Origin of the sequence: Thermococcus sp. SY098 (genome assembly GCF_035621495.1) — an archaeon.
In the GTDB taxonomy this organism is placed as follows: Archaea; Methanobacteriota_B; Thermococci; order Thermococcales; family Thermococcaceae; genus Thermococcus_B.
Genome location: NZ_CP141821.1, coordinates 1567686 through 2015496 on the forward strand (window position 1 = coordinate 1567686; position 447811 = coordinate 2015496).

The 447811-nt window shown below is 41.3% G+C and carries 503 protein-coding genes, 16 tRNA genes and 2 pseudogenes (2 of these 521 only partly in view); 314 read left to right on the top strand and 207 right to left on the bottom strand.

What is annotated here, in order from left to right:
• Both VFC49_RS08735 and VFC49_RS08740 read left to right on the top strand, forming a co-directional pair.
• Positions 1-40, top strand: partial view of a lipopolysaccharide biosynthesis protein gene (locus tag VFC49_RS08735; protein ID WP_324735227.1) — the final stretch only. 1247 nt of this gene lie to the left of the window's left edge; 40 of the gene's 1287 nt are visible here — the last part of the coding sequence; its start codon lies off the left edge, out of view; its stop codon occupies positions 38-40.
• Positions 41-62: 22 nt separating this feature from the next.
• A complete protein-coding gene (locus VFC49_RS08740; RefSeq protein WP_324735228.1) occupies positions 63-2402 on the top strand; it encodes an oligosaccharyl transferase, STT3 subunit in 2340 nt (779 codons plus the stop codon).
• A gap of 26 nt (positions 2403-2428) precedes the next feature.
• Here VFC49_RS08740 and VFC49_RS08745 read toward each other — a convergent pair whose 3' ends face one another.
• From VFC49_RS08745 to VFC49_RS08835, 19 genes are all read right to left on the bottom strand, one after another.
• Positions 2429-4597, bottom strand: a complete 2169-nt coding sequence (locus tag VFC49_RS08745; RefSeq protein ID WP_324735229.1) for a DUF2206 domain-containing protein — start codon at positions 4595-4597, stop codon at positions 2429-2431.
• 27 nt (positions 4598-4624) lie between these two features.
• Positions 4625-5899: a sulfatase gene (locus VFC49_RS08750; protein ID WP_324735230.1), complete on the bottom strand. Its 1275-nt coding sequence runs from the start codon at positions 5897-5899 to the stop codon at positions 4625-4627.
• Between the two features lie 99 nt (positions 5900-5998).
• On the bottom strand, positions 5999-6541 hold the full coding sequence (locus tag VFC49_RS08755) for a GNAT family N-acetyltransferase (protein WP_324735231.1): 543 nt from the start codon (positions 6539-6541) through the stop codon (positions 5999-6001).
• A gap of 18 nt (positions 6542-6559) precedes the next feature.
• Positions 6560-7660 carry a DegT/DnrJ/EryC1/StrS family aminotransferase gene (locus VFC49_RS08760; RefSeq protein ID WP_324735232.1) on the bottom strand — a complete coding sequence of 367 codons (1101 nt, stop codon included), beginning with the start codon at positions 7658-7660 and terminating at the stop codon, positions 6560-6562.
• A complete protein-coding gene (locus VFC49_RS08765; RefSeq protein WP_324735233.1) occupies positions 7657-8340 on the bottom strand; it encodes an HD domain-containing protein in 684 nt (227 codons plus the stop codon). The genes VFC49_RS08760 and VFC49_RS08765 overlap by 4 nt, the downstream gene beginning before the upstream one ends.
• Entirely contained in the window at positions 8337-9386 is a 1050-nt protein-coding gene (gene gmd, locus VFC49_RS08770; protein WP_324735234.1) for a GDP-mannose 4,6-dehydratase, read from the bottom strand. Before gmd ends, VFC49_RS08765 begins: the two co-directional genes overlap by 4 nt.
• Complete coding sequence (locus tag VFC49_RS08775; RefSeq protein WP_324735235.1) at positions 9383-10510, bottom strand: glycosyltransferase family 4 protein; 1128 nt, start codon at positions 10508-10510, stop codon at positions 9383-9385. The genes gmd and VFC49_RS08775 overlap by 4 nt, the downstream gene beginning before the upstream one ends.
• A 15-nt stretch (positions 10511-10525) precedes the next feature.
• Positions 10526-11650: a glycosyltransferase family 2 protein gene (locus tag VFC49_RS08780; protein WP_324735236.1), complete on the bottom strand. Its 1125-nt coding sequence runs from the start codon at positions 11648-11650 to the stop codon at positions 10526-10528.
• A 2-nt stretch (positions 11651-11652) separates the two neighbouring features.
• Complete coding sequence (locus tag VFC49_RS11490; RefSeq protein ID WP_420719630.1) at positions 11653-11883, bottom strand: glycosyltransferase; 231 nt, start codon at positions 11881-11883, stop codon at positions 11653-11655.
• 1 nt (position 11884) lies between these two features.
• Positions 11885-12301, bottom strand: coding sequence for a type II toxin-antitoxin system VapC family toxin (locus VFC49_RS08790; RefSeq protein ID WP_324735237.1), 417 nt, complete (start codon positions 12299-12301; stop codon positions 11885-11887).
• Positions 12280-12468, bottom strand: coding sequence for a hypothetical protein (locus VFC49_RS08795; RefSeq protein WP_324735238.1), 189 nt, complete (start codon positions 12466-12468; stop codon positions 12280-12282). Before VFC49_RS08795 ends, VFC49_RS08790 begins: the two co-directional genes overlap by 22 nt.
• A 160-nt stretch (positions 12469-12628) precedes the next feature.
• Positions 12629-12886 carry a hypothetical protein gene (locus tag VFC49_RS08800; RefSeq protein WP_324735239.1) on the bottom strand — a complete coding sequence of 86 codons (258 nt, stop codon included), beginning with the start codon at positions 12884-12886 and terminating at the stop codon, positions 12629-12631.
• 2 nt (positions 12887-12888) lie between these two features.
• On the bottom strand, positions 12889-13233 hold the full coding sequence (locus tag VFC49_RS08805) for a DUF86 domain-containing protein (RefSeq protein ID WP_324735240.1): 345 nt from the start codon (positions 13231-13233) through the stop codon (positions 12889-12891).
• Positions 13230-13523 (bottom strand): nucleotidyltransferase family protein, encoded by a 294-nt coding sequence (locus VFC49_RS08810; protein ID WP_324735241.1) that lies wholly within the window; start codon positions 13521-13523, stop codon positions 13230-13232. Before VFC49_RS08810 ends, VFC49_RS08805 begins: the two co-directional genes overlap by 4 nt.
• A 1-nt stretch (position 13524) precedes the next feature.
• Positions 13525-13962 carry a type II toxin-antitoxin system VapC family toxin gene (locus VFC49_RS08815; protein ID WP_324735242.1) on the bottom strand — a complete coding sequence of 146 codons (438 nt, stop codon included), beginning with the start codon at positions 13960-13962 and terminating at the stop codon, positions 13525-13527.
• Entirely contained in the window at positions 13959-14144 is a 186-nt protein-coding gene (locus VFC49_RS08820; protein ID WP_324735243.1) for an antitoxin AF2212-like protein, read from the bottom strand. The genes VFC49_RS08815 and VFC49_RS08820 overlap by 4 nt, the downstream gene beginning before the upstream one ends.
• Before the next feature lie 26 nt (positions 14145-14170).
• Entirely contained in the window at positions 14171-14611 is a 441-nt protein-coding gene (locus tag VFC49_RS08825; RefSeq protein WP_324735244.1) for a putative toxin-antitoxin system toxin component, PIN family, read from the bottom strand.
• Positions 14593-14895, bottom strand: a complete 303-nt coding sequence (locus VFC49_RS08830) for a hypothetical protein (protein WP_324735245.1) — start codon at positions 14893-14895, stop codon at positions 14593-14595. Before VFC49_RS08830 ends, VFC49_RS08825 begins: the two co-directional genes overlap by 19 nt.
• 618 nt (positions 14896-15513) lie before the next feature.
• Complete coding sequence (locus tag VFC49_RS08835; RefSeq protein WP_324735246.1) at positions 15514-15669, bottom strand: hypothetical protein; 156 nt, start codon at positions 15667-15669, stop codon at positions 15514-15516.
• Positions 15670-15897: 228 nt separating this feature from the next.
• Here VFC49_RS08835 and VFC49_RS08840 point away from each other — a divergent pair, with 228 nt between their 5' ends.
• Both VFC49_RS08840 and VFC49_RS08845 read left to right on the top strand, forming a co-directional pair.
• A complete protein-coding gene (locus VFC49_RS08840; RefSeq protein WP_324736708.1) occupies positions 15898-16170 on the top strand; it encodes a hypothetical protein in 273 nt (90 codons plus the stop codon).
• Positions 16154-16429 carry a hypothetical protein gene (locus VFC49_RS08845; RefSeq protein WP_324735248.1) on the top strand — a complete coding sequence of 92 codons (276 nt, stop codon included), beginning with the start codon at positions 16154-16156 and terminating at the stop codon, positions 16427-16429. Before VFC49_RS08840 ends, VFC49_RS08845 begins: the two co-directional genes overlap by 17 nt.
• A 173-nt stretch (positions 16430-16602) precedes the next feature.
• Here VFC49_RS08845 and VFC49_RS08850 read toward each other — a convergent pair whose 3' ends face one another.
• The 8 genes from VFC49_RS08850 to VFC49_RS08885 form a co-directional block, all read right to left on the bottom strand.
• Entirely contained in the window at positions 16603-17052 is a 450-nt protein-coding gene (locus VFC49_RS08850) for a putative toxin-antitoxin system toxin component, PIN family (protein ID WP_324735249.1), read from the bottom strand.
• A complete protein-coding gene (locus VFC49_RS08855; protein WP_324735250.1) occupies positions 17034-17324 on the bottom strand; it encodes a ribbon-helix-helix domain-containing protein in 291 nt (96 codons plus the stop codon). Before VFC49_RS08855 ends, VFC49_RS08850 begins: the two co-directional genes overlap by 19 nt.
• Positions 17325-17593: 269 nt before the next feature.
• Positions 17594-18160, bottom strand: coding sequence for a hypothetical protein (locus VFC49_RS08860; RefSeq protein ID WP_324735251.1), 567 nt, complete (start codon positions 18158-18160; stop codon positions 17594-17596).
• 248 nt (positions 18161-18408) lie between these two features.
• Positions 18409-18615, bottom strand: coding sequence for a DUF2283 domain-containing protein (locus VFC49_RS08865; protein WP_056933662.1), 207 nt, complete (start codon positions 18613-18615; stop codon positions 18409-18411).
• Positions 18612-18893 carry a DUF4258 domain-containing protein gene (locus tag VFC49_RS08870; RefSeq protein WP_324735252.1) on the bottom strand — a complete coding sequence of 94 codons (282 nt, stop codon included), beginning with the start codon at positions 18891-18893 and terminating at the stop codon, positions 18612-18614. The genes VFC49_RS08865 and VFC49_RS08870 overlap by 4 nt, the downstream gene beginning before the upstream one ends.
• Positions 18894-19117: 224 nt before the next feature.
• Positions 19118-19315, bottom strand: coding sequence for an antitoxin family protein (locus VFC49_RS08875; protein ID WP_324735253.1), 198 nt, complete (start codon positions 19313-19315; stop codon positions 19118-19120).
• Between the two features lie 55 nt (positions 19316-19370).
• On the bottom strand, positions 19371-19859 hold the full coding sequence (locus VFC49_RS08880) for a type II toxin-antitoxin system VapC family toxin (RefSeq protein ID WP_324735254.1): 489 nt from the start codon (positions 19857-19859) through the stop codon (positions 19371-19373).
• Positions 19844-20113: a hypothetical protein gene (locus VFC49_RS08885; RefSeq protein ID WP_324735255.1), complete on the bottom strand. Its 270-nt coding sequence runs from the start codon at positions 20111-20113 to the stop codon at positions 19844-19846. Before VFC49_RS08885 ends, VFC49_RS08880 begins: the two co-directional genes overlap by 16 nt.
• A gap of 350 nt (positions 20114-20463) precedes the next feature.
• Between VFC49_RS08885 and VFC49_RS08890 the strand changes: the two genes are divergently transcribed.
• Entirely contained in the window at positions 20464-20637 is a 174-nt protein-coding gene (locus tag VFC49_RS08890; protein WP_324735256.1) for a hypothetical protein, read from the top strand.
• Between the two features lie 100 nt (positions 20638-20737).
• Here VFC49_RS08890 and VFC49_RS08895 read toward each other — a convergent pair whose 3' ends face one another.
• From VFC49_RS08895 to VFC49_RS08910, 4 genes are read right to left on the bottom strand one after another with little or no spacing between them, the layout of a single operon-like run.
• A complete protein-coding gene (locus tag VFC49_RS08895) occupies positions 20738-22024 on the bottom strand; it encodes a DUF58 domain-containing protein (protein ID WP_324735257.1) in 1287 nt (428 codons plus the stop codon).
• Positions 22021-22950, bottom strand: a complete 930-nt coding sequence (locus VFC49_RS08900) for a MoxR family ATPase (protein WP_324735258.1) — start codon at positions 22948-22950, stop codon at positions 22021-22023. The genes VFC49_RS08895 and VFC49_RS08900 overlap by 4 nt, the downstream gene beginning before the upstream one ends.
• Before the next feature lies 1 nt (position 22951).
• Positions 22952-23962, bottom strand: a complete 1011-nt coding sequence (locus VFC49_RS08905) for a DUF4350 domain-containing protein (RefSeq protein WP_324735259.1) — start codon at positions 23960-23962, stop codon at positions 22952-22954.
• Entirely contained in the window at positions 23959-25797 is a 1839-nt protein-coding gene (locus VFC49_RS08910; RefSeq protein WP_324735260.1) for a hypothetical protein, read from the bottom strand. The genes VFC49_RS08905 and VFC49_RS08910 overlap by 4 nt, the downstream gene beginning before the upstream one ends.
• A 68-nt stretch (positions 25798-25865) precedes the next feature.
• Here VFC49_RS08910 and VFC49_RS08915 point away from each other — a divergent pair, with 68 nt between their 5' ends.
• The 10 genes from VFC49_RS08915 (at position 25866) to thpR (ending at position 34873) form a co-directional block, all read left to right on the top strand.
• A complete protein-coding gene (locus VFC49_RS08915) occupies positions 25866-26624 on the top strand; it encodes a hypothetical protein (protein ID WP_324735261.1) in 759 nt (252 codons plus the stop codon).
• Entirely contained in the window at positions 26615-26857 is a 243-nt protein-coding gene (locus VFC49_RS08920; protein ID WP_324735262.1) for a hypothetical protein, read from the top strand. The genes VFC49_RS08915 and VFC49_RS08920 overlap by 10 nt, the downstream gene beginning before the upstream one ends.
• Positions 26858-26862: 5 nt before the next feature.
• Positions 26863-27846, top strand: a complete 984-nt coding sequence (locus VFC49_RS08925) for a DUF1616 domain-containing protein (RefSeq protein WP_324735263.1) — start codon at positions 26863-26865, stop codon at positions 27844-27846.
• 98 nt (positions 27847-27944) lie between these two features.
• Positions 27945-28544: a TasA family protein gene (locus VFC49_RS08930; protein WP_324735264.1), complete on the top strand. Its 600-nt coding sequence runs from the start codon at positions 27945-27947 to the stop codon at positions 28542-28544.
• 40 nt (positions 28545-28584) lie between these two features.
• The gene (locus tag VFC49_RS08935) at positions 28585-29382 is read left to right on the top strand and encodes an HAD-IIA family hydrolase (protein WP_324735265.1); all 798 of its coding nucleotides are present in this window, start codon (positions 28585-28587) and stop codon (positions 29380-29382) included.
• A gap of 44 nt (positions 29383-29426) precedes the next feature.
• Positions 29427-29990: a ferritin family protein gene (locus tag VFC49_RS08940; RefSeq protein WP_324735266.1), complete on the top strand. Its 564-nt coding sequence runs from the start codon at positions 29427-29429 to the stop codon at positions 29988-29990.
• 6 nt (positions 29991-29996) lie between these two features.
• Positions 29997-30437 carry a ferritin family protein gene (locus VFC49_RS08945; RefSeq protein WP_324735267.1) on the top strand — a complete coding sequence of 147 codons (441 nt, stop codon included), beginning with the start codon at positions 29997-29999 and terminating at the stop codon, positions 30435-30437.
• A gap of 186 nt (positions 30438-30623) precedes the next feature.
• The gene (locus tag VFC49_RS08950; RefSeq protein ID WP_324735268.1) at positions 30624-33752 is read left to right on the top strand and encodes an adenosylcobalamin-dependent ribonucleoside-diphosphate reductase; all 3129 of its coding nucleotides are present in this window, start codon (positions 30624-30626) and stop codon (positions 33750-33752) included.
• A 105-nt stretch (positions 33753-33857) separates the two neighbouring features.
• Positions 33858-34319, top strand: a complete 462-nt coding sequence (locus VFC49_RS08955; protein WP_324735269.1) for a phosphoribosyltransferase — start codon at positions 33858-33860, stop codon at positions 34317-34319.
• On the top strand, positions 34316-34873 hold the full coding sequence (thpR, locus tag VFC49_RS08960) for an RNA 2',3'-cyclic phosphodiesterase (protein ID WP_324735270.1): 558 nt from the start codon (positions 34316-34318) through the stop codon (positions 34871-34873). The genes VFC49_RS08955 and thpR overlap by 4 nt, the downstream gene beginning before the upstream one ends.
• On the opposite strand, the gene VFC49_RS08965 is transcribed toward thpR, so the two are convergent.
• Positions 34870-36159, bottom strand: coding sequence for an ATP-binding protein (locus VFC49_RS08965; protein ID WP_324735271.1), 1290 nt, complete (start codon positions 36157-36159; stop codon positions 34870-34872). The genes thpR and VFC49_RS08965 overlap by 4 nt on opposite strands.
• Before the next feature lie 137 nt (positions 36160-36296).
• Between VFC49_RS08965 and cca the strand changes: the two genes are divergently transcribed.
• Positions 36297-37655, top strand: a complete 1359-nt coding sequence (gene cca, locus VFC49_RS08970; RefSeq protein ID WP_324735272.1) for a CCA tRNA nucleotidyltransferase — start codon at positions 36297-36299, stop codon at positions 37653-37655.
• Here the strand turns inward: cca and VFC49_RS08975 are convergent.
• The 3 genes from VFC49_RS08975 to VFC49_RS08985 are packed head-to-tail and all read right to left on the bottom strand — an operon-like array spanning position 37652 to position 40585.
• Positions 37652-39442 carry a glycoside hydrolase gene (locus tag VFC49_RS08975; RefSeq protein WP_324735273.1) on the bottom strand — a complete coding sequence of 597 codons (1791 nt, stop codon included), beginning with the start codon at positions 39440-39442 and terminating at the stop codon, positions 37652-37654. The two genes, cca and VFC49_RS08975, sit on opposite strands and share 4 nt — an antisense overlap.
• A 9-nt stretch (positions 39443-39451) precedes the next feature.
• Positions 39452-39865 (bottom strand): hypothetical protein, encoded by a 414-nt coding sequence (locus VFC49_RS08980; protein WP_324735274.1) that lies wholly within the window; start codon positions 39863-39865, stop codon positions 39452-39454.
• Between the two features lie 3 nt (positions 39866-39868).
• Entirely contained in the window at positions 39869-40585 is a 717-nt protein-coding gene (locus VFC49_RS08985; protein ID WP_324735275.1) for an RAD55 family ATPase, read from the bottom strand.
• Positions 40586-40672: 87 nt separating this feature from the next.
• On the opposite strand from VFC49_RS08985, the gene VFC49_RS08990 reads away from it, so the two are divergent.
• A complete protein-coding gene (locus VFC49_RS08990) occupies positions 40673-40957 on the top strand; it encodes a hypothetical protein (protein ID WP_324735276.1) in 285 nt (94 codons plus the stop codon).
• On the opposite strand, the gene VFC49_RS08995 is transcribed toward VFC49_RS08990, so the two are convergent.
• Genes VFC49_RS08995 through VFC49_RS09010 form a run of 4 tightly spaced genes read right to left on the bottom strand, consistent with a single transcriptional unit; the run spans position 40954 to position 43960 of the window.
• A complete protein-coding gene (locus tag VFC49_RS08995) occupies positions 40954-41175 on the bottom strand; it encodes a MoaD/ThiS family protein (protein WP_324735277.1) in 222 nt (73 codons plus the stop codon). The genes VFC49_RS08990 and VFC49_RS08995 overlap by 4 nt on opposite strands.
• Complete coding sequence (locus VFC49_RS09000; RefSeq protein ID WP_324736709.1) at positions 41159-41488, bottom strand: hypothetical protein; 330 nt, start codon at positions 41486-41488, stop codon at positions 41159-41161. The genes VFC49_RS08995 and VFC49_RS09000 overlap by 17 nt, the downstream gene beginning before the upstream one ends.
• A 58-nt stretch (positions 41489-41546) precedes the next feature.
• The gene (locus VFC49_RS09005; protein WP_324735278.1) at positions 41547-43421 is read right to left on the bottom strand and encodes an aldehyde ferredoxin oxidoreductase family protein; all 1875 of its coding nucleotides are present in this window, start codon (positions 43419-43421) and stop codon (positions 41547-41549) included.
• A 5-nt stretch (positions 43422-43426) separates the two neighbouring features.
• On the bottom strand, positions 43427-43960 hold the full coding sequence (locus VFC49_RS09010; RefSeq protein ID WP_324735279.1) for a 4Fe-4S dicluster domain-containing protein: 534 nt from the start codon (positions 43958-43960) through the stop codon (positions 43427-43429).
• A 117-nt stretch (positions 43961-44077) separates the two neighbouring features.
• On the opposite strand from VFC49_RS09010, the gene VFC49_RS09015 reads away from it, so the two are divergent.
• Positions 44078-44920 (top strand): DMT family transporter, encoded by an 843-nt coding sequence (locus VFC49_RS09015; RefSeq protein WP_324735280.1) that lies wholly within the window; start codon positions 44078-44080, stop codon positions 44918-44920.
• On the opposite strand, the gene VFC49_RS09020 is transcribed toward VFC49_RS09015, so the two are convergent.
• The 3 genes from VFC49_RS09020 to VFC49_RS09030 all read right to left on the bottom strand — a co-directional run bounded on the left by VFC49_RS09020 (position 44917) and on the right by VFC49_RS09030 (position 48018).
• Positions 44917-45534, bottom strand: a complete 618-nt coding sequence (locus tag VFC49_RS09020) for a DUF116 domain-containing protein (RefSeq protein ID WP_324736710.1) — start codon at positions 45532-45534, stop codon at positions 44917-44919. The two genes, VFC49_RS09015 and VFC49_RS09020, sit on opposite strands and share 4 nt — an antisense overlap.
• 109 nt (positions 45535-45643) lie before the next feature.
• Positions 45644-46726: a DUF835 domain-containing protein gene (locus tag VFC49_RS09025; protein ID WP_324735281.1), complete on the bottom strand. Its 1083-nt coding sequence runs from the start codon at positions 46724-46726 to the stop codon at positions 45644-45646.
• 98 nt (positions 46727-46824) lie between these two features.
• Positions 46825-48018, bottom strand: coding sequence for a TIGR00529 family membrane protein (locus tag VFC49_RS09030; protein ID WP_324735282.1), 1194 nt, complete (start codon positions 48016-48018; stop codon positions 46825-46827).
• A 131-nt stretch (positions 48019-48149) separates the two neighbouring features.
• Between VFC49_RS09030 and VFC49_RS09035 the strand changes: the two genes are divergently transcribed.
• From VFC49_RS09035 to VFC49_RS09045, 3 genes are all read left to right on the top strand, one after another.
• Positions 48150-48527, top strand: coding sequence for a hypothetical protein (locus tag VFC49_RS09035; RefSeq protein WP_324735283.1), 378 nt, complete (start codon positions 48150-48152; stop codon positions 48525-48527).
• A 281-nt stretch (positions 48528-48808) separates the two neighbouring features.
• A complete protein-coding gene (gene ileS, locus VFC49_RS09040; protein ID WP_324735284.1) occupies positions 48809-52006 on the top strand; it encodes an isoleucine--tRNA ligase in 3198 nt (1065 codons plus the stop codon).
• Positions 52007-52113: 107 nt separating this feature from the next.
• Positions 52114-53166 carry an ATP-binding protein gene (locus VFC49_RS09045; protein WP_324735285.1) on the top strand — a complete coding sequence of 351 codons (1053 nt, stop codon included), beginning with the start codon at positions 52114-52116 and terminating at the stop codon, positions 53164-53166.
• A 44-nt stretch (positions 53167-53210) separates the two neighbouring features.
• Here the strand turns inward: VFC49_RS09045 and VFC49_RS09050 are convergent, their stop codons facing one another.
• From VFC49_RS09050 to rqcH, 4 genes are read right to left on the bottom strand one after another with little or no spacing between them, the layout of a single operon-like run.
• Positions 53211-54521 carry an ATP-binding protein gene (locus tag VFC49_RS09050; RefSeq protein WP_324735286.1) on the bottom strand — a complete coding sequence of 437 codons (1311 nt, stop codon included), beginning with the start codon at positions 54519-54521 and terminating at the stop codon, positions 53211-53213.
• A 55-nt stretch (positions 54522-54576) separates the two neighbouring features.
• Positions 54577-55659: a radical SAM protein gene (locus VFC49_RS09055; RefSeq protein ID WP_324735287.1), complete on the bottom strand. Its 1083-nt coding sequence runs from the start codon at positions 55657-55659 to the stop codon at positions 54577-54579.
• 9 nt (positions 55660-55668) lie between these two features.
• Positions 55669-56112, bottom strand: coding sequence for a hypothetical protein (locus VFC49_RS09060; protein ID WP_324735288.1), 444 nt, complete (start codon positions 56110-56112; stop codon positions 55669-55671).
• Entirely contained in the window at positions 56109-58061 is a 1953-nt protein-coding gene (gene rqcH / locus VFC49_RS09065; RefSeq protein ID WP_324736711.1) for a ribosome rescue protein RqcH, read from the bottom strand. Before rqcH ends, VFC49_RS09060 begins: the two co-directional genes overlap by 4 nt.
• Positions 58062-58226: 165 nt before the next feature.
• Here rqcH and VFC49_RS09070 point away from each other — a divergent pair, with 165 nt between their 5' ends.
• Together VFC49_RS09070 and VFC49_RS09075 are read left to right on the top strand one after the other, a co-directional pair.
• Positions 58227-60215 (top strand): 1,4-alpha-glucan branching protein, encoded by a 1989-nt coding sequence (locus VFC49_RS09070; protein WP_324735289.1) that lies wholly within the window; start codon positions 58227-58229, stop codon positions 60213-60215.
• A gap of 104 nt (positions 60216-60319) precedes the next feature.
• On the top strand, positions 60320-60637 hold the full coding sequence (locus VFC49_RS09075) for a P-II family nitrogen regulator (RefSeq protein WP_324735290.1): 318 nt from the start codon (positions 60320-60322) through the stop codon (positions 60635-60637).
• Here VFC49_RS09075 and VFC49_RS09080 read toward each other — a convergent pair.
• Together VFC49_RS09080 and VFC49_RS09085 are read right to left on the bottom strand one after the other, a co-directional pair.
• Positions 60634-61362 carry a hypothetical protein gene (locus VFC49_RS09080; RefSeq protein ID WP_013468432.1) on the bottom strand — a complete coding sequence of 243 codons (729 nt, stop codon included), beginning with the start codon at positions 61360-61362 and terminating at the stop codon, positions 60634-60636. The genes VFC49_RS09075 and VFC49_RS09080 overlap by 4 nt on opposite strands.
• 161 nt (positions 61363-61523) lie before the next feature.
• Positions 61524-63110 carry a sodium-dependent transporter gene (locus VFC49_RS09085; RefSeq protein ID WP_324735291.1) on the bottom strand — a complete coding sequence of 529 codons (1587 nt, stop codon included), beginning with the start codon at positions 63108-63110 and terminating at the stop codon, positions 61524-61526.
• Positions 63111-63710: 600 nt separating this feature from the next.
• Between VFC49_RS09085 and gdhA the strand changes: the two genes are divergently transcribed.
• The gene (gene gdhA / locus VFC49_RS09090; RefSeq protein ID WP_324736712.1) at positions 63711-64973 is read left to right on the top strand and encodes a glutamate dehydrogenase; all 1263 of its coding nucleotides are present in this window, start codon (positions 63711-63713) and stop codon (positions 64971-64973) included.
• A 77-nt stretch (positions 64974-65050) separates the two neighbouring features.
• On the opposite strand, the gene VFC49_RS09095 is transcribed toward gdhA, so the two are convergent.
• Positions 65051-66214 carry a hypothetical protein gene (locus VFC49_RS09095; RefSeq protein ID WP_324735292.1) on the bottom strand — a complete coding sequence of 388 codons (1164 nt, stop codon included), beginning with the start codon at positions 66212-66214 and terminating at the stop codon, positions 65051-65053.
• A gap of 133 nt (positions 66215-66347) precedes the next feature.
• On the opposite strand from VFC49_RS09095, the gene psmB reads away from it, so the two are divergent.
• The 6 genes from psmB to VFC49_RS09125 all read left to right on the top strand — a co-directional run bounded on the left by psmB (position 66348) and on the right by VFC49_RS09125 (position 72481).
• Positions 66348-66983 (top strand): archaeal proteasome endopeptidase complex subunit beta, encoded by a 636-nt coding sequence (gene psmB / locus VFC49_RS09100; protein WP_324735293.1) that lies wholly within the window; start codon positions 66348-66350, stop codon positions 66981-66983.
• Between the two features lie 17 nt (positions 66984-67000).
• The gene (locus VFC49_RS09105) at positions 67001-68947 is read left to right on the top strand and encodes a beta-CASP ribonuclease aCPSF1 (protein WP_013468439.1); all 1947 of its coding nucleotides are present in this window, start codon (positions 67001-67003) and stop codon (positions 68945-68947) included.
• A gap of 30 nt (positions 68948-68977) precedes the next feature.
• Positions 68978-70306, top strand: coding sequence for a threonine synthase (thrC, locus tag VFC49_RS09110; RefSeq protein ID WP_324735294.1), 1329 nt, complete (start codon positions 68978-68980; stop codon positions 70304-70306).
• 38 nt (positions 70307-70344) lie between these two features.
• A complete protein-coding gene (locus VFC49_RS09115; protein ID WP_324735295.1) occupies positions 70345-70677 on the top strand; it encodes a hypothetical protein in 333 nt (110 codons plus the stop codon).
• A gap of 3 nt (positions 70678-70680) precedes the next feature.
• On the top strand, positions 70681-71370 hold the full coding sequence (gene rpiA / locus VFC49_RS09120) for a ribose-5-phosphate isomerase RpiA (RefSeq protein ID WP_324735296.1): 690 nt from the start codon (positions 70681-70683) through the stop codon (positions 71368-71370).
• A 157-nt stretch (positions 71371-71527) separates the two neighbouring features.
• Complete coding sequence (locus VFC49_RS09125; RefSeq protein WP_324735297.1) at positions 71528-72481, top strand: integrase; 954 nt, start codon at positions 71528-71530, stop codon at positions 72479-72481.
• On the opposite strand, the gene VFC49_RS09130 is transcribed toward VFC49_RS09125, so the two are convergent.
• The 34 genes from VFC49_RS09130 to VFC49_RS09295 all read right to left on the bottom strand — a co-directional run bounded on the left by VFC49_RS09130 (position 72478) and on the right by VFC49_RS09295 (position 86481).
• Complete coding sequence (locus VFC49_RS09130) at positions 72478-72996, bottom strand: putative toxin-antitoxin system toxin component, PIN family (protein ID WP_324735298.1); 519 nt, start codon at positions 72994-72996, stop codon at positions 72478-72480. The genes VFC49_RS09125 and VFC49_RS09130 overlap by 4 nt on opposite strands.
• On the bottom strand, positions 72951-73247 hold the full coding sequence (locus tag VFC49_RS09135) for a hypothetical protein (protein WP_324735299.1): 297 nt from the start codon (positions 73245-73247) through the stop codon (positions 72951-72953). The genes VFC49_RS09130 and VFC49_RS09135 overlap by 46 nt, the downstream gene beginning before the upstream one ends.
• Before the next feature lie 63 nt (positions 73248-73310).
• On the bottom strand, positions 73311-74270 hold the full coding sequence (locus tag VFC49_RS09140) for a hypothetical protein (RefSeq protein ID WP_324735300.1): 960 nt from the start codon (positions 74268-74270) through the stop codon (positions 73311-73313).
• A gap of 10 nt (positions 74271-74280) precedes the next feature.
• Positions 74281-74532 carry a hypothetical protein gene (locus VFC49_RS09145; protein WP_324735301.1) on the bottom strand — a complete coding sequence of 84 codons (252 nt, stop codon included), beginning with the start codon at positions 74530-74532 and terminating at the stop codon, positions 74281-74283.
• A 29-nt stretch (positions 74533-74561) separates the two neighbouring features.
• Positions 74562-74906 carry a hypothetical protein gene (locus VFC49_RS09150; protein ID WP_324735302.1) on the bottom strand — a complete coding sequence of 115 codons (345 nt, stop codon included), beginning with the start codon at positions 74904-74906 and terminating at the stop codon, positions 74562-74564.
• Between the two features lie 5 nt (positions 74907-74911).
• Complete coding sequence (locus VFC49_RS09155) at positions 74912-75139, bottom strand: hypothetical protein (protein WP_324735303.1); 228 nt, start codon at positions 75137-75139, stop codon at positions 74912-74914.
• 5 nt (positions 75140-75144) lie between these two features.
• Positions 75145-75498, bottom strand: coding sequence for a hypothetical protein (locus VFC49_RS09160; protein ID WP_324735304.1), 354 nt, complete (start codon positions 75496-75498; stop codon positions 75145-75147).
• A gap of 5 nt (positions 75499-75503) precedes the next feature.
• Entirely contained in the window at positions 75504-75650 is a 147-nt protein-coding gene (locus tag VFC49_RS09165) for a hypothetical protein (protein ID WP_324735305.1), read from the bottom strand.
• Between the two features lies 1 nt (position 75651).
• Positions 75652-75837, bottom strand: coding sequence for a hypothetical protein (locus VFC49_RS09170; protein ID WP_324735306.1), 186 nt, complete (start codon positions 75835-75837; stop codon positions 75652-75654).
• Between the two features lie 103 nt (positions 75838-75940).
• On the bottom strand, positions 75941-76660 hold the full coding sequence (locus VFC49_RS09175) for a hypothetical protein (RefSeq protein WP_324735307.1): 720 nt from the start codon (positions 76658-76660) through the stop codon (positions 75941-75943).
• Positions 76661-76665: 5 nt separating this feature from the next.
• A complete protein-coding gene (locus VFC49_RS09180) occupies positions 76666-77223 on the bottom strand; it encodes a hypothetical protein (RefSeq protein WP_324735308.1) in 558 nt (185 codons plus the stop codon).
• Between the two features lie 71 nt (positions 77224-77294).
• A complete protein-coding gene (locus tag VFC49_RS09185) occupies positions 77295-78212 on the bottom strand; it encodes a hypothetical protein (protein ID WP_324735309.1) in 918 nt (305 codons plus the stop codon).
• Positions 78213-78240: 28 nt separating this feature from the next.
• Positions 78241-78375: a hypothetical protein gene (locus tag VFC49_RS09190; protein WP_324735310.1), complete on the bottom strand. Its 135-nt coding sequence runs from the start codon at positions 78373-78375 to the stop codon at positions 78241-78243.
• A 100-nt stretch (positions 78376-78475) separates the two neighbouring features.
• The gene (locus VFC49_RS09195) at positions 78476-78628 is read right to left on the bottom strand and encodes a hypothetical protein (protein WP_324735311.1); all 153 of its coding nucleotides are present in this window, start codon (positions 78626-78628) and stop codon (positions 78476-78478) included.
• Positions 78629-78637: 9 nt separating this feature from the next.
• Complete coding sequence (locus VFC49_RS09200) at positions 78638-78880, bottom strand: hypothetical protein (protein ID WP_324735312.1); 243 nt, start codon at positions 78878-78880, stop codon at positions 78638-78640.
• Entirely contained in the window at positions 78858-79124 is a 267-nt protein-coding gene (locus VFC49_RS09205) for a hypothetical protein (RefSeq protein WP_324735313.1), read from the bottom strand. The genes VFC49_RS09200 and VFC49_RS09205 overlap by 23 nt, the downstream gene beginning before the upstream one ends.
• On the bottom strand, positions 79117-79821 hold the full coding sequence (locus VFC49_RS09210; RefSeq protein ID WP_324736713.1) for an ATPase: 705 nt from the start codon (positions 79819-79821) through the stop codon (positions 79117-79119). The genes VFC49_RS09205 and VFC49_RS09210 overlap by 8 nt, the downstream gene beginning before the upstream one ends.
• Before the next feature lie 24 nt (positions 79822-79845).
• The gene (locus VFC49_RS09215) at positions 79846-80508 is read right to left on the bottom strand and encodes a hypothetical protein (RefSeq protein WP_324735314.1); all 663 of its coding nucleotides are present in this window, start codon (positions 80506-80508) and stop codon (positions 79846-79848) included.
• Positions 80508-80765, bottom strand: coding sequence for a hypothetical protein (locus VFC49_RS09220; RefSeq protein ID WP_324735315.1), 258 nt, complete (start codon positions 80763-80765; stop codon positions 80508-80510). Before VFC49_RS09220 ends, VFC49_RS09215 begins: the two co-directional genes overlap by 1 nt.
• 10 nt (positions 80766-80775) lie before the next feature.
• Positions 80776-80958, bottom strand: a complete 183-nt coding sequence (locus tag VFC49_RS09225; protein ID WP_324735316.1) for a hypothetical protein — start codon at positions 80956-80958, stop codon at positions 80776-80778.
• Positions 80955-81332 (bottom strand): hypothetical protein, encoded by a 378-nt coding sequence (locus VFC49_RS09230; protein WP_324735317.1) that lies wholly within the window; start codon positions 81330-81332, stop codon positions 80955-80957. Before VFC49_RS09230 ends, VFC49_RS09225 begins: the two co-directional genes overlap by 4 nt.
• Before the next feature lie 9 nt (positions 81333-81341).
• The gene (locus VFC49_RS09235) at positions 81342-81953 is read right to left on the bottom strand and encodes a hypothetical protein (protein WP_420719631.1); all 612 of its coding nucleotides are present in this window, start codon (positions 81951-81953) and stop codon (positions 81342-81344) included.
• 102 nt (positions 81954-82055) lie between these two features.
• The gene (locus VFC49_RS09240) at positions 82056-82238 is read right to left on the bottom strand and encodes a hypothetical protein (RefSeq protein WP_324735319.1); all 183 of its coding nucleotides are present in this window, start codon (positions 82236-82238) and stop codon (positions 82056-82058) included.
• Between the two features lie 51 nt (positions 82239-82289).
• On the bottom strand, positions 82290-82502 hold the full coding sequence (locus VFC49_RS09245) for a hypothetical protein (RefSeq protein ID WP_324735320.1): 213 nt from the start codon (positions 82500-82502) through the stop codon (positions 82290-82292).
• Between the two features lie 6 nt (positions 82503-82508).
• Positions 82509-82856, bottom strand: coding sequence for a hypothetical protein (locus VFC49_RS09250; RefSeq protein WP_324735321.1), 348 nt, complete (start codon positions 82854-82856; stop codon positions 82509-82511).
• Positions 82857-82861: 5 nt separating this feature from the next.
• Complete coding sequence (locus VFC49_RS09255; RefSeq protein ID WP_324735322.1) at positions 82862-83104, bottom strand: hypothetical protein; 243 nt, start codon at positions 83102-83104, stop codon at positions 82862-82864.
• A gap of 2 nt (positions 83105-83106) precedes the next feature.
• A complete protein-coding gene (locus VFC49_RS09260; protein ID WP_324735323.1) occupies positions 83107-83712 on the bottom strand; it encodes a hypothetical protein in 606 nt (201 codons plus the stop codon).
• 12 nt (positions 83713-83724) lie between these two features.
• Entirely contained in the window at positions 83725-84258 is a 534-nt protein-coding gene (locus VFC49_RS09265; protein ID WP_324735324.1) for a hypothetical protein, read from the bottom strand.
• A complete protein-coding gene (locus VFC49_RS09270; RefSeq protein WP_324735325.1) occupies positions 84259-84498 on the bottom strand; it encodes a hypothetical protein in 240 nt (79 codons plus the stop codon).
• Between the two features lie 11 nt (positions 84499-84509).
• Positions 84510-84920: a hypothetical protein gene (locus tag VFC49_RS09275; RefSeq protein WP_056934861.1), complete on the bottom strand. Its 411-nt coding sequence runs from the start codon at positions 84918-84920 to the stop codon at positions 84510-84512.
• On the bottom strand, positions 84917-85135 hold the full coding sequence (locus VFC49_RS09280; protein WP_324735326.1) for a hypothetical protein: 219 nt from the start codon (positions 85133-85135) through the stop codon (positions 84917-84919). The genes VFC49_RS09275 and VFC49_RS09280 overlap by 4 nt, the downstream gene beginning before the upstream one ends.
• A complete protein-coding gene (locus tag VFC49_RS09285) occupies positions 85119-85412 on the bottom strand; it encodes a hypothetical protein (protein WP_324735327.1) in 294 nt (97 codons plus the stop codon). The genes VFC49_RS09280 and VFC49_RS09285 overlap by 17 nt, the downstream gene beginning before the upstream one ends.
• A gap of 1 nt (position 85413) precedes the next feature.
• Entirely contained in the window at positions 85414-85845 is a 432-nt protein-coding gene (locus tag VFC49_RS09290) for a hypothetical protein (protein WP_324735328.1), read from the bottom strand.
• A 51-nt stretch (positions 85846-85896) separates the two neighbouring features.
• Positions 85897-86481, bottom strand: coding sequence for a hypothetical protein (locus VFC49_RS09295; RefSeq protein WP_324735329.1), 585 nt, complete (start codon positions 86479-86481; stop codon positions 85897-85899).
• Positions 86482-86657: 176 nt separating this feature from the next.
• Here VFC49_RS09295 and VFC49_RS09300 point away from each other — a divergent pair, with 176 nt between their 5' ends.
• Positions 86658-86861, top strand: coding sequence for an AbrB/MazE/SpoVT family DNA-binding domain-containing protein (locus VFC49_RS09300; RefSeq protein ID WP_324736714.1), 204 nt, complete (start codon positions 86658-86660; stop codon positions 86859-86861).
• Between the two features lie 319 nt (positions 86862-87180).
• Positions 87181-87372 carry an AbrB/MazE/SpoVT family DNA-binding domain-containing protein gene (locus VFC49_RS09305; RefSeq protein WP_324735330.1) on the top strand — a complete coding sequence of 64 codons (192 nt, stop codon included), beginning with the start codon at positions 87181-87183 and terminating at the stop codon, positions 87370-87372.
• Here VFC49_RS09305 and VFC49_RS09310 read toward each other — a convergent pair.
• Positions 87369-87566: a hypothetical protein gene (locus VFC49_RS09310; protein WP_324735331.1), complete on the bottom strand. Its 198-nt coding sequence runs from the start codon at positions 87564-87566 to the stop codon at positions 87369-87371. The genes VFC49_RS09305 and VFC49_RS09310 overlap by 4 nt on opposite strands.
• 55 nt (positions 87567-87621) lie before the next feature.
• Here VFC49_RS09310 and VFC49_RS09315 point away from each other — a divergent pair, with 55 nt between their 5' ends.
• Positions 87622-87900, top strand: coding sequence for a hypothetical protein (locus VFC49_RS09315; protein ID WP_324735332.1), 279 nt, complete (start codon positions 87622-87624; stop codon positions 87898-87900).
• 127 nt (positions 87901-88027) lie between these two features.
• On the opposite strand, the gene VFC49_RS09320 is transcribed toward VFC49_RS09315, so the two are convergent.
• Both VFC49_RS09320 and VFC49_RS09325 read right to left on the bottom strand, forming a co-directional pair.
• Positions 88028-88342, bottom strand: a complete 315-nt coding sequence (locus tag VFC49_RS09320; protein ID WP_324735333.1) for a hypothetical protein — start codon at positions 88340-88342, stop codon at positions 88028-88030.
• Positions 88332-88565, bottom strand: coding sequence for a hypothetical protein (locus VFC49_RS09325; protein ID WP_324735334.1), 234 nt, complete (start codon positions 88563-88565; stop codon positions 88332-88334). The genes VFC49_RS09320 and VFC49_RS09325 overlap by 11 nt, the downstream gene beginning before the upstream one ends.
• Positions 88566-88936: 371 nt before the next feature.
• Between VFC49_RS09325 and VFC49_RS09330 the strand changes: the two genes are divergently transcribed.
• Positions 88937-89024, top strand: a tRNA-Leu gene (locus VFC49_RS09330).
• A 9-nt stretch (positions 89025-89033) separates the two neighbouring features.
• Here VFC49_RS09330 and VFC49_RS09335 read toward each other — a convergent pair.
• The 3 genes from VFC49_RS09335 to VFC49_RS09345 form a co-directional block, all read right to left on the bottom strand.
• Entirely contained in the window at positions 89034-90434 is a 1401-nt protein-coding gene (locus tag VFC49_RS09335) for an MATE family efflux transporter (protein ID WP_324735335.1), read from the bottom strand.
• Positions 90435-90539: 105 nt separating this feature from the next.
• Positions 90540-92906, bottom strand: a complete 2367-nt coding sequence (gene ppsA / locus VFC49_RS09340) for a phosphoenolpyruvate synthase (RefSeq protein WP_324735336.1) — start codon at positions 92904-92906, stop codon at positions 90540-90542.
• A 148-nt stretch (positions 92907-93054) separates the two neighbouring features.
• Complete coding sequence (locus VFC49_RS09345) at positions 93055-95496, bottom strand: DUF6798 domain-containing protein (RefSeq protein WP_324735337.1); 2442 nt, start codon at positions 95494-95496, stop codon at positions 93055-93057.
• Between the two features lie 56 nt (positions 95497-95552).
• Between VFC49_RS09345 and VFC49_RS09350 the strand changes: the two genes are divergently transcribed.
• From VFC49_RS09350 to VFC49_RS09400, 11 genes are all read left to right on the top strand, one after another.
• The gene (locus tag VFC49_RS09350) at positions 95553-96587 is read left to right on the top strand and encodes a hypothetical protein (protein WP_324735338.1); all 1035 of its coding nucleotides are present in this window, start codon (positions 95553-95555) and stop codon (positions 96585-96587) included.
• 54 nt (positions 96588-96641) lie between these two features.
• Positions 96642-97682, top strand: coding sequence for a hypothetical protein (locus VFC49_RS09355; protein WP_324735339.1), 1041 nt, complete (start codon positions 96642-96644; stop codon positions 97680-97682).
• A 32-nt stretch (positions 97683-97714) separates the two neighbouring features.
• The gene (locus VFC49_RS09360) at positions 97715-98872 is read left to right on the top strand and encodes an amidohydrolase (RefSeq protein WP_324735340.1); all 1158 of its coding nucleotides are present in this window, start codon (positions 97715-97717) and stop codon (positions 98870-98872) included.
• A 239-nt stretch (positions 98873-99111) separates the two neighbouring features.
• Positions 99112-104799, top strand: a complete 5688-nt coding sequence (locus tag VFC49_RS09365) for a S8 family serine peptidase (protein WP_324735341.1) — start codon at positions 99112-99114, stop codon at positions 104797-104799.
• Between the two features lie 134 nt (positions 104800-104933).
• Positions 104934-105893, top strand: coding sequence for an SPFH domain-containing protein (locus VFC49_RS09370; RefSeq protein ID WP_324735342.1), 960 nt, complete (start codon positions 104934-104936; stop codon positions 105891-105893).
• A 6-nt stretch (positions 105894-105899) separates the two neighbouring features.
• Positions 105900-106313 (top strand): NfeD family protein, encoded by a 414-nt coding sequence (locus VFC49_RS09375; protein ID WP_324735343.1) that lies wholly within the window; start codon positions 105900-105902, stop codon positions 106311-106313.
• A 46-nt stretch (positions 106314-106359) separates the two neighbouring features.
• Positions 106360-106662: a DUF424 domain-containing protein gene (locus VFC49_RS09380; protein ID WP_013468452.1), complete on the top strand. Its 303-nt coding sequence runs from the start codon at positions 106360-106362 to the stop codon at positions 106660-106662.
• Positions 106663-106683: 21 nt separating this feature from the next.
• Positions 106684-107844, top strand: a complete 1161-nt coding sequence (locus tag VFC49_RS09385; protein WP_324735344.1) for a 60S ribosomal export protein NMD3 — start codon at positions 106684-106686, stop codon at positions 107842-107844.
• 50 nt (positions 107845-107894) lie between these two features.
• Positions 107895-108962, top strand: a complete 1068-nt coding sequence (locus VFC49_RS09390) for a DUF1464 family protein (protein ID WP_324735345.1) — start codon at positions 107895-107897, stop codon at positions 108960-108962.
• A gap of 53 nt (positions 108963-109015) precedes the next feature.
• Positions 109016-110341: a CoA-disulfide reductase gene (gene cdr / locus VFC49_RS09395; RefSeq protein WP_324735346.1), complete on the top strand. Its 1326-nt coding sequence runs from the start codon at positions 109016-109018 to the stop codon at positions 110339-110341.
• 119 nt (positions 110342-110460) lie between these two features.
• A complete protein-coding gene (locus VFC49_RS09400; RefSeq protein WP_324735347.1) occupies positions 110461-111210 on the top strand; it encodes a hypothetical protein in 750 nt (249 codons plus the stop codon).
• On the opposite strand, the gene VFC49_RS09405 is transcribed toward VFC49_RS09400, so the two are convergent.
• Complete coding sequence (locus tag VFC49_RS09405; RefSeq protein WP_324735348.1) at positions 111184-112437, bottom strand: MFS transporter; 1254 nt, start codon at positions 112435-112437, stop codon at positions 111184-111186. The genes VFC49_RS09400 and VFC49_RS09405 overlap by 27 nt on opposite strands.
• A gap of 244 nt (positions 112438-112681) precedes the next feature.
• On the opposite strand from VFC49_RS09405, the gene tsaA reads away from it, so the two are divergent.
• From tsaA to VFC49_RS09440, 7 genes are all read left to right on the top strand, one after another.
• Positions 112682-113176 (top strand): tRNA (N6-threonylcarbamoyladenosine(37)-N6)-methyltransferase TrmO, encoded by a 495-nt coding sequence (gene tsaA, locus VFC49_RS09410; protein ID WP_324735349.1) that lies wholly within the window; start codon positions 112682-112684, stop codon positions 113174-113176.
• A 484-nt stretch (positions 113177-113660) separates the two neighbouring features.
• A complete protein-coding gene (locus VFC49_RS09415) occupies positions 113661-114056 on the top strand; it encodes a NifB/NifX family molybdenum-iron cluster-binding protein (protein WP_324735350.1) in 396 nt (131 codons plus the stop codon).
• 93 nt (positions 114057-114149) lie between these two features.
• On the top strand, positions 114150-115100 hold the full coding sequence (locus tag VFC49_RS09420) for a radical SAM protein (RefSeq protein WP_324735351.1): 951 nt from the start codon (positions 114150-114152) through the stop codon (positions 115098-115100).
• Between the two features lie 120 nt (positions 115101-115220).
• Positions 115221-115919, top strand: a complete 699-nt coding sequence (locus tag VFC49_RS09425; protein WP_420719615.1) for a potassium channel family protein — start codon at positions 115221-115223, stop codon at positions 115917-115919.
• A gap of 2 nt (positions 115920-115921) precedes the next feature.
• Positions 115922-117370 (top strand): potassium channel family protein, encoded by a 1449-nt coding sequence (locus VFC49_RS09430; protein ID WP_324735352.1) that lies wholly within the window; start codon positions 115922-115924, stop codon positions 117368-117370.
• 4 nt (positions 117371-117374) lie between these two features.
• Positions 117375-118502 (top strand): ATP-NAD kinase family protein, encoded by a 1128-nt coding sequence (locus tag VFC49_RS09435; protein WP_324735353.1) that lies wholly within the window; start codon positions 117375-117377, stop codon positions 118500-118502.
• Between the two features lie 71 nt (positions 118503-118573).
• Positions 118574-119476, top strand: coding sequence for a hypothetical protein (locus VFC49_RS09440; RefSeq protein ID WP_324735354.1), 903 nt, complete (start codon positions 118574-118576; stop codon positions 119474-119476).
• A 64-nt stretch (positions 119477-119540) separates the two neighbouring features.
• Here the strand turns inward: VFC49_RS09440 and hypD are convergent, their stop codons facing one another.
• Together hypD and VFC49_RS09450 are read right to left on the bottom strand one after the other, a co-directional pair.
• Entirely contained in the window at positions 119541-120653 is a 1113-nt protein-coding gene (gene hypD, locus VFC49_RS09445) for a hydrogenase formation protein HypD (RefSeq protein WP_324736716.1), read from the bottom strand.
• Positions 120654-120655: 2 nt separating this feature from the next.
• On the bottom strand, positions 120656-120880 hold the full coding sequence (locus tag VFC49_RS09450; protein ID WP_013468467.1) for a HypC/HybG/HupF family hydrogenase formation chaperone: 225 nt from the start codon (positions 120878-120880) through the stop codon (positions 120656-120658).
• Positions 120881-121113: 233 nt separating this feature from the next.
• On the opposite strand from VFC49_RS09450, the gene VFC49_RS09455 reads away from it, so the two are divergent.
• The 7 genes from VFC49_RS09455 to VFC49_RS09485 are packed head-to-tail and all read left to right on the top strand — an operon-like array spanning position 121114 to position 132574.
• A complete protein-coding gene (locus VFC49_RS09455) occupies positions 121114-123249 on the top strand; it encodes an ABC transporter substrate-binding protein (RefSeq protein ID WP_324735355.1) in 2136 nt (711 codons plus the stop codon).
• Positions 123250-123251: 2 nt separating this feature from the next.
• On the top strand, positions 123252-124298 hold the full coding sequence (locus tag VFC49_RS09460; protein WP_324735357.1) for an iron ABC transporter permease: 1047 nt from the start codon (positions 123252-123254) through the stop codon (positions 124296-124298).
• Positions 124291-125061 carry an ABC transporter ATP-binding protein gene (locus tag VFC49_RS09465; RefSeq protein ID WP_324735359.1) on the top strand — a complete coding sequence of 257 codons (771 nt, stop codon included), beginning with the start codon at positions 124291-124293 and terminating at the stop codon, positions 125059-125061. The genes VFC49_RS09460 and VFC49_RS09465 overlap by 8 nt, the downstream gene beginning before the upstream one ends.
• A gap of 2 nt (positions 125062-125063) precedes the next feature.
• A complete protein-coding gene (locus tag VFC49_RS09470; RefSeq protein ID WP_324735360.1) occupies positions 125064-126008 on the top strand; it encodes a hypothetical protein in 945 nt (314 codons plus the stop codon).
• The gene (locus VFC49_RS09475) at positions 126005-129763 is read left to right on the top strand and encodes a cobaltochelatase subunit CobN (protein ID WP_324735361.1); all 3759 of its coding nucleotides are present in this window, start codon (positions 126005-126007) and stop codon (positions 129761-129763) included. The genes VFC49_RS09470 and VFC49_RS09475 overlap by 4 nt, the downstream gene beginning before the upstream one ends.
• Positions 129739-131655: a VWA domain-containing protein gene (locus VFC49_RS09480; protein WP_324735362.1), complete on the top strand. Its 1917-nt coding sequence runs from the start codon at positions 129739-129741 to the stop codon at positions 131653-131655. The genes VFC49_RS09475 and VFC49_RS09480 overlap by 25 nt, the downstream gene beginning before the upstream one ends.
• A gap of 4 nt (positions 131656-131659) precedes the next feature.
• Entirely contained in the window at positions 131660-132574 is a 915-nt protein-coding gene (locus VFC49_RS09485; RefSeq protein WP_324735363.1) for a hypothetical protein, read from the top strand.
• Here the strand turns inward: VFC49_RS09485 and VFC49_RS09490 are convergent.
• Together VFC49_RS09490 and VFC49_RS09495 are read right to left on the bottom strand one after the other, a co-directional pair.
• Positions 132571-133335 carry an NAD+ synthase gene (locus tag VFC49_RS09490; RefSeq protein ID WP_324735364.1) on the bottom strand — a complete coding sequence of 255 codons (765 nt, stop codon included), beginning with the start codon at positions 133333-133335 and terminating at the stop codon, positions 132571-132573. The two genes, VFC49_RS09485 and VFC49_RS09490, sit on opposite strands and share 4 nt — an antisense overlap.
• A 46-nt stretch (positions 133336-133381) precedes the next feature.
• Positions 133382-134446, bottom strand: a complete 1065-nt coding sequence (locus tag VFC49_RS09495) for a 2,3-butanediol dehydrogenase (protein ID WP_324735365.1) — start codon at positions 134444-134446, stop codon at positions 133382-133384.
• Between the two features lie 120 nt (positions 134447-134566).
• Here VFC49_RS09495 and mobA point away from each other — a divergent pair, with 120 nt between their 5' ends.
• Positions 134567-135142, top strand: a complete 576-nt coding sequence (gene mobA / locus VFC49_RS09500) for a molybdenum cofactor guanylyltransferase MobA (protein ID WP_324736717.1) — start codon at positions 134567-134569, stop codon at positions 135140-135142.
• A 17-nt stretch (positions 135143-135159) separates the two neighbouring features.
• On the opposite strand, the gene VFC49_RS09505 is transcribed toward mobA, so the two are convergent.
• Both VFC49_RS09505 and VFC49_RS09510 read right to left on the bottom strand, forming a co-directional pair.
• Positions 135160-136083, bottom strand: a complete 924-nt coding sequence (locus VFC49_RS09505) for a GNAT family N-acetyltransferase (protein ID WP_324735366.1) — start codon at positions 136081-136083, stop codon at positions 135160-135162.
• 28 nt (positions 136084-136111) lie between these two features.
• Positions 136112-137071, bottom strand: a complete 960-nt coding sequence (locus VFC49_RS09510; RefSeq protein ID WP_324735367.1) for a tetratricopeptide repeat protein — start codon at positions 137069-137071, stop codon at positions 136112-136114.
• Between the two features lie 112 nt (positions 137072-137183).
• Between VFC49_RS09510 and VFC49_RS09515 the strand changes: the two genes are divergently transcribed.
• The 17 genes from VFC49_RS09515 to VFC49_RS09595 all read left to right on the top strand — a co-directional run bounded on the left by VFC49_RS09515 (position 137184) and on the right by VFC49_RS09595 (position 153498).
• A complete protein-coding gene (locus tag VFC49_RS09515) occupies positions 137184-138176 on the top strand; it encodes a hypothetical protein (RefSeq protein ID WP_324735368.1) in 993 nt (330 codons plus the stop codon).
• Positions 138173-139525 carry a hypothetical protein gene (locus VFC49_RS09520; protein WP_324735369.1) on the top strand — a complete coding sequence of 451 codons (1353 nt, stop codon included), beginning with the start codon at positions 138173-138175 and terminating at the stop codon, positions 139523-139525. The genes VFC49_RS09515 and VFC49_RS09520 overlap by 4 nt, the downstream gene beginning before the upstream one ends.
• The gene (locus VFC49_RS09525) at positions 139522-140781 is read left to right on the top strand and encodes a hypothetical protein (protein WP_324735370.1); all 1260 of its coding nucleotides are present in this window, start codon (positions 139522-139524) and stop codon (positions 140779-140781) included. Before VFC49_RS09520 ends, VFC49_RS09525 begins: the two co-directional genes overlap by 4 nt.
• 31 nt (positions 140782-140812) lie before the next feature.
• Positions 140813-141736 (top strand): ribonuclease Z, encoded by a 924-nt coding sequence (locus VFC49_RS09530; RefSeq protein ID WP_324735371.1) that lies wholly within the window; start codon positions 140813-140815, stop codon positions 141734-141736.
• Positions 141714-142379, top strand: coding sequence for a TraB domain-containing protein (locus tag VFC49_RS09535; protein ID WP_324735372.1), 666 nt, complete (start codon positions 141714-141716; stop codon positions 142377-142379). The genes VFC49_RS09530 and VFC49_RS09535 overlap by 23 nt, the downstream gene beginning before the upstream one ends.
• Before the next feature lie 45 nt (positions 142380-142424).
• Positions 142425-142601, top strand: a complete 177-nt coding sequence (locus tag VFC49_RS09540) for a zinc ribbon domain-containing protein (protein ID WP_235507202.1) — start codon at positions 142425-142427, stop codon at positions 142599-142601.
• 53 nt (positions 142602-142654) lie between these two features.
• A complete protein-coding gene (locus VFC49_RS09545) occupies positions 142655-142834 on the top strand; it encodes a KH domain-containing protein (protein WP_324735373.1) in 180 nt (59 codons plus the stop codon).
• A gap of 2 nt (positions 142835-142836) precedes the next feature.
• Entirely contained in the window at positions 142837-143421 is a 585-nt protein-coding gene (locus VFC49_RS09550; protein ID WP_324735374.1) for a site-2 protease family protein, read from the top strand.
• Positions 143422-143499: 78 nt separating this feature from the next.
• A complete protein-coding gene (gene pgiA, locus VFC49_RS09555; RefSeq protein ID WP_324736718.1) occupies positions 143500-144069 on the top strand; it encodes a glucose-6-phosphate isomerase in 570 nt (189 codons plus the stop codon).
• A gap of 51 nt (positions 144070-144120) precedes the next feature.
• Entirely contained in the window at positions 144121-145521 is a 1401-nt protein-coding gene (locus tag VFC49_RS09560; RefSeq protein ID WP_420719616.1) for an ADP-specific glucokinase, read from the top strand.
• Positions 145522-145652: 131 nt separating this feature from the next.
• The gene (gene mpgS, locus VFC49_RS09565; RefSeq protein WP_324735375.1) at positions 145653-146837 is read left to right on the top strand and encodes a mannosyl-3-phosphoglycerate synthase; all 1185 of its coding nucleotides are present in this window, start codon (positions 145653-145655) and stop codon (positions 146835-146837) included.
• Positions 146838-147282: 445 nt separating this feature from the next.
• The gene (locus VFC49_RS09570) at positions 147283-149229 is read left to right on the top strand and encodes an ABC transporter substrate-binding protein (RefSeq protein ID WP_324735376.1); all 1947 of its coding nucleotides are present in this window, start codon (positions 147283-147285) and stop codon (positions 149227-149229) included.
• 90 nt (positions 149230-149319) lie between these two features.
• Positions 149320-150357 carry an ABC transporter permease gene (locus VFC49_RS09575; RefSeq protein WP_324735377.1) on the top strand — a complete coding sequence of 346 codons (1038 nt, stop codon included), beginning with the start codon at positions 149320-149322 and terminating at the stop codon, positions 150355-150357.
• The gene (locus VFC49_RS09580) at positions 150354-151286 is read left to right on the top strand and encodes an ABC transporter permease (RefSeq protein WP_324735378.1); all 933 of its coding nucleotides are present in this window, start codon (positions 150354-150356) and stop codon (positions 151284-151286) included. The genes VFC49_RS09575 and VFC49_RS09580 overlap by 4 nt, the downstream gene beginning before the upstream one ends.
• A gap of 13 nt (positions 151287-151299) precedes the next feature.
• Positions 151300-152271 carry an ABC transporter ATP-binding protein gene (locus tag VFC49_RS09585; RefSeq protein WP_324735379.1) on the top strand — a complete coding sequence of 324 codons (972 nt, stop codon included), beginning with the start codon at positions 151300-151302 and terminating at the stop codon, positions 152269-152271.
• Between the two features lie 17 nt (positions 152272-152288).
• Positions 152289-153287, top strand: a complete 999-nt coding sequence (locus tag VFC49_RS09590; RefSeq protein ID WP_324736720.1) for an ABC transporter ATP-binding protein — start codon at positions 152289-152291, stop codon at positions 153285-153287.
• Between the two features lie 4 nt (positions 153288-153291).
• Positions 153292-153498: a hypothetical protein gene (locus tag VFC49_RS09595; RefSeq protein ID WP_324735380.1), complete on the top strand. Its 207-nt coding sequence runs from the start codon at positions 153292-153294 to the stop codon at positions 153496-153498.
• Here VFC49_RS09595 and VFC49_RS09600 read toward each other — a convergent pair.
• The gene (locus VFC49_RS09600; RefSeq protein WP_324735381.1) at positions 153492-154514 is read right to left on the bottom strand and encodes a hypothetical protein; all 1023 of its coding nucleotides are present in this window, start codon (positions 154512-154514) and stop codon (positions 153492-153494) included. The genes VFC49_RS09595 and VFC49_RS09600 overlap by 7 nt on opposite strands.
• A gap of 69 nt (positions 154515-154583) precedes the next feature.
• Between VFC49_RS09600 and VFC49_RS09605 the strand changes: the two genes are divergently transcribed.
• Positions 154584-155432, top strand: a complete 849-nt coding sequence (locus tag VFC49_RS09605) for a type I phosphomannose isomerase catalytic subunit (protein ID WP_324735382.1) — start codon at positions 154584-154586, stop codon at positions 155430-155432.
• A gap of 12 nt (positions 155433-155444) precedes the next feature.
• Here the strand turns inward: VFC49_RS09605 and VFC49_RS09610 are convergent, their stop codons facing one another.
• Positions 155445-156566 carry a hypothetical protein gene (locus VFC49_RS09610; protein ID WP_324735383.1) on the bottom strand — a complete coding sequence of 374 codons (1122 nt, stop codon included), beginning with the start codon at positions 156564-156566 and terminating at the stop codon, positions 155445-155447.
• A 423-nt stretch (positions 156567-156989) separates the two neighbouring features.
• On the opposite strand from VFC49_RS09610, the gene VFC49_RS09615 reads away from it, so the two are divergent.
• From VFC49_RS09615 to VFC49_RS09690, 16 genes are all read left to right on the top strand, one after another.
• Positions 156990-159695, top strand: a complete 2706-nt coding sequence (locus VFC49_RS09615) for an alpha-mannosidase (RefSeq protein ID WP_324735384.1) — start codon at positions 156990-156992, stop codon at positions 159693-159695.
• A 36-nt stretch (positions 159696-159731) separates the two neighbouring features.
• Positions 159732-160184 (top strand): Lrp/AsnC family transcriptional regulator, encoded by a 453-nt coding sequence (locus tag VFC49_RS09620; protein ID WP_013466289.1) that lies wholly within the window; start codon positions 159732-159734, stop codon positions 160182-160184.
• A gap of 16 nt (positions 160185-160200) precedes the next feature.
• Positions 160201-160446, top strand: a complete 246-nt coding sequence (locus tag VFC49_RS09625; RefSeq protein ID WP_013466290.1) for an Lrp/AsnC family transcriptional regulator — start codon at positions 160201-160203, stop codon at positions 160444-160446.
• Between the two features lie 243 nt (positions 160447-160689).
• A complete protein-coding gene (iolM, locus tag VFC49_RS09630; RefSeq protein ID WP_324735385.1) occupies positions 160690-161886 on the top strand; it encodes a scyllo-inosose 3-dehydrogenase in 1197 nt (398 codons plus the stop codon).
• Between the two features lie 55 nt (positions 161887-161941).
• Positions 161942-163036: a 3-dehydro-scyllo-inosose hydrolase gene (gene iolN, locus VFC49_RS09635; protein WP_324735386.1), complete on the top strand. Its 1095-nt coding sequence runs from the start codon at positions 161942-161944 to the stop codon at positions 163034-163036.
• Between the two features lie 36 nt (positions 163037-163072).
• Positions 163073-164095 carry a zinc-binding dehydrogenase gene (locus tag VFC49_RS09640; protein ID WP_324735387.1) on the top strand — a complete coding sequence of 341 codons (1023 nt, stop codon included), beginning with the start codon at positions 163073-163075 and terminating at the stop codon, positions 164093-164095.
• Between the two features lie 16 nt (positions 164096-164111).
• A complete protein-coding gene (locus VFC49_RS09645; protein WP_324735388.1) occupies positions 164112-164381 on the top strand; it encodes a UxaA family hydrolase in 270 nt (89 codons plus the stop codon).
• Positions 164378-165562: a UxaA family hydrolase gene (locus VFC49_RS09650; RefSeq protein WP_324735389.1), complete on the top strand. Its 1185-nt coding sequence runs from the start codon at positions 164378-164380 to the stop codon at positions 165560-165562. Before VFC49_RS09645 ends, VFC49_RS09650 begins: the two co-directional genes overlap by 4 nt.
• 11 nt (positions 165563-165573) lie before the next feature.
• Entirely contained in the window at positions 165574-166533 is a 960-nt protein-coding gene (locus VFC49_RS09655; protein WP_324735390.1) for a sugar kinase, read from the top strand.
• A 5-nt stretch (positions 166534-166538) separates the two neighbouring features.
• Positions 166539-167423: a 4-hydroxy-tetrahydrodipicolinate synthase gene (gene dapA, locus VFC49_RS09660; RefSeq protein WP_324735391.1), complete on the top strand. Its 885-nt coding sequence runs from the start codon at positions 166539-166541 to the stop codon at positions 167421-167423.
• Between the two features lie 11 nt (positions 167424-167434).
• Positions 167435-168514, top strand: coding sequence for a zinc-dependent alcohol dehydrogenase family protein (locus tag VFC49_RS09665; RefSeq protein ID WP_324735392.1), 1080 nt, complete (start codon positions 167435-167437; stop codon positions 168512-168514).
• A 36-nt stretch (positions 168515-168550) separates the two neighbouring features.
• Positions 168551-169330 (top strand): MBL fold metallo-hydrolase, encoded by a 780-nt coding sequence (locus VFC49_RS09670; protein ID WP_324735393.1) that lies wholly within the window; start codon positions 168551-168553, stop codon positions 169328-169330.
• Between the two features lie 139 nt (positions 169331-169469).
• Positions 169470-170207 carry a mannosyl-3-phosphoglycerate phosphatase gene (gene mpgP / locus VFC49_RS09675; RefSeq protein ID WP_324735394.1) on the top strand — a complete coding sequence of 246 codons (738 nt, stop codon included), beginning with the start codon at positions 169470-169472 and terminating at the stop codon, positions 170205-170207.
• Positions 170204-171586: a mannose-1-phosphate guanylyltransferase/mannose-6-phosphate isomerase gene (locus VFC49_RS09680; RefSeq protein WP_324735395.1), complete on the top strand. Its 1383-nt coding sequence runs from the start codon at positions 170204-170206 to the stop codon at positions 171584-171586. Before mpgP ends, VFC49_RS09680 begins: the two co-directional genes overlap by 4 nt.
• 27 nt (positions 171587-171613) lie before the next feature.
• Positions 171614-172987 carry a phosphoglucosamine mutase gene (glmM, locus tag VFC49_RS09685; RefSeq protein ID WP_324735396.1) on the top strand — a complete coding sequence of 458 codons (1374 nt, stop codon included), beginning with the start codon at positions 171614-171616 and terminating at the stop codon, positions 172985-172987.
• Between the two features lie 71 nt (positions 172988-173058).
• The gene (locus VFC49_RS09690; RefSeq protein ID WP_324735397.1) at positions 173059-173679 is read left to right on the top strand and encodes a hypothetical protein; all 621 of its coding nucleotides are present in this window, start codon (positions 173059-173061) and stop codon (positions 173677-173679) included.
• Between the two features lie 29 nt (positions 173680-173708).
• On the opposite strand, the gene VFC49_RS09695 is transcribed toward VFC49_RS09690, so the two are convergent.
• The 6 genes from VFC49_RS09695 to VFC49_RS09720 are packed head-to-tail and all read right to left on the bottom strand — an operon-like array spanning position 173709 to position 177459.
• Positions 173709-174179 (bottom strand): hypothetical protein, encoded by a 471-nt coding sequence (locus tag VFC49_RS09695; protein WP_324735398.1) that lies wholly within the window; start codon positions 174177-174179, stop codon positions 173709-173711.
• Positions 174180-174216: 37 nt separating this feature from the next.
• Positions 174217-175116: an acetamidase/formamidase family protein gene (locus VFC49_RS09700; RefSeq protein ID WP_324735399.1), complete on the bottom strand. Its 900-nt coding sequence runs from the start codon at positions 175114-175116 to the stop codon at positions 174217-174219.
• 36 nt (positions 175117-175152) lie between these two features.
• Positions 175153-175944 (bottom strand): energy-coupling factor ABC transporter ATP-binding protein, encoded by a 792-nt coding sequence (locus VFC49_RS09705; protein WP_324735400.1) that lies wholly within the window; start codon positions 175942-175944, stop codon positions 175153-175155.
• Positions 175941-176597 carry an energy-coupling factor transporter transmembrane component T gene (locus VFC49_RS09710; protein WP_324735401.1) on the bottom strand — a complete coding sequence of 219 codons (657 nt, stop codon included), beginning with the start codon at positions 176595-176597 and terminating at the stop codon, positions 175941-175943. Before VFC49_RS09710 ends, VFC49_RS09705 begins: the two co-directional genes overlap by 4 nt.
• 2 nt (positions 176598-176599) lie before the next feature.
• Positions 176600-176848, bottom strand: a complete 249-nt coding sequence (locus VFC49_RS09715; protein ID WP_324735402.1) for a PDGLE domain-containing protein — start codon at positions 176846-176848, stop codon at positions 176600-176602.
• On the bottom strand, positions 176845-177459 hold the full coding sequence (locus tag VFC49_RS09720; RefSeq protein WP_324736721.1) for an energy-coupling factor ABC transporter permease: 615 nt from the start codon (positions 177457-177459) through the stop codon (positions 176845-176847). The genes VFC49_RS09715 and VFC49_RS09720 overlap by 4 nt, the downstream gene beginning before the upstream one ends.
• Positions 177460-177729: 270 nt before the next feature.
• Here VFC49_RS09720 and VFC49_RS09725 point away from each other — a divergent pair, with 270 nt between their 5' ends.
• The 3 genes from VFC49_RS09725 to VFC49_RS09735 are packed head-to-tail and all read left to right on the top strand — an operon-like array spanning position 177730 to position 181351.
• Positions 177730-178263, top strand: coding sequence for a hypothetical protein (locus VFC49_RS09725; RefSeq protein ID WP_324736722.1), 534 nt, complete (start codon positions 177730-177732; stop codon positions 178261-178263).
• A 23-nt stretch (positions 178264-178286) separates the two neighbouring features.
• Positions 178287-179996: a chloride channel protein gene (locus VFC49_RS09730; protein ID WP_324735403.1), complete on the top strand. Its 1710-nt coding sequence runs from the start codon at positions 178287-178289 to the stop codon at positions 179994-179996.
• A gap of 17 nt (positions 179997-180013) precedes the next feature.
• Positions 180014-181351 carry a sodium:proton antiporter gene (locus VFC49_RS09735; RefSeq protein WP_324735404.1) on the top strand — a complete coding sequence of 446 codons (1338 nt, stop codon included), beginning with the start codon at positions 180014-180016 and terminating at the stop codon, positions 181349-181351.
• On the opposite strand, the gene speB is transcribed toward VFC49_RS09735, so the two are convergent.
• The 11 genes and pseudogenes from speB to VFC49_RS09790 form a co-directional block, all read right to left on the bottom strand.
• Positions 181343-182200, bottom strand: a complete 858-nt coding sequence (gene speB, locus VFC49_RS09740; RefSeq protein WP_324735405.1) for an agmatinase — start codon at positions 182198-182200, stop codon at positions 181343-181345. The genes VFC49_RS09735 and speB overlap by 9 nt on opposite strands.
• Positions 182201-182281: 81 nt before the next feature.
• Positions 182282-182692, bottom strand: a complete 411-nt coding sequence (locus VFC49_RS09745; protein ID WP_013466315.1) for a translation initiation factor IF-5A — start codon at positions 182690-182692, stop codon at positions 182282-182284.
• Positions 182693-182757: 65 nt separating this feature from the next.
• On the bottom strand, positions 182758-184074 hold the full coding sequence (locus VFC49_RS09750) for a sodium-dependent transporter (RefSeq protein ID WP_324735406.1): 1317 nt from the start codon (positions 184072-184074) through the stop codon (positions 182758-182760).
• Positions 184075-184150: 76 nt separating this feature from the next.
• Positions 184151-184234, bottom strand: a pseudogene (locus VFC49_RS09755) (16S rRNA methyltransferase); the annotation flags it as partial.
• Positions 184235-184293: 59 nt separating this feature from the next.
• Positions 184294-184674 (bottom strand): hypothetical protein, encoded by a 381-nt coding sequence (locus VFC49_RS09760; protein ID WP_324735407.1) that lies wholly within the window; start codon positions 184672-184674, stop codon positions 184294-184296.
• A 13-nt stretch (positions 184675-184687) separates the two neighbouring features.
• Positions 184688-185431 carry a hypothetical protein gene (locus VFC49_RS09765; protein ID WP_324735408.1) on the bottom strand — a complete coding sequence of 248 codons (744 nt, stop codon included), beginning with the start codon at positions 185429-185431 and terminating at the stop codon, positions 184688-184690.
• Positions 185428-186834 (bottom strand): hypothetical protein, encoded by a 1407-nt coding sequence (locus VFC49_RS09770; RefSeq protein WP_324735409.1) that lies wholly within the window; start codon positions 186832-186834, stop codon positions 185428-185430. The genes VFC49_RS09765 and VFC49_RS09770 overlap by 4 nt, the downstream gene beginning before the upstream one ends.
• Positions 186831-188537, bottom strand: a complete 1707-nt coding sequence (locus tag VFC49_RS09775; protein WP_324735410.1) for a CGP-CTERM sorting domain-containing protein — start codon at positions 188535-188537, stop codon at positions 186831-186833. Before VFC49_RS09775 ends, VFC49_RS09770 begins: the two co-directional genes overlap by 4 nt.
• Before the next feature lie 245 nt (positions 188538-188782).
• Positions 188783-189193, bottom strand: coding sequence for a hypothetical protein (locus tag VFC49_RS09780; RefSeq protein ID WP_324735411.1), 411 nt, complete (start codon positions 189191-189193; stop codon positions 188783-188785).
• A gap of 545 nt (positions 189194-189738) precedes the next feature.
• Complete coding sequence (locus VFC49_RS09785; RefSeq protein ID WP_324736723.1) at positions 189739-190398, bottom strand: 16S rRNA methyltransferase; 660 nt, start codon at positions 190396-190398, stop codon at positions 189739-189741.
• A 2-nt stretch (positions 190399-190400) separates the two neighbouring features.
• A complete protein-coding gene (locus VFC49_RS09790; protein ID WP_324735412.1) occupies positions 190401-191465 on the bottom strand; it encodes a saccharopine dehydrogenase family protein in 1065 nt (354 codons plus the stop codon).
• Positions 191466-191528: 63 nt separating this feature from the next.
• Here VFC49_RS09790 and VFC49_RS09795 point away from each other — a divergent pair, with 63 nt between their 5' ends.
• Positions 191529-192119, top strand: a complete 591-nt coding sequence (locus VFC49_RS09795) for a metallophosphoesterase (RefSeq protein ID WP_324735413.1) — start codon at positions 191529-191531, stop codon at positions 192117-192119.
• Positions 192119-193117, top strand: coding sequence for a hypothetical protein (locus VFC49_RS09800; RefSeq protein WP_324735414.1), 999 nt, complete (start codon positions 192119-192121; stop codon positions 193115-193117). The genes VFC49_RS09795 and VFC49_RS09800 overlap by 1 nt, the downstream gene beginning before the upstream one ends.
• Here VFC49_RS09800 and VFC49_RS09805 read toward each other — a convergent pair.
• The 4 genes from VFC49_RS09805 to argF form a co-directional block, all read right to left on the bottom strand.
• On the bottom strand, positions 193080-193757 hold the full coding sequence (locus VFC49_RS09805; RefSeq protein ID WP_324735415.1) for a DUF257 family protein: 678 nt from the start codon (positions 193755-193757) through the stop codon (positions 193080-193082). The two genes, VFC49_RS09800 and VFC49_RS09805, sit on opposite strands and share 38 nt — an antisense overlap.
• Positions 193754-194401 (bottom strand): DUF257 family protein, encoded by a 648-nt coding sequence (locus tag VFC49_RS09810; RefSeq protein WP_324735416.1) that lies wholly within the window; start codon positions 194399-194401, stop codon positions 193754-193756. Before VFC49_RS09810 ends, VFC49_RS09805 begins: the two co-directional genes overlap by 4 nt.
• A gap of 182 nt (positions 194402-194583) precedes the next feature.
• Positions 194584-195516 carry an RsmB/NOP family class I SAM-dependent RNA methyltransferase gene (locus tag VFC49_RS09815; RefSeq protein WP_324735417.1) on the bottom strand — a complete coding sequence of 311 codons (933 nt, stop codon included), beginning with the start codon at positions 195514-195516 and terminating at the stop codon, positions 194584-194586.
• A 56-nt stretch (positions 195517-195572) separates the two neighbouring features.
• Entirely contained in the window at positions 195573-196520 is a 948-nt protein-coding gene (gene argF, locus VFC49_RS09820; protein WP_324736724.1) for an ornithine carbamoyltransferase, read from the bottom strand.
• 195 nt (positions 196521-196715) lie between these two features.
• Here argF and thyX point away from each other — a divergent pair, with 195 nt between their 5' ends.
• Positions 196716-197450 (top strand): FAD-dependent thymidylate synthase, encoded by a 735-nt coding sequence (gene thyX, locus VFC49_RS09825; RefSeq protein ID WP_324735418.1) that lies wholly within the window; start codon positions 196716-196718, stop codon positions 197448-197450.
• A 175-nt stretch (positions 197451-197625) separates the two neighbouring features.
• Positions 197626-198273, top strand: a complete 648-nt coding sequence (locus VFC49_RS09830; protein WP_324735419.1) for a DUF257 family protein — start codon at positions 197626-197628, stop codon at positions 198271-198273.
• On the opposite strand, the gene VFC49_RS09835 is transcribed toward VFC49_RS09830, so the two are convergent.
• Positions 198249-198767 (bottom strand): HIT domain-containing protein, encoded by a 519-nt coding sequence (locus VFC49_RS09835; RefSeq protein WP_324735420.1) that lies wholly within the window; start codon positions 198765-198767, stop codon positions 198249-198251. The genes VFC49_RS09830 and VFC49_RS09835 overlap by 25 nt on opposite strands.
• Before the next feature lie 103 nt (positions 198768-198870).
• Here VFC49_RS09835 and VFC49_RS09840 point away from each other — a divergent pair, with 103 nt between their 5' ends.
• Positions 198871-200103, top strand: coding sequence for a 2,3-bisphosphoglycerate-independent phosphoglycerate mutase (locus VFC49_RS09840; protein WP_324735421.1), 1233 nt, complete (start codon positions 198871-198873; stop codon positions 200101-200103).
• A 136-nt stretch (positions 200104-200239) separates the two neighbouring features.
• Here the strand turns inward: VFC49_RS09840 and VFC49_RS09845 are convergent, their stop codons facing one another.
• Both VFC49_RS09845 and VFC49_RS09850 read right to left on the bottom strand, forming a co-directional pair.
• Entirely contained in the window at positions 200240-200782 is a 543-nt protein-coding gene (locus VFC49_RS09845; protein WP_013466330.1) for a 50S ribosomal protein L16, read from the bottom strand.
• Between the two features lie 121 nt (positions 200783-200903).
• Entirely contained in the window at positions 200904-202067 is a 1164-nt protein-coding gene (locus VFC49_RS09850; protein ID WP_324736725.1) for an MFS transporter, read from the bottom strand.
• 88 nt (positions 202068-202155) lie between these two features.
• Between VFC49_RS09850 and VFC49_RS09855 the strand changes: the two genes are divergently transcribed.
• The 3 genes from VFC49_RS09855 to VFC49_RS09865 all read left to right on the top strand — a co-directional run bounded on the left by VFC49_RS09855 (position 202156) and on the right by VFC49_RS09865 (position 205245).
• The gene (locus VFC49_RS09855; RefSeq protein WP_324735422.1) at positions 202156-202845 is read left to right on the top strand and encodes a hypothetical protein; all 690 of its coding nucleotides are present in this window, start codon (positions 202156-202158) and stop codon (positions 202843-202845) included.
• Between the two features lie 92 nt (positions 202846-202937).
• A complete protein-coding gene (locus VFC49_RS09860) occupies positions 202938-203984 on the top strand; it encodes a prenyltransferase/squalene oxidase repeat-containing protein (protein WP_324735423.1) in 1047 nt (348 codons plus the stop codon).
• Between the two features lie 115 nt (positions 203985-204099).
• Positions 204100-205245, top strand: coding sequence for an alanine--glyoxylate aminotransferase family protein (locus tag VFC49_RS09865; RefSeq protein WP_324736726.1), 1146 nt, complete (start codon positions 204100-204102; stop codon positions 205243-205245).
• Here the strand turns inward: VFC49_RS09865 and VFC49_RS09870 are convergent.
• Positions 205242-205835, bottom strand: coding sequence for an ATPase (locus tag VFC49_RS09870; RefSeq protein WP_324736727.1), 594 nt, complete (start codon positions 205833-205835; stop codon positions 205242-205244). The two genes, VFC49_RS09865 and VFC49_RS09870, sit on opposite strands and share 4 nt — an antisense overlap.
• A 238-nt stretch (positions 205836-206073) precedes the next feature.
• Between VFC49_RS09870 and VFC49_RS09875 the strand changes: the two genes are divergently transcribed.
• Positions 206074-206988 carry an asparagine synthetase A gene (locus tag VFC49_RS09875; protein ID WP_324735424.1) on the top strand — a complete coding sequence of 305 codons (915 nt, stop codon included), beginning with the start codon at positions 206074-206076 and terminating at the stop codon, positions 206986-206988.
• Here VFC49_RS09875 and VFC49_RS09880 read toward each other — a convergent pair.
• The 3 genes from VFC49_RS09880 to VFC49_RS09890 are packed head-to-tail and all read right to left on the bottom strand — an operon-like array spanning position 206985 to position 209808.
• A complete protein-coding gene (locus VFC49_RS09880) occupies positions 206985-207518 on the bottom strand; it encodes a nitroreductase family protein (RefSeq protein ID WP_324736728.1) in 534 nt (177 codons plus the stop codon). The genes VFC49_RS09875 and VFC49_RS09880 overlap by 4 nt on opposite strands.
• A 40-nt stretch (positions 207519-207558) precedes the next feature.
• Entirely contained in the window at positions 207559-208971 is a 1413-nt protein-coding gene (gene gltA, locus VFC49_RS09885; RefSeq protein WP_324735425.1) for an NADPH-dependent glutamate synthase, read from the bottom strand.
• Positions 208972-209808, bottom strand: a complete 837-nt coding sequence (locus VFC49_RS09890) for a sulfide/dihydroorotate dehydrogenase-like FAD/NAD-binding protein (RefSeq protein WP_324735426.1) — start codon at positions 209806-209808, stop codon at positions 208972-208974.
• 141 nt (positions 209809-209949) lie between these two features.
• Here VFC49_RS09890 and shyB point away from each other — a divergent pair, with 141 nt between their 5' ends.
• The 7 genes from shyB to VFC49_RS09925 all read left to right on the top strand — a co-directional run bounded on the left by shyB (position 209950) and on the right by VFC49_RS09925 (position 215782).
• Positions 209950-210954, top strand: coding sequence for an NAD(P)-dependent hydrogenase/sulfhydrogenase 2 subunit beta (gene shyB, locus VFC49_RS09895; protein ID WP_324735427.1), 1005 nt, complete (start codon positions 209950-209952; stop codon positions 210952-210954).
• Complete coding sequence (shyC, locus tag VFC49_RS09900; RefSeq protein WP_324735428.1) at positions 210951-211820, top strand: NAD(P)-dependent hydrogenase/sulfhydrogenase 2 subunit gamma; 870 nt, start codon at positions 210951-210953, stop codon at positions 211818-211820. The genes shyB and shyC overlap by 4 nt, the downstream gene beginning before the upstream one ends.
• Positions 211821-211823: 3 nt before the next feature.
• Complete coding sequence (gene shyD / locus VFC49_RS09905; RefSeq protein WP_324736729.1) at positions 211824-212558, top strand: NAD(P)-dependent hydrogenase/sulfhydrogenase 2 subunit delta; 735 nt, start codon at positions 211824-211826, stop codon at positions 212556-212558.
• Positions 212555-213802: an NAD(P)-dependent hydrogenase/sulfhydrogenase 2 subunit alpha gene (gene shyA, locus VFC49_RS09910; RefSeq protein WP_324736730.1), complete on the top strand. Its 1248-nt coding sequence runs from the start codon at positions 212555-212557 to the stop codon at positions 213800-213802. The genes shyD and shyA overlap by 4 nt, the downstream gene beginning before the upstream one ends.
• 87 nt (positions 213803-213889) lie before the next feature.
• Positions 213890-214567: a DUF257 family protein gene (locus VFC49_RS09915; RefSeq protein ID WP_324735429.1), complete on the top strand. Its 678-nt coding sequence runs from the start codon at positions 213890-213892 to the stop codon at positions 214565-214567.
• A 2-nt stretch (positions 214568-214569) separates the two neighbouring features.
• The gene (gene pbp11, locus VFC49_RS09920; protein WP_324735430.1) at positions 214570-214890 is read left to right on the top strand and encodes a tRNA-binding protein Pbp11; all 321 of its coding nucleotides are present in this window, start codon (positions 214570-214572) and stop codon (positions 214888-214890) included.
• A 46-nt stretch (positions 214891-214936) separates the two neighbouring features.
• Positions 214937-215782, top strand: a complete 846-nt coding sequence (locus VFC49_RS09925; protein ID WP_324736731.1) for a TatD family hydrolase — start codon at positions 214937-214939, stop codon at positions 215780-215782.
• 4 nt (positions 215783-215786) lie between these two features.
• On the opposite strand, the gene rtcA is transcribed toward VFC49_RS09925, so the two are convergent.
• The 3 genes from rtcA to VFC49_RS09940 are packed head-to-tail and all read right to left on the bottom strand — an operon-like array spanning position 215787 to position 218577.
• On the bottom strand, positions 215787-216839 hold the full coding sequence (rtcA, locus tag VFC49_RS09930) for an RNA 3'-terminal phosphate cyclase (RefSeq protein ID WP_324736732.1): 1053 nt from the start codon (positions 216837-216839) through the stop codon (positions 215787-215789).
• A complete protein-coding gene (locus tag VFC49_RS09935) occupies positions 216826-218013 on the bottom strand; it encodes a hypothetical protein (protein WP_324735431.1) in 1188 nt (395 codons plus the stop codon). The genes rtcA and VFC49_RS09935 overlap by 14 nt, the downstream gene beginning before the upstream one ends.
• A gap of 51 nt (positions 218014-218064) precedes the next feature.
• Entirely contained in the window at positions 218065-218577 is a 513-nt protein-coding gene (locus VFC49_RS09940) for a metallophosphoesterase (protein WP_324736733.1), read from the bottom strand.
• 121 nt (positions 218578-218698) lie between these two features.
• On the opposite strand from VFC49_RS09940, the gene VFC49_RS09945 reads away from it, so the two are divergent.
• From VFC49_RS09945 to VFC49_RS09990, 10 genes are all read left to right on the top strand, one after another.
• Complete coding sequence (locus VFC49_RS09945) at positions 218699-219193, top strand: hypothetical protein (protein ID WP_324736734.1); 495 nt, start codon at positions 218699-218701, stop codon at positions 219191-219193.
• On the top strand, positions 219193-225969 hold the full coding sequence (locus VFC49_RS09950; RefSeq protein WP_324735432.1) for an LAGLIDADG family homing endonuclease: 6777 nt from the start codon (positions 219193-219195) through the stop codon (positions 225967-225969). Before VFC49_RS09945 ends, VFC49_RS09950 begins: the two co-directional genes overlap by 1 nt.
• 44 nt (positions 225970-226013) lie before the next feature.
• Complete coding sequence (locus VFC49_RS09955) at positions 226014-226460, top strand: translation initiation factor IF-2 subunit beta (protein ID WP_013466355.1); 447 nt, start codon at positions 226014-226016, stop codon at positions 226458-226460.
• A 205-nt stretch (positions 226461-226665) separates the two neighbouring features.
• Positions 226666-228234 carry a carboxyl transferase domain-containing protein gene (locus VFC49_RS09960; RefSeq protein WP_324735433.1) on the top strand — a complete coding sequence of 523 codons (1569 nt, stop codon included), beginning with the start codon at positions 226666-226668 and terminating at the stop codon, positions 228232-228234.
• A 10-nt stretch (positions 228235-228244) separates the two neighbouring features.
• Positions 228245-228628 (top strand): OadG family protein, encoded by a 384-nt coding sequence (locus tag VFC49_RS09965; RefSeq protein WP_324735434.1) that lies wholly within the window; start codon positions 228245-228247, stop codon positions 228626-228628.
• 2 nt (positions 228629-228630) lie between these two features.
• Positions 228631-229107, top strand: coding sequence for an acetyl-CoA carboxylase biotin carboxyl carrier protein subunit (locus VFC49_RS09970; protein ID WP_324736735.1), 477 nt, complete (start codon positions 228631-228633; stop codon positions 229105-229107).
• A gap of 6 nt (positions 229108-229113) precedes the next feature.
• The gene (locus VFC49_RS09975; RefSeq protein WP_013466359.1) at positions 229114-230238 is read left to right on the top strand and encodes a sodium ion-translocating decarboxylase subunit beta; all 1125 of its coding nucleotides are present in this window, start codon (positions 229114-229116) and stop codon (positions 230236-230238) included.
• A gap of 120 nt (positions 230239-230358) precedes the next feature.
• Positions 230359-231207 (top strand): CBS domain-containing protein, encoded by an 849-nt coding sequence (locus tag VFC49_RS09980; RefSeq protein WP_324736736.1) that lies wholly within the window; start codon positions 230359-230361, stop codon positions 231205-231207.
• Positions 231204-232205 (top strand): homoserine dehydrogenase, encoded by a 1002-nt coding sequence (locus tag VFC49_RS09985; protein WP_324735435.1) that lies wholly within the window; start codon positions 231204-231206, stop codon positions 232203-232205. The genes VFC49_RS09980 and VFC49_RS09985 overlap by 4 nt, the downstream gene beginning before the upstream one ends.
• A 44-nt stretch (positions 232206-232249) precedes the next feature.
• Positions 232250-232777 carry an ASCH domain-containing protein gene (locus VFC49_RS09990; RefSeq protein ID WP_324735436.1) on the top strand — a complete coding sequence of 176 codons (528 nt, stop codon included), beginning with the start codon at positions 232250-232252 and terminating at the stop codon, positions 232775-232777.
• Here the strand turns inward: VFC49_RS09990 and VFC49_RS09995 are convergent.
• Both VFC49_RS09995 and VFC49_RS10000 read right to left on the bottom strand, forming a co-directional pair.
• Entirely contained in the window at positions 232774-233400 is a 627-nt protein-coding gene (locus tag VFC49_RS09995; protein WP_324735437.1) for a ZPR1 zinc finger domain-containing protein, read from the bottom strand. The two genes, VFC49_RS09990 and VFC49_RS09995, sit on opposite strands and share 4 nt — an antisense overlap.
• Positions 233401-233466: 66 nt before the next feature.
• Positions 233467-233868, bottom strand: coding sequence for a cell division protein SepF (locus tag VFC49_RS10000; RefSeq protein WP_324735438.1), 402 nt, complete (start codon positions 233866-233868; stop codon positions 233467-233469).
• A 438-nt stretch (positions 233869-234306) separates the two neighbouring features.
• Between VFC49_RS10000 and VFC49_RS10005 the strand changes: the two genes are divergently transcribed.
• The 58 genes from VFC49_RS10005 (at position 234307) to VFC49_RS10290 (ending at position 268282) form a co-directional block, all read left to right on the top strand.
• Positions 234307-235083, top strand: coding sequence for a putative RNA uridine N3 methyltransferase (locus tag VFC49_RS10005; protein WP_324735439.1), 777 nt, complete (start codon positions 234307-234309; stop codon positions 235081-235083).
• Between the two features lies 1 nt (position 235084).
• The gene (locus VFC49_RS10010) at positions 235085-236125 is read left to right on the top strand and encodes a 50S ribosomal protein L3 (protein ID WP_324735440.1); all 1041 of its coding nucleotides are present in this window, start codon (positions 235085-235087) and stop codon (positions 236123-236125) included.
• 10 nt (positions 236126-236135) lie between these two features.
• A complete protein-coding gene (gene rpl4p, locus VFC49_RS10015) occupies positions 236136-236903 on the top strand; it encodes a 50S ribosomal protein L4 (protein WP_324735441.1) in 768 nt (255 codons plus the stop codon).
• Between the two features lie 6 nt (positions 236904-236909).
• The gene (locus VFC49_RS10020; RefSeq protein ID WP_013466369.1) at positions 236910-237170 is read left to right on the top strand and encodes a 50S ribosomal protein L23; all 261 of its coding nucleotides are present in this window, start codon (positions 236910-236912) and stop codon (positions 237168-237170) included.
• Between the two features lie 11 nt (positions 237171-237181).
• Positions 237182-237901 (top strand): 50S ribosomal protein L2, encoded by a 720-nt coding sequence (locus VFC49_RS10025; protein WP_013466370.1) that lies wholly within the window; start codon positions 237182-237184, stop codon positions 237899-237901.
• 10 nt (positions 237902-237911) lie between these two features.
• The gene (rpsS, locus tag VFC49_RS10030; RefSeq protein WP_013466371.1) at positions 237912-238310 is read left to right on the top strand and encodes a 30S ribosomal protein S19; all 399 of its coding nucleotides are present in this window, start codon (positions 237912-237914) and stop codon (positions 238308-238310) included.
• Between the two features lie 10 nt (positions 238311-238320).
• Entirely contained in the window at positions 238321-238791 is a 471-nt protein-coding gene (gene rplV / locus VFC49_RS10035) for a 50S ribosomal protein L22 (protein WP_324735442.1), read from the top strand.
• 4 nt (positions 238792-238795) lie between these two features.
• Complete coding sequence (rpsC, locus tag VFC49_RS10040) at positions 238796-239419, top strand: 30S ribosomal protein S3 (protein ID WP_013466373.1); 624 nt, start codon at positions 238796-238798, stop codon at positions 239417-239419.
• Entirely contained in the window at positions 239416-239616 is a 201-nt protein-coding gene (rpmC, locus tag VFC49_RS10045) for a 50S ribosomal protein L29 (protein ID WP_013466374.1), read from the top strand. The genes rpsC and rpmC overlap by 4 nt, the downstream gene beginning before the upstream one ends.
• Before the next feature lie 3 nt (positions 239617-239619).
• A complete protein-coding gene (yciH, locus tag VFC49_RS10050; RefSeq protein ID WP_193385904.1) occupies positions 239620-239919 on the top strand; it encodes a stress response translation initiation inhibitor YciH in 300 nt (99 codons plus the stop codon).
• A complete protein-coding gene (locus VFC49_RS10055) occupies positions 239805-240182 on the top strand; it encodes a ribonuclease P protein component 1 (protein WP_324735443.1) in 378 nt (125 codons plus the stop codon). Before yciH ends, VFC49_RS10055 begins: the two co-directional genes overlap by 115 nt.
• Positions 240179-240514: a 30S ribosomal protein S17 gene (locus VFC49_RS10060; protein ID WP_324735444.1), complete on the top strand. Its 336-nt coding sequence runs from the start codon at positions 240179-240181 to the stop codon at positions 240512-240514. Before VFC49_RS10055 ends, VFC49_RS10060 begins: the two co-directional genes overlap by 4 nt.
• 5 nt (positions 240515-240519) lie before the next feature.
• Positions 240520-240954, top strand: a complete 435-nt coding sequence (locus VFC49_RS10065) for a 50S ribosomal protein L14 (RefSeq protein WP_013466378.1) — start codon at positions 240520-240522, stop codon at positions 240952-240954.
• A gap of 10 nt (positions 240955-240964) precedes the next feature.
• The gene (gene rplX / locus VFC49_RS10070; RefSeq protein ID WP_324735445.1) at positions 240965-241327 is read left to right on the top strand and encodes a 50S ribosomal protein L24; all 363 of its coding nucleotides are present in this window, start codon (positions 240965-240967) and stop codon (positions 241325-241327) included.
• Positions 241328-241329: 2 nt separating this feature from the next.
• Positions 241330-242076 carry a 30S ribosomal protein S4e gene (locus tag VFC49_RS10075; protein WP_324735446.1) on the top strand — a complete coding sequence of 249 codons (747 nt, stop codon included), beginning with the start codon at positions 241330-241332 and terminating at the stop codon, positions 242074-242076.
• Positions 242077-242087: 11 nt separating this feature from the next.
• Positions 242088-242639, top strand: a complete 552-nt coding sequence (locus VFC49_RS10080) for a 50S ribosomal protein L5 (RefSeq protein ID WP_324735447.1) — start codon at positions 242088-242090, stop codon at positions 242637-242639.
• A 3-nt stretch (positions 242640-242642) separates the two neighbouring features.
• On the top strand, positions 242643-242813 hold the full coding sequence (locus VFC49_RS10085) for a 30S ribosomal protein S14 (RefSeq protein WP_013466382.1): 171 nt from the start codon (positions 242643-242645) through the stop codon (positions 242811-242813).
• 11 nt (positions 242814-242824) lie between these two features.
• The gene (locus tag VFC49_RS10090) at positions 242825-243217 is read left to right on the top strand and encodes a 30S ribosomal protein S8 (protein ID WP_167885271.1); all 393 of its coding nucleotides are present in this window, start codon (positions 242825-242827) and stop codon (positions 243215-243217) included.
• A gap of 10 nt (positions 243218-243227) precedes the next feature.
• Positions 243228-243782, top strand: a complete 555-nt coding sequence (locus VFC49_RS10095; RefSeq protein WP_324735448.1) for a 50S ribosomal protein L6 — start codon at positions 243228-243230, stop codon at positions 243780-243782.
• A 10-nt stretch (positions 243783-243792) separates the two neighbouring features.
• The gene (locus tag VFC49_RS10100; RefSeq protein ID WP_013466385.1) at positions 243793-244173 is read left to right on the top strand and encodes a 50S ribosomal protein L32e; all 381 of its coding nucleotides are present in this window, start codon (positions 243793-243795) and stop codon (positions 244171-244173) included.
• A gap of 5 nt (positions 244174-244178) precedes the next feature.
• Positions 244179-244622, top strand: a complete 444-nt coding sequence (locus VFC49_RS10105) for a 50S ribosomal protein L19e (RefSeq protein WP_373419378.1) — start codon at positions 244179-244181, stop codon at positions 244620-244622.
• A 5-nt stretch (positions 244623-244627) separates the two neighbouring features.
• Positions 244628-245233 carry a 50S ribosomal protein L18 gene (locus tag VFC49_RS10110; RefSeq protein ID WP_056933121.1) on the top strand — a complete coding sequence of 202 codons (606 nt, stop codon included), beginning with the start codon at positions 244628-244630 and terminating at the stop codon, positions 245231-245233.
• Positions 245230-245937, top strand: a complete 708-nt coding sequence (rpsE, locus tag VFC49_RS10115; protein ID WP_324735449.1) for a 30S ribosomal protein S5 — start codon at positions 245230-245232, stop codon at positions 245935-245937. The genes VFC49_RS10110 and rpsE overlap by 4 nt, the downstream gene beginning before the upstream one ends.
• A gap of 11 nt (positions 245938-245948) precedes the next feature.
• Positions 245949-246416, top strand: a complete 468-nt coding sequence (locus tag VFC49_RS10120; protein ID WP_324735450.1) for a 50S ribosomal protein L30 — start codon at positions 245949-245951, stop codon at positions 246414-246416.
• 10 nt (positions 246417-246426) lie between these two features.
• Positions 246427-246870, top strand: coding sequence for an uL15m family ribosomal protein (locus VFC49_RS10125; protein ID WP_013466390.1), 444 nt, complete (start codon positions 246427-246429; stop codon positions 246868-246870).
• Positions 246871-246903: 33 nt separating this feature from the next.
• The gene (secY, locus tag VFC49_RS10130; protein ID WP_324735451.1) at positions 246904-248292 is read left to right on the top strand and encodes a preprotein translocase subunit SecY; all 1389 of its coding nucleotides are present in this window, start codon (positions 246904-246906) and stop codon (positions 248290-248292) included.
• Positions 248293-248390: 98 nt separating this feature from the next.
• Positions 248391-248981, top strand: a complete 591-nt coding sequence (locus tag VFC49_RS10135) for an adenylate kinase (RefSeq protein ID WP_324735452.1) — start codon at positions 248391-248393, stop codon at positions 248979-248981.
• On the top strand, positions 248974-249495 hold the full coding sequence (locus tag VFC49_RS10140; protein ID WP_013466393.1) for a DUF106 domain-containing protein: 522 nt from the start codon (positions 248974-248976) through the stop codon (positions 249493-249495). Before VFC49_RS10135 ends, VFC49_RS10140 begins: the two co-directional genes overlap by 8 nt.
• Positions 249496-249541: 46 nt before the next feature.
• On the top strand, positions 249542-249811 hold the full coding sequence (locus VFC49_RS10145) for a 50S ribosomal protein L34e (RefSeq protein ID WP_013466394.1): 270 nt from the start codon (positions 249542-249544) through the stop codon (positions 249809-249811).
• Between the two features lie 28 nt (positions 249812-249839).
• Positions 249840-250409 carry a (d)CMP kinase gene (gene cmk, locus VFC49_RS10150; protein WP_324736737.1) on the top strand — a complete coding sequence of 190 codons (570 nt, stop codon included), beginning with the start codon at positions 249840-249842 and terminating at the stop codon, positions 250407-250409.
• 13 nt (positions 250410-250422) lie between these two features.
• Positions 250423-250674, top strand: a complete 252-nt coding sequence (locus VFC49_RS10155) for a 50S ribosomal protein L14e (RefSeq protein WP_324735453.1) — start codon at positions 250423-250425, stop codon at positions 250672-250674.
• Between the two features lie 54 nt (positions 250675-250728).
• Positions 250729-251433 carry an SDR family NAD(P)-dependent oxidoreductase gene (locus tag VFC49_RS10160; protein ID WP_324735454.1) on the top strand — a complete coding sequence of 235 codons (705 nt, stop codon included), beginning with the start codon at positions 250729-250731 and terminating at the stop codon, positions 251431-251433.
• A gap of 59 nt (positions 251434-251492) precedes the next feature.
• Positions 251493-252497 carry an RNA-guided pseudouridylation complex pseudouridine synthase subunit Cbf5 gene (locus VFC49_RS10165; protein ID WP_324736738.1) on the top strand — a complete coding sequence of 335 codons (1005 nt, stop codon included), beginning with the start codon at positions 251493-251495 and terminating at the stop codon, positions 252495-252497.
• A gap of 220 nt (positions 252498-252717) precedes the next feature.
• Complete coding sequence (locus VFC49_RS10170) at positions 252718-252996, top strand: hypothetical protein (RefSeq protein WP_324735455.1); 279 nt, start codon at positions 252718-252720, stop codon at positions 252994-252996.
• 38 nt (positions 252997-253034) lie between these two features.
• Positions 253035-253622 (top strand): class I SAM-dependent methyltransferase, encoded by a 588-nt coding sequence (locus tag VFC49_RS10175; protein ID WP_324735456.1) that lies wholly within the window; start codon positions 253035-253037, stop codon positions 253620-253622.
• Positions 253608-253694 (top strand) — tRNA-Ser (locus VFC49_RS10180). Before VFC49_RS10175 ends, VFC49_RS10180 begins: the two co-directional genes overlap by 15 nt.
• A gap of 40 nt (positions 253695-253734) precedes the next feature.
• Positions 253735-254181, top strand: coding sequence for a 30S ribosomal protein S13 (locus VFC49_RS10185; protein ID WP_324735457.1), 447 nt, complete (start codon positions 253735-253737; stop codon positions 254179-254181).
• Between the two features lie 10 nt (positions 254182-254191).
• Positions 254192-254737 (top strand): 30S ribosomal protein S4, encoded by a 546-nt coding sequence (locus VFC49_RS10190; protein ID WP_056933129.1) that lies wholly within the window; start codon positions 254192-254194, stop codon positions 254735-254737.
• Positions 254734-255144, top strand: coding sequence for a 30S ribosomal protein S11 (locus VFC49_RS10195; protein ID WP_013466405.1), 411 nt, complete (start codon positions 254734-254736; stop codon positions 255142-255144). Before VFC49_RS10190 ends, VFC49_RS10195 begins: the two co-directional genes overlap by 4 nt.
• A gap of 33 nt (positions 255145-255177) precedes the next feature.
• Positions 255178-255954: a DNA-directed RNA polymerase subunit D gene (locus VFC49_RS10200; RefSeq protein WP_324735458.1), complete on the top strand. Its 777-nt coding sequence runs from the start codon at positions 255178-255180 to the stop codon at positions 255952-255954.
• Between the two features lie 7 nt (positions 255955-255961).
• Positions 255962-256049, top strand: a tRNA-Leu gene (locus tag VFC49_RS10205).
• Positions 256050-256099: 50 nt separating this feature from the next.
• Positions 256100-256462, top strand: a complete 363-nt coding sequence (locus tag VFC49_RS10210; protein WP_324736739.1) for a 50S ribosomal protein L18e — start codon at positions 256100-256102, stop codon at positions 256460-256462.
• A 6-nt stretch (positions 256463-256468) separates the two neighbouring features.
• Entirely contained in the window at positions 256469-256897 is a 429-nt protein-coding gene (gene rplM / locus VFC49_RS10215; protein ID WP_324735459.1) for a 50S ribosomal protein L13, read from the top strand.
• Positions 256898-256907: 10 nt separating this feature from the next.
• Positions 256908-257315 (top strand): 30S ribosomal protein S9, encoded by a 408-nt coding sequence (locus VFC49_RS10220; protein ID WP_013466409.1) that lies wholly within the window; start codon positions 256908-256910, stop codon positions 257313-257315.
• A gap of 57 nt (positions 257316-257372) precedes the next feature.
• The gene (locus VFC49_RS10225) at positions 257373-257570 is read left to right on the top strand and encodes a DNA-directed RNA polymerase subunit N (protein ID WP_042679484.1); all 198 of its coding nucleotides are present in this window, start codon (positions 257373-257375) and stop codon (positions 257568-257570) included.
• Positions 257571-257589: 19 nt separating this feature from the next.
• Positions 257590-257667: transfer RNA gene (locus VFC49_RS10230), tRNA-Pro, on the top strand.
• A 21-nt stretch (positions 257668-257688) separates the two neighbouring features.
• Complete coding sequence (locus tag VFC49_RS10235) at positions 257689-257862, top strand: DNA-directed RNA polymerase subunit K (protein ID WP_013466411.1); 174 nt, start codon at positions 257689-257691, stop codon at positions 257860-257862.
• A 6-nt stretch (positions 257863-257868) separates the two neighbouring features.
• The gene (locus VFC49_RS10240; RefSeq protein ID WP_324735460.1) at positions 257869-258894 is read left to right on the top strand and encodes a hypothetical protein; all 1026 of its coding nucleotides are present in this window, start codon (positions 257869-257871) and stop codon (positions 258892-258894) included.
• A 5-nt stretch (positions 258895-258899) separates the two neighbouring features.
• Positions 258900-259505: a 30S ribosomal protein S2 gene (rpsB, locus tag VFC49_RS10245; RefSeq protein WP_324735461.1), complete on the top strand. Its 606-nt coding sequence runs from the start codon at positions 258900-258902 to the stop codon at positions 259503-259505.
• An 83-nt stretch (positions 259506-259588) separates the two neighbouring features.
• Positions 259589-260467 (top strand): MEMO1 family protein, encoded by an 879-nt coding sequence (locus VFC49_RS10250; RefSeq protein WP_324736740.1) that lies wholly within the window; start codon positions 259589-259591, stop codon positions 260465-260467.
• Positions 260468-260562: 95 nt separating this feature from the next.
• Positions 260563-261564, top strand: a complete 1002-nt coding sequence (locus VFC49_RS10255; protein ID WP_324735462.1) for a mevalonate kinase — start codon at positions 260563-260565, stop codon at positions 261562-261564.
• Positions 261561-262340 (top strand): isopentenyl phosphate kinase, encoded by a 780-nt coding sequence (locus tag VFC49_RS10260; protein ID WP_324735463.1) that lies wholly within the window; start codon positions 261561-261563, stop codon positions 262338-262340. The genes VFC49_RS10255 and VFC49_RS10260 overlap by 4 nt, the downstream gene beginning before the upstream one ends.
• Positions 262341-262520: 180 nt before the next feature.
• A complete protein-coding gene (locus VFC49_RS10265) occupies positions 262521-263546 on the top strand; it encodes a hypothetical protein (RefSeq protein WP_324735464.1) in 1026 nt (341 codons plus the stop codon).
• 61 nt (positions 263547-263607) lie between these two features.
• A complete protein-coding gene (locus VFC49_RS10270) occupies positions 263608-263991 on the top strand; it encodes a hypothetical protein (RefSeq protein ID WP_324735465.1) in 384 nt (127 codons plus the stop codon).
• 107 nt (positions 263992-264098) lie between these two features.
• The gene (gene fni / locus VFC49_RS10275) at positions 264099-265220 is read left to right on the top strand and encodes a type 2 isopentenyl-diphosphate Delta-isomerase (RefSeq protein ID WP_324735466.1); all 1122 of its coding nucleotides are present in this window, start codon (positions 264099-264101) and stop codon (positions 265218-265220) included.
• 83 nt (positions 265221-265303) lie between these two features.
• Complete coding sequence (locus VFC49_RS10280) at positions 265304-266629, top strand: RNase J family beta-CASP ribonuclease (protein WP_324735467.1); 1326 nt, start codon at positions 265304-265306, stop codon at positions 266627-266629.
• Positions 266630-266633: 4 nt separating this feature from the next.
• Positions 266634-267662: a polyprenyl synthetase family protein gene (locus VFC49_RS10285; RefSeq protein WP_324735468.1), complete on the top strand. Its 1029-nt coding sequence runs from the start codon at positions 266634-266636 to the stop codon at positions 267660-267662.
• Positions 267662-268282 (top strand): DUF3267 domain-containing protein, encoded by a 621-nt coding sequence (locus VFC49_RS10290; protein WP_324735469.1) that lies wholly within the window; start codon positions 267662-267664, stop codon positions 268280-268282. The genes VFC49_RS10285 and VFC49_RS10290 overlap by 1 nt, the downstream gene beginning before the upstream one ends.
• Here the strand turns inward: VFC49_RS10290 and VFC49_RS10295 are convergent.
• Positions 268254-269630: an ATP-binding protein gene (locus VFC49_RS10295; protein WP_324735470.1), complete on the bottom strand. Its 1377-nt coding sequence runs from the start codon at positions 269628-269630 to the stop codon at positions 268254-268256. The genes VFC49_RS10290 and VFC49_RS10295 overlap by 29 nt on opposite strands.
• A gap of 86 nt (positions 269631-269716) precedes the next feature.
• Positions 269717-272593, bottom strand: a complete 2877-nt coding sequence (leuS, locus tag VFC49_RS10300; RefSeq protein WP_324735471.1) for a leucine--tRNA ligase — start codon at positions 272591-272593, stop codon at positions 269717-269719.
• A 401-nt stretch (positions 272594-272994) separates the two neighbouring features.
• Between leuS and VFC49_RS10305 the strand changes: the two genes are divergently transcribed.
• From VFC49_RS10305 to VFC49_RS10325, 5 genes are all read left to right on the top strand, one after another.
• Entirely contained in the window at positions 272995-273117 is a 123-nt protein-coding gene (locus tag VFC49_RS10305) for a hypothetical protein (RefSeq protein WP_324735472.1), read from the top strand.
• 7 nt (positions 273118-273124) lie between these two features.
• Positions 273125-273646, top strand: a complete 522-nt coding sequence (locus VFC49_RS10310) for a hypothetical protein (RefSeq protein WP_324735473.1) — start codon at positions 273125-273127, stop codon at positions 273644-273646.
• Positions 273647-273851: 205 nt separating this feature from the next.
• Complete coding sequence (locus VFC49_RS10315; RefSeq protein WP_013466427.1) at positions 273852-274436, top strand: 50S ribosomal protein L15e; 585 nt, start codon at positions 273852-273854, stop codon at positions 274434-274436.
• A 172-nt stretch (positions 274437-274608) separates the two neighbouring features.
• Positions 274609-275064 carry an RNA-binding protein gene (locus tag VFC49_RS10320; protein ID WP_324735474.1) on the top strand — a complete coding sequence of 152 codons (456 nt, stop codon included), beginning with the start codon at positions 274609-274611 and terminating at the stop codon, positions 275062-275064.
• Positions 275061-275693, top strand: coding sequence for a Ribonuclease P protein component 3 (locus tag VFC49_RS10325; RefSeq protein ID WP_324735475.1), 633 nt, complete (start codon positions 275061-275063; stop codon positions 275691-275693). Before VFC49_RS10320 ends, VFC49_RS10325 begins: the two co-directional genes overlap by 4 nt.
• A 30-nt stretch (positions 275694-275723) precedes the next feature.
• On the opposite strand, the gene VFC49_RS10330 is transcribed toward VFC49_RS10325, so the two are convergent.
• Positions 275724-277064, bottom strand: a complete 1341-nt coding sequence (locus tag VFC49_RS10330; protein WP_324735476.1) for a TrpB-like pyridoxal phosphate-dependent enzyme — start codon at positions 277062-277064, stop codon at positions 275724-275726.
• Between the two features lie 418 nt (positions 277065-277482).
• On the opposite strand from VFC49_RS10330, the gene VFC49_RS10335 reads away from it, so the two are divergent.
• The 18 genes from VFC49_RS10335 (at position 277483) to VFC49_RS10420 (ending at position 288886) form a co-directional block, all read left to right on the top strand.
• Positions 277483-277842: a ribonuclease P protein component 2 gene (locus VFC49_RS10335; RefSeq protein ID WP_324735477.1), complete on the top strand. Its 360-nt coding sequence runs from the start codon at positions 277483-277485 to the stop codon at positions 277840-277842.
• A gap of 148 nt (positions 277843-277990) precedes the next feature.
• On the top strand, positions 277991-278773 hold the full coding sequence (psmA, locus tag VFC49_RS10340; protein ID WP_013466435.1) for an archaeal proteasome endopeptidase complex subunit alpha: 783 nt from the start codon (positions 277991-277993) through the stop codon (positions 278771-278773).
• A 10-nt stretch (positions 278774-278783) separates the two neighbouring features.
• Entirely contained in the window at positions 278784-279494 is a 711-nt protein-coding gene (locus tag VFC49_RS10345) for a ribosome assembly factor SBDS (RefSeq protein WP_324736741.1), read from the top strand.
• On the top strand, positions 279491-280258 hold the full coding sequence (gene rrp4, locus VFC49_RS10350) for an exosome complex RNA-binding protein Rrp4 (RefSeq protein ID WP_013466437.1): 768 nt from the start codon (positions 279491-279493) through the stop codon (positions 280256-280258). The genes VFC49_RS10345 and rrp4 overlap by 4 nt, the downstream gene beginning before the upstream one ends.
• A complete protein-coding gene (rrp41, locus tag VFC49_RS10355) occupies positions 280242-280985 on the top strand; it encodes an exosome complex exonuclease Rrp41 (RefSeq protein ID WP_048159700.1) in 744 nt (247 codons plus the stop codon). Before rrp4 ends, rrp41 begins: the two co-directional genes overlap by 17 nt.
• A gap of 2 nt (positions 280986-280987) precedes the next feature.
• On the top strand, positions 280988-281800 hold the full coding sequence (gene rrp42, locus VFC49_RS10360) for an exosome complex protein Rrp42 (RefSeq protein WP_324735478.1): 813 nt from the start codon (positions 280988-280990) through the stop codon (positions 281798-281800).
• 240 nt (positions 281801-282040) lie between these two features.
• Complete coding sequence (locus VFC49_RS10365) at positions 282041-283009, top strand: hypothetical protein (protein ID WP_324735479.1); 969 nt, start codon at positions 282041-282043, stop codon at positions 283007-283009.
• A gap of 12 nt (positions 283010-283021) precedes the next feature.
• Positions 283022-283558 (top strand): hypothetical protein, encoded by a 537-nt coding sequence (locus VFC49_RS10370; RefSeq protein ID WP_324735480.1) that lies wholly within the window; start codon positions 283022-283024, stop codon positions 283556-283558.
• Positions 283559-283663: 105 nt separating this feature from the next.
• Complete coding sequence (locus tag VFC49_RS10375) at positions 283664-283924, top strand: 50S ribosomal protein L37ae (protein ID WP_145973154.1); 261 nt, start codon at positions 283664-283666, stop codon at positions 283922-283924.
• 29 nt (positions 283925-283953) lie between these two features.
• The gene (locus VFC49_RS10380) at positions 283954-284103 is read left to right on the top strand and encodes a DNA-directed RNA polymerase subunit P (RefSeq protein ID WP_013466441.1); all 150 of its coding nucleotides are present in this window, start codon (positions 283954-283956) and stop codon (positions 284101-284103) included.
• 67 nt (positions 284104-284170) lie between these two features.
• Positions 284171-284809 carry a ribosomal biogenesis protein gene (locus tag VFC49_RS10385; RefSeq protein WP_324736742.1) on the top strand — a complete coding sequence of 213 codons (639 nt, stop codon included), beginning with the start codon at positions 284171-284173 and terminating at the stop codon, positions 284807-284809.
• Entirely contained in the window at positions 284806-285048 is a 243-nt protein-coding gene (pcc1, locus tag VFC49_RS10390; RefSeq protein WP_324735481.1) for a KEOPS complex subunit Pcc1, read from the top strand. The genes VFC49_RS10385 and pcc1 overlap by 4 nt, the downstream gene beginning before the upstream one ends.
• Before the next feature lie 64 nt (positions 285049-285112).
• On the top strand, positions 285113-285463 hold the full coding sequence (locus VFC49_RS10395) for a prefoldin subunit beta (protein ID WP_297128506.1): 351 nt from the start codon (positions 285113-285115) through the stop codon (positions 285461-285463).
• A gap of 44 nt (positions 285464-285507) precedes the next feature.
• Entirely contained in the window at positions 285508-285819 is a 312-nt protein-coding gene (locus VFC49_RS10400; RefSeq protein WP_324735482.1) for a DUF3194 domain-containing protein, read from the top strand.
• Complete coding sequence (locus VFC49_RS10405; protein ID WP_324735483.1) at positions 285797-286774, top strand: bifunctional oligoribonuclease/PAP phosphatase NrnA; 978 nt, start codon at positions 285797-285799, stop codon at positions 286772-286774. Before VFC49_RS10400 ends, VFC49_RS10405 begins: the two co-directional genes overlap by 23 nt.
• Complete coding sequence (locus VFC49_RS10410; RefSeq protein ID WP_324735484.1) at positions 286775-287101, top strand: hypothetical protein; 327 nt, start codon at positions 286775-286777, stop codon at positions 287099-287101.
• A gap of 5 nt (positions 287102-287106) precedes the next feature.
• Positions 287107-288177: a tetratricopeptide repeat protein gene (locus VFC49_RS10415; RefSeq protein ID WP_324735485.1), complete on the top strand. Its 1071-nt coding sequence runs from the start codon at positions 287107-287109 to the stop codon at positions 288175-288177.
• Positions 288161-288886, top strand: a complete 726-nt coding sequence (locus VFC49_RS10420; protein ID WP_324735486.1) for a tRNA-binding protein — start codon at positions 288161-288163, stop codon at positions 288884-288886. Before VFC49_RS10415 ends, VFC49_RS10420 begins: the two co-directional genes overlap by 17 nt.
• On the opposite strand, the gene VFC49_RS10425 is transcribed toward VFC49_RS10420, so the two are convergent.
• Positions 288883-289719, bottom strand: a complete 837-nt coding sequence (locus VFC49_RS10425) for an aldo/keto reductase (RefSeq protein WP_324735487.1) — start codon at positions 289717-289719, stop codon at positions 288883-288885. The two genes, VFC49_RS10420 and VFC49_RS10425, sit on opposite strands and share 4 nt — an antisense overlap.
• Positions 289720-289885: 166 nt before the next feature.
• Here VFC49_RS10425 and VFC49_RS10430 point away from each other — a divergent pair, with 166 nt between their 5' ends.
• Positions 289886-291028, top strand: coding sequence for an RNA ligase (locus VFC49_RS10430; protein WP_324736743.1), 1143 nt, complete (start codon positions 289886-289888; stop codon positions 291026-291028).
• Between the two features lie 4 nt (positions 291029-291032).
• Here VFC49_RS10430 and VFC49_RS10435 read toward each other — a convergent pair whose 3' ends face one another.
• Positions 291033-291626 (bottom strand): RNA ligase partner protein, encoded by a 594-nt coding sequence (locus VFC49_RS10435; RefSeq protein WP_324736744.1) that lies wholly within the window; start codon positions 291624-291626, stop codon positions 291033-291035.
• 53 nt (positions 291627-291679) lie between these two features.
• On the opposite strand from VFC49_RS10435, the gene VFC49_RS10440 reads away from it, so the two are divergent.
• Positions 291680-292888, top strand: coding sequence for a hypothetical protein (locus tag VFC49_RS10440; protein WP_324735488.1), 1209 nt, complete (start codon positions 291680-291682; stop codon positions 292886-292888).
• Between the two features lie 3 nt (positions 292889-292891).
• Here the strand turns inward: VFC49_RS10440 and VFC49_RS10445 are convergent, their stop codons facing one another.
• Positions 292892-293077 (bottom strand): hypothetical protein, encoded by a 186-nt coding sequence (locus tag VFC49_RS10445; protein ID WP_324735489.1) that lies wholly within the window; start codon positions 293075-293077, stop codon positions 292892-292894.
• 151 nt (positions 293078-293228) lie between these two features.
• Between VFC49_RS10445 and VFC49_RS10450 the strand changes: the two genes are divergently transcribed.
• Entirely contained in the window at positions 293229-293369 is a 141-nt protein-coding gene (locus VFC49_RS10450) for a hypothetical protein (RefSeq protein WP_324735490.1), read from the top strand.
• A gap of 11 nt (positions 293370-293380) precedes the next feature.
• Positions 293381-293557: a class III signal peptide-containing protein gene (locus VFC49_RS10455; protein ID WP_324735491.1), complete on the top strand. Its 177-nt coding sequence runs from the start codon at positions 293381-293383 to the stop codon at positions 293555-293557.
• A gap of 8 nt (positions 293558-293565) precedes the next feature.
• Here VFC49_RS10455 and VFC49_RS10460 read toward each other — a convergent pair whose 3' ends face one another.
• The 4 genes from VFC49_RS10460 to VFC49_RS10475 form a co-directional block, all read right to left on the bottom strand.
• Positions 293566-295857, bottom strand: a complete 2292-nt coding sequence (locus tag VFC49_RS10460; RefSeq protein ID WP_324735492.1) for a TRAP transporter fused permease subunit — start codon at positions 295855-295857, stop codon at positions 293566-293568.
• A 2-nt stretch (positions 295858-295859) separates the two neighbouring features.
• Positions 295860-296312, bottom strand: a complete 453-nt coding sequence (locus tag VFC49_RS10465) for a DUF1850 domain-containing protein (RefSeq protein WP_324735493.1) — start codon at positions 296310-296312, stop codon at positions 295860-295862.
• Positions 296313-296325: 13 nt separating this feature from the next.
• A complete protein-coding gene (locus tag VFC49_RS10470) occupies positions 296326-297360 on the bottom strand; it encodes a TAXI family TRAP transporter solute-binding subunit (RefSeq protein ID WP_013466462.1) in 1035 nt (344 codons plus the stop codon).
• A gap of 141 nt (positions 297361-297501) precedes the next feature.
• A complete protein-coding gene (locus VFC49_RS10475; RefSeq protein ID WP_324735494.1) occupies positions 297502-299415 on the bottom strand; it encodes a KamA family radical SAM protein in 1914 nt (637 codons plus the stop codon).
• A gap of 434 nt (positions 299416-299849) precedes the next feature.
• Between VFC49_RS10475 and VFC49_RS10480 the strand changes: the two genes are divergently transcribed.
• The 9 genes from VFC49_RS10480 (at position 299850) to VFC49_RS10520 (ending at position 306167) form a co-directional block, all read left to right on the top strand.
• Positions 299850-300668 carry a D-aminoacyl-tRNA deacylase gene (locus VFC49_RS10480; RefSeq protein WP_324735495.1) on the top strand — a complete coding sequence of 273 codons (819 nt, stop codon included), beginning with the start codon at positions 299850-299852 and terminating at the stop codon, positions 300666-300668.
• Between the two features lie 132 nt (positions 300669-300800).
• Positions 300801-301922 (top strand): cell division protein FtsZ, encoded by a 1122-nt coding sequence (ftsZ, locus tag VFC49_RS10485; protein WP_324735496.1) that lies wholly within the window; start codon positions 300801-300803, stop codon positions 301920-301922.
• 103 nt (positions 301923-302025) lie between these two features.
• Entirely contained in the window at positions 302026-302199 is a 174-nt protein-coding gene (locus VFC49_RS10490) for a protein translocase SEC61 complex subunit gamma (protein ID WP_048159876.1), read from the top strand.
• 19 nt (positions 302200-302218) lie between these two features.
• Entirely contained in the window at positions 302219-302677 is a 459-nt protein-coding gene (locus tag VFC49_RS10495) for a transcription elongation factor Spt5 (RefSeq protein WP_013466467.1), read from the top strand.
• A 13-nt stretch (positions 302678-302690) separates the two neighbouring features.
• On the top strand, positions 302691-303185 hold the full coding sequence (locus tag VFC49_RS10500) for a 50S ribosomal protein L11 (protein ID WP_013466468.1): 495 nt from the start codon (positions 302691-302693) through the stop codon (positions 303183-303185).
• A gap of 86 nt (positions 303186-303271) precedes the next feature.
• Positions 303272-303925: a 50S ribosomal protein L1 gene (locus VFC49_RS10505; RefSeq protein WP_324735497.1), complete on the top strand. Its 654-nt coding sequence runs from the start codon at positions 303272-303274 to the stop codon at positions 303923-303925.
• Positions 303925-304944 carry a 50S ribosomal protein L10 gene (locus VFC49_RS10510; RefSeq protein WP_013466470.1) on the top strand — a complete coding sequence of 340 codons (1020 nt, stop codon included), beginning with the start codon at positions 303925-303927 and terminating at the stop codon, positions 304942-304944. Before VFC49_RS10505 ends, VFC49_RS10510 begins: the two co-directional genes overlap by 1 nt.
• A 48-nt stretch (positions 304945-304992) precedes the next feature.
• A complete protein-coding gene (rpl12p, locus tag VFC49_RS10515) occupies positions 304993-305307 on the top strand; it encodes a 50S ribosomal protein P1 (protein WP_013466471.1) in 315 nt (104 codons plus the stop codon).
• Positions 305308-305405: 98 nt separating this feature from the next.
• On the top strand, positions 305406-306167 hold the full coding sequence (locus tag VFC49_RS10520) for a hypothetical protein (RefSeq protein WP_324735498.1): 762 nt from the start codon (positions 305406-305408) through the stop codon (positions 306165-306167).
• Here the strand turns inward: VFC49_RS10520 and dcd are convergent.
• Positions 306144-306617, bottom strand: a complete 474-nt coding sequence (gene dcd, locus VFC49_RS10525) for a dCTP deaminase (protein ID WP_324735499.1) — start codon at positions 306615-306617, stop codon at positions 306144-306146. The two genes, VFC49_RS10520 and dcd, sit on opposite strands and share 24 nt — an antisense overlap.
• A gap of 47 nt (positions 306618-306664) precedes the next feature.
• Between dcd and VFC49_RS10530 the strand changes: the two genes are divergently transcribed.
• From VFC49_RS10530 to dnaG, 6 genes and pseudogenes are all read left to right on the top strand, one after another.
• A tRNA-Arg gene (locus VFC49_RS10530) sits at positions 306665-306740 on the top strand.
• Positions 306741-307411: 671 nt separating this feature from the next.
• Positions 307412-307615, top strand: a complete 204-nt coding sequence (hpkA, locus tag VFC49_RS10535; RefSeq protein WP_013466475.1) for an archaeal histone HpkA — start codon at positions 307412-307414, stop codon at positions 307613-307615.
• 79 nt (positions 307616-307694) lie between these two features.
• Positions 307695-308969: a TIGR04013 family B12-binding domain/radical SAM domain-containing protein gene (locus VFC49_RS10540; protein WP_324735500.1), complete on the top strand. Its 1275-nt coding sequence runs from the start codon at positions 307695-307697 to the stop codon at positions 308967-308969.
• A gap of 133 nt (positions 308970-309102) precedes the next feature.
• The gene (locus VFC49_RS10545) at positions 309103-309801 is read left to right on the top strand and encodes a hypothetical protein (RefSeq protein WP_324735501.1); all 699 of its coding nucleotides are present in this window, start codon (positions 309103-309105) and stop codon (positions 309799-309801) included.
• 402 nt (positions 309802-310203) lie between these two features.
• Positions 310204-310600, top strand: a pseudogene (locus VFC49_RS10550) (toprim domain-containing protein); the annotation flags it as partial.
• Between the two features lie 3 nt (positions 310601-310603).
• Positions 310604-311983: a DNA primase DnaG gene (dnaG, locus tag VFC49_RS10555; RefSeq protein ID WP_324736745.1), complete on the top strand. Its 1380-nt coding sequence runs from the start codon at positions 310604-310606 to the stop codon at positions 311981-311983.
• A gap of 162 nt (positions 311984-312145) precedes the next feature.
• Here dnaG and tmk read toward each other — a convergent pair whose 3' ends face one another.
• The 3 genes from tmk to VFC49_RS10570 form a co-directional block, all read right to left on the bottom strand.
• Complete coding sequence (gene tmk, locus VFC49_RS10560) at positions 312146-312775, bottom strand: dTMP kinase (protein ID WP_324735502.1); 630 nt, start codon at positions 312773-312775, stop codon at positions 312146-312148.
• Between the two features lie 120 nt (positions 312776-312895).
• Complete coding sequence (locus VFC49_RS10565) at positions 312896-313600, bottom strand: phospho-sugar mutase (RefSeq protein WP_013466481.1); 705 nt, start codon at positions 313598-313600, stop codon at positions 312896-312898.
• A gap of 10 nt (positions 313601-313610) precedes the next feature.
• A complete protein-coding gene (locus VFC49_RS10570; RefSeq protein WP_324735503.1) occupies positions 313611-314696 on the bottom strand; it encodes an NDP-sugar synthase in 1086 nt (361 codons plus the stop codon).
• Positions 314697-314855: 159 nt separating this feature from the next.
• Here VFC49_RS10570 and VFC49_RS10575 point away from each other — a divergent pair, with 159 nt between their 5' ends.
• From VFC49_RS10575 to VFC49_RS10595, 5 genes are all read left to right on the top strand, one after another.
• Positions 314856-316742: a phosphoenolpyruvate carboxykinase (GTP) gene (locus VFC49_RS10575; protein WP_324735504.1), complete on the top strand. Its 1887-nt coding sequence runs from the start codon at positions 314856-314858 to the stop codon at positions 316740-316742.
• Positions 316743-316822: 80 nt separating this feature from the next.
• Complete coding sequence (locus VFC49_RS10580; protein WP_013466484.1) at positions 316823-317440, top strand: potassium channel family protein; 618 nt, start codon at positions 316823-316825, stop codon at positions 317438-317440.
• On the top strand, positions 317427-318020 hold the full coding sequence (locus VFC49_RS10585) for a potassium channel family protein (protein WP_324735505.1): 594 nt from the start codon (positions 317427-317429) through the stop codon (positions 318018-318020). Before VFC49_RS10580 ends, VFC49_RS10585 begins: the two co-directional genes overlap by 14 nt.
• A gap of 108 nt (positions 318021-318128) precedes the next feature.
• The gene (gene malP / locus VFC49_RS10590) at positions 318129-320630 is read left to right on the top strand and encodes a maltodextrin phosphorylase (RefSeq protein WP_324735506.1); all 2502 of its coding nucleotides are present in this window, start codon (positions 318129-318131) and stop codon (positions 320628-320630) included.
• A gap of 96 nt (positions 320631-320726) precedes the next feature.
• Positions 320727-322016, top strand: coding sequence for a sodium-dependent transporter (locus VFC49_RS10595; protein WP_324735507.1), 1290 nt, complete (start codon positions 320727-320729; stop codon positions 322014-322016).
• A 413-nt stretch (positions 322017-322429) separates the two neighbouring features.
• On the opposite strand, the gene VFC49_RS10600 is transcribed toward VFC49_RS10595, so the two are convergent.
• From VFC49_RS10600 to VFC49_RS10620, 5 genes are all read right to left on the bottom strand, one after another.
• Positions 322430-324145, bottom strand: a complete 1716-nt coding sequence (locus VFC49_RS10600) for a glutamate--tRNA ligase (RefSeq protein WP_324735508.1) — start codon at positions 324143-324145, stop codon at positions 322430-322432.
• An 82-nt stretch (positions 324146-324227) separates the two neighbouring features.
• Positions 324228-325088: a phosphatase PAP2 family protein gene (locus tag VFC49_RS10605; protein WP_324735509.1), complete on the bottom strand. Its 861-nt coding sequence runs from the start codon at positions 325086-325088 to the stop codon at positions 324228-324230.
• 11 nt (positions 325089-325099) lie between these two features.
• Positions 325100-325963: an alpha/beta hydrolase gene (locus tag VFC49_RS10610; protein ID WP_324735510.1), complete on the bottom strand. Its 864-nt coding sequence runs from the start codon at positions 325961-325963 to the stop codon at positions 325100-325102.
• Complete coding sequence (locus VFC49_RS10615; protein WP_324735511.1) at positions 325960-327264, bottom strand: MFS transporter; 1305 nt, start codon at positions 327262-327264, stop codon at positions 325960-325962. Before VFC49_RS10615 ends, VFC49_RS10610 begins: the two co-directional genes overlap by 4 nt.
• A 92-nt stretch (positions 327265-327356) precedes the next feature.
• Positions 327357-328685: an SLC45 family MFS transporter gene (locus VFC49_RS10620; protein WP_324735512.1), complete on the bottom strand. Its 1329-nt coding sequence runs from the start codon at positions 328683-328685 to the stop codon at positions 327357-327359.
• Positions 328686-328770: 85 nt separating this feature from the next.
• On the opposite strand from VFC49_RS10620, the gene VFC49_RS10625 reads away from it, so the two are divergent.
• The 4 genes from VFC49_RS10625 (at position 328771) to VFC49_RS10640 (ending at position 330882) form a co-directional block, all read left to right on the top strand.
• Positions 328771-329496: a glycerophosphodiester phosphodiesterase family protein gene (locus VFC49_RS10625; protein WP_324736746.1), complete on the top strand. Its 726-nt coding sequence runs from the start codon at positions 328771-328773 to the stop codon at positions 329494-329496.
• A 48-nt stretch (positions 329497-329544) separates the two neighbouring features.
• Positions 329545-330300 carry a glycerophosphodiester phosphodiesterase family protein gene (locus VFC49_RS10630; protein WP_324736747.1) on the top strand — a complete coding sequence of 252 codons (756 nt, stop codon included), beginning with the start codon at positions 329545-329547 and terminating at the stop codon, positions 330298-330300.
• Positions 330301-330383: 83 nt separating this feature from the next.
• The gene (locus VFC49_RS10635) at positions 330384-330533 is read left to right on the top strand and encodes a hypothetical protein (RefSeq protein WP_324735513.1); all 150 of its coding nucleotides are present in this window, start codon (positions 330384-330386) and stop codon (positions 330531-330533) included.
• A 247-nt stretch (positions 330534-330780) separates the two neighbouring features.
• A complete protein-coding gene (locus tag VFC49_RS10640) occupies positions 330781-330882 on the top strand; it encodes a DUF3368 domain-containing protein (protein WP_324736748.1) in 102 nt (33 codons plus the stop codon).
• Here VFC49_RS10640 and VFC49_RS10645 read toward each other — a convergent pair.
• Positions 330879-331253 carry a hypothetical protein gene (locus VFC49_RS10645; protein ID WP_324735514.1) on the bottom strand — a complete coding sequence of 125 codons (375 nt, stop codon included), beginning with the start codon at positions 331251-331253 and terminating at the stop codon, positions 330879-330881. The genes VFC49_RS10640 and VFC49_RS10645 overlap by 4 nt on opposite strands.
• A gap of 89 nt (positions 331254-331342) precedes the next feature.
• Here VFC49_RS10645 and VFC49_RS10650 point away from each other — a divergent pair, with 89 nt between their 5' ends.
• The 4 genes from VFC49_RS10650 (at position 331343) to VFC49_RS10665 (ending at position 332705) form a co-directional block, all read left to right on the top strand.
• Positions 331343-331750: a HEPN domain-containing protein gene (locus VFC49_RS10650; protein ID WP_324735515.1), complete on the top strand. Its 408-nt coding sequence runs from the start codon at positions 331343-331345 to the stop codon at positions 331748-331750.
• Complete coding sequence (locus VFC49_RS10655; protein ID WP_324735516.1) at positions 331728-332024, top strand: nucleotidyltransferase domain-containing protein; 297 nt, start codon at positions 331728-331730, stop codon at positions 332022-332024. Before VFC49_RS10650 ends, VFC49_RS10655 begins: the two co-directional genes overlap by 23 nt.
• Positions 332025-332161: 137 nt before the next feature.
• Positions 332162-332335, top strand: coding sequence for an antitoxin family protein (locus VFC49_RS10660; RefSeq protein WP_324735517.1), 174 nt, complete (start codon positions 332162-332164; stop codon positions 332333-332335).
• Positions 332328-332705 (top strand): PIN domain-containing protein, encoded by a 378-nt coding sequence (locus tag VFC49_RS10665; protein WP_324735518.1) that lies wholly within the window; start codon positions 332328-332330, stop codon positions 332703-332705. Before VFC49_RS10660 ends, VFC49_RS10665 begins: the two co-directional genes overlap by 8 nt.
• Here the strand turns inward: VFC49_RS10665 and VFC49_RS10670 are convergent, their stop codons facing one another.
• Positions 332706-333062 (bottom strand): hypothetical protein, encoded by a 357-nt coding sequence (locus tag VFC49_RS10670; RefSeq protein ID WP_324735519.1) that lies wholly within the window; start codon positions 333060-333062, stop codon positions 332706-332708.
• Positions 333063-333473: 411 nt separating this feature from the next.
• On the opposite strand from VFC49_RS10670, the gene glpK reads away from it, so the two are divergent.
• The 4 genes from glpK (at position 333474) to VFC49_RS10690 (ending at position 338199) form a co-directional block, all read left to right on the top strand.
• On the top strand, positions 333474-334955 hold the full coding sequence (glpK, locus tag VFC49_RS10675) for a glycerol kinase GlpK (RefSeq protein WP_324735520.1): 1482 nt from the start codon (positions 333474-333476) through the stop codon (positions 334953-334955).
• Positions 334956-335096: 141 nt separating this feature from the next.
• Complete coding sequence (locus VFC49_RS10680) at positions 335097-336587, top strand: NAD(P)/FAD-dependent oxidoreductase (RefSeq protein WP_324735521.1); 1491 nt, start codon at positions 335097-335099, stop codon at positions 336585-336587.
• The gene (locus tag VFC49_RS10685; protein ID WP_324735522.1) at positions 336584-337837 is read left to right on the top strand and encodes an NAD(P)/FAD-dependent oxidoreductase; all 1254 of its coding nucleotides are present in this window, start codon (positions 336584-336586) and stop codon (positions 337835-337837) included. Before VFC49_RS10680 ends, VFC49_RS10685 begins: the two co-directional genes overlap by 4 nt.
• Positions 337834-338199 (top strand): DUF1667 domain-containing protein, encoded by a 366-nt coding sequence (locus VFC49_RS10690; protein WP_324735523.1) that lies wholly within the window; start codon positions 337834-337836, stop codon positions 338197-338199. Before VFC49_RS10685 ends, VFC49_RS10690 begins: the two co-directional genes overlap by 4 nt.
• 63 nt (positions 338200-338262) lie before the next feature.
• On the opposite strand, the gene VFC49_RS10695 is transcribed toward VFC49_RS10690, so the two are convergent.
• The 5 genes from VFC49_RS10695 to VFC49_RS10715 form a co-directional block, all read right to left on the bottom strand.
• A complete protein-coding gene (locus VFC49_RS10695) occupies positions 338263-339093 on the bottom strand; it encodes a hypothetical protein (RefSeq protein WP_324735524.1) in 831 nt (276 codons plus the stop codon).
• Positions 339090-339902 (bottom strand): hypothetical protein, encoded by an 813-nt coding sequence (locus tag VFC49_RS10700; protein ID WP_324735525.1) that lies wholly within the window; start codon positions 339900-339902, stop codon positions 339090-339092. Before VFC49_RS10700 ends, VFC49_RS10695 begins: the two co-directional genes overlap by 4 nt.
• 63 nt (positions 339903-339965) lie before the next feature.
• Positions 339966-340181: a hypothetical protein gene (locus VFC49_RS10705; RefSeq protein WP_324735526.1), complete on the bottom strand. Its 216-nt coding sequence runs from the start codon at positions 340179-340181 to the stop codon at positions 339966-339968.
• Positions 340168-340890 (bottom strand): PrsW family intramembrane metalloprotease, encoded by a 723-nt coding sequence (locus VFC49_RS10710; protein WP_324735527.1) that lies wholly within the window; start codon positions 340888-340890, stop codon positions 340168-340170. The genes VFC49_RS10705 and VFC49_RS10710 overlap by 14 nt, the downstream gene beginning before the upstream one ends.
• Positions 340891-340923: 33 nt before the next feature.
• On the bottom strand, positions 340924-341604 hold the full coding sequence (locus tag VFC49_RS10715) for a metallophosphoesterase (protein ID WP_324735528.1): 681 nt from the start codon (positions 341602-341604) through the stop codon (positions 340924-340926).
• Between the two features lie 100 nt (positions 341605-341704).
• On the opposite strand from VFC49_RS10715, the gene VFC49_RS10720 reads away from it, so the two are divergent.
• Complete coding sequence (locus VFC49_RS10720) at positions 341705-341983, top strand: hypothetical protein (protein ID WP_324736749.1); 279 nt, start codon at positions 341705-341707, stop codon at positions 341981-341983.
• Here the strand turns inward: VFC49_RS10720 and VFC49_RS10725 are convergent, their stop codons facing one another.
• On the bottom strand, positions 341984-342658 hold the full coding sequence (locus tag VFC49_RS10725; protein ID WP_324735529.1) for an HAD family hydrolase: 675 nt from the start codon (positions 342656-342658) through the stop codon (positions 341984-341986).
• A gap of 118 nt (positions 342659-342776) precedes the next feature.
• Here VFC49_RS10725 and gcvPA point away from each other — a divergent pair, with 118 nt between their 5' ends.
• Genes gcvPA through VFC49_RS10750 form a run of 5 tightly spaced genes read left to right on the top strand, consistent with a single transcriptional unit; the run spans position 342777 to position 348082 of the window.
• Entirely contained in the window at positions 342777-344132 is a 1356-nt protein-coding gene (gene gcvPA / locus VFC49_RS10730) for an aminomethyl-transferring glycine dehydrogenase subunit GcvPA (protein WP_324736750.1), read from the top strand.
• A gap of 10 nt (positions 344133-344142) precedes the next feature.
• Positions 344143-345648 (top strand): aminomethyl-transferring glycine dehydrogenase subunit GcvPB, encoded by a 1506-nt coding sequence (gene gcvPB / locus VFC49_RS10735; RefSeq protein ID WP_324736751.1) that lies wholly within the window; start codon positions 344143-344145, stop codon positions 345646-345648.
• Between the two features lie 55 nt (positions 345649-345703).
• Positions 345704-347086: an ATP-binding protein gene (locus VFC49_RS10740; protein WP_324735530.1), complete on the top strand. Its 1383-nt coding sequence runs from the start codon at positions 345704-345706 to the stop codon at positions 347084-347086.
• 11 nt (positions 347087-347097) lie between these two features.
• Complete coding sequence (locus VFC49_RS10745) at positions 347098-347376, top strand: hypothetical protein (protein WP_324735531.1); 279 nt, start codon at positions 347098-347100, stop codon at positions 347374-347376.
• A 1-nt stretch (position 347377) separates the two neighbouring features.
• Positions 347378-348082: a hypothetical protein gene (locus VFC49_RS10750; protein WP_324735532.1), complete on the top strand. Its 705-nt coding sequence runs from the start codon at positions 347378-347380 to the stop codon at positions 348080-348082.
• Between the two features lie 6 nt (positions 348083-348088).
• Here the strand turns inward: VFC49_RS10750 and VFC49_RS10755 are convergent.
• Both VFC49_RS10755 and VFC49_RS10760 read right to left on the bottom strand, forming a co-directional pair.
• Positions 348089-348166: transfer RNA gene (locus VFC49_RS10755), tRNA-Ile, on the bottom strand.
• A gap of 10 nt (positions 348167-348176) precedes the next feature.
• Positions 348177-348252, bottom strand: a tRNA-Asn gene (locus VFC49_RS10760).
• A 101-nt stretch (positions 348253-348353) separates the two neighbouring features.
• Between VFC49_RS10760 and VFC49_RS10765 the strand changes: the two genes are divergently transcribed.
• From VFC49_RS10765 to rpsG, 11 genes are all read left to right on the top strand, one after another.
• Positions 348354-348430, top strand: a tRNA-Thr gene (locus VFC49_RS10765).
• 12 nt (positions 348431-348442) lie between these two features.
• A tRNA-Pro gene (locus tag VFC49_RS10770) sits at positions 348443-348520 on the top strand.
• 8 nt (positions 348521-348528) lie between these two features.
• A tRNA-Thr gene (locus VFC49_RS10775) sits at positions 348529-348605 on the top strand.
• 218 nt (positions 348606-348823) lie between these two features.
• A complete protein-coding gene (locus VFC49_RS10780; RefSeq protein ID WP_013466515.1) occupies positions 348824-349072 on the top strand; it encodes a DNA-directed RNA polymerase subunit H in 249 nt (82 codons plus the stop codon).
• A 17-nt stretch (positions 349073-349089) separates the two neighbouring features.
• Complete coding sequence (locus tag VFC49_RS10785; protein WP_324735533.1) at positions 349090-352446, top strand: DNA-directed RNA polymerase subunit B; 3357 nt, start codon at positions 349090-349092, stop codon at positions 352444-352446.
• Between the two features lie 5 nt (positions 352447-352451).
• Positions 352452-355172, top strand: coding sequence for a DNA-directed RNA polymerase subunit A' (locus tag VFC49_RS10790; protein ID WP_324736752.1), 2721 nt, complete (start codon positions 352452-352454; stop codon positions 355170-355172).
• A gap of 10 nt (positions 355173-355182) precedes the next feature.
• Positions 355183-356367 carry a DNA-directed RNA polymerase subunit A'' gene (gene rpoA2, locus VFC49_RS10795; protein WP_324735534.1) on the top strand — a complete coding sequence of 395 codons (1185 nt, stop codon included), beginning with the start codon at positions 355183-355185 and terminating at the stop codon, positions 356365-356367.
• Between the two features lie 12 nt (positions 356368-356379).
• Positions 356380-356685: a 50S ribosomal protein L30e gene (locus tag VFC49_RS10800; RefSeq protein ID WP_324735535.1), complete on the top strand. Its 306-nt coding sequence runs from the start codon at positions 356380-356382 to the stop codon at positions 356683-356685.
• The gene (locus VFC49_RS10805) at positions 356685-357122 is read left to right on the top strand and encodes a NusA-like transcription termination signal-binding factor (RefSeq protein ID WP_013466520.1); all 438 of its coding nucleotides are present in this window, start codon (positions 356685-356687) and stop codon (positions 357120-357122) included. Before VFC49_RS10800 ends, VFC49_RS10805 begins: the two co-directional genes overlap by 1 nt.
• 10 nt (positions 357123-357132) lie before the next feature.
• A complete protein-coding gene (locus VFC49_RS10810) occupies positions 357133-357576 on the top strand; it encodes a 30S ribosomal protein S12 (protein ID WP_013466521.1) in 444 nt (147 codons plus the stop codon).
• Between the two features lie 5 nt (positions 357577-357581).
• A complete protein-coding gene (rpsG, locus tag VFC49_RS10815) occupies positions 357582-358229 on the top strand; it encodes a 30S ribosomal protein S7 (protein WP_013466522.1) in 648 nt (215 codons plus the stop codon).
• 71 nt (positions 358230-358300) lie between these two features.
• Here rpsG and VFC49_RS10820 read toward each other — a convergent pair whose 3' ends face one another.
• Together VFC49_RS10820 and VFC49_RS10825 are read right to left on the bottom strand one after the other, a co-directional pair.
• Positions 358301-359422: an alkaline phosphatase family protein gene (locus VFC49_RS10820; protein WP_324735536.1), complete on the bottom strand. Its 1122-nt coding sequence runs from the start codon at positions 359420-359422 to the stop codon at positions 358301-358303.
• 88 nt (positions 359423-359510) lie between these two features.
• The gene (locus tag VFC49_RS10825; protein ID WP_324736753.1) at positions 359511-360743 is read right to left on the bottom strand and encodes an Nre family DNA repair protein; all 1233 of its coding nucleotides are present in this window, start codon (positions 360741-360743) and stop codon (positions 359511-359513) included.
• Between the two features lie 77 nt (positions 360744-360820).
• Between VFC49_RS10825 and VFC49_RS10830 the strand changes: the two genes are divergently transcribed.
• Positions 360821-360907, top strand: a tRNA-Ser gene (locus VFC49_RS10830).
• Between the two features lie 22 nt (positions 360908-360929).
• Positions 360930-361004, top strand: a tRNA-Cys gene (locus tag VFC49_RS10835).
• A 163-nt stretch (positions 361005-361167) separates the two neighbouring features.
• On the opposite strand, the gene VFC49_RS10840 is transcribed toward VFC49_RS10835, so the two are convergent.
• Positions 361168-362214, bottom strand: a complete 1047-nt coding sequence (locus VFC49_RS10840; RefSeq protein WP_324735537.1) for a pyridoxal-phosphate dependent enzyme — start codon at positions 362212-362214, stop codon at positions 361168-361170.
• Between the two features lie 64 nt (positions 362215-362278).
• Here VFC49_RS10840 and udp point away from each other — a divergent pair, with 64 nt between their 5' ends.
• Positions 362279-363115 carry a uridine phosphorylase gene (udp, locus tag VFC49_RS10845; RefSeq protein ID WP_324735538.1) on the top strand — a complete coding sequence of 279 codons (837 nt, stop codon included), beginning with the start codon at positions 362279-362281 and terminating at the stop codon, positions 363113-363115.
• Positions 363116-363237: 122 nt separating this feature from the next.
• On the opposite strand, the gene VFC49_RS10850 is transcribed toward udp, so the two are convergent.
• Positions 363238-363315, bottom strand: a tRNA-Gly gene (locus tag VFC49_RS10850).
• 90 nt (positions 363316-363405) lie between these two features.
• Between VFC49_RS10850 and VFC49_RS10855 the strand changes: the two genes are divergently transcribed.
• Positions 363406-363483: transfer RNA gene (locus VFC49_RS10855), tRNA-Arg, on the top strand.
• A gap of 31 nt (positions 363484-363514) precedes the next feature.
• Here VFC49_RS10855 and mtnP read toward each other — a convergent pair.
• From mtnP to VFC49_RS10875, 4 genes are all read right to left on the bottom strand, one after another.
• Complete coding sequence (mtnP, locus tag VFC49_RS10860) at positions 363515-364318, bottom strand: S-methyl-5'-thioadenosine phosphorylase (protein ID WP_324735539.1); 804 nt, start codon at positions 364316-364318, stop codon at positions 363515-363517.
• A gap of 44 nt (positions 364319-364362) precedes the next feature.
• Complete coding sequence (locus tag VFC49_RS10865) at positions 364363-365661, bottom strand: hypothetical protein (protein ID WP_324735540.1); 1299 nt, start codon at positions 365659-365661, stop codon at positions 364363-364365.
• Positions 365662-365757: 96 nt separating this feature from the next.
• Positions 365758-365967: a hypothetical protein gene (locus tag VFC49_RS10870; RefSeq protein WP_324736754.1), complete on the bottom strand. Its 210-nt coding sequence runs from the start codon at positions 365965-365967 to the stop codon at positions 365758-365760.
• A gap of 86 nt (positions 365968-366053) precedes the next feature.
• On the bottom strand, positions 366054-366908 hold the full coding sequence (locus tag VFC49_RS10875) for a damage-control phosphatase (RefSeq protein WP_324735541.1): 855 nt from the start codon (positions 366906-366908) through the stop codon (positions 366054-366056).
• Positions 366909-367014: 106 nt separating this feature from the next.
• Here VFC49_RS10875 and VFC49_RS10880 point away from each other — a divergent pair, with 106 nt between their 5' ends.
• From VFC49_RS10880 to VFC49_RS10910, 7 genes are all read left to right on the top strand, one after another.
• Positions 367015-368298 carry an MFS transporter gene (locus VFC49_RS10880; RefSeq protein WP_324735542.1) on the top strand — a complete coding sequence of 428 codons (1284 nt, stop codon included), beginning with the start codon at positions 367015-367017 and terminating at the stop codon, positions 368296-368298.
• Between the two features lie 375 nt (positions 368299-368673).
• Entirely contained in the window at positions 368674-370020 is a 1347-nt protein-coding gene (locus tag VFC49_RS10885) for a signal recognition particle protein Srp54 (RefSeq protein WP_324735543.1), read from the top strand.
• The gene (locus VFC49_RS10890; RefSeq protein ID WP_048159706.1) at positions 370017-370256 is read left to right on the top strand and encodes an Lrp/AsnC ligand binding domain-containing protein; all 240 of its coding nucleotides are present in this window, start codon (positions 370017-370019) and stop codon (positions 370254-370256) included. Before VFC49_RS10885 ends, VFC49_RS10890 begins: the two co-directional genes overlap by 4 nt.
• A gap of 11 nt (positions 370257-370267) precedes the next feature.
• Positions 370268-370768 (top strand): YkgJ family cysteine cluster protein, encoded by a 501-nt coding sequence (locus VFC49_RS10895; protein WP_324735544.1) that lies wholly within the window; start codon positions 370268-370270, stop codon positions 370766-370768.
• Between the two features lie 88 nt (positions 370769-370856).
• Complete coding sequence (locus tag VFC49_RS10900) at positions 370857-371570, top strand: phosphoribosyltransferase family protein (RefSeq protein ID WP_013466537.1); 714 nt, start codon at positions 370857-370859, stop codon at positions 371568-371570.
• Positions 371567-372751, top strand: coding sequence for an ATPase domain-containing protein (locus VFC49_RS10905; protein WP_324735545.1), 1185 nt, complete (start codon positions 371567-371569; stop codon positions 372749-372751). Before VFC49_RS10900 ends, VFC49_RS10905 begins: the two co-directional genes overlap by 4 nt.
• A 21-nt stretch (positions 372752-372772) precedes the next feature.
• On the top strand, positions 372773-373102 hold the full coding sequence (locus tag VFC49_RS10910) for a hypothetical protein (RefSeq protein WP_324735546.1): 330 nt from the start codon (positions 372773-372775) through the stop codon (positions 373100-373102).
• On the opposite strand, the gene VFC49_RS10915 is transcribed toward VFC49_RS10910, so the two are convergent.
• A complete protein-coding gene (locus VFC49_RS10915) occupies positions 373091-373534 on the bottom strand; it encodes an Lrp/AsnC family transcriptional regulator (RefSeq protein ID WP_013466540.1) in 444 nt (147 codons plus the stop codon). The two genes, VFC49_RS10910 and VFC49_RS10915, sit on opposite strands and share 12 nt — an antisense overlap.
• Positions 373535-373603: 69 nt before the next feature.
• Between VFC49_RS10915 and VFC49_RS10920 the strand changes: the two genes are divergently transcribed.
• Positions 373604-373681 (top strand) — tRNA-Arg (locus tag VFC49_RS10920).
• A 371-nt stretch (positions 373682-374052) separates the two neighbouring features.
• Positions 374053-374808: a metallophosphatase family protein gene (locus tag VFC49_RS10925; RefSeq protein WP_324735547.1), complete on the top strand. Its 756-nt coding sequence runs from the start codon at positions 374053-374055 to the stop codon at positions 374806-374808.
• On the opposite strand, the gene VFC49_RS10930 is transcribed toward VFC49_RS10925, so the two are convergent.
• Complete coding sequence (locus tag VFC49_RS10930) at positions 374780-376093, bottom strand: lipopolysaccharide biosynthesis protein (RefSeq protein ID WP_324735548.1); 1314 nt, start codon at positions 376091-376093, stop codon at positions 374780-374782. The genes VFC49_RS10925 and VFC49_RS10930 overlap by 29 nt on opposite strands.
• 25 nt (positions 376094-376118) lie before the next feature.
• Positions 376119-376418, bottom strand: coding sequence for an FUN14 domain-containing protein (locus VFC49_RS10935; protein ID WP_324735549.1), 300 nt, complete (start codon positions 376416-376418; stop codon positions 376119-376121).
• A 159-nt stretch (positions 376419-376577) separates the two neighbouring features.
• Between VFC49_RS10935 and VFC49_RS10940 the strand changes: the two genes are divergently transcribed.
• Entirely contained in the window at positions 376578-376904 is a 327-nt protein-coding gene (locus VFC49_RS10940) for a PadR family transcriptional regulator (RefSeq protein WP_056933230.1), read from the top strand.
• On the opposite strand, the gene VFC49_RS10945 is transcribed toward VFC49_RS10940, so the two are convergent.
• Both VFC49_RS10945 and VFC49_RS10950 read right to left on the bottom strand, forming a co-directional pair.
• Entirely contained in the window at positions 376901-377059 is a 159-nt protein-coding gene (locus VFC49_RS10945; RefSeq protein ID WP_324735550.1) for a 50S ribosomal protein L40e, read from the bottom strand. The genes VFC49_RS10940 and VFC49_RS10945 overlap by 4 nt on opposite strands.
• A gap of 25 nt (positions 377060-377084) precedes the next feature.
• Positions 377085-377172 (bottom strand) — tRNA-Leu (locus VFC49_RS10950).
• 159 nt (positions 377173-377331) lie between these two features.
• On the opposite strand from VFC49_RS10950, the gene VFC49_RS10955 reads away from it, so the two are divergent.
• Complete coding sequence (locus VFC49_RS10955; protein ID WP_324736755.1) at positions 377332-377535, top strand: MoaD/ThiS family protein; 204 nt, start codon at positions 377332-377334, stop codon at positions 377533-377535.
• Positions 377536-377547: 12 nt separating this feature from the next.
• Here VFC49_RS10955 and VFC49_RS10960 read toward each other — a convergent pair whose 3' ends face one another.
• The 5 genes from VFC49_RS10960 to VFC49_RS10980 form a co-directional block, all read right to left on the bottom strand.
• Positions 377548-378744: a pyridoxal phosphate-dependent aminotransferase gene (locus VFC49_RS10960; protein ID WP_324735551.1), complete on the bottom strand. Its 1197-nt coding sequence runs from the start codon at positions 378742-378744 to the stop codon at positions 377548-377550.
• Positions 378745-378973: 229 nt separating this feature from the next.
• Positions 378974-380917, bottom strand: a complete 1944-nt coding sequence (locus VFC49_RS10965; RefSeq protein WP_324735552.1) for an amylo-alpha-1,6-glucosidase — start codon at positions 380915-380917, stop codon at positions 378974-378976.
• A gap of 89 nt (positions 380918-381006) precedes the next feature.
• Positions 381007-383253, bottom strand: a complete 2247-nt coding sequence (locus VFC49_RS10970; RefSeq protein ID WP_324735553.1) for a glycoside hydrolase family 65 protein — start codon at positions 383251-383253, stop codon at positions 381007-381009.
• On the bottom strand, positions 383250-383960 hold the full coding sequence (locus tag VFC49_RS10975) for an HAD family hydrolase (RefSeq protein WP_324735554.1): 711 nt from the start codon (positions 383958-383960) through the stop codon (positions 383250-383252). The genes VFC49_RS10970 and VFC49_RS10975 overlap by 4 nt, the downstream gene beginning before the upstream one ends.
• 16 nt (positions 383961-383976) lie before the next feature.
• Positions 383977-385041 (bottom strand): TrmB family transcriptional regulator, encoded by a 1065-nt coding sequence (locus VFC49_RS10980; protein WP_324735555.1) that lies wholly within the window; start codon positions 385039-385041, stop codon positions 383977-383979.
• 129 nt (positions 385042-385170) lie between these two features.
• Here VFC49_RS10980 and VFC49_RS10985 point away from each other — a divergent pair, with 129 nt between their 5' ends.
• From VFC49_RS10985 to VFC49_RS11005, 5 genes are read left to right on the top strand one after another with little or no spacing between them, the layout of a single operon-like run.
• Positions 385171-386553: an ABC transporter substrate-binding protein gene (locus VFC49_RS10985; protein WP_324735556.1), complete on the top strand. Its 1383-nt coding sequence runs from the start codon at positions 385171-385173 to the stop codon at positions 386551-386553.
• An 11-nt stretch (positions 386554-386564) separates the two neighbouring features.
• Positions 386565-387506: a sugar ABC transporter permease gene (locus tag VFC49_RS10990; RefSeq protein WP_324735557.1), complete on the top strand. Its 942-nt coding sequence runs from the start codon at positions 386565-386567 to the stop codon at positions 387504-387506.
• Positions 387503-388351, top strand: a complete 849-nt coding sequence (locus VFC49_RS10995) for a carbohydrate ABC transporter permease (protein ID WP_324735558.1) — start codon at positions 387503-387505, stop codon at positions 388349-388351. The genes VFC49_RS10990 and VFC49_RS10995 overlap by 4 nt, the downstream gene beginning before the upstream one ends.
• Positions 388351-389424, top strand: coding sequence for an ABC transporter ATP-binding protein (locus VFC49_RS11000; RefSeq protein ID WP_324735559.1), 1074 nt, complete (start codon positions 388351-388353; stop codon positions 389422-389424). The genes VFC49_RS10995 and VFC49_RS11000 overlap by 1 nt, the downstream gene beginning before the upstream one ends.
• Positions 389425-389462: 38 nt before the next feature.
• Positions 389463-390464: a TIGR01177 family methyltransferase gene (locus VFC49_RS11005; protein WP_324735560.1), complete on the top strand. Its 1002-nt coding sequence runs from the start codon at positions 389463-389465 to the stop codon at positions 390462-390464.
• Between the two features lie 8 nt (positions 390465-390472).
• Here the strand turns inward: VFC49_RS11005 and VFC49_RS11010 are convergent, their stop codons facing one another.
• The 7 genes from VFC49_RS11010 to fba all read right to left on the bottom strand — a co-directional run bounded on the left by VFC49_RS11010 (position 390473) and on the right by fba (position 397457).
• Positions 390473-391135, bottom strand: coding sequence for a hypothetical protein (locus VFC49_RS11010; protein ID WP_324735561.1), 663 nt, complete (start codon positions 391133-391135; stop codon positions 390473-390475).
• 2 nt (positions 391136-391137) lie between these two features.
• The gene (locus VFC49_RS11015; RefSeq protein WP_324735562.1) at positions 391138-391431 is read right to left on the bottom strand and encodes an iron-sulfur cluster assembly protein; all 294 of its coding nucleotides are present in this window, start codon (positions 391429-391431) and stop codon (positions 391138-391140) included.
• Positions 391421-392413, bottom strand: coding sequence for an ArsA family ATPase (locus VFC49_RS11020; RefSeq protein WP_324735563.1), 993 nt, complete (start codon positions 392411-392413; stop codon positions 391421-391423). Before VFC49_RS11020 ends, VFC49_RS11015 begins: the two co-directional genes overlap by 11 nt.
• Positions 392414-392422: 9 nt before the next feature.
• Positions 392423-392701 (bottom strand): hypothetical protein, encoded by a 279-nt coding sequence (locus tag VFC49_RS11025; RefSeq protein WP_013466561.1) that lies wholly within the window; start codon positions 392699-392701, stop codon positions 392423-392425.
• A gap of 52 nt (positions 392702-392753) precedes the next feature.
• Entirely contained in the window at positions 392754-394454 is a 1701-nt protein-coding gene (locus VFC49_RS11030; RefSeq protein WP_324735564.1) for a carbon starvation protein A, read from the bottom strand.
• Positions 394455-394640: 186 nt separating this feature from the next.
• Positions 394641-396431 (bottom strand): sodium-extruding oxaloacetate decarboxylase subunit alpha, encoded by a 1791-nt coding sequence (gene oadA, locus VFC49_RS11035; RefSeq protein WP_324735565.1) that lies wholly within the window; start codon positions 396429-396431, stop codon positions 394641-394643.
• A 180-nt stretch (positions 396432-396611) separates the two neighbouring features.
• Entirely contained in the window at positions 396612-397457 is an 846-nt protein-coding gene (gene fba, locus VFC49_RS11040) for a class I fructose-bisphosphate aldolase (RefSeq protein ID WP_324735566.1), read from the bottom strand.
• Positions 397458-397550: 93 nt separating this feature from the next.
• Here fba and VFC49_RS11045 point away from each other — a divergent pair, with 93 nt between their 5' ends.
• From VFC49_RS11045 to VFC49_RS11060, 4 genes are all read left to right on the top strand, one after another.
• Positions 397551-398300: a biotin--[acetyl-CoA-carboxylase] ligase gene (locus VFC49_RS11045; protein WP_324736756.1), complete on the top strand. Its 750-nt coding sequence runs from the start codon at positions 397551-397553 to the stop codon at positions 398298-398300.
• 117 nt (positions 398301-398417) lie between these two features.
• Positions 398418-399704, top strand: a complete 1287-nt coding sequence (locus VFC49_RS11050; RefSeq protein ID WP_324735567.1) for a dicarboxylate/amino acid:cation symporter — start codon at positions 398418-398420, stop codon at positions 399702-399704.
• A 115-nt stretch (positions 399705-399819) separates the two neighbouring features.
• The gene (locus tag VFC49_RS11055; protein ID WP_324735568.1) at positions 399820-401256 is read left to right on the top strand and encodes an exodeoxyribonuclease VII small subunit; all 1437 of its coding nucleotides are present in this window, start codon (positions 399820-399822) and stop codon (positions 401254-401256) included.
• A gap of 76 nt (positions 401257-401332) precedes the next feature.
• A complete protein-coding gene (locus VFC49_RS11060; RefSeq protein WP_324735569.1) occupies positions 401333-401977 on the top strand; it encodes an alanyl-tRNA editing protein in 645 nt (214 codons plus the stop codon).
• Here VFC49_RS11060 and VFC49_RS11065 read toward each other — a convergent pair.
• From VFC49_RS11065 to glyS, 3 genes are all read right to left on the bottom strand, one after another.
• Positions 401974-402252, bottom strand: a complete 279-nt coding sequence (locus VFC49_RS11065) for a DUF167 family protein (RefSeq protein WP_324735570.1) — start codon at positions 402250-402252, stop codon at positions 401974-401976. The genes VFC49_RS11060 and VFC49_RS11065 overlap by 4 nt on opposite strands.
• Entirely contained in the window at positions 402249-402761 is a 513-nt protein-coding gene (locus VFC49_RS11070) for a DUF402 domain-containing protein (protein WP_324735571.1), read from the bottom strand. Before VFC49_RS11070 ends, VFC49_RS11065 begins: the two co-directional genes overlap by 4 nt.
• Before the next feature lie 176 nt (positions 402762-402937).
• Positions 402938-404650: a glycine--tRNA ligase gene (gene glyS / locus VFC49_RS11075; protein ID WP_324735572.1), complete on the bottom strand. Its 1713-nt coding sequence runs from the start codon at positions 404648-404650 to the stop codon at positions 402938-402940.
• 182 nt (positions 404651-404832) lie between these two features.
• Between glyS and VFC49_RS11080 the strand changes: the two genes are divergently transcribed.
• The 6 genes from VFC49_RS11080 (at position 404833) to VFC49_RS11105 (ending at position 408411) form a co-directional block, all read left to right on the top strand.
• Positions 404833-405063, top strand: a complete 231-nt coding sequence (locus tag VFC49_RS11080) for an LSm family protein (RefSeq protein ID WP_013466574.1) — start codon at positions 404833-404835, stop codon at positions 405061-405063.
• A gap of 11 nt (positions 405064-405074) precedes the next feature.
• Positions 405075-405263 carry a 50S ribosomal protein L37e gene (locus VFC49_RS11085; RefSeq protein ID WP_013466575.1) on the top strand — a complete coding sequence of 63 codons (189 nt, stop codon included), beginning with the start codon at positions 405075-405077 and terminating at the stop codon, positions 405261-405263.
• Positions 405264-405336: 73 nt separating this feature from the next.
• Entirely contained in the window at positions 405337-406341 is a 1005-nt protein-coding gene (locus tag VFC49_RS11090) for an ABC transporter substrate-binding protein (RefSeq protein WP_324735573.1), read from the top strand.
• A gap of 46 nt (positions 406342-406387) precedes the next feature.
• Entirely contained in the window at positions 406388-407752 is a 1365-nt protein-coding gene (locus VFC49_RS11095) for an MATE family efflux transporter (protein ID WP_324735574.1), read from the top strand.
• Between the two features lie 46 nt (positions 407753-407798).
• Positions 407799-408023, top strand: a complete 225-nt coding sequence (locus VFC49_RS11100; protein WP_013466578.1) for a hypothetical protein — start codon at positions 407799-407801, stop codon at positions 408021-408023.
• Positions 408010-408411 (top strand): type II toxin-antitoxin system VapC family toxin, encoded by a 402-nt coding sequence (locus VFC49_RS11105; RefSeq protein ID WP_420719617.1) that lies wholly within the window; start codon positions 408010-408012, stop codon positions 408409-408411. The genes VFC49_RS11100 and VFC49_RS11105 overlap by 14 nt, the downstream gene beginning before the upstream one ends.
• On the opposite strand, the gene VFC49_RS11110 is transcribed toward VFC49_RS11105, so the two are convergent.
• From VFC49_RS11110 to VFC49_RS11120, 3 genes are read right to left on the bottom strand one after another with little or no spacing between them, the layout of a single operon-like run.
• A complete protein-coding gene (locus VFC49_RS11110; RefSeq protein ID WP_324735576.1) occupies positions 408408-409502 on the bottom strand; it encodes a VIT1/CCC1 transporter family protein in 1095 nt (364 codons plus the stop codon). The genes VFC49_RS11105 and VFC49_RS11110 overlap by 4 nt on opposite strands.
• 41 nt (positions 409503-409543) lie before the next feature.
• Positions 409544-410683 (bottom strand): tRNA (guanine(10)-N(2))-dimethyltransferase, encoded by a 1140-nt coding sequence (locus VFC49_RS11115; protein WP_324735577.1) that lies wholly within the window; start codon positions 410681-410683, stop codon positions 409544-409546.
• A 48-nt stretch (positions 410684-410731) separates the two neighbouring features.
• Positions 410732-410989 carry a 50S ribosomal protein L35ae gene (locus VFC49_RS11120; protein ID WP_042679753.1) on the bottom strand — a complete coding sequence of 86 codons (258 nt, stop codon included), beginning with the start codon at positions 410987-410989 and terminating at the stop codon, positions 410732-410734.
• A gap of 100 nt (positions 410990-411089) precedes the next feature.
• On the opposite strand from VFC49_RS11120, the gene pepQ reads away from it, so the two are divergent.
• Complete coding sequence (gene pepQ, locus VFC49_RS11125) at positions 411090-412133, top strand: Xaa-Pro dipeptidase PepQ (protein WP_420719635.1); 1044 nt, start codon at positions 411090-411092, stop codon at positions 412131-412133.
• Here the strand turns inward: pepQ and VFC49_RS11130 are convergent.
• Positions 412130-412504 carry a type II toxin-antitoxin system VapC family toxin gene (locus VFC49_RS11130; protein WP_324735579.1) on the bottom strand — a complete coding sequence of 125 codons (375 nt, stop codon included), beginning with the start codon at positions 412502-412504 and terminating at the stop codon, positions 412130-412132. The genes pepQ and VFC49_RS11130 overlap by 4 nt on opposite strands.
• Complete coding sequence (locus tag VFC49_RS11135) at positions 412477-412698, bottom strand: antitoxin VapB family protein (protein ID WP_324735580.1); 222 nt, start codon at positions 412696-412698, stop codon at positions 412477-412479. Before VFC49_RS11135 ends, VFC49_RS11130 begins: the two co-directional genes overlap by 28 nt.
• Before the next feature lie 87 nt (positions 412699-412785).
• Here VFC49_RS11135 and VFC49_RS11140 point away from each other — a divergent pair, with 87 nt between their 5' ends.
• Positions 412786-413856 carry an mRNA surveillance protein pelota gene (locus VFC49_RS11140; RefSeq protein WP_324735581.1) on the top strand — a complete coding sequence of 357 codons (1071 nt, stop codon included), beginning with the start codon at positions 412786-412788 and terminating at the stop codon, positions 413854-413856.
• Here the strand turns inward: VFC49_RS11140 and VFC49_RS11145 are convergent, their stop codons facing one another.
• The 3 genes from VFC49_RS11145 to VFC49_RS11155 are packed head-to-tail and all read right to left on the bottom strand — an operon-like array spanning position 413857 to position 416030.
• Entirely contained in the window at positions 413857-414843 is a 987-nt protein-coding gene (locus VFC49_RS11145; protein WP_324735582.1) for an AIR synthase family protein, read from the bottom strand.
• Positions 414821-415624: a 7-cyano-7-deazaguanine synthase gene (locus VFC49_RS11150; protein ID WP_324735583.1), complete on the bottom strand. Its 804-nt coding sequence runs from the start codon at positions 415622-415624 to the stop codon at positions 414821-414823. The genes VFC49_RS11145 and VFC49_RS11150 overlap by 23 nt, the downstream gene beginning before the upstream one ends.
• 37 nt (positions 415625-415661) lie before the next feature.
• On the bottom strand, positions 415662-416030 hold the full coding sequence (locus VFC49_RS11155; RefSeq protein WP_056933257.1) for a DUF4870 domain-containing protein: 369 nt from the start codon (positions 416028-416030) through the stop codon (positions 415662-415664).
• 271 nt (positions 416031-416301) lie between these two features.
• Here VFC49_RS11155 and VFC49_RS11160 point away from each other — a divergent pair, with 271 nt between their 5' ends.
• The 4 genes from VFC49_RS11160 to VFC49_RS11175 are packed head-to-tail and all read left to right on the top strand — an operon-like array spanning position 416302 to position 420098.
• Positions 416302-416535 carry a FeoA family protein gene (locus tag VFC49_RS11160; protein ID WP_324736757.1) on the top strand — a complete coding sequence of 78 codons (234 nt, stop codon included), beginning with the start codon at positions 416302-416304 and terminating at the stop codon, positions 416533-416535.
• Positions 416532-418529, top strand: coding sequence for a ferrous iron transport protein B (feoB, locus tag VFC49_RS11165; protein ID WP_324735584.1), 1998 nt, complete (start codon positions 416532-416534; stop codon positions 418527-418529). The genes VFC49_RS11160 and feoB overlap by 4 nt, the downstream gene beginning before the upstream one ends.
• 6 nt (positions 418530-418535) lie before the next feature.
• On the top strand, positions 418536-418808 hold the full coding sequence (locus VFC49_RS11170; protein WP_324735585.1) for a helix-turn-helix domain-containing protein: 273 nt from the start codon (positions 418536-418538) through the stop codon (positions 418806-418808).
• A gap of 48 nt (positions 418809-418856) precedes the next feature.
• Positions 418857-420098: an NDP-sugar synthase gene (locus tag VFC49_RS11175; RefSeq protein WP_324736758.1), complete on the top strand. Its 1242-nt coding sequence runs from the start codon at positions 418857-418859 to the stop codon at positions 420096-420098.
• A gap of 19 nt (positions 420099-420117) precedes the next feature.
• Here VFC49_RS11175 and VFC49_RS11180 read toward each other — a convergent pair whose 3' ends face one another.
• Positions 420118-420924 carry a DNA integrity scanning protein DisA nucleotide-binding domain protein gene (locus VFC49_RS11180; protein WP_324735586.1) on the bottom strand — a complete coding sequence of 269 codons (807 nt, stop codon included), beginning with the start codon at positions 420922-420924 and terminating at the stop codon, positions 420118-420120.
• 159 nt (positions 420925-421083) lie between these two features.
• Here VFC49_RS11180 and VFC49_RS11185 point away from each other — a divergent pair, with 159 nt between their 5' ends.
• The 5 genes from VFC49_RS11185 to VFC49_RS11205 are packed head-to-tail and all read left to right on the top strand — an operon-like array spanning position 421084 to position 424055.
• Complete coding sequence (locus tag VFC49_RS11185; RefSeq protein WP_324735587.1) at positions 421084-421617, top strand: flavin prenyltransferase UbiX; 534 nt, start codon at positions 421084-421086, stop codon at positions 421615-421617.
• Complete coding sequence (locus VFC49_RS11190; RefSeq protein ID WP_193385910.1) at positions 421614-422102, top strand: Lrp/AsnC family transcriptional regulator; 489 nt, start codon at positions 421614-421616, stop codon at positions 422100-422102. Before VFC49_RS11185 ends, VFC49_RS11190 begins: the two co-directional genes overlap by 4 nt.
• Positions 422103-422624 (top strand): class IV adenylate cyclase, encoded by a 522-nt coding sequence (gene cyaB, locus VFC49_RS11195; RefSeq protein WP_324735588.1) that lies wholly within the window; start codon positions 422103-422105, stop codon positions 422622-422624.
• Positions 422625-422668: 44 nt separating this feature from the next.
• Positions 422669-423103: a class III signal peptide-containing protein gene (locus VFC49_RS11200; protein WP_324735589.1), complete on the top strand. Its 435-nt coding sequence runs from the start codon at positions 422669-422671 to the stop codon at positions 423101-423103.
• A 10-nt stretch (positions 423104-423113) separates the two neighbouring features.
• The gene (locus VFC49_RS11205) at positions 423114-424055 is read left to right on the top strand and encodes an endo alpha-1,4 polygalactosaminidase (protein WP_324735590.1); all 942 of its coding nucleotides are present in this window, start codon (positions 423114-423116) and stop codon (positions 424053-424055) included.
• Here the strand turns inward: VFC49_RS11205 and VFC49_RS11210 are convergent.
• Genes VFC49_RS11210 through VFC49_RS11220 form a run of 3 tightly spaced genes read right to left on the bottom strand, consistent with a single transcriptional unit; the run spans position 424042 to position 426336 of the window.
• Positions 424042-425235: a redox-regulated ATPase YchF gene (locus VFC49_RS11210; protein WP_324735591.1), complete on the bottom strand. Its 1194-nt coding sequence runs from the start codon at positions 425233-425235 to the stop codon at positions 424042-424044. The genes VFC49_RS11205 and VFC49_RS11210 overlap by 14 nt on opposite strands.
• A gap of 49 nt (positions 425236-425284) precedes the next feature.
• On the bottom strand, positions 425285-425500 hold the full coding sequence (locus tag VFC49_RS11215) for a hypothetical protein (protein WP_324735592.1): 216 nt from the start codon (positions 425498-425500) through the stop codon (positions 425285-425287).
• Positions 425482-426336: an aminopeptidase gene (locus tag VFC49_RS11220; protein ID WP_324735593.1), complete on the bottom strand. Its 855-nt coding sequence runs from the start codon at positions 426334-426336 to the stop codon at positions 425482-425484. The genes VFC49_RS11215 and VFC49_RS11220 overlap by 19 nt, the downstream gene beginning before the upstream one ends.
• A gap of 116 nt (positions 426337-426452) precedes the next feature.
• Here VFC49_RS11220 and corA point away from each other — a divergent pair, with 116 nt between their 5' ends.
• Positions 426453-427421, top strand: a complete 969-nt coding sequence (gene corA / locus VFC49_RS11225) for a magnesium/cobalt transporter CorA (RefSeq protein ID WP_324735594.1) — start codon at positions 426453-426455, stop codon at positions 427419-427421.
• Here the strand turns inward: corA and VFC49_RS11230 are convergent.
• Both VFC49_RS11230 and VFC49_RS11235 read right to left on the bottom strand, forming a co-directional pair.
• Positions 427418-428107, bottom strand: a complete 690-nt coding sequence (locus VFC49_RS11230) for an aspartate racemase (RefSeq protein WP_324735595.1) — start codon at positions 428105-428107, stop codon at positions 427418-427420. The genes corA and VFC49_RS11230 overlap by 4 nt on opposite strands.
• A 5-nt stretch (positions 428108-428112) precedes the next feature.
• A complete protein-coding gene (locus VFC49_RS11235) occupies positions 428113-428637 on the bottom strand; it encodes a cob(I)yrinic acid a,c-diamide adenosyltransferase (protein WP_324735596.1) in 525 nt (174 codons plus the stop codon).
• Between the two features lie 153 nt (positions 428638-428790).
• On the opposite strand from VFC49_RS11235, the gene VFC49_RS11240 reads away from it, so the two are divergent.
• The 3 genes from VFC49_RS11240 (at position 428791) to VFC49_RS11250 (ending at position 433707) form a co-directional block, all read left to right on the top strand.
• Positions 428791-430854, top strand: coding sequence for a DUF4350 domain-containing protein (locus VFC49_RS11240; protein WP_324735597.1), 2064 nt, complete (start codon positions 428791-428793; stop codon positions 430852-430854).
• A 104-nt stretch (positions 430855-430958) separates the two neighbouring features.
• The gene (locus VFC49_RS11245) at positions 430959-432377 is read left to right on the top strand and encodes a TldD/PmbA family protein (protein ID WP_324735598.1); all 1419 of its coding nucleotides are present in this window, start codon (positions 430959-430961) and stop codon (positions 432375-432377) included.
• Between the two features lie 4 nt (positions 432378-432381).
• Positions 432382-433707 carry a TldD/PmbA family protein gene (locus VFC49_RS11250; protein WP_324735599.1) on the top strand — a complete coding sequence of 442 codons (1326 nt, stop codon included), beginning with the start codon at positions 432382-432384 and terminating at the stop codon, positions 433705-433707.
• A gap of 16 nt (positions 433708-433723) precedes the next feature.
• Here the strand turns inward: VFC49_RS11250 and VFC49_RS11255 are convergent, their stop codons facing one another.
• From VFC49_RS11255 to cobB, 4 genes are read right to left on the bottom strand one after another with little or no spacing between them, the layout of a single operon-like run.
• Positions 433724-434266, bottom strand: coding sequence for an ASCH domain-containing protein (locus VFC49_RS11255; protein ID WP_324736759.1), 543 nt, complete (start codon positions 434264-434266; stop codon positions 433724-433726).
• Complete coding sequence (locus VFC49_RS11260; protein ID WP_324735600.1) at positions 434253-434981, bottom strand: TIGR02253 family HAD-type hydrolase; 729 nt, start codon at positions 434979-434981, stop codon at positions 434253-434255. The genes VFC49_RS11255 and VFC49_RS11260 overlap by 14 nt, the downstream gene beginning before the upstream one ends.
• A gap of 34 nt (positions 434982-435015) precedes the next feature.
• Positions 435016-435411: a DUF3783 domain-containing protein gene (locus VFC49_RS11265; protein ID WP_324735601.1), complete on the bottom strand. Its 396-nt coding sequence runs from the start codon at positions 435409-435411 to the stop codon at positions 435016-435018.
• A complete protein-coding gene (gene cobB / locus VFC49_RS11270; RefSeq protein ID WP_324735602.1) occupies positions 435408-436163 on the bottom strand; it encodes an NAD-dependent protein deacetylase in 756 nt (251 codons plus the stop codon). The genes VFC49_RS11265 and cobB overlap by 4 nt, the downstream gene beginning before the upstream one ends.
• 136 nt (positions 436164-436299) lie before the next feature.
• Between cobB and glyA the strand changes: the two genes are divergently transcribed.
• From glyA to VFC49_RS11310, 8 genes are all read left to right on the top strand, one after another.
• Positions 436300-437577, top strand: coding sequence for a serine hydroxymethyltransferase (gene glyA, locus VFC49_RS11275; RefSeq protein ID WP_324735603.1), 1278 nt, complete (start codon positions 436300-436302; stop codon positions 437575-437577).
• Positions 437578-437667: 90 nt separating this feature from the next.
• Positions 437668-438474: an immunoglobulin-like domain-containing protein gene (locus VFC49_RS11280; RefSeq protein WP_324736760.1), complete on the top strand. Its 807-nt coding sequence runs from the start codon at positions 437668-437670 to the stop codon at positions 438472-438474.
• A 137-nt stretch (positions 438475-438611) separates the two neighbouring features.
• A complete protein-coding gene (locus VFC49_RS11285; protein WP_324735604.1) occupies positions 438612-438941 on the top strand; it encodes a transcription factor S in 330 nt (109 codons plus the stop codon).
• A complete protein-coding gene (locus tag VFC49_RS11290; RefSeq protein ID WP_158508390.1) occupies positions 438938-439114 on the top strand; it encodes a hypothetical protein in 177 nt (58 codons plus the stop codon). Before VFC49_RS11285 ends, VFC49_RS11290 begins: the two co-directional genes overlap by 4 nt.
• A 2-nt stretch (positions 439115-439116) precedes the next feature.
• On the top strand, positions 439117-439869 hold the full coding sequence (locus tag VFC49_RS11295) for a DNA polymerase sliding clamp (protein WP_324735605.1): 753 nt from the start codon (positions 439117-439119) through the stop codon (positions 439867-439869).
• Positions 439870-439899: 30 nt separating this feature from the next.
• Positions 439900-440472, top strand: a complete 573-nt coding sequence (locus VFC49_RS11300; RefSeq protein WP_324735606.1) for a hypothetical protein — start codon at positions 439900-439902, stop codon at positions 440470-440472.
• Between the two features lie 21 nt (positions 440473-440493).
• Positions 440494-442386 carry a molybdopterin-dependent oxidoreductase gene (locus tag VFC49_RS11305; protein WP_324735607.1) on the top strand — a complete coding sequence of 631 codons (1893 nt, stop codon included), beginning with the start codon at positions 440494-440496 and terminating at the stop codon, positions 442384-442386.
• Positions 442387-442567: 181 nt separating this feature from the next.
• Positions 442568-443218 (top strand): peroxiredoxin, encoded by a 651-nt coding sequence (locus VFC49_RS11310; protein ID WP_324736761.1) that lies wholly within the window; start codon positions 442568-442570, stop codon positions 443216-443218.
• 62 nt (positions 443219-443280) lie between these two features.
• On the opposite strand, the gene VFC49_RS11315 is transcribed toward VFC49_RS11310, so the two are convergent.
• Complete coding sequence (locus VFC49_RS11315; RefSeq protein ID WP_324736762.1) at positions 443281-443805, bottom strand: ferritin family protein; 525 nt, start codon at positions 443803-443805, stop codon at positions 443281-443283.
• Positions 443806-444059: 254 nt separating this feature from the next.
• Here VFC49_RS11315 and VFC49_RS11320 point away from each other — a divergent pair, with 254 nt between their 5' ends.
• The 4 genes in view from VFC49_RS11320 to VFC49_RS11335 are tightly spaced (at most 46 nt apart) and all read left to right on the top strand, a layout consistent with a single transcriptional unit that may run on beyond the window.
• Positions 444060-445772, top strand: coding sequence for a 2-oxoacid:acceptor oxidoreductase subunit alpha (locus tag VFC49_RS11320; protein WP_324735608.1), 1713 nt, complete (start codon positions 444060-444062; stop codon positions 445770-445772).
• Positions 445769-446644: a thiamine pyrophosphate-dependent enzyme gene (locus tag VFC49_RS11325; protein ID WP_324735609.1), complete on the top strand. Its 876-nt coding sequence runs from the start codon at positions 445769-445771 to the stop codon at positions 446642-446644. Before VFC49_RS11320 ends, VFC49_RS11325 begins: the two co-directional genes overlap by 4 nt.
• A gap of 1 nt (position 446645) precedes the next feature.
• Positions 446646-447098, top strand: a complete 453-nt coding sequence (locus VFC49_RS11330; protein ID WP_324735610.1) for a peroxiredoxin — start codon at positions 446646-446648, stop codon at positions 447096-447098.
• 46 nt (positions 447099-447144) lie between these two features.
• Positions 447145-447811 carry the 5' portion of an FprA family A-type flavoprotein gene (locus tag VFC49_RS11335; RefSeq protein WP_324735611.1) on the top strand. The gene runs 566 nt beyond the window's last position, so the window shows 667 of its 1233 coding nt (coding positions 1-667); the start codon lies at positions 447145-447147; the stop codon falls past the right edge of the window.

The following is a 447811-nucleotide window of genomic DNA, read 5'->3' on the forward strand; positions in this document are numbered from 1 at the left end:
ATTTAAAACTCTTAAGTTTCTAATAGTAATAAGAAAATAGTAAGAGCATTCCAGGTGAGAGTATGAAAAAGTTGAGAAATATTGAATCAATATTTGAGCCAAAGATTGCCTTACCACTGATAGCATTGATTGCAACAATATTTAGATTGGTTCCATTGAGATATAAGTATCTGTTTGGTTATGATCCCTACTTTCATTTGGCTTACATTGAGGAAAGCTTGAAGGCTGGATACTGGATTAACTTTTATCATTTAGCTAATGCTCCATGGGGAGTTTTGATGGATAAAAGAGGACATCCCCTTGGTTTTTATGTAACTCCTGTATATATTTGGAAGTTCTTGAAAATTTTCGGAGTTTCTTTTTATAATGCATTCAGGATTACACCAGTTATTTTTGGTGTTTTAACTGTAATTTTCTTTTATCTGAGCATGCTCAATTTTTACGGCAAAAAAGAGGCGTTCTTTTCAGCCTTCTTCCTCTCCGTGATGTTCGGCCACATCTTCAGGTCATCTGCGAACTACTACAGAGGAGACAACTACATGCTCTTCTGGTACTCCATCGCATTATACGGAATTTCACTTGCCTTAACAAAAACCAGAAGGGCATGGAGGTACAAGAGGTTTGCCTTTTATTTAATCCCAGCTTTTGCAAGTGGATTTGCGAGTATTTTCTGGAGTGCATATTATCCAATTTTTGTATTTCTGCTTGGAAATGTTGTGTTTTTGGCAATTGGAGCTTTTGTCTTAGATAAAAAAGAATACTTTAAGCATTCGATTGCTTTAACACTCTCTACAGCTTTTGGTGCTTTATTTGCTAACTATCTCGGTGGGAGGTTTAGATATGGCATGTTTGGTTTTATGAAAGGAGGTTCTCAGAAAATATCCGAAACTCTTGGGTTGAGTCTCGGGAAAATAAACGATGTTTATCTTTTGGTTCACATTAAATACTTGGTCCCTTTGACGATAATATTGGTTGTGTTACTCTGGACAGTCATTAAAGTCTTACCAAAGGATAAGCGCGTTAGATTTAGTGTTTTGAGTATTGGAGGTTTAATTATTGTTATAATTGCTTTCGAAAGATTTGAAGTCCTAAAAAGTCTAATTTCTGGCTTTGGAATTTTTAAAGAAGCTCCCATCTTGGAGACAAGGCATTCAACATTAGGAGATCTCTGGAATGCTTATAATATTGTTCTCTTTTTAATTCCATTGTATGCTTTTGGCTTTTCAAGCAAGAAACGAATTATTTTTAATTTCATGATGCTTGGATTTCTAATCCCAAGTATTTATCTGATTTATGTTTGGGCGAGATTTCTATTTATTGCCTCAATGGCAGTGGCATTAATGGGTGGTGTTGGCTTAGTCAGTTTTTATGAATTTTTAAACTCTAAACCCAATGGCAAGAAAGCTTTAGCATTAAGTCTGGGTCTCTTAGTTTTAGTCCCAACTATTAGTGCAGTTTCAGGATTTGAGAGAGTCTATGTCGAAAAACCATTAATAAATGACCACTGGATTCGGGCTTTAGTTTGGCTGAAAGACAACTCCAATGAAAATGATGTTGTTTTAGCTTGGTGGGATTATGGAGCTTGGATTGAATATTATGCGAGAAAAGGAACAGTTGTACAAATGGGTGCCAATAATCCAAATGCTAAAATTACTGCCAAGTATTTTCTCGGGAATGTTAGTAATTATTGGCTAATGAAAAGAGGCGTTGATTATGTTATTGTAAGCTATGACACTGCTCTTAAGTTTGGAGCAATTTTAGATACAGCAAATGTTTCAAAGGGAGATTACTTTTTGGCAGTTCTACCGCTGGTTTCAAGAGCTGGAGCATTGATCTTCCAACAAGGACCATATACAATAACAGCAAGGCCCGGAAAGGAGTGGAACATATTAATTAACACTGGAACTGCAGTATTTTCACCTAAAGAGGCTTTCTTGGAGTATAAGAATAGTATTACAAAGCTCAACATTACGGCAAAGAATGTTGCCAATGCTTATGTTTATTTGAATTTGAACTATGGTTATGCTGTTTTGATGAATGAGGAAACCTTTAACACGACTTTAGCCAGGCTTATGTTCACAAATGAATATTCAAAGGATTACCAGCTTGTGTATTCCGATGGGGGTTATATCAAGATATTCAAGTTTAAGCATCCCAATGTTGTAGTTAATCAGACAAAGAATGAGATAATATTCAACTTTGAAAATGCTACTGGAACAGGTTTAGGTGTGTTTGGATATTTGGAAAATGGAACTTTAGTGTTTAAGAAGTGGTACCCAGTAAAGGATTTGAAGCAATTTAAATTATCTAGAGGTGTGTTTAATAATTCTTCTATGGCTATGATACAATATATCTACATGAAAGACAATGTATGGTTAGATATGGGAATATTTAGACAATAAAATATTACTTGATGTCTGGTTATAATCTATGGAAAATAATATATCTCACATCCATCACTAGAGTATATTTTGTTAATTTTCGAGTGTTTTTGAGTATATAGAATGTTATTAAAATTTACAACTTCTGCAAATGTTGCCCATATTAGTAATTTATCTGGAATTACCCCAATTTTTTTAGTATCAAGAGAAAAAAGAGATAAATATAGATAGGAATCATTGTTCAAGGTTTGATTTTTAACTAAAGGAAAAATATTTGATGAACCAATTTTCCAGAAATAAGGTGTCATTCCGCTAACCATTAGTTTTGGAATGCTTTCAATGCCTCCATATATGCTTTTATCTCCGATTTTTCTCTTTCCCCATTTTGCACCTATAACTTCCGGTAGAAATATATAGTTCCTGTAAAAATATTCCTTTTCTTGAATACTGCCCTTATATAATATTCTGGGCTTACTTATCTCGTTTGATGGTCCTATATTATACCCCCAGACTACTTCAGCAATAAATCCAGAGTTGAACAATAAAAAGATGCACAAGAAAATGCCAATAAATGTTAGGGTGTTATTAAAATTTAAATGCAGTACTTTTCTCAAATATCTAAAAAACTCAGCAATACCTGAAATACCAAATGGAGCTAATATAAATGAACTAATGTACCATGTCCTGCCTCCTTCATATTGAGTTACACCTGGAAGATATGGCAAAATTAAAATTATAAAGAAGGGAATCGCTAACATAGTAGATAAACGAAATGTCCTTTTTCTTATATCTTCATATCCTTGTTTTATAATTCCAGTTACTATAAAAATTGCCATTAGAATATAAAGATAAATTAGCACTTTGAAATATATAGGGAAATTTCCCAGTAATAACTTGGTACTGTATTTTTCATTAAAGAAAATGGTTCGGCTGAATTTTCTAATTGTTAAAAGAAATTGAATTATAAAATCAAGGATAACTTTAAAGTTATAACCATTTGCAGTATGTTGATACCACAAGAAAATTAAAACAAAATACATAACAGTACTTATTCTTAACGTTTGTATCTTTTTTTCTAGATATCTGGCAAATATAAGAGAGAAACACAATAAACATAGGGAGGAAAATAAAAAGATATAGGCAGTGCCATAATGAGAGATAATTAATGAAAACATGAATACTGCATTTAATATCGACTTTTTTGAAATATTAATGTTTTCTTCAAACATTAGTAAAATCAAAAGTAACATAAATAACCCTGCTAAGGTCATTTTCATAGTAACTGATGACCACAGAAAAGATATGAACATTGATAAAAAGAAAAAACTTGAAAAAAATGATAGTTTTTTATCTACGTTTATTTTATAAAATAACTTATATAAACCAGGAGGAATAAATGAGAATAAAAGAGGTACACCTATTCTATATATCCATATTATTTCCGTCTCACATATATTCTTAAATAGTGGAATTAGGACACTTACACTGCCCATACTAGCTAATGCTGAAGAAATATGGAGCATTTCTATTGAATTCTGGGCTTTATTAGTTGATACTAAAAAGGCATATTCATGTACATTGTCAGTAACATGAGGAAAAACTCCGGACAATGAACTATAAAATGTAAGAGAAAAGGTGATTGTCCAAAGAATTAGCGGATAATTCTTTTGTGATTGTTTGCTTAATGAGACCAATAGGGGAATAAGAGAAATGATAAAAAACAATGACAAAGTTATGGTATTATTATTATAAACTCTTAGTAAGTAACTTCCAAGAAACGATATTATAGGAAGCAATAGTAGAATCAAAAGCTTTATAATAGTAGGTACGATATTGCTTGTGTTTATATTAATAGTAATGTGATAGTCGTTATTGTTGTTATTGAGAACATAGAAGAATACCAAAAATGTAGTTAATATAATCAACGTAATTATTATATTAGTTGTTTGTTGAAATATTATTCGTATAATTCCAACAAGCATCAAAAACGACAGACTTAATCCAACAGAATATAGGATATATTCAACAAAATCAATATTATCTATTTTGAGAATACCTAAAAGCAGGACTCCTGGAACAAATGTCAAATAAATAAAGCCAATAATCTGGCGTAAATATGGGATATTTATATCTAACTTCTCTAGACCTATAGCACCTATAAATGAAATTTGAATTGATAGTACTATAATTAAAATATTCCTTTTTGATATTTCCATTGTACACCCCTTTGTCTTGGTTTTAAATTAATTTGCTAATTTTTTGCTAATTTTTGATATTCTTAATTTTTCTTCTTCATGTTTCATATGCTTCTCAGCAATCGTTTTTAGTTCCTTTGCAAGTTTTGGATGTTCATCTATTAAATTTTCTTTTTCATAAGGATCCTCTTTGAGATTATATAGTTCATCTTCTTGTTTCTGGCCTGTTATGAACTTCCAATCTTTAAGTCTTATAGCGGTACCTACACCTCTAACATATGAAATTGTCCATTCTTGGTTACTCCTAAATATACTACTATGTGGAAATTGATTTTCTTCTCCAATTAATTCTAAAATTGTGGATCCTAAGCTTATAAGGGAAACAGGATTTTCAAATTTCCCTTTAATGTCAGCGTTATATATCACAAGGGGTATATGTATATGCTCCTCATATAGTGAGACATAGTCATGACCATAAACTCCATGTTCTCCAAAGGCTTCTCCATGATCTGCATGAATGATGAAAATAGGGTCAAGGTCTTTTAAGTCATTCCATAGCTTTTTAACAAAGGAATCTGCATATGTTATTGAGTCATCATATGAATCAATTAACCAATTCCTTTCCGTGTTAGATAATCTATCTCTCCAGTCAACTTTTCTTACTTTCCAGTTTGAGTATAATGCTCCAAAAAGACTACTGTATTTCCTAAACTTCCTTGGAGGTAGATAAGGATAGTGAGTATCGAGTAATAGAATCCATAAAAATATTGGCTTGTTAGCTTTTTCGATATACTCAAGTATGAGGTTATAGTAGCTCTCCCATGGCTTAAATATCTCGCCTTTAAGCAGGAAGTTTTTAAGATTTCTTAAGGTAGCAAATATTCCTTGCCTATTTGATTTAAATGCCTTTTGTAATATTTTTGAATATAGTCCTCTAGATGTTTTTTCATTTAAAAAATCGTGAAAATACTTAAATCCCTTATCGAATCCATAATAGTGTGAAACATAAACATTTGGAGTAATTCCAATTGTAGAATAACCTTTCTGAGAGAGTATTTCTGGTAACGTTTGTTTATTTTTTATGAATTCTCTCCAAGGACGGGGATCTAATGTTCCATTACTTATTGGAGGATATTCCCCTGTAAATATTGAACTCATAGAAAGCGGCGTAGCAAGTGTGGCGGCAATTGCATTTTGGAAATATGCTCCTTTTTTTGCTAACTTATCGATAAATGGAGTTGTTTTCCGTTTATATCCCATAAAACTACAATGATCGGCTCTTAGGCTATCTAAAGTTATCAATACTATGTTTCTCTTTTCCATGATTTTCCAACCCCCTTTGGTATTTATCACTTTTTACACAATGAAAGGAAATTTGACACTTAAAGCATTAATTTATTGTAAATGTTGTAATTATCTTACTTATAATTCTAGACCCATTTTATAGGATCTGTAAGTCTTTTTATCGACAGGACACTTCGTTTTTATCTCTCCTTCAATAACAAATCCATATTTTTTATAAAGATTAATTGCGGGAGTATTCTGAGTAAGCACATCTAACTCTATTTTTTTGATTTCGTTTTCTTTGGCTGTCTTAATTAATCTTTTCATGAGTAAACTACCGATATGATGTCCCCTATATTCTTTACTGACTACAATTCCTAAATTGGCAGTATATTTATTAGGAGAATACTTACCTTTAATATGGAGATATGCAAACCCTGCTATTTTTTTGTTTTCAATGTCCTCTGCAATCAAAGCTAAAAATGTAAATTTGGGGATAATTTTCCTAAGATATTTATTAAACATGCTAGACAACGCAATGTAAGTAATCACAGGTAGTAATTTCCATTTTTGTAAAGGAAAAGGATGGAAAAGTTTTTTGTCTTCTTCTGGTAGGGAAAGATATAAGGTACTAAACGAGAAGATATCTCTTAATTTCATTTTCCTTACTTTTATTTCCATAATAAACCCCTCATAATATTATTTTATTACTTTTTTAATAGCTTCACTGATTATTGCTATGTCATTTTTTTCTAATTTTGAACTAGTAGGTAAATTAATTCCATTCTTGGAAATTTTTTCTGCAACTGGGAAGCTTTTATTAGTCTTATAAATGGGTAATGTATGCAATGGATAGAAGAAAGGTCTTGTTTCTACGCCTCTTTCTTTTAATTTTTCCATTAGTTCATCTCGACTTACATTAGAAGAATCTTCTAGTACAATTGAGTATAACCAATAAACATTTTTTGCCCAAGGCATTTCTGGATGTAGTTTTATTAATCCTTTTTCCTCTAACTCTCTTAACTCTTCTGAATACCATTTAGCAATTAGTCTCCTTTTTTCTATAAATTTATCCAGCTTTTTTAACTGAGCAACTCCTATTGCTGCTTGTAAATTTGTCATCCTATAATTAAATCCAATAACATCATGCCAATACCGTTTTTTGGGGTTCATACCATGATCTCTTAAAATTCTCATTTTTTCTGCTAATTCTTCATTATTAGTTAAACACATCCCACCCTCCCCAGTTGTTATAATTTTATTCCCATAGAAACTAAAGCATGATATATCTCCAAAACTTCCAACTTTTTTTCCTTTATATTCTGCACCATGAGCTTCTGCTGCATCCTCTATGAGATACAATCCATGATCCTCTGCAATATCTTTAATCCAATCCATATCACAGGGATGACCATATAAATGCACTACAATTATAGCTTTAGTTTTGTCTGTAATTTTTTCCTCAATTTTTTCTGGATCAATGCACCAATATTCAGGATGAGAATCAACAAAAACAGGTTTAGCATTACAATATGTTACTGCGTTTGCTGTGGCAACAAATGTTAAAGTTGGAACTATAATTTCATCACCACTTGTTATTCCAAGTGCTGTTAAGGCGAGATGCAACGCTGTGGTTCCATTGGATGTTGCGATCCCGTATTTTGTACCTATGTATTTTGCAAATTCCTCCTCAAACTCTTTTATAAATTCTCCTTTGGAGGATATCCAGCCACTTTTAATAGCTTCAATGACATTTTTTAATTCTTCTTCTCCAAGAAGAGGCTCGGAAACAGGTATCATATCACACCACTCTCCTTTAAATCTTGAAAGAGTTCAATAATAAACCTTTTCATAAATTCAAATCTTCTGAGTGCAATCTTCTTGGCTTTTTCAGTCCAAAACATATTGATCCATTGAAGTTCTTTTCCAATAATTTCTTCAATAATATATTTGTTGGTTCTCATCTTGTTATTGGGGATTAGTTTTAAGTTTTTTTCAATCCAACTTGTTATATCTCCGTTAAATCCGACTCCAAATGGGTTCTCTTCATCATATTCACTCATGTGCTTCAAAACGGCAGACTCCACAACCCTCATTAAGCCAATTGCTCCCATTCCATCTAACTTATCAGCATCTTGAAGAATTTTCCCTTCTAAATATGTTGGTTCATCAATACGATCATGTTCTTCTATACTTTTGATAGCTATCTCTACTGTATCGGCATCAATATCAAAGTTCTTAAGGAATTCTTTTGCAATTTCTGCAGAGATTTTGGCGTGATTCTTCTCATTTTCAATTCTACCAATGTCATGGAACAATGCAGCTAACTCCAGAGCAAGTTTATTAACATTGTAATCTTCAGCTATCGTTAAAGCAAGTTTTCTAACCCTGTTAGTATGTAACCAATCGTGTCCTGGTGAGTATGTATTTAGGAAGGTATTTCTGACAAACTCTTCAGCTTCTTTAATAATATCCCTCATACTCTCAATCCTCTTGTTAATATTCTTGTCTCATTTGGGTAATTAGGGGCGTCCCATGGAAATCTTTCTCCATTAAGCCATCTCTCCCATCTTTCTAAATCCGCTTTCACCATTATTTCCACAAGTTTATTAAATCTCACCTTAGGTTCCCACCCTAGTTTCTTCTTAGCTTTTGAGTAATCTCCCTGTAAAAAGTTAACATCAATTGGTCTGAAAAATCTCTTGTCGATCTTGACATATTCTTGCCAGTCTAAATCAACTATATCAAAGGCTTTTTCTACGAATTCTCTTACACTGTGGGATTCATTAGTGGCTATGACGTAATCGTCTGGTTCTTTTTGTTGAAGCATCAACCACATTGCTTCAACGTACTCTGGAGCATACCCCCAATCTCTTTTTGCATCCAAATTTCCGAGTCTTAATTCTTTTTCTATTCCAAGAGCTATTTTGGCAACAGCATTTGATATTTTTCTAGTTACAAATTCTAATCCTCTAAGTGGACTTTCGTGATTAAAAAGAATTCCATTACATGCAAATATCCCATATGCTTCTCTATAGATTCTTGTCATCCAATATCCATATAATTTGGCAGCAGCATAGGGGGATGCTGGTTTAAAGGGACTTTCTTCATTTACTGGCTTATTAGAACCATTTCCATATAACTCACTTGTTGCAGCGTTATAGAATTTTATTTCTGGATTTATTTGTCTTATAGCTTCTAGAATTCTGGTTACTCCTAGACCTGTAATGTCTCCTGTTCCAATAGGTTGTTCAAAACTTGCTCCTACGAAACTTTGAGCAGCTAAATGGTAAACTTCATCTGGTTCTGCTATTTTTATTGCCTCAATAATAGAAGCTGCATCCACTAAGTCTGCGGGTATCAGATTTATTTTCTCAAAAATTCCTAATGCTTGTAAACGCCAGAAGTTGGGTGTACTAACTCTCCTATATGTACCGTAAACCTCATACCCTTTATCTAAAAGGAATTTTGCCAAGTATGCACCATCTTGGCCAGTTATACCAGTAATTAAGGCTCGTTTTGTCATCTTAGCACCTCCTCATAAGCTTTTTCGGTTAATTTTGCAATTGTATCCCAATCATATCTTTTTGCAAATTCAATACATCTTTTCTCCATTTGTCTTTTTTTATATAAAGCATAGAGGATTTTCTCTGCTATGTCTTCTTCTGAGAGGTTACAAATAAAACCATTCAGTCCGTTTATCACTACTTCTGTGGCCGCATTTTTTTCGTGGCTTACAGTGATTACAGGCAAACCACATGCATTTGCTTCAAGTGTCACTAGTCCTGCACCTTCTCTTGTTGAAGGAAAAACAAAAACTTTTGAAGATTTCATGTAAGAATAGACATCTTTTGCATCTTTTAAAAATCCTAAAAAGTGCACATTTTTTTCTAATTTTAATTCCTTTGTTAATCTTTTTAAATTCCCCATTTCTGGGCCATCTCCTATGATGCCTACCTTTATATTAGGGATTTCTTGTTTTGCTATGCTAGTCGCTTTTAATAATAGGTCGACATTCTTGTGCTTTATTAATCTACCTGCATATATAATATCATATTTCTTATTTGAAGCATTAACTTTTTGGATGTCATTAAAACCTATTCCATCTGGGATAATTTTAATTTTCTCGGGGGGTATTCCTAGTAGAGTCAGATCATTTTTCACTTTCTTGGATATTGCTATAACCATATCTGGTAGTTTTGAGACTAATTTCTCTATGATTTTTCCAAAAATCCCAATCTTTCCTAGGTACTCATACCAGTAGTTATTCCATACTTCATACCAAGTAATTACAAAAGGAGTGTGGTCATTCATAGAGTGAAACTTTGCAGAAAAACAGGAAAAATATGGAAATATTTGACAATCGATGACATCGAATTTTCCCTCTAGTTTTGTTAAGGTTTTGATTCCAAAATATAGTGCCTCACTTATAGACCTTCTTCGGTTAACATATAAAGTATCCCATTTTCCTATTCCATGTATATATATACCATCCTGAACGATATCATTTTTTCCCTCCCACCATTTTAATCCAAACCAGTGAACTTCATGACCCATTTCAACAAGTCTCTTGGAGATTTCGTAGGTTCTTTTTTCCCCTCCACCTTTTACCCATGGATATACTGCATCATAAATAATTGCTATTTTCATTTTGAGTTCACCATTTTAGCATTCATCACTAACAATCGTGCTTATCATAAACGAGGAAAATATCGTCTGAAGCCCAATGACTATTAAGGTAAACCCAATCATGTACTCTCCCCTAAATGGTAACTTTTCATATCCTTGACTTAAAAAGATATGTCCTAAATACAGCACATAAGTAACACCAAGCAAAAATATGGCTAGACCTATTAAAATCCCTCTTTCCAGATTTAAGTGCTCTGTTATCCAGCTTACAAATTTTCCATCTTCAAAATATCCATGTTTTATCCCATATAATTTAGCGAAAACTCCAAAGTTCATGACTTGATAACTCAGTATAATAAGCAAACTCCCTGCAACCATTGAGTAAGTCCCTGGAACTACTCCAATGTTAATCTTCAAAAATCCTAAGGCAAGCAATAAAGCTCCAACCAAGAAGAAAAATCCTGAAGGTATAAAATATAGCCAATCTGGAGCTTGTATTAACATGAATTTCAAGTGTCTCCACCCGTCTGAGAAGGAACTCAATTTAGACTCTCCCTCTCTTGGATAGTAGGTTATTGGGACTTCCTTAATTCTCAATCCTTTCCTCTTTGCCTCTATCAGCATCTCACTCGCAAACTCCATTCCTGGGCATTTTAAGTTCATTTTTTCTAAGGCTTCCCTTGTAAATGCTCTAAAACCACAGTGAGCATCTGAAATCCCAACACCAAAGAATAGATTTAGAATCCAAGTCAACAGAGGATTTCCAATATACTGATGCAGTTTTGGCATTGCTCCTGGCAAAATTTTCCCTTTTAATCTAGTTCCTATAACTAAATCAGCTTCGCCTTTCATTAAAGGTTCCAAAAGCTTTGGCATCTCGAGGAAATCATAAGTATCATCACCATCAGCCATAACAATATATTTTCCTTTTGCATACCTAAATCCATAGATGTAAGCATAGCCATAACCTTTGCCATCAGGAGTCACAACTTTTGCACCCATAGAGCGGGCAATTTCAGAAGTTCTGTCGGTAGAATTATCGGCAACTATAATCTCCCCATCGATGTTATATTCTTCAAAAACTTTCTTGATTTTCTCAATACATCTCCCTATTGTTTTTTCTTCGTTGAGAGTTGGTATGACAACTGAAACCTCTACCATTTTTAGTCCCTCCAAGACTTTTTATGTGTAACCTCCTGTCTGTGCTTGTTATTGTATTTCATCTGATTCAAAGTTGGCTTATTTTTAACAGCAGAACTTTCCGCAATCTCAGAGGTTCTGTCCTTAGAGCCGTCATCAACAACAAGAACATCTCCATACTTCTTAGCTAAAGCCACAACTGAGCCGATTGTCAATTCCTCGTTGTAAGCTGGAATCACTATAAGGGTTTTCATTTTAACCACCGGGTAGAATTTTTAGTCCAAACTTTTCAAGCCTTTTAAAGTGTCTTGTGTTGTTCGTTAAAATCGGTAACTCATGGGTTATTGCTATACTGCCAATCAGCAGATCTCTGATATCAACTGGTTTCCCTTCCTTCTCCAAGCTTGCTAAAATCTCTCCAGCTAAAATTGAACTCTCTTTTTCTAAAGGATACACTACCATGTTTTCAAGTAGCTTTTGGGTTGAAATTACATTTATATTTCTGAATTTTGATTTATATGCTCCGTAATAGAGCTCAAACACATTTATTACAGTGGTTGCCGGGAGATATTCCTCTTCGAGCTTTTTCAAATGTGTTTTTGTGTTTTTATTCCCTCTAAGCAAATTTATTAGTATATCGGTGTCTATTATCAGAGCTTCCAATTCTCCCACAACCCCCGGATCTCTTTTTTCAGCTTTTCTGCTTCTTCTTCATCCATTTTCCAGGTTCCGGCGAATTCGGTTATTCTTTTTCTCTTTTTGGAGATAAAGCTCTCAACCAGCCTTTTAATTTCATTCTCATCAACCCAGTCCGGAACTTTAATCGTTACAACTTTCATTATCTCACCCCTTTCTCTTATACGGCAGTATTCTAAGCCAGAGCAACAACTGAGCCAATAGTTAATTCCTGGTTGTAAGCAGGAATTACTACCAAGACCTTAGTATTCCATGGGGAAATGTCAGCTGAGTCTTTCTCTCCCATAATGCATCCTCTCCCGTTTAGGGTTTGTTGAAAAACCTTGATTTTACTTTCCTCTCTGTGATTTTATTGCTTTTTGGAATGTTCTGTTGCATGAACATTTCTACCGCCAGTATATCTATTGTATTATTCACGGTAAGTTGGTTAATAAATTTTTTTGGATAGTCATGTGGTGAAAGAGAATTGTTACGATCCTTCTCTAATACATGAAGAACTGAGGAGATTGACCGGATCATAAGCTTCTCATTGTAGGCGGGAATCACTATCAAAGTTTTCATAGCTATTCACCCAGTTCTCTCTTCAGTTTTTCAAAGAGTGGCTTTACGTGAGGGATATCTTTCTTTATGGTCAGCCAGACAACTTCCCAATCAACGCCGAAATAAGCGTGAATCAACCTATCTCTCATTCCGGCCATAACCCTCCAAGGAATCTCCGGATGTTTTTCTTTAATTTCCGGAGGAATTCTCTTTACAGCCTCGCCAATTATCTCCAGAGCCCTAACAACTGCATACTGGGTTTTTTCATCCCTCAAAAATTCCTCATAATCCATTCCTTTAACGAACTCCTCAATCTTTTCAATTGAGTCCAAGATATCATTCACGTAATCTCTCGGGTCTCGCTTCATACATATACTACCTCCCTTAAGATGTACTCTTTTATGCGTGGTTTTAATGCTTTCTTCATGACCAAGTCAACTTTAACCCCAAGCAGGTCGCTTAAATATATCTCAAGCTCTATGAATTCGAAAAGTGATGGCGTCTCATAAAAGTCTACAAGGATGTCAACGTCGCTCGTTTCTTCAGCCTCTCTCCTCACGTAAGAGCCAAAAATCCCGATCTCTTTAACCTTAAACTTTCTCTTCAACTCTTCCTTATGTTCCCGCAAAATCCTTTCGATCTCTTCGAGGGTTTTCATATCACTCACCAAGCTTTTTCTTTATCTCTTCGAGCTCTTCGATTAAATAGAAGGCATTAACTCCAAACTTTTTAGCGCTTTCAACTTGGATTTTATCGTTTGATACGAGAATTGCATCCCTGACCTTTGCAGTGGCTATGTAGAAAGAATCTATCGCCCTGCATCCTGTTTCAAATGCTATCAAAAATGCGAGCTCATAAATTTCATTGTCTTCAACAAAGTTAACATCATTAAAGACATCTTCTGCAATAATTGAGGCTCTGTCTTTTTTTGTTCTCCTAACTAGTTGCCCAATAAACTCTATTTTAAATACTTTAGGCTCAAAAATTGGGAGTCCTTTTTCCTCTATAATCTTAAATAGGGCATCTGCAAGTTGGGTTCTTTTTCTGTCATACTCGAAAAACAAATCTATGAAAACTGATGTATCAACGACAATCATCTCCTCTCCTCCAGGAACTCCTTGAGGACATCTTTCTTTACTTTTATCCTATATTTTTCCGCTATCTCGGATATTCGCTTTGGTAGTTTTATAATCACGACTCCCTTCGTGCCATCTTTTAGTTTTATTCGTTTTAAAGGCTTGAAAACACCATCCTCATAAACGACCTCGATCTCCTCCATCCAAACACCTCCACCAAGTTTCCATGTTATTCACCTTTCAGCTCTTCCAAAAATTCTTCCGGTCTCAGTATCTTAAAGCAGTGCTCTCTTATTTTGAATTCTCTTTTATCGTCTCTCAAATCGAGCAGATCCCTATCAAGGGTTACCAGATAATCCACTTTTGCTTCATAAGCGACATCTAAAAATTTATTGTCCTCATAATCTCTGCAGAGGTTAAAATTTTCTTTTGGATTAACGATTGATGAGTGCTTTTCAATCATCTCAAAGAATTTAACTGCAAAGCTCAGAGTGAAATATCCCTCAACGACTTTTTCAACAAGTGTCCTTCTGAATTCTTCTAGGGTTTCTCTGGAGGCATGATTTACAATCTTATCTAAGAGCATGAGCTCTACAATTTTAAAAGGTGAGGATTTCTTTGAAATTGCTGCTGAAATGAGAACTGAAGTGTCTACAACAGCCCTTTCCATTTTTTAAATGCCTCCCTGCTCTCCTTGATTTCTTCAAGCACTTCTTCCTCGGATTTCAGCTTTCCCTCTTTTCCAAGTCTTTCTCTCAAATCCCTAATCTCTTCTAGAAATTCTTCCTCGGAACTCTCAACCCTGAGCTTGTCCCAGACATCTAAGAGTGCTTTAATGAGGGAAAACTTGATAAATTCAGAAGTATCTTTGAACATCCCCTTCTCCACAAGCTTTTCAACTTCCCTCTCAAATGTTTCGGGAATTTCAACAGATATAGTTTTGGTCTTTATCAATAATCACACCTCCTTTGTGTTTTGTAGATTTTAATACTTTAAATTTTCCAATTCTCCCACAACCCCCGGATCTCTTTTTTCAGCTTTTCTATTTTCCCACCCATTTTCCAGGTTCCAGCGAATTCGGTTATTCTTTTCCTCTTTTTGGAGATAAAGCTCTCAACTAACTTTTTAATCTCACTCCTATACGGCAGTATTCTGAGCCGATAGTTAACTCCTTATTGTAGACAGGAATTACTACCAAAACCTTAGTGTTCTGCGGGAAAATGCCAGCTGGGTTTTTCTCTTCCACAATGCATCCTCTCCTGTTTAGGGTTCGCTGAAACCTTGATTTTACTTTCCTCTCTGTGATTTTGATGATTTTATCATAAAAGCCATCCTATTCTGTGCATTTCTACTGTAAGTATGTCTATCACATTATTGATTACAAGTTAATTAATAAAACTTTTTGGGATAGTTATATTTTGAAACTATCCCAAGATCTTGCTAAATCCTCAAATTAAGCTCGATTTTCTTTACTTCTCGAATTTCTTTCAGTATCAGCAGTATTACAAATCCGGTAACTATGCGGCTTGATTCTTACTAAGCCTACGTATTAGAGTTTGGAAAGAAAGACCGTTATTCTATTTTGATTAGGGTTGCAAATTTCTCTGATTCAATTAATTCCAGCAATTCCTTCCTGAGAGATTCTACAAACTCAAAGAACTTATCCCCGTCAAATTCTTCAACAATGAGGACCGCGTCTTTTTCAACTTCCGGCTTGAGTACATTCAAGTAATCCTCCGCTTGAGCCCTTTAAGGGCCTTTAAGAGGTTCTTACGTGCATTGTTGCTTGTACTGATGTAATTCTTCACTTCATTATTATCTGCCTCTTATTTTTTAGCCCTAATGGGATCCATGATAGGAGAGAGTGTCCTTTAGCTGTTTTGGGTTTAAATGCAAACTTTTTTGACCAGAGAAATGTTTTTATTTTCTTTAATCTATCTAAGTCCAGTGAGCACTATGCAGGAGATAGGGAAAGTTGTTTGGAGTTTTCCTTTATTCGAGACTTATGAAGAAAAGGAGAGGTTTTTCAAAGTGTTGGGGTTATTGGTCTCTCATCAAATAACGTTTGAAAAAGCTGCTGAGCTTCTCAAGCTCGACAAAGAAAAGCTTGCATTTCTTTTAGATCTCCTCGAAATTGACTATTCATTCTTGGATGAGGAAGAAGCTAATTTAGAAAAAGAAGCGGTCAAAAAGCTCTTGGAGGAGCTAAAAAGTGAAAATAGTCTTTAACACCTCTCCATTAATCTTTCTAGAAAAGCTAAAATACCTCGACAAAATTTTTGATATTTTTGATGAAGTTATAATTCCAAAGGCAGTTTATGATGAAATTAGAGCAAAAAATGACGAATCTTCAAAGAAGATTGCCAAATTGGTTGACATGAGAAAAATCAAAGTTCTCCAAGTTGAGCCTGAAGATCTTTTTAAAGAGCTAACTCAAGTAGGTTTTAGAATTAAAAAAGATCTGTTCTTTGAGATTTTCAAAGATTAACTTATCTTCAGCATGTTTTATTTTTGATATTTCCTCTACAGAATTCTTTCTTATAAAGGAGAGAGCCTCTAATGGCTGACCTCCTCCTTGCCGTGGAGGGCGAGGGTTCCGACGAGTTAACCTCTCGCCAAGGGTAGAGAGGAGGTCAGCGCCTGCTCTTTGGAATAAGAAGGTTAGATGGTGGGAAAATCTTCGATAAATTCCTTTGGTGTTAGAATCTTGAATTTATGAGTGCCAAGCTTGAACTCTCTGTCTTTGTTTCTCAGGTTTATTATATCCCTTATGTTCCCGCTGATCAAGTAATCTGCCTTCGCTTCATAAACCACGTCAAAAAATTTGTTATCGTCTGTATCTGGAGATACGTTAAAATGCACTTTTGGCTCCACAATGATTGACATTGTAGAAAAGCTTAGGAGTAAGTCTAATGCAATAGAAGCATCACCTATGTATTTTAACACTTTCTCTGAGAGTAGCTTAAAGCCCAATTCTTCTAAGATTTCCTGCGAGGTGTATGAGACTATCTCCCCATTCATTATCATGTCAATGATCTTTCCTGGCTTCCCTTTTGGATTTATTGCTGCAGATATTACCACGTTTGTGTCAATCACAACCCTTGGCTCCATTTCTTCCACTCCTTATCAACCTCTCTTAGGACTTCTTCGATCTCCTTTTCTGGAACTTCTTTCGCTTTGATTTTATATTCCTCCCATATCCTTCTCGCTTCTTGTTCAGTTATCCTTTTTGTAAGGGCTAACTTTACTAGGGCTTCTCTTATTGCATACCTCACGAACTCGCTCCTGTTGTTAAATTCACCATTCTCCACAAGTTCATCAATGCTTTTTAGCAATGTCTTCGGGAGTCTTATTGTGAACCTGCTCTCATTGGCAGTTTTCATTTCCTCACCTCGTCATACCATTGTCTGACAAAATATAAAAACCCTTTGTCTATGTCCAAATATATAAGGATAAACAAGCTTGAATAAACCAATGTTTTGAAGCAGATAGGGACGTTATTGAGAGTGGAATATTTCTTTGAGAGCCTTGAAAACCCGCCCTGGAGGGTGAGGGCTCCTCTCGGGAGTCATGACCTAGCCATTCAAGGCTTTCATTGGTTTGCAGGCCCATCACAAGCCCGAAAACCCTGTCTTTTAGACACAGAAAGAGATTAGTTTCTAATTCGCAGCTCGAACGTAACTTTCCTCAAATTCCTGATTTCTTTCAGTATCAGCAGTACTGTAAATCCAGCGGCTATGGCAACTTGATTCTCAGGTGTGTACAAATACGAATACTTTGCCTTCACAATCCACAGCATTGAAAGAAGCAATATTGTGCCGACAGTAACATCTCTCAAAGCCTTAAAGCTCAGCTCCTCTTCTCCAGCAATCAGCAGGGCTGCTCCCAAGGGTAAAAGATAACCATACAGCAGTCCGGCAGCTAAAACAAAAATTCCGATCAGCTGAAGTAGGGTGAACTTCACCTTGAGCTCAGCTCCGCTTAGAATCTCCCCAAGCACAGCTATCGATGGAACGATAATTGCCAGGGCTTTTAAAGACTCATATGAGAGGAAATCACCCACTTGAACCTCATTAACCAATAAAACCCCATAGAAGAAATATATCAGCAGAGCTAAGTCTTTACTCTTCCTTGAAACTAAATACGCCACAACCAATAATATCACAGCCCGTGCTTTAAACGCCATTCCTCCAATGAGTGAAGCTATCAGCCAGATCATTGTTTTAACCCCGTTTTAACTTGTTATCAAAGGGATTTTTGAATTATCTACCGAGTTCCTCTTTTATATTCTTGAAATTTTCTTCCCGGATTAGTATGCTGTTTAGACCTATTGAACGAGCATGTCTGCTCATTTTTTCATCATCAGTTATTAGGGTCCTTGGGAAATAAACTCTCCTTGGGTGCTAGTTTCAGCGTAGATCTTCATCAGGGATTCGATTAGTTGCTGACCCATTGTGTTCGGCTCCTTTAATAAGCTTTTGCTTGTTTTTCTATTGCTTTGAGAGCATTCATTATGATTTTTTCTCCAGCGTTCCAGATTTCTATGCCCATTATATTTCCGTTTTCGTCGTATTCTATCCAGATGTCTTCGTCAATTTCTTCAGTGTCATAAACTTCGCCCTCTTTGATTAGGATGTAAAGGATGTTGGTTTTTGGATCATACCTAACTTTCATAACTCAACCCACCTCCTGCTCTCTACTCTCCTGCTAATTATTTTATCCAAACTTCTGCTCACGTCAATTACGGTTATAACCTCAATAACATCCTCACTTTGATCATAAACTACAATCAGGTAGTGATCTTTCTTCTTCCTAGCACCAATTGCAATCTGGTGACCACCTTTTAAATCATAAAACCTCCATGCAGGCTCCTTTAGGACGGCTTCAACTTCTTCCTCACCAATTCTCCTCTCCCTCAATCTGAGCCTCGCATGCTCAGTGAAAACAATCACTGCTTATCCCCTTATATTATATTCCAAAAGAGATATTTAAGTTATGCGAAATCTAAGTGGCGAAAATAATGAAATCAAGATAGGTGGTGGATATGCAAGCATGTTTTGTAGGAATGATTAGTATATTGGCATCATGATTTAAGTTGCAGAGTTTTCTCATCACCTCTTAAAGTGTTGAGCAATAAAGCTTTTCACTATTACGCTGGTGTCTAATACCACGTTGTTCATAATGCTTTTTCTCCTGATGTTTTCTCTAGGGTTTTGTCTAAATCTTCTCTAGCTTCGAGTTCGAGCTCATCAATTAATTCAAAGAACCTCTTTTCTTCAATATACACAAGGATTTTCTCCCTTTTTGGAAGCTTTATTAGCTTTGTAAGCCTTAGCACACCATTTTCATAGACAGCTTCAACGGGTTTTGACATATTTCCTACCTTTCCATTTAAGTGCTCCACCGGGAGAGATTTTAAAAAGAAAAAGTCACTTTCTCTTTTGCTTCTTCTTTGGTTTTAGAGGTCTGGGAACTACTGTAAAGCCATAAGTTGCAAAGTCACTGTCGAAGGTGAAGGCTTTGGTGATTTCGAGGCGTTCCATGATTGCGAAGCTCAGGCAGTCCACTAGATCCATGCCATCTTGATCTTTGAATTTTTCGAAGAGTCTCCATGCCTTTTCCCAGTCTTCTTCAGTCTCATTTTCGATGAATATGTATTTGCTTGAGCAAATCAGGTTTTTGAGCTGTATTGCGACGTGCTTTCCGTTTATCTTTGAAGCACCGTTGAGGAATTCTGCGAGGACAGGCCGTCCAACTACGAATTTCACACCTTCTAGAACGGAGGATTCAAAGTAGCTTACAACAATCTCATGATTCTTGTCTCCCTTGTCGAAAAAGGCAATTAATGCCCCTGTGTCCATGTAGATGAGTTCGGGTTTTACTGCACGTCCTGGGTTGTGTTTCATTCGCTTGACCACTCAACCACGCCCCAAGTGTCCTTCTCACTTGCTTCTGGGTCTCCGGTGTGGAGGAGGCCTATGCCCTTCCAAATGGGATCGTCATAAATGTTTTTGACAAGGTCTTTCTTGTGTGCCTCGGCATAATCGCGCAAGCTTTCTCTGATGATTTCTTTGAGAGGAACGCCCCGGTGTATTGCGATTGCCTTCAGGACATTGTAGGTTCTCAAATCTATTTCTGTCTGCACGACTTTCATTTTTTTTATTGTTACCATTTAACTCACCCTAATTGAGAGTTTACATTCAATTTCTTATAAGATTTTCGTTACATTTAATTTCCTTAAAAAGCTATGTTGAATGTAAATAACACTTGAAGATCTCCTACCATATTGCCGCATTCTCCCTTTTCTCTGTAGTCTTCATTTGATTAATTAGATCCTCAACAATGACAATTGAAATCATTCTTTCATGATTTTTAATCTACGATATGCTTTCTGGATAAAACTAAAGTGCTTATCCCGAGTTACGATGGTGAGGTCTCTGTTCAGGGCAACTGCGGCTATTACATGAATAGTCAATATGCTGGGAGAGAGTTTTAAATCTCGTGGGGGTTCAATAACCACTGGTGGTGGGAGTGGAAGATATTGAATATGTATATGGAAAAAACGGAAAGATTAAAGCTGTTATAGCCCCTATAGATCTTTGGAAGAAGATTAAAGCAAAGTTTTTTGATCCTTCTGAGTTTAGAGGGATATATAAAGATTTAAAGGTGGACTTTGAGAAGGAGCTTAAGGGCTGAGGGAAGAATGGGAAAGGGATATTTAATCGATACAAACATTGGATTTTGATAATATTATACCGTCAATAATAATGCAGAGAATTATCATACTTTGCAGACATCATCTCAGCTCCCTAACAATCTCCCTCAAATAATCGCTTGGCCCCAAATCTATCGTTGGAATAGCTGAATTGAACTTCCTAACGGTCTTCTCCCTCTCCAAATACTTCCCATACAAAAACTTCAAAGTCTCTTCATCAAGCTCACCTGAATAAAAGAGGATTGGATTTGGGGATAAGATGATCCCCTTGTGCTTCTTTCTTATCATGAGCATCAGCCTATAAAGCTGGGAGGTGTTGCTCATCAAATCTGTTATGAGTATTAAATATGAGGGAGTTTTGATGTTCAACAAAGCCTCTGCAATGCCCCTCCTCTTTCTTGGAAACAGCTTCCCCAAAAACTTCCGCCCTCTCTCACTCAGCTTTAATGATATGCTGCTCTTAAAGCTCAGCAAACCCCTCTCTGGCTTGAATCTAATTGCATTCCTTATCTTGTTGAGCTGATCCCTTCCCCTTGACGGTCTAATGACCTTAAAGCCATCGTCCCAGTAAATTATCATTCCAACGCTGTAGTTCTTTTTCAGCAGAAGAGTTGCCAGATGCAGTGCTAAAGTCGAGGCGTAGTCAATCTTTGCCTGCCTTGCCCCCTTTCTCATCTCCCTTGTTGCGTCAAGCACAATGTAAACATCGCTCTCCTTCTCCTTCAAAAACTCTTTGACTATCAGCTTTCCCAAACGCGAGCTGGCTTTCCAGTCTATCCTCCTCAGGTCATCTCCCGGGAGATACTCCCTCAGCCCGTAGAGCTCCATACTCTCCAAACCTAAGAGAATGCTCTTCTTATACACTTCACCAAGCCTGATGTTGTATTCTTCCTTAGCTGCTTCCCTTATGGAATCCACAGAAGGTAAAACGTCAATCTTATACTTTCCGAGGCTTATCTCCTCAAAGTAAAGCTCACCCATATCATAGACATAAATCTTGGTTAATACCTCATATTCTCCCTTCTTTTCCGGGGTTATGAAGTACTCAATGAACTTCTCTTCGCCAGGCTTCAGAACAACTTCATCAGGAGCTTCGACTTTCACTCCTTCGGGAGCTTCTTCTTTAACTTTAACCTTAACCGCACTCCCCAGATTTTTGACCTTTAAAACCACTTTGCTTTTCTTCCCCTCTTCCAGCTTTTCCTCAAAAATCCTTGAAACTTCAACTTTTGGATTAAACCTCCTCTGAGAATAAACAATATATGAACTAACACCCACTCCAAAGATGGCACTGAATGCATTGCCCGCTAAATACCCGTGAAGAAAGCTTATTCCGGCTAATGTCCACAGCACATCTTCCCTCTTCATACGGGCACCTCAACTTCTTCAAGGATTTCCCTAACTATGTCCTCGCTCTTTACACCCTCGATCTCGTACTCCGCCCTAACGATGAGCCTGTGTGCCAAGACACTAACGGCAACTTCCTTTATGTCATCTGGTATCACGTAATCCCTTCCTCTTAGAAATGCAAGGGCTTTTGAGGCGTAAAGCAAGTGCTCGGCAGCCCTTGGAGATGCACCAATTAATAATCTCTCATCTTTTCTTGTCCTCGATATTATTTCATAGAGATAATGAAGGACATCTTCACTTGTTTTAACCTTCTTAACCTGATTTATGAGTGCCAATATCTGCCCCTTTGTGAATATTTGCTTAACCTCCCTGAAGTCCCCCTTGTCCTTTCTGATCAGCAGGGTGAGCTCTTCTTCCTTATCTGGGTAACCGACTTTAATGTGAAGCATGAATCTGTCAATTTGAGCCTCGGGAAGATTATAAACGCCTTCAAATTCTAATGGGTTCTTGGTTGCTATCACAAGGAAAGGATCCTCTAAGGGAAACGTTCTTCCCTCTATCGTCACCTGCTTTTCCTGCATTGCCTCCAATAATGCGGATTGGGTCTTCGGCTGGGCCCTGTTTATCTCGTCCGCAAGGATTATATTGGCAAATATTGGGCCCTTCTTAATTTTGAACTTCCCGTCCCTCTGGTCGTAATAAACTGTCCCTAATATATCTGCCGGAAGCAAATCTGGAGTCAGCTGAATCCTTGAGAACTTCAGCCCCAAAGCGTTTGCAAAGCTCTTAGCTACTGTTGTCTTTGCAACTCCGGGTATTCCTTCAAGTATTACGTGTCCCTCAGCCAATAAAGCAACAGATAGGAGCTCTATGACATCATCTTTACCGACAACGGCATTATGGATTTCCTCTTTGAGCTTTTCAAGGAATTCTTTTCCGTTCATTTTAACCACCCAGCTTTTTACCGGTCTTAATCTCTCTTACAATTTTCCTCAAAACCTCCTCATTGTAGCCTTCTTCTTTCAGTTCCTTTATAACTTCATCTAAGCTTTTTTCTTCCTCCTTAAAGAGTTTGTTGAATAGGAATGCCAAACTTTTCTCAGCCAATGATACCGCAAAACCGCTTTCAATGACCAAAGCAATTACGGCAACTCCAAGTACAACGTAAAATGCCTTAACTCTATCAAAACTCCTTCTTATTACGAGCATTCCCATATGGTATGGGTTAAAGTTGGAGTGGTGTGCTTCGTCTATGTATATCACATCGGAACTTATGTATTCTGCAAAATTTCTTATGAACTTTTCATTCTGCTTGAACATGTCGTTTATGAAAACGCTTGGGTCCGAGAATAGTATTATCTTTCCATTCCCGTATTTCAGTTCGCTCATTATTGGGTATTCCCTTTGATTTTTGCCAAGAAGTGCAACCTTGCTTGTATAAATTTCCCCCTTGGCATTCAGTATAACTGAAGGGACATTCAGAATTAGCTTATCGACTCCTGCTCCGAGTTCTGGATCGAAAATCCTCACAAGCTCGGGGAAGTTGTAGTTTTTGGAGTAAAACACATCAATGAAGCTCGCTTTTGAAAATCTGGCCGTTAGATCCAAACCTTTCAGTATCTGATTTCCAGTTCCAAAATCATCGATTAAAACCAAAGTCCCACCGTTTTCCAAGAACTTCTTGATCTCTTCAATTTCAAGGGTAGAATAACTCATATCGGGGCCAAGGATTAGAAGTGTTCCCTTCTTTTCTCCAAGCTCTATCGAATTAAATGGTGAAATAATTGGGATTATCTGGGAATTTTCATAGAGTACCTTCCCAAAACTTGATGCACCGTTCCACTTAGTGTTGAAGATGCTGAAGTCTGCATTTGTGCTGAATACCGGCACCGTAAGGGGCATTATTAAAAGAGAGACTCCAATCACCATCATGATGCCGTACATTGCTCTCCTCATATTTCCTCCCTCACAACAAAGGATATGAGTACTCTTCCCGCTGACTTTATGTATTCAACAACCTCCTGTATTCTCAGCTTCTTTCTTCCGTAGACATATTTCTCATGCAGATTCGTGAGTCTCTCCAGGCTGTAGGAGAAGCTCTCACTGCGAAGCATCTTCAAAAGTTCCCTTGGGGTTAAACTTGGTTTTAGGTTGTATTGGCTTATCAATCTGGTATAAACCTCTCTATAAATCTCCCTAAGCCCCTTAACTTCTTTTTTCTTCTCTTTTTCTAATGCCTCTAAAGTTTTAATCATTTCAACAAATTCTTTGTCGCTTATACCTCCCTTAGCCTTCCTTCTCCGGGGAATGTAAACGTACATGAGTATAAACAAGAGCAGAAGCATCCCCACAGCAAAAACCTCAAGTGCTGTGTATGGAACTACCTCAATCCTCAGAACGTTGGACTTTGCAGGGGAGTAGATGTCATTCCCACCGAAGTATGCATAAATCTCATGAAATCCTGTTTCGTTGAATCTTATTTTAAATCCAAAAACAGTATTTGTTAGCCATTCTTGATACGGTCTTCCGTCAACATAAACCGATATCAAAATAGGCTTTTTAGCCCCGACAACCTCGCCAAATACATAGACTTCTTTTCCCTTCGCCACTTTGTCCTTTTCAGCTGTTATTTTAATGTTTACTGGATACCGCATGAAGTACAAAACTGAAATCGCCGAGCTCTCTTTATACACCCCACTTCCTTTGTAGTTCACAACAACTCTGTATTCTCCCCATTTTTTCCCTCCAACTTCAAAAGAAAAGCTTCCATTACTCAGCGTTTTTACGGAGAATATTTTATCATCAGCAACGATTTCAAGACGCTGATTTCCCAGTGGTTCTCCGTAATAATCCAAGAGCACGCCCTTTAATTCAATTTTCTGCCCTATGTATGCACTTTGTTTTGAGGGCAGAATTATCTTTGTTGGTATCTTTGAAACATTTAGAATAAGGACATTTGAGGTTTTTACATTGGCACCTCGCATACCCTGGGCAAAAACCTCATATGTTCCACTCTTTTTAAAGGAATATCCTACAGAGAAATAATCTTTCTCAACTGGCACTGCAACAGTTTTATTCCCGATATGTAGAATAATATTATCAAAACCGCGGGCGTATCCATAGAAGGTCACGTTCTCATAAATAAAGGGATTAAGGTCAGATGCGTAAAGAACAATTTCATCGGGGGGTACTACCTCATACTTTTTTAGCAATGCATAATATGTTTTGTACATCCTCCCTATCCTATTTATTCTATTTTTCAGAGGTTCTACATTCAATTTCTCTGGCTCACCTTCTTTAGTGATAAATTCGAGCCTTTCTATCTTAACTGTAGCATTTTTCACCTTAAAAATCCCATTTTTTATCATTTCCAAGCCTTTAACGGCCTTCAAGTAGGAATAATAGTCTCTGTTTTTCTCAACAACTTTTAAATTCTCCAAAAACAAGCTTTGTCCAGCAGCGATCTCCTTTATTCCCTTCCCCAACTCTAAAAAAGGAGGTAAATATTCTTCAATCTTGCTTTTAACACCCATGGATTTGTAAAATTCAACCTCTTCTTTAGTTATGTTAAGTCGAGCTTCAAGCTTTAGTGAGTATTCAACAGAAGAATTGACCTCATCTATTATGTTATCCAGCACACTTTCAGATTGGAGCAAAATTGATTTAAAATAAATATAAATACCCTCATCGTTCTTCTCTGCGTCCTCATATGGCAAATGCCTTTCCAAAGCTAACCCAAAGCTACTCAAGAGCAAAATGCTGACGGTCATCAGGATTACTGCCCTTTTCATTTTCCCTCAATCACAGAGCAATGGCAAATATTTTAAAGTTAGTGGTAATAAAAGGCACGGGAGTAAGCATGAAAATTGAAAGGATGGCAGGTATAGCTCTTATAATATTGGGTGCCACTGTGCTGGGTTATGGTCTCTTGGATGCCAGTCAGAGTAAAGTAAACTTAGGATTAGCGGGCATCTTTTTGGGTGTAATTGTCTTAACATTTAAATCCCATGAATATGTAAAGAGAGACGCTTTGGACTCACTAATGCTCCCTTATGTTAAAATGCTTCAGAAAATTGTGAGCGATTTGGGCTTGGAGGGAAAAGCCCTTTACATACCCCCCTATGAAAATCTCGAGGAAGGTGGGGTGTTTATTCCACTTCATGAAGAGTTCGACTTAGATTTAGGAAGACTCGATGGTGAAACCGTGTTTTTAACAAACGTCAGCAGTGAAAGACAGATGGGACTTTCAATTAGGCCTTTGGGCTTGGACCTTCTCAGGAAATATGAGGAGCATCTGGAGTATTACCTTGAAAACTCAAACTACAAGGAAGTGGAAAGTGCATCTTCTGCTGTTTTACGATCTTTAGGACTTGCCAACACTGTATACATTGAGGAAGAAAACAACAGATTCAGAATAATTGTATCCCCCATTAACAAAGATATCTGCAGGATGAACATAGATTACTGCGATCAGGTGGCATGTCCGATATGCTCCTCGATTCTGCTCGGATTGGCAAAAGCCTCAAATGAAGTTATCATGAGCGAAGAATTCTCCTTTGGAAAGCATGGAATCGAGATAAAAGCCAAGAAGCTCGGAGGGATTAGAGAGTGGATGTAGAGGATTATATTTTACTCTTTCTCTCCTTTTGGATTTTGATTTCTGCATTGGCTACAAGGACGGTTGATGTATTCTTAACCCTAACGTTAATAGGCCTTCTCATAACCTTGGAAGTGGGAGGGCTCTTTCTCAGCAAAGAGCAGAAGGAGAGCATGAAGCCTTTAGTTGAACTGCTCCTTATTATATTTGCAATAATTGTCATGAAAAAGGTTTATGAAGTGTTGTCTGGGTGAGAGCGATGGAATGGAGAGATTACTGGGATCTTATAACAATAATTGCTTTATCCCTGCTCTTGGATTTCCTTATAGCATTTTTCCCAGACAGCTTGCTTAGAAAAGCCTTGGGCTTGGCATTTGTCCTCTTTTTCCCTGGCTATGTCTTTATAACTGCCCTTTTTCCAAATAGGAAGGAGCTTGACAACCTTGAGCGCTTGGCTTTGAGCTTTGGACTGAGCATAGCAATCGTTCCCCTTATAGGCCTGGGCTTAAACTACACACCTTGGGGGATAAGGTTAATTCCAATATTGGCCAGCTTAACGATATTCAACTTGATATTTGGGATTCTGGCAGTATATAGGAGGGCAAAAGCAATTGATCCCTGGATTCCGAGGATTGACATTGAAATGCTCAAAGAAGAGCTCGAATGGGACAAAGCAAGCAAATTGGACAAAGCTTTGACAGTGATTTTGGTGATCGCAATAATCTCCTCAATTGCAACTTTAGCTTATGTTATAACCCACCCAAAGCCAGGGGAAAAGTTCACTGAATTTTACATCCTCGGCCCAAATGGGAAAGCCGCTGATTATCCAACGAAGCTGTTTGTTGGAGAGAACGCAACCGTCATTCTGGGAATAGCCAACCACGAATATAGAAACGTCACATACTACGTTGAGGTCTGGCTTGTTAACCTAACCTATGACTTCAACACAAACACCACCCATATATACAACATGTACCTCCTCGACCGCTTCAACGTAACTTTGCCCCACAAACCGGTAAACATTGAGGGCAACTGGACTCCACAGTGGGAGATGAACTACACCTTCAGCATTGATAAGCCCGGAAAATGGCAGCTCTGGTTTTTGCTCTTTAAAGATAAGGAGCCACCGTTACCGAAGCCAATAAACGGAGATTACGCTCAAACAAATGCAACTCAAAGAATTCTCGATGCCATTGATGGGAAAATACTGAGCTTAAAGCTGAACATTGAAGTTAAAAGCTGATCGCTTTTTCCTAATTCACTTATCGTTGCTAATTACGAAAGACTTTTATATTTTATATTTCTAATATTAATTGTAAATTTCCAAAGAGGTGGAGTTGTATGAAAAAGCTTCTGCTGATAGTACTGGTGGCTGGAATACTTATAGGAGCAGCAGGAATCCAAGTGGGAAATGCTGTCTTCAGTGACAAGAGCATTTCGGAAGGTAATGAAATGTCCACAGGAGAGTTTGATATAGGTATAAGCAAAGATGGAAGCAGATTTTACAATGATCTGAAGCTTTTCGAGTTCTCCAACTTGAAGCCAGGCGACTACAGGGAATTTGTCTTCTACATAAAGAACAGAGGGGATATAGAGGTCTCGAGGATTGTCATCTCCTTTAACGTTGAAGACTTGGAAAATGGAAAGCTGACTGCTGCGGAATCTCTTGTTGACAACACCACGGATATTGGTGAACTAAGCAGAAACATTATCATAGCAAAGCTCTCAGTGACAAGGAACAATCAAACGTACTCACTGGATAACTATGTTGGAAAAACGCTGAAGGAAATCAGCGGCAAGCAAATACTTCTCCTCAAAGATCTCTTAAAACCCAGGGAGAATGTTAAAGTCACAGTTGGCTTTAAGCTCAAAGATGATGCTGGAAATGAGTGCCAGACAGATACTGCAAAAATAACACTGAACATATATGCCGAGCAGTGAGTTTTTAAACTACTTCCCCTTTTCTCTTTTGGTGTCCGCAATGCTCGGTATAATATTTGACATGGATGGGGTAATTTATAGGGGAAACACTCCAATTGAAGGGGCAAAAGAGGTGATTGACTACTTAAAATCGAGAAACGTTCCTTTTGTATTTCTCACCAATAACTCAACAAAAAATGCAGAGATGTATAGAGAAAAACTCCTAAATCTGGGGATTGATGTTGAAGAAGATCGGATAATAACTTCAGGTTATGCAACCGCCCGCTATCTGCAGAAGCACTTCAAGAGAGGAAAGGTTTTTGTAATCGGGGGAAAAGGGCTTGTTGAAGAAATCAAGAACATCAGCTGGGAGATTATGAGCGTTGAAGAGGCTAAGGAAAGATGGAGAGAAATAGATTATGTCGTTGTGGGACTTGACACGAAACTGACTTATGAGAAACTAAAGTATGGAACCTTAGCAATTAGGAATGGTTCAAAGTTCATTGGAACGAACCCAGATACAACTTATCCTGGAGAGGAAGGTATTCTGCCAGGAGCCGGCTCAATTCTTGCAGCGTTAAAAGCGTCAACGGATGTTGAGCCCTTAGTAATTGGGAAACCCAATGAGCCTGTTTTTGAAGTTGTCAAAGAGAAGCTCACTGCAGATGAGATCTGGGTTGTTGGTGACAGATTGGATACAGATATAGCATTTGCAAAAAGAATAGGGGCAAAAGCGATAATGGTCTTAACTGGTGTAAACACACTGAAGGACATTGAGAAAAGTGAGATAAAGCCTGATCTGGTTTTGCCCAGCATAAAAGAACTTCTGGAATATTTAAAAGTCCATGCCGATGATTAGATATTTAACCTTGGGTTCCAAATACATGAGTGAGGGATTTCATCATGGAGAGATTTGAAATTGACAAGGAGGTTGAAGAGAAGGTTAATCAAATCTTACAGAAGCTTATCAAGCTTCCTCTCGAGAAAATACTTAGCTATGCATTAAAGGGTGAGGAAGATGCCATACAGCTTTATAAATTTCTATCACAGCACATAGAGGAACCACATGCGAAGATGAAGTTTGAACAGTTCATTAAAATAGAGTCAGGGCATAAGAAGAAAATTCGCAAAGTATTTGAGGATCTGTTTCCGGGCGTTGAACCATCCGAGGTACCACTTCCCTCTTGGGTTGAGGTGTCATCACGAGATGTTAGAAAGGACATCAAAACGGCAGAGGACTACCTCAGCATTTTGAAGGTTGCAATAAGCTCTGAAAAACTTGCCGAAAAAATGTATCGATTTGTTGCCCAAGCTCTCAGCAAAGAGTACGCCGATGTCTTCACTTCACTTGCTAAAGATGAAAAGCAGCATTACGATTTTCTGGTTAACCAGTATCTCTTTTATAAGCGTGCCAAAGCTGAAGAGGATATGCATGAGATAATAAATAAGCTGCTTGGAAAGGAGTAGATACAGATGAAAGTTCAGAAGCTCCTTGAGAAGATCGCTTGGCAGGAGAATGAACTCTACAACCTGTACAAGCTCGGTGAAACCTTTGCAGTTCATGAAACACCACAGCTGGCTGAGCATTTTAACTGGTTAGCGAGTGAAGAGCTCAGGCACAGAAATACTGTGCAAACATTCATCAAAGAAAAAACGCTGGAAAACAGTGCGGTTATTGATCACTTGGATGCATTAAGTCTTGAGCCCTACTTAACCGATGAAAGGGTTGAGCCAGAGGACTTGGAGGATCTCATTCTTGAAGCCCTCATCAGAGAAAAGCATAGTTATGAGCTCTATCAAAAGCTCAGCGAAATATTGAAGGGTTCCCTCTCTCAGATCTTCAGGATGATGAGTCAAGAAGAGCTTAAGCATGCTTACAGGCTAAAGATAATATACGAAGCTGTTCACAAATAATGGATAAATTATCCGACATATCCCTTTTTCTACCCATCCCTTTTACGACAGAGTGCCAGCATAATATTTGTCATCTTGGCGAACCAAACATGGGCAAGGTATATTTACCCCGATTCCCTAATCCATAGCACTGATATTTCTACTAATACACATAATAACGCTAAATAATATGACAGGGGTGTTCATATGGCAGTTGAAAAAGTGATGAAAAGGGATGGAAGAATTGTTCCTTTTGATGAAGGACGTATAAGATGGGCTATACAAAGGGCAATGTGGGAAGTTGGGGTAAGGGATGAAAAGCTTTTAGATAAAGTGGTCAAAGATGTTGTTGGCAGAATAAATGAGCTATACGATGGAAAGATACCCCACATTGAAAACATTCAGGATATTGTGGAGCTTGAGCTAATGCGCAACGGTCTCTTTGATGTCGCTAAGGCTTATATCCTTTACAGAAAGAAAAAGGCAGAGATCAGAGAGGAAAAGAAGAAGATACTCAACAAGGACAAGCTTGATGAAATCGATAAGCGCTTTTCTATCAACGCCCTAAGGGTTTTGGCCAGCAGATACCTTATGAAGAATGAAGAAGGGAAAATAATTGAAAGCCCCCGCGAGCTGTTTGAGAGAGTTGCGATTCTTGCTGTAATCCCTGATCTGCTCTATGACGAGAGGGTTTTCTCTAAGGAGGGAGGCTTTGTTCAAGATTTAAAGCGGATTGATTATTATAGGGAGCATCTTGATGAATTTGACAAGAAGCTTGGCATTGGAAGATTTAAACTAAATAAGTACCATTTCGAAAGGCTTCTTTCGCTTTATCAGGAGCTTGCAGAAAAAGGTCAGATGAAAGTCAGCATTGATGAGATTGTTAAGATGCTTGAAAACGGTGCCTTTGATAAGTATGAAAGCGAGGTCGAGGAGTACTTCCGCTTGATGACAAACCAAGTGTTCATGCCAAACACTCCCGCCTTAATCAACGCGGGCAGGCCCTTGGGAATGCTTTCCGCCTGCTTCGTTGTCCCAATAGAGGATGATATGGAGAGCATAATGAAAGCAGCTCATGACGTTGCAATGATACAGAAAATGGGTGGTGGAACGGGCCTTAATTTCTCAAAGCTCCGTCCAGAGGGGGATTTAGTTGGAACAACAACCGGGGCAGCCAGCGGCCCTGTTTCTTTCATGCACCTCATAGATGCCGTTAGCGACGTTATAAAGCAGGGGGGAGTAAGAAGAGGGGCAAACATGGGAATTCTTGAAGTATGGCATCCGGACATTGAGAAGTTCATTCATGCAAAGGAGAAAAATATTGGAACAAACGTTTTGAGCAACTTCAACATCAGCGTTGGCATCTGGGAGGACTTCTGGGAGGCTTTGAAAGAAGGCAGAAAATATCCGCTAATCAACCCAAGGACTGGGAAGAAGGTTAGGGAAGTTGACCCTAAGGCACTCTTTGAAGAATTGGCATACATGGCATGGGCAAAGGCTGACCCTGGTGTCGTGTTCTTTGATATAATCAACAAGAGGAACGTTCTTGAGAAAGCTAAGGGACAAAAGATAAGAGCGACCAATCCATGTGTTGTTGGAGATACAAAAGTTCTAACTGAAAGGGGAGAAATTGAGATAGAGAAGCTCTTTGAGCTGGCAAAGGAAGCTAATATTGATAGACTTGAAGTGCTCGACGAAGGAGCTCTTGGAGAGGGCGCTGAGGAACATGCTTATCTCCTGCCGTTTAAGGTCATTGCATCAAATGGTAAGCCTGTAGAAGGATATGTTTGGAAAGTTGGCTTTAAGCCAAGCATAAAAATTGTTCTTGAAGATGGTCGCGAGTTAACGGGAGATAAAGAGCACAAGGTAAAAGTTGGAGATAAGTACATTGAGCTCAAAAATATCAAAGTTGGTGATTGCATCGAAGTGTTCAAAGAGGGTTGTAAGAAAGTAGTGGAAGTTGCTTCTGTCGGAAATCAACTCGTCTATACACTCACAATGAAAGAAGTTCATGAATATGTTGCAAATGGCATTATTAGCAGAAACTGTGGAGAAGAGCCCCTCTACGAGTACGAATCTTGTAATTTAGCCTCTATAAACCTTGCAAAGTTCGTAAAATATGATGACGAGGGAAAGCCGTACTTTGACTGGGATGAATATGCTTATGTCATTCAAAAAGTTGCCAAATACCTTGACAACTCTATAGATGTCAACAAATTTCCCCTCCCGGAGATTGACTACAACACTAAGCTGACCAGAAGGATAGGCGTCGGGATGATGGGCTTAGCTGATGCTCTCTTTAAGCTCGGCATTCCTTACAACAGCAAGGAAGGATTTGACTTCATGAGAAAAGTTACGGAGTATCTAACATTTTACGCCTACAAATACTCGGTTGAAGCAGCAAAGAAAAGGGGAACGTTTCCGCTCTACGACAAGAGCGACTATCCAGAAGGAAAGCTCCCAGTTGAAGGATTCTATCACAGAGAAATCTGGAATTTACCCTGGGATGAGCTTGCTGAAGAAATCAAGAAGTATGGAGTTAGAAATGCAATGGTCACAACCTGCCCACCAACTGGAAGCGTTTCAATGATTGCAGACACATCAAGCGGAATTGAGCCGATATTTGCTTTAGTTTATAAGAAGAGTGTAACCGTTGGTGAATTCTACTACGTTGATCCAGTGTTTGAGGCTGAACTCAAGAAAAGAGGCATATACAGCGATGAGCTGCTGGCAAAGATAAGCAACAACTACGGTTCAGTTCAAGGACTTGAGGAGATCCCGGAGGATATGCAGCGTGTATTTGTCACGGCAATGGATGTTCACTGGCTTGACCACATCTTGGCTCAGGCATCTATACAGCTCTGGTTGACCGATAGTGCGAGCAAGACCATAAACATGCCAAATGATGCAACGGTTGAGGATGTTAAAGCAGCTTACCTTCTGGCATACAAGCTGGGCTGTAAGGGTGTGACTGTTTACAGAGATGGCTCACTGAGCGTTCAGGTTTACAGCGTTGAGGGTGAAAAGAAGAAGAGGGTTCCAGCAAAGCCCAGTGAATACGCGAAGAGCATCTTGAAGGAGATCGTTGAAAAGGAATCATGGCTCAGAAGATTCATTGATGTTGAGGCAATACTTAACGGAACAAACGGAAAGAATGATGTCAGCAACCCCTCACTCCATCTGAGCTTGAACATCAACGTCACCCATCAGCATGCTCAATCTAAAACAGCTGAGGCAAAAAGCGGCGTCTGTCCAGTATGCGGAGCTCCAACAGTCTTTGAAAGTGGCTGTGAAGTCTGTAAGAACTGTGGCTGGAGCAAGTGCGTCATCTCGTGATTTTTACTTTTATTTTTAGGGATTGCTATGATTTTTACAAAAATTTGTAAACGCTGAATTTTTAAATGGCTTGTGCGATTCTACATTTATCAAGGAGGTGGCAATATGGATAAGGTTTACCTCACATGGTGGCAGGTTGATAGGGCAATATTCTCACTGGCTGATAAGCTTAGGGAGTACAAGCCTGATGTCATTGTTGGAATAGCGAGAGGAGGTTTAATACCAGCAGTGAGGTTGAGCCATATTTTGGGGGATATAGAGCTCAAAGTCATAGACGTGAAGTTCTACACCGATATCGGCGAACATGCAGAGATGCCAAAAGTGGTAATTCCAATACACGGGGACTTAAAAGGCAAGAGGGTTGTTATTGTGGATGACGTCAGCGACACAGGGAAAACGCTGGAAGTTGTTATAAACGAGGTTAAGAAGCTGGGGGCAAAGGAAATAAAGGTTGCATGTTTAGCTATGAAGCCTTGGACTTCAGTTGTGCCCGATTTTTACGTGTTTAGAACTGACAAGTGGATAGTCTTCCCATGGGAAGAGTTCCCGGTGGTGGTGCGGGAATGAGGGCATTCATAGCCATTGACATAAGCGACAACGTTAGAGAAAAGCTTGTTCAAGCTCAGGATAAAATTGCAAGAACAAAGGCTGCCAAGATAAAGTTTGTTGAGCCTGAAAATCTTCACATTACCCTTAAATTTCTGGGGGAAATAAGTGAAGAGCAGGCTGAGGAAATAAAGGAAATTCTCCAGAAAATAGCGGCAAAATACAAAAAGCATGATGTCAGAGTCAAAGGAATTGGTGTGTTCCCAAACCCCAACTACATTAGGGTAATTTGGGCTGGTGTTGAAGGAGATGAAATTATAAAGAGCATAGCCAGCGACATAGAAAGAGAACTGAGAAAGCTCGGCTTTAAAAAGGATAAGGACTTCGTTGCTCATGTGACAATAGGAAGGGTGAAGTTTGTTAAGGACAAGCTTGAGCTTGCCGTTGTTTTAAAGGAGCTGGCAAATGAAGATTTTGGAGTCTTTACTATTGATGCAATTGAGCTGAAGAAAAGCACCTTAACCCCAAAAGGTCCAATTTATGAAACATTGGCAAGGTTTGAGCTTAAGGATTAGAGCTGGACTAAGAACAGGGGCACAGGGATTATTGCGAGGTTTCTCTCTTCAATGAAGTCAAGCTTACCTTTTGATAAAAGAATCTTGTTTTTTATTCCCACCCTTGGGAAATCACTCGGCTTAACTTTATTTTGCCATTTCACTTCAATGCCAAAATCTCTTGTTACAAAGTCAACTTCCTTTGTATTATGGAAGAAATATGTATCAAAGTTCCTTTTTATGTGCTCTCCCACAATTCCCTCTACTTTTTTTGCAATTTCAACCTCTATTCCAAATTTCCTTGAAAATGTTTCTAAGATTAGTGGATCCAAAAAGTAGAACTTTCTTTCTTTTCTGAAAAGCGGTGTCATTAAGTTTGGCTTTGTTTGGAAGTAGTTCCTCCCAATGAAGAGCTCCTCAAATATTTCCAAATACTCCCTGACAGTTACATGCGAACCTATTTCCATTTCTTTTGAAAGTGCATTTAGAGAAAATTTCTCTCCATATCTCTTTAAAATGCCCAAAATTATTGAAAGTGCTATCCTTTCACTTCTCCCCAGCTTTGTAACGTCAAATATAGTGGCATTGTAAATTATCTCATATGTATTCGGGCTTATTTCACCACCTTCAAGGAGCTCAAATATAGATTTCGGGTAACCTCCGGATGATAGATAAAAATAGAACGCTTCAAAGAGCTCGTCCATAAAGGGATACAACCTTAAGGCATTTTCATAAAATGCCTTGGGATAGTTCTCTAATGTTATCTTTCCCAGTTCTTTTTTAAGCTTTGGATTTAATAGCTCAACCACCTGTCTAAAGCTCAATGGCAGGAATTCTTCAACCTTTATTGGTCTTCCGGGAAAGCTTTCCTTTTTCAAGCCGAGGGATGAGGAGCCAGTTATGTAAAGGGTGGTATCCTTCTTTAGAGGAGAATCAAGGAAAAATTTTATCGCCCTTTCCCAGCCTTCAACAAACGTTACCTCATCGAGGAACACAAACTTCTCTCCCCTCTGCATCCTTGAGAAAAACCTTAAAATATCAACTATGTCCCTATAATCTTTGAACAAATCACAAGAGAAGTAGAGAATACTCCTTGGACTGATTCCTTTTTCAATGAGATCGAGGATTGTAAGCTTTAAATATGTGGTCTTTCCAACTTGCCTTGGACCAACAATTATTTTGTTCCTATTTTCGAATGTGTATCTTATAGGATTTTTCTTTGATAAAGCTTCCTTAACTTTTTCATCTTCATAAATAGCTTTTTTATTTTGCCACCATGGGTTTTGAAATCCTATCAGCTCTTCCATTTTTAGTCACAATTGACATTATAGTATCAAGTAATATATAAATATTTTGATACTAAAATATCAAACCTGAATATAAAGACATAACCTTAAAGACTTTAAAAAAGATTGCAGAGATAGAGAATAAGGGTGAAGCCGGAATGGAAGAACTTTTAGACCAAGTTCTTAAGGAAATCAAGCCAAGCGAGGAGGAAAGGGAACTTGTTGAGAGGGTAAAGGGGGAAGTTAAGGGTATTGCAAAAGAGATAATTGCTGTCTTTGAGTATAATGTTGAGCCGTATTTTGTTGGTTCTTTGGCCAAGGATACATACCTATCTGGAGATCACGATATTGACCTCTTTTTGGCTTTCCCTCTTGAAGTTCCATTGGGTGAGCTGAGAGAGAAAGGTTTAGAGCTTGCAAAGGCTATTGGGGAAAAGCTTGGGAAATATGAGATCGCCTATGCTGAACATCCATATGTTAGAGCGTTTTATAGGGGATTTAAAGTTGATTTGGTGCCATGTTATAGTGTAAGGAACTGGAGGGATGTGAGGACAGCAGTTGACCGCTCAATACTCCACACGGAATGGGTTTTGAGGCATTTAAATGGCAGAAATGATGAAGTTAGACTTTTGAAGAGGTTCTTTAAAGGTATTGATGTTTATGGCAGCGAGATCTATGTTAAGGGATTTTCGGGCTATCTCACCGAACTTTTGATAATAAAATACGGCTCATTTCTTGAGGTTCTTGAGAATCATGACTTCATGCTCAGGCAAAAGATCATTGACTTGGAAGGCTGGCTGAAGAAAGAGCCGGAAGTGGCAATGAAAACTGTAAAGCGGGAGGCTGATGCTGATGTTCCCTTAATAATAATTGACCCAGTTGATCCAAGAAGAAACGTTGCTTCAGCTTTAAGCTGGGAAAGATTTGGAATTTTCTACTTCAAAGCCAAGCAGTTTTTAGAGAAACCTTCAAGGAATTTCTTTTTCCCAAGGCAGAAGCAGAAGAGGGACTACAAAAAGCTTTTGAGAGAAAAAGGAACAAAGCTTGTAACTCTGCTCTTTGAGAAGCCGGACTTAATCGATGATCTGCTTTTGCCCCAGCTTGAAAAAAGCGCAAAAGGGTTTATGAAAGCCTTAGAGCTTCGAGGCTTTAAAGTATTTGAGGCTCACTGGGGCTACAAAAATAAAGCCTTCATAATGCTCGAAGTTGACAGAACTGAAAAGCCAAGAATTGAAATTAAACCCGGTCCGGAGTTCTTTACGGAGAGGGGGCTGAGGTTTTACTCAAAGAATCAAAAAGTTTGGATTCGTGGAAAGCGTTTATATTCAGAGAAGGTGGTAAGGGAGAGTATAGTTGATGTTATCAGAGATCTTTTGGAAAAGAACCAAGTTTCTCTTGGAAAGCAGGTTAGGGAGCATATAATGCAAGCAGACATCTTAATTAACTTCGTCCCTCCAGAGCTAAGCGATGAGGCGTATCTGTTCTTAAGCAGGGAAAAATGGAATTTAAAAGGCTAAACACCTCTATGCTCACACCATTCTCTGTTCTCCCATCTCCCATGAACTTCCCCCGGAATGTGTCCTGTATCGGCAACTGCCTGTTTTAAGTCGTATAAACTTTCTATTGCACTCCTAATGTCCCTTGGCAGATCCTCCTTTCCAGCATATAACGCTGCTCTCGTGACGACGTTGTACCTGCTGTTGGGGACTTCACTTTTAAGCGAGGCAAACCATGCTTCTTCGCTTGTCTCCCAACCTTCCAGTCCCTTCATTCTGAACAGATCATAATCGTAGTAGAGCTGTGGAAATGCTAATAGCTTCATGTATTCAAGCAGTAAGAAGTTCGCTCTTTCACTGTTTTCTTCCATGTAAAGCTCTATCAGCTCAATCAGGGCTTTGCTTATGGCTATAACGTTTCCAAAGGTTACCCTTGTGTCTATGTTCTCCCAGAATCTTGGGCATGAGTGATTTGCCAGGAGCATTATGTAGTAAATCCTTCCAAGCTTCAAGGTGAGGGCGGGATCTGCATTCTTCACTGGTTCGGTCACATAGTCAACGCTTGTGTCCATGTCGAAGTACTCATAGTGCTCACGGAAGAATATTCTGGCATATCTAATTAAGAACTCTTTTATGCTGTTGCTATCAGCATCTGAATACTTTTTAATCAGATCCATCACTCCAAAGCGAACTGCCCTGTTGAGCTCGCGGAAGAGCTTTGTAAATGCAAACTTCCAGAGCTGGGAGACCTTTTTCCCCCTATACCACCGGTGTATTACTCTGTTATCCTCTCTCCTGACCCCTGTCCATCTCATATCCCCTGTTCTCCCATCTATGCTCAGATCATAGTAATCGCTCCAGCTTGAGTAGTCCTTAACATTGATCTTAAACTGCTCACTGCACTCACCGTGGAGGCATCTGTATCTCCCGCTCACCTTCTTCCTAACGAATTCAACTGCATTCACAGCCTCAACACCTCTCTCTTCAAGCCCCCTGATCCATTTTAGGAACTTGTCAAGCTGCTGTGGATTGCTGAGCAAAGCCTCTAAGTCGCTCGAGAGGAACACCAGATAGGGAATGCCGCTGTTTTCTTTAAAGACATCAATTCTCCCTTCAGAAACCGCTCTTATAAGGCCCTCAGCGTCTAAGGTGTTGAACGCAAAGGCATCGCTCAGCTGGTGATCCCTGCCGAACACAAAGGCGGTTTTCCCATCGCACTTGTATGTGTTGCATGAGAATTTGGCTTGGGGTATGTTCAAACCTATGAACTGCCTCTCATCAAGTAGAAATACAATCTTTTTTTCAGTTGCTTCGGTAATGATTCCTGCGGTTTTCCTTGTTATGACATTTTCAGGAAGCCAGAATCCGACAATGCTTTTGTCTCTTATAAAAGGCTCATAAAAGTCAAAGGAAATCTTGGCTAAAATCTCCTGCTCAAAAATACTCAAATGCGGCATTATCGGGTGAAATGGCACTGTGGGAACAACTTCAACATGAGTTTGAAGGGTCTCTACAATCTGGGAGTAAATCTTCGGCTTGTGCTCCAGTATCATGTAAAGTGTGAAGGGCTCAAAGTCAACACTTACGCTGTTTTTTCTAAGCAGTAAAAGCGTATCGTCAACATATTCGTAGGCTTTAATGACCGCCCTTGTCCAGTTTCTCCCTTTGAATTCTATGTCCCTGATCTCCAGTGAGACAGGGCTTAATCTTTCGGAGTATTTTATTGGATCCCATCCAGAGCCGTCGTGAATGTAGATTATATCCCCCGGCTGGTATGCGTGAAAGTGATAGCCGAATTTTTGGAACATGATACCACCTTATTCTTTTATAAATCTTGGCAATTTAAGGAATTTGGGCTTTTTAGTAAGTTCCGTATTTGTTAAAAATTCTGGTTTAGCTGTTATTTTGCTCAGCTTAAGAAAATGTAAATAATGCTTTTCTGTTTTTTCTTCTTTTGTAATACCTTTGAGTATCAATTTTATCTCTTCTTGATCTTCTGGAGGCTCTATTGAAAGACCTCTTTGAAGGAGTTCCTCTCTTTTTTTTGTTCCATCATCTTTTCCTAAAGCATAGGCTTTTCTCACTTCGTCGTATATCCCAAGAGATTTTGCCTTTGAGTATATCTGCTCTTTCTCTTTGGATATCCATCTTATCCATTCAGTATGTCCATAAAATCCTACAAAATATCCCAGCTGGTATGCTTTTTTTAATATCTCCTCTTTTTTTATCAAGAGCTACACCTCTTCTTCAAAGGGAGATTTATTAAAGACTATGATCCCATTATCCGAGAATACAACTTTTTTCATATCCATATCATGTTTAGTTCCTCTCATCTTTAGTATTTGGATTGCTCTTATCATTTTATTTTTATGCATGAAGTAGTGCATCATGATAACTCCACTTGTGAGGTAATGCTCTTCGGTATATCTGTCCATATCTGTCATTTCGCCTATCAAATATGCTGTTATTCCTAAATCTTCAATTGCCCTTATGAACCTGGCAAGCTCGGCTTTTTTTCTTGCCGGGTTTGATACTGAAAACTCAATGGCAGTTACGGGATCTATCACAAGTCTATCTATTTTCTCAGTTTCTGAAAGCTCTTTAATCCTAAAAAGAACACTGCTCCATGTGGGGACTTTTTCTGTTTCTCTCCAAAGAACTGGTCCTAAGTCATACAGTATTATTTTCCAAGTTTTTATATATGCAAAAATTGAGGGATCGTATTTTGCTATGTCTTTAACAACATCTTCTGGTTTTTGAATTAACGAAACATAAAGGCCTTTTTCTCCACGTCTGGCACCTTCCAATAAGAAATGAAATGCGAGGGTTGTTTTGCCACTGCCAGGCGGTCCAGTGATTAAGTAAACTCTCCCGGGAATTAATCCCCCTTCAATAAGCTCATCAAGACCTTTAACTCCAGTAGAAATTCTTGTTATATGAGAGGTATGCATAGTAGTCCCCCCATTTAATCTAAGTTAAGCTAATATCATCTTAAAGTTTTAAGAACGAAAGTATTTAAGCTTTTGTGGTGGAATAAAATGAGTGAACTACTCAAATATTTGGATATGCTCGCATCAAAAATGCGCTATGCTGAAGAGCTTTATGGAATTCCAATTAACTACGTCCCAATTATAGTTGACGAAGACATCATCGTGTATGATAGGAGAGATGGATCAATTAAGTGGCTTTCTAACAAAAAAAGGCTTAGTAAAAAAGAACTTAAAAAACTTGAAAAGGAGATCATCAAGAATATTGAGAGTGGGAAAGTTGAGCTGTATTTAACCCTAACCTTTGGAGAGGACGTAGGATTGGGAGAGGGTTAGCCCCCATAAACCACTGGTAAAAGCTTTATGTGGTCATTTTCCTTTAATTTGTAATCTTTTTTGACCTTTTTCTCATTTACGAGTATATGGTATTCCTGATCGCTTATTTTCAGCTTTTTAAGCAGATCTCCAACCGTTAAATTTTCTTCGATTTCAACTTCGAATTCTGGAGAGAATTTCAATGCGAGCTCCCCATACAGCCTAATCTTCACCTTCATCCCTCAACCCCTGCAAAAACTTCTCAAACTTTTCATAAACTTCTTTGGGCGCTTCTCTTATTGGGGACATCTTAAGCTTTGGCTTCTCAAGTCCTATCACAACCTTTTCAAAAAATTCAACTGCATTTCTTAGGGCTTCCTCTTGGGTCATGCCCGGAGGGATATCGTTATCAAAGTAATACCATGTATCCTCTTTTTTGTCATAAAGGGCTAAACTCGGAAGATATTCTCCGCATTCCCCTCCAATTGTAAGCTCAACGAGTATTTCACTGTTTTCAAGGTATCCTCTCTTTTCAAGCTGCTCTCTCCACATAGCTCTCACCACTGAAAGAGAAAAGGGGAGGGAATAAAAGTCTTTTCTAAACCAAAAGTTAAAGCCCTAAACGCTTTTTGATTCTTTTAACTTCTCTCTTAGCTTCTCCTATACCGAGCTCTTCTAAAATTTCCTCCTTTGGAATACCGTTTTCATCGTAGCCAATCTCTTGGTAATACTGCTTGAGCTTCCCCCTAATGTCATCTCTTGTTGGTGCTTTCCCCTTCACCGGACCGCTTGGCAGGGGTTCATAGAATCTTGGTGGATTGTCATCATCCTTTCTTGGATCCCAGTAGACATCTGGCCCTCCAAGCAGGAGAAGAATTCTCTGTAGATGGATTATCCTTAAGCCTGCTTCATTGAACCACTTCTCTGGAGTTAGATCGAAGCCAGTAACAGCGTTTCCGAACTCCAAAATACGCTCAAAGCCTGGCTTTGTAACAAACATGCATATCACAGCGGAGTCATAGAATGCATTAACTAATTCGCCTTCATAGCTTCTTGCGGGAAGACCTGCGGTTGCTGTGTGATCACCTCCTTGGACGGATGCTGCATAGCTTATGTCCTTGGTGTAATCCAAATCGCTTCTTATTCCATGTGCTCCCACACCGATTCCCTTCACATGGACTGCATATCTGAGGGCATCAGAACCCTTCATTTCGCTTATCTTTAATGCTGCCCTGTAAGTCCCCTCGGCGAGAATCTTTCCTATTCCTTCCTTGTTTGCAATCATTTCGAGAAGTTTTGCAAACGCTTTCTCGTCTCCCCACTTAAGCTCAAAGCCTAAGTCATCTTTCGTCAATATGCCTCTCTGATAAAGCTCAGCAGCAAATCCTAAAACATTACCGGCATTTATACCATCAAGGCCGTATTCGTCAACCAGATAAGATAGATATACGATCTTTTCCGGCTCAAAGATTCCCAAATTGGTTCCCATGTATGCCATGAGTTCATAGTCGGGGGCATCTGTGATTGAGCCTTTATAGGGATCATACCTCAAATAGGATATCTTCATGCAGTTAACTGGACAGCCGTAATCTGCCCAGTACTTCTTTATCCATGCTCTAAGTTCAAAATTAACAACGCTGATTTCTTCGTTGTCGTGATACTCCTCCTGCCAGTTCTTTACCGGCTGGCTTGAGCGATCCTTTCCAACACTGTATCCTCCGGCACCAGTCCCCCACTGTCTGAACGTTGTAAGCGTTAAAAGCTCCTTTTGAAATTCCCTCAGCATAGTTTTGAACTTCTCTCTATCGTAAACCTGAGGTAAAGCCTTGCTTCCCTTGACCACAACTGCTTTGAGCATTTTGCTTCCCATAACAGCTCCAAAACCGCCGTAGCCAGCAGCGTGCATCAACTTAGCCATTATGGCAGCAAAGCGAACTTTGTTTTCTCCTCCTCTGCCTATATACATAATTGCTGGCTCTTTCGGAACACCCTTGAGCTTTTCCTTTTTCTTCAGCTCTTCATGAACATCTTTTGTTAATGTCTTAACGACTTCAACACCGTTCATTCCCCAGTATTTGCTTGCATCTCTGATTTCGATTGTATCATCATTAACGAAAAGATAAACCGGCTCTTTCGCTTTTCCTCTGATTATTATCCCATCATATCCAGAAGCTTTGAGCTCGATTCCTACCTCACTGCTTAGAACACTTCCAACAACACCATTGCTCTCTGGAGACTTAGACACCACGGCAGTTTTTATACCTGGGTAATAACCCGTTAAAGGTCCCGTCAAAATGAGCAGAAGGTTTTCTTCGCCAAGAGGGTCAACATATTCCCATCTTTCTCCAAGCTCTTTCCAGAGGATATATGTACCTAATCCCCTTCCTCCGTAGAACTTTTTCAGTGTTTCTTCATTAATTTCGATGATCTCTATCTTATTCCTGCTTAAATCAACATCAATAAGCTTTCCGGTATATCCGTACATTTCTCTCACCTCAAGAAATCTTCCCCGTACATTTTTCTTGCCAAACTCATGCTCTTTTCAACAGGTTCTTTTGCGAATGTCCTGTATATTGAGCGGTAGTTGCCTCTAACAAGCGTTAAAGCGTCGTGACCAGCTTCATGACACACCTCAACGCATTTTGGGCTTCCACCGCATAGATCGCAGATAACGACGCTGCCCTTTCCTGCTGGAATTCTCGGAACTTTTCCTGGGCATGCCAAAACACAGGCTCCGCACTCTGTACACTTTTCCTCGTTAACAAGAACTGCTCCTGTATTTTCGTCAACAGCTAATGCACCAAAGTTGCAGGCATTGACGCAGGGATAATCAGGGCATTGAACACATGTGTGAGGAACGTTCACACCAGGTAAGAGCTCGTAGATCCTTATGCGAGAAGCCTCGGGCCATATTATGCCCTCATGCTCAAGAGAACATGCAACCTCACACAGCCTACAGCCGCTGCATTTATCGGGAGTTATGAGTATCCATATCCTTTCTTCACTTTTTGCTTCTTCGCTCATTGGCAACACCTGAAAATATTTTTATGCGGATTGAGTATATATTCCTTACGTAAATCAGAGCGTTTAAACTAAAATCTAAAGAATACCTTTATATAAGGAGGCTCGGAGGCTGCTTTGATGAAAAAGGCGGAACTTGTACTTTTGGGAATAACTGCAATATGGGGGTTTACATTTCCAGCAATGAAAGTCAGTCTTGACTATGTCTCCCCGATTCTCTTTTTAGCATATCGTTTTGGTATTGCATCTCTTCTGATGCTTCTGATATTCAGAGATAGGGTTTTACAGACTGACACAGTTAAAGAGGGTTTCATTTTGGGCATGACGTTGTTTTTTGGACATGGGTTTCAAATTATTGGCTTAAAATATACAACGGCATCCAACTCAGCTTTTATAACATCCCTTTATGTCGTTTTTACTCCATTTATAGCTTATATAGCTTATTTCATTCTTAAAGATAAGCTTGAGCTTAGGGATTTTGTCTCGTTAATCTTCGCAGTTATAGGACTCTATTTAATCTCCGGGGCGAGTCTAAAGTTCAACAAAGGAGATCTGCTAACAGTTCTATGTGCACTTTCTTTTGCATTTCAGATAGTTTTGGTTCAGAAATTCGGGGAGAGGGACTACCTAAGTTTAGCATTCTGGCAAATATTCTGGAACTTTATGTTCTCGTTGATATATTCTGTCATCTTTGAGGGCATAAGGTATCCTTCCGGATATCTCCCCTGGCTGGGCATTCTCTATACATCGGTATTTGCCACGGTAATTGCCTTCACCCTTCAAATCAAGTATCAGAAGGAGACCAAAGCCCACAGAGCGGCATTGATTTATTCAGCGGAGCCGATATTTGGACATATATCTGCTTTATTAACTATCAGAGAAGTTTTAACTTTAAAGGGCTATGCGGGTGCGGCTCTTATACTTGGAGCAATATGGAACGAGATAAGAAATGAAAGAGATTAGCTTACAGCAGGTCTTCGCATCATGCTTGCAGAAAGTTCTGCTTTTTCTTCACCATCTGCTATGCCTATCCTGAGAACATCCTTAACCTTCTCAATATCGACAATTGTGTTTATGCACCCTGCCTTCAGCAGGGGGACCGCTTGAAGGGGAATTTTTAGAGGTGCCAACTTTTCTGCAGCTTCTGCCAGCTCAGGCCAGCACGCTATTCCAATAGCAGCTCTTATTTCTCCCTTTGGAACTTTCTCTTTGAGGATCTTCTTGACCAGACTTCCCCCCGGGGTTATGTAAAACTGTCTGTAGCCAAGCTTTTCTCCGTATTCTATGATGTCTCCAATTACGCACTTACCGCATTTGGTGCATTTCCATCCATAGCTATCAAATTCTGCAGGACATTCTTTGATATTCCTTAGGCATTGAGGTATGAAAACGGCTCTTTTTTGGACGGGTACCTTTGCAAAGTCCTCCTTGTACGCCTTATTCTTAAGCTCAACGTAGATTTGATCTGTAAGTTCCTCGTCTTCACTTATGAGAGAAAGCGCCATTCTCACTGCATTTCTTGTGCTCAAATCTGCCCCAAGAGCGAAGAGTTTGGCTATGGTGTTCTCTAAGCTCATCGCCATCACCATGTGAAAAGCCTTAAATTTTTCCATGCATATAAACTTTTGGCCCTCCCCACTCACGCCCCCGGGACAAAATGACCGGGGGTCGGTCGGGGAGGGTACACTAACTCAAAAGTCTCTTTAACAATGCCCACTCTTTTTCTGACCATGCTGACGGATTTGTCACGAGTATCAAGGTTCCCCCATACATCAAAACGAAATCCCTTAACAAACTGAGGAACTTGACAATTGATTCAAAGCTGTTGTACATTATGAGGTATTCAAGGCAGTCAATGATTATTATTCCTCTCTGTTCTATTTTTGCCATACTGCGAAGATATCTGTTTACAAGCTCCACCATTTTTGCTAAATTGGTGGGGGATATTGTTTTGAATTCCTTTCCCGTGATGTGAGTTATGAAATATACTTCCCACCTTTCCGGAACATTTGATAGATCTCTTAAAAAAGCGAGAACTTCAGTATTTTGGAGTGTTTCTCTTATCTCCCTGTATTTTTCTTCGCCTATAATTAAGACCCCGGTTTCTATTTCTCCTTCAAGCTTTTCATATTTTCTTTTCTTTGGAAATTCTTGAAATCTCTCGGTTCTTACAAATTGGATTACAGAATAAGACACCATAAACGTAAAGATGGCACCTAATAAGAACCCTATGGGAGCAAACCATGAGACTGGTCTCAGAAGGGGATAATCCATTTCATGTGCTCCATATAGGATAAGAGATACTGCAAGAAATGTTGCTTTTTTGCGGTATACCCTCGAGAAAGGGAGTATAAGAATTCCAGAAAGGAGTATGTAGAATCCAGAGAGTCCATAGGGAACTCCCATAATCATCATCCATTCAGATCTCTCCCCAAAATGCATGATACCAATCAGATAGAGGGTTATTATAAAGGGCACTGATGCCACGTAGTAAAAGCCTGGAGTGAAAAAGTAAAATGCTTCCTCGTTTATGATCATAAGCACCCCGCAGAAAAGCAGTGATGCAAAGAGTGCTTCAAAGAGTGAGTTTAAATAATTAACTTCGGCAATGTCGAACAAAATTGAGAGTGCTGCAGACAGCCATGCTAATCCCCAAATTAAAGCAGATTTCCTGTCCCTGGTTCTTGCAATGTAAAGCAGATACAACGCTGCGATAAGCTTTATTATCAGACTAAGCCCTCTTCCCATATTGAGAAACATTTTATCCATACTATCACTCACAATGACTTATTACGACTTTAGGATATTAAACAATTTCGGCTCATTAGGGCTGGACTTCATCACCCCTCAGGTTTTCCGGAGTTAAATCATCGCCTCAGGAGGAGGGTGTATAATACTCCCACTGTAAAAAGAATTGTCCCGGGAACTAAAAGCTTTCTGTATACATCTCTCAGCTCTGCCTTATAGTATTCGGCTGAAAAGACCAGACAAAGGTGTACTGGACTGAATAGCATTCCCATATAACCACTGAGATATGCAAGGGCTATTTTATCAAACCCTGTAAAGAAAGGGAGCAGAAGTGGAAATGCCATTCCTACATAAGCAAAGCTTATCCCTGTCATTAAACCCACAATAAAGGGTGTTAATATTATAACAAAGACCACTGGCAGGTTAAGCTCGAGAATGGCTTTAGGCAGAGCCTCAACTGCATTGGTGATTTGTAAAAGGTACTTGAAGTACATGACAGACAAAAGGAGAAAAATTATCTTTGGCTGAAATGCATGTTTTATGATTTCTTTTTTGTTGAGCTTATTGAAGTGTGGCATCAATGCTGAAATAAGGCCTATAAATGCACCATAGATCATGTCGTAACCCAGTACAATAGAAATCAAAATTATCACCAAAATAGGATAGGTTGTCTTCAGCAGGAGCTTTACTCCTTCATTCTTCTTACCCTCTTTGATGCTTTCATCTTTAATTGGACGTAAGATCAAGAAGTACCCTATGAGAATCATGAGAATCGTCAGCGGAAACATCTTGGTGCTGAACTCTCTGACAGTTATTCCCAAGATTGCTGATGCGATTATTATTGCCTGATACATTGGCCAAGAAAACTCCCACACATGCCTAAACCAGTAGTTTACGAGAGTTTTTTCCTCTGGCTTTAAGCTGAGCTTATTTGCGACTTCCTCGATCATTGGAGCTGAAACTAAAGCACCAGCAGGCATTGGCATCAGCCCGATTAAAGCTGGGAGCATTGCAAGGGAGTACTTTGCTTTAGGAAACAGCTCTTTGATGGCTTTCTCCATGTCTTTGAGGTATCCAATCTGAGAAAAGACGTTTGTCATTGCCATTATGAATATGATAATTAAAATTAACCTTATTGTGCTCCAGGCAGTTGAAGAGTGGTAAAAAGCTTTAATGAGTTCCAGTGGCGTCAAACCAAAAAGAATTCCCAGCAAGATCGACCCGGCAAATATTGAGACTCCTACATGGATCTTTAAGCGAATAAGAATTATTACAAAGGCAAATGTTATGAGCAGTTTAAGTACTTCGATCATGCATTCTCACCAGTGTATTAATGTTTAGATGCAAATCTAATGTATTCCTTATAAGCTTATCTGAAATCAAATTTTTAACAACAAAAAGTTAATAAACATCTAGATCGAAGTTTGAAGAGGAGGTGATAAAAATGGTGCATCAGTATATTAAGGAAAGAACTAAAGAGTTTACAAAAGAGGAAAAGGAAAGAAGGTACAAATATTTAGGAAAAGAAGTCATTGACTACGGTGATCCAGGGCTGGACAGCATACCTGAGTTCTATGGTATAGCTAACGCAATTTGGAGAGATTGGAAGGAAGGAGAGATAAGCACAAAAACAGCTTTAGGAAGGTTAGCATTGCTCAAGCTTCTCACTTACAAGACAAAAAACAAGAAAATTCAAGACATACCAGATGAAGAGCTTGAAGAAGTTAGAAAGTTCATTGACTATGTAATTCAGGTCATTAAGAACGAAAGCCGGAGAAAGGGGGAGCCAGAAGAGGAAAGGCAGATTGAGGATAAGGCTTAGTTATAACATCCCAATTCCTTCTTTTATCTCTGTTTTATAGCTTCTTTAACCCTGAGGAGAAATCTCCCCCTCCACCAAAAATATTTTGGCGTGCAAGTTAATTAAAATTTGTTTTGGGATCAACACTCAACTTTCCAAAAAACTTATAAGTAAAGTTCCACAAAAATGGTGCGATGCCCATGAGGGGGGATTTATTTATCCTCAGCTTTGCATTTCGCCCATGATAACTTGGGCTGTTCTGTTAGCTTAGTTTGTTCTATAAACTTTAGGAGGTTTTTACCATGATAAAGGAACCAGAATTTAGAGAATACAACGCCCAGCTATTAGAAGAAAAGATGGAGAAGTTTTGGGCTGAAAACAACATATACGAAAAGGTAAAGCAGAGCAGAGCCAATGGGCCGAAGTACTACTTTTTAGATGGGCCACCATACGTCAGCGGTGCCATACACCTTGGTACAGCTTGGAACAAGATAATCAAGGACATGGTAATAAGATTTAGGACAATGCAGGGTTACAACGTGAGGAGACAGCCAGGTTTTGACATGCATGGTCTTCCAATTGAGGTTAAAGTAGAGCAGGCTTTGGGACTGAAGATAAAGAAAGATATAGAGGAGAAAATTGGCGTTGATAACTTCATAAAGAAGTGTAGGGAATTTGCACTCAGAAACCTCAAGATAATGACCGAGCAGTTTAAGATGCTCGGCGTTTGGATGGATTGGGATGATCCATACATGACAATAAAGAATGAGTACATTGAATCAGCTTGGTTCACCCTCAAGAAAGCATGGGAGAAGGGCTTGCTTGAGAAAGATATGAGGGTTCTCCACTGGTGTCCAAGATGTGAGACAGCTTTGGCAGAGCATGAGGTCAGGGGAGAGTATAAGATAAGGGAAGACCCGAGCATATATGTCAAATTCCCACTTGAAGGCAAAGAGAATGAGTATCTCCTAATCTGGACAACTACACCATGGACTCTGCCAGCTAATCTCGCAGTTGCGGCACATCCTGAATATGATTACGCTAAAGTTAAGGTCGAGCTTGATGGAAAAGAGGAGTACTGGTATCTTGCAAAGGCCCTTGTGGATAAGGTCCTTGGGGAGATAGGGGTTAAAGGAGAGATTGTTAAAGAGTTTAAAGGAAAAGACCTTGAGGGACTTAGATATGTCCATATATTCCTTGAGGAGTATCCAAGGCAAAAGGAGTTTAGGGAAAAATACGAGTGGGCTCACCGCGTAATTCTTGGTGATTTTGTGACACTCGGAGAAGGTACGGGATTAGTTCACTCTGCTCCAGGCCATGGTGAGGAAGATTTTGAGGTTGGAAGAAAATATGGACTGCCAGTTTACTCTCCATTGGACGATGAGGGAAGGTACGTTGAGGGTAAGTGGAAAGGGGTCTATGTGAAAGATGCAGACCCAGAGATAATAGAGTATCTCAAAGAGAAAGGGCTTCTCGTGAAAGCTGGGATCATAGAGCACAAGTATCCCCACTGCTGGAGATGTAAGACCCCTCTCATATTCAGGGCAACAGAACAGTGGTTCCTTAAGGTCAGTAAAGTAAAGGATCAGATAATCAAAGAAAATGATGAGAAAGTTACATGGTATCCGGATTGGGTTAAGATAAGGTTTGACAATGGTGTCAGAGACAGCGGAGACTGGGTCATCAGCCGTCAAAGATATTGGGGAATTCCGCTACCAATATGGCAGAGTGGGGATGGGGAGATATACATTGTGGGCAGCTTTAGAGAGCTTGTCGAATTAGCAGTTGCCCTTGAAGTGAACGGTGAAAGGATTGAGCTCCCAGAGAGCTATGAAGAAAAGCTCAAAGTCATAGAAGAGAAACTTGGCCCAGAAGACTTGCACAGACCTTACGTTGATGCCTTCATAATAAAGGTGAACGGCAAAGAAATGAAACGCATAAAAGATGTCCTCGACGTGTGGTTTGACAGCGGAATAGCCTCATGGGCTTCTCTCGGCTATCCAAGGGAAAAAGAGCTGTTTGAGAAGCTCTGGCCTGCGGACTTCATAGTTGAGGGCGAAGATCAGGTTACAAAGTGGTTCTACTCCCAGCAAGCTGCTTCCGTAATTGCCTTCGACACAGTTCCCTACAGACACGTTGCAATGCACGGTTATGTTCTCGATGAAAAAGGAGACAAGATGAGCAAGAGCCTTGGAAACATCATAAGGCCAGAAGAAGTTGTGCAGAAAGAGGGAAGAGATGCTTTCCGCTTTTACATGCTCTGGGCAACGACCCCTTGGGAGAACTTGAGATTCAGCTGGAAGGGATTAGCTCAAGTCAAGCGTATGTTGAACATACTCTGGAACGTCTACATACTTGCAGCGACTTACATGAGCCTTGACAAGTTTGAGCCAGAGAAAGTCAACCCAGAAGAGCTGCCTTTCAGGGAAGAGGATAAGTGGATTCTAAGCAGGGTGAACAGCTTAGTTGAAACTGTTACAAATGGAATAGAGACATTCTATCTTACAAGAGCGACAAGGGGAATCTATGACTTCGTCGTTGAGGACTTAAGCAGATGGTATGTGAGATTGATAAGAAAGAGGCTCTGGGTCGAGGGAGACGATCCAGATAAATTGGCTGCATACTGGACTCTCTGGAAGGTCTTTGATGTGCTGTTAAGGCTTATGGCACCGTTTACACCATACATAGCCGAGGCAATCTATCAGAACATGGTTGCCAGAAAGGAGAGCGTTCACATGGAGGATTGGCCTGTCAAAGAATTCACGGATGAAGAGCTTGAGAAGGAAATGGCAATAGTCAGAAAGATAGTCGAGGCAGGAGCTGCAGCGAGGCAAAAAGCAAGGATAAAGCTCAGATACCCAGTCAGGCAGATACTCATAGAGACAGAGGATGAGCTTACAAAGAAAGCTGTGGAAAGGTTGAACAGAATCTTAAGAGACCAGCTCAACGCTAAGGAGGTTAAAGTCTCAAAGGTAGAAAGGGAAATAAAAGTCAAACCAAACTTCGCAAAGCTCGGTCCGCACTTCAAGGGAGATGCAAAGCTCATAGCCAAGTGGATTGACGAGCAGAACGACAGAGAGCTTTATGAGAAGCTCATGAAGGGCAAGCTCAAGGTTGAAATTGAAGGAAAAGAATTTACTCTCGAAAGAGACCACATAGTTGTTGAAGAGCAACTCCCGGACTTTCTCGTTGGTGAAGAGTTCGATTACGGAAAGGTCTTCGTTGACAAGACGCTTACAAGGGAGCTCATGATGGAAGGGCTTGCAAGGGAATTCGTCAGAAGAATACAGGAAATGAGAAAGAGGCTTGACTTAGATGTCAATGACAGAATAAAGGTTTACATTGAAACCACAGAAGAGAACAAAGAGCTGCTTAAAGACATGCTTGACTACATAAAGAGAGAAACGAGGGCTGTTGAAGTGCTCTTCGAGGAGCCAAAAGGCTACGTCGTTGATTGGGATGATGTGAACGCAAAGATTGGAATTGAAAAGGTTGAGTGAGCTTTTGCTTTTTCTTTTTATAGAATAGCTTTAATTCTCCACATTTCTCGCCCTGTACTCAAAACATTTATAACTTATGCCCCCGTAAGTTACTTACGGTGGCGTAAGTGCTGTTTGATTTGAGACCAAAAAGTAGAAGAGAAGACATCTTTGATAGGGAAAAAGAGTTTGAAGAGCTTGAAGAGAGTATTAAAACGTATCCTTTAACCCTACTTTTAGGAATAAGGCGTGTAGGCAAGAGTTCAATTTTAAGAGCCTATCTCAATGAGAAGCCTGGAATCATTATAGACTGCAGAGAGCTTTACGGAGAAAGAGGGCATATAACTAGAGAGGACTTGATCAGAGAGCTTCAAACCAGTGGATCGTTGCTCTCTAAAGCTCTTGCAAAATTCAGGATTAGTATTGACTTGAAGTTCCTAAAGCTTGAGCCAAAGGGGCTTTCACTGCGTGAGATTTTGAGGGAATTAAACGAAGTGGGAAAGAAAGCTGGAGAATTCATCTTAGCTTTTGATGAAGCCCAATATCTGAGGTTTTATGGTTCCAGAGGTGGAAAGGACTTGCTTGCACTCTTTGCTTATGCCTACGACAATCTTCCCAGCTTAAAGATTATTCTAACAGGTTCAGAGGTGGGCTTGCTTCATGACTTTTTGGACATTGGGAACTATGAAAGTCCCTTATATGGGAGAGTGGCAGGGGAAGTGTACGTGAAGCCTTTTGATAAGGATACCTCCATTAAGTTTCTGAAAAAGGGCTTTGATGAAGTTGGCATCAGTATCCCAAAGGATGAACTTGGAAGAGCTGTTAAGATCCTTGATGGCATACCAGGATGGCTTGTGACGTTTGGAGTTGAATACACCAGAGAGGGAAATTTTGAGAAAGCTATAGCGAGAACCCTTGAAATTGCTAAGGGATTGATATTTGGAGAGCTGAAAGAACTGGAGCGCAGAAGTCCGAGGTATATGATTATTCTCCAAGCTGTAGCACTTGGCTACAACAGATGGAGCCTTATAAGGGATTATTTAGCTGTTAAAGGATATAAAACACCAGAGCCGAGACTTCATGAGCTTTTGAAGAATCTGAAAAAGATGGGCTGGATTGAAGAAAAAGATGAGACATATTACCTCACTGATCCCGTTGTATCAATAATTCTCAAAGGTTAACTTATGCCCCCGTAAGTTACTTACGGTATCAGCTTTGTATAACACTACTCAAGGATATCTTCCAAATCGAATGCAAGTTCAAACTGTTCCTTCCCTTCTATACTTCTCGCTATGATGCCGTGCTTGAACTCACCCTTGAAGCGAACATCCTTCGCTTTCTCTTTCAGTAGGGACAAAATCCTCCTTGTATCTTTCTTGCTCAAATCCTTCCATTTCACCTCGATGAGATAAGCCGTGTCCTCATTAATGGCAACTATGTCTATCTCTTTCCCCCTCCACCACCATCTTCCAATCTGGGAGAACTCAAAGGGCTTCTTTAGGATTAAAAACTCCCGTGCAAGATCTTCAAATCTAACTGAAAACACCTTATATATATTCTCAAGTGTTGCAGTCCCAAGACTTATCCTGTCCATCTGGGGATAAACAAGCGTAAACCATGTTAGAAGCATTGGATCGCTTATCCGGTATAGGCTAACTTTTCTGTCCCCGAAAAGTGGCTTCTCCCTCTTCACAAGGCCGAGCCTCAGAAGGTTCTCCAAGTATGGGTAAACACTTCTCGCTGGCAGTCCAAGAAAGTTTGCTATTTCTTCAAGGCGCGTGTTACCTTCAGCAATTGCTCTGAGGATTGAGAAGTAAGTTCTGAGCTCCCTCAGCTCCTCTCCGAGGATTACGTAGGGTTCATCATAGAAGAATCCGTAGTCACTCAGGAATTCCTCATACAAAAATTTCTCAGCCGAAGAATATTCCCTTGCTATTTTCAGATAGTGGGGAATCCCACCAACGAGCATGTAAGCTTGAATTCCATACTCTGGATCGCCGAAGAACCTGAGTGAGTTGAGATAGTCCATGGGCTTCAAGTGCATGCTCCTTGTTCTTCTACCATAGAGCGGTGAAGCGTAGCTTAAAACGTCGTCCCACATCATCCCCAACAAGGAGCCTGAGAGAATTAGCATAACGCTCTTTCTGCTTAGCTCATGATCCCAGACCCTCTGGAGGTCGCTCAGAATCTTTCTGTCACTTTTTATGGCATAGGTGAACTCGTCAAAAACCATGAGGGTCTCAGCTTCGAGTTTGGAGGCAAGATATTTGAACAAATCATACCAACTATCTGTCTCGAGTTTGAGAATAAGCTCATCGTCGAAGAACCTTGATAGCTCCTTCTTAAATTCTCTCATCTGGGCCTCCTTAATAGCTTCGGGAAACGTAAAGAAGAACACTTTCTTTTCCTTTGAGAACTCCCGGATTAAACGCGTTTTTCCAACTCTCCTTCTCCCATAAAGAACCACAAAAGAAGGCTTTCTTTTCCATTCTCTTTCAAGGATTTTCAGTTCTTTCTCGCGATCTATAAACTCCATGTAATTCACCATTTAGTATAAACACGATTATATATAAATATGTTTCGATAAAATATCAGTTTATCGGCGTCCTTTCAACTTCAATCCTATCCCAAGTCGGATATTCTTCCACGATGTAAAACTTGACGTTGCCTTCTATTGCATCAGCCAATTCAAGGGCAACTTCAATCGGCATTTCAATCCTTCCCTTCTCCCTGTTTAGATAGAGCCACTCCTTTGGAATTTCAGCCTCTTCAACCAGAAGATGATAGAGCTCGTCCAAATCTTCATATTCCGCTACTGCAAACTTCAGCGTCCCATCTTCAGTTATCTCCATGTAAGGCTTTGCAACGTTTTTCGCCATTCTCCTCAATCTGTTTTTCAGCTGCACTGCATCTTTCAGCTTTGCGGTGCAGAGATGGTAGCTAAGTGAGGTGTTTTCTTCTCCCCATCTGAGGATTTCAAGTCCCAGCTCTAAGCTCCCTTTAATTGCCGAACTCTCATCACTTATTGGCTGATATCCTCTGGTGATGAGAGCCCTTAGATTCGTCTCGCTGAACTCAAGCTCATTTATATTTAAAAATTTAGCTCCAAGCTTGTCTAAAAGTTCTGCAAACCACTTTATCTTCTCTCCATGTCTTGGAACAGCGGGGACTTCCCCACCAACATCCCAGTCAAAATCAAAAGCGTTCTTTATGTTCTCAATCTCAACCTTGAAAAGCCTTGAGTTCGGATTGAACAAATCTGGATGAAAGCGAATCTCATCTAAACCAACATCATAAAGCTTCTCCAGATTTTCTTTTGTTGCCAAAGCTCCGGTGGTGTAGAGATGGATGTGGAACTTTTCGCCAAAATTTTCTTTCAAAACTTTGATGTATTCTACTGTTCTATCCAGCCTCGCCAAAGGATCTCCACCCGTAACTCCAGCTCCTAAAGCTTCTTGGATTTTAGCTTCCTCAATTATGTCATCTATGCTTTTTATGGGTCTTTCATTAGCATAAACTACATCCTCTCTGCGCCAGGGGCTAAGAGGACAGTAGAAGCAGTTTCTTGGACATGCACCCGTGGTAAAAAGCACTAACTTGGCTCCTTTAACACAGAGCTTGCATCCTTGGGGCAACTCGCCAACGACATATGAGTAATATCCGCTCTCTCTCATTTTATCACCTTATGCAACATCAACCTGCTCATAGTGGGGTAGATCTTTCTTGTGCCTTATGAGCATTTCGTAGAAAAACTCCTTCATGTCGGGGCTCATGTTGTCATCCATCAGCAAATCAGCTTTTCCTTTGTATCCGCTCTTCTCGGCCTCTTGTATCAAATTGTTTAGAACTGGTATAAGTTGCTGGATTAAAGCTCTCACAAGCTCTGGATATGCATCTTCATCAATTTCCTCATCGCTCTCAAGACCGAGGTAGATTATGTATCCTTTCATCTGCAAAGCCAAGACAAATTCGGTCTCCGTTATCTCAACAAATGAGAAGTTGTAGCTCTTTGAATCGGTTCTTGCAATCATGACCCCTTTGATTGAAAGGGTGACAATCTCATCATCAATCTCAAAGATCAAATCTTTAGCTAAATCCCTCTGAACAATTGCATAGAGGTTTATCATTCCACCACCTCCACTATCTCTCCCTCCCCCGGAGGTAGAATCGCCATTATGTCTTCTTCAGCCACCTTATACCCCCATTTCTCGAGGATTTTTTTAATCTTCTTCACAAGCTCGCTCTTCTTTAAGTCGCCGGGTCTTATTACAATGTATCTCTTCGTGTGGGCTTTAAGGGCGTCAACTGGGCCGCACATCACTAAATCTTCTCCTTCATAGTTTACTATCCCAACTGCCAGCTTGAGGGGAATTCCGTGATACCAGTTTCTCTTTCCATAAACCATGAATGCACCCTTACCAAGATACTCTCCGCTTGGAGCTTTTTTAGTAACTTGGTTTGGATATGCCCAGTAGGCATCTGCTGAATAAACACCTTCGCTCCATGCTTTTGACATTGAAACAGCGAACTGACATGCCTCGAATATGGTCTTTTCACTCGCTTTCTGTCCGTCTTTGATTACAATGTGAGGTGCCCCGTGAACATCAGCGTGGCAGTATAGATCATTGTCCCCCATGTGCCTCTTAACCACCATCTCGTTGGTCGTTGCATCCTTCCCTCCTATAACGAGAAATCCTTCGCTGCTTATGAACCATCTAAACTTTTCAAACCACTTCTTCTTTCTTTTCTCCAGCTTTTTGACTTTGAGCTCCTTTTTCATCTCTTCCTCGATCAGCTTTTCGATCTCTTGAAGTTTCTTCTTGGTGTCTTCATAAGCCTTCTTCGCTCCTTCTAGCTTGTGCTTGGCTTTTTTAGCTTTTTCATAATAAATCTCGGCATTCTCACCGATGCTTTTGTTGAGGTACAGCCTAATTTTCCTGCTCTCAATCTCGATTGTGACAGCTTTTTCCTTGGGGTCTATTGATTTAACCATCAGGGCTATCTTATTTCCAGCTTTCTTGCCTTCCTCTATGCGTTTTTTGAATTCTTCCCAGCCAAGCTTTTCAACCGCTTTTGAAAACTCTCTTAAAAGATTATCAATGAAGGTGAAATTCGCATATATCAAATCGCCAAGCTCCTGATTCTTCTTCATCTCGGCTTCAAAGCCTTTCATCTGCTCTTCCTGCCTTCTAAGTGTTGCCAATATCTGCCTCTTCTTCTCCTCTAAGCGCTTAGTTCTCTCAATTTTTGCTTTCTCCAAGATTATCTTCCCAAAGTACTCATCCAAAGCTTCGCTGAACGTTTCAAAGTATTTCTTCTCATAATTTTCATACCATTTGAGCTCAATTGGAACCACATCAATCATTGTTCCGTCTTTATATATGATGTTTGGCTTCTTCGGAGCGCTGAATACCTCTTTCATCTTCTCAAAAATCAGCCTAAGCTCATCTTCGCTCAGCTCGTTTGCTTTCTTTTTCTTGTCAATTTCAGCCCTCAGAAGAATTTCCTCTGCATAGAGACCTCCCATATTTAGCTTTCTTGCAAGTGCCCTTACAATCTCGACATTTTCGCTTTTAATTAATTCAAGGAATCTCCCCCAGCTCACTTCTATGGGACTTTCTCTTGCAGGGGGGAGTTTATACTCATGCTTTGGTTTTATTGCCCTGTCTTTAAACTCCTCATATCTTAAAGCACCAATGATAGTGTTATTTTCATCAACCAAAATTATGTTCCCCTTCCTAAAGAGCTCGGCTATGAGAGTGTAGTTACCAATCCTAATCTTTACAATTCTGTCAAAATCATGCTGCTCAATATCATCAAAAAAGCCGCCGCTTAAGTGTTTGCGGAGAAGCATCGTGAAAGATGAAGGCATCTTTGGGGCTTCTTTTATGTAGCTCGTCAAGTGAATTCTTTTGCCTGCCTCAATGATTAAATCTTTTCTTCCCTCGCCTGCTTTATGAAGCTTAATCCTAATCTCACTCCCGTCATGATAAATCTTGTCAATCCTCGCGCCTTTAAGAGACTTAAGCTCTTCAACTATGTATTTTATGTCAACGCTGCTCATTTCTTCTTTCATTAGTCTCACCTAAAGAGAATTTGCTGAAGGCAATATAAACTTTAGGAGGGCTATTTCACCACCATAAACCATTTTTGGATTATAAAAAACATCTCCATTCCGAAATTGTTAAATACTCAAAAATAATTAATGATCAGTGGAATTTAAGCTTGGAGGTGGTATTTTATGGCTAAAGGATATTTTACGTTTGTACTACACACCCACATCCCTTATGTGAGAAAGCACGGCAAATGGCCATTTGGTGAGGAGTGGATATTCGAGGCGATAGCAGAGAGCTATATCCCTCTTTTAATGGAGTTTGAACGCTTAAAAAAGAAAGGTGTTAAGTTTCAGCTGGTCATTGGGATAACACCGATTTTAGCAGAGCAGCTTGCGGATGAGTACATGAAAGCTGAGTTTGAGAAATATATGGAGAGAAAACTCAACGCTATGCGTGAGGATTTGAAGAGGTTTGAAGACGCTGAGTTGAAGAAAGCTGTTGAATACATGCTCAATTATTTTGAAGAGGTCTTCAGATACTGGAAGTCCATTAAGGGGGACATCCTTGGAAAATTAAAGCAGTTCCAAGATGAGGGATACATTGAAATCATAACTTCGGCAGCAACTCACGGCTATCTGCCCCTCTTGGGGAGAGATGAAGCAATTGAAGGACAGCTCGTGAATGGAATATTGACATATGAGAAGCACTTTGGAAGGAAACCCAATGGCATATGGCTCCCAGAATGTGCCTATCGTCCAGAAGGCTTTTGGCAGAGTCCAAGCAACGGGGAAATCCTGTGGAGAAAAGGTTTGGAGAAGTTCTTAGAGAAGTACAACCTTAAGTTCTTCTTTGTTGAAAGTCATCTCATTGATGAAGGGCCCGCAAGCTTTGGCTATGGAAAAATCCTCCCAGCCAAGACTCCGAAGTCAACGCTGAGACCATACTTCATAAAAGGCACAAACATAGCAGTCTTTGCAAGGAACAGAGAAACTGGACTGCAGGTTTGGAGTGCTGATATCGGGTATCCCGGTGACTTTTGGTACAGGGAGTTCCACAAGAAAGCTGAGAAGAGCGGAGGTCAGTACTGGCGTGTCACTGGAAAGCACATTGATTTAGGAGATAAAGAGCCATATGTTCCGGAAAAGGCTTTAAAAAGAACTGAAGAACATGCAAAGCACTTCGTCAGTTTGGTGAGAGGATTGCTCGAAAATTATGAGAAAGAGACGGGAGACAAGGGCATAATAGTTGCTCCTTATGACACTGAGCTCTTTGGTCACTGGTGGTTTGAAGGTGTCAAGTGGCTGGGTCGTGTTTTAGAGTTAATGAGCGAGGAGGGAATAGAGACAACTACGATTTCAAGGTTCCTTGAGAGTTATAAAGGAGAGAGGTATGAGATAGAACTCCCGGAAGGTTCATGGGGGATGTATGGGACTCATTACACATGGTGGAATCCTGAAGTTGAGTGGATGTGGGAGCACATACACAGAGCTGAGGACAGAATGGTTGCTTTGGTGAGCAAATACCTCCATGAAGATGAGTTTGGAGATAGGGTTTTGGAACAGCTTGGAAGGGAGCTTTTGCTGATTGAGAGCAGCGACTGGCCATTCCTCATAACAACTGGTCAAGCTAAGGAGTATGGAAAGAGACGCCTTTTGGAGCATGCAAATGTCTTCCACCGCTTGGCAAATGCTTTAGAAGAGTACTTCAAGAGTGGTGAATTCAGAGAGGTTGAATTCTTAGAGGGGATTGAGGAGAAAGACAATCCCTTCCACCCCATAAATATAGAAGTTTACGTGAGTGAAGAACCGCCTACCTTCTCTGAATATGTGAAACCACCTGAGATTCCAGAAGAAAAAGAAAGCTCTGAAGAAAAAACCAAAGTTGCCAATGAGGTTGTTTATTCATACACAGTAGTACAGAGAGCTTATGCGACGGAAAAAATAAAAAGGAAAAGAACCCCCAAAGAACTTCCTAAACTAAAGAGAAGAAAAAGTAAGAAGATCCAAAGCGAACTTTTAAAAATAAAAGGAATAGGTCCAAAGACCCTCGAGAAACTTGAAAAAGCTGGTATAAGAACGCTCAACGATCTAAAGAGTGCTGATTTAGAAGATCTTGCAAGGAAGACAAAGATTTCAGTTAAAAGGTTGAAAAAATTTGTGAGCCAGATCCCTTGACCCTTCATTTTTTTATCTTTAAATTTACCCCACTTTTGACAACTTAATCTTTGAAAAATAGAAACTTTTATCTTTCTTAAAATCTAAGTATATTTGGTGATATTATGAAAAAGGTTGAAGCCATTATTAGGGAAGAAGATTTTGAGAAAGTTAAAAATGCCCTCAGGCAGCTTGGCATTGTTCCATTAACTGTGTACCCTGTTAAAGGTAGGGGAGTTCAAGGGGGAGTCCCTCCTTATGATTTGCTGCCAAAACTCAAAATTGAAATTGTTATCAAAGATGAGGATGTTGAGAAGGTTATAGATGCAATAATTAGAAATGCAAAAAGGGGAATTCCGGGAGATGGGAAGATATTTGTTTTGCCAGTTTATGATGCAATAAGAATAAGAACCGGAGAAAAAGGAAACGACGCATTATATTAGAGGAACGCATGTCTGTGCTTATAGAGACCATAAGCGGCATAACCGAGTAAAGCTACCTCAATTACCCCCAGCACGAGCAGGAATATTACCGCAAACTGGGCAAATCCGATACTTTTTCCCATCTGCTCTGCTATTCTTGCGAGCTCTCCTGGAGTTGTAAGTGCCCAAATGCTGTACCTAATTGTTAAAGCCCCCATCACCAGTGGAATTGGAATTACTGCATATGCCAGCATCAACCCCAGGCTTCCCCTTTTCTTCATGCTGAAGAGGGAGAGTAAAGCGGGTATTACCAATATCAACGCAGTTATGGCATATGCCGGTCCAAAAATGCCTGAGATTATGAAAAACGGAACTAATCCGTAAAGATACGCTTTGTAAACTTTGTTTAGCTCTTTAATTTTTCCTGAAAAATCATAAGGTGCAGCTTTTGAATACCTGTTGATCCTTTCGACATCTCTAACGTACTCTTTTTCTCCAAGGCGGTCTATTCTTTTATCGTAGGTGTTATTTTTTAACTCCACTGCCCTCCTATGGAAGAATTCGGCAAGCTCTACATTATCAACAACCACATCAGCAGAAAGTTCTTCAAAATTTCTTGCGGCTTCATCCAGTAATCTCAAAACTTTCTGCTTATTTTTTTCGGAAAGTGTCTTTAAGTTTAACACTCTTTCCTTTGTCTGTTTGAGAACCTCTGCAGTCTCTTTAAGAATTCCTGGGCTCTTCACAAAATACACCTCCCAAATTTAAAAAGGAAAAGAAGAGGCTTTAAGCCTTTTGTTGTTGCTCAGCCTTAAGCAACTTAGTAATGCTCCAGTACATCATGAAAAAGATTGAGCCCCATGCAAAAATCAGGAAAGCTAAGGCGCTGGCTTTCATCTTTACCACCTCACACCTTGATGATGACCTCGTTCTTTTCAAGCTCTTCTCCGTACTTCTTCTTGATTGCTAAGTATGCTTCGATGGCACCAATGATCAGGATTATGAGGATCACTATTCTTGCCCTGAGCACCAGTGGTACAGCGTCTGGATATGAGCCTCCAAGGACGTTCTCAACATAGGCTTTTGAAACGTGGAATCTAAGCGCTCCCATGCTGTAGTAGTCTTTTGTGTTTCCAATTAGGAGTACTGCCATGAATATTGGGGCGATATACATTATAATTGGCTTGAACCACTCTGGAACGTTGATAAATGCACCTTTGTGGAGCTCCTCCCAGAAGTTGTCTGGCTTGAAAAGCCACACGCCTACTATGACGTCGAAGAATCCAAGCAGTACGAGGAAGTATGAACCAACCCACATGTCAAGTTCGCTCAAGTAAACTAAGCTGCTGTCCAATGCAACTGGCAGTCCGAGGAGGAACAGGAATATGAACACCAACCATGTGCCGACCTTTCTGTCGATCTTGAGGTCTTCCTCAAGCATTGCTACCAGATAGTTGTATGTTGCGATAGCTGATGTGAATCCTGCGAACCATAGCAGGAGGAACCACATTGCACCAAATATTCTTCCTCCAGGCATGTGCATGAAAACGTTTGGCAGTGCCATATATGCTAATCCAACACCACCTTTGATTGCCTGCTCTGGTCCTAAGTATGCGAATGCGATTGGAATAGCCAATGAACCACCAAGTATAACCTCAGCGAACTCGTTAAGTGAGACCGTTGCTAAACCGGAGAGAGCAACATCATCCTCTGGTCCAAGATAGCTGGCATAGTTGTGAATAATACCCATACCCAAACTTAACGTGAAGAATATCTGTCCTGCGGCAGCTAAGCTTATCTTGAAGAAGTTTTGCTTTAATGCTGTAAAGTTAGGTGTCCAAATGTATTCCAAACCTTTAATTGAGCTCCATTCTGGCTTAACTGGTGAGCCAAGGGTTAGGGCTCTGATAACTAGTAAGATAGCGAACACATACAATAGTGGCATCATTACCTTGACCCATCTCTCGATACCCTTGCTGACACCCTGTCCTACCGCAATGCCAAGGAGAACCATTGTTATGCCCCAGAAGAATATAACTGCTTTGAGATTTGCTACATAGTTCAGGAAGAACTTCACGGTATCTTGTCCGAAGTATGCACCGGTAAGGCTGTAGTATGTGTATGCAGCTGACCATCCGATAACTTGGTAGTAGTATGAGCTCAGCAATGATGAAACTGAAAATGCCAGCATGCCGCCTATTATACCGAAAATTAATGCGGTCTTTGGTTTAACACTTTCTCTTGCCATCAAATAGAACATTGGTCCCAGTGTACCATGACCGTATTTTCCACCGTATCTTCCTGTTGTCCACTCAATCCACATCACTGGAATGCCCAAGAAGAACAGTGCAATGAAATATGGTATCATGAAGGCACCGCCACCATTGCTGGCAAGCTGGTACGGAAATCTCCAGAAGTTTCCAAGACCGATGGCATTACCTGCCATAGCTAAAATCAAACCAAGTTTGGTTGCCCATCTATCTCTTTGTTCCATGGTGCTTCACCCCAACCTTCAATATATCAAACACTGCAGCAATGCTCAAATATTTTGCAATTATACTCTACTTCGTCACTCATTAATAAAGCTTTCTCTTTTTTTATTTCGGCAAAAGACGATTTACTTGAGCTTAAAAGTAAGCAAACAGCATTTTTGTCATTTTTTCAATACTCTGGTAAAAAGTAAAAGATTTTTTGTCTTTCCGGTAATTTTTCTAATATATTTAGACTTTACCTGAGGTGGTTTCATAAAGGCTTTTAAGCATGAGGTGTTAAATTTTGTATCGCCCGATGATTGCAACGAGAGTGAGCTGAGCAGTGATGACCGACTTCTCGCTGAGGGCTTTTTGTCAAAAAATTTCATATGTCCGAAATTTTGGGACATTGATATTCTTTTGTGTACACTGATGTATGTAAACTTAAAGTTCTGTGGGCTTTTCTAAGCCGAAAAGTTTTGGAAATTTTCTTATTCTGGCTGAAATTTCCATATATAACCTTTCGTTTAGAAATAAGAGTTTTCCAAGCTTTTTCGGCGAAAGGTTTATATAGGTAATTGCCCAAAAGTGTATCGCCAATCACCTAAATTGGAGGGATGAACATGGTTGAGCAAGACCCATTTGAAATTGCTGTTAAGCAGCTTGAAAGAGCTGCCCAGTATATGGATATAAGTGAAGAGGCTTTGGAGTTTTTAAAGAGACCTCAAAGAATTCTTGAGGTAACAATCCCTGTTGAGATGGATGACGGTTCTGTAAAAGTCTTCACTGGTTTTAGAGTCCAGTACAACTGGGCTCGCGGTCCAACAAAGGGTGGAATTAGGTGGCACCCTGAAGAGACACTCAGCACCGTTAAAGCTTTGGCTGCTTGGATGACCTGGAAGACTGCTGTTATGGACCTCCCATACGGTGGAGGTAAGGGTGGTATCATCTGTAACCCGAAGGAGCTCTCCGATAGAGAGAAGGAGAGGCTTGCAAGAGGGTATATAAGAGCTATCTATGACATCATAAGCCCATACACGGACATTCCAGCCCCAGATGTTTACACTAACCCACAGATCATGGCTTGGATGATGGACGAATATGAGATGATCTCAAGAAGGAAGACTCCTGCCTTCGGTATCATCACAGGTAAGCCACCAAGCGTTGGTGGTATAATAGCGAGAATGGATGCAACAGCAAGAGGCGCTTCATTCACAGTTAGAGAGGCAGCCAAGGCTCTTGGATGGGACACCCTTAAGGGCAAGACAATCGCAATCCAGGGTTATGGTAACGCCGGTTACTACATGGCTAAGATCATGAGCGAAGAGTACGGAATGAAAGTTGTTGCAGTCAGCGACAGCAAGGGTGGTATCTACAACCCAGATGGACTCAATGCTGATGAAGTCCTTAAGTGGAAGAAGGAGCACGGCTCAGTTAAGGACTTCCCAGGTGCAACAAACATCACAAACGAAGAGCTCTTAGAGCTTGAGGTTGATGTCCTCGCACCAGCTGCAATTGAGGAAGTTATCACCAAGAAGAACGCCGACAACATCAAGGCTAAGATCATAGCGGAGCTTGCAAACGGCCCAACCACCCCAGAGGCAGATGAGATTCTCTATGAGAAAGGCATCCTTATCATTCCAGACTTCCTCTGTAACGCCGGTGGTGTTACAGTCAGCTACTTCGAATGGGTGCAGAACATAACTGGCGACTACTGGACAGTTGAAGAGACAAGGGCAAAGCTTGACAAGAAGATGACCAAGGCATTCTGGGACGTCTACAACACCCACAAGGAGAAGAACATCAACATGAGAGACGCAGCTTATGTCGTTGCCGTCAGCAGAGTCTACCAGGCAATGCTTGACAGAGGATGGGTCAAGAAGTGATCTTCTTCCTCTTTTCTTATTGTTCTTTTCTGTGAAAATTAGCTTTTTTGAAGATTAATTAAAAATCAAAAAAGAAATTAGGCTTTAGCCCAATATTCTTTTTCCTCCACCATTGCCTGAATCATCTCGTCCTCATTTTTGAACATGGTTCTCCTTGATGGATTCTGCATACCGTAGAACTCCATGAATGGGCTGGGTCTCCTCTTAAATGGATAATACAGATAGATTGCTGCCAGTGTTCTGTATGCTTCAGCCATCTCGCTTATAACTCCGGCTGAGATGCCTTCGGCATAATGGTAGACGGCTATTGCCTTGCTGACGTCAACAAGGTTAAAGTCCCTTTCTACCAGCTGTCTTCTTAGAATGTCCGTTGCCTGCTCGATGTCTTCTCTCTCAAGCTCTTCGACTTCTTCTCCATCAAAGATGTTTTTAATCCTAATCTTCTTTATCCCCGGATTTCTTTCGACTTGATTATCGTACTCTGCAACGATCCACCAGTCATCTAAGGCACCAGGGTCAAGAACAGTAAAGTATTTGCTGAGCTTTTTGTAGAACCCTCTAACTCTGTGGTAGTATTCTTCTTCATGCCCGGTCATCGGGTAGCTGAGATAAACGAGGGGCTTTTCTTTCTCGTGGAATATTAAATCTATGAACGTTTGATATGGATGTCTTATTCCAAACTGGAGGATATATCGGACTTCTATGCCTTCTTTTTTCAGCTCATGAATTAGCGTTTTAACATGATTTATAGCATCTTCTCGCCACATAACTAAGGTGGTTAGCTTTATGTTATCTTTTTCCTTTCCAAATCGCTCGAACCACTCTGGATCATTTATAATCCTTCTCCTGACGCTTAGAATATCGTCAAGCATTATTACGACTCTGTCAGGCTTGAGTAGTTTTAGATTGCTGAGAGTAAATCCCAAAACACTCCCACTCCCCCATCTAAAGAGGGAAGGTGTTGAAACCAGATGAAACTTCTTGTCGCTGTTGTCTATATGCATCCTTATTTTTTCAAAAGCTTCGTCTCTAATGTCATTCATTAAATCTGGGTGGCTTATTGCAAAGTCAAGAACATTTTTTCTCGTGATTTTGACCCCCCTTTCCTTCCCCACCTCTTTTAGGTATTCAAAGACATGATAGTAGGCGTAGCTCTCTTTTTCTGCAAGCTTTAGAGCTTCCTCAATGTATTCATCTCTTCCGTTAAGCGGAGGGCCAGTTAGGAGAATTACCTCTTTCATTTTTGCCACCTTTTAATTTTGCTCAAAGCTGTTAGATTTTCATCAAAGAAGTTTATAAATCAACCTCCCAAATGCGAAAACTTTAAATAGTATTCAGGATTAGGGGGTTTTGTAGAGTTCTATCTGTTCTATCATGGCTAAAGGGGTGTTGCACTTGAGTAAATTTAAAGGGACAACAACAGTAGGCATTGTTTGTAATGACGGAGTGGTGTTAGCAGCGGATATGAGAGCAACAATTGGCAACATGGTTATGTCAAAGAATGTCACAAAGATATTTCAGATAGACGAGCACTTAGCGTTGGCAGGTGCAGGCAATGTGGGGGACATCTTAAGTCTTGTCAGGATGCTCAGGGCAGAGACCAAGCTTTATAGAGCAAGGGTTGGCAGGGAGATGAGTGTTAAGGCTTTGGCAACATTAACAGCAAACATTCTCAATGGGACAAAATATTTCCCATATCTTGGCTGGTTCTTAATTGGGGGCTATGATGAAAAGCCAAATCTTTATTCTGTTGATATGGCTGGAGGAATGACTGAGGATAAATATGTTTCGGCAGGTTCTGGTATGGAGTTTGCATATGCTGTTTTAGAAAATGAATACAAAGAGGACATGAGTGTTGATGAAGGCGTTAAATTAGCAGTTAAAGCAATAAACACTGCTATTAAGAGAGACATTTTCACGGGAGATGGAATACTGGTTGTTAAAATTACAAAAGAAGGATACAGAGAACTCGACAAAAAGGAAGTTGATAAGATTCTCAAAACTCTTTAAGTTCAGAGGTGAGTAAAGTGATAAAGAGGGAGAGCTTTGTAGATGACATTTTAAAGGAAATGAGGGAGATTATAAATCAAATGGTTCCAAGAGAAGCGAAAATAACAGATATTGAGTTTGAAGGCCCTGAGCTCGTTATTTATGTTAAAAATCCCGAGGCAATAATGCAAGATGGGGATTTAATTAAAAATCTTGCTAAGGTTCTCAAAAAAAGAATTAGTGTCAGACCTGATCCAGATGTGCTTCTCCCTCCCGAGAGAGCTGAAGGCTTGATTAAGGAGATAGTACCTTCTGAAGCTGAAATCACAAACATAAGCTTTGACCCTTCTGTTGGTGAGGTCATTATTGAGGCTAAAAAGCCGGGACTGGTTATTGGAAAGAACGGCGAGACATTAAGAAAAATAACACAGAAGGTTCACTGGGCGCCGAGAGTTGTTAGAACCCCACCTTTACAGTCCCAAACAATATATTCGATTAGACAGATTCTCCAAACAGAGAGCAAAGACAGAAGAAAGTTTCTCAGGAATGTGGGGAGAAACATTTACAGAAAGCCGGAGCTTAAAAGTGAGTGGATCAGAATAACGGGTCTTGGGGGCTTTAGAGAGGTTGGAAGAAGTGCCCTACTTGTTCAAACAAATGAAAGCTTTGTTCTGGTTGATTTCGGAATAAACGTTGCAGCGTTAAATGACCCAAAAAAAGCATTTCCGCATTTTGACGCCCCTGAGTTTAGATATGTCTTGAATGAAGGATTGCTGGACGCTATAATCATCACCCACGCCCATTTGGATCACAGCGGATTGTTACCATATCTCTTCCGCTACAACCTCTTTGATGGACCAATTTATACAACCCCCCCAACAAGGGACTTAATGGTTCTTTTGCAGAAGGATTTCATCGAAATACAGCAGAGCAACGGTGCAGAACCGCTTTATAAGCCAAAAGACATAAAAGAAGTTGTAAAGCATACGATAACCCTCGATTATGGGGAAGTAAGGGACATATCTCCAGACATGAGGCTTACCCTTCACAACGCTGGACACATTTTGGGTTCTGCCATAGTTCATCTCCACATTGGAAATGGGCTCCATAATGTGGCAGTTACGGGAGACTTCAAGTTCATTCCAACAAGGCTGTTTGAACCTGCCAATGCAAGGTTTCCAAGGCTTGAAACGCTGATCATGGAGTCAACATACGGAGGAAGCAATGACTATCAGATGCCAAGAGAAGATGCAGAGAAAAAGCTCATTGAGGTTATTCATCAAACGATAAAGAGAAAAGGAAAAGTGCTTATCCCAGCAATGGCCGTTGGTAGGGCTCAGGAGATCATGATGGTTCTTGAGGAGTACGCAAGAGTTGGCGGCATTGAAGTGCCGATATATCTTGATGGAATGATCTGGGAGGCAACAGCAATTCACACTGCCTATCCAGAATATCTGAGCAAGCACTTGAGGGATCAGATATTCCACGAGGGATACAACCCATTTTTAAATGAAATATTCAAGCCAGTTGCAAATTCTAAGGAGAGGCAAGACATAATTGACAGTGAAGAGCCAGCAATCATAATAGCATCTTCTGGCATGCTTGTTGGTGGACCGAGTGTTGAGTACTTCAAACAACTGGCGCCAGATCCAAGGAATTCAATAATTTTCGTCAGCTATCAGGCAGAAGGGACACTTGGAAGGCAAGTGCAGAGGGGTCTCAAAGAAATACCAACAATTGGGGAGGGTGGCAGGACAGAAGTGATAAGGGTAAACATGGAAGTACACACAATCGATGGATTCTCAGGTCATGCTGATAGGAGAGAGCTGATGAGCTACGTTGCAAAGGTAAGGCCAAGACCCGAGAGGGTAATCACGGTTCACGGTGAACCACAGAAGTGTCTTGATTTAGCTTCAAGTCTGCATAAAAGATTCAGCATCTCAACAAGAGCACCCAACAATCTGGATGCAATAAGGTTAAAGTGACCTTTTTACTATCTATCTTTTGGTGATAGCATGAGATGTCCAAGATGTGGGAGAGAGTATTCCTCTTTTATTCCTCCACGATGCCTATGTGGTGAACTGCTTGAGATAACATATGACTACTCCGCCGTTAATCCAAAGAAGTGGAAAAACCGTGAGAAAGGAGTTTGGCGCTATAAAGAGCTTCTACCAAGAGTTGATGAGATCGTAACTCTCAAAGAAGGGGGAACTCCCTTAGTGAAAGCTAAAATTGGTGAAATGTTAAATCTCAGCGTCTACATAAAAGATGAGACTCGAAATCCTACAGGCTCTTTTAGAGACAGACTCGTAACTGTTGGGGTTTCTTATGGCCTCCCTCATGCTGATAATGGTTTTATAGTTGCAAGCGATGGAAATGCCGCTGCTTCTTTAGCTGCTTATGCTGCAAGAGCTAACAGAGAGGCTTTTGTTGTAGTGCCGAGAAGGGTCGATAAAGGAAAGCTCATTCAAATGATAGCCTTCGGTGCAAAGATAATCCGCTATGGGGACAGTGTTGATGAGTGTGTAGATTACGCTAAAGAGCTTGCAAAGCTCAATGGCTTGTACGATATAACCCCAGAGAACAACATAATTGGATTAGAGGGACAGAAAACTGTAGCTTTTGAGCTTTGGGAAGAGATAAATCCAACACATGTTGTTGTTCCAACGGGAAGTGGGAGCAATCTCTACAGCATTTATAAGGGTTTTAAGGAGCTTTTGGAGATTGGGGCAATTGAGGAATTGCCGAAGCTAATAGCTGTTCAAACAGATAAGTGCAACCCAATAGCGAGTGAAATTTTGGGGATAAGACAAAAGAGAGAATTCACAAAAGCTTTAGGGCTTTATGTTAAGGATCCTGCAAATCGGGAAAGAGCAGTTAAAGCTGTAAAAGAAAGTGGTGGAACAGCTGTCGTAGTTAGGGAAGATGAACTTGACTTGGGAGAAAAGCTATTGGCTAAAGAGGGTGTTTTTGTTGAATACGCATCAGCTGTAGTAGTTCCGGCTCTCATTAAGCTTAGCAATGAGGGATATTTTGAAAAAGACGATAGGATTGTTCTCATTGTCACTGGTTCCGGGCTCAAGAGCTATTATATAGATGAGCGTGAGAAGTTCTCCATTGGTGGAACTAAGCTTAAAATCCTCAAATTGCTGAAGGAAAAGCCTATGTACGGCTATGAAATATGGGAGAACTTAGAAAAGCCAATGAAGTATCAAGCAGTTTACCAGCACATTAAAGAGCTTGAGAGCTTGGGGCTCATAGAAGAGGCATACAAGAAAGGAAGGAAAATTTACTACAAATTGACTGAAAAGGGACAGCGCTTGTTGGAGAACTTTGAAGAATAGAAAGAATTTTAAAGACCTTTAAATACTAAGCCTTTTAGGTGGGAAACGTGAGAGTTGAGAGCAAAGTGTCACTTGTCATCTATGCAATGGGGGCTTTGGGTGGGATAATCAGCGGTGTACTTTCTGCTAACGCTAATCTTGGCTACATTGCCGGTCTGCTCTTGTATCTGCTAACTCCTAAGGTAATTAAAGCCACTATTAAGGATCTGCCTGGAGAACTGCAAGACGAGAATGTTCTTCTCAAGAAGTCATTTTGGGGCTTCCTGTTGTTCTGGTTTTACTTCACGATACTCGTTTACAACATAGTGCTCCCACAGCAGCCTGTGTTCTATTCAAATCAGAGCTTATTGTATAACGCAACAAAGGGATGAATTATGAACACTGAGGAGATGAAAAAGCTGGTCGCAAAGGAGGCTTTGAAGTATATTGAGGACGATATGATAGTTGGGTTAGGTACTGGTTCCACAACAGCGTATTTCATCAAAATGCTGGGCAAGATGATTATGAACGAGGAGCTTTTTGATGTTTATGGACTGCCAACTTCATATCAAGCGAGAATTCTGGCTTTGGAGAGTGGAGTTCCGGTTGTTAGTTTAGATGAAGTTGATGCAATAGATATAGCCGTTGACGGGGCAGATGAGGTTGACCCGCATTTAAATTTGATCAAAGGCAGGGGAGCAGCTTTAACCATGGAGAAAATTATCGAGTATAGAGCTGGAACTTTTCTCGTTCTCGTTGATGAGTCTAAACTTGTGGAATATCTCGGACAAAAAATGCCTGTTCCAATTGAGGTAATTCCAGCGGCTTGGAGGGTTATAAAGGAAGAGCTTGAAGTTTTTAATGCTACAGCTGAGCTCAGGATGGGTATTAAGAAAGACGGCCCTGTAATTACGGACAATGGAAACTTCATACTTGATGCCAAGTTTGAAAGGATTGAAGACCCTCTGGATTTAGAGATTGAGCTTAACAACATTCCTGGCGTCGTGGAGAATGGAATCTTTGCTGATATAGCTGATATTGTCTTGGTCGGCACTAAAGAGGGTGTTAAGAAGTTGGAACGCTGAACATTCATTTAAAACTTGACCATAAGGTTTTTAAAACTGCACTGTTGTATAGAGTGATGGAGCGGGGGTTGCCGAGCCTGGTCAAAGGCGGTGGACTCAAGATCCACTCCATTCTAAAATCCAAGTCATAACAACCGAGAAAAGCCAAAAAGAAGTTATGGACATGCTTCAAGAGCCTGACATTTTTTCTGAGCCAATTACCAAAAAGCAACCTTCTAAAGGCTTTCTGCTTAACGACCTATGGAAAGAGTATAAAAACAAATTCCTAAGCTGGTATCTAAATAAGAAATATAAAGGCAAAACATTAGACCAACTGGAGAAAAACCAACGCAAAACAGTCAAATCATACATAAGCGCATTGGATAAACTATTCAGCAAATTTAAGATCAAAGACAACTTAGACATCATGGAAGCACTAAAAGCGCTAAATTATGGAAAATGGTATGCAAACGGATTAAGAAACTTCTTGAACTTCTTATTCGAAATTGGCTTAATCAACATGGAAGATTATGAGAGAATGAAAAAAGCAATACAATCAAAGAAAGCTGAAGCACCAAGCGAAGAAGTCTTTGAAAAAATTAACATCAACGAAATCAAAAAAGCATACAAAAGAGCAATCGAATACGTTAAGACAAAAAGCAGAATACCAAACGATCCGTTTCCACTATTCTTCAAGTTCTTATACTATACTGGCTTAAGGCTTGATCAAGCGGTTAGAATCTTCAAGAACTTGAAGAAAAGCGACATTAAATTTGAAGGCAACATTGCTTATATCCTAACACATGAAGCAAAAAGAGGAAAGAAAGGAACTTACATCGCAATAATGCCTAAACACTTTGGAGAAGAATTAGCTGAAAATATAAGATACGTTGGCAACCTTCCAGAGAGAATTGATAAGCGCTTTGGTAAAGAAGGCATCAACTTTGGTGCAAAACTGCTTAGAAAATTCCACTACAACTTTTTAAGACAAAATGGCGTTGAAAAGGACATTGCAGAATTCATTCAAGGACGTTCAAGCGTTGATGTTGGATCAACACATTACCTTGATAAAATCAGACTTGCGAAAGAACAATATAAGAAAATCGCCGATAAGTTTCCAAAACTCGATTAAAGCTTCTTTTTCTTTTTGTTTGCTTCATAAAATTCCTTGATGAATTCTTTTGGTGTTAAGATGTAGAACTCATGAGAATTCAGCTTAAACTTTCTCGCTTTATCTCTGATTTTAAGCAAATGCTTCCTGTCATAGGTTATCAAAAACTCAGCTTTAGCATTATAGACAACATCAAGAAACGGAATGTCCTTTTCATCTTTTACAAGCTCCTTAATACGCTTACTCTTCTGGAAACTCTTTTTAATTGATATTAGCTTAGAAGAAGATATAACGGCACTAACTCTTAATATTGCAACTTCGACTGGAATCTTCTTTATTATTTTTGGATATGCCACCACGATCTTGTATTCTTGGAGTGTTTTTCGAGAGTAATAGTTAGTTATCTGACCAGTTAAGACTTTTTCAATCACTTCAAAGGCATATCCTTGTGAGGACATCAAAGCGGCAATTAAAACTGAAGTATCAAGGACTACTCTAAACCGAGCTTTTTGAGCTTTCTTTCGATTTCTTTCCATCTCTTGATTTCCTCCTCAGCCTCATAATAAATCTCGATTGCTTTCTCCTCGCTTATGCCAGTTCTTTCACTCTTCCATTCCTGTAGTACTTGCTGAACTTCCTTTTTAGTCATTTTCTTGGTCTTGAGTTTTTTTAGATTAGCCTTCCACTCGTAATACTCTACAAGCTCTTTAGGTGAAACACCAACGGCCTTTGCAACTTCATTAATGAGGAGCCTAACACCTTCAGAGTTTTTCACTTTTGTAGCCATCCAACTCACCACTCTAACCTTTGCATTAATCGTTTAAAAATTTGGTGAAAAAGAGAAAAGCATTCAAGGCAACTTATTGAAAACATAGACTCCATCGTATTGAGCAACTATGCTTATTGTAGTATCGTAATCCGCATAGGCATACTGAAATATTGCTGGATTCAGATTTTGGAACGGTAGAAATATAACTTTCCTAATTGTTACTGCTTGTAGTCGCATAAAGTATCTTGATACATCAGTATCATCTAAGGATGTTGAATATAATGCTTCAACATATAATCTCCCCCTTGAAGCATCATAAATATTGTATGCAGTTACATTTACGATTGCTGAAAAGAATTTGTCGTTTATAATGTCTGTTGTTCCTGCATTCATTGGATATATCCATAGTCTTCTATATCCATAGCTCTTATTTCCTTGAATTGTAATCTTTAGTGAAGCATCAGTAACTAAACCAACATCGCTAACGTAAGTTGCGACTCCTCCACCTGAAGCGATTAATTTAAAGTATAAGTCTGCTAATCCATTTACTCCTGTCAATCTCGTTCCATCAGTTATATTGGTTAGTGCCAATCCTGAAAAATTCCATTTTTCAAAGATAATATCACTTTCGTTTGGATATTGTGTTGAAGTCCATGATCCATCAGCTTGCTGAATGTAGCAATGAATATTCACTGTAATGTTATCCTCTCCAAACAGTTGTGTCAATGCTGAATCTTTGTAATACTGAACTTTTATCAGCACTTGGTCTTTTTGTGTTTCGGTCGGCACAGTTGAAGCAACAAGCTTCTCATTAAGCTCTAAAACTGAATATGCGTTTATTGTGTAAGTTTTCTCAGTTACTAAGTTTCCAGCACCATCATCAAAATACCAAAGCAAGTTTCCTTGACTACTTATGCTAAGTTTTACATAAATCGCCTTATCGCTTGTGTTATTCACTTTTGCTGGAAGATATGTTGCGTATTCGCTCAAACTCTCCTTGTAGTATTTCACAAGTGCCAAATCTCTCACATAACTCGCCATCTCACTCACCTCACACAAGCGTTATATCAGTCGCATAGCCTAAACCATCGCTCAAGGAAACACCAAAAGCTAAAGCGCCTAAACTTTTACTTAGTGAAGTTCCAAAATGCAAAACACCAATATTTTTGCTTAAACTCGATCCATAGTGGACAGTACCTATGCCTTTTGAGGAGCTTATTCCAAAGCCTAAGCTTCCAATGTCTATTTCAATAAATCCACCTTCGAGGACAAAACTACCACCAACGCCTTTCAGCATCAGCATTTTTATCACCTTGATAGAAAAATTAAAGATCAAATGTAGCTGATGTTCACTAACACGGAATCAGTTATTGTTGTTCCAGGCTTTGGCTCGATCTCAATCACGATTTTACTAACTCCACCTTTTGGAATTGGCAAAAAGAACACTTGTCCATTCAAGCCTTTGTAGAACTTATGCTTCCAGAATGGTCTTGTATCTTCCTCTTTCCTTAGCTTAACAATAACATAATCGTCATTTCCATGACTAACGCTGATGGCGCAAATGTGAGCTTTTCTTCCGAAATTTACCTCGTCTTTAGTCTTTGAAGCGTCAAGCTCGACTGGTATATTATCAGCATCTTCAAACTCAGCATAAAACTTTTTTTCACCAAAAGTCATCTTTCTCACCGTCCTTTATGACTATCAACGTATTTTTTAACTAACAAAAGCGTTAGTGCAAGCAATAATAACATTACTCCACTTCCAAAAAGCCTTTTCCAAAGCTCCAACTTCCTCTCACCTTTATCCGCTGATTTTACCATCTCAACCTTAGGCTTCTCAAAAGCGATTTTCCTTATTGCCTTCTCACTAAAATCATAACCTCTGAATTTTATCAGCTTAACATAAGCCATTCTACTCACCTTTTCTTTTTGCTCTTCTTGCCTTTCTTTCCTTTCTTCTTACTCTTTGAATTTGCCTTCTTTTTCTTTCTAACTCTACCTTCAACCTTTTCTCTAAGATTTCTCAGCTTTTTCTTGAAATTCTCAACAATTGCATAAGCCTTTCTCTTCTTTCCTTCAAGCTTAGAATCTCGCTTAATAACTGTTGTTTTTAAGAAGTTTAAGCGTCTCATTGCTTTGGCATAAGAAATCTTTCCACTCACGAAATCATGAATTATCTCCTTACAAATGTCTCTAACCTCTCTCAGATTGTCTAAACCTTTCTCTCCAGTATCTTTAACTCGCTTTCCTAAGTAAATTGTGTTAGCCATGATCATCACCTTGAAGCTCTTTTAACCTCGCTCCTTGTTGCTTTTCCAACGATCCTAAGCTGTCCATTCTTCAACCTCTTAGCCTTCATCCAAATGCCAGTTTTTGGATTATAGAAATAGGTATATTTTCTACCAACAATCTTTTTCGCCATTTCACCTCACCACACCATTTAATTTACCTTCAAGTTTTGACAAACGCTTTTCATGATCGAAAACTCTATTTTCAAGCTCATCAAGCTGGTTAGTTATCCTCTGAAGCAAAGCCTTATTAGCGCCAACTGTCGTTATTGCCGTAACAATTGCGGTAGCCAAAGCCGTGATTAAAGCCTCTTCATACATGATAATCACCTTATCCGCTTGATGAACTTAGTAAACTGCACTTGAAACGCAAACCAAAGCAAAAATAGAATGAAAGCCTCAAAGATTGTTTTTCTGTCAAGCTTCATAGTGCAATCACCGCCTTTTCTATTGGAACTGGTAGAATTCTTCTCTTTTTATAATCCAGAATAGGCTTGATCCTCATCTGTTTTGGTAATGGTGAAGCTGGTCTTCTTCTCTTGTAGTATCTTGCTATCGCTTGCCATCTCTTACCATAGATTTTGGCAAGCTCCTTATTTGTCTTATAAGTTGGCTTAGCTTTAATCCTCGCTTCATACCTCGCCTGCCAGCGCTTACCTTCAATCGCCATTATCTCTTTATTAGTCTTATAAGTCGGTTTAACTCTCTCAGCCTTCTTTTTCTCTTCTTTCGGCATCCACAAACCTAACTTAGTTCCAATTATGCTTTGTTTCCTCTCAACTTTGCTATAATCTGGTTTGTAAGGCTTAGCGTTCTTTGGCAAGGAATAACCTTGCTCTTTCAAAGCGTTATAAATCGTCTCATCAACCAAATAAGGCTTATTTGGTTCTTTTGAAGCTCTCTTTGTGATTATCTCAACCGTATCCTTTGGTGTTAAAGGTTTAGTAAATCCATATTGCTTGATCTCTTCAATACCTTCTTTAACACCTTCTTTAATTGCCTCTAAACTTGCTCCGAACTTCTTGATTTGCTTATAAACTTTGTATCCAAAATAGACTATTGCAATTCCAGCAATACCGTAAACTGCAAGCTTTGCGATGTTTCCTTTCTCTTTATAAGCCATGACAACAGCTGGTAAAGCCATTTTAATCACCTTCTCAAAATCTTGAGCACTATGAATGCGCCAAGTGCAAGAAAAACAACTTTTTTAATATCAAATCTCGCCTTTTGCTTAGGCTTTGATTGAACAGTAACCTTGAACTCTCTTTTTGGTATTGGCTTTGGTTGTGGTAGTGGTGAACTTAGATTCTGCTTAGCTCTGATTATGGCTTGTTTAGATTTAGGCTTTGGTTGTGATGTTGATTTTTTTCTAATAAGACCTATAGGTCTTATTATTTGTGGTCTTTTAATTCTCCTTATTGGCTTTTTAATAACTCTCTTCATTAGTCTTTTTTTTAAAGCATTCTTCCATTGTCTCTCATAAAGTCTTTTATTCCTCTCATAAATTGATCTATAAGCCTCACCAAAGCGCTTAAGGTCTTTTTCATTTCTTTTCATCGCTTCTTTGTATCTCTGTTCGTTTGCTAACTTTTCAAGCTCTATAAGCTCCTTCCAAGCTTTAACCTGTTCTCGTGTTCCAATTGGTCTTGCAATTTTTTTTAATTGTTTTTTCCTCTCGTAATACCATTTCCAGCCTTTCCACTCCATTTAAATCACCTAAAAACTGATTTTAGCAAATCTGATTTAAGCAAAAGCTGATTTAATGAAAAGAAAAGGAATCAAAGGACTACCAGCTCGTGGCTGATGTATCTAACCTTTCCGCTTGCGCTTGCCTTAAGTGCAAGTTTGAATACTCCAATTTCAGCTTCTGTTAAGTCTAATCCACCATCAACAAGCTCCTGGTCATAGTCAATGACATTAACACCGCTAAGGACTGTATCAAGTCCATATTCGACCTTATCAAGCTCTTGTCCAGTCTTCCAGTCCACCTTAAGCAATTCGATGTTCAAAGGTCTTGTTTGCTTAATAGCATACTTATCAACTATATCGGCTCTTGCGCCTGTGCTGTCAAACACTGTAATGAATCCTCTCCATGCAATAGCGCCAGTTGGAATATTAAGAACCTCTTCAAGCTCAGTTGAAGCGCTGAAATCAGCTGTCTTTGTCCATACCTTAGGCTCAATGAACTCACCTTCATAATACTCAAACCATTCCTCTTCATCGGCAAATACAAGCTTATCAAGTGTTATGATAACTGAAGCGTCGCTTATGCTAACATCAGTTGCAACACTTGTATTGAATCTAATAAGCAGATCAAGGCTTTCTTTAGCAAGTGCATGTATCTCTCCAGCGTCTAAGAATAACAAGAATTGTGCTGTAGCAGTTCCACCAGCTGGAACGCTGATTGTATCAGAAAGCTTAACGCTCTTTGAAGCAGAATCGTAATAGTTCATAATTGCAACATCAAGACCTGAAAGTGCATACTTAATGTCGTTAGCGTCTGCGGCAACTCTAATTTCCTCAATTGCCTTAAGTATTTGCTCCATAGTTACATCAACCGCTGAAGCTCCAGCGTTGCTAAGTGTTAAATTAAACAAAAGTGCTATTCTCTCAATAACACCATTTCTTGGAAGACTAACGGTGTTGTTTGTAAGTGTTATCTTATTATCCAAAGTTTCTTTAGCTTTTCTAACCACTTTTATCACCTCTCACCTAATTTTAACCTCACTTCTTCAAGAATTTCTTAATCACATAAGGCTTTACAACGTATTCATAGCCTGCTAGGCCAACTATAACGCCGAACACTCCAAACAGAAAGTCGTCAATATTGCTTGCTATTTTCTTCAACACTCTCAACATCTCTCCGCACCTCGCAAGGTTTTTTCAAGAAAAGTTCATACCAATATGTTAAATAATATCATTAACAAAAAATGACAAAAGTAAATATAAAATGACAAAATCAATCATTTCTTCTTTCCTTATAGACATTATACAAATGCTTTATGACAGCGCTAAAACTTATATCCTTCTCTGAAAACTTATTTTTCTCAGCTAATTTCGCTTTTAGCTCTTTTAATATCCTATATGCCTCAGCATCAACATAAATTTGCATTTTACCACCTCACAAAACGCCTTTTAATCTCGCATACATCCACCAAACTACAACCGCAAGACCGTAAATATAGCCGATCAGAAACTCTACAATATCGCCTAAAGTTGCCGTTGGCTTTTCCTTCTCTCTGATTTGATAAACCGTGTAAATAAGCAGAATAAGCAAACTGTAAATTAAAGCAAATGCTGAGACAAAGCCTAAGAAAGCATGCCATAAGCTTCTTTTGTCATCAAAAATATATTCTCTCGCCATAGAGCTTCACCTTAATCCTCACCTTATGTGCTTTACTTATCCTACATCTCCTTTCTCTAAATGTTCCGTGATCTATCACCAATCTAAGCTTTTTTTCATAAAGTATTGCTTCTAAAAGCTCAATTTCTAAAAAATCAATAAAGCAAAAATTAGATATGAGTCTCGGAAGTCCTAAGGCATGCTCACATGGCACTCTATTATAAGTCTCATAAAATCTTTTACATATCTCGCTAACTTCAACCATAATGCTTAGTCCTCCTTATGATGTATTCACGCCTAATAATCCGATAATCCATCCTCTTAGGATCAAACTCTAAAACGTCATGTTGCCTTAGCTGGTTGTTTAATTCCTCAAAATCTGGAATCATTTTGCTCAAATAGAACAAGTCATTAGGAATGTAATGTTTAAAGATAAAATGCCTCTGAGCCTGCCTGAAAAGCAACTTTGGAAAATCAGCGATTGACTGAGTTATCGCAATTGTGTAAAGCTTTGCGTCTCTACCTTCTCTAAACAACTGTTCAAGCTCCTTTCCAGCTGTTCTACTTGAAGGATTATAACGGTGCGCTTCCTCAACAACAATGATCTTATCTCTATCTTTTTTGAAAAGCTCATTCAGAATTGGCTTATAATAATACTCAATAAGTCCATCAACGCCGATCTTTGAAATCAAGCCTTTAGTTGGAATAACTAAAAGCTGATCATAGTTCACCAGCTTTGAAAAATCATAACGGACATTAGGCTTAATTTTCAACAATTTAACGCCTTTCAGTGCAACTAAGCCAATGTGATTTTTAACCTTTGTATCGAGGATTATAAAGCGCCTTCCTTGTTCATGCGCTTGTTCAATAAGCCAACCAGTAAAAAAGCTCTTTCCGCTTCCAGTATTGCCGTAAATTAAATCAATTGACCATCTTGGAATTTCAATATCAATCAACGCCATCCTCACCACCTTGAAAAATTAAAATTAAGAGGAATTCAGATTCTTTCTAACTCTCGCTAACAGATCAGAATTAGCTTTTAATTCTTCTATCTTCTCTCTATTTTCAATTTGCTTTTCCTTTAGCTCTTTATTCTCCTTCTTTCCTTCAATTCCAGCCTTAGCCTTCTCCTTCAATTCTTCTTTCGACTTTTGCTTATTCTTAGCACTCTTAATTTGCGCCAAAGCTCCAAGACCAATAAACGCCGTCGCCAAAACTCCAATAGCCAAACTGAATTTTGGATAACTCACCATGATATTTTGTCCTTCCACAAGCTGATAATACCAGAATCCAACGTTCAATGAAGGTTTAGCAACCTCATTCCAAAGCTCCAGATCCAATTCAACATCATACTTTTTGCCGTATTTCGCCAACAGCTTAAAGAATCTGTCCAGCATAAGCGTTAAGCCATGATTCTTCTCCTCAAACTCTTCAATTCTTTCTAAAAACTCATCCTCGCTCATTAAACGCCTTGCTGGTCTCTCTTCAAACTCTTCCTCTTCAACTTCCTCAGCTTCCGCTAAAGCTTCCTCTTCCAATTCCTCATCATCAATAAGTTTCTCAATCTCTTTATCAGTTATGACTACTTCATCAGTAACGTCTTTTTTCTCGATTTGAATTTCTCTCGCTTCAACTTCATTCTCGCTCATCATAATCGCCTCACAAATTCTTTAAGTTTTTCAAACTTTTTCGCTCTCTCTTCAATCTCTCTTTTCCTCTTCTCAAGAACGAACTCTAAAAACTGCTTGATTAAGTCATCATTGGCATTCATAAACTCAATCAAATCATCAACACAAACCACTGGAAAGCTGTTCCAAACGCTTAGCTCCTTAACTATTTCCTGTTTCTTTCCTTTCACTTTCCTTATTGCTAATACCTCATGCTCTCTTATCAATCTCAAAGCCATTCATCTCACCTTAGCACCAAATTTTTTTTACAATCTCAAAAGTTAGATCCTTGGCAATCTCGCTAAGCTCCTTAGCGTTAGAATCTGAATCCTCGACAACAACATTGATCATCCTCGTTGAATCAAACTGAATCATAACTGCAACACTCTTATACTTCTCAACTTGCTTCTCGCAATTTTCACAAGTCATCATTCAACCACCTTTGCCGTAATAACTAAAACAAGCTTTTTCTTCTCCTTATCTTGTAAAACAACCTTCAAAATGTTCTTTTCCTCATCGTATTTTGATGCCTTAATGTATTTGCCTGCTTTCTTCATGACTTTAAGAACAATATCACCTAATGCTTTTTGTAGCTCTTCATCGCTAATCTCATCGCCTTTTTGCTCAAGCTCTTCGAACTTCTTTGAAATATAATCTTTAATCTCCTCAAAATCAGCCTTATCAACCTTAAACACTTCCTGAAGCCATAAGCCAAAGTTTATGACATCCTCAATAAAGCTGATCAATTGAGGATATCTTATACCAGTAAAAGCCATCTTAACACCATTTACCAGCTCACCGAACATTTTACCACCTCAACCGCTCAAATTCTTCTTAACTCTCTCCAGCAAAGGATCATGCTCAACCTCTACCTCTTCTTTCGGCTTAGACTTAGCAAAAGCGCCTAAAGTCTTTAAATGATTAATCAAGCTCTCAAAGAATCCAAGTTTATACAGAATATAAGCCAAACCAATGGCGACCATCAAGGCTTTAACTCCAAATCCAAACCTTGGCTTAGGTATTGGAATACCTCTTTTCACCTTTTCAACCTTAGGCTCTTCAACCTTTTTCACCTTAGGTGATTCACTCTTTTTCTCCAACTTTGGCTTTTCTTCTCTCTTCTCTTCAACCTCTTTAGGCTCTTCATCACTCAAAATCTCCTTAACCTCACTCTCACTTTCAACCTTTTTCTCTTCAACTTCAACCTTTGGAACTTCTAAATTCACCTTCATTGCGCTTTCTTTCGCCTCGCTTCTCTTTCCTAAAATCTTCTTTCGCTCTTCCTCTGGAAGTTTTAGAAAATCCTCATACGGCATTGCCTTCTTACTCTTACAAACAGTGCACTGTGGCTTTTTGGCTCTGCTCCAATACTGATTTCCACATCTCAAACAAACATATAACTTCCTACCTCTCGCATCTTCAACCATTCTCACCACCAAGAACCGCTGATTTCACCAATTTTCACCTTTGTTTTTGCGGTGAAAGTTAAATAATATCATCAACATTTGATGATAAATGTAAATAGGAAATCAAAGAATCTCATTAAGCGCCAATTCTGTAATTCTGAGAAATTGTTTTTCAAAAGGTTTTGTTGCTTCTTTCTTCATTTTCTCCAAAAGCGCTTTGAGTTCAACCGCTTCAAGCTCGCTGATTTCACCTTTCATCAACTTTTTTCTCAGTTCAAAAAATCTCGCTTTCTCCTCGATTTTCATTTTCGTTCACCTTTTTGGATATAATCATTTGTTATATCCAAATTTGAAAAATCAAACAATCTCCTTCTCATCTTCCTGTTTTCTTCTCCACTTCTCCAGAACATACTTACCTTCTGTTAATGCTGAACCATAGCGCATTCCAACAGTAAAACCTTGAAGATAAGCTTCATTTGTTCCTCTCTGGTAACCAATAGCATAACTAAGCGCTGAGACAAAAATTAAAGTAAAAAGATAAACGCCAATAACGGCGAACTCCAAAAGCATGTTCTATCACCAGAACTTAAGCCTTTGCCAAAATGGTTTTCTTAACTCATCTTTCAGTCTCTCAATCTCCATCTTGTAAAGCTCTACCTTATTCCTCAATTCTTCATTCTCCTCTTTCAACTTCTCATAAAGCTCTCTCCATGTATCCGCTTCCTTCCTAAGCTCTTCAATACGCTTCTTAAGCCTCTCATTCTCAACCTTCAAACCATAATACCTAATCAAATGATGTCTAATTATAGCACTCCTCGTAACTCCTTGTTCTTTCGCCTCACTCTCAATTTTCTTATAAATCAACTCTGGAACTCTCGAACCAACACCAACCAACTTCTCCATCTTTCTAACAAATCTCACCATCTCACTCACCTTAGATCAAATTTTACAAAATTGTGAATTCTGGTGGTCTCATACCTATTGAACACAATCAAAACCTCATCGCCAATGCACTCTTCATCTTCATACCAAAGCCTTAAAACCAAATGTCCAAAGTCATTATAGCTCACCTGCACTTTGTTAAAACGCTCACTCAACAGCTTCCAAACCTTCCAAACTTCCGCACCATCCTTATCTTCCTTAACTAACCTTCTCTTAATAACCTCAACCATCTTCACTCACCAAACAACTTTTTCGCCTCATCCAAACCTTTCTGATTAACAGTCTTCCAAAACGAAAGCTTATCCACACCTAAATCTTCCAAAATAACGTTAATTTCTTCAGTAATCCGCCTCTGCTCTCTCTCAATCTCCATAAGCTCTCTTTCACTCCAAACCTTTAGCTTTCTCTCCTTCAATTCCAAATACTTTCTTGCAAGAGTCCACAAATCCACTTTTTCAACTTGTAAATCCTCAAGCTTCTTTTCAAGCTCAAGAGCCTTAGCCTTCCACTGCTTAAGCTCTTCATTCTCACTTTCCAAAACCTTAATCCTCGCTCTCAAAGCTTCGTTTTCCTTTTCCTTAAGTTCAAGCTGAGTCTCAAGCCTCTTAATCCTCTCAAACAATTCATCCAACTTATCAGCATACATAACATAATGATAAATCGCTTCAACCTCACTCTCAAACTTGCCTTCTTGGACTAATCGTTTAAGCTTAGCTTCCAAGTCTATTGGCATTTTGTAGTATTTTCCTTTGATTCCTTGTTTCCACTTTGGTGGTCTTCCTGGTCTCTTTCGTGGCTTTGGTAGAGGATCAAAATCGTAAGCCTTAGCAACCATCATAACTCACCACCATCATAGAACATGCTTGATAATCCACTCTTTGAGCTGTTCATCAGTCAAAGTGAGCATCTTATCTTTCTCCAGAAGAACGACTTCATGATTCCTAACCTTCATGATTTTAGGCTCTGGAATCTTTGTAATATCCGTGAGATACCACCAGCGCTTACCGTTGCCAGCTCTAATGATCCACAAATAAGGCTTATTTGTAATCTCAGAGATTTTCTTAGCAAAATCATATTGAGTCTTTGAGTAAATCATTGAGTCATGCAAATAATTGACTTCCTCTTTAGTCTTGAACTCAATGAATGCCTTGATGTCATTCTCTGCATAGTCAAAAACCACCGTATCAATGTCGAATAAACCAATGTGGAAATAATCAACCTCTCGCTGAGCATCCAGGAACACATGCGAGAATTCAATGCGAGTCCTTGAGTCCACTAAAACGTTACCAAAGTAATCAAATGTTTTCATTACGATGTCTCTATACTTTGTAAAAACTAACTCTCGCCTTCCACCACCAGTTTTATTTAAATCCTTCAACTGCATTCAAAACCACCTCGCAAGAGTTCTAAAACTCTCGCTCTCCAAATCAACAACCTTCAAACCAACTGGTTCTGGAGTCCAAACGAAAATAAGGCAATATTTGAAGCCGTAGTGCCTCATTCTTTCAACCGCTAACTGCTCAGCTTCTTTAATATCTCTCGCTGGAACGCTGAACTCAATTAACTCACCGCTAAAGCGCTCTAAACTCTCAAAATTGTTAGAGTAAAGGAAAGAATAAATCATTCTCGCTCACCTCACCAACGATAAAAGATGTCTTTACCTTCTGGATCAGTCCAAGGTTCAGCTGGAATAGGTCCATCTCTCGAAACTTCCTTTGATAGAGCTCTATCGAAATTTTCTTCGTCATGGTCCAGAGCTAAAGTTTCTTCGACTCCAGGTCCTACACTCGAAGATTCTTTCGCTATGGTCCTTTCGAAAGTTCCTTCACTTCCTGGAATCGAAAGTTTCTTAGATTCCTTGCTTAACCACTTGAGAAACTCAATTATTGCCTCGCCTTTCTTTTCCGAAATCTCAAACTCCTCATCCTCAGACCAACCATTTAAATGAACCTTCCACTTGTGCTTCTTACTATCATAATCAAAGCTAATGCTCTCAATTTTGTCAATGTCAATCTCAAACTCACGCCAATTTACATAAACCTTCATTCTACACCACCTAAACCAAAGGCTTTCGGAAAAGCTGAGAAAACTAAATCTCTGTCCTCTTCCTTAAAGCTCAGAACAAGCTTGATTTTGTTGTCTTCAAGCTCAACATTTGCAACCTTAACCTCAATCACTTGCCTAAGCTCTTCAACTTTCTTCAACGCCTCGCTGAAAGCCTTAAGATTTGAAATATCAAAATATTCAATGAGAAGAGGCATTTTCCTCACCTTCCTTTTTTGACTCCTTAAAAACGCCTTTCCAAAGCATTATTTTGCCGTCCTTGATATAGAACCAACCAGCTTCGGCCTCCAAAACGTTAATCAAAGTCTCCAACTGCTTTTTGTCCTTCAGGACATGCTTTATTTCACCATCAGGTTGGTAAATTATTGCAATAATCTCGCCGTCTTCAGTAATTTTCGCTTGAATTGCTGTAATCTGCTCAACATTCACAACATCAATCCATTTGTCGTCTCTCTCAAAAATAAGCCAAGTCATTTCACTCACCTCTAATTCCAGTATAATCAATTCCAGAAACCTGAAACTCCAACTCAGGATACTCCTCATAAATTGACTCCTCTTCTTCCTCGCTAAGCTCCTTGACCAATTTTTTCTCCAGCTCTTCTAACAATGCCTCAACAAGCTTTAGATCACTCTTGTATTCTGCTAACTCATCTCTAAAACTCTGAATATCATAGCCAAACTTAATTAACTCCTTGACTCTCTTAATCTCAGCTTCAAGCCATTCTTTTTGGTATTTCAAAAGCTCATAACTTGCTTTCTCATGTCCGTATTTCTCAAAGAATTTTTCAACTGCATCCGCTGAAATTACGATGTTCCTATAGCCTTTGTAGTAAATTCTCGTAATTCCTGAAACCTTTGTTTTGCCGTCATTTCCGCTCAAATACAACTTTTCACCACCAACCTTCATGGCTCAACACCTTTGGCTTTCCTTGGCAAGCTGATTTGAGCAAAAGGTGAGTTAATCCGCATGAAACCTGATGGACTTAATAATAACCTCAACCTCAACAGTAACTCTCAAACGCTCACCAGAACCAAGAACCAACCTAATAGAACTCTCAGAATCCTCTTCCTTATCGTCCTCTTTATTGGTGATAGAATACATTTCCTCACGCTTTTTCCTAAGTTCCTCAATAATTTCCTTTTCTAATTGTTCAGCTTCCTCAATAATCTGATTAGCGAATTCCTCATCTTCAAGAATTCTAATTGCTTGTTCATACACATGATCTTTTAATCTAAGCCATTCCTCACCGTCGCATATGAATGAAAGCAAGTGTTGATGGTATCCATTAATAGTTGACTCAGCATAGCCATATTTTTCCTGAAGATAACTCTCAATGGCACTCCATTTAGCTGGCGCATTTTTCCTTAAAATAAAAAACAATACTGTTCTCGCTGTTATTAATGTGTTATTCCAAACGTAATCTACAGTCCATACGTCATTAAAATCTCTGCTTTTCAATATTTCTTTAAAAACAAGGCTTCTTAAGGCGCTAATTCTCAAATCATCAATTTCTGGAAACTTTTTCCAATCTTTCCAACGCATACCAAACACCTCTTTGTGTTACAAATTCGGTATAAAAATACGAATTTAGTATATTTAAACCTTATTTCAAGATTTTGGTATTCAAATAGACAAAATAGTAGGTTAATGACTAAATCTTTTGTCAAAAATCCATAAAATATATATTTGGTATTATCATACAGTATTTGGTGATAATCATGGAAAATGAACAAAAAGTGATCAAACGTATTGAGTTAGAGAAGCCTATTCCGGTTATTGCTAAAGTTATTAGTAGTGGAAGAATCAGTATTCCAAAGGATATTCGAGATTTACTGGAGCTTAAAGAAGGTGATTATGTAGTTATTGAGATTAAAGGTATTGTCAAAGCTGTTAATCATGAGGTTAAAGTCATTGAGCCATAGATAATACAGTAAGGCAAGGTTATTGAAAAATGACTGCTCTTCTTTAGTTTTTTGTATTACAAAATTGAGTTTTGGTTTTTGGTATATACTAAACTTTTTAGATCATGCTGAGAATAGCCAGCATAATAGAATAAAGAAAATAAATTAGGTCTATATTAGAATTAATTATATACGCCTATAATTAATTCATTTGGTATATACCAAATTTAAAGCAGATTTTAAGAGACTTTGAGCCATGATTTGAGTCAATAATTTAGTATATACCAAATTATTTTAAGCTGGTATTTTTAGGTGAAAAGCTCAAATAAGGTGGTTGAAGATGTCATTACCAAAGGTTAAGATCGAGGTTGAGCCTGATAAGATTATAAAAGCTGAGGTTATAGCAAGTTACAGAATTACGATTCCTAAAGAGATTAGGCGAGATTTAAATATTGAAGTTGGAGATACGGTTATTGTTGCTATTATTGGTGTAGAGAAAGGTAAGAATAAGAAGAAGTCTCGAAGGCGTTAGCCTTCTTCTTTTGCAACTATTTTTAGGTGGATTGTTCTAATTACAGCTAAACTTATGTTCTTTAATGATTCTGTGAGTATTTGATATCTTTTAAAGATAGGCAAATATAATCTAAGAAGTAGTTCAATTATTAATGCTGTTATAGCAAATCCAAAGATTGTTGAGTAAATTGGTTTTATTAATGTCATTTTCATCAATTATTATATTTTAGGAAAAAGTTTATTTATTTTTGTTTTGTTTTATTTTTTGATGTCGTTGATTAATGCTATTGATTGGAATTATGCGGTTGCTGGTGCTGTAGCAAGTTTGATATTCTATATGCTTAAGATTATTTTTGAGGATCATGCTAAAATTCAGGCAAATGAGAAGAGACTTGAACTAATTTTGGAGAGTATTAGAGAAGTTAGAACTGTTATATCGGAGTTAAATAAAAAATTTGATCATATTCAAGAAACAGTTCAAAATACAGTTGGTAGAGTTGAAAGACTTGAAGAATGGAGAAATACTTATAATAATCGTGAACAATAATAAGAATAGGAGACGATAATTATGTTCTGGAAAAAGCATAAAAAATCTTTAGATGAACAATTTGAGGAAGAATTTAGAGCAATATTAAATGAGATAAGGTCGTTAAATCGGAAAGCGGATAGTTTAATTAGGTATCTTGACAGACATTCTGGTTATCCTCGAAGAGTTTCGAGTGGTAGAAGAAAGCCAACATCTCCAAGATTTCATAGAACAACACAAATACCGAGAAAAAGAACTGCTGGAAGGAAGGCAACTCGTAAGAAGAAAAAGCGCTAACGCTTAGATTTTTGCCTTTGATGTCGTATTTGTTTGGATTTCTCAACCATTTGTCTAATGCTTTCAATGGTGATCTCTCTAAATCAAAAACTTTCTTAGCTTTTTTGCTTTTATCAATTTTATAACTTTTAGCGCCGTATTCTTGCCAATAATCTCTAAATTCCATGATTTGTTTTATTAGCTCGTCTCTTGCTTTTCTTACTTTTTTCGGCTTTGTTGAGGATTCGTTTAATGTTTTTAATGTTCTCTTCAAAGGTTAGGTTGGTATCTACTAAGGCGTAATAGTCAATTAGGTCTTCTTCTATGCCGTATTTTTGTTTAAAGTATCTTGCTATTCTTTGCGCTAATTTTTTTCGTTTTTCGGATTCTCGTTTTATTCGGCTTGCCATAAGTCTCACCAGAAAAGGTTGGTTTTTCTTTTGGATAAGGTGTGATGTTGTTTTGTAATTTTGTGTTTGCTTTTGTCATGTTTTGTTAATGATGTTATTTAACGTAATGCTTATAAGTTCATTTTGGTGATGGCTATATGAGGACACATAAGGACACAGGTGGAAAGGCTGGAGAGGTGAGTAATTCAGCGTTGCGAGCGCCTGAGAGGCGTAGGAAGCAACACCATATTACGATTAGTGAACAGGTTTGGACATTGGCGAAGCAGAGGTTCGGTAATGTGAGCCAAATCGTGGAACGGCTACTTGAGGTGGCTTTAGGTCTTAAATCGAGTGTTGAGATTGTTCGTTTTGGTGATAGTGCGCCTGTCGGAGCGGGGGTTGCCGAGCCTGGTCAAAGGCGGTGGACTCAAGATCCACTCCCGTAGGGGTTCCGGGGTTCAAATCCCCGCCCCCGCACCAGAAACTTTTCTAAGTTGTTGATCCAGACTTTCTAACTTCTTCCTCAATAATTCTCTTCATCCAAGAGCCTTTGAGGAACCACAGTAATCCTACCCCAGAGGCTATGAAGTTGCTCAAGCCCATGCCCAAGAAAACACCTTTTGATGACATGAAGATGTGGTATCCCAAAATATAGCTCAAAGGAATTCTAAGCCCCCAGAGTCTCAAAATCCCCAACACCATGCTCTTCTTTGTATGTCCCGAACTCCTGAAGACATTGTCAACGACCATGAAAATGCCGTTGAAAAACGGTACAGAAATGAGGAAGTACTTCAGCACTATTGCACTTTCTGCTATTACTGCGGGATCATTTAGGAATATTCTGAAAATCTGAACCCTGAAAATCCCAATTAAAAGGATCGCAATGCTTGCAATAGTGAAGTTTACCATCATGGTTCTTTCAGCGATTTTCTTTGCTCTCTCATACTTTTCCGCTCCGATATTTTGGGCAATCATCGTTCCCATTGCCATTGAAATTCCTCTTGAAATGCTTGTCAGAAAGTTCACCAAACGGGTTGTTATGGTGTAAGCGGCGTAAGTAACATCTCCAAATCCGAAAATAATCCTTGTTAGGATTACAAACCCAAAGCTGTTAGCTGATGAGCCTATACTTGAGGGCAATCCTACTTTAAATATTCTTGCATAAAATCTTAGATCCGGTTTTAAGTCCTCCCTTGTTAGGTGAATACCGACTTTTCCAGCTAACAGAAGGTACATTCCAATTATTGAACCGGTGGTGTTTGATATTATTGTAGCCAATGCAGCTCCGGCTACACCAAGCTTTGGAAATCCGAATAGGCCAAAAATTAGGATGGGATCAAGAACTATATTTAAGCCCACTGTAAGAAAGCTTATCTTAACAGGGGTTTTTGTGTCCCCTGTTGCCCTCATAAGGAAGCTGAATGCCATGAAGCTGAAAGCAAAGGGTATCCCGATAAAGATTATCCTCGTGTAGCTTAATGAATGGGGATATACATTTTCAGTAACCCTCATGAATCTAAGAGCGTAGGGGACTATTAGATAACCAACGACAGCTACAATAGAGGCAAAGATGAACATCAGTGAATAAACCGCCCCGGCAGCTCTTTCGGCTTTCTTATATTCCTCCGCCCCAATATATTGCCCCACAAATGCAAATCCCGCTGTTGCAAAGCCCATTCCAAGACTCATAAGTGTTCCAATTAGAGGCCATGCAACACCAGGTGCAGATAAAGCCTCCCTTCCAAGTCTGCCAAGCCAAAAAGTGTCTGTTATATTGTAGAGCACTTGAATTATGTTGTTCACTATTAAAGGCCAAGCTAATCTAAAAAGGGTCTTTTCTATATTGCCCTCAACGATTTCTTGTCTCATCTCGTGTATTTTCGGTGTCATTATAGATCAAATGAATATCGAAATGTTAAGATAAAAACTTTGTGCAGTGTTATTCAGAATTAGAGAATAAACTGCAGAAGAAATTGAAATTAAGAAGAAAGGAAATCAGAAGAGATCTTCTTCGTCCTTAAAGATTTGCTTTCTTGCAGCTTCGAGCATTATCTTGCGCTCTTCTTGTGCAACGACCTTTCTGATTAGTTCGACGGCATCTGGGTTGGCTGAGATGCTGTCAATTCCCAGTCTGACAAGGATTCTTGCCATCTTTGGATCACTTCCTGCCTGTCCACAGATGCTTGTCTCGACGCCGTACTTCTTACAGACCTTGATAACGTGCTTGATGAGCTTAAGCACAGCTGGGTGTGTCTCGTCGTAGAGCTTTGCGACTCTCTCGTTGTCTCTGTCGAGGGCGAGTGTGTACTGGGTGAGGTCGTTTGTACCGAAGCTGACGAAGTCAATTCCTTCTTTGATGAGGTCTTCGATTATCAGAGCTGCTGCTGGAACCTCAATCATGACACCAAAGGCAACGTCCTTGTGTGGCTCAAGGCCGACTTCCCTTGCAATCCTCTTTGCTTCCCTGATTTGGTACGGGTGGCTGACGAGTGGGAGCATTACACCGACGTTGTTGTAGCCTTCCTCAACGACCTTCTTGATTGCAGTGAACTCTGCCTTAAGGAGCTCTGGCTGGTCGAGGCTTCTCCTAATTCCTCTCCATCCGAGCATTGGGTTTCTCTCGTCTGGCTCGTCCTCTCCACCTGGCATCTCCTTGAACTCGTTTGTTGGGGCGTCTAATGTTCTGTACCAGACTGGTCTTGGATAGAATGCGGCTGCAACTGTTCTGATACCATCAGCGAGCCTCTCGACAAGCTCGTCAAACTTTCCTTCCTTGATGAACTTGATTGGGTGCTGTCCGATTGTAAGGATCATGTGCTCTGCTCTAAGCAGTCCAACACCGTCTGCACCTGTTGCAGCGGCTCTCTCAGCGACCTCTGGCATTGAAACGTTGACCTTAACCATTGTTCCTGTGACAAGTGGAGCGCCTGCAACGACGACTTTTCCTTCTGCTTTCTCCTCTTTCTCCTTCTTGACGAGGCTCTTGACGATTCCCTTGTAGACGACACCTCTGGTTCCATCGACAGTAACGTAGTCGCCGGTCTTAAGCTTCTTAGTTGCCTCCTTTGTACCGACAACACATGGGATTCCAAGCTCTCTTGAAACGATTGCAGCGTGGCTTGTTCTTCCACCCTCATCTGTGACAATTGCAGCAGCTCTCTTCATTGCTGGAACCATGTCTGGGTTTGTCATTGTTGTGACGAGGATGTCTCCTTCCTTAACTTTGTCGATCTCGCTGGCATCGAAGATGACAACTACTCTACCTGCACCAATTCCTGGTGAGGCTCCAAGACCCTTAAGGATGACCTCTGCCTCTTCTGCTTCCTCAACTTCCTCTCCTGTCACTTCTTCTTTGAGAGTTGTGATTGGTCTGGACTGGACAATGTAGAGCTTCCCATCATCCTTGTCGTATGCCCACTCAATGTCCTGTGGCCAGCCGTAGTGCTCCTCAATCTTTGCACCAATCTTAGCGACCTCAATAATTTGCTCATCTGTGAGAACCTGCTTCTCAACCCACTCTGGGCCGAGATAATCGGCGACCTTAACATAAACGGTTCCTTTACCAGTCTCGGGGTTCCTGACGACCATAACTTCCTTCTTTGCGATGAACTTCTCCTTTATCTTCCAGGTTCCCTTCTCGACGATGTACTCGTCTGGTGTAACTGAACCGCTGACGACTGCCTCACCAAGTCCCCATGAAGCGTTAATCATGATCTCGTTTCTGTTGTTTGTAACTGGGTTAGCTGTGAACATAACACCGCTCTTCTCGCTGTTAACCATTTTCTGAACAACTGCGCTCAAGTAAACCTTCATGTGATCGAATCCCTGCTTCTCTCTGTAGAAGGTAGCTCTTGCAGTCCAGAGTGAAGCCCAGCACTTTTGCACGTGCTTTATCACATCTTCGGCACCAATAATGTCCAAGTATGTCTCCTGTTGACCTGCAAAGCTTGCATCTGGCAGATCTTCGGCAGTGGCTGATGATCTAACGGCGACATAAACCTCGTCTTTACCAAATCTCTGACTGAGCTCTTTGTATGCCTGTCTTATCTCCTCTGCAATTTCCTCTGGCATTGGAAGTGAGATGATCTTCTCCCTGATCTTGGCAGTGTTCTCTTGGAGCTGCTTGCTGTCGTCAACGTTGGTCTTGCTTATAACATCCATAATCCACTCTTGGAGTGTTCTTCCGTCCTCAACCTTAACGTTCTCAACGAAGTACTTGTATGCCTCAGCTGTAACACAGAATCCCGGTGGAACTGGAATGCCAGCCCTTGTCATTTCTCCGAGGTTTGCACCCTTTCCACCAACAAGTGCCACATCTTCTTTGCTCAGTTCTTCAAACCACTTTATGAATTTGTACGCCATTTCAATCCCTCCTTTTTTAGAATAACCGATGGTGATATAGGGGGGAGGCTATTTAAAATTAACTGTTCAGATGTGGCTTTTAAGTTTATAAAACAGCCGAGTAAGTTTCCTTTTGCAAAAACAAAATCAAAAAATTTTGGTTAAAGGGTTAAAAAGGATGAAGCTCTAAAATGTTCTCAAGTATATCTAATGCACGTTCGAGCTCATAAGTGTACTCCAATGCTCTTAATATGTCAAGGGTTGCTTGTAAAGGCCTTGGCTCTTTTTGCAGATCATAAGTTTCCTCAATTATTCTGAGCATCTGCTCCTCTTTGTCTTTCATGTCAGCAACGTGATATATGAAGAGAACATTTGCATAGGTGGCTCTTGAGTATCCATATCCAACCTCGCCTTTGAATCTTCCGTTTTCTTCTTGCTGTTCTGAAATCCACTCAGCAGCTTTTTTAATTGCTGGTAAAACTCTTTCGTCCCCGCTTAGCTGATAGTATCTCGCTAATCCAAAGGCTGTAACAATAGTTCCACCTAAGCTCTTCTTCCAGCTTCCATCTTTTCTCTGCTCTTTGAGGATCTTTTCGACTAAGTTATCTGTTGTGGTCTCATTTAGGACTCCAAGCTCGTAGAGGATTGGCAACATCTGTGCTTCAGCGAATAAGTCTCCTTTCTTGTCTTTTGGTGTTGTCATTATGTAGTCGCCCTTTACTCTGCTTTTTAGATAGATAAGGGCTTTGTTTTTTCCTTCAAAGGGCAAGTCTTTGAGTGGCTCCATTGTGAATGCGGTGTATAATGTGAAGTCATTTGGAGGGATTCCTTCGGGGAAGCCTCCGTTATCCAACTGCCTGTATGCCAACCATTTAAGTAGCCATTGGTATCTCTCTTTAAACTTCTCATTGCCAGTTTTTTGATAGAGGTATGCGTATAGCTGGGCAATCCTTGCATTAAGGAAAAAGTCAGCCTTGTAACCGTCATCAAAATCTGCGTAATTATACCCGGTCCAGAACTTTTCCAAGAAGTTAACAATTGCTGAGTATTTTCCAGTATAGCTGAGTGGGTTTAAGTCGTAGGGCTTTAGTGGTGGGTTTGGGATGAACTTGTAGATTTCGGAGTTTCCATTTACAAATAGCGTTTTGAAGTGAGTATCGTAAGCTATATATTCCATTAATCCATATTTAATCAGACCCAGGCTCCTCATTCTCCTATCCGAATAGACATAGGTTACATTATACTTTTCCATGAGTTTGTACGCTCTTTCTCTTTGCGTTGTTCCAAACATTGTTACAACGTCATTATACGCTTGTATTGCTTCTCTGGGATTGGGGGCTTTTTCAAAAAATCCCTGATATACTTTTTTCCACATGACTATGTCTTTCCTGTGGGTGTTCCCAATTAGGAGGTAACCAACATCCCACCATGTAAGGAAGACTGCATCTGGGGGAGTGTTCTCTCTAATCCACTCAAAAGCCTCTCTGTCTTTTACTGTTGGGGGGATTATGTATTTATATGAGGAATAAGCTCCTTGGACAATTGGGACTATAATTAAAACAGCTATAATTACTGCTCTTGTTTTCTTGCTCAGAACAATCCTCTTAAACAGCTCAGAACCTTTTCCGCTTGTATCTTTGATCACAGTATTCAGCCAAGTGTTTAGGCTTGGGAGGAAATCGTCGTAGAAAAATTCAGCAGCCATAATTGAAAGTGGCAGCGAAGCATATGGATCTCTGAATCTGAATGCTATTGCACCGGCGATCATGAAAGTCCATGCCCATAGTACAATTCCCTGCCTTATGGGGTCACTTTTAAGGTATTTTTTAGTTGCAAGGATTCCAAAGATTAATTGAACAACACCAATCCATTTAAGGTATCCCAAGGCTGTGACTTCTTCTTTTGGCATTCTCAAAAGAAGGCTGGCAATAAAGCGATGTATTGGGGGGATAAAGTATAATATAAGAGCTACCAGCACAGCCAAAGCAAAATAGTGTAAGTTTTTCTTTATCCAGGGAATTAGATGGACAAAGAGCATTATTACAGCAACAGCAACGAAGAAAACCCAACCTCTGTGGGTTAGCATGTAAATTGGCAATAAAACCAATAGTCCTATTATATATCTATAGTTCCAGCTTTTAAGAAACTTCACAAGAAGTATCATTCCAGTTATGAAAAGAACAAGTCCAAGGTTTTCTGGAATATATAGACTTGTCCTATATACAAAATTTGGAGCAAAGGCAAGAAAAGTCGTGGCTAATATTGCTTTTTTGTTATCCCCAAAAATTTCCTTTGAGAGTAGATAGAAAAGACCCACGCTTATCGTGCCGTAAACCGCTGGGAGAATAAAGAAGGTATACTCGGTTGGAAAGAGCCTATACACAAGAGCTCCAATTATGTGGAAGAGGGGAGGATAGCTATATGCTTTAAGCCCGAGGAGTGAGCCAATGTCCTTTGAAATCACGCCTATCCCTTCATTGACGATTCTCAGGGTTATGTCCCTGTGCAGGTATTCATCATACACCGCCAGCAATAGGGTTCTGTGAGGTATGAGCCTTATTATGAATGAGACTATGAGCAACAAAATGAGGTATATTTTTTCCTTCTTCACTTCTTACACCCCTAACTCTTTTAACATGAGCATTGCCTTATTAAATTGGTGGTGAAATGAAATCTTTAAAACTCTTTAGCTTAGCGTTCTTTTCCTATCTCTTTCTCATGCTCTGTTCTCATTTAGTCCTTAAAGAATACTCTGCTTCTCGAAACATGCTCCCGCTGTCTCTTGCAGTAATACTCATCTTTTACGCCTGTTTTGTGATTGGATACTTTAAACCCCTGTATCTACCAAGTGAAGCTGTGTGGATTGCACTATTCATGCTGGCAGTCTATTTTGTCCAATATGTTGTGTTAGCACCAGTTGGTGTGGTGTTCTTGTATCTCCTTCTTAAATATGAACCTGAGTTTTTCAGGAAATTCTCTTGGTTCGTCTTTTTGTTGGGTGTTGGTGTGATTGCTTCCATTTATCTTTATGCTGGAATTCCCTTCTTTGAGTATCAGATTCGGTTCAGATTAACAGAAGTACTCACACTATCTGCATATCTGCTTTTAACGGCAATAGCGTTTGAACAAAAGGAGAGAATTAGATTCTTATACTTCTTTGCCTCTTCTATCTTGCTGTTTATGTCAACTTTTCGTTCTCTTCTTGTCCTTATGTTTTTAGCTTATGTAATCCCGTATTATCTCTCTGGAAAAATTAAGATGCGGGAGATATTTTTGGGGATTCTTATTGGAATGGCTGTTTTAATCTTAAGCGGGAATCTTGAGAAGTTTTTGGTAAGAGTTGGCTTTACTTTTCTTATTTTTGAGAACCTTGTCAAAATTTCACTACCTTTTGGATTTTACCATGGTTCTCTGCTTCTCAGCTACTCTCCTGGTAGGAAAATAGCATTTATGTTCACCCTTAATAGGAACATATATTCGTCTTTCATTTTTGGACAAGCTGTTGCAGATTTTGGAATATTTGGAGTGATCGAGGCATATCTTTTAGGAGCTATACTCAAGTACTCTGAGAGAGATATAAGCTCTCTAACAGTTGTTCTATCTCTTTTAATTTACCTCATCGAGGTGGGAATTGACGCTTTTGTGCTGGCTATTTTGCTGTTCTTTGGCATAATCTATGTCCAGAAAACTAAAACAAGATAAAATGAACACCAATCCTTTTTAAATTGTGGGTTTAATTTAGTAACTGGTGATACCGTGAAATCTTTAAAGCTCTTTGGCCTGGCATTTTTTACTTATCTCGTACTCACCCTCTATACCAATGTATTTCTTAAGGATAAGTTATATGGTGCTGAGCTTGACATGTCCAGAATATGGGTTGCATTATTGGTTGCGATCCTATTCTTTGTTCTCCTCGTAGCTGGATATTTAAAGCCCGTTGAGCTTCCTGCTTGGACATACTGGTTGATGCTTTTTGTGCTCTCTTTTGCTCTCCCCTTTTATGGTGTCATTGCAGTGGCATTTATTTTCTTATTTTCAATGAAATACAATCCATTTGAAAAGCATGCTCATATCTGGTTGATTCTCTCGATAATCCTATTGACCTTCGTTTATCTTTTAAGAGGAATTCCACTTTTCAATTGGGGCTTGAGGTTTGGATTGAGCAAGATCCTTGTGTTTTTAGCTTTTCTAAGTGGAATTTCACTGGTTTACGTGAATTGGAATATCAAATTTAAAACTCTGGTTTTTTTGATTCTTGAAATGCTGTTTTTCCTTGGAACCTTTAGATCGCTTATGCTCCTTATATTCCTGATGTACATCCTGCCTCTTTACTTTGAGGAAAGACTTACCTTGGATAAAATCTGCCTCGCCATTCCGGTGTTTTTACTGATTCTTTATCTCAGTGGAAGCTTGGAGGGGTTATTAGTTAGGATTGGATTTACTTTCTTAATTTTTCATAATTTGGTGCATATATCAATGCCCTTTGGAATCTTTCATGGGAAACTTTTGCTCCACAGCGATCCAAGATGGAGAATTGCATTCATGTTTACCCTTAAAAATAGGTACACTTACTTTATTTTTGGACAAGCTGTTGCAGATTTCGGAATATTTGGAGTGATCGAGGCTTATTTCATTGGAACTCTGCTTAAGTTATCTGAAAGGAATTCCAAGACAGCAACAATTGTTCTCTCAACCCTAATCTACGCCATTGAAAGTGGAATCGAGGCATTTCTGCTTTCAGTTTTAATTCTCTTTGGTGCACTCTACTCTAAGACAAATATCAAAACACTAAAATAACTATCTTGTCAAATTATTCTCGGTGGTTTAAGATGAATCCCGTTGAAGAAGCTTTGAAAATAAAAGACCAGATTATAGCGTGGCGTAGGGATTTCCACATGTATCCAGAACTCAAATATGAAGAGGAAAGAACCTCCAAGATTGTGGAAGAACACTTGAGGGAGTGGGGATATAAAATTAAGCGCATTGGAACAGGAATAATAGCTGATATTGGAGAGGGTGATAAAAGAATAGCTCTTAGAGCAGATATGGACGCTCTACCAGTCCAAGAGGAAAATGAAGTCCCTTACAAGTCCAAAATCCCTGGAAAGATGCATGCTTGTGGTCATGATGCTCACACTGCCATGCTCTTAGGAGCAGCAAAAATTATAGCCCAATATGAGGATAAGCTCCAGAATGGCGTTAGACTGATATTCCAGCCGGCTGAAGAAGGGGGCAATGGAGCGTTAAAGATGATTGAAGCCGGTGCTCTGGAAGGGGTTGATGCAATCTTTGGAATACATGTATGGATGGACTTGCCAAGCGGAGTTTTTGGAATTAGGGAGGGACCGCTTTTAGCGGGGGCTGGGACATTCAGCATTAAAATAAGGGGCAAAGGAGGCCATGGGGCTGCACCGCACGAAACTGTTGATCCAATACCACTTGCCGCTCACGCAATTTTGGCATTCCAGACGATTGTGAGCAGAAATCTCAATCCAATTGAGACAGGCGTTGTGAGTGTTTGCGCAGTCCAAGGAGGAACGGCGTTTAATATTATTCCAGAGGAAGTTGAAATGAAAGGCACTCATCGCTTTTTCAGTGAGGAGGTTAGGAAGTTGATAGAGAAAAGAATGGATGAAATTTTGAGAGGTCTCACTTCGGCTCATGGGGCAACATATGAGCTTGATATCAAGGAGCTTGTTCCACCGACGATAAATCATCCAAGAATGGCAGAGTTTGTGAGGAGGATTGCTTTAAAATATGGCATGAGTGTTGGAGAGGTTGCCAAATCTATGGGTGCAGAAGATTTTGCTTATTACCTACAAAAAGTTCCAGGGATGTTTATACCTCTGGGAATTAGAAACGAAAAGAAGGGCATAGTCTATCCTCACCACCACCCAAGATTTGATGTTGATGAGGATGTTCTTTATTTGGGTACTGCTTTGGAGGTGGCGTTAGCATTTGAGTTTTTAAATTTGTTGGAGGAGTAGGAATGCATTTGGACATTTTCCGTTTATTCTGATTACTTTTTTGTTTAGTTTTTAATGATATCAGCTGTCTAATTTGATGCTTTTACAACTGAATATTGATTACTTTACAAAGTTTGATAAATATATATGAATGGCTTACATTGATATTTAAAGATCAAAATGAAGCTTTACTCATAGAAATGTTTATATTTTTGACTGGGTTAGTATATCATTGAACAATTGTAGTCGGAGGTGTACGAATGAATAAAAGGACAGTGAGTCTTCTAATTGTATTGTTGATGATCCTTTCAGCAATTCCAGTAGCTTTGCCAGTAACGTTGGTGAGTGCTGAGAATACTCCACAGGTCACTCACACGATAACAAAGGTGAACGCTGTTGCAAAAGAACCGGAGAAAACAGTACCACCGATAACTAAAATAGAACCAGAGTTGCTTAAAATTCTTGAAGGGAAAGTCACTGTTGATGTTCCAGAGGTCAATGGAGAAAAACTGTTGCCTATTCATATAGTGGCATTATCAAATATAGACTCTAAATTAAAGGGAATCCAAATTGTTGGCAAAAGAGAAATAGCAGGGATGGTAGTGTATCTGGCTTTAGTTCCAATAAAAGAGGAATACAAAAAAGTTCTCCTCAAAATAGCATCATTACCAGAGGTTGAAGCAGTTACCAGAACAAACCCATTTGAGCCGGTGGGTACATTTGAAGAACCAGACGCTAAGAATAGTATAACAACCAAAACGATACAGATCAGAATTCCGGAAATTAGGAGAAAGATAGATCTATCAAAATTAGAGAAGTTCTCGGTTAAAAAGCTCAAACTTCCAGAAATTATGAAGCTGAGAGAGAAAAGCCCCTTGAGAAGAGGAGAATTAAGGATCACAGAAAGAGAAAGCCTAAATATTGAAAACCCAATAAAACCAGCAGACTACTTTGCAATCTATCACCATGGTTCCTGGAATACATGGCTTAACTTAGGGATTACTGGAGCTGGAGTTAACGTTGCTGTTATAGACAGCGGTGTTGACTTTGGAAATCCGGATCTACAAGACGCTTATGCAGTGGAGACTAACCCATCTTCCCCATATTATGGCTGGCCAATAGCGTTTAGTGGACACTCAATGATATGGTACTTGCTCTTCAACTACACGTTCCCAACATATATCTATTCGTGGTATGCTGATACTTCTATAGAGCTCCCATACTTCTTGGTACATGGAAATGTCAGCATCGGCTACAAGGGCAACTTTACCACAGTATTCACGTCAATGAGCTTGGCCAATATTGAAAATGATGCAGAAAGAGCGGCATTCATTAATGAGACTTTGGCATGGATGGGAGTTACGAACTCAAGCAGGATTCTACTTGTTGATGATGATGGTGGGTGGACCCTTGATGAGTTTTATACAGCAGCCCTTGACCTCTTGGGATTAAACTACACAATATATGAAGTCCCCTATGGTAGCAGCGGTCCAAATGCAACCGTTTTAAGTCAATATGACGCCGTTATATGGTTCACTGGGGATACATATCAATATACACTGACCCAAAACGATACAGCAAACCTAATGCTCTACTTGAACAACGGTGGAAAGCTTTGGCTTATAAGCCAAGACTTGCTTGAGGAGCTTCCGTTGAATGACACCTTTGTAACAGATTATCTCCACGTTGCTGGTGTTGACCCGGATTATCCGGTTCCAACAATAATAAAGACGGCAAATAATACCTACAAAGCAAAGTCAATATACTATGGGTTCTACGGAAGCCTTACAGATGCATTCGCTGATTTTGTATTTCCAGATAACGAATCACAAGTTCTTGCAGTGGGATATGAAGCAATCGTCGGTATTCAGTGGATTGATCCAGACACAGGAAATGTGACCCAAATAACTTACATGAAGTTCCCAATGAATGAAACCCTTGGAGTCCCGACAAAGAGTGGAATATTCCACTTCGGATTCCACCCGGACATTGCTCTCTGGGTTGACTGGAATGGAGGCTATATCATTGTAGCGGATCCAGAGAACGCTACAAAATATGATACAGTTTATGCTGACATAACACCTATGCTCGTAGATGCAGGAAGCATAACCCTGGAGTATCTTGACTTCAATGAGGATTCTGGTCATACTAAGGATAATCCTGTTATACAGGTTGACTTCTGGGACACATTTAATGACAGGTTTGGCCAGGATGGATATGCTGATCTTTCAGGTGGACTAATATACTTCATAGCTGATGGAGTTAATCCAATCCCATATGAAGATGTTGTTTCATCAAGCTGGGGACTTCCAATGCCAATTCCAGAGAACGGTAACTTGGTAGCATTCATGATAGGCAATGTCTATGTTGCCGGTGGGGATCATGGAACATTATGTGCTGCTGCTGTGGGTGCGAGAGGCAGGACATTCTTTGGTCTAACGTTTGGTAATGCTATCGGTGCAAAGATAATTGCAGAAGGTTCACTCTACCAAGGAGGAAGCTGGATTGACTATGTGTTCTTTGCTGTTGAGGGCTATGATGGAATTCCAGGAACAGGAGATGAGGCATTAGTAGTTAGCAACAGCTATGGTGCTTCATCAGTTATTGCCAAGGGATACACGTGGGATGATAGATTCCTCTACTGGATAACACACTTCTATGCTCCGCAGGTAAGCTTCTTCTTCGCTGCAGGAAACGGCGGTCCGGGTTACGGAACAGTTACAAGTGAGGGAGCTTCGCCAGGAGTTATAACAGTAGGAGCAGCAGTTGAATTTGGTTATAGAGCGCTCTTTGGATATGACGATGGACCTTGGGGATACGAGCTTGCTAACTATGGAGACGTCGTATGGTTCTCAAACAGAGGTCCAAATGCTCTTGGACAGGTAGATCCAGATGTCTTAGCTGTCGGTGCCTATGCTCTCGGAAGCCTTCCACTAAATGAAGTTGGAGATGGATTCTGGGCCAGCGATCTCTGGGCAGGAACGAGCTTAGCAACGCCTATGGCTGCAGGTATTGCTGCTTTGGTGTATGAAGCATATTATTCAGCTCATGGAACATGGCCAACAGCAGAGGAGGTTAAAGAGATACTCATGAGCACTACCAAGAACGTCAATCATGATGTCTTCAGTCAGGGTGCAGGATTCCTGGATGCCTACAGAGCCGTGCAGGCGGCATTAAACTTAGATGGAATAATTGTGTCACCATCAATGTGGCAAGCAGGAGAAACAGAGTATCCAGCATTTGCAAATGTCATTTATCCAGGCGACAGTGCTTCACAGGTCTTTGAAGTTAGAAACATGAACGTCTCAGCATCAAAGGACGTTGAGGTTTCTGCAGAGGTGTTCCAGAAGATTGGAGAAGTTGAGTTAAATGTAACCGGAAATTCCTGGTACATGTACAGGATTGATCCGTTTATACCAAACGGAACAGACCTCATGAAGATTACCCTTTACTTTGACTATGACTACTTCGATACTGAGAGGGACTATTCAGCAGATGCATTCCCATGGTTCAGAGTTTGGGATGTCACATATGTCTATGACCCAGAGTCAAATACAACAGTTCCTACATTTAACCTGCTTACACAGTCACTTAATGAAGGAACATCAATCTCTGCAACATTAGGAAATCCATTACAGAAGTTCCACGACGGTTTATATGTCCAGATCAGGGATATTTTCAGATACTATGGTAAGACAGACACTTATCCCGCCAAGCTCAAACTGGAGTTCTACAAGAGGGTGCCATGGAATTGGGTTACCCTTAATACAACAACTCTCACGGTACCTGCTAATGGAACTGCAACATTTATGGCTACAGTGACTGTTCCTCTCAATGCTTCATATGGAGTCTATGAGGGTGCAATCTACCTCAAGTACGATGGATATGAAACGACAATTCCAGTGAGCGTTGTTGTTGCATCACCGACACCGAACTTTGAGTTCGGAGGAAATACAAATGCGAGTGGTCTCTACGATAACAGCAATGTCTACGGACAGTTTGACTGGAGCTGGAGATACGAAAGCGGTGATTGGAGGTTGTTCTACTTTAACGTCTCAAATGTTCACAACATGACAAATGCCTACTTAATAGCAGATGTTTCATGGGATGGTATCCCAACCGATATAAACCTTCACCTCCTTGGCCCCGCAGAGGATGGCTCCTTGCTACCGTTCAGTGCCATATGGCCAGGAATATTTGGACCATACACACTGGCTGAAGTTGGGAGAAGCATAGATGGCTATGTGGGTGCTGGAATGTTCAAGCTCTTCACGACAAGCGGTACAAGTAGGGAAGTTATCGCAGCACCAGCATCACCTGGGCTCCATGCATTGTGGCTTCACAATGTGCTCTTCGATGGCAAACAAAGCTACAGGACATTCAGCGGAAAGATTGGCATGGCATCAGTCACTCCCGGCACATGGATGGAGAGCATTAACTCAACTGAGGGGAAGAAATCATTTATAGTCCATCTACCTTCGTCATTTGGAATGCTGAAGGCTACTGCGGCTGGATTAACAGCACCGATAATCTATAAAGACAAACTCGCACCCCCAACTGGATCTGCTGACTACTACACAGTTACAGTTAAGAATGCCACAAAGCTTAGTATAACGCTTACAAGTCTGTGGGACGACTTGGCTGGTGTTGACCTCGACCTTTACGTCTACTACAATGGACAGCTTGTGGGTGCATCATATACATCAACGGCTGATGAAGGAGTCATTATTCAGCTCCCAGCATCGGGTACATACACAATTGAGGTGTACTCATGGAACAATCCGACAACAAATGCAACCTATGACCTCAAGATTCTTGCAATTGAACAGGGAGATCTACAGGTCGAGAGCATCAAGGAAATAACAGAGGGTGTTTACAACGTTACAGTCAGCTACACCCTGAGTAGCGACAAGTTTGAAAACGCAAATACATTCTACGGAACGATATACTTCGGCTATGATGCAGCTCCAATGCTTATAGAGGTTCCAGTTACCCTCTACAAGACAACCCCAGAGATTATTGAAGAATTTGGAACTGTTGTGATAATGCAACCATATGACCTGTCACTGAACTTGGTACCAAATGAGGGAATCGCTGAGATAGGTACAACATATACACTTACAACATTCGTATCTAACTATGGTCCATACGACGCAACAGAGGCTGTGGTGAATCTTTACAAAGATGGAGAGCTTATTGATCAAGTAAAGCTCCCAGAATTTGCTAAAGGAGAAGTGTATAAAGTTGAGTTCAATATTCCAATCGATGACGCAGAACTTCATGAGTATATGGTAGTTCTTGAATCTCCATATGATGAGGAGAGCAACGTTGTCTATGTAAAGGGAGTTGATAAAGTTGAGTTCTCCACATACAGTACTGGAAATGCCACAGTGACGTCTTCATTCGGTGGGTATGCGGAAATAACAAGCACTGATGTCACAAACAGAAAGATAACAATTACCGTTGATGGTGACCATGGAGCAGTTGCAACGTTACTCATAAATCTGCCAAAGGATCTTCACTACTACAGTGTGCATGTAACTGATGCAGACCTTCTAAGTAAAGAACTACTTACCACACCAAACTCACACATATTGAAAGTTAGGATAAAGCTTCACTCACCAGCAACTGTGAACGTGGATTACATGACTACTGGAGAAGCATTACAAGAAATGAACTTCGTTTGGTATATGCTCTACCAGAGATACAGCATGAAATTCAATGAACTCTACAACAAGAGTATTGAACTTGGAATTGATAATGAAACCCTCCAGGAGGCACTTCACTATAAGGAGCTTGCGGAGGAGAGTTACAAGGAAGCATGGAAGTTTGGAAACCCACTCCAGGGATACATAAGATCGCTGCCGTACATGAGAAAAGCATACCTCAACATCAAGAAGGCAGTAGAAATCCTTAGTAAGGCCATAGAGAAAGCTGAAAGCTCTTGAATCCTCTCTTTCTCTTTTGGCTTTGCTTTTCTACTTTTCTATTGTTATCATTTGATGGCATGTTTTTTGACTAACGAAAACTTTATATTAAGTTTTACTGATAAAAGTTCAAAATACTACATGGGGGTGTGGTAATGCCAGCCACTTTTGCCCTTGTAATATTGGGTGTATTCCTCTTGCTGATGCTTGTTTTGAGTGTTAAAGTTATCAGACCATATCAGAAGGGTCTGGTTGAAAGGCTTGGAAAGTTCAACAGAATCTTAGAGCCTGGAATTCACTTCATCATACCTTTTATGGAAAGGGTAAGAATAATAGACATGAGAGAACATGTCATTGATGTTCCACCGCAGGAGGTTATCTGTAAGGACAATGTTGTTGTTACAGTTGATGCCGTTGTGTACTATCAGGTTATAGACCCAGTAAAAGCTGCATATAACGTTAGTGACTTTCTCTTAGCTATAATAAAGCTTGCACAAACAAACTTAAGGGCAATAATTGGTGAGATGGAGCTTGATGAAACGCTAAGCGGAAGAGATATCATAAATGCTCGCTTGAGGGAAGAGTTAGATAAAATCACTGACCGCTGGGGTGTAAAGATTACAAGGGTTGAAATTCAAAGAATTGATCCACCGCGGGACATACAGGAGGCAATGGCTAAGCAAATGACTGCTGAGAGAGAAAAGAGGGCAATGATTCTGATAGCTGAAGGTAAGAAGGAGAGCGCAATCAAGCAAGCTGAGGGTGAAAAACAAGCAAGAATCTTAAGGGCAGAGGGTATCAAGCAGGAGCAGATTCTTATTGCTGAAGGTCAAGCGGAGGCAATAAAGAAAGTTCTTGAAGCTTTGAAATTAGCTGATGAGAAGTACTTAACTTTGCAATACATTGAAAAGCTTCCAGAACTGGCTAAGTACGGTAACCTAATAGTTCCATACGACACAGAAGCGTTAATCGGCCTGTTAAGAGTCCTTCAAAAAGTCAGCAAAACAAAGCTGCCAGAGCCAAAAGAGAATTCACCTGAAGGTTTATCAAAGAATTCTCCAGCAGAAACAGAAAACGATAAAAATGCGGAGAGACTAAAGAAAATCTGGGAGTGATGTGTGATGGATTATTTCCCCATTTTACTTTTAATTTTAGGCTTGCTGATCATAGTCCTTGATATGATGGTTGCGGCATTTATAACTCCAATTGGAATAGCCTTTGCTGTTCTTGGGCTGTTGCTTGGATTGGGTGTGAATTTTAACGTTGCATTTGTGATATCTTTGATATCTGCAGTTATCAGCTATCAGCTTTTTGCACGGCTAATCAAGAAAGAAACCGTTGATATTGGAAAGCCCAAATACACCTTTGAGCTTAAAGGCAAAAAGGGGAAAGTAAAAAGGATCAAAGGGGATGAAGTCTGGGTCGAGCTTGAGGGCGAAGAATGGATTGCCAATCCCCTCGATGATGTTAAAGAGGGAGACGAAGTTGTTGTGGTTGATGTTGATGGTGTAAAACTGATTGTTCGCAAGACTTGATTAGGTTTTTAAGTCTAATATCTCTTTTCTATTAAAGGTGGCTCGAATGAAAATATATGTGAAAGTGTATCGCGTTCAAGGGGAGGTTTTACTGGCGGCATGTGATGAGGAATTAATGGGGAAAACATTCAGAGAAGGTGAGCTTAAATTGGAGGTTAAAGAGAGATTTTACAAAGGCGAGCTTAGAGATGTTGAAGATTTAGAAAAATTGCTGGAAGAGGCGACAATAGCGAACTTAGTTGGAGAGAGATGTGTTGGTAAGGCAATTGAGCTTGGTTACATTGATAAAGATAGAGTGCTCTACATTCAGGGGGTTCCTCATGCACAGATGGCAAAAATGCTATGGTGAGACCTCAAAGGGGTGAGAATTATGAGTGAACGCTTCTGCTATAGGTGCGGAATAAGCGAGAGTGAAGGGGGGCCTTTAATAGATGGACTTTGTCAGGTTTGTTTTAGAAAAGAGAATCCGGTATTGGTAATGGAGGATGAAATCAACACTGAACTATGCCAGAACTGTGGAAGCTACAAGAAGAAAGGGGTGTGGGTGGATCCACAAAATTACGAACTCGACCAGCTGATATTTGAAGTTGCTGAAAATGCCCTCATTGAAAATATAACTTTAGATGAGCGTGTTAAAGAAATCAGGATTGTGTCAAGGGAGGAGCTTAATGAAATTGAAGAACTTCCAGTTGGGGTTGCATACTTAAGTTATGAACCAGTTAACTGGCACATTGATTATTTTCCAGCTATTGTGATTTATGAAATTGAAATTAAAGCTCGCATACATGAACTCCAAAAAGAGTTGCATCATGAAACGAAAACTATCACAGTTTATGTGAGGCAAACAGTCTGTCCAAGATGTCAAAAGTTTCTTGGAGGATACTTTGAGGCTATTTTGCAAGTTAGGGCAGAGGATAGGCAGCTGACTGAGGAGGAAAAAGATGAAATTGTGAAGCTTGTTCAAGAAAAAGTGGACGAAATAATGAGGAGAGACAGAATGGGATTCATTCAGGACACGGTTGAGCTTGAAGAGGGTATTGATTTTTACATGGGCTCTACAAGGTCGGCAAGAAAGCTTGCTCAAGCGATAAGAGACAGATATGGCGGGACAATAAGCGAAGCTTACGAACTTGTCGGTCTCGATAGACAGACAAGCAAAGAAGTTTATAGGACGAGTGTAAGCGTCAGGCTTCCTAAGTTTAGGAAAGGAGACATCGTCAGTGACAAGAATGGGAACATTTATCGTGTTGAAGAAGTCAATGGAAAGGGAATGAACCTTACAAACCTATCAACACATGAGAGTGAACACAAAGACTGGAAGACTATAAAGAGAGAAAGGGTAGAGTTAGTTGAACACGAGAAAAAGGAAGCCATGCTCACGAGTTTAACCCCTAAAGAAGCTCAGTTTATGGACATGGAGAGCTATGAGACGTTTGAAATCGAAAGACCAGAGATTGACTTAAAAGAAGGGGAGATTTATAGGCTTGTAAAAATTAAAGGCAAATATTACATTGAGGGTAAAAAGGAATGATTTCACAACGTTTATAATCTCTGCACTTTCTCTTTTTCTTGGGTGATAAAATGAGGGTTATAGGCGTTGATCCTGGAACAAGGAGCTTTGATATTATTGGTCTCAAGGATGGAAAGATAAAGCTTGACTTAAGCTTTCCAAGCGAAGTCGTTGCCGAAGAACCGAGTAAAATTGTAAAAGCCATTGAAGGATTCAATGCCGATCTTATAATTGGCCCTTCCGGCTATGGAATTCCGCTGAAGCACATCAGAGAGCTAACTGAGAGAGATAGATTTGAGATGACGCTCGTTAGAGAAGAAGAGATGAAGCAAATCCCTGTTTTAATTGGCCTTCAGAAGATGGTCAACGAGATGAAAGAAAAAGATATGAATGTTTGGTTTATTCCCGGGATAATACACCTCCCAACGGTGCCCGAATTTAGGAAATACAATAAGATTGACATGGGAACTGCGGATAAAATGGCGATAACTGTTTTGGCGATCTACGATCAGGCTAAGCGCCTGGGCATTTCCTATGAAGAGGTTTCATTCGCCCTGCTTGAGGTTGGCTTTGGCTACAACTTCGCTGGGGCGGTTGACAGAGGAAAGATAGTCGATGGAATTGGCGGGACTATCTTCCCTGGGCCAGCATTTGTCAACAGCGGTGCTCTGGACGGGGAAGTTGCCTATCTGGTTGGTGAGATAAAGAAGTGGCATCTCTTCTACGGAGGAGCTTCAATAATAGCAGCTGGTGAGGTTTTGTCTCCAGAGGAGTTCGCCAAGCGCTTGGATGAAGAAAGCTTTGCAAAAGCATGGGAGGCGATGAAAGACGGCTTTGTAAAAGCCATAGCGAGTGAATTAGCGGTTATTGAAAAGCCGAAGGAGATAATTCTCTCTGGAAGACTCATGCGCATCAGAGAGCTCAGAGAAGACGTTAAAGATCTCTTCGAGGAAAAGTTTGGTTTGCCTGTGGTTAAGCAGAGAGGTTTGGAAGGAAAAGCCAAGGAAGCTGCCCAGGGAAGTGCAATAATCGGCGATGGTCTCTTGGGAGGTCAGTTTAAGGATTTAATCGAACATGTTGAGATTAGAAAAGCCAGAGGAAGCGTTTTAGATTATGTTAAGTTTCCTCTGGACCTTTAACTTTTCTTAACCTTTTTAAACCTTTGGTTTTGAACCTTTGGCGGTGAAGAAAAATGAGTAGGAGAGTTGTTATCATCGGCGGTGGAGCTGCTGGAATGAGTGCCGCTTCAAGGGTCAAGCGTTTAAATCCTGAGTGGGATGTTAAAGTCTTTGAGGCAACTGAGTGGGTAAGTCATGCCCCTTGTGGAGTTCCTTACGTTGTTGAAGGAATTTCCCCAAAAGAGAAGCTGATGCACTACCCCCCAGAATTCTTCAGAAAGAAGAGAGGAATTGATCTGCACTTAAATGCTAAAGTTGTGGAAGTTGAGCAAGGACAAGTCAGGGTTCAGGAAAAAGATGGTGAGCATAAATATGAATGGGACTACTTGGTTTTTGCTAACGGAGCTTCACCAAAACTTCCACCAATTGAAGGGGTTGACTTAAAAGGAGTTTTTACGGCAGATTTGCCCCCCGATGCAGTTGCGATAAGGGAGTATATGCAGGAATACGATGTTAAAGATGTTGTTGTGATTGGAACTGGATACATAGCACTTGAAATGGCTGAGGCGTTTGTAGCTCAAGGAAAGAATGTAACGCTTATTGGGAGGAGTGAGAGGGTTCTAAGAAAAAGTTACGATAAGGAGATCACAGACATAGTCGAGGCAAAGCTTAGGGAGCACCTTAACTTACGTTTGCAAGAGCTGACAATTAGAATCGATGGGAAAGAAAGGGTTGAAAAAGTCGTTACTGATGCAAATGAGTACAAAGCTGATTTAGTTGTGATAGCAACGGGAATAAAGCCAAACATTGAGCTGGCAAGGCAGCTTGGCGTTAGAATTGGAGAAACTGGCGCAATATGGACCAATGAAAAGATGCAGACAAGCGTTGAGAATGTTTATGCAGCTGGAGATGTTGCCGAGACAAAGCACATAATCACTGGGAGGAGGGTCTGGGTTCCTTTAGCTCCTCCAGGAAATAAGATGGGGTATGTTGCCGGTAGCAACATAGCAGGAAAAGAAATTCGTTTTCCTGGTGTATTGGGAACTTCAATAACGAAGTTCATGGACTTGGAAATCGGGAAGACGGGTTTAACTGAAAGCGAGGCATTGAAAGAGGGCTATGAGGTTAAAACAGCATTCATTGAAGCAAGAACAAAGCCACACTACTACCCTGGTGGGAAGAAAATCTGGCTCAAGGCAGTAGCGGATAAAGAAACCAATAGGCTCTTAGGACTACAGGCAGTTGGTTCAGATGTATTGCCAAGAATTGATGCATTTTCAGTAGCTCTACAAGCCGGCTTCACTGTGAAAGATATGTTCTTTGCCGATTTGGCATACGCTCCCCCATTTGCACCAGTGTGGGATCCACTGATCGTGCTGGCAAGGGTTTTGAAGTTCTGACTTACCATTTTCACTTTTTATGGATTTTCTGATTTCTATCCAATAAATTTTATTGTGAAAATTTTTCTCATCGAAAGATTTTTCAGATAGAAGCTTATACGTTCGATGGGGTGGATATCTTGAAATCCAAGGTTGCAGAGAGAGAATTCCCCTTCCACTGGCAGTTCCTTAATGAAGTTCTGAAAAACCCTCAGCTTGTTGTTAGATATTTTCCGTACTTTGATAACACAGAAGTGCGGGATGGGAAACTCTATGTAAAATTTAAAGTTCCTAAATTCCTTTTTAATTTTGGATTTGAATTTAAGCTTGAGGCTGGATTTGAAGAGAATAAGTGCATTTATACATTTAAGGGTGATAAGGGCATTTTAACGATTACGTTTGAGTGTTTGGACAACAAGCTTAGAGTGGAAGCAAGCTGGTCGGGATTTGGGGAATTCATGATGGGTAAGAACCTTGAAATATTTGCAAACGGCATAGCTGACTCTATTAAAAGCTTTTGCCAGAGCCAAGCAAGAGTTTATGAAAAATGCGAGATATGTAAAATTGGAGAAAAAATCAAAGCTCATGTCAGAGATTTAATACCCTCAACTTTACCCTCCCTCCTGATGAGGCTGTATCTATCAAGTGGTAGTACCCGTATTGAAATTGAAGGAAAAGCGTTAGATAAGAGAGATACATTTAGGGCATATATAAAAGATGGAAAGCTGGTTCACTTTACATTCTCTTCAGAAGAGGGTGCAATTGCCCTTGATATGAACATTGATTTAAAAGAGCTTGAAAAGGAAATAGAGGTCTTTGAGGATATTCCCCTTTCAGGCGAGTTTGAAATTACAGCGTTTCCCTCAGATTTCAAGCTTCCTAAGGCTTAATAGACTCAAGAGAGCGAAGAGTGAAGATGCTCCAAAGTTTGCTGTAAATCCGCCAGCGTAAACTAAAAATCCGCTTAAAAAGCTTCCTATTATATATCCGAGTGAGTTGATTAAGTTAAATGTCCCCATCGCCGTTCCTTTTTCTCTTTCGCCAGCAAGTTTTCCAACAATTGAGGTTGAGGAGATGCTTATGAATGACCATGAATAACCAGCAAGGAAGTATGAAAGAAATGCTAATGGAAGGAGATACGGGAGCATAAATGTTCCCATGAGGATGGTCGCAATCCCAATCAGCCTCAAGGTTATACCCTCTTTTAAAACCTTCAGCTTGTCTCTGTTTTCAAGCATCAATCCAACCTTTAAGTACATAAAGGCTGAAACTGAAGAGTTGAGTATTGCAGCCAAATAAATATATCTTCTTTCAAGACCATTTTCTGCCAACAATACTGGAAACTGGGAAAAATACATTCCGACAGATATCCAGAATAAGAATGATGCAAAGTAAAACTTCCCAAATTTTGGCTTCCTGAGATTTATGTGCAGCATGAATGTTGGCACATAGCGTATTTTTTCAACTACATAGTTGCCGAAAATTCTGATGCTCTTTCTATTCACATAAATTGGAATCTCCCTAATTGTTTTGGCTCCCCAGATTAATGATGGAATATTGAGGAGGGCAAAGAGTAGCAAGAGCTGCCTTATTGTGAGGTATTGAGATAAGACGAATCCCAGACCAAGCCCAAAAACCCATGCCCAGCCGCTTATTTCATTGAACTTTCCTATTCCATAATCCCAGCTGTGCTTCCTAACACTTCTGAGAACGAGGACGATTGGAACGGAAAGTGTTGAGGCCAAGAAAAAGGAGTAAACGGCATTGAGTATGATGAATTCAGCTGGGCTGTTTGCAAATGAGAGGGCTGTTAGGAATATGCTCACACTGAAGAATCCGAACAGAATGAATATCTTCCTCCTCAAAGTTCTATCACTCAGCTTCCCCCAGAACAAGCTGCCAATCATTGAAGATAGGCTTGCAAGAGAGTTCATTATTCCGACCATCTGAGCATTTCCACCAAGCTGAAGGAGGTATAAAGGCATTAGGATTGAGCTTCCACCGGTTGAAATCTTAAAAGGTATAAACGAATAAAACCACTTAGGAACCTTTGATATTCCATAATACCTATGAGAGACCTTCTTTGCATGCATTGTGGCGTTTATTCTTTGACTCATTTCAGACCACCACGAGGCTGGTGAAGAGCAGGTTTTGGTTTATAAAGGTTGCTGAAGAGAAGAGGGCTTTGATGAACACCAATATTCATTTCCTTGCTGGGAAATAAAGAAGAAGGAGCTTTAAAAGAGGAACTGGCTATTTTCTTGCTGTAATCTCATCATTGGATTCGACTAAAGTATCAAAACTTCAATCAGAAGTAGTTATAAAAAGTTGTTGGATTAAAGATTGAAAGGGGTGGAACTATTGAAAAGTAACGTGATATGCTATAAACCCATTGGCATTATTCACACTCCATTTAAAGAGCCAAGAGGAATTCCAATACAGCCTTCTGCAGCAAGAGGAATTGAAGGGAAGGTAGAAGTCTTCCCAGAATATGTCCAAGGTTTGAAAGACCTTGAGGGATTTTCGCATGTAATTTTAATTTACCACTTTCATCTGGCAAAACCCGGCAGTTTGTTGGTCAAGCCTTATATGGACGATGAGTATCATGGAGTCTTTGCCACTAGAGCCCCAAGTAGACCCAACCCAATAGGTCTCTCTATAGTGAGGCTTGTCAAAGTTAAAGGGAATATACTTCACGTTAAAGATGTCGATATAGTGGATAGAACGCCTCTCTTAGATATCAAACCTTATGTCCCGGATTTCGACGTTAGAGAGGTTGAAAGAATAGGCTGGCTTGAAAACAATATTCATAAACTTTCAAAGGCGAAGGATGATGGGAGATTTATACTAGAGTAAATAAATTGAAAATCTTCAAAAACAAAAAAGAAGGCTCAATAATATCAACTTGGTGTCCTATATGGCCAGCATGCTCTTATGCTCTTCTACCATAAATCTATCCAGGCATTTGCCGAGGTGGAAGCCAACTGAATGGGACCGTTTCCAGGCCAAGGCTTCCACCAATACCCCCTAACCTCACGGCATCATCATTACATCCAAGGAGCATTCCTTAGAATGAAAAATTGATAAGCGGGATCAAAACATTCGTTAAGGGATGATAAAATAAGCTTCAAGCTTAGAATGTGAGTGTCGCCTCTTTGCAAAGTTAGGGATTTCTCTGCCGATATCTTTGATGGATACTATTCACACATATATTGGCTTTACCTTCTTTGGGCTCTCGGTTGTGCATATTGCCCTCAACTGGTCTGCAATGAAAAGCTACTTCCGCAGGCTTATGCAATAAGTTTATATTTCATTAGGTTTACCTAATTTCGGTGAGGAGATGAGGAAGCTTAGGATAGCGTTTGGGATGGAAAATGAGGGAAAGCTGACAGATGGTCACTATGGGGACTCAGAGTTCTTCTTAATATACGAAATCTTAGAAAATGGGACTGCAAAGCTCTTGGAAAAGAGATCAAACAGAGCTAAGAAGATGGAGGAGCATGAGAGTGAGCACGGTGATCTGAGGAAGTTTAGGGCTATCATTGAACAACTAAAGGATGTTGATGTGCTGGCGGCGTTCAGAATGGGCCCTAACTTCTTGAGAATCAGAGACCAGAGCAATAAAGTTGCATTCTTTACGAATACGAGGGATCTAAATTTAGCACTTCAAAGAGTTATTGAAAGCTTTGAAGAGCTTTGGAAGCAAGTTGAAGAGAAGAAGTCAAAGCATGCTTGAATTTTCAGTTTTACTTTTTTGTTTTGTTCAACTTCATAAATCTATTCGAAATCTTTATACACCATTAGGTTTACCTAATTTTGGTGAAAGTCAATGATAGCATTTGGTCCCGTTCCATCTCGCAGATTGGGAAAAAGCTTAGGCATAAACAACATTCCAGATAAAGTATGCTCATATGCTTGTGTTTACTGCCAAATTGGGAGAACAATTAAGATGGAAGTTGAAAGGAGGGCATTTTATAACCCAGAGCTGATCTTCAAGGAAGCTAAAGAAAAAGTTGAGAAAGCCAGAGCAAAAGGAGAGCGCGTTGATTATATCACATTTGTTCCAGATGGTGAACCGACTTTGGATATTAACCTTGGAAAGGAAGCTGAGCTATTGAAAGAACTTGGAATCCCTTTGGCAATTTTAACGAACTCTTCCCTAATCTGGAGGAAAGATGTTAGGGAGGATTTATTGAAGTTTGATTTTGTCTCTCTAAAGCTTGATGCTGTAAGTGAGCAACTGTGGAGAAAAATTGACAGATCTCATAAAAGCTTAAAGCTCGATGAAGTCCTTGATGGAATGCTCAAATTTAGAAAAGAGTTCAAAGGAAAACTCGTAACAGAGACTATGCTCATCGATGGAGTTAATTATGGAGACGAATTTGAGAAGATTGCTGAGTTTCTGAAGAAGCTTGAACCAGATATAGCTTACATAGCTATTCCAACGAGACCCCCAGCGGAAAGGTGGGTTAAGCCAGCTAATGAGGAGACGATAAACAGAGCGTTTCAGATTTTTGCTAAGGCTTTAGGAAGTGATAGAATAGAGTATCTCATTGGCTATGAGGGAAATGCATTTGCTTTTACGGGAAATGTTGAGGAGGATTTACTGAGCATAACGGCTGTCCACCCGATGAGAGAAGATGCCGTTGAAGACTTTCTTAAAAAGGCCAATGCAGAGTGGAGCATTGTTGAGAAGCTTTTGATAGAAGGAAAGCTTATTGAGCTTGAATATGAAGGCAGAAAGTTTTACATGAGGAAGCTCAAGAGCAGAAATCTTTAATTATGTTCTATCTGAGATACATAATCTGGAAGGTGATGTCCCCTGATAGCCCTCATATCATTCCTATTAGTTATCCTCATTTCAATCATAATTGTTAGAATTGGAACGGTTGCATTAGAGATGACTGGGCTCTCAAGAGATGTTGCGGCTTTTCAGGCTCAGTCTGCTTTTTCTGGAACAGGTTTTACAACGTCTGAGTCGGAATATGTGGTTTCGCATCCAATACGAAGAAAGATAATCAGAATTCTAATTTTTCTGGGCAGTGCAGGAATAACTTCAGCTATAGCTACTCTTGTGTTGACATTCATTGGCAAAAGTGCTGAAGAGGTTAAGCAGAATTTTGTCGTACTTTTGAGCGGTTTACTGATTCTGTACTTTTTTGTGAGATCTAAATGGATAGATAAAATGATGAGAAAGGTGATTCGGAGACTTCTTAATAGATTCTTTCCTTCACTTAAAATCTATGACTACAATCAGCTTCTGGGTATAAGTCGAGGGTACTCAATTGGTCAGATAAAAGTTAGAAAAAGTAGCTGGCTTGCAAATAAAACTTTAAGGGAACTTCAATTGGATAAAGAAGGTGTTCTCGTTCTTGGAATTTACAGAAAAGTAGGAGAAAAAGAGGTTTATCTTGGTGCTCCAAGCGGTGATACAAAGATTCTCCCTGGAGATTTGGTTGTCCTTTATGGACCAGAGGATGTCATATTGAACCTCTCAAAGAGGGTCAAAGGAATCAGGGGTAAGATTGAGCATGAAGAGGCAGTCGAAAAAGCTAAGATTAGGGCAATGCAAGAAGAAATGGAGCTTAAGGGTGAGTAATGATGTGTGAATATGTATATGAGAATGGTCAGAAGTGCAGGACAAAGCCTCTTAAAGGTTCCAATTTCTGCTCACTACATATTCCTTATGAGGAGGGCGAGCTCTTATACGGGGAGAAAATCAAAGAGATAAAGAAAAAAGCTTTTCTCAAGAAGATAAGAAGGGGGATTACATATTTTGAGGGAGTTTATCTCTATGATGTTCGGATTTCAGACCTTAAAATTGAGCAGACGATAGTCTTTAAGAATTCAAAAATAAAAACCCTCATAGTAGATAGCTCAGAAATTGGAGGGCTCACAATTTATGGATCATCAATCGAGAGAATAATCATAGTTAAAACAGCTTTAAAAACTCTTATGATAACCAGATCAAACATATTCGGGTTTAATGCCCTTGAAGTGAACTTTTCAGGTTCTATTTATCTTAAAAACAGCGAAATCAGGTACATCATGATGAACTCATTTCACTATACCAAAGGTGAGGAGAAGCCAAGTGAAGAAGAATATGGGGAAAGGAGCAAGGCTTACGGCAGGATTGAGCTGACAAATTTAAGTGGTGTGAGAAGGATTGGAATTAATTCGAGATATCCCCTTTTAAGGCAAATTCTTGAGGAGCATGGTATTAAGGTTAGCGATATCTCAAGAAAGCACGCCAAGGCTGAGATACTTGCTATAAGCGGGGTTCAGTTCGATGAAAATCCAAGATTTAAGCGACAGGTCAGGATTTTACTCAGAGCATTCAACGGACAGCTTTTAATGGAAAATCTTGAAATCCCTGGCCATGTTCAGGTAACCCAGAGCAGAATTAAGCTACCGGAGTTTGTGCACGTTAAAATTTTGAATAACATAATTTTTAGGAAGGTTCGCTTCTACAGTGATACCACTTGGAATCTGACTGTTCTGCCAAATCTTGTGGCAGAGCTGGATGTGGAAGGCTTTATGCTTTTGGAAGACTGCCAGTTTAATAATCCTTACATTGAAGAAATCTTTTACAGATTGGCGAGAACCTCATGGGAAAGGGGAGGGGATAAGGACAAAGCAGACGAATACTATTACAAGGAAATGGTTGCGAAAAGGAAACAGCGAATGACTGCGTATAAGAGAGGAAAGAGGAAAATTTTTCTGATCGAACCCTATGTAGAGTGGCTTTTAGCAGACCTTACATGCAAATATGGGACCACTTGGAAGAGGCCAATTGTAATCTGGGTTATCACTGTGAATATAATATTCCCGATACTCTTCTACATTACAAAAAGTGTTGAGGGAAGTGGAGTTCCTTTGAAGTCTTTTTTGGATTATGTGTACTTCAGCATAGTCACTGCAACGACACTTGGTTATGGAGATTTGCATCCGGTTGGAATTGGAAGAGTTCTGGCTTCTGGTGAGGCTATATTTGGAATGTTCATGTGGGCAGTGCTGTTAACAGTTTTCGCCAGGAAGTACATGAGGTGAAAAAATGAGGGTAGGCTTAATAATCAACCCAATAGCTGGAATGGGAGGAAAAGTTGCCCTAAAAGGCACGGATGGAGTTGTTGAGGAAGCGATAAGAAGAGGGGCTGAGCCGATAGCACTAGATTTGGTTAAGCTCTTTTTAAGTGAGCTTTCACATTATGATGAATCTAAGGACATAGAATTCTTCACAGGCCCTAAAGAGCTTGGTGAATACGCCCTCAGAGGATTTAATTTTTCTTATCAAGTCCTTAAGCACAGAGAAATTGATTATAAGGAGATTTTTGGAGTTAGGATTCCTGATACCACGAGTGAAGACACAAAAACCTTAGCAAAGTTGATGGCAGATAAGGTTGATATTTTGGTTTTTGCAGGAGGAGATGGAACTGCGAGGGATGTATATTCGGCAGTTAATAGGAAAGTTCCAATCCTTGGAATTCCAACAGGAGTAAAAATGTTCTCCGGAGTTTTTGCTTCATCTCCAGAAGATGCTGCTAAGCTGTTAATTGAATTCCTTAAAGGAAATGCTCAAATTGTTGAGCGTGAAATTTTAGATTTGGATGAAGATTCATATAGAAAAGATGAAGTAAGAGTAAGGCTTTACGGCACTGCATTAACCCCCTATCTTGAAACCTTAGTTCAAGGCTCCAAAGAGCCAACAACCGTTGATGAAAGTGAAGAGCTCGAAGCTTTGGCTGAAGCTATCGTTGAAGAGCTGGAAGATGGAATTTACTTTCTGGGAGCAGGTTCGACAGTAAAAACGATAAAAGACAAGCTTGGCATTGATGGAACTCTCTTGGGAGTTGACATCGTTGAAATTAAAGACGGGAGGGTTAGGCTTTTAGTCAAAGATGCCCAAGAAAAGGATTTGCTGAAGTTCATTAACAGAAATCCGAAAATAATTGTTACAGTTGTGGGAGGAGTTAATTTCCTCTTTGGAAGGGGCAATCAGCAGTTTTCTTCGGATGTTCTTAGACATATTCCAAAAGAGAACATCATTGTTGTTGCAGCTCCATCAAAAGTTGAAAAGCCGATAAGAGTGTATACGGGTGACAAAGAAGTCGACAAAATGCTTAAGGGTTACATCAGGGTAAAGATAGGCCCGTGGAGAGATAGAATCGTGAAGGTCATTTAGCCTTCTATTTAAAGACGAGTGTACCAATATCCGTTTATACATGGAGCGCTTAGTTAAAAATGGTGGTCTGTGTGAAATACAGCAAACTTGCTATTGAAGTCCTTAAGGGGGCGGAGCAGGTAATCTATTATGATCCGGTTTATCACGGCAGAACACTGAAGATATTTGGCATTGATAATGATCCAACAAAAATAGTGAAGTACTTGGCAGATAAATACCTTGAAAAGGATTATGGAATAGTAATCTTTGATACTACAGGTGATTACCCAAAGGAAGGCTTTGAGAGCATAATAAAAATTAAAGATGGAAAACCCACTGGTCTTGACCCAATAAAAATGGCTAAGGAAGGAATAATAGACGATCCATATACGGCGGTAACAATAGTTCAAACAATCTATGAGCTGGACAGGAGTCTAACGGAAAAGCTTTATGCTGATGTTCTGTTTGGCAAAATTGAAAGCGTCCCTCAGGCAGCTTCATCTGAAGAGAAATATGCAGAGGTTATTAAAGAAAGTTATACCTCTCTTGATGAGGCTTTCTTTCAGGGAAGCACTCCCAATTTTGGAAATTCCATTCTTGTGGATCTCAGTGATGCACACAGCATCACAATTGTTGGCATGGCGTTTCTCATTGTTGCGGCAGTTGTGCGGAAAAGGAGGCACATTTTCATAGGTCTGGATGACGCGGCGGTGCTAAGCTATACTCCAGCCGGAAGCGCTGCTATCCCCCTTCTAACTCAGCCAATGAGAGGAAGGGTAACGGCACTGGCAACAAGATATACGGTTGAGTCAATCCTCAACATCTCAGGGCCAACACTTGTGCTGTATACTGATCCTGACATACAAAGCTTGATTTATGAGTCAAATGGCGTTCCTCCAGGGGCTATGAGAAAGAGGGTACTTAAAGGAGAAGGGGCTTTTATCTGGAGAACTCCAGAGACCATAAATGTCGAAGAAGGTGAGCTTCTGATTTAATTTTTCTTTTTTTCTTTTCTTGCCGAATTTCAAAGAGGAAAATACTAAAATAAAGTACAAGAGGTCAGAACAAGGCGCCATATTTATAGAAGATGTGACATGTTCCCTCATATGAAACCATACATGGCCCAACTGGATTCCTTGGAGTACAAGTCTTTCCGAAATGAGGACAGTCGGGAGGTAGTGCCAATCCCCTGAGTATAACTCCGCAAAGGCATCCCTTCTCCAAGTCAGGCAGCTTAGGAACTTCGGCGTCATAATAGCTTCTTATCTCCAGGTTTCTGTATTCGTCTTTAAGCTCAAGCCCGCTCTTTGGAATCACTCCTAAAGCTCTCCATTTTGCATCAACGACTTTAAAGAACTTGTTTATCAGCTTCTGAGCCTCAACATTTCCCTCATATTTTACGACTCTTGTATATTCGTTCTCTATTTTTACCTCTCCTCTCCTTATCATTCTCAGGAGCATTAAGATTCCTATCAGCACATCAACGGGTTCAAAGCCAGCAATAACTTGGGGGATTCCATACTCTGTTGTGATGTACTCCCAGCCTTTGACACCTATTATTGTAGATACATGTCCTGGATCAATTAATCCGTCAAAGGCTGTACCTTGTCTAACTAACACTTCAACAGCGGGAGGTGTTAATCGGTGGACGGAATAAATCTTAAAGTTCTCCACATCTTCTTCGACGACTGCATTAAGCATTCCAGCAGCTGGAGCAGTTGTGGTCTCAAAACCCGGAGAGAAATGAACAACCAACCTGTCTGGATTGTTTTTGGCAATCTTATACGCATCATAAATTGAATAGACTATTCTGACGTCATATCCCTCACTTCTTAAGTCGGCAAAACTTCCTCTTGGCGTGGGGATTTTATACATGTCACCAAATGTCGTTAGAATTATTCTCTCCCCTTCTTCATATGCTTTCCTCATTATCTCCTGCATTTTCACAATATCCTCAACGGGGGTTATGCAGACAGGACAGCCAGGCCCGCTGACGATTTTAACGTTTTCTGGCAAAAGTGAGCGGATTCCGCTCCTTGTTACCGTATCTTCATGGGTTCCGCAGACGTGCATGATTTTAACTACCCTTCCTATTTTTTCAGCCTCCCTATGAATGAGCCTTGTTATCTTTTGAGCGAATTCTTTGTCTCTAAAAACGCTAAAGGCTTCCATCTTCATTCCTCCATGGCTTTTAGAACTTCTTCCCATGCTTGCAGAATTTCTTTTGCGGTTTTATCATCCAGTTTTTCTATTGCAAAGCCCGTGTGCACAATCACATAATCGCCAACTTCAACGTTTGGGAGCAAATCTAAACGAGCCTCTCTCTTTACACCACCGAAATCAACGATTGCAACTTTCCCTTTGATTTCAAGAACCTTAGCCGGAACTGCCAGACACATAACTTTCACCCATTTTCTGTTTGGTAAAGGAGTTTATAGATGTTTTTGAAACTTTGTGTTTAAAACCAATAACACCATGTCTGCGAATATTGTTGGATTCGGTGACAATTCTCCTCTTTCTTTGAACCTTTGGTTAAACACCGTCTGTTTTAAAAAGCGTTAAAAATTGCCATTTTAATTCTCATTTGATAATACGAAATCTAAAATCAGTAGCACAAATGGTGGTGAAATTTATGAAGAGTAGCAAAAAAGTTTTGGCTTTGCTTGTGCTGTCAGTTTTAGTTTTTAGCATTTTCAGTGCTGGCTGTATAAATCAGGGTCATCAGACAGAGACAACAAGCAAGGTTACAGCTAAATCTTCTCCCACCCAAAGCATCCAGGAGCAGAAGCCTGAAACAACTACAAGCAAAGCCAAATATCCAATAACGCTTACAGACTTTGCTGGGAGAACCGTAACAATAGAAAAGCCACCTGAGAGAGTTATTGTTCTAACAAGCTACTGGGCTGAAATTTTGTGTATCCTTGGGGTTCAAGATAGGATTGTGGGTATTGGAAAGTACATCCCTTACGATCCATACATTCCAGAAGATGTTAAAAAGAAGCCTGTTGTTGGAAGCAGCTTCAAAGGGTTGAACTGGGAAACTGTTGCAAGCTTGAATCCGGATTTGATAATCGTGGACTGGTATGGGGGCAAATACAAAGACGCTGAGACGATTAAGAAAGCTGAAGAGCTCGGGATACCTGTTATAGCCCTGAGTGCAAAAAGTGTTGAAGATAATATTAAGGTTGTTGAGATTTTAGGAAAAGTTTTCGGAAAAGAAGAGAAGGCTGAAGAACTTGCAAGCTGGATGAAGGAAAAGCTGGATGAAGTTAACAAAATAACCAGTCAGATTCCAGCAGACAAGAAAAAGAACGTTCTTCTTATAAGTGCTCCGAAAGATATAGGTGGTCCAATCACCGTCTATGCAAAGGGAAGCGCATGGGCAAGCATCGTTGAGCTCGTCGGCGCTCACAACTTGGCTTTTGACAAGAATTTTGACACCCAGTGGCCAAAGCTTGACTTGGAGAAGATAATAGCTTACTGGGGAGACAAAGCCGATGTTATAATCGTAACCTCCTTCAGCCAGGATAAGCTTGAGAAAGCAGTTAACGACATTAAAAATGATCCCAGATGGAGGGAGATTAAAGCTGTAAAAGAAGGCCATGTTTATGGCATCTTGGCTGGCTCTAAAGCCTTCTTAGACTGGGGGCCGAGAATAATAGTGGGTGTATATCAGCTGGGCGGATTAATTTACCCCGAGTATTATCCAGAGTGGAAGCCAATAGCAAAAGAGCTGCTTGAGACCTTTTATGGGGTTAAATACGAGGCCTCAATAAGTGTCATGGACTCAATGGGGAGAAAGGTAACCTTCGAGAAAGTTCCAGAGAGGGTAGTTGTCCTGAGCAGTTACTGGGCGGAGGTTATGTACTGCTTGGGAGTTGCAGACAAGATAGTGGGGATTGATAAGTACACACCATATGATCAGTTTTTGCCCGAAAGCATTAGAGAAAAGCCTAAAGTAGGCTCAACGTACAGCGGTATAAACTGGGAGACCGTTGCAAGCCTAAATCCAGAATTGATAATCATGGGGCGATGGAAGGGAAGCTTCACTTCGGGGGAGCAGGATGTTATTGAGAAATCAAAAGAGCTCGGCTTCAAAGTTCTGGCATTTGGGATTCCTGACTCCAATGTGACAGGAACAAAGATGCCCTACGAAAACATCAGGATAATAAGAGTCCTTGGAAAAGTTTTTGACAGAGAGAGAAAAGCCGAAGAGCTTGCAAGCTTCTTGGAGAAGTACTACAACAAAGCTTTGGACATAGCAAGCAAGATACCACCAGATAAGAAGAAAAACGTTTTGATAGTCTATGGCTCATCGATAGCTGGGAAGTATGCTACTGGAGCGATAAGCATATCTTATAAGGGCTCAGCATATGCTGAAACCGCTGAGCTCATTGGAGCGCACAATGTTGCATTCGACTACAACTTCTCAACTCAGTATCCAAAGCTCGACCTGGAGAAGCTCATAGCGTACTTTGGAGATAAGACAGATGTTCTGATAGTGGTTGACTGGGATGCAGAAAGGCTCAATGAAGCTGTGGAAAAGATAAAGAGCGATCCAGCATGGCAGGAAATCAAAGCTGTCAAAGAAGGGAACGTCGTTGGAATATTGGTGAGCTCATGGAGAAAAGACGCTGTAGCGTTATATGGGCCGAGATTCATCACCGGAATCTATGCCTTTGGACACGCAATTTACCCAGAATATTACCCAGACTGGAAGCCGATATACAAAGAGCTCCTCAAGAGGTTCTACGGCATGGAGGGCTGATTATGAAAAGGCTCCTCTTCCTTTTTCTTTTAGTTTCCCCAATTTTTGCGTTCTTCATAAGCTTATGCATTGGGGCTTATCATATTCCTCTCTCTGCCATCGTGGATATGGTGGTATTAAAGACCCTTCAGCTCATCTCGGGAATTTTGGCTAAAATAACTTTTGGAAGGATTGATTTCGCTGTTCAAATTCCCTATCCAAGCGTTTATCAGACCATTCTTTTCAAAATAAGGCTCCCAAGGGTTATCTTGGCGATGATTGTTGGGTCTGCTTTAGCCCTCTCTGGAGCAGTCTTGCAGGCGATATTTAGAAACCCCTTAGTTAACAGCTATATCTTAGGAATCTCAGCGGGAGCAGCTTTTGGTGCCGCTTTGGCTATAGGGCTTTCCCTAAGCTTAGGTGTAACTCCCTTGGCATTTGTCTTTGCTATACTCGCTGTGTTCTTGACAACTTCTCTGGCCAAAATTGGGGGAAGAATAACCCCTGTTTCGCTCGTTCTTGCTGGAGTAATTGTTAATGCATTCTTTTCAGCCTTGACTTCCCTGTTGAAGTTTTTGATGGAGCATGAAAAGCTGGCGAGCGTTGTTTACTGGCTCATGGGGAGCTTTGCAGATGCTGAGTGGCATTCAGTCAAAGTTGCATTCCCTGTAATCTTTCTTGGATGTGCGTTGATTTATATGATGCGCTGGCAGCTGAACGTTCTATCCTTTGGAGAAGAGGCTAAAATCGTTGGAGTTGAAACTGAAAAGCTGAAGTTTGCCTTTATCATAATAATCTCCCTCATAACCGCTGTTTCAGTTGCTTTCTGCGGGATAATTGGATGGGTAGGGTTGATGGTTCCGCACATCGTCAGAATGGCATTCGGGCCAGACCACAAAACACTGATACCCCTAACAATAACTGTGGGAGCTTCATTCATGGTTTTAGCAGACACACTGGCTCGCTCGGTAACGACCTATGAAATTCCAATTGGTATATTGACGACAATCCTTGGAATTCCATTCTTTGCCTATCTGCTAAGAAAGACGGGCGGTGGTTGGAATGCTTGAAGTCAAGGGCTTATCATTCAGCTACGGTGATTTCAGCGTTGAGGATGTCTGCTTTGAGGTGAGAGAAGGCGAGATTTTAACGCTACTCGGTCCAAATGGTAGCGGGAAAACAACAATTTTAAAGAACATTTACGGGTTGCTGAAGCCAAAGAAAAAGTGCGTCTTTGTGGATGGTAAAGACTTTCACTCACTCTCTTTAAAGGAAAGGGCTAAGTTAGCTGGTTATGTCCCTCAGTCTCACCACCCTCCTTTCCCCTACACCGTTCTGGACGTCGTGGTTGTGGGCTTAGCCTCTCAGCTTGGAGTTTTCGAGAGCCCAAGGGAAGAGCACTATCAGAAGGCTTTAGAGAAGCTCAAGCTCATAGGAATGGAGCGCTTTAAGGATAAGCCCTACACACAGCTGAGCGGAGGTCAGCTGCAGCTTGTCCTCATAGCAAGGGCCCTCGTGCAGGAACCGAAAGTCCTCCTCCTGGATGAGCCAACCGCTCACTTGGATTTCAAGAACCAGGTAAAAGTGCTTGGAATAGTGAAGAGGTTGGCGAAGGAGGAAAGCATCTCTGCAGTTATGACGCTCCATGACCCGAATTTAGCCTCACTTTATTCAGACAGGATTGCCCTTGTTAAAGAAGGCAGAATCAAAGCTCTTGGAAAGCCGAGCCAAATCCTAAGGGAGGAGGTTCTTGAAGAAGTGTACGGCGTTCCGATATGTATCCTCGAATTCAATGGGTTTAGGCTCATCCTCCCAAAAATGGAGGGGATCTAAAGGTGGAACTGCTGATAACTTCAGCTGCAATTGCGTTCAGTTTTCTAAAACGCTCTGTCCCCGGGCTGCTTATTGGAATATTTATAGCTGAGCTTCTAATTGAGAAGGGCATAGTGGAGAAAGTATCATTCATTAGCAAGCCATTTATCAAGCTCTCAAACCTACCGGCAGAGTGTGCATTAACCTTTGCAACAGCTTTTTTGAACACGAGAGCCGCTAATGCTATGCTTGTGGACTTTTATAGGGGAGGCAAAATTGGAAAGAGGGAGCTCTACATAGCCTCGCTCATGAACGCTTTCCCTGCAATGGTCAGGCACTGGAATTCTCTAATTCCCGTTCTCCTGGCCACACTCGGAAAGCTCGGCTTGCTCTACTTTGGAATTCTGGTTTTCATAGGACTAATCCAGACAACGGTTTTTGCAGTGGCTGGGAAGATTTTGATCAAAAATCCAAGAAAAATGAGCAATCCTCAAAAGCAGATGAGGAAGAAAAAGCCCTTTAAGGATGTTCTGAAGAACGCTTTGGCAAAAACAAAGAAAACTTCAATCCCAATTCTGAAGACTATGGTTATAGTGACCTACATAACGGCTCTGCTCATAGCGGTTGGATTTTTCAATCATCTAAGTGACCTTGTGAGGAACTTTGCAGAGTTCTTACCATTTTCGCCAGAGGAGCTGAGTGTGGCCCTAAGTGCAATGGCTGGTAGCGTAGCAGCGTATACCCTTGGTGCAAACCTGTTAAAAGCTGGTTTAATAAGCGAAAAAGCTCTAATAAGGGCTCTTCTTCTCGGTTCGATTTTCGCAAATATAACCTTCCTGAGGGTGTTGGTTCCCTATTATGTCGGCCTTTATGGTCCAAGAGATGGAACAAAGCTCATGCTCATCTCAATGACAACGAGGAGCGTGATTATATTGTGTATTATCGCCGCTATGGGGGTGGTGCTGTGATATGTTTGATCATAGGTTATGGGGCAAGGGCATTGCCTTTGCTTCAGGAAATCCTTAGAGAAGAAAGAATAGAGGGCATTGTGCTCACTGACCAGAACTGTGAGAGGGAGCTGGATAAGGTAGAGAGGGCTGAGGTAATCTTCATCTACGCCCATGAGCTTCCTGAAATAGTGGAGGAGAAAATTAGAGAGAGCAAAGCTAAAGTCATCGCATGTGCAGGACTGGAAAGCCTGACCAACGTTCCAGAGGAAATCCTAATCAAAGCGAAGACATATTATGTCCTTGGAGGCGAGAAGAATCTTAGAAATCTGATCAGATTTTTGGCAAGCTTAACTGGGGAGGCAATTGAATACGAAGAACCGGAAGAAGTTCCCATGCACGGCGTCTATCACCCCGAGCTCGGTCTCTTTGAAAGTCTTGATGAATACCTGGAGGTTTACAAAAGGAGGCCCCTAATTGGAGTTCTCTTCTGGAGGAGTGCCTGGCTTTATAAGGAATTTAAACCAATTGGAGAGCTCATCAAAGCCCTTGAAGAAGAGGGCTTCGGTGTAATTCCAGTGTTTACCTATGGGAAAGACTCGACGACAGGACTTGGGAGAGAGAAGAGCGAGGCCCTTGAGGAGTTCTTCATGAAGGGTGGGAAGCCAATTATAGATGCCCTCGTGAGCCTAATCTCCTTCGGCACGGTCGATTTAAAGAATCTGGAAAAGCTCAACGTTCCAGTTTTTGCTCCGATAAGATCTTACTACCAGTCCCTTGAAGAGTGGGAGAAGAGCGAACAAGGCGTTGACTATATGACTCAGGTTTATGGAGTGATAATTCCAGAAGTTGCGGGAACAATTGAGCCAATTTTCATAGCTGGGACCAGAAATATTGAAGGCTACAAGGTTGGAGAACCTTACGAAGAGCACATGAAATATTTAGCCAAAAGAGTAAAGAAGTGGATCGAGCTCAGGAAGAAGCCAAAAAGCGAAGTTAAAATTGCTATAGTCCTAATAAATCCTCCATGTAAAGGGCTTGAGGCGAACATCGGCGTTGGACTTGGTTTAGATGTTCCGGAGAGCATCGTTAGACTTCTGCACAGGCTTAAAGAGGAAGGCTACTACGTTGGCGAAGATTTGCCAAAGAATGGAGAGGAGCTTATAAAGTTGATTCTGGAGAAAAAAGCGATAAGCGAGTTCAGATGGACAAGCGTTGAGGAAATAGTCAAAAGCGGCGGAGCGGTTGACTTTGTAGGCTTGGAGGAGTATCTGGAGTGGTTCAACGAGCTTCCGGAGGACTTGAGGGAGAGAATCATCAAGGACTGGGGAAAGCCAGAGGATGTCTTAGCCGGGAAAGTGGACAAAGCATTGGTTGGGATGGTCTACGAAGGGAGATTTGTCGTTCCCGGGATATGCTTTGGAAACGTCTTCATAACCCCTCAGCCAAAGTTTGGCTGTGCTGGAGCGAGGTGCGACGGAAAGGTTTGTAGAATTCTGCACGATCCAACGATAGTCCCACCGCACCAGTGGTGGGCTGTTTACAGGTGGATAACGAGGAAATTCATGGCTGATGTAATGATACACTTCGGAACCCACGGCTACCTTGAGTTTAGGCCAGGAAAAGGCGTTGGGCTTTCTCCTTCATGTGTTCCTGAGGCAAGCTTAGATGACGTTCCGCACTTATACGTTTATGCAGTCTCCAACCCAATGGAAGGTGTTATTGCTAAGAGAAGAGGTTACGCAACGTTGATAGACCACGTGTATCCCCCAATGGGGATGGCAGAGGTTTTGGATGATTTGGATTCCCTCCTAACCCAGTATGCGAAGGCAAAGAGCCTGGGGGATGAAGCGAGGAGGAAGAAAATTTATGAGCAGATTCTGGAGAAAGCTAAGGAAAACAAGCTGAGAATAGCAAATCCAGAAGATGAGGAGCAGACGATAGAGGAAGTACATCGCTATATTGAGCTGATGAGGAATTCTCAAATAAACCTCGGCCTTCACGTCTTTGGACATCCACCAAAAGAGCCCGAGACATTGGCGGAATACGTTGCCACTGCGATGGCATACGATTCCTACGCTTCCCCTTCGATTAGAAGGGTTATAGCTGAAGCAATAGGCCTGGACTATAACGAGATAAGAAAGAACCCCTTGGGAACCACAAACGGCTTCACGAACAGAGAACTGCTGGAGATCTTCCACAAGATAGCGGTTAAAAGCTTAGAGCGTCTGCTTAGGGGAGAAAGCTTTGAAGTTGTCGAAGAAGAGATTGGAAAGTTCGGATTCAAAGTTAAGGAGAGAGAAAAGCTTGAAGAAACGTTTGGAAAAGCCCTTGAAGTTGCCAAAAAGATAGCTGAATGTGAAAAAGAATACGACGGCTTCTTGAAGGGACTGAAGGGAGAATACGTTGAACCCGGCCCCTCGGGCGCGATAACGAGAGGGAAGTTCGAGATTTTACCGACGGGGAGGAACTTCTATGCCGTCGACCCAAGGACTCTACCGACCAAAGCGGCATGGCAGATAGGGGTTGAAACTGCTGAAAAACTTTTGAAAGCTTACAAAGAAAAGCACGGGAGATATCCGGAGAGTGTTGGGCAAGTTCTCTGGAGCATAGACGGTTATAAAGCGGATGGGGAGCAGATAGCTCAAATCCTCTATTTGATTGGAGTTAGGCCGGTTTGGAAAGGAGATGTAGTTGCTGGACTCGAAGTAATTCCCTTAGAAGAGCTCGGAAGACCAAGGATTGATGTTCTGGTCAGAATAAGCGGAATCGTGAGGGATACCTTGCCAAACTACATCTACCTAATTGACGAGGCCATAGAGAAAGTTGTCATGCTGGACGAGCCCCCGGAGATGAACTACATCAAAAAGCACTACATTGAGCACATTAAAAAGCTCATTGAGCTCGGAAAGAGCTTTGAGGAAGCGCAGAGGTTTGCGAGGTTTAGAGTCTTTTCAGCCCCACCTGGTGCCTACGGTGCCGGAGTGAATTTAGCGGTTGAATCATCGGGCTGGAGGAGTGACGAGGACTTGGCCAAGGTGTGGATTCAGTGGAGCGGCTACGCCTACGGAAAGGATACCTTTGGCGTTGAAGCATATGACTCGCTGGTCTTGAACTTGAAAGAGGTGGACGTGATTAACAGGAACCACATAAGCGATGAGCACGACCCGACGAACTGCTGCTGCTATTTTGCCCATCACGGGGGCTTTAAGACGGCCGTTGATGCCTTAACAGGCAAGAACGTTGAAGTGGTTCAGACGGACACAAGGGACATAAGCGATGCCAAAATAGTTGACATGAAAGTTGAGCTTGAAAGGGTCGTTAGGACAAAGCTCCTCAATGATAGGTGGATTGAGGAAATGAAGAAGCACGGCTACAGAGGGGCGAGCGAGTTCTCAAAGAAGATTCTTCACTTGTACGGCTGGGAGGCAACGACGAAGCTCGTTGAAGATTGGGTTTTTGACGAGATAGCACAAAAGTACGTTTTGAATGAAGAAATGAGGAGATGGTTCGAGGAGCACAACCCCTACGCCATCGAGGAAATTGCAAGACGTTTGATTGAAGCTTATGAGCGCGGCTTGTGGAAGACAACTGATGGATTAATTGAAAAGCTCATGGAGGTTTATTCCGAGATTGAGGGAATTTTGGAGGAGAGCCTTGGTGAAGGGGAAGTTCAAGGTGGGACAATTGAAATCTACACAGCTGAGGATGACGAACACTGGAATGAAAAGATTGAGGAGGTGGATAAAATATGGAGCCTCGTGAAAAACGCTTAGTCTTCCCATTCTCTGCAATAGTCGGGCAGGAAAAGGCTAAATTAGCTTTACTTTGTGTAGCCGTTAATCCGCTCATTGGTGGTGTTCTGCTTAAAGGAGATAAGGGGACGGGAAAATCAACCTTAGTTAGGGCTTTGGCCAACGTTTTGCCAGAAATTGAGGTCGTTGATGGCTGTCCCTTCAACTGCAATCCGAGGAATCCCCTGGAGATGTGCGACAGCTGTTATGAGAGGTATGAGCGGGGAGAAGAGTTGCCAGTAGCGAAGAGGAAGATGCGCATTGTGGACCTGCCCTTAAGCGTTACAATAGACAGGCTTGTTGGAACCGTTGATGTAGAGCGCTTTTTGAAGGAGGGCAGAAAAGCTCTGCAGCCCGGAATACTCGCGGAGGCGAACAGGAACGTGCTCTACATCGATGAAGTGAACCTCTTGGATGACTACATAGCTGATTCACTCTTGGATGCTGCGGCAATGGGATGGAACACGATAGAGAGAGAAGGAATTTCCTTTAGGCATCCTGCTCGCTTTATCCTGGTTGGAAGCATGAACCCTGAGGAAGGTGAGCTTAGACCTCAAATCCTTGACAGATTTGGTTTGTGCGTTGAAGTTTCAGCACCAATGAATCCCGAGGAGAGAATAGAGATAGTTAGGAGAGTTGAAGAGTTTCATGAAGACCCGATAAGCTTCTATAAGAAGTTTGAGAGCGAAGAGAATAAGCTCACGGAGAGAATCGTTAAGGCAAGGGAGATTTTGCCGAAGGTCGAGATAAGCGACGATCTGCTGAAGCTTTTGGCTGAAACTGTCATTAATTTGGGAATTAAAACCAACAGGGCTGAGATAGCCACGATAAAAACAGCCAAAGCAATAGCCGCCCTGAACGGAAGGAGAAGGGTCTCACTGGAAGACTTAGAGAAGGCTATGGAATTGGCTCTACCTCACCGTCTGAGGGATAAGCCCTTCCAAAAGCCACCTCAGATGAAGCCTCCAAAGCCTAAAGATGATAAGGAGCACAATCATGACCACAAACACAACCATAGGCATGAGCACAAGAAGGAAGAAAAAAGTGGTGGAGAGTCTCGAAGTCAAGGGACTGGAAATTTAGAGCAAAATTTTCGTCCAAGCGAAGCTGAAATCCCAAGGATAGAGAGCAAAAACTTTGATGGAAGCGAATTCACGGGATACCGCTCTTCAAGAGACGTCAGCGTTACAGTGATAAACTTCCCCAAAGGCGTTCCAGTTTCTTATCTTCCGCCGACCAACGGCAAAATTAAAGACGTTGATTTTTACAACTCTCTGGTCTGGGCAGTCTTAAATGGAAAAAAGCCGCCAATAAAGCTTGATTTAAAGGACGTTCGTGTTAGGGTTAGGAAGGCAAAGGCACCAACGCTCTGGGTTCTCCTTTTGGATTCGAGCGGAAGTATGGCTGTGCAGAAGAGAATCAGCATTGCGAAGGGAATAGCGGAGAAATTGGTTGAGAACGGGTACACAAAGCGGTCAAAGGTAGCTTTGATAGTCGCAAAAGACAATCAGGCGGAAATCTTCGTCCCGCCTACTAAGAACTACTGGGAAGTACTTGAGAAAATAGAGAGCGTTCCAACTGGAGGGAGAACGCCTTTGAGTTCGGCCCTCTATAATCTTCTTCTGCTTGCTGAACGTGAGAGGAGAAAAGACAAGTCTCTAAAAGTTAGGGCATTCTTGATAACTGACGGAAAGGCGAATGTGTCGCTCTTTGGAAAGCGAATTAAGGATGAGATCATTGAGCTGGCAAAAGCTCTGAGGAAAAAGGGAATAGAACTTAATATCTACGACACACGGGGCAGGGGGATAAATCCAGGAATTTCGTATGTTCCAGTTTTGAAGGAAGTTGCAAACGCCAAAGTTTACAGGGCGTGAGAGCTTGGACTTTTTAAAGCTCTACATAATTTCGATGGCCTCAATTACTTTTGGGTATATTTTAGCCGAGACTCTAAGTGAGACTAACCTGATAAAGCTCATTGGGGCTAAAACTTCCAAGATAGCAAAGCTTGGCATTCACCCGGCTCTGACGCCAGTTCCAGCGTTGTATTTGGTTAGTCCAAGAGTTGCCCATGCAAATGCCTCTGCCTTGTTGAAAGAAGGGTTAATTGAGCCAATTGACCTTTACATAGCTATCCTTGCTTCAAATCTCTCGTTGAGAGTTATGTATATTTATCGCTATTATTTACCTGTGCTTCTACCTCTCTTAGGGATCGTAATGCTTTATTTCATTGGTCTGAGGATTCTCTTTGATTTTCTTCTTGTTTTTGTAGTTTTGATGATTGGACATAAGAGATACAGGGGTGTAAAAGTCAACGGCGAGAATAACAAAATTAAGCTTAACTTTTCAAGGAAAGCTTTCAAAAAGGGGTTAATCAAGGGATTAACAGCCTCACTAAACTTTGCTTTAAGGTTTACGCCTCTTTTCCTCTTGGTTGTCTTTATGCTTAAGTTGGGTATCTCAGATAAGATAGCCCTTGCTCTGTCTCCCATACTTGAAAAGCTTGGTTTAGACTCTTTGGGTATTACTTACATTACAACCGCCATCTTCAGCCCGAGGGCTGCTTATGGAATAGCCAAAGTGATGCTGAGTTACAATTACCCAATGCAAAAAGTCTTAGGGTGCATGTTCCTTGGGAATGGGCTGTTTGTTCTTCTCAATGAAAGCTGGGTTAGGATTTTGCCATTTTATTCTGGGCTCTATCCGAGGGAAGTGACTTTGAGGCTCCTATTTCTTCAAGCTGGATTATCTTCTCTTTACAACATCTTTTTGGCAATTGTTCTACTTAAACTCTAAAATTCTGGTCCTATTGGTAGTCTTCTCTTGTGTTCGGTTTTCTTTATTAAATTCTCAACGTATTCGATTTTTTCAATTGGAATATTCAACTCCTCGGCAATTTTCTCCTTGGGCATCTTCAAATCAACTAATCTGTAAAGAATCTCATCCAAGAGCCTGTAGCTTATGCCGAGTTCATCCTCATCCGTCTGCCCAATCCAGAGCCCAGCAGTGGGCTTCTTCTTAATGATCTTCTCCGGAACACCCAACCTCTTGGCAATCTCCCAGACTTCCGTTTTGTAGAGGTTTATCAGTGGAGCATAATCACTTGCACCATCACCCCACTTAGTATAATAACCCGTCAAAAGCTCACTCTTATTGCTTGTTCCCAAGACGAGGAGGTTGTACTGGTTTGCATGAGCGTAGAGCAAAATCATCCTTGCTCTCACCATTATGTTGCCTTTAGTAATTTTGTTCGGCTCGAAGTCAAGACTTTTTTCAAAAGCATCAACAATTGGCTTGATGTTGATGATCTTATAGTTAATTCCAAGAGTTTCACAGACTAATTTCGCATCTTCCACATCCTGATTCTCGTAGTATGGCATTATCAAGCCAAGAACTTTCTCCTTTCCCAAAGCCTTCACCGCAAGAAAAGCAGTAGTAGCACTATCAACACCACCACTAACACCAACCACTACACCCTCTACCTTGGCTTCATCAACCTTCTCCCGAATAAAAGAAACTAGCTTTGTAATTACCTCATCATAGTCAAGTTGTCTCATTGTAATCACCTCTATGGGGTATAAAATAAAAGAAAGCTTTAAACCTTTACATTTCAACGGCAAGTATCTTTACATGTTTATCTCTGTTTTTTATGAGCTCCTTGAAGCCTTTCTCTATTATTTCTTCCAGCTTAACCTTTGAGGTTATTAGAGGTTTAACATCAACCCTTTTTGATGCAACTAAAGAGATTCCTCTACAGAAATCATCGGCGCTGTGAGAGACCGATCCAATTATGCTTTTTTCTCCAACTACAAGTCCTTTAGCATCAAAAGATGTCAGACATTTAAAAACTCCCAAAGCAACTGCTTTTCCACCTTTTCTTATGCTTTCCACAGCAATCTTGAATGTTTCATTTAGTCCAACACACTCAAAGCTGACATCAGCTCCAAGTTCTGTCTCTCCTCTTATCTCTTCGATAACCTCTTCAACACTTTTTCCACTTGGATCAATTGTTATATCAGCACCGATCTCCTCTGCCTTCTTTCTCCTTGCTTTGGAAGGCTCTACAACAATTATTTTCCCTGCTCCAGAAGCTTTTGCAACTAAAAGGACGCATAAGCCAATGGGCCCAGCACCAATTATCACTACGCTGTCACCGGGCATCAGCTGAGCCTTTTTAACAGCTCTAACGCCAACTGAGAGCGGTTCAACTAATGCACCCTCTTCAAATGAAACGCTCTCTGGTATTTTGTATGCCTGATATGGCCTGACTAAGGCATATTCGGCAAAACCTCCGTCTTCACTTAGCCCTGTTACTCCAAAGTTTACACATAGGTTTTCCATACCTCTCTTACAGAAGTAGCACTCGCCGCAGTGAATTACTGGAAAGACGGCAACCCTATCACCTACTTCAAAGCCTTTAACTCCTGCTCCAACCTCAACAACTTCTCCAGCAAATTCGTGACCAATGGTGACTGGAGCAGTTTTTCCTGTGAGGGGATGGGGCTCTTTGGTTGGTATAAAAATTGGGCCATTTAGATACTCATTTAAGTCTGTTCCGCAGATGCCGCATGCTTTTATCTTGATTTTAATGAAGCCTGGCTTTATACTTGGCTCTCTAACTTCTTCGAGCCTTAGGTCCCTCTTTCCGTACCATCTAACTGCGAGCATTTTTCTTCACCTAGCGTTCATGAACAAAAATTCATGAATTTAATTCTTTCCCTTTGATTTTTGGAGAAGTGACAACTCAACTTTTTTATACCCCTTGCCATGTATGGGAATGCGAGGAAGATGATAGCGGCAGTACTGGCTGGTGGGAAGTCCCGAAGATTTGGTGAGAATAAGCTACTCTACAAAGTTGATGGAAAGCCCATTGTTATGCACACCATAGAGCGGTTGCTGAAAGCTGAGAATATCGATGATGTAGTAATCGTTACATGTCAAGAAAAAAAGGAAGACTTTGAGGCATTGAGGTTTAGAGTTCTGATTGATGACCTCTTGGTTGGGCCAATTGGTGGCATTTTTGTGGCTCTAAAAGAGGTTGGTGACGCCTTCATTGCGGCTGGAGATTTACCCCTAATAAATCCAAAATTTGTGGACTACATTGTTGAACGCTTTTATAAGAGTAAGTCCTTGGCATGCATCCCGATGTGGGCAAATGGCTATATAGAGCCACTGCATGCTGTCTACTCCAAGGATCTTCTCCCAATTTTAAAAGAGCAGATAGAGAAAGGAGAGTACATGATTCGAAAAGCGATAGAGAAGGCAGATCCTTGTTATATTACGATTGATTACCTTCCTGAAGAATTTAAAGAGAGCTTCTTCAACATAAACACGAAGCATGATTTAAAACGTCTTTTGGGTTAAGCACAGCGGCATGCCAATTATAGTGTCTTCGCAAGGATTACAAATCTGTCAAGGACTTTAGGCTTGAAAGCTTGAATTTTCTCAAGGTCTTTTTCTGAGATTGAAGTCCTAATCTCTCTAAATCCTAACTCTTTTGCTCTGCTTCCGATCTGCAGAACGAGTTCCTCAATGTTGTCTCCCCATGCATATAACGTTGCAATGTCTTTTCCGAAGAAGCTTTCCTCAAGGATATAATAACTCTCCCCAATTTGCCCGCTTTCAAAGTAGAGAAGATCATCTATCCCGGCTATTCTGTCCTTGAATGGTGTGAACCAGTGATGATAAGAGCTCTGAAATTTTCCGAGAATTATTTCTTTGTTTTTGACTTCTTCCCAAGAGAACTCTCGAATGCTAAATTCAGCTTTAGCATCTTTATTTGGAAGCGTTGAAAGATCAATGCTAATGAAGCAACCCCTGTGAAGGATGTCTTTAATTCCAACCTTTTCATAAAACCCCACTGCTTCTTTCTCTGGTGTCACTGTCAAAAGCTCACATTTCTCTTTTCTTGCAAGCTCTTCAGCCGCTTTTACAAGTTCTCGTCCTATTCCCTGTCCTCTAAATTCCCTGTGAACTTCAAGGACGTCTATGTGGGCTATCTTTTTGATTTTCCCATTTATGAGCTCTTCGCTTATGAACAGCTCCAATTCTCCAACAATTCTGCCTTCAATTTCTGCTATCAGCGGAATTTGTCCGTTAAGAAGGAGGTTATTCAAATGAACGGCACATGTTTCAATACTCATCCAAGGTCCGCCATGCAGATACCTTTCTTTGAGGGTTAAATTATCGTAGGAATCTGGTTCTCTTCTCTGTCCATTTTCGTAGTGATGCCATTCCTCTACATCGGAACAGTGAACATCAACGATACCTCTGGTATCTTCAAGCTTGGCGATCCTAATCCTCATCCCATCACCAGTGAAAGTTGAAAAAGAATCAAAGCTCAGCTTCGCCTAAGAATTCGAGTAAATCAAGCAGTCTTCTGTCTTTAACTTTAAGTACTGCCTCACTTACTTCTTCCCTTCCAACCTTGCCATCTTTGAACAGTGCAATTGCTTTAATGCCCTCAAAGAAGTCCTTCAGCTCTGGAACGGCATTGGCGAACATGTCAATGTTGTTGTAAATTATCTCGAATTCATCTTCAATCATGAGCTGCCAGACTACGTCAATCAGTGCGTCAAATGCAATATCAAAGTACTCTCCTTTCTTAGCTTCTACCATAGCATAGAGGCACTCCTGCAGAGCGGCTTCGTAATTGTCTTGCTCTTCAAATATTTCTTCAAATGCCAAGTGAATTTGGGCTTTGAGCTGGGGTTTGTCAAGAACCTTCGGCAAGATTTTGGCTAATTCTGCTTTTGCTGTCGGAATGTCACCTTTCTCAAAGGTTACATATGCCCTGTAAATCTGAATGTGAAGAACATCTTCATATCTTCCGAGCTCTTTCAGGATTTCTTCTGCTTTTTTCATTAGTTCAAGTGCTTTGTCGTACTCCAGTAATTCCTCATGGATAAGTGCCATATTGTAATAAACCTTTGCGATGTTCTCCTTGTTTCCTCTCTCGGTTTCTTCCTCTAACAGTTGCCTGTAAAGATCAAGGGACTTCTCAAGATTTCCAATGAGGAAGTACAAATCTGCAAGATGATATTTAGCCTCGAATGTGTCTTCCTTCTCGGCAAGTTTTTCGAATTCCGATATTTTATCAATTTCAAGGAATTCGAGATAATAGTAAACAACCAACTTGTATAGCTCGGGATTTTTACACTCTAAGGCCAACTTCTCAGCTTTTTCGAGAACCTCTTTTAAGTCCTCTTCGCTGAGCTCATCAACTTTGTAGTACAAAAGGCTTGCAACCTTTTTGCAGTCTTTTTCTTGGATTGCTTTAAGGATCTCCTCCATACATTCACCCCTGATATTTTTGGATCTTTGAATATTTAACCTTATGCACCAAAGCAAAGCTTTTAAGTATTACTCACTATAGTAAAAACAAAAATGCTCAGTGGTGAAGTTTATGAGAAAACTTCCATTAGTCTTAGTAGTTCTGAATCTTTTTTCATCGGCTATGGTCAGTGCCTACAGCTTTAACTTCTCCGTTGACAACTACAAGATAATTGAAAAGCCAACTTTTGCTTGGGCTGATTTTGGCAGTACAACGTTTGAGTGGCACGGTTATGAGTTAAACATAACCGACTATCTCTACTGGGCTGGAATCCTTGTTTCTGTCTCTGGCAACTGCACATTGAAGGATGATGTTAAGATTGTTGATAAAAATGGAAAGAGATTCCATGTAAGTTACGGCACTTCGCCTGCAGAAGGGACTCTGTATATTCCGATTTTTGAAGCGGATTTGTATTTATCTCCCGGTCTCAACAGAGGTCCCTACACATTCAATATAACCTTAAGGGTAGAAAACTGTGAGGTTGTGGTGAAAGACTTCATCTTTGTGACTTCAAAGACTCATCCTAAGGAATCTCCCTTGAAGCTTATTCCTCCCAGCTGGTGCCCGATGAAGGAGCCGAGAATTAGAGCAGTTGAATTTGCAAACAGAACATATTGGAAGGAGTTTGAGCTGAACTTTACGTATATTTATGATGGGGGCTTCTCTGATCTCGTCGTTGGATGGAAAAGCGAGCCCTGCCCGATTCTCAGCCTGTACAATGGCAGTGTGTGCTTGTCAGATGACTACTGTCATTGTAATGAAGCAAAGGCATCGCTTCAGCCGGGGATATATAGAATAGCTTTGGGCTTGAAAGATGGTAATTTGTCGGTTAAAATTTTTAATGACAAACTGGTATTTGAGAAATCTGTGCATATTGGACATCCTATCTATCTGGACTCAATCGGGGATCCATGCTCCGGCAAAATAGTTGGCAATGTTAGCTTTTACGGCATTGAAGGTTCACCTTCAGAGACATTCCATACTCCTGAAGATGATTATGGAGGCTTTGTCTTCGCAGTTGCCGTTGTTATTGCATTGATAATCGCCTTTAGGTGGAAGAGATGAAAAAGAGACTCTTGTCAGTCATGTTTTTGCTCCTCCTGTCGTATCCATTTGGCTCTGCAACTAACCTTACCAATACGTTTGTAACAATAAACACAACTGAACAGGTTATACTCCTCAACCAAACTTCATCAGAGGAGTTTTACATTAGACTTCCCGTAAAAATACCCTACGGATACAGGCTCGAGGGCTTTGATGTGTACTTTAATACTTCCAATGACACCATTATGAGAAAATTCTGGCTTCAATGGGCTGATGGGAATATCTCCATGCCTTCACCCTTTGGCATTCATTGGCTTGGCAACACCACTGCAAAGTTCTCCGTCAGATTTAACGTTGCTCCTGGGTTTTACATAGCCCACTTCAAGCTGAAGTTTCCAGAAAAAGCTGTACCGCTTAAGGTAATTGTCTATACGAAGAAGAATAGGCGGGGATTTTCAAGGAAAATTCACATTGCGTACAAAACTGCCGAAATTCACGGAGTTTATGGATTTGCCCGCTCGAAGTTCAGCTTCACAGCATTTGGAAACCTGCTTGGAATTGAAATTCACAAAGTTGAAAGCAGTGAGGGGAAAAACAATAGAGCTCTGGAAGGAACGTTGGTATATGGTAATGGAAGTGTCAAAGTTTCTGAAGGATACGTATCCTTTAACCCTCCCCTACCCTCTGGAAGATATTTGCTTAGTTTGAGTGCTCCAGCTACTATTAAGGCATACTATGCTATTCCAATAAATGAAACCGTAAATCTTAGCAAGATAAAGTTCACAAGGTATGGAATGCTCTTTGAAGAGCTCAGCTATCCTCCTTGGGACGAGCTTAACTTGACTTTGGATTTCTTCTGGAACGGGAGTGAGCTATTGGTTGCAAAGCTTGGCGTTCCTGCGTATCCATACGTTGCTGAGATTAAGCTTAGCTCTGATGGAGTTCTCTGCATCTCTGGGAAGGGCGAATATTACGGACACATCAATAAGTGTTCAGTACTTGAAGGTTATGGCAAGGGCTTTATAAGACTTGGAATTTTTCTCGTCAGAGATTATGAAGGAAGAAGATACTTGGAAATTGGCGAGATTAAGGTTAATTCGGCTGAAATAATTGGTGAGGATTGGTACTTTCTACCGCTGATAAAAGTTGAGGTAGATTCACCAATTGGCATAAGAATGCTGGGCATCAAAAAAGAGGATTTGGTGAATTTTGAAGTGAATGCTGTAAGAGAGAACAACTATTACATTATCCCATGCACGTGCAGTGATTATGCTCGTTTTGACGATAAGGCAATCCTCATTCTAATAACTGCCTTTCTTCTAATGCCACTTATGATCTATGCACTGCTTGAGAGGAGGCGAACTTCATGAAGCGTTTTAACTCTCTCCTTGCAGAGAGGATGTTCATAATCTCCGTGCTTTTCCTGTTTTTGCTGCCTTCAGCTGCAGCATTTGAGCGCTCAAAGGTTATTGGGGGCAACTTCACAAACCCTCTTCACGCTGAGGTTCCTCCAGAGTACAGAGCAGAGTGGGTTGAGTTCATTTTTTCTTCAAATGAAACATGCAACGCCTCAGCCTTCTACAGGGTTTATCAGTACGGTGAAGTAGTGAAAGAGGGGAGTGCGGAAGTTAGATGGCTTAAAAAAGAAGTCTCAATAAACGTTCCTCTGGAGATTTATGATGAGTTTACAGTTCATTTAGTTCCCAACTTTTCTTGTAATGTAGTCCCAAAACGGTATCTGATGTTTGCTGCGGTTGATTTTAACAGGCTTACTCATCTTGAGGTTAAAACCAAACAAGCCGTTGAAGTTTTGTGGAGCGGCAAAGCCGTTAAGAATGCCCCTTTGAAAATTGATTTCAACATCCCTGGGAATCTTTTGGGAATTGAGGCTAATTTATACGGCTATAAAGGAAAGCTTGTTTATGCAATATTGAGCTGGGATAAAGTAGAGAAGAAATTTACGATTCCTGCGGTAAACGGCAAAATATGGATTCCTGGAGAGAATGTCAGTGGAAGAATTGAATTGATCCTCGATCTGCCCAAAGGTGTCTTTGCATCTTCAACTGCCTACTATTTAACCAAAAGGAAGCCGGTCAATGAGGATCTTCTCAGAAATGAGGAAAACCTGGTAAGATTCGAATATCCACTGGGAGGCATGATTTGGGATGAAGTGTGGTTCAAAGTTGTGTTTACGGTCAATGGAGATGGAGACGTTCTGGTCTTTGATTTTGGCAACACTGAAAATTCAAGGATATCTATAAGCAAGGGTAAGGTTTGCGTCAATCTCTATACGCGGTACAGTGGAAGGAAAAAGGAATGCTGGCCTTTAGGGGGAAGAACCGTTCACTCCATGATCTTTTCATTAAACAGACGGGAGGATGGAACAAGGTATCTTCGGATTAAAGTTGATGATCTTGCCTTTAGCACTGATGTGAACTCTGGAATCAGACTTTGGTATATGGGTGAATCCATAATCTCTTTAAGCTTTGATGCATCTTTACGGAGGAATCCATCATATTACGTTGTTCCCCCAGAGCAGAGAAGGATTGATCTTGCTCTTGGACTTTCCGTTTTGGCATTATCTCTCTCCACAGTGTCTGTTTTCTTGGTTATGAGAAGAAGATAACATTTTTATTCTTCTCTCCCTATTCTAAATCATGCTTGAAGTTATATTTTTGGGAACTGGGGGCATAATGCCGACAAGAGAGAGAAATGTCCCTTCAATAGCTCTGCGTTATAAGGGCGAAATTATACTCTTGGATGTGGGTGAAGGCACTTTAAGACAGCTTAACACCGCTAAGCTCAGTCCAATGAGGATTGAGAAGATTTTCATAACTCACTTTCATGGAGACCACTATCTTGGCTTGATGAGCTTAATCCAGACGATGACCCTATGGAACAGAGAAATGCCCCTCCATATTTATGGACCTAAATACACCTTTGAATTTATACAAAACTATTTGAAGAGCGGCTTTTTTGCTCCAAGCTTCGAAATTCACATCCATGAACTTGGTGAGACGAGGTTAAAATTTGGGGATTATGAAATTTGGAGCTTTAAAGTTGAGCACGGAATTCCAGCTTTGGGATATGTGTTTAAAGAAAAAGACAAGCGTGGAAACTTTAATTTGGAGAAGATTAGAGAGCTTGGTCTAAAGCCCGGCCCATGGATGAAGGAGCTTGAGCTTAAGGGAAAAATTGAGATAAACGGACAGATTATTTATCTTGAAGATGTTACTGGGGAGAGGAGGAAAGGAGTTAAGGTTGTTTACACGGGAGATACAGAACCCTGCAAAAGGATTGAACTTTTTTCAGAGAGAGCGGATTTGCTTATCCATGAAGCGACTTACCTAACAGGAGAAGAGAGAGGAGAAAGCTATCACTCAACTGTAAGTGAAGCTTGTGAAGTGGCAAGGAAGGCTAAAGTTAAGCTTTTGGCTTTGTTTCACAGAGCTCCACGGTACAAATACGATGAATACCTTCAAAAAGCGAAGCAGCTGTGCAACCATAAGTTTATAGTGCCAAAAGATTTTGATAAGATAAGCTTCAAGGGTGAAAGCTATGAGTTATCTTCGATACGTTAAAGTCATTGGAACGATGCATGTCTCTCCAGAAAGCAGAGAGAGAGTTAGGAGAGTAATATTGGAACAAAAACCGCATGCAATAGCTATAGAGCTTGATAGAAGGAGATTCTATGCGATACAAAATCCTCAAAAGATGACATTTAATGATGCAGTTAAGTATGGGAGGAAAGGGATCATCCAGTATATCCTCACAAAAATTGAGGAAAAGCTGGGAGAGGAATTTGGTATGAGCCCTGGCGGAGAGATGAGAGAGGCAATAAATCTGGCTGGACTTTTAGGAATCCCCTTATATCTCATAGACGAGGACATAAACACTATAACAATGAAGATCCTCAAAGCACCTTTTAGGGAAAAGCTTTTACTCCTTTTGGAAGGCTTGGCGGTTTTCATCCCTCTACCGCTTAAACGAGAGCAAACAGATGTCATTATGGATTTTAAAATCATGATGAATCAGTTTAGAAGAAGGTATCCGTATCTGTATCGGGTTCTCCTTGAGGAAAGGAACGAGATAATGGCAAGGAATTTAATAGCCATTGTGGACAGCTTAAAAGCAAAAGGGGTTAAAAAACCTAAAGTTATTGCAGTTGTGGGTTTGGGGCATAAGAGAGGGGTTGAAAGAATACTTAATTCTCACAAGGTATAAAAACTCTTTTATATCCCCCAAGACGACATATCCTCGGTGGTACTGGTGGAGAGACAGCATCTAAAATGCCCACTATGCGGGGGTACAGATTTTCAGGTTGAGGAGGGTAAGCTTGACAGCAAGTGGGGGTTTACGGCTCACAAAGTTAAGATAGTCATCTGCAAGAACTGCGGTTATGTGATGATGTTCTACAAAGGGAGAACCATCTGGGACTTTGATTAAAACAAGCGTTAAGGTTTATATTTGAACACTTTAATGTACTCTGGGGATGGGATATGATAGACCGCTTAAGGCAGATGCTCCGGGTTGAGGTAATAGATGTTGAATACTCCGGAGACAGGATTATAGTGTATGTTCCGAAGGATCAGGTTAGAATTGCCGTGGGTACGGGAGGTTCTGCTGTAAAAGCTGCAGAGCTTGTCTTAGGAAAAAAGATTGAAATCAGGGGGAGATAGTTTTGATTAAAGATTTTAAAAAGCAGGAGCTTGAGGACTTAGTAATCTCGTATATAGTCCTGCTGATTCTGTTTTCAAACTTCGAGATAAAAAACATGCCATATGTAGCTTTGGCTGTTTTAACGGCTTTTGTTTTCCATGAACTGGCTCACAGACAGGTTGCGAAGAAATATGGCTATATAGCGTTCTACAAGCGATGGGACACTGGAATTGTAATAGCTCTCCTGCTCGGTATAGCGGGGAAGATAATATTCGGTCATGCGATATTTTTTGCCGCATTAGGAGCTGTTTACATCTATGCCCCTTACCAGTACTGGGAAGATAAGGAAGCAGAGGGGTGGATAAGCCTATCTGGGCCCTTAACAAACATAATAGTTGGAATAGTTGCTCTAATTTTGCTGAAGACATTATCGCTTCCGCTTCATGCACTGGTATCTTTATTCTACACTGCCATAGTGAACTTCTGGATAGCGTTCTTCAATCTTTTGCCGTTTCCACCTCTCGATGGCTACAAAGTCCTCAAGTGGAACGCTGGCTATTGGGCTGTTGCAATTGGGGTAGCGTATGTTCTAAGGTCTCTGGTCTGATTCTTTTAACACCTTTAGTGATACATGGGGGAAAAGTTAAAATACTTGCTGCATTAGGCTATATTAGGGGTGATGCTGATGTACAAAGAGCCATTTGGTGTCAAACTTGATTTTGAAACGGGAATAATTGAAAATGCCAAAAAGCTGGTGAGAAAGCTGAGCGACATGAAGGGGTATTTCCTTGATGAGCAGGCATGGAAGGAGCTTGTAGAAAAGGAAGACCCTGTTGTCTATGAGGTCTATGCTGTTGAGCAGGAGGAGAAAGATGGAGACTTGAACTTTGCAACAACTGTTCTCTATCCAGGAAAGGTTGGAAAGGAATTCTTCTTCACAAAGGGCCACTATCATGCAAAGGCGGATAGGGCGGAAATATACTTCGCATTGAGAGGAAAAGGTGGCATGCTCTTGCAGACACCGGAGGGAGATGCAAAGTTTATTGAAATGAAGCCTGGGACAATAGTTTACGTTCCACCCTACTGGGCTCACAGGACAGTCAATACGGGAGATGAACCCTTCATATTCTTGGCTGTCTACCCAGCTGATGCTGGTCACGACTACGGAACGATAAAGGAGAAGGGCTTTTCAAAGATAGTCGTTGAGGAAGATGGGAAAGTAGTCGTTAAAGACAATCCAAAGTGGAAGGAGTGAATTGTCCGATTACTTGTTTTTAATTTTGGATATATACTTGAGGTGATTTCAATGAAAGAAAGCCTAAAGGAGAAAATTAGGCTCTGGAAAAGTCTTTATGTTAACGCGTTTGAGAACGCAACAAACGCACTGCCGAGAGTTAGGGGGGTTCTCTTGGCTTACAACACCAACATTGATGCAATAAAATATCTTGACAAAGAAGACCTTGAAGAGAGAATTGAGAAAGTTGGAAAAAAGAGAGTTTTTGAGCTGATGGAGAGCCCTTCTGAGAAAGTCACTTCCCTTGAAGAGCTTTTCGCTGGAATTTTAAGGAGCATTAAGCTTGGAAAGGCTATGGAATGGTTTGTCGAAGACAGAGGCGTGCGCAATTATTTGAGGGAGTGGGGCTGGGATGAGCTCAGAATTGGTGGACAAGCGGGGATAATGGCAAATCTGCTGGGTGGTGTCTACAGGATTCCAACTATAGTTCATGTTCCCCAGAATCCAAAGCTCCAGGCTGAGTTGTTTGTTGATGGCCCAATTTATGTTCCAGTTTTTGATGGAGAATTTAAGCTCGTTCATCCTAAAGAAGCTGTGAAAGAAAACGAGGAGGAACTTATTCACTACATCTTCGAATTTCCAAGGGGATTCCATGTTTTTGACATAGTTGCTCCAAGGGAAAACAGGTTCATAGCAAATGCTGACGATTACAATGCTAAGGTGTATATAAGGGATGAATTCAAGGAGCACTTCAATAAAATTGTTAAGAATGTTGATCTGGCAATAATAAGCGGTCTGCAAGTTTTAAAAGAATCCTACGAAGACGGGACTACATACAGGGATGTGCTTAATGAAGTTGAAGCTCAGCTTGATATGCTCAACAAGAGAAATGTGAAAAGTCATTTTGAATTTGCCTACACTGCAAATAAGAAAGTCAGAGAGGCTCTAATTAATTTGCTGCCAAAGTTCACGAGTGTTGGGCTGAATGAAGTTGAACTGGCATCTTTGATGGAGATAATTGGCGATGAGGAGCTTGCAAGAGAAGTGCTTGAGGGCAACGTGTTCTCGGTTATAGATGCGATGCACCTCCTCATGGATGAAACTGGAATTCAGAGAATCCACTTCCATACCTATGGCTATTACGTTGCATTGACCCAATACAGGGGTGAGGAAGTCAGGGATGCCCTGTTATTTGCCGCATTGGCTGCTGCGGCTAAGGCAATGTATGGTAGTATAGAAAATTTGAGCCAGATTAGGGATGCTTTAAGTGTGCCCACAAATGAAAGGGCTTTCCTCACTGAAGAGGAGCTTGAGAAGGAGTTTGGTGAAGTCGAAAATGGGATAATCGACATGACTGACAGACAGTTAGCATTTATACCAACGAAAATAGTTGCATCACCTAAGAGCACTGTTGGAATCGGGGATACAATCTCAAGCTCAGCCTTTGTGAGTGAATTTGCAATGAAGCGCTGATCTTTTCTTCTTTTGATAAATTTTATATACGCCAATTTACTAATAATTCATGGAGTTTCATTTAAGGACTTGGTGCTCCTTAGTGATTTTCAAAGGTTTAACCTTCATTCTAATCATCCGGAGGTGATAATATGCTTTTAGAGGCTCCCGTTTACAAGGAAATATTTGGAGCTGTTAAGATTTATGAATTGCAAAAGTTGCTCAAAATGGACACCGAGACAGAGGAAGTGCCTATGTTCACAGTCACAAACATCCCAAGGGAGGATATATATCGTACACTGGGAGAAATGGCGGTTGTTGTTCCAATGAAAAACGAAAAGTTGCACTTGATTGATGGTGTTTTAAAGGCAATACCCCATAAATGTCCTATAATCATAGTCTCAAACAGCAAGAGAGAAGGTCCTAACAGGTACAGACAGGAGGTTGACTTGGTTAGGCATTTCTACAATCTGACTCATTCAAGGATTATCATGGTTCATCAAAAGGACAGTGGAATATCTAAGGCATTTGAAAAAGTTGGCTACACTGCAATACTTGACGAGAACGGAAACGTTAGGAGTGGTAAAGGTGAAGGTATGGTCATTGGAATCCTGCTTGCAAAGGCTATTGGTGCAAAATATGTAGGATTTGTTGATGCAGACAACTACATCCCAGGGGCTGTCAACGAGTACGTTAAAGACTATGCTGCTGGCTTTCTCATGAGCGAGAGTGAATATACGATGGTTCGCCTTCACTGGAGGCACAAGCCCAAAGTTACAAAGGGCAGCTTGTACTTCAAGAAATGGGGAAGGGTTAGTGAGATAACAAACCGCTATCTCAATCAGCTCATAAGCGAGCAGACGGCGTTTGAAACCACGATAATGGTAACTGGAAATGCTGGAGAGCATGCAATGACCATGAAGCTTGCTGAGATAATGCCGTTCTCAACTGGCTACTCCATAGAGCCATATGAGATAGTTTACCTTCTTGAAAGGTTTGGCAAATGGGAGGGAGTGGAAGAGTACCAAGATGTTTTTGATCAGGGAGTAGAGATATTTCAGATTGAGACCCTCAATCCGCACTTCCATGAAGACAAGGGGCAGAGGCATGTGAAGGAAATGATTTTGATGTCTTTGGCGACGATTTATCACTCGAGCTTGGCTTCAGATGGACTCAGGAAAAAGATACTTGAAGACCTAAGAATGCACAATATAATCGGGGAAAACGAAGAGCCGCCAAAGCCAACTGTGATGCCTCCAGTGAAGGATGTTGATGTCAAAAAATGGATGAAAATTGTCGAAAATCATTCTGAAACACTGCTCAAGCTTGGCTTGTGAGATCTTACCTCACTTTTTATTATGTAGCACTTTAACATCTTTGTAAACTACAACCACTGTTTTGAGTTTAGATTTTATGTGGATTATCATGAAATAAATCAATTTCTCGGGTTTTATCTGCTGTAGGGAGATAGGAATAAGTACAAAGGCGTAGAGGTTATGCGTAGATGAAATATTACAGGTAAATGACATTGTACAACTGAGTTTTTACATTGGGAAACTTTAAATTTTAAAGAAAATGTTTATATATTTCTTTCTTTTTAAACTTTCTGGAACATCATTCAAGAGTTGCATAAACTCCAACATTGCATTAGCACATGGATCTTGTTGTTGTTTGGATATCCGAGGCATTAGAATCCATATAACGACAAAAAGGGCACAGAACGGCGATATATTGGAGGAAATTGTGGAGATTTTAAAACTCTGTGGCTGGAGGTGAAAATGCATGGCCGGACGTAAATATGTATTGGCGGCCATCTTAATGGTTTTGGTAGTCCTTTCGGCAACAACTGCAACTCTGCCACTTGTAAAGGCTGAACAGAAAAAGGAAGTAGTTCTCTACACCCATGGCTGGTGGCAGCCATATCCAAGAAACAGGTACAATCCATTTGCCCCAAGACACATAGGATTAACTGGTCTTGTTAAGGAGCGTTTGGCATTCTGGGACAAGCTGAACAACAAATATGAACCCTGGCTTGCTGAAAGCTGGGAATTCAAAGAGAACGAAAAGAAGGTGATAATTCACCTGAGAAAGAACGTTTATTGGCATGATGGACAGAAGTTCACTGCCAAGGATGTGTGGACCACCTTAATGCTCTATAAGCTGTTCAATAGGCCCATTTGGAAGTACATAAGCGATGTGAAGGTAATAGATGATTACACGGTAGAATATGATGTGAAAGAATGGAGCTATTTGCTTCCATACTACCTGCTATACAGAGACGCAGAGATTGTTGCGCCATACCACATCTATGGAAAGTTTGCTGAGCAAGTGGCTAAAGCACAGAGTGAAAGTGAATTAAACAACATAAGAACTGAACTGATAAAATTCGAACCAAAAACTGTTCTTGGTACAGGTCCATTCAAGTTTGAAAAGATCACAACCAGTGAAGTTGTTTTAGTTAAATTTGACAAGTACTGGAATGCTGACAAAATACACATAGATAAGATAGTTCTGCCATATATAACTGCAAACGAGGTTGGTTGGCTCTACTACCGCTCTGGACAGCTTGATTATGATGTATTCATGATGCCACCAGCAGTCTATAATGAAATTAAAAAGCTTCCATTTGCTGAGGTTACCAAGGTCTATGATCTCTCAGGATTCGCTATTGTGTACAACTTCAAGAACCCATATCTGAGGGATCTCAGAGTAAGAGAAGCCATAGCATATGTTATTGACAAGCAGAAGGTTGCTCAAGCCGCTGGTGGTTCTGCCTTTGAACCTGTTGACTATCCAACTGGAATCCTTAAGGTTGTTGAGGACAAGTGGATCGGGGACATAAAGAGTTACTTGAACCCATACAACACCAACCCATCAAAAGCTGAAGAGTTGTTAAAGGAAGCAGGATTCACCAAAAAGAACGGAAAGTGGTATACACCTGATGGGAAAGTATTCAAGCTGAGCTTTGTAGTTCCAGGTGGATGGACTGACTGGGTTGCAGCCGCTAAGGAAATAACCGATGAACTCAAGAACTTTGGAATAGATGTAGAGCTTAGAACCCCCGAGTCTTCAAGCTACTGGAGTGAGGACTGGTATCTTGGCGGGAACTACGACCTTGCATTCGACTTCTTCGGTGCTTGGATGACATACCCATGGGCAGCATTTAACAGGATATTCATTGAAGTTAACGACAGACCCAAATCCCAGATCCAGGGACAGGACTTTGAGAAATTCTTCGAGAATGTTAAGCTTGGAGGACCGTTTAGCGGAACGGTAAATGCAATGCAGCTGACAGAAAAGCTGGCTGTAATCTGGGATCCAAAAGAGCAGAAGGATACTGCCCAAAAACTTGCATGGATTGTTAACCACTACTTGCCAATATTCCCAATTGCTGAAAAGCAACTTATGATATATTACAACGTTCAGCACTTCAAGTGGCCAGACCCGAAGACTCACTTCAACCTTTGGCAAGCTGCTGCAGGTGGGCACCAGGAGGCACTTGGCTGGATGATCATCAATGGCTATGTGCAGCCCAATCCATCATACTGGGAGGCTACAACATCCACTCCAACTCCGACAACAGTCGTTAAAACAGAAACACAAGTCAAGACGGAAACAGTTACAAAGACAGCAACTGCCACAGGAACTTCAACCAGCGCCAAGACATGTGGACCTGCAGTGCTTGTTGCTCTGGCAATAATTCCGTTGCTCATGAGAAGGAGGAGGTAGCATTCTCTTTTGTTTAATTTTATTTTTTGAGCTTCCTTTTGAGCAGATTTAAATATATCAACATAGTTAAATCCTCCAGAGGTGGCAGAAATGGATGGTTCATCCTCAGCCTTAAAGGGGTACATGCCTGTGCTGAAGTGGTTTACAAAGCGTTTGCTGATTGCATTAATTACCATATACTTTGCAGTAACTCTCTCGTTTTTTGTTGTAAAGGCAATGCCTGGCGATCCCGTTCAGGCTCTCATTCAGATGTTTGTATCCCAGTACTACATGGACTATGACTCCGCAAAGAGTCTTGCAGAGGCTGCAGCACCATTCATACCTAAGGGGTCTGTGCTGCACCAATATATAAGCTATCTAATCAGTTTTCTTCATGGAAATCTTGGTGTTTCTATTTCGTACAGTACGGGGACTCCTGTAAAGGATTTGCTGGTTCAAGCAATTCCCTGGACCGTTTTGGTTGTAGGTTCCGCTCTTATTATAAGCTTCGCTATAGGTATTCTAATTGGGACGGGAATGGCTTACGTTCATGGAAGTAAAATTGATTCTTTTTTGGCAGTCTTCTTCTCTATAATCAGATCGATTCCAGAATATGTTGTTGCTTTGGTGCTCTTAATTGTGTTCGGATTCCACTTTGGATGGTTCCCAACAAGAGGGGCGTATAGTCCCAATGTTACCCCCGGATTTAATTTACCATTTATAAAAGATGTGCTGAAACATGCAGCACTCCCAATACTCTCTTGGGTTATAGTGCATGTTAGTGGATGGGCGCTTAGCATGAGAGCAAGCACTGTAACTGTGCTTGGAGAGGACTACATTACCTACGCAAAAATCAGAGGCCTTCCAAGCAGAAGGATACTTGTCTCATACATCGGGAAAAATGCAATACTGCCGCTGTTCACAAGCTTTATGCTGAGTATAGGCTTCATGTTTGGAGGTTCGGTTTTCATAGAATACATATTTGCTTATCCAGGGGTTGGAAACCTGCTGTATCAGGCAATAACCATGAGAGATACATACCTAATGCTGGGGGTTTTCAACATCATTATCGTGGCTGTTGTAATTTCGGCGCTTATAGCAGATATACTGTACGGAGTGATTGATCCAAGAATTAGGAGAGGTGCATGAAAATGGCTCAGAACGGATCATCTTTCTCTGAGCTCATCAGAAATGCTGTAGAGGATTGGATTATAATTCCTGGAAAGATAATTGCAAGAAACAAAAGGGGGCTTGTAGGACTGATAATCGCCTTAGGATATCTCTTTGTGGGGATAGTAGGTACACATATAATTCAGGAGCCTCAATCTTTTACCTGCATGCCTTACGAGCCCCCTTCTCTGCTAAAATGGCCCCCATCTTTTGAACACCCGCTGGGTTGCGATTACATTGGGACTGACATCTTGGCTCAGATAGTGTATGGAACTCCAATCGTGCTTCAGATAGCCCTTACTGCGGGATTAATAACCACAATAATCGGAGTGCTTGTGGGTTTGACAGCTGGATTCAAGGGGGGTATGGTGGATACCGTGTTGACTGGGATAACCCAGATAATCATGACAATACCGGGTCTTCCATTGATTATAGTTCTGTCAACGGTCATAAGAACATACCAACCTTGGACAATAGGTGCATTGATAGCCATCAGGTGGTGGACAGGCTTAGCTATGAGCATAAGATCGCAGGTGCTCTCTATTAAGCAACGTGACTTTATAGAGGCAGCGAAAGTCCTTGGAATGAAAACTCACCACATAATATTAAGGGAAATAATGCCCAATCTAATAAGCTATATTGCAATAAACTTTGTGTTTGCCGCTGTGGGAGCAATTTATGCCTCCGTTGGTCTGTACTTTCTCGGTGTTCTCCCAATAAGTACGTACAACTGGGGAGTTATGCTTAACATGGCATACAAGCAAGCTGGAGGAGGAGCTTCTGTTGCAGCTCTGCACTACTTCCTTGCCCCAATCTTGGCAATAGTCCTTCTACAGACGGGCTTAATTCTCCTGACGTATGCACTGGATGAAGTGTTCAACCCGAGAATAAGAACAGAGGTGTCATAAGGAGGGAAGGGGAATGGGCAACGAACGCATTCTTGAGGTTAAAAATCTTGTAGTTCATTACTTAACTGCACGTGGTCCTCTACCTGCAGTGAACGATGTCTCTTTCTCAATAGAGAAGGGAAGGATCGTGGGAGTTGTTGGAGAATCTGGAAGCGGGAAAACCACGCTGGCACTTGCAATATTGAGACAGCTGCCTCGTCTAACCAGGATTCATAAAGGTTCTGTCATGTTTCATGGAATAGACCTCGTTAAGCTTTCAGAAAAGGAAATGAATGAGATCAGATGGAAAAAGATCTCTTATGTTCCACAAGCAGCATTGAATGCTCTGAATCCAACAATAAAAATCATAGATCACTTTATAGAAACAGGGAATGCCCACGGAATAAATGATAAAAAGCTGATAGTGGAGAAAGCCGTGGAAATTATGAAAATGCTCAATCTTGAGCCAGAGCGTGTTTTGTACGGTTATCCCCATGAGCTCAGCGGGGGAATGAAACAGAGGGTGTTAATAGCATTATCAATGATTTTTGAACCCGAACTGTTGATATTGGATGAACCAACCACAGCACTTGATCTGCTCACTCAGAGGCTTATCTTGGATTTGATTAAAGATCTCCACAGAAGAACACACATGACGGTGATGTTCATAACCCATGATATAGCTACAATTGCCGATATTGCAGATGATGTTATAGTGATGTATGCTGGAAAACTTATGGAAAAAGGGGATGTTTTTACAGTTTTCAAAAATCCGCATCATCCTTACACAAAAGCTTTGATGAGCAGCATTCCTGACTTGACCGGTGACATAAATAAAATGAGGTCAATCCCAGGGTCATTGCCCGACTTAATAAATCCTCCTTCCGGATGCATATTCCACCCGCGCTGTCCATATGCTTTCGAAAAGTGCAAGAGAGAAGAGCCACCAGCGGTTGAGATCAAGCCTGGACATGTGGTATCATGCTGGCTGTATTCAAAACAATAGCAATGGAGGGAACGATGTTGGACACACCTATAATAGAAGTGAGGGATCTGAAGGTCTACTTTCCTGTGAAGAAGGGCATTTTTGGTAGGACTTATTATGTCAAAGCAGTGGATGGGGTGAGTTTTGAGATACCTGAGGAGGGAATTTTCACACTTGTTGGAGAATCTGGATGTGGGAAAACAACAGTTGGAAGAACCATTGTGGGGGTAGTAAAGCCAACAGCGGGGAAGATACTTTACAAAGGAAAAGACACATCCAGTCTCTCCAAGGAGGAATATCTGGAGTATAGGAGAAATGTTCAAATTGTACATCAGGATCCTTACTCCGCATTAAATCCAACAAAGACAGTATTTCAAAGTCTTGCTGCCCCTCTGAAAAGATGGGGAATTGCAAAGTCAAGGAATGAATTAAGAGAAAAAGTGTCTGAACTCTTGGAGTTGGTTGGTTTAAACCCCCCGGGAGAATTTATAAATAAGTACCCACACCAGCTCAGTGGTGGTCAGAGGCAGAGGGTTGTTATTGCAAGGGCCATTAGTGTCAATCCAGATGTTATAGTGGCGGATGAACCTATCACAATGATTGATGTATCGCTGAGAATTGGAATACTGGATCTGCTACTAAAGCTGAAGGAGGAAGTTGGAACATCCTATCTCTTTATAACACATGATTTTGGGGCAGCTCGGTATTTTTCGGCAAAGGGTGGAGGTTCAATTGCAGTCATGTACCTCGGAAAAATCGTAGAGGTAGCGGCGGCTGAGGAGGTTATTCAGAATCCGCTGCATCCATATACCAAGGCTCTGATATCTTCGGTTCCTGTGGCAGATCCAGAACTCTCAAGAAAAAGGAAGCCATTGAAGCTCAAAAGTCTGGATATCCCAAGCCCATTAAATCCACCAAGCGGATGCAAGTTTCATACCAGGTGTCCGTATTCAAAAGACATTTGCAGTAAGGTCGAACCAGAATTAAAGGAGGTCAGCCCTGGACACTATGTAGCATGTCATCTGTATCAGGGGTGATTTCATGCATCCAATGCTATACAGATCCCTCTTGGCTTCTGCCCTTTTATTTTTGGTGCTGGGTCTTATTGTGATGCCTTTCCTTAAACGAGGTGAACCTGCGTTTTATGCTAACATTATAGGGATGTCTCTATTGTTATTGTTCATAATTGGGATATCTGCTCTTCAATACAAAGATGCCAGAAATAGAAAAATAAAGAAATATCAATAAACTCTGTTGGAGTCCAGAATTGACATTATCTCACTGAAGTCTATTTTTCCAATTCCAATGAAGCTGTCAGCGGCACCGTATGCTATGAGGATTTCGTCATCGAGCCGGGCTATTCCTGTGGGGAAGACAACGTGGGGTCTGTCCCCATATTTTTCATAGATTTCTTGAGGTTCCATTATATAATGGGGAGTGACTGCAGTTATCTTTCCGTTGCCGTTCATGAGAACTGCAAATGCCTTATATATAGCATCCATGTCCGCGGCATGGAGAATCAAAAGGTATTCATCTTTTCCAACTTTAAGCGGTGGGGTTCCCCAGCCAATTTTGTATTCGAATTTTTCTTTGTCTATTGGGACAATTCCATTGTATGTCTCAATCTCCCTTGGTTCAGAAGTCTCAAAAATATCTTCTGGAACTTCACTGATTACACATAAATCTTTGGTTGTTCCATTTTCCCTAATTGTTGGTCTCTGAAACATTTTTAATCCGTTCATTTCGACAAGAAATGCGTCCTTATCCCCAACGACTTTTGCTCCTTTAACTTTGAATGCCCCTATCTTTTTCCAGCTCCCATCTCTATAAACAGCAGCCACTGGGAGATTCCTGAATAGTTCTTCGGTGTAATATCTTTTGGTCAGTCCGCAGTACACAAGAACTTTTTCACTATTAACAATTGTAGCCCGTGGATCTTCTACTCCCCACATGTCGTACTCCGTATCTGGAATGATTATTAACTTGCCTTCATATCTTTTTCTGGAGACTTCATCCAAGTCATCTACAGGTATTTTAACTTCAACAATTGCGCTTGAATACGGGTGCATGTAATATCCGGTAACCATCCTTGCATATACAGTTAGTGTGTCCCCTTCAATAAGCAGTCCTGGGTTGAAGACAGCCGCCGGTTTTCCCGGGTAGTTGGTGAGATGTATGTTGTTTGCAGATAGGACTCCGGTTCTTTTTACGATATCTGTGGTTTTATTCTCCCTTTTAACTTCCGGTATGTCGTATATGAGCATTGTACTCCCTCCATAAATGAAATCGAAAGTTATATAAGCTGAATTTTTATAAAACTTTTGGTGAAAATCATGTTCGAGTTTATAGAGCACTCTGGAGACGTTATAAAAAAGGTATGGGGCACTGAAACCTGGATTTTTTCAGCACATCCAGAGAATCCATCGGTTGTTGAGGTGGGAGATAAGGAGTACAATTTTTTGGATTTGTTGAAAAAACATAAAGAGTACATATTTGGCAATATTGAATGTTCCGATTTCCCAATTCTTGTAAAAATAATAGACCCAAATGAAACTCTAAGTGTTCAGGTTCATCCATCGGAGGAAGACGCTAAAAAGCTTGGAGAAAATGATCATGGAAAGGAAGAAGCGTGGGTAGTTCTCTCGGACAGGGGTTTTGTATATTTGGGTTTTGAGGGCGATTTTTCTGAAGTGGAAGAAGATGTTATCAAAAAGATGCACAGGGTGGATGTTAAAAGACTGGATGCAATAAACATCCCATCCGGAACATTGCATGCATTAGGTGCAGGTACAAAAGTGCTTGAAGTATCTACAAACTCGAACATCACATACAGGGTATATGACTTTGGCAGGGGAAGGGAGCTGCATCTTGATAAAGCGAAAAAGGTTGTAAAGAAAAGAAGCCTGGATGAATTGCTGCTGGGTTCAATAAGGGATAAACCTCTGAATACAGAATTTTTCAGAATTGAGTATCTGCATTTGAAGGGATCCAAAGAGTTCTTAGTTGATTCATTTGTAATTATTGTATGCACTGCCGGAAAAGCAAACATTACGGGGAAGCAGGAAAAAACCTACATAGACAGCACAAAGCATGTGCTTGTTCCGGGCTCAATTGGCAGATTTGTAGTTGAGGGAAATGCTGAGCTTTTCATAATAAGTCCCGGAAAACAGTGTGCAAAATAGAAAAGAAAGAGATCATTGGAGAATTGTATGCAGCCATTCCTGATCAATAAGCTCGTTATTTATCAGCTTGTCTCTGTTTTCTTTTACATACTCTTCAATATTTTCATTTATCTTTTCCTCGGTAATGCCGTATTCCTCGATAACTGAAAGTAGATAGTCAAGGTCAATTTCAAACTTCATTATCCTTGTGTCTGCAGCTCCATACCACCCTTCAACCTTCCCATCTGCCAAGGTTACTCCACAGATAAAGCACACTTTTGGCACATCACCTATTATCTCCCAGGGAGTATCGGGAATGCAGAGAGGTATTGGCAATAACTTTTCAATCTTTGGCTCATCTTTTACTTTTAAGATACCCGCTGTAACCCAATACTGATAGGGGATACTTCTCACGTGGACTGTGAAGAGGTATCTTGAGTTTCCAATGTAAATTGGCTGTGCTCCAAGTCCAATTTTGTAAACTCCCCACTCATCAAGAGGTGCGAGCAGAATTCTGTTGTTTTTTGGGGGAATTATCCTTATAAGCCTTTCATAAGGTAGTTTATTTTCTTTAGCTTTGGTATAAAGGGCTTGGGCTTGTTTGAACCCCTCGCTAAAATCTCCATACCATATACACGGTGGTTTGCTCCATGTTACTGGTCTGTGGATTAGCCAGGGTTTATCTCCAACCAGTGCCGAGTTTTTATCGTCTGGAATATCCACTATTCCAACAAAATAAGCCTCATCTGCTTTTTTTCCGAGGGAAACTCCGATATAGTCGGTGAAGTTTTTTCTTGATGGGGATTCTGTATCGTTTGCAAGCAATGTTGAATGGGTATGAACCCACCATTCATTAATTTTGGAGCATCTGTCGTCTTCAAATCCGTAGATGTATTCTTCAATTGTGTATGGAGGATATAAGAAAAATTCCTTTGTCTTCTTAAAATTAATGCCATCCTCTGATTCATAGAGGCGTATCCAGGAAGTGTAATTAACATGGTGGGTTGATGTTCTTGCATACAGATAGTATTTTCCGTCTTCCGAGCGGTATATTCCTGGATTAAAGACCACTCCTCCTTTTTCATCTAAAATTAGCCTTTTCTGGAGTTTATTGCTAAACAACTTTCTGTGCATTTCTACCAATTTTGGATCCATATTCCCACCTCTCGGAAAATCCTCCTTTGATAGTTCCCATGATGGGCTTTAAACGCCTTTATCATATGCTAAGCCCTTTCATTACCTAATAAACCTTTTTCAACACACATGTGTTTAATTTTTCTGTTGAAATAGTTGATGTATGAAAAGCACACTCTATATGTGTCCTTGTAGTTTGGATTAGAGTTTAGAAATTCAGGAAGCGCATACTCAAATGTCTCTTTTATAGGGGTATGGATACAATTCGGGCGGCGTGATCCTCACCATGGATAAACCTTTAAAAACTTTATACCCATGAGTCTTTCCGTTATCAATATCTCAGCTCTCTGTTATGCTAATTGGGGATGTCAAAACTCTTTTAATCGTAGAAAAGCTTTTAAACTGGAGAGACTCTCTGAAAAACATATAAATTGACTTGTAAAAGTGAAAATTAAGCATTTGGAAGCCTACAAAGCAAAGGAGATGGTTGTCATGAAAGAAAAGATAATTTATTTTCTTCCTCACACACATTGGGATAGAGAATGGTATCTGCCTTTTCAGATATTTAGGGCAAGACTCCTTCATGTAATAGACGTGCTTTTAGAGATGCTTGAGAAATTTCCAGAATTCAAGTTTAATCTGGATGGTCAGGTAATAGCCCTTGAGGACTACTTGGAGATCGAAAAGGATCCTCAGAAAACTGAAACCTTATTTTCAATGATTCGCAATGGAAGGGTATCAGTAGGGCCATTTTATGTTCTTCCAGATGAGTTCCTAATTTCTGGGGAAACTTTTATCAGAAACTTCCTCATTGCACAGAGAGTTTTAGAGGAACTGTCTTTACCTTCAATGAAAGTTGCATATCTCCCTGATATGTTTGGGCATTCTGCGTATGTGCCGACTTTAATAAGAGGGCTTGGGATGGATTCCGTTCTTATATGGCGTGGTGTGGGAGATAAATGTCGTGATACAGAGTTTATATGGAGGGGACCAGATGGAAGCGAGGTTCTTTGCATAAACATAATAAGGGGCTATTGGAATTTAGGAGTTCCCCCCAGTGATTACCATGAATTTAAGAGAATGGTGGAAAAAGAAGTTGAGTTTCTGTTCAAACACTCTCCGAGCGGTCACATACTTTTAATGGCAGGAAACGATCATAGATTCCCCTTTCCCCTGTTACCAGACTTCGTTAGAAAGTTGAATTCAGAGGGCTTAAAGTGTAAAATTGTAACCCTCGATGAATATGTTCAAATTTTGCAGAGAATGGAACTCAGCTTGAAGAAGATAGAGGGAGAAATGCGTGATCCGAAATATGCTCCAATACTTAAGGATGTTGCTTCAGCTCGTATCCATCTTAAGCAGAGGAGTCATCTAATAGAAAAAGAACTTGTGAGTATCGTCGAGCCACTGAGTGCCATTGCATATATTTATAGTCTGCCCTTGGGTTCAGTTTTAGACCTGTTGTTCTATGCATGGAAGCTCTTTTTGAAAACACTTCCCCATGATGACATATGTGGATGCAGCATTGACCAGGTTCACAAGGAAATGGAGGTGCTCCAAGATCAGGTTCTTCAGCTCATTAAAGTCATAAAATTAGAGCTTGTGAATAAGATAGCAGGGACATTAGTGAAAAATGGGACAGAAAATGGAAATCTTCAGCTTTTTGTATTCTCACCCTTTGAAAGGAAAACAAAAACGGTAGTTGAGAAAGAACTCTACATGCCTGAAGAACTTCCGGAGAATTTACTTGAACGATTAGTGGTCATGGAAAAGGGGAAAAAACTGCCGACAGTTGTTGAATACATACAAGAGAGGGTCTTTGATGGAATACAGGCTTTGAGTAATACATTTGAGGAAGAGTACATTGCAAGATTTCTCACGGAGGAGGCACCTCCTCAGCTGAAAAAAGGAAAAGTTGTAAAAATCAAATTTGAGGCGGAGCTTCCGCCAATGGGCTTCAAAACATTTAATATTGAATTTGACAGCGGAATCCTTAGACCAAAGGAGATATCAAAGAATGTCATAGAAACAGCATTCCTTAAAGTTAACGTCAATGAAGATGGCACGTTAACAATTGAAGACAGGAGAACAGGTAGGATGTACAGAAACCTCTTCTTCCTTGAAGATGCAGAAGATGTGGGCGACGAGTACAACTACTCTCCCTCAAAAAATCCTGAAATAATAACAACTCTTGGACAGAAGGCTAAAATTAAACGCATAACGGAAGATTCTATTGGATTTTCCGTGGAGGTTGAACATGAACTTAGACTGCCACAATCTTTTGACTTTGAGAGGGAAAGAAGATCCGAGAAGAAAGTCTCAATGCCTGTTAATATTACATACATAATTTACAAGAGGAGTCCAAGGGTTGACATTAAAATTGAATTTGAAAATATCGCAAAGGATCATAGACTGAGGGTGCATATTCCACTTCCAGTGCATGTGGAAACAAATATGTCAGATGATTATTTTGGTATAGTGACAAGGCCCAACAAGATTGAGATTCCGGAGGATCTTTCTCAGTATTCTGAAGTCCCTGAGTCAAGGTACCCAATGCAGAACTTTGTTTACATCGCGGATGATACTGGTGGGGTTGCTATATCTACAAGAGGGCTTAAAGAATATGAAACAATACAGAAAGATGGGGAAGTTGAAGTTGCTCTTACATTGCTGAGAAGCGTTGGTATGCTCTCCAGACCAGGACTACTAACTCGGAGTGAGGATGCAGGTCCCTCATTTTTAACACCTGAGGCACAGTGTCTGGGAAACCATATTGCAGAATTTTCAGTATGGTTTACAGATAAGCATGACTTGATTGAAGCTTACAATTTTTCCAGAAGGTATCAGATTTTTCCTCCGGTATTTTCCATTGGAGGAATAAGGGAAACGGAGATTTCACTCTTAAGTTTAGAGCCAGAATGCCTTATTTTGAGTTCATTTAAAGTATCTGAAGATGGAGATGGTACTATAATCCGATTTTATAATGTGAAAGACATGGATGTTAATGCAACTGTAAAACTGGGATGGGTTCCTAAAGAGGTTTGGCTTGCAAACATGGCAGAGAAACCAATCAAAAAGATCAAAACCAATGGAAATATCATTAAATTAAAAGTCGGAGCGAATGAGGTAATAACTCTCAAGGTAGTTTAAAAATTAAAAATTATTGTATTATGGGAGGTGGAATCGATGCCAGACCTTGACGAGATAGATAGGGAAATTTTACTTTTATTAAAAGATAATGCAAGAATGTCACTCACGGATATTGCCAAGAAAGTTGGGCTGAGTGTGATGGGGGTTAAAAACAGGATAAAGAAGCTTGAAGAAAGGGGCATAATCGAAGGATACTCAGCAAATATAAGCCTTTCAAGACTTGGGTATGATATCATGGCATTTGTTGAAATAAGCGTGGAAGCAAGAGTGAGAAGAGAGGTTGCAGAGGCACTGCAAAAGCGTAAGGAAGTTATAGAGCTATATGAGGTCACAGGGACATGTGATTTTATGGCCAAAATAGTTGTCAGAAACATGGAGGAGTTAAGAGAATTTCTGGCAATCACTCTGGCTAAGATGGAGGGAATCATATCAACTCAAACATTACTTATAATTAGGAATTACAGAATTAAGTTTGACAAATTATTGTAGGCAAGAGGTGATCGGAGTGAAGGGAATCATGGCATTTCTTTTTATAAAAACTCAACCTAAGAATCGACAGGTTCCTGTTGAAGATGAAATATCCAGAATGAAAGGGGTATTGCATTTATATGAGGTTCTTGGAGAGTACGACATGTGCGTGCATGTTCATGCTGGAACGAGGGAGGAGCTTTCAAATTTGCTTTACAATATCTCAACTGTTGAGGGGGTTAAAGAAATTACTACAATAATCATATCTAAGAGAATTAAATGAAGTTTCAATATTTCTTGGCTTAAGTTAAATTTTAAATTTAACATCGAAAAACCCCAGTAGATTGCATGTTCTCTACTGAAGATATTCCAAAAAATGGATATTTGATGGACAGAGAGATTCCTTAAAGAATTTTGATCTACGTATATCTACCTTTAAGTGCGGGAATGTTCTACAGCGTAGTTTAAATTTTAAAGAAAATTCTTATATATTGTTTGTATCTTAAAGCGGCATGAGGTGTTCACAATGGATGATATGCTGGCTGCTGTTCTGTATGCAAAATGGGATCCGAAACCCGAATATAAGCCCACTCCAAAGGACATTGAAGGCAAATTGACATACCTTGGAGGGCTTGTATGGAGGTATCCTGAACTTAGGGTGGAGCGTAGACCAATTCCAAAGATCAAAGAGGACGAAGTCCTGATAAAGGTTAAAGCATGTGGCATATGTGGGTCTGATATACACATGTACGAATCCGACGAGGATGGCTATATTCTTTATCCGGGGCTTACGGCATTTCCCTGTGTTCTCGGACATGAATTTTCGGGTGAAATTGTTAAGGTTGGGGAAAAGGCATACAATCAGTGGGGAGAAAAATTTGAGGTTGGAACACCAGTAACGGCTGAGGAAATGGTATGGTGTGGCTATTGCAGACACTGTAGGGATGGTTATCCAAATCACTGCATCAACCTCCAAGAAATTGGATTCAGCAGGGATGGTGCTTTCGCTGAATACATTGCTGTTCCAGCAAGGGTTGTCTGGGAGATAACAGAAATTGTAGAAAGATATGGGGAGAAAAAAGGTTATGAAGCTGGAGCATTAGTTGAACCAACCTCTGTTGCGTACAATGGAATCTTTGAAAGGGGAGGAGGTTTTAGACCTGGGGCATACGTGGTTGTATTTGGTGCTGGCCCTATAGGGCTGGCAGCTGTTGCACTATCTAAAGCTGCCGGGGCTGCCAAGGTTATAGCAGTTGAGATCGCAGAAGCAAGGCAAAAGTTAGCAAAGGAAATGGGTGCAGATGTCGTTATTGATCCAACTAAAATAGATTCAGTTTCTGGAAAAATCCTTGAAGTTACACATGGAGAAGGCGCTGATATGTATGTGGAAGCTGCTGGGGCTTTCCCAAAGACATGGCCAGCAATTGAAGAGACAATATGGAATGGTGAAAAAGTTAACGCAAAAGTCGTTGCCATCGGAAGGGCTGTAACACATGTTCCTCTTCAATTTGAAGTTCTGCAGGTTAGAAGAGCCCAGGTTTTTGGAGCCCAAGGGCATTCTGGACATGGAATCTTCCCGAGTGTTATTAATCTGATGGCATCCGGAAAAATTGATATGACAAAAATAGTGACCCACAGGTTCAAACTTGAGGATGCAGCTGAAGCATTGAAATTTGCGAGTGAGCAGAAAAGCAACATCGGGAAGGTTTTGATAAAGCCCTAACGTCACTTTTATTCTTTTTTGAGCTTCAGATGTCATGCTAAATGGAGGTGTAAAAATGTCACGTGAAATTCCAAAAGATTTAACATTTGAGAACACTCCAGTTGGAAAGTTGGAAAAATATATATGGACTGCAAGTGAAGAAGAAATAGACAGGATTTTGGAGGAATTTGGAATTCCAAGTCCGCCTGAACTGGCTAAGCCGGGAGTCTATATACAAACAACCCCGGGATACAAGGTTTTTGAAGAAGTCAGACAGTGTGATGTTGTGTTGATTCCCATTGGAAGTACGGAATTTCACGGCAACCACTTACCTTCGGGGACGGACACCCTCTATGTTACCCAGATAAGTGAAGCCGTGAGGAGATACATGAAGAAAAAAGGAAAACCTGTAGCGATAACCTGGCCAATAAACTATGGCTCCCATCCCTGGCACCATTACGGAATGCCTGGAACAGTGATAATTGAGGAAGACCACCTGAAGGATTACATCATTGATGTTATGCTGGGACTTTGGAACCTCGGCTATAGAAAGCAGATACTCATAAACAACCACGGTCACTTCTGGGTTCTTGAATCTGCTATTCAGGAATTTATGAAAAAGTATCAGCTGCCGGGGATATATATTGCTCTTGATTGGCACAGGGCGGCAGGAAAATTCTTCCGAACCAAAGAGAGGGGAGGGGAATTTGAGACAGACTTTGTTCATGCAGATGAGGCTGAAACGTCAATAGCCCTGCTTCTCTTCCCAAAAGAGATGGTTGATATGGACAAAGCAGTTGATACCACTCCAAGGGCTTATCTGCCGGATGGCCACTTTGATAAAGCTGTGGATGGTCTGCTGAGACCAATGAGATGGAGCAGTGCTGAGGGTCACATTCCAATTGAGATAGTAAATACTCCTGAAGGAGTTGTTGGAAAAGCCACGCTCGCTGATGCAAAAAAAGCAAAACGAGCTATAGCATTTATACTTAAATACTTGGAGCTATTGATTGACCAAATCCTTGAGAAATTCCCACCTGGGGAGGTTCCGCCGGTGGAAGAAGTGACCTTTAGAACAAGAGAAGAGATGGAAGATTATCTCAAGCTTCCGGGAGATGAAGGATGGAAACCGGTTTACGGACTCGTAAAGAGATTGGGGGGGAAGGGCTGATCTTCGTTTTTTACTTATATCGTTGGGGGGTCTGAATTGAAGGCTCTTGTTAAATACGCCAAAGGACCTTGGAATATTGAGCTTAGAGATGTTCCAGAGCCCAAAAGCCGGGAAGGCTATATAATTGTTGATGTGAAAGCTGCGGGAATATGTGCCTCTGATCTGCTGATAATCCATGATAAAGGGCATCCTTATGAGCCTCCAATTATTCTGGGTCACGAGTTCTCGGGAGTTGTCGCTGAGGACAAGGGGGAGTGGAAAAAAGGTGATAGGGTTACCTCCCAGACGACATTCTCCACTTGTGGAAAGTGTTATCTGTGCAAATCTGGCTATCCCCAACACTGTCCAGAGAAAAAAGTGATAGGCATAAAAGCGAATGGAGCATTCACTGAAAAAATTTTGGTTCCAGTGAGCGGTTTGCACAGAATACCCAAAAACATGAGCTTTGAAGAAGCAGCCATTACAGAGATCGGGGCTGACGTTGTTTACGCTTTGAATGAGAGAGCAAACCTGCAACCCGGGGAATTTGTAGTTATTTTCGGTCCCGGAGCAGTTGGACTATTTGCTGTCCAAGTGGCTAAAGCAACGGGAGCTGAAGTCGCCATAGTTGGCACAAAGATTGAAAGGGATGAATACAGGTTGAAGCTGGCTGAAAAGCTTGGGGCTGATTATGTGTTGTATGCCGAAGAAAATCCTGTTTCAGAAGTGAAGTATTTAACAAATGGTAAAGGAGCTGATGTCGCCTTTGAAGCAAGCGGTGCTGCTCCAGCGGTTCTCCAAGCTTTGCAAATAACAAGAAATCTTGGAAGGATAATAGCCTTTGGAATCCCCAAGGGCAGTGTAACTATTCCGTGGAACATGATTGTCTTTAAGGCAGTGGAAGTAATTTTCCATCTGTCCTCTTCGTGGACATCTTGGGAAAAGATTCTTTATCTGATGAGGGAAGGAAAAGTAAAAACAAAACCATTAATCTCCAAACCTTTTAGGCTTGAAGAATGGGAAAAGGCCATTAAAGAAGCTGAGACCGGGTTTAGTCCAAGGGTTATTCTAAAGCCATGACCAGAGGTAGTATATCATGAAGTTCGTGATAATGAACAGAAAGGATAATGTTGCAACTGCAATAGTGCCACTGAAAAAGGGAGAAAAAGTTGTAGTTGGAGGCAGAGAAATAATTCTGCTTGAAGACATCCCCCAAGGACACAAATTTGCTATTTGGGACATAAATGCTGGTGATTTCATCATTAAATACGGGGAAATTATTGGAATCGCTACGAGGAACATAAAGGCTGGTGAATATGTACACATTCATAATGTCAGGAGCAGGTATCAGGGGGCGATGAAATGAAGTTGGGTGAGATAAAAGGCTGGAGGCGGGAGAATGGGGACTTTGGGATAAGAAACCACATCGTGGTTCTATCCTCGGTGGCATGTGCAAACCATGCAGCTCTGGAAATTGCAAGGAGAACAGGAGCAATCCCGATAATTCAAGAAGAAGGTGCTTGTGGGATGTTTGGAGAGGATAGGAAGCGGTTTTTGAGGTGCATGGCTAACGTTGGCTCTCACCCAAACGTTGCATGGACATTAGTAGTAGGTCTCGGGTGTGAGGGCATCGATGCTCATCAACTTGCTGATGAAATATCTAAGAGGGGTAGAAACGCAGAATCGTTGTTGATTCAAGAACTTGGCATGGATAAGACAGTGGAGAAAGGTGTTGAACTTGTAAACAGAGCAAAGGAAAATCTAACTCCGCGGAGAGAGACTGCTGGAGTTGAAGAGCTCGTTATTGGCTTGAAGTGCGGGGCATCTGACTATACTTCTGGCTTAATTTCAAACCCTTCTGTTGGAAAAGCTGTGGACATTCTTATAGAGCATGGTGGAACTGCCATAATTACTGAGAGGCTTGAACTTGTTGGAGCCGAGCAAATCTTAGCAAGAAGGGCTAAAAGCAAAGAGGTTGCTGAAGATTTTCTTAGGAGAATAAAGAAAGCCGTTGAGGATGTTAACAAAAGAGGGGTTGACTGGATAGGATCTCAGCCATCAATGGGAAACATAAAGGGAGGTCTAACGACCATAGAGGAAAAATCTCTTGGCGCAGTCAAAAAGGCTGGAAATGCTCAATTGGAGGGGTGCCTCGATTACGGAGAAAAACCAAAAGGTAGAGGGCTGTACTTTATGGACGGTCCTGGATATGACGTTAAAGCAGTAAGTGGACTAATGTGTGCCGGGAGTCATATAATACTTTTTACAACGGGTTTGGGAACCTATCTTGGTTCTCCAGTTTCACCTGTAATTAAAATAACTGGGAATCCAACTACTGCGAGGAAGCTTCGTGATGCAATAGACGTTGACCTGAGCGTTCTTCTTGAGGAGATAATATCAAGGGATGCTTCTCTTGATGAAATACTTGAAATTGGTGGGAGGATGATACTGGAGGAGATAGTACGTGTTGCAAATGGGAAGCTGACAAAAGCAGAGAAAAGCCAACATATTGAGTTTTCAATTGAACTGACTGGTATAATAGCTTAGGGGTGTCTAAAATGCCTTCTGCAGTTTCTTTTGGGGAAACGATGATTAGGTTCTCAACGAAGAATTTTGAACGAATTGAACAGGCGAGGGAGTTTGAAGTTAGTATTGGTGGGGCCGAATCGAATTTTGCGATAGCCTTTGCCAGGCTTGGTGGAAGATCGGCGTGGATAAGCAAACTCACCGATAATCCTCTTGGGAGGCTAATAGTTAACCGGATCAGGGAGCATGGGGTAGATGTATCAAATGTCATATGGACAAAAGAATACAGGGTTGGATTGTACTTCATAGAATTTGGCAGAAAACCCAGGGGAATTGAGGTTCTTTATGACAGAAAGAACTCAGCGTTTGCTAATATCCAGCCGCATGAAGTAAACTGGGAAGTGCTCGCTGAATACGATGTATTCCACACTACTGGGATAACCGTTTCATTGAGCGAAAGTTGCAGAAAGTCTGTGAAAATGGGGATCACAAGAGCAAAAGAATTTGGTACGAAAGTTTCGTTTGATGTTAATTACAGAGCAAAGTTGTGGTCTCCTGAAGAAGCGTTCAAAGCTCTTGACGCGATTCTCAAAGAGGTGGACATACTCATTGTCACAAAGGAAGATGCAAAGAGTGTTCTGCTTGCTGAAGGAAGTTATGAGGACATTGTACGGGAGCTGTATCAAAGATATGGCCCTGAGGTTCTTGTGCTCACTCTTGGTTCTGAAGGAGCAATGGCAATTAAGGATGGAAGGATTTACAGAGTTAAACCTTATCCAATAGAAGTTGTTGACAGGATAGGAGCTGGAGATGCCTTTGATGCTGGTTTCATATATAGGTACTTGGAGAAGCAAGATGTAAAAGAAGCATTAGAATGGGGGATTGCTATGGCAGCATTGGCACATACCATACCCGGTGATCCAGTGTATATAGTTAGAGACGAAGTTAGAAGGCTCATTAAAGGCAGAGAGTATTGCGAAATAATGAGGTGATTTTGATGATTGAAGGAATTTTTCCTCCGGTTGTAACGCCTTTTAAGGAAGATGAAAGCATTGATGAAGAAAGATTTGCATCATTTTTGGAGTTTTTGGTTAAGAGAAAAGTTAGCGGACTTTTTCTTCTTGGAACTAATGGAGAAGGACTCTCACTCGAAAAGGAGGAGAAAATCAGGATCATGGAAATAGCCGTGGAAACCGTAAAGGGAAAAGTCCCTGTTATAGCTGGAACTGGAGCAATAACCACAAGGGAAACCATAAAGTTAAGTAAAGAGGCTGAGAGAATCGGGGTTGACGCAATCCATGTGATAGTTCCCTATTATTATCCATTGTCAAGAGAGGGTATCTTAAGGCACTATGCTAAAGTTTCTCAAGAAGTAGATCTTCCAATTCTGATCTATTACATTCCCAGCAGAACAGGAAACAAAATTGATGTAAAGACGCTGTGTGAGCTTGCTAAATTGAGAAACATAATTGGAATTAAGGACAGCTCCAAAGATGTGACATGGTTTTATAATGCTATTATGGCTGTAAAAAAGGAAAATCCAGATTTTGTATTTTTGGGTGGCAGTGATGCATTGATATACACCCATTTGATGTTGGGAGGGAATGGTGCAGTTTCAGCGATAGCAAATGCATTTCCCGAAATAGTGATTAAATTATACGAGGAGTTTAGGGCAGGAAATTTAGCCAAGGCAAAAGAGATTCAGGATAGGATTCTAATTATACGACAGATATTAAAGAAATACCCATATCTTTCTGGTATCAAAGCAGCTTTAAAACTTAGAGGTATTGATATGGGTGTTTTGAGGAGTCCTTTAGTTTTTTTGAGTAAAGATCAGTTGCAATGTTTAAGGGAGGAACTGAAAGCTGTTGGGGTTATATAGGGGGTGTTGTTGTGAAAGCTGCAGTATTTAAAGGGGAAGGAAAGCTTGTAATTGAGGACGTTCCAAAGCCCGATCTGAGTAAAGACCTAATTATTCCAAAAAAATACAAACCAAATGAATTTGTAAAAGTCAGAAAAGAAGAGCTTGTCCTTTTGAGGGTTTTAGCAGCAGGAATCTGTGGAACTGACCTGCACATACTAAGCGTTCCCCCAGGACACACTGCCACTCCTGGAGCAATACTTGGACATGAGTTCGTTGGGGAGGTTGTGGACGTAGGAAGTGAAGTTGATAACGTTAATGTGGGAGATCTTGTAGCGGTTGATCCAAATATAAAGTGCGGAAAATGCTGGTTCTGTAGAAACGGCTATCCAAACATGTGTCCAGAAATGACGACTCTTGGAATATACGGAAATGGAGGATTCGCGGAATATGCAGTTGTTCCGGCTAAGCAGGTATATGTGCTCCCAAGGAGCATGGATATTGACAAGGCAGTTTTATTTGAACCTCTGACAACGGCAGTTCACAACTGGGAAAAGGTGAATTTAAAGCCAGGAGAGAACATCCTGATATTCGGAGCTGGGCCAATAGGGGCGTTTTTTATTAAACTCGCACAAATTTCGGGAGCAAATGAGATAATAGTTTCCGAACCAAGTTCCTTGAGAAGAGAAATCGCCAGAAAGCTTGGGGCAACAAAGGTTGTTGATCCCATAAATGAAGACGTTGTTGAAATTGTCCACTCGGTCACCAAATATGGGGTCGATGTTGCTATAGATGCAAGCGGAGTTCCAGTTGTCATAGAGCAAGCTGTTAGGGCATTAAGACCTGGAGGTAGGCTGTCCCTCTTTGGCCAGCAGAACATTCATGCCTTTGCAGATAAAGTTAGTTTTACCCTGATGAATCAGAAGGAACTCCATATATTTGGATCATACGCTGCAGCAAAAAGCTTTGATCAGACGATTGAAATACTGAAAAAAAGAGAGACCGATGATCTTAAGAATATAATTACCCATCGGCTTAAGCTTGAAGACATTCACAAAGGACTGGAGCTCATGAGGAAAAAGGAAGCCCTGAAGGTAGTGATTTATCCGTAGATATGCTAATGAACAAAAGGACATACAATTCAATTTGTGACAGGAGATGAGCAGGAGGAATTGGGAGTGATACTATACTTCATAGGAACCGCAGCTTCTGAAGGAATCCCTAATCCATTATGCAAATGCTCAACTTGTCAAGAGGCAAGAAAGTTTGCTTTTGCTCAAAGAAAACCGCCCACCCTTGCAGTGCTTTTGAAGAGAGGGGGGGTTGTGCTGTTCGATGTTGGTTCTGATATTGGTGAGCATCTGCCAGGAGTTTCAATTAGAACTGTATTCCTGACACATTGGCACAATGACCATACGTATGGTCTCTACAAGTTGAGGTGGGTGGCAAAGAAGCTCTCATTATATGCACCGAGGGAAGGTGCCGATACCACAATTCTCAATGAACCAAGAAACCTCGAAATTCACTTCATCAAAGCAGGGGATACAATAAAGCTTCCTCCTCTAAAGATAACCGCATTAAAGCTGAATCACTTCCCAGAAACCCTCGGGTATCTTTTGGAAAGCAAAAAGAAAAAGGTTGCTATCCTGTATGACACCAAGGGGCTTCCTGAAGAGACATATGAGCTTCTTAAAAAGAAGAAGCCCAAAGTTGCTCTTGTTGATGCCACATACCCTCCAGGCGTTGAGATGCCAACCCACAACAACGTTGATGAAGCCGCACTCCTTGGCTTGAGTGTCGCTGAAAAAGTTTACCTAACCCATATTGCCCATCATAATCTGCCATTCACGAAGCTGCTTGAATACGTGATTGAAAAGTATGGGGAGAAAGTTAACGTTGCATACGATGGCATGGTGGTGTACGTGTAATCTTTGATATTTTTGTTTTCATCTTGTTTTTACTCCTTTGATAAATTTTATATACCTGCATTAACTAAACACCAATCCGGAGCATGGGAGTCTTTTGTTCTTAATATGCCGCATCTATATAACTTTATCAGGTGATAGAATGAGAGTGATATTCCTTGACCTTGATAAAACTTTAATTGGAGATGATTACTCTCCAGAACCAGCAAAACAAATAATTAACGAGCTAAAAAGAATAGGGTTTAGAATAATCTTTAATTCATCAAAAACAAGGGCAGAGCAGGAGTATTACAGAAAAGCTTTGAATGTTGAGGATCCATTCATAGTGGAGACAGGAAGTGCAATATACATCCCAAAGGACGTATTCCCATTTAAGTTTAATTTCACAAGGGAAACTGAAAGATATTTTATCATAGAGCTTGGTGAAAGCTATAGAAAAATTCGAAATGTTCTTAGTGAAATCGGTTGGGTATTTGGGCTTAAATACTATGGAAATTCGACAATTGAAGAGATAATGAAATTTACGGGTTTGCCAAAGCATCTTGCTGAGCTTGCAGCAAGGAGAGAATACTCAGAAACTATCTTTCGGTGGAGGAATGAAAAATTTGTGGATATAATTAAATCGAAGGGGCTTACAGTGTCAAAGGGAAGCAGATTTTATAATGTTCATGGAAATACAAACAAAGGAAAAGCTGCTCATGTGCTTTTGCTTTTATATTCTAAATTATTTGGAGATATAGAAAGCTATGCTGTTGGAGACAGCTTTAATGACTTCCCCCTATTTGAAGTTGTTGACAAGGCGTTTATAGTTGGGAACCTAAAACATCCAGAGGCTGTGAATATCAGTTCAATAAAAGAATTGCTGGAGGTGATAGAATGAAGACTTTAATTTTGGCTGGAGGAAAAGGAACTCGTCTGTGGCCGCTGAGTAGAGAGTTAATGCCAAAGCAGTTCATAAGGATATTTGATGATACCTCTCTTTTCCAAAAAACTGTAGAAAGAGCGTTGCTCTTCTCAAAACCGAAGGAGATTTTTATAGTAACCAACAAAGAATACCACTTCAGGGTTTTTGATGAGCTCAGAGACATGGGGATTGATATCCCAGAGGAAAACGTTCTCCTCGAGCCGGTTGGAAAAAACACCCTTCCAGCTATTTACTGGGGGATAAGAACGATTAATGAGAATTTTGGTAAGTCCAAAGTCGCTGTTTTGCCCTCAGATCATTTAGTTGAGGTCAATGAAAAATATATCGATGCATTTAAAAAAGCAGAAAAGCTTGCCGAGGCTTATTTCGTAACATTTGGAGTCAAGCCTACAAAGCCCCATACTGGTTACGGATATATAAGACCCGGAGAGAAACTGGATGTTGGTTATAAGGTTGCTGAATTTAAAGAAAAACCAGACTTAGAGACAGCGAGAAAATACGTTGAGGAAGGCTACTACTGGAACAGCGGAATGTTCATGTTTGATACAGAGCTTTTCATTGAGGAGGTCAAAAAGCTAACTCCAGATGTTTACAAGGCGTTTGAAGAGGCTAAGAGCATTGAAGAAGCCTATGAAATGGTTCCAGACATATCTGTCGATTATGGAATTATGGAAAAGACTGACAAAGCTGCAGTTGTGCCCTTGAACGTTTACTGGAATGACCTTGGAAGCTTTGATTCCATCTACGAAGCATTCAAAAAAGATCAAAACGGTAACGCAGTTAGGATAAGAGGATTAAAAGCCGAATACATAGGAATTGACTCAAACAACAACTTGATTATAACAGAACGTTTAACGGCGACGGTTGGTGTGAGGGATCTTATAATAATTGATACGGGAGATGCTCTACTTGTTGCATCAAGGGGGGAAGGTCAGAAAGTTAAGCTGGTTTATGAAAAGCTCAAAGAAAAAAATGATGAAAGGGCTATTGTCCACAGAACAGCTTACAGGCCATGGGGTTCTTATACCATCCTCGAAGAGGGAGACCGCTATAAAATCAAGAGATTAACAGTACTGCCTGGAAAAAGACTTTCACTTCAAATGCACTATCACAGGTCGGAGCACTGGGTCGTTGTTAGAGGAACAGCAAAGGTTGTTGTTGAGGACAAAGAAATGCTCTTAAGACCTGGGGAGAGTGTGTTCATACCAGCTGGAGTTAAACATAGATTAGAAAACCCGGGAAAAGTTGTTTTGGAAGTTATAGAAACTCAAATAGGAGAATATCTCGGAGAAGATGATATAGTGAGGTTTCAAGATGACTTCGGAAGAAGTTAAATGTCAAAAACAAAAAAGGTGATAAAAATGGGAAAGCTGTTTGGAACATTTGGGGTAAGGGGAATCGCAAATGAAAAGATAACCCCGGAATTTGCCCTTAAGATAGGGATGGCATTTGGAACTTTGCTGAAAAGAGAGCAGCCGGACAAAGAACTTTGGGTTGTCGTGGGGAGGGACACAAGGGTAAGTGGTGAAATGCTGAAAAATGCATTAATTTCTGGACTTCTAAGTGTCGGAGTGAACGTTATTGACGTAGACATTGCCCCAACCCCTGCAATTCAGTTTGCATGCAGATACTTTGGAGTTGACGGCGGGGCAGTGATTACTGCATCCCACAACCCTCCAGAATACAATGGAATTAAGCTTTTGGAACCAAATGGGTTGGGCTTAAAGAAGGAGAGAGAGGCTGTTGTGGAGGAGCTATTCTTCAAAGAAGAATTCGACATGGCAAAGTGGCATGAAATTGGCCGTTTAGAAAAGAGAGACATAATAAGACCTTACATCGACGCAATAAAGTCTAAGGTTGATGTTGAAGCAATAAAGAAGAGAAAGCCCTTTGTAGTAGTTGACACTTCAAACGGTGCAGGCTCATTGGTGCTGCCCTATCTACTTAGGGAACTTGGCTGTAAGGTTGTCAGCGTGAATGCTCATCCGGATGGGCACTTCCCAGCAAGAAATCCAGAGCCAAATGAAGAGAATCTGCAGGGATTCATGAAGATTGTCAAAGCGTTGGGGGCAGATTTTGGTGTTGCTCAAGACGGGGATGCAGACCGTTCAGTGTTCATTGATGAGAATGGAAACTTCATTCAGGGAGACAAAACGTTTGCTCTCGTTGTTAAGGCAATGCTTCAAGAACATGGCGGAGGCTTGGTTGTTACAACGATAGCAACCTCACACATAATTGATGAGCTTGCAAAGCAGTACGGAGGAAAAGTTCTCAAGACGAAGGTTGGAGACTTGATAGTTTCAAGGGCTTTGCTCGAGCACAATGGCTTGGTTGGCGGAGAGGAGAATGGTGGCGTGATTTTCCCGGATCATGTCTTGGGCAGAGATGGAGCAATGACTGTGGCAAAGATAGTTGAGATATTTGCAAAGAGCGGAAAGAAGTTCAGCGAGCTTATTAACGAGCTTCCCAAGTTCTATCAGGTGAAGACAAAGAGGCACATTGAGGGAGATAGGCATGCAATAGTTGGAAAAGTCGCCAAAATTGCGGAGCAGAAAGGCTTTAAGATCGACACAACAGATGGAACAAAGATCCTCTTTGACGATGGCTGGGTTTTGGTTAGAGCAAGCGGAACAGAGCCAATAATAAGGATTTTCGCAGAGGCGAGGAGCGAAGAGAAGGCTAAAGAATATCTTGATCTGGGACTTAGCCTTTTGGATGAGGCTTTGAAGGGTTAATTCTCTTTTTTCTTTTTAATTTTACGTAAAAGATTAATACTCAAATGACATAACTTGCTTTGGTGGAACTCATGAGGAAGCGTCTCCTTCTTTTTTTGATTGCACTCATTTTAATGGCTATATCACTCGCTCAATATCGGGAAAAGGATGTCAAAACGTCTTTAGATGAGATAAAAGCTTCGAATATTGGGAGAATAAATCTCCTAAATATCACGATAATAGAGCGAGGCTCTAAGGAGGATGATCACATCAATGGAAGTGTTATCCATCTCTATGGTGAATTTCTGGGTTATTGTTCAGATGCGTTCACATACAATATTAGCGGCTCTACAATTGATGTTTACATTTTGGAAGATTGGACAGTTGATGTTCTTTTCAACAGAACCCCAAGGAGAGTTAAAACAGTGGCTGGAGAAACAGTGACACTTATGTGCCCTTTGGTATTGTTTGGAGGAGAGTTGGTTATTGAACTTGAGGAGATACCAGAGAACTTAACAATAAACGTCTGGCTTGACGACTATCGGGATAAGAAAGTGGAGCTTAGACTATATGAAAGATGGCATCTCAAAAATGGAAGCGTACAGAGGGGTGCATATCCACCAGTAAAGGGCATTAGAACTCTATCCATTGAGCAAGTTAGAAGCCTTATCAAGAAGCATGGTCTATTTAATATCGAGAATCAGAAAAGATAAAGGATCACAGGGGAAAATTATGCTTTTTATCAGCCAAAGAAAGCTCCCATCATATCCATCTGCTCTTCGCTGAAGCTTTTAACCTTAAACTCTGGCATTTCTGGAATTAATCTTTCATAATCAGCTGGGCTTATCTTTTCAGCTTTACCTTCTTTGACTTTGAAGTACAAGCCGAGACCTTCGCTCTTGTATGCAACTAAGAACTCTTCGCTTTCAATGTCGCTCATCTTAACGAAGATTGCGTTTCCACCTGTATATGGTTTTTTACACTTGAATGGAAAGCTTGCTGAATTTAACATAGCGTCTCCAAGTGCCATATTTGCTTTTTTACCGTTGATCTCTGTCCAGAACTTAACCCCCTCAAAATCTCCCTCAACAACAAGGAGAAAATTTTCCCCATCAAGCTCTATTACTGGTGCTCCCTTTTTCTCTAAAATTTCAAAGAGCTGAGCTATTGTTTCCGCATTTCTCAAGCTTGCAACGAATCCTTCAACTTTCATTTTGATGCCTCCTATTTGTTCACTCCAAGCTTTTGGCTTAAAAACCTTCTGTGTAAAGAAATGCCCCAAGACTCACGTACTCCTTTGGGATTTTCACCCTGATAGTCTTCGCTGGATCAACTATCTGGCTTATCTGGACATCCATCACAAGGCTTGCCAGCATATATGCCTCATCCCATTCAAGCTTGTTGGCATTGGCAAGTGCTTCAACTCCCAGTTTAACTCCTTCCCGAATAGCGTCGTTTATATCCTCTTTGGATACAAGGAGGTAATAAGCGTCGGCTGTTTCAAGGAGGGGCCATTCAAGCTTTCCGTCCAGCACATCAACTTCAACTTTCACGCTTCCAGAGACTTCACAGGCGGAGACACACACTTCACCATCCGCCATGACAGCATGCAGGTCGCCTATTGCCAAAAGACCTCCCTTTCTGAAGATCGGCAGGTACAATGTTGTATCTTTTGCTATCAGGTTAGTGTCCATATTACCTCCATGTTTCCCAGGTGTTCCTGTTGGGACTTCTTCGTCATATGCCACGCCAATGACCCCTATCATGGGCTTTGCCGGTATCTTGATGTTTCCAAAGTGAACGATGCCACGCTTTATTCTGCATATCCTTGTTTTTGGTGCTTTAACGATATTTCCAAGCACCCCTGCATTTGGGGCGGTGACTATTACACCTTCCTCCCCCACCTTGATATCAAGAATCTTAACTGCCAGAACTTTGTTACGTTCGGCACCCTCAACGTAGAGAGGTCCTGTAGCAGGATTTACGCGGGAGAAGTCGATCTGGGCTATCGTATCTTTTTCAGACTGTATTTGATCTCCTAAAGCGTCTATCGTTTCGAAAACAACAACATCGCCGGGCTTCGCTTTGGCTGCCGGCTTCATATTTGGACCAAAAGAATACACATGCTTATCTTTTGGCACCAGAATCATGATAACCCCCAAGTTTTTATTTTATGGCTGTGGTATTTAACCCTTATTTCTAAGCCTGAGCATCTCTATAGCATCTTCGAGATTTTTTGGCATCCCTAAGCCTAAGCTGAGAAACAGCTCAATGAGGGGCGGAACCTCTAAGTTGTGAGCTTTCAAGAGTTCAACATCTCTCAAAATTTCCTCTGGAGTGCCAACCTTGATTATCCGTCCCCTATCAATCAATGCAATTCTATCGCAGAGCGCTAAATACTCAGCTTCATGAGAAGCCAAGATTATCGTCTTCTTCCCTTTAAATTGCTCAATAAGTGTTCTAACTTGTTCTTTTCCTCTAAAGTCAAGGTTTGCAAAAGGTTCATCGAAGACCAGAATTTCCGGATCCATTGCCAAAACAGTGGCTATTGCAATCCTCTTCTTCTCCCCAAAGCTCAAATGCTTTATCTCTCTATCAGCGTAGCTTTCCATCCCAACAACTTTCAACGCTTCATAAACCTTCTCTTCGAGTTCCTGACCCCTCAATCCTAAGTTATATGGTCCGAAGGCGACATCCTCAAAAACAGTCGGCGAGAAGAGTTGGTCGTTTGGATCCTGAAAAACTATTCCCACTTTTCTCCTAACTTCCCGTGGATTTTCAACTGGATTTACTCCATCAACCAGAATTTCCCCCTTTTTGGGCTTTAATATGCCATTCAAATGCAGAATGAGGGTTGATTTTCCGGCTCCATTGGGGCCTAATAATCCGAAGATCTCTCCTTTTTTGATTTCTAAATTTATGCCTCTGAGTATTTCCCTTTCACCATAGGAAAAATGCAGATTTCTTATTTCTATCATATCAAGACACCTGCCAGTGCAATTACGCTGAGGATTAATGGCACGAGGCTTTTATTTCTTTCGAATTTTGGAAATTCGCCAAAGCATCTTGAGAGCATTGCCTTGTAAATCTTGTCATTTCTAATGTAAGCCCTCACGAATATCTCGCTTATGAGCATTCCCAGTTTTCTGTAGTATTCTCTTTTTCCTATTCCGAAAGCTCTTGAATCTAAGGCTCGTTTCATTCTCAGTGCTTCCTCTTTGAACAGGTCAAGATAGCGGTAAGTGAATGCGAGGGTTAAAATTAGTATTCTTGGAAATCTGAGCTCTTCCATTTCAGCCAAAAGTCTTGAGAAACCTAAGGAGTTAGACGTCACAACAACAGCTGAAGAAGATAGGAAAGCCTTTCCTAAAAGCAAGAAGAAGGAGTGTATTCCCTCTTTTGTTATGGCTCCAATTGGTGTACTTACTAAAGGTTCGCCGGGATTAAAAAGTGCGAGAATGAACAATAAGCCCTCAAACCCAAGTAAAAATCCCAAGTGTTTGAAAATGCTCTTTTTTGGTCTTAAAAAGACAATCAGTCCAATAAGAACTACTCCAAAATATGCGAGCTCACTCAAACTTTTTCTTGTAACAACTGCAAGAGCATAAATTAAAAGAAAAGGCAGATACAAGTTTAAACCTCCTTTATCAATTTAGCAAGCCCATAACTGACTCCAAACACTAAAATTATTCCGATCAGCCCCATGGCAATACTTTGTCCCCATGTTTCTCCGTAGTCGAGCGGTGCTTTATAAACTGGATGTTCCTCGAGTCCAACTTTTTCCATGGTTGCCTCCAGTCCATCTGGATTATTTGAAGCGAATGGCAAAGCTATTGCAAGCAGGATGATAATGATAATTAATCCCTTAATCACCGTTCTCATGCAGGAACACCCCCTATCTCTGGAAGTTTGGCCCTGACTGCTTGGACGATTACTATGGTTAATAATGCCTCACCTATCCCTATTACTGCGTGATATCCTGCCATGAGCGTTAAAACCTTTCCGAAGGGTAGGCTTCTGCTCATCCCAATTTCGATTGCTGCCAGAACTGCTGCAAGGAACACTGAAAGCCACGAGGCTATCCCAATTGCTGCAATTTCATTTATGTTCCTTAGCTTGGTGTAAACTGTATACCCCAAAAAAGCGCCGAGTATTCCCATGTTGAGTATGTTAGCTCCAAGCGCTGTGATGCCGCCATCTCCAAAGAGCAGCGTTTGGATTATCAGAACTGCCGTCATCACAAGCACAGCAGCATAGGGGCCGAGTAATATTGCCACAAGGGTTGCTCCCAGCAAGTGACCGCTGACCCCTCCTATTATTGGGAAGTTTACCATTTGAGCCGCAAAGATTCCAGCAGCAAAAAGCCCGAGAAGGGGAATCTTATTCTCTGGGAAATCTTTAAGCTTTTTTGCTGAATATGCAACTGTTGCTACCATTATGATATAAGTGATAACTATTACTGGCATGCTCAAAAGTCCATCTGGAATGTGCAATGTTCCCACCTCCGTGCCAAATTGTGTCATTCAAAAACTAAGACGTAGCACATTATAAAAATCTTTTTGGAACTTTTTCTTAGCAACCAAAGGTTTGATTAATGCTGTGACAAACAATATAGAAAACTACCAGCAGACACAGCTGGAAAAAACTAAATAAAGATACAAGACAATCTCTCTTTTTGGTGATTGAAAATTACAAGGGAGAGGCTTGTAATAACCTTATGCAGATTAGTTGTTTTTGTGGGACTCCTAAGTGGTCTTATGTATATGCGCACTGACCACATTTATAGGAGTAGCGTTGCACTTATAGGACTTTTCATTCCAGATGTTTTTCAAAGAAAGCTGAATCCTCCAGAAAAATTAATGCCCTTTTTGAGCCCGCTTTATAATGATAGGGTCATTGCCATTCTGGCAGTTTTTATCGCTGTTCATGTCTCTCTTGTAAATGTTCCGTTTACCACGATAGATCTTTTTCACAAAGAGTGGAGAGATGCTGATATGATAAGCCACTTTTTGGGTGGATTGACGGTTTGGATTATTGTTGCCGGTATTTTAAATGAGCTTTCTTTGAAAAACTCAATAGATCAAAAAAAGCTTGTTATTTACTCCTTTTTGATCCTGCTTGGGATAAGTATAGGGTGGGAAATAGCTGAAAAGCTCAGCGAAAGTGAGATTTCCTTTATCCATGAGACACTTTCAAATAAGTTTAGAGATATACTCATGAACACCCTGGGTGCTTTAAGTGGGCTGTATCTTGTTAAAACAAGAAGATACCCATTCGAACTCCCAAATCTTAATTAAGTATGGATGCAATAATATCCCTGATGGAATGGCGGACAAGAAGATATGCAAAAAGATGGGCAGTTATTCTGATCTTTTCATTTGTAGCGGGGTTAGTTGGGGGATTTGGGGCTGTAGTATTTAGAATTCTCATTAAAATGTTCCACTGGATTTTTTTCTCTTTTCTTCTGCCGTATTTCAGCATTTATATTGGAGGGTTTAATCTTGGGTATATAGTTCTCCCTGTACTTGGGGGTGTTCTGATTGCTCCGCTAATTTCTCGTGCTCCAAACATCCGAGGAAATGGTGTGCCTGAAGTTATTGAGGCGTTCATATTTAAAGAGGGTACAATAGCATGGAAGTTTGCAGTCATGAAAACATTGGCTACCTCGGTAGCTATTGGATCAGGTGCAAGTCTGGGGAGAGAAGGTCCTATAGGGTTTATAGGAGCATCCCTTTCGTCCATAATCAGCCAGATTTTTGGTCTTTCTAAAGATATGAAGAGGCTTTTGACAGCTTGTGGGTTGGCTGCTGGAATTGCTGGGACATTTAATGCACCATTTGCTGGGGCACTCTTTGCCCTTGAGGTTTTATATATGGGGGCGTTCTCCATCAATTTGGTGCCGATTTTCATAGCATCCATCACTGGAAATGCTGTAACTCTTGCAGTTCTGGGATCCGCCTCAGGCATTAAGATACCTTCGCCCCTGAGTTATACTGTCACAGAGCTGCCTTTCTTCTTCTTAATGGGGGTGTTTTCTGGTGTGCTGGCAGCGTTTTTTGTAAAACTCTTGTATTTTGTAGGAGATATATTTGAAAGCTCTGGTTTTTCGCCCAAATTGAGGCTTCTTATAGGCGGAGCAGCTGTTGGAATCTTGGGGATGTTTTTTCCTGAATATGGTGTCCTTGGCATTGGTTATGAGGGCATGAGACTCGCCATGTTTGGGATTTTACCTATCTACCTCCTTGTACTTTTAATATTCTTGAAAGCTACTGCAACGATGTTTTCTATAGCTTCGGGATACAGTGGGGGAATCTTTGCTCCAAGCTTGTACATTGGAACAGCATTCGGTGCTGTTTTTGGTATGGTCCTGCGCTTTTTCCTGCCATGGGTGAATCCCTCTTCTTATGCTCTGGCTGGAATGGCAGCATTCTTCAGTGGAGTTGCCCAAGCTCCCATAAACCAGATTCTCATGGTGGCTGAACTGACCAAGGACTACACAATGCTTCCTCCAGCTATGCTTGCCTCTGTTGCTGGTTTTTTGAGTGCAAGAGTTCTTTTAAAGGGGTCTTCGGTTTACACGTTGAAGCTTGAACGCAGAGGAATTAAAATTAAAACAGGAAAACCCCTTATCTTAGAAACCATCTCCGTTGGCGATATAATGACGAAGAGACCAGTATTTGTTTATTTCACCGATCCGATAGTGCATGTTGAGGAGCTCATTGCAAAGACAGGACATGATTGCTTTCCTGTAGTTGACAGAAAAATGAATGTCATCGGGATAGTGGGAGTGAGGGATCTAATAAGCTGTCCCGATAAGAACATGAGTGTTGGGGAACTTCTACAAAGACCCTACGCTGTTGCATACCCAACAGAAACTGCTCAACAGGCACTTGAGAAGCTTATGACCTTCAATCAGAACCTCCTCCCTGTTATTGAGAGCCCCCAGAGAAATAAGCTTATAGGGGTCGTAACCAAAAGAGACATATATAGGGCATATTATAAAGGTTTAGAGAGAATGTATATTGAATGACGAATTTGGTGGTTTAAATGACGTCAAATGTTTTGGTACCGGATGTTGATACCATCGCATACATACTCTTTATGGTGCTTGCAGTTGGAATGATATCGCTTTTGATAAGCAGAAGGTTCAACATCTCTTATGTCCCATTGTTTGTGTTTTTTGGGATTTTGGCTGGTCCAGTCCTTGGTTTGATAAATAGAAGCCTTGCACATGAGCTTTTCAGTTATGTAAGGGTCTTTGGTCTTGTCATGATACTCTTTGCTGAGGGGCACACATTAAGCTGGAAAATGCTGAAGAGGAATATGGGAACTATCGCTGTTCTTGATACTGCTGGTCTTCTCATAACTGCGATCATAGCTGGCATTGCATTCTCTGTGCTGTTTCATACTCCCTTTATTGTTGGCTTTCTATTTGGTGCCATAATTGGAGCAACTGATCCAGCAACCTTAATTCCATTATTTAGGCAGTATAAAGTTAAAGAGGATATAGAAACGGTAATTGTAACTGAATCTATCTTCAATGATCCCCTCGGAATTGTCTTAACATCCGTTGCAATTGCTCTGCTGTTGCCCCAAGCCCCAAGTGCTGCAGTTCTTGAATCAATTGCAAGATACATCTCTATTTATCCCGCTGCAGTTGTCTTTTTCTTGTATGAACTCGGGATGTCCATTGGAATAGGGATTCTTTTGGGGGTTTTTGGCTACTATTTTATAAAGAAAACTGGAATCAGGGGATTTCCAGAGATAGAAGTCTTTGCTCTTATGCTTGCTTTTGGCGGTTTTTTAATGGGAGAATACGTGAAAGCCTCTGGATATCTTGTTGCTACGGTTACAGGAATTGTGCTTGGAAATCATAAGGTTTTCTTCAGGGACAATCCAAGAACTGTAAAGAGGATCATGCGGGCTATAGAAAAAGAGGTCCATTTCAATGAAAGCCTGGCAACTTTAGCCACAATATTTATATTTGCATTGCTTGGTGCCAGCCTTGACATGAATGTTATAACTTCAAATCTTCTTCCCGGCATGATTCTGGCATTTATCGTGATACTGATAGCAAGACCTATCGCAGTGTTGCCGATTCTACCTTGGTGGAAGCCCAAGGAATATCTTTTTATAGCCCTTGAAGGTCCAAGAGGGGTTGTGCCTTCAGCATTGGCAAGTCTTCCTCTGACACTTGGCTTGGTATATCATGACCAGCAGATGATTCAGTGGGGTGAAATAATCTTGGGTGCAACCGTGATAACGGTTCTGGTTTCTGTAATAGTGGAAACACTTTGGGTTCCATTGTTAAGAGAGAGGCTTCTTGAGGTTGAGAGCATAAGAAAGAGGATGATACGGAGCGGATACAAACCAAAATCATCTTGATAACATTCCAATGAGATAGAACATAAGCTTTGCCCCTGTAAGTGCTGTTATATCTCCCAGTTCGGTTCCAGCAACTTCCATTATGTCAAAACCCACGATCTTCTTTTTTTCAGTAAGCCACTCCAGTGCTTCTATAACCTCCCAGAATTCTAAACCTCCTGCTTCTGGAGTTCCAGTGGATGGAACCATTGATAGATCAAACACATCGATATCAACTGATACATAAACTGGTTCTGGCAGGTTTTTTGCAATTCCTTTAAACTCCTCAACGCTGTATTTTCTTGCGTGGATCCATTTTATATCCTTCTCTTTGGCATATTCGACCTCCTCTCTTATGCCGCTCCTTATTCCAAATTCAGCCATGCTCATTCCAAGCTCTGAAATCCTTCTCGCTACACATGCATGGTTCCAAGGATTACCCTCATATTCATTTCTCAGATCTAAATGGGCATCAAAAACAATGTAGCTTTTTGGTCTTAGAGCTCTTACCAGAGCGTACGTCATTGAATGCTCCCCGCCCAGCATTATGGGCATGGCTTTCGGGTTTGACTCTTTGAGCTCCTTTACTGTTTCTATTATCCTTTTTATTGTCCCAAGGGGATTTCCAGCCACAATTTCCATGTCCCCAATGTCCGCAATTCTGAGCTCCGATAAATCAACATCATAATCCAGAATGTAGCTCTCAAGATTTATCGTAGCCTGTCTTATTAACGTTGGCCCAAATCTTGCCCCAGGCTTATATGAGGTGGTTGAATCAAAAGGCACGCCAAATATTACAAAATCTGCATTTTCAGCATCAACCAATGGTAGAGCGGTTTTTATGGTTTCATAGGTATAAAAGAATTCCATTCTTACCCACCAAAGAAGAAGTCGAGAATTTTAATTATAAGATTTAGGGTCTGCAAAAATTCAGAAAGGAAAGAGATTAAGTCACTCTCCCTTGATTTTCATAATCTTGACCCTTCCAAGGGTTTCCCAGTACTCAACATTGATGCCCTCTTTAAGCTGGTCTTTGATCTCATCGTTAACTCCTGTCTCTATGGGAACATCAAACAGTTCATAAGTCTCCATGTCCATGAGCTGAACTGTATCCGGAGTTATCGCAATGATCTGTCCAGTTCTTTTGTCAATTATCGGAACGTCAACCTCAGCGCTTGTCGGCTTGACTATGCTCCTAACTTTTCCATCGAATACACCAACAGCTTCTATTCTTGCCTTCGCTGATCCGTGTTTTCCTGGTGAGGAAACTGTGATGTTCACAATTCTGCATGGTTCTCCGTCAATTATTATATATCTCCCAGGTTTAAGCTTGCTGACCTGGACTTTAGTTTTGTCTCCCATTTTTCAAACCTCCAATAAGCGTTCTAACTGGATTTATATTTGGCTGTTTAAAAAATTTTTGAAAATTAGGGCCTTGTTTTGATTAGCACACTGTTTAGGAGAAGTGGTACCAATAGTACAATCCCTGCTACAATGCCCAGTTTTTCCCATGCTCCCAATGACAGTGTCCTCACTATTATGCTGATTCCCACTAAAAGTCCACATACCCCTACAACACTGCTGTAGATTTTGGCTTGTTTGGAAAGTATATTTCCACTCAGTATTAGGGGCAGAGTCTCAACTGCCACCATTATTCCCAGGAAAGAGAAAAATAATGCTAAGAACAGGGTTCTTAAGTAGCGAGATGTTAATATAAGTGAAACTGCAAAAACACCAATCAATGCAACAGAGATTGCCTTGTTTCTTGAGCTTTGCATAGATTCACTTATTATGTGCCCTGCAGTTTCAATTAGAGGTATAAATGTTGTCATCCCGGCTAAATACACTGATATCATCAAAAGATATAGAACTGTTTTTGCTTGCATGGATTTGATCTCAGTTAGCGCTGCTGCGATTTTTACTATGTATCCTGTTGCTTCATTTATGGTTGCATGACCGTAGAGCATCGCTGTCCCTGGAAAGCTAACTGCAAGAGAATACACTACTATGTATGTAGCCAGCACTCCTATCAGCAATTGGAGTATGTAGCCAGCACCGATCAGTGCTCTTGAGTCTGTTTCTTCTGGCAAAAATGTCCCAAAGACTATGTAGAACCCAAAGCCTAAACCCAAGCCCAAAAACGCCAGTAAAATTATCTTTATTACCAGAGGAAAGGTTATAGAAAGATGGGTTGACTTTATATTCCCTGTTAATGTTTCAAGTGCAAACTGAACTGGAACTGCTTTTTCTGCAACCGATAGAGCAAAGTTCCTGATTATGTACCACGAAATTAATGTAAAAATCAGGAACAAAATTGCAAACCATCCCATTAAAACCACGCTTTTCTCTTTTGCTCGGAAGAGAATTAAAGACGAGAGAAGCAGGGAAAGAACAACCGCAAGTGCGACATAAAGTGTATTGCCTTTTCCAACAATTGATGTTATGCTCAGTGAGGAGTAGTAAAGTATGAGAGATGCCCCAATGATAATGAACATCAGAAGGCTTATCCCAATACTTGGTGCTTTGGAGACTTTAGTCAGATATTCAAAAAAGAAATACCTGCTTCTCTTTGTTGTCTCCAGACTATAATATGGAACAGCTGCGAACACTGCTGATATTGCTATGTATAACATAAGAGCTTTCATTCCTCCGGCTATAAGTATCTGAGGAAACAGCAAAAATGTCCAAATCCCTACCATATATCCTACTATTAGGAGGATTATTAAAATCGTCAACTTTCTCAAATTTCATCCCCCCGATGAGCATTCTATACATTTCTTTTGTGGTTCGGGATATTAAAAGGTTATTCAAAATTACATTTTCGTAGTTTACAATTGCTTCATTCGCTATTGTCCACGCCATTAATGGTTCTTTGTAAGGACTTATTTTCACTCCATCAACTCTGCAGGAAAGCAACACTTTTTTAAAGAAGGATTATCAAAAAGCAAAAAATAAAAGAAAAATCACTTCTTCACAAGCTTGTATATCTCAACTTTGACGGTGTACTGTCCGCTTGTGGTTGCTTTGTAGTCAATCCTGACCTGAAACGGATTGGAAGAGGAGTAGAGTAAATTGTTTGTATCTGATTCTGTGATGACATTTCCATTCTCATCGAGTATTGTTATCTTATCAACTATGCCCTCACCGCCTGCCTTTATCATATATTTGCCGGGATCAAGGACATGTGAGAGGTAGAAGACATCACCTGTAACACTTTCGCTTTTGACTTCTACAGGAACTTGGGTGTAAGCGTGGGTGTAGTAGTAGTTCATCCCGAAGACGCTCACTATCCCAAGGACTATGAGTATCAGGAAACCCGTAATGAATTTTTTGATAAGTCCCATTTTTTCACCTCCTCTACTTCTTTTCAAGTTCGACTATCTTCACAGCATCTGCAAACTCCTTGGGGGTGATGTTTCCAGAGAGAGCCTTCAGCAGATCTTTACTTGACACTGAAATGCTAACGTTTCTCTCGCCGAGATAGATAATCTCAACCCTCTCCACCCAGGGAGCGTCCTCCAGTACAGCAAGGCTCATCCTGGCGTAGTCCCTCCAGAAGGAGTCCTCCCCAGCCAGGTACTCAAGGGAAACACTCGCGGTATCGTTCGTGACAGTTACGTTGTGCACGAGGACATCGAAGAGGCCCAAGTCGGTCTCTATCCTGAACTCCGGTCTCCTTATGTCTTCAAAGAGCGGGTTGTCAAAGTCGCCGTTTTCTATTGAGATGGCCAGAATAGGCTCGTCCCCGAAGTATGCCTCCACCCTGATGTTCTCGGAGCCGTTTTCGCGGGCCTTCTCCGCGAGGGTGTAGAGGGCACCAGGAAGGCTCCCGTCGATGACGCTCGTCTCGAATTGTATAACCGTCCAGTTGCCGGAGCTAACCACGCTGACGTTCCCGGCCAAATCCTCGCCCGAGGTTTCCGTTCCACTGGAGGACGGGGTTTCGATGGTGCTGGAAGTCTCTCCGGGGTTGTTCGTCACGTTCTTGGCGGTGTCTATGAGTTGTTCAGGGCTTAGGTTGTCGGGAATCTGGAAGTCCCAGTTGAGGTACAGGTAGGCACCCGCGATTAGGAGGAGTACCAGGAGAAGCTTTCCCTTCATATTACCCCCTCCTCGAAGAGTTTGTTGATGTAGAACCTCACCCTAGCCTCCTGGTCTCTAAAGTCGCCTTTGGAGTTCCTGTCTATCATGTTGACCCTGTGCATCCCCATGGTGGTGTCCCTCATTTCGTCGATCGTGTTCCTGATGATGTCGCGGTACTTCATACCCGCCTTCTTGTAGCGGACGGCAATCTCTGCAGTCCTTTCAAACTCCCACCTGTAGTCCTGAGCGAGGGTCTTCTTTATTGCCACGCCCATCGAGTTGAGAACCACCTCTATCGGCTTCGTCTCGACCTTCGATGGAACGGCGTTCTTGTAGGGAGATATTGCCTTCTCGCGGTTCTCTATATCGGACATGCCGTTGTAGAGCGAGGCACTCCTCTCGTCCACGTGCAGGTCTTTGGCGGTCTTCTTTACCATCTCATCGTCTGAGAAGACGTTGACGTCCTTGTCGGCCTTGAAGTAGTCCTTGAAAAGCCCCAATGGTTTGGGAAGGTAGTTTGCCACCTGATCGATGAAGGTATCGAGGGCCTTGTTGCCGTAGTATTTGGCCTTCCAGCCAAGGGCCGAGCCCTCTCTAGAATAGTCCGGGTTTGAGTTGACTACCCTGACGACCTCTCCCTTCGGCGTTTTGATGACCACGAAGCTTCCCCATTTCTCACCGAGTCCCTTGAGCCCCTCGTTGGTCTCTTCCATCCGTTTGGCGGCCTCGGGACTCAGGCCATTGGAAGAGCCCCCCTGGTTTTCGGGAACGTTGACGGAAGCGTTAACCGGAACCCTTACAGTGCTGTTGGGTATCCTGCTCAGATACATGTTGAGCAGAACCGGGGCAAGGGCTTCGAGGTTGCAGGCGTTCGTCCCCTCATTGTAAGATGCCTCCGCGGTTACCCAGTAGTGGTCGTTAACCAGAGCTACATAGGTGTGTTCAATCGACGTGAACCCGCGGCCATCAAAGTACTTTTTGGTATACACAAACTTGAGGTCAGCGTAGTCAGGCCCCTCGCTGAACTCGTAGTGGTAAGATATTGTCCCCTTCTTCTCATTGCTCCAGAAGCCTATGAGATCCTCCTCCCTGTCGGTGTAGTTCTTTCCCCGCTTGAGGAACCACCTAAACTGCTCTACGGCTTCGTTGTCTGTGTAGTATGTGACCATGACCTCGAGGTAGTTGGTAACTTCCGGGTTATGGTTGACGCACATAAAGTCCTGGTAGAAGTTGATGTAGTTCGAATCCGGGCGGCCACCCCCACCGTTGCTGAAGGTGAGTATCAGACCGAGGGATTTAGCTTCTTCCTTAGTTATCGAGGGCAACTGATCCGGAAACTTTTCCGCTGAAACAACTGTGCCGGCCAGCATTAAAGCTCCCAAGAGGAGACCAGCTAAGGCACTCGCCAAAACTCTGCTCATTGTTTTTTCCTCCTGAAGAACACTATTGGGAGGAGTGCGAGCGCCACAATCCCACCCGGCCCGCAGGTAAAGCTTATCGAATGACTGCTGCTAGTCTCTGTGCCTCCAGTGTTTGACGTCAAGGATGGTGTGGAATAGGTTGCCTGAGAGCTTGACTCCGGGGAGGTGGATGACGATGGGCTGGAGCTCTGGGTACCACCTGAAGAGCTGCCCTCCGCGTGAGTCTCAGTCTGGTTGCAGGTTTCTTTAACATGGAAGTACTCGGTCGGATGATCGTGCACCCAAACATCCACCGGGGCGACCTTGTACCACTCCCACGTTGGGAGGTCGTCGAACTCAAATGCCCCCTCAAAGCTGGCCTCGGAGTAGAAAGGCACCTTCACAAACTTCACGTCGTCCTTTCTTAGATCCACGAAGTTCGGAACCCATGCAGCCAGCTCTCCGCCCTGCTCGACGTGGTGGACGTCGCAGCCTGCAAATTCCATCTCCGGGCCGAGTTTCAGGAGCCTGTCCGGGGGAAGGAAGATAACAAAGCCGTTTCCGGCCCGAGCTATATACCGGCTGTGGGGCTGGACGTCGTAGTAGACCTTTAGGATGTCCCCCGAGGGGGACATCTTGACGAGCGGGTCAAAGAAAACGTAGTTCCCGTCATCGGCGAGGGCAAAGCCCGCCGGGGACTGTCCATCACGGAGGGTCGTGTTCCAGAAGCCGCTCCAGAGGATGTTGCCCGTTTTGTCGAGCTTCACCCAGATCGATGCTCCGCCATCGTACTTCCCGGGAAGACCGTTCGTGTAGAGCCACCCGTCTGGGACGCTGTAAAGCATCGGCCTTCCGCCGGAGAGGGTGTTGAAGCCTCCCATCTTCCAGAGCTCAGCTCCATCCACTGCCTGTCTGTACTCCTTAACCCATTTCGGCTTTCCAGTTTCGGGATCTATGGCCAGGAATCCAAGGTCTGGACCTCCGGGAGAGGAGTACGCTATCAGCACCTCGTCTCCATTGAAGCTCACCGCCTGGATATGCTCGTGCAGACTTTCCCTGCCGTAGATGTGAATCCACTCCAGGTTCCCGGAGGAGTCGAACTTCACCGCCCCTATTGCGAGGGCGGAAGCTATGTGATCGTGATCGTAGGGGTCGTCCGGGTTTTTATGGTGCATGTGCGCATAAAGGGGAGCGACCACTATGACCCCGTCACCGGTGGGCTGAACCCTGATGCCCGAATAGCCACCTGCGGAGTTCTTGAATGCCCTTATCCAGATCGGGTTTCCAGAGAAGTCGAACTTGACGAGAGTGAAGAGCGGATCTCCTCTAATCCAGTCGTCTGGATAAGGTATGTTAACGACGCCGTTTGTCATTAATACGACGTAGATGCCGTCCTTTCCAACGGCGATGTCTTGTATCATCTGAGACTGCCCGTAGGGGAGGTTAAGGGGAAGTTTCTGACTGAGGCTGAAGTTCTTTGACCAGAGGACTTCACCCATGGGCGAGAGGTGTATCAGCACAGCCAGTCCAGCCCCGTGGCTCCCTAAGAGGTAGTAGTCCCCCCCATTCCCCGAGACGAATGCCACCGGGTTGTAGGGACTGTCGAACATAGTTTTATCCCGCTGAACCTCGTAGATAACCTCCCACGCGTCCGATGAGCTAACGAAGGGTAGGAATAAGCTCGAGATTATGAAGAGCGCAATCAAAACCTTAAGTTTTCTCATTTTTTCCACCTATCCTCTTCCTGTTATCCACTTCATGACTTTTCATCCGGCCCATAGAAAAAGTCCCAGGTAGCTAAAAAGAAAAGCCCCAGGAGCGGGCCAAAAACGTGAAAACCTGTGAGAGGTTCTTCAGACATTTTTCATCCCTCAACGTTAAGGCTCTCTTTATCCGGATACCCCTTTTTATACTGCTCCTTCATGGGTTTTACTTCCTATGAAATTCTTCCCTGAAAGTCCTGTCCTTCTTAGAACTCTTCATCCTCCTCTCCCCAGTCGTCGTTAAAGAAGCTGTCCTCGTGCTCCGATGAAGTTTTGACCACAGCTATTTTTCCTCCTTGCGCTCTTAGCAGCTTGAGAGAAAGCCACAGACCGAGAATAAAGAATGCACCTCCAATGTATATAGCGAGGTTTGGGAGGAACATCGTGCCTATGAGGTAGCCAACACCGCCAAAGGTCAGGCTCGTTATCCCCACGACTATGAGTTTGAGCATGAGCTTTAGAATAAGCCAGAGCAGTAGTATCAAGCCGAGGATTATTGCAACGCCGATGAGAGGTCCACTCACGTGAAACCCCGTTAGATATCTATCATCCTCCTGACAAAGTGCGCTCGGCAGAGAGCTCATAAAAAGCCCTGCTACCATCAGATATTTATTCATACCTTCACCACCTTTCAAAACCATCCCGCAGAAAAGAAAAGCGAGACAGGTTTTGCTTTTTATCCATTTTATTTTTTACATGTTACATGTTTGGGTTAATATACTTTTCTGTCTTTGATAAGATACTGTTAGGATTAGGCAGTTTGAGTTATATGTAAGTTTTTGTTAACACTTCAGAAAAGGGGAGATGAGAGCTGAAATCATCCTATACTGCTGATTTTCAGTCTTAAAATCTTTTCACTGGAATAAAATTCGAGCAGAAAAGAGGATAACCACACTGGTGCAAAAAACCAGCGGGAGCTGTAAAAACTCCTCGCAGTCAAAAAACGGAGGAATTTCATCACAGTTGATGAAGCTGTAATAAAAAATTAATGGTGAGAATGTTGAGAGCAAGGAAGTGTGTTGAACACTGATTTGGGACTGTTAAGGAGCGGGTAAGCGCTTTTGAAATAATTTCAGGAGTAATGACTGCAGGGAGAGTTCACTGGTTTGTTTTCTTGTTTCCTTTTTGTCAGAATTCTTTTTAATATGGTCATTAGTTCATATTAGAGGATTACATGCTCATAACTTATCACGACTTCGTTTACTATAGTCCAGGCCATTAATGGTTCTTTGTAAAGACTTATTTTCACTCCATCAACTTTACTCTTGAAGTCTCCATGAGGAAATCCTCCTACAATAACCGCAGGATCTTTAAACTGTTTCAAAAGCTGTCCGAAGTCTTTTGGCTTCATAAATTCTCCCTCTTCATGCATTATAAAAACAGCATCTGGTTTGATTTCTTCTAAAAGCTGGTTCAGAGTTTTTTCCTCAAGCTTCAGAAGTCCAAGGTCTGGGGGAACAACTTTATTTTTAAAGAGGCTTTCCATAAGCCCAACAAATCTATTGTAGTTTCTTGGTATCCTCGTTTCCGGTTTTATATATATGACTTTATCGTTTCTCGTATGTACATAAACTCTAAGCATACCCTCTTTATTGAGTATGCTCTCCAGGGCATTTATCAAACAAAAGTGAACTATATCTGGCCTTCCCCTTCGATTCCCATCTTCAAGCTTTCTCAATGCCGAGTGATGATATGTTGAATCCAAAATAATTTCCTCCGGTTTTTTCCCTCGTCTTTTGGCATAGTTCACAACAGCTGGATGATCTAATATGTTCTTTGGCACAAGTTCAAGCTCCGAGTCTGCTATTATTAGATGCAACATCTTCACCACCTTTTTATTATAATGTCCCTCTCTTTCAGCTCATCGATTATTCGCACAAATATATCTGTTCTCATGCCAAGAATTTCTGGGGGGATTACACCATATACGCAGCTTCCTTCAGCCAAAAGCCGAGTTATGACAGCCGCAGTAAATCCTGTGACTCTTGCCATTGAGGTAAATCCCTCTTTGGCTTCATCATAGAGGAAGTAATGAATTTCTTTAATTTTTCCGTTGGATGTCCCTCTGCCGTAAACCTCCATTATTGAAAAGTCGTCACTTTCGTACTGCATTAGCGGAGCTATTACTTTCAGCGTAAATTCTATGTTTTCGGGTTTAAAAAATCCAAGCTCTCTTAACACTTTAATTTTTTCCAGATGACCGGGCCACCTGAGGGTTCTTTCCTCTAAGTGCTCAGCTCTTATGTTCTCTAAGAGAGTTCTGAGACCATCACTAATAAACTCCTCAAACTCAAAATCTTTGATTTTGATTTTCTCAATTTTTTCAAGCGGGTCAACTTCAACTATTTGTCCGTTTTTGATAATCTTGGCTTTTCGGGTATACTCTTCAATTAGGTCATATGGAGACCAAGTAATTTTATAATACAAGGGAGGTTTCGCTATTTTTGGCAGACCCCCCACTCGGATTATGCCCTCCTTTAGCTCATCAATCTCTTGGTAGATTCTCCCCATCAGAATATTACTTAGTCCGGGTGCAAACCCTGCATCAACTATCGCTGTTATCTGAGCATTTTCAGCATCATCTCTAAGCTCCATGGGATCTTCCGGCATAAACGAGATGTCAACTAAATCCCTTTGAGCCTTTATCGCAGCTTTTAATGTGGTAAAGCCAAGCTTTCCCGGTAGTGCTCCCACGATAATCTCGAACTTTTTCATGATATCCACCAGTTTATCGAAATCTGACGCATCAATTTTAATCGTGTTCGCGAAATCTCTCACTTTGTCCAGATGCTCTTTATTTTTGTCCCCAACCCATACTTCAAAGTCCCTGCTCAAATCGTAAGCTATTGCTCTTCCAACATTCCCAGCCCCAAGCACGAGAATCTTCATTTTTCCCACCCATTTACTTTTGAGCCAATAGGTATATATAATGCTCCCTTGAAGTTTGAAGAGATGAGACTCAATTTACCCAACTTTCTGAGAAGGCAAAAAATCCCAGATATCCTGCTTAGAAGGGATGAGAAGAAGATCATGCATATAAGTGATACTCCAGACAACATCTATGTGTTTCTTCTCAATCTTATTGAAAAGACGAAGCCGGATTACATAATACATACTGGTGATTTAGTTGACAACATAAAGCTTGAAAGAAGGCCAGAGCTCAGGGAGCGGTACGAGAAATCTCTAATTGAACTCCTTCACATACTTGAAAATTCAAAAGCTGAAGTCTACATTGTGCCTGGAAACGAGGATGATGTATCCATACTAAGGAAACGTACTGCCCGCTCTAAAATAGTCCCACCGGGAACCATTATTGAGATAGAGGGAGTAAAGCTTGCAGTTGGCCACAGGTACAGCGATGTTGCTGAAATTAACAACGTGGATTTTAGGCTCTATGGACATAATTTTCGGCTGATCCCCAAAGGTATAAACGGGGTTCTCAGAATAAATTTCATCTTGCTGCCCAGCAAAAGGGTAGTAGGGATTAAATACCCAGATGGTACAAATTTTGAGAGAGGATATAGGTTAATGAGGGGAATGTAATGAGGTTGCTTAGATTTGGGCCATCCCTCGTGTTTGTAAGAGGAGAAAAGCTCGATGAACTGGAGCGTTTTATTGAAAACTTTTTCGATGCAGAGAGAATGTCGGTAAATGAGGCACTTAAGGAAAGCTGGGAATTTGAGACTATAGTGGTGCCAACGCTGAGCGAGGAGTGGAAGACATACATAGAGAACCCAAACCAGGAAGCATTTTTGGTAAGAATGAGGTGTGACAGCGTTTTAAAAGAGCTTTTTAACTCAAAGGCACCTGTGGAGAGGATAAATCTCGGTCCACATATAATTCTGTTCAGAGTGCCAAAAGGGTCCAAAAATGCTGAAACTCTTCTCGCAAGCCGCTATAATGGAGAGCTTGTAACATTAATTGAGGGTATAGAAAAGGGCGAGGAAAGAGACACCCTGCTGGTGCTTACAGAGAAAAAGCTGAACACCCCTATAGGACTTGAGGACATTAAAGCTTCCCTGCTGTTTAAAAAAGATTTTGTGAAGTTTTACAAGACCCTGAGCATAGATCTCCCAGTTATAATGCACAAGGTTCTTCCAGAAGGCTGGAATGAAATAACGATTCGCCTTTATGACAACATGAAGAGGTATGAGGAGAACATTGAAAGGCTTCTCCTTGTTCTTGAGGACTTGGATTTAGGATATGCCGTAAGTGAAGGATGGGACTGGGACTACCCAAGGCCGTTCATGCGTATAAGAGTATATAAGATCAAGCTGATAACATGGGAGGATCCTTTAAGAATTAAATTCCTTTTGAAGGGGCTTGAATATAGGGGCTATAAACGTCTTGCTGATATCGATGTTTTTGTGGAGGGTAAAAAGCTTCATTGGATTGATGTGGCGGAAAAACATGAATCTAAGTTTGAACTTGCTAAAGCGGCAAGGGAGGAGCTTGAGAGATTGCTAAGTGAGGATGTGAAAAAGAAGTTGCATAAAATTGAAGCTAAGCTTTTACAAGGGGGAGCTCATCAGCAGAAATGACGAACTCCTTTCCATGGTCTTCTATGTTGGGGGACTTTTTGACCTTTATTACAAATTTCATTTTTCCTTTAAGGGTGATCTCAAAAACCCTTGTCACAATCTCTTCCCATTCATAAAGGGTCTCTTTAGGCACAAGTGCCATGTTTGCAAAATAAAGTGATAATCTTGACCGCTCTCCCAAGAACTTTTTCATAACTCCTGCTATATGGATCTCAAAGGATGTTACTTCATTTGTATACAGCCTAATGAGCTTGTCTATTCCAAGGGCTATGAGAACAGTGAGCTCATGTGTTGCGTAGTATTCTTTCATAAACTCAGCGAATTCCAGTGTGTAAACTGCTGGATCTTTGGATATATCAATTCTCTTTATGATGTTTCCGGTGTTTATTATTCCTCCTGCTTTAACAACATCTATCTTGTCCAGTTTTTCTGCATTCCACCCCATGATCTTCAGTGGTTCTTTAATCATGTGAAGTGTGTCAAAGATGTCAAGTATCAGAACGTTATACTTTTTAAGTAGAAATTCAATAGTTTCTCTGAATATTATGGGGATTGGGGCTTCGGGAGAGTACTCCACAAGCACAGATTCTCCAAATTTTATTGAACCGAGGTACTCAATGAGTGCTCTTCCATCTGTCACGGTATCACCTCCAGCTCTTCCATTAGTTCTGTCAAATATGGAGACTTCTTTATCACGACTTTTCTCCCATACTCTTTGAGCTCAAGGATTCTGGTAGGTGCTTCCTCAAGTTCGACCCTCACGTCATGACGCAGAAGATGGGGATTTCCAAGCAGATATGTTATCCTGTTTGTGTTTCCAAGGCACTTTCTTGTGACAACCTCGAAGAAATATTCGAGAACTCTTGGCTGGTTCTCATATCGCTTAAGGTGCTTTCCCGCCCCTAATACTATTATGATTATGGGTCTTTTTTCAATTTTTGTGAACAGGTCTCTCAAAATCTCGTGGAGATTTCTGGTGTAAACCACGATATCATCACTCAGCTTCACTTTCCTGACTATCTTCCCTAATTGAATCATCCCACCTGATTTAATGACATATACATCATTGAGAAAGCCAACATCGTATCCATTCAGTTTCAAGTGCTCGACAAAAATATGGAATGTGTCTAAAACATCGTGGATTATAATTGGCAGACCATTTTCGTCTGCCCATTTGGTGATTGAGTAGAATACAATTTCCGGATGATCAATTGAGGAATATTCAATCAGTATTGTTTCACCTGGTTGGACTTTTTCTAAGAATTCCTTTATACTCTTTTGCATATGCTTCCCTCCGTGCTGATGTTTACTTTCTGTAAATTTAATTAGGCAATGGAATATTTTGGATTTTTGGTATATGTATTTATAGTGTTTTCTACTTACCTCTGGGGAATATGTTAGTCATTTTTGTGTCTAATTTGAATGTTATGTAGCATCATGTTATACGGAAACATAAATATGTTATCTTATTCAATCTTCCTAATCTTTGCAACAAAAAATCCGCTTGTACCGTGCTTATCTGGATAAAATCGTCTTGCTTTTTTGAGTTCTTCACTCAGTTCAATTCCAAAGGGTTTAACTAAAGCTGGTTCACCATAGCGAAGAGGCAGCAGTTCAACTTCAAAGTTATCCAACACCCACTGAACTACAAATTCGTTTTCTTCTGGCTCAAGGGAGCATGTGGAATAAACCAAAACTCCTCCTTTTTTCAGATTTTCCAGTGCAACCTTAATCATCTTCATCTGCAGATTCTGGCAGAACTTGATATCGTCCAGCGTTCTGTTTGATTTACGCTCAGGATTTTTGTGAATTGTTCCGCTTCCAGTGCATGGAGCATCAAGAAGAATTTTGTCAAATTCAATTCCAAGTTCGCCCATGTATAGGGAAGATTTGTGAAACACCACTACGTTGGTGACTCCCAGACGAGACAAGTTGAGGCGCATCTCCTTCAGCCTTTCTTCTCCAACATCAAAGGCATAAATTATTCCCCTGTTTTTCATAAGCTGGGCCATATAAGAGGTTTTCCCACCCGGAGCAGCAGCCATATCTGCAACAACATCTCCTGGCTTTGGTTCAAGAGCAACGGGTGGATACATGGAAGATGCCTCTTGAATGTAAAGAAGACCGCTTAAGTATTCAGGTGTTGAAGTTATTGAAAAGGGCTCCCTTGTGAGGCAGAACCCCTCTTTTGCCCAGGGAACTCTTTTAAACTGAAAGCCTTTTTTGTTCAGCAATTTGGTAAGCTCTGGAATTTCAGTCCTGAGAGTGTTCACCCTAAAGCATCTTGGCAAGGGTTTCTCCATGGCTTCGGCTATTCTTATTGCTCTTTCCCCCCACAGATGGTAGTATCGTTCAGCAAAGGTCTTTGAGTATCCAAGGCTGAATAGTCTTTCGAGCATGATTAGGTAACCTCGGTCGCTATTTATAGAAGTTTTGGAAAAAGAAAGGAGATAGATCAGATCTTAATACCACCCATAATCAAGGCCAGAGCCGCTTTTTGAGCGTGCAGCCTGTTTTCAGCCTGATCCCAGACAACACTGTTTGGTGAGTCGATTACATCGTCTGTAACTTCCTCGCCCCTGTGTGCCGGAAGGCAGTGCATGAAGATGTAATCTGGCTTTGCGTGCTTGACAAGCTCCTTGTTGACTTGGAACGGCTTGAATATCTTCCTTCTCATCTCAGCCTCAGCTTCCTGTCCCATTGAAGCCCAAACGTCGGTGTAAATTACATCGGCACCTTTTACAGCTTTAACTGGGTCATGCAAGAGCTCAAAGCTCCCGCCGCTCTCGGCTGCATTTTTCTCAGCCCACTTGATAACCTTCTCGTCGGGCTCATATCCTTCTGGTGTGGCAACTACAACATCAGCACCAAGCTTCGTTCCGGCAATCATGAGGGAGTGGGCAACATTGTTTCCATCCCCTACATAAACAACCTTAATCCCCTGTATTCTCCCTTTCTTTTCCCAAATTGTCATGTAGTCTGCCAAAGCCTGACATGGATGTGAGAAATCACTCAAACCGTTGATTACAGGGACACTTGCGTACTTTGCCAGATCCTCAACGTCCTTGTGGGCGTAAACCCTTGCCATAATTCCATCAACATACCTGCTCAGTACACGGGCAGTGTCTGCTATTGTTTCTCCCCTCCTCAGTTGAAGGTCTTGGGCATTCAGGTAGAGAGCATATCCTCCAAGCTGATACATTCCAACTTCAAAGCTTATTCTTGTTCTGGTTGAGGGCTTCTGGAAAATCATTGCCAAAGTTTTGCCTTCCAAAAGGCGATGTGGTTTTCCTATCTTGTTCCATATCTTCATCATCTTTGCTGTTTCAAGAATTGTTTCAATTTCTTCTCTGGTAAAATCCTGTAAGCAGAGAATATCTCTTCCAGCCAAGCTAACTACCATCGGCATCACCATATAAAGCTGATTCTTTTGTTTTAATAACTATTTCGTCGTTAAAAAGTGCTATTTAACGAAAGTTTTGGGGACATATTGACGGTATTATTGACAAACATAAACAGAAATTCTCGTCTCTTTTTCAGAAGTGTTCTGGCAAGACTAATAAGGGCGCAGTGTATCTATAGTTCGGAGGGTTCTCCCGTGGATAGGATAAAGGTTAGGCTCACTAACTATACCCCAAAACCTTTGGAAACCGTAACATGGGCTGCACTGATTTCTTACTGGGGGGAATGGGAAAGTGAAGCATTCGAAAGGACAACAATGGCTGATGTAAGGAGACACCTACCAAAGGTCCTCTCATATGGGCATGAGAGCATCTTGGAGCATGCAGTTTTCACATTTGCGATTGAGGGATGTTCCCGTGTATGTACTCATCAGCTAATTCGACACAGAATTGCCAGCTATACGCAGCAATCCCATAGGTATATAAAACTAAACCCTCAAGATGTCGAGGAGACATTTTTAATTCCAGAGAGCATTAAAGAGAAGCCTGAACTTTATGAGAAGTGGAAGCAGCTCATGGAAGGAGCAATAAGACTATACAAAGAGGCTTATGAAAACGGTGTTCATCAAGAAGATGCCCGCTATATTCTTCCTCAGGCAGTTAGGACTAAAATTGTCGTAACCATGAATCTTAGGGAACTTAAGCACTTCTTTGGTCTCAGAACATGTGAAAGGGCTCAGTGGGAGATAAATTATGTTGCATGGAAAATGTTGGAGGAGATTTCAAAAGTTGAAGAATTACGACCCATAATCAAATGGGCAAAGTTAGGACCAAGGTGTATTCAGCTTGGATACTGTCCAGAGCGGGAGCTGATGCCGGAAGGCTGTCTTAAGAGAACAAGAGAGAAGTGGATGGAAATAGCAGAGGGCTGATGGGAGTTTTGAGTTCATGAGGGTGAGATCATTATAGAGCAAGTAACGGTAAAGTAAAAATCCTTCCCTGATTGGCAGGATTTTCATATTAATTTTGATTTTTTGTCTTTTTTTAGAAGAATTCTTGGGAAAATTATATAAACGTCAATACTGAGTGCAGTATGGTGAACATAAATTGAAATTAGAAAAATTTTTTGAGAGCCTCAAAGCTGGCGAGACAGTTCTTATTGAGCATGATTCCAAATCTGTTCCAGTTCATTCATTTTACTCATTGATCAAATGCGCGGGAAACATGAGGGTTCTTGTTGACGACTTCCTGGACACGCTGTATATCTATAAGGTGCATCTTGAGCTTTCTGGAACTGATACCTCGAAATTTGAGGATCTGCAGGTTATTAAAATTGGAGGAGTGAAAAGTGTTGGAAAGATCGTGGGAAAAATTAGCTCCCGCGGAGGTGTTATACTGAGGAGAGAATACCAAACGATCTACGAGAATGCCATTGATGATGGGTCTCTGGTCATGAATCCAGTTTTGGGAATAGAAAAGCTCCTCATCTTGGGATCCTCAAGACTTGAAGTCTTAGAGACCTTGGCAGAAATCTCTTCCAGGCTTGGAGACAAAAGGAGAATCGCAGTGTATTTCGTTGACAAATCTGTTTTGAAAACTGGAGAGTTCAACCCACTCCCGATCATGGAATTCCTTTCAACAACAGTCGTTAATGTGGAAAAGAGAGGGAGGGTATACACTTTTGAGGTCTTGAAGTCAATAAACCCCGAGTTGGATGGGAAGACCTACAGCTATGATCTTGACGTTGTAGAATGATGTTCCTCACTTAAAACTTCTTCGAGAGCCTTTTTCAGCTCTTTGTAGCTCTCTTCTATTGCCTGCGGAATTACTTTTACATCGGCTAAGACTGGCATGAAGTTTGTATCCCCGTTCCATCTCGGAACGATGTGAAGATGAACATGGTCATCTATACCAGCTCCAGCAACTCTGCCTAAGTTAACACCCATGTTAAACCCATCAGGATTCATTGCCCTCTTTAGGGCTTTTATCATCAGTTGAGAAAGCTTCATTATTTCCAAAAGCTCATCATCGGTTAACTCTTCCCACTTTCCAACATGTCTATAGGGGGCAATCATGACATGACCAGGATTATACGGATAATTGTTCATGATTATAAATGCATATTTTCCTCTGTACAGAATTAATCTCTCCTCATCCCTGTTCTCCTTTGGAAAGTCGCAGAAAATGCATCCATTATGCTTTGGAGATCTTATGTATCTAATTCTCCACGGTGCCCATATGATTTTCAACCTCTCACCTCCATGAGAGGCAACGCTGATGAATTAAAAAGCTTTTTCCCAGAAATCTTTAAGAAATCTCATTCTAAACTTGGAGCAAAGTGAGGTGATTGAAATGAAGAGGAAAGGAATCTTGATTATCATAGATGGTCTTGGAGACAGACCCATAAAGGAATTTGGCGGAAAAACGCCATTGGAATATGCAAACACACCAAACCTTGATAAGCTTGCTAAAATAGGGATCCTTGGACTGCAGGATCCGATAAAACCCGGACAGCCGGCAGGAAGCGACACAGCTCATCTCTCAATCTTTGGATACAATCCCTATAAAACCTACAGGGGAAGAGGGTTTTTTGAGGCATTAGGCGTTGGTTTGGACTTGGATAAAGATGATTTAGCTTTCAGGGTGAACTTTGCAACCATTAAAAATGGAATAATTGTTGACAGAAGGGCAGGAAGGATTTCAACTGAGGAAGCTCACGAGCTCGCAAAGGCGATTCAAGAAAACGTTAGGCTTCCAGTTGAGTTCATATTCAAGGGCGCAACTGGACACAGGACAGTCTTGGTGCTTAAAGGGATGGCCGAAGGTTACAGAGTCGGTGAGAATGATCCGCATGAGGCAGGTAAACCGCCACACAAATTCACATATGAGGATGAAGAGAGCAGGAAAGTGGCTGAGATTCTTGAGGAGTTTGTTCAAAAAGCTCATGAGGTTCTTGAAAACCATCCAGTCAACGAGAAGAGAAGAAGAGAAGGCAAGCCTGTTGCCAATTATCTTCTCATTAGAGGAGCTGGGACCTATCCAGATATTCCCATGAAGTTCACTGAACAGTGGAAGGTGAAAGCTGCCGCTGTCCTTGCCACTGCTCTGGTTAAAGGTGTTGCAAGGGCTATTGGCTTTGATGTGTTCACACCTGAAGGAGCCACTGGTGAGTATAATACTGACGAAATGGCAAAGGCTAAAGCGGCTGTTGAACTGTTAAGGGATTATGATTTTGTATTTGTTCATTTCAAACCTACAGATGCTGCAGGGCACGACAACAAGCCAAAGCTCAAGGCAGAGATGATTGAGAAGGCTGACAGAATGATCGGCTACATTATCGAGAACATCGACTTGGAAAGGACAGTTATAGCTGTGACTGGTGACCACTCAACCCCATGTGAGGTCATGAACCACAGCGGCGATCCGGTACCTCTTTTGATAGCCGGGGGAGGTGTAAGGACGGACTATACAGAGAGCTTTGGAGAAAGGGAGTGCATGCGCGGCGGCATTGGAAGGGTCAAAGGACATGACATAGTTCCAATGATGATGGATCTGATGGGAAGGACAGAGAAGTTTGGGGCGTAATTTGATTTTTCTTTGCTTCCCTATATTTTAATCTCACTTGAGCTTTTCGGACCCTCTTCAGAGCTCTGGTATAAAGTGGTCATGACATCTGGGGAGTGGCTTTCTTTAAGAACTAATAGGGAGAAAAGAAAAGATATCACATGGTTGAGAGAATCTTTGTCGTGATATCGTTTCCCTGCTTATCGTAAATTCTGTAGTAGCACTTGCATGGGAACTTCATTGCTGCCCTCCTCATTGCTTCAAGGGCAAACTTGAGGTGCTGTCTGTTAACCCTAACTGTCACTATCTTCTGGTCTCTCTTAAGCCTTGCAGCTAATCCAATTGGCTTTCCAAATGGTCTCCTCATACCGTTTCCGTAACGGTCTGCCTTTCTTCCGGTAGCCATCGGGTTCTCTCTGAGGACTTGGAACGGATAAACCCTGATCTTGAAGTGGTAGTTGCTCCTACCGACATTTTTCTGGAGGTATCTGTTCACCTGAATTCTCACTGCTTCAAGGGCGTTCTGTCTTATCTGGACAGGCTCAGCTGTGTGCAAACTAACCTCGAACTCAAAATCTCCAGCTGGATTTCCCATGTCGAAGATTGTGATTTTTGGACCTGGGGCACCTCTTATGTACTCTCTCCTTGTGTAAGCCGGTTTGTCAACGTATCTGTCAATCTTGGCTGGTCTCAAAGCCATTCAACTCACCTCCATAATGAGCGTAACCTAAACTTAGGAAATCTACTCAGCTTATAAAAGTTTTGGAGTGCAGAGTTTTCAGGCTGCTCAATCTATATAAATTTTTTGCAAACGAAACGTGCTACCTCTTGCCATTTAGCATCATAGCAATCCCGAACAGCAGAAGTGACACGGGAGCAAATATCAGCAGTGCAGCTTTTAAAACAATCCCCAATATTGCAACTTCACCTAAGGAATAGGCAAGTCCAAAGACCAACTGTCCAGCAGTTGTGGATATATTCCTAACAGCGTTTATTCCTCCAATAGCAGCTGAGGCTCTCTTTGCTGATGCTAATAAACTCCTTGAGATTGGTCTGAATGTTTGAGCGGCAAATATTGCCATTAAAATTCCAAGGAATACAGTAACCGGATTTTTGATCGCTGCTAAAATCGGTGACACCCCAGCCAGAATTGATACAGTTATGATGACTTTTCTCTCATTGCCTAAATCAGCAAACTTTGAAGGAATGTACGCCAAAAGTGTCGCTATGAAACCTATGAGTCCAATTAGCGTTGCTGCAGTTCCTCTATCCAAATTTAGCGTTTCGGCAACATAGACATAGGTTATCTCACCAGAGGTGAACGCTACGAGGAATGAAATCAAAGCAGATAGGATTAAAATTTTCTTTGCATCCACTGGAGCTTCGCCTTCTTTTGTGTCTTTTTCTCTTTTGGGGACTATCTTTTCGTAGAGGAGCCAGTATGAGAGCAACATGCAGAGGGCTGTCAGGAAAAAGAAAAACGATGCAAGGTACATCTGTCCTTTTAATCCAAACTCTTGAGTTAGAGCGTAAGTGTAGTTGCCCAAAAGCCCGGCGAAGTTTCCGAAGATAAAGTACAAAGCTGTGACCCTGCTTCTGATCTCTTTGGGAGATGAAACAGCAATAACAAACTGGGCAATCGGCCATGCAATACCGTTCAGAAAGCCGTTCATGAGCTTGATTCCAACAACATGGATCCATGAAGATGTGAATGGATACAGATTGACAGCCAGGGCATTGCCAGTCATTGCAAGTGCACCAAGGTATACCAGGCTTTTCCTTTTCTCTAAGAGTAAACCGCTAAAAAGCGCAGAGAGGGATCGGGCTAAAATAAAAGAAGCCGAAATCACAGAGATGTTCACCATTGAGGCTTTAAGAATATCTCTGGTATAGAATGCAACGGCAGGGACCGCTAATCTAAAAGCCAGAGTTCCGGTGAAAGCCGATGCAATGAGAAGTGCTATTCCAAGGTAATGTTGTCTCATTTTTATCACAGTTAAATAACTGCAGAGTTAGACTTAAAATTATTAACTGTTGAAATCTATAACGTCTTAATGATTTGAGGTGACGGAAATGAGTATTCTTTTGATGCTAGTGGGGATACTCCTATTGAGCTTAGGTTTTATTATTGCTTATTCCCTTATTAGTCCAGTCTCTATTTTTGGAGACAAACCAACATTTATTCTTAGAATGGTATCCTCTGGAGACATGTTGTTATTTGGGGTATTCATCTTAATACCTCAAATTTTAGTTTCTCTTGCGTATGCAATTATATACTATAATCTCAAAATTCTTGGTAACGTTCCATTTGAAAAATACTTATTTTTTAGCATAACAATGTTATTCTCTCCCCAGTATATTTCCTCTTACTCAATTATTGTTATCAGTGAAATTTTTGTGGGATATCTTCTGATGATCGTATATATAGGGATTATTTTAAATTTGATAACACTCTACTATTGGTATCCAACAATAACTCTCCAAATCGGTGGCATTGAGAATTTAAAGGTATATCAATATAGAACGATTCATCTTTTACTTAAAAATGAAACAAAGAACTTTGCAGTAGATGTTCAGGTGTTTATAGTGTTTCCGGAAAGTATTGAAATTCGGAGCTATTCTAGTATGCTAAAATGTCTAAGAAAAAATGTTCTTATTAGTGAAAAATTCTTGCTTTATCCTCATTCTAATGAGGAGTTATTAATTTCTATTAAACCTCTAAAGAAAGGAAAATCCTATATATATAGAATTCTGGGAAGGTAATTCTATCAAAAGAATACTCCATAAAAAAATCATTATAACTTAATATAATAACCAAAACATTTATAACTCTCCAAATGGTAAATATTAATACTATGGCTGAGGCTAATATTCCTGAAAATTTCGAAATTCTAAAAAGACTATTATTAACCCACCTTAATAATTCTATTGACAAAGGAATTAACTGGTTGTTGTCTATAAGGGATTCAAGAACCTATGGATGGGGGAGGGTGCCATCATTACTCCCTGATCCATTTTCAACAGCAGATTCTTTACTAGTGTTAGCAGCAGCTGACGCTTTACCAAGTGACTATATTCAATCAATTGAATATATTTACAAGACAGCCATTATTACTCCTGATTATATATATTGGCCCAGATACTCCCCGCAGACGGATAGTGCTATTCCTAGTCCTGTTCACACTGCTGTAGTAATTTATGACTTAATTATGACTGGGGAAGATCCTAAAAGTGATTTAATCCAAAGGTGTATTCAATGGTTGATAGATGTTAGGGATTCCAAAACTCACGGATGGAAATGGGTAATAACAGAGGGTTACCCCAGCCCTCTAGCTACTGTTTTTGTTTTAATGGCATTAAGAGTTGCAGGAGTTTCACTTAGTGAAATTGAAGGATCTGTTGAGTTTGTTTTTAACAACATAAATCCTGATTTTGGATGGGGTTATGAAAATGGGGGAATTAGTAATCCCGGAGAGACGGCATTTATACTAACTGGATTGAGTGAGTTTTTTGGTACTTACCTCATTAATAGCAAGGAGGATATATTAAACAATTCCATTTTGTGGTTAATGTCTCAGCAACAATCAAATGGATCATTTTTGGACATAGGTAGGTCTTATAGAGTAACTAGGAATACAAGTTGGTCGATAATAACTTTTCTTCTTTATGGTGCTAATCCATTTAGTGAACAAGTGTTGTCACCAATTTCCTGGTTACTGGAAACTCAGGAAAAAATTGGTTATTGGTCTAGTGATAATAAATATTCACTTGCACCTTCAGTTAGAGATACTCACGATGCGTTATTGGCATTAATAACCTTCAAAAAGGTAGTAGAATATTACAACAAAAATAAAAATACTAAAAAATGGAAGTTCTCTGAGGCTATTCAACATGCTTTGTAGACTTGATTTTTTTGGAGAGATATTAACTAGGTAGTAAGTAATATAAATCCTATCGGAGACTCATTGATGGGAGAATACTATGTCAGTTCCAATAGATGAGGTGGTGTTTATGCAGATGCAGTTTGAGGATGCTTACAAGGAAGTTTATGAGATCGTTAAGCCGAGATACAAGCTCTTCACAGCTGGTCCAGTTGCATGTTTCCCTGAGGTTCTTGAGATAATGAAAGTTCAGATGTTCAGCCACAGAGCAAAGGAATATAAGGTAATCCACATGGACACCCTTGAAAGGCTTAAAAAATTCTTAGAAGCTGAAAACGGAGAAATAATTCTCTTTCCAAGTTCTGGAACCGGGTTTATGGAATCTGCTGTTAGGAACACAGTTCCAAGGGGAGGAAAGGTTTTAGTTACCATAATTGGCGCATTTGGAAAGCGCTTTAAGGAAGTTGTTGAGTCGAATGGGAGAAAAGCTGTTGTCCTTGAGTATGAGCCCGGAAAGGCTGTGAAGCCAGAGGATCTCGATGATGCATTAAGAAAAAACCCTGATGTTCATGCAGTAACTATAACATATAATGAAACTTCAACAGGTGTTCTCAATCCCCTTCCAGAGTTGGCCAAAGTTGTAAGCGAACATGACAAGCTTCTCTTTGTGGATGCGGTTAGTGCAATGGGAGGGGCTGATATAAAATTTGACAAATGGGGAATCGACGTAATTTTTGGAAGCTCACAGAAAGCTTTTGGTGTTCCACCTGGTCTGGCAATCGCTGCCATTAGCCAGAGGGTCTTTGAAATCGCCGAAAAGATGCCGGAGAGAGGCTGGTACTTTGATCTGCCTCTCTATAAGAAGTTTAACTACAAGAAGCAGGGAACACCTTCAACCCCACCGATGCCTCAGGTCTTTGGTCTCAACGTTGTGTTGAGAATCATAGAGAAGATGGGCGGCAAGGAAGAGTGGCTCAAGATGTATCAGAAGAGGGCAGAGATGGTAAGGAGCGGGGTTAGGGAGATAGGTCTTGAAATCTTAGCAGAGCCGGGTTATGAAAGCCCAACAATAACTGCCGTCTTAACGCCAGAGGGCATAAAGGGCGAAGACGTTTACAATGCAATGCGTGAAAGGGGCTTTGAACTGGCGAAGGGTTACGGTGAAGGAATTAAAGAAAAGACATTTAGGATTGGTCACATGGGATACATGACTTTTGAAGACATTGAGGAGATGCTCCAAAACTTAAAAGAAGTTATAGAAGAACTGAAGAAGAAAGCTTAGCGTATCTTCTCCAGTTTTATTTCTCCTCCTTCTTCAACTACTTTATAGACTGCGTTAGCTTTTCTGGCTCCCTCTTTTATATCGCGGTAGAGCTCAATTACAAGTTCAAACCTCTTTAGAGTATTATCATCTATCTTAAGCCAGTGTTTAACTTCACTCACTATGTCCCTTGAAAGTATGAGAGAGGATATTATGAATGCATAGTCATCTATAAGCTCTTCCAGAATCAGAGGTACGTTAATTGTGTGGAGAGTGTCTATAACAACATAATCGGGATTAAGCTTTTTGATTTCCTCAATTACTTCCTTTGTTCTTGTTCTAACGCTCCTTTTATCAAATTCAGTGTTTATAATCTCAATGTTTTCTTTGAAGGGTTTGAACTCATTGTAAGCCGTTACAACTGCTATTTTCCACTCATCGGGAATTAAATGAACCATAGCCTCAATCAGCTTTGTTTTGCCTGTTCTGCTTGCTCCAACAACTAAAATGTCGCTTTTTCTGAGAAGGGCATTTTTAATAGTCTCAAGCTGTTCATTGGTTATGTTACCATAGCGGAGCAAATCTTCTGGAGTAAAGATGTAAACTCCCATTTTTGTCACCGTAGAATACTTGGAGTCTAATTGTTATAAAATATTGGTTTGCACCACTGGGGAATAATTTCACGCCCGTAAGGGATTTTGGGATCATTTGGGATGCCAATTCTAACCATTTTTCTTGTCAATTGTCCAAAAATTATCATATATAAATGCCAAAATTTGTTCAAATTCCAAAGTTTTTTGCATAAAAGACATAAACCATGAATGCAGTGTCAAAAAATAGGTGATAAACATGAATGCTGTTCAATTAGTTAAAAGAGAGATTGCCCCAGCTATGGAAGTTCAGACCAAAGTCATTGAATATATGACAAGGTTTTTTGTTGGCAAAGGATTTAAGTGGCTGCTTCCAGTGATGCTCAGCTCGATAACTGATCCTCTCTGGCCAGATCCAGCGGCAAGTGAAGCCTTAAAGCCCCCAGAGATAGAGGCATATGGTGGAAAGCTCAGATTAATGCATAGTATGATTTTGCACAAGCAATTGGCAGTTGCCATGGGAATAGACAAGTTGTTCATACTCTCTCCAAACATAAGGCTCGAAGGAAGGGAAGCTGACGATGGAAGGCACGCATATGAGTTCACTCAGCTCGACTTTGAAATAGCATATGCAACCATGGATGACGTCATGAGCTTAATCGAAGAGGCAATCTCTGGGCTTTTCAAAGAGGCAAGAAAGTGGGAAATCCTTGAAGAACTGGGCAGAGAAGTTCCAAAGGCTAAGCCACCGTTTAAGCGGTTCACCTTGGAGGAAATCAAAGCTGAATTTGGTGATGAAGATAAAGCAAGTGAAGCAATGGATGAACCCTTCTGGATCACTGATATTGAGAGAGAATTCTACGACAGGGAAGACCCAGAGAGGCCGGGACACTTCAGAAACTATGACTTGTACTTACCATGGGGTTACGGTGAGGTCTCAAGCGGCGGCGAGAGAGAGTGGGAGTACGATATAATCGTCAGGAAGATGAAGAAAGCTGGGATAAGCCTTGAGGCATTCAAACCATACTTAGAGGTTGCCAAAGCAGGATTGCTCAAGCCTACAGCAGGGGCTGGCATAGGCATGGAGAGATTAGTGAGGTTCATCGTCGGAGCAAAGCACATAGCTGAGGTTCAGCCATTCCCGAGAATTCCGGGAATTCCGGCGATTATTTAAAAGTGGTTTCCAACTCTATTTAAATGCACCCTCTCCCACATTATTTCTTCTTTTCTGTGCTCTGGCTTTTCTTCAGCTGGATATCCAATACCGATTATGCAGAGGATCCTTATATGCTTAGGGATTCCCAAGAGTTCCCTGACGTAATCCTCGGCTGTCTTCTTATCATCGTGCATCCTTTCGTGTATATGGCCCCAGCAGGCGCCTAAACCTAAGGCAGTTGCTGCCAGCTGAATGTGCTCAGCAGCTATTGAGCAGTCGTAAACCCATGCATTGCTTATCCTCTCATCCCCACAGACAACTATCGCTAAAGGTGCTGTTTCAAGGAACTCTACAGCGGATCTTGTTTTGGCGAGCTTTTTTATCAGCTCTCTATCTTTAACAACCACAAAGTGCCAGGGTCTCCTGTTTCTTGAGCTTGGAGAATAAAAGGCAGCTTCGAGGATTTTCTCAATTAGTTCATCCGGAACTTCTTTATTTTGAAATTTCCTGATGCTTCTTCTTTTCCTTATAACTTCAAAGAACTCCATATCGCTCACCAAAATTATTAGAAAAGAGAGAAATTTAAAACTAAGCCTCTTTGCTTAGGTATTCGTGTATTGCTTTTGCTGCTTTTCTTCCGTCTCCCATTGCTAAGATTACGGTTGCTTCTCCTCTTATTGCATCTCCACCTGCAAAAACTCCAGGAATCGAAGTCATCAAATTATCATCCACTATTATCCTTCCCTTGCTGTCAACTTTCAAATCTGGAACCGTCTGGAAGAACGTTTTGTTTGGTGTTTGTCCGATAGCAATTACTGCAGTATCAAACTCCATGATGAACGTTTCTCCAGTTGGAATTGGTCTCCTCCTACCGGTCTCATCTGGCTCTCCAAGTTTCATCTTCTCCAACTCTATTGCCTTTAAATTGCCGTGCTCATCTCCTATAAAGCGCTTGGGTGAGACTAAGAACATGAATTTAACTCCTTCTTCTTCAGCGTGGTGAATTTCCTCTATACGAGCAGTCATCTCTTTTCTTGTTCTTCTGTAGAGGATCCAGACTTCAGCACCAAGCCTCAACGCAGAACGGGCTGCGTCCATTGCTGTGTTTCCGCCGCCGATAACAGCGACCCTCTTTCCGACTTTTATTGGAGTGTCATATTCGGGGAATTCATAAGCCTTCATGAGGTTTATTCTCGTGAGGAATTCGTTAGCTGAGTAAATTCCATTCAGGTTTATGCCCTCCCATTTGACAAATCTTGGCGTCCCTGCACCGGTTCCTATAAAGATGGCATCGTACTCTTCCCTCAGCTCGTCAAATGTAACTGTTTTCCCTACTAATGTGTTTGTCTCGATTTTTACTCCAAGCTTTTTGAGGTTTTCAAGTTCTTTTTTCACGATTTGTTTTGGTAGTCTGAATTCTGGGATTCCGTATATTAGGACTCCTCCGGGTTTGTGTAGGGCTTCGAAGATTGTTACGTCATAACCCATTTTTGCTAATTCTGCGGCGCATGTTAAACCAGCCGGTCCTGCTCCGATGACTGCGATTTTCTTTCCGTTCTTCTTTATTCCTTTTATTTGCTCCTCTAATAACTCGGCGTCTATCCCTTTTTCTCTTGCGTAGTCTGCTACGAATCTTTCGAGTTTTCCTATGTTTATTGGGTCGCCTACTTTGCCCATTACGCAGACGCCTTCGCATTGGTCTTCTTGGGGGCAAACCCTACCAGTTATGGCAGGCAAAGAATTACAAGCCCAAATGACTTCTAAGGCTCCTTTAATGTCCCCTTCTTTAATCTTGGCTATGAAGGCGGGAATGTTTATGTTTACGGGACAACCTTTAATACACGGAGCATAGTTCTCTGGACACTGCAGGCAGCGCTCAGCTTCTTTCTTTGCAAGATCAAAATCATAGCCGAGGTTAACCTCAAGGAAGTCCTTGTTCCTCTCCTCTGGTGGCCTCTCTGGAGTTGGAACCCTCTCCTTGATAATCTGCCTTTTTGGCATTTAAACCATCCCCCTCTCGTGCTTCCACTTCTCAAAAGAAATCTTCTCCAAATCCTTGTAATAGTCCAGACGCTTCATCAGTTCATCCCAGTTCACTTGATGTGCATCGAACTCAGGTCCATCAACGCAGGCAAACTTTATTTCTCCCCCAACTGTTACTCTACAAGCGCCACACATACCAGTTCCGTCAACCATGATTGGATTCAAGCTGGCAACTGTCTTTATGCCGTATGGCTTCGTGAGCTCTGCAACGAACTTCATCATTATCGTTGGTCCAACCGCATGGACGAGATCAATTTTTCTCCCCTCATCTATGAGCTTTTGAAGTGCATGAGTAGTAAATCCTTTCATCCCATAGCTTCCATCGTTTGTGGTCACTATGACCTCGTCACTAACTTGTTTCAGCTTATCTTCCCAGAACACAAGCTCCTTTGTTCTGAACCCGAGAATTGAGATGACATAATTGCCAGCCTCTTTCATGGCTTTTGCGACTGGGTAAATCTCTGCAACGCCAACTCCGCCACCTATCATTACAACCGTTCCAAACTTGTCGATGTGACTTGGCTTCCCTAAAGGACCAAGGAAGTCGAGGATGAAGTCCCCAACGTTGTATGTTCCAAGTTCGTGCGTTGTTTTTCCGACTTCCTGTGCAACTATTGTTACAGTACCCTTCTCTGGATTGGTATCGGCTATCGTTAGGGGTATCCTTTCTCCCCTTTCGTGGAGCCTTAGTATAACAAACTGACCTGGTTTGGCTTTTTTTGCAATCCTCTCGGCTTTGATTTCGAAGAGATTAATCCCTGGAGCTAATCTTTCTTTATGCAGAATTTCAAACATTTAAGCCCCACCATTTTTTAATATCTGTTTTGCGAATATAAAATTCTTTTCACTATTAGTTGATAACTAACCGTTGCAAAAATCCTTAAATCATGTATTTGACAAATATAAACAAGAGAAGCAATCTTTCGGGTGATGATCTTGAGATATGTAAAGCTTCCCTCTGAGAATTTTGAGGAATTTTTCAATTCTCTCAAAAACTGGGGAACCGTTTATGCTCCAGTGAAACAAGGGAACATTTACTCTTTTAAACAAGTTAATACTTTAGAGGAAGTTTCATTGAATTACACTCGAACCATGCTTCCCCCAAAGAAGTTCTTTGTAAAGCCACGGGAGATACTTTTAAAGTTGAAAAATGGAAAATGGGAGGAAAACAGAAAAGCTGAAAAAATAGTTCTCTTTGGAGTCCACTCATGTGATATCCATGGACTTCAAATTCTTGACAGGGTATATCTTGAGGAACCCGCGGATCCCTACTACAAAGAAAGGCGGGAAAACACCATTATCATAGGGATAAGCTGCATGCCAGATGAGTACTGTTTCTGCAAGAGCTTGGGAACGCACTTTGCAATGCATGGGTTTGATCTCTTCCTGCATGAGCTTCCAGATGGCTGGCTTGTGAGAGTGGGAAGTGTAAAAGGTCATGAAATTGCATGGGCAAATGAAAGCCTTTTTGAGGAAGTTACGGAAGAGGACTTGAAGCACTTCAAAGAATTTGAAGAAAAGCGTTCTGCATCATTTAAAAAGCATCTGAACAAGGAAGGGCTTGCGGACTTGCTTGATCTTGCATTTAACAGCCCTGTTTGGAAGAAATACGAGCGTATTTGTCTCGGCTGTGGAAACTGCAACATGGTGTGTCCAACATGCAGATGTTATGAGGTCTGTGATTACTGGGTCAACGCATATGAGGCAGTGAGAGTCAGGAGATATGATTCATGCTTCATGGAAAGCCATGGACTTGTGGCAGGTGGTCACAACTTTAGACCAACGCGTTTGGATCGTTTCAGACATCGATACTACTGTAAAAGCTATTTCGATCCATCTGCGGGCTTCAACTGTGTCGGATGCGGCAGGTGTGATGAATTCTGTCCAGCTAAGATAGAACATGTTAAGGTTCTTGACGAGGTTAGGGAGGCGTTGAAATGAACCCCTTTCAAACCTATGATGCGAGGATTTTGGAGGTAAAGGAACTTACTCCGAGGGAAAAGCTTTTCACTCTTAGATTTGTGGATCCAGAAATTAACAGGGAATTCACATACAAGCCGGGTCAGTTTGTTATAGTTGACATCCGAGGTTTTGGTGAATTCCCAATAAGTCTCTGTTCTTCCCCAACGAGGACAGGATACTTCCAGCTGTGTATAAGAAGGGTAGGAAGGATGACAAAATATATTCACAAACTTAAAGAGGGAGATATTGTGGGCATTCGGGGCCCTTATGGTAATGGCTTCCCCATGGAGGAGATGGAAGGTTCCAATCTGCTCTTGGTTGCTGGAGGTCTTGGGATGGCTCCATTGAGAAGTGTTTTGTGGTATGCCATCGACAGCGGAAAGTACGAGCAGATATACCTGTTTTATGGAACCAAAAGCTATGAAGATATCCTCTTTAGAGATGAAATAATTCATCTCCTTAAACATGGAGAAGCTATGAACTGCAGGGTAAAGCTTGCCTATGAGGTTGAGAGCCCTTCCTGCATATACCTCGAGAAGGGCTTTGCCCCCAAGGTCTGCAAAGGGGTCGTGACAGATTTGTTCAGAGGAGAGGAGTTTGATGTGGACAATACCTATGCCTTAATATGCGGACCTCCAGTGATGTATAAATTCGTGATAAGGGAGCTCTTGGACAGAAAGCTTACCCCTGGCAGGATTTACATGACGCTTGAGAGAAGAATGAGATGCGGGATAGGCAAGTGCGGTCATTGCATTGTAGGAACCAGCACGTCAATAAAATACATCTGCAAAGATGGGCCCGTCTTTACCTACTGGGAAGCTCTTTCTACAAGGGGGTTGATTTAAATGCTGAAGCTGGGAGTTTTTGAGCTTACCGATTGTGGAGGCTGTGCACTAAACATCCTGTTTCTATACGAGAAGCTGTTTGATCTGCTGGAGTTTTATGAGATTAAGGAGTTCCACATGGCATCAAGCTTTAAGGAGCATGATCACCTTGACGTTGCGATTGTCACGGGAACGGTATCATGCCAGAGGGATCTGGAGGTTTTAAGACATGCTCGCAATTATTCCAATTACTTGATCGCATTGGGAACTTGTGCAACTCATGGCTCTGTTCAGGGGGCTGTTGAAGGAAAGATCAGGGATAAGCTTGAAAAGGTGTATGGGACAAGGGCGAACACCATGAAAGCTCTTGATCCAAAGCCGGTAGTGGAATACGTAGCCGTCGACTTTGCTCTCCCCGGATGCCCTTATGATAAGATGGAGATTTATCAACTTCTCATTGATCTTGCAAAGGGTGTGGAGCCAATAAAGAAAGACTATCCAGTGTGCATTGAATGCAAGCTCAATGAATACGAATGTGTTCTGGTGAAAAAGGGACTTCCATGCTTAGGTCCAATCACGGTGGGTGGATGCAATGCTATATGTGTTAAATCGAAACTCGGATGCATAGGGTGCAGGGGACCTTTGCCAAAGGAGGCAAACCCTGCAGGGGAGTTTGAGATACTAAGGAATCTTGGCTATGATGAGGAGTATCTGCGCAGGAAGTTCAAGACATTTGCAAGGGGTGAGCTGAGATGGTGATCCTTGAACTTGGGGAATTCACAAGGGTTGAGGGAAACGGAAAGGCGGAAGTTATCATTGAAAACGGGGAAGTCAAAGAAGCGAGAGTGAAAATAGTTGAGGGTCCAAGATTCTTTGAATTGCTGACACTCGGCAGGTATTATTGGGATGTGCCAGATTTAGAGGCGAGAATTTGTGCAATCTGCTATCTGGCGCATTCGTTTGCCTCGGTGCTTGGGATAGAGAATGCCTTTGGAGTTAAAGTTCCGGAGGAGATTCAGCTTTTGAGGGAGCTTGGTTTGATTGGAGAAATCCTTGAGAGCCACAGCCTTCATCTCTATCTTCTGGTCGCCCCCGATTTGTTCGGCTATCCAGATGCTATCCGAATGGCAAGCAAACATGGAGAAATAGTAAGAGAGGGACTCGCACTCAAGGCATTTGGTAACTATATCAGGGAAGTAATAGGGGGAAGAGAAATTCATGGGATAAACGTTAAGCCCGGGGGATTTGGGAGGTATCCTACAGAGGATGAGCTTGAAAAAATTGATAAAAGCTGTGATGCACTTTTAAGGTTTGCAAAAAGGGCAGTTAACATCTTTGCAACTCAAGAAGTTTTTGGAGCCGTTCCTGAATACCATATTGCTACGGATGGTTACCTCTACGGAGAAAAGCTGATTGCATCTGATGGAGAAAGGTTCGATTATTTCGAGCATATCGAAGAAAAATCTCTGCCCTACAGCTTTGCAAAGCAGAGCCATTATAAGGAAAGTGTCTTCATGACTGGAGCCCTCTCAAGGTTAATGGTCAAATCTGACAGGCTAACACCGATTGCAAAAGAGCTGTTTGAACAGCATAGGGAAAAGTTATCTCGGGGGAATGTTAGCCTAAACAACTTAGCACAGGCAATTGAGCTTGTGTATTCACTTGAGAGGGCTAAAGAAATAGTGGGGAAACTCTTAGATCATGGGGTCAAAGGGGAAAATGTTCCAATAGAGCCTAAAGAGGGAGAGGGGATAGGATACGTTGAGGCTCCCAGAGGTGTCCTTATACATCACTACAGGATTGACGAAAATGGAAACATCACTTATTCGAATATAATAACCCCCACTGCATTAAACCATGCACTGATGGAGCTGAGCCTTTATGAGGAGGCAAGAAAGCACTATGGGGCTGTAGATGAAAACTTTCTGAAGCACAAGCTTGAGGAAACTGTTAGGGCATTTGACCCATGCATCTCTTGTTCGGTGCATCTTGTTAGGCTTTAGCCTTCTATTCAAAATTTCTCTATCTATTTTTGTCAAATCAAAATCATTATAAAATTTAAGAGATTTTGATATAATTGGGGACACATTATGAGAAGAGCATTTGAGGCTGTAACCCGAATTATGGACTCCCTGAAAATGGGGGAGACCGTACTGTTAATATATGATGAATCACTAATTCCCGAATTTTCATTTTTGTTTTTTGTTGAGTATGCATCTCAGAAGGGTGTTCCAGTTATTGTAGATGATATTCTCGACTCACTTTATGTTATTAAACAGCACTTGGAGTTCATTGGGATAGACACTACGTTTTTTGAAAACATCACCGTTATCAAAGTTGGAGGTAAAAACAGGGTTGGACATGTTCGCCAGCACATACCATTGGAAGGTGCTTATAGGGAGAAGTACCGCCTGGCAGCTAAAGAAGTTTACAAGGAGAATAATAATGCCATAAATATCGTACTTGGAATTGAAAATCTTTTTTACTTATCAACAAAACCCAGTGATATCACTGAGGTAATCTCCGAATTGATATCTTTTTTAGGCGAAAAAAGTCGCATAGCGGTATATATAATTAACAAAAATATCACGGAAAAAGCACCAGTGAATCCTCTTCCTTTCTTTGAGAGGATTGCAAGTACTGTTATATATACAGAATCTCATCCAAGAAAAGCAGTATTAAGGATTGGAAAATGCTCATCTCTTGACCTGGTTGGAAAGTCCCTCATAATAGAACTTGATGATCTACTCCAGTACTGGGGACGGTAGAAATGGGCATTTTTAGAAGGATCTTTAAAAAACCCAAAAGAGAACTCAATAAAATTGAAATAGTTTCAAGAAAGCCAGTTGGAAGGTTTAGAGTCCTTCAGGTTTTTGATATTTTTGGGAAGCAGGTGCTTGCTGGCGAGGTAATTGATGGGATTATATATCCAGGATATAAGCTTAAAGGAAGAGACGTTGGGATAGTGAGGAATATCGAGAAAAACCGCAAAAAGGTTGATTTTGCAGTTTCTGGCGACGTTGTTGCTTTAATGCTCGAGAACAAAATGGATGTTAATGACGGAGAACTTCTTGAAGTTTACCAATCATGACTTAAGGCTTAAAAGTCCATAAGCTTAGCTCTTTTTGGTGACAAAAATGATAATATTCGACAATCATTTTCACGTTGATCCCTTTAAGGGGCTCTTTCTTGAGGCAGTAAAGCAGTTCCACAGAGCAGGTGGGACGCATCTTGCTGTTGTGTATAAAACAGCTCACGATTACGGCTTTGCTGGAATGAAAGCAGAGGACTTCATAAAGGCTATGGACTTTCACATAGAGCTCGTTGAAAAAATAAACAAGGAGACTCCGGTGAGGGCTTTTGCAGTTGTTGGTGTTCATCCAGCTGAGTTCGTGTATTTGGCCGAAAAGAAGGGCTTAGAATATGCTAAGGATGAGGTCATGAAAGCTTTAGAGTATGCTCAAAAGCTGTGCCTTGAGGGTAAAGCAATAGCCATCGGAGAAATTGGCAGACCTCATTTTGAGGTTAGAGAGGAGATTTGGAATGCAAGCATTGAGCTGATGAAGTATGGAATGGCTCTGGCTAAAGAAGCTGATTGTGCTGTTCAACTGCATACAGAGAGTTTCACAGAAGAGAAGTTCAGGGAGCTTGGAAAAATAGTTAGGGAGGTTGGAATAAGGCCGTATAGAGTTGTCAAGCACTATTCCCCACCGCTCGTGAAAATTGCAGAAGAAGTTGGGGTTTTCCCGTCAATTTTGGCGAGCAAAAAAGCTATGATGGAGGCTATAATGCAGGGGAACAGGTTTTTCATGGAGACCGATTACATCGATGATAAAAGAAGGCCTGGAGCAGTGTTAGGGCCAAAAACCGTGCCAAAGAGAACGAAAACTTTCCTCCAGCAGGGAATTTTCACTGAAGAAGATGTTTACAAAATCCATGTTGAGAATCCAGAAAAGGTTTACGGGGTGGAGATGGAGGAGTAGTAACTTAAGTTGCTACACTCTTCACAACCCTAACCCTTCCTGGCTTTCCTACTTCTCCTTCAACCTCAAACACTTTTCCAAAGAACTGCTCAACGACCCAAACATTCGTCACTAAATGCTTTGTGATCTCGCTCACCCATATCTCACCACCGGCAAAAGCCAAGAACGGGATGAGCTGGTCTCCAAGGAACTTATCCACTGCATGCCTCGGCTTGAGCTGGTCTAAAAGCTCTCTTGCCGCTTCTTCTCCGACCATTTCGGCAGGCTTGCCCCTCTTTCCAAGTGCATCACCGCCTAAGCGTAAGATATCGGTGTTTGCCCATACAACAATTCCGCTTCCCGGACCTAAGTGGGGGTCTTTGTCTCGCTCGTAATACTCCTCTATAATATTAATAGGTATATTGGGATAAGCCCTCTCAACCACCTGCTTTGCTGCCTTTGCCTGTCTCACTGCAACGTGGGATGGCAGCTTTACTGCGTGACTTATCCCTTCAAAGCTCTCAATTTTTGTAAATCTTGTAGCCCTGAGCTCTCTTTTCTCTTCCCAGGGTTCAACTTTCCCGACAACAATTCCTCCACCTTTAGGATAATGCCCTCTCCTCCTTATTTCAATCTCCGCTCTAAGTCCTATCTTTTCAAGAGCAAAGAGGGTAATGTTTTTGAGATAATCAACCGGTGGTGACCAGGGAACATCTGTTCCTCCAGTTATTTCAAAGGTTACTTCCCTGTCAGCAAACGCCATTGCAGGTAATAGGGCTTGTAGAACGAGTGTTATGCTTCCAGCGGTTTTTATTGGAACCTTAATGTGTTTTGATTGGATTTTACCTGGATAGAACTCCAAAACTTTTGAACCCACTTCAGCCCCCTTGACCTCAGCGTTGCAGAGTTCTTTTAATGCTAAAATTCCATGCAGATGCTGGGGTCTTAAGCCAGGATTGGGTCTGTTGGCTCTTATATTGATTATTTTAATCGGCTCGCCTGTAATAGCGGAGAGAGCGACAGCAGTCCTTAGAATTTGACCTCCGCCCTCTCCATAACTACCATCAATAACCTTCATGACCCTCACCGATCATTATTACCAGTGCTGCCTTTAAAAGCTCTGATGTTTCCTTTTCTGGATTCCTGAGTTTAAGTTTTTCAACCAGCCTCTTTAGGTCTTTAAGAGCCTTCATTGTTCTGTATTCTTTGGGGAGTTGTCTAAGGACTGAAAGAGGAACTTCAACGCCGAATTCTTTTAAGAAAAGCTTTTTCAACATTTCTTCATCAAAACTCAGGAACTTAATCTTAACTGGGAATTCTAAGCCTTCATACTTGCCGGCATCTTTGGTTTCAATTAGGAGGGTAAAATCGACTGGTATCTTATGGTATCTGACCCCAATCGGAAATTTCACATACCCCCTACGCTTTATTTTCTTGAGCTTCCTAACAAGCTCAATAGGCGGGTCTGAGAGCATCAAGTAGCCTCGGTAAGCCTTCAGAAATAGCGGTGCTGAGTAAACTCTATCCTCGACTTTTCTGAATTCAAACTCTTCTATACTGTCAACATAATAGTCCCAGCAAATTACAGGTGTTTTTACTAACACCCATTCTGCATGGGAAGCCAGCTTTTCGTGAATTTCCTCATCAAAAACCTGTATGATGTTTTCATAAATTTCTAAGTACCGCGGTATTTTTACTTTCCCTTTAATGCACTTTTTGAGTATCTTGTCCAGCTCGAGTCCTGCCTCGTTAATTATTATTGCATCTTCTCTGAGTTCTAAGAGCATTAATGAGCTCAGAAATTCCTCAGGAACGTCATCTGTTATGGACTCTACGTCAACATATGGCTCAGTCTCTGCAACTTCAAATTCTCCCTGATCTTCTTTTTGCCCTTTGATCTTCTCTAATAGCTCCTTACTCACAGTGGTTATCTGGTAAATCCTGTCTTTTCCCTCCAGATAAAGCACACCGTTAGAAAGCAACTTTAAACCTAACCTTGCTAAATATGCCGAAAGCTCATCCTCAGTTCGCGTGCTTATTATTTTTTTGTCTCTGACATCTTCAAATCCTTCATCTACGAGGATAAAGTCTGCTGGATGGAGGTTTTTTTCATTAAAGAAACGATTCAAAATTTCAAGTGCCTTTTCCTTGTCTTCTCCGTAAACTTTGATAAACTCTATCGTGCCATCTCGGGTCATTCCAACAAAAATTACAGAGTCATATCTTTCTCTTGGAGCTGACAGCTCGTCCATATCTCTCTACCTTTTAGATTCTTTGTTTCTTTGGATTTATAGCATTTTTTACTAAAGGCTCATAAATCCAAGGGGCTCTTCTGTGTCGAGGTTAATTATCTTTACTTCTCTTTTCTTTGTGTCAAGAAATGCGACGCTTTTAATTCCCGTAACATATCCACACACTTCTCCAGGATTCACAAGTATGCTTCTCCCCGTTTCTCTAATCTCATATCTGTGAGTGTGGCCCCGAATAATAACATCGTACAGCTGACTCTTTGCAAAGGCATCAACTACCTTTTCATTTGTCCCATGGAGAACAATTATTTTCATACCGTCTGCTTCAACTTCAAGTATGTCTTCCGAGATTCCAAGTGCTTTATTTAGACCCTTTTTCTCTCCGTCATTATTTCCGAAAACCCCTTTTAATGGTGCTTTTAGCTTTAGGAGCTCTTTTCTGACGAACGGGGCAACATAATCTCCTGCATGGATTACAAGATCAACTCCTTCTCTGTTAAAAAGCTCAACGGCTTTTGCTATAGCAGATAGATTGTCATGAGTATCGCTCATTATTCCAATTAACATAAGCATCACCTTAGCTTTCTTTTCTTTATGGGTTTATAGAGTTTCCTCCAATAATGATGTTCATGTGGGAAAGTTTAAGAAATATTGGCATCCACATAATAGATGACATTGGGTGATGATTATGTTTGCGGGCAGAACTTTAATCGCTGTAAAACTGCTCAAATCCTTTGGCGACTGGAAAGCTGGTGATATGGTGCTAATTGAAGATTGGAAAGCTAAAGAACTCTGGGAGACCGGGATAGTTGAAATAATTGATGAGGCTGAGAAAGTTATAGGGGAGCTTGATAGGGTTATTGCTGAGGAAAAAGAAAATGAGCCCATAACCCCGATTCCAGAAGGATTGTACGAGAGGGCAGAATTTTACATCTATTATCTGGAGAATTATATAAAGGAAAATTTTGAGGGAAATGTTGATGTGCTTAATGTAAAAATGACGAGACTGGCAAATTTGAAGAAGAAATACTACTATCTTAAAAAGCTTCGCTTTAACAAAATTCTTAATGCAATAATGTTCCGTCCGAACAGCTTAGAAGTTCTTTCAAGGCTGTCCCCCGAGGAAAGGAGAGTTTACCTCCAGATATCAAAAATAAGAAATGAATGGCTGGGTGAGAAATGATGGACAAAGAAGAGATGATCAGCCGTTTTGTAAATTTTCTTAGAGAGTACTCTGACGATAAGGGCAGTAAGATTTATCTTAACAAGATTAGTGATATCCTAACTGTCACTCCAAAGCGTTCAGTTTCGATAAACTGGGAGCATTTGAACGGATTTGATCCTGAGTTAGCTCAGAAGCTTTTGGAGAATCCGGAGGAGACTTTACTGGCAGCTGAAGATGCGCTCCAGATAATCCTTCAAGAAGAGTTCTTCAAAAAAGAACCTCTAAAAATCCATGCACGCTTTTACAATCTGCCAAAAACCCTTCTGGTTAAGGAGCTTGGCAGTGAGCATATAAACAAGCTCATCCAAGTTGAGGGCATTATAACAAGAATGAGTGAAGTCAAGCCATATGTTGCTAAGGCAGTTTTTGTGTGTAAAGACTGTGGAAATGAGATGATCCGTCTCCAAAAACCTTTTGCCTCATTAGTTAAACCGAATAAGTGTGACCAGTGTGGAAGCAAAAACCTTGAGCTCGACGTAGATAAGAGCAACTTCATCAATCTACAGACGTTCAGACTGCAGGACAGACCAGAAAGTCTGAAAGGTGGGCAGATGCCTCGTTTTGTCGATGCAATCCTCTTGGATGATTTAGTTGACACTGCCTTACCGGGTGATAGAGTTGTAATAACCGGCATTTTGAGGATTATCTTGGAGCAGAGGGAGAAAAGACCAATATTCAAGAAGATACTCGAGGTCAACCACATAGAACAGATAAGCAAGGAAATTGAAGAGCTTGAGATAACCCCAGAGGATGAGCAGAAGATTAGGGAGTTAGCTAAGAGAAAGGACATAGTTGACGCAGTTGTAGATTCAATAGCTCCGGCCATTTACGGCTACCGCGAGGTTAAAAAGGGAATAGCATTAGCTCTGTTTGGTGGCGTTACAAGGCAATTACCAGATGGGACTAAGCTGAGAGGAGAGAGCCACGTTCTGCTCGTTGGTGATCCTGGGGTTGCTAAATCTCAGATCCTACGATATGTAGCTAATTTAGCCCCGAGAGCGATTTATACGAGTGGTAAGTCAAGTTCGGCAGCCGGTCTGTGTGTTGCTCCGGACTCGGTTATTATAACAGAAAACGGTGGATTTGAAATAGAAGCTCTTACTGAAAATTGGCTGTCCGAAATTGGTTCGATTGAATATGACAAGGGCATAAACTACGCTCCATTCTTCGGGGAGACTGTTTCAATGGAGGGAAGTAGGATATCCCAAAATCTGCTCAGAAAAGTGTGGAAGCTCAAGGCTCCCAAGAACCTTGTAAAAATCAGAACAATGACCGGAAAAGAGATCCTCCTAACGCCTGAAACAAAGCTCATGACGCTGAAAGATGGAATCATAACATGGAAGGAAGCAAAGGACATTTCCTCCAGTGATTATGTTGCTACCGTCAGGAAGCTGGAAGTGAAGGAGAAACCATTGCTGACCCTTGAACTCCTTGAAGATCTCGATAATCTTGTGCTTTACGGCATAAAGGGTAAGGTAAAAGAGCTTATAGAGGATGCATGTAAAAATCTTGGAATAACAAAGAGAGAGCTTGCAGGTGTGCTTGGTGTAAGTGAAGACTCACTTTATTATTACTGGGTAAAACCCAACACCCGAGGTAACATTCGGATGAAGCACCTTCGTCGGCTGATTGAATTGGCTGAGGCAAGTTTGGAAGAGATAGAACCAGAATATGTGTCTCTGCAGGCTGGAACTAAGCTTAAAATTCCGAAGTATGTTGATGAAAAGCTTGCATACTTTGCGGGTCTTATAGCTGGAGATGGAGACGTCTCAAGGGCAGGCTGGGGAGTCTCGATAAGGTTTTCGAACAGTAATGAGTTCATGCGGGAGAAGTTCAAAAAACTTGCGGAGAATCTGTTTGGTGTTGAGGTAAAAGAAATCAGACATAAAAACCGTGTACCAGCTGTTAGGTTTCACTCAAAGATTATTGCGCACATACTCAATAAGCTCGGTATTCCAATGTCTCCAAAATCTTCAACGCTTGACATAGGGCATCAGCTTATGGTGGCTCCGAAGAATGTTCTTGCAGCATTCATACGCGGTCTGTTCGACTGTGATGGAACAGTTGTCATCCGCAAAGGTGGTTCGTCATACATTGAGCTTGATACTACAAGTGAGAGACTTGCGAGAAAATTGCAGCTTGCTCTTCTCCGCTTTGGAATAGTCGCACATTTAAGGAAGCGCAAAAGAGCTGGGATGTTCTCAAAGATAAATGGAAAAGATGTTGTTTCAAGGCACGACCGCTGGGAGCTGAAGATTTACGGAGAAAATATCGTCAAGTTTGCAGCATACATAGGCTTTGAACATCCAGAGAAAGCTAAGAAGCTTGAACTCCTCCTTGAAAAGCTTAAACAGTCGAGAAGTAACACAAACGTTGATGTCATTCCCGGAGTCGGAGGGTTGATAAAAGAAATTAGAACCTTCTATGGACTCAGTATAAATGAAGTTTACGGTTCTCACTTTGGAAGTACGGTTGAAAGAGGAAAACCGATCTCGAGAAAGTCACTCCAGCGGGTTGTTGAGAGACTCAGGAAAAATGCGAACATCTTAAATGTCCCCATTGAACTACCAACAGAGATAAGGATTGGAATTGGAAACTTAATCAAGCCAGAAGAGCTTGGTATGAACTATGGTCAATTCTATGAGCTGTTTATGAGAAAGAGAAGTAAGAAGCTCCCCTATGGTCTATTAGTGGAAGTTGCAAGGTTCATTGAAGGAAGAGATAAAGAGACTTATAATGAACTTGTGTGGATTCTTAGTGAAATTACCGAGATAGAAGAAGAAATCAAGAGCAAACTTCATGTTCTTGAGGAACTTGCTTACTCTGACATCTTATGGGAGAAAGTGAGAGAAGTAAAAACAATCAGAAGTCCATACGACTATGTCTATGACCTCACTGTTGAGGGATCTCACAGCTTCATTGCCAGCGGTTTCGTAGTCCATAATACTGCAGCAGCTGTGAGAGACGAGTTCACAGGATCTTGGGTTCTTGAAGCGGGTGTTTTAGTTTTGGCAGACGGTGGGATTGCCTGCCTGCATCCGGATACAAGGGTTCTTGTCAATGGGAGATACAGACGCATAGAAGAGCTCTTTGACCTTAGTAAGGCTTACAAGGCTCGCTCTGGAAACGAAATTGTGGACATACAGAAAGAGGAAAATAGCATTGTATCTCTCAATCTTGACAGCATGAGGATTCGGGAAACCAAAGCAACCATAATTCGCCGGAAACCATGGAAAGGTGAGCTTATTAGAATAAAGCTCCGTTCTGGCAATGAGATAACATTAACTCCGGATCATTTGCTTATAGATGGAAGAACTCTTGAATGGAAAGAGGCAGAGAAGTTCGGGGTGGGGGATTTAATAGTGGCACCGTTAAAACTGCCCAGTGTTAGGGAAAAAGTTTACATTCTTGACATACTGCCTGATGAGTGGAAGGTCAAGCTTACAGACGACGAAAAGGCGGAGCTAAAGAGGGAAGTTCTGAAGAGATTCAAGAGTCTTGCAGAGTTCAACAGATATTATGGGATTTCGAAGGATTTTCTCTCAGGAAAAGGTGCCATAACAGTTGAAAAGTTTAAAGAGATTCTTAAAGATTTTAGAATATATGAAAAGTGGAAGAAAAAGCCACTAACGGTTGGCCCGCACTCAAGGCGCGAGAGACTCAAGGTGGCTTATATCACACCAGAGCTCGCCTACTTCCTTGGCTTCCTTTATGGAGATGGATGGATTAAACGAAACGGTTCAAAGGTGCAAGTAAGGATAGTGCAGTCAAAAGTTCATAAGAGACAAATTGAAGCTATAAGGAGTGCCTTCCATGCGTTTTACAATGAAGACCTTAGAGAGTACGAACGCGTAACGGAGAGTAAAGTGGCTGGAAATAAAATTTCAAGCAAAACGATAACGTTTCACATTAGCTCACCTCTTATCGCATACATCTATGAATATTTAACCAAGAATGCCCTTGAAAACGTATTTGTTCTTGATGATGAAGCAGCGAAAGCCTTCATAGCAGGTGCCCTTGATTCAGATGGATGCGTCTCAATTAAAAAGAGCACAAAGGGTAAGGTAATCCATGTTGAGTTCCTTCTTTCAAACGATATTGAAAGCGATAGGGCCTTTGCACTTTTGCTTAGGAGGTTTGACGTCTATGCTCGAGTAATCCCGGATAAGGGCGTAAACAGAATTCGCATAACAGGAAGGGAAGATGTTAAAAACCTTCTTAATGCAGTGCGAAAGTACAGCGTCAAGGTTAAGGAAATTCCGGACATGAAGCACCTTGTATCTTCAAGGAGTGATAAGCTCCCGGCTGAGCCAGTGAAACAGATAGCAAGGAAAATAGTTGAGAGAGTTCCATCTACTATTCTCCAAAAGAAGGGTCTGTGGAGCACCCTTTACGCCTACATGAAAGGAAGCTACCTCCCAAGTAGGGCACAGCTCAGAAAGATTCTTGAAAGACTTAACGATTTTCTTGACGAAGAAACGAAGTTCAAACTTAACATTCTGATAACAAGAGATTACTTCCTTGATGAGATTGTTTCGGTTGAGTACATTCCTTATGATGGCTATGTATATGATTTATATGTCCCGGATTTGCATAATTTTGTTGCAGGGGGGATAGTCGTGCACAACTGCATAGATGAATTCGACAAGATGAGTGACAGAGATAGGAGTGCCATACACGAGGCACTTGAGCAGCAGAGCTATCATAAGGATTTTGAGTTACTTCTTGCTGACGGTAGGAAGGTGAAGATTGGTGAATTTGTGGATGAGCTCATTGAGAGAAATCGCGATAAAGTTATTGTTGGAAAAGACACAGAAATACTGCCCATTGATGATGTTTATCTTCTTGCCTATGATCTTGAGAAAAAGGAAATAGTTAAGGTCAAAGCAGATAGAGTAAGCAGACATAAAGCTCCAGAGAAGTTCATAAAGCTCCGCTTTTCCAACGGGAGAGAGATAATCGTAACACCAGAACATCCGGTGATGGTGTGGGATAATGGACGAATCGTCGAAAAAAGGGCAGATGAGATAGTCCCAGGGAATTTGGCTGTTGGAGTTAAGTCCTACCCAGTCTTTGGGAAGCTGGGAGGAGGGAGAGAGTTAGCGCTGTCTTTGTTTACCCAAAGCTATAGGTTTAAGAGGAGTGCAAGATTACATGAGAAAGTCTTTAAACTAAAAAGAGAAGAGCTTGAAGAATTTTTGAGAACAATATGGGAAATCCGTGGAAGTATAATTAATGGAAAGCCGTGCATAAGGTTTCCCAACAGAGGATTCGCTGAGGATATACAGGATGTCCTCCTAATGCTTGGCATAAGCTCTTCCATATATGAGAGCCCAACCACCATAACACTGATCGTTCATGAAAAAGAAAGTGTGGAAAGGCTTATGAGGATAACCGGAAAGGCATTTAGAGTACAAAGGTCAAGTGAAATCATCCCGGGGGACTTAGCGAGAAGGTTCTTAGAAGTTTCAAAGCTTCTGCGTGTGTGGATTTCTCACAAAGATAGGGTTAAATTGTACAGAGTCTACGTTCCAAGGGATGTCATACTTAAGTATTATAATGATGCAAAAGCTGAACTTGAAAGATTGAAACAGGTTATAGAAAAGCAAAACTATGAACCTCTTCTCAGGATAATATCAACGTACAGGATATACTCCAAGTATGGCATATCCCCTCTGTCTTTGAAGAATCTTCTGAGAAAGGGTGATAAGAGGGCACTTGAAATTGTTTTAAGTGAGGCTAAGAAAGTTGTAGAGCATGCTGAGAATATCCTTGTTCAAATCGGGAAAATATTGAACTCAAATATCAAATTCATTAAAGTAATCAAAGTTGAGGAAGTTGAAAACAGGGATTCGGAATGGGTCTATGATGTTACCGTTGAGCCGTATAATCTCTTTGTTTCTCACGGACTGATACTGCACAATACGATCAGCATTTCAAAAGCTGGAATTACGGCAACTTTAAACGCAAGAACAACAGTCATTGCAGCTGCAAATCCAAAACACGGAAGGTTCAACAAGATGAAGCCTCTTCCAGAGCAGCTTGATCTGCCACCAACCCTGCTCAGCAGATTTGATCTCATATTTGTCCTCATAGATGAGCCAAACGAAAAACTTGATGCCGAAATTGCTTCACACATCTTAAAGGTCAGAAAAGGGGAGGCAGAGGCTATAACGCCGAAGATTCCATACGATCTGCTCAAAAAGTACATAGCCTACGCAAGAAAGAACATTCACCCCGTTCTCAGCAGGGAAGCGATGGATGAAATCCTTCACTACTATGTCAAAATGAGAAAAGGTCTAAAAAGGACCACGGAGAGTGAAGGTGTTAAACCTATCCCAATCACTGCGAGGCAGCTTGAAGCATTGATAAGATTAGCTGAGGCACACGCCAGAATGCGCTTAAGCGAGATAGTTACAAGAGAAGATGCAAGGGAAGCAATAAAGCTGGTGGAATACACTTTAAGACAGATAGCCGTTGATGAAGAAGGGGTAATGGATATTTCGATCCTTGAGGTAGGGAAGTCTGCAAGAAAGATAAATAAGGTTGATAGGCTGTTGGAGATAATTGAGGCACTCCAAGATCAATCAGAATACGGAGCCCCAATAGATGATATAATTAAGGAAGCCATGAGGGCAGGAATTGACAAGAAAGAAGTTAGAAAGCTTATTGAAGAGCTCAAGGCAAATTCAAGAATTTATGAGCCGAGGAATGGATATTATAAAGTGCTGTGAAAAGGTTATAAAGGGAAAGGAGTAGCATTTTTGGAGGTGTTGAAATGGGCGAGAAAGGAATCGAAAAAGTTGAATATGACTATTACGATTATGAAAAGCTATTGGAGAAAGCCTACGATGAGTTGCCGGAGAACGTTAAGCACCACACATCAAGATTTGAGGTTCCAGTTGCCATAGTTACAATTGAGGGCAACAAAACAATTATAGAGAACTTTAAGGATATAGCTGAAGCTATGAATAGAGATCCAAATCACCTGCTTAAGTTCATTCTGAGAGAAGTGGCTACCGCAGGAACCCTTGAAGGAAGAAGAGTCATCCTCCAGGGTAGATTTACACCATATCTCATAGCAAACAAGATGAAAAAGTATCTCAAGGAGTACGTTATCTGTCCAGTGTGTGGTTCACCAGATACAAAGATCACCAAGAAGGGCAGGTTCCATTATCTCAAGTGTGAAGCATGTGGTGCAGAAACACCAATTGCCCACCTGTGATTTAATTCACTCAATCCTTTATTTTTCTAATTTTGTTGTCGAGCGTTTCTGAGCAATTTCTGTGCAATAATTTTACAAAATTAAAAGAGAAGGGTTAGGTTTTGAGCGTTCAGCTGTAGGCATTTGTTCATTATTTTGCAATCATAAAAACCCTTTTAAACTTTACAAACTACAAAATTTAGACTAATGCTAACGGGGGATTTCTATGAGCATGGAGGAAAAGGTGAACGAACTGTATGAAAAGAAGAGGAAGATTTTGCAGATGGGTGGTGAGGCCAAGATTCAGAAGCAGCATGAGAAGGGTAAGCTTACGGCAAGAGAGAGGATTGAGAAACTCCTTGATCCGGGAAGCTTTGTTGAGATCGGTATGTTCGTTAAGCACAGGAACACTGAATTTGGCCTCGACAAAATGGAACTGCCGGCGGATGGCGTTATCACTGGATATGGAACAATTGACGGTAGGTTGGTTTTTGTTTACGCCCAAGACTTCACAGTGATGGGCGGTTCATTAGGGGAAATGCATGCAATGAAGATTAAACGCGTCATGGAACTTGCACTTGAGGCTGGAGCCCCAATAATTGGACTCAACGATTCGGGAGGGGCAAGAATCCAAGAAGGCGTAGATTCACTTAAAGGCTACGGGGAAATCTTTAAGATGAACACAATTTTAAGCGGTGTTGTTCCACAGATTACAGCTATTATGGGCCCCTGTGCTGGTGGTGCAGTTTACAGCCCTGCCATAGGCGACTTCATCCTCATGGTTGACAATCCGGCAACATTCATGTTCATCACCGGACCACAAGTTGTTAAGGCAGTTACTGGAGTTGAAGTCTCACCAACCCAGCTTGGCGGAGCAATGGTTCACGCTCAAAAGAGCGGGCAGGCACACTTAATCGGCAAGAGTGATGAGGAAGTCCTCATGCTCATCAGAAAGCTGTTAAGCTATTTGCCATCAAACAACATGGAGAAGCCTCCGAGGGTTAAAACAAATGACCCACCGTTTAGAAAGAGCGACAGGCTTTACGAAATTGTTCCCGATGATCCGAACAAGGGGTATGATGTTAGGCAGGTGATTTACGAGATTGTCGATAGGGATGCAAATGGAAATCCAGATTTCCTTGAGATTCTGCCTTACTATGCACCAAATGCTGTTGTCGGCTTTGGACGTTTTAACGGTCAGACGGTGGGAATTGTGGCTAATAACCCCATACACCTGGCTGGCGTCCTTGATATCGACAGCTCGGATAAGATTGCGAGATTCGTTAGAACTTGTGATGCGTTTAACATTCCAATTGTAACTTTGGTTGACGTTCCTGGTTATTTACCTGGAGTCCAGCAGGAGTACGGAGGAATAATTAGGCACGGTGCAAAAGTTCTCTACGCTTATGCAGAAGCTACAGTTCCAATGGTGACTGTTATTTTAAGAAAAGCTTACGGTGGAGCCTACTTAGCCATGGGGAGCAAACATTTGGGAGCGGATTTCGTTTTCGCATGGCCTACTGCTGAGATTGCCGTTATGGGTCCCGAGGGTGCTGCGAACATTATCTTCAGGAAGGAGATCGCAAAAGCAGAAAATCCGGAGGAGTTCAAGCAACAAAAAATCAAGGAGTACAGGGATAAGTTTGCCAACCCATACGTTGCAGCTGGAAGAGGGTACATTGATGATGTTATTGATCCGGCAGAGACAAGAGGAAAGATCATTATGGCTCTTGAGGCTTTGGAGAGCAAGAGGGTTAAGCTTCCACCGAAAAAGCATGGGAATATTCCACTGTGAGGTGTTTTGCATGGTTGTTGCTGTTACCATGCAGGAATTCCTTGAAGGGCTTTACATAACAATCCTTGGGGTTACAGTAGTTTTCACCGTTTTAACCATTTTAGCCATTGCAATGTATGCGATTGGTTACTTGGAAAAGCGCTTGGTTGAAAAGGAGAAGGCAAAGGAGGCACCTGTGGTTAGGGAAGAAGCTAAAGTTGAGGAGAAGCCTAAGATTGAACCTAAAAAGCTTGCTGTAATAACAGCAGCAATTTTAGCGTATATAGCTGAGAAAAATGCTCAGCTGAGACCTGTTCCGTTTAAAAGGAAGCCTTCTGATGCTTGGCGTTTATATGGAATTCAAACTCAAATGGAGGAAGTTGAGGATTTCAACTATGAGTTGGGGAAGTGGTGAAGATGAAAGGCAAGGTTAAGGTCATCGTTGATGGTGTCACTTACGAGGTTGAAGTTGAGGAACTTGGCACAGGCAAATTCAGAGTATCATTTGAAGGAGAGAGCTATGAAGTTGAAGCTAAGGACTTAGGAATTCCGTTGAGTGCAATGGAGATGCCAGCTCAAGTGCAAGCTCCTTCAGTATCTGCACCAGCTCCTTCTGCACCTTCGGTAGTTCCTGTTTCAACTCCAGTAGCACCTTCAACTCCAACGTCAGTGTCGGTGGGTGGTAATGTGGTTTCTGCTCCGATGCCTGGTAAGGTTTTGAGGATTTTGGTGAGTGAGGGTGAGAAAGTTAAGACTGGTCAGGGTTTGCTTGTGCTTGAGGCAATGAAAATGGAGAACGAAATACCAGCACCAAAAGACGGGATAGTAAAGAAAATCCTCATAAAAGAAGGCGACACCGTAGACACAAACCAACCACTAATAGAAATAGGGTGAGGGAACATGGGATTAGAACAGGCAATAATAGACTTTTTTGCACACATGGGGTTGCTTAACCTAACTGTAGGTAACGTGGTTATGATACTTGTAGGGCTTACGCTTGTTTATCTGGCAGTGGTCAAAGGTATGGAGCCCTTGCTGTTGCTCCCAATAGGTATAAGTGCCGTGCTCGTGAATCTGCCGTTTACAGGAATAGCTGATCCACCTCATGGACTGTTCTATCTGATCCATCGGTACTTAATCAGCACGGAAGTAGTTCCCCTGCTGATATTCTTTGGTCTTGGTGCAATGACTGATTTTGGCCCAATGATTGCTGATCCTAAGACGGCACTACTTGGTGCAGCTGCTCAGATTGGTGTCTTCATTGCGATGCTCACAGCAGTTGCTTTGGGCTTCACTCTTCAAGAAGCGGCTTCAATTGGCATTATTGGTGGTGCCGATGGCCCTACAACGATTTATTTAACGACAAAACTTGCACCACACCTCTTGGGCGCAACGGCTGTGGCAGCTTACAGCTATATGAGTTTAGTCCCCCTGATCCAGCCGCCGGTTATTAAGGCATTGACAACTCCGGAGGAGAGAAAAATCAGGATGGAGCAGCTGAGGCCAGTCTCAAAACGTGAAAAGATTCTCTTCCCGATTGCATCGATGTTAATTATCGGTCTGCTCGTTCCTTCAGCGGCTCCGTTAATTGGCATGCTCATGATAGGGAATCTCTTCAGAGAGAGCGGTGTCGTTGAAAGGCTCAGCAAAGCGGCAAGGGAAGAGCTTATGAATATCGTCACAATCTTTCTTGGACTTGGAGTCGGTTCAACAATGAGGGCGGAATATTTCTTAACAGCAAAAACCCTAATGATTCTCGCCCTTGGCGTTATCGCATTTGCAACAGCAACTGCCGGCGGTGTCCTCTTAGGAAAGCTTATGATGAAGCTCAGTGGAGGAAAGATAAACCCGATGATAGGGGCAGCTGGAGTTTCAGCAGTGCCAATGTCAGCAAGAGTCGTTCAGAAATTAGCAGCTGAGGAGGATCCAGGCAACTTTATACTGATGCATGCAATGGGCCCAAACGTTGCTGGAGTTATAGGGACTGCTGTCGTTGCTGGAGTCCTGCTTTCAGCGCTTGGATGACTTTCTCTTTTATTCTAATTTTAAGACAATGTTTGAAAGCCATCTGGTTTGGTATTTGACGATTTGTCAATGAAAAGTTTAAATAGGAGTACGGCATTTTAGTTAAGACCGGTGGTAAAAGTGAAAGTTAAGAGCATAATGACGCCAGATCCCGTCGTTATTGAACTGCCTGCAACAAGGAGCTATGCCCTTGAGCTGTTTAAAAAACATAATGTTAGGTCTTTTCCGGTAGTTAGGAGAGGAAATAAAGAGCTGGTTGGTATTGTGAGCATTAAGAGGGTTCTTGTGAATCCTGATGAGGATCAGTTAGCAATGCTCGTTAAGAGAGATGTTCCTGTAGTCAAACCGACCGATGACCTTAAGAAAGCTGTTCGTTTGATGCTCGACTATGACTATAGGAGGGTAATTGTTGTTAATGATGATGGCAAAGTTGTTGGAATCCTAACAGTTGGTGACATTATTAGGAGGTATCTTGCAAAGAATGAGAAGTACAGGAATGTTGAAATTGAGCCCTATTACCAGAGAAATGTCAGTGTTGTGTGGAAGGGAACCCCATTAAAAGCTGCATTAAAAGCCCTTCTCCTCTGCAATGCAATGGCAATTCCGGTGATTGATGATGATGGAAATTTAGTTGGAATAGTTGATGAGACAGATTTACTTAAGGACAGCGAAGTTGTCAGAGTCATGAAGAGTTCTGCTTTGGCGGTCTCGAGTGAAGAGGAGTGGATTCTTGAGAGCAATCCTACTCTGCTCTTTGAAAAAGCAGAACTTCAGCTTCCCAAGAAGCCAGTTGAAGACATTATGACGAAAAATCCAATAATAGCGACGCCTCACATGAGTGTTTACGATGTTGCAAACAAAATGGCTAAATACAAGATTGAACAGCTCCCTGTCATTAGAGGAGAAGGTGACCTTGTAGGATTAATCAGAGATATGGACTTAATAAAGGTAATTGTGAACAGAAGATGACCGAGGTTTTTCTTTCTTTTATAGGTTTTGGAAATGTAGGGAAAGGAGTTGCGAGAGTTCTAATTGAAAAAGCGGAGCAGTTTAGAATAAAGTATGGTTTGAAATTTAGAATCGTTAGCATTTCCGATTCTAAGGCAACGATCTGGGATGAGGGTGGAATAGATTTAAGAGAGGCGTTAATGGTAAAGGAAACTTTTGGAAGCTTGGATAAATGGGGCAACGACTATGAGGTTTATCAGATGTCCCCCATGGAGGTTGTAAAGGAAGTTGAAAGCGACGTTGTTATTGATGTGACCAACGATGTGAATGCATGGAAATGGCATATGGAAGCTTTCAGACATGGTAGGCATGTTGTAACTTCAAACAAACCTCCTTTGGTTTTTCATTTCATGGAACTCACCCAGGAGGCGTATATGAGGAGAGTAAACTATCGCTTTGAAGCAACTGTAATGGCTGGAACTCCAATAATAACCCTTTTGCAGGAAAGCCTCTTGGGGGATGAAATTCTGAGCATTCAGGGAGTTTTCAACGGGACAACAACTTTCATTTTGAGCCAGATGGAGAGAGGACTGAGCTTTGAAGAGGCATTAAAAAAAGCTCAAGAGCTCGGAATAGCTGAGAGAGATCCAAGCACAGATATCAAGGGGATAGACGCTGCTTATAAGGCCACAATCCTCCACAATGTTGCTTTCTATCCAATAAGCTTTGAAAAGTTAAAGATTAGGGGCATTGCTGGAGTATCAATGAGGGATATAGAGAGAGCTAAAAAAGAAGGCAAGGTCATAAGGTTGGTTGCTGAAGTTAAAAAAGGGGAAGTCTCTGTTGAGCCAAGCTTTATTTCCAAAGAATCTCCATTGGCTGTCTATGGAACACAAAATGTTGCGGTAATAGAGACTGATTTATTGGGAAAACTTATAGTTAAAGGTGCAGGTGCAGGGGTTAAAGAGACAGCTTCAGCCGTTGTGAGTGATATCATTAAAGCCGTGATAAGAGAATAACCAAATCTTTATATTTCTATAGTTGAGCTTTCTTCGGTGAGACCATGGAGCATGTGATTGCACTCCATCAGGTATATGGCGAGCTGATATTCAGAGGATTGAAGTCTCACGAAATTAGACGTTCGAGAATTTTTGATGAAGGGGATATTGTCTTCCTTTACATAGCGAGAGGGAATTTATTCACCCTTAAGAGAACACTTGAGAAACTCGGCTTAACTGAGGAGCAACTGCTAACTAAGAGGGGAACGATTGCAGGTGGTTTTGAGGTGGGCGAGGTTATAAAGGCTGATTTTGAGACCCTTTGGGAGCTTACAAAAGATACAAGCGGCTTAACTTTTGTTCACGGGGAAGAGAGGGGCAAGCAGTGGCTTAAGGAATATGTCAAAAATTACGGCTACGCCTTTACCATTGAGAAGCCATTTCTCTTCAAGGAGCCTATAAGCAGAGAAGAGATGAAAGAAAAGTACGGTGTCTTTGTGGAAGGCATCATTCACCTATCAAGCAAGACGAGACAACCTTGGGTTAAAGCCCTGCTTGAGGACTTAATGAGTAGGGAAACAGTTTTTATTTAGCCTTTTTCTTTCTCAAGTTCTTCTGGCTCAATTACCACATAAGGTCCTGTGCTGAGCTTTTTAATTTCTTCCTTTGTCAAAAGTCTGCTCTTGACTTTTTCACCTATCAATGCGCTGTTTCCGAAGGGATCCATAATTTTAACTGTTAATGACCTTCTGCCTTCCTTAACATCTTCAATGTACTCCAAGAGCTCATCGATTTTGTCAACTGCTTCCTTATCGTTTTCCTGTTCTTTAAAGTTCCTTGCCATCAGAAGAGTTTCTTTAACTCTCTCCAAAACACCTTCAACGTTGCTTACGAATCCCTGACTCGCTGGTCCGGGTTCAATCTTTATACCGAGTTCTTCCAGTTCAATTGTCCCGCTCTTGCTCCTCACAACCCTTGTAAACAGATCTTTTTCGTCTTCAACCTTCACTGTGTATAACTTTGGTTCCTTTTCTTCCAGTATCATCACGTCCGCACTTCTGTAGCCGCATTTTTCACAGATGATCGTCGACTCCATGACCTTGCCGAAGTAAGGGATATCATGAATATATTGAATGGCTTTGAGGCTGTTTTTGCCCCCACAGATTGGACAGTTCCCAAGTCTGATCTCTTGAATATTGGCTGTCTTTTCGTTCATGAGAGTCACCAGTAGAAGAGTTCCAGGGGGGTTTATAAATTCATTGTTGAGGAAAGGAAAGAAAGGTTAGCCCCTGTATATTTTTATGTCTGGAGGTGTTACAATGAGCTTGATTTCATACTTAGAAACTTTTGCAAGATCTCCACCAAGCCCATGTACCATACCTTTTATCTGCTCTGCAATCTTCTCCAGTATCTCCTGCTTTGACTCAAGGGGGGTTAAGTCAACTATGACAATATTTCCTTCCTGAATTTCTTCAGAAATCTTTTCAAGATCAGTGTAGCTGGTGACAACGATTTTTTTGATGTATCTAATTTCGGGCTTTGCAATTTCCTTTGCAAGCTCATCCTCCTCAAGGGGGATAACATCAATATCTGCCCTTACTTTCCCTTCAAGTTCCTTCCTTGAAAATTTTAGGGGCTTTCTTTTTGGCTCTTCTTTCTTAATAATTTTGTCAAACAGTCCCATTATTTTTCCCTCCATGAACCTTAGACTGAATTATTTTTGTGCATTGGTGTTTATATTTCTTGTGGAAGGGCGACAAGGGGCTTCGCCCCTTATCTCCCTTTACCCTCAATCCCCATCTTTCTCTATTGGGGAAACTACGTTTCCCTAACCCTTCCTTTTTTCTTAGCTACCGGGGGAGCATAGCTCCCCTCGCCCCTCATATTTTTAAAACTAATATTTGTGGAATGTTATGAGCTTAGTTCAAATCCATAAACTGATTTTGATTTGTGTTCCTTATTCTCTTGCGCTCGAAGAGCGATGTTTTAAGTTGATTTGCTTTGCAAAAATTTTTCATACTTCAAAGACAGAAAAAGGGTGGAAGGGTTCGAAAGTCTTTTAAATACTTTCCTTTTACTCCATCACAGCTTCCCCATGTGTATAAGTGAAGGATGAGCAAAAATGACATTACACATCTTCATTCCAGATTCACTCCTTGAAGAGACAGCCGACCCAAAAATAAGGACATACAAAGTTGGGCAGATAGCAAGGGCAGCTGCAATCTTCGGTGTTGAACACATATGGATTTACAAAGCCGGCGGCAAAGATGGAAAGTTCATAAAACTGATCCTTGACTACGCAGAAACTCCCCAGTACCTCCGTAAGGCATTGTTCCCGATAAGGAAGGAGCTTAAATATGTTGGTGTGATCCCTCCTTTAAGAACTCCCCACCATAAGCTCAAGGGAAGACCCAAGCTGGGGGAAATTCGGGAGGGTGTAATCATTAAAAAGGGAAAGCGGCTTTACGCGGACATTGGCCTTGACGAGCTGGCTCTCGTTGAAGGCTCTGGAGAAGGGCGAATGACGTTCAAAATAGTTTCAGTGAATCCCCTGAGGGTAGTTCCGGCGAAACCTGCTGAATACTGGGGATACAGGGTTCATCTCACGAACAAAACACTGGCAAAAACACTTAAAAAGGCAAGACTTGACTTAGCAATCGCGACCTCACGTAAAGGTGAGGATGTAAGGAAAGTTAAGCTCCCTCCTCTGGAGGGGGAGATCGGATTCGTGTTCGGATCGCCGAGAAAGGGCGTGATGGAGATCCTGAGAGACTTCAATGAGGATTATCCCTTTGATCTAATCCTCAATACGATTCCAAATCAAAAGACAAAAACGGTTAGAACCGAAGAAGCCGTGTTGGCGACTTTGGCGGTGTTTAATTTCATAAGGAGGGATTGATATGGGTAAGATTAGCAAGCCAAGAAGAGGTTCACTGGCGTATTCCCCAAGAAAAAGGGCTAAGAGCATAGTCCCAAGAATTAGGAAGTGGCCTCAAGAGGAAGAAGTGAGGTTACTCGGATTCGCTGGATACAAGGCAGGAATGACTCACATACTCATGATAGATGACAGACCAGGGCTTACAAAGGGCAAAGAGATATTCATGCCGGTTACAATAGTTGAGACTCCACCAATGGTTGTCTTTGGAATCAGAGCGTACAAACAGGGTTATCTTGGTCTTGAAACAGCAACAGAGGTCTGGATTCCAAATCTCAATCCAGACTTAAAGAGAAGGATCAAAACACTTCCAAAGAACTACGATGAAGAGGCATTCCAGCAGAAGCTTGGCGAGCTTGAAGATCTCGTTAAGAGCGGTGAAATTGTTGAAGTTAGGGCATTGGTTCACACTCAGCCAAGGCTCATCAAGCTCAAGAAGAAGCCAGAAGTTATGGAATACGCCGTTGGTGGAAAGAGCGTAGAAGAGAAGTTTGCCTATCTAAAGGAAAAGCTTGGAAAAGAAATCAGGGCAAAGGAAGTCCTCAAGGAAGGTGAGCTTTTGGACGTCATAGCCGTCACAAAGGGCAAAGGAACTCAAGGTCCAGTTAAGAGGTGGGGCATTAAGATTCAGTTCCACAAGGCTCAGAGGGCTGGAAAGGGAAGGCACGTTGGTAACCTCGGCCCATGGCATCCAGCAAGGGTTATGTGGACGGTTCCACAAGCCGGTCAGATGGGCTTCCACCACAGGACAGAGTTCAACAAAAGGTTGATCGCTATTGGTGAAAACGGATTTCTTGAGCTCAATGGCAACAAGATCGAGATTACACCAAAGGGCGGCTTTCCACACTATGGAATCGTTAGGAGTGACTTCCTCATGATTGCAGGTTCAGTGCCAGGTGCGATTAAGAGAATCATCAGAGTCAGACCAGCAATCAGACCACCAGCTAAGAAGCCACCTGTTGAGAGGCCACAGATTACATACGTTAGTAGAGAATCAAAGCAGTGAGGTGAGTTAGATGAAGGTTAAGGTATTTTCACTCAACGGCGAGCCAATTGAGGAGATTGAGTTGCCCAAGGTATTTGAAACCCCCTTCAGACCAGATTTGATTAGAAGAGCTGTCATCGCTTCATGGACACACAGAATTCAGCCCCAGGGTAGAGACCCAATGGCCGGTAAGAGAAGGGTCACAGAGAACATTGGTAAGGGTCATGGAATGGCAAGAGTTGAAAGAATAAAGACCGCTCCAAGGTTTGCTGCATTCGTCCCATTTGCAAGGGGAGGTAGAAGGGCTCATCCGCCAAAGGTCGAGAAGATAATCTGGGAGGATATCAACAGGAAAGAGAAGAAGCTCGCTCTCATGAGTGCAATTGCAGCAACAGCCAACTATGATTTGGTTAGAGCGAGAGGGCACATAATTGACAACGTTCCGCAAATTCCGCTCATCGTTGAGGATGAGCTCGAGAAAATAGGTAAGACAAGGGAGACAAGGGAGATATTTAAGAAACTCGGCATTTGGGACGATATTGAGAGAGCTAAGAAGAACACAAAGGTTAGAGCTGGAAAAGGTAAGATGAGAGGAAGGAGATACAAGAAGGCTAAAGGTCCACTCATCGTCGTTGCAAAGAATGAGGGAATACTCTTAGGTGCAAGGAACCACCCAGGTGTTGATGTTGTATTAGTAGACAACCTTGGAGTTGAGATGCTTGCTCCAGGTACACACCCAGGAAGATTGACAATCTGGACAAAGGGTGCAATTGAGAGATTGAGGGAGATTTACGGGTGATGGAAGATGGATCCGTACAAGGTTATTATCAGACCTGTTGTTACAGAAAAGGCAGTTTCATTGATTGAGAAAGAAAACAAGCTCACATTCATCGTTGACAGAAGGGCTACAAAACAAGACATCAAAAGAGCAGTAGAGGAGATCTACAATGTTAAAGTTGAAAAAGTGAATACACTTATTACAATGAAGGGCGAGAAGAAGGCATATGTTAAGCTCAAGCCTGAATACAGTGCAAGTGAAATTGCTGCCAGGATAGGATTGTTCTGAGGTGGGTGAGAATGGGTAAGAGTTTGATTCAACAGAGGAGAGGTAAAGGAAGTCCAACCTTTAGGGCTCCGTCTCACAGGTATAGGGGAGCTGTGAGGTATATACCCCTTAACCTGACAAAGGAAAAGACAATCGTTGGTAAGGTAGTTGAAATCCTCCACGATCCTGGAAGAACCGCACCAGTTGCAAGGGTTAAGTTTGAAAACGGTCTTGAAAAGCTCATCATAGCCCCAGAGGGACTCTTGGTTGGAGATGAGATAGCAATTGGACCAAACGCACCAATCAAGATAGGCAACACACTTCCGCTTGCAATGATTCCTGAGGGAACCTACATCTATGACATTGAAGCAGTTCCAGGTGATGGAGGAAAGTTTGTAAGAGCCGGCGGTAGCTATGCATTAGTTGTCAGCAGAGAAAAAGACAAGGTCATTGTTCAACTGCCAAGCGGTGAGCTTAAAGCATTCAACCCAATGTGCAGGGCAACAATTGGTGTTGTCGCTGGTGGTGGAAGATTAGAGAAGCCATTAGTTAAGGCGGGTAAGGCATACTATGTCATGAAAGCAAGGAACAGGTTCTGGCCGAAGCCAAGAGGTGTCAAGATGAACGCTGTGAACCACCCACACGGTGGTAAAGAGCACCACATCGGTAGACCAAGCACCGTCTCTCGTAGAGCCCCACCCGGAAGAAAGGTTGGCCATATTGCTGCGAGAAGAACGGGTAGGAGGAAGTGAGGTGATTTGAATGGCAAGAAAAGAGTTTAGATATCGCGGTTACACCCTTGAAGAGCTCTTAAACATGCCTCTTGATAAGGTAGCTGAGCTTTTCCCTGCAAGACAGAGGAGAAGCTTGAAGAGAGGTTTTAGTCCAGAGCAGAAGAAGCTCTTGAGGAAGATTAGGCTGGCTAAGAAGGGCAAATACAAGAAGCCCATCAGAACACACTGCAGGGACATGGTAATCCTCCCAGAGATGGTTGGTATAACAATCTACGTTCACAATGGAAAAGAGTTTGTGCCCGTTGAAATAAAGCCAGAGATGATAGGACACTACTTGGGTGAGTTTGCATTAACAAGAAAGAGAGTCCAGCACGGTTCACCTGGTGTTGGTGCAACAAGATCATCAATGTTCGTTGCAATCAAGTGAGGTGGTATGAATGTCCAGAGGAAGATTTGGCTACTCTTTCCAAAATTTTGATCCAGAAAGGATGGCGAGAGCAAGTGGAAGGGACTTAAGAATATCACCAAAGTTTTCCGTCGAGATATGCAGAGAGATTAGGGGAATGATGCTTAACGATGCAATAAAATTCCTTGATGATGTAATTGCAATGAAGAGACCAGTTCCATTGAGAAGATTCAATGACTCACAGGGGCACAAGAGAGGGAAGGGCTTTGGTCCAGGTAGGTATCCAGTCAAGGTTGCAAAGGCAATAAAGAAGATTCTCCTGAATGCAAAGAACAACGCAGAGCAGAAGGGACTTGATCCAGATAAGCTTAAGATCATCCATGCAGCAGCCCACAGGGGCCCAGTGCTCAGGGGGTACATCCCAAGGGCTTTCGGAAGAGCCACCCCCTTCAACGAGGAGACAACGCACATTGAGATAGTTGTTGAAGAGGTAAGGAGGTGAGCTCATGGCTATTGAGAGATACTTCATTAGAGAAGCAGTTAAAGAAATGCTCATCGATGAATATCTGGAAAAGGAATTAAGGAGAGCAGGTTACGGTGGACTGGACATTAAGAAAACACCTCTTGGAACAAAAGTTATAATCTTTGCAGCAAATCCTGGTTATGTTATAGGTAGAGGTGGGAGAAGAATCAGGGAGCTCACAAGGATTCTTGAGAGGCAGTTTGGATTGGAAAATCCACAGATTGAAGTTGAGGAAATCAAGAACCCCTATCTAAACGCAAAGGTTCAAGCCGTTAGGCTTGCCCAAGCTTTAGAGAGGGGCGTTCACTTCAGAAGGGCAGCTTATGCGGCAATTAGGGCAATTATGAGGAATGGTGCAAGAGGCGTCGAGATTCGCCTAAGCGGGAAGCTTACAGGTGAGAGAGCAAAGAGCATTAGATTTTACCAGGGCTACCTTGCAAAAGTCGGAAACCCTGCAGAGACACTCGTTAGCAAGGGATATGCACAGGCTTTGCTTAAGCTTGGTGTTATTGGTGTTAAAGTTGCAATAATGCCGCCAGAGGCAAGGCTTCCAGATGAAATTGAGATTATTGAGAAGCCACTTGAAGAAGAGGTGAGCGAAGGATGAAGCCCAGTGAAATTAGGGAGATGAGCTTGGAGGAGATTGAGCAGAAAATCAGAGAACTTAGGCTTGAGCTTGCTAAGGAAAGGGGAATGCTCACGATGGGAACGTCTTTGGAGAATCCAATGGTTATTAGGAATCTTAGACGGGATATAGCCCGTTTGTTAACAATTAAAAGGGAGAAGTTGAGAGAAAGAAGGTGATGTTTGGTGCCAAGGATAGTAAACCCTCTGGATGAGATGTTATTTAAAGAGGTATTGAAGGAGCAGCAGAGGATTAAGGTCTATATTGAACGTGCAAGGTATGGAAAGCTGAAGACAATAATTGAAGGTATAGACGAGAAGGAATTTGACCTTGAGGAGATAGCAAAAAAACTGAAGGCGAAGCTGGCATGCGGAGGAACAGTAAAGAAAGGAAGGATCGAGCTTCAAGGGGATCACAGAGAAAAGGTCAAGCAATTGTTGGCAGAGTATGGATTTTCAGAGGACTTAATAGAAATCGAGTGAACAAGAAAAAATTAATATGGCACGAGCTAATAGGGCTGAAAGTGAAAATCAAGAAAAGCTCTCATCCAGAGCTGGTTGGCATTGAGGGTTATGTAATAGACGAGACCAGAAATACGCTTACAATCGTCGGGGAAAAGGTTTGGATAATCCCCAAGAACGTTGCTGAATTTGAGTTTGAAGTTGGCGATAAGAAAATCGTGATCGATGGAAAGGATCTGATTGGAAGACCCGAGATGAGATTGAAGAAGAGGTGGAAAAAATGAGAGACATTGGGTTGAGAATTCAACCTCCCGCTGAAAAATGTGATGATCCAAAGTGCCCCTGGCATGGGCACTTAAAAATCCACGGTAGGGTATTTGAAGGAATAGTTGTCAGTGACAAGCCAAGGAGAACCGTTACAGTTGAAAGGCAGTACTACCACTACCTTAGGAAGTATGAGAGATATGAGCTCAGAAGGAGCAAAATACATGCACACAATCCGCCATGCATCAATGCCAGAGCCGGTGATAGAGTGTTGATTGCTGAGACAAGGCCGTTAAGCAAGACAAAGCACTTTGTCGTTGTTGCAGTTTTGCAGAAAGCTGGTAAGAGGTGATTGTGATGGCAAAGAGAGGAAAGAAAGGTGCTGGTGCAACCAGAGGTGTTTCCCCTGTAAGGCCTACAAGGGCTTTACCCGTTGGTGCTTACCTTAAAGTTGCTGACAACAGCGGTGCAAAGGTAATCCAGATCATTGGCGTTGTTGAATATCACGGCGTTAGAAGAAGGTTAGCAAGTGCGGGCGTTGGCGATATGGTAGTTGCGACGGTTAAAAAGGGAAGACCAGACATGAGGCACCAAGTCGTTAGGGCGGTCATTGTTAGACAGAGAAAAGAATACAGAAGATTGGATGGTATGAGGGTTAAGTTTGAGGACAATGCAGCTGTTATCACAACAGAAGATGGTGTTCCAAGAGGAACTGAAATCAGAGGACCAATCGCAAGAGAAGCAGCTGAGAAGTGGGTTAGATTGGGTGGTATTGCGAGCATAGTATTGTGAGGTGAGAGAGATGAGACTTAAGAGTAAGCAACCAAGAAAGCAGAGGAAGTTTTTATATAACGCTCCTCTCCACTTAAGGCACAAAATAATGAGTGCCACACTATCACCAGAGCTCAGGGAGAAATACGGCGTAAGGAACCTGCCAATAAGGACTGGTGATAAGGTTAGAATTATGCGCGGAGATTACAAGGGTATTGAGGGTAAAGTTGTTGAAGTTGACTTAAGGAGATACAGGATTTACGTTGAGGGAGTTACACTTAAGAAGGTCAATGGAACTGAAGTGTTCTACCCAATACATCCCTCAAACGTTATGATTGTTGAGCTTAACCTTGACGATGAGAGAAGGAAGAAGATAATTGAGAGGAGGGCTTGAATATGGCAAGAAAAGGTGCTAAGAGGCATTTAAAGAGGCTTGCAGCTCCAACTCAGTGGTATATTGAGAGAAAAGCCTATAAGTGGGCTGTGAGACCAAGGCCAGGACCGCACAACATGAGAACATCAATTCCACTCCTTTACATCGTTAGAGATTACCTTGGCTATGCAAAGACGGCAAGAGAGGCAAGAAAGATACTCAACGAAGGCAAAATCCTTGTAGATGGGAAGGCAAGGAAGGATTACAAGTTTCCAGTTGGAATTATGGATGTTGTTTCAATCCCAGAGACTGGTGAGCATTACAGGGTTCTACCAAACAGAATTGGCAAGCTCATCCTTCATCCAATAAGCGAGGAAGAGGCTAAGATAAAACCGCTTAGAATTACCAGGAAGGTCATGGTCAAGGGAGGAAACCTTCAGATTGGCTTCCATGATGGGACTAACTATCTCGTAAAGCTCAGCTCACTCACCGATGAAGTCAAAGACCGCTTCAAGACATCATACACAGTCTTCATGAAGATGCCGGAGAGAGAAATCGTTGAGATACTTCCGTTTGAAATCGGTGCATACGTCTTCGTCACACAGGGTAAGAACGTTGCAAGAATTGGTAAGATAGTTGAGGTCAGACACTTCCCAGCGGGCTGGCCAGATGTCGTTACAATTGAAGATCAAGAAGGTGAGCTCTTCGATACGCTCAAAGAGTATGCCTTCGTTATTGGAAAGGACAAGCCAGGGATTTCACTGCCATGAGGTGAATTGGAATGATAGCAAATAGGGAGCAGATTTTAGCTGATTGGGAAGCTCACCCAATGAGGAGGCCGAGGATAGCTAAGGTCACAATCAACATTGGTGTTGGCGAGAGCGGAGAGAGACTAACCAAAGCAGAGTCAATGCTCCAGCAACTTGTTGGGCAGAAGCCAATTAGGAGAAGGGCAAAGAAAACAAACAGGGATTTCGGAATTAGAAGAGGAGAGCCAATAGCTGTAAAAGTTACACTCAGAGGAAAAAAAGCCTATGAAATGCTCAGAAGACTTTTGGCGGCAGTTGACAATAAGCTCAAGGCATCAAGTTTTGATGAACACGGAAACGTCTGCTTTGGAATTGATGAGCACATCAACATTCCTGGAGTTGAATACGACCCAGAGATCGGTATCTTCGGTATGGATGTGTGTGTCACCCTTGAAAGACCAGGATTTAGAGTTGCAAGAAGGAGGAGAAAGAGAACAAAGATACCCACAAGACACAAACTGACAAAAGAAGAAGGTATGGTTTTCATGCAAGAGGAGTTTGGCGTTGAGATTGTGGAGGGATGATTAATGGCGAAGGCAGACTACAACAGGAGAAAACCGAGAAGGTTTGGTAAGGGTGCGAGAAGGTGCATTCGTTGCGGACAGTATGGGCCGATCATCAGAATCCACGGGCTTATGTTGTGCAGGCACTGCTTTAGAGAGATGGCTCCAAAGTTAGGATTTAGGAAATACGAGTGAGGTGAGAGAAAATGACTTTGCTTGATCCGCTGGCAAATGCCCTATCTCATATCACAAACAGTGAGAAGGTTGGGAAGAAGGAGGTTTATATAAAGCCAGCCTCAAAGCTCATTGGGGAAGTTTTGAGGGTTATGCAGGAAAATGGTTACATTGGCGAATTCGAGTTCATCGACGACGGAAGGGCTGGAATTTACAGAGTTCAGCTCATAGGCAAGATAAACAAGGCTGGCGCAATAAAACCAAGATTTCCCGTCAAAGCCAGAGACTATGAGTACTGGGAGAAGAGATTCCTCCCGGCATTCGAGTTTGGAATACTGATAGTCTCAACATCCCAGGGTGTAATGACTCACAAAGAGGCAAGAGATAAGGGGATTGGTGGAAGGCTGATAGCCTACGTCTACTGAGGTGAGAGAGATGCCAATTGACGCATGGGTAAGGGAAGAAGTTGAAATTCCAGAGGGAGTTGAGGTCACTGTTGAGAATAACCTTGTTAAAGTAAAGGGTCCAAAGGGAGAGCTTGAGAGAGAGCTGAAGTATCCGGGAGTCAGGATATTCACGGAGGACGGTAAGGTTGTGATTTACAAGGACTTTCCAAGGAGGAAGGACATAGCAATTGCAAGAACATTCAAGGCACACATAAACAACATGATTAAGGGTGTAACAGAGGGCTTCACATACAAGCTTAAGGTTGTTTACAGCCACTTCCCGATTACCGTTAAGGTTCAGGGAGATAAAGTTGTCATCGAGAACTTCCTTGGTGAAAAAGCTCCAAGAATAGCTCAAATACTGCCGGGAGTCAAAGTCAAAGTCCAGGGACAGGAAATCATCGTTGAAGGGATCGATAAAGAAAAAGTGGGACAAACTGCCGCAAATATTGAGCAGGCAACGAGGATTACAAAGTGGGATAGAAGAGTGTTCCAAGATGGAATTTACATTGTTGAGAAGGCTGGCAAGCCTATAAAATTCTGAGGTGTGAGAAATGAATGAGAAAGCGAGACTCTTAAGAATTAGGGCAAAGCTCAAGAGGAAAAAGCCCAAGTTCCTCAGGCAGGAATGGTGGCGCTTTCCAAAGTTCAAGAATGATCCAAAGTGGAGAAGGCCAAAGGGAATTGACAGCAAGATGAGACTCAAGAAAAAGGGCAAGCCAAGGTCACCAAGCATTGGATGGAGCTCACCCAAACTTGTTAGAGGATTACATCCAAGTGGGTATGAGGAAGTGTTAGTTCACAACGTCAAGGAGCTTGAAGCCCTTGACCCGGCAAGACAGGCAGCAAGGATTGCAAGAACCGTTGGAAAGAAGAAGAGGATTATGATAGTTGAGAGAGCCAGAGAGCTGGGTATTAAGGTGCTCAATGGGTGATAATCATGAGAATGCAGAGAAGAATTGCTGCTGAGATTTTGAAATGTGGTGAGAACAGAATTTGGATTGACCCTGAGAGAATTGAGGATGTCAAATCCGCAATTACAAGGGAAGATATTAAGCGTTTGATAAAAGAGGGGGTCATTAAGAAAAAACCAGTCAAGGGACAGAGCACTTACAGAGCTAAAATAAGGCACGAGCAGAGAAAGAAAGGAAGACACAGGGGGCCAGGAAGCAGAAAGGGTAAGAAGACAGCGAGAATGGGCAAGAAGGAGAGATGGATTATGACCATCAGGGCATTGAGAAAAGAACTTAGAAAGCTCAAGGCAGAGAAGAAGATAGATGTTCACACCTACAGGAGATTGTACATAAGAGCAAAAGGTGGACAGTTCAAGAACAAGCACCAGCTCTACCTGTTCCTTGAGGAGAAGGGAATATTGAAGAGGTGATATAAATGGCACACGGACCAAGATATAGGGTTCCATTCAGGAGAAGGAGAGAAGGTAAGACTAACTATCACAAGCGCTTAGCCCTACTCAAGTCGGGCAAGCCAAGGTTAGTTGTTAGAAAAACATTAAACCATCACATTGCCCAAATCATCGTTTACGATCCAAAAGGTGACAGAACTTTGGTTTCAGCTCATACAAGGGAATTGATGAGGGACTTTGGCTGGAAGGGGCATGGAGGAAACACACCAAGTGCTTATCTGCTTGGTCTGCTTATCGGTTACAAGGCGTTGCAGAAAGGAATAAGCGAAGCCATCCTTGATATAGGCTTACACCCACCAACAAGAGGTTCGAGCATCTTTGCAGTCCTTAAAGGTGCAGTTGACGCTGGTTTAAACGTTCCGCACAGCGAGGAAATTTACCCAGAGGATTATAGGATCAGGGGAGAACACATAGCCGAATACGCTAAGATGCTCAAAGAGGAAGATGAAGAGAGGTATAGGAGACAGTTTGGCGGTTATCTCCTTAAGGGTCTCGAACCTGAAAAGCTCCCAGAGCACTTTGATGAGGTCAAAGCGAGAATAATTGAAAAGTTTGAGGAGGCGAGAGAATGAGCCAAGACTGGAGGGAATACGCTCAAAGGGTATTGGAGGAGTGGCAGCCCAGGACTAAGTTGGGCATGCTTGTTAAAGAAGGACAGATTACCGACATTCATGAAGTATTCAGAAAAGGGTACCAGATTAAGGAGCCAGAGATTGTTGACGTTTTACTGCCGGAGGTTAACGCAAGGGAAAACCAGCAAGTTCTTGACATTGCCCTGACAGTTAGAATGACTGACAGCGGTAGAAGGGTAAGATTCAGGGTCTTGGCAGCAGTTGGTAACAGAGATGGCTATGTCGGATTGGGCATTGGTCACGGAAAGGAAGTGGGAATTGCAATTAGAAAAGCGATAAACTACGCCAAGATGAACATCATTGAAATTAAGAGGGGCTGTGGTTCATGGGAGTGCAGATGCAGGAGACCGCACTCAGTTCCATTCACCGTTGAGGGGAAAGAGGGAAGCGTTAGGGTTAAGCTCATGCCTGGACCAAGAGGTCTTGGTCTCGTTATAGGCGATGTGGGCAAGAAGATACTAACATTGGCGGGAGTTAAAGACGTCTGGAGCCAGAGCTTTGGTGAAACAAGAACAACAGTTAACTTCGCAAAGGCAGTGTTCGATGCACTCTACAACACTAACAGGGTTGCCATTAAACCAGAAATGATTGAGAAGTACGGTATAGTCGTTGGTAGAGAGATGCCCCAGAGCTTTGAACTGTGAGGTGAGCAAAGATGGCAAAAATAGCAATAATTAGGGTTAGAGGAAGGGTTGGAGTTAAGAGACCAGTGAAGGATACACTTGCAATGCTCAGACTTCACAAGGTTAATCATCTCGTTATAGTTGATGACACGCCAAGCTACAAGGGAATGATTCAGAAGGCAAAGGACTACATTACATGGGGTGAAATTAACGCAGAAACACTTGCAAAGCTCATAAGGAAGAGGGGCAGATTAATCGGGAACAAGAGGGTTACAGATGAGTACGTTCAGGAGAAGCTCGGAATGACAATTGAAGAATTCGCAGAAAAAGTCATTAACGGAGAAATGAAGCTCAGCGACTTGCCAAATCTTAAGCCAGTCTTTAGACTCCATCCACCAAGGGGGGGCTTCAAGGGAAGCAAGAAGAGGACATTCAAAGAGGGAGGAGCTTTGGGCTACAGAGGCGAGAAGATTAATGAGCTTATAGAAAGAATGCTGTGAGGTGCTTGTGATGATTAGGAGAAGGAAGAAAGTGAGAAAGCTTCGTGGTTCCCACACTCATGGCTGGGGATGCAAGAAAAAGCACAGGGGCGGAGGTCACAAAGGCGGTAGAGGAATGGCAGGAACTGGGAAGAGAAAGAAGACAAAGTGGACTTGGGTTATTAAGTACATGCCTGATCATCTCGGTAAGAGAGGATTCAGCAGACCAAAAGCTGTCCAAAGAGAAATTGTTGCTGTTAACTTGAAGTTCATTGATGAGCACTTGGACGAGCTCATGCAGATGGGAGTTGCATATGAAGAGAATGGAAAGATCATCGTTGACACAACCCAGTTCGCCGACAAAGTCTTAGGTACTGGAAAGCTCACAAAGCCTTTGGTCATTAAAGCTTATGCATTCTCCCCCAAGGCTCAGGAAAAGATTAGAGAAGCAGGGGGAGAGGCTGTCCTTGCTTGATCTTTTTATTTTAACTTTTGGCAGGTGTTAATCATGGGCGTAAGAGATGTAGTATATGCATTAGAAAGATGGTTTCCAGAAATCGAAAGACCAAAACGACATGTCCCCTTGAAAGAAAAGTTTGCTTGGACGGGTATTGTATTGTTGTTATACTTTATACTCTCAGAAATACCCCTATTTGGAATGCCTCCAACTGTTCAGGATTATTTTCAAACTTTGAGAGTTGTTCTTGCGGGTAGAAGTGGAAGCATTCTCACTCTGGGTATCGGACCTATAGTCACAGCCGGAATTATCATGCAGCTTTTAGTCGGTTCTGAAATTATTAAGCTTGATTTATCTGATCATGAGGATAGAAGGTTCTATCAGGCACTGCAGAGGGTATTCGCAGTGTTCATGTGCTTCTTTGAGGCAGCCATCTATGTATTTGCCGGTGCCTTTGGGAATCCAGCATTAAGCATTAAAATACTCCTGATGCTGCAACTGGCTATGGGTGGAATACTGCTCATCATAATGGATGAACTTGTGAGCAAATGGGGAATTGGGAGTGGTATAAGCCTTTTCATTGCGGCTGGTGTTTCCCAGACAATAATTACAAGAGCGTTCAACCCACTAACCACAACTCAAGTGATTGATCCCCTCACTGGAAAACCTGCTATAATTGGTGCGATTCCTGCGTTTATCCAGCATTTAATCAACGGTGATTTGACAGGTGGATTTTATAGAGGTAACCTGCCAGACATGAGCAATGTGCTTGCAACATTTGTTGTCTTCCTCATAGTGGTTTACTTAGAAAGCATGCGTGTTGAAATTCCACTCAGCTACGGAAGAGTCACGGTTAGGGGAAGATATCCAATCAGGTTCATGTACGTTTCAAACATTCCAATTATCCTGACTTTTGCACTTTATGCAAATATCCAGCTCTGGGCGAGATTACTGCAAAGAATCGGATATCCAATTTTGGGGCAGTTTGACCCAGAAACAGGTGCAGCGATTTCGGGATTTGTCAGGTATACAATTCCTCCAAGGGACATTTTCCACGTTACGGCTGATCCAGGAAGGGCTCTAATCTATGCTCTCATGACAATCACTTGGTCACTGATATTTGGATTTCTCTGGGTTGAGCTAACTGGATTGGATGCAAAAAGTATAGCAAGACAACTTCAAAGAGCAGGGCTTCAGATCCCCGGATTCAGGAGAGATCCAAGAATACTGGAGAGGGTCCTCCAGAGGTACATTCCATACGTAACCTTCTGGGGTTCATTTACATTGGCAGTGGTTGCAATACTGGCAGATTTCCTTGGAGCATTAGGAACTGGAACTGGAATACTGCTGACTGTTGGTATACTCTACAGGTTCTATGAAGAGATAGCCAGAGAGCAAGTAAGCGAAATGTTCCCAATGTTGCGCAGGTTCTTTGGTTGACATTTCTTTTTCCAAAAAATCTTTAAACCCCCACTTCTTTTATCCCTTTGACAGCAAATTTCATTGAGCTTAATCTCAGATTCATTAGGGTGGTATCGATGCCATTTGTGGTCATGATAACTGGTATTCCTGGGGTAGGTAAGAGTACTATAACAAGATTAGCTTTAAGAAGAACCCGGGCTAAATTCAGGCTCATCAACTTTGGAGACTTAATGTTTGAGGAAGCTGTAAAGTTGGGCTGGGTTAGGCACAGGGATGAGATGAGAAAACTGGATCTGCCAAAGCAGAGAATCCTTCAGCAGAAAGTAGCAGAAAAAATTGCAGAGATAGCAAAAAAAGAACCCGTCTTGTTAGATACTCATGCAACGATCAGAACCCCTCTCGGCTATCTGCTTGGATTTCCTCGAAAAGTTATTGAGACAATAAACCCCACTTTCATTGTAATAATAGAAGCCACTCCAAGCGAGATCCTCGGAAGAAGATTGAGGGATCTCAAAAGAGATAGAGATGTTGAAACTGAAGAACAAATCCAGAGACATCAAGATTTAAATAGGGCTGCTGCGATAAGCTATGCAATGCATTCCAATGCACTTATAAAGATAATTGAAAACCATGAAGATAAGGGTCTTGAAGAGGCGGTTAATGAGTTAGTAAAAATACTTGATTTGGCGGTGGAGGAATATGCTTGAGCCTATATATGCTGTACTGGATAAGGTATTTGGACCGTTGCTGGTCTCAACTCATCCATTATGGGTAGTGACAATTTCAGGAATACTCTTGGGTGCATTCTTTACATTAGTAAATTATTTCTTAGTTGACCAAGAGAAGATGAAGAGACTTCAGAAACTCAGCAAAGAGTTCCAAAAGGAATGGAATGAAGCAAAGAAGTCGGGAGATGAAAAGAAACTTAGAAAACTTCAACAGAAACAGATGGAGCTTTTAAAGCTCCAGAATGAGGTTATGAAGGATACGTTCTTTAAGCCAATGCTCGTGACAATGCCAATATTCTGGATATTCTTTGGATGGATGAGGAGATGGTACACCGAAGTTGTTGTCGTAAAATTGCCATTCAACTTTTTCCTGGCTGACTTTTTCCACAAGTCATCGGCTCTCCATGCAAATGAGCTCGGTTACATTGGATGGTACATCCTGACTTCGATGGTAGTAGGACAGGTTTTAAGAAAGCTGCTTGATATGGCTTAGTTAAGTTTAAAAATGCTGAACAAAAATGCTAAGCGAGGTGGAGAAAATGAAACCAATGTATAGATCAAGGTCATGGAGGAGGAAATACGTTAGAACCCCTGGAGGAAGGACTGTCATACACTTTGAGAGAAGGAAGCCAAAGATAGCCCACTGTGCAATGTGTGGAAGACCACTTAACGGCATTCCAAGAGGAAGACCAAGTGAACTGAGGAAGTTGCCAAAGACCAAGAAGAGACCAGAGAGACCGATGCCACACCTCTGTCCAAGCTGCATGCGTAAGGTTATGAAGGCTCAGGTTAGAGCTCAAATTTCCTGATTTTTTAAAACTTTTATAAGTGGTTGAAATGCCAAAAGGCTGCTTAGTGATAACAGTAAGCGGTTTAGCTGGTTCAGGCACAACGACGCTCTGCAGGAACATCGCCAGGCACTACGGATTTAAGCACATATATGCCGGCTTAATTTTCAGGCAGATGGCAAGGGAAATGGGCATGACTCTGCAAGAGTTTCAAAAATACGCTGAGCTCCACCCAGAAATCGACAGAGAAGTAGATCGGAGGCAAGTTGAGGCTGCAAAAGAGTGCAACGTCGTGATTGAGGGTCGTTTAGCCGGTTGGATGGTTAGGAATGCTGACCTTAAAATATGGCTTGATGCCCCAATTAAAGTTAGAGCTGAAAGGGTTGCGAGGAGAGAGGGCATTAGTGTTGAGGAGGCATTCATGCAGATTGCCGAGAGGGAAAAGCAAAATAGGAAAAGATATTTAAACCTTTATGGTATTGACATCAACGACCTTTCGATTTATGATTTGGTCATAGACACTTCGAAATGGTCGCCCGATGGGGTCTTCGCTATTGTGAAGGCCGCCATCGACCACCTGTACCCCGATGGCGACACGGGGTTTAGAAAGAAAAAATGAGGAGGTGGGATGAATGCCAGCAATTGATATAGGGAGAATAGCTGTTGTTATTGCCGGAAGAAGAGCTGGACAAAAGGTTGTTGTGGTTGATATAATTGACAAGAACTTTGTCCTCGTTACTGGAGCAGGCCTGAATAAGGTTAAGAGAAGAAGGATGAACATAAAGCACATTGAGCCGCTTCCGGAGAAGATCAACATCCAAAGAGGAGCAAGCGACGAGGAAGTTAAGGCTGCTTTGGAGCAGGCTGGAATCAGCTTGGCTTGAAACTAAGCCAAGCTTTTTGACTTCTCTTTTCTAATTCTTACTTGGGTGAGATTTATGAAAAATGCACTTGTTACTGGAGCTTCCGGTGGAATTGGAAAGTTAATTGTAAAAAGATTGATTGAGCAGGATTATTTTGTTATTGGAGTTGGCAGGAATGAAAAAGCCCTGAGAAAGCTTAGCTCACTCGAAAATTTTGACTACATTATTATGGATTTAAGTGAAAAAGGAGCGGCAAAAAGGATTAGAAAGGCGCTGGAACAAAGGAGTATTGGAAGGCTTGATCTTCTCATTAACAACGCGGGCTTTGCTGTAGCTAAACCCCTTCTTGAGCAAGATGAAGATGAGCTTGAGAGGCTTTTCAAAGTAAATGTAATAGCCCCAATTGCGCTTACGAAGGAGTTTCTGGACATGATTCCCAGAGGTGGGAAAGTAGTTTTTATAATTAGTGGTGCTGCTTTTATAAATTCTGTGGATTTACCGGCTTATGGTGCATCAAAGGCAGCCCTCCACTATCTTGCAATAAATCTTGAAAAAGAGCTTAAAAATAGGGGTATTAGTGTCATCCGGATTTACCCAAAACAAGTTGCTACCCCTTTCTGGAAGAGAGTACCAAAGGGAGCAATCCCAGCAGAAAAAGTTGCTGATGCCATTATTGAAGCAATTCACAAAAACAAAAGTGAAGTTTTTGTTCCCTTTTACATCAGGATTGCGAAGTACTTCCCGAGATGGCCAGCATTTGATTATAAGTTCAAATTCTGAGGGCAGATTTATAAAGCAAAATTCTGAGATTCTTACATGGCAATCATTGGGTGATGCTCATGGCGAGAGATGAAGTTAGGAGAATCCTTCCTACAGACATCAAGAGGGAAGTGTTAATCAAAGATGAAAAAGCTGAAACTAACCCAAAATGGGGCTTTCCTCCAGAAAAAAGACCAATAGAAATGCACATGCAGTTTGGCATAATCAACTTAGACAAGCCTCCAGGACCGACAAGTCACGAGGTTGTTGCGTGGATTAAAAAGCTCTTTAACTTAAAGAAAGCGGGTCATGGGGGAACACTTGATCCAAAGGTCAGCGGTGTTTTACCGGTTGCCCTTGAGAAAGCAACCCGTGTGGTTCAGGCTCTTCTACCTGCGGGAAAGGAGTATATAGCCTTAATGCATCTCCATGGAGAGGTTCCAGAGGATAAAATCCACAAAGTCATGAAGGAGTTTGAGGGGGAGATCATTCAGAGACCTCCTCTAAGAAGTGCCGTTAAGAGAAGATTGAGAACGAGAAAGGTTTACTACATTGAAATTTTGGAGATTGACGGCAAGGATGTGCTCTTCAGAGTCGGCGTTGAAGCTGGAACTTACATACGTTCACTTATTCACCACATTGGGCTGGCTTTGGGTGTTGGTGCTCACATGGCCGAGTTGAGAAGAACGAGGAGCGGGCCATTTAAGGAGGATGAAACATTAGTGACTTTGCATGACCTTGTAGATTACTATCACTTCTGGAAGGAGGATGGAATAGAGGAGTACTTCAGGAAAGCAATCCAGCCAATGGAGAAAGCTGTGGAACATCTGCCGAAGGTATGGATAAGAGATTCTGCAGTTGCCGCTGTGACTTATGGAGCTGATTTGGCAGTTCCTGGGATTGTTAAGCTTCACGCTGGCATAAAGAGAGGAGATTTGGTTGCTGTAATGACCCTCAAGGATGAACTTGTTGCGTTAGGAAAAGCTATGATGACAAGCCAAGAGATGCTCAACAAGAGCAAGGGAATAGCTGTAGATGTTGAAAAGGTCTTCATGCCAAGGGATTGGTATCCAAAGATGTGGTGATTGTGGACTTTTCATAAACTTTTTTTCCACTGTTGCGCTCATTTAGGTATGGCTTTACCCCCTTCTTAATATAGTATATAGTTCAAATAGGCTTAGTGAAACTATTGGTTGGGTATCCTAATTCTACAAAAAAGCGGAAATAATTACATTTGGTAAAAGGAAAGGTTATAAGAAGGTTGATTGAATATTAATTTCAGTGGCACTATGGAGATGTGGTAGTATGATGTCATGGGACAAACTAGGAGTCTATGCTGGTATGTTTATCGGCTTGTTGTACTTTCTTTTCCTTTTAGTGCATCGGAAAAGGATAAGTAGAGAAGGCTGGCTCTTAAATATCGAAATAGCGTTGTTTGTTTTATCAATAAGCATTGCAAATTACATGTCTCTTCGAGAATATACAGGGGCAACTGTCATTGGAGCTCTGTCATGGGCATGGTTAATCATAATAGCTTTGACCACGCTGTATGTAATTAAATCTGGGACATTGACAGGGAGATAAGAGCCATCTTTTTAAACCTTCTCAGTGAATCTTCAACCATGAGCCACTACTATTCCGAGAATCCCAATGTTCCACTAAAAACCAAGACAATTGAGGTATTTATTAGAGGACAGTATTTTAAGTTCATTACAGCGAGCGGAGTCTTCTCTTTTGGTAAATATGACGAAGGCACCCGGTTATTGGTTGAAAATGCTATTCTCGAAAAAGACTGGCGTGTTTTGGATTTAGGCTGTGGGTATGGTGCAATTGGCATTGTGATATCTAAATTCGTTGATTACGTTGTCATGACTGACATTAACAGGAGAGCGGTAAGTATAGCAAAGAAAAACTTAAAAATCAACAATGTGAAGAATGCCGAGGTTAGGTGGGGCAATCTTTATGAACCCATCAAAGGAGAAAAGTTTCACAGCATAATTACAAACCCTCCGGTGCATGCTGGCAAGGAAGTTTTGAGGGAAATAGTTATAAATGCTCCCAAGCATCTCTACGATGGAGGTCTGCTCCAGCTGGTGATAAGAACTAATCAGGGCGCAAAGTTTATTAAAGCCCTAATGGAGCAAACCTTTAATGATGTGAGAGAATTAGCTAAGGGGAGTGGTTATAGGGTATATGCCGGGATCGCCTAGCCTGGGATGGCGCGGGCCTTGAGAGCCCGTGGGCGTTTGCCCGCCGGGGTTCAAATCCCCGTCCCGGCGCCAAAATCCTCTTTGAAGGATTGAAGCTGGAGGTGTAGTTATAATGGCAGATTTCAGACACATCGTTCGTGTTGCGGGAGTCGATTTGGATGGGAATAAGCAACTTAGATGGGCGCTCACAGGAATAAAAGGGATAGGCATAAACTTTGCCACGATGGTGTGCAGAGTTGCTGGATTAGATCCATTTCAGAAGGCAGGTTATCTAACAGACGAGCAGGTTAAGCTTATTGAGAAAATCCTTGAAGATCCAGTTAAACATGGAATCCCACCCTGGGCAGTAAACAGACCAAAGGACTACGAGACTGGAAGGGACATGCACCTCATTGGTGCAAAGCTTGTCATGGCATGGCGTGAGGACATCAACAGGCTCAGGAGAATTAGGGCATACAGAGGCATTAGACACGAGCTTGGCTTGCCATTGAGAGGACAGAGAACGAGGTCAAACTTCAGAAGAGGAACAACAGTCGGTGTAAGGAGAAAGAAGAAGTGAGGTGATATAAATGGGAGACCCTAAGAGACAAAGGAAGAAGTACGAAACTCCCTCTCATCCATGGATTAAGGAAAGGCTTGACAGAGAAAGAGTTTTGATGAAGAAGTACGCTCTCAAAAACAAGAAAGAGCTTTGGAAGCACGAGACTCAGCTTAAGGAGTTCAGAAGAAGAGCAAGAAGACTTCTTGCGGCAAGAGGAAAGCAGGCAGAAATCGAGAGGCAGCAGCTCCTTCAGAGATTAGCAAGACTTGGGCTCCTTCCAGAAAATGCAGTATTGGATGACGTTCTCTCACTTACAATTGAAGACATCTTAGAGAGAAGACTTCAGACACTTGTTTATAAGAAGGGACTTGCAAGGACAATTAAACAGGCAAGACAGCTCATTGTTCACGGGCACATAGAGGTCAACGGGCAAATAATCAGGTCACCAAGCTACCTCGTTCTCAGAGAAGAGGAAGATGGTATAACCTATGCAAAGACCTCGCCTTTTGCTAAGGAGTCACACCCCGAGAGGGTTGTTATTGAGCAGGCTAAGCAGGCGGGTGAGGCTCAATGAGTGAGGAGGTAAATATTAAGAAGAAAGAGAAATGGGGAGTTGCTCACATTTACTCCTCATACAACAACACCATAATTCACATAACTGACCTCACAGGTGCAGAGACAATTTCAAGATGGAGCGGCGGTATGGTTGTTAAGGCAGACAGAGATGAGCCATCTCCGTATGCAGCAATGATCGCTGCCAAGAGGGCAGCTGAAGAGGCTTTGGAGAAGGGTATTGTTGGTGTTCACATTAAAGTTAGAGCCCCCGGGGGAAGTAAGAGCAAAACACCTGGACCTGGTGCTCAGGCAGCAATTAGAGCTTTAGCCAGGGCTGGTCTCAAGATCGGTCGCGTTGAGGACGTAACACCAATACCTCATGATGGTACAAGACCCAAGGGCGGTCGTAGGGGTAGAAGAGTTTAGCTTTCTTTACAACTTCTTTTTTGGTGAGAAAAAATGAAAATCAAAGTTCTTGAAAAAAGGGAAGATGCAATTCGCTTTATCTTAGAGGGCGTTGATGCAGCTTTCGCAAATGCACTGAGAAGGGTGATAATCGGAGAGGTTCCGACTTTTGCAGTTGATGAGGTTGAGTTCTATGAGAACGATTCAGCCCTTTTCGATGAGATTATAGCACACCGCTTGGCTATGATACCCCTTACCACTCCATATGACAGGTTTGAGCTCGATGCTCTTGAGCTTGATGAATATACTGTCACTTTAAGCTTAGAGGCTGAAGGACCGGGTATAGTGTACTCAGGTGATTTAAAGAGTGATGATCCTGATGTTAAACCTGTGACACCAAACATACCGATTGTAAAGCTGGCTGAAGGTCAAAAATTGACTCTAAATGCCTATGCCAAGCTTGGAAGAGGAAAAGATCATGCGAAGTGGCAGCCGGGCTTTGCTTATTACAAATACCTCACAGAGATTCATGTCAGCAAAGAAGTTCCAGAGTGGGAGAAAATAAAGAAGCTGGCAAAGAAAAGAAAACTACCTATCGAAGAAACCGAAGAGGAGCTGGTAATAAAGACAATCACTGCTTTCTATCTTCCAAGAGAATTTGAGCAGTACATTGGCACTCTGATTAAAGAAGAAATTGTGCCGGATACATTCGTGTTTACAGTAGAAAGCAACGGAGAACTGCCAGTTGAGGAAATAGTGAGCATAGCGCTCAAGATTTTAATGAGAAAGAGCGATAAATTTATAAACGAGCTTCATAAATTAGCCGAATAGCCGTAGTGCGGGGGTTGCCGAGCCTGGTCAAAGGCGCGGGATTCAGGGTCCCGTCCCGTAGGGGTTCCGGGGTTCAAATCCCCGCCCCCGCACCATAATGATCACCCCGTCCCTCGCTGCGAGAAGGAATTGAGGAGGAATGCTCATGAAGAGAACTGGTCCAACTGATATTAATTTGAGAAGGCTTATAAGGTATTTAAGGAAGAAGTCAAACGAGGAAGGAGTAAGGATATGGAAGGACATAGCTTGGCGTCTTGAAAGACCAAGAAGGCAGAGAGCTGAGGTGAACATCAGCAAAATTAACAGATACACAAAGGAAGGGGACGTTGTTATAGTCCCAGGAAGTGTTCTTGGTGCAGGAAACCTTGACCATAAGGTTGTTGTAGCCGCGTGGAAGTTCAGCGAAAAAGCTAAAGAAAAGATTATCAACGCTGGTGGAGAGGCAATAACAATTGAAGAACTAATCGAGAGAAATCCAAAAGGTAGTGGAGTAATCATAATGGAGTGATGAGCTATGAGAATTATTAACGCTGAAGGTCTCATATTGGGAAGACTTGCATCAAAAGTCGCCAAGATGCTCCTTGAGGGGGAAGAAGTCGTCATTGTCAATGCTGAAAAAGCTATAATCACTGGAAACAGAGAGGACATCTTTGCAAAGTATAAACAGAGAACTGAGCTTAGAACAAGGACAAACCCAAGAAGAGGTCCCTTCTATCCAAAGAGAAGTGACGAGATCGTTAGAAGAACAATTAGAGGGATGCTTCCATGGAAGACCGACAGAGGCAGGAAGGCTTTCAAGAGACTCAAAGTTTACGCCGGTGTTCCAAAGGAGTTTGAAGGAAGAGAGTTTGAGACAATAATGGAAGCACATATGTCAAGGCTTAAGACGCCCAAGTATGTGACGGTTGGGGAGGTTGCAAAGTATTTGGGTGGAAAGTTCTGAGGTGATAATAATGAGGATCATTCAAACGGCCGGAAAGAGAAAGACCGCAATTGCAAGGGCAACGATTAGAGAGGGTAAGGGCAGGATAAGGATCAACAACAAGCCCGTTGAGATTATTGAGCCTGAGATAGCAAGATTCACGATCCTTGAGCCGCTTATCCTAGCTGGTGAAGAAATCGTCAGCAAAGTTGATATTGATGTCAAAGTACAGGGCGGAGGATTCATGGGGCAGGCTGAGGCTGCAAGAGTTGCAATTGCAAGGGCTTTAGTAGAGTGGACAGGAGACATGAATCTCAAGGAGAAGTTTATGAAGTACGACAGAACAATGCTTGTCGGCGACAGCAGAAGAACTGAGCCACACAAGCCAAACAGGTCAACAAAAGGTCCAAGGGCAAAGAGGCAAAAGAGCTATCGTTGAATTGGTTTGCTTTCCTTTAAAACTTTAGTTTGGTTAAAACTTTAAAAGGTGATTTGGTTGATAGTTCCCGTGAGATGCTTTACATGTGGAAAGGTCATAGGTGATAAATACTACATCTTTAAAGAGCGTGTTGAGAAGGGCGAAGATCCTGAGAAAGTGCTTGATGACCTTGGATTGGAGAGATACTGCTGCAGGAGAATGCTCCTCACTCATGTTGAGTTGATTGATGACATAATGCAGTATAGGGTGTATTAAAAACCACATTTCTTTAGGTGGGGCCGTGGGGTAGCTTGGTCCATCCTCTCGGCCTGGGGCGCCGGAGACCCGGGTTCAAATCCCGGCGGCCCCACCAAAATTGGCATAGGTGGTAAACATGTTCAAGTACACGAGATTTGAAAAGGCGAGAATCATTGGAGCAAGAGCACTGCAGATAGCAATGGGAGCTCCCGTCTTGATCGACGTTCCAGAGGGCATAACCCCGTTAGATGCTGCAATATTGGAGTTTGAAAAGGGCATAATACCAATAACCGTTATAAGACCGAGCTGATGAAAGATGACGATAATAGAGAACGTTGTGGGTAGGGTTACAATCCTCAGAGGTGGCAAATATTCGATTGAAGTTGATGTTATAACCAGCTCTGGCTTTGGGAGATTTGCAGCTCCCGTTGACAAGAACCCTTCCCTATACATTGTTGAAGCCCACAGAGCTGTTAGCGAAGTAGATGAGATCATAGGACCTGAGCTAATTGGGTTTGATGCTCAAGAACAGGAGCTCATTGACAGTTATCTCTGGGAGATTGATGGGACGGACAATTTGAGCCATATAGGTGCCAACACTGCATTGGCTGTTTCAGTAGCTGTCGCAAAAGCTGCAGCTAACGTAAAGAAGATGCCTCTTTACAGCTACATCGGAGGAACATTTACAACGGAGCTTCCAGTGCCGCTCATCGGCTTTGCAAGTGATGATGCTTTTGAGTACTACGTTATGGTCAGAGATTTGATGGAGATAACAGATGTTGTTGATGCGATGGTCAAGATTGAAGAACACACAGAAAAAATAAGTGTTGAGGAACTCTCAAAGGCTTCAGAAGTCGCAAGTGATGAACTTGGATTGGATATTGCAATAGGAATTGTTCAAAAAAGACCTCTTGAGCTTGAAGAAGTTCTCAGGACGGTTGAGGACAACAACATAGCATATATAAAGCCGCTTGGAGAAGAGGAGCTTTTCCTTGAGCTCATTGCCAGCACACATGGAGTTTTTGTTGATGGTGAATACCTCTTTAAGGAGAAGGATATACTTGATAGGAGGTACTACAACGCGCTTTCAATAAAGCCTATAAACTTCGGCACACTTACCGACTTATACAACCTTGTGAATGATGCGAAATCCGAGAGGATTACGCCCATATTGGCTGAGGCAAAATTTGAATCGGCTGATGAGGCTTTGCCTCATATGGCTGTTGGGCTCAAATGCCCAGCTATAATGCTTTACAAAGATTCGCTCGTTAAAATAAACGAACTGATTAGGATAGCCGAAGATTTGGGTGAAAGAGGAAGGATAATAACATTTGAGGGGTGAAAGGAATGGATGAGTATTTGGTTCCACTCGACCAATATTTGGCGGCTGGAGTTCACATCGGAACACAGCAGAAAACTAAGGATATGAAGAAGTTCATATATAGGGTCAGGCAAGATGGTCTCTACGTTTTGGATGTTAGGAAGACGGATGAAAGGCTCCGCATTGCTGGTAAGTTCCTTGCAAAGTTTGAGCCAGACAAAATCTTAGCGGTCAGCGTTAGACTCTACGGTCAGAAGCCTGTTAAAAAGTTTGGCGAAGTTACAGGGGCAAGGGCAATTCCGGGGAGATTCCTTCCAGGGACAATGACAAATCCAGCAGTCAAAAACTTCTTTGAGCCAGATGTTCTGATTGTCACAGACCCAAGGGCTGACCACCAGGCACTCAAGGAAGCTGTTGAAGTTGGAATTCCCATCGTGGCATTAGTTGACACCGAGAACTTGCTCAGCTACGTTGACTTGGCAATTCCAACAAACAACAAAGGTAGAAAGGCTCTGGCATTGATTTACTGGATACTTGCAAGGGAGATTCTCTATAACCGCAAAGAAATCGAGAGCAGAGAGGACTTCAAGGTTCCGGTTGAGGACTTTGAGATGAGGATTGTTAGGACTTGAGCTTTCTTTTCTTCATTCTTAGCTTAATGATTTTAACCAAAATCCTATAAGCTCTTCTGCGTAACTTATTTTGGGTGGTAGTGATGATCAGGTATTCTGCTGTAGCGGGCAGCTTTTATCCTACTGGCGAAGAGCTGGTGATAATGCTTGAACGCTTTTTCAGTGACTTAGGAGAGCTTGGCAGTGAGAGAAAGATAACAGCGGGCGTTGCACCTCATGCTGGCTATGTTTTCTCTGGTTATACGGCTTCAAGAACATACAAAGCTATTTATGAAGATGGTCTTCCAGAGACATTCGTCATAATAGGGCCAAATCACACTGGCTTAGGCTCACCCGTTGCCGTATATCCAGAAGGAGAATGGATCACTCCGTTAGGAGGGGTTGAAGTTGATGCTGAGTTAGCCAGAGCAATTGTCAAGAGTTCCAGCATTGCCGACTTGGATGAGCTGGCTCACAAGTATGAGCATTCCATAGAGGTTCAACTACCATTTATACAGTACATAGTTGATAAGGCTGGTAAGGAAATCAAAATAGTGCCAATAGCTTTAGGGCTACAAGATGAAGAAGTTGCTGAAGATTTAGGAAAAGCAATTTTTGAAGCTTCCCATGAGCTTGGCAGAGATGTTGTTGTGATTGCAAGCACTGACATGATGCACTATGGCTACATGTACGGCTACGTTCCCTTCAGGGCGAGGGGAGAAGACCTGCTCGGCAGGATTAAGGAGTGGGACTTCAGGGTTATTCAGAAAATCTTGGAATTTGACTACAAGGGCATGTTTGAGGAGATAAGGAAAATGGATCACACAATGTGCGGCCCGGGTGGAGTTGCCACTGGGATAGTGTTTTCAAGGTTAGCTGGAGCCCTTGAAGCAGAGCTTTTACACTACACCACAAGCTTTGAGGTCAGCAGAAGTACAGATGCAATAGTTGGCTATGCGTCGATTGTTATGAGAAAGCCTTGACACCTCTCTTACTATTTTGAGACCAAAAGGAAAATAAATCTTGGGCTTTAAATTTCTTAGGGGTAAATTTCACTGGATTTAATGGAGGGTTCAAAATGAGAGTTCTTGCATCAGCTCCTGCTAAAATTATTCTTTTCGGTGAGCACAGCGTCGTTTATGGAAAACCTGCTATAGCAGCGGCTATTGATTTGAGGACATACGTTTGGGCTGAGTTCAACAAGAACGGAAGGATTAGGATTGAGGCAAAGGATATTAAAATCCCTGGGTTAACCGTGTCTTTTTCGGAAAGTGAAATTTACTTTGAAACAGATTATGGAAAAGCTGCAGAGGTTTTGAGCTACGTAAGAGAAGCCATAAACCTTGTTTTAGAGGAAGCAGGAAAGCAAAAAGGAGTTACGGTATCTATAACGTCACAAATTCCTGTTGGTGCCGGTTTGGGTTCATCAGCCGCCGTAGCAGTTGCAACAATCGGTGCAGTTTCAAGACTTTTGGGCCTGGAGCTCACAAAGGAAGAAGTTGCAAAGCTCGGACATAAAACTGAGCTTTTAGTCCAGGGAGCTTCGAGTGGAATTGATCCAACAGTTTCGGCAATTGGTGGTTTCCTTTACTATGAAAAGGGTACGTTTGAAGAGTTACCAGCAATAGAGTTGCCGATTGTCATTGGGTACACAGGGTCAAGCGGTAGCACAAAGGAGTTGGTTGCAAAAGTGAGAAGGAGCTTTGAGGAGATGCCCGATATTATCACTCCAATCCTGAACTCAATGGGCAAGGTCGTTGAGAAAGCCAAAGAGGTTATTCTGGCGGATTACGATAAAGAGATTAAATTCCAGCTTCTTGGACAACTCATGAACATAAATCATGGTTTGCTTGACGCTCTTGGAGTCTCAACAAAGAGCTTAAGTGATTTGGTATATGCTTCGAGGGAGGCTGGCGCTTTAGGGGCAAAGATTACGGGCGCCGGTGGTGGGGGATGTATGTATGCCTTAGCTCCAGGAAAGCAGAGTGAAGTGGCAACAGCAATAAAGATTGCCGGTGGAATGCCTATGATAACAAAGATCAGCAGAGAGGGTCTTAGAATAGAGGAGGTTGAGGAATGATAATCATCAAACTTGGTGGAAGTGTAATAAGTGACAAAGAGATGGAATACTCGTTTCACAAGCACATAGTGGAGCAGATAGCTGAAGAAATTGCTCAGTTTTATCCAGAGGAGAACTTCATATTGGTTCACGGTGGCGGGAGCTTTGGGCATCCAAATGCAAAGGAATACAAAATCACTGAAGGGCTTGTTGGAGATGTTGATAGAAAGAGAATTGGTTTTTCAAAAACGCATCAGGCAATGCTCAGGCTTAATGACTTAATAGTTCAAACTTTCTTAGGGAAAGGCTTGCCTGCTTATTCTGTATCTTCCTCATCGATCTTTCTGATTGAAAATAAAGAGATAGTTTATGCTGAGCTTGAGATTTTGAGAAAGCTTCTCGAGCTTAAGTTTATCCCCATTCTGTTTGGGGACACGGCAATAGCTCTCGATAAGGGCATAGGCATTCTTTCGGGAGATCAGATAGTAAGCTATTTAGCAAAGATGCTTAAGCCGAACAAAGTCATCTTTTTGATGGACGTTGATGGAATTTACAACAAGAATCCAAGGGAAAGAGATGCAAAGCTGATTGAAGAGCTCAATGCTGAAGAAATCAGACATTTGCTGGAAAGTTCAGAATCAGCTGGAATTGATGTAACTGGAGGAATTGGAAACAAGCTGAGAGAGGCTTTAAAGATAGCAGAGCACAGTGAAGTTTATTTCATAAACGGGAAGGTTAGGGATAATCTCAGCAAGGCCATCAAAGGTCAAAGAGTTGGCACAAGGCTTAGATTTTAATGTCCTTTTTTGTTTAGTCTTTTACTCAGCTTTCTTTTGACTGATGGGGTTATTGAAAATTCAGTTAAAAAGTAAGAACTCATGAAAAAAAAAGCGTAACAAATTAAAACTCGTAAAAGAAAAAACTTATAAATCTTGAAGTTAAAAGTATTATTGCAATATTTGGTAGGGGGTGCAAGCATGAAAAGACTGCTTGCACTACTCGTTGGATTGTTGATGCTTGGGGCAACGGTAGTGACAGCGACAAATCCAATTATCAAGCCATCTTACCTGGATCCAGGTTATGGAGGAGGCACTCATTGGGAGAAATCTGCTAAGGACATTTATTTTCAACCATATCTTGGCGAGATAACCACTGGAATGTCAGCGTCTGTAGAATTCAGAGGAGTTTCTTATGATCCAATAGATAAGCTTTATGAATTCCATTACCACATTCTAACGGTAGCTTCTAGCAGACACGAAAATAATGCTGTGAGGAATATAAAACGATTGGAGTTCAGTATTTCAAGAGTGGGTGGAAGTGGATACTCGATATACTTTGATCCAACAACAGACATAACTCGACAATTAGCCGTATGGCCTTCAAATTACGCAAGAGACTTTAAGGAAGATAATGCTGCTTTAGGTATTGCGAGCTTTGCAATAAGTGCATTGGCAGATTACGCAGGAATTGGTTTTGCATTATCAGCGATGCAATTAGTAGGATCATTAATAAGTGCTTATACGGATGTGGATATCCATCATTCTGCAAAGTGGGAATGGACATATCCCGTTTCGGATGCAAGCTATTATACAAGATGGGAAATTAATGCGGATCTTGGTCAAACATTTAAGTGCAAAGTTCAAAGTAGGGCAATGTATCTTGCAGGTGCATACAAATACATGACAGTATCTTTCTACATCTCTGCAACTGCACCATCGTCTCCTCCAGCTAACTTTAGGCAAACTCTTAGTGACAAGTTGTATAATGCAATATATAAAATATTCTTGACAATTTCAAGAGATAGTGTTCCTAAATTTAGGGCTCATTTGAATGGAAAGGCTGTTACTGTTTATGTTATTCCTCCGAGAGAACTATCAAAATATGCAGATCTTTTGGGCCTCTCAGAACAAGAAATCCAACAGCACATAAACTTAAATGTCCCAATTTATTATATTCCAAACTATCCCATGGAAGTTCACGCATATTCGTATGTGGAACAATGATGGGGGATAGATAGTGACAAGCAATGATAAATTTGTACGCCGGCTTTTCGTATTTCTTTTTTTGCTCCTTTTACTACGAGTGGTATACGATCACTGGCCAAAAGAACATCCAAGTGAAGAAGAACTTCGCTTAAGAGAGATTATGAGGAAGAATTTAATAATTGAGAACAAAGCCGATGATATCCTCAAAAACAGCATTGAATTTAAGAGACTTGTAGGCAACTGCACATATACGGTGCCCTTTTCCGTTGTTTATCGAAACAATGGAACTGTAATTAAATATGTTATCATATGTCCCATTTATGAAGGAGGGTGTTTTCCCGTGAATGGCACTCTGTATAAGGTAGTGATCAACACAAAAACCGAACAGGTACACATAGTTCCCGGCACTAACAATGAGTGGAAAACCCTGAAAGAACTCACCATCTGCCCTGAAGTATCCTAAGTTCTAATTTGATGACGTTTTTACCGAGAGCAATGATGAGCTCAAAACCAGCACCATCCAAAAATCTCTTAACCTATTCTTGCACTTTTCATTTAGGAGGTGCTTTTATGGACAAGGAGGAGCTCACGATAATTAGGAAGTTTGAGCATATTGAGCACTGCCTAAAACGGCAAGTTGAGGCTCATGTAACCAATCAATTTGAAAATATTCACTTTGTCCACACTTCTCTCCCGGAAATTGATAAAGATGAGATTGACTTGAGTGTTGAGTTTCTTGGAAGGACATTTGACTATCCGATAATGATTGCTGGAATGACAGGTGGAACAAAGGGCTCTCAGCTCGCTGGAAAGATAAACAAAACCTTAGCCAAGGCTGCTCAAGAGTTAAATATTCCGATGGGGGTTGGAAGTCAGAGGGCGATGATTAGGAAGCCAGAGACATGGGAGAGCTACTACGTTAGGGATGTTGCACCCGATATCTTTCTTATCGGAAACTTAGGCGCTCCTCAATTCGCTGAGACCATGCCAGATCCCTATGGTATTGAAGAAGCGCTAAAGGCTGTCGAGACGATTCAAGCCGATGCTTTAGCTATCCACATGAATCCTCTCCAAGAGAGTGTCCAGCCTGAGGGAGATACTCAATACAGGGGGGTTCTCAAAGCGTTGGCTGAACTTAAGAGTGAGTTCCCATATCCAATAATAGCCAAGGAAACGGGTGCTGGGGTTTCAATGGAGGTTGCGATAAAGCTTGAGAGCATTGGTATTGATGGGGTTGACGTTGGTGGTCTTGGAGGCACGAGCTGGAGCGGTGTTGAGTATTACAGAGCAAAGGACGAGAGGAGCAGAAATCTGGCTCTGAAATTCTGGGACTGGGGGATTCCCACAGCAGTTAGTGTCGCCGAGGTTAGGTATGCAACCGACTTACCTATAATATCAACTGGCGGAATTAGAGATGGTATAATGATTGCAAAAGCCTTAGCCCTTGGAGCAAACTTGGCTGGAGTTGCATTGCCTCTGCTGAAACCTGCAGTTAAGGGCGATGTTGAAGGGGTCATTAGGATTCTTCAGAGGTACATTGATGAGCTCAGAAATGCCATGTTTCTTGTTGGAGCGAGAAATGTGAAAGAGCTTAGAAAAGTCCCGCTGGTAATTACAGGCTTTGCAAAGGAGTGGTTGGAGCAGAGAATCGATTTGGCTGAGTTTCTCAGAGTAAGGCGGAGAAAAGCTTAGCTTTTTAAACCCTACTCTCAATTATTACTTAGCTTGACCTTATGCTCGTGAGAGCTTAGAGGTCAAACACGGGAGGAAAAGACATGATAAATATCTACACTTTAGGCGGTTATGAGGAAGTAGGTAAGAACATGACGGCTGTTGAATACAACGGGGAAGTTGTGATAATAGACATGGGCATTCGCTTGGATAGGGTTCTCATTCATGAAGATGTTGAATTTCAGAAAATGCCTTCAAAGGAGCTGAGAAAAATAGGTGCAATTCCCGATGATACTCCAATTAGAAATAAGAAAGTCGTTGCAATTGCCTTTTCTCATGGTCATCTCGACCATATTGGTGCGATAGCGAAGTTAGCCCCTCACTATCCAGATGTTCCCATTTATGGAACTCCGTACACCATAAAGCTTGCAAAGAGCGAAGTCAAGAGCGAACAGTATTTTGAAGTTAAAAACCCAATGTATGAGACTCAATATGGTGAGATTGTTCAAGTTAGTGAAAATTTGGCAATTGAATTTGTTCAAATCACTCATTCGATCCCTCATTCTTCAATAGTTGTTGTCCACACCCCAGAAGGTGCTGTAGTTTATGCATGTGACTATAAATTTGACAACAACAGTCCTCTTGGGGAAAAACCGGACTACAAGAGGCTTAAAGAAATTGGCAAAGAGGGAGTTAAGGTTTTAATAGCAGAATCCACAAGGGTTGCTGAAGAAACAAAGACGCCAAGTGAAGCGGTTGCAAAAATGCTCCTTGAAGACTTTTTCTACTATGACGGAATGGATGAAAAAGGGTTGATAGTGACAACTTTTGCATCTCATATAGCCCGCCTTCAGGAGCTTATAGAGATAGCCAATAATATGGGACGGCAGGCAATTTTGGTTGGTCGTTCTTTGGCAAAGTACACCGGCATAGCTAAACAATTGGGGTTAATAAAAATGAAAGGGTCAAGAGTTCTCAGGAGTCCAAATGCAGTTCAAAAAGTTCTCAGAGAAGTTTCTCAGGTGAGGGAAAACTATCTCCTAATCGTAACTGGACATCAAGGGGAACCAGGAGCGGTTTTAACGAGAATGGCAAATGGGGAGCTTTACAATATAGGAAAGGATGATACCGTTGTTTTCTCCGCGGGGGTTATTCCAAACCCTCTAAACATAGCTCAGAGGTATGCACTGGAAACTAAATTGAAGATGAAAGGTGTCAGAATGGTAAAAGATCTCCATGTCTCTGGTCATGCTTCAAGAGAAGACCACCGTTATCTGATTAAGATGCTCAACCCTGAAAACATCGTTCCGGCTCATGGAGAGTTTAGAATGCTCACTCATTACGCTGAACTTGCAGAAGAGGAAGGGTATCTAATTGGTAGAGATGTGTTTGTCTCAAGAAATGGATATAAGGTTGAAATTTCGAGGTGATACTATGAGCAAGTTTGACGCACTCTTCCGGTCAATAAAAGAAAAGGCAAAAGTCGTTGATGATGTCATCTTTGAGCTTTTACCTGAAAAAGAGCCAGAAGAATTATATGAGGCAACCAGACACTACCCATTAGCTGGAGGGAAAAGAGTTAGACCTTTCGTCGTTCTAACTGCTGCAGAAGCTGTTGGGGGAGACTGGAGGAAAGCCCTCTATCCAGCTGCTGCTATAGAAATTCTCCACACTTATACGTTAATTCACGACGATATCATGGATATGGATGAGACAAGGAGGGGAAGAGCAACAGTTCACAAAGTATGGGGCATCAACATGGCGATTCTTGCTGGAGATTTAATGTATTCTGTTGTCTTTGATGCGGCAACAAAAGCTCCAGTCAGAGCAGAAAAGATTGTTGAAATTGTCAGGGCGATAGCAAGAGCGGGCATTGAGATATGTGAGGGGCAAGCTCTTGACCTCGAATTCGAGACAAGGGATACAGTCACAATTGAAGAGTATCTGAAGATGATTGATGGCAAAACTGCGGCTCTCTTTGATGCATCGGCAAAGATTGGAGGAATAATTGGAACAGACAACCAAGAGTACATACAGGCTCTGTCAAAGTATGGAAGAAACGTTGGGATGGCATTTCAGATTTGGGATGATGTCCTTGACTTAATTGCCGATGAGAAAAAGCTCGGAAAGCCTGTTGGGAGTGACATAAGGAAAGGCAAGAAGACGCTTATAGTTGCTCACTTCTTCCAGCATGCAAGCGAGGAAGATAAAGCCGAATTCTTGAAGGTCTTTGGTAAGTATGCGGGAGATGTTAAGGGCAGGGGCATAATTGAGGAAGACATCAGAGAAGAAGTCAGGAAGGCGATTGAACTGCTCAAGAAATACGGAAGCATTGAATATGCCTCAAGATTTGCCAAAAACTTAGTAAAGGAAGCCAAAGAAGCCTTGAAAGTTCTTCCAGAAAGTGAAGCAAGGAAAAATCTTGAACTGCTCGCTGATTTCATAGTGGAGAGGGAGTATTAGTGGATATCCCTCACTCCCTTCGCTTGAATGATTACGAGGGAGAAATAATTTCGCTGGCTTTCATTTTATTTGTTTTATCTGGTTTAGTTTTGAGTCCGCTGAATTTCAGCATTAACTTTGCATCTTTTTGGGATCTGCTGTTTTATCTAATTCTTCCTTTGCTTTTTGTCGTCGTTGTTCATGAAGCCCTACACGCTTTGACTGCAAAGCTCTTTGGGGCTAAGGTTGAGTTTGGGATTTCAGTTTTTGGAAAAGTGAATTTAGCTCCATATACTGCCGTGAGGACTCCTCTAAGAAAGAGGGAGTGGGTTTATGTTATAATTGCCCCTGTTTTGCTGTCTATCATAGCTTGCATTCTCACATTTGCTTTGCAAAGCTCATGGTGGGGAATTGTTTTTGTTTTTAACACCTCTGGTTTAGCTGGTGATTTGTTGGCCTTGATGATCATCGGTAAAATGCCTGATGACGCTTTGATTGTGGATGAAGGAACTGTTGCAAAAGCTACTCATGAATTTCCGAGGATTTCGAGGAGAACTTCCATAATGATCAAGATTCTTGCTTTGGCTGTTTTGGTGTATTTGATTCTTAACTTTAGGGTTGAGGTTGTTGTGGAGAAGTGAAGTCACCAAGGTCAAACACCAAATAGCCTTTCTCCCTAAGTTCTTCTTTCCTATCAACATGTTTTGCAATCAATCCGTAATGCTCTGCTTTTGTGCTTATTTTAATGCTTTTACGCTTTTCTTTTAGTTCCTTTAAGATTTTCATGGCATCTTTGTATGAAAGTTCCTTCCATTTGACCTCAAAGAAGCCCGCTTCGTGCGTGATGCTATTAATAGTCACCAAGTCAATCTCTTTCTCTTTGTCCCACCATCTGCCAATTTTTGTGAACTTGAAGGGGAGCTTACTTTTAATGTTCAGTCTAATCAGAAACTGCCTTGCAACGATTTCAAAAACCTCTCCAAGATACTTATTGAAGTCCTCTCTAAAATCTTCAAAGCTTATTGCTCCAATCTCTATGTCATCTTTGTAGGGATAAACGAAGCGAAGCCAAAAACGATAGTAAAAGTCTTTCACTCGGTAAACTCCAAACTTTCTGCGCTCTCTTTGTGTTATTGGAAACTCTTTGTAAATTAAGTCGAGTGTTTCAAGTGTTTTCAGGTATTTTGGCAGGTTTGTTATTGCAATCTTGGTTTCGTTGGCTATCTCCGTGAGCTTTGTTTTTCCTTCATTGATGGCTTTTAGAATGTTTAGATAGTCTATTGGTTCTCTAAGTTCATCTTTTAGAAGTCTCTCGGCATCTTCATAAAGGATGCTCACCTTGTTGTAAAAATTGCGCTCGATGTTTTCTTCAACGCTCAGCGAGTCGTCAAAGTGTTGGAAATACGCGGGAATTCCGTCTATGCATCCATAAAGTTTCACGAGATCCTCCCACGAATAGCGGGGAAAAGCTTCTTTTAAATGGAAGAACTCAATAGGTGAGAGCTTTAGCTGAGCGGTTCTCCTTCCGTAAAGGGGATTTTTGTAGCTCATTAAGCTTTCCATCGTGGAAATTGAAGATCCAAGAAGAATGAGCATAATCTGCGAGTCTTTTAAAATTTCATCCCATATGTACTGGAAAACCGAAGGAATTGATTTGTCCTCCTCCACCCAGTATGGAAACTCATCAATGACAAAGATGATCCTTCCAAAATCCCTAATTTTTTCAAAGAACTCCTCTAAGCTATGAGCTTCAATGAAAACGTTAAACTTTCTGTTAAAATTCCGAATTAGACGATTAAGTTCAAGTTCTATTGGTTCATTTCTTGCTAAGAAATAAAAGCTGGGTTTGTCTTTTATGAACTGTTTAATCAGTTCAGTTTTTCCAATTCTTCTGCGTCCATAGATTAGGATAAGGTGAGCTCTATTTTGAATGTAAAGCTCCTCGAGGGCTTTGAGTTCTTCTCCTCTATCGATGAATTTTAGTATCATGATATTTAATATCACGTTATTAAATTTAAGGGTTTCGGGGAAGTTCCATCATAATATAAATCATATATAAAAGGCAAAATGAAAAGTCACTCAATAAACACTGCAGGCTTCATTGGCATTGCCTGTTTAGCTTTTCCACCTTTGTCCTCCTCTGGATTAATGATTATTTCTAAGCCAAGCTCCTTTTCGATGAAGTCTTTCGCTTCTCTCAATGCTTTCTCCTCATCAATGCGCTTTATCTCAAAAGCCCTCTCTTTTATCAGCTTGTTCACCAGGTTTGCCACTTCTTTGCCCTTCTTTCTCATCTCTGGGTCTCTCATAACTTCGCTCATTACGGCCTTGAAGTCCCTCTTCTCTGCAACAATCTCCGCTATTCTCCACTTCCACTCTGGAGCTGTGTAGATGTAAGCTTTTTTTGCATCCTCAAGCTTTGCAACCCTTATGATTTCCTTAATGTCCTCAATCAGTGATTTAATGTAATTCTCTTCCAGCTCTATTGTCTCATTCCACCACTCCGGATTTGGCTTGGGCCATTTAGCCAAGCTGACAAATCCATCTCCGCCCAACTTTTCCCATAGCTCCTCACAGATATGAGGTGTAAACGGTGCCATCAAGCGAACCCATACCTCTGCCAGTGTTCTCAAGACATAGCGCTTTGCTTCGTCGTCTCTGCCTTCAGTTCTCCTCATGTACCATCTCAAGTCGTTTAATATGCTGTAGAATGCCCACTGGACAGCAGTCCTTGTTCTGAACTCCTCCAAGGCTTTAGTTGCCCCCTCAATCGCCTTATTTAGGCGGTGCAGCATCCACTTGTCAATGTCTCTCAGCCCAACTGGTTTTGCGTCATACTCTGCAAATTCGCTTATCAGCTCATAGAACCTCTCCAGCTGTCCTTTCAGCTTTGATACCTCTTTGCTCCTCCAGTCAAAGTCGCTGTCATGCTCAGCCAGGCTCATTATGTATAACCTTACGACATCGGCTCCGTTCTCATTTATTGCATCAATGAAGTTCAGCACGTTTCCTTTGCTCTTACTCATCTTTTTGCCTTCCAGCGTTCCATAGCCGTTGACGGCTATTCCCTTTGGCCAGTACTTCTTGTCAAAGATTGCCACGTGGTTGAAGACAAAGAACGTCAGGTGATTTGGAATTAAATCTTTGGCAGAGCATCTCCAGTCCAGCGGATACCAGTATTCGAACTCATCTTTCATTTCCTTGATGACCTCTGCTGGAATTCCAGTCTTTTCACTCAGCTCTTTCTCTTTCTCTTCGCTCCTCTCTTCTAAGAAAATGTAATCGAACAGCTCTGGAATCAGCTGCTCTCCTTTAATACCGTACTTGTTAATGGCTCTTGAAATTGTGTAGTAAGCCATGTAAATCGTCGAATCACTCAAGCTCTCAATCACCCATTCTGGATCCCAGGGTAGCGGAGTCCCCAGCCCAATCTTTCTGGCACATGCCTTCTTCTCTATCCAATCAAACACAGCTCTAAACTGAGCTCTCCTTGACTCTGGAATTATCTTCATCTGATCCAAGCACTCAAAAGCCTTAGCTTTCCACTCTGGGTTTCCATAGTCAATGAACCACTGGTCGTGGATTATCTTAACCACAGCCCTGTTTCCAAATCTTGAAATAACGTTCTTTTCGGCAAATTCATACATGATGTCGGCGATTCCTTTCTTCTTCATATCTTCGGCAACTAAATCCTTAACTTTGCTGACTGGAATGCCCTTGTACGGCTCAATCTTGAAGATGCCCTTATGGTATTCAGCCTTGTATATTGTTTTTGTTGCCTGCTCCAGCTTTTCTTTATCCTCTTGACTTTTTACTCCCAATTTTTCTGCTTCCTCAACTGCTGGGAACTCGCCGTAGCCTTCCAGCTCAATCAGCGAGATGTACGAGATGTTCTCGACGATCCTTGGGTCGATGTCATACTTCAACAGGATTTCTGTGTTTCTCTTTAAATCTTCCAAGGCGGCATGATCAAATGGAGCATGCGCTGGGACGCTCATAACGACACCGGTTGCATTATCTGGATCTACGAAATCTGCTGGCAGAATTATTACCTCATCTCCAGTGACGGGATTCTTAACCCACTTGCCTATCAGCTTCTCCCCCTTGAACTCCTCCAAGACTTCAATCTCTTTATCTTGGAAGCTCAGCTTATATGCTGCTTCTTTACTGACTATCCACATCTCTTCCTTCCCTTTGTATCTCACTTTAGCTTTGACATATGTGGCATTAGGGTTCAGCCACATGTTGGTTACTCCGTAAACTGTCTCTGGCCTCAGTGTTGCAGCTGGTAAGTATATAGTTTCACTATCCTCCTCCAAGATGAACTTAATCAGAATGTACTCTAAAATTGGAACATCTTCTCCATCCATTAAATCGTGGTCACCGAGCGGAGTGCCAACTACGGGATCCCATCTAACCCTGTGTGCTCCTTTAACTATCAGCCCTTTCTCTTTCAGCCTCAAGAACTGCCAAGTTATGAAGGCGTTAAACTGTGGATGCAGTGAAGTTGTGTGGAATTCTCTACTCCAGTCAACACTGAATCCAGCCCTAATGAATGTCTCTTTTGCCGCTTTCATGAAGTATTTGACGATGTTTATTGGGTCTTCAAACGTCCACAGAATTTCTTCCGGCACTTTGTAAACATCTCTGTAAACGAAAATCGTCTGAGGATCCCTATTCTTAATTCTTTCAGCAATTCCAACTATTGGAGAACCTGTGATGTGCCATGCCATTGGGAACAGGACATTATAGCCCTGCATTCTCTTGAATCTCGCTATAACATCTGGGATTGTGTACGTCCTTGCGTGTCCAACGTGCAGATGCCCTGATAGGTATGGGAAAGCAACTGTGATGTAGAACTTTGGCTTATTTCTATCTATCTTTGGCTCAAAGATTTTCTCTTCGTTCCACTTCCTCTGCCACTTCTCCTCAATAGCCCTAAAATCTACCATAGTCTGACCTCCTTAATGGTTGTTTGGACAGCAAAAAGAGCATGCATGGAGAATTTTTGAGAATGCCAAATAGGGGGATTATCGGAGAAATACTCAGCCTTGATAGTTGAGAACTCGATCCCCCCTCATTGGCATCGCCATAGATTTGGAATTGGAGTATTTAAAAGTTGTGGTTGTTTTTGCATGATTAAGTTAGGGATAATCTCTAAACTTTAGTTTTAATATGAACTTTAAATTGAACACTGAAGACTAAAATTAGTTCATGTAATTGGAGGCTTGTTTGTTTTCTTAATTACACTTCCTGAATTTGGAGACAAAAAACGTGTCTTTTTAAATCACAATGAAATGAAACAAAAATTTTATTTTCTTTTAGATCTAGTTACTAATTTGGGTGAGATAATGTGAAAGATACAAAGAAGATGTTAGCTGATATTTTGGAGGATTTCTTATTTAAAGAGGAACTGCAGAGACTTCTTGAAGAAGCAGGATTAAAAAAAGTCAGGAAACAAGAGAGAACTAGCTGAGAGATTAGTGTATGAATCGGATTATGATCCAGCATATTTGTTATCTAGACTAAGAAAAGACGAGTTATTTGAAGTTTGTGAAACATATTTTGATATTTACCTTCCAAAGTCAGTTACAAAACAAGAATTAATAGAGAGAATATTAGCAGAGTTGTCTTTACTTCGTGAGGGTTATTCAGAAAAGCAAGAGCCTAAAAGGAAAAAGGAAGCTGTATATGAAAAAACAAAATCTATGAGCACCATAGAACGTGAAGTGTATAATGCATTAAGAGAGTTTAAGCCATACAAAGTTGAAAATGAAAAAGACTTAGAGAAACAACTTGTAGTTCATCTTAGGAGTAAGGTAAGCTCGAAAGTTACTCCTCAAAAAGCTGGGGCATGGCATGGAAACATATATACCCCTGACATTGTAGTAGAAAATATTGCAGTGGAAGTTAAGTTCTTTAACAAAGGTAAACGTAGAGATGAATGGGTAGAGCTATTGGTCAGATTATTAGATACCGTATCGAGGGTGGGTATGATTCGGTAATTTTGTTTATTGTTGATGAATCTGGGATAGTTCCAGAATATTATAAAGAGTATGAGAAAATTCTCCCTTGGCTAAAGGTTATTGTTCGCAAATAGACATAACATTTAAAAACTCAGACTCTAAACTCACCTCGACCAGGCGGGGGAAACCCGCGGGATGTTCCGCTCTGCGGAGAACCACAAACAGCGAAAGCGAGGTGGAAAGAATGGGAATGTACAAATATATTAGGGAAGCTTGGAAGAGCCCGAAGAAAAGCTATGTTGGACAGCTTTTGAAGGTTAGAATGATTAAGTGGAGAAGAGAGCCAAGCGTTGTTAGGATTGAGAGACCAACAAGGCTTGATAGAGCCAGGAGCTTAGGGTATCAGGCAAAGCAGGGTTATGTAATTGTTAGGGTTAGAGTTAGGAGAGGAGGAAGAAAGAGGCCCAGGTGGAGGGGCGGTAGAAAGCCAAGCAAGATGGGTATGGTCAAGTATTCACCCAAAAAGAGCCTCCAATGGATTGCCGAGGAAAAGGCAGCGAGAAAGTTCCCCAACCTTGAGGTGCTCAACTCCTACTGGGTTGGCGAAGATGGAATGTACAAGTGGTTTGAGGTTATAATGGTTGACCCACACCATCCAGTCATCAAGTCTGATCCTAAGATAGCCTGGATTGCAATGAAGGTTCACAAGGGCAGAGTCTTTAGAGGTCTCACAAGCGCAGGTAAGAAGTCAAGAGGACTTAGAAACAAGGGTAAGGGTGCTGAGAAAGTCAGACCAAGCATCAGAGCAAACAAGGGTAAGGGTAAGTGACTTGCTTTTCTTATTCTCTTTTACCTGGATCAGCCTTTTTTAACGCAGATTTTTAATAATTTCGCTTTAATTGGTTTAAATTCGTGAATTTAACGATTTTAGGAGAAATGCTTAAATTTCATGAGCGACATATTTTAAAGTGAGAGAGTGAAAAGTGTTTGAGGTGAGAGCTATGGCAAAGCTTCAAGCTCATAGTGTAAAGATTAGGACATTTATTCATGCAACTGAAGATCCTGAGAAAGTGCTGGAGGCTTTGGAAACTCTATTTCCGGAGGATTTGTCACCTCAAGATGTAGACTTCGAGATAATTGAAACAGAGGGTTACTTTGGAAACCCGATCCTCGTCATGGATGCAGAAATTAAGAGAAGCAAAAATGTAAGAAAATTCCTCGAGAACCTCAAAGCTCTGCTTAGTGAGGAGGACAAAGCCTACCTCATGGAACATGCTGAAGAGAAAGTCGATGAGACTGGAACCTTCTACATTCGCTTTGATAAGCAGAGAGCATACTTAGGAGAGGTTAAAGTAACTGAGGGAGAAGACGTAATACATGTGAGAATTAAGGTCAAAGCTTTTCCAATGAAGAAAGAAAGCGTTGTAAGATCGGTTAAGGAGTGGCTGAGCGAATGAAGTTCATTGAGATGGATATCAGGGATGAGAGAGCTTACGAGTTGGCTGAGGAGTGGTATGATGAGGTTGTCTTTACAAAAAAGCTTCTATTAAACGGCAGTCCAGACTATGAAAAACTGAAAGATGAACTCAGAGAGCTCAAGAAAAAATACGGCAAAGTTGCTCTTCTCGTGATTACAAATAAACCCTCACTAATTAGAGAACTCAAAAACCGTAATCTTAGGGCCTTAATCTATGTCCAGGGAGGCAATATGAAGATTAACCGATTTGCTCTTGAAATTGGGGTTGATGCCCTCATAAGTCCAGAATTTGGGAGGAAAGATAACGGATTTGACCATGTTCTTGCGAAAATTGCCGCTAAGAATGATGTTGCAATTGGCTTTTCTATATCTCAGCTTTTGAAGGCAAATCTATATGGGAGGGCTAATATTTTGAGATTTATGATGAAGAACTGGCAGCTCGTTGATAAATATAGGGTTCCAAGATTCCTTACATCATCGGCGGAGAGTAAATGGGAAGTTAGGGCTCCGAGAGATTTAATGAGCCTTGGAGTTGTTATAGGGATGGAGATTTCTCAAGCAAAGGCTTCAGTTGGTTTTTATCCTGAAAGAATTGTAAAGAGAATTTAATAAAAAATAGAAATAATATTGAAACAATAACTAATATGCTTTCAGAATTGGAAACTCATCAGGTTCATAATTATTAAGTCTTCCTTCGAGGAAGTCTTCGTATCCTTTGAGGTCAAGCAATCCATGTCCACTTAGATTGAATAGGATAACTTTCTTCTCCCCATTTTCTTTTGCTTTTAGTGCTAAGTCAATTACGCCTTTCACTGCATGGGCGCTTTCTGGTGCTGGGACAATACCTTCGGTTCTTGCAAATAGAACTGCTGCCTCAAATATCTCCGTTTGATGATACGCTTTAGGCTTTACTATACCGTGGTTTATTAAAATGCTCAGTGTTGGAGCTAAGCCGTGATATCTCAGTCCTCCAGCATGAATTGGAGGAACATAATAGGTGTGTCCTAAAGTGTGCATCTTTATCTTCGGCGTTAGCCTTCCACTGTCTCCATAGTCGTAAGTGTAAACTCCTCTCGTCATTGAGGGTGCTGCTCTCGGCTCTATCGCATAGAACTCATACCCTGCTTTGCCCTTCAAAACGTCTCTAACGAACGGATAAGCTAAGCCAGCAAAGTTGCTTCCGCCTCCAACACAGCCAACGATTGTTGTTGGCTCTTCACCAAGTAGCTCCATTTGAAGCCTTGCTTCCTCCCCAATAATTGTCTGGTGCATTAAAACGTGATTTAAAACACTACCCAATGAGTAGCGAGCATTTTCGTCATTCAAAACATCTTCTATAGCTTCACTTATTGCTATTCCTAATCCCCCCGGGTGGTTGGGGTCTTGGGCCAAAAACTTCCTTCCAATTCTTGTTCTGTCGCTTGGTGATGGATAAATTTCTGCTCCATATGTCTGCATTAGTATTTTTCTGTAAGGCTTCTGCTGATAGCTTGCCCTTGCCATGTACACCCTAATTTTCAGCCCAAATAAAGCTCCCGCTAAAGATAGAGCTGTTCCCCACTGGCCTGCGCCAGTTTCAGTGACTAACCTTTCAATATCTTGACTTTTAGCATAATAAGCTTGAGCTAAGGCAGTGTTTATTTTATGGCTTCCTGTTATCGTTGCTCCTTCATACTTGAAGTAAATTTTTGCCGGCGTTTTGAGAGCTTTTTCCAAATGTGTTGCCCTAAAGAGTGGTGTGGGTCTTCCAATCTTGGCATACATCTCTAAAATTTCCTCCGGTATTTCAATGAACCTTTTACTACTCATCTCTTGCTTAACTAACTCTTCAGCAAAAATTCTCTTCAGCTTCTCTGGATTTATTGGCTCATCTGTCTCTGGGTCTAATGGCGGAGCCGGCGGCTCTGGCAAATCAGGCAAAATGTTGTACCACTTCGTTGGTATTTCTTCTGGCTTCAAAACTGCTTTAACCTTTTCCATTTAAACCACCTCCGTAGTTTTTGTTCAAAAAAGTCCCAAAGGCGAGGGAATAAGAGCTGAAGGAATTAATTCCTTTAATTGTGCAGGAATGAACAGAATAAACTAACCCCGAATTATTAGATCCAAATAAGGACCCTCCAAAAACACTCCCCCCAGATCACACTAAAGAACGAGCCAAAAACAATCCCGCCCTTCGGCTATAGAACTAACTAAGAATTCTGAGAAACTCCCATCTTTAGCTCCAAAAACAATCACTCCTGATTATCATGGTACATCAACGCATAAAGATGTCCTTGCGGCTTAAATGCTTTTTGCTCATAGATTTAACAGAATGTCAAAAATTACTTGGTTTTAATAGCAATTTTTGATATTATGTCAAAGGATAAAGCTTTAATACAGTTTTCCCAAGTTTTTAAACATGAAGGAGAGACCAAAAACTTTGCCTCCAACGCTTCGCGACAAGCACCGCTATATTGCTTTTCAGGTAATTGGGGAGAGGAACTTCAAAAAAGATGAAATCAAAAAGGCAATTTGGGATGCCTCCATAAGAGTCCTTGGAGAATTAGGAACCGCAAGGGCAAAGCCTTGGTTCATTAAGTTTAATGAAAAAACTCAAACCGGAATCCTTAGATGTGATAGAAAGCATGTGGAAGAAGTTCGTTTTGCTTTAGCTATGCTAACTGAAATTAATGGATCAAAAGCAATAATAAGGACACTTGGGGTTTCTGGGACGATAAAACGTTTGAAACTGAAGTTTTTGAAGGAATTTGGATGGTAAAACAACAAGGGGGAGAATCTTTCCCTTTTGTCTTTATAGAAAAGCTTAATTATCAACTCCAATAACTTATCAATCGGAGAGTATATAAAGCAAGGAACGCAAGTTTAACTTAATCAAAAAATTACGATAACTCATGAGGTGATGTAAAATGGCGTTTGTACCACCACAAGCCGGGTATGATAGGGCTATAACCGTTTTCAGCCCTGATGGAAGGCTTTTCCAAGTACAATACGCAAGAGAAGCCGTTAAAAGAGGCGCAACAGCTGTAGGGGTAAAATGCAAAGAAGGTGTGGTTTTAGCTGTGGAAAAAAGGGTAACAAGCAGGTTAATTGAGCCGGAAAGTTATGAAAAGATTTTCCAGATTGACGACCATATAGCGGCTGCATCAAGCGGTATAATAGCGGATGCAAGGGTTTTGGTTGATAGAGCACGTTTAGAGGCTCAGATTTATCGCCTAACATATGGTGAACCAGTTCCCCTCACCGTTTTGGTAAAGAAGATTTGTGACCTCAAGCAGATGCATACTCAGTATGGGGGTGTTAGGCCCTTTGGTGCTGCTCTTTTAATGGCAGGCGTTAATGAAAAACCTGAACTCTTTGAAACAGATCCAAGCGGGGCATACTTTGAGTGGAAGGCAGTAGCAATTGGCAGTGGAAGGAACACAGCTATGGCAATCTTTGAAGAGAAATACAGGGATGATATGACTCTTGAGGATGCAATAAAATTGGCAGTGCTGGCTTTGGCAAAAACAATGGAAGAGCCTTCACCAGAGAACATAGAGGTTGCAGTGATCACAGTTAAGGAAAAGAAGTTCAAGAAGATAAGCAAAGAGAAAGTCGCAAAGTGTCTTGAGGAGGCAATAAAAGAGGCGGAAGAAGAGGAAGTTGCTGAGAAAGAAGAGGACTACACTGAATTAGACAGCAACTACTGAGGTGGTGGCTATGCCAATAAGTGTTGATAAGGCAGTGATTGCGAGGTTAAAGACACATGGGGAGACATTTGAAATTCTGGTTGACCCTTATCTTGCCAGAGATTTCAAAGAGGGTAAAGATGTTCCAATAGAGGAAATTCTTGCCACTCCTTATGTTTTTAAAGATGCACACAAAGGAGATAAAGCAAGCGAGCATGAGATGGAAAAAATTTTTGGAACAAGTGATCCATACGAAGTCGCAAAGATAATTCTCAAGAAGGGAGAAGTCCAGCTTACAGCTCAGCAGAGAAGAGAGATGCTTGAAGAAAAGAAAAAGCAAATAGCTACAATAATTCACAGACACGCGGTTGATCCAAGGACTGGTTATCCTCATCCTGTTGATAGAATCCTGAGGGCTATGGAGGAGGCAGGAGTCAGGGTTGATGTATTTAAGGATGCCGAAGCCCAAGTTCCAGACGTTATAAAGGCTATTCGAAGGTTCTTGCCGCTTAAGATTGAGGTCAAGGTGATAGCTGTAAAGATACCTTCTGATTATGTAGGAAAAGCTTATGGAGAAGTTAGAAAATTTGGAACGATTAAAAGAGAAGAATGGGCAAGCGACGGCTCATGGATGTTCCTTATTGAGATTCCAGGTGGAGTTGAAGAGGAATTTTATGAAAAACTTAACGCCCTTACAAAGGGCAATGTTGTAACTAAACTTATAGAGAGGAAGGGACTATGAGAAGGGTTTTTGTACAAAATAGAGAATTGGTGGTTCCAGGAACGCTGTTGGCACAGGGGCCGTTCAAGAACGGCAGAGGGACTTTCAAGGAAGGAAACAGAATTTACTCAACGGTTGTTGGTCTTGTAGACATAAGAAATGACTTCATAAGGGTCATTCCGCTTGAAGGACCATACATCCCAGAAGTCGGGGACAATGTCATTGGGAAGATAGTGGATGTAAAATTCTCAAGCTGGACTGTAGACATTGGAGCGCCTTATCAGGCGACATTGAGAATACAAGATGCTGTTGAAGAAAAAATTGATCTCCTAAAAACAGATTTGAGGAAGATATTTGATATTGGGGACATAATTTATGCGAAAGTGAAAGCCTTCAATGAAGTGAATCAGATTGATTTAACAACAAAGGGAATGCCTTTTAACGGCGGTCCATTGAAAGGTGGGCAGATTGTAAAGATAACCCCCTCTAAAGTGCCCCGTTTGATTGGTAAAGGCGGTTCTATGATAAATTTAATCAAAAAAATGACCCAGACGAGAATTATAGTCGGGCAAAACGGATGGGTATGGGTTAGTGGAAGAAAAGAGGAGCTTGAGAGAGTAGCAATTGAGGCAATACTCAAGGTTGATAGAGAAAGTCACACACAAGGGCTGACTGATAGAGTAAAAGAGTTGCTTTTGACAAGATTAAAGGAGCTTAAAGAGCAGGGAATTATTGGGGAAATACCTCAAATAGAAGAGGGTGAAGGAAATGATGGGAAAGCCTGAGGATATAAAGCTTATTGATGAGAATGGAAGAAGAATTGATGGCAGGAAAAAGTATGAGCTCAGACCAATTAAAATGGAAGTTGGTGTTTTGAAGAATGCTGATGGTTCTGCTTATATAGAGTGGGGGAAGAACAAAATTCTCGCCGCGGTTTATGGGCCAAGAGAAATTCATCCAAAGCACTTACAGAGACCAGATAGAGCAATATTAAGAGTTAGATACAACATGGCTCCCTTTAGTGTTGAAGAAAGAAAAAAGCCCGGACCAGACAGGAGGAGTGTTGAAATAAGCAAAGTCATCAGAGGGGCATTGGAGCCGGCAATCATACTTGAGCTATTCCCAAGGACCGCGATTGATGTTTTCATTGAGGTTCTCCAGGCAGATGCAGGAACGAGAGTTGCTGGAATTACTGCCGCTTCTTTGGCACTGGCAGATGCGGGAATTCCTATGAAAGATTTAGTCTCCGCATGTGCTGCTGGAAAGATCGAGGGACAGATTGTCCTTGACTTGAACAAGGAGGAGGACAACTACGGAGAGGCTGATGTCCCAGTTGCAATAATGCCAATAAAGAACGATATAACCCTTCTGCAGATGGACGGTTACTTGACAAGAGAGGAGTTCCTTGAGGCTGTGAGGCTTGCAATAAAAGGTGCAAAGGCAGTCTATCAGAAACAGAGAGAAGCATTGAAGGAAAAATACATCAAGATAGCCCAAGAGGTAGGTGAGTAAAAATGGAAGTTATGGCTTCAATTATGAAAGATCACATCGTTGAGCTCTTAAAAGAGAAAAAAAGAATTGATGGAAGAGGCTTGGAAGATTTAAGACCTCTTGAAGTGAAGGTAAATGTCATCGAAAAAGCGGAAGGTTCAGCATGGGTCAAGCTCGGCAATACTCAGGTTCTTGTTGGAATAAAGCTTGATTTGGGTGAACCATTCCCGGACCTTCCGGATAAGGGCGTTATGACAACAAATGTTGAGCTCGTTCCATTGGCTTCTCCGACATTTGAGCCTGGTCCTCCAGATGAGAGAGCAATTGAGCTGGCAAGAGTTGTTGATAGGGGGATAAGAGAAAGTCAGGCAATTGACTTAGAAAAACTTGTCATTGTTCCTGGAAAGCTCGTCAGGGTTGTCTTCATTGACGTCCACGTCCTTGACCACGATGGGAACCTTGTAGATGCCACTGGAATTGGGGCAATAGCAGCTCTGTTGAGCACAAAGATGCCAAAAATTGAGTACAACGAGGAAACTGGAGAAGTCATGATGCTTGATGAATATGAGCCATTGCCCGTAACTAAGATTCCAATTCCAGTGAGCTTTGCTAAGATTGGGGGAACAATTGTTGTCGATCCAAATCTTGAAGAGGAGCAGGTAATGGATGGAAAATTAACAATAACAACAGATGAAAATGGTTACATATCAGCAGTGCAGAAGAGCGAGGGTGGAAGCTTTAAGCTTGAAGAAGTCATGTATGCAGTTGATGTTGCATTCAAGAAAGCTCAGGAAATTAGAGAGAAGATTCTTGAGGCTGTAAAAAAGGAGGAGTAGTTTTTCTGTTTTCTTTTTCTTCTTCTTTTTCTTTCAGATTTATTGCTTACTATACTGTAATGTGCATTTATGTTCAATCTTTTACTTTAGCTTGTTTTGAATAAAAAGGCCAAGTAAAACTATAGTTTGAAAGAATTTTTTACGAAAAAGAAGAGATTATAAATTACTTTAACTAAAAAGAAAAATTTATAAGCCATAATGCTCAATTTATTAATGCAAATGTTTCATAGAGGTGGATACATGAAGAAACTTTTTGCCCTGTTGGTTGGATTGTTAATAGCTGGAGCAACAGCTGGAACAGCAATGGCATTTCCCTTTGGAGCTAATAAGGAAGTATCAAGAACTGAGATTGAGAAGGTATTTAATGAATATCATAGACTGCTTCTAAAAGGTGGATGGCTTAACGAACTTCGTGCTAAGTGGTTGTTATTTAGATATGGAATTAAGAAAGGGAAAACAGTTACCTACACATACAGTTTTCCAAAAATGAGCAGTAAGAGCGGAGAAATACAGCCGATGGGCGGAGAGCAGATATATCTAACTTTGGAGGTAACTCCATACAGCTATTCGTCAATGCCAGATTATGTGTTTGTTGATTATCACTGGGAATGGAGAACACCAGATGGGTATCCAGCAACGGAAGAATGGGGTTGGAGAGGATGTGAGGATTTAATTAACATTCCTTATCCTGCAGCTTATATTATAAAAACAGAGTCATCAAGTAAAGATTATGAGTATGACTACATCTTAGCTTTTGACGGTGAGCTAATATATACAACGCTTGGTGCAGGAAATGGATTAGAAAAGAGTGGCGTGGAGTTTATAGGAACAACAGAGAAGAATCATTGGTATGGATTCTCCACTAGTAATATATTGGGCGAGCATTATATTACGAGAGGTTATAAAATTAAGGACGAAATTGTTGAAGGATACATAACAATAATCTACAAAATCAATATGCAAAAAGTTCTTAACTACGACATAACTGGAATTAGATTTGGCATGAGTTATGAACATACCTATGGGAACAAAATATTTAACTTGCTCGGGAGTGATATTACTACAACTTCTGTCTCATTAGCAATAGGATTTACAAGTAGTAATCCTGTAGCCACAGTATCTGTAAGTATCTATACAATCACATTCAGTGCCTTAGCTAAACTAGCAGGCTCATGGAAAGCTTATGCGTACTCGACATTTTACCTTTAAGGGGGACATCATATGATTCAATTATCTCCAGAGAAAAAGAGGTTGCTCCTTAATTCCTTCATTATCTTTCTTTTTTGGCTGCTTAGACTAACCTTTTTTGCTCCTGGAGCCTGCATATCGTTTTCTGACTATCTGGGAACTTTTATACCTGCGTTGCTGCTATCCATTATCGTTCTTGGATTAGCTGAGCTTTTAGCTGACATTGATTGCAAGAAGACAATTCTTGGTGTTGTAGCCGTTGGATTTCTGCTGTTCACGTTCTTTGCTCTGGTAGCATTAATGCCTACAGCGAGATTTTTTCTGATATTGGCTTTAATCTTTGCATTCATAACATTCCATGAAAAGAAAGCACTTTCCAAAGCCACAAAGTTGGGGAGATGGACAATTCGCCTAATGGGTTTTCTTTTTCCAGCTCTTTGGATCGCTGGTTGGGAGTGTGCAATTTACAATCAGTCATATGCTTGGAGTATGAGACTTTGTCTCTTAGTTGGAGAAGCTTTTGTAATTCTAACATGGAAAATCTCTCACAGAGAAATTAGGAGAATTTAGCAAGAAAGATTTATAAACTAAATTTTTGTTCTTTAGTTGGGTTTTAGGAAAAGCCTTTTAAATAAAACTCTGCTATACCCTTCAGCTTAAAGATCATTAGGGGTGATGCTCATGGCAACTAAAAAGGTTGGTTCAGCTGGAAGATTTGGTCCAAGGTACGGTCTCAAGATCAGAAGAAGGGTAGCTGCTGTAGAAGCAAAGATGAAGCAAAAGCACACATGCCCAGTCTGCGGAAGGAAGGCTGTAAGGAGAATAAGCACCGGAATTTGGCAGTGCCAGAAATGCGGTGCAACCTTTGCCGGTGGCGCTTATCTGCCAGTAACACCAGCGGGAAAAGTCGCTAAAAGGATAGTTTCAAGGGCTTGAGCCCTGATAAATCTTTTTTGGTGAGAAAAATGGTTGAAGTTGTTTATAGATGTGCAAAATGTGGAAAAGAAGTTAAGCTTGATTTGGCGATTACAAGAGAAGTCCGCTGTACATACTGTGGAAGTAAGATACTCTACAAACCGAGACCTAAAGTTGCAAGAAGAGTAAAAGCAATCTGAACTCTTTTGAAAGTTTCGATTTTTCAAAAAGCTTTTAATTGCTTTGTATTACTTATGAGTGATAGCGATGATGCTGATAACAACCTCACACAGACCTACAAGAAGAACGAGGAGTTTTGGACATGATCTGGAGAGGGTGTTCCCCAACTCCACGTATCTAACAAGAGGAAAGAAGACAATCCAAGACTTGCTTATGGAGGCTTACGACAGGGGTTATGAGAGGCTTTTGATAATAAATGTCTGGAAAGGAAATCCGCTTAAAATGACTTTCATCAAAGTTTCTCCCGACGATTGGGGGTATCTCGGCTATCTCTACCTTCACGGGATTAAACTCCAGAGAGAGATTGGTTTCAGGAACATAAGGCCGATTCGTGAGGATATGCCGTTTATTGTCACAACTGCTAAGAGGGTTGGTCTCGATCATATAGCCTTTGCCCAAGCTTTCGCTGAACTTACAAATGGAAAATTCATCCCAAGAGGGGATAAGAGCTTGACCTATATAGCGGACAAATACAACACTGATGTCCTTGGTGTTATTGAGAGACATCCAAGAGGGATGGCAATCAACTTCTACCGCTTAGATATAACAAAAGAAAGACCAGTTGGACCTTTAATCAGTGTAAAAATCTGGATCATGGAAGACGGAAGGAGATGGGACTACAAAGAAGCACTGGGCATTAAAGTCAAAAGGAGAGAGCGTGAATGAACAAGATAAAGGGAACCATAGAAATTGAGTTCCCAAGTGAAGAGATTGCAAAAATTGTTTACGAGAGCGTTCTTTTTGAGCATTTAAGTGTTCCCTATCGAAGAAGTGAAATTGAGTTTAAGAGGGAAGGGAATAAAATTGTTTTGCACTTCACGGCTCAAGATAACTCAGCTCTAAGGGGAACTCTCAATTCCTATTTAAGATGGATTAAAGTTGCTATGGATGTTGCAGAGCTTTAGCAAAACCTTCTTAAATGTTCTCACTGATTTTTGGTTGGATTAACGATTATGGAGGTGTGTTGAAATGCAGAACATTCCACCACAGGTTCAGGCTTTATTGGGGCAGCTTGAGAGCTATCAACAGCAATTACAACTTGTTATCCAGCAGAAACAGAAAGTTCAGGTTGATTTGAATGACGCTAAGAAAGCTCTTGAGGAAATCGAAAAAGTTGAAGAGAATACTCCGATCTACAAGACTGTTGGGACCCTAATAGTGAAAACCAGCAAGGATAAAGCCGTTGAAGAACTTAAGGAGAAGATCGAGACCCTTGAAGTTAGACTGAATGCCCTCAACAGACAGGAGCAGAAGCTCAACGAAAAAATCAAGGAGCTGACTCAAAAAATACAGTCAATGCTTAGGCCAACAGCTGGCTGATTCTCTGTCCAATTTTAATCTTTAACCCTTGTATGGTGATTGGAATGACAAAAAGGGTTATTCACATTGGACTACCAGAGCTCGGTGAAGATGAGCTCATTGCTTTAGGGGAGTTAGCTCAAGAGACTGCAATTGAGTACATATTTGAGCATCTGGCAAGGAGTGAAGTGAAGGACATAGAGGTTACAGCCAGAATAAACAAGGAAGAGACACTTGATTTGGAGCTTGAGATATACCTTGAGGTACCAATATTTGTGAAGGTTGATGTTGATAAGCTGGTTGAAGAGGCTTTGGAATTAGCCTATGAAAAAGTTGAGGAAAGGTTGAGGGAAATTGCGGGGCAAAATAAAACTTAAGCGATTTTTGGAGGAGGCAAAAGAAAAGGAATATTCTTTTCTGCTCTTATGTCACCACAATGCTGATCCAGATTCATTGGGTAGTGCAATTGCTTTTTCTCGATATCTCAACAGTATGGGTTTAAACAATCGAATTGGCGTTGCTCAAAGCGTCTCTTCTTATGCGAAGCGTTTGTTATCCTTTGCAAAAGTAGAAAAAGACCCTGAAGTTAAAGAAGATGTGGTTATCATATTCGATACTTCATCAATTGAACAGCTTGAACCAGTCGAAATTCCAAAAGATAAGTTTGTAATTGTAATTGACCATCACATCGAGAAAGAAAATCCAATAAAAGCCCACATAAGAATTGTTGATTCTTCGAGAGCATCAACAGCTGAAATAGTGTGGGAACTCTTAAAGTACTTCAACTTTTATGACGAAATTGCAGCAAAAGCAATACTTGCGGGAATAGCAACAGACACGGCTAATTTCAGATACGCAAATGCAAAGACATTTAAAACTGTAAGCGAGATTCTTGAGAGATTTCCAATCCAGATGGGGGAAATCTACAACTTAACAGCCCCAGTAAGTGACGAGAACATCGACCAAGCGAAAAGAATGGCTATTTTAAAGGCATGTCAGAGGATGGAGATTAAAAAATTCAGAAAATACATAATAGTGACATCCAAAGTCTCTGCTTATGAATCTTTAGCATGTAAAGTCTTTCTCCAGCTTGGAGCGGACGTTGCAATAGTGGGGAGTGAAAAGAAGGGTGTTAGGATTTCTGCAAGAGCAAAGGAGCATTTAGTAAAGAAGGGGCTTCACTTAGGCAAAATAATGGAAAAAGTTGGTTCAATCATTGAAGGCTCAGGAGGAGGTCATGCCGGAGCTGCTGGGGCAAATGGTAAGAGAGATCTTGATGAAGCCATTAAGTTTTTAGTGAAAGAGATTGAAAAATTCTTGAGGGGGATTTAAATGGCACGATGCCCAATATGTGGTGAGGCATTAAAATGGGAAGAGCTAATTGAGCAGATGCTCACGCTTGAAAACTTTAGTGAGCTATTAGCTGATAAGGGAGCATTTATTTCTGCATTTGAGGAATTTATTTTTATGTGTCCACATTGCAAAGAGGAATTTTATGGTAAACACCTTGAAATTAAAGAAGCAGAAAAGGTCTTTGAGTTGTTGAATGACTTTAAAGGTGGGATAGATTACGAAAACAAAAGAGTTAAGCTGAAGCTAACCAACTTGCTTGCCCTGGATATGATGCTTGAGGAGTGGGATAAGAGGGTTAAGCGGTGAACTCGATGAGGGAAATTGAAAAGCTCATTAAGGAAAGGAAAATAAAAGATGCCATAGAAGTTGCCCTCAAAATGGAGAACACAATTTTAAAGCTTGAAGTTCTGGCGTATATTCTGCGGTCTGTTGATAGTAGAGATCATCGGGAGTTCATTTTTTCTCAGATGTTTGAGGTTGCTGAATCTTTAGATCGCCCTCAGGACAAAGCTGTTGCTCATGCAATACTGGCGTATTCAGCATATGTTATGGGAAAAGAGAAAGTTGATGAGCATCTTTTTCAGAAGGCTGTTGATATTGCAAAATCTTTGCCCCATCCATCTTGGAAAGCAGATGCCTTGGCTGACATTGCATATTATATGGCAAAAGCTGATTTGTTTGAAGAGAGCTTCAAAACTTTCCTTTTAGCTTACAATACAATACGCGGTTCAAAGGAGCCCTATTCAATTACAGTCTCGGTTCTTTCAAATATTGCAAAGAGGTTAGTTAGGGCTGGAGATGATATTCCAAACAAAATCTCAATTCAATTTTACAGCCTTGCAAAAGAGATTTATCAGTCCATTCGCTTCATGACCCAAGCAAAACTGGTTAATGAAAAGATAGAATTTGTCCAAAACGTTCTTAAGCGGAAGAACTTAGCCATTGCTGAATTTCTTGGAAAAGGTGACATTGAAAAAGCAATTGCCTCAATAAGGTACCTTGATCCAAAAGAACGAGTGCTGGGACTCTTAGAGATCTCTTATTGGTTGATTCTTCATGATAAACCAGAGCTGGCAAGAAAAATCTTGACCGATGCTTTCAACATGATGCTGACAGGCAAGTTCAAGCCCAATGACATGGAGTTGGTGAGAGTTGCCCAAAAGTTCATGAAAATAGGACTTCTTGAAGATGCGTTGATATTGGCAGGGATAATTGAAGATGGACTCAAAGCCTCAGAAGTTCTGGGTGATATAGCCTTAACATATGCTCGCTTTGGAAAAAAGGAGAAAGCTCTTTCAATAGCTGAGGGCATTCAAAACGAAACTGTTAAGAGTAGGGTTCTAAAAGCTCTGAAAGGTGAGGGGGATGTGGAACACGAGTAAGGATTACCGCTTACTCACCGCAGAAAAAGCGGTTGAGCTGTTCTTAAAGACAATTGAACATGCCAAATTTAAAGGCAGATGGGACAAGAAGAAGGCGATAAAGTTGGCCAAGGAAATGATTCCCGAGCTGCAGGCAATGAGATACTCATATCTTGATCCCAAGGAACTCATTGATACTCCACAAATGGAGGCTCTTAAAGAGAAAGCCCAAGGGATAATTGAGGCATTAGGTGGAGAGGAGTGGCATCACAAATTCTTAAGCTTGGCTGACAAGAGTGAAAAAGAGAAAGTGGAGGAAGCAGTTGCTAAAGTTAGATTTTTCCTCAACACAATACTTAATTTGGACAAGAGATTAGCTTTAGGAAAAATCAATGACCCAGTAATTGCCGTGGATATAAAAGTCGGTGAGGTCATGAGCGTAGGAAAGCATCCAAATGCTGATAGACTTTTGGTTTGTAATGTGAACATTGGGGATAGGGCGATAACAGTTGTTACAAATGATTTAACAGTTAAAGAAGGGAACAGAGTAGCTGTTGCTTTGTTGCCGCCAGTGAATTTCAGAGGAATTGTCAGCGAAGGAATGTTTCTTGGTGCTGGAGAAGGAGTGCTGAAAGATGTGAAAGGAGAAATTGGAGGATTACCTAAGGGGATTCCGCTCGATGCCTTGAAAGAGACAAGGAACTTAGTGGAGGCATTCTTGAAAAGCTAAACACATTCTCTCGCTCTCTTTAAATCCTCTTCACTCAAACGCCAGCCCATAGCACCGAAGTTCTCTTTTAAATGTTCTTTATTGCTTGCCTTGGGGATTGCAATTACATTTTCGTGCCAAATTAAATAGTTCAGTGCAACTTGAGCAGCCGTTCTGCTGTATTTTTCCCCTATTTTGGCTAAGCATGGATTTCGAGCTAACTGTCCCTTTTCCAGCGGTGTGTATGCTATTAGAGCTATATTCTCCTTTTTCATATATTCAAGAAGGCCTGTTCTTTCAACTCGTCTATCCATGAGGGAATACTTCACTTGGTTTGCTACAATTTCGTATTTTCTCATGATCTCCTGGCTTCTCTTCAAGAGCTCCAAATCAAAGTTGCTGACACCAATGTAGCGTATAATCCCTTCATCAACCAAATCCTCCAGCGCCCATAAAGTCTCTTTGATCCTCTCAAAATCATCAATTGGCCAGTGGAGCAAATAAAGATCAATATATGTTCCAAGCCTCCTTGCACTGTTCCGAGCGGCTTTCTTTGCTTTTTCATAACCAAAATTGGTGGGCCAAACTTTGCTGATGATGAAAATACTATCCCTTTCATATTCCTTAATGGCATTTCCGACTATTTCTTCGCTATGTCCAGCACCATAGAATTCAGCAGTGTCAATTAAGTTAATACCTAAATCTAGGCCGTAGCGTAAAGCTTCAATACTCTCTTTATCTCTTGAATAATCTGCCCTTTCTCTTCCACCTATCCCCCATGTGCCCATCCCTACTGCTGTAACCTTGTCATTTCCGATTTTCTTTAAGTCATTAAACGGAATTACCCTCTTCACGTCATTCACCCGAAAATTAATTTTGTGTTAACATTTATTAATTCAATGATGGAGGTCTCATTGATGATGAATACGGGGCCACCTGAGTGATGAGGAAATTTCCCCCAATGCTGATATTCCAAAAATCTATATACTTCTATATCTCTAACTTTACTGTGGGATGGAAATGGTAAGCTCACACTTCAAACATATTCTCCTCAAGCTTGGGCTTGACGAAGAGAGGATAGAGATCTTAGAAATGAAAGGTGGCATAGTTGAGGATGAATTTGAGGGTTTACGCTATCTTAGGTTTAAAGACTCAGCGAAAGGCTTAAGAAGGGGAACTGTTGTTTTTAATGAATCTGACATTATTCTTGGGTTTCCTCACATAAAGAGAGTTGTCCATCTAAGAAATGGTGTAAAGCGAATTTTCAAAACCAAGCCCTTCTATGTGGAGGAGAAAGTTGATGGGTATAACGTTAGAGTTGCTAAGGTTGGAGAGAAAATTTTGGCTCTAACAAGAGGCGGTTTTGTTTGTCCGTTTACCACTGAAAGGATTGGGGACTTCATAAACGAGCAGTTCTTCAAAGATCACCCTAATTTAATTCTCTGCGGTGAGATGGCAGGTCCAGAGAGTCCATATTTGGTCGAAGGTCCGCCATATGTCGGGGAGGATATTCAGTTTTTCCTCTTCGATATTCAAGAAAAGAGAACTGGGAGGAGCATACCAGTTGAGGAAAGGATAAAGCTGGCTGAGGAATACGGTATTCAGAGCGTTGAAGTCTTTGGTCTTTACAGCTATGAACAGATTGATGAGCTTTATGAGCTGATTGAGAGGCTCAGCAAAGAGGGGCGAGAAGGAATAGTCATGAAAAGTCCGGATATGAAGAAAATCGTGAAGTATGTGACGCCCTATGCAAATGTTAACGACATAAAGATTGGCTCAAGGATTTTCTTTGATTTGCCTCACGGCTACTTCATGCAACGCATAAAGAGGTTGGCATTTTATATCGCAGAGAAGCGCATAAGGGGCGAAGACTTTGATGAGTATGCAAAAGCTCTTGGAAAAGCTTTGCTCCAGCCCTTTGTGGAGTCAATATGGGACGTTGCGGCTGGTGAGATGATTGCTGAGATCTTCACGGTTAGGGTAAAGAAAATTGAGACTGCTTATAAGATGGTATCCCATTTCGAAAGGATGGGGCTTAACATCCATATTGATGACATTGAGGAACTTGGCAACGGTTACTGGAGGATTACATTCAAGAGAGTTTATGACGACGCAACTAAAGAAATCAGAGAGCTTTGGAACGGGCATGCTTTTGTTGATTGAAGATTTAACTTTTTCCAACCTTCTCCACGAGCTCATCCAACACTTCTTTGAACTTGGCAGCATCTACCCATTTAATTCCCATCTTTTCAGCCCATGTTAGAATACCAACATCCGCTGAAACTATTATTGCATCGAGCTCTTTAGCCAATAAAATCAGCTCAAAATCTTCTTTGCTGTCCACTATTCCCTCTCTTAGAGCTTTTCTGTAGTTTCTACGGAGCTTTTGGATAATCTTATCAACATTATCGGTGTCGAGAACACTCTCTCTAACAGCTTTCTCCGCAACTCTCAACCCTTTATCAATTCTCCGTCTAATGTCTTCAATCAGCTCATAGACCACAAAAGCCGGAATTTTGATGTCATGAACGTTTGGAGGCTTCTTTATTATGTAAAGCTCAACATCAGGAGAAACCTCGCTCTCATCAACGAAGTGCATAATCTCCCTATAAATTCCGGGAGACATATAAAATTCAACCTTACCAAACAGCTTTTCAGCATATTCCAAAAACTTCTTCATGGCCTCAGTTGGTGTTTTGCCGAATTTTGCCCTGACATCTGGATTGACAAAAATACTGGTATCAAGGACAAAGCGAATCATTGCAACCACAAGTTTATTTAGTCCTTTTAGTTTTAAAATCCTTAGGTGATAAAATGAAAGTTGGAGTTATCTTTGGAGTTAGCGAAATTGCAGACCCAAAAAAGTTTGAGAAAAAAGCGTCGCAGTTTTTAACAAGGCTTTCTGAGGAGTTTGAAGTTATTGGTGGAGCATTTATTTCGACAAAAAAAGAGTTTAAAGATCTCAAAGAAGAAATAGACTTCAATAAGGTTGATGCGATAGTTTTATACCCATTAACTGGGGGAACCGAAAATCCGCTGAAGGAGTTTGCAATCTACAGAAAGCCAGTGATTCTCTTTGGGGATTCCTTCAACAACTCAATAGCAGCTGCTGTAGAGATCAGGGAGTACCTAAGAGACAGACTTATACCTTCAACACTGGTTACAAGTTATGAAGAGCTTAAAGCAGCCCTTCTTGGCTATGATGATATGAAAGAGATGCTCGATAAGTTCCTAAACTTGAGACTTGGGTTAATTGGCAGAATTTCTCCATGGCTCATTAACGAGAAGTTTGAGCTGCCTTATGTTCATATAAGTCTGAAGAAGTTTTATGAATATTATGAATCTGTAACTGAGGCAGAAGGATGGAAGGTCATTGAGAATGTAATAGCAAAGGCAAGGGAGATCAAAGAGCCTAACAGGGAAGATCTTGTAAAAGCTGGCAGAATTTATGTTGCACTAAAGAGAATCATTGAGGACTATAAACTTGATGGCTTTACAATAGGTTGCTTTGATCTTATTGGAAAGATTAAAGCAACACCATGCTTGGCATTGGCATTGTTCAATGCCGAAGGAATACCGGCGGCTTGTGAGGGGGAGCTTAACTCCTTGCTTGGAATGGCAATAATTAGAAAATTCTTCAATAAACCGGCATTTATGGGCAATATAGCTGATTATGGAGAGGATTATATAATTTTGGCACATTGCACTGCTCCCTTAATCGCTGGCTATACTTTAAGGTCCCACTTTGAAAGCGGTATGGGGGTTGGAGTTGAGGTAGATTTGCCTCGAAAAAAAGCATCGCTCCTTAAGATAAGAGGAAGAAAAGCTGTTGTGGCCAGTGTTATGGTAGCTGAAAGAGAAAAAAGTGAGCAGAGATGCAGAACCCAGCTTAAGCTCAAAATTGAGGACGCTAAGGACTTTGTGGATGGTACATTAGGAAATCATCATCTTTTGGTCTATGTTGACAGCGAAGAGCTGGCTGATCTGTTAAGTGAGCTTGGGTTTGAGGTTATGCTTTACTGACTTTTATTTTCCCAATATCTTTGCGAGAACTCTTTTTATTTTTGAAACAATTGATTCATGCTCGCTGTTCTCCGAGGCAGCATTTTGTTGATATTCCTTTGCCCATAGCTCAGCATCTTTCTTCTTCATCTCATAACGTGATATTGGGTCTTTTATCACTCCACCTATGCTAGGGCTCAGGATTACCACCGGGGATTATTACCATTGCATCCTATTTAAGTTTTTACTCATATCATGTAAACTGGCGCAAGCTTTATAAATTCTTGATCTTTATTATACTTTGGTAATTAAAACTGAAAAATATCAAGCTCTATAATTATAGTGTTAGTGAGGTGAGAATGTGGAGGAAAAGACAAAGAAAGTGATTATCTGGTTAATAGACAAGTTTGTAGATTTTATCATTATAACAGCCGGTGTTGCTTTAGGCATAATAATTGCTGCAGGCTTTATCGCAAAGCACATGATTGCAGCACTTCCATAGGGGGGAGTAAATTGAGAGGGCAAGCGGCAATTGAATATTTGTTCATGATTTTAGTGGCACTACTCATAGTAAGCTTAGTTATACGATACATAAAGAACATAGCCAATGAAGCTGGTCAGACAATAGAAAATGCCACAAGGGTATTATTGAGAGAGCTTCAGAGTTCCTATTCAAATATTGGAAAATAAAAGAAATGTCAAGATTTTCTTGCATATAATATAACACCCATAATTGAAAGCACAACCAAGGCTATTGGAATTGGATGTAATGTCGCTCCTACTAATCCAAGTGCACCAAAGATAACCCTGAGTTCTTTTCTTATTGGTTTCTTATAGTAACCCGTGATAGCTATTGATAGGAGATACATTATGAGTATTGTTGCTATGAAGTAGTAAAGTACTCTGAGTGCAACTTCCGGGGTCCACTGCTGGACTGTTATCAGGAACATTTCTGGATGAGTAAAGTATATGTATGGTCCAATGTAGCCGGCTAAGGCATATTTAACCGAATTAGTTGCGGTTTTCCAGAAGTCTCCTCCAGCTAATGCTGAACCCGCGTATGCTGCCAAGGCAACTGGAGGTGTTAGATCAGCAAGTATTCCAAAGTAGAACACGAAGAAGTGAGCTGCTAACAGTGCAATTGGGGTTGCATACCCTGGAACCGATGCAGAGTAAACTGGATTGTTTGCCACAGCGTTAAAGACTGCTGGAGCCGCTACCAATGACGTGATAACGTAGTTTGCGGTTGTTGGCACACCCATACCAAGTATTAGGCTGAATATCATTGCCATCATTAAGAGCAACAGTAGGTTTCCTCCGGCTAAATCAACAAGTCTGTATCCAAGAGACGTTACCAGACCTGTCATTGTAAGGACACCTTGAATTAAACCAGCACTTGCTGCTGCAAGCATAACTGTTGTGCTTGTCTTACCTGCACTTATCATGGACTCATAAGTTGCTGAATACATTGCTTTGCCGCCTTCTGTTTTAGATTTGTATCCCACTATAAGGGAGAATATTATTCCAAAGACACCACTCATTAAAAGGATTTCTTCTTTTCTCATATAGAGGAACTTTCCAAGTGCCACAAGGAATATGAACAGCATGCTTATGTAGAATTTTTCGTTGAACTCTACTTTGTCTGTTGTAATTGCCATGATGATTAGTGCCAGACCGATTATCAGGAGAATAACCCCCACAGGTTTTGCATGCTGTCTTCCTGTGAACATTAGGAGGGTTGTAATAAGAACTGTTGCCACATAAAGTGGTTCATGTCCAGGAATTTCATCTTTTGAAACCCATGCAACCCAAATTGCAATACCCAATGAAGAAACTGCTGCAATGTGTGGAGCAATTCCCCATACCAACGCAACGGTAATTACAACGATTGGTAACAGTATATATAGTTTCCTTAGGAAGTATTTAATAGGTTTAAAGTGTTCTCTTGGCATTCCCTTCAATCCTAAGCGTTTAGTCTCAAGATCAATGAACAGATAGACCCCTGAGTAATAGATCAATGCCGGCAGTACTGCTGCAATGATAAGCTTATTATATGGGACACCAAGAAACTGTGCCATGATAAATGCAGCCGCACCCATCACTGGAGGCATCAGCTGACCTCCAGTTGAAGCCACGGGTTCAACGGCACCGGCGATCTCTGGCGGATAACCTGCTTTTTTCATAAGTGGGATTGTGAATGTTCCTGTTGTTAGAACGTTGGCAACTGAACTTCCGCTTACTGTTCCCATCATACCACTTGAGATAACAGCTGCCTTTGCAGGACCTCCAGGTCTTGGGCCAAATATTGATATCATGAATTCGGTGATGTAGTCACTTACTCCAATTTTCAGCAAGAATGCCCCAAAGAATACGAACGCAAAGACGTAGATTGTCATGACGTAGAATGGGATACCAAAAATACCCTGATCGAGGTAGAGATACTGGGCTATGCGTGTCCAGTTGAAACCCGCATCTTTTATACCATAGAGAAGGAATACAGTGACTATTGTTGGCAGGATCCATCCTATTGCTCTTCTGGTGGCTTCTAAGACCAGGATTATGGCAAGAAAGCCAAATATAACATCTGTCTGGTTAACGTCATAGTACACCATATATGTCGGCCATCTCCAGAATTTATATAGTGCGGCTGCTAATCCAAGGAGTATTAAGATGTAGTCTATTAGCTGCACTTTTTTGAGATACTTGTCCTTCTTTATTATTGGGTATCTAAGGAATGCTATAACAAATATCATGCCCAAAACAAACGCCATTACCTGCTGATCCTGAAAATCAAGCTTTAAAATTTCGATTCTTATGCCTAATCTGTCAAATAGGGAATATACTGTAAATGTAAAGTTAAATATAAACAGTATCTCGAAGATACCTATGAGTATTGCTGCAGCCTTTACCACGTTTTCCAGCTTTGGTGGTAGTGTTCTCGTTTTTTCGAGTGCTATTTTCTTTTCGATTTTTTCAAGATTCTCTCCCATAATCAACACCTCCTACTTATTATCAACAATATTGGAACCCTTCTAATCTCAATTTTCATGATGCCGTCCTCTTTTGGCTGGACAAAAACAATTTTATCATTGATTTTGATGGTAGCATTGTTAATGGGGATGAACCAATACTCCCATTTCTTTCCAAGAAATTTGTTCATCTTCTTTACATAGAAACTCCCAGCTCGATAGTTGAAGTCCACTGGTTGTCCTGCAAGAAACTCCTGCCATCGTTCCTCCACGGCAAAAATACCTCGCTTTGAAACACGATACACATCCACGACTTTGGTTAGCGATACGCTGTGAGTATAACTAATTTCGAGTGTGGAATTTGAGCCAAGGAAATAATAACATGCGGTATTCTCAAATTCTATTCCAATTACGGAAACCGGGACAAGCATTACAACTGCAATTAAAAGCAAGAAAAAAAGAAAAAATTTCTTCAAAAAGTTCACCCCATCATCCCTTAAGGTTGTCTGGAACTTTTATGCCGTGTTCTTCATAATATTTGACGGCTCCTGGGTGGAGTGGTATCATAAGACCATCAAAGGCATGCTTCATGTCGATCTGCTTTGCAACTTGGTGAGCCTTGGCTAATTCATCAATGTTCTCATAGAGTATCTTAGTAATCTCATAAACAACTTCGTCTGGCAAGTCTTTGTGAACGACAAGTGTTGCTTTGACTGCAATTGTTTGTGTGTCTTCGGTCATTCCTTTGTATGTTCCTTTTGGAATAATTACCTTAACATAGAAGGGATATCCCTGGTCATGAAGCTTTTTAATGACATCGTCCGGGATTGGAATTAATCTAACTGGGACCTTAACTGCAATCTGATCAATTGCTGGTGCAGGATATGCAATAACTGTGAACTCAGCATCTACCTGTCCAAGGACTAAGCTTTGAGCAGCTTCCTCGAAGGTCTGGTAAACTGGTTCAATTTTGTCCCAGACTCCAGCTGCCTTGAGAACTCTCTCGGCTGTTGCAGCAACACCGCTACCTGCGGCACCAACGACAACCTTCTTACCGGCCAAGTCTTGGAGTGTTTTGATGTCGCTGTCGGCTCTTACAACAATCTGGACAGGTTCTGGATAGAGGGTTCCTATACCTCTGAGAACCTTAATTGGGTTGCCCTCGAACTGATATTTTCCTTCCCAAGCATACCAGGTAACATCATTCTGAGCTATAGCAACTTGGGCTTCTCCTTTTCCTATTGCTTTACAGTTAGCAACACTTGCTCCACTTGTGACGGCTTTTGCGGCAATTAGGTTACTCTTTTTGTTTATAACTTTTGCAAGCATTGAACCAATTGCAAAATAGACGCTACCAGGACCAGAGCCGGTATAGATGGTAATTTCGTACTTTCCTTCTTCGTTCTTTGTCACAATCGGTGCTTGAGTTTGTGTGCCGGTTGTAGTTGTTTTTTGGGTACATCCTGCGGCTACTAAGGCCAACACCAAAACAAAAACCAAACCTAAGGCTTTCCACCTTCTCATTTTTAGCCACCTCAAGGAAGTGGGGGGACTATGCCCCCCAGCATCTTAATTGTTTACAAACTTAAACATTATATATTTTTTGTTTTTTTGGAAGATTTACATACAAGTAAACAAAGGAAAGGATAGAGAGGCGAAAATTTTTCAGTAGTAGTACCAGATTGTCCAGTAATCGTTGGGGTCTTCTCCTATACTTTCAAGGTACTCAAGGTATTCTTTGATTGGGACATCTGGATACGTATAGAGCTTGGTCTCGCTGATACCCTTTTCCCATGGATGCATAAGATATATCCTGCTTCCATCGGGTCTGATTCCAACCAACTCCCTATCTTGCCATGCTCTCAGATGGTTCTTACCCATTCTTGGGACATTAAAGACAGGCTCGTCTGGTCTGAACTGTCCGGGTAATAGTCTTGCTTCTTCTTTTCTCTCCTGGACAACCCTTGCTATTGGCACGAGGTAATCTTTCTGCTCAATCTTACCCTTTGGATAGAATGTATAGTATGGGTCAATTCCTACTTTTCTCAGAGCAATTCTCAATGCAACATTTTCGAATCTCCTGCTGACGTTTCTCTGATAAACAAGCTGGTTGTATATGTATATTCCTTGTCTTCTTATCTTATATGCTGCTTCAGCCATTTCAGGTGTTACCTCATAAGCAGTCTCTACATGAGTTGAAATTGAAACGTTTCTTTTTCCTGGCTCTATGTATGAGCCAAGTATCTCTGCCAACTTATCGGTAATTCTCATTGGAACTGTCACAAAAATCCTGCTTCCCCACCTGATGTTAACAACATGATCAAATTCCGAGAGCCTGCTCATAATCTTGTCAATAATCTTGTCACTTAGCGCTAAAGGATCCCCACCGGTGATTAGGACGTCAAGCATCGACTCATGTTCACCAAACCACTCTATCGCTGCTTCAATCTTGTCCCATCCTGGGAATGAGCCTGCCATGAATGGCTCAAGAACTTCCCAGTTTCTCTGACAGTAAACACATATTTGTGGGCATGTGTCGTAAGCTTTGAGAATAGCTATTGTGACATATCTTCTTGTAATAAGGTCAAGTGGTGAAGTGTCGTGTTCTCCCATGAAGTCGAAGTAGTATTCTCTGTCCTCTCTATGCTGGAGCATGTTTGAGACATACCATGTGGGTGGCATTACTTGCCTTCTTACATGTCTGTCCTCTTTATATGGATTCTCAAAGTCCCAGAGGTGCAAATAGTAGGGAGTAATTCCCCAAGGTATGCCATACTTCACGGCGATTTCTACTTGTTTCAAATCTTCTTCTGGAACTTTTACTATCCCAAGTTCATTCAGTTCTCTAAGGGTTTCAAGACCTTTTTCTCTCTTTAGCACGTGGGAGAACTGCCATCTATAGTCAAACCATTCGTCCTCAGTTATGCCCCAGTATTCCATAAGTTTTTCTCTCTGTTTCTTTCTCTTTTCAATAATATGCTTGTCAAGACCGCTCGGATACTTTTTGAGATAGCTCTTAATGTATTCCCATACTTTGTCGAGATACTCCGATCTCATAAGGGCAGCTTTTCTTCCTTTTATTTTGCTGAAATCAACAAATTTGACTCCAGCAGCTTCCAGTTTTGGTCCGAGCCATCCTTTTGAATATCCTGTTACTCCAGCCATTGCCTTGAAGAGGTGCTTGAACTCTTCCACAAAACCTTCTGTGATTATGCTTAGAACCCTTTTGTCGCCTTTTGTGGCTTTCCAGAGATACTCCAATGTAGAAAATCCAGCAGCCTTTTCGCCATATTCAGAGATTATGTTTAAGAACACATTTATAGCCTCGATGGCAAGCCATCTGTCCATTGCATCGACGTCAATGTCCCCATTCTTGTATTTCCACAGCAAATCTTCAGCGAATCTTCTTAGCTTGTCTCTTGCTTCCTCAACATTTTCGCTGGTGAGCAGGATCTCTTTAATTTCAGGAAGAGGATCAAAAATTTTCAAAAAATCTTCATGATTAATTCCCTGTTTTAATCCCCAGGGGGACTCTTCAATGTTAAACGTTGAGACTGCGCTTTCCATTTGCTTTTCCATGCCTATCACCTCATGCCCATATTTGGGCATTAGTGCCCCTCAGATGCATAAGTGTACTTATCACATCATTGGGGCTATTTTACAGATGTTAATGGATATATGTAGTGTTATATATTTTGCGTTTACAAGCATGTAAAACATTACAAAATTCAAATTTATCAGTTAATATAATGAAAAAATTTTACATAATTGGTCATTTCTTTCTAAAATTTTGCTGAACATTTCTAAATATATGGCTTATAATCCAAATTGCCTTGATAAATGTAAATAATTGTTGAAAGAGTTGAAATGTTAAGGATATTGGTGTTGCTTGCTTGGATATATTATCCATCATAAAGTAATTTAGACATTGTATTAAGAATATAACACTTTACTGAGCTTTTACAAAAAGCCTTTTAATAATTAAACACTTGTGGTCATTTGGGGATGATTGGATGAAAATCATAATGACGACTAAAATTGATTTGGCTTCAGCGAATATAAAGCAAAAACTAATTGAAAACTTTGGATTTAGGGAAAGTGATGCCAAATTTGACAGTAACGTAGTGTATAAGAAGGGAGACATTTTGATTCTTACAACAAATCAAGAGATGATATATTATGACTATTTAGACAAAGAAATCGAAAGGCAGCTAAGTATCAGACCAGAACTTATCATTTTTGCTTCAAGACATTCAAGCAAACAGAAACTGCCTACTTTGACAACTCATGTTACTGGAAACTGGGGTAAATCAATGTACGGTGGCAGAGATAACAGCTTGGCTATAGCCCAACCAACTGCAATGAAGCTGGCATTATTGAAAATGAGTGAGCTCAATGATTTGGGATGGATGGTCTGTTATGAGGCAACACATCATGGACCGAGTGAAGTTAATGTCCCCTCGCTTTTCATCGAAATCGGTTCGAGCGAAAAAGAGTGGGTTAATGACAGAGCTGGAGAGATTTTGGCAGAGACAATAATGTATGTCATCAGCAATTACTCAAAGAAGGACTTTAAAGTTGCTATTGGAATTGGTGGAGGACACTATGCCCCAAAGCAAACAAAAGTCGCACTGAGTTCAGAGCTTGCTTTTTCTCATATTGCAGCAAAGTATGCTCATCCTATATCCAGAGAGATGCTGCTAAAGTCTATTGAAAGAACAGCCGAACAAGTTGAGGCAATATACGTAGATTGGAAGGGCAGTAAAGGTGAAACAAGGCAGTTAGCAAGATCCTTGGCAGAGGAACTTGGCTTGGAGTTTATCAAAGATTAGCTGGACAAAATCTTTAAAGCATTTCATCTTCAAATTTAAGAATTAGCTGTGTAATCTTAGCTAAAATTTATATATTGCTTTAAACTACAGAATTTACCAGATGTTAAATTGTTTCCATAGGAGGGTGAAGAAATGTTAAAGTTAATTGAAAGTGCAATAGAAAGAACATCCCAAGAGGCGGACAAGGTGAATGAAGTACAAGTTCCTCAAAGCGATGTTGATGAAGAGCTTAGAAGAATTTTAGAGCAGATACAGGCTAAGATCTATGTCGTTGGTGTCGGCGGTGCTGGTTGTAATACAATAAATAGAATGATGGAAGTTGGTATTCAGGGTGCTAAGGTTATTGCAATTAACACTGATGCTCAGGATTTGCTCAAGGTTAAGGCTCATAAAAAGATACTCATTGGTAAAGATCTCACAAGAGGATTAGGGGCTGGAAACAATCCAAAAATCGGTGAAGAAGCAGCAAAAGAAAGTGAAAAAGATATCAGGGATGCTCTTGAAGGAGCGGATATGGTTTTCATTACCTGCGGCCTTGGTGGAGGTACTGGAACGGGTGCAGCTCCAATTGTTGCTGAACTGGCAAAGAAGATGGGGGCTCTAACAGTTTCCGTCGTTACACTCCCATTCACAGTTGAAGGCATTAGGAGAATCAAAAACGCTGAGTATGGTCTTGAAAGGCTCAGAAAGAACAGTGATACTGTTATTGTAATACCAAATGATAAACTCATGGAAGTTGCTCCAAACTTGCCAATTCACTTAGCATTCAAAGTCGCCGATGAAATACTTGTCCAGGCGGTTAAGGGAATCACCGAACTCATAACGAAACCTGGCTTAGTTAACCTTGATTTCGCTGATGTTAGGGCAGTCATGAAAGATGGTGGCGTTGCAATGATCGGTATTGGTGAGAGTGACAGTGAGAAGAGAGCACTTGAAGCTGCAACACAGGCTTTAAACAGTCCATTGCTTGATGTTGATATCAGCGGTGCCAAAGGCGCGTTGATAAGCATTGCTGGAAGTGATGTAAAGCTTGAGGAAGCACAGCAGATAATTGAGCTTGTTACAAGCAAGCTTGATCCTGAGGCGCAGGTAATCTGGGGAATTCAGCTTGATGAGGAGCTTGGTAAAACTATAAGAGTTATGGTTGTAGTTACAGGTGTAAGCTCTCCATATGCCGTTGTTGAGGAGGAAGCAACATATTTCTCTGAAGAGGGTGAGAAAAAAGTCATTCACCTCGATCTGGAGGAACTTTGATCTTCTCTTTTTACCCCAAACTTTTAAAACCCAAACCCATACCTAAGATTAACAAAAGACTTAAAAAGCTACTGGGGTGTTAGATGTGCCAACAAAAGGATACATGGAAAAACTTAAAAACTTCTTATCAGAGTCCAAAAGGGTTTTATTAGTCACAAAAAAACCAAGCGGCAAGGAGTATAAAATGGCCGCAAAAATAACAGGCCTTGGAATAATCCTTATAGGTCTAATAGGCATGATTATCCGTATTATAGGTACTTTAATTACAGGTCAATGACGGCCTTTTGGTGATGAAGATGAGCGACAGCAAGATATTCGCAGTAAGGGTTACAGTGGGGCAGGAAGAAACAACCGCCAGATTAGTTTATAGTAAAGCAAAAACATACAACCTGCCAATCTACGCTATACTAACCCCCTCAAAAGTTAAAGGATACATCTTTATTGAAGCGCCGAGTAAGAGCGCGGTTGATGAAGCTATAAGAGGAATAAGACACGCGAGAGGGACTCTTCCGGGAGAGGTTGCATTCAGCGAGATTGAGCACTTCCTTGAAGAGAAGCCAGCTGTCAGTGGCTTCGAGCCAGGAGACATAGTTGAACTCATTGCTGGGCCTTTCAAAGGCGAAAAAGCCAAGGTCATTAGGGTGGATGAGGCGAAGGATGAAATTGTCGTTGAGCTCATCGGTGCAATAGTTCCAATCCCCGTTACAGTTAGGGGTGAATACGTTAGGCTTATAAGCAAACGGTCAAAGGAGTAGAGGGGTGAAGAGAATGCCAAAGCAAGTTGTTGAGGTTTTAGTTGAGGGTGGTAAGGCCACTCCTGGTCCTCCCCTTGGCCCTGCTATTGGTCCACTTGGATTAAACGTTAAGCTCGTCGTTGACAAAATAAACGAAGCAACAAAAGACTTTGCGGGAATGCAGGTGCCAGTGAAAATTATCGTTGATCCAGCAACAAAGCAGTTTGAGATTGAAGTGGGCACACCACCAGTTAGCCAGCTTATCAAGAAGGAGCTTGGACTTGAAAAGGGTTCAAGCGAACCAGTGAGAAACATTGTTGGTAATCTGACAATGGAGCAGGTCATAAAGATAGCAAAGGCTAAGAAGCACCAAATGCTTGCTGCTGATCTTAAAGCAGCTGCAAAAGAGGTCATTGGAACAGCATTGAGCATGGGAGTTACAGTTGAGGGCAAAGACCCAAGGGTTGTGCAGAAAGAAATTGATGAAGGAGTTTACGACGAGATATTTGCAAAGGCTGAGGAGAGCTGATTTAGGGAAAAGTTTAAAAGCTCCTCTTTTTACGAAATTTTGATTTTTCAATTTAGCTTAAATAAAAAAGATTGGAGGTCAGAAAAATGGCCTTTGACAGGCAAAAAATCGTGGAAGCGGTGAAGGAGGCTAAAGCCCGGGCTAAGCCGCGTAACTTCACACAGACCGTCGAAGTGGCAGTGAACCTTAAGGATATTGACCTCAGGAAGCCTGAGAATAGGTTCAAGCTTGAGGTTGTTCTGCCACATGGTAGAGGGAAGGATGTGAAGATCGCGGTCATCGCTGATGGTGCCGTTGCTGAAGCGGCTAAAAAGCTCGGGCTTGATGTTATTAGTGGTGAGCAACTTGAGGAAATAGCTAAGAGCCCAAGGGAAGCAAGAAAGTTAGCTAAGAAGTATGACTTCTTCATTGCCGCAGCACCGCTGATGCCGAAAATTGGTAGATATTTAGGTAGATACTTAGGTCCGAGAAACAAGATGCCAGTGGTTGTTCCACCGACACTGACAAACTTAGAGCCAATTGTCAACAAGCTCAAGAAGACGGTAAGAATACAGCTCAAGAACAATCCAGTCGTCCATGCTCCGGTGGGAACAGAGACCATGGATGATGAAAAGATTGCAGAGAATATAGAAACGGTTCTCAATGCGATCATTGGTAAGCTTGAGAGAGGAGAGAACCAAGTCAAGTCAGTGTACGTTAAGACAACAATGGGTCCAGCTGTAAAGGTGGAGGTGAGATAATGGCTCACGTCGCTGAATGGAAGAAGAAAGAAGTAGAAAGACTCGCCGAGATTATCAAAAGCCACCCAGTAGTAGCGTTGGTAGATGTCGCTGGAGTACCAGCTTATCCCCTCTCAAAAATGAGAGAGAAGCTCAGAGGAAAAGCATTGCTCAGAGTCTCAAGGAACACACTCATCGAACTTGCAATCAAGAAGGCAGCAAAAGAGCTCGGAAAGCCAGAGCTGGAAAAGTTAGTTGACTATATTCAAGGCGGAGCTGCAATCCTTGCAACTGAAATGAACCCATTCAAGCTCTACAAGCTCCTCGAAGAAAGCAAAACACCCGCACCTGCCAAGCCCGGCGTTCCAGTTCCGAGAGATGTTGTTGTTCCAGCTGGTCCAACTCCACTGTCACCGGGTCCAGTTGTCGGTGAGATGCAGGCTTTAGGAATTCCAGCCAGGATTGAGAGAGGTAAGGTTACAATCCAAAAGGACACAGTTGTTTTAAAGGCTGGGGAGATTATCACCCCACAGCTTGCAAACATCCTTAACAAGCTCGGCATTGAGCCCCTTGAAGTCGGACTTAACCTGTTGGCAGCTTATGAGGATGGGATCATTTACACACCAGAAGTCCTTGCAATTGATGAGGAAGAGTACATAAACATGCTCCAACAGGCTTACATGCATGCATTCAACTTGTCAGTCAACATAGCATATCCAACAGCCCAGACAATCGAAGCGATAATACAAAAAGCATTCCTCAATGCAAAGAGCGTTGCTGTAGAGGCTGGATACATCACAAAAGAGACTGCTGGAGACATATTTGGCAAGGCATTCAGGGTTGCCCTGCTCATAGCACAGCAGTTGCCAGAGGAGTTGCTTGATGAGAAGACCAAAGAGCTTTTAAACCAACAAGCTCAATTAGCAGTTGCCGCTCAACCTCAGCCAGAAGAGGAGAAAGTTGAAGAGGTTGAGGAGGAAGAAGAGGAGGAAGCATCTGAGGAAGAAGCCCTCGCTGGATTGGGGGCATTGTTTGGTTGACGCGCATCTAATAATTGAAAACTAAAGCTAATTTGGAGGTGTAAGGAGATGGAGTATGTATACGCTGCTTTATTGTTACACGCCGCTGGAAAGGAGATAACTGAGGAGAACCTTAAGGCTGTATTGGAGGCTGCTGGAGTTACTCCAGACGAAGCAAGGATTAAGGCATTGGTTGCTGCACTTGAGGGAGTTAACATCGATGAAGTCATTGAGAAGGCTGCAATGCCAGTTGCAGTTGCTGCTGCTCCAGCTGCTGCTCCAGCCCCAGCTGAGGAAGCTCCAGCTCAGGAAGAAGAGGAAGAGGAGGAAGAAGAGGCAAGCGAAGAAGAGGCTCTCGCTGGACTTGGAGCCCTCTTCGGCTGAAGTCTCTCTTTTTCCCTCATTCTATTCCTTCATTTCGAATTTTCTATTCGGCATAAAGCTTATCTTTTTGAAATCCCACTCACTCAATGGTGACATACGTGAATGAAGTGTTGCCTCCCGATATTCAAAAAGGGGAAGGGAAAAGCGTTGATGATTATCTTTCAGAGGGGTTTGATTTAATCATTTCAAATCCTAAAATTCTATTCCCGTTTGTAATACCTCTGATAGTTAATGTCCTCTATGGAGTTTATCTCCTTGGGCATTTCTTTAGAGGATTGCATTTCACTTCAATACAGCTTTTTAAAGTCTCTATTCCGAATTGGGGACATTTTTTGATGATATCAATATTGGCTGTCATAATAATTGTGGTTTTTATGCTGTGGGGAATTGAAAGCATTGCTTATTTTGTAGTAAAAGAGCAAAATATATCTAAAGCAATTAGCTTTGGAGTAAAACGGCTGCCAGTAGCTTTTGTTAACTACACAATTCTCTTGTTAATTATCTCTGCTTTCTTTGTTCCTCTTGTCGTCGTCCACTCTCTGTGGCTTATCCTCCCCTACAGCTTTTTAATTGCCATTTTAGTTTCTCCTCTGATTTTTCTTTTGTCACCGGTGATAATCGAGAAAACTTTTGGGATAGTTGATACCTTTGTACTCTATAAATGTACCTTCAGAAAGAGTCTGATTCTTGGGCTTCTTTACTCCCTTGTCTCATCTGCAGTTAGCTCTTTAATCCCAATAGTTGGAGGAGCGTTGAATGTTTTGCTCGTCATACCTGGGTTTGTTGCAACATATTCTCTTCTCTATAGAGATTACAGAGAGAAGGGAAGTAGGGTATCAGGATTTATTTCTTCTCTTTGATAAAGCCAAATGCTGACTCCCTTGATAATTTCCTCTATATGGCTTTGATGTTGGTTCTTCTAAGCGATGGAATACTATTTGGACAAATCTCTCGCCGTATTCAAGTTCGATTTCCTCGTTTGAGCCGTTAAAAATCCCCAGAGTCAAATTGCCATCCCAGCCCGGATCCACCCACGCAAAGCTTCCAATGAGTCCTTCCCGTGCTAATGAGCTTCTTAGTCTCATCTCACCCATAACATCATCTGGTAGCTTAATCCTCTCCAAGGTCAGAATTAAGGCATATCCTTTAGGTGGAATAACGACTTTCCCATCTTCTTTGACATTAATGAACTTTCCATTAACCATAGCTTCATTACCGACTCTTAAGTCATACCCTGCAGGCTGAAGGGATTTTTCACTGAATGGCTCAATTAAAATTTCCTTCACAATTTTATGGTCTGGCAGTATCATTTAATCACCGTAAGCTTTATGTAAAGCGCAAATTAAAATCTTTCTGAGGGCCCGTGGCCTAGTGGATAGGGCGTCGGCCTTCGGAGCCGGAGGTCGCGGGTTCGAATCCCGCCGGGCCCGCCAACAAGCTTTCTGATGAAAAATTTGATCAAAATTCTTTGTCCTATTTTAATTGCTGTTCTTTTAGGTATTTAGGTATTCCACTTAATTGGCAGTTCTTCAAAGGGCCATTCGAAAAGTGTCCTAAAGAATTTATAAGTTTCAACTAAACTTTGGGAAAGTTTAAAACTGCATCTCCGTGTTCCTCCCGGCTCTCCTCAACTATTGAGGATAATGCTTTCTTAACGTCTTCTACTTCCTCCATCCCATAAGCCACAGTTATGTCTTAGCCTCTGAAATCTACTAATTCTGAGTAGTTAGTTTTTCTTAAAAAGCATACTTGTGTCTTTGTTGCTTAATGTTGCTGTCAAGTGTTGGTAGGTGACCCTCTCTCTCATGATGAAATCTGCTTTTATGTCTTTTCTCGAACAATGAGAGTTGTAGGATTTATACCTCCATGTATCCCTATATTTGAATAGAAGGCACTACCCAGGTGGTGCCTTATATTTCGCTGATTGTCTATATATCGGGGTATATCAAATCCAGCATATCTAAAAATTTTCAGTTGGGGATTTACATGTGATATATTAACGTACAGCTGATTAAAAGCCATGAGATTGCTCTATTTACCGAAAGGTTTATATATCTTTAAACGCAGAAAGAATATTGAAGAACCCTTTAAGGAGGTGTTGTGAATGGCTGAGTTGCCAATTGCCCCAATTGACAGACTTATTAGGAAGGCTGGTGCTGAGAGAGTCAGCGAAGAAGCAGCCAAGGTTCTTGCCGAGTACCTTGAGGAGTACGCAATTGAGCTTTCAAAGAAGGCTGTTGAGTTTGCCAGACACGCTGGCAGAAAGACAGTCAAGGCCGAGGACATCAAGCTCGCCATTAAGGCTTGAGGATATTGCTCTTTGCTTCTTAGCTTTTCTATTTTGATTTTTGGGCAATTTTTAAAAATCTGTTCTGAAAGTTTTTATCATGCATGAAATAGCAATCCGCATGACAAAAAGGAATCATAATGCCTTTGTCCACCTCCTTGGGGCATTAGAGAGCCAGGGATTTGACATTGGTGAGCTTTTAATAACCAAGGACTTCAACGAAATCCTCAAAGCGAAGCCCAAAGTTGTTCTGTATTCTTTCTTCACTGAGGAAATTTGGGAAGTTGAGAAGGAAGTTAAAATCCTGAAGGAAAAATTTAGCCCTCTCTTAATTGCCGGTGGTTATCATGCTACCGCAATGCCAAAGCACACTTTGAATGTTTTAGGCTTTGATATTGCTGTAATTGGAGAAGGAGAAGAAGTTATCTATCAGCTTCTGACAACTCTAAAACAAACCAAATTTAAAATCACAAAGGAGCTATTGTCCATTCGCGGTCTGGCATTCTATTTGGATGGAGAATTCGTATTCACAGGATTTGCTAAAGTTGATGATTTTGCTAAGTTTCCTCCCTTTGCGGAAAGCTCTTTTTTAATAGCACCTATTGAGATAAGCAGGGGCTGTCCCTTTGGGTGCTACTACTGCCAGACACCTTACATTAAGGGATTTAGGATGAGACATAGGCCAATAGACCAGATTGTGAAGTATTCAAAAAGAATGAGGGATATGCGTTACATCACTCCAAACGCCTTTGCTTACGGAAGTCCAGGAGCAGTTTTAAAACTTGATAAACTTGAAGCCCTTCTAAAAGCTCTGCAACCGTTAAGAAAAGAAGGACGGCGTTTGTTTTATGGAACGTTTCCGAGTGAAGTGAGACCAGAATTTGTGAAGCCCGAGACTCTTGAGCTTCTCATAAAGTATGCGGACAACAGAAGATTAGCTATTGGGGCGCAGAGTGGAGATGATGCCATGCTTAAGGCTATGCACCGCTTGCATACAGTTCGTCATGTGATGGAAGCTGTTGAGTATATGATTGAATACGGGATTGAGCCGGTTGTTGATTTCATTGTCGGCTTGCCTAATGAAAGTGAAGAAAGCCAGAGAAAGAGCATTGAGCTGATGAAGTGGATTATGCGTAAGGGCGGAAAGGTTAGAGCCCACTACTTCATGCCCCTACCAGGAACTCCTTGGGCGAGGTGTAAACCTTCACCATTAAGTGAGGAGATGAAAAAATTTTTGGGCAGGATGGCCGCTAAAGGTTACATTGAAGGAGCATGGGGCATTCAGATTCAGCTTTCCAAAAAATTGCAGAGGTTGATTGAGGAATTTTATGAAGAGCCTATGAGCTACGTTGGGAAAGTTAAGGGGGTTTGCTGATTACTTCTTTTGGTTGTTTTAGTTTAATACTTGTTTCTTTTTGAAATTTTGTAAAGTTTTAAACTTTTGGTTCACGAAATTTTTATATTTCTTAGTTGCAAATTTTTATATGATAACCCGTTGGGGGGGGCGAATGAGGAGGAGAGCATTGTTGGGCATTTTTGTGATATTGTTGGTGGTTGGAGCATATGGAGTATATGTGGTTAGTTATCCACAGTACCCAAAAATTAATAAGTGTGTCAACCCTTTTAGGGAAGTTAAACCAATACACCAAACTCAAGAAAATTGGTCAAAAATTCATTTTATATTTGCAGTTTTAACAAATAGGGACTTATTGAAACTTGCTAAGCCGTGGAATATAGACTATAATCTGACTTGGGTTTCAAAATTTAAGCTTCAATATGGTAAAGAACAAGTCTCAATGACAGCGATAGCAATCGTGTTGAAAAATCACAAACGTGCAGTAGTAATGTACAAATTTTCTAAGCCAGTAGATGGAGTTTATACGTTGACTAAAGTGTTGTCGTTCTCAAACAATACTGCACACGTAACCTCCATGATAATAAATGGCTACGAGATACAAACTAGCTCATGTGTCAATGAGTGTGGCAGTTGTAATATTTTAGAACATTGTGAGTCTTATTGTTGCGAACCATGTGCAAATACTCAGTGTATGGCATATTGTGCTGCTCCAGGATGCTACTTAGCCTGTGGATGGCTGCCATATCCAATAGCACTTCCATGTTGGATGGCGTGTGCAGGCTTTTGCTGTGAATATGTCTGCTGTGGACAGGAGGGTGGAAAATGCGTGCCAAATTACATTGGGCCTTAACGTACCTCTCTAATATTTTTGATCCATTTCCGAGGAGCTTCATGAAAAGGTTCGTATGTTACCTAGGGGCTTCATCTGTTGTATATTTCTACGGTTATTCATCAACTGCTCTCTTAATTCTGGGAGAGCTTATTGCAATAGACCTCCTAATAACTGCAACTATCTTTCTATACAAACGGCATTACAGAACTAGCCCTAAAGCCTAATAATTTTTTTGTAGGTATCTTTGCGCATTTTGTCTGAGGAAGGGTACTTAATGTGAGAATGGTTCTCAAGGAACTGGTATAGTTAGAAAATTTAAGCCTTGGAGAAGCTGGGATACTGGCACTTTGAAACTTATGACATTACTCCACAGCAATAAGATTTATAACCTCATAAACTTCTCATCAACACGACGGCAAAATGTATGCCGAAAACTATAAAAGATTTGAACTGCTGATAGATAAATTGCGAGAGTTTGATGGTGCTATCATCGTGGAAGGTTTGCGAGACGAGGTGGCTTTAAGGAAATTGGGGGTCAGAGCGGAGATAATAAGGCTCTCACGCTTACCGCTCTCAGAAGTGGCTTTAATTGCTTCACAGTATCATGAGGTCATGATATTAACTGATTTGGACAGAAAAGGTGAAGAGCTGGCGAAAAAGCTGACTCAATATTTGGAAGGCTATAAATGCAGAGTAGATACAGAGACAAGAAAAGAGCTCAAAATGATTGCAAAAAAGGACATTAAGGGCATTGAGGACTTGTATGGACTCTACACTAAAGTCACTCTCCGTTTCTGACCCCCTTAAGGAGGGGATTTCCTTGAAAAGAAAAAGGACAGTGCTCCAACATATTTTGTCGGAAAAGCAAAAGTTTGAAAAAAGAAAGGTAGGTGGGAACATGTCAGCAAAGGACGATTTTGGAACAACTAAATATGTGATCTATGCTGAATTTGAGGCGAATGGAGTTGTTGAAAGACCTGACGTTGTTGGGGCTATTTTTGGTCAAACTGAGGGGCTACTTGGAGACGATTTGGATTTAAGAGAGCTCCAAAAGACTGGTAGAATTGGAAGGATAAAAGTTGAAGTTCATACAAAGGCTGGAAAAACATACGGAACAATTACAGTGCCATCAAGTCTTGATAGGGTTGAGACAGCTATCTTAGCAGCTGCACTGGAAACAATAGATAGGGTTGGGCCATGTGAGGCAAGGATTAAAGTGATAAAAATCGAAGATGTTAGGGCAACAAAGAGGAAATACATCATTGAGAGAGCTAAAGAGATACTTGAGACACTTATGGAGGAGGAAATTCCGGAGAGCCAAGAGCTCACTGAAGAAGTCAAAAAGGCAGTCAGGGCAAAGGAGCTCATTGAATATGGTCCCGAAAAATTACCAGCTGGGCCTCATGTGCCGTTTTCAGACTCAATTATCGTCGTTGAGGGAAGAGCTGATGTGCTCAACCTCCTCAAGCACGGAATAAAGAATGCCATTGCCGTTGAGGGAACTTCAGTTCCAGAGACAATTATCAGACTGAGCAAGGAAAGAATTGTAACGGCATTTACGGATGGAGACAGAGGTGGAGAGCTTATCCTTAAGGAGTTGCTGCAAGTTGCCGATATTGATTATGTGGCAAGAGCGCCAGAAGGAAAGGAAGTTGAGGAGCTTACAAAGAAAGAGATAATAAAAGCTTTGAGGAGCAAAGTACCAGCAGAACAGGTTATAAATGAGCTGTTCTACAAAGGCAAAAGCTTCTATGATTTAATCAAGGAAAAAGAGAGAGAAAAGTCTGAAGAAACAAGAAGGGAGGAAGTTAGAGTAGAGAAGCCCCCTGTTGCAGTTAAAGAGGAAGGAAAAGAAGCGAGAGTCGAACAAAAGAGGGAAGAGAAATTTATAAAGCCGATTCAGGTTCCAAAAGCAGCAGAACTTGAGAAATTCAAGGAATTCGTCGAAAAAGTGAGAAACAATTCAATGGCTATCTTGCTGGATGAGGATAGGAACGTCATTGCGGAAATACCGGTTAGAGATCTACTTAGCTCTTTAAATGACAAAGAGGGAATACATGCAATAATATTCAACGGCATAATAACGCAGAGGTTAATTGACATTGTAAGTGAAAAGGGAGTCAAATACTTAATTGGGGCAAGGAAGGCAAATGTAGTTAGAAGACCAGTTGATTTGAAGATCATTACTTTTGCTGAGTAATTTCTCTTTTAATTTTGGCCTCAGCTAACCCTCTTTTCTTCATCAATTCAGAGTGGCTAACGATCATCATTGGCTAAGAGTTTTTAAAGAAAAGAGAATTAAAAGCTTTGGGATGATGTGCGTTTACCGGTCTGAGCTGTGATGATATCGGCACTGTCTGACCTATTCTTTTTTGTCTAAAATTTCATGTTCAACTAACGCAACTATATCATTGTGTATGTCCTCAATTGATGCAAGAGCATTTACAATTTTCATTTCTGGGAACATTTCAACGAGTTTAAGGTAGTTCTCCCTGACCCTTTTTTGTAGCTCTGCTATTCTATCAAACTCAGATTTTAGCTGTCTTCCATTTATCCTTTTCATACTCTCTTTAACAGGTAAGTCAAGGAGGATCACCAAGTCTGGTCTGATTGCAAATTTGTTCAGATTTATAAGCCATTCCAAATCCAAACCGCGGGCCCACTGATAAGCAAGGGAGGAATAGAAATATCTATCTGAGATCACGACTTTTCCAGCCTTAAGGGAGGGTTCTATTAATTTCTTCACATGCTCAGCCCTGTCAGCAGCGAATAAGAGTGCCTCTGCTTCATGGCTTATCTTTGCTCCATCTATAATACCCTCCCTGCCCCCTGTCAGAACGAGTTTTCGTATCAGTTTTCCAAATGCCGTATCTGTTGGCTCTTTTGTTAATACCACCTCATATCCTCTCTTTTCAAACCATTTTGTCAGTAATTTTGCTTGTGTTGACTTACCTGCGCCATCAATGCCTTCTATCACGATGAAAATACCCACAGCTGACACCTCCATGATCAAAACAACTGCGCGTGCTTAAATCTTAAAGTGAGTGTCCAGTTTTTAATTCTTTTTGCTAAGACTTTTTGCTAAGATAAGAAATTAAAGAGAACCAAGATATTACAATCTCTTTAAATATTCGAGGAACTTCCACATACTTCCAAAGGATTTTTCTTCCCCTGCCTTGTATAGCTCGATAATGCCTTCTGGCTTAAAGCGTAGCCCAAAGTCGTACTCCCCCTTTTTGAGTTTTTGCAGAAAGACTTCCTTTGGTTTTGGTGGTAGATAGCTTGTCATCATGTCATTTATCAAATCCGCCTCGAATCCGAAGTGTTCATTGAGTCTTGGGAACAAAAGCACTGCTGGGGTATTCATGCAGTCCACAAGGGCTTTTCCCTCCACTCTAAAGTTGTGATGCTTGAATATTTCATGCAGAAAGTCATCAAGGGCATTTGGATAATACACGGTTGCTCCGATATCATTTGGAGGAGCCTCGATGAAGTTCTTACTTTCAACTATTGCTTTAATTTCATCAACGTCAAGTCCGCTAACTTCAACCCGTACCCCCCCGTGGTAATAGACGTATGCCAATGGAAGCCCCTTCCTATGAGCAAAATCCTTTAGTGCAATCAACGGGATAAGCCTAACATCCATAATCGTTGAGCCAGTGCTTACGATACCAACAACAAGTGCTCTCTTTCCATACCTTGATATTGCCCTTCCATCCCTTCCCACTATTATGGTTCCTTGGGCAACAGTCCCGATTGCTCTACCCAGCAAAGCTAACTCTTCAGGATTAAATTTTTCCGAACGATAAATCTCCATTTGTATCACCTCAATCTGGCAGGATTATGCTTTCTTTTCCAATTCTTGACTCAACCCAAATCTTGACATTCGCACCAACTTTGCTAAACTCTTCTATTACGGTATTATCACCAATAACGCTTCCTGCCTCTATTTCAACACCTTTACCTATGTACACATTTTCCCCGATTATCGCCTCCCTTATCTCGGCGCCTTCCTCGATCGTAACATTTGAGAATATTACTGAACGTTCTATTTTAACATTTCTGCCAATTTTGACATTATCTCCCAACACGGCAAAACCTCTGACTTCGAATTTCCTAAGTTTGCATCTTCTTCCAGTGACTATAGCCCCTCCATATTCCAAGTTTCCTTTTAACGTGTCCACTCTAATCTCTGGCAATCTTAGCTTTCCGAGGAAAACATCTTCCGTTGCCTGAAGATAACTTGATGGTCTCCCCACATCGTTCCAGTATTCTTTAAAGGGAAATCCATAGATAGGTAAATTTTCTTCAAGCATTTTTGGAAATAGGTGAAGTGAGTAGTCGAAATTAGTTTTTGGAGGTATTAAATCAAAGACTTCTGGTTCAAATACATAAATCCCAGCATTAACAAGGTTGCTGAATGCTTCCTCTGGCTTGGGTTTCTCTTTAAAGCGAATTATCCTATTTTCGTTATCAACAATTGCAATGCCATATTGGGTTGGATCTTCTACTTCGCTGAGAGCTATTGTTGCCAGTGCTTTTTTCTTTTTGTGATACTCATAGAGTGCCTTTATGTCAAGGTTCGTTAGTACATCGCTTGATGCAACTATGAAGGTGTCCTCAATTTTGTCCACTACTTTTTTTGTGGCTCCAGCAGTTCCGAGTTTTATGTTCTCCCCATTAGAATAATGGATTTCAACACCGAATTCACTACCATCTCCGAAGTAATCCATTATCCTTTCTTTTAAGTATCCAACGAGAACAAAGATTTCATCAACACCAGCATCTATAAGACTCCTAAGTATGTACTCCATCAGCGGTTTATTGAAAAACGGTATCATTGGTTTTGGTCTGTAAACGGTGAGCGGTAACAAACGCGTTCCTTTGCCTCCTGCCATTATTACTGCTTGCATATCTAACACCTAAGAATTAGTTAAGTAAGGAGATATTTAATATACTTTTTGCTGCATTTCTTATAAATCAGAAGCTTTTATGGAAAACCTGGACTCATAAGGAAAAAGCTTGTGTGAAACTTTTTAAGATGCTCATTTAAACTTATGATGGTGATATTAATGGAGATCACACCCATTGAATATCTGAAAGAAAGACTTGAGCCAGAGCAGTTTAAGAAAATTGCCGCTATAAATAACCCTGAACTCCACGAGTTTCTCGCAAAATACATAAAGCTTCTCAACCCTTCAAAAATCTTCGTTGCTACGGACAGCAAAGAAGATGAGGAGTACATAAAGAAAAAGGCAATTGAATATGGGGAGGAGAGGCCATTAGCGACTCCTGGACATACAGTGCACTTTGACAACTATTACGATCAAGCGAGAGATAAAGCGAATACAAAAATCCTTGTTCCAAGGGGCGTTGATTTAGGACCATTCATCAATACTAAGGATAGAGAAGCAGGCTTAAGGGAAATTCACGAACTTATGAAGGACATAATGGTTGGAAAGGAGCTGTTCATATTGTTCTTCGTCCTTGGTCCAAAAAATTCAGTGTTCACTATTCCGGCTGTTCAGCTTACAGATTCAGCTTACGTAGCTCACAGTGAGTTTCTTCTTTACAGAAAAGGTTATGAAGAGTTCAAGCGTTTAGGAAGGGAAGCTAAGTTTCTTAAGTTTGTCCACTCTGCTGGCGAGCTCGATGAAAGAAAGACAAGTAAAAATCTTGACAAGAGGAGAATTTACATTGACTTAGAAAGTGAGACTGTTTATTCCGTAAATACACAATATGGCGGAAACACAATCGGTTTGAAGAAGTTAGCCTTCCGTTTGACTATAAGGAGAGCAGTTAAAGAGGGCTGGCTTTCAGAGCATATGTTCCTTATGAGGGTAAACGGTCCAGAGGGAAGGAAGACCTACTTTACTGGAGCATTTCCATCAATGTGCGGCAAAACATCAACAAGCATGATTCCATGGGAGAACATAGTCGGCGATGATTTGGCATTTATAGTTGACATGAAAGGCGAGGCAAGGGGAGCGAATGTTGAGGCGGGAGTTTTTGGAATTATTCATGGGATAAACAAGGAAGATGATCCAATAATCTGGGAGGTTCTCCACTCACCTAATGAGATAATATTCTCGAACGTCCTAATTAAGGATGGAAAGCCCTATTGGACGGGAATGGGTGAGGAAATCCCAGATGAAGGTGAAAATCACAGTGGAAAATGGTGGAAAGGGAAGAAAGATGCTGAGGGGAATGAGATCCCACCAAGTCACAAGAATGCACGTTTTACAGTTAGACTTGATGCCTTCCCAAATCTTGATAAAGAAGCCTTAGATGCCCCATGTGGAGTTAAAATAGGTGGAATGATCTATGGGGGAAGGGATAAAGATACTTGGCCTCCAGTGAGGGAGGCATTTGACTGGACTCATGGAGTAATAACTATGGGAGCAGCACTTGAAAGTGAAACAACCGCTGCAACCCTTGGCAAGGAGGGAGTTAGACAGTTTAATCCAATGTCGATCCTTGATTTCCTTTCAGTTCCAATTGGTGAATACATACAAAACTACATCCGCTTTGGAGAGAGGCTTAGGGAGAAGCCAAAGATATTTGCAGTAAACTACTTCCTTAGAGATGAGAATGGAAACTGGCTGAACGACAAGCTTGACAAAGCAGTCTGGCTAAAGTGGATGGAGCTTAGAGTTCATGGGGATGTGGATGCCATAGAGACACCAATTGGCTACATTCCTAAGTATGAAGACCTCAAGCGCTTATTCAAACAGGTGCTCAACAAAGAATACAAAAGAGAGGACTATGAGAAGCAGTTCATGATAAGGGTTCCAGAGCTTTTAGCAAAGATTGATAGAATAGAGAAGATCTACCGTGAGAAAGTCAAAGATGCCCCCGAGGTTCTTTTCAGGGTGCTTGAAGAGGAGAAGAAGAGACTTCTTGAGGCAAGAAAGAAATATGGTGACTACATCTCTCCATTCCAGTTTGAGAGGGCTTAACATTTTCAGCATTTTTTCAACCTTTTTATGGAAAAACCTAAAAACGGGATATGCATACTGACCTTTGGTGAGGATAAAGGATGGAGGATATGGAAGAGTTTGAATATCAGCCAAGAAGTGTTAAAGATCTCTTTATTGAGATGAAGAACATTGCTGAACTCATGGTTGATCTGGCATATACCTCTATTCTGTTTGGGGATAAGGAAATTGCTGAGGAAGTTGTGGATTTGGAAGAGAGGATGGATTTACTTAACTACCAGATGACACTTCATGCTGTTTTAGCAGCAAGAAACGTAAAAGAAGCTGAAAAAGTAACATCAATCCTCCAAATGGCGAATGCCATAGAAGACATCTCCAATGCAGCTGGAGACTTAGCAAAAATGGTTCTTGAGGGCCTCGAATTGCACCCAGTTATAAAAGAAGCCATTCTTGAGAGCGAAGAAGTCATTGCAAAAATTGTTGTCAGTCCAGATTCAGTTCTTGTTGGAAAAACACTTGGGGAGCTTGACTTAGCAACGAATACAGGGGTTTGGGTTATAGCAGTTAGGAGAGGTAGGAGGTGGATTTTTGGTCCAGATAAGGATTTCAAGATAAAGCCTCACGACGTTCTCATAGGAAGAGGAACTCATACTTCGGTTGAACACCTAAAGGAAATAGCGAGAGGAGTCATTAGGGTGGTCGGCAATGAAAGAGCTTGAAGAGATTAAAGATTGTTTAGTTGAAATGAAGAACCTCTCATCTCTTATGGTGGACCTGGCATTTTCTTCCGTTATGTATAACAGTGAGGACATAGCTGATGAAGTGTACATTCTTGAAGAAAAAATGGATGAGCTAACTCTGAAGGTAAAAAAACTCGCTTTAAGGGCAGCAAAAAATGAAGAGGATCCAGAAAAGCTTTTAAGTATTATAGAGATGGCAACAATAAATGAGCAGATATCAGATTCAGCATATGAAATAGCAGATTTAATTTTGAGGGATGTAGAGCCGCATCCTATAATACGAAAAATAATGCACGATGTCGAAGAAGAGATTGGACGCGTTAAAGTCAATAAAGGGTCGATTTTGATTGGTAAGAGCTTAAAACAGTTGAAATTGCCGACGAAGATAGGTGTCAGACTAATAGCTATAAAACGCGGAAGCAAGTATATATACAACCCTAATAAGGATGAGGAGATAAAAGAGGGGGATATTCTCATAGCAGTTGGTTCTGGAATTGATCGGTTGAGGGAACTTTCCAATGAAAAAGGCGAAGAAGGAGAAAGGATAGAGGAAGAATAACTTCTAATTTTTGTTTTTATTAGATGCTTTTCTTTTTCCAAAATACTTTTATGTATCACTGTCAATGAGTATGGTAATAGGGAGTATAAAACTACGGGGTGTTGAAGAATGGTGGTCGAATCAACGATTAAAGAGAAGCTTCCTGAAAATATTAGGGGCTTGGCAAAGCTTGCTTATAACTATTGGTGGAGTTGGGATCACAAAGCCACAAAAATGTGGATGTATATCGATGAAGAGCACTGGAGGGAGTATAAAAATCCGGTGAAGCTTCTCCTTGATGTAGATAAGGAAAGATTAAAAGAGCTTGCAAGAGATGAATTCTTTCTTGATTTATATGAACTTGTAATGAGCAATTTTGAAAGATATATGAGTGAGAAGAACACTTGGTTCTCTATTAATTATCCAAAGTGGGACAAGCCGATAGTGTATCTGTGCATGGAATATGGTATCGGAAAAAGTCTGCCCATTTATTCTGGTGGTCTTGGCATTCTTGCTGGGGATCATATAAAGACGGCAAGTGATTTGGGTCTGCCCCTTATTGCAGTGGGTCTTCTCTATAAGCACGGCTATTTCAAGCAGGAAATAGATGAAAACGGTAGACAAATTGAGGAGTTTCCAAGTTATGATCCAAAAGAAATGCCCATAAAGCAGATTCTCAAGGAGAATGGGGAGCCACTCCTAATTTCAGTTCCAATTGAAGATAGAGAGGTATATGCAAGGGTGTTTGAGGTAAACGTTGGGAGGATCAAGCTGTATCTGCTTGACACCGATGTAGAACAGAATGAGGAGGACGACAGAAGAATATGTGACTACCTTTACAATGCTGAGCTTGACAAAAGAGTTAAACAGGAAATTCTGCTTGGGATTGGAGGAATGAGGCTTTTAAAAGCTCTTAAAATTGAACCTGGGGTCATACATTTAAATGAAGGTCATCCGGCTTTTGCAAACTTTGAAAGGATTGTATGGTATATGGAGGAAGGACTAAGCTTTGAGGAGGCATTAGAAGTCGTTAGAGGAACGAGTGTTTTCACAACCCATACGCCTGTTCCTGCTGGACATGATGTTTTTCCAGTCTGGTTTGTTGAGGAGAAGCTTAGAAAGTTCTTTGAGGGTTTGCCCAAGGAAAAATTTTTGGCTTTAGGTAAGGTTGAGGAAAAAGACCCCAACTTTAATATGAGCCTTTTGGCTATAAAAACCTCCAACTTTATAAACGGCGTCAGTAAGCTTCATGCAGAGGTTACAAAGAAAATGTGGCTTAATCTTTGGAAAGGAGTCCCTATTGATGAGATCCCAATTGAGGGAATAACAAACGGGATTCATACACCAACATGGGTTCATGAAAAGCTTGCTCGTTTGTATGACAGATACATGGGGAAGGTCTGGAGAGAACATGTGAACTTGGAGGGTATCTGGTATGCCATCGAAAGAATTCCAGACAAAGAGCTCTGGGAAGCGCATCTAAAAGCCAAAAGAGAACTGATTGAACTAATCAAGAGAAAAATCAGGGAAAGAAATGCCCGTTTAGGTATTGAGGAGCCAGTTCCAGAAATTAATGAAAATGCTTTGATGATAGGATTTGCAAGGAGATTTGCAACATATAAGAGAGCAACTCTAATTTTGAGCAATCTTGAGCGCTTAAGGAGGATAATGAACAATCCAGAGATGCCTGTGTATCTAATCTTTGCAGGAAAAGCTCATCCAAGGGACGAAGCTGGAAAGGAATTCTTGAAGAAAGTTTACGAAGTTTCCCAAATGCCCGAGTTTAAAGGTAAAATAATCATTATAGAAAACTATGACATGGGTTCTGCCCGTTTAATGGTTGCTGGCGTTGATGTGTGGCTCAACAACCCAAGGAGACCTCTTGAGGCAAGTGGAACGAGTGGCATGAAGGCTGGACTTAACGGCGTCCTTAATTTAAGCATCTACGATGGATGGTGGGTTGAAGGATACAACGGGAGAAACGGCTGGGTTATAGGGGAGGAGACAACAGAACCAGAGACCGAAGAAGACGATATAAGGGATGCTCAGAGTTTATATGATATTCTCGAAAATGAAGTAATTCCCCTTTATTATGAGAACAAAGAAGCTTGGATAAGCATGATGAAGGAGAGCATAAAGAGCATAGCGCCAAGGTTCAGCACTCACAGGATGGTCAAGGAGTACATGACAAAATTCTATACAAAGGCTATGGAGCATGGAATCTGGCTTGTGAGAGATAACTTCCGCTGGGCAAGAGAGATAGCAGCTTGGAAAAAGAAAGTGCTTGAAAATTGGGGGAATGTAAGCATTGAAAAAATAATTACAGAGGACGCTAAGGCAATGGAAGTTGTCATAAACCTTGGAAATCTGAGTCCTGAGGATGTAAAAGTTGAGCTCTACTATGGAGTGAAGGTCAGGGACTACATAATTGAGAAGCCCCACATAGTTGAACTAAAGAGGCCCGAATCTCTGGGGAATGGAAAATACAGGTACAGATACGAAGGAAACGCTTTGAGGAATATAATCAATCCATGCTGGCACTATGCTGTGAGAGTTTATCCCTACCATCCAAAGTTGCCATACAGATTCCTGATGGGGGGCATAATAAAGTGGCGTGGATTGCTTGAGTGACTCTTTTCTTTCTATTTAATTTCCTGATCCTCAAGAAATTTTATATACCTGTCCCAATTGAAATTATGATTAACTCAAGCAGCCCGGGGTGATTAAATGGAGGAGAGGACAAAATGGACTATTTACTTGACATTTTTAGTGGCGGGATTTGCTACAGGGATAGGCACCATGGGTCTGTTTCCCCAGTTTTGGCTTCAGTACGGGATAACAGGACTGTCAGTGTACTTGATCTTCACACTCTTCTTCACGTACCTTGCTATACTTGAGGCAGAATCAACTCAGAAAACGGCATATCACTTTGTAGAGCTTTATACAAAGCTCACAAGAACATCTGGTATGATCATTGCGATTTTACTTGCGATCATGGTGTTCTTATCTTACTACACAGCAAACACAGCCCTTATACTGCTGTCTCCATTCCTCGGAACTGGAGCTCTCGGAAGGCTTATTGCAAAGCTTATTTTGTTAGCGGTAACATTTATAATAATCACAAGGGCCAAAGAGAAAACATTCCTTATAATGGCTGGTGGTTCAGCACTTTTCGTAATCTTTGCTGTGATAACAGCAATAGCATTCAAGACAAAAATACCAGCTGAAAACTTTTACCTGGACCTTGTTAAGGGAATGATATTTGCAAGGCAACCACTTTCATTAGCTCTGTTAAGGGATGCTGCTATTAGGGCTTTATATGGTGTCGGTTTGGGCTTTGCGTTCTACTTAATGATTGGAAGCTTTATGGGGAGAAACTTTAACTCTAAGGTAATTATTGGAACTGGCGTAGCTATCCAGGTATTTATTGGAATCATTGCAACGTTTACCGTGATATACTCAGTTGCTCCCGGAACTCCAGGGTTGCTTCTTACATATGCGACAGGTGGAGAAGAAGGCTCAATTAAATTTATGGAGGCTTTGCCTCATGTATTGGCTAATTATCAAATTTTGCTACTCATGATTGCGATGTCGCTCTTTTTTGCAGGTCTTACAAGCATTGTTCCAACAGCTGAAATTGGGCTTCAGATTACTCAAATGCTAACTGGCCTAAGCAGAGAAAAGGCAGCAACATATTTTATCAGCTTTGTGGTTCTGCTTGGACTCATTGACTCATATCCTCCAGTTGCCGACATGATGCTTCAGGCAATAAATGTTTTTATCTTCATTGGGGCAATATTTGAGATATATCCCATACTAACAAAACTGAAAGGGCAAAAAAGCCCAATAGAGCATGCAATAGCGACTGTGGGAGCAGTAGTTTTTGCATTATTGGGCATATATGTCATGATTTCGGAGATCAAGATTGGAGGATACAGGGTGGTTTCAACAGTAATAGCCATTGTCCTTTTGATCATAGGAATTGCAATAAAGGAATTCGGAAAGGCTTCGAAATAACTTTTCACTCTTTTGCTTTTATACACCCACCAGGGAATGCTCTTCCCCATATTTTTGGAGTTTTTCGTAAGCACTCTCCCAGTTTCTCCTACCATGTAAGCTAATGGCACTGTTGCTATAGCATGAGCACCGCAGCCTATCTCCAGAATGTTCATTCCCTCTTTAATTCTGGCGAACTGCAAAAGCCTAAAACGTTCGAGTATCTCAAGATGAAGCCAGTTATTTGGAAGGGGAGGCTCATTCCTCAATGGAATTTTGAAAGGATTTCATTTTTGAACTTTTCTTCAGAGTTCACAGCTGAACACCAATTGTATTGTAAAAACAGCTCTCTTTAAAGCTCTTTTGCAGAAAAAGATTTAAAAGTTGAAGTTGATATTCAGGGGGGACAAAAATTTGAAGATAAAATAAAGCCATCACTTGTGGGCAAATATTGCCTTAACGACTCCATTTTCAATGGCATCAATTCTGACAAAGCCGAATCTCTCGAACTGCACTATGTCATCGACTTTAACATCTGCATCTTTCTCAAGCAGACCTTCCTTGACTATGAGCTCATCTCCCTCTGGAATTATAACTTCGCATTCTTTTCCTTCTGGAACCCAGTGAATCATATGCCATCTGTGTTCTCTCGCTTTCTCATATTCAATGCTGTCAAACTCTGCAACTATCTTCCCTTCGCTAACTTCAAGGAGCTTAACATTGAAGAGGTCTTTGAGCCTTATGTATTCACTCTTTTTAAGCAGCTCCAAATCATCTTTTGAAACATAAATTGGTTTTTCTGGCGTGAATTTTAGCTCTCTGTATCCTCTCTCTGGATGATCTGGATGGAGAGGAACTTTTGCGGTGAATTCTTTGTCAAAGCCTTTAATGTACATTGGAATTGGGTCGGCAACGAAGAAATAGCGGTTTGCTACTGGGTCAATCAGCTTCCTGTTTATCGCAGCCAAGTTGTCCCAGCTTATGGTTGTGTCACTCCTCTTGAGCCCGACGCTTATAATCAGTTCTCTAATTGCTTCTGGGAGAATTCCTCTTCTCCTTAAAGCTCTTATTGTTCCTAATCTTGGATCATCCCAGCCTAAGTATTTGCCCTCCTGAATTCCTTTTCTCGTTTTTGATTTGCTTAGAATTACCCCCTCAATTGACAATCTGCCGTGATGAACAGTCACTGGATACTCCCAGCCGAAATAGTTGTAAATATAGCGCTGCCTCGTCTCATTCTCGGCATGCTCCTGTCCCCTGAAGATGTGAGTTACGCCGAGATCATGGTCATCAATGGCTGATGCAAAGTTATAGAGTGGCCAAACTCTGTATTTATCTCCAGTTCTGGGATGATCTGGATTGTCAATTATTCTTAAAGCAGGCCAGTCCCTCACAGCTGGATTCGGATGGTTTAAATCGGTTTTTATTCTAACAACAGCTTCTCCTTCTTTGTAAGTACCATCAAGCATCTTCTCCCATCTTTCAAGCTGAATTTCAACAGGCTCATCACGGTGCGGACATGGCTTCCCGGCATCACGAAGCTTTCTGAATTCTTCCGGCTTGCAGGTACACACATAGGCTTTTCCCATCTTTATAAGCTCCTCAGCATACTTGTAATAAATCTCAAGCCTATCGCTGGCATAATGAATCTCATCAATCTTGAAGCCAAGCCACTTTAAATCCTCAATTATCCACTCATAAAAGATGAGCTCAGGTCTCTTCACCTTTGGATCAGTGTCGTCAAATCTCAGTATGAACTTTCCATCATACATTCTCGCATACTCGTGGCTTAAAATAGCTGCACGAGCGTTTCCTAAGTGGAAAGCCCCATCAGGGTTTGGAGCAAACCTTGTAACTACTTTGCCCTTCTCAGCTTTGGGAAGAGGAGGTAATCCTTTCTTTTCTTCATGTTTCTCTTCTTTTTTCTCAAAGAACTCCGGATAAATCTCCCTGAGCTTTGCCTCTTGCTCCTCTATGCTCATCTTGTTGACTTCTTCAACTATCTTATTCACAAGAGGGACTATCTCCCTGGCTTTTGGTCTCAGCTCCGGATGACTGCCGAGAACTTTGCCTATGACTGCCTTGGGGTTAGCTTTTCCATCGTGCTGAATTGCATTGATGAGCGCGTACTTTAAAATCAACTCTTCCATGCTATCACCTCTAAGAGAGTGAGCGTTGGGGGAGTTATAAATCTTCTGAAATCGTGCATGATAAAAATAGTGGAAGGTAGGATCATTTTCTGTGGTTATAGGAGAGTCTCAAAAATGCCAATGGAACGAGGAATACCATCGTAAATGTTGATATGGCAAATGTTGGTAATCCAGGAGATCCAGATTTCCAGAGAACATAGCCAGCACCACTGACAAATAGACCAATAGCTGTCATTATTATTCTCTTTTTGAAGGGAATCTTTGATGTATCTGGTAAGTTAAATTGTTTAAATGATGAATACCCAACAACTGCGCCAATCAGGGAGCCCTCAACTATTGAAAATGTTTCGTTGGCATATCCAATGCTTCTTGATATCACTGGAAGCAGAAGGCTTAGGATAATCCCTAATAAAGCAACTTTTGGTGTGTATTTGACTTTATTCTTTAGGTATACCCCCAGAGAAATAACTGCAACTCCCAGTACAATTCCCCCAAATATGTCCCTCCAATAGTGGACTCCCAGAACTATCCTTGAAAGCGAAATCAAGGCTATCATAGTCATGCAGAAAACTCTAAATCCAATTCCTTCCTTTGTGTAGGCAAAGTAACCAAAGACCATGCTTGAGCCTTGAGCATGTCCGCTTGGGAATCCATATCCTTCAGCTTCGACTATCCTAAGATTTTCTGGAGGTCTTGGCAGCTTGAAGAAGTTTTTAAGGAACAAATTGAGCCACATGCCAAGGATGAAGGGAATAAAGAGTGTTATTCCATATGATGAACTGTAGCCGAGATATATCACTGGGATTAAAACCATGTAAAATTTCTCGTATCCAAGGAATGTTATAGCTTTCCAAAATGCATAAACTTGGAAATGGGTAGCTAAAATAGAAGAGAGCATAAGAAAAATTGAAACTATAAGTAAGGCATTGTCGAGTTTCCTCATGTCTGTACACCTTAGAGGTGTCTCTCGAAAAACTCCAGAATTCTCTTCTTGTATTCATCCTTTGCTATGAGTATTGTCCTGACATGAGGAGCCTCTGTAACCCAAAGCTCAACGTTTGGATTGATTTTCTTGTTCCTTTCGTAGAACTCCTGAATTTCTTCAACTCTAACGAGCGGGTCTTTCTTTCCGGCTATTAGTAACAGAGGCTTCTTTACTTTCTCTGCATATTCTAATGGATGAACAACTTTTCCCCCACTTATCATTAGTGTAAATGGCTTTACAAAAATATACAGCCACTCTGGGAGCTTTGCAAAATACTTTAAACCACGTGCTCCGGTTTTATCAAGGTGCATTGGTGGAGAATCAGCAACTCCACAGCAAACTCTTTCGTCTTCAGCTAAAGCCCTTATAGTGACCATTGCACCCATTGAAAAACCTATAAGTCCGATCTTCTTGGCTTTCTCTGGGTGATTCTCCTTAAGCCAGTCAATTGCTGACACTAAGTCAATCAGCTCTTTGTCTCCAACTGTCGTGTACTTCCCTTCGCTCTTCCCATGTGCCCTGAAATCAAAGGCAAGGACATTGTATCCGGCTTTCAGCAGAATTTCCATTGTCGGCTTTATGTAGAGGTCGTTCCACTTACTTGAGGTGTAGCCGTGGAGGGGAATTACAGTTTTTTCATTCCCTTGGTCAATCCACCATGCGTGAAGCTTTAAGCCGTCTTTTGTTTGTATCGTTACTTCCTCGTAGTCGTAGCCCAAATCCTTTGGCGTCCATCCTTTAATCTCTCTCGGCGGCTTAACCATTTTGTATGCTACAAAGACTACGAAGAGGAAAAAGAGAGCTAAAAGGAGGATTAAAATTTTTATAATCATTGCTTCTCACCCGGTTCAAGGTTTTTCATGCGCCATATCATGGGCATTGCCAACAACACAAGCAATGCACCGATTGGGAATAAAATGCGGTAATTTTCACCGGCTAAGTCAACTATTGCACCGCCAATTGTTCCTGCCAAAAGCACTGGTAGTGAGCGAGTAGCTTCAAAGAATCCATAGTATCTGCCTGTGAATGCTTCTCTTTCATAGTGGGTTAGTAAATCACCAATGACCGGATAGGATGCCGCCATTAGTATTCCCCATCCTATTCCAGCCAATCCGAGGGCTATCACTATCTCTGTCTGCGTGCTTATGAACCATCCCCAGAGCTGTGGCAGGGCAAAGATTATGCCTCCAAGGATTATGCTGAGTCTCCTTCCAAGCTTGTCGTAGATTATTCCTCCGGGTAGAGCTCCAAGCAAGACTGTGATGTTAAAGAGTGCCATTAGGTATAAGCCGAGGGATGTTACTGCTTTAACGTTCTCTTCAGTGGCTGAGCCATGGAGGATAAATGCTAAGATTCCATATAGGAAGATCGCTATGAACTCAAAGCTCATCCACCAAAGGGTCTGGGCTGCATAAAACTTTAAGAAGTCCCTGTTTTCAACTATGCTCTTTAAGTACCCGATGAGACTTTCATCCTTCTCGATTTCTGGGGCTTTCGGCTCTTTAACTATGAAATAAACGAACAATGCTGCACCAATGAGAAAGACAGCAGTTATTATGAAGGGTATCTTAAGGTAAGGAGTTTGGGCCAAGGCTTTTATGCCCTCAGCTTCTCCTGTTTCAGCAACAGCTTTAGCTATTAGAAATCCGGCTAACCCAAAGAGGAAAAGGTTGCCCGCCCATTCCAAAAGTGTAATTACACCGCTCGCTTTTCCCCTCTCACCACTTTCTATTGTGTCTGGCATTAATGCCCTAAACTGTGCGGTGTAGAGATGCATTGAGAAGTAGAAGAACGCTAAGGTTAGTGCAAAACCTGCCAGTGGGGCTCCAAGTGCATAAGCAGTGTAAATCATCAGAGCTGCTATTCCTGCCAGCAATCCTCCAATCATTATGAAAGGTCTTCTCCTTCCGTGTTTTGATTTTAATGTATCGCTGTAATACCCCAAAAGTGGTGGGATTAACAACCCTATGATCCCTTCAAGGGCTAAGATAGTACCCTTGACAAATGCAGACTGGGTATAGCTGGAAAGCAATGGGAATGAAAGTCCTTTATTTAATGCCCACCCTACACTTCTACTAAACCCAAGAAGTGCTAATCCCAAGACTACCCCCCAGCTAAACTTCTTGCGTTCCATCTCAGCACCCCCTTATTGCTAAATAGGGATTAACGCTTGGAAAGTTTTATGCTTTATGGTAAACGAAGAACAAGAAAAAAGCAAAAAGAAAGTTAATCCATGTCAGGAATTAGCTCGTATATGTCCTGCGGTTTTTGTCCTACAATGTCTCCTCTCCTAACAAACTGCACTGCAATCAGTGCTAAGATAAAGAATATTGTGGCAAAGATTAGCAGCGACTGATATCCAAAGTGATCTATTGCTATTCCAGAGAGGGGAGGTGCAAATATGTTCGCTGCCATTGAGAAGAAGTAGTAGAGACCAGTGTATCCCCCAACTTTTTCTTCTGTTGTCATGTCAACGACCATTGGGAGTGAGTTTACATTCACCATTCCCCATCCAAAGCCTCCGAGAAGGAATAGCCCAGCAAACGCCTTTACTACAAAGTTTACTTCAATTTTTCCGCTTGCGGCTTGGGTTCCAAGATATAAAGCAATAAGCATTACAGCTATTATCACAAATAGTCCGAGTGTTATTGTCTTCTTTCTTCCGATTCTTCCTCCTATAAATCCTGCAGGGATTGAGAACACCATAAATCCTAAGGCAAAGAGCCCAAGCAAGAATGCCCCAGTGCTCTCCTTTATTCCGAGCTCAAACTTGGCATAGCTTGTGAAGAATGTTTCGAGGGAATTGAATGCTATGAACCACAAGAATATTGCCAGCAAGATGAATAAAAGGCTCTTTTCTTGGCTTGCAAAGACATCTTTGAGGTTCTCCTTCAGCTCCCCAAAGCTCTCGTGGCTTGTTTTCTTGAGCAGCTCCCATAAGTTGACCTTTTCCTTTGAGGGCTTTCTGTATTCCTCTGGCTCTTTTATAAAAATAACAACCAGCAAGTTGGCAGTCAGCATCATTGCGGCTCCAACATAGAAGGGCAGGGCATAGTTAATATCATAGAGAGCTTTTCCTCCGAAGTAAGCGAAGAGTGCTCCTAATCCGCCCATGAAGTTTATTATTCCGTTTGCTTGGCTTCTAAATCTTGAAGGAGTTATATCCGGCATCAGGGCAATTACTGGAGACCTAAAGACTGCCATGAAGAAGTTCATCAAGATTATCGTTCCCATCATCAAAGCCAAGTTCTTATGCGCCCTTGCAACTGGTATCAGAGCAAAGAATATTGCTGCGGATGGTGCACCGATTAAGATATATGGCATTCTTCTTCCCAATCTTGTCCTTGTTTTATCACTTAGTGCTCCAAGGTATGGGAGCATAACTATTGCAAAGACATTGTCTATAACCATTACAATTCCAATTATAAACGAGCTGAGTGCAAAATCCTTTAGAAAAATTGGCACGTATGCGTTATATAACGCCCAGATGATGCTTATCCCAAAAAATCCAAATCCCAGAATGAATATCCTCTTATAGCTGAACTTCTCGTTCATTATTGTACACCTCCTGCATTTGATGCATATTTTTGTCTAAGTGACAAGACATTTTTAAGTTTTGAGCATGTGTATTGGAACAGTGATGAGCATGCCTCAAACAATAGTCCTTGGACACAGCGGGTTTAGGAGGGTGTATCCGGAAAACACCATAATAGCCTTTGAAAAGGCAATTAAAGCTGGAGCGGATGGAATTGAGTTCGATGTTTGGCTCACAAAAGATGGAAAGCTGGTTACGCTTCATGACGGCAAATTTAGGACAAATGGTGAAGTGCACTATATTAAAGAATTGAACCTAAAGAGCCTTAGAAAATCTCATCCCCATGGCAAATTTATCCCCACCGTCGATGAGCTTTTTGAAAGGTTTCCCAACTCGATTTTCAATATTGACGTGAAGGATAAAGAAGCTGTAAAGCCTCTTTTAAAACTTGTTGAGGAGTTTGATAGTTTTGATAGGGTTATATTCTCATCTCCAAACCCTGAGACGCTCAGACTTATAAGGAAACATTCCAAAGAAGCTAAGCTTGGATTTTCTATAATCACGGAAACTGGAGTAGTCAAGGTAGCATTGCTTAAAAGAAACTTGAAGTTATATTCTCTTCACGTGCCGTTAGATGGCATCAGCTATGTCGGATTTCCTATGTTCGCTGCCCTCTTAAAGTGGGTGAGAGGATTGGGAATTAAGGTCTTTATGTGGAACTATGAAATGGATGAGCTCTTCTGGTTGCCCAGATTAAAGGGATTATATGACGGGATTATTGCAGATAATGCCGTAAAAGTGCTTAATCTTATAGAATTGGGCGTTATTTAGGCAAAAGGTTTTTAAACTGCTGAAGGTGCTTCTTTTGAGGCGATGAGTATGCCAAGCTGGGAAGAAAACAGAGTTTTGGTCCTTGGGCATAGAGGTTTCATGTCGAAATATCCCGAAAACAGCATTTTGGCATTTGTTGAGGCAATTAGTGCAGGTGCAGATGGCATTGAGCTTGATGTCTGGCTGACCAAAGATGGGAAAGCGATAATAATGCACGATGAAACCTTAGAGAGAACTGCAAAGATAAAGAAAAGGACCAAAGACGTCACCCTTGAAGAAATAAAAACAGCTGATTTAGGAATGGGACAGAGGGTTCCAACCCTTGAGGAAGTTTTTCAGGTCATTCCGGAGGATTCCCTCATTAACATTGAAATAAAGGATGTGGATGCTGCAGAAGAGAGTATTAAAATCGTTAAAAAATTTGATGCCTGCGATAGAGTTATGATTTCTTCATTCAACATCGATGCCCTCAGGAAAGTTAGAGAATACAGTAAAGATGTTAGGCTTGGTCTTTTAATTGATAATGAGCAGATAGTCCCACAGATTCCCAAGCTGAAGGAAGAGCTTAATTTATGGTCGGTAAATGCACCTATGGAAGGAATCCCGATCATTGGATTCGAGAAGTTCAAGCAAGCCTTAGCTTGGGCTAAGGGCTTGGGATTAAAGGTTGTTCTCTGGACTGAGAATGATGAGCTGTTCTACGTAGATAACAACTTAAAGCGCTTAGTGGGTCTTTTTGATGTCGTCATTGTCAACGATGTTGTGAGAATGATTGACTATTTGAAGAGTTTGGGTTTGAGATGACTTTTCTTTTGTTTCTTCATGCTTGAGTGAGCGAAGGAATTGCATATTGTAGAAGTGTGCTCCTATTCTTAGATGGTGGGAAGATGGAAATTGTGATTCATGATGATGTTCTTATACCGCTCAAGCTTCCCAGAAAAGAGATTATAAAAAGAGAGTTCGGAGCTTGCAAAAAGAGGGACTCCAAGACACTACATAGAAAAGGAACTTGGGGAAGATTTGGAGTTTGCCCGTAGTTAGCAACTCTACACCGTTAATCCACTTGGCCAAGATTGATAGACTCGACTTTTTAAAAGAATCCTTTGGGAAAAATATTTATTCCTGAAGCCGTTTATTAGAGCTTGTCCTTGAGGTAAAAGGGTCAAAAGATTCTGGGCTCATTAAAAAGCTGATTGGATTAGAGTTGTGAAAAATAAATGACGAGACCCTTAAGAAGTCTTTAATGCTTGAGCTTGATGAGGGAGAGGTAAGAACTAAGGAAAAATCTCCAACTTAAAGAAGGAGCTTGAAAAGCTCAAGAAAACCGGCTTTTGGCTGAACGATGAGCTTTACAAAAGAATTTTGGAAGAGATTGGGGAGGATTAAGTTTCCTTTGCCTTCTTCATGCCGACTTCAACGCCTTTGGCTATGGCTTCTTGGAGAATTTGCTTTTGTCTAATTTCTTCGGCAAGTCTGTTATATTTGTGCCATTTATATATTCCCCAGAATCCTACTGGATATGCAATCAAAGCTGCTATGAGTGCAAAATATGCTAATTGAGGGGATTCATACATAATTATTACATTCAAAAACAGCGTGATACCACCAATTGAAATAAGAGATCCATACAGCAACTTATCAGCAAAGTTTTTTAGTACTCTATAGTTCTCTTCATTTAAAGGCTTCGCGTCCATTAGCCAAATCGTACTAATAAATGCTGCAAAGCCACCAATAATTCCCAAAACTTTTAAAACCATTTCCCTTCTCCCTCCGGATATTTATGTATTTCCCTTCTCCCGAAGGGTTAATATATAAGCTCTGCAACATCCATAATCAGGGGTATACAATGGGGGTTAGTGAGGAGATTAAGCTTCATCTTAAGCTTGCCGAGGAAGAGCTTGCCTCAGCCAATGCGCTCCTTGAGCTTGGGTATTATAGAGATGCCATAAGCAGGGCATATTATTCCATGTTCCATGCGGCGAAGGCTCTTCTTTTAACAAAAGGTATCAATCCAAAAAAGCATTCTGGAGTTGTCAAGATGTTTGGGCTGCATTTTGTGACGGAAGGCTTTGTTGAGGAGGTTTATGCCAAGGCTTTTAACCGCGCATTTGCCTTGAGATCGAGGGCTGACTATGACATCTACTATTCCCCAGTAAGTGAAGAAGCCAGAGAAATCGTTGAGAGTGCTGAGGCATTTTTAGAGAGAATTAAGAGCGCATTGGAGATGATTGATGATGAAGAAAAAAGCTCTTGAGGCTTTTTTAGAAGAGCTGAGGGATAAGTTTGGAGATAGAATTGAGGAAATTATTGTTTTTGGCTCCTATGCAAGAGGAGACTATGACGAAGAGAGTGACATTGATGTCCTTATAGTTGGTAATGTATTGTTTGATGATGTTGTGGATATCTCAACAAAAGTGCTCCTTAAGTATGGTGAGCTTATAAGCCCAATAGTAATTAGTCCTGAAGAGTTTAGAAGGAGGAATGATTCATTCATACGAACTGTTAAGAGGGAAGGAATAAAGGTTTAGGTCTCTTTTGCCTTCTTCATGCTGATTTCAACGCCTTTAACAATTGCTTCTTCTGTATTCGCTTTTGCTAACATCTTTGGCGAGTCCACCGAAGAGTTAATATATCCCTATCCGAGAACTCTAAAGTGGTGAGAAGGATGGGTATTATTGTTGAGGCTGTTTATGAGAACGGTGTTTTTAAGCCATTAAAAAAAGTGAACATCCCCGAAAAGGCAAGAGTTAAGATTAGAATTGAGATTTTTGGCATGCTGAAAGATTGGAAAGCTGATGCGCAGGAGATAAAGGATGAGCTGAGGGAAGTGCATGGCTAAGTACTTTGCTGATACTTACGCACTGATCGAGATTTTAAAGGGTAATCCAAATTATCGGAAGTATTCTGCCGAAGAGCTCTACACCACGGAGTTTAACTTGTTAGAACTTTCTTATGCTCTTGTCAGGGATTTTGGATATGAAAAGGCAGAAGAAGTACTTAAAATTGTGAGAAGTGCAGTTAACGTTGTTTCTCCTTCTCTTTGTCATTATGTTCTTGCTTCAGATATGAGAATTAGAGAAAAGAAGAAAGGGAAAAAGCTTTCTTTAGTAGATTGTCTTGGTTATGTTGTGGCAAAGAGCTTAGGAATGAAGTTTCTAACGGGAGATAGGGAATTTAAGGAAATGGAGAATGTTGAGTTCGTAAAATAGCTAAGTTTCTTTTGCTTTCAGCCCTTTAGCCATTGACTCGCCGAGCTTTTCACCTACCTTCTCTGCGAGCTTTTCGAGCATTTCCTCCTGTTCGAAGCGCTTGAGACGGCGGTAGGTAATCACAGTTGTGATTATAAGAGTTGCAGCCGTGACGGGACTTAATATTATTGCCCAGCTGTTTGTTTGGTAAAACTCTGCAAAATACTCAGGATCTGAATACAAGAGGGTTAATCCAAGAAATAGCGCTAATAACAAGCCTAAGCTCACTCTAAAGTCGTCTTCAGCAACGTTTTTACTCGGTGGACTTCTGAAGAGTACCAGCAAAAAGCCTATAACTCCTAACATTTCCGTGAACATTAATATTAATCCTCCAATGCCTCCAACGCTTATTTCCCTTCTCCCGAAGGGTTAATATATGGGGTGAGGGCGTCAGCCCCCAATAGATGAGAAAAAAGTGGGGCAAAATGCATTACACTTAATCTTTCGGAAAACATTGAGGTAGGTATTTTGCACATCTTCTGTTTGAGGGTAGAAGTAATGTGAAGTCGTTGAGTCCACAGAGTGGTTTTGGTTGGTGTTCTCTCTTCTTTGTACCTAAAGGCGCTTATTTGAGTTGAAACACATGCAATAGCTGAGTGAGTGAAGGAAGTTTACTCAAACAGCTAAATCTTGTAGGGTAACGTACGAATTTTGATCAAACTTTCCCAAAGTTTGCTACCGAAGGATTAATATATTTCCCTCATTTATCTCTCATTTTGGTGGACATCAATGGACAAGTTTATACTTTCTCTCGATGAAGGAACTACGAGTGCAAGGGCGATAATCTTCGACAGGGAAAGTAACATCTTGGGGGTTGGGCAGTATGAGTTTCCCCAGTATTACCCAAAGCCGGGATGGGTTGAGCATAATCCTGAAGAAATCTGGAATGCCCAGATTAGGGCCATAAAAACAGCTTTAAAAAATGCCAAAATTACTCCAGAGCAGATAGCGGCAATTGGAGTAACAAATCAGAGGGAAACAACGATAATCTGGGACAAAAGTGGAAAGCCCGTTTACAACGCTATTGTCTGGCAGTGCAGAAGAACCGCGGAGATGATTGAAGACATTAAGCGAAATTATGGAGAGATGATAAAGGAAAAAACCGGTTTAGTTCCAGATGCATACTTCTCGGCATCAAAGATAAAGTGGCTCCTTGACAACGTTCCGGGTTTAAGAGAAAAAGCTCAGAAAGGGGAGGTAATGTTTGGGACAATTGACACTTTCTTGATTTACAAGCTCACAGGGAAGCATGTTACTGACTATTCAAATGCCTCAAGAACTATGCTCTTCAACATCAAGAAGCTTGAGTGGGATGAGGAGCTTTTGGAAATCTTCGGAATTCCAGATGCAATTCTGCCCGAGGTTAAGGAATCGAGTGAGATTTATGGTTATACTAAAAAAGAGCTGTTTGGTGTTGAGATTCCAGTAAGCGGAGATGCTGGGGACCAGCAGGCAGCTCTTTTCGGTCAGGCATGTTTTGATGAAGGTATGGTGAAAGCAACATATGGCACTGGGAACTTTATACTCGTCAATACAGGTGATAAAATAAAGTATTCCCAAAACCTTCTCACGACCATAGCCTGGGGATTGAATGGAAAAATCAGCTATGCCCTTGAGGGAAGCGTTTTCATAACAGGTGCAGCTGTCCAGTGGCTTAGGGATGGGTTAAAAATTATCAATAGTGCAGCTGAAACTGAGGAACTTGCATCAAAGTTGGCATCAAATGATGGGGTTTACTTTGTGCCAGCCTTTGTCGGTCTCGGTGCTCCTTACTGGGATCAGTTTGCGAGGGGTTTGATAATTGGTATAACAAGAGGCACTACAAGGGAGCACTTTGCGAGGGCTACGCTTGAGGCGATAGCATATCTCACGAAGGATGTAATAGATGAGATGGAAAAGGAAGTTCCAATCAAGGAGCTTAGGGTTGATGGGGGAGCAACCAAGAACAACTTCCTCATGCAGTTCCAAGCTGATATCTTGGGAAAGACAGTCATAAGACCTGTTGTTCAAGAGACAACCGCTTTGGGGGCTGCATATCTGGCTGGTTTGGCGGTGGACTACTGGGAAAGCTTGGAGGAAATTGGGGAACTTTGGAAAGTTGAAAAAGTGTTTGAGCCGAAGATGAGCGAGAAAGAGAGGAAAAAGCTCTACAAAGGTTGGAAAGAGGCAGTAAAGAGAGCCTTAGGGTGGGCGAGGATTCTGGGAGTCTAAATTCCAAATAGTTTAAATTTTTTAATTTTAGGACGTCGTTGAAACTATTTTCACATTTAGAGCCTGTTTGAAGCAGAAAATATTTAAATTAATTCAATCTAAACTCTAAGATCCTTAACTAAAAGCCATGGAGGGGTATTCATGAAGACAAAAGTCGCTATTATCGGTGCGGGGATTGTTGGTGCGAGCATTGCCAGAGTTCTCAGCAAGTATGAGAACCTTGAGGTTCATCTCATTGAGAAGGAAGCTGATGTTGGATGGGGAGTTAGCAAGGCAAATACAGCTTTAATCCATGGAGGTTACGACGATGACCCAGACAAATACCCAGTGAGGGCAAAGCTGTGCATAAAAGGAAATCGCTTATGGCACCAATGGGTTAAGGAGCTTGAGATTCCCCACATATGGAATGGGGCATTGATTGTTGCCCTTAAAGATGAAGACTTTGATGAGCTTGAGCGGCTGTTAGAGAGAGGACAGAGAAATGGCGTTCCAGAGATGAGGATAATTGATAGAGAGGAACTGTTTCATCTCGAACCAAATGTAAATCCAAACGCCTTGGGCGCTCTTTATGTTCCAATAGTTGGTCAGATAGGGCCAATACCAGCTGTAATTGCAATTGTTGAGAATGCTGTTGCCAACGGGGTAAAGGTTCACTTAGAGACGGAAGTTAGAGGAATAAAAGTAGAGAATGGGGAAGTTAAAGGGGTTGAGACAAACAATGGCTTCATTGAAGCTGATATTGTAATAAATGCTGCTGGTCTCTATGCTGATGAAATATCAAAGATGGCTGGAATTGATTACTTCGAAATTCACCCGAGAAAAGGTGAATACTGGATTTTTGATGAAGGAATTCCCGGCCCAAATCATGTTCTCTTTCCAACACCGACTCCAATAAGCAAAGGTGTCGTTGTTACAACTGAAATTTCTGGTCATCTAATGATTGGGCCAAACGCTCAAGATCTGCCTAAGGACTACAAGGAGAACACAAGCACGACGAGGGAGGGTCTTGAGGAAGTTTGGCAAAAAGCTCAGGAAATCTGGCCAAATTTGCCTCCGAGATGGAAGGTCATCAGGACTTTTGCTGGGTTAAGACCCGAACCAACGGGAGGGGACTTTATAATTAAGGCTGAGGAAGAGGTTCAAGGCTTCATAAATGTTGCCGGAATCAGGTCGCCTGGCTTAACTTCAGCCCCGGCAATCGGATACGAAGTTAGGGACATCATTGAGAGGGATTTGGGGATCAGGCTTGAGGAAAAGGAGAAGTGGAACCCATATCGCAGAGAAATCACTCACTTCTTCATGCTTCAGCCTAATCAAATTAATGAACTTGTAAAGAAGAACCCAGCTTATGGCAGAATCGTCTGCCGCTGTAACAAAGTTAGCGAAGGGGATGTTTTAGAGGCAGTTGAGAGGATGAAGTTCATTGGGGTTAGAACGCCAAGTGTTGATTCGGTTAAGTTCAGAACAAAAGCCACAACAGGAACTTGTCAGGGATCATTCTGTAAGGTAGTGATAATCAATCTGCTTGCTAAAGAATACGGTATTCCTCCGTGGAAGGTTACCCTCAAGGGCAAAGGCAGTGAAATTGGTATTGGGGATGTTAAAGTGCTTCTTAGGGGTGAGGCACAATGAATTCAACCATGCTCCAGTATGATGTTGTCGTTATCGGTGGTGGTCCAGCGGGTTTAGCGGCTGCCGTTAAAGCTAAAGAGTATGGATTAAGTGTTCTTCTCCTCGATGAGAACGATTATCTGGGCGGAATTTTGCCGCAGTGCATTCATCCAGGCTTTGGAATTCACTATTTCAGGGAAGAGCTTACTGGACCGGAGTTTTCCCACAGATTCGTGCAGAGGGTTGAAGATCTTAAGATTGACTACTTTGTAAAGGCAAGGGTTCTTGAGATTAAGAACTATTCAGACTTGGAAAAGGTCGTTGTATTTACATCTCCTAAGGGTGTTTTTGAGGTGTGGACTAAGGCAATCATCTATGCCACTGGAGCAAGAGAGAGGCATGCATTTGAGATTGGCATTGTTGGGGATAGAGTGGCCGGGATTTACACAGCTGGAGAAGCTCAGACGCTCATGGACATTTATGGTGTCATGCCGGGAAAAGAAGTTGTGATAGTTGGCTCTGGAGATGTTGGCTTGATAATGGCTCGCCGCTTTGCACTTGAAGGAGCAAAAGTCAAGGCAGTGATTGAGCTGATGCCCTATCCTGGGGGTTTGGCGAGAAATGTGATGATTCTGAGGGATTTCAACATTCCACTATACTTGAGCCATAAAGTTGTTGAGGTCAGAGGAAAGAAGAGGGTTGAGAAAGTCAAGGTCGTGAAGGTTGATGAAAACCTAAGGGAAATTCCAGGAACTGAGTTCTGGATTGATTGTGATACTGTTGTGATTTCAGCTGGTTTGATTCCACAAGTGAAGCTCTTAACGGAGATAGGTGTTGAAATAGACCCAACCACCGGAGGTCCTGTGGTCAATGATCTCTTAGAGACCACAGTTCCTGGAATATTTGTGGCAGGAAACTCCTTGCTGATAAATGACCTGGTGGATTATGTCGCTGAGCAAGGTGAATTAGCTGCCTATGGAGCAAAGCTGTTCATTGAAAACGGGGGAATTCCAGCTGAAAAGTGGATAAAGCTTGAAAAGGGGAACAACGTCCGCTTAGCTGTTCCTCACTACTTAAGCGGCAAGAGAGATGTTTACATTTATGCAAGAGTCAGAAAGCCAATGGAGAATGTTGTACTTAACTTTCCAGAGATTGACAAGAAGATAAGGCTGCCTGTTGTAAGGCCCGCAGAGATGCTCAGAATTAGGCTTAGGAAAGAGGAGATAGCGAAAGCTAATGACAAGATTACAATGGAGGTGGTTCAGCAATGACCGTTTATAAGTTTACGTGCATCATCTGCCCGCTTAGCTGTGATATTGAAGTGAAGGTAGAGAACGGGGAGATTAAGGAAATCAAAGGCTACACATGTCCAAGAGGAAAAGAATGGGCTATCGAGGAGATTAAAAATCCCAAACGTGTAGTTATGAGCGTAATTAAAGTCAAGAACGGCAATATGCCAACGGTTTCCGTCAAAACTACCAAGCCAATTCCGAAAACAAAGATTCCTGAACTCATGAAGCTTTTGGCAGAGATTGAAGTTGAAGCACCGATAAAAGTTGGACAGATACTTCTTGAAAATCCTCTCGGCTTGGATACAAAGATAGTTGCGACAAGGGAGGTTGAGAGGGCTTAGCCCTCCTTTTACTCCAGTGATGTTTATTTAGTCCCAACAAAATGGACAAAAGTACCTGTGCCCTTACTTCTTTATCCTTTTAAGCTCTTCGGCCCATTTTGGAGGGTTATATTCATAGGAGAATTTTATCATATAGTCTCCTGTTGCATCTATGGTTTCATTGGAATATAAGTATGTTATCTTTGCATTGCTTTTCATTTTCAGCAGCAGTGGCTTTCCGTCCTTGTCTACTAAGAGAACGCCAGCTATGCTTTCCCTCACGAGCTTCCTCATAACGTTCATGTATTCCTGAACTTCACTTGCATTGCCGGGATATGACTGCAATATGCTTGGTGTTGAAATGTATTGCCTGTATAGAACAAATTTAATCTCATACCTGTCCCCTTTTTTTGTTATCTCTGTGATGTTTGCTTTTGAGAGCAAATCCTTAACATTGAGGATTTCATCCCTGCTCTCGATAAATTTATTGAGTACTTGGTCTCTGGGTAGATCCGGATAATACTGCTCATACGCCCTGTAAATGTCATTGATTGTGAATGCCCATGCTCCACTGGTTTCCTTTCCGTTCTCATTGGTTTCCATCTTTACATAGTTTTTTGATCCGTCGAAATATTGCAGCATTTTTGTCCTTTGAAATTGACCATTGGAGTACGTTGCATTTATCTCTAACAGCTCAAAGAACTGCTTTTCTTGTCTGTTTATGCCCGAGTATATATAAACCACCCTTGTCAGCGATGGGTATCTCATTATCATCTTTTTCTCATATGTGTATGTATCAACACTGTCAATTGCCTGTAAAATTGTTTCTTTGGTTGGTGGCTTTGAACCTTGGAGGCATCCTGAAAAACTCATGATCAAAATGACTGCAACAAGCAGCCCGAGCACTTTCTTCATTTTTTCTCAACCTCATAAACCCATTCCGGAAGCTGGTATTTATAGGTGACGGTTACGTTGTATTCAACATAGCCTTCAACAGTTATATTTGTGATTAAATAAGTTTCAATAGTATGCTTCTTGATCTCAAATTTTAGAGGTAGAGATTCATTATTAACCCACACAATGCCCGTTATGTTCTCTTTAACGTTTCTTCTCAGCGTATTTATGTAATCTCGTATTGCTTCGGAATTTTCTGCATTTGTGTTCAGAAATGTTGGGGCTTTCTCGTAGTATCTGACAAGCTTAAATGTAATTTTGTACAACGCTCCGTCCTTTTCTATTGATGTAATAGTGGCATTTTCCAGTATCTTTCTCAAATGAGCAAGTGCATTTCTGGTTTTTATTGTCCTTTCAATGAACTCCTCTCTGTTTATGTTTTTGGAGTACTTGCTCATGTTTTTGTAAATTTCCTCAATTGGAATTTTTCCTGTTCCGGTGCTATTTCTTTTTGAATCTTCAACTTTGAAATAAACATATGAACCATCAAAGTACTGCCACAGCTTAAAGGTGTCATTTCCAATTGTTGTTTTGATGGACTCAAAAAATTGAAGTGATTTTCTATCTATTCCAACAACACCGTAGATATTGTAAGTAGTTCTGTTTTGAATGAGTCTTTTCTCGCTAAGCTCATAGGTATAAGCATTGATGCTATCAAGTGCACTTAGAATTGAACTCTTTGTTGGTTGTTGGGTTTGTTGGATGCAACCAGAAACAATGGCAAGTACCAACAAGCTCACTAAGATAAGAACAGCAAGTCCTTTCTTCATTTTCTCACCAAAATATATTAAACTGTAGAGTTTGATAAAACTTTTGCTGGGCAAAAGTAAAAGTTAAAGGATCTCAAACTTCTGAAGGAATATCCTAAGGTCTGTCTTAAAAGGCTCCTGAACCTTGGTTATTTCTTCTTCTAAGAGATTTCTAAATTCCCTTTCATCAGCAGCCTTTTCTTTTAGTTTGTTGACAGTTTCATTCAGCCTGTCATAGTATTCCACATAAGGTCTTGCTTCAAACAGCGCTTTTTCAATTTTCTTTTCAAGTCCCTCCATATCTCCTTCCTCCCACAAACCAGTACCACCACTGCTTTTCTAAGTCTTCCTTCTGTCCAAGCATTATAAAATATCTAATTAACGCCAAGTTCAGGAAGAGCAACATTATAACAAGTATGTAATACGACGGAACCGCTATTGCAAGGAATGCATAGTAATCCCAGATGAAATGCAGTAAAATCGCCAGTGCAAAATAGTTGGTTACGCTGTGAATTTTGCCCTCTGCTTTAAGCCCGTATCCGACGCCAACTATAGCACTCCATGTTGCGTGAGCGATTGGTGTTAGGAATGCCCTTGTTATAGTAGTTCCAACCCCATAACCGAGACCGTATAATAAATTCTCGGTAGCTGCAAAGCCCAATCCCGCAGCAACACCGTAAACAACACCGTCCATTATGCCATCCATCTGACCTGCTTTGTAGGGCCATCTGATTGCAAGAGCTTTTGCAGGTTCTTCTACAATACCTGCAGTCAAAGCCAGATAGAATGCTGTAGCTGGGAAGATAGTGTAGCCAAAATTTACCTTTCCTGGAGTCAAAATACTCTCAATTATGAAGGCGACTATAACTGAAAGCGTGCCTCCGAGTATGAATGTCCCTATCACGTATCTCTTTGGTTCCGGTTCAAATTTATCCTCGTGATAGAAGTACCATAACAACGCCAATGCCGGGGCATAGGCAAAAAAGATTATTGTACTCAGCACATCCATGCTATCACCGAATTGAGTTCTGCTTTTAAGCTCTTAAATTTTCCTGAGAACTCCTCTAAGCTGCTTCATGGTACTGAAGTTTAAGAGTTCATCTTCAATTGGCACAACAACTTCTGCATCCTCGATGTTGAATTCCAAAAGAAATGGGGAAACAATCTCCCTTAGAATGTCATTTCCATATGCCCAGGGCGTAAAAGCCGGTAGAACGATGAGTTCATCACTCAGCAAGAAGATAGGAACTTTAACCAGTGCTCCAACTTCATCCCTAAGCCTGATTGCGGGATGTTCATGTCCTATTATGAACTTGTTTCCCCCAACAAGCTTGTGTCCGTGAACTATTTTCCATCCGCTGATTTCAAGCTCATCAATAACTTCAACTCCCGATTCCTTAATCCACGCTATTCCAACATCATGATTGCCTTTGACGACAACAATCTCATTTACGAGCGGGGAAATTTCCTCAAAAAAATCCTTTAACTCGAGCTTCTCCCTTCTAAATGGGATGAAGGAATGCTTTAAATCACCGTTTATAATTAGTCTTTTTGGTCTCTCTTTTTGAAGCATAATTTTTAAGGAGCTCATCATTTCATGGAATGCTTTTGGCAGGTATGCTCCCTCTCTAGCCAAGCTTTCTTCATACCCTAAATGCAAATCGGTGATAATGATGTTGTTCCCAATTTTCAGTGCCTTATTTGGGAGAGGCTGGGGTCTCATGGTAAACAATAGATTGCTTCGATTTTTAAACCTATTGAATTTTGTTAGGTGAGCAAAACATTTTTAAGTTCGAACTCTGAATTAGTATCAGGTGGAGAATTTGGCATACATTGGGTTTGCAAGGACGAATTTTGGTCCTTATGAAACGTATGAAAGGATCCTCGAAGAACTTAGAAAAAGAGGATTCAACATTTCGTTTTCCAAGCATCATTGGATGGGGGATGCTCCGTTTGGCCTGATAATTGCAGATAGCGATAAAGGAAAAATAGCAGTTAGATGGTCGCTGGGAAAGGAGTTTGAGCTTAAACTGGAAGAAGTAAGCGATGAAGATTGGGATGAATTCATTGAAGATACCCTTGAATACCTAAGTGGAGATTAATCATTTTAACTTTCTTTCTTGCTTAATCCTCTCAATTACATCAAATAAGCTCCATAAGTCTCTAATTACATGCAAATGGGGGATTTGAGCTAAGATTTCCTCCTTTACGTATTTTGCTGTTGGTGGAAAATAATACCACACATACTCTGTGTTCTCGTCTCCTCTGCCTATAAAGCGCCAAGGTTTGTCGTCCACCCACACAAAAATTTCATCTCCATATTTTTCCCTAACCAGTGAAAATGCTTCACAGAGAGTAATGTCCCTTCCAAAGATTATAACATCATCGAAAAGATCGTAAAATCCGCCAACTTTCAAGCGGTATTCTTTCATGCCGTCTATGAAGTCTTCAGCTGAGAATGATATCACTATGTGTCCTTCTTCCTTCAACTTTTTCAAAAGTTCCTTTGCATTGTCAAGTTCTTTTGTTAGCTTTGCCCTCTCTTCAAACCACGTTCTGAAAAACTTGAACCTAAAGATAAAGGGTTGCTTAATCTTTCCACTATGTTTTCCAAATTTGGGTCTTTCAAGGTATTCCTCAATTTTTGTCAGGACTTTAGCCCAGAATTCTTTAAATGGGAGCCAGCGAAAGTGTTTTTCTAAAGCTCTTTTAAATGCTTCCTCAATTACCGAATAGCTGTCCACTAAAGTACCATCAAAGTCAAACGCAACTATCACTTTCTATCACCTGGTCAGGTATCCGTTACTCCATCCATTAAAAGTTTATCTCATATCACAAAGCATATATTCTATAGACGGGAAATATTTAGATGATCATTTAAAAAAGGTGATGCCAATGGGAAAGCAGTATCTCCCTAATCTGGCACATAAAGATGAAATGATTAAGGAGATTGGATTTGAGAGTATTGATGAGCTTTTCTCGGATGTTCCAAGAGAAGTAATGCATGAGTTCAATCTTCCAGAAGGGAAGAGCGAATACGAAGTGTTTTTAGAGATGAACCAAGTTCTCAACAAGAATAAGTCTGTCCTGGAAATGCCATCGTTTTTAGGGGCTGGGACATACTTCCACTATGTTCCAGCACACGTTAAGTACCTCATAGAGAGGAGTGAATTTCTGACAGCTTACACACCATATCAGGCAGAGATCAGTCAGGGAATGCTCCAGGCACTGTTTGAGTACCAAAGCTTGATAGCAGAGCTTGTAGGTTTGGAGATTGTAAATGCCTCGATGTACGACTGGGGGACTGCCTTAGGTGAAGCAGCATTAATGGCGGCAAGGGTTACCAAAAAGAATAAATTCGTGGTTCCAAGGCACATAAGCCCAGAGAAAAAGAGAGTCCTTGAGACATATGTAGCTGGGGCTGGAATGGAAATAGTCTACATTGACTGGAACGAGAGGGGGCAGATTGACTTAGAGAAACTCAAAGAGAATGTTGAGAATGCCGCAGGGGTTTACATTGAGATGCCCAACTTTTTCGGACTAATTGAAGAGAACATCGTTGAGGTTGGCGAAATTGCTCATGACAGCAAAGCCCTGTTTGTCGTTGGAGTTGATCCGACACTTCTTGGAATAGTTGAAGCTCCTGGCGAATTGGGTGCGGATGTTGTAATTGGTGAAGCAGCTTTCTTTGGAAACCCAATGAACTTCGGCGGTCCAAGGGCAGGAATTTTTGCGACAAGGAATGACAGGAAGCTTATCAGGCAGATGCCGGGAAGGATCATAGGCATGACAAAAGATGCCGATGGAAAGAGGGCCTTCGTAATGACACTCCAGACAAGAGAGCAGCACATTAGGAGAGCAAAGGCAACATCAAATATCTGTTCAAATGAAGCCCTTGTAGCAGTTGCAGCAGCGATACACTTAGCTTCACTTGGTCCCCAGGGTTTGAAAAAGCTTGGAGAAATAATCCTCAAAAACACCGCATACTTCAAGAAGAGAATAAGCGAAGTTGCTGAGCTGCCCTTTGATGGGATTAACTTCAAAGATGTCCTTGTGCGGTTTGAGGTGCCTTATGATGTGATTCACGAGCGTTTGTTAGGAAAGAACATTCATGGCGGTTATTACATTAAGCCGCACTTCCCAGAGCTTGGTGAGAGTGCGTTATTTGCAGTGACTGAAACAACAAGAAAAGAATGGATTGAGAAGCTTATAGTTGCGTTGAAAGAGATAATAGCCGAGGCCGAGCTGTGAGGTGATGAAAATGTACAGACAAGCTAAATGGGACGAACCTTTAATATTTGAGCTCTCAAAGCCTGGAAGGGTTGGGTTCTCACTTCCAGAACCAATTAAGGATGTTGAAGTTGATATTCCTGAAAAGCTCAAGAGAAAGAAGCTTGAGCTGCCAGAGTTGAGTGAGCCTGAGGTTGTTAGACACTACACAAGACTGAGCGAGATGAATTATGGCGTTGACAGTGGAATGTATCCTCTTGGCTCTTGTACTATGAAATACAATCCCAAGATAAATGAGGAAATTGCTGGGCATCCAAAGGTTGCATTCATACACCCATATCAAGATGAAAGAACAGTCCAAGGTGCTTTGCAAATAATGTGGGAGCTTGAACAGTGGCTTAAGGAAATCACGGGCATGGATCGCTTTACTTTGCAGCCAGCTGCTGGAGCCAACGGTGAATTTACCGGAGTCATGATCATCAGAGCTTATCATCTCGACCGCGGTGAGGTTCAGAGGAATGAGATGATTGTTCCGGACTCAGCTCATGGAACAAATCCGGCATCAGCAGCAATGGCTGGCTTCAAGGTCATTGAAATCCCATCAAATGAGCAGGGAATGGTCGATTTAGAGGCTTTGGAGAATGCTGTAGGTGAAAGAACAGCCGGATTGATGCTCACAAATCCAAACACTCTGGGGATTTTTGAGGAGGATATTTTGGAGATCGCAAAGATTGTCCATAAAGCTGGTGGACTGCTCTACTATGACGGAGCAAACTTAAACGGCATTCTTGGAAAGGTTAGACCTGGAGACATGGGCTTTGATGTTATTCACGTCAATTTGCACAAGACCTTCTCAACCCCTCACGGGGGCGGCGGACCAGGAGCTGGACCTGTTGGTGTTAAGGACTTCCTGAAGGACTACCTCCCGGTGCCGGTTGTTGAATACGACGAAGAGAACAACCGTTATTACCTTAACTACGACTTGCCGAAGAGTATTGGGAAGGTAAAGGAGTTTTACGGTAACTTTGCCGTTCTGGTTAGAGCATTGACGTATCTCAAGATAATGGGCAAGAACGGGCTTAAGGCTGTAAGTGAGATAGCTGTGCTAAATGCTAACTATCTAACGCAGAGGCTCAAGGGAACGAAGGGTTACGAGCTACCTCACAAGGAGCTTAGAAAGCACGAAGTGGTTTTCAGCGCGGAGCCTATGAAGAAAGAGACTGGAGTCAAAGCCCTTGATGTGGCCAAGAGATTGCTTGACCATGGCTTACATGCGCCGACAATTTACTTCCCACTTATTGTGCATGAGGCTTTGATGATTGAGCCCACTGAAACGGTGACCAAGGAGGATCTTGACTATTACGTTGAAGTTCTCAAGAAGATCAGCGAAGAAGCTTATACTAATCCAGAGATTGTCAAGAACGCCCCACACAACACTGCCGTTAGAAGGGTTGATGATGTCTTGGCAGCAAAGAGGCCTGTCATCACTTGGAGGATGTACAAGCAGCTTAAAGAGAAGGGAGAGATCGACATTTGAGATTTTCTTTTATTTTTTCGAAAGACTTAAATACTAATCTATCTTAGTACTAATCATGATTAGTCATTTTGTGAACAGGAAAAGGGAGCTTGAAAGACTTGAAAGGGAATGGAAAAACGTTCCATCATTTGTAGTTGTCTATGGGAGAAGGAGAATCGGGAAGACTCGTTTACTGGTGGAGTTCTCCAAAAACAAGAACACATTTTTTCACACATTTTTCGAAGGTACAAAAGAGAGCCACATTAAAGCGCTTAGAAAAGAACTTGCGGAATTCTTTAGCGATGAGATATTCCTAAGCCTGAACGATTACTACACTATTTTTAGGTATCTTGCAGACAAAATAGATGCCAAAACCCTCATTGTGCTTGATGAGTTTACATATGCTCTAAAGGGAGACAAGGAACTGGCAAGCAAGCTCCAAAGGGCTTGGGATCACCATCTAAGCAAGAAGCCCGTGATGCTTGTGGTCTCTGGCTCGTTAATCGGGATGATGCGTGATGAAGTGCTTAGCTACTCTTCGCCGCTTTACGGTAGAAGAACCGCTGGCTTCATGCTGAGACCTCTGGGTCTGTTTGACTCGCTTGAACTTTTTGAAAATTTTGAGTACGGGATTAGAACGTATATGCTCCTTGGAGGCATTCCATCGTATTTGATTGTGGCATCTAAGTACAGAAGCATCAAGGAGCTGTTAAAATGGGAGTTTCTAACTCCCGAGGGCTTCTTCTATGATGAACCGTACATTCTGCTCTCACAGGAGCTCAGAGAGCTCAAGCTTTACTTTTCCATACTCTCCGCAATTGCCGTGGGAAAAACGAGGATAAGCGAAATTGGGAATCACATTGGGGTTGAAGCAAGAAAACTCTATCCATACCTTGAGAACTTGATTAGGCTGGGATTTGTGAAAAGGGAGGTTCCAGTTATCGGAAAGAAGAACAAAGGAGTTTACAAGCTAAATGATCCGATGCTGCTGACTTGGTTTTCAATGATTTACCCACACAAGACGGAGATAGAAACGGGAGTAATCGATATTGAGAACCTTAGGGATGAGCTCAAAAAAGTCATGGCTCTGAGGTTTGAAGAGGTTGCGAAGGAGTTTTTGGTTGAGATTAACAAAAGAGAGAGACTTCCTTTCAAATTCGAGAGAATTGGAAGGTGGTGGCGTAAGGGCGAGGAGATTGATTTGATTGCCTTGAACGAGAAGGAGAGGAAGGCGCTTTTCGTGGAAGTAAAGTGGAAGGATTTAAACGAGAGAGAAGCCAAGAGAATTTTAAGGGATTTAGAGCTAAAGGCGGAGCTTGTTGGGTTGAATGGATGGGAGAAGTTTTACGGGCTGGTTGCTAAGAAAGTGGATGATAAAAAGGAGCTGAGCGAAGAGGGCTTTTCAGTTTGGGATTTGGCTGACTTCAAAAGGTTTATTTCTCTTAGGGGTGAGGTCTAAGGGGTGGTGTGATGTTCCTCAAGAAGAAGAAAAAGGAGGAAAAGCCAAAGAAGAAAACATGGGATGAAAAACTGGAAGAGTTCGCAAAGAAGTACGGACTCCCAAAGGAGAACGTTAAATACATCGCAGCCACATACCTCAACCCGTCAATCGGTTTCCTGAAGATCCTCGCTCGAGCAAGTCCCGATGGATCATACAAGAGGGTTGCTAAGGCACTCTCAGCAGAAAAGCAGCCAAGAGGATATATATTAAGGGTATCCGTGAACACCCGTACCACAAAAAAATCGTGAGATGAAGAACCCAAAAGCCGTTCATCTCCCACTGCTCCACGGCTTTCTGACGCTGGCTCTTGTTCACCATATGGGAGAGAGTTCCCCTTCTATCGGGGATGCTATTGGTGATGCGTTATACGATTGGACAGATATAGGAAAAGGCTGGGAAGAACTCAAGAAAAACCCTGAAGAATTTGCAGAATATGTTTTGAGCTACCTAGAACAAACCGGGAGCGCGCCGATAAACAGGGATGCGACAAAGAAGGTAATTGTGCAGGCAGTCCAGAAATCTGCTAAGGTACTCGACAAGATGATTCCCTCCGTAGAGAGCCTAAAGCATCTGAAGGCAACATCACACGCTGTTTCCGGAGCTGTAGATGATCCCTTCGTTGTTCTCCGGAACGCAGGCATCGACATAGAGCCAGAACTTGAGGAGTTCAGGCAGTTCCTGGCGGAGATCAGCGGGAAGAAGGTATCAAGGCAAAAAAGCTCTGAGCTTGCTTTAACTGTTCACGAGCTTCTCGGCATCCTTTATGGCTTAAAGCTCGCTGGCTATTCTGAGGAAGCCCTAAACAGTGTTAGGACTGAACTGTGGGAGAAAATTGATTTTCTCATACAGAATCCAAGTGATGAAAACTTGAAGCTCATTGGCATCTATGCCTCAGTTCTCAGATTACTTGAAAAAGGTGAAGATGCTGAGGGATTCCTTAAAAGGATTCTTTAAAAACGCTGGTGGGCCCGCGGGGCTTCGAACCCCGGACCACGCGGTTATGAGCCGCGCGCTCTGACCAGGCTGAGCTACGGGCCCACAAGAGTATTGGCGCCGCCGCCCCGACTCGAACGGGGGACCACGCGGTTAACAGCCGCGCGCTCTACCAACTAAGCTACGGCGGCACAGCCCAATGATAGAGATACGAGGATGATTTATAAAGATTACGGTGCTCTTAAATTCAGCGAAAACTTTATATATCTACCGAAACTTTTCTTCATTCGGTGCCCCGGTGGCTCAGCCTGGGAGAGCGGCGGACTTGTAATCCGCAGGTCCCGGGTTCAAATCCCGGCCGGGGCTCCAGTCTTTTGGCTTGGGGCCGTGGGGTAGCTTGGTCTATCCTGCCGGCTTTGGGAGCCGGCGACCCGAGTTCAAATCTCGGCGGCCCCACCAGTTTTAATGCCCCGGTGGCTCAGCCTGGTGGAGCGGCCGCTTGGTAAGCGGCAGGTCGCGGGTTCAAACCCCGCCCGGGGCTCCATTCTGCGGTTTCAATGAGCCTGATGATATTTAAGCCCTTAGAATGTCCATCTATGTTCATCAATGTGGGTTTTCGGCTATAAGAACCCTTCTTAAACTTTACGCAAGGAATATAAACCCTATCTCCGATTTATCTCACGAAAAGCTTATATACCCAAAGCGAAAGCTGGAGGTAGTGAGAGATTATACTTTCTAAAAATTCTAAGGGGGCAATTCTCGGTGGCGGCGAAAAAGGAGTTTAATATATTTGATCACGAATTAGTTCCTGAGCATAGAGTATTAAGCGAAGAAGAAAAGGAGGAACTGCTTAAAAAATACAGAATAAAGATTTCCCAGTTACCCCAGATAAAGGCTAAAGATCCGGCTGTTGTTGCATTAGGAGCAAAGCCGGGAGATATAATTGAAATCAAGAGAAAAAGTCCAACTGCAGGTGTTTACTATTACTATAGGATTGTTGTTGAGGATTGAATTTTTGAGGTGAGAACATGAGAGGTCCAACTGTTGTTGAGGTTACTCCGGATGACCTTTGGAGCGTTATGGAGAGCTACTGGAATGAAAAAGGACTTGTTAGACAGCATCTTGACTCTTATAATGCATTTATAGACCACGGGATGCAAGAAGTTATCAATGAGTTTGGCGGCATAAAGCCAGATATCCCAAACTTTGAAGTTAAGTTTGGAAAGATAAGACTTGGGGAGCCGGAATTCCAGGAGGCACAGGGTCAAAGAAAGCCACTTTATCCAATGGACGCAAGGATAAGGAACCTCACTTATGCTGCTCCGATATATCTTGAAATGATCCCAGTCGTTAACGGCATCGAGCAGGAACCCGTTGAGGTTAGGATAGGAGAGCTCCCGATAATGCTTAAGTCAAAGGCATGCAGGCTCTACGGAAAGAGTAAAGAAGAATTAATAAAGCTTGGAGAAGATCCGAAAGATCCAGGTGGTTACTTTATTATTAATGGGTCAGAGAGGGTTATTGTATCTATTGAAGACTTGGCTCCAAACAGAACCTTAGTTGAGAAAGATGAAAGACAAGATAAGGTCGTTGCAAAGTGCTTTTCATATAGACATGGCTACAGAGCCCTGATTGCTGTGGAGAGAAGAAAGGATGGCTTGCTTTACGTTTCTATACCCAACGTTCCTGGTGTTGTCAAGTTCGTTTATGTAATGAGGGCCCTTGGTCTTGAGAGTGATAAGGAAATCGTTGATGCAATAAGTGATGATCCAAGGATCCAGCAGGTTCTTTTCGACAACCTTGAAGATGCAAGCGATATCCAGACCCAAGAAGAGGCTTTGGATTACATTGGTAAGAAAGCCCTTCCAGGGCAGCCAAGAGAGTACCGGCTAAGGAGGGCAGAATCAATAATTGACAACAACCTCTTGCCTCACATGGGAGTTAGACCAGAGGACAGAATTAAGAAGGCTTATTATCTCGGCATGATGGCGCTCAAAGTGCTTGAGCTTTCACTTGGTCTGAGAGGAGAAGATGACAAAGATCACTATGCCAACAAGAGGCTGAGGCTTGCTGGAGATCTGCTTAGAGATTTGTTTAGAGTTGCATTTGGTCAGCTTGTTAAGGACATGCAGTATCAGCTGACTAAGACCTATCAGAGGAAAGGGGAAAAATACGTTTTTGAAAACGTTCAGAGATTTGTGAGAAATTCTGTGAGACCGGACGTTCTTACGGAGAGGATTGAGCACGCCTTAGCAACAGGCGCCTGGCCTGGTGGAAGAACTGGTGTCAGCCAGCTTTTGGATAGAACAAACTACATGTCAACTCTCTCACACTTGAGAAGAGTTACCTCACCGCTGAGCAGAGACCAGCCGCACTTCGAGGCAAGAGATTTACACGGAACCCACTGGGGAAGAATCTGTCCCACTGAAACGCCAGAAGGTCCAAACTGTGGTCTTGTTAAGAACTTAGCATTGATGGCTCAGATCACAACTGCTATTCCAGAGGAAGAGGTTCTCAAGTATCTGAGGAAGCTCGGCATTGTTTCAATTGAAGAGAGGAGACCGAATCCACATGTCTGGAGAGTATATCTTAATGGTGTGCTGATTGGAACGGTTGAGGATGGCATAGCTTTGGTAAACAGGATTAAAGCTGACAGAAGGGCTGGCAGGATTAGCGATGTCATAAACGTTGCATACTATGATGACGTTAGGGAGGTTTACATTAACAGCGATGACGGTAGAGTTAGGAGACCTCTTATCGTCGTTGAGAACGGTGTTCCAAAGCTTACAAAGGAGCACGTTGAAGGGATAAAGAACGGGACGCTTACATGGAGCGATCTCATTAAAATGGGTGTCATCGAGTATCTTGATGCAGAGGAAGAGGAGAACGCCTATGTTGCAACCTGGCCATGGGAAGTCACAAAAGAACACACCCACTTAGAGCTGATGCCCGCTGCAATCCTTGGTATTCCAGCATCACTCGTTCCTTATCCGGAGCACAATGCAGCTCCAAGAAACACATATGGAGCTGGTATGGCTAAGCAGAGCCTAGGTTTAGGATGGGCTAACTTCAGAATCAGAGTTGACACCAGAGGACATCTCCTGCACTATCCGCAAATCCCACTTGTTAACTCAAGGATCATGAAGGCCGTCGGTTTTGAAGAGAGGCCTGCTGGTCAGAACTTTGTTGTCGCTGTTCTCAGCTATCAGGGTTACAACATGGAAGATGCCATCGTGATCAATAAAGCATCAATTGAGAGGGGATTGGCAAGATCGACATTCTTCAGAACGTATGAGGCTGAGGAGAAGAAGTACCTTGGCGGTCAGACAGATAAGTTTGAAATTCCAGACCCAACTGTCAGGGGATACAGAGGAGAAAAGTACTACAGACATCTTGATGAGGATGGTATAATCTTTCCAGAGTCAAAGGTCAACGGTAAAGACGTCCTTGTTGGTAGAACATCACCACCAAGATTCCTTGAGGAGCAGAGCGGATTGGGTGGAATAATCCTTCAAGAGAGGAGAGAGACAAGCATAGCTGTAAGGCCGAGTGAGAAGGGTGTTGTTGACAAAGTCATAATTACTGAGACTGGCGATGGAACCAAGCTCGTTAAAGTTACCGTTAGAGACCTTAGAATCCCAGAGCTTGGAGACAAGTTCGCAAGCAGACATGGACAGAAGGGTGTTATAGGATTAATCGTTCCACAGGAGGACATGCCATGGACAGAGAGCGGAATAGTTCCAGATTTAATCGTCAACCCGCACGGTATTCCATCTCGTATGACTGTCGGACAGCTCATTGAAGCAATTGGTGGAAAGGTTGCATCACTTAAGGGAAGGAGAATTGATGGAACAGCATTCATTGGAGAGCCAGAAGAGAAGCTTAGAAAAGAGCTCGAGGAGCTCGGATTCAAGCACAGCGGAAGGGAGATCATGTATGATGGAATTACTGGGAGGAGATTAGAAGCAGACATCTTCATTGGTGTCATCTACTACCAGCGTTTGCACCACATGGTTGCCGATAAAATGCACGCTCGTTCAAGAGGTCCAGTGCAGGTCCTTACAAAGCAGCCAACTGAAGGTAGAGCAAGGGAAGGCGGTCTTAGATTCGGTGAGATGGAAAGAGACGTTCTCATTGGACACGGTGCTGCAATGCTCCTTGTAGAACGTCTATTGGAGGAGAGCGACAAGACAGAGGTCTGGGTCTGTGAGACCTGTGGTCACTTAGCGTTAGAAGATAAGAGAAGGGGACAAGTGTACTGTCCAGTATGTGGAGAGACTGAAAAGATAAGCAAAGTTGAGATGAGCTATGCATTTAAGCTGTTGCTGGACGAGCTTAAGGCTATGGTAATAAGACCTGCTTTGAGATTAAAGGAGAGGGTGTGAGAGCGATGCAGTCAATTAAAAAGGTTATCGGTTCAATTGAGTTTGGTATCCTTTCCCCTCAAGAGATTAGAAAGATGAGCGCTGCCGAAATTACAGTTCCAGACACTTACGATGACGATGGTTACCCAATAGAAGGAGGGCTAATGGACAAGCGCTTGGGTGTTATTGATCCAGGTCTGAGATGTGAAACCTGTGGTGCAAGATACGGTGATTGCCCTGGCCACTTTGGACACATTGAGCTTGCTCGTCCAGTAATTCACGTTGGATTCGCCAAGACAATCTACCGCATCTTGGAAAGCACTTGTAGGGAATGTGGCAGGATAAAGCTCACCGACGAGGAAATTGAGGAGTACATGAAGAAGTTTGAGCTGATCGGTGATAGGAAGAAAACAAAAGACAAGCTCATCAAAGAGATTCACAAGAAGGCAAAGGAAAGAATGGTCTGTCCCCACTGTGGTGCCCCACAGTTCCCACTGAAGTTTGAGAGGCCAACGATCTATTGGGAACTCAGAAGGGATGAGCAGGGTAACGAGTACAAGCACAGAATGATGCCCACTGAAGTCAGAGATAGACTTGAGAAGATTCCAGACAAGGATTTACCTCTTCTCGGCCTTCATCCTGAAAAATCTCGTCCGGAATGGATGGTTCTCACGGTTCTGCCTGTTCCTCCTGTCACTGTAAGACCATCCATCACCTTAGAGAGCGGTATAAGAGCTGAGGATGATTTGACCCACAAGCTTGTTGATATCATCAGAATCAACAACAGACTTAAGACTAACATTGAAGCTGGTGCACCACAGCTGATTATTGAGGACCTCTGGGATCTCCTCCAGTACCACGTTACCACCTACATCAACAACGAAACCTCGGGCGTTCCTGCTGCGAAGCACAAGAGCGGAAGACCTCTCAAAACCTTGGCACAGAGATTGAAAGGTAAGGAAGGAAGATTCAGAGGAAACCTCAGCGGTAAGCGTGTCAACTTTTCAGCAAGAACTGTTATTTCTCCAGATCCAATGCTCAGCATCAATGAAGTTGGTGTCCCATTGGCAATCGCTATGGAGCTGACAGTTCCTGAGAAGGTTACAGACTTCAACATTGAGAAGCTCAGAAAAATGGTTTTGAATGGTCCAGAAAAATATCCGGGAGCGAACTATGTAATTGATCCGCAGGGAAGAAGGATTAGACTCATGGAGAGCAACAGAGAAACAATTGCAGAGATGCTCGACATAGGTTGGACTGTGGAGAGGCACTTAATGGATGGGGATATTGTCCTCTTCAACAGACAGCCTTCTCTGCACAGAATGAGTATCATGGCTCACCGCGTTAGGGTAATGCCTTACAAAACCTTCCGCCTTAATTTGGCAGTATGTCCGCCTTACAACGCTGATTTTGATGGAGACGAAATGAACCTCCACGTTCCACAGACAGAGGAAGCACAAGCTGAAGCAAGGATTTTGATGGAAGTGCAGAACCACATAATTTCACCGAGGTATGGAGGACCGATCATCGGTGGAATTCAGGATCACATCTCGGGGGGATATCTGCTTACAAGGGAGGGAGCATACTTCACAAGGAGCGAAGTTGAGCAGATGCTCATGTTTGCTGGTGTTGACATTGACAAGCTCCCAGAGCCGGATAAAGTTGAGGATGGCATTGAATACTGGAGCGGAAAGACAATATTCTCCCTCCTCCTTCCAGATGACTTAACAATATGGTACAGAAATAAGCTCTGTGACGACCCAAGCAAGTGCGAGCCGCTTGAAAAGCTCATTGAAGAAAAGCTTCTTCCGGACCCAGAGGAAGTTAGGAAATTAGCATATGATGGATTTGTATACATTCAAAACGGTAAATTGTTAAGCGGTGCAATTGACAAAAAGGCTTATGGTAGGGAGGATGGCAAGATCCTCGACATAATAGTTAGAGAATACGGTGTTGAGAGGGCGAGGCAGTTCCTTGATCAGGTTACAAAGCTCGCAATCTGGGTGATAACGCACAAGGGCTTCACAACAGCAATTGATGATGAGGACTTGCCTGAGGAAGCAATGGATAGGATTAAGGAGATCATAAGGGAAGCTGAGGAGAGAGTGAAGAGACTCATTGAGGCTTACAAAGCTGGAGAGCTTGAACCATTGCCCGGTAAGACTCTTGAGGAAACACTGGAGAGCAAAATCATGGCAGTTCTGGCTGAGGCAAGAGACAACGCTGGTAAAGTCGCCGAACAGTACCTTGGTATGAACAACTTCGCAGTTATCATGGCAAAAACCGGTGCAAGAGGTAAGATACTTAACATCACGCAGATGGCAGCTTTACTCGGTCAACAGTCAATCAGAGGTAAGCGTTTGTACAGAGGTTATAGAGGAAGGGTTCTGAGCCACTTCAAGCCTGGGGATTTAGGGGCGAGAGCGAGGGGATTTGTTATCAATTCATACAAGAGCGGACTGACACCACAGGAGTATTTCTTCCATGCAATGGGTGGTAGAGAAGGGCTGGTTGATACAGCAGTCAGAACAGCCCAGAGCGGTTACATGCAGCGTAGATTGATCAATGCCCTGCAAGACCTTAAAGTCGACTACGACGGGACGGTTAGAGACCCGACTGGAATAATCGTCCAGTTCCGCTATGGTGAGGATGGCGTTGACCCAATGAAGAGCTGGCAAGGGAAGACTGTTGATATCGACAGAATTATTGTGAGGTCTCTGATTAAATTGAGGGCAAACAGCAAGTGAGGTGATTTGGATGGTTGCTCCTTCCACTATTAAATCTTTAATTGAAAAGAATGCTCCTCATCTTCCCGAGAAAACCAAGGAAGAGCTTTATGAGAAGCTTGTCAAGTACAACGAAAAGTACAAGCTCAAGAAGAAGGAAGTTGAGGCTATTATAGAGGAAGTTGTTAAAGAATATGAAAACGCTGTGGTTGAACCTGGTGAGGCAATTGGTACTGTGGCTGCTCAGTCTATTGGTGAGCCTTCAACACAGATGACGCTTAACACTTTCCACTATGCTGGTGTCGCTGAGATCAACGTTACCCTTGGTCTGCCAAGAATCATTGAGATTGTTGATGCGAGGAAAAATCCATCAACACCAATCATGACAGTTTATCTTGATGAGGAGCATCGCTATGATAGGGAAAAGGCATTAGAAGTTGCGAGAAAGATTGAGGGAACTACTTTAATTAATTTGGCCCAGAGCATGACAATGGACATTCTTAACATGGAGTTTGTTGTTGAGATTGACCCAGAGCGCTTGGAGAGAAGTGGTTTAACAATGGAGAAGATTAAAAAGAAGCTTGAAAGCTCGTTCAAGACAGCTGAATTTGAAGTTGATGGATATACGCTTATAGTGAGGCCCAAGAAGGCGGAGAAGCTTTCCGACTTAAGAAGGATTGCCGAAAAGGTTAAAAGCCATCGCTTAAAAGGTCTCTCAGGCGTTGGAAAAACTATAATCCGCAAAGAGGGCGATGAGTACGTTATCTACACAGAGGGCTCAAACTTCAAGCAAGTGCTAAAAGTTCCGGGTGTTGATCCAACAAGAACAAGAACAAACAACATCCACGAAATCGCAGAAGTTCTGGGAATTGAAGCAGCGAGAAATGCAATCATTGAGGAGATTGTAAATACTATGCAGGAGCAAGGTCTTGAAGTAGATGTGAGACATATAATGCTCGTCGCTGATATAATGACCCTTGATGGGATCGTTAGACCCATCGGAAGGCATGGTGTTGTTGGGGCAAAGGCGAGCGTATTAGCAAGGGCAGCTTTCGAGATAACCGTTCAACATCTGTTTGAAGCCGCTGAAAGGGGAGAAGTTGACCCCTTAAACGGTGTCGTTGAAAATGTCCTCATCGGACAGCCTGTTCCAGTTGGAACAGGCATAGTTAGGCTCGCTATGAGGTTACCATTAAAACCAATAGAAGAAGAGTAGGAGGTGTGATTAATGGATGTAGCTTTCGAGCTTAGAAAGGCTCTCGAAACAGGAAAGGTAGTCATCGGTTCAAACAAAACTGTAAAATTAGCCAAAATCGGTGGTGCAAAGCTTATCATCGTTGCAAAGAATGCGCCGAAGGAAGTTAAAGAGGACATTTACTACTATGCCAAGCTCAGCAACATTCCAGTCTATGAGTACGAGGGAACGAGCGTTGAGCTGGGTACTGTCTTAGGTAAACCGTTTGTGGTGGCATCTCTGGCTATAGTTGATCCAGGAGAAAGCAACATTTTAGCCTTGGCTGGGGGTAAGCAGTAATGCCCCTGAAGTTAAATACCGACCAGATCAAGTATATTGCCCTCTTTGAGAGCTTCACAGGAGCTACAGTGCTTGACTGCATTATAGATCAAGACAGAAACCGCCTGATCTATGTTATAAAGAAGGGCGAGATGGGATTGGCTTTAGGGAAGAGGGGAATGAACGTTAGGAGAATACAGAGCATGCTTGGAAAGGAGATTGATCTCATAGAGCACTCAGAGAATCCAGAAGAGTTTCTCAGGAACATTTATAAAACAATGGGCGTAAGAGTTAAAAAAGTCCACATAACTGAAAAGAAGAATGGTAAAAAGGTCGCCCTCCTTGATGTTAATCAGAGGGATAAGCCGAGGGCGATCGGTAGAGGCGGTCATAATATAAATCTCGTTAAGGAATTAATGGAGAGACACCATGGAATTGAAGATGTGGTCATAATTTGAGGTGATGATCATGCCTGGAAAGAAAGCCCCATATGGAGAATTCGCTGGAAGAAAGCTCAAGCTCAAGAGAAAGAAGTTCAGATGGAGCGATATCACATTCAAGAGAAGAGTGCTTAGACTCAAGGAGAAGAGCGATCCCCTTGAGGGTGCTCCACAAGCAAGAGGAATTGTCCTTGAAAAGATTGCCGTAGAGGCAAAGCAGCCAAACTCTGGAATGAGAAAGGCAGTTAGAGTTCAGCTCATCAAGAACGGTAAGGTCGTTACAGCCTTCTGTCCTGGTGATGGAGCTATCAACCACATTGACGAGCACGATGAGGTAATCATCGAGGGTATCGGTGGTCCAAAGGGTGGTTCAATGGGTGACATCCCAGGAATTAGATACAAGGTCGTTAAGGTCAACAGAGTTTCACTCAAGGAATTAGTTAAAGGTAGAAAGGAGAAGCCAAGAAGGTGATGGTCATGGCAAAGCCATTACAAGAGAGATTTTTCATCCCAAAGGACTTGAAGGTCTTTGGAAAGTGGAGCACGGAGGATGTCGTTGTAAACGACCCATCACTTAAGCCATACATAAACCTTGAGCCCCGCTTGTTGCCCCACACTCATGGAAGACACGCAAAGAAGCCCTTTGGTAAAGCTAACGTTCACATTGTGGAGAGGCTTATTAACAAGGTCATGAGAAGCGGTGCATCAAGCTATAAAGTAGCGGGACACTTCATGAGAAGAGAACACCGCTCGTTGATGAGCAAAAAGATGAAGGCTTATGAGGTCGTCAAGGAGGCATTTGAGATCATTGAGAAGAGAACAAAGCAGAACCCAATCCAAGTCCTCATCAGGGCTATTGAAAATGCTGCTCCAAGAGAGGATACAACAACTGTTATGTTTGGTGGTATCAGATATCACGTTGCCGTTGATATATCACCATTGAGAAGGCTTGATGTTGCTTTGAGAAACATTGCATTAGGTGCATCTGCAAAGTGTTACAGAAACAAGATGAGCTACGCTGAAGCACTTGCAGAGGAAATCATTGCAGCAGCAAATAAGGACACAAAGAGCTATGCTTACAGCAAGAAGGAAGAAATCGAGAGAATTGCACAGTCCTCAAGGTGAGGACTGTTTTTATCCCCTCACTTTTCTATATCACCTGATCTTAAATTCACAAGATTCAGTGTTTGAGGATACTATGTCAGGAGGCTTTTTCCAACCATCTCTTTGGGCTTCTCAACTCCGAAGAAAGCTAAAACCGTTGGAGCTATATCCATAAGACTTGCATTCTCAATATTGACATTCTCAAATCCCCATAAAATCAGTGGAACTTTCACAACTTGTTCATTCATTGAGCCGTGCATGCCCCTAACCCAGTAGCTTGTCCCCTTAATACCTTTACACTTCGCATGGCTGCAGAACCAGTATCCCTCTTTAGCTGAAACTATCAGTTCTCCACTGTTCGGTGTATTTAAATGAGGCAAATCTTCCCTGAAAAAGACGTGCTTAACTCCTGGCGCTTTTAGTAAAACTTGATAAGCTTCTTCAGCTTGGTTTGGATTTTTCAGATAGATGTGCACTCCTCCACCTGAAGAAACACGGAGTGTTTCAATGCCATGCTTCTTCAAATAAGTCTTGAGGTTCACCCAGGTGTGAACGTTCTCCTGCCCGTGGTCTGCAAAGATAATGAAAGCGTATTCATCTTTTAAACGCTTCCAAATCAGATTGAGCATCTCGTCTACGGTTTTTACAGCTTTTAGAGCCTCTTCGCTCTCAACACCGTAATCGTGTTGCATTCCATCAATTGAGCAGAAGTGAACCAGCAATAAATCTGGCTTGCATTCCTCATAAAGGTATAATGCTGACTGTGCAACCCATACGTCTTTCCTCCAATCCCTTCCATGCTGTCTGTAGAGCTTGTCATCACTGAAGAATGGTGGAAAAATCCTCACGTTGGTTCCGCTGAAGGGTGGCATTGTATAGCCGCTAACAGAAGCACTCCTTATTCCTTTTTCCCTGAGAATATCGACAACTGTTCTTGCCTTTATCACCTTATGGGGATTAAATGCAACCTCATAATCGTAGAAGTTTATCTTCCTGTCAGCTAAGCGGTCATAGTAACCGTTCTCAACAACACCATGTTCCTTTGGATAAACACCAGTCATAATGGAGGTATGAACTAAGTCAGTGAGAGTGGGAAAGATGGAGTCAACTACCTCAAAGGAGCCCCCCTCAATCAAACTGCGGAGGAATGGCATGTGCTTAAGGTTGTAAACTCCATTTCCATCGAGACTTATTAAAGCAAGCTTTTCTCTCATGAAAGCACCCCATCAGCCTGACGTGCAGTCATCACCACTCAGACCTAGCGAACTTCATCATCTACGGGGTTTCTTAGATACCATAAAATTAAAAGTTTTTCAAAAATTCATCAAGTGTCATCTGTTTCCTCCACATCTTTAAGAGCCAGCTCTTCTCGAGATATTTCTCAAGAGGGTGCTCTAAGAGCTTTTTAACTTCGTTTAAAGCCTCCTGCAGTGTGTTGAATCTCCCAACTGGGTTTTTCAGGGCTTTCTTAACTCCTAATCTAATCTGCCATACTCCAACAGGAGCATAATATTTCGGGGTCACCTCTCTAAACACTAAAATCCTTGCTTGTCTTCTTCTATTCCTTAGAAATTCGAGGACACTTAAGCGGGCTGCATAGTAGGCGCCGGTTGTTTCCTCAGCATAACCTTTGATGCCTCTCCAATCTTCATAGTCATGAATCACTTGGGGCTCTTCGCTTCCAAACAGCGACCCCTTGAGCCACACCTCTAAGAGCTCAAATGCAAAACTCTCCGGCATCAAAAGCACAGCGTATCTATTCCCAAGGAATTCGTAAAAGTAAAGCTCGAACTCGTTTATTGTGTCATATTTCAGAATCTCTTTTCTCAAATGCTTTCCAATGGTGTCTTGAACTGCTGTGATGCTCCATCTCGTTGGCACAAGCTTTCTGCTAATCCCCAACAAACCGGCTGAAAGCAATCGTATAATGTAATATTCGTCAAATCCCCAAGTATAGAGCCTCATAATGGCTTCTTCAGCCTTTAGTTCATCGCTCACAACATAGTCAGTCTTTCTTGGGATTCTTGGATTTTCTGTAAGTTCAAAATCTAAAAGCTCCGCTTTTGGCCCAACTGGTGGGGCAAACTCATTTGGCAGAACTTTTAAAATCGGCTTTCTCTTGAGAAGAATTTCGCTATCTACTGGTCTTATTGACATTGCTAACTCTTGAATTTCGCTCAGAATTCGCTGGCTTTTGCTCACTTTTACATCAGCCTTCGTTTCTCCCATAATCAAAAGCGAACGGTATTTGAGAATGTCATTTATTGTTTTGTTTTCCCATTTAAGGGGGTTGTCAAGATAAGATGTGTTTCCTTCAATTGGCGGCACAAGGGGTCCAATTCGGACCTTTGGATATCCAAACTCTCCAACGAATATGCTTGGCGGTGAAGAGCCAAAAATTTCCCTTCTGTTTACAATTCTCTCGACACTCTTAACTACCCTAAATCTCTCAAGAATTGGGCATGTGGGTCGCCCACAGAGTAATTTGCGACCCTTGCACAATGCACATAGCTTTGAGTTAAAGAGCTGCATCATTATTAGTTTGTGCACTGGTATTTATAATTGCCCCCTCCAAAAAGCTTAAATACCCACTGCTTATGAGTAATAACCGTGCCGCGGTAGCCTAGCCTGGTAGGGCGCCGGCCTGCTAAGCCGGTGGGCGTGGTCCCTCCGGGGTTCAAATCCCCGCCGCGGCGCCAGCCTGGTTTCTCCGGGTCAAATGCCGGGATAGCCTAGAGGTGAGGCGGGGGACTGCAGATCCCCTTTACGGGGGTTCGAATCCCCCTCCCGGCTCCATAAAAACGTTTTCTAATAAAAAAAGTTCGATCAAGTTTGTTTTTTATCTTTGTGTTTTTCTTAGAGTGGAGTTTCTTTAGATTGGCATATTTTCAGGTCTTCACTAAAAAAGCGTCCTACGAACCCAAGAAGAAAAGAGACTGCTTACTTAAAATGCTGCATCTCAGATAACTTTTAATCCAGATCCGGTTAAAGGTAACAGGACTTTTGAGCCTTTTTCAAATTCGCCTCTCTCAAGAAGTTTCTTAAATGCGGCAAAGACGACTGCAGAGGTTGGCTCGACCAGGAAACCCATTGAAATGAGGTCATTAAAGGCTCTGTCTATTTCGCTATCCCCTACTGATATGCAGAATCCTTCAGTTTCTTTTAGAGCTTTGAGCATTTGCTCTTTTCTTGGAGGCTCTGGGATTGCTATCCCCTCTGCAAGCTTGCTTTTTTGTTCACTTCGTCTGCATAAGCTTTCATAACCTTCAGCCTGAACTGCAATTAACTTCGGCATTTTAGCTTTTCCGAAATCCTTGAGCTCTTTGAATCCTTTATATAGTCCTAAAAACAATGTCCCACTTCCTGTTGGAACTAAGGCATAGTCAACATCTCCAATTTGCTCAAAAATCTCATATGCAACAATTTTCGTACCCTCTAAGAAATAGGGATTATACCAGTGTGAAATATAAAATGCATCTTTAAACTCACGGGCTTTCCAATGTACCTCCATTCTTGAGCCTTTGATTTCATGAACTTCAGCCCCTAAAAGTTTTAAAATCCTTTTCTTCCCTCTGCTTGTGTGCTCTGGAATAAACACATGAACTTTAATTCTTTCAGCTTTTCCAAAGAGGGCAAAGCTTATGGCTGCATTCCCTGACGAATCAATGCTTATCTCCTTAATTCCTTCCTCTTTCAGCTTTGCAATTGTTACGTAAGTTCCTCTATCCTTGAATGAGCCGGAAGGCATCAAATATTCAAGCTTGAAAAGAACTTTAACATTTTCAATGTTCATTTCAACAGTTGGGATTATTGGAAGGACTAACTTTGGAAGAGCTCTTTCGTTGATTGGTAAGAAGTTCAAGTAACGTCTTACATCTAAATATTCCTTCTTTAAAAGCCTTTCAAAGCTCCCTTTAAACTCCATTACAACATCGAGAAGTCCACCACATTCACAAACTAAATGGAATTTTTTATAGGTTTTTCCGCATTTTTGGCATTTTAGCATGTACTCACCACCAAGATTTATGCGAAGACTTTTATTTGCTTTTTGCAAAGCTTATGATAAGGTGATGGAGATGAGGTTTGTATCAGCAGATAGACCCCAAACCGAAGAAGGGTACCAGTACCATATAGCCTGCAAGCCAGGGGATGTGGCAAGATACGTTCTATTGCCTGGAGATCCAGAGAGGGTGCCTAAAATAAGTGCTCTGTGGGATGAGGCAAAGGAAATAGCCTTCCACAGGGAGTATCGGACTCATACTGGAAAATATAAGGGGGTTCCAATAAGTGTAACTTCAACGGGGATTGGAGGGCCTTCTACGGCAATAGCAATTGAAGAATTGGCAGCTATAGGGGCTGACACCTTCATAAGGGTTGGCTCAACTGGAGCAATTCAACCAGGAATAGAGATTGGCGACTTAATAATTGCAAAAGCTGCCGTTAGGCTGGAGGGAACATCAAAGCAGTACGTTAGGGTTGAATATCCAGCGAGTGCAGATTATGAAGTGACCTTAGCATTGATTGAAGCCGCTGAGACATTAGGAGTTCGCTATCATGTGGGAATTACAGCATCAACGGACAGCTTCTATGTCGGTCAGGCAAGACCGGGATTAAATGGCTATTTCCCAAGCTTTGCAAAGCATCTGATTGATGATCTGAGACAGGCAAAAGTCACAAACTTTGAAATGGAAGCAGCGACACTCTTTACATTGGCTAACATCTATGGTCTTAGAGCTGGCTGTGTATGTGCGGTCTTTGCGAATAGAGTTACCAATGAGTTCGGAAAAGCTGGGGAGAAAGAGGCGGCATTAGTTGCAAGTGAGGCCGTAAAAATTTTGGCTGAGTGGGATGAAGAGAAGGAGAAAAAAGGAAAGAAATACTGGTTCCCAAGCTTGAGGAAGCTTTAGCGTCTCTTTTTGACTTTAATTTTTTAACATGTGCAGTCTTGACTTTGAGCAAAACATTGTATTCTTATGGTAACTTTGCATGAAATAATTAAACTCCAATCGGGTCTTCTCAGAAAAGTTTGTGGTGCGGTGGCCGGGATTTGAACCCGGGCCCGCGGCGTGGCAGGCCGCTGTCCTAGACCAGGCTAGACTACCACCGCACAGCCCGTTAAATACTAACATAAGAGTGCCTTTATAAGCTTTTCGCCAGCAAACTTTATAAAGAGCATTTTTTAAAACCCAATGAGCGCGCCCCGGTGGCCTAGTCTGGATAGGGCGCGAGGCTGCGGACCTCGAGGTCCGGGGTTCAAATCCCCGCCGGGGCGCCATTCTCCTAAAAACAGAATTAAAAAAAGAGAATCAGTCTCCTGTAGCACCTTTTAGGGCATCTTTGCACATGCATCTCCTTTCCTTTGGTATGTATTCGATCGCCTTCATAAGGAGATACTTTATCTCCTCGCTCTTCTTGGCCATCAGCTCGACTACTTCTGTGTGGGTTAGCTTTTGAGAACTTATTCCTGCAGCAAAGTTTGTAACTATTGCAACACTTGAATAACACATCTCAAGTTCCCTTGCTAAAATTGCCTCTGGACATTGAGTCATTCCAACGACATCTGCCCCTAAAATCCTTAATGCCCTGATTTCAGCTCTTGTCTCAAACCTTGGTCCTTCCATACAAGCATAAGTACCCTTTGGATGGTAGCTGAATCCAAGCTCCTTTGCTGCTCTAATGAGGGCATTCCTGATCTCTGGACAGTATGGGTCAGTAAAGTCTATATGGGCAACGAATTTCCTCTCATGTGGTGAATCTTCTCCATCATAGAACGTGTACACTCTGTTTTTTGTAAAGTCCATAAGCTGGTCGAGAATCACGAAGTCTCCGGGCTTCATAGCTTTATTCAATGAGCCCACAGCTGAAGTTGCTAAAATTCTTTCAACACCGAGTTCATAGAGCCCCCAGATATTTGCACGGTAGTTTATCTTATGGGGAGGAACGCTGTGTTTTTCTCCGTGTCTTGCTAAAAAGGCTATTTCCTCGCCTTTGTATGTCCCTATTTTCACTTTGATCTTTCCGTAGGGAGTGTTTATCTCCTCTTCCCTTATATTCTCTAAGAGCTTGGGATCATAAACTCCAGAACCTCCAATAATGGCTATCCTTACCATTTTTATCACCTTAAGAAAAGAGTATAAAGGAAGGTTTAAAAAAGCTACTTTTCCCACAGTGTCCTATGTTCATTAGCTCTCTTTTCTAAATCATCCTCAACCTCTTTGCTTTTAGCAAGTTCTAATATCTTCACAAGCAACTCTCCAAGGAGCCATGAACCCCATTTGGGATCTTTAACTTCCAATGCTGTGTCAATGGCCCTGTCGATATCCCCCTCTTTGAGCAAATTCACAGCTATGCTGCCAAATGCTAAGGAACGCAAATGGCTGTCCGTGACTCTATGGGCAAAATGGAGAGCTTTGTTATACTCTCCGACTTTTGCTAAGAATGTCACTACCTTTACAAGAATGGCTTCGTTTCCTGTCCTTGCTCCAATAGTTTCAACAACTTTGATATATTTTTTGTCGGGCTTTTCTAATAATTTTGTAAGCAGAAACTTCGCTACTGGGATAAACTCTTCCCTGCCGATTTTAATCATCAATATCCTTAGCAATTCTTCGTCCTCTATAATCTTGGCTGAAATTTCCTTCAAGGTTTTAATTCTCTCTGCGGGAGGCATCTTTTTAATAATTCTGATGACAGAATCTATCTCTCCCGAACTGCCAAAGCCTACAAGCAAGTTTCTAAGGGCATCAAAGCTAAGTTCATCCGCCATGGTCAGTGCAGCATCAACAAATTTTTCAAAAGTAGCCTTTGGTGCCCCGTAGTTTTTTAGATGAATGGCAATTTCCTTCATCGCTTCGTTTATCCAGTACTTACTTTTTAAACTCTGCAATATTTTCATGGCACTCCCAAATTCTTCCCTCTTTAAATGTGTCTTGAGAAGTTCAACAGCTGCTATTGAGTACCATGGTTCTTCATCTATGATTTCGAGAATCGAATATGCTTTTCTAACTTTTCCAGTATTTATGTAGGAGATTAGCAGTCTGAGGAGCATTTCATTTCTTCTTATTTTATCCTTTATTTCAGAGGTGTACATGAGGGCTTCATCGTGCATTTTGAGCTCTATTAATGTGTTAACTATGCTCTCAATGAGTTCGTCGTGCACCGGGTTTGGAATTGCCTTTGTCATCTCAAATGCTTGGTGAAAGACTTTAACAGCTGCTGCGATTTTAGCTTTTCTTAAATATTTGCCAATTTCTATAAGTGTTTTTATTATTGCAATTGGATTTTCGATCATTTTTACAGTTTCGACGGCATTGGCAAATGCTTTTTTGTATCTGTTGTCCCTAAGCAGGAACAGCTGGTACCCAATCCGAGCATAGGAAATAGCGCGAAAATAGGGATCCCTTATCATTGATGTGAGTTTGAGAACTTCACCTGCAACATCTACCTTGGTCATGGTTACCAAATTGAAAGTTTGATTATGAAGTATTTAACAATTTTTGAGATTAAAGCGAATAGTAGAAAAGTATACGACAAAAAACGAAAGCTTACATCAGCTAAGATCGTCGTACACAATGCTCACTGTCTCACCGTCGTCTAAAGCTACAAAGCTGATCTTGACTTTTTTTCCTGTTTTTGGATCAATAACAATGAAATCTGGGTTATCGAGGTATCTACTGGATGGGATTTTCCAAACATCGCTGTAATGCTTCTTTAGCTCTTTTACAAATTTGTTGACATCTTTTTTAATAATAGCTGTCATAGATATCACCATGTATATGTACAACCCTAAAGTATAAAAAGCTTTTTAATCGCTATTCGTTAAAGATATTATCGACAATTGTCTATTCAGAGGGCCTTGCAAATCATTGCACCTTGTGGAACATTTAACTCCCTTGCCACAGGTTTGCATTTTGCCTTTAGAAGAAAGAACACCCTATCATCTTTAATCTCACTTAGTGTTTCGAAGTTGCCTTGTCCTTTAGCTATTATCACATCGGCTTTATTGAATATCTCAATGAAATCTCTGCTGACTTTATTCATGGGAACACCGACTATTCTTGTTCCCGTAGAAATTATTTTTCCAAATTTGTCTATACCTGCTTCTTTTAGATCATTAACAGTTGCATCGTTTATTATGGCATCCTCTTTTCCAGCAATGTAAACTTCCAGCCTGGGGAACTCTTCTCTGATTTTTTCCAAGAGCAGTTTGTCAAAATAAATCTCTCCACAATTGTCAGTTATATACAACAGAATTTTTGACATCTTTAGTGTGTCAAACAGCTTTTTACTTTCATCAATGTATAGCCCCTCTTTTACCATCTCCAAAATGTCCTCCTCAATTTTTTCGGGATTATATCCGACGGCAAAGTCAATTACATTGCCTGCTATAGCCAGCTTAAGGGCAGTGTTTAGGTCAATCTTAAGCTTTCTTTTTAAGTCATCTACCACTTTTCGTGCAAGTTTGTTAGACCTATCCTTGTATCCTTTAAATGGATCGTTAACTCCTAGATACTCATAGAGCCTAAGGAATATTTCACTTCCGACAACAGCTGGAATTGAGTTTTCATTGAAGTAATCTGCAAAAAGCTTGGATGAAAAAATCATAGCTCTTCTTCTTTTCTCTAAATCTTCAGTGCTGAGTTCTGCTATTCTTTGGCACTGAAGCACTTGGCATGCAAGACACTCGTAATGTACCTTCATTTTTTCATCCCGCTTTCTTAAAGTTTTTGTCCCTCTTAATTCTTGCGCTGTGTTCTGTGAAAAGATTTTTAAGTCAGTCAACCGAACAAATGTTCGGTGAGGCAAAGTGGAGGTCATAGAGAATGCAAGGTTTGGAAAGTTCCATTACAGATTGCTGGCAGTCTTGGGCACAATATGGGCGTTTATAGCAATTAACACTCTCTCTGTGGCATTTATAATTCCGTTGCTGAAAAAAGAACCTGCATTTCAAGGAAGCCTAACGAAGCTTGGAGCAATGGGATCGGCAGCGTTATGGGGCATGTTGCTTGGAGCGTGGTTCTTCGGAATACTGGCTGACTATATAGGAAGAAAGAAAAGCTTGAGCTTGGCAGTGGCCACATTCGGCATTGCCTCAGTGGTAAGCTCATTTGTTCAAAGCTTGGATCAGCTGATTGTTCTAAGATTTATAGTTGGTCTTGGTTTGGGTGGTTCTCTCCCAGTCGCAAGTTCATACTTCGCCGAATTCATGCCAAAGAAGATCAGGGGCGCTATGATTTCAATTTTGGAAAGTTTCTGGGCAATTGGTACAATAATAATTGGAATTGTTGCTTTGATAGTGAAGGCAGATTGGCGGGGAATACTTCTATTCGGGGGTGCAATTCTGTTAGCATTGCCTTTCTTAGTAGCACTGCCAGAATCTCCCCGCTTTCTGCTTCTCAATGGGAAGATTAGAGAAGCTGAAGAGGTAATAGGAAAAATTTTCGGAGTTTCTGTAAAACTGGAGAGGCCTAAAGAGGAGCACGGAAAAATCACAATTGCAGAACTTTGGAGCAAACACGCCAAAACAACTTTCATGTTGACAGTTGCATGGTTCAGCATTGCATTCGCTTACTATGGATTCTTTATATGGCTTCCAAAGTTTCTTGCATCAACGCTTAACATCACTGTTTTTAAGAGCTTTCAGTATTTCATAATTACTGCACTTGCGCAGTTGCCCGGCTACTGGAGTGCTGCATATTTCATTGAGAAAGTTGGAAGAAAGAAAACATTATCTGGCTATCTATTCGTATCAGGTTTGGCTGGAATCTTATTCTATAAGTTTGCAAGTTCTGGAAATGCATCGATGATACTTCTGAGTGCTGTGTTATTCAGCTTCTTTAACTTGGGTGCATGGGGAGCAATCTATGCTTACACCCCCGAGCTATATCCAACAAGTGTCAGGGGTACAGGAACTGGTTGGGCTGGAGCCATGGCAAGGATAGGCGGCGGATTGGCACCTATAGTTGCTGGAAGGATTATGGAAATCTCAACAGTCGGGATGGCAGTGCTCATAATAGCAATAATCTCAATAATAGGTGCGTTGGATATTGCAGTACTTGGAAAAGAAACAAAAGGAAAAGCCTTAGAGTAGTTCTTCTAAATACTCAAGTTCTTCTGGCACCGGTTTTTTCTTTCTTTTTTCAATCTCTCTAATGATCATGTAGCCGTGAAGGATTGGTAACCATTCCATATCTCTCACCTCCTTTTTCTTTTTCCCTCATACTCAATAATTATTTGATATTTTGGGCTTAAAAGTCTTGTGCGCTCTGGAATGGCTGTGAATGTTCTTCTAAGGTCAAAACTCACGTAAAACAGCTTAAATGCTTCGTTTCCAGATATAATGTACATGTTTGAACATAAAGAGGTATTTAGATTGGACTATTTGATGAAAAAGTATTCATTAATACAATTTGGTAAAACCTAAGGATTATAAAGTTGTCATCACTCTTTCTTATGGTGGGAAGAAATGGCTTTAGAGAGTCTTGGTAAGGCATTAAACGCTGCATTAAAAAAACTCGCACGTGCAGGTTCTGTTGATGAAGTGCTGATTAGGGAGGTCGTAAGGGACATTCAGAGAGCTTTAATAATGAGCGATGTTAATGTTAAACTTGTTCTTGACTTAACTAAGAAAATTCAAAAAAGAGCCTTAGAAGAAAAGCCTCCTGCTGGGGTATCCAGAAGGGAACACATCATAAAGATAGTCTATGAGGAGCTCACAAATTTCCTTGGAAAGGAAGCGAAACCCATAGAGATAAAAGAAAAGCCAACTGTTCTGCTTACAGTTGGAATTCAGGGTTCTGGTAAGACAACGACAGTTGCCAAGCTTGCTCGGTATTTCCAGAAAAGAGGATATAAAGTGGGAGTTGTGTGCTCAGATACTTGGCGCCCTGGGGCTTATCATCAGCTTAAACAATTGGTTGAGCCCTATTCAATTGAGGTTTTTGGAGATCCCGATGAAAAAGATGCCGTTAGGCTTGCTAAAGAAGGAGTTGAGTACTTCAACCATAAAGGAGTCGACATAATTATAGTTGATTCTGCTGGAAGGCATAAAGAAGAGAAAAGTCTAATCGAAGAAATGAAGCAGATAAGTGATGCGATAAACCCCCACGAGGTTATTCTTGTTATAGATGGAACGATTGGCCAGCAGGCTTATAGTCAAGCTTTAGCATTTAAGGAAGCAACCCCGATAGGTTCAATTATTGTAACAAAACTTGATGGTTCAGCAAAAGGAGGAGGAGCATTGTCAGCTGTTGTGGCGACAGGAGCCCCAATAAAGTTCATTGGTGTTGGAGAGAGAATTGATGATTTAGAGCCTTTTGATCCCAAGAGATTTGTATCAAGGTTACTTGGCTTAGGTGATATTCAAGGTCTTTTAGAGAAATTTGAAGAGCTAAGCAGGGCTCAGGAACTCAAAGAAGAAGATTTGGAAAAGTTCATGCGTGGAAAGTTCAATCTTAAAGATATGTACGCCCAGCTTGAAGCTATGAGCAAGATGGGACCATTAAAGCAAATTCTCCAGATGATTCCCGGTTTGGGGTACTCTCTTCCTGATGACGTTGTCAGGGTTAGTGAGCAGAGGTTGAAGAAATTTAAAGTGATTATGGATTCAATGACTGAAGAGGAGCTTGAACATCCTGAGATTATCAACTACTCGCGCATTAAGAGAATTGCCAGAGGTTCTGGAACTACAGTGAAAGATGTTAAAGAGCTGCTTGAGCAGTATAATCAGATGAAGAAATTCTTTAAGAGCATGAACAAAAGAAGTCTTAATAGGATGATGAAGAGATTAGGTATGGGAGGTTTTGGCATATGATGGAGGCGTTTGTTTTAATCATTGTAAAGCCGGGTAATGAAGAAAAAGTATACAACAAGCTCAAAGACAAGCCCATGGTGAAGGAGATTTATCGGGTGTATGGCGAATACGACATTGTCATTAGGGTAGAGGTTAGTAACATAGCAGAGCTGGATAAGTTCCATGATGAAATACTCAGGAGAATAGGGGACATTGAGATGACGGAAACACTGATAGCGAGTTCATATAGAATTTAGGAGGTGGGGTGGTGAAGAAAAAGTGGATTGCCACAATTCACTTGGATACACTTGAAATTGAATCCGATCCTTCTTTTAAATTTAGATGTCTTGAAAACTGTGCTGAGTGCTGTTTTAGACTTGAAGTGCCTCTTAGAGATGAGGATATTGAAAGACTTGAGGAGATTGGATACAGTACTTGGGAGTTTGTGGATTATGAAAAAATGTTTTACAGAGGGGATAGGTTTTTGGGATATGCTCTGAAAAAGAGACCTTTTGATGGAGGTTGCATATTTCTTCAAGAGGATGGAAAATGCAAGGTATATCCACATAGACCCCTTGCTTGTAAGCTCTACCCTTTTGTGCTTATAAGAAAAGGCAACACGCTTGAGGTTTATATAAAAGAAGAAGAGTTTTGTAAAGGAATAAACCATCCCCAAGGTGAACCTTTCACCTTAGAACTCGTTAAAAAGTATTTTTGGGAAATTGTTGAAGACTACCGTAGAAAATTGGGATTTTCCAAAGTGTCTTAGACTGATAATACCAATGTAGATTGTAATTTTCACCGAAACCTATTTATACATTTTTTTGTCAATCATTTTTTCAAAGGAGGTGGAGGCATTGAGTCAGATAAAAGCAGTCAAGGAAAAGCTTAGGGTAATAAGAATCCTAAAACTGCTCAAAAAGAGGTATACATATGAGGAACTTTCAAAGATAACTGGGCTGCCGATTACAGTGCTCAACAGATATGTGAGGGGAAAAGTCCTTCCAAGCACTGACAGGGCTAAGGAGCTTCTGGAAATGTTATCCCCCTACATTAACATAGAAGAAGAAGTGAAAAGAAGAATACAGTTTGATGAACATGGTCTCTTTGATAATATGAAGATATTGAGCGATACCAACCTAATGAGCCTGATAGCTGAAGAAGTTGCATCAAGATACATTAGCAAAGATATTTCAAAGGTTCTCACAGCGGCTACAGACGGCATACCATTGGCTGTTCACATAGCAAATGAGCTAAATGTTGATGTTGTATATGCAAAGAAGAAGAAAGAAGTTGGGGTTGAGAAATTCTATGAGGTCAATTACGTCCCCAGTGCTTCAGGGAGCGTTATGACACTATACTTGCCACAGTGGGCTTTGAAAAGAGGTGAAAAAGTTTTGATCGTTGATGATGTAATCAGGAGTGGAGAAACCCAAAAAGCCTTGCTGGAAATGTGTAAACAAGCTGGTGCTGTACCCGTTGGAATGTTTTTCCTAATAAGCGTTGGCAATGTTATTGATGTTCTTAAAAATGAATATAAGATTCCAGTTGAAAGCTTGGTGAGACTATGATTAGCACAGGGATACAAAGGCTCGATGACATATTAAAAGGTGGCATTAGAGAAGAGCACAGCGTAATGTTCTCTGGGCTATTTGATGAAGACCACAGAATATTAATGCACCAATTTGTTTTTTCTCTTCTCTCTCAAGACTACAAAGTGCTATTAGTAGAGTTTAAGCAGACTCCACGCTCTTTGATAGAATGGGTTAAAGAATACGGCATAGATTATTCGTCGTTTATGGAAAGTGAAAAATTAAGGATACTTGACGGTTATACAAACATATACTCTAAAATGACAGTCTCAGGGAAGGATATGCTCCCAAATCCCTTAGACTTACCAATAACGACAGCAATTATAAGAGATATCTTAATAAAGGAAAAGTACGATTTCCTCGTTATTGATGATTTATCAATTCTTTATGCCGTTTTATCAAGCAAGGAAGAATTCTTCAAAATTATCGTTAGATTCATAAACTCAATTTCCCTTGAGCATGTATCCACAGTTGCATCATTTATGGAAGAATTAACTTCTCCTGACTACTATTCCCTTCTAACCTTGCCTTTTGGGTACGTTATTTCAGTCAAGAACGGCAAAATACATGTTCTTAAGGCACCTCACCCTCTAAGTTCTGTGACATATTTCACTTATGTGAAAACCGAAAGGGGAATTCAGCCTTATGGAGAATATTATGAAACTGTGGAAAGGCTGAAAGAATCCCTATTTTTGGATGAAGAGGGTATGTTGTGGGCTGGAAATGAGAGGGTCCAATTAGTGGAAGAGAACAGTGAAGCAACGCTTATTGAGGGCCTTTTTGAATATCTGGGGGAAGAGGAGGCTAAGAGATTTTTGTACTTTTGGGGGAGAAAATCATTCCAAGAGATAGGAAAAATATATGCAAAGGTTCACAAAAGTCTCAGGCACGTTTTAGAGAAAATATTTGATGAAACCAAGATTAGTGGGGGAGGGATGCTGGAAATTCTTCAATTTTCTAATGACATGATAGTAATTAAAGGAAAAAACTTGTTCCCAAGGATGCCAAACTTTGGATCTCAGGTTCACCTTCATTATGCTGGTGCACTTGCTCAGATAGTGGAAGAAATATCGGGCAGTGAATGGGAAGGTCATGAGGTTAAATGTGAAGCTAAGGGTGATTCATACTGTGAATTTGTAATAAAAAGAAAAGAGGAGTAAAAATGTTGGGAGAGTTCATGGATGGGAAGGTTTTTGGTTTATAATGCAGAGGGCAGAAGCTTGGTTATTGATGCCAACATTGGAGAAAGATTTTCTTTTTATTGCTCCAGGGAGGAATGTGGAACAGAAATAGCAATTGAGGGAGTCATAAGACATGCAACTTTTGATGAGTTTGTTAGAGTTAGAGATCATATTATTGAGCAGAACAAAGAATTTAAAGTACTTAGGGATGTACTTCCCAAAGAACTTGTCATTTTTGAGGGCACAGTAAACGGAAAGAGGGTGAAATTGCCAGTAGAAAAACTGGACGAAGCAGCGAAGCGATTCATTAATAAATATCTAAATAGGTAGAACGAGATCCTCTTTTACTATATCCATGGCAACATGGGTATTTGTTTTTTCAACTCCATCAATTGCCAAAACTTTTTTCACGAACCTGTTCATATCCTCTCTTCCCTTGAATTTTGCAACTACAATTATGTCGTACTCTCCAGTAACATCATAGACACACAAAACATGGTCATCTTTAGCGATCTCTTTTTCAATTTGAATAATCCTTTTTCCTTGGGCCCTGACTCCTATAATAGCTGTCAGCTCATAACCAAGCTTTTCATAGTCTAACTTTGGGTAAAATCCTTTTAGTATGCCTTCTTCTTCAAGTCTCTTCAATCTATTATAAACGGTGCCAACGGCAACATTTAGTTTCTTGGCGATTTCTCTGTAAGATAAACGTGCATCTTTTTGGAGCAATGAAAGTATCTTCCTGTCAAGTTCATCTATCATTGTTCTCACCTTATAGAGCTCCACCGCAAAGTTTAAATATTCTTCTCCTACACCTCATACCGGGTTCAAGGACCGGTAGCCTAGCCAGGATAGGGCGGCGGCCTCCTAAGCCGCAGGTCCGGGGTTCGAATCCCCGCCGGTCCGCCATAAAAGTATTTTGCTCTTTTCTTAGACATTGTAGATTCTTGGGGTATGACTTTATGCATCATAGATAAAACATCAGCAGAAAGTTTTATAAAACTAACAAAAATTAACTAAAATCTGAAGGTTCTTTAAAACTTGCAAGCGCATGAATAAAAATAGAAAATTCTGCGAGATTTTCAACAACAAAAATATAAGGAGGTGATGCCGATGATTGAAGATGCGCTGATGCTTTACATAATGACCAGTGTAAAAGAGGAGAGCAAAAAGAAAAAGAGGAAATTTTTAGCCTTTTCCCGCTGAACTTTCTCTTTTTGCGAAACTTTTAAATATACCATTTTAGTAAAATAAAGTTAGAAAAAGTGGGGGGTGAGCGGATGAGATACGTAGCGGTATTAGCAAACATAAATGGAAACTTCCCGGCTTTAGTTAAAGCACTTGGAAAAATTGAAGAACTCAAAGAGAATGGGTATGATATTGAGAAATATTACATTCTTGGGAACATTGTAGGATTATTCCCATATCCGAAAGAGATCTTGGATGCCCTTGATGATTTGATTAAAAGCACCAAAGTTAAACTAATCCGGGGTGAATTTGACCAGATAATTGCTATGAGCGATCCCCATGCTGAAGGTCCGGATTACATTGATAATATCAGCCTTCCAGAGCATGTTAAAGCAGCTCTAAAATACACATGGGAAAAGCTTGATCATGATGGAAGGGAGTTTATAAGAGATTTACCAGTGTACCTTGTTGACAAAATTGGGGACAACGACATATTTGGAGTTTATGGGAGCCCATTAAACCCATTTGGGGGCATAGTACTTCCAGAACAACCAACCTCATACTATGAAGCAATAATGAGGCCAGTAAAAGAGTATGAAATTCTTTTAGTGGCTTCTCCAAAGATACCGGTGAATGCTATGACAAGATATGGGAGGGTAGTCTGCCCAGGAAGCATAGGCTTCCCGCCAGGAAAAGAACACAAAGCAACGTTTGCCCTCATTGATGTGGATACACTTCATGTGAAATTCGTTGAAGTTGACTATGACAAAAGAATAATTGAAGACAAGATAAAGAAGGAAGGTCTACCCGAAGAGCTGATTAGGATTCTCTACCATGGAAAGCTTTGATGCCCTCTTTTATTTTGTTCTTCAGGATTAACGTATAAAGCAAAATTCCAATGAGCAAAACTATTTTTGATATAAAGACTAACAACTGAAGTGGTATTGCAAACAATAGTGGTTTATATGATTTAGGAGAAATTTTTAGCTTTTTATGACTGAGATACGCTGTTCCACACAATATTGTCAAGTATCCGACTAATAATCCCATCACTGCTCCATACTCATTAAGCATTCTAATAAGGGGTATCCACGTAATTAACGCTACCAAAGCCCCAACAGTTGCGATAAAACTGCCCTCTTTCACGTATCTTGTGGAGTTTAAAGCAACGATGCTGGGGTTGTAGGCTATATAAATCTCAACTGCCAGCAGTGCGATGTAAAACTCATTTCCAAGATTAAAACCAAAAAGAAATGAAATTACCTCTCTTCCGACAAGCAACAGAGCAAAGACGACAAAAGCTGTGAAGATTGATAGTAGTTCCGTGGTCTTTTCTGCAAGTAGCTTTACATAATTTAATTCCTCTTTCCCGTATTTGTATGAGTATAGCGGCATGATTGCAGATTGGAGCACCTGAGGCAAATAAGTCAGCAGAAATGCTGCTGACAGAGATGCCGAGATCTTACCAGCAATCAGTGCATTTCCAAGCTTTTCGCTTAGGAAGTAAGGTCCCTGAACTAAAAATACCCCAGAAAGGGTTCCGAGGAATGCAAAGGATGAATATCTAAGTAGAATGTGAAGTTCATATTTTCTGGGTTTTCCCAATAAACCCTTTTTGAAGAGATATATGAAAGCAAAAGAGGATATTGTAAACAGCAGTGCTATATATGGCAGATAGGGATCGTTAGAATAAAAGCTGGCAACAAAGGGTATGAAACTGAGGATCATAATATATGCATAAATCTCTCCTCTATGGATTCCGTAGACGAAGCTCCTAAATGTGAGTTGAACTGCTCTCAGAACTGAAAGAATGGCAAGATGCACGTTCAACGGGGCAAGTAAAATCCCAATCAGTGGAAATGAAAACGAAATTGATGTCATTGATTTTATTTTTTCAAAATCTTTCTTTGCAAGAAATTCCGAAGAGTACTTGCCCAATGCAACCGCAAAAAAGCTCAGCGGCATTGCCACAAGAAATGCTTGGGAAATCAGAGAATTTGCAGATCCTAAAGTTTCAACCCCAAATTTTCTTGAGATGATAATGCTGTAGAGAAATCTGCTAATTCCAAATAAAGCAAGAGCTACTATGCTTGCAATTGAATGTCTTATTAGAACTTTTCTCTCATAACTCATAAGAGAAAAATTAGATGTAGAGGATTTAACCTTTGTGGAATCCTAAATAAAATCCGACTACAAATGCTCCTCCTCCTGGAAGAATACCCATAACTTTGTCTGCCAGACTCAGTGTCTGGGTTGCTGCACTTTCTGTAAGATTAAAAAGTGCATTTGTGTTTATTGTTATTACTCCCTTCTGCTGAAGCCAAAAGAGGCTGAGTACATATGCTCCAATTAGTGCTAATACAAGTTTGATGAACTTCTTTAGTGCATAGCCGGTTATGAATCCCACAAGCCCTCCAACACCTATATCCCCTGCAATTCCACCAAAATTCACTTCCATTTCAATCCACCTAATCAGAATCTATACGGTTGAGGGTTAAATAGTTTTACGTTAGTTGTTTTATAGATACGAAATGTTTAAAGAATATAAAAGAAAAATATTTATAACTGGTGAAAGCTTTGATTTGATATACTTTATGTATTATTATAGGTGATACTTATGACTGCGCCAATGGAAAGGTTGAAAGAAAAGCTGACGAAAGAAGTGCTGTGGCTGTACATTTTAAGTCTTCTAAAAGAGAGACCAATGTACGCTTATGAGCTAAAGAGCAGAATAAGGGAAAAGTTTGGATTTGAACCGGCAACAGTCAGTTCATATGTAGTTCTGTACAAGCTTGAAAAAGATGGTTATGTTACATCAAAATGGCAAGAAAGCGAAACTGGGAAGCCCTCGAGAAAGTATTATGAACTTACAGAAAAAGGCAGAAAACTTTTAGAGGAAGGAATAAACTTCATAGAAAATACCTTAGAGAAGCTTAAAAGTTAACGTCCAACTCCTCCTCTTGGCTCCCTGGCTTTTGGCCTTAGTCCTTTGTATCCACATTTTCTGCACTTATCTGCCTTCCATGGATTGGTTGCTCCACACCTCATGCATATATACTTTTTAAATATTCTTGCTTCCGCTTCTGGAAACCTCGCCATGATAATCCCTCCATGATCTTGATGATGGTGCGGGGGACGGGATTCGAACCCGCGCAGCCCTCCGGCAGCGGATCTTAAGTCCGCCCCCTTTGGCCAGGCTCGGGCACCCCCGCTCATTCACTAAGATGAGAGGGTAAATTAAAAAGCTTTCGGTAAGCCTCGGAAGTGATGGCCCTCATCACCTTTCGGTGCCGGGCCTTCTCATCATCGGCAATAATTAATTTTCCCAGAAATTTATAAACCTAAACTTCAACGCTCATCTGGTGATGGAGATGATAAAGGTTAGGGTCATTGGAAGAAAAATCGAGAAGGAAATTGAATGGCAAAAGGGTATGAAAGTTGCAGATGTTTTGAGAGCCGTTGGATTTAACACAGAGAGTGCGATAGCAAAGGTGAATGGAAAAGTCGCTTTGGAAGATGATCCAATTAAAGACGGCGATTATGTTGAGGTCATTCCGGTGGTTTCGGGAGGATAAAAAGAAGAAAAATCAGCTGAGCCTTTCTTTCATGAATTTTTCTAAGTTGTTCATAGCCTGCTCAAGGATTTCGACTGGCGGCAGGAAGACAGCTCTGAAGTGCCATTCTCCACCTTCTCCGAATCCTGAGCCGTGGACCACTAAGATGTGAGCGTTTCTGAGCACATCAAGAACAAATTCCTTGTCACTCTTCCACTTGCTCCTATCTTCAATGCGTGGGAAGATGTAAAACGCTCCTTCTGGCTTTTGGGCACTCAAACCAGGAATTTCGTTCAGCCTCTTGTAGATATAGTCCCTCCTCTCTTTGAGCTTTTTCATATATTCCTCAAGGTAGTCCATTGGACCTGTGAGACCAGCAATGGCGGCTTTTTGAGCTGGTGTATTTGGACAGAGCCTTACTCTTGCGAGCTTTCCTATTGCCTCTCTTACTTCAGCAAGCTTGTCCTCCGGATCAACGAAGTACATGTATCCTAATCTCCACCCTGTTGCAAAGTAAACTTTTGAGAGACCGTTCATTACAATTACTGGAACATCTTTTGTCAATGAGCCCGGAGAAACGTGCTTCCCTTCATAGGTCATTAAATCGTAAATTTCATCGCTGATAACGGGAATGTCATATTCTCCAGCTAAGTCAAGAATCTCTTTGAGCGTCTTTTTGTCATACAAGGCTCCAGTTGGGTTATTTGGATTTATAACTGCTATAGCTTTTGTTTTTTCACTTATCTTCTTTCTCATGTCATCTATATCTGGCTGCCATCCTTCTTCTTCAATTCCAAGGTAGGCTTTTGGAACTCCATCGTAGAACTTTACAAGTGCTACGTATGGGGGATAACTCGGCCCTGGGATTAAAACTTCATCTCCAGGCTCAACAAGAGCGCCAAAGACGAACTGTAATGCCTCTGTAACTGCTGCTGTTACCATCACATCATCCACAGTTATATCAACGCCATTTTTCTTCTTTTCCCTTTCTACTATTGCCTTTCTGAGCTCTATGTCGCCTTCACTCTCTCCGTAGTAGTTGTGTCCCTCCATGATAGCTTTACAGTATGCCTCTTTCATGTGCTTTGGTGGCTGAAAGTCGAACTTAACTGGATCCCCGATGTTAAGCTTGATTATTTTTATCCCCTGCTTTTCAAGTTCTCTGGCGGGTAGAACAACATCTCTAATCGCATATTCGATTCCCATAGCCCTTTTAGATGCATGAATCATTTCAATCACCAACAAATTGCTTTCATAATTAGTTGAGCATTCTATCATAAAAGCTTACCTCTCCCGCAGTATCAAATAACAGGAAGTAGAAAGATGATGACGGTTTTATGTTTGCTTCAGCATTTATTAGAAAACACTTAACTTTAAAAGCCAGAGAAAATAATAGAAGTAGGCGATGACGAATAGCAAGCATGCTGAGTAATGATGACGTGAACACCCTCCGAGCCTTTTAATGGCTTTTGTTCATATCTACCCTAATCTGTTCATCTTTCTTTTCAATGGTTATCCTGTATTTTGTTCCTCCAATGGTTATCGTTTTTATTTCAATCTTTTCAAGATGCTCTGGGAGCTGTGGATTTGTTGATACTCCCTCTGGAGTGAGTCCAAGCATGGCTGTTAAGAATGCAAAAGGGGTTGCGGCACTCCATGCTTGAGGGACATTTGCTCTTGGAATGGGAAGTGGAATCTCACTTCTAACACCACTGAAAAGCTCTGGCAACTGATAGTTCATCAAATTCGCAGCTTTCAGAAATTTATCGGCCAGAAAAGCTGCTTTTTCAGTTTCTCCAATTTTTGCTAATCCCAATGCAATAAGTGCATTATCATGTGCCCAAACGCTGCCGTTATGGTAGCTGAAAGGATTGTATGCTTTTTCTTTTGAGCTTAGAGTTCTAATTCCCCATCCCGAAAACATGTCTTTTTTGAACAACCTTTCGGCAACTTCTTTTTCATGCTCTGCGATGCCTGTGAAGAGCAAGTGACCGGGATTGGAGGAAATTACTTTTGAAGGCTTGTTGTTGCCATTTAGAGCAATTGCATAAAATTTCTCCTTCTTCATCCAGAAATCCGTATTAAATTTCCTTCTTAGTTTTTTGGCTTCTTCCCTCAGGGTCGATTCTTCAAACTCCAAGATATCCGAAAGTCTCGCCATGTCTAATAGGGCTTTATACACATAACCCTGAACTTCAACTAATGCAATTGGCGGTTTTGTAGGTTCTCCGTGCTCATCTGGAACCCCTTCTTTTGAGTCCTTCCATCCTTGGTTCATTTGAACATAGGGGGAAGCCAACGAATACCTCACGTATCCATCTCCCTCTTCAAGCTTCATAAAAATCCATTCAAGTGCCTTGTTTAGGGTGTCTTTAAGTTCTTTCACTGTGTTGTAATCTCTTGTCCATCTAACGTATTCCCCTGCTAAGATCAAATACAGGGGAGTAGAATCCACTGTTCCGTAATATGGAGCAAAAGGCATTAAGTTTGCTTGAGAGAGCTCTCCAAGTCTGTATTCGTGAGGAATTTTCCCAGATTCTTCAAGTGTTTTTTTGTCAAATTTTCTTCCTTGGAGTTTTGATAGGATTTTCAAGGTTCCTTTGGCGTATTCCGGGAAGTATGGCAGAAGGAATAAGGATGTTATTATGCTATCCCTGCCAAAGAGGCACATGAAATACGGGATTCCAGCAAAAACTGTTAATCCGTGATTGGTCAGTACTGTTAGAGAAGCCAAATCTTTCAGCGAGGTCTTGAATATGTTATTCACCTCAATGTTGCTTGTGATCACTCTCTGCTCAAATTTGAAATTGAAGACATTCCTAATTAGAAATGGTGCACTTTTTATGTGGATCTTGGGAGAAAATTCGATGCTGATGCTCTTTTTTTCCAAAGGTTTTAAAGAAATCTCTGACGTGAGATAATTGCTTTCAAATCGGAATCCTTTAGCTTTAATTTCAAGCTCTCTCTTTATTTTATCAATGCCAATGTAAGTATATCTAATCCCTTTTGGAGTCTGTTTTTTAATTATTTTTCTCTTAAGTGGTTTGTGATTCCCTCTAACCTCGAATATGTCCTCAAAGCAAACTTCGAAGAAGTATTTGGGTAGTATTTTTGCTGGTTCCTTGGCCATATTGTAAAAGGTCAGCTCTTCTCTATATCTCCAGCCATTCAATAACTCACGTTTTCTCAGTAGGATTACCGAGCCTCCTATAAGTATGCGTGATATTGAAGTCATGTTATCATGCCCGATATGTCCTAAAAACATCTCTTTGCCAATTTCCAGAGATATGTTTTTTACAAACCTTGTATCAAAAGCATAGAAGCCGTGATAGTGCTTGTTCATATCGCCTTTTTCATCTGAGAGAACGAATGCTCCATTAAATGCCAATGTCACTTTGGACATCAACACACCGTCCATGACTTGTGTTATCTGATCCTTCAAGTGTGAAGTTTTATAATTTTCGTTTTCAAAAAAAGAATAGATAAAATGAGTTACTTACGAAGGATTGTCTCCTTTCCGCGTTTTACTACTGCATCTTTACCAAAGGCTCGTATTTTAACCCCTCCACCCTCAAGGAGTTTTACCCGTACAGAATCTTCTCTGACTTCCAAGCTCAGCAATGCTTTTTTGAAGAAGAATTTCAGTCTCACGGCTTTCCATTTCTTTGGGAGCTTCGGGTTAATTTCTACTCCTTCGTCGTTTATATCTATCCCGCAGAAACCCCTGAATATTATCTGCCATACTCCCCCTGCCGTTGCTAAGTGGAATCCATCTTGGGTATTGCCGTAGAGATTGTGTAGATCTATGAAGGCACATTTCATGAAGTAGTCGTAGGCTAAGTCTTCGTAATCGAGCCAGGAAGCAACTATAGCGTATGGTGGCATGGAAAGTGATGAGGCATGGGTTGTTCTAATTATGTAGTAGTCGAAGTTCTTCCTTATTGTTTCCAGGTCAAATTGATCTTTAAGGAGGTACTGGGCTGCTATCACATCAGCTTGTTTTATTATTTTTGTTTTCCTTAAGTTCCTTCTTATCTCTTCAGGAAGCCTCTTTTCTCCAAGTCCATAAGGGTCGAGGGTGTGATCACTTAAATCAAAATAGCCTTCAAACTCCTCAAAGACGCCATTTTTCTGTCTCGGTATGTAAATTTTCTCTGCGATTTCAAGCCATCTTTGCACTTCTTCCTCAGTTATATTGATCCTCCTTAATGTTTTGCTCCATTCTCCACCGGAACGCCGGGCAATTTTGAAATACTTAACAGCTAAGAGAAGGTTGTATCTTGCCATTAAGTTTGTGAAGAAGCTGTTGTTCACATGTTCATGGTATTCATCTGGTCCAATGACTTTCTTGATAACATAACCCTTTTTCTCATCATACTCAACTCTGCTTGCCCAGAATCTCGCTGTTTCTAAGATAATCTCGAGTCCATATCTGGACATGAATTCCTCATCACCAGTAAATTTATAGTAAAGCTCTACAGCATACGCTATGTCAGCGGTTATATGGTGCTCTTCTTCCCCTGTATAGATTTTGACAACTTTTTTGCCCATCATGTCAAGGGGTATGACTGAAGGGGTTGCTTCATAACCATCATCAGCGGATTCCCAAGGAAACTGAGCTCCGTCATATCCATTCAGCTTTGCGTTTTCTCTTGCCGCGTTTAAGTTGTTATATCTGTACATCAGCATTTCTCTGGCTTTTTCAGGAAAAACTGCCATGAAAAATGGTAGAGCATATATCTCGGTATCCCAAAAGACATGTCCTCTGTATCCAAAGCCGTGAATGCCTCTTGCGGTTAAGGAAATTCTGCTGTCTATGGGCATTGATTGGATCAGATGAAAAATGCTGAAATTTAAGCCATTTTCGGCATTTTTATCTCCTTCAATTTCAATCTCCGCTCTTTTCCAAATTTCTTTCCAGTATTTTCTGTGTTCATAGTAAAGTTTGTTAAAACCTAAAGACTTAGCTTCTTGTAGTTGTTGGAAGACACTTTCCTTTAAATTGGCGGTTGGATTCTTGGAAGAGAGTATGGTAATGTATTTGATGAACTCATACGTCCTGTTTTTCTTAACGGAAAGTGTTAAAATCTCAGCAATGCCATCTGCAGACTTGATGACGGCTCTCTTAGCTTTGGTTCCACTGATAAGAGAGCTTGCTATGCCAATTCTGTATCTTCCGTCGAGGGTTTCAACTTCAGCATAGATTTCGTTTTCTCTGTCCTCCATCTGCACAACATTCAGGTGTTTTACCATTATTTCATTCCGATATGAGGGATTCACAACATTGGTTTTAATGGGGCTTATTATTGTCAGCATGCCGTCTTCATTGGCTTTAATCTTGAATTTTAAGAGAATCAGGTTTTTTCTCTTTCCATGAACAATTCTTATGCTCTCATATTCTATGTGGGTTCTACTCCGAGTTTCGATTGCCATCAGAGTTTTTAAAGTTGCGTCTTCAATGTTGAGTTCTCTCTCATATTTCAGAATTTTCTGAGTGCTTAGGGAGATTGGTTCCCCATTGAAGAAAATCTGAAGACCTATGACTCTTGGAGCATTTACAATTTCACGATAGAAATACGGAGCGTAGTCATAAACTCCTGCTATGGTTGTGCCGTAAATTGTTGGTTCAAGCTCTATCTCTCCTCTGATTCCGATGTATCCATTTCCCAAAGTTAGTATTGTACCATAAACTGCTTCTGCTTTGGGGTCATATTCCTTGAAACCGAAGTGAAACTTCACGCTTCACTCCTCCTTTTTAGTCGATCCAAAATTTTCTCCCAGCTAATCTCCCTGAAGTCCTTGAATGTTAAATCCGCATCAAGTTTTGCCTCCCTTTCATACCCAAGGGTGAAAATCCCAAGTTTTTTTGCTACTTCCACTCCAGTCGGGGAGTCTTCGATCACTATGAAGACTTCAAGTTCTGGAAATTTAGATTTGAGTTCTTTGATTGCCAGCTCAAACACAGCCTTTTTGGTGGGTGCCCGCCCACTAACATTAACATCAAAAAGCTCAAGAAGGGTTTTTTCTTCTCCTTTGACATGGACGTTAATTTTTTGAGCAAGTTTTGGTGCGTTTTTTGAGGCAGAAGCCAAAGCATGCTTAACACCAGCTTCTTTTGTTTCTATGAGAAATTTTATTGCCTCATTGTTAATGCCGTATTCTCCTCTGTCAAACATTTCGTTTACAAGCTTGTTTTTGAATTCGGCAAATTCTTGGAGAATTTTTTTCTTTTCTTCTTCTGTACGTGCTCCCAATTTCTTATATATTCCTTTCAGTCTTAGGATATTATCTGCTCCTTCATATCGCGGCTTACCGGAGACATAGTTAACAAAAAAATCATGGTCAAAATCTTTAACACCATAATGTTCAGCGGCTCTTTTCCAGGCCTCTTCATGAGGAGTAAAAACCAAAACTCCGTCAAAATCCCAAATTATCGCTGCTTTCAAGAGGATCCCTCCTTTTCTACTGTTTTTCGATTCTTTCTATAATAACGCGCTGAGCTTCTATATCCTCAACTTCAGCATCAAAGCCTCCAACTGTAACTTCACCATCATTTGTTTCAAGGACAAAATTGCTTATTATTCCGGAACGATTAACAGAACGTGCTCTTCCCACAATTTTCACTGGAGATCCTTCTTTTACATTTCTGCCTTCAACAGTTACTATTGGAACATATCCGAGCTTAAAGAGAGCTTCTATTTCGTCAAGCACTATAGAGAATTCTAAGAATGTCTTTGGATAAGTCTCTGGCTCGTAATCCCAAGAGATTATTTCATTGGCTTTTCTCCATAGGTTGTTATGGATGTTTAGAAGTCTCAAAAGTAGATCTTTTTCTTGAATTTCATACCCGTAGATTTCAGAATTTGAAAGTGGTAGCTTGTTTGGACTGAAAAATCTTCTTTTTGAATAAACGGCAACTGAAAGGTCTGAAATTACTAAGAGAAAGTTGCCTAACTCGGAGGTTCTTATTTTCACCTGATTTTTGAACCGTTGGAACTCTCCAAAAGATTCTTTCCCTGGATATACAAGGAGATATAGGTTGACCCCTCTTTGAAGGGCACTGAGGAGATATGGTTTTATTGCCTTAAATACGTTATGTGGTACCTCTGCTCTGATCTCAATTTCAGCAGAATTTATTGTCTCAATAACACTTGACATCACGCCTTCGAGGCTCCTTACGACTGATATGTATGGTCCTTCTTCCTCTGTTCTGCTCCTGATTTTCATGAGTTCTTCTTTGAGAGTTTCTTTCAGCAAATCAAGCTTCATCTTATAAACATCAATAAGAGAAACGATGTCTGTGGCTGTGTAAATTCTTGGCCTTCCGGCGGAGGCTTTTACAAAACCCTTTCGTATTAGGCTTTGGATTATGTTGTAGAGCTGAGGTTGATGGACGTCAAGAGAGTCTAAAAGCTCTTTTACAGTTGCTCCATTCTTTGTCCATATTGTCAGGTAAACTTCAGCTTCTCTCTTTGTGAGTCCCAACTCTTGGAGTTTTTCAATGAGAGTTGCGGTTGACATTGTCATATTGACCACCCCTCACTGCATTATATTCTGAGTTTTTACTATTTAAATATTATTGGAAATAATAAAGAAAAGTTTATATAATATGATTATAGTATAAAAATCTGAAGACTCCCATATGAGGTGGGTTATATGAAAAAAGCATACAGCTTTATTCTGGTCTCTGTGCTTTTAATAGCGGTGGTAGCGGCTGGATGTATAGGTGGTGGAGGAGAAACAACTTCCCCCACACCTACAACAGTGACAACAACAAAAATTGAAACACAGACAACAGTTAAAACAGAAACAAAAGTACAAACGGAAACAAAGGTGCAGGAAAAGGTTTTTATAAGATTTGCTGGCTGGAGTGCTGGAGAGACTGAAATGAAAAACTACCAGAGAATAATTGGAGAATTCGAGCAAAAGTATCCAAACATCGGCGTTAAATATGAGGTAATTCCCCAGATGTTCCACGAGAATATCTTAGCATCATTTGGGGCTGGAGTCGCACCTGATGTATTCTACGTTGACAGTTCTTGGGCACCAATATTCATTGATAAGGGGGCATTGTACCCAATATCTGACCTTGCTGATAAGAGCTTCATTGACCAGTTCTACCCGTTTCTCCTGAAGCCATTCATGAAGGATGGAAAGCTTTATGGGCTTCCAAAGGATTGGAGCATGCTTGCACTGTTTTACAACAAGAAGCTGTTTGAGCAAGCTGGTCTCACAAGACCTCCACAGACTTGGGAAGAGCTCGAAGAGTATGCAAAGATAATTGCTGATAAAACCGGCAAACCAGGTTTGGCTATTTATTTGGGCGGATTTAACAGGTACGTCCCTGTTGCGGTCAGTAATGGTGCTCCAAAGCCATGGTTCGAAAAACCGGAGGATGCTTCATGGTTCGACAATCCTGTTGTGAAGGAAACCTTGACATGGTACATCAACCTGTACAAGAAAGGCAAGATTGAGAGAGAGCAACAAGGGAAAACACCTTACGTTGTCCAGCCAAGCGATGTCGGTGCTGGATGGCTTGGAGATGCTTTTGGACAGCAACAGGTTGCAATGGTTATAAGCGGTAACTGGATGATTCCATTCTTAGCAGACCAGTTCCCGGACTTTAAGTACGGAGAAGACTGGGATATTGCACCAGTTCCTGCTGGGAAGAAAGGAAGAGTTACAATGGCATACACGGTCATTTTAGGAATAAATGCAAAGACCCAGCATCCACAGGAAGCGTGGAAGTTTGTTGAATTTGTATTGGGGCCTTATGGACAGAAAGAGCTTGTTGTTAAGGCAGGTCATACGTTACCAAGCATAAAAGGCTTTGAAAACGATCCAGACATGTGGCCACAGCACAAGAAGACACTTTCTTTCAAGTATGACCAGATGATAGTATTTCTCTGGGGTCCGAAGTCAGGTGTCCTTGAAGGAAAATTCAGTGATGCAATGGCATCTGCAATGAGAGGGGAAATAACTGTTGATGAGGCTATTGAAGTAATGAAGCAGATCGTTCAAGAAGAATTAAGCAGCTGAGGTGGCTTTTTATGTTTTCTAAATTTTCTTCTTTTTATGAAAAGGGTAGAAATAAGGAGATTGTGGCAGGTTTGTCTCTTATCTCGGTTGCAGTTATATTGAATCTTGTTTTTGGGTACTTTGCAATGATATTTGCCTTTTACCTGAGCTTTTTCAAGTGGGATTATATCGGTCAAATGCAATTTGTAGGATTGAAAAATTTTGAAATTGTGATTAGGGATTTAATCAGGGGATTTCATGGCGCTCCCTACCTGCTCTCACCCTTTTACACTGGATTAAAGAACATTTTGATTTACACTGCAATAGTTGTTCCAATTCAGACTTTTTTGGCGGTAGTGCTTGCTGCATTTGCTAATCAGAAAATTAGAGGACAGCAATTTTTCAAGGTCTCTTACTTTTTGCCAGCAACGACAAGCTCAGTTATCGTTGCTCTGATTTTCATTTGGCTTTTCATGAAAAATGGATTTATCAATTATGCTCTCGCTCATATAATCCCAGGCTTCCAGCCGATAGACTGGATAAATGACAGAAATTATCTGCTTTTGGCAATTGCAATGGTTGCTATCTGGGGAACGAGCGGACATTTCATGGTGTCCTTTCTTGCTGCCATGCAAGCAATACCCAGAGAAATCTATGAAGCAGCAATGCTTGATGGCGCTGGCCCAATAAGGAGGTTCTTCTTCATAACAATACCAATGCTTAGGCCCATGATTGTTTATGTCGTAGTTATGGGATTAATTGGAGCACTTCAGATGTTCGATTTAGCCTGGGTAATGGCTGGAGCCAATGGTGGACCGGGAGGAGCCGGATATACGGTTGCTTTGGACATATATAATGAGGCATTCACCAGAATACGGCCAGGGGTTGCAGCGGCTAAAAGCTGGTTCCTTTTTGCAATAATCTTTACAACAACCTACCTCTTCCAGAAGAAGTACGGGAGGGCTATGAGATGAGTCCCAAGGAGAGAGAAAAACTCATTCGTAGAATCTGGATTGTGATAACTTATGTGGTCTTAATAACCTTTGCACTTGTCTATTTGATGCCTTTTATAAGATCTCTCGTTGCCTCATTTATGACATGGGCTCAAGCTTCTCGTTATCCTCCAGAATGGATTCCTCATCCTTTCACTCTGGAAAACTATGAAAAGTTATTTAGACTTGAACTTTTCCCCAGATGGATCCGAAATACAGCGCTTTATGCTGGACTTATAGTCGCCGGTAATATACTTTTTGCAAGCATGGCAGGTTACGCCTTTGCAAGGCTTAAGTTCCCTGGTAGGGATGCTATATTTTCAGCTCTGCTATCATTGCTAATGATTCCAATGTTTGTTACTTTAGTCCCTAACTACATCATAATCTACAAGCTTGGTCTGATTGACAACATCTTTGGTCTCTCTTTGTTAGGTTTAACAAATGTTTCAAGCATATTTCTGATGAGGCAGTATTTTATGTCGCTATCAAACGAAATCTTTGAAGCAGCACGTTTGGATGGATGTGGACCAATAAAAGCATTCTTTTACATTGCATTACCCCTTGCAAGGCCAGCTTTAGGTGCAGTTGCAGTTTACCAATTCTTAGGCTCGTGGAATGCTTTTATAGGACCGTTAATCTTCTTGAGATCTCCAGAGAACTTTACTCTGCCTGTAGGACTGAGCTTTGCCTTCCAGAGGTCTATGTGGACAGAATACACTCCCATAATTGCTGGCTCTCTTGTGGCATCTGCTCCCACAATAATCCTGTTCCTTGTGTTGAACAAGTACTTGATTAGGGGTATAGTCATCACAGGAGGGAAGGGCTGATGGCAAGGGTTTTGCTGAAAAATGTTACTAAAAAATTCGGCAATGTTGTTGCCGTCAACAATCTCAACCTTGAAATTAGAGATGGGGAGTTCATGGTTCTTCTTGGACCAAGTGGATGTGGAAAATCAACAACTCTGAGGATGATTGCTGGGTTGGAAACTCCAACAGAAGGGGAGATATGGATTGGTGACCAGCTTGTTAATGACATCGACCCGACCAAGAGAAATGTTGCAATGGTTTTCCAGAGCTATGCCCTTTATCCGCACATGACTGTTTTTGGAAATATAGAGTTCCCGCTCAGGATGGCTGGCGTTCCTAAGCAAGAAAGGATTAAAAAAGTCAAGGAGGTTGCTGAATTTCTCGGAATTGCGGATTTATTAAATAGAAAACCAAGTGAGCTAAGCGGTGGTCAGCAGCAGAGGGTAGCATTGGCGAGGGCATTGGTTAGGGAACCACAAGTATTCCTCTTAGATGAGCCTCTATCAAATTTAGATGCAAAAATCAGGACTCAAATGCGTTTTGAGCTTAAAAAGTTGTTGAGTTACGAGTTGGGGATTACAACAGTCTATGTGACCCACGACCAAGTTGAAGCAATGACAATGGCAGATAGGATAGCTGTCATGAACAAAGGTATTCTTCAGCAAGTTGGAACACCTGACGAGATTTTCTACAAGCCAAAAAATACCTTTGTTGCAACATTTGTCGGCAGTCCTCCAATGAACTTAATTGAGGGCAACATTGTAGAGAAAGATGGTAAAATATTATTTGAAACTGAACACTTCTCCTTACAGCTTCCAAGTGATGTTCCAAAGGCTGAAGAAGCTATTCTTGGCTTTAGGCCTCAGCATGTGGAAGTCAGCTTAGCTCCAAAAGAGGGTTATGTGAAAGGCAATCTCTTAGGAGTTGAGAAGCTTGGAGTTGAGAACTATGGACACATAGGCTATGGACGTCTTGAGATTGTTGTTAGGCTTCCAGAGGAGATAAGAGTGATGAGGGGGGAAATCTACTGGAAACCTCAGGAGAACAGGATTTACATCTTTGATCCAAAGACCAGAAGAGCCATTTATGGATAGCTGAAAAGCTTTAAAAGACCTTCTTCTAATTTTCCATCATGCTTTATGTAGAAATCCTTGGAAATCTACCGAGCTTGGCTAAAAGTGAAGTTAAAGCGCTCCTTGAGCTTGCAGATAAAAGATTTAAAATTGCTGGGGAGGATTATCTGCTTCTGGCAATTAGAGGCAACGAGAGAGCTTTTCCTTTTTTAGATAGACTGGGGATGGCTCATGAATATGGAATTTTGCTTTTTTCAGCGGAGAATGTTGAGGAACTCTATGCCAAAGCGGAAAGCATTGATTGGAGCGAATATATAGCTGGAACTTTCAAAGTTGACAGGGAAACTATGAGAAATTGTGCTCATGATGTTGAAAATCTCGAAAAGAAGCTCGGCGCGATAATTTACAGACAGGGGTTTAGAGTAAATTTATCTAATCCCAACACCCTTGTAAGAGTTTACTGTGGGAAAAAGTTGTGGGTAGGAATTAGGGTTAGATTTTTTAAAGCAAAAACCTTTGATGAGAGGAAAGCTGATAAAAGGCCTTTCTATAAGCCAATTGCTCTGCCTCCAAGAATTGCAAGAGCTATGGTAAATTTAGCAAGGGCAAGAAGAGAAATTCTTGATCCTTTTATGGGAACCGGTGGAATTCTAATAGAGGCTGGATTAATGGGTTTGAAGGTTTATGGTGTCGATTTGCGAAGGGATATGGTTGAAGGGGCAAGGATAAATCTCGAATATTTTGGGGTTAAATGTTATGTTTTAAAGCAGGGAGATGCAACCAAGCTTAGGGAAATCTTTCCAGATAAGACTTTTGAAGCAGTGGCAACTGACCCTCCTTATGGCTCCTCAGCAACGTTAGCTGGGAGGAAGAGAGAGGAATTGTATGAAAAGGCTTTGGAGAGCATTTACGAAGTCCTTGACGGTTATCTAAGTATAGCTTTTCCGGCTGATTTTAATGCTGAGAAAGCTGCCGAGAAAATAGGGTTTGAGGTTTTGGAGAAGCACTATCAGAGGGTTCACTCTTCCCTTGACAGATATTTCTATGTAATGAAAACATAAAAAGAAAGTCAGCTTCCAAAGGGACTTTCCTTTAGCTTTTCGTTAACAAATCTGACAATGTGCCTTATGTCATCCTGAATTGTTTCTGGTTCGGGCTTCATTAGGATGTAAAATACATTTGTTTTTGGGGTTAATGAAACATGCTTAACATTTTCTGGTTTTGAAAAGCCTTGTAGGAATTCTCTAAGTAGCTCAACATCTCTTCGTTTCTCAAAGAGAGCTTCGTATTCTTTTCCCTCAATCTCAATGACATCCTTCTGGAGAAGTTCCTCATCTTCAATCTTTGGCTTTATGCGGTAATAGCGTTTCTGAACTAAATGTGCCTCTCTTTTTATCTGCGAATATGGTCTGACAACTATATAGAGCTTGTCATGTCTGCTTATCAACTTTGAAATTGGCATGTAGAATATGCTCTGTCTCGGGAGAAGGGTTAATGTATACTCAAACTTATCTATGTTGCCCTCACTAACCTTGTAGTACGCTCTAAACCCGATATACCCGCCAAGCCACACATATTCCTTATCTTTTGGCTTTATTACATCTTCAATTGCCCTTAGGTAGTGTTGCATTAACATTAGGTTTAACTTTCGTCCTTTGAAAAACTGAATTGATGCCACCCCAGCTAAAACCATGAGCACCAGCAAAAATTCTGGGGAAACCTTTATGTCCATTTTCAAACCTCCTCAAGTGGATAGTATCTTTGTAACGTCATGCTATCAATTATCTCAAATTCTGGGATTTTGTCCTCTAAAACTTTTACTATTTCCCTGACAATTTTTGCATGAACCGTCCAAGTAATGGCCATTTCAAATGGGCTTTGTGGTGTTCTCCGAGCTAAATCGAGATAAATCACTATCTTACCGTTATCTTTAACTATTTTACTGACTATCCCAAGCTTAACTATGTTTTCCCCACTTATTGGCTCTTTTACCGTTTTAAGGAGTTCATATATTCTGTCAATCTTCAATTATTGCTCCTCCTATTTTTTCGAGCCATTCCAAACCTCTTGGTTCCTCTTCAAACATCGGGATTTTAACTATATCTACCCCTTTGAATTTATTTTTTATAAGCTCTAAGACTTTTTTCTGAGCTTCAATCTTAACTTTAAGTTTTGAGGGCAGCTCTTCAAGCTCAAGTACCTTATTGAGAACTATCAGTCTAAAGGATATTTTAAACTTGTTTAGACTTTCATATGCTCTTTCTGTTTCATAGAGCGGCAGCATTTCTGGGTTCATCACTGCTACAACAGTAGTTTTCTTGGGATTTGTTATTATCCTATGGACAAATTCAATTTCCTCTTTATATTTCTTGAGCTCTTTCATTACAGCATCCTCTTCCTCATCACTTGGCAGCTTGTATTCCTCACCTTCTATTACAAACTTTCTTTCACCTTGTATTTTTTCTATGGCTTTTCTTCTCTCAAGTATCTTTCTTCTTATTTCGATCAGCTTGTTGGTCCATATCAGAGATATTCTCGGTAGAGCAAGCACTCTCAGGGTTAACCCAGTAGGTGGAGTGTCAAAAATAATGATATCCCATTTTTCCCCATCAATCAAAATCTCTCTAATTGCCTCGAGGGTTGCATATTCCTCGATACCAGGAGAAAATTTTAAAATTTCAAAATATTTCTCCAAATTTATTACGGTCAGATACTTATACATATGTTTCAGATTCTTTTCTAAATGTTCTAAATAACTCTGGATGAGTTTTTCCATGTCAAGCTCCATTGCATAGAGATTTTCTATTATTTCCTTGGGTTTGTCATTCAATTTTACCATAAAAACATCTCCAAGGTTATGGGCTGGGTCTATTGAAACTATGAGTGTTTTGTATCCTTTCTTTGCGAGTGCTATTGAAGTAGCAGCAGCACTTGTTGTTTTCCCAACACCCCCTTTCCCTATGAAGAATAGCACTCTGAACTTCTCTTCTGGAATTAAATAACCTTTCATTTTATCACCTCACGTGATTTCAAACAGTGCAGCCATTTCTCCAAAAATATCGTCCATATTGATAGCTCTTTGCTGCATAACGTATATCTCCCTGACCATGTGTGGCATTAACCTCATTACAAGTGTTGTGGGAGGAGAAGGAATGCCGACGAATGCTCCCATGAGAAGGAGCGCGAAAACATTTTCTAACTCTCTTTCTTCAAACTCAAGATATTCAGTAGATTGTTGCTTAAATGCGCTGATGAAACCTTTAATGAAGTATTTCACATTTTCCAGAATTCTCGCCATGTTACCACCTCTCCAAGAAGATTAAGAAAGAAATTAAGAAATGAAAAAGACCTCAAGCGGCCGCGTACTCCTTGGCTGGCTTCTTCCAGGCAGCGTACCAGTCGACGACGAGGAGCAAGTTGAGAATCAAGCCGACGACGGTAATGAGAGACACCCAGAATCCAGGCTTAATGACTATGAGGAACCACACGAGGGCTGCTGTCACTGTAATCCACAGGAAGAGTGCGGGGATAACAACTGCCCACTTCCATGCTCCTTCTGGTCTCTGAACCTTTGCAACCCATAGAGAAGCTGTCATCATCGCAATGCTTGCCAGCATTTGATTCATACCACTGAATGCTGGCCATATGATAAGCCAGCTTCCGCCCCAAGCCATGTAGATACCGAAGATTGCAAGGATTATTGATGCAATCCATTTGTTCTTTAGAATTTCTGGACCATGAACCATATCCATTATCTCCTGCCATGCGAATCTTCCCAGTCTTGTAGCTGTATCAAGGGTTGTCAACGCGAATGCTGAGACCCAAAGGCTTGCAAACACTGCACCGGTCTTGAAGGGAATTCCTAATGCATCTTGGAGTCCGTAGGCGTAGCTCTTTGCAAATATTCCGACCTTAATTCCATGCTTCACAACCTGGATTGCGTACTGTGAACCCCAGTTTGTTGTATCAACTGGTATGTTCATTGTCTGGAATACTTTAAGACCGTAGACTGCAATCGAAGCAATGACGATTGTTGAAAGGAATCCTTCTGTGAACATTCCACCGTATCCAACGAGCAGTCCGTGAAGTTCATTGTCCAGCTGCTTTGACGTTGTACCAGAACCAACGATTGAGTGGAATCCACTCAATGCACCACATGCGATTACCAGTGGAACGGTTGGCCAGAATGGTGAGGGCTTTCCACCGACAACATTGGCTGACCACGTTGTGAATGCTGGAGCAGAGAATGTTCCAACGCCCTTGAGTCCCACGATTATGAATGCAACACCACCGAGGAGCAATCCGAACCAGAGGATGTACGCGTTAAGATAATCTCTTGGTTGCAGGAGAACCCATACTGGGAGTGATGATGCTATGACGATGTAAATGCCTAAGACAATCATCCATGTGTGTTTGCTTGCAGCAATGGGGAACTTGAAACCTAACCACACTGCAATAATTAACAGGATGATTCCAATGGCAGTTCCTGCATAGAAATTGATCTTCATCTTGTACAGCAGATATCCGAGGATTATTGCATCAATCAAGAACAGCAGTGATGCAGTGGCTGCTTCTGGAGTTCCAACGAAAATACCGGAGATAACCGCTGCGAAAGCTGCGATAACAAGTACCAGGGCAAACCATACATAGAGCTCAAATGCCATACTTGTTCTCCTGCTCATTAGCCTGCCTGCAATCCATTGGATTGACTTACCGTCGTATCTTACGGAGGACATTAATGCTAAATAGTCATGAACTGCACCGATGAAAACGTTTCCGAACCAAACCCAAAGCAGTGATGGAAGCCATCCCCATGCCATTGCTACCGCTGGACCAACTATTGGACCGGCTCCTGCTATTGAAGCAAAGTGGTGTCCGTAGAGTACAATTGGGTGGGCTGGGACGTAGTCGACACCATCATACAAACGGTGTGCAGGTGTTGGTCTGTTTGGATCTGCTTTAACTACTCTGTTCTGGAGGGATCTTCCATAGCTCATGTACAACCCGGCATATATCAAAGCGGCAACCAAAATAATAAGAGTGGAGTTCATTTTAGCACCTCCAGACCAAGGTTTTATCATTTTCTATTTTTGGGCATTGGATATATAAGAGTTTTTGAGATGTTCTTGAATAAATCGAATAAAATTTGGAAGATGTTTATCTAATAAATGTCAAAAAATTTAGAGAAGTGTACCAAAAATTGAATGAAAATTGACAATTGTGTAAAACTTCAAACTTCATTCGAGTTCTATTAGTGGTTGGTTTGTGTCTACGGTGTCGCCTTCTTTTATGAGGATTTTCTTTACTATCCCGTCTTTTGGTGCTGGTATTTCGTTCTCCATTTTCATTGCCTCAAGCACAAGCAAACCCTGACCAGTCTTAACTTTCTCACCCTCACTCACCAAAATCCTCAAAACCTTACCAGGCATCGGAGCAGAAACCACATTACCACCCACCGACACTGACGTTGGAGTTGAAGGTGCTACTGGAGTTGAAACAGGAACTACCGAAGGTGCAGAAGGAGCTGGTGCTGAAGGTTCTGCTGGCTTGATAGCTTCTTGTGTCAGTTGGGGAGCATATGCTGACATTACAAGATTTTCAAGCTTTACCCCTTCAATGCCAACTTCGTATTCCCTTCCACCAATGTAAATCTTGATGATTTTGCCTTTTGGTTTCTCTTCAACAGGTTTGAGCTCTCCTTTCTCCCTCAGTTCAAAGAACTCAAGGGCAACTTGGGGGAAGAGTGCATAAGTTAGTATGTCTTCTTCTTTCTTCAAGTATCCCTTCTCTTCAAGCTCTCTTCTGTATTTTTCGAGTACAGGCTCAAGCAAATCAGCGGGTCTAACTGTTATTGGTTCTTCATCTCCAAGGATAAGCTTCTTAATTTCCTCCTTTATTGGTGCTGGTGGCTTTCCATAAAGCCCCCTAACGTAGTTTTTAGTTTCCTCTGTAACCATTTTGTACCTTCCGAAAAGGACATTGAAAACTGCCTGAGTCCCGATTATCTGTGAAGTGGGAGTAACTAAAGGAGGATATCCGAGTTCTTCTCTAACCCTCGGAACTTCTTCGAGAACTTCATCGAGCTTATCCAACGCTTTAAGCTCGCTAAGCTGTTTTATCAGATTGGAATACATCCCTCCAGGAATCTGGTGAAGCAGAACATTTGGATCTCCGTGAAGGGCTCTCTTATTCATTAAATGCTCATATTTCTCGTCAAGGAGTTTCCTTAAATAGCGAGAGATCTGAAAGACGAGTTTCATATCAATTTGAGGTTTATCAATTTCCTTTAACGCATGATATATTGTTTGTATTGCAGGTTGTGCCGTTCCATTGGCTAAGGGGTATATTGCAGTGTCTATGAGATCTGCCCCAGCCTCTACAGCTTTTAAATACGTTGCTGATGCCAACCCGCTTGTTGCATGAGTGTGAACATTAACTTTAATACCATAGCGTTCCTTGATCTCTTTCACGAGTTCATATGCCATTTGAGGATCTAAAAGGGCTGCCATGTCTTTGATAGTAATGTAATCCACATCAAGCTCTATCAGCTCATCCACCTTTTTCATGTAGTACTCAATTGTAAATATCGGCCCGGTGGTGTAGCATATTGCTCCCTGAACTTCTGCTCCTACCTCTTTGGCTTTTTTAATCGCTGTTCTCATGTTTCTGACGTCATTCAGTGCATCAAAAACCCTGAAAATATCAATTCCATTCTTATATGCTAACTCCACGAACTTTTCTACAACGTCATCGGGATAATGCTTATATCCAACGACGTTTTGACCTCTCAGAAGCATTTGGAGCTTTGTCTTTTTTATGTGCTCTCTTAGAGTTCTCAATCTTTCCCAAGGATCTTCTCTTAAAAACCTCAAGGCGGCATCAAAAGTTGCCCCTCCCCATACCTCCATCGAATAAAATCCTATTCTGTCCATCTTTTCGGCTATGGGAAGCATATCTTTTGTGCTCATTCTTGTTGCAATCAATGATTGGTGAGCGTCCCTAAATGTTGTATCTATTATCTCAACCATTTTTATCACCGCATATTGTTTTTATTCAATATAAACAGTGAGTAGGGTATAAAACCTCTTTGAACAAGTTTTTGTTCAAAAGGAGCTTTATTTGAAAATTTTCTTGTCACTTAAAAAATCAATTTGTAGGTTTTTATGTGTTTTTGGACAAATTTGGATAAAAGTAAAAGAAGAGCAGCTTTAAATCAGTCCTTCAGCTTTTGCGGCTTCTTCAGGTTCTTCATTACGGTGGATTACCCTAAGCAGAGCTTTAATCATGGGTTCTGGATTTTCACGCTGGAATATGTTTCTACCAACGACTGCTCCAGCCCCTCCAGCTTCAATAACCTCGTAAACGACCTTTAGGAATTCAAGAGGGTTTTTAGCTTTTGCCCCTCCACTTAGAAGGACGGGAACACCAGCGGCAGCATCGACAACTTTGGCAAATGTCTCTTTTGAACCTGTCCAGTATGTTTTGATCATATCGGCACCCATCTCAGCTGCTGCTCTTGCTCCATACATAACAACTCTATAATCTTCTTTTTTGCCGTATTTTTCGTTGATGTAGGGTCCTCTTGGATAGGAAAACTGAACAACAGGCAATCCAAAATCATGTGCAATGCTTGCAATCTCGGCAAACTGCTTCATCATTATATCTTCATAGGGTGACCCCCAGTAAACTGTTGCTGCAACTGCATCAGCCCCAAGTTTAATTGCATCTTCAACAAAGCCAAGGGGACTCTGTAGGAGCTGGCCCTCCTTGGGTCTTAAATTAGTCTTGCTTGTGAGCTTAACCATTAAACCAACATTTGGATTCAAAACATCTCCACTTATCCTTGCGATTCCTGGAAGCAGCATGACACCATCTACTCCAGCCCTAATTACTTTTTTGAGAATTACTCTGGGGTTTACGTGTTCCCAGACCTCAGTAAAATCTTCTGGACCATGTTCAAATCCATGATCCATGGCAAATATTAAAGCTCTGCCATCTCTTCTGAAGAACCTTCTAAGCCTTCTCCTAATCCCAACATTTTGAAGTGCTTCCATACTAATCACCTTGGGTGATATAGTGATTTTTTGAATTTAAGCTTTGCCATGTAATTTAAATTACCTTTTTCTCAAAATTTTTTGGTGATGATCATGTTGGATCTCAATACAAAAATCATAGGGAGAAAGATTATATGCATTCGGGAAGTGGATTCTACGAATGAGTTTGCTAAAGAGATAGCTTCCCAGGAAAAGGAAGGAACAGTAGTTGTGGCAGATATCCAGAGGAGAGGTAAGGGAAGGAAACTTAGGAGTTGGGTATCTCCGAAAGGTGGACTATGGATGAGTGTTATTTTAAAGCCCAATGCACATCCAGTGCACATAACGAAGCTTGTATTTGTTTCTGCACTTGCAGTTGTTGAAACTTTGGCGGAATTCGGAATTGAAGGAAAGATTAAATGGCCAAATGATGTTCTTGTCAATAGGAAGAAAATTTGCGGAATTTTAAGCGAAGGAAAATATTCGACGGATAGCGTGGAGTATGTGGTTCTTGGTATTGGGTTGAATGTTAACAACGAAATTCCAGCGGATTTGCTGGATGTTGCGATATCCATGAAGGATGTACTGGGGTTTAGGGTTCCGCTTGTTGAGGTTTTTAGGAGTCTTTTGGAAAAGCTGGACAAGTGGTATTTGAGATATCTTGATGAACAATACGCTCTCATATTGGAAGAATGGAAAGCTTATAGTGCTGTCATTGGAAAGGAAGTTAGAATTGTTGGGAATAAGGAGGAGATTATCGGCACTGCAGTTGATGTAAGCGATGATGGGTCTCTTATCATTGCATTAAAGGATGGCACACTAAAGAAAATTTACTATGGGGATGTTTCCCTTAGATTTTCCTAAGTTATTATATCAATTGTCGAAGTGATATTAGGCATAATGGAAAATTTAATATACCCAGTGAACATAACTGTCAATTGCCGCTTATTGAAGGAGGCATGTGGGTAGAGGTGAATAGCCATGGCACAGAAAGGTATTTTGAGGACATATCTCGACATCCCAGTGCTTCAGAAAATCTTCGCAGGGCTAATTCTGGGTGTTATTGTTGGTCTTGTCTTGGGATCCTTGGGGTATGCAGATGCAGTGAAGACGTACATCAAGCCCTTTGGTGACATCTTTGTCAGACTGCTGAAGATGTTAGTGATGCCCATAGTCTTTGCATCCCTTGTTGTGGGTGCAGCAAGCATAAGTCCAGCAAGACTTGGAAGGGTTGGAGTTAAAATCGTCATCTATTACTTGCTTACATCAGCATTTGCAGTAACACTTGGTATAATAATGGCAAGAATTTTCAAACCAGGGCTTGGGCTACAATTAGCAACTGGAGCCAAATTCCAAGCAAAGCAGGCGCCTTCTATGGTTCAGACTTTGCTTAACATAATTCCAAAGAATCCATTTGGAGCCTTAGCTAATGGGCAAGTACTTCCTACAATATTCTTCGCGATAGTTTTGGGTATTGCACTGACATACTTAATGAACAGCAAGGATGAATTTGTGAAGGACAGCGCCAACACACTTTTCAAGGCAATAAACGGTCTCGCGGAGGCTATGTACAAGATTGTTGGCGGTGTCATGCAGTATGCTCCAATAGGTGTTTTTGCATTGATTGCTTATGTTATGGCAGAGCAGGGAGTTAAGGTTGTTGGTCAGTTGGCAAAGGTTGTTGTTGCAGTGTATCTCGGCTTAATCCTTCAGATTGTCTTGGTGTACTTTGTGCTCCTCAAGATCTTTGGACTCGATCCAATCAAGTTCATCAAGAAAGCTAAGGATGCCATGATTACTGCATTCGTTACAAGAAGCTCAAGTGGTACTTTACCAGTTACAATGAGAGTCGCTGATGAAGAGATGGGAATAAGCAAGGGTATTTACTCATTCACACTTCCACTTGGTGCAACAATCAACATGGATGGAACAGCTCTATACCAGGGTGTCTGTACATTCTTCATAGCCCTTGCAATAGGTCAGCACCTCACCCTCGGACAGCAGCTCACAATAGTTCTCACAGCAGTTCTTGCATCAATTGGTACAGCTGGTGTTCCCGGAGCTGGTGCGATAATGCTTGCAATGGTTCTCCAGAGCGTTGGGCTTCCACTAACAGACCCAAGTGTTGCTGCAGCATATGCAATGATCCTTGGTATTGACGCTATCTTGGACATGGGAAGAACAATGGTCAACGTTACGGGAGACCTTACAGGTACCACAATTGTGGCAAAGACTGAAGGAGAGCTTGACTTGAGCAAGTGGCAGTGATAGTGTTTCTGTTTTCTTTCTTGCTCCCTATTTTCTCTTTATGGATTAAGGGATAACGTTAAATACTCAAACATAACGCTACTTCTTAGGACATTAATAATGGGGGTTATGAGGAATGAAAAAGTTGGGTGTTTTGGTAGTAATCCTCCTTTTGGGTGTCTCAATGGCTTATGCTCAGGAGGTTCCGTTTTATAAGGAGGAGTTTGTATTCACAATTAAGGTTTTGGACAATGGGAATGCTCAAATAACCCTGAAAACCTCTTGGCTTGAACCTAAGGATGAAATACAGAAGCAGATTGAGCAAATTCTAAATCAAACAAATCTAACAAAAGAAGAGGCTATAAAGAAGTATGAGAAAGAGCAGCTTGACAGGTATATAGCGAGCCTTGCCAACTATGGCATAAAGACCACTAATCAAAGTCTAAAAATTCTGGGAATCGATGAAGGGAAGAATTTAACGGTTGTGTTTACGGCTATTGCTGAAAAGTTTGCCAGATATTACTCATACGATGGCTACTGGGAAATCGTGGTTGATCCAACACGAGGTTACGGCACCGCTCCAATACCTGATACGGGTCTTCCATATAAGGTTGAGCTTCACAATATCTTCATAATTGAGCTTCCTCAAGATGCCAAGCTCTTGGAGTATCCAAAACCTATAACAAGAGAATACAATCAAAGTAAATTCTATGTAAGGTCAAAAGTTGAGGGGAACAAAATAATTGTAACTTCGGATATTTACCTTGAACCTTATCTGAGACCAGAAGGCTTTAAAGCACTTTTTGGTGATTACAATACATTCTATGTTAGATACACAACACCAAAACCAGGAGAAGAGGGACAGTACCAGAAAGTTGTTTCTGAGCAGTATTTGAGAGCACAAATTTTTTCTAATGGCACAACAAGGCTCTTAATCCGGGATAAGTACATTGAACCTGCGGATCAGATTCAACTTATGAAGATGCAGATAAAGCTAATGGGCGTTCAAAATGTTACGGATTTAATTCTCCAGAATAATATTAAAGCCTTAGGAGGGCAGGGAATTAAAGTGGAAAACGCAAATGCAAAAATAATTGGTTTGAACGAAACGGGTCCACTTATCATTGAAGCTAATTATGTTGTCCAGAACTTCACAAAGAAAGTTAACGGAACCTATGAATATTCTTTTGATCCGACTCTCGGATACTCCCTTTACAATATAGGCTACAGAGCCCAGAATGAGATAAATCAAACCCTAAAGTTAGAACTCATACTCCCGACTGATGCCAAAATAGTTGAAGTTCCCCAGAATATAACGAGGGAACTCAGGGGCAACAGATTCACTTTAACTACACTGGTTAATGGAAATAAAATCTCAATAACCGCAAATGTCTTTATCAGATATGGTGCCCACCAGGAAGATGTCCAGAAACTTCTTGCTAATATCAGCAGAGCATACATCAGATTTACACTTCCGGAAGCTTCTCAGGGACTTAACTATAAGCAAGTAGGGGCAGCGGTTGGTGCACTTGTGCTCATAGGAGCAGCAGTATTCTTGATTAGGCGGAGATGACGATCTTTTCTTTTTAATGTTTTATTAACGCTACCATTATATATCTCTGTTACAAATTTCTTTTCAGGTGATAGAAATGACGAAGAAGCTTTACTATGAGGATGCATATCTAAAAGAAGCAAAAGCAAAAGTTGTTGAAATAAAAGATAATGCATTGCTTTTGGATCAGACCATTTTCTATCCAACAGGTGGAGGACAGCCGCATGACAGGGGAACAATAAATGGTGTTCATGTTTTGGATGTTTACAAAGACGAGGAAGGTAATGTCTGGCATGTTGTAGAAGAGCCAGAGAAATTCAGGATAGGAGATGAGGTTGAGCTTAAGATAGACTGGGATTATCGCTACAAGCTCATGCGTATCCACACCGCGATGCATCTCTTAGATCATGTGTTGAATGAAATTCTCGGTAAAGACAAATGGCAACTTTATGGCAGTGGAATGAGTGTGGAAAAGGGAAGATACGATATTCTCTACCCAGAAAACGTTAACAAGTACAAGGAGCAGATTATTGAGCTTTTCAATAAGTATGTGGACGAAGGTGGGGAAGTCAAAATCTGGTGGGAGGGAGAGAAAAGGCTCACACAAATCAGGGACTTTGAAGTCCTCCCATGCGGTGGAACCCATGTAAAGGATATTAAGGAGATTGGGCATATCAAAAAGCTGAAGCGCTCAAGCATAGGGAAAGGCAAGCAGAGGCTGGAGATATGGCTTGAAGATTAAATCCCCAATTTTTCCCTTACTTCCTCTATTGTTGCTCCTTTAATCAGCAAATCCTTTTCCCTTGAGGTCTCTCCTCTGAGTATAACAACCTCTTTTCCAAGGAGCTTTGAAAGGAACTTTATTAATTCTTTGTTAGCTTTTCCACCAACTGGGGGAGCGCTAATTTTTATTTTAATCCTCCCCTTCCACTTGTCAACTCCATCAATGCTGTCCCTTTTTGCATTTGGCTGGACATGAACGAGGAGAATAACACCCTCTTTTGTCTGCTTTATCATTCTCCCCCCTCCAAGTCATATTTCCATACAATTTTTGGAGGAAACCTCTTTTCTTTTACAGCCATAATTATTTCATCTGCAACTTTGTAGGCGAAATCAAAGGTTTCTTTGTCGATCAGACCATAATTGAGAGCCATTTCAAGCTCATCCTCATCTAACAAGAAAGCTTCGCCGTTTGGGAAAATAAAGATGTCCAAAAATAGGTCAAGCATCTCCAAAGTATTGTTGTAGCGTTTTGTATATGCCAGAACATCTACGTAGAACCCCTTAAAATTCCCTTGCTTATCGTAAACTTTCAAAACATCGTAATTTTTACTGATAAAGGCGAAGTAAATCATTGTGTAGTCATTTTCAATGACCTTAACTCCATTTACATAAAGAGGTGCGAGCATTCCATGGAATTTGGACTTGGCAACGATGATGTCTCCTAAGTCTGCTATGAGTTCATCGTATCTTTTAAGAACTCTGTTCGGAATGCGCTTATAGATGAGGTGAACTTTTTTGTTCATGATAGTTTTATTAGCAATTTCAGGTTTAAAAACCTCGCCATATTCAAAACTGTTGATATCCTTGGAGCTTAAACAAAATTATGTGTGAGTTAAGATGGATGCAAGATTTGTTTACCTCTCTGGCTTCCTAAGTGGTGTTGTTCTTTTCACTGCGGCAGGAATAATTTGGAAAAAAGTCAAGAGGAGCCAAAGATAAGCTCCTTCAGCTTCTCTGGTAATTCATCAATCTTAACCCTAATTTGCTCCCTCGTATCTCTGTCTCTGATTGTTACGGTGTTGTCTTCCGGTGTTTGGTTGTCAATGGTCACACAGTATGGAGTTCCAATCTCGTCGTATCTTGCGTATCTCCTCCCTATTGTGTCCTTTTCATCGTAAACTGCTATGAATCCCGCTTTCTGGAGCGTCCTAAAGACATTGTAGGCTATTGTTGTTAGTGGCTCCTTTGCAACTAACGGTAGAACGGCAACCTCTATTGGCGCCATATCCTTCTTTATCTTGAGGTAAATTCTTCCATCCTCATCAATTGTTAGTGAGTTCTCAAGGAGTAGATAGAAAGGTCTATCAATACCGAAACTCGGCTCTAAGACGTGAGGAACAATCTTTTCACCGGTTATCTTTTCTTCAACCTCTTTGATTATGAAATCCTCTTTTTCAAGCTCGTAACCCTCAATGCTGACTTTACCTTCCTCTTCAAGTTCTTCAACAAGCTTTCTAAGCTCTTCCTCGCTCATCTCTTTGAGCTTCTCGTTTATTCTTTTTGCATCTTTCTTAAGCTTTGGACCAACTCTCTTCATATTTAGACTAACTTTGAGCCTTTTCACGGTCTTGGGCTTATCGTAGTGAATCATAACCGTCAAATCGGCACCGCTCATCTTCATGTGTCTGCTCAAGTCGTAATCCCCTCTGTACGCGATACCAACACACTCAATCCATCCAAATCTTTCGCTGTAAATCTCAACATCCCATGTATCCTTTGAGTAGTGTGCCCTTTCTTCTGGAAGCTGTTGCCTGAATCTTATCGCCTTTTCTGGAATTCCTATGTCAAGGAGAATTCTCTTCACCATAGCCATGTAGTAGGCAAAGAACGTGTTCATGACATATCCTTTTTTAACAGCTTCCTCAAGAGTTACCTCAATCATCCCCAAGTTCTTGAGCTGGTGTTCGATGGGGTAAAGCCTAACAACTTCGTCTTTGACCTCATCGAAGTGCGGATGCTCGGTCTCTTTTGGATTGAAAAATATCTCCACTTCAGCCTGAGTGAACTCTCTAAGCCTGATCATCCCCTGTCTTGGTGAAATTTCATTTCTATAAGCCTTTCCAATCTGGAACACACCGAATGGGAGCTTGTTTCTCGCAAAGGCATTAAGCCTCTTGAAGTTCACAAAAATACCCTGGGCTGTTTCTGGTCTTAGATACCCTTTCTTGTCCTTGTAAGGACCGATGTACGTTTCGAACATCAGATTGAAGTACCAAACATCGCCCAGCTCTCCACCACACTGAGGACACTTTATGCCGTTTTCCTTTATTATTTTCGTGAGCTCTTCGGCACTCAAGCCTTCAACATCAATGTCCAAGCTCTCCTCGATGAGATGGTCTGCCCTGTATCTTGCGTGGCACTTGGTACACTCAACTAAAGGATCAACAAACTTCTCAACATGACCTGAAGCTATGAAGACTTCCTCAGGAGTTATGTCCGGAGTTTCAAGCTCAAAAAACCCCTCTCTCTGAAAGGCTTCTCTGATTTTACGCTCAATCTTTCTCTTTATTGTCGCTCCAAGAGGACCGTAATCGTAGAAACCTCTCGCCCCACCATAAATCTCGAAGCTTCCCCATGCAAAGCCTCTTCTCCTCATCAAATCCGAAAGGATTTCATACTTGTCTATCTTCATCCCCTAACCACCTTAAGGTTTTGACACTTCAAAATCCTAAAAACTTTGTGGAGTATCTTTTGACATTCTACCAAAGTTGGTGTTCAACAAGTTATCCCAGGGCTGTTATACGAAAGAGTTATAAACCAATTTTCCCGTTATGAATGTGAGCTTCAGCTTTGATTATTTAGGAGGGAAGAGAAATGGCGGAAAGACCACTTGATGTTATACACAGGTCTCTGGACAAAGATGTGCTGGTTATACTTAAGAAGGGATTTGAGTTTAGAGGCAAGCTTATCGGTTATGACATTCACCTGAATGTTGTCCTTGCAGATGCTCAGCTTATTGAGGGCGGCGAGGTAACAAAGAAGTATGGTAAGATAGTGATTAGAGGAGACAATGTGTTGGCTATTTCACCAGTAGAAACTGAGTGAGGTGATTCTCGGTGGGAAGCGGAACAGCACCCCATGGAAAGAGGAACCGCACACCAACTCATATAAAGTGCAGAAGATGTGGAAGAAAAGCCTACAACGTTAGAAAGAGATACTGTGCCGCTTGTGGATTTGGAAGAAGCAGAAGATTAAGGAAGTACAGCTGGTCAAAGAAGTGGAAAAAAGCTAAGAACGTCCATTGATCTCTTTTTATTTTGCTTTTCTGTATTGGTGGTTTGGGATAATTCTATAAACTTTTGTTTTAAATTCTAAATTATGAGCGCAAAAAATGACATTTTGGAATATTTAAAATCAAAAGGGCACGATGGAGCTCTTCAGAGTGAGCTGTACAATTTGGGTTACTCTCGTTCGACAATTGCTGAGGCGCTTGAGGCTCTTGAAAAGGAGAAGCGTATCGTGAAAAAGAATATCGGAAAAAAAGCATACAGAATATGGGCTATTGATGAGGCACCTTTTCCCATTAAAAATACTCTTAGACTTGGAATTTTAAGGGCTGTTGAGTACCCACATGCTCTTTTAACGGCTTATGATTTGAGAGAAAAGTACAATGTTAGGGTTTTGGTTTACAATTCTGCCCTTGAGCTTACGAATGCCCTTGCAATAGGAAAGGTCGATTTGGCGTGTTCGCCGTTAATCACTCAACTCCTCTATTCATTATTAATGAAAAGCATTAAAATTGTCTCTGGTTGTGGATTTGCTGGCAGTGGACTTGTTGTGAGAGGAGAGCTCGAAGAAGGAAAAACCATTGCTTCCTCTGAGCTTTCTACAATGGAAACCATGTTAAAATTGTTCCTTGAAAAAGGAGGATTGAAGAATATAAAGGTGACATATTTTAAAAATCCAGAGAATGCCGTGAGGTCTTTTCTTAGTGGGGAAATAGACGGAATAAGCATCTGGGAGCCTTATCTAACTCTGCTTAAAAAGAAGGGCTTTGATGTCTATCACTACTCTAATTATTTTGGAAAATACCCCTGCTGTGCCTTGGGGGTTAATTTGAGCTTTTTGGACGTTAATGAGGATATTTTTAAAGAATTCTTTGAAAGATTTAAGTACAACACTGAAAACTTGGAGAAACGAAAAGAGGAAGCTATACGTCTAATGGTAGAGGTTATGGACTTTGATGAAAAACTTGTGAGGGAAAGCTTTGGGGGATTTGTCTATGATTACAGACTCACAAAAAAGCAAGTTGAAGAAATGCTAAATCGATTTGGTCTCAAAGTGTTCAATCTTGAAAAGCTCTTCTTATCGCAAGATTTTTAACTTCCATTTCTCTTTTATCGCTTAGACATTCATCTAAGTGATTACCATGGATGGCGAATTAAGGAAGAGGTTATGGGAGCTTGCATGGCCGGCGATATTAGCAAACATATCTCAAACCCTTGTTAACTTAGTTGACATGATAATGGTCGGACAGCTGGGTGCTCTTGCAATCGCAAGCGTTGGTTTGGGAGCACAGCTTTCGTGGTTCATGATGCCCATAATGTTTGCAATCTCAACAGGTGTTTTGGCTTTAGTTGCCCGTTTTGTGGGTGCTAAAGAATACGATATGGCTAATTTGACATTGGAACAGGGAATTTACCTTGCTTTTCTGGTGGGAATACCAGTCATGGTATTTGGATTTTTGTTTGGAGATGATGCACTGAGGATAATGGGAGCCAGTGAAGATGTAATAAAACTTGGCTATGATTACATAAGGATGTATTTCCTATTCTATCCCATCAATTTCATGGGTTTTGCTGCATTTTCAGCTTTGAGAGGAGCGGGTGATACAAAAACACCAATGAAGCTGAGCATCTTAATGAATGTTCTCAATGTTGTTTTGAATTATCTCTTAATTTTCGGAAAGTTTGGCTTTCCAAGGTTGGAAGTTAAGGGGGCTGCATTAGCCTCCGGACTTTCAATTGCAACGGCTTTTGTTGTCGGAATGTTCCTCTTCTTAAGCAACAGGCTTGTTTTGAAGCTTAAGCTCAGCTTTAGATTTGATATTTCACTGATTAAAAGAATACTAAGAATTGGAATTCCAGCAACAATTGAAAGGATTATCTTCAGCGTTTACAACTTCATCTATATAAGCATCGTTACGAGATTTGGAACGGTAGCTTTGGCTGCTCATCAAGTTGGCTTGAGGGTAGAGAGCATAGCTTATATGCCAGCTTTTGGCTTTAATGTTGCCACATCAGCTTTGGTTGGACAGAGCTTGGGTGAGGGGAATCCAGAAAAAGCTGAGAAAGTTGTGTATGAGTCATTGAAAATGGTAACGGCTTTCATGAGCGTCATGGCTGTAATTTTAATTGCTTTTCCAAAATATCTCGTTATGCCATTTATAACAAAAAGTGATCCCAATTATTGGCAAGTTATCCGCTTGGCTGCAATCTATCTCATGATTGTGGGTATAAGCGAAATCCCATTGGGCTGGCTCTTTGTTCTCAGTGGAGCTTTGAGAGGTGCAGGGGATACGAAGAGTCCAATGTATATAACGGCTGTTAGCAAATTACTCTTTAGGATTCTTCCGGCTTATCTTCTGGGATTTGGCTTTGCAATTGGTTCATTCCGCTTTGAAGGGCTTGGGGTTATTGCTGCTTGGATTGCAATGAGCCTTGAGACATTCACAACCGCTGGCTTTTTCTGGTGGGTGTTTAAAAAGGGGAAGTGGAAGTACATAAAAGTATGACACAATGTTTATAAGTATGTATGACGAGTATATAAACGGTGATGTTATGGCTGTTGTCAGCATCCGTATTCCTGATGAGCTTAAAGCGAAAATGAAGGAAGTTAATATAAACTGGAGCGAAGAGATACGGAGGTTTATTGAGATGAAAATACGGGAGCAGGAAAAAAGAAAGTTGCTTGATGAGATTGATGCTTTTCTCGAAAAGGAAGTTCCTCTCATGAAAAAGGGACAAGCAGTGAAGCTTGTGAGGGATGCTCGTGATAGTAATTGACACTTCGTCTCTAATCAAATATCTCCTCCGCGAAGAGGGCTGGCGTGACGTTTCGAAGTTTCTTCGTCAGAATCAGTTGGTTTCTTTAGAAATGGCATTGATTGAAGGGGCAAATGCAATTTGGAAGCGTTGTGTTCTTTACCAAGATATTCCTCTCAAAACGGCAGAGAAATTGCTTGGCTATCTTCACTCAACTAAAGGCATAATCATCTATGAGGATCCAATTGAATACTTGCCTAAGGCGGAAGAAATTGCTCTTGAGAATAATGTTACCGTTTACGATTCTCTTTACATCGCTCAGGCTCTCAAATATGGAAAGTTAGCAACCAGCGATGAAAAACAGGGAAAAGTTGCAGAAAAGCTTGATATTGTGGTGTTCTACCTTTAGAGTGTCGAAACGTGGAATAGGGCTTCCATCAAGTGACCAAAGAGGTAGCTAACAAACGCTGCCCCTAATCCAGTAGTAACCATCTCCGTAACTTTCTTCTTTATTGAGATTCCTGAGAGCACCGATATAAAAGTCGCAACTACTGCCAGCGCTGTTCCCGCTAACAATACGGAGAATGGCAGTGCAACCAGTGATGATGATGCAAAGAAATAAGGTGTAACTGGGAACGCTACGCCAAGCAAGTAAAAGCATCCAGTATAAAGGGCTGCTCTTATCTCGTTCTCATCCTCTTCTTGGACAAGTAGCTTAATTATTGCATCGTGGTTTGAGGATAATTTTTCGGCGACCTCTTTTGCAACATTTTCAGGCATACCGCTCTCAAGGAGCTTGTCTAAAAGCTCATCTTCTGCTCTATCTGGAGAAACTCTGAACAGGACTTCCATTCTCTGTCTGATGCTCTCGTTTACCTGCCTCTGAGAGCGAACTGATATGAAAGTTCCAATTGCCATTGAGAGCGCTCCGGCAACTCCAACTATAAGACCGCTAATTCCAACGAGCTTTGGATTATACACATAAACTGCTGACAGTCCAGTAACTGCTCCGAGGATCTCAACTAATCCATCGTTCATGCCGAGGACTAAATCTCGGATGTTTTCGACATGGAGTCTTTTTTTGCTCTCGTAGAAGAACTTCTCGTGTTCAAGCTCATCCAAGATGACCTCACTTAATTCTCTCCTCTCTTCTTTATCGAGCTTCTCTTGATATGTCGTGAGGAATTTGAAGTACTTTTGGATTGCGCTGTTTTCTCCCATCTCGAGGAGTGAAGCAACAGCTCCAGGCCCTAAAATTTTCCTTAAAAGCCTTATGCTGTAAAGGCTCAGCTTGCTGATTTTCATCCGGGGGGTTCTGACATTTCTCCTTACCAAGAAATCGTGCCAGAACTTTGCATGCTTTGCTTCAATGTTTGAAAGCCTCAGAAATTCCTTCTTTAAACTCTCGTCTTTTTCAGTTTTAGCAAGCTGAGCATAAAGAATTGAATCGGAGTATTCATCCTCATAAAACTGAAGTGCCGACTTTATCATCTCGTCCATCTTCCATCCCCTAAAAAGCTGAACAAAAGAGTTAATTAAAGTTACTGTAATGACTTTAAAATCTCAATCACTTTTTCAAAAGGGGCATTTGTCTTTAGAGCGGTTGGTGAGAAGTGAGTTCTCGTTGCTTTGTAGCCCTCTTCTTCAAGAATCTCAATGATTTTGGCAACTTTTCTTGCTTCAAGGTTGTTCCTCCTCGCTAATGCATGAGTATCATAGAAAAATGGAATGTTAGGCTCTTCTTTGATAATTCCTAAAAACTTCAGCACTTTCTTTTTCTCTGCAATCTCCTCTCTCTCTGCCAGCTTATGCATCTCTTCAACAATTTCTTGATTCTTGAGCTCCCCAAGCCACAAAGGCCCATAAGCTTTAGTTTTGCTTGGCAAAAAGCTCCTCTCAATCTCAAATTTTCCATTCTTTTCATTAAAATACAGATACCCGAGCTTTTCTAAAGTCTCGTCCCCTTTCTTTGCTCCATCTTTGAACCTTAAGAATACCCTGAAGTAGTGGTCTTTGTAGTACGCAAAAAGAACTTCAAAGCCCATGTCATACTTTGCAACATATCTCGCAACGGTTCCTATTAAAATCCTCAGCCCCGCTTCATGGCAGAGCTCGCCTCTTATTGGCACTGCGTTGTATTTTCTTAGACATGCCTTTGGATGAGCTCCGCAGAGGGGAGCGGTATCTGTTGCGGTTATGGCTAAAACTCCTTTCCGCTTTACACTTCTCAAAGCAGAGTCTAAAAACTCCATTGGAGAACCAAAGGGATCCAAGTCAATGAAGTCAAAATACCTGAACTGCTCATTCATCAATCTGTTGGCATCTAAGTTTGTTGCAACTAAAACCTTGTTTCCTTTTAAAAATGCTTTCTTCTCATGTATCTCAATTTTACCAGGGAAGTTGAGTGCCAGATTTTTGATTATCAGCTTAAAGGCATCTGGATTTATGTCATTCATCCAAACTTCAGCTGCTGGAGTCTCTAAGGCATACCTGATCCCCCTAATCCCTGTAGCACTTAAAGCATCTAAAACTTTCTTTGCTTTAACAACCTTGAGGAGAAGGACGCTTAAATCCCTATTCAGAGCCATCATGGGGTTGTAAAAAACTGGAGCATCATAAATACGCTCAGCTTTTGGAACAAGAACCCTTGCTTTTCCTTCATTTATTTCTGTTAGCTCCATGGTACCACCAATCTATTTACAAAAAGCTTAGGCTAAGAAGAAAAGAAATCAGAGAATTTCGACGTAATCACCAAGAGCTTGTCCGGGTAAGCCTTTTTCGAACCTTACCTTAACCTCGCCCCTAACCCCATGTGGCTTGACAATTTTGCCGGCAATTATCTTTCCGCTCGGGCTCTTCCAAATGACTTTCTTTCCTATGAGCTTTGCTGCCTCCTCCCTGCTCTCAATTCCGAGAGGCTTGATAATCATGTGGTGGTTGTGCTGATTTTCCTTACTCCTCATGTAGCTTAACACTATCCCCTTCATCGCTCTCACCGTTAATGCCTACTGAAGAGAGCTTTTAAATTTATTGATGGAAAGGGTTTTATTCTCTCCCAGCTATTCAGCTTTGGTGGTGATCATGAAAATGGAAAGAATAAAGAAGCTTCAAAAGTTTATAAACGAGAACTCAATTGATGCAGCGCTCATCTCTAAACGTGAAAACTTGTTCTACTTTTCTGGAGCTTCTCTGTTAGCTGGGGGGTATTTAGTTGTTACTCCGGATGAGGCTATAATTTATGTTCCCGAACTTGAATATGAAGCAACAAAGGAAGAGACTGAACTACCCGTTGAAAAGTTCAAGAGGCTGCCAGAACTTTACGAAAAGCTCAAATCTTACAGTATTTTGGGAATTGAAGGTTCAACAAGCTTTTCCTTCATGAATGCACTTAAAGAAAAAGCTGAGATAAAGGAGTTCAGGAGCGTTGATGATGTTATAAAAGACCTTAGAATTGTGAAAACCAAAGAAGAAATCGAGATAATCAAAAGTGCGTGTGAATTAGCTGACATGGCTGTTATGGTAGCTATTGAAGAAATCAGCGAAGGGAAGAGAGAAAGAGAAATAGCAGCAAAGGTTGAGTATGTTATGAAGATGAACGGTGCTGAAAAGCCAGCCTTTGATACAATCATCGCCAGCGGTCACAGGTCAGCTCTCCCTCACGGGGTTGCAAGCGATAAGAGGATTGAGAGAGGAGATTTGGTCGTCATAGATTTAGGGGCACTTTACAGGCACTACAATTCTGACATCACCAGAACCATAGTTGTTGGAAAGCCCAATGAGAAGCAGAAGGAGATTTATGAGATAGTTCTTGAGGCTCAAAAAACAGCTGTTGAAAAAGCTAAGCCGGGAATGACTGCGAAGGAACTCGACAGCATAGCAAGGACCATCATAGCGGAATACGGCTATGGTGATTACTTTATCCACAGCCTTGGTCACGGAGTTGGCTTGGAAATTCATGAGCCTCCGAGGATAAGTCAGTACGATGAGACTGTTCTCAAGGAAGGAATGGTCATAACAATTGAGCCGGGAATTTACATTCCAAAGCTTGGTGGCGTCAGAATTGAGGATACAGTTGTTATAACGAAGGATGGAGCAGAGAGGCTCACAAAGATGGAGAGAGAGCTGATTTAATTCCTTTTTATTATCTTAACTTTTAATCCATATTCAGTGAACAGTCCAAAGTCCTCATCACAGGTAACAAGCATTTTATCGTGAGCTATTGCATTGGCAGCTATCAATAAATCTTTAGCAGGCGGTAGATTGCCTTTTTTCTTTAAGTCTCTGTAGATCTCTCCGGCAATCTTTGCACTTCTTTCGTCAAAATGCAGTTTTGGTAGCTTTTCAATCATAAGTTCTTCCTTTTCCTTCAGAGTTCCACAGTAAAGCTCAAAAACTGTGATTGCAGAGAGACCGTAAACCCATTCAGAAGGCAGAGACTTGACGACTTTTGAATTTCCTTTAAAAACCTCAATTATCACACTTGTATCAAGGATTGCATCCATTTTTGTGCCTCCTTTAATTCCTTCTCAAGCTTTTCGGCTTCTTCCTTACTTCTTGTTCCAAATCCTATTAGCAGGATGTTGAGATTTCCTTCTTTCTTTATAAGTTCTCTGATAACTTCTGAGAAGCTCTTTTTCCCCTTAATCCTCACAAGCTCCCGATAAACATCATCTGATATTGTTATTGTTTTTCCCATTTTAATCACCTGTGCATGCATGCACGAATGCATGTAATATCGAGATATTTAAAACCCTTTTCCTCGAGAACATAGGGGGGTGAGAGAATGAAAATACTTGACCAGAATCCCAAGGAGGGCAAAATTAAAGTTAAAGCCGAAACTCTCGATGACCTCTGGCATCTCTATCACATCATTGAGGAGGGAGATGTAGTTTATGCAAAGACCCTCAGAAAGCAGAGTCAGAGAAGTGATTCCCTTAGACCAGAAAAGGTCCAGGCTATTCCGGTGTTTTTAGGCATTAAAGCTGAAAAAATCAACTTCCACAAGTTTGCAAATGCGTTGAGGATTACTGGTCCAATAGTGTATGCCTCAAGAGAGGAAGTTCCCCTTGGTAAGTATCACACAATAGCAGTTGAAGAGAACAGCATTATTACAATTCAAAAGCCCAAATGGAAGGCTCACCACTTGGAAAGATTAAAGCAAGCTGTTGAAGCTTCTCAGAGAGCAAGAATTATGATTGTTGTTGTAGATGATGGTGAGGCCGATATTGCCCTCGTGAGAGAATACGGAGTTGATATAATTGCCAACATAAGACACAACCTTGGGGGGAAGAGATACAGCACAAATAGGGAAGCTGAGGAAATGAAGTTCTTCCACGATTTAGCAAAGACAATTGCTGAAATTATGGAGAGGGAAAAGGTGGATAAAGCTATTGTCGCCGGTCCCGGCTTTGTGAAGGAGAACTTTTACAGGTTCCTTCAGGAGAATTATCCGGAGTTAGCAAAGCGTGTTGTAATTGAGGACACAAGTGTTACAGGAAGAACAGGGATTTATGAGGTCATTAGGAGAGGAACCGTTGACAAAGTTTACCATGAAAACAGAGTCGCAAAGGAAATTCAGCTCGTGGAGAAGGTCATAGAGGAGATTGCAAAGAATGGATTGGTGGCTTACGGTATAAGAGAGGTCGAAGAAGCAGCGAATTATGGAGCAATTGAGACTCTACTCGTTTTAGATGAGCTTTTGAAGGGAGAGATGAGAGAAAAGATTGAACAGCTCATGGAGTTCGTCAGGCAGATGAGGGGAGAAATAGTAATTGTCAGCTCGGAACATGAGGGCGGTGAAAAGCTGAAAGCTTTAGGAGGAATTGCCGCACTGCTGAGGTATAAGATCAAGTGATTAGTAAATCTCGGCATAGGCATCGCTTTCAAATCTTGGGAACTCCTCCTCTTCGCTGTTCTTCACTAAAACCCTGTCTTTTTCTTCTGTAAACTCACCAATGATGAAAGCTTTAATTCCATTCTTAGATAGCTCCTCGATTATTCTTGAGGAATTCCTCCTGGGAGAAATTATCACCAGCGTTCCAGTTGATGAGACAGTTAGAGGATTCACATCAAAAGCTTCAAGAACTTTTTTGACGAGAGGGGGAATGTAAATTTTGTCATAATAAACTCTAAAGCCAACATTTGAATTGTCGGCAATCTCATGAAGGGCTGTTAAACCCCCTTCGGTTGCATCATGCATACCTCTCACGAACTTTCTCACAGCAAGGGCATCAGGAACAACAGTTTCAAGCTTATACATCTCTCTGAGCTTGGCTATTTCGGCTGGGGTTAAAGTTTCTTTAAGATCTTCTTTCTTGAAGTAAGCCGCTCCAACGGCGAACTCTATCCCAATGCCCTTCGTTATTATTATATCATCACCGGGTTTTGCTAACGGTAGTCTCAGGTCTTCTTTCTTCACCAATCCAAGTGCCGTTGTGGTGGCGGTTGTTTCTTTAATCGTGGTATAAACTCCCGTATGTCCCCCGATTACAGCTGTTCCGTATTCTCTGCACTCTTCATTGAGTTCCTCCATTATTTGAGCGAGCCCTTCTTTAGTGGAACCTGGAGATAACAATAGGTCAACAATCAGCCATCTCGGCTTAGCCCCAAAAACTGCAACATCGCTTGCTGCGAAATGATACGTGAAGAATCCAAAATGCTCCATTGGAACGCCTAAAACTGGATCAGTTGCTATGACGAGATAGTTTTCATTGCTATACTCAAGAACTGCTGCATCAAAGCCTTCTCTCGGACCGAAAACAACTTTCGGATCTTCAATGTTGAGGTGTGGTAAGATGGCTTCATTTAAAATTTCGCCTCTAATTTTCCCGAGCGGTAACATCTCTAAACCTCCTAATGATTTCATCTGCTTCTCTTAGGATTTTTTCATTACATCCATGGCACATTAACTCTAAACTCGGCACTCTCACGCTCATTCGGACTTTGTATTTTCTCGCAAGCTTGCTTATCTCGTAGTTTACCTCATAAGCCAAATCGAAATACTCCTGCTTAATGATTTTAAATTTGTCAATATACTGCAGAGGGCAACCCTCTCTCCACTGCCTTCTTCTTCCATATTCATACATCCTGTAAGGTTTTATACCCGCTTCTTTTACAAGCTTTTCAACTTCTTCAGCAGTGTACTTAATCAGCGGTCTGAATACTGGAATCCCGATCCTTGGTATCTCACTCAACCTTATGTCCCCCTTCCACTGATCGAGCAGGGCTCCAATTATCTTATCATTTGCATTGTCACCTTTTGCTAAAACTTCAAAGCCGTTAATTTTTGCAAACCAATAGGCATTTCTTATCATGACTTTTTTGCAGTGGATACATATTGGGCCCTTCCTTCCAATTGAATTCTTGAGAAGTCCTTCTGTTATATCAATAAGATAATGCTCGACTCTAAGTTTTTCAGTGAACCTCATTCCCCACAGCAGTGTTTCCCTCCAGCTCCATTTGTGGAAGAAGGTTATGGCAGAAACATCTAAATCAGCTTTTTTCATAATATACAGGGCTAAACTGCTGTCTTTTCCTCCAGAAAACATGAGGAGTATTTTCTTTTTATGAAGCCCAGTGTTTTCTGCAAACTGTTTTGTCTCCTTTATAATTTCTGCGAGCATGATGAAAATGAAAATAAAAAGACTTAAAAATTTAATTTCACGAGCTCATCTTTCTTACCTGATTCTCCGCAATGTCTCCCACAATTGGGAATTTATAGTACTCCCCTTGGTATGCTTTAACTATCCCAAGTATCCACAAGACAAGGGCAATTAAACCCAAAAGCATGCCTAAAATTGCTCCCAAAAATGGTATAAACATGAGGATTCTCTGAATTATGAATATTCCCAAGAATGTGATCGTTGACTGCATGGCATGGAATCTGACAAAATCACTTTCTTTCTCCAAGAGAAGGAAAATTATGCCTGTCAGGAATCCAAGGACATAAGCCAGCGCCGCTTCAATGTTTTCTTCAAGTCCTAAAGACGTTTTGCTTTTTTCTACTTCTCCACTTCCATATTCCTCCACTCTCAACACCTCACATAGCAGTATATCAACTTATTTTTAACTTTCCTGGTTAAATACTTTTCTAAAACTGTTGAAAATGATTTCATGATAGTTGATACTTTTGCATAAATTGTTTTATAATTTTCAAAAAATGTTCGAACCTTATTGAATTGGAAAGCATCTTGCTTTGTTTTAAATCTCGAACCCGATGTTTTGTTAGGCTCACCAAAACTTTTTAAGGCTTCCTATTCTATTAGTCCTATAGAATTAGGTTGTCCTAATGGTGATGATCATGTATGTGCATTTAACTCAGATGAAAGAAGGGGAAGAGGGAGTCGTTGTTGACATCCATGGGGGCATTGGGGTGAGACAGAAGTTAATCGGAATGGGAATTACTCCTGGAACCAGAATTCGTGTGCTCAAATCTTCGCCTCCCGGACCAATAATCATAGCTGTCGGTTCTTCACGAATAGCTATTGGCAGGGGAATAGCGGATAAAATAATCGTCCGGAGGGAACTTCGATGAAAAAAGTTATTGCCCTCGCTGGTAATCCAAACGTTGGTAAAACCACACTATTCAATGCCTTAACAGGACTGAGGCAGCATGTTGGCAACTGGCCTGGGGTTACAGTAGAGAAAAAAGAGGGAATAATGAAGTATAAAGGTAGAGAGTTTTTGGTTGTTGATCTCCCTGGAACGTACTCATTGACGGCTCATTCTGTTGATGAGCTTATAGCGAGAAATTTTATTCTAAATGGGAATGCTGATGTTATAGTTGATGTTGTAGACTCGTCATGTCTTATGCGAAATCTCTTTCTGACCATGGAAATCCTCGAAATGGGGGTCAAAAATATTGTAATTGCACTCAATAAAATTGATCTGGCTGAGAAAAAGGGGATAACTTTTAATTTTAGGAAAATGGAGAAAGTGCTTGGTATCCCAGTAGTTCCAACAAATGCAAAGGATGGAACTGGAATTGAGGAACTTAAGAGAAAAATAGTGGCTGTAGCTGATGGTAAAATTACCGTTAATCCTGTTGTTCCTGTTTATGATGATATCATCGAGAGAGAAATTTCCCATATAAGTGAGATACTAAAAGAAACAGCTTTAGCTGAAAGATACAACCTTAGATGGCTGGCTATAAAACTTTTGACGAGGGATGAAGAGGTCATAAAACTGGTTCTTTCACATCTTGGACATGAAAAGATGGATGAAATTCTGCACCATATAGGAGAGCTGGAGGAGCATTATAAAAAATCTCTTGATATCATTATTGCTAATCAGAAATATGAGTTCATCGATAACTTAATTCATCAGTTTGTTACTCACTTTGCTGAGCAAAAAGAAACGTTAACCGATCAGCTTGACAGAATTCTGACGCACCCGGTTTATGGTATGCTATCCCTCCTTGCAATCTTTTATTTTCTCTTTAAGCTCGTCTTTACAGTTGGAACGCCACTTCAGGAAAGTTTAGACTCATTTTTTGGAGTGTTGGGTGATAACATTGGGAGATATATAGTTAATGACACTCTAAGAGGCCTGATTGTTGATGGGATAATTGGTGGTGTTGGCTCAGTTTTGAGCTTCTTTCCTCTGGTGTTCCTGCTCTTTGTTGCAATGTCTCTCCTTGAAGATTCTGGGTACATGGCAAGAGCGGCTGTTGTCATGGAGAGAATAATGAGGAAGTTTAATTTGCCAGGGAAGAGCTTTATCCCAATGGTTTTGGCATTTGGATGTAATGTGCCTGCAGTTATGGCAACTCGAGCATTAGATGATGAGAGAGATAGAATTCTAACAATGATCATAAACCCTCTTGTGCCGTGCAGTGCAAGAATGGTGGTTATAACTTTTCTTGCTGGAGTCTTCTTTGAGAGGCATAAAGCCCTTGTTGCCATCAGCATTTATGCAATTTCTCTTGGATTAGCATTGATTTCAGCCCTTATACTGAGTAGATTCGTAATTAAGGGGGAAGAAAGCCCATTCATAATTGAGCTTCCTGACTACTTAATTCCTTCATGGAAGAGTGTAGTGATTCACTCGTGGGAGAGAAGTAAGGAATTTTTGAAAAAGGCAGGAACTGTGATTCTTGCTGGGGCAGTTGCAATATGGTATCTGAGCAATTATCCACAGCCTGTTGGTACTGGTTTAAGCTATGCCGAAATCATTGGGCGGGCATTAGAACCCGTGACTAAACTAATGGGCCTTGACTGGAAAGCTGCTGTAAGCTTAATTTTTGGGATAATAGCAAAAGAAAATGTTATCGCTACGTATGGTGTTATATATGGAATTGGGGGGAATGAAGAAGCATTGGGGGTCTTAATGAGGCAAGCAATGACACCACTGCAGGCGTTTGTTTTATCTCTTGTAACAACCCTTTACCTTCCCTGCATCGCTACAATTGCTGCAATAAGAGCTGAAGGGGGGACGAAGTGGGCTTTAGTTGCTTCGCTCTACAATCTTATATTAGCAACCGTGATTGGGATTCTTGTGTATCATCTGGGATTATTTATCTTGGGGTGAAAGGTTGTGGTAAACATTGAAGAAGTCCTTGAGCTTATCAAAAGTGGGTATACAAATCCCAAAGAAATAGCAAGGGTTATGGGTATAAGTGTTGAGGAAGTTAGCGGAATAATAAAAATACTGGAAAGCTTAGGATATATCGAAAAAGTTGAGTTTGGAAGTTCTGTCTGTAGTAAGTGTCCAATGAAGAAGATATGCTCCGGCTCATGCATTCACTTTAAGGGACAGATTTACCAGATATCCGAGAAAAATTCATCCAATTCTTCAAAAACACCTTAGGCAGCAAAATATATAAGCGTTCGATCTTAATTATTATCGGTGGTGTTAATGAAAGCTGTTATTCTTGCTGGAGGATTTGGAACAAGACTGAGGCCAATTTCATCAACAAGACCAAAACCAATGGTTCCCGTTCTCGGAAAGCCAAATTTGCAGTATCTCTTGGAAAACTTGGAAAAGATAAAGGAGATTGACGAAATAATCCTGTCGGTTCACTATATGAGGGGAGAGATAAGGGAGTTTATAGAAGAGAAGATGAGCGATTATCCCAAAGACATAAGGTTCGTGAATGATCCGATGCCTCTTGAAACAGGAGGAGCATTAAAGAATGTTGAAGAGTATGTCAGTGATGAGTTCTTAGTAATTTACGGAGATGTCTTCACGAACTTCAACTTTGCAGAACTCATTGAGTCTCATAAGAAAAACGATGGTCTTATAACAGTAGCTTTAACCAAGGTCTATGACCCAGAAAAATACGGTGTCGTAATAACTGATGAGGAAGGAAAAGTTGTAGAATTTGAAGAAAAACCAAAGAGACCAAAAACTAACTTAGTTGATGCTGGAATCTATGTGGTTGATAAGGAAATTTTGAAGGAGATACCACGGAGAAAGGAAGTTTATTTTGAGAGGGAAATCCTTCCAAAGTTTGTCAGCCAAGGCTTAGTTTATGGTCATAAAATGCCGAAGGAAAACTACTGGGTTGACCTCGGATCTCCAGAGGATTTGTTCTATGCCCATCAAATAGCTCTTGACGAAATTGCGAGGGAAGATGGATACTTTACGATAAAAGAGGATGCAGAAGTTCCAGAGGACGTTGAAATTCAAGGCCCTGTATATATTGACAGTGGAGCAAAAGTAGGACATGGGGTAAAGATCAAAGCATACACATACATTGGACCAAACACAATAATTGAGGATAAAGCTTACTTAAAGAGATCAATCCTCATCGGGAGCGACATAATAAAAGAAAAGAGCGAAATTAAGGACTCAATTCTTGGAGAAGGAGTAGTAATAGGGAAGAATGTCATCCTCAAAGAGGGCGCAGTTGTTGGAGATTATGCAAAGATTTACGACAATTTGGTGATTTATGGGGCGAAGATCCTCCCATGGAAGAAAGTTGAAGAGTACGAAGCATACATCAAGATAAAGCTCGATCCAACGAAAGTGAGACCAGAGCTCACCCCAGACAGGTGTCCTCTTGGTCTGCCGGAGTGTATATACAAGAAGTTCAGAGCAATAGCTGGAGAAAAGCCACCCTGTGATGAATGCATTGAAAACCAGTGGCTGTTCTGAGTGTTCCATATTTTTATTTTTAATATCTCATTCTGGGATTATACTCGAGGATTATCTCGCCATTTTTAAATACCCTAATTACTCCGCTTTCCGAGAGTGTTATTGCTGTTGCTTTTGTTTTCTTTGAGATAGCTGCGGCTGCAAGATGCCTGCTCCCCAGCCCCGGAGGTAAGTGGACATCAAGCTTTTTTGGGTCAACATCAAGATATCTGCCTGCTGCCACGATCCTTCCGGTGTTGCTGATTATAAATGCCCCGTCAAGGGTTGCAAATTCTTTTATAACACCCTTAATGTTCTTATCCAGCACATTCAGCTTATGCCCCCTGAAGGGGTTTGGGACTATCTGATGAGAGTACTTCAGAACATTTTTTGTGTCTCCGACCACAAATATTGTTCCAACAGGATATCCTTCCTTTCCCTCTAAGCTTAATTCCACTGCTATTTCAAGTAGCCTTTGAAGCACGGTTTGGGCTTCCTCAAAGAAACCCTTTGTAGTTGCTATGGTTCTTTTTACAGTTCTTATCCCGAGGGTATTTGGAGTGATGTAGAGGAATGTTTCTCCGTTAGATATAATGTTGTTCTCAACAAGAAATGCGGAAATGAGATTTACCACGTTCTTTATCCCTAAAGATAGCGGTAAGGGGATTTTTTTAATCCTTTCATCGGAGATATCAAAGTCCTTACCAACAAGTATAATGGGGACTTCAACTTCAGGTATTTTCCCTTCAAATGAGGGGGTTATCAGTACCAGTGCTTTAGCATCAATTTCTTTAATTATCTCTAAGGCTTTATTGAGAAGAACTTTGGTGTATCCACTCTTCTTCATTTTTACACCGTCTTATAGTATTACCGTTTGATATTTATAAATGTTGTTCGTTAAATCCTGATTCTAATAATGAAAAACGTTTAATACTTTGGATAACCTACAAATTAAGGGGTGTTAATAGTTAAAAATCATAAAAATGCGGTCTTCAGTGGTGGGAGTATGAGAATTGTGGTGGGAATAACAGGAGCAAGTGGCGTAATTTACGGGCTCCGGCTTGTGGAAGTTTTGAGAAAGCTGGGGCATGATGTTATTACAGTTGCGTCAGAAACAGGACTGGCAGTAATTCGTCATGAGGTTGGTATCAATTTTGAGCCAGATTACAGGGAAGACGAGCTGTTTGCACCAATTGCTTCCGGTTCATACAGATTTGATGCAGTTGTAATCGCCCCATGTTCTATGAAGACCCTAAGTGCTGTGGCAAATGGTTATGCTGACAATTTGATAACGAGAGTTGCTGATGTTGCATTGAAAGAGAGGAGAAAGCTGATCCTGCTTGTTAGGGAAACTCCATTGAACTTGATCCATATTCAAAATATGTTGAAAGTTACACAAGCTGGTGCCATAGTTATGCCAGCATCTCCAGGATTTTACCATAATCCTAAAAAATTAGACGATATAATAAACTTTATAATTGGTAAAATCTTAGACATTTTAGGTATCCCCTATGATTTATACAAGAGGTGGGGTGAATAAAAGTGTTACAGTTAGATGATCTGGATAGGGCAATATTGAAGTTGCTCAAAGAGGATGCCAGGTTGACTATCTCTGAAATCAGTGAAAAGCTAAACAAGCCAGAATCCACTATACACTTCAGAATCAAGAAGCTTCAGGAAAGGGGCATAATAGGAAGATATACAATTATCCTTGGAGAAACTCTTAGGCCCAAACATATTGCTTTCCTGATTTTAAGGGTTGAAAAACCTGTCATTGAGGATTTCCTTGAAAGATATCTTGAATACATAACAAAGACCCTTGCAATGCTGCCAAATGTTCTCATGGTCGCTAAAAGCGAGGAAGACAAAATAATTGCCTTGGTTGGAGATGAGACTCAAGAAAAGCTCGAGAAGTTTATAGAGGACAATATAAAAACCATACCGACTCTGAAGGAGGTACTGGTGTTCCCAGTTAGAACGTTCAAGAAGGGTGGGGAAATTATTGGATTCCTTGCGGGGATTTGAATGGAAATTGAGGTAAAATTTAGGGTTAACTTCGAGAACATCAGAAGAAAAATCGAAGACTTAGGGGCTAAATTTGTAGGAGAGGAAGTTCAGGAGGATTTATATTTCGCCCTTCCATCAAAACAGCTTTTGAGGATTAGGAAAATTGTTAATCTGGACGAGGTCATCCTTGGATATAAGCAGATTAAAGATGAAAGGAACGAAGAATTTGACGAAATTGAAGTTAAAGTTGAGGATTTTGAAAAGATGAGAATTATTTTAAAGCGTTTGGGATTTACGGAAGATGTTTGGGTTAGGAAGCATAGATTTGTGTACAAGCTTGGAGATATTACTTTTGAGCTTAATAAGGTTGAGGGACTGGGGGATTTCTTGGATATTGAGGTTATAGCCGAGGATGTCCAAGAGGCAAAAAGGAGAATTTGGGAAGTTGCAAACATGCTGGGGCTGAGAGAAGAAGATGTGGAGCAGAGATTATATCAAGAAATGCTTAAAGAACCTCTCAAACATGTACAGAAAGAGTAAAATATTATCACTTAATTTCATTATATTCTATATGGTGAGAAGATATGTGGATTAGGAAGGGTCAAGGCTCTCTTGAGTATCTTTTTATTGTTGCTTTGGTGATCATCATTGTTGCTATTGGAGTTAGGTACCTTAAAGGGGCTGCCAAGGAGGTTCCCTATTATAATGAAATAACCTTAGATCCGGGGCTCTTTAACAACATAACTGCCGATTATGGAGATATAAAAGTTGAGGCATATTTAATAGATAATGGTGATGGAACGTATAAAGTTGAGTACAAAATCTGGGCAATAAAAGTCCCTATAAGAAAAGCCCAGTTGGCACTAATATGCATGAATAAACCGCCTAATGTGGCGGGGTATAAGGTAATAACGCATGAAGGTCTACTTACGCCGGTAAATTATTGGGCTAATTATTGGACTCCAATTCCGGAGGAATATTTCCCCTGTGAGATAAGATTCTATATTTGGAAAGAGTAAGTGATTTCAAATGAAGAGATACTTAACATTTATAGTCTTTATCCTTATTTTCCTTCAGCCCCTTGTTTATGCAAGTTTTGCGGTTTATTATGGTGATGTATCCCCTTCCAATATAGGTGAACTCTCAAAGTTCAATCTTCTTATTCTTTCTCCTTTAGTGGGAGAAAATTATATAAAAGAGCTGAAAGCCAAAAACGTAACCGTTGTGGGCTATTTAAGCTTAGCAACTATTGGCGGCTGGGAGCCTTGGGCTGAGGATGTTCCTGATAGTATAATAATAGGACATTGGGAAACATGGAATGAGAAAGAGGTTGACTTTTCATCTCCACAGTGGATGGACATAGTTCTCAATGAAGCTGTCCCGTATATCCTCTCAAAAGGTTTTGATGGTGTCTTTTTGGACAATTTGGACTACGTTGATAAGTATCCCGAAAAGAGAGAAGCAATGGTTAAACTAATTAAAGCAATTCGTGAAAAATATCCGGATATAGTTATTGTAGCAAACAGGGGCTTTTCAATAACCAAAGAAATTGCCCCCTATGTTGATTATGTCCTCTTTGAGGATTTCATAACATATTACGATTTCAATGACAATAAATACAAGATTTATCAAGATGGTGATCTGCAGTGGGTTCTTGCTCAGGCGGAAATGCTGAAGAAGCTGAAGGTTAAAGTTTTGGCTTTAAGCTATGTGGATTTAGATAATGAGAAGGAGGTAGAGGAATTTTCCAAAATCGTTTGCAAATATGCAGATGAGTACGGCTTTGAAGTTTATATGGCAGATATAACCCTTCAAAGAATTGGGTTTAACCCATGTGAGAACTTCACAAAAAGCCAAGTTGCTTCAAGCGAGGCAAAAATTGGGGAGGAAAATAAAAACATCTGCGGATCGGGATCAATTTTGCTGGTGATATTCCTTCCGCGCTCACTTAGAGAACTCATCTTGCGGTAGCCACGATTTTTATAATATCGTTGAATTGAAGTTCATAATCTTCACCAACTCTTCTGTGCGTTCTTGCATTTACCGCATAGAGGAACGTCTTACCCAAATCGGTGTGCACTTTGAATGCTAAGTCTCTCGGTGTTGAACCTTTTTTCATTAAGAACACATGAGGCAAAACGTTTCCAAAGCTATCCGTAAGTTTATGCTCATCCTCAACGGGATAAACTGGAATCAACTGCAGTAATTCAAAAACAGCTTTATTGATGACCTCCTGAACTCCCGTTGAGCCAAATCTATCGAGAACTTTTTCTTTGATGAGTTCCAGTGCTCTCTGCTGCTTTGGGCTGAGAGGTTTTAAAATTTTGAAATTGCTTTGACCTGGAAGATAATCTATATAGCCTGCTTTTGCCGCCTTTCTGAGGGTTAACTCTGCAGCAGCTGAAGTTGGCACGACAATGTAGTTTCTCTTCTTCCCCTCTTCAATAAGCCTCTTTATCTGCTCATCGCTTGCCATGTCTGCTTTGTTTGCAGCTATTATTATTGGCTTATTTATCCTTCTAAGTTCGCTGACAAAGTTATACAAATCTTCATCGCTCCATTTCGTTGGGTCGTTGCTTAAGTTCGTTTTGTGCAAAGCTTCGAGGATATCCTCCTCGCTGACTCCAATTCCAGTTAGCTGATCTGCAATGGCTCTTGCGAGATTTAGATGTTGAAGTTTAACCCTTTTAGCAAATTTTTCCCAGTTCTTCTTTAAAATTCCATATATCCAGTAGTTTATCTCCTTCTCCAGAAACTCAATATCTTCAACTGGGTCGTGATAATCTGTGGGCTGTCCTTCAGCATCGGTCTTTCCGCTTGCATCAACTATGTGAATCAGTGCTGATGCCATTCTTAAGTCATCTAAAAATTTGTTTCCCAGACCCCTACCTTCATGTGCACCGGGTACAAGTCCAGCCACATCAATCATTTTTATTGGAATTAGAGCAAGTCCATCTCTGTATTCGTAGTTCTGCGGATTTGGAGCACAGCCAAGCTCTCTGCATGGATGTTCTGCTATAACATAGCTAACTCCAACATTTGCTTCAATAGTGGTGAAGGGATAATTGGCTATTTGAACGTCAACTAAAGTTGCCGCAGAGAAAAAGGTTGATTTCCCGACATTTGGCTTTCCTACAACGCCGATTTCCATTTTTCATCACCACTCACTCTAAGCCAGTTTTGTCTTATAAAGTTGAGGATTAAAAGATGAGGAATTTCCCTTTCTCCATTATCCTCTCTCCGTCAACTTCAACCGTTGGATCGAGAATGAGACAATCAAAGTGATTCAAAGCTGGAGCATCATTATCGTAGTTTGCCCCAATTGCTATATGGACTGTATTTCTGAGCTTCTCATCCTCAAGGAGCTTTCCACTCATCTTTGCTCTTGGATTTAGTCCTATGCCAAGTTCCCCCAAATGCCATGCATTTTTAGCCAATTCTTTTTTCCCATTTTAAGCGCTCTCTTCTCAGCTTCCTTTATAGCTTCTTCAAGCTTTTTAGCTTCCTCTTTACCTTCAATCTTCTGCACAAAACCTTCTTGGACATGCACTTTTACAGGATTCTTAGGAAGTACGCTTTCTCCCCCCAATCCCATAGTTCCATCAAAAACTATCACTCCCTCACTTTTTCCAACTGCCGGAGAAATGAATACCTCTCCAGCGGGCAAGTTGCCGCCTTTTCCAGGTTTTCTAAAATCACCGTCGTCTTTGAATGCCTTTCTTCCTTTAATGTTTACCCACAAATCTGTTCCTTTTTCAGTTGCTACATGTACTTCTTTCCCTTTATCAAGAATTTCTGCTAAGACTTGTGCCTCATACCTAAGCCTCTCATAATCAATTGGAACAGCCCTCAAATACATCTCTACAGTGATTCCAGGGCTCCAGAAGGAGCGAATCCTTTTATCCCCCCATAGAAGCTTTTCAAAAATGTGCGTATATTTTTGGTTGTCCCTGCCCACATATCCGATATTTAATCCGAATGCATCTTTGCCTAATTTTTTCTCAGTTATTGAGATCACTATGTCCGGTTCACTTTTTATAGCTTCAATTACACTTCTTTCTGCAAATTCGAGTGAGGTCTTTGGCTCTTGAATAATGATAGTAGGCTTGGCGTGAAATTCCTTAGCAGCACTGAAAAGGCTCAGCGAGATATCTAAGACTTCTCCGGGGTTAGTTATTATCAGGACTTCCTCACCTTTCTGAACATCAAGAACTTCATGCATGGCTACCTTTGAGACATCCCTTAGCTTCATAGAACCACCTAAACAAGGTTTGTTTTCAGTTTTAATAACAATTATGGAAAAGCATAATTACCTTGAGTTCCTAATTTTCTGGTGGCGCCTTTGCTGAGTATCAGTAGGTGTTAAAAATGGAGAATCCACAGATTACGCTCTTTGCATATTCAAAGAATAAATTCACGGAAAAGAGGCTTGAAAGTCTCGAAGAAGTCTTTAATTACAAGGATTACCCTGTGGTGTGGGTAAACATTGATGGTATTGCTTATCTGGACGAATTAAGGAACATCTTTGGTTTTTATGACACCTCAATAAGGTTGATCCTTCGTTCAAAAAGCAGACCAAAAGTTGAAATTTTCGGAGATTATCTGTTTATCCTCATCTATCAGGTCTATGAGTCCTCTGGAGGATTGAAAAGAGAGAAAACTGCAATATTTCTGAAGGATAACTACGTGATAACTCTGCAGGAAGTAAAAGGTGATGTTTTTAACTCCATTAGGGAAAGCATTAGAAAAGGAGAGGGTCTTGTTAGGGAGAAAAGAGCAGATTATTTGGTTTTCCTTCTCCTCGATGCAGTGATCAACAACTATATCCCAATTTTGGATAAGATAAATGCCAAAATGGAAGCGATAGAAGATAAAATACTCCGCAACAGCGACAGAGAAATGCTCAGGAAAATTCACACAATACGCAGAAGAATCCTCTTTATGAGGCGTGCTATTTTTCCCCTGCTTGAGGTCTTTAGGGAGCTACAGCTTGAAGGTACAAGGTTCTTTGAAGAGGACATAAAGCCGTATCTTAGAGAGCTTAATGCCCACGTTCTGGAAGTTCTTGACCTAATAGAAAGCCAGCGTGAAATGGCGAATGGTCTCATAGATATTTACTACTCTACAATCTCAATGAAGATAAATGAGATCATGAGGGTATTAACAGTAATTTCCACAATTTTCATACCTCTAACCTTTATAACTGGACTATACGGCATGAACTTCCGCTACATGCCGGAGCTGACTTGGCGTTATGGATACCCTGCAGTTCTGCTGATTATGTTGATGATATCACTTAGCATGCTCTATTATTTCAAAAGAAAAGGATGGCTTTAGAGATTCAGAGCAAGCTTCACAGCTTTTTCAGCTATAACATCCATCGGATCAATTAGTGGAACTTCCAAATCCTCGGGTTTCAGTGCAACACTCACCTCAGTGCAGCCAGCTATGATGCCTTCACTCTCCTTTTCAAGCTTTTTAGCTATCTCCAGCAAGAGTTCCCTTCCAAACTCGAACTTGTTAGCTTTGATTCCCTCATAGATGCCTCTCATGACTCTCTCCTGCTCTTCCTTATTTGGTATTATCACTTTTATCCCCCTCTTTTCCAAGGCTTTCTGGTAGATTCCGCTAACCACTGTTCCTGTCGTTGCCAGCAGTCCAACCCGTTTAATCCCCAGTTGCTTAACATATTCGGCGGTCTCCTCAATCATGTTGATTAGCGGGATGTTTATTGCTCTCTGAATCTCATCGGCGAAGAAGTGTGCTGTATTGCAGGGCATTATTATAAAATCTGCTCCCCAGTTTTCAAGCTTTTTTGCACTGTCAATGAGTTCTGGCAAGGGGTTTTCACCTTCGCCGAGAATGTACGCTGTCCTATCGGGAATTTTTGGATTGTTGTAGATTATAATCCTCGGATGATCCTGGTCTCTTTTTGCTGGGGTTTTCAGGACTATTCTTTTAAATAACTCAACAGTTGCCATAGGGCCCATACCGCCAAGGATGCCTATTATTTTTTCTCCCATTTTAATCACTCAGCTTTTGCATATCTGAGTTTGCCCTCTTTCCACTCAATATAGCGTGCCATAATAAACAGCAAGTCGCTTAAGCGGTTGAGGTATTTTAGGGCATCTTCCCCAAATCCATATTCCAAAAGGAGCCTTGCAACTTTTCTCTCTGCCTTTCTCACAACAGCCCTACAGACGTCAAGTTTTGCGCTCGCTATTGTTGAGCCAGGGATTACAAAGGCTTTTAGCTGAACCTCGTTCTCGAATTTTTTAATCAAGCTTTCCATCCATTCTACTTCTTTCTCTCCAATCTTCTTGTATTTGCCTTTGCTTGCTATCTCTGCCATGAGAGAATATAAATCAATCTGAACCTTCTCTACAATGCCTCTAAGCTCCTCATCCTCAATGTAGTGCTTTGCTTCTCCAAGAAAAGAGCTCGCTTCATCAATTGTTCCGTTGGCTTCGATGATTGGGGAGAACTTTGCCAGTCTTTCTCCAGTAAAGATTCCAGTGGTTCCTTTATCACCAGTTCTTGTTGTAATTGGCATATGATCACCAAGTTTAGTTGAAAGCCTTGATCTTTTTATTCCTTTTGTTGCTTTTTTGTTGTCTAATGCAGCTGTATATACACTGCTGGTGATACAAAAACATTGGGAAAAGTTATTTATACTTAGGAGCGTTTTTAAAATTTTGGTGATGCTATGAAGAGGTGGAGTCTGTTTTTGATTATTGTAATGATTTTGAGCATAGTCCCAGTAAGTACAATAGGCTTTGTGAATGCAGCGACGTATGTTCCAATACCAGAAATACAGGGGTACAGTAGTAGCTCACCTTATGTGGGACAAACAGTGATTACGACTGGTGTGGTAACAGCAGTTGCTTCAAAAGGATTTTTCATACAAAACGGAACAGGTCCTTGGACAGGAATTTATGTGTACTTGGGCTCAACACCTTCGGTCCAAATTGGAGACCTTGTAGAGGTTAGAGGGTATGTCAAGGAATACTATGGATTAACTGAAATTTCGGTTAATCCCAAATATGGGGATTATGTTAAGGTACTTGGCACGGCACCGGTGCCAGAGCCGGTTACCCTCCCATCAGGAAATGTTTCACAAGAGCAATGGGAAAGTGTTTTGGTAAAGGTCGTTGGTGTTACGGTGGTTGATCCAGACTTGGGTTATGGTGAGTGGCTTGTTGACGATGGAAGCGGCCCAGTTAGGATAGACGATTTAATTTATAGATACACCCCCGAATATGGGCAGAAGTTTGACTATATAATTGGTCCAGTTTATTATTCCTATGGTAACTTTAAGATTGAGCCAAGAGGACCAGAGGACCTAAAGGAGTACATTCCAGAGATAAAAATTGCTGAACTCAATGTAGATAGATCCCTTGTTAAAGGTGTTCCAGCACCAATTAGTGTTCTTATAAAGAACGACGGTATATTCAGTGAAAATGTAACATTACTTATTTATGCAAATGATGAAATCCTGTTAAATACAAGCCTAATTTTGGATCCAGGGATGAACTATTCCACAACCATTACATGGACTCCATCATCCACTGGGGATGCAGTAATAAGAGCCGAAATTGTTGGATATGATGAAAAATATGTCCCTGTTACTGTATATGAGAATCCACAGACTGTGGCGTTTACCATTGTAACATACTACCACTACCGTTATGAGAAGTATTGGACGATCCTTTCTCCGCTTTATGAGCAGTTTGATGCATTGATAACCGAGCTCCAGCAGTATAATGTTGACTTAGGCCCTCTTCAAGATGAGATAGAAAAAATTGAAAGCAACATGCAGCAGATAAATGAAGAATACTCAAAGTATGAAAGTCTCAAGATATATACAAGGAATGGTTATTATCTTCCACTTATGCCACACATAAGAAAAGCAGCGCTGTTAAGTAGGGAAACAATCTCAATGATTAACGACGTGCTTCCACTCCTGAACTCAACTCTCGAACAAGTTAAAGCAATGATTCAACAGCAGCAGAATGTAACTGGTGGAAATGAAACGACAGTGCAGAATGTCACCGTGACAGTTCCAAAGCTTGTTAAGGTTCTCATAGACTCGGGACACAACCAGTACTATAATGACGAAAAAATGAGCAGTTTGATAAACAAAATTGAAGAAGAGCTTGGCTGGAAAGTTGAGATCAACCGTGGAACACTAACAAGCGAAAAGCTCCAGGAGTACAACATTCTCATTATAACAAACCCAAGGACTGACATAACTGATGAAGAAGCACAGGCAATTAAAGAATTCGTTAAGAACGGGGGAGGGTTGCTGATACTTGGAGACTGGTACAAATACGTGAACACAAAGAGCTTGAACAAAGTTGTTGAAGAATTTGGCATCAGATTCAATAAGGATGAGCTCATGGATAATGACCGCAACACCGGAAGGCCGTACTTCCCACTTGTTGGTGAATTCAACTTTGAGCACCCAGCAACTAAATTCCTCAACGAGACATCAGAACTCTATTACAACGGTGACACGCTTGATGTCTCTGGAGATGTGGTCTGGCTCATCAGAGGCTATGACAGCTCATATGCCGTTGATCCGACAGGAAAGGTTACAAAGGAAAAAGGGTCCAAGCCAATAGTTGCAGCGGCAGTTGAAGTTGGAGAAGGCAGAATTGTAGCCTATGGCTCAAGCAAGGCAATAAGTGATGACTACTATGGCAGATATATTACAACAAACTGGCCGTTCATTAAGGGAGTACTTCTCTGGCTTGCAGGGGAGATTTGATTCTTTACTTTTTATTTTTATTTTCCATTTCAACATTCATCGAAGCGAAATGATTTTATATTTAAGGATTGTACTTTTCTATGCATGGATGAGAGGTGAAGGCTATGCATGAACTTGTTGAGTTTGCTGTTGAAAAAGCTTTGGAGCTTGGAGCAGAATATGCAGAGGCAAGGTTTGAGGAGCATAGTGGGGTAAATATCGTCATGAAGAACGGCAATCCAGAAGGAGTAGGTATAAGAGCCGACAGGGGAATTGGAGTCAGGGTTCTTGTAAATGGGGGAATGGGATTTGCATCAACAAACATCCTCACAAAGGAAAACGTTGGCGAAGCTGTTAAGAAAGCCATTAAGCTTGCAAAGGCTGCTTCAAAAGTTAGAAACATACCAATAAAGTTCAGCGAAGAGAGGTTTCATGAGGTTTACTACGAAGTAAGAATGAAGAAGGACTTCAGGGACTATTCCGGGGAGGAAAAGATGGAGTACCTAAGGCTCATTGAGGAGGAAGTTCTGAACAGTGGGATCAAAGTCCCAATGAGATTCTTGAGCTACCAAGACTGGATTGCCCACAAGTATTTCGTCAACAATGAGGGGGCAAAAGTTGAGAGCGTCATTCCAAGGGTTTCAATAACATACAATTTAGTTGTTTTTGAGGAGGGTCAAGTTGAGCAGGCTCCGTTCGTTCAGACTGCTTTTACAGGTGGTCTTGAGCTTATTGAGAGAGCAGAGCCATGGAAGAAAGCATTAAGTGATGTTAAAGCCTTGCAAAGGCTAATAAAAGAAGGAAAGAAGCTACCAGAAGGGAAGGTTGATGTTGTTATAAGCCCAGAAGTTGCAGGAATAGCTGTTCATGAGAGCGTTGGACATCCATATGAAGCGGATAGGATTTTTGGGAGGGAAGCAGCGCAAGCTGGAGAAAGCTTTGTTAAGCCAGATATGTTAGGAGAGAGAATTGGAAGCGAGGCAGTAACTGTTATTGAAGACCCAACGATACCAAACAGCTGGGGTTTCTACTTGTATGATGATGAAGGCGTCAAAGCTCGTCCAAGGTACCTAATCAAAGATGGAATAATAACTGAGTTCTTAATGAATAGGGAATATGCTTATTACTTAGGTACTAATTCTAATGCTGCAGCAAGGGCGATAAACTACGACAGAGAGCCCATAGTGAGAATGGCCAACACATACTTGGCTCCAGGCGATTATTCCTTTGAGGAGCTGATTGAAGATGTAAAGCTTGGTGTTTACATGGTCTCTTTTAACGAATGGAACATTGACGACAGGAGATACCAGCAGAGATATATTGGCAGAGAAGCTTACCTGATTGAAAATGGTGAGATAAAACATCCAGTAAGGAGACCTATTCTTGAGATTACAACAAAAGGTCTGTGGAGCAGTGTTGATGCAGTAGGAAAAGAGGTTGAATTCTATCCGGGAACATGCGGAAAAGGTGAACCTGGTCAAGGAGTTCCAGTATGGATGGGGGGAGCAAGCGCAAGACTTAGGGACGTTGTATTGAGGAGGTGAGAGGATGTTTGATGTTAATGAGCTCATTTTAAAGAAGGCCAAAGAGATTGGCTTTGGAGACGTTGTTGTTCTATCATATGAGACACAGAGAAGACAGGTCAGATTTGCAAACAATGAGATTACCGTCGCTAAAAACTGGCACTATCAGAAATCTGCAATTTTTGCTGAATATGAAAAGAGGCTTGTCTCGACAGAGCTCACAACCCTTGATGAAAAAACAATCGAAAAGACATTGAAAATGCTCTTCAAGACGGCAAAGGCGATGGAGCCAAAGAAGGACTATTACGGCATAGCAGAAGGTCCATTTGAATATAAAGACATTCCAGAGACTTTTGACAAAAAGATTGTTGAACTTGATGAGCCGAATGAATACGTTGAGATTGCCATAAACTCAGCATTGGAAGAAGGTGCTAAGAGGGTTGCTGGAGTTCTCTATACGGATTACAATAAGCTCTACTTAACGACGAGCAACAATGTTGAGGCTTTTGATGAAGGGACGGGGATAGAAATCAGTGTTAGGGCTTTCGTCGATGAGCTATCAAGCGGACATGGGACGAACTCAGTTAGAGTTTTGAAAAAGTTCGACCCGGAAAGTGCTGGAAGAAAGGCTGGAGAGATAGCAAAGCTTGCCGTTAATCCGGAAGAGGGAGAGGCTGGCAAATACGACGTCATTTTTGACCCCTTAGCATTCGCAAATCTGCTTTCATACATGAGCTTCATGACATCAGCTTTTGCTGTTGAAGCAGGATTCAGCTTTTTAGTTGGCAAGCTTGGACAGAAGGTTGCGAGCGAGGGCATCGTTTTGAAGGATGTAGGAAACATGCCAAACGCTTATGGAACGAGGAAATTTGATGACGAGGGTGTTCCAACTCAAGAAACAACGATAATCGAAAACGGGGTTTTAAAGACCTATCTCCTTAACACAAGCCTTGCGAGAAAATACAGCACTAAAACAACAGCTAACGCAGGTCTAACAATGCCAAGAGCTTGGAACATCTACCTTGAGGCTGGGGACTACTCAAAAGAAGAGCTCTTCAGCGAGGTCAGGAGGGGAATCTACATAACAAACGTTTGGTACACAAGGTTCCAGAACTATGTTGCCGGTGACTTCTCGACGATTCCAAGGGATGGAGCGTTCTTAATTGAAAATGGTGAGATCGTTAAGCCGATAAGGAACATCCGCGTAAGCGACAACTTCCAGCGCATCTTGGGGAGCATAGCTGCCTTAGGAAAAGAACTCTACCATATCCACTGGTGGGAAGTTAGAACGCCAGTATTCACCCCTTATGTTCTGGTTAAAGATGTTGGCATAACGAAGGCTACAAAGTGATCTCTTTTCTTTTTTCTTAAATTATTCCTTTAGCATAAAGCTCATGATAAGCTTTCAGCAATGCGTCTCTAACCCTCTTTGGCCCATATCTCTTCACTGCGGCTTTTAATCCTTCCTCATGGACTTTTTTCACAATTAAGTCAATATCTGGAGAAATTTTCAGGTTGTTTTCGACATAAAGCTTGGCTATCTCATAGGGGTCTCTGTAATTCAAGCCCTTGAGCCATTTTAGGGGTACTCCCTCTTTGAACTGTTTTATAACTTCAAACTCAATGATCGTAATTTCATCATCTCCGTAAAGCTCTCCGTAAATTTTGTTTAAGACCCTTAAAAGCTCTCTAACGTCTTTAAAACCATCCCTCTTTGCATCCTCGTTGGTGAGATCTTTGACCTTCTTTTTTGTGATGCCTTTTATCTTAGCTTTAGCTATTGCTGTATCGCTTGGGGTTATGACTATGTAAACCTCGCTACCCTCTTCGGCTTCATATTTTCCATATCTAATTGTTGTGACTTTCTTCCCCTTCAAAATACGCTCTTTGTATGCATTATCTATCAGCATGAACTTCCTTATTTGAATCGTCTTTGCCACTGTTCAGCACCTCTATTATTTTCGGAACGTCAAGCAGATCGGTGATTTCATAGTCTGCGTATTCTCTGTATTCCTCTTCTCTGTTTGCATACTTTCCATAGCGGAACCAGACTGTATGCATGCCCACGCTTTTTGCTCCATAAATATCTGAATAAAGCCTGTCTCCGACCATTACAGCTTCTTGAGCTTTAACTTCAAATATTCTAAGTGCTTTCTGGAAAATCTTTGGATGCGGCTTCTTAACTCCCTCAAAGTCGGATATAACAACATGCTCAAAGAAATCATCTAAATCCAAGCGCAGAATTTTTTCCCACTGCTTTATTGGGTCTCCGTCTGTTATTATGCCGAGCCTCAAACCCATCTCCCGAAGCTTAAGGAGGGTTTTCCTCACATGCCTCACTTCTCTTAGATAAGCGAATTTTGTATTGTGGTAAGCAATTACCCCAGCAGCGACCCACTTTGGATTGTACTTTAAATCCAAACGCCTAAGGAGGTAGTCAAAGTGCCTTGGAAAGTTGCTTCCATACTCGTTAATGAGTTCTAAAAGCTCGCTATATGCGGTATCAAAATCAACTGGCATGCCATGTCGGATCATGTTTTCTATTGCATTTTTCCTTGCCATTTCGGCAAGTTTTGTTGTATCAGCTATCGTATCATCTAAATCAAAGAATACAACCTTAATCATACCCCTCCCCGTTTCGTTTTTGACAACGATATATTTAACCTTTCCCGATGTCCAGATACAGTTTCTTTTGCTGTGCTTCTTTTCTCTTCAATTCTTGGAAGTATTCATCTTCACGAATAAGCTCTTCAAGCAGATCCTCAAGCTTCCATGTGAGTGAAGTTGGCGTCGTGGTTGCAAAGATTATTTTTCCGAGGTTTAAGGACTTTATTTTGGCTAAAACTTCCTTAATTTGAGGATTTTTAAGATCGTGCATTAGAATGAACTTTTTGAGATGCCAGTTGCATGAACCTTCAAGCTCTTCCGCTTTCTCCACTATGCTCTGCACACTCCAGTCCTTGCAGTACTGGGGAATTTCATAAACTTTCAGCTCACTAAGCATTTCTCTGATTTTCTTAACTTCATTCTCGTCAAATCCAATCAAAAATATCATCCTCTCAGCTCCTCAACTTTTTTCAAAAGCTCTTCCATAGCCTCTCCAGCTTTTCCCCTTATGAAGATGTCAGCTATTGGTGTGATGCCGCTTTCACTTGGATTGATTTCAATCACATAACCGCCATTATCTTTGACTATATAGGGTATGTATGCCGCTGGAAATACCTGTCCGCTCGTACCTATAACTAAACACACATCGGCTCTCCTCGCTAAGTTGAATGCTTTACTCAAAGCACCTTCAGGCAAAGCCTCTCCGAACCAAACGACATCTGGTCTTAAAAGAGAGCCGCACTTTGGACATTTGGGTAACTCTTCATCCTCAAGGAACTTTTCAAGTCTTCCGCTTTCTTTGAGATTCTCTCTGTAATCACAACGTATGCACTTGACCCTAAAGATGTTACCGTGCAACTCGATGATGTTTTTGTTCCCAGCTTCTCTGTGCAGATCATCAACATTCTGGGTTATAACGGCTTTGAGAATCCCCATCCTCTCAAGTTCAGCCAGAGCTAAGTGGGCTTTGTTTGGTTTAGCTTTTGATATAATCCTCATCCTCCATCTGTAAAACTCCCACACAAGCTTTGGATTTCTGGCAAAAGCTTCAGGTGTGGCGAGTTCTTCCGGGCGGTACCGCTTCCACAGTCCGTTCTTCCCTCTAAACGTAGGAATTCCGCTCTCAGCACTTATTCCCGCTCCAGTGAAAGCTATTAAAAACCTTGAACGTGCAATTATTTTTGCAGCCTCCTCTATCATCCCGTTCCCCAATATTTTTCGTATTTTTGGCTTTAAAATCTTAACATATGTAATGTCCACCATTAAGGCTGTCTAAAGCAACCTTTAAATTACATGGCAGTGAAATATTTCATGCATAAACCTTTGGGGTGATACTATGAGCTATGCAGAATATAAGGATAAGGTTCTGGAGTTTGTTGAGATGCACGAAAAGTGGAGAGCATCAACAATTAATTTGATTGCAAGCGAAAACGTAACCTCTCCAAGTGTCACAAGGGCTGTGGCGAGTGGTTTCATGCATAAATATGCCGAAGGCTGGCCGAGGCAGAGATATTATCAGGGATGTAAGTACGTTGATGAAGTTGAGCTTATTGGTGTTGACCTCTTCTGCAAGCTCTTCAAGAGTGATTTTGCAGATCTGAGACCGATTTCAGGTACAAACGCAAACCAAGCCGCATTCTTTGGCCTCACACAGCCTGGAGACAACGTTATAGTCCTTCACACCTCTCATGGTGGACACATAAGCCACATGCCATTTGGTGCAGCTGGTATGAGAGGTCTCAACGTCTTCACATGGCCATTTGACAATGAAAGCTTTAACATTGACGTTGACAAAGCAGCTCAGCTCATCAGAGAGAAGGAGCCAAAGCTTATAGTCTTCGGCGGTTCTCTGTTCCCGTTCCCACATCCAGTCAAAGAGCTCGCTCCAGTAGCTAAAGAGGTTGGAGCATATGTTATGTACGATGCAGCACACGTTCTCGGATTGATCGCTGGAGGAGAGTTCCAAGACCCACTTAGAGAAGGTGCTGATATAATAACCTCTTCAACCCACAAGACATTCCCAGGCCCACAGGGCGGTGTGATTCTCTACAAGAACTTTGGTGAGGATGTTGCAAAGCTCCAGTGGGCAATCTTCCCGGGAGTTCTCAGCAACCACCACCTCCACCACATGGCTGGAAAAGTCATCACAGCGGCGGAGATGCTTGAGTACGGTGAAGCTTACGCAAAGCAGATTGTAAAGAACGCAAAAGCTTTAGCTGAGGCTTTGGCCGAAGAAGGATTCAACGTCATCGGTGAAGACCAAGGCTACACCAAGAGCCACCAGGTTATAGTTGATGTTAGCGACCTTCACGAAGCAGCAGGTGGATGGGCGGCGCCGCTCTTAGAGGAAGCGGGAATAATCCTCAACAAGAACCTCTTACCATGGGATCCGCTTGAAAAGGTCAACACACCAAGCGGATTGAGAATAGGTGTCCAGGAGATGACAAGAGTTGGAATGATGGAAGACGACATGAAAGAAATTGCAAGGTTCATGAGGCGCGTACTGATTGACAAAGAGGATCCAAAGAAGGTCGAGAAGGAGGTCTTCGAGTTCAGAAAGCAGTTCCAGAAGGTCTACTACTCCTTCGACTACGGCTTGCCAATGAAGGAGTGATTTTTCTCTTCTTTTTCTTTTGGTTTCGATTTGGGTTGAAGCTGTCGAGAAGTTTATATTGTTGTGGCATTATACTTCACAATAGTGGTGATGATGAAAACGGTTATTTATACAGTGTTTCTGTCACTTATGGTTGCACTTGCATATCTAACCATTTCACCCGATGATACGGAGAAATATGGTCAAAAAATGCTCCCCTGTGAGATTCCTTCAGAGCCTTTACGCCCTTCCTATAACCATTCCTTCTTCTGTTGTCCTGGAAAGGTAGGCTACTGGATAAGTGCAGGTTACAAATCTCCGGGAGAAATAATTGGGTTTAGTGCTCGGAATGTTCCTCTAAACCACAATGGCACAGTGGTTTTTGTTATCTACAAGAAAACTAAGGATGGCTGGAAAATTATCTACACCGAAAATGACTGGCATGCTGAATTTATTCTCCCGTCTGAGCAGAACGTTACTTATGCTTTATCTGTGTATGTTTTTGACAAGGACTGCAATTTGATTGACAGCTTGTATTCTACAGTTTTTGTCCCAATTCAAAAGCTCAATGTCGAATTGTATCTTGATAAAAGGATTTACAAACCAGGTGAAACTGCAAAGCTGACAATTAAAAATACAGGCAAAGCACCGATACTGGTGGGGAATCCATATGAGATTTATAGATTCGAAAATGGAAGCTGGGAGAGAGTTAAGCTGGGGGTGTTCTTCACCTTAGAGGGGTATGAAATTATGCCAAGGCAATCTTGGACTCAGAAAGTTGGGTTGATGTATTTCAATGAGAGCACTTGGAACTCATATCCTTTACCTCCTGGAAGATACAAAGTAATAAAGGAAGTACTCGGGATAGGAGTTGAGGAAAAGCTAACACTTGAGGTGGAGTTTGAGATTAGGGAATAGTCACGTATATCCTGGTTCTATTCACTTCAATGTCGAAGTTTTTACTCATCATCAGTGCTCCATAAGATTATTCCAAGTTGGCAAAACTTTTTATCCTCTTTTACCATACCTAACCCTCGGCTAAAGGGGTGAGAAAAATGGTGAAGTTCTGCCCAAAGTGCGGAAGCATAATGCTCCCTGATAGAAAGAGAGGAGTCTTTGTTTGCAGGAAGTGTGGCTATGAGGAGCCTCTAAACCCAGAGGCTGCTAAGGCTTACCGCCTAACCCAGAAAGTTGAGCACAAAGTTGAAGACATTCCAGTAATTGAGCAGGATTTGGCGACACTGCCGAAGGTGAAGATAACCTGTCCAAAGTGTGGAAATGACGAAGCCTACTGGTGGGAGCTGCAGACAAGGGCTGGGGATGAGCCCTCAACTATATTCTACAGATGCACAAAGTGTGGCTATACATGGAGGAGCTATGAGTGATGAGCATGAGAGAGGAAGTTGAAGTCTTAAGAAGGCTCGCAGAAAAGGCTTTAAAGGAGTTGGATGAAGCATATAAAAGGATACCTGATGTGAACAATGGAAAAACTTATCTACTTCGTGGAAAAGAAAGGGTTAGATTGATGCTCAAAATTCTCAACGATATGGAGGTGTGAAGATGCCGTTTGAGATTGTTTTTGATGGGGCAAAGGACTTTGCAACTTTGATAGCAACTGCAAGCAATTTGATTGATGAAGCAGCCTTTAAGGTTACTGAAGATGGGATAAGCATGAGGGCAATGGATCCAAGCAGAGTCGTTCTTATTGACCTCAACCTGCCGGCTGGAATTTTCTCAAAATATGAGGTTGATGGGGAAGAAACAATCGGCGTTAATATGGACCACTTCAAGAAAATCCTCAAGAGAGGAAAGAGCAAGGACATTCTTATCCTTAAAAAAGGTGAGGAGAACTTCCTTGAGGTAACCCTTCAGGGAACAGCAACAAGGACATTCAGACTGCCGCTCATCGAGGTCGAAGAGCTTGAGCTTGAGCTTCCAGAGCTGCCCTTCACAGCAAAAGCAGTTGTTCTGGGTGAGGTTCTCAAAGAAGCCGTTAAGGATGCATCACTCGTCAGCGACAGCCTGAAGTTCATCGCAAAAGAGAACGAGTTTATAATGAAGGCTGAAGGAGAGACTAACGAGGTTGAGATAAAGCTCACACTTGAAGACGAAGGCTTGCTTGACCTTGAAGTCCAGGAGGAAACAAAGAGCGCCTATGGAATCAGCTATCTCGCTGATATGGTCAAGGGAATTGGTAAGGCAGATGAAGTCATCATTCAGTTTGGAAACGACATGCCCCTTCAGATGGACTATCCAGTAAGAGATGAAGGAAAGCTGACCTTCCTTCTTGCACCAAGAGTTGAGGAGGAGTGATTTTCTTATTCTTTTTTATAGGTGATTCATTTGGACATTGTAAAACTTAGGGAACTCCTTGAAAGAGAGCTTTCATCTAATGAGCTTGCTCCCCTTGATGAGGAATTTTACAAGGAGTTTGATAGCTTAGTTCGAGCGTTAAAGCTCAGAGCAGAGAGTTCAAAGGAAAGGGGAGAAACCGTTGAAGAGAGGCTTTATTTGGCTGAACTCAACATTGCAGAGAATTTAATGAAGGAAATAATCAAAATAAGGCTTCACAAGATAGTAGATTTGGCTTTTGAGGGAAGACCTCAGAGTTTAGTAAGTGAAGAAAAGAAGATATTTGCAATTCTCATGGCATTTATAAATCGCGAACCTCTGCCTCTCTCTGGTGAAGTGGAATTTGAAGAAGTTGCTGAAGAGGAGGGTAAAATTAAAGCACCTGTTGGTAAACGCGTTATCTGGGAAGCTTATCTAATCAAAGTTGATATCCCCAAAGTTCTTGATGAAAAGCTCAGGGAGTATGGGCCATTCAAGGCTGGTGACCTTGTAACACTCCCAAAGAGCATTGGAAGAATCCTTGTGGAGAGAGATGCCGCGAAGCTTATAGACATAAACCCGTGATGGAAAATGTTTTCCGTGTGCATGAGAGATTGTTATGATACCTGCTCAATCATAAGTGAAATTAGGAGGGGTAAACTTTTTGTTAGAGGGAATCCCGAACATCCGATAACTCAAGGCTTTTTGTGTCCTAAGGGAGCCTTGCTGCCGAAGTGGTTCCACAGTGAAGAGCGATTAAAGGTCCCTCTCATAAGAGAAGGCGAAAGGGGGACAGGAAAATTCAGGGAAGCAACTTGGAGTGAGGCCATACGCTTAGTTGCGGATAAGATTAAAGAAACAATCAAGAGATATGGAAGCGAAAGCATATTGGTTTACAACTATGCTGGTGATAGGGGTGTTGTTAATTTCTACTTCCCAATGAGGCTTTTCCACTATTTGAATGCAAGCTTTTTGGACTACGGAATATGTGATAGGGCTGGACAAGAAGCTTTGAAAGATGTCTATGGGACGGCGGTGGGCTTAGACCCAGAAGAGCTGAAAAATCAAAAGCTAATTGTTTATTGGGGAATAAATGCTTTTTGGACTAATCTTCACGGTTTCATGCTTGCCAAAAAGTATGGCTTGGAGATTTGGGCAGTTGATGTTGTAAGAACTGAGACTGCAAAAAGAAGCAACAAATTCTTCCAAATAAAGCCCAACACAGATGTTCTCTTTGCTTTGGGAATTGCGAGAATCATAATCGAGAATGAGCTGTATGATGTGGACTTTATTAGAAAGAATGTTTATGGATTTGATGAATTCAAGAATTATGTAAAAAAGATTGACTTGGACTTTGTTAGCAGGGAAACTGGTGTCGAGAAAAAGCAGATTGAAGAGTTTGCTTTTGAATACGCAGAAAAAAGAGGGGTTATTCATATAGGCTACGGCTTCCAGCGTTCTTTGGCTGGGGGAGAAGCAGTTAGGGCAATTTCTCTTTTGCCAGCTTTAGTTGGTCATGAGTTTGGCTTTATCTATGACATGAAAACCATTGACAAGAGCTATGCTGAAGGAGCTTTTCTGAGAACCCAGCCAGCAAGAAGAATTCCGCAGATGAAGCTGGCGGAATATGTTGAAAGGGGAGAAATCAGGTTTCTCTACATTTATAATTCAAACCCTTTGGCTTCTCTCCCAAATCAGAATCGCCTAAGGAAGGCATTAAAAGAGAGTGACATCTTTGTTGTTGTTCATGACATCTTTTTAACCGATACAGCTCTTTTTGCAGATGTTGTTCTGCCAGCAAACACATTTTTCGAGCGCTTGGATATAGCGGATTCCTACTATCACCGCTATGTCGCACTAAATGAGCCAGTTGCGAAGCTTTATGGGAGGAGCAACAGGGAAGTGACTGTAATGCTGGCAAAAGCCCTTGGGATTGATAATCCCTATCTTTACGAAACTGAGGAAGCCATTATTAGAAAAATCCTTCAGCAAAATGATTTAAGCTGGGAGGAGCTTAGAAAGAAAGGATTTCTAAAAGTACCTGAAAAGCCAAGAAAATATCACACCCCAAGCGGAAAGATTGAGTTCTACTCCCAAAGAGCAGTTAAGAGAGGGCTTTCACCATTTCCACAATATACGCCGCTCAAAGGGGAGTATCCATTGCTGCTTCTCAGCCCAACATACAGAATGACAATAACAAGTCAGTACCATAACACCTATGGAATTATAGACCCCTACTTGTACATGAATCCTAAAGATGCTGAGGAGAGAGGAATTAAAAATGGTGACTTGGTGGAGGTTTACAACGAATATGGAAGAATAAAAACCGCAGTAAAATTAACTGAAGATGTTCCTGAAGGAGTTGTTGTCCTATACAAAGCTTTTTGGATTTCAAAGCTTGGCTGGAATGTCAATGTACTCACTGCTGACAGCACTGTTGAAAAATATGGAAATGCATCGGCATATCATTCAACTTGGGTAGAGATAAGGAAAATTTAAGCAACACAAGTTCTCGCCTTTAACTCTTCTACTGGAATTTCAGCCTGATATTTTTAGGTTAGGTCTTAACCCTTTAAGATAGCTTTGGATATTAAACATGCTAATAATGTTAGGCAAACCGAAAAATTTATATATTCGAACCATTTAGGTTATGATGAGAAAACAAACAAGGGTGATTGGAATGGTTGTGATAGGGGAAAAGTTTCCGGAAGTTGAAGTTAAGACGACCCATGGGATAATTAAACTTCCAGACTACTTTGCGGAAAGGGGCAAGTGGTTCATATTATTCAGCCACCCAGCCGACTTTACACCAGTGTGTACAACCGAATTCTATGCAATGCAGAAAAGACTTGATGAATTTAGAGAGCTTGGTGTTGAACCTATCGGGCTCAGTGTTGACCAAGTTTTCAGTCACATCAAGTGGATGGAGTGGATAAAGGAAAACCTTGGCGTTGAGATTGAGTTCCCGGTTATAGCCGACGATCGCGGTGAGCTCGCTGACAAGCTTGGCATGATACCAAGCGGCGCAACAATCACAGCAAGGGCAGTCTTCATCGTTGACGACAAGGGAATCATAAGGGCAATTGTCTACTATCCAGCCGAAGTTGGAAGGGACTGGGATGAGATACTCAGATTAGTTAAGGCACTCAAGATAAGCACAGAGAAAGGCGTAGCACTCCCGCACAAGTGGCCAAACAACGAGCTCATCGGTGACAAGGTTATCATTCCACCAGCATCAACAATTGAAGAAAAGAAGCAGAGAGAAGAAGCAAAGGCTAAGGGAGAAATCGAGTGTTATGACTGGTGGTTCTGCTACAAGAAGCTTGATTGATTTTTCTCTAACCTTTCTCTTCTCTTAACCTTGGGATAATTTTGAAATAAAACTAAAGAGGATCAGAAATTGAAGTTGATATCCTTCATAAGCTGGTCGTAGAATTCTTCCTTGTAAATCTCCGGATAGCGTGTTATGTACTTGTACTGTTTTTTGAGGATATTATAATGGTTTTTCTCCATATCAGCAAGCATTTCAAGAAGAAGCTTGGTTTTTTCGGTGGCAGCATATCTGGCAAGCTCCTTGTAGAGTTTTTCACTAACAAGCTCAGCCTGCATAGCAATTTCGTAAACCTCGGTGATCTCTGTATCCTGTTTTTGAATAGCATCGCCCATTTTTTCTGCAATGACTTTAAACTCGTCTATAATTTCAATATCAACTTTTTTGGGTTCTGTTTCTTCACTTCCTAATTTTTCCCTGATTTTTTCAACTATTCTGCGATGTTTGTCCTCTTCATTGGCCAAGAACATGAGTTCGTCCTTTATGAGGTCACTTTTGACTAAGGAAGCGAGTTTTTCATACATCTCCTTAGTTCTGATTTCGGAGTTAACAGCTATCTCAAAAACCTCCTTGTCTGTGATCTTCATAGCTATCACCACATTCAATTTTATTGTTTGATGTTATTAATGTTTCTACTTTAAACTATTAGGGATTTCAGCAGTTTATCTCTGGAAATTATCCAAGGAGTTACTTATCATTGTGCAGTTTTTGGATTCTCTATACATTTGCTAAGTTAGAACAGTCCAGCAACGTTTTCAAAAATTGATAAAATAAAACTATATATACCCCATAGAGAAAACTTAACTATACGAAAATCAAACTTATTTGAGAGGGATTTGGTATGCCGAAGTTTATAAAAGATGTTTCTATTGTTTTGGGTGGTGCAGCTGGACAGGGGATACAGACTGTTGAAGAAACCCTTACCAGAGTTCTAAAGCTCTCTGGTTACAACGTTTATGCAAACAAAGAGTACATGTCCCGAGTAAGGGGAGGGGTGAACACCACGGAGATAAGGGTTTCATCAGAAAAAGTTAGGGCATTTGTCAGAAGAATAGATATCTTAATACCTTTTAAGCGTGGGGTTCTACCATGGGTTGAAAAGAGAATATCAAAGAATACTGTTGTCCTTGGTGAAAAAGAAAACGTTGAAGAGGAATTCTTAGAAAATGTAACCTTTATTGAGGTTCCATTGAGCAAAATATCTAAGGAGGTTGGAAGCTCTCTTTATCTAAACACCGTTGCTGCGGGTGTAATAGCGGGCCTTTTCCACGCTGACATCAAAGTTCTGGAGGAATATCTAAGAAAAAGATTTGGAGGCAAAGGGGAGGAAATTGTTGAGAAGAATATTGAAGCAGCCATAAGAGGATACACTCTGGGCAGAAAGCTGTGTGAGGAGAAAAAAGTGGAAATTGAAGTGTCCAAAGATGAGAGTGTCAAGGATGATATTCTTCTCAGCGGAACTGAAGCCATAGCCTTGGGAGCATTAGCTGGGGGAATGAACTTTCTCAGCTTCTACCCAATGTCACCCTCAACTGGAGTAGCTGTTTTCTTAGCGCAGCATGCAGAGGATTTTGAAATAATTGTTGAGCAGGTTGAAGATGAGATTTCTGCTATAAACATGGCTTTGGGTGCATGGTTTGCTGGAGCAAGGGCTATGGTAACAACATCTGGTGGTGGCTTTGCTTTAATGACAGAGGCAATAAGCTTGGCAGGCATGGCCGAGAACCCCGTGGTTGTTCATCTTGCCCAAAGACCTGGTCCTGCCACTGGTCTGCCAACAAGAACAATGCAGGGCGACCTCAATCTGGCTTTGCATGCAGGTCATGGTGAATTTCCAAGAATCATCTTAGCACCGGGCACCATTGAGGAGGCATTCTACCTCACGGCAGAGGCATTCAACTTAGCCGATAAATATCAAGTTCCCGTTATAATAATGACCGATGAGTATCTTGTGGACACTTACTACAACATCCCCGACATTGAATTCGACAGAATTAAAGTGGAAAAGTATGTGGTGGAGGCAGAAGAAGACTACAAAAGGTACAAGCTTACAGAAGATGGTATTTCTCCAAGGGCTATTCCAGGATATGGAAAGGGTATAGTAGTTGCCAATGGAAATGAGCATGATGAGTATGGGGATATAACTGAAGATGAAGAACTTTCAAGGATAATGCAGGAGAAAAGAGCCATAAGAAAGCTTGAAACCATTAAGAAAAGCGCAAAACTTCCAAAACTTATCGGGGATGAAAACGCCAGATATCTCGTAATAGGCTGGGGATCAACCTTCCATGTAATAAGGGAAGCACTTGAGCAGCTTAATATAGATGATATCGCGTTTCTGCACTTCTCATGGGTGTATCCTCTCAGAGAGGATATCAGGGAAATGTTTGATGGAAGAGTGATCATTGACATTGAAAGCAATGTAACGGGTCAGTTTGCCCAGCTCCTGAAGAGAGAGCTCGGTGTTGAGGTTGATTATAAGATCCTCAAGTATGATGGAAGACCCTTTTCTGTTGAAGAAATCTGCAATGCCCTTAAGGGGGTGTTAAAATGAATTTAGACCCAAAAATTTTTGAGCCTAAAAGACCGGGGAGTCAAGATGTTGCATGGTGCCCCGGGTGTGGAAACTTTGGAATTAGGAATATCCTGAAGAGAGCTTTTGTTGAGCTTGGGCTAAATCCTTGGGAGGTTGTTATCATCAGTGGTATAGGGCAGGCAGCCAAGATGCCTCACTACATCAATGTTCATGGCTACCACACCCTCCATGGAAGGGCAATCCCAATCGCAACTGCAGTTAAGGCATCAAACCCCGAGCTTACAGTCATAGCTGAAGGCGGAGATGGAGATATGTATGCTGAAGGCGGGAACCACTTGATTCATGCAATAAGAAGAAACCCAAACATAACGGTCCTCATACACGACAACCAGATTTATGGTTTGACAAAGGGACAGGCATCCCCAACTACAATGCTTGGAATGAAAACTCCGACACAGCCCTGGGGTGTTTTTGAAGAACCCTTCAACCCAATTGCCCTCGCTGTGGCTCTCAATGCTTCATTTGTTGCAAGAACGTTCATGGGGTACTTCAAGGAAAGCGTGGAAATTATAAAGGAGGCAATTCAGCATAAAGGTCTTGCTATAGTTGACATACTCCATCCATGTGTGAGCTTCAATAAATTAAACACCTACACTTGGTACAGGGAGCATACATACTGGATGAAAGATCATGATCCATATGATAGAGAGGAGGCTTTTAAGAGGGCAATTGAAAAAGATCCCTTGCCCCTGGGCATCTTTTATATAAATAAAAGACCAACGTTTGAGGAAATGTCCCCTGCATATAAAAAGGATAAAACCCCGCTGTGGAAGAGGGTTCCGAAGGTTGAAGAAATAAAAAGAATTTTGGATTTAAAGAGGAGGTTTTGAAATGGTAAAAGTTGGCGACACTGCTCCCGATTTTAGTCTAAAGGATCAAAATGGAGAAGAATTTAAGCTATCGGACTATAGGGGAAAGAAAGTTCTGCTTTCCTTTCACCCCCTTGCATGGACGAGCATCTGTGCTCAGCAGATGAAAGACTTAGAGAGAAATTACAAGCGTTTTGAAGAGCTAAATGTGGTTCCAGTAGGAATAAGTGTTGATTCAGTTCCATGTAAGAAAGCATGGGCTGATCACTTAGGACTAAGAAAACTGAGGATTTTATCGGACTTCTGGCCTCATGGGAAAGTTGCTAAGCTTTACGGAGTCTTTAGAGAGAGCAATGGCTTTTCTGAGAGAGCAAATATAATAGTGGACGAAGAGGGGAAGATAGTGTTTGTCAAGGTATATCCTATCAGGGAGTTGCCTGACATTGAGGAGATATTAAAGTTCCTTGAGAAATGATATTTTTAAATGCAAGAATCTTGAATGAAAAATGAGGTGACGGGGAATGCCAAAGGTTTGGATCGAAAAGATTCTTGATAAACCCGAGCTTTATCTGCTTAGAGTTGACGACGACCAAATAAAATACTTTGAGGCGACTTGGGAAATTCCTGAGGGGATAACTTACAACGCCTATCTTTTGAAGCTTGAAAATGCTGTCGTACTTTTCGACGCTTGGAAAAAGAACTATACGAAAGAATTTATTGATGCACTTTCAAAACTTGTTGATCCCAAGGAGATAACACATATAGTAGTTCACCACACTGAGCCTGACCACAGCGGTGCTATTTCTGAAGTGCTTAGGCTCAATGGCCATAGAGCTCAGCTTATAGGAACAAGCTTTGCAAAGAGACTTCTTGAGGCTTTCTATGGGTCAAAAGCTGTTGAAAACTTTTACACAATTAAAGATGGCGAAGAAATAAAGATAGGTGGGATGACTTTCCGCTTCATAACCGTTCCATGGCTTCATTGGCCCGACACAATGATAACTTACATAGTTGAGGAAGGTTTAATGTTCAGCTGTGATGCTGGCGGTGGGTATTCTATTCCAAAGACCATAGATGACAGTGATGAGGAAGTTGTTCAAGAGTACCTACCTTATGTCACCAAGTACATAGTCACCGTCATAGGCCATTACCACAAGTACATAGTTCAGAATATTGAAAAGCTTAAAA

Excerpts from the sequence above, each read along its gene's own strand:
- VFC49_RS08740 (WP_324735228.1), top strand. The coding sequence starts at position 63 with ATGAAAAAGTTGAGAAATATTGAATCAATATTTGAGCCAAAGATTGCC.
- VFC49_RS08745 (WP_324735229.1), bottom strand. The coding sequence starts at position 4,597 with ATGGAAATATCAAAAAGGAATATTTTAATTATAGTACTATCAATTCAA.
- VFC49_RS08750 (WP_324735230.1), bottom strand. The coding sequence starts at position 5,899 with ATGGAAAAGAGAAACATAGTATTGATAACTTTAGATAGCCTAAGAGCC.
- VFC49_RS08755 (WP_324735231.1), bottom strand. The coding sequence starts at position 6,541 with ATGGAAATAAAAGTAAGGAAAATGAAATTAAGAGATATCTTCTCGTTT.
- VFC49_RS08760 (WP_324735232.1), bottom strand. The coding sequence starts at position 7,660 with ATGATACCTGTTTCCGAGCCTCTTCTTGGAGAAGAAGAATTAAAAAAT.
- VFC49_RS08765 (WP_324735233.1), bottom strand. The coding sequence starts at position 8,340 with ATGAGGGATATTATTAAAGAAGCTGAAGAGTTTGTCAGAAATACCTTC.
- gmd (WP_324735234.1), bottom strand. The coding sequence starts at position 9,386 with ATGACAAAACGAGCCTTAATTACTGGTATAACTGGCCAAGATGGTGCA.
- VFC49_RS08775 (WP_324735235.1), bottom strand. The coding sequence starts at position 10,510 with ATGAAAATAGCAATTATTTATGATGCAGTATATCCATGGGTAAAAGGT.
- VFC49_RS08780 (WP_324735236.1), bottom strand. The coding sequence starts at position 11,650 with ATGGTAGAGGTTTCAGTTGTCATACCAACTCTCAACGAAGAAAAAACA.
- VFC49_RS11490 (WP_420719630.1), bottom strand. The coding sequence starts at position 11,883 with ATGAAAACCCTTATAGTGATTCCAGCTTACAACGAGGAATTGACAATC.
- VFC49_RS08795 (WP_324735238.1), bottom strand. The coding sequence starts at position 12,468 with ATGAAAGTTGTAACGATTAAAGTTCCGGACTGGGTTGATGAGAATGAA.
- VFC49_RS08800 (WP_324735239.1), bottom strand. The coding sequence starts at position 12,886 with ATGAAAACTTTGATAGTGATTCCCGCCTACAATGAGAAGCTTATGATC.
- VFC49_RS08805 (WP_324735240.1), bottom strand. The coding sequence starts at position 13,233 with ATGAAGCGAGACCCGAGAGATTACGTGAATGATATCTTGGACTCAATT.
- VFC49_RS08810 (WP_324735241.1), bottom strand. The coding sequence starts at position 13,523 with ATGAAAACCCTCGAAGAGATCGAAAGGATTTTGCGGGAACATAAGGAA.
- VFC49_RS08815 (WP_324735242.1), bottom strand. The coding sequence starts at position 13,962 with ATGATTGTCGTTGATACATCAGTTTTCATAGATTTGTTTTTCGAGTAT.
- VFC49_RS08820 (WP_324735243.1), bottom strand. The coding sequence starts at position 14,144 with ATGGAGGAGATCGAGGTCGTTTATGAGGATGGTGTTTTCAAGCCTTTA.
- VFC49_RS08825 (WP_324735244.1), bottom strand. The coding sequence starts at position 14,611 with ATGGAAAGGGCTGTTGTAGACACTTCAGTTCTCATTTCAGCAGCAATT.
- VFC49_RS08840 (WP_324736708.1), top strand. The coding sequence starts at position 15,898 with ATGCAGGAGATAGGGAAAGTTGTTTGGAGTTTTCCTTTATTCGAGACT.
- VFC49_RS08850 (WP_324735249.1), bottom strand. The coding sequence starts at position 17,052 with ATGGAGCCAAGGGTTGTGATTGACACAAACGTGGTAATATCTGCAGCA.
- VFC49_RS08855 (WP_324735250.1), bottom strand. The coding sequence starts at position 17,324 with ATGAAAACTGCCAATGAGAGCAGGTTCACAATAAGACTCCCGAAGACA.
- VFC49_RS08860 (WP_324735251.1), bottom strand. The coding sequence starts at position 18,160 with ATGATCTGGCTGATAGCTTCACTCATTGGAGGAATGGCGTTTAAAGCA.
- VFC49_RS08865 (WP_056933662.1), bottom strand. The coding sequence starts at position 18,615 with ATGAAAGTTAGGTATGATCCAAAAACCAACATCCTTTACATCCTAATC.
- VFC49_RS08875 (WP_324735253.1), bottom strand. The coding sequence starts at position 19,315 with ATGTCAAAACCCGTTGAAGCTGTCTATGAAAATGGTGTGCTAAGGCTT.
- VFC49_RS08885 (WP_324735255.1), bottom strand. The coding sequence starts at position 20,113 with ATGGTAACAATAAAAAAAATGAAAGTCGTGCAGACAGAAATAGATTTG.
- VFC49_RS08895 (WP_324735257.1), bottom strand. The coding sequence starts at position 22,024 with ATGAAGAGGGAAGATGTGCTGTGGACATTAGCCGGAATAAGCTTTCTT.
- VFC49_RS08900 (WP_324735258.1), bottom strand. The coding sequence starts at position 22,950 with ATGAACGGAAAAGAATTCCTTGAAAAGCTCAAAGAGGAAATCCATAAT.
- VFC49_RS08905 (WP_324735259.1), bottom strand. The coding sequence starts at position 23,962 with ATGAGGAGAGCAATGTACGGCATCATGATGGTGATTGGAGTCTCTCTT.
- VFC49_RS08910 (WP_324735260.1), bottom strand. The coding sequence starts at position 25,797 with ATGAAAAGGGCAGTAATCCTGATGACCGTCAGCATTTTGCTCTTGAGT.
- VFC49_RS08915 (WP_324735261.1), top strand. The coding sequence starts at position 25,866 with ATGAAAATTGAAAGGATGGCAGGTATAGCTCTTATAATATTGGGTGCC.
- VFC49_RS08925 (WP_324735263.1), top strand. The coding sequence starts at position 26,863 with ATGGAATGGAGAGATTACTGGGATCTTATAACAATAATTGCTTTATCC.
- VFC49_RS08930 (WP_324735264.1), top strand. The coding sequence starts at position 27,945 with ATGAAAAAGCTTCTGCTGATAGTACTGGTGGCTGGAATACTTATAGGA.
- VFC49_RS08935 (WP_324735265.1), top strand. The coding sequence starts at position 28,585 with ATGCTCGGTATAATATTTGACATGGATGGGGTAATTTATAGGGGAAAC.
- VFC49_RS08940 (WP_324735266.1), top strand. The coding sequence starts at position 29,427 with ATGGAGAGATTTGAAATTGACAAGGAGGTTGAAGAGAAGGTTAATCAA.
- VFC49_RS08945 (WP_324735267.1), top strand. The coding sequence starts at position 29,997 with ATGAAAGTTCAGAAGCTCCTTGAGAAGATCGCTTGGCAGGAGAATGAA.
- VFC49_RS08950 (WP_324735268.1), top strand. The coding sequence starts at position 30,624 with ATGGCAGTTGAAAAAGTGATGAAAAGGGATGGAAGAATTGTTCCTTTT.
- VFC49_RS08955 (WP_324735269.1), top strand. The coding sequence starts at position 33,858 with ATGGATAAGGTTTACCTCACATGGTGGCAGGTTGATAGGGCAATATTC.
- thpR (WP_324735270.1), top strand. The coding sequence starts at position 34,316 with ATGAGGGCATTCATAGCCATTGACATAAGCGACAACGTTAGAGAAAAG.
- VFC49_RS08965 (WP_324735271.1), bottom strand. The coding sequence starts at position 36,159 with ATGGAAGAGCTGATAGGATTTCAAAACCCATGGTGGCAAAATAAAAAA.
- cca (WP_324735272.1), top strand. The coding sequence starts at position 36,297 with ATGGAAGAACTTTTAGACCAAGTTCTTAAGGAAATCAAGCCAAGCGAG.
- VFC49_RS08975 (WP_324735273.1), bottom strand. The coding sequence starts at position 39,442 with ATGTTCCAAAAATTCGGCTATCACTTTCACGCATACCAGCCGGGGGAT.
- VFC49_RS08985 (WP_324735275.1), bottom strand. The coding sequence starts at position 40,585 with ATGCATACCTCTCATATAACAAGAATTTCTACTGGAGTTAAAGGTCTT.
- VFC49_RS08990 (WP_324735276.1), top strand. The coding sequence starts at position 40,673 with ATGAGTGAACTACTCAAATATTTGGATATGCTCGCATCAAAAATGCGC.
- VFC49_RS08995 (WP_324735277.1), bottom strand. The coding sequence starts at position 41,175 with ATGAAGGTGAAGATTAGGCTGTATGGGGAGCTCGCATTGAAATTCTCT.
- VFC49_RS09000 (WP_324736709.1), bottom strand. The coding sequence starts at position 41,488 with ATGTGGAGAGAGCAGCTTGAAAAGAGAGGATACCTTGAAAACAGTGAA.
- VFC49_RS09005 (WP_324735278.1), bottom strand. The coding sequence starts at position 43,421 with ATGTACGGATATACCGGAAAGCTTATTGATGTTGATTTAAGCAGGAAT.
- VFC49_RS09010 (WP_324735279.1), bottom strand. The coding sequence starts at position 43,960 with ATGAGCGAAGAAGCAAAAAGTGAAGAAAGGATATGGATACTCATAACT.
- VFC49_RS09015 (WP_324735280.1), top strand. The coding sequence starts at position 44,078 with ATGAAAAAGGCGGAACTTGTACTTTTGGGAATAACTGCAATATGGGGG.
- VFC49_RS09020 (WP_324736710.1), bottom strand. The coding sequence starts at position 45,534 with ATGAGCTTAGAGAACACCATAGCCAAACTCTTCGCTCTTGGGGCAGAT.
- VFC49_RS09025 (WP_324735281.1), bottom strand. The coding sequence starts at position 46,726 with ATGGATAAAATGTTTCTCAATATGGGAAGAGGGCTTAGTCTGATAATA.
- VFC49_RS09030 (WP_324735282.1), bottom strand. The coding sequence starts at position 48,018 with ATGATCGAAGTACTTAAACTGCTCATAACATTTGCCTTTGTAATAATT.
- VFC49_RS09035 (WP_324735283.1), top strand. The coding sequence starts at position 48,150 with ATGGTGCATCAGTATATTAAGGAAAGAACTAAAGAGTTTACAAAAGAG.
- ileS (WP_324735284.1), top strand. The coding sequence starts at position 48,809 with ATGATAAAGGAACCAGAATTTAGAGAATACAACGCCCAGCTATTAGAA.
- VFC49_RS09050 (WP_324735286.1), bottom strand. The coding sequence starts at position 54,521 with ATGGAGTTTATAGATCGCGAGAAAGAACTGAAAATCCTTGAAAGAGAA.
- VFC49_RS09055 (WP_324735287.1), bottom strand. The coding sequence starts at position 55,659 with ATGAGAGAGAGCGGATATTACTCATATGTCGTTGGCGAGTTGCCCCAA.
- VFC49_RS09060 (WP_324735288.1), bottom strand. The coding sequence starts at position 56,112 with ATGATAAACCTCTATGCAATTGTTCAGAGGGATTTAGCTAAAGATTTG.
- rqcH (WP_324736711.1), bottom strand. The coding sequence starts at position 58,061 with ATGAAAGAAGAAATGAGCAGCGTTGACATAAAATACATAGTTGAAGAG.
- VFC49_RS09070 (WP_324735289.1), top strand. The coding sequence starts at position 58,227 with ATGGCTAAAGGATATTTTACGTTTGTACTACACACCCACATCCCTTAT.
- VFC49_RS09075 (WP_324735290.1), top strand. The coding sequence starts at position 60,320 with ATGAAAAAGGTTGAAGCCATTATTAGGGAAGAAGATTTTGAGAAAGTT.
- VFC49_RS09085 (WP_324735291.1), bottom strand. The coding sequence starts at position 63,110 with ATGGAACAAAGAGATAGATGGGCAACCAAACTTGGTTTGATTTTAGCT.
- gdhA (WP_324736712.1), top strand. The coding sequence starts at position 63,711 with ATGGTTGAGCAAGACCCATTTGAAATTGCTGTTAAGCAGCTTGAAAGA.
- VFC49_RS09095 (WP_324735292.1), bottom strand. The coding sequence starts at position 66,214 with ATGAAAGAGGTAATTCTCCTAACTGGCCCTCCGCTTAACGGAAGAGAT.
- psmB (WP_324735293.1), top strand. The coding sequence starts at position 66,348 with ATGGCTAAAGGGGTGTTGCACTTGAGTAAATTTAAAGGGACAACAACA.
- thrC (WP_324735294.1), top strand. The coding sequence starts at position 68,978 with ATGAGATGTCCAAGATGTGGGAGAGAGTATTCCTCTTTTATTCCTCCA.
- rpiA (WP_324735296.1), top strand. The coding sequence starts at position 70,681 with ATGAACACTGAGGAGATGAAAAAGCTGGTCGCAAAGGAGGCTTTGAAG.
- VFC49_RS09125 (WP_324735297.1), top strand. The coding sequence starts at position 71,528 with ATGGACATGCTTCAAGAGCCTGACATTTTTTCTGAGCCAATTACCAAA.
- VFC49_RS09130 (WP_324735298.1), bottom strand. The coding sequence starts at position 72,996 with ATGGAAAGAAATCGAAAGAAAGCTCAAAAAGCTCGGTTTAGAGTAGTC.
- VFC49_RS09135 (WP_324735299.1), bottom strand. The coding sequence starts at position 73,247 with ATGGCTACAAAAGTGAAAAACTCTGAAGGTGTTAGGCTCCTCATTAAT.
- VFC49_RS09140 (WP_324735300.1), bottom strand. The coding sequence starts at position 74,270 with ATGGCGAGTTATGTGAGAGATTTGGCACTTGTGAAATACTACAAGGAG.
- VFC49_RS09145 (WP_324735301.1), bottom strand. The coding sequence starts at position 74,532 with ATGCTGATGCTGAAAGGCGTTGGTGGTAGTTTTGTCCTCGAAGGTGGA.
- VFC49_RS09150 (WP_324735302.1), bottom strand. The coding sequence starts at position 74,906 with ATGACTTTTGGTGAAAAAAAGTTTTATGCTGAGTTTGAAGATGCTGAT.
- VFC49_RS09155 (WP_324735303.1), bottom strand. The coding sequence starts at position 75,139 with ATGGCTTATGTTAAGCTGATAAAATTCAGAGGTTATGATTTTAGTGAG.
- VFC49_RS09160 (WP_324735304.1), bottom strand. The coding sequence starts at position 75,498 with ATGGCTAACACAATTTACTTAGGAAAGCGAGTTAAAGATACTGGAGAG.
- VFC49_RS09165 (WP_324735305.1), bottom strand. The coding sequence starts at position 75,650 with ATGGCGAAAAAGATTGTTGGTAGAAAATATACCTATTTCTATAATCCA.
- VFC49_RS09170 (WP_324735306.1), bottom strand. The coding sequence starts at position 75,837 with ATGTATGAAGAGGCTTTAATCACGGCTTTGGCTACCGCAATTGTTACG.
- VFC49_RS09175 (WP_324735307.1), bottom strand. The coding sequence starts at position 76,660 with ATGGCTTTACCAGCTGTTGTCATGGCTTATAAAGAGAAAGGAAACATC.
- VFC49_RS09180 (WP_324735308.1), bottom strand. The coding sequence starts at position 77,223 with ATGGAGTGGAAAGGCTGGAAATGGTATTACGAGAGGAAAAAACAATTA.
- VFC49_RS09190 (WP_324735310.1), bottom strand. The coding sequence starts at position 78,375 with ATGTTGAGAGTGTTGAAGAAAATAGCAAGCAATATTGACGACTTTCTG.
- VFC49_RS09195 (WP_324735311.1), bottom strand. The coding sequence starts at position 78,628 with ATGCAAATTTATGTTGATGCTGAGGCATATAGGATATTAAAAGAGCTA.
- VFC49_RS09200 (WP_324735312.1), bottom strand. The coding sequence starts at position 78,880 with ATGGCGAGAGAATATATTTTTGATGACAAAAGAAGCTTATGGCATGCT.
- VFC49_RS09205 (WP_324735313.1), bottom strand. The coding sequence starts at position 79,124 with ATGGTTGAAGTTAGCGAGATATGTAAAAGATTTTATGAGACTTATAAT.
- VFC49_RS09210 (WP_324736713.1), bottom strand. The coding sequence starts at position 79,821 with ATGGCGTTGATTGATATTGAAATTCCAAGATGGTCAATTGATTTAATT.
- VFC49_RS09215 (WP_324735314.1), bottom strand. The coding sequence starts at position 80,508 with ATGAGCGAGAATGAAGTTGAAGCGAGAGAAATTCAAATCGAGAAAAAA.
- VFC49_RS09220 (WP_324735315.1), bottom strand. The coding sequence starts at position 80,765 with ATGGCTTTGAGATTGATAAGAGAGCATGAGGTATTAGCAATAAGGAAA.
- VFC49_RS09225 (WP_324735316.1), bottom strand. The coding sequence starts at position 80,958 with ATGATGACTTGTGAAAATTGCGAGAAGCAAGTTGAGAAGTATAAGAGT.
- VFC49_RS09230 (WP_324735317.1), bottom strand. The coding sequence starts at position 81,332 with ATGTTCGGTGAGCTGGTAAATGGTGTTAAGATGGCTTTTACTGGTATA.
- VFC49_RS09235 (WP_420719631.1), bottom strand. The coding sequence starts at position 81,953 with ATGGTTGAAGATGCGAGAGGTAGGAAGTTATATGTTTGTTTGAGATGT.
- VFC49_RS09240 (WP_324735319.1), bottom strand. The coding sequence starts at position 82,238 with ATGAAAATCGAGGAGAAAGCGAGATTTTTTGAACTGAGAAAAAAGTTG.
- VFC49_RS09245 (WP_324735320.1), bottom strand. The coding sequence starts at position 82,502 with ATGCTTTTGGAGTTCGCCGTTATTGGCGTTTATCTTTTTACTTTAATT.
- VFC49_RS09250 (WP_324735321.1), bottom strand. The coding sequence starts at position 82,856 with ATGGTGAGATTTGTTAGAAAGATGGAGAAGTTGGTTGGTGTTGGTTCG.
- VFC49_RS09255 (WP_324735322.1), bottom strand. The coding sequence starts at position 83,104 with ATGGTTGAGGTTATTAAGAGAAGGTTAGTTAAGGAAGATAAGGATGGT.
- VFC49_RS09260 (WP_324735323.1), bottom strand. The coding sequence starts at position 83,712 with ATGATGGTTGCTAAGGCTTACGATTTTGATCCTCTACCAAAGCCACGA.
- VFC49_RS09265 (WP_324735324.1), bottom strand. The coding sequence starts at position 84,258 with ATGCAGTTGAAGGATTTAAATAAAACTGGTGGTGGAAGGCGAGAGTTA.
- VFC49_RS09270 (WP_324735325.1), bottom strand. The coding sequence starts at position 84,498 with ATGATTTATTCTTTCCTTTACTCTAACAATTTTGAGAGTTTAGAGCGC.
- VFC49_RS09275 (WP_056934861.1), bottom strand. The coding sequence starts at position 84,920 with ATGAAGGTTTATGTAAATTGGCGTGAGTTTGAGATTGACATTGACAAA.
- VFC49_RS09280 (WP_324735326.1), bottom strand. The coding sequence starts at position 85,135 with ATGCCTCTTCTCATTGAATATTTTGATATTTCAAATCTTAAGGCTTTC.
- VFC49_RS09285 (WP_324735327.1), bottom strand. The coding sequence starts at position 85,412 with ATGACTTGGCTTATTTTTGAGAGAGACGACAAATGGATTGATGTTGTG.
- VFC49_RS09290 (WP_324735328.1), bottom strand. The coding sequence starts at position 85,845 with ATGAAGGTTGGTGGTGAAAAGTTGTATTTGAGCGGAAATGACGGCAAA.
- VFC49_RS09295 (WP_324735329.1), bottom strand. The coding sequence starts at position 86,481 with ATGCGTTGGAAAGATTGGAAAAAGTTTCCAGAAATTGATGATTTGAGA.
- VFC49_RS09300 (WP_324736714.1), top strand. The coding sequence starts at position 86,658 with ATGGAAAATGAACAAAAAGTGATCAAACGTATTGAGTTAGAGAAGCCT.
- VFC49_RS09305 (WP_324735330.1), top strand. The coding sequence starts at position 87,181 with ATGTCATTACCAAAGGTTAAGATCGAGGTTGAGCCTGATAAGATTATA.
- VFC49_RS09310 (WP_324735331.1), bottom strand. The coding sequence starts at position 87,566 with ATGAAAATGACATTAATAAAACCAATTTACTCAACAATCTTTGGATTT.
- VFC49_RS09315 (WP_324735332.1), top strand. The coding sequence starts at position 87,622 with ATGTCGTTGATTAATGCTATTGATTGGAATTATGCGGTTGCTGGTGCT.
- VFC49_RS09320 (WP_324735333.1), bottom strand. The coding sequence starts at position 88,342 with ATGGAATTTAGAGATTATTGGCAAGAATACGGCGCTAAAAGTTATAAA.
- VFC49_RS09325 (WP_324735334.1), bottom strand. The coding sequence starts at position 88,565 with ATGGCAAGCCGAATAAAACGAGAATCCGAAAAACGAAAAAAATTAGCG.
- VFC49_RS09335 (WP_324735335.1), bottom strand. The coding sequence starts at position 90,434 with ATGACACCGAAAATACACGAGATGAGACAAGAAATCGTTGAGGGCAAT.
- ppsA (WP_324735336.1), bottom strand. The coding sequence starts at position 92,906 with ATGGCGTACAAATTCATAAAGTGGTTTGAAGAACTGAGCAAAGAAGAT.
- VFC49_RS09350 (WP_324735338.1), top strand. The coding sequence starts at position 95,553 with ATGAAATCTTTAAAACTCTTTAGCTTAGCGTTCTTTTCCTATCTCTTT.
- VFC49_RS09360 (WP_324735340.1), top strand. The coding sequence starts at position 97,715 with ATGAATCCCGTTGAAGAAGCTTTGAAAATAAAAGACCAGATTATAGCG.
- VFC49_RS09365 (WP_324735341.1), top strand. The coding sequence starts at position 99,112 with ATGAATAAAAGGACAGTGAGTCTTCTAATTGTATTGTTGATGATCCTT.
- VFC49_RS09370 (WP_324735342.1), top strand. The coding sequence starts at position 104,934 with ATGCCAGCCACTTTTGCCCTTGTAATATTGGGTGTATTCCTCTTGCTG.
- VFC49_RS09375 (WP_324735343.1), top strand. The coding sequence starts at position 105,900 with ATGGATTATTTCCCCATTTTACTTTTAATTTTAGGCTTGCTGATCATA.
- VFC49_RS09380 (WP_013468452.1), top strand. The coding sequence starts at position 106,360 with ATGAAAATATATGTGAAAGTGTATCGCGTTCAAGGGGAGGTTTTACTG.
- VFC49_RS09385 (WP_324735344.1), top strand. The coding sequence starts at position 106,684 with ATGAGTGAACGCTTCTGCTATAGGTGCGGAATAAGCGAGAGTGAAGGG.
- VFC49_RS09390 (WP_324735345.1), top strand. The coding sequence starts at position 107,895 with ATGAGGGTTATAGGCGTTGATCCTGGAACAAGGAGCTTTGATATTATT.
- cdr (WP_324735346.1), top strand. The coding sequence starts at position 109,016 with ATGAGTAGGAGAGTTGTTATCATCGGCGGTGGAGCTGCTGGAATGAGT.
- VFC49_RS09405 (WP_324735348.1), bottom strand. The coding sequence starts at position 112,437 with ATGAGTCAAAGAATAAACGCCACAATGCATGCAAAGAAGGTCTCTCAT.
- VFC49_RS09415 (WP_324735350.1), top strand. The coding sequence starts at position 113,661 with ATGAGGAAGCTTAGGATAGCGTTTGGGATGGAAAATGAGGGAAAGCTG.
- VFC49_RS09420 (WP_324735351.1), top strand. The coding sequence starts at position 114,150 with ATGATAGCATTTGGTCCCGTTCCATCTCGCAGATTGGGAAAAAGCTTA.
- VFC49_RS09425 (WP_420719615.1), top strand. The coding sequence starts at position 115,221 with ATGACTGGGCTCTCAAGAGATGTTGCGGCTTTTCAGGCTCAGTCTGCT.
- VFC49_RS09430 (WP_324735352.1), top strand. The coding sequence starts at position 115,922 with ATGTGTGAATATGTATATGAGAATGGTCAGAAGTGCAGGACAAAGCCT.
- VFC49_RS09435 (WP_324735353.1), top strand. The coding sequence starts at position 117,375 with ATGAGGGTAGGCTTAATAATCAACCCAATAGCTGGAATGGGAGGAAAA.
- hypD (WP_324736716.1), bottom strand. The coding sequence starts at position 120,653 with ATGGAAGCCTTTAGCGTTTTTAGAGACAAAGAATTCGCTCAAAAGATA.
- VFC49_RS09450 (WP_013468467.1), bottom strand. The coding sequence starts at position 120,880 with ATGTGTCTGGCAGTTCCGGCTAAGGTTCTTGAAATCAAAGGGAAAGTT.
- VFC49_RS09455 (WP_324735355.1), top strand. The coding sequence starts at position 121,114 with ATGAAGAGTAGCAAAAAAGTTTTGGCTTTGCTTGTGCTGTCAGTTTTA.
- VFC49_RS09460 (WP_324735357.1), top strand. The coding sequence starts at position 123,252 with ATGAAAAGGCTCCTCTTCCTTTTTCTTTTAGTTTCCCCAATTTTTGCG.
- VFC49_RS09465 (WP_324735359.1), top strand. The coding sequence starts at position 124,291 with ATGCTTGAAGTCAAGGGCTTATCATTCAGCTACGGTGATTTCAGCGTT.
- VFC49_RS09480 (WP_324735362.1), top strand. The coding sequence starts at position 129,739 with ATGGAGCCTCGTGAAAAACGCTTAGTCTTCCCATTCTCTGCAATAGTC.
- VFC49_RS09490 (WP_324735364.1), bottom strand. The coding sequence starts at position 133,335 with ATGAGACAACTTGACTATGATGAGGTAATTACAAAGCTAGTTTCTTTT.
- VFC49_RS09495 (WP_324735365.1), bottom strand. The coding sequence starts at position 134,446 with ATGCTCGCAGTTAGATGGTACGGAAAGAGGGACCTAAGGCTCGAAGAA.
- mobA (WP_324736717.1), top strand. The coding sequence starts at position 134,567 with ATGATAGCGGCAGTACTGGCTGGTGGGAAGTCCCGAAGATTTGGTGAG.
- VFC49_RS09505 (WP_324735366.1), bottom strand. The coding sequence starts at position 136,083 with ATGAGGATTAGGATCGCCAAGCTTGAAGATACCAGAGGTATCGTTGAT.
- VFC49_RS09510 (WP_324735367.1), bottom strand. The coding sequence starts at position 137,071 with ATGGAGGAGATCCTTAAAGCAATCCAAGAAAAAGACTGCAAAAAGGTT.
- VFC49_RS09515 (WP_324735368.1), top strand. The coding sequence starts at position 137,184 with ATGAGAAAACTTCCATTAGTCTTAGTAGTTCTGAATCTTTTTTCATCG.
- VFC49_RS09520 (WP_324735369.1), top strand. The coding sequence starts at position 138,173 with ATGAAAAAGAGACTCTTGTCAGTCATGTTTTTGCTCCTCCTGTCGTAT.
- VFC49_RS09525 (WP_324735370.1), top strand. The coding sequence starts at position 139,522 with ATGAAGCGTTTTAACTCTCTCCTTGCAGAGAGGATGTTCATAATCTCC.
- VFC49_RS09530 (WP_324735371.1), top strand. The coding sequence starts at position 140,813 with ATGCTTGAAGTTATATTTTTGGGAACTGGGGGCATAATGCCGACAAGA.
- VFC49_RS09535 (WP_324735372.1), top strand. The coding sequence starts at position 141,714 with ATGAGTTATCTTCGATACGTTAAAGTCATTGGAACGATGCATGTCTCT.
- VFC49_RS09545 (WP_324735373.1), top strand. The coding sequence starts at position 142,655 with ATGATAGACCGCTTAAGGCAGATGCTCCGGGTTGAGGTAATAGATGTT.
- pgiA (WP_324736718.1), top strand. The coding sequence starts at position 143,500 with ATGTACAAAGAGCCATTTGGTGTCAAACTTGATTTTGAAACGGGAATA.
- VFC49_RS09560 (WP_420719616.1), top strand. The coding sequence starts at position 144,121 with ATGAAAGAAAGCCTAAAGGAGAAAATTAGGCTCTGGAAAAGTCTTTAT.
- mpgS (WP_324735375.1), top strand. The coding sequence starts at position 145,653 with ATGCTTTTAGAGGCTCCCGTTTACAAGGAAATATTTGGAGCTGTTAAG.
- VFC49_RS09570 (WP_324735376.1), top strand. The coding sequence starts at position 147,283 with ATGGCCGGACGTAAATATGTATTGGCGGCCATCTTAATGGTTTTGGTA.
- VFC49_RS09575 (WP_324735377.1), top strand. The coding sequence starts at position 149,320 with ATGGATGGTTCATCCTCAGCCTTAAAGGGGTACATGCCTGTGCTGAAG.
- VFC49_RS09580 (WP_324735378.1), top strand. The coding sequence starts at position 150,354 with ATGAAAATGGCTCAGAACGGATCATCTTTCTCTGAGCTCATCAGAAAT.
- VFC49_RS09585 (WP_324735379.1), top strand. The coding sequence starts at position 151,300 with ATGGGCAACGAACGCATTCTTGAGGTTAAAAATCTTGTAGTTCATTAC.
- VFC49_RS09595 (WP_324735380.1), top strand. The coding sequence starts at position 153,292 with ATGCATCCAATGCTATACAGATCCCTCTTGGCTTCTGCCCTTTTATTT.
- VFC49_RS09600 (WP_324735381.1), bottom strand. The coding sequence starts at position 154,514 with ATGCTCATATACGACATACCGGAAGTTAAAAGGGAGAATAAAACCACA.
- VFC49_RS09605 (WP_324735382.1), top strand. The coding sequence starts at position 154,584 with ATGTTCGAGTTTATAGAGCACTCTGGAGACGTTATAAAAAAGGTATGG.
- VFC49_RS09610 (WP_324735383.1), bottom strand. The coding sequence starts at position 156,566 with ATGGATCCAAAATTGGTAGAAATGCACAGAAAGTTGTTTAGCAATAAA.
- VFC49_RS09620 (WP_013466289.1), top strand. The coding sequence starts at position 159,732 with ATGCCAGACCTTGACGAGATAGATAGGGAAATTTTACTTTTATTAAAA.
- iolM (WP_324735385.1), top strand. The coding sequence starts at position 160,690 with ATGGATGATATGCTGGCTGCTGTTCTGTATGCAAAATGGGATCCGAAA.
- iolN (WP_324735386.1), top strand. The coding sequence starts at position 161,942 with ATGTCACGTGAAATTCCAAAAGATTTAACATTTGAGAACACTCCAGTT.
- VFC49_RS09645 (WP_324735388.1), top strand. The coding sequence starts at position 164,112 with ATGAAGTTCGTGATAATGAACAGAAAGGATAATGTTGCAACTGCAATA.
- VFC49_RS09650 (WP_324735389.1), top strand. The coding sequence starts at position 164,378 with ATGAAGTTGGGTGAGATAAAAGGCTGGAGGCGGGAGAATGGGGACTTT.
- VFC49_RS09655 (WP_324735390.1), top strand. The coding sequence starts at position 165,574 with ATGCCTTCTGCAGTTTCTTTTGGGGAAACGATGATTAGGTTCTCAACG.
- dapA (WP_324735391.1), top strand. The coding sequence starts at position 166,539 with ATGATTGAAGGAATTTTTCCTCCGGTTGTAACGCCTTTTAAGGAAGAT.
- mpgP (WP_324735394.1), top strand. The coding sequence starts at position 169,470 with ATGAGAGTGATATTCCTTGACCTTGATAAAACTTTAATTGGAGATGAT.
- VFC49_RS09680 (WP_324735395.1), top strand. The coding sequence starts at position 170,204 with ATGAAGACTTTAATTTTGGCTGGAGGAAAAGGAACTCGTCTGTGGCCG.
- glmM (WP_324735396.1), top strand. The coding sequence starts at position 171,614 with ATGGGAAAGCTGTTTGGAACATTTGGGGTAAGGGGAATCGCAAATGAA.
- VFC49_RS09690 (WP_324735397.1), top strand. The coding sequence starts at position 173,059 with ATGAGGAAGCGTCTCCTTCTTTTTTTGATTGCACTCATTTTAATGGCT.
- VFC49_RS09695 (WP_324735398.1), bottom strand. The coding sequence starts at position 174,179 with ATGAAAGTTGAAGGATTCGTTGCAAGCTTGAGAAATGCGGAAACAATA.
- VFC49_RS09700 (WP_324735399.1), bottom strand. The coding sequence starts at position 175,116 with ATGATTCTGGTGCCAAAAGATAAGCATGTGTATTCTTTTGGTCCAAAT.
- VFC49_RS09705 (WP_324735400.1), bottom strand. The coding sequence starts at position 175,944 with ATGATAGAAATAAGAAATCTGCATTTTTCCTATGGTGAAAGGGAAATA.
- VFC49_RS09715 (WP_324735402.1), bottom strand. The coding sequence starts at position 176,848 with ATGAGAACGGTGATTAAGGGATTAATTATCATTATCATCCTGCTTGCA.
- VFC49_RS09725 (WP_324736722.1), top strand. The coding sequence starts at position 177,730 with ATGCGCACTGACCACATTTATAGGAGTAGCGTTGCACTTATAGGACTT.
- VFC49_RS09730 (WP_324735403.1), top strand. The coding sequence starts at position 178,287 with ATGGAATGGCGGACAAGAAGATATGCAAAAAGATGGGCAGTTATTCTG.
- VFC49_RS09735 (WP_324735404.1), top strand. The coding sequence starts at position 180,014 with ATGACGTCAAATGTTTTGGTACCGGATGTTGATACCATCGCATACATA.
- speB (WP_324735405.1), bottom strand. The coding sequence starts at position 182,200 with ATGGAATTCTTTTATACCTATGAAACCATAAAAACCGCTCTACCATTG.
- VFC49_RS09745 (WP_013466315.1), bottom strand. The coding sequence starts at position 182,692 with ATGGGAGACAAAACTAAAGTCCAGGTCAGCAAGCTTAAACCTGGGAGA.
- VFC49_RS09760 (WP_324735407.1), bottom strand. The coding sequence starts at position 184,674 with ATGGGACTTATCAAAAAATTCATTACGGGTTTCCTGATACTCATAGTC.
- VFC49_RS09765 (WP_324735408.1), bottom strand. The coding sequence starts at position 185,431 with ATGAAGGGAAAGCTTCTCCTGGTACTCCTCCTAATCGCGGGTGCCTAC.
- VFC49_RS09770 (WP_324735409.1), bottom strand. The coding sequence starts at position 186,834 with ATGAGCAGAGTTTTGGCGAGTGCCTTAGCTGGTCTCCTCTTGGGAGCT.
- VFC49_RS09775 (WP_324735410.1), bottom strand. The coding sequence starts at position 188,537 with ATGAGAAAACTTAAGGTTTTGATTGCGCTCTTCATAATCTCGAGCTTA.
- VFC49_RS09780 (WP_324735411.1), bottom strand. The coding sequence starts at position 189,193 with ATGAATAAATATCTGATGGTAGCAGGGCTTTTTATGAGCTCTCTGCCG.
- VFC49_RS09785 (WP_324736723.1), bottom strand. The coding sequence starts at position 190,398 with ATGTTGCATCTAATAATAGCAGACTCGGAGCTTGAACTTGTGCCAAAG.
- VFC49_RS09790 (WP_324735412.1), bottom strand. The coding sequence starts at position 191,465 with ATGAAGATTCTCGTGCTTGGGGCTGGGAATGTTGGAAGAGCAATAGCT.
- VFC49_RS09795 (WP_324735413.1), top strand. The coding sequence starts at position 191,529 with ATGAGACTCAATTTACCCAACTTTCTGAGAAGGCAAAAAATCCCAGAT.
- VFC49_RS09800 (WP_324735414.1), top strand. The coding sequence starts at position 192,119 with ATGAGGTTGCTTAGATTTGGGCCATCCCTCGTGTTTGTAAGAGGAGAA.
- VFC49_RS09810 (WP_324735416.1), bottom strand. The coding sequence starts at position 194,401 with ATGCAAAAGAGTATAAAGGAATTCTTAGAAAAAGTCCAACCAGGTGAA.
- VFC49_RS09815 (WP_324735417.1), bottom strand. The coding sequence starts at position 195,516 with ATGCTCGAAAGACTATTCAGCCTTGGATACTCAAAGACCTTTGCTGAA.
- argF (WP_324736724.1), bottom strand. The coding sequence starts at position 196,520 with ATGGTAGTTAGCTTGGCTGGAAGAGATATTCTCTGCTTACAGGATTTT.
- VFC49_RS09840 (WP_324735421.1), top strand. The coding sequence starts at position 198,871 with ATGAAGAGGAAAGGAATCTTGATTATCATAGATGGTCTTGGAGACAGA.
- VFC49_RS09845 (WP_013466330.1), bottom strand. The coding sequence starts at position 200,782 with ATGGCTTTGAGACCAGCCAAGATTGACAGATACGTTGACAAACCGGCT.
- VFC49_RS09850 (WP_324736725.1), bottom strand. The coding sequence starts at position 202,067 with ATGAGACAACATTACCTTGGAATAGCACTTCTCATTGCATCGGCTTTC.
- VFC49_RS09855 (WP_324735422.1), top strand. The coding sequence starts at position 202,156 with ATGAGTATTCTTTTGATGCTAGTGGGGATACTCCTATTGAGCTTAGGT.
- VFC49_RS09860 (WP_324735423.1), top strand. The coding sequence starts at position 202,938 with ATGGCTGAGGCTAATATTCCTGAAAATTTCGAAATTCTAAAAAGACTA.
- VFC49_RS09865 (WP_324736726.1), top strand. The coding sequence starts at position 204,100 with ATGCAGTTTGAGGATGCTTACAAGGAAGTTTATGAGATCGTTAAGCCG.
- VFC49_RS09870 (WP_324736727.1), bottom strand. The coding sequence starts at position 205,835 with ATGGGAGTTTACATCTTTACTCCAGAAGATTTGCTCCGCTATGGTAAC.
- VFC49_RS09875 (WP_324735424.1), top strand. The coding sequence starts at position 206,074 with ATGAATGCTGTTCAATTAGTTAAAAGAGAGATTGCCCCAGCTATGGAA.
- VFC49_RS09880 (WP_324736728.1), bottom strand. The coding sequence starts at position 207,518 with ATGGAGTTCTTTGAAGTTATAAGGAAAAGAAGAAGCATCAGGAAATTT.
- gltA (WP_324735425.1), bottom strand. The coding sequence starts at position 208,971 with ATGCCAAAAAGGCAGATTATCAAGGAGAGGGTTCCAACTCCAGAGAGG.
- VFC49_RS09890 (WP_324735426.1), bottom strand. The coding sequence starts at position 209,808 with ATGTTTGAAATTCTGCATAAAGAAAGATTAGCTCCAGGGATTAATCTC.
- shyC (WP_324735428.1), top strand. The coding sequence starts at position 210,951 with ATGAACCCCTTTCAAACCTATGATGCGAGGATTTTGGAGGTAAAGGAA.
- VFC49_RS09915 (WP_324735429.1), top strand. The coding sequence starts at position 213,890 with ATGAGAAGAGCATTTGAGGCTGTAACCCGAATTATGGACTCCCTGAAA.
- pbp11 (WP_324735430.1), top strand. The coding sequence starts at position 214,570 with ATGGGCATTTTTAGAAGGATCTTTAAAAAACCCAAAAGAGAACTCAAT.
- VFC49_RS09925 (WP_324736731.1), top strand. The coding sequence starts at position 214,937 with ATGATAATATTCGACAATCATTTTCACGTTGATCCCTTTAAGGGGCTC.
- rtcA (WP_324736732.1), bottom strand. The coding sequence starts at position 216,839 with ATGAAGGTTATTGATGGTAGTTATGGAGAGGGCGGAGGTCAAATTCTA.
- VFC49_RS09935 (WP_324735431.1), bottom strand. The coding sequence starts at position 218,013 with ATGGACGAGCTGTCAGCTCCAAGAGAAAGATATGACTCTGTAATTTTT.
- VFC49_RS09940 (WP_324736733.1), bottom strand. The coding sequence starts at position 218,577 with ATGTTAATTGGAATAATGAGCGATACTCATGACAATCTATCTGCTATA.
- VFC49_RS09945 (WP_324736734.1), top strand. The coding sequence starts at position 218,699 with ATGTTTGCGGGCAGAACTTTAATCGCTGTAAAACTGCTCAAATCCTTT.
- VFC49_RS09950 (WP_324735432.1), top strand. The coding sequence starts at position 219,193 with ATGGACAAAGAAGAGATGATCAGCCGTTTTGTAAATTTTCTTAGAGAG.
- VFC49_RS09955 (WP_013466355.1), top strand. The coding sequence starts at position 226,014 with ATGGGCGAGAAAGGAATCGAAAAAGTTGAATATGACTATTACGATTAT.
- VFC49_RS09960 (WP_324735433.1), top strand. The coding sequence starts at position 226,666 with ATGAGCATGGAGGAAAAGGTGAACGAACTGTATGAAAAGAAGAGGAAG.
- VFC49_RS09965 (WP_324735434.1), top strand. The coding sequence starts at position 228,245 with ATGGTTGTTGCTGTTACCATGCAGGAATTCCTTGAAGGGCTTTACATA.
- VFC49_RS09970 (WP_324736735.1), top strand. The coding sequence starts at position 228,631 with ATGAAAGGCAAGGTTAAGGTCATCGTTGATGGTGTCACTTACGAGGTT.
- VFC49_RS09975 (WP_013466359.1), top strand. The coding sequence starts at position 229,114 with ATGGGATTAGAACAGGCAATAATAGACTTTTTTGCACACATGGGGTTG.
- VFC49_RS09985 (WP_324735435.1), top strand. The coding sequence starts at position 231,204 with ATGACCGAGGTTTTTCTTTCTTTTATAGGTTTTGGAAATGTAGGGAAA.
- VFC49_RS09990 (WP_324735436.1), top strand. The coding sequence starts at position 232,250 with ATGGAGCATGTGATTGCACTCCATCAGGTATATGGCGAGCTGATATTC.
- VFC49_RS09995 (WP_324735437.1), bottom strand. The coding sequence starts at position 233,400 with ATGAACGAAAAGACAGCCAATATTCAAGAGATCAGACTTGGGAACTGT.
- VFC49_RS10000 (WP_324735438.1), bottom strand. The coding sequence starts at position 233,868 with ATGGGACTGTTTGACAAAATTATTAAGAAAGAAGAGCCAAAAAGAAAG.
- VFC49_RS10005 (WP_324735439.1), top strand. The coding sequence starts at position 234,307 with ATGACATTACACATCTTCATTCCAGATTCACTCCTTGAAGAGACAGCC.
- VFC49_RS10010 (WP_324735440.1), top strand. The coding sequence starts at position 235,085 with ATGGGTAAGATTAGCAAGCCAAGAAGAGGTTCACTGGCGTATTCCCCA.
- rpl4p (WP_324735441.1), top strand. The coding sequence starts at position 236,136 with ATGAAGGTTAAGGTATTTTCACTCAACGGCGAGCCAATTGAGGAGATT.
- VFC49_RS10020 (WP_013466369.1), top strand. The coding sequence starts at position 236,910 with ATGGATCCGTACAAGGTTATTATCAGACCTGTTGTTACAGAAAAGGCA.
- VFC49_RS10025 (WP_013466370.1), top strand. The coding sequence starts at position 237,182 with ATGGGTAAGAGTTTGATTCAACAGAGGAGAGGTAAAGGAAGTCCAACC.
- rpsS (WP_013466371.1), top strand. The coding sequence starts at position 237,912 with ATGGCAAGAAAAGAGTTTAGATATCGCGGTTACACCCTTGAAGAGCTC.
- rplV (WP_324735442.1), top strand. The coding sequence starts at position 238,321 with ATGTCCAGAGGAAGATTTGGCTACTCTTTCCAAAATTTTGATCCAGAA.
- rpsC (WP_013466373.1), top strand. The coding sequence starts at position 238,796 with ATGGCTATTGAGAGATACTTCATTAGAGAAGCAGTTAAAGAAATGCTC.
- rpmC (WP_013466374.1), top strand. The coding sequence starts at position 239,416 with ATGAAGCCCAGTGAAATTAGGGAGATGAGCTTGGAGGAGATTGAGCAG.
- VFC49_RS10055 (WP_324735443.1), top strand. The coding sequence starts at position 239,805 with ATGCGGAGGAACAGTAAAGAAAGGAAGGATCGAGCTTCAAGGGGATCA.
- VFC49_RS10060 (WP_324735444.1), top strand. The coding sequence starts at position 240,179 with ATGAGAGACATTGGGTTGAGAATTCAACCTCCCGCTGAAAAATGTGAT.
- VFC49_RS10065 (WP_013466378.1), top strand. The coding sequence starts at position 240,520 with ATGGCAAAGAGAGGAAAGAAAGGTGCTGGTGCAACCAGAGGTGTTTCC.
- rplX (WP_324735445.1), top strand. The coding sequence starts at position 240,965 with ATGAGACTTAAGAGTAAGCAACCAAGAAAGCAGAGGAAGTTTTTATAT.
- VFC49_RS10075 (WP_324735446.1), top strand. The coding sequence starts at position 241,330 with ATGGCAAGAAAAGGTGCTAAGAGGCATTTAAAGAGGCTTGCAGCTCCA.
- VFC49_RS10080 (WP_324735447.1), top strand. The coding sequence starts at position 242,088 with ATGATAGCAAATAGGGAGCAGATTTTAGCTGATTGGGAAGCTCACCCA.
- VFC49_RS10085 (WP_013466382.1), top strand. The coding sequence starts at position 242,643 with ATGGCGAAGGCAGACTACAACAGGAGAAAACCGAGAAGGTTTGGTAAG.
- VFC49_RS10090 (WP_167885271.1), top strand. The coding sequence starts at position 242,825 with ATGACTTTGCTTGATCCGCTGGCAAATGCCCTATCTCATATCACAAAC.
- VFC49_RS10095 (WP_324735448.1), top strand. The coding sequence starts at position 243,228 with ATGCCAATTGACGCATGGGTAAGGGAAGAAGTTGAAATTCCAGAGGGA.
- VFC49_RS10100 (WP_013466385.1), top strand. The coding sequence starts at position 243,793 with ATGAATGAGAAAGCGAGACTCTTAAGAATTAGGGCAAAGCTCAAGAGG.
- VFC49_RS10105 (WP_373419378.1), top strand. The coding sequence starts at position 244,179 with ATGAGAATGCAGAGAAGAATTGCTGCTGAGATTTTGAAATGTGGTGAG.
- VFC49_RS10110 (WP_056933121.1), top strand. The coding sequence starts at position 244,628 with ATGGCACACGGACCAAGATATAGGGTTCCATTCAGGAGAAGGAGAGAA.
- rpsE (WP_324735449.1), top strand. The coding sequence starts at position 245,230 with ATGAGCCAAGACTGGAGGGAATACGCTCAAAGGGTATTGGAGGAGTGG.
- VFC49_RS10120 (WP_324735450.1), top strand. The coding sequence starts at position 245,949 with ATGGCAAAAATAGCAATAATTAGGGTTAGAGGAAGGGTTGGAGTTAAG.
- VFC49_RS10125 (WP_013466390.1), top strand. The coding sequence starts at position 246,427 with ATGATTAGGAGAAGGAAGAAAGTGAGAAAGCTTCGTGGTTCCCACACT.
- secY (WP_324735451.1), top strand. The coding sequence starts at position 246,904 with ATGGGCGTAAGAGATGTAGTATATGCATTAGAAAGATGGTTTCCAGAA.
- VFC49_RS10135 (WP_324735452.1), top strand. The coding sequence starts at position 248,391 with ATGCCATTTGTGGTCATGATAACTGGTATTCCTGGGGTAGGTAAGAGT.
- VFC49_RS10140 (WP_013466393.1), top strand. The coding sequence starts at position 248,974 with ATGCTTGAGCCTATATATGCTGTACTGGATAAGGTATTTGGACCGTTG.
- VFC49_RS10145 (WP_013466394.1), top strand. The coding sequence starts at position 249,542 with ATGAAACCAATGTATAGATCAAGGTCATGGAGGAGGAAATACGTTAGA.
- cmk (WP_324736737.1), top strand. The coding sequence starts at position 249,840 with ATGCCAAAAGGCTGCTTAGTGATAACAGTAAGCGGTTTAGCTGGTTCA.
- VFC49_RS10155 (WP_324735453.1), top strand. The coding sequence starts at position 250,423 with ATGCCAGCAATTGATATAGGGAGAATAGCTGTTGTTATTGCCGGAAGA.
- VFC49_RS10160 (WP_324735454.1), top strand. The coding sequence starts at position 250,729 with ATGAAAAATGCACTTGTTACTGGAGCTTCCGGTGGAATTGGAAAGTTA.
- VFC49_RS10165 (WP_324736738.1), top strand. The coding sequence starts at position 251,493 with ATGGCGAGAGATGAAGTTAGGAGAATCCTTCCTACAGACATCAAGAGG.
- VFC49_RS10170 (WP_324735455.1), top strand. The coding sequence starts at position 252,718 with ATGATGTCATGGGACAAACTAGGAGTCTATGCTGGTATGTTTATCGGC.
- VFC49_RS10175 (WP_324735456.1), top strand. The coding sequence starts at position 253,035 with ATGAGCCACTACTATTCCGAGAATCCCAATGTTCCACTAAAAACCAAG.
- VFC49_RS10185 (WP_324735457.1), top strand. The coding sequence starts at position 253,735 with ATGGCAGATTTCAGACACATCGTTCGTGTTGCGGGAGTCGATTTGGAT.
- VFC49_RS10190 (WP_056933129.1), top strand. The coding sequence starts at position 254,192 with ATGGGAGACCCTAAGAGACAAAGGAAGAAGTACGAAACTCCCTCTCAT.
- VFC49_RS10195 (WP_013466405.1), top strand. The coding sequence starts at position 254,734 with ATGAGTGAGGAGGTAAATATTAAGAAGAAAGAGAAATGGGGAGTTGCT.
- VFC49_RS10200 (WP_324735458.1), top strand. The coding sequence starts at position 255,178 with ATGAAAATCAAAGTTCTTGAAAAAAGGGAAGATGCAATTCGCTTTATC.
- VFC49_RS10210 (WP_324736739.1), top strand. The coding sequence starts at position 256,100 with ATGAAGAGAACTGGTCCAACTGATATTAATTTGAGAAGGCTTATAAGG.
- rplM (WP_324735459.1), top strand. The coding sequence starts at position 256,469 with ATGAGAATTATTAACGCTGAAGGTCTCATATTGGGAAGACTTGCATCA.
- VFC49_RS10220 (WP_013466409.1), top strand. The coding sequence starts at position 256,908 with ATGAGGATCATTCAAACGGCCGGAAAGAGAAAGACCGCAATTGCAAGG.
- VFC49_RS10235 (WP_013466411.1), top strand. The coding sequence starts at position 257,689 with ATGTTCAAGTACACGAGATTTGAAAAGGCGAGAATCATTGGAGCAAGA.
- VFC49_RS10240 (WP_324735460.1), top strand. The coding sequence starts at position 257,869 with ATGACGATAATAGAGAACGTTGTGGGTAGGGTTACAATCCTCAGAGGT.
- rpsB (WP_324735461.1), top strand. The coding sequence starts at position 258,900 with ATGGATGAGTATTTGGTTCCACTCGACCAATATTTGGCGGCTGGAGTT.
- VFC49_RS10250 (WP_324736740.1), top strand. The coding sequence starts at position 259,589 with ATGATCAGGTATTCTGCTGTAGCGGGCAGCTTTTATCCTACTGGCGAA.
- VFC49_RS10255 (WP_324735462.1), top strand. The coding sequence starts at position 260,563 with ATGAGAGTTCTTGCATCAGCTCCTGCTAAAATTATTCTTTTCGGTGAG.
- VFC49_RS10260 (WP_324735463.1), top strand. The coding sequence starts at position 261,561 with ATGATAATCATCAAACTTGGTGGAAGTGTAATAAGTGACAAAGAGATG.
- VFC49_RS10265 (WP_324735464.1), top strand. The coding sequence starts at position 262,521 with ATGAAAAGACTGCTTGCACTACTCGTTGGATTGTTGATGCTTGGGGCA.
- fni (WP_324735466.1), top strand. The coding sequence starts at position 264,099 with ATGGACAAGGAGGAGCTCACGATAATTAGGAAGTTTGAGCATATTGAG.
- VFC49_RS10280 (WP_324735467.1), top strand. The coding sequence starts at position 265,304 with ATGATAAATATCTACACTTTAGGCGGTTATGAGGAAGTAGGTAAGAAC.
- VFC49_RS10285 (WP_324735468.1), top strand. The coding sequence starts at position 266,634 with ATGAGCAAGTTTGACGCACTCTTCCGGTCAATAAAAGAAAAGGCAAAA.
- VFC49_RS10295 (WP_324735470.1), bottom strand. The coding sequence starts at position 269,630 with ATGATACTAAAATTCATCGATAGAGGAGAAGAACTCAAAGCCCTCGAG.
- leuS (WP_324735471.1), bottom strand. The coding sequence starts at position 272,593 with ATGGTAGATTTTAGGGCTATTGAGGAGAAGTGGCAGAGGAAGTGGAAC.
- VFC49_RS10315 (WP_013466427.1), top strand. The coding sequence starts at position 273,852 with ATGGGAATGTACAAATATATTAGGGAAGCTTGGAAGAGCCCGAAGAAA.
- VFC49_RS10320 (WP_324735474.1), top strand. The coding sequence starts at position 274,609 with ATGGCAAAGCTTCAAGCTCATAGTGTAAAGATTAGGACATTTATTCAT.
- VFC49_RS10325 (WP_324735475.1), top strand. The coding sequence starts at position 275,061 with ATGAAGTTCATTGAGATGGATATCAGGGATGAGAGAGCTTACGAGTTG.
- VFC49_RS10330 (WP_324735476.1), bottom strand. The coding sequence starts at position 277,064 with ATGGAAAAGGTTAAAGCAGTTTTGAAGCCAGAAGAAATACCAACGAAG.
- VFC49_RS10335 (WP_324735477.1), top strand. The coding sequence starts at position 277,483 with ATGAAGGAGAGACCAAAAACTTTGCCTCCAACGCTTCGCGACAAGCAC.
- psmA (WP_013466435.1), top strand. The coding sequence starts at position 277,991 with ATGGCGTTTGTACCACCACAAGCCGGGTATGATAGGGCTATAACCGTT.
- VFC49_RS10345 (WP_324736741.1), top strand. The coding sequence starts at position 278,784 with ATGCCAATAAGTGTTGATAAGGCAGTGATTGCGAGGTTAAAGACACAT.
- rrp4 (WP_013466437.1), top strand. The coding sequence starts at position 279,491 with ATGAGAAGGGTTTTTGTACAAAATAGAGAATTGGTGGTTCCAGGAACG.
- rrp41 (WP_048159700.1), top strand. The coding sequence starts at position 280,242 with ATGATGGGAAAGCCTGAGGATATAAAGCTTATTGATGAGAATGGAAGA.
- rrp42 (WP_324735478.1), top strand. The coding sequence starts at position 280,988 with ATGGAAGTTATGGCTTCAATTATGAAAGATCACATCGTTGAGCTCTTA.
- VFC49_RS10365 (WP_324735479.1), top strand. The coding sequence starts at position 282,041 with ATGAAGAAACTTTTTGCCCTGTTGGTTGGATTGTTAATAGCTGGAGCA.
- VFC49_RS10370 (WP_324735480.1), top strand. The coding sequence starts at position 283,022 with ATGATTCAATTATCTCCAGAGAAAAAGAGGTTGCTCCTTAATTCCTTC.
- VFC49_RS10375 (WP_145973154.1), top strand. The coding sequence starts at position 283,664 with ATGCTCATGGCAACTAAAAAGGTTGGTTCAGCTGGAAGATTTGGTCCA.
- VFC49_RS10380 (WP_013466441.1), top strand. The coding sequence starts at position 283,954 with ATGGTTGAAGTTGTTTATAGATGTGCAAAATGTGGAAAAGAAGTTAAG.
- VFC49_RS10385 (WP_324736742.1), top strand. The coding sequence starts at position 284,171 with ATGATGCTGATAACAACCTCACACAGACCTACAAGAAGAACGAGGAGT.
- pcc1 (WP_324735481.1), top strand. The coding sequence starts at position 284,806 with ATGAACAAGATAAAGGGAACCATAGAAATTGAGTTCCCAAGTGAAGAG.
- VFC49_RS10395 (WP_297128506.1), top strand. The coding sequence starts at position 285,113 with ATGCAGAACATTCCACCACAGGTTCAGGCTTTATTGGGGCAGCTTGAG.
- VFC49_RS10400 (WP_324735482.1), top strand. The coding sequence starts at position 285,508 with ATGACAAAAAGGGTTATTCACATTGGACTACCAGAGCTCGGTGAAGAT.
- VFC49_RS10410 (WP_324735484.1), top strand. The coding sequence starts at position 286,775 with ATGGCACGATGCCCAATATGTGGTGAGGCATTAAAATGGGAAGAGCTA.
- VFC49_RS10415 (WP_324735485.1), top strand. The coding sequence starts at position 287,107 with ATGAGGGAAATTGAAAAGCTCATTAAGGAAAGGAAAATAAAAGATGCC.
- VFC49_RS10420 (WP_324735486.1), top strand. The coding sequence starts at position 288,161 with ATGTGGAACACGAGTAAGGATTACCGCTTACTCACCGCAGAAAAAGCG.
- VFC49_RS10430 (WP_324736743.1), top strand. The coding sequence starts at position 289,886 with ATGGTAAGCTCACACTTCAAACATATTCTCCTCAAGCTTGGGCTTGAC.
- VFC49_RS10435 (WP_324736744.1), bottom strand. The coding sequence starts at position 291,626 with ATGATTCGCTTTGTCCTTGATACCAGTATTTTTGTCAATCCAGATGTC.
- VFC49_RS10440 (WP_324735488.1), top strand. The coding sequence starts at position 291,680 with ATGAAAGTTGGAGTTATCTTTGGAGTTAGCGAAATTGCAGACCCAAAA.
- VFC49_RS10460 (WP_324735492.1), bottom strand. The coding sequence starts at position 295,857 with ATGGGAGAGAATCTTGAAAAAATCGAAAAGAAAATAGCACTCGAAAAA.
- VFC49_RS10470 (WP_013466462.1), bottom strand. The coding sequence starts at position 297,360 with ATGAGAAGGTGGAAAGCCTTAGGTTTGGTTTTTGTTTTGGTGTTGGCC.
- VFC49_RS10475 (WP_324735494.1), bottom strand. The coding sequence starts at position 299,415 with ATGGAAAAGCAAATGGAAAGCGCAGTCTCAACGTTTAACATTGAAGAG.
- VFC49_RS10480 (WP_324735495.1), top strand. The coding sequence starts at position 299,850 with ATGAAAATCATAATGACGACTAAAATTGATTTGGCTTCAGCGAATATA.
- ftsZ (WP_324735496.1), top strand. The coding sequence starts at position 300,801 with ATGTTAAAGTTAATTGAAAGTGCAATAGAAAGAACATCCCAAGAGGCG.
- VFC49_RS10490 (WP_048159876.1), top strand. The coding sequence starts at position 302,026 with ATGGAAAAACTTAAAAACTTCTTATCAGAGTCCAAAAGGGTTTTATTA.
- VFC49_RS10495 (WP_013466467.1), top strand. The coding sequence starts at position 302,219 with ATGAGCGACAGCAAGATATTCGCAGTAAGGGTTACAGTGGGGCAGGAA.
- VFC49_RS10500 (WP_013466468.1), top strand. The coding sequence starts at position 302,691 with ATGCCAAAGCAAGTTGTTGAGGTTTTAGTTGAGGGTGGTAAGGCCACT.
- VFC49_RS10505 (WP_324735497.1), top strand. The coding sequence starts at position 303,272 with ATGGCCTTTGACAGGCAAAAAATCGTGGAAGCGGTGAAGGAGGCTAAA.
- VFC49_RS10510 (WP_013466470.1), top strand. The coding sequence starts at position 303,925 with ATGGCTCACGTCGCTGAATGGAAGAAGAAAGAAGTAGAAAGACTCGCC.
- rpl12p (WP_013466471.1), top strand. The coding sequence starts at position 304,993 with ATGGAGTATGTATACGCTGCTTTATTGTTACACGCCGCTGGAAAGGAG.
- dcd (WP_324735499.1), bottom strand. The coding sequence starts at position 306,617 with ATGATACTGCCAGACCATAAAATTGTGAAGGAAATTTTAATTGAGCCA.
- hpkA (WP_013466475.1), top strand. The coding sequence starts at position 307,412 with ATGGCTGAGTTGCCAATTGCCCCAATTGACAGACTTATTAGGAAGGCT.
- VFC49_RS10540 (WP_324735500.1), top strand. The coding sequence starts at position 307,695 with ATGCATGAAATAGCAATCCGCATGACAAAAAGGAATCATAATGCCTTT.
- VFC49_RS10545 (WP_324735501.1), top strand. The coding sequence starts at position 309,103 with ATGAGGAGGAGAGCATTGTTGGGCATTTTTGTGATATTGTTGGTGGTT.
- VFC49_RS10565 (WP_013466481.1), bottom strand. The coding sequence starts at position 313,600 with ATGGAGATTTATCGTTCGGAAAAATTTAATCCTGAAGAGTTAGCTTTG.
- VFC49_RS10570 (WP_324735503.1), bottom strand. The coding sequence starts at position 314,696 with ATGCAAGCAGTAATAATGGCAGGAGGCAAAGGAACGCGTTTGTTACCG.
- VFC49_RS10575 (WP_324735504.1), top strand. The coding sequence starts at position 314,856 with ATGGAGATCACACCCATTGAATATCTGAAAGAAAGACTTGAGCCAGAG.
- VFC49_RS10580 (WP_013466484.1), top strand. The coding sequence starts at position 316,823 with ATGGAGGATATGGAAGAGTTTGAATATCAGCCAAGAAGTGTTAAAGAT.
- VFC49_RS10585 (WP_324735505.1), top strand. The coding sequence starts at position 317,427 with ATGAAAGAGCTTGAAGAGATTAAAGATTGTTTAGTTGAAATGAAGAAC.
- malP (WP_324735506.1), top strand. The coding sequence starts at position 318,129 with ATGGTGGTCGAATCAACGATTAAAGAGAAGCTTCCTGAAAATATTAGG.
- VFC49_RS10595 (WP_324735507.1), top strand. The coding sequence starts at position 320,727 with ATGGAGGAGAGGACAAAATGGACTATTTACTTGACATTTTTAGTGGCG.
- VFC49_RS10600 (WP_324735508.1), bottom strand. The coding sequence starts at position 324,145 with ATGGAAGAGTTGATTTTAAAGTACGCGCTCATCAATGCAATTCAGCAC.
- VFC49_RS10605 (WP_324735509.1), bottom strand. The coding sequence starts at position 325,088 with ATGAGGAAACTCGACAATGCCTTACTTATAGTTTCAATTTTTCTTATG.
- VFC49_RS10610 (WP_324735510.1), bottom strand. The coding sequence starts at position 325,963 with ATGATTATAAAAATTTTAATCCTCCTTTTAGCTCTCTTTTTCCTCTTC.
- VFC49_RS10615 (WP_324735511.1), bottom strand. The coding sequence starts at position 327,264 with ATGGAACGCAAGAAGTTTAGCTGGGGGGTAGTCTTGGGATTAGCACTT.
- VFC49_RS10620 (WP_324735512.1), bottom strand. The coding sequence starts at position 328,685 with ATGAACGAGAAGTTCAGCTATAAGAGGATATTCATTCTGGGATTTGGA.
- VFC49_RS10625 (WP_324736746.1), top strand. The coding sequence starts at position 328,771 with ATGAGCATGCCTCAAACAATAGTCCTTGGACACAGCGGGTTTAGGAGG.
- VFC49_RS10630 (WP_324736747.1), top strand. The coding sequence starts at position 329,545 with ATGCCAAGCTGGGAAGAAAACAGAGTTTTGGTCCTTGGGCATAGAGGT.
- VFC49_RS10635 (WP_324735513.1), top strand. The coding sequence starts at position 330,384 with ATGGAAATTGTGATTCATGATGATGTTCTTATACCGCTCAAGCTTCCC.
- VFC49_RS10645 (WP_324735514.1), bottom strand. The coding sequence starts at position 331,253 with ATGGTTTTAAAAGTTTTGGGAATTATTGGTGGCTTTGCAGCATTTATT.
- VFC49_RS10650 (WP_324735515.1), top strand. The coding sequence starts at position 331,343 with ATGGGGGTTAGTGAGGAGATTAAGCTTCATCTTAAGCTTGCCGAGGAA.
- VFC49_RS10655 (WP_324735516.1), top strand. The coding sequence starts at position 331,728 with ATGATGAAGAAAAAAGCTCTTGAGGCTTTTTTAGAAGAGCTGAGGGAT.
- VFC49_RS10660 (WP_324735517.1), top strand. The coding sequence starts at position 332,162 with ATGGGTATTATTGTTGAGGCTGTTTATGAGAACGGTGTTTTTAAGCCA.
- VFC49_RS10665 (WP_324735518.1), top strand. The coding sequence starts at position 332,328 with ATGGCTAAGTACTTTGCTGATACTTACGCACTGATCGAGATTTTAAAG.
- VFC49_RS10670 (WP_324735519.1), bottom strand. The coding sequence starts at position 333,062 with ATGTTCACGGAAATGTTAGGAGTTATAGGCTTTTTGCTGGTACTCTTC.
- glpK (WP_324735520.1), top strand. The coding sequence starts at position 333,474 with ATGGACAAGTTTATACTTTCTCTCGATGAAGGAACTACGAGTGCAAGG.
- VFC49_RS10680 (WP_324735521.1), top strand. The coding sequence starts at position 335,097 with ATGAAGACAAAAGTCGCTATTATCGGTGCGGGGATTGTTGGTGCGAGC.
- VFC49_RS10685 (WP_324735522.1), top strand. The coding sequence starts at position 336,584 with ATGAATTCAACCATGCTCCAGTATGATGTTGTCGTTATCGGTGGTGGT.
- VFC49_RS10690 (WP_324735523.1), top strand. The coding sequence starts at position 337,834 with ATGACCGTTTATAAGTTTACGTGCATCATCTGCCCGCTTAGCTGTGAT.
- VFC49_RS10695 (WP_324735524.1), bottom strand. The coding sequence starts at position 339,093 with ATGAAGAAAGTGCTCGGGCTGCTTGTTGCAGTCATTTTGATCATGAGT.
- VFC49_RS10700 (WP_324735525.1), bottom strand. The coding sequence starts at position 339,902 with ATGAAGAAAGGACTTGCTGTTCTTATCTTAGTGAGCTTGTTGGTACTT.
- VFC49_RS10705 (WP_324735526.1), bottom strand. The coding sequence starts at position 340,181 with ATGGAGGGACTTGAAAAGAAAATTGAAAAAGCGCTGTTTGAAGCAAGA.
- VFC49_RS10710 (WP_324735527.1), bottom strand. The coding sequence starts at position 340,890 with ATGGATGTGCTGAGTACAATAATCTTTTTTGCCTATGCCCCGGCATTG.
- VFC49_RS10715 (WP_324735528.1), bottom strand. The coding sequence starts at position 341,604 with ATGAGACCCCAGCCTCTCCCAAATAAGGCACTGAAAATTGGGAACAAC.
- gcvPA (WP_324736750.1), top strand. The coding sequence starts at position 342,777 with ATGGGAAAGCAGTATCTCCCTAATCTGGCACATAAAGATGAAATGATT.
- gcvPB (WP_324736751.1), top strand. The coding sequence starts at position 344,143 with ATGTACAGACAAGCTAAATGGGACGAACCTTTAATATTTGAGCTCTCA.
- VFC49_RS10740 (WP_324735530.1), top strand. The coding sequence starts at position 345,704 with ATGATTAGTCATTTTGTGAACAGGAAAAGGGAGCTTGAAAGACTTGAA.
- VFC49_RS10745 (WP_324735531.1), top strand. The coding sequence starts at position 347,098 with ATGTTCCTCAAGAAGAAGAAAAAGGAGGAAAAGCCAAAGAAGAAAACA.
- VFC49_RS10750 (WP_324735532.1), top strand. The coding sequence starts at position 347,378 with ATGAAGAACCCAAAAGCCGTTCATCTCCCACTGCTCCACGGCTTTCTG.
- VFC49_RS10785 (WP_324735533.1), top strand. The coding sequence starts at position 349,090 with ATGAGAGGTCCAACTGTTGTTGAGGTTACTCCGGATGACCTTTGGAGC.
- VFC49_RS10790 (WP_324736752.1), top strand. The coding sequence starts at position 352,452 with ATGCAGTCAATTAAAAAGGTTATCGGTTCAATTGAGTTTGGTATCCTT.
- rpoA2 (WP_324735534.1), top strand. The coding sequence starts at position 355,183 with ATGGTTGCTCCTTCCACTATTAAATCTTTAATTGAAAAGAATGCTCCT.
- VFC49_RS10800 (WP_324735535.1), top strand. The coding sequence starts at position 356,380 with ATGGATGTAGCTTTCGAGCTTAGAAAGGCTCTCGAAACAGGAAAGGTA.
- VFC49_RS10805 (WP_013466520.1), top strand. The coding sequence starts at position 356,685 with ATGCCCCTGAAGTTAAATACCGACCAGATCAAGTATATTGCCCTCTTT.
- VFC49_RS10810 (WP_013466521.1), top strand. The coding sequence starts at position 357,133 with ATGCCTGGAAAGAAAGCCCCATATGGAGAATTCGCTGGAAGAAAGCTC.
- rpsG (WP_013466522.1), top strand. The coding sequence starts at position 357,582 with ATGGCAAAGCCATTACAAGAGAGATTTTTCATCCCAAAGGACTTGAAG.
- VFC49_RS10820 (WP_324735536.1), bottom strand. The coding sequence starts at position 359,422 with ATGAGAGAAAAGCTTGCTTTAATAAGTCTCGATGGAAATGGAGTTTAC.
- VFC49_RS10825 (WP_324736753.1), bottom strand. The coding sequence starts at position 360,743 with ATGATGCAGCTCTTTAACTCAAAGCTATGTGCATTGTGCAAGGGTCGC.
- VFC49_RS10840 (WP_324735537.1), bottom strand. The coding sequence starts at position 362,214 with ATGCTAAAATGCCAAAAATGCGGAAAAACCTATAAAAAATTCCATTTA.
- udp (WP_324735538.1), top strand. The coding sequence starts at position 362,279 with ATGGAGATGAGGTTTGTATCAGCAGATAGACCCCAAACCGAAGAAGGG.
- mtnP (WP_324735539.1), bottom strand. The coding sequence starts at position 364,318 with ATGGTAAGGATAGCCATTATTGGAGGTTCTGGAGTTTATGATCCCAAG.
- VFC49_RS10865 (WP_324735540.1), bottom strand. The coding sequence starts at position 365,661 with ATGACCAAGGTAGATGTTGCAGGTGAAGTTCTCAAACTCACATCAATG.
- VFC49_RS10870 (WP_324736754.1), bottom strand. The coding sequence starts at position 365,967 with ATGACAGCTATTATTAAAAAAGATGTCAACAAATTTGTAAAAGAGCTA.
- VFC49_RS10875 (WP_324735541.1), bottom strand. The coding sequence starts at position 366,908 with ATGAAGGTACATTACGAGTGTCTTGCATGCCAAGTGCTTCAGTGCCAA.
- VFC49_RS10885 (WP_324735543.1), top strand. The coding sequence starts at position 368,674 with ATGGCTTTAGAGAGTCTTGGTAAGGCATTAAACGCTGCATTAAAAAAA.
- VFC49_RS10890 (WP_048159706.1), top strand. The coding sequence starts at position 370,017 with ATGATGGAGGCGTTTGTTTTAATCATTGTAAAGCCGGGTAATGAAGAA.
- VFC49_RS10905 (WP_324735545.1), top strand. The coding sequence starts at position 371,567 with ATGATTAGCACAGGGATACAAAGGCTCGATGACATATTAAAAGGTGGC.
- VFC49_RS10910 (WP_324735546.1), top strand. The coding sequence starts at position 372,773 with ATGGGAAGGTTTTTGGTTTATAATGCAGAGGGCAGAAGCTTGGTTATT.
- VFC49_RS10915 (WP_013466540.1), bottom strand. The coding sequence starts at position 373,534 with ATGATAGATGAACTTGACAGGAAGATACTTTCATTGCTCCAAAAAGAT.
- VFC49_RS10925 (WP_324735547.1), top strand. The coding sequence starts at position 374,053 with ATGAGATACGTAGCGGTATTAGCAAACATAAATGGAAACTTCCCGGCT.
- VFC49_RS10930 (WP_324735548.1), bottom strand. The coding sequence starts at position 376,093 with ATGAGTTATGAGAGAAAAGTTCTAATAAGACATTCAATTGCAAGCATA.
- VFC49_RS10935 (WP_324735549.1), bottom strand. The coding sequence starts at position 376,418 with ATGGAAGTGAATTTTGGTGGAATTGCAGGGGATATAGGTGTTGGAGGG.
- VFC49_RS10940 (WP_056933230.1), top strand. The coding sequence starts at position 376,578 with ATGACTGCGCCAATGGAAAGGTTGAAAGAAAAGCTGACGAAAGAAGTG.
- VFC49_RS10945 (WP_324735550.1), bottom strand. The coding sequence starts at position 377,059 with ATGGCGAGGTTTCCAGAAGCGGAAGCAAGAATATTTAAAAAGTATATA.
- VFC49_RS10955 (WP_324736755.1), top strand. The coding sequence starts at position 377,332 with ATGATAAAGGTTAGGGTCATTGGAAGAAAAATCGAGAAGGAAATTGAA.
- VFC49_RS10960 (WP_324735551.1), bottom strand. The coding sequence starts at position 378,744 with ATGATTCATGCATCTAAAAGGGCTATGGGAATCGAATATGCGATTAGA.
- VFC49_RS10965 (WP_324735552.1), bottom strand. The coding sequence starts at position 380,917 with ATGTCCAAAGTGACATTGGCATTTAATGGAGCATTCGTTCTCTCAGAT.
- VFC49_RS10980 (WP_324735555.1), bottom strand. The coding sequence starts at position 385,041 with ATGACAATGTCAACCGCAACTCTCATTGAAAAACTCCAAGAGTTGGGA.
- VFC49_RS10985 (WP_324735556.1), top strand. The coding sequence starts at position 385,171 with ATGAAAAAAGCATACAGCTTTATTCTGGTCTCTGTGCTTTTAATAGCG.
- VFC49_RS10990 (WP_324735557.1), top strand. The coding sequence starts at position 386,565 with ATGTTTTCTAAATTTTCTTCTTTTTATGAAAAGGGTAGAAATAAGGAG.
- VFC49_RS10995 (WP_324735558.1), top strand. The coding sequence starts at position 387,503 with ATGAGTCCCAAGGAGAGAGAAAAACTCATTCGTAGAATCTGGATTGTG.
- VFC49_RS11000 (WP_324735559.1), top strand. The coding sequence starts at position 388,351 with ATGGCAAGGGTTTTGCTGAAAAATGTTACTAAAAAATTCGGCAATGTT.
- VFC49_RS11005 (WP_324735560.1), top strand. The coding sequence starts at position 389,463 with ATGCTTTATGTAGAAATCCTTGGAAATCTACCGAGCTTGGCTAAAAGT.
- VFC49_RS11010 (WP_324735561.1), bottom strand. The coding sequence starts at position 391,135 with ATGGACATAAAGGTTTCCCCAGAATTTTTGCTGGTGCTCATGGTTTTA.
- VFC49_RS11020 (WP_324735563.1), bottom strand. The coding sequence starts at position 392,413 with ATGAAAGGTTATTTAATTCCAGAAGAGAAGTTCAGAGTGCTATTCTTC.
- VFC49_RS11025 (WP_013466561.1), bottom strand. The coding sequence starts at position 392,701 with ATGGCGAGAATTCTGGAAAATGTGAAATACTTCATTAAAGGTTTCATC.
- VFC49_RS11030 (WP_324735564.1), bottom strand. The coding sequence starts at position 394,454 with ATGAACTCCACTCTTATTATTTTGGTTGCCGCTTTGATATATGCCGGG.
- oadA (WP_324735565.1), bottom strand. The coding sequence starts at position 396,431 with ATGGTTGAGATAATAGATACAACATTTAGGGACGCTCACCAATCATTG.
- fba (WP_324735566.1), bottom strand. The coding sequence starts at position 397,457 with ATGGAAGCACTTCAAAATGTTGGGATTAGGAGAAGGCTTAGAAGGTTC.
- VFC49_RS11045 (WP_324736756.1), top strand. The coding sequence starts at position 397,551 with ATGTTGGATCTCAATACAAAAATCATAGGGAGAAAGATTATATGCATT.
- VFC49_RS11050 (WP_324735567.1), top strand. The coding sequence starts at position 398,418 with ATGGCACAGAAAGGTATTTTGAGGACATATCTCGACATCCCAGTGCTT.
- VFC49_RS11055 (WP_324735568.1), top strand. The coding sequence starts at position 399,820 with ATGAAAAAGTTGGGTGTTTTGGTAGTAATCCTCCTTTTGGGTGTCTCA.
- VFC49_RS11060 (WP_324735569.1), top strand. The coding sequence starts at position 401,333 with ATGACGAAGAAGCTTTACTATGAGGATGCATATCTAAAAGAAGCAAAA.
- VFC49_RS11065 (WP_324735570.1), bottom strand. The coding sequence starts at position 402,252 with ATGATAAAGCAGACAAAAGAGGGTGTTATTCTCCTCGTTCATGTCCAG.
- VFC49_RS11070 (WP_324735571.1), bottom strand. The coding sequence starts at position 402,761 with ATGAACAAAAAAGTTCACCTCATCTATAAGCGCATTCCGAACAGAGTT.
- glyS (WP_324735572.1), bottom strand. The coding sequence starts at position 404,650 with ATGAAGATAGACAAGTATGAAATCCTTTCGGATTTGATGAGGAGAAGA.
- VFC49_RS11080 (WP_013466574.1), top strand. The coding sequence starts at position 404,833 with ATGGCGGAAAGACCACTTGATGTTATACACAGGTCTCTGGACAAAGAT.
- VFC49_RS11090 (WP_324735573.1), top strand. The coding sequence starts at position 405,337 with ATGAGCGCAAAAAATGACATTTTGGAATATTTAAAATCAAAAGGGCAC.
- VFC49_RS11095 (WP_324735574.1), top strand. The coding sequence starts at position 406,388 with ATGGATGGCGAATTAAGGAAGAGGTTATGGGAGCTTGCATGGCCGGCG.
- VFC49_RS11100 (WP_013466578.1), top strand. The coding sequence starts at position 407,799 with ATGGCTGTTGTCAGCATCCGTATTCCTGATGAGCTTAAAGCGAAAATG.
- VFC49_RS11110 (WP_324735576.1), bottom strand. The coding sequence starts at position 409,502 with ATGGACGAGATGATAAAGTCGGCACTTCAGTTTTATGAGGATGAATAC.
- VFC49_RS11115 (WP_324735577.1), bottom strand. The coding sequence starts at position 410,683 with ATGGAGCTAACAGAAATAAATGAAGGAAAAGCAAGGGTTCTTGTTCCA.
- VFC49_RS11120 (WP_042679753.1), bottom strand. The coding sequence starts at position 410,989 with ATGAAGGGGATAGTGTTAAGCTACATGAGGAGTAAGGAAAATCAGCAC.
- pepQ (WP_420719635.1), top strand. The coding sequence starts at position 411,090 with ATGGAAAGAATAAAGAAGCTTCAAAAGTTTATAAACGAGAACTCAATT.
- VFC49_RS11130 (WP_324735579.1), bottom strand. The coding sequence starts at position 412,504 with ATGGATGCAATCCTTGATACAAGTGTGATAATTGAGGTTTTTAAAGGA.
- VFC49_RS11135 (WP_324735580.1), bottom strand. The coding sequence starts at position 412,698 with ATGGGAAAAACAATAACAATATCAGATGATGTTTATCGGGAGCTTGTG.
- VFC49_RS11140 (WP_324735581.1), top strand. The coding sequence starts at position 412,786 with ATGAAAATACTTGACCAGAATCCCAAGGAGGGCAAAATTAAAGTTAAA.
- VFC49_RS11145 (WP_324735582.1), bottom strand. The coding sequence starts at position 414,843 with ATGTTACCGCTCGGGAAAATTAGAGGCGAAATTTTAAATGAAGCCATC.
- VFC49_RS11150 (WP_324735583.1), bottom strand. The coding sequence starts at position 415,624 with ATGCTCGCAGAAATTATAAAGGAGACAAAACAGTTTGCAGAAAACACT.
- VFC49_RS11160 (WP_324736757.1), top strand. The coding sequence starts at position 416,302 with ATGTATGTGCATTTAACTCAGATGAAAGAAGGGGAAGAGGGAGTCGTT.
- feoB (WP_324735584.1), top strand. The coding sequence starts at position 416,532 with ATGAAAAAAGTTATTGCCCTCGCTGGTAATCCAAACGTTGGTAAAACC.
- VFC49_RS11175 (WP_324736758.1), top strand. The coding sequence starts at position 418,857 with ATGAAAGCTGTTATTCTTGCTGGAGGATTTGGAACAAGACTGAGGCCA.
- VFC49_RS11180 (WP_324735586.1), bottom strand. The coding sequence starts at position 420,924 with ATGAAGAAGAGTGGATACACCAAAGTTCTTCTCAATAAAGCCTTAGAG.
- VFC49_RS11185 (WP_324735587.1), top strand. The coding sequence starts at position 421,084 with ATGAGAATTGTGGTGGGAATAACAGGAGCAAGTGGCGTAATTTACGGG.
- cyaB (WP_324735588.1), top strand. The coding sequence starts at position 422,103 with ATGGAAATTGAGGTAAAATTTAGGGTTAACTTCGAGAACATCAGAAGA.
- VFC49_RS11200 (WP_324735589.1), top strand. The coding sequence starts at position 422,669 with ATGTGGATTAGGAAGGGTCAAGGCTCTCTTGAGTATCTTTTTATTGTT.
- VFC49_RS11205 (WP_324735590.1), top strand. The coding sequence starts at position 423,114 with ATGAAGAGATACTTAACATTTATAGTCTTTATCCTTATTTTCCTTCAG.
- VFC49_RS11210 (WP_324735591.1), bottom strand. The coding sequence starts at position 425,235 with ATGGAAATCGGCGTTGTAGGAAAGCCAAATGTCGGGAAATCAACCTTT.
- VFC49_RS11220 (WP_324735593.1), bottom strand. The coding sequence starts at position 426,336 with ATGAAGCTAAGGGATGTCTCAAAGGTAGCCATGCATGAAGTTCTTGAT.
- corA (WP_324735594.1), top strand. The coding sequence starts at position 426,453 with ATGGAGAATCCACAGATTACGCTCTTTGCATATTCAAAGAATAAATTC.
- VFC49_RS11230 (WP_324735595.1), bottom strand. The coding sequence starts at position 428,107 with ATGGGAGAAAAAATAATAGGCATCCTTGGCGGTATGGGCCCTATGGCA.
- VFC49_RS11235 (WP_324735596.1), bottom strand. The coding sequence starts at position 428,637 with ATGCCAATTACAACAAGAACTGGTGATAAAGGAACCACTGGAATCTTT.
- VFC49_RS11240 (WP_324735597.1), top strand. The coding sequence starts at position 428,791 with ATGAAGAGGTGGAGTCTGTTTTTGATTATTGTAATGATTTTGAGCATA.
- VFC49_RS11245 (WP_324735598.1), top strand. The coding sequence starts at position 430,959 with ATGCATGAACTTGTTGAGTTTGCTGTTGAAAAAGCTTTGGAGCTTGGA.
- VFC49_RS11250 (WP_324735599.1), top strand. The coding sequence starts at position 432,382 with ATGTTTGATGTTAATGAGCTCATTTTAAAGAAGGCCAAAGAGATTGGC.
- VFC49_RS11255 (WP_324736759.1), bottom strand. The coding sequence starts at position 434,266 with ATGCTGATAGATAATGCATACAAAGAGCGTATTTTGAAGGGGAAGAAA.
- VFC49_RS11260 (WP_324735600.1), bottom strand. The coding sequence starts at position 434,981 with ATGATTAAGGTTGTATTCTTTGATTTAGATGATACGATAGCTGATACA.
- VFC49_RS11265 (WP_324735601.1), bottom strand. The coding sequence starts at position 435,411 with ATGATATTTTTGATTGGATTTGACGAGAATGAAGTTAAGAAAATCAGA.
- cobB (WP_324735602.1), bottom strand. The coding sequence starts at position 436,163 with ATGATAGAGGAGGCTGCAAAAATAATTGCACGTTCAAGGTTTTTAATA.
- glyA (WP_324735603.1), top strand. The coding sequence starts at position 436,300 with ATGAGCTATGCAGAATATAAGGATAAGGTTCTGGAGTTTGTTGAGATG.
- VFC49_RS11280 (WP_324736760.1), top strand. The coding sequence starts at position 437,668 with ATGATGAAAACGGTTATTTATACAGTGTTTCTGTCACTTATGGTTGCA.
- VFC49_RS11285 (WP_324735604.1), top strand. The coding sequence starts at position 438,612 with ATGGTGAAGTTCTGCCCAAAGTGCGGAAGCATAATGCTCCCTGATAGA.
- VFC49_RS11295 (WP_324735605.1), top strand. The coding sequence starts at position 439,117 with ATGCCGTTTGAGATTGTTTTTGATGGGGCAAAGGACTTTGCAACTTTG.
- VFC49_RS11305 (WP_324735607.1), top strand. The coding sequence starts at position 440,494 with ATGAGAGATTGTTATGATACCTGCTCAATCATAAGTGAAATTAGGAGG.
- VFC49_RS11310 (WP_324736761.1), top strand. The coding sequence starts at position 442,568 with ATGGTTGTGATAGGGGAAAAGTTTCCGGAAGTTGAAGTTAAGACGACC.
- VFC49_RS11315 (WP_324736762.1), bottom strand. The coding sequence starts at position 443,805 with ATGAAGATCACAGACAAGGAGGTTTTTGAGATAGCTGTTAACTCCGAA.
- VFC49_RS11320 (WP_324735608.1), top strand. The coding sequence starts at position 444,060 with ATGCCGAAGTTTATAAAAGATGTTTCTATTGTTTTGGGTGGTGCAGCT.
- VFC49_RS11325 (WP_324735609.1), top strand. The coding sequence starts at position 445,769 with ATGAATTTAGACCCAAAAATTTTTGAGCCTAAAAGACCGGGGAGTCAA.
- VFC49_RS11330 (WP_324735610.1), top strand. The coding sequence starts at position 446,646 with ATGGTAAAAGTTGGCGACACTGCTCCCGATTTTAGTCTAAAGGATCAA.